The sequence below is a fragment of the Lactococcus sp. FSL W8-0209 genome, assembly GCF_038006585.1.
In the GTDB taxonomy this organism is placed as follows: domain Bacteria; phylum Bacillota; class Bacilli; order Lactobacillales; family Streptococcaceae; genus Lactococcus; species Lactococcus lactis.
Genome location: NZ_JBBOVN010000001.1, coordinates 1,152,933 through 1,614,305, shown reverse-complemented (window position 1 = coordinate 1,614,305; position 461,373 = coordinate 1,152,933). Strand labels below are relative to the sequence as shown.

The following is a 461,373-nucleotide window of genomic DNA, read 5'->3' as shown; positions in this document are numbered from 1 at the left end:
AAAACGTTGTTTCAAAAAAGTACCTCACAAAAATATATTTTACTTATCTATTTTAATATGGAAAATAAAAGGTATAACTTACATTTATGTAAGGTCAGTTTTGAGGAAATACTCATTTATATTTCAGAAATAAATTGTTTGGAGTCAAGAAATCTATAAATCGCAAAACGGTAATAAAAAAGCGTTGTTTAGACGCTTAATCAAAATTGCTATGTCTTCCCCAATTTATTGCCATTAAAATAGTCACTATTGGCAGAGCGTACAACCAAACAAGTGATATCAGAGCTCCAGGTAGTAAAAAGACTAGAAAGATTTTAATTCTTTCCAGATTTCTCTTTCGAAGAGTAGCACTCCCATTGTATTGTTTATAAATTATTTGACTGAAAACAATCAAACTAATCCAAGGAATTAAATAGGTTAAACATAGGCTAAACTTGCAGTCAAAGAGTTTGGATGTTCTGCGTGTGCAACAGTTGAAAAGGGAAAGAGACAAACAATAAGTAGAATCCAATGATTAGACCAGAGAATTAACTCATCAACTTTATTTGATTTGATAAATGTCATTACATGGTGCAGTGAGTTCCAAATGGAAGCAAGGGCAACAAAAGTAGTGATATAAATAAGGAGCATAAGTAATACATTTGGTGAAAAAAGATTTCCATCTTCTGGAACTTTAAATTCTAAAACTGTTAGGGTCATTACTACGGCAAATATTCCGTCAGTAAGCGCCTCTATTCTGCTTTTATTCATACTTATAATTATAGCAAAAAAAGCTAATAAACTCTGTTATAGAAAGAGCTTATTAGCTTTTTATTGATATCTTATATAGGTGTTGTTAGTTGAATCACGAGTGACTAGATAGAAAGACCCGTCTGGCAAAACTTGATAAAGTCCCACTGTTCCACTTCCACCATTTGCAAGTATTTCATTGGAAAAGTTTAGAGAGAAGAAAAATTAGTTATTTTAGTGAGTAGATTATTTTTGTGATTAACAAAAGTTACCAATAAATGGTATTGAAAGCAAACTCGAAAATATGTAGAATTATCTTATCCAATATCTCTTAGATTTTTCAAATTTCCAAGAATTTGATTTAACAGATATAATAACCAATAGTGGCCTCTTGAAAGAGGTCATTTTTTATTTCAAAATGTGATATAATAATTGACAGAAATAGAGAGAATATAAGGATGTAATGATGGAAAATAGTTTAAATATCATTGAAAAAATGAATCCTAATCAAAAAATAAATTATGATCGTGTTTTTCAAAAAGTTCGGGAAAGTTGGGAAAGAGATTCTGTTCGTCCTAAAATTTTACTTCATAGCTGTTGCGCTCCCTGTAGCACTTATTCTTTAGAATATTTGACAAAATCAGCTGATGTGACGATTTATTTCGCTAATTCAAATATTCATCCGTCAACTGAATATACAAGAAGAAAAATGGTTCAAGAACAATTTGTAAACGATTTTAATGAACGGACAGGAAATAATGTTCAATTTATTGCTGCCGAATATGAACCAAATGTCTTTTTACAAATGGTTCGTCAAAAACATTTAGAAAATGAACCTGAGGGTGGAAAACGTTGCACCTCTTGTTTTGAAATGCGATTGGATATAGTTGCTGAGAAAGCTTTAGAACTTGGTTTTGATTATTTTGGTAGTGCTTTGACTTTATCACCAAAGAAGAATAGCCAATTAATTAATGAAATTGGTCTTGATATTCAAAAGATTTATGATGTGAATTATCTTCCAAGTGATTTTAAGAAGAATAACGGCTATAAACGTTCGGTAGAGATGTGTAAAGAATACGATGTTTATCGTCAATGTTATTGTGGATGTATTTTTGCCGCTAAAGCACAAGGGATTGATTTAAAAGAACAGAATCGAGAAGCTATTAAATTTATTAGAAATCAATCATAATCATAGATTTGTATTTAAAAAATAAGAAAATAACTTGACAAAAGAGCCCATTTTTAATAAAATGAGGGTAACTTAAATATTCCAAAGGGGAGTAGCGTCGGTAAGACCGAAACAAAGTCGTCAATTCGTGAGATTCTCACCGGCTTTGTTGACATACTTATGTATGTTTAGCAAGACCTTTGCCAGTTTTGATATCTGGCAGAGGTCTTTTTTTGTAAAACCTCTCATGATATCTGTTAGAAATAAAGGAGAATCATTATGCAGCCTTACAATCAATCCGTCAATGAAGTTTTAGAGAAAACTAAAAGTCAATTCGAAGGTTTGAGCCCAAAAGAAGTTGAAAATCGTCAAGCTAAAGATGGTTTCAATGAATTGAAAGAAAAGAAAAAAACTTCAACTTGGGAACTTTTTATTGATACTTTGAAAGACCCAATGGTTATCATCTTACTTTTAGTTGCTTTTGTCCAACTTTTCTTGGGAGAATTTGTTGAATCACTTGTTATTTTCATTGTTTTGATGATTAATTCAGTGGTCGCAGTCGTGCAAACTAAACGAGCAGAAAGTTCTCTAGATGCTTTGAGACAGATGTCGGCACCCTCAGCTAAAGTTTTACGTAATGGAGAGAAAACATCAATTCCTGCGCGTGAGCTTGTTGTTGGCGATATTGTTTCACTTGAGGCCGGTGATTTTATTCCAGCAGATGGACGTTTAATTGATGTTCAAAACTTACGTGTCGAAGAAGGAATGCTGACAGGTGAGTCTGAACCGGTTGAAAAATTTTCAGATGTCATTGAGGGAGAAGTTGCACTTGGTGACCGCAAGAATATGGTCTTCAGTTCAAGTCTTGTTGTTTATGGACGAGCAGATTTTCTTGTAACAGCAATTGCTGAGCAAACCGAGATTGGTAAAATTGCTCAAATGTTGGAAACTGCGGAAGCTAAACAAACGCCACTTCAACAAAAATTGGAAAAATTTGGTAAACAATTAGGTTGGGCAATTTTAGCGCTCTGTGCTTTAATTTTTGCTGTTCAAATTTTGAGACTCTTTACGACAAATCAAACGGCTGATATGCAAAAGGCTGTTCTTGATTCATTCATGTTTGCAGTTGCAGTTGCGGTTGCTGCAATTCCTGAAGCTCTTTCATCAGTTGTTACAATTGTTTTATCTGTTGGAACAAATAAAATGGCAAAACAGCATGCGATTATGCGTAATTTGCCAGCTGTAGAAACATTGGGTTCAACTTCGGTCATTTGTACTGACAAAACCGGAACTTTGACTCAAAACAAAATGACCGTTGTTGATTCTTTCTTGCCAACGCAAGGCAGTAAAGAACTGACAGATTTAACACAGGCAGACCAAAAATTGTTACTTAATGCAATGGTGCTTTGTAATGATTCATCATTTTCACAAGAAGGTCAAGCACTGGGTGACCCTACTGAAGTGGCTTTAATTGCTTACAGTGACAAAATCGGCTATCCATATCAAGATTTAAGAGAAAAATCACCACGTCTGGCTGAATTTCCATTTGATTCAGAACGTAAATTGATGAGTACAATTAATGATTTTGAAGGTCAGAAAACAATTTTTGTTAAAGGTGGCCCAGATGTACTCTTTAATCACTGTAATCAAGTTTTCTTGGATGGAAAAGTGCAAGAATTTACTCCTGAATTGAAAGAGAAATTTCAAGCTCAAAATGAAGCTTTCAGTCAAAAAGCGCTCCGTGTATTGGCTTATGCTTACAAACCTGTCAGTGATGATAAGACTGAACTCACACTTACTGACGAAAATGATTTGATTCTGATTGGTCTGTCAGCAATGATTGACCCACCTCGTGAAGCTGTTTATGATTCTATTGTCGAAGCAAAAAAAGCCGGCATTAAAACGATTATGATTACGGGTGACCACAAAACGACAGCACAAGCCATTGCCAAAGATATTGGTTTGATGAACGAAGGAGATATGGCGCTCACTGGTCAAGAACTTGACGCACTGACTGAGGATGAACTTCGTGAAAACTTAGAAAAGATTTCGGTTTATGCTCGTGTTTCTCCTGAAAATAAAATTCGGATTGTTCGTGCTTGGCAAAATGAGCATCAAGTAACCGCGATGACTGGTGATGGTGTAAATGATGCTCCAGCCCTGAAACAAGCTAATATTGGGATTGCAATGGGTTCAGGAACAGATGTAGCAAAAGATGCGTCAAGTATGATTTTGACTGATGATAATTTCGTATCAATTGTTTCTGCTGTATCAATTGGTCGTGTGGTTTATGATAATATCAAAAAATCAATTAGTTACCTTTTCTCTGGAAACTTAGGAGCGATTATTGCGATTGTCTTTGCTTTGGTCGTGGGCTGGGTCAATCCATTCACTGCTTTGCAACTTTTATTTATTAACTTGGTCAATGACTCTGTCCCAGCAATTGCCTTAGGGATGGAAAAAGCAGAACCAGATGTTATGGAAAAAGCTCCTCGTCAGTTAAATGAAGGAATCTTTGCCAATGGGTTAATGCGGGTTATTTTGATTCGTGGTTCATTGATTGGGATTGCGGCGATTATTTCACAATATGTTGGACAAAAAACATCACCTGAAATGGGTGTGGCTATGGCCTTTACAACTTTGATTTTGGCACGTACTTTGCAAACTTTTGCTGCACGTTCAAATTCACAAAATATTTTAAAACTTGGTTTTACAACGAATAAGTACGTTTTGATGGCTGTGACTTTCTGTCTTGCCTTATACAGCTTGACTACTCTTCCATTCCTCAGAGAAATTTTCTCAATTCCAGCTGCTTTTGGTTGGTCTCAATGGATTGTAGCAGCAGGGCTTGCCGTAATTGCTGTAATCTGTATGGAAATTCTCAAGTCAATTAAAGGTGTTTTTGAAAAACATTAAAATTTTAAAAAAAAATCACTGACAAAAATCTGTCAGTGATTTTTAAATACTTGAACTTTTATCATATTGATTTAAATGATAAGTTTCAATCATATTGATAAGTTTGTCAGCATAAGTGGGGTCTGTTGCATAGCCAGAATTTTGAACGGCTTTAGCAGCAGTTTTATAATCAGTTGCACTAAGAACCGAAGCATATTGTTTAGAATTCCATGTTGTTCCGTAAAGGAAAAGCTGGGTGTGTGCCGAAACTGAGTCAGCAAAATTTGGATAAACACGGAAAACACCTTGGACAGTGACCCACTGACCATTTTCATATTCTTGCGTAGCAAGCGAAACCTTTGGCACATCACCAGATGCTTTGACACCAAAAAGATTATGATATTTGCTTGCAAGTTCGCTTTTGCCAAAATTAGACTCAAGACAGGCCTGAGCGATGGTGATAGAAGCGAGTACCTGACTTTCTTTTTGTGATTTTTGAGCGAGTGGAGCAATTTCTTTGATGAATTTATGTTCATTAATTTCTTGAAGTTGTGCTTCAGACGGCTTTTGTGCTTGGTTATTAAAAATTTTATTATAGACTAAGATTCCTAAAATAACTAGGAAAATAAAGATGAGCTGTTTTAACAAGGATTGACGTCGATTTGGTTTTCTTCGTCGAGTTTTATATTTCATAAAAATAGTTTAACATAAAATTCAAGTTCTTGGCTTAAAAATCAATATTTGTTATACTAAAAATAGTTAAGAAGTAAGCGATAAAATTTCTGTCAGTAAAATTTTACTGACAGCCATAAATTTTTACTGACAGAATCGGTATTGTCAATAAATAATTAAATAAAAGCCATGGAGGCAATCAAATGAATTTTTATGATTTTAGTGCCGTTAAAATGAACGGCGAAACTGTTTCAATGTCTGATTTTAAAGGCAAAGTTGTAATTGTGGTTAACACTGCAAGTAAATGTGGCTTTACACCGCAATTTGAAGGACTTGAAAAGTTGTATGAAAACTATAAAGACCAAGGATTGGAAATTTTAGGTTTTCCCTGTAATCAATTTGCTAATCAAGACGCTGGCGAAAATTCGGAGATCAATGAATTTTGTCAGTTAAATTATGGAGTCACTTTCCCCATGTTTCAAAAAATTAAAGTCAATGGTAAAGAAGCACATCCCCTTTATCAATTTTTGAAAAAAGAAGCAAAAGGGGCACTTAGCGGGACCATTAAATGGAATTTCACAAAATTTTTAATTGACCGAGAAGGAAATGTTATTGAACGTTTTGCGCCAAAAACGGAACCTAAAGAAATGGAAGAAGAAATCCAAAAATTACTTTAATTAATTTCTTAAGGAAAAGTGTTTTAAAACTTGTAAAAGCTCAATTATTTTGCTAAACTAATAAACAATAAAACTTTTAATCTAGTCCAGAGAGGCTAGCAAGGTTGTGAACAAGAAATATTATCCTTAAAAGTTACTGACAGAACTGTCAGTAAGTTGCTAAGGCATTTTAGGACACATCTGCTAGGTTTCTGGCAGATGTTTTTGCTTTATTTATGACATTTTAATGTTGAAAATAAAGTGCGCAAGGAGCGAAGCGGGTTGTGAATCATTTGCAACGAAGTTATGCTTTACTACAAAGGAGAAAACAAATGCCAAAACGCAATGATATCAAAAAAATCATGATTATCGGTTCTGGACCAATCATTATTGGTCAAGCCGCAGAATTTGATTATGCAGGAACACAAGCCTGTCTTGCACTTAAAGAAGAAGGCTACGAAGTTGTTTTAGTCAATTCAAATCCGGCAACAATCATGACTGACAGAGAAATAGCTGACACTGTCTATATTGAACCAATTACTTTAGAGTTTGTCAGTAAAATTTTGCGTAAGGAACGTCCTGATGCCTTATTGCCAACACTTGGTGGACAAACAGGACTTAACATGGCAATGGAATTATCCAAAACAGGAATTCTTGAAGAGCTTAATGTTGAACTTCTTGGAACAAAATTAAGCGCCATTGACCAAGCAGAAGACCGTGAGCTCTTTAAAGAATTATGTGAAAGAATTGGTGAGCCACTCTGTGCCAGTGATATTGCAACAACGGTTGATGAAGCAGTTGAAATTGCTGACAAAATTGGTTATCCTATCATCGTCCGTCCAGCATTTACCATGGGTGGAACAGGTGGAGGAATTTGTGATACCGAAGAAGAACTTCGTGAGATTGTGGCAAATGGACTAAAACTTTCTCCAGTAACACAATGCCTAATTGAAGAATCAATTGCTGGTTATAAAGAAATCGAATATGAAGTTATGCGTGATTCTGCTGACAATGCGATTGTTGTCTGCAATATGGAAAATTTTGACCCAGTTGGAGTTCACACAGGTGACTCAATCGTTTTCGCACCAAGCCAAACGCTCTCAGATAACGAATATCAAATGCTTCGTGACGCTTCACTAAATATTATTCGTGCCCTAAAAATTGAAGGGGGATGTAATGTTCAACTTGCCCTTGACCCACACTCTTATGAATATCGAGTAATCGAAGTTAACCCACGAGTAAGTCGTTCATCAGCCTTAGCCTCTAAAGCAACAGGATATCCAATTGCAAAAATGTCTGCTAAAATTGCGATTGGGATGACACTAGATGAAATCATTAATCCAGTCACTAATAAAACTTATGCCATGTTTGAACCAGCACTTGACTACGTTGTAGCAAAAATCGCTCGCTTCCCATTTGATAAATTTGAAAATGGTGACCGCCACCTAGGAACACAAATGAAAGCAACAGGCGAAGTCATGGCAATTGGACGTAACATCGAAGAGAGTCTTCTAAAAGCTGTACGCTCACTTGAAATTGGTGTTTTTCATAATGATTTACAAGAAGCACAAGAAGCAGATGATGAAATCCTCTATGAAAAAATGGTTAAAACACAAGATGACCGACTTTTCTATGTTTCAGAAGCGATTCGTCGTGGAATTCCGATTGAAGAAATTGCTGATTTAACCAAGATTGATATTTTCTTTCTTGATAAATTACTCCATATCGTCGAAATTGAAGACCAATTAAAAGTAAATATATTTGAACCAGAACTCTTAAAAATGGCTAAGAAAAATGGATTTTCTGACCGTCAGATTGCCAAATTATGGAACGTTAGTCCAGAAGAAGTAAGACGTCGTAGACAAGAAAATCAAATTATTCCAGTTTACAAAATGGTTGATACTTGCGCAGCTGAATTTGAAAGCTCAACACCTTACTTCTATTCAACTTATGAATGGGAAAATGAATCTAAACGTTCAAGCAAAGAGAAAATAATTGTACTCGGCTCAGGTCCCATCCGAATTGGACAAGGAGTTGAATTTGATTATGCGACAGTTCACTGTGTAAAAGCACTTCAAGCCCTTGGAAAAGAAGCAATTGTCATCAACTCTAATCCAGAAACCGTTTCGACAGATTTCTCAATTTCAGATAAGCTCTATTTTGAACCACTAACTTTTGAAGATGTGATGAATATCATTGACTTAGAACAACCAGAAGGTGTGATTGTTCAATTTGGAGGACAAACAGCTATCAATTTAGCGGAACCTCTCTCTAAAGCTGGGGTTAAAATTTTAGGAACGCAAGTTGAAGATTTAGACCGTGCTGAGGACAGAGATTTATTTGAAAAAGCATTACAAGATTTAGAGATTCCACAACCACCAGGAGCTACAGCAACAAATGAAGAAGAAGCCGTTGCTAACGCCAACAAAATTGGTTATCCAGTCCTTATTCGCCCATCTTTTGTTTTGGGCGGTCGAGCAATGGAAATCATTAATAATGAAAAAGACCTGCGTGATTACATGAATCGTGCGGTAAAAGCTTCACCTGAACATCCAGTACTCGTTGATTCTTATTTACAAGGACGTGAATGTGAAGTCGATGCAATCTGTGATGGCACAGAAGTTCTTCTTCCAGGAATTATGGAACATATTGAACGAGCAGGGGTTCACTCAGGTGACTCAATGGCTGTCTATCCACCACAAACTTTTTCACAAGAAATTATTGATACAATTGTTGATTACACTAAACGATTAGCAATTGGTTTGAACTGCATCGGAATGATGAATATTCAATTTGTTATTTTTGAAGAACAAGTTTATGTCATTGAGGTAAATCCACGCGCGTCACGGACTGTTCCCTTTTTATCTAAAGTGACAAACATTCCAATGGCACAATTGGCGACACAAATGATTTTAGGGAAAAACTTGAAGGATTTAGGCTACACAGAAGGCTTAGCAGAAACTCCTGATATGGTTCACGTGAAAGCACCAGTCTTTAGCTTTACAAAACTAGCAAAAGTTGACAGCTTACTTGGTCCAGAAATGAAATCAACAGGTGAAGCAATGGGTTCAGATATGACCCTTGAAAAAGCACTTTATAAATCATTTGAAGCCGCTAAACTACACATGGCAGATTATGGTTCGGTCTTATTCACAGTTGCTGATGAAGATAAAGAAGAAACGCTAGCACTTGCTAAAGATTTCGCAGAAATAGGTTATTCATTAGTTGCAACTCAAGGAACTGCAGCATTCTTTAAGGAAAATGGACTTTATGTCCGTGAAGTTGAAAAACTAGCTGGTGGAGAAGATGAAGAAGGAACATTAGTTGAAGATATTCGTCATGGACGCGTTCAAGCAGTTGTGAACACAATGGGAAATACTCGTGCCTCATTAACAACGGCTACCGATGGTTTCCGTATTCGTCAAGAAGCAATTAGTCGCGGTATTCCACTTTTCACATCACTAGATACTGTTGCTGCAATTTTAAAAGTAATGCAAAGTCGTAGTTTTACAACTAAAAATATTTAAAAAATAAAGAAGTCCCAAACGGGGCTTTTTTTATTTTTAAATAAAAAAAACAAAAATTACTTCAATTATGTATTAATATTCGTACATATGTATTAAAGAAAGCGTTTTATTAGACTTGAGTTAGAAAAAAGGTTATAAAAGATATATAGACTACTTAGTAATTTATAAACGACAAAATATTGAAAGAGGGTAGGTGAATGACTAGAGAAAATAAAGTAAAAATATTCATTTTTAGTTTCTTTTTTATTAATATTTCCTTCCTTTTATTTGTCGAAAGGCCCATCTCAGCAGATACTGCTATAGACAGTCAAAATTCAGTAGCGAATGCCTATATTAATGTGACTGCACCAACAACAAACACTTGGTCTCTTACTGCTCCAAATTTTAATTTTGGCACTCAAACAGCAAGCTCTTCAGTAATCAATAGCAATGCAACGGGAGATGCAGCAATTAAAATTGTTAATTTATCTGGAACATCAACAAGTTTTTCTCTTCAACAATCAATTTCGGACTTTACTTTAGTATCTAACACTATCGTTTTACCAGCGACTGGCTTTTATGTTTCAGTAGCGAATAGTTCTGACGGAAAACTTATTGGAAGTTCCAACGTCAACATTTTCAAACAGAATGGTGTTGTTTTGCGAAGTGGAACGGGAGCGAATGGAACGATGAATAGTGGTGCTGTGACAGCGCAACTAACAGTAGATGGGACAACTAGAGTAATTGTTACAGGTTCTTATAAAGCAACGATTACCTCAACACTTGTAACAGGACCATAGAAGGGAGAAAAGGTGAAAATAAAAAGATTTATTCTTCTCATGACTTTAGGATTTTTAATTATCCTATTTGGTTTAGCTCCCAAGGCTAGAGCAGCTATTGTAGGTGGAACAGTTGATACGACAGGAACAGTGACAGGCATAACAGGAGCAACTTACTATAATGTGAGCAATTGGCAAGATATGATTGATACTTATAAAGGAGTGACACCAAATGCAGCCTCAAGCAATACTGTTTTTCTTAATGTAACGGCAAATGTTCCCGGAAATAGTATTTTGAACTCTGGCAACACCGTTTCTAGTGGGAAATCTTTATCAATAAACGGAAATAATTATACTCTCTATCTTGATAATGACACGAATTATACAACGGCTCAGAGTATTGGTGGAAGTGATGGAACAGCCAGAGCTTTCGGCTCAAATGGAACGATTTCTACGGATACGATTCTAACAGTTAAGAATGCAACAATTGTAAACAATATCACGAGTGGAATTTTTCAAATGAAAGGTTTAAACGCTAAGGCTACGGCTGTATATGAAAATGTGACAGTAAGCAATGGTGATGCAATCTACGGAGCGCAACCAATTAGAAATGATAATGGAAAAGTATTATTTCGAGGAACAAATACCTTTAATATTTTACAAAATCACAATATTAATGATACAGGTTCAGCTGGAGCAGATAATCAAGGCGAATGGATTCAAGGAGGAGCCTATCTTGAAGTGGTAACTGGTACAACGACTTTGAATCAAAGTTGGGGAAATGACCAACCTTTCTACGTATATTATTCAAGTGGTGGTTCAACTTTACAAGTTGATGCCGGAGCATCGATGGTTTGGAATCTAAATAAGACCAATACGATGTACTATGATGATGGAAGTCTATTGACAGTTGGAGCTTTGAATTGGAATATTAATGGAAGTTTTGTCATTAATGGAACTTTAAATACCTCATCTACTTAAGCTGGAGGCTGGTTTATGGCCTTGAATACATTAAATAGTTGGAACTTAAATGTTGGACAAAATGCAGCACTTAAGGTAACAACGGGTGGGGTAATTAGTTTAGATGCGTTTTTGACGGGTGCAGTAAAATGGAATTTTGCACAGGGTTCAAGTGTTCTATTTAATAACTTAAATCCAAATCAAAACGTAGTTTCACTTGCTCCAGGATTAGGAAGTAGCATCACAATGACCGATCCCAAAGTTGTGACTTTTAATACAGCGGGTGGCTCAGTCTTTTCTACTACCGTTCTAACATTTCCGATTACGATTTCGGGAAGTGGCTTGCGAACCCACTCATCATCAACCGGTTATACTTTTGATTCGACTTATGACTTGATAACACCCAACAAAGGAACAATTACCCCAACGAGTTCAGATATTTGGTATCGAATGAATACGGGAACACTCACGACCTTTAACCCTACTTTACAGGTAACAAATTTAAGTCCTAATAGTTATGGAAGTGACGCATCAAGTATTGCAGCTGGGAAATATATTTCATGGTATCAGCCTCTAGGATTTCAATTAAATGCAGCTTTATCAAGTATGAATCGGACATTTAACGTTTCATTAGATCCTACTTTAACTCAAGGGACACCGGTAGATGGGTCATGGTCTTCTCTAATTAATGGTGCAAGTACTGAAACACTTGTTGTCGGTGATGATCGAGCACAAAATCCCAATATACATGTCCTTGTCAAAATGACTCAGAATAATTTTCCTAATGGACTTCAGTATTATTGGGTTGACCCAACAACTAAAACAGCCAGCCAATTAAGCCTTAATTCTGCTTTACAAATTGCAAGTATCACAAGTGATAGTACATTGCCATCTTGGATTAAAATGACTGGTGCAGGAAGTTGGTATACAATGACATTTCCAACTGATTCAGGCCTAAATATTAAAGCGAATAATAGCTTGTTAACACAAACTAATACTAATGCGGGAACTTTTCAGTACACCGTAGCAAATGGGCCGTCATAAAGGAGGAGAAAGTGAAAAAAGTTTATAAATTAATCTTTCTATCCATCCTTAGTATATTATTGATAGTTCAATCTAAAGTTGCTTATTCAGAAAGTCCAACCAGTGATTTTAGCGTAGAAGCTATACTTGAAGGACACCAAAAAGATAAAAGCATTACTTATTGGTGGTTGCAAGTAGAAAAAACGCAGTCAATAAATCTAAAGTTAAAAATTAGTAATGGTAATGAAGAAAATAATTTTGAAATTACATCTAATCAAGCGGTTAATAATAATAATTTTACTCTCGATTATAGCTTATCAGAAGAGGAAGTCAGTCAATATTTACATCATAAAAATTCAAAGTTTAATTTCTATCAAGATATCTATTTTGATGAAGCGCAAGAAGCAGGTAAATTCAAAATTACTTTGGCTCCTAATGAAGTTAGAGAAATTACGATTAATTTAAAAATTCCTAAAGAAGGAATCAAAGGTCAACTAATTGGCGGTGGACTAATGTCAAATATTTAGACACAAAATGAGCTATATTTTCTTAAAATAATTTTCTTCTTTCTGATTTGGAGTTAAACCATTGTTGGCGGAATGAGGATTATAATTGTTATAAAATTGTTCGATGTATTCAAAGCAAGAGAGTTGAACTTCTTGAATGGAGTGATAAGTTCTGCGATTAATTTCTCGTTGTTTAAGATACTTGAAAAAGACCTCAGTCACGGCATTATCATAAGGATATCCAGGCTTGGAGTAAGAAGCAAGCAATTGATGCTCATCTAATAGCTTTCTAAAGGAAGCTGACTTAAATTGACTGCCTTGATCAGAATGAAAAATGATTGGTTCTTTAGGTTTTCTTTTCTTTATAGCTATCTCTAAGGTATCACAGGCGAGTTTGGCATCAATTCGATCACTTACTTTCCACGCAATACATTTCCTTGAGTAGAGGTCAAGAATAGCACAGAGATAAATATGTCGTTTAGGTCCTATAGAAATATAAGTGAAGTCAGTTGTCCACACTTGATTTGGGGAGTTCGGGTTAAATTCTTGTTTCAGTAGATTATCAGAAGAAAATTCGGGCGATTTGTTTGAATAAAAACGAGGTTTAATGGTTGACATTTTAGGGAGTGTCATAGACTTGAGAAGTCTTAAGATACGCCCTTCAGAAATATTGACGCCATAATCACGCAGGAGAATAATTTTAAAAGCTCTTGTTCCGATTCTTTTCTTGGCTTTCATATAGATTTCAAGAAGTAATTTTCTCAAGCGTTGATTTTCTACTTCACGCTTCGAAGGCCTCTTGTTTATGAAGTTATAGTAGGTGGAACGATTGACATGTAAAACACGACAGAGCATAACTGTCGTGTGTTCAAATCGGAGTCTATAGATGGCTTTCAATCTTACTTGGAGTTTTGCATGAATATGGCACTCGCTTTTTTTAAGATCAGATTTTCTTCCTCTAGTTGGGCATTCCTTTTTTGTAATTTTTGAATCTGTTTAGCAGTCAACACCGTATTATCTTCAAGACGCACTTGAGAGTACTGCTTAATCCATTTTGCAAGTGCAGAAGAAGATACCCCATAATCTTTACAGAGTTCAGTTTGTGTTTTACCAGTTTGATAGAGATTAACGAGCGATTGTTTGAAATCCTCGTCGTAACGTTTAAAACCTGACATAAAAGTCCTTTCATTTTTGTGTCTTAATAGACAGATTATAACACACAATTTTCTGTCCACTTTTATAGTATAGCTCCAGTCAGAAGTGCTCTTGTTTTTTATAAGTAAGTGCGCGTGCCTTATTAGTATGGAAATTAATGCACCAACTAAGTTCATCAATAATAGCCAAAGGACAAACTAAAACTTTGTTTGTAAGCTAATAATAATTTTTTTTGGTAAAATAATTAATAGAAATAGATTTGAGAAAGATGAACTTTTGCAAAAAAATTATGATTATATTATTTAATAAACCTTATGATGTACTAACAAAATTTACTGACGGAGAGGGTCGGAAAACTTTAAAAGATTATATTAAAATACCAAATGTTTATGCTGCTGGAAGATTGGATAAAGATAGTGAAGGTCTACTTTTACTGACAGATGATGGAAAGCTCAATCATTTACTGACAGACCCAAAATCAAAATCTTACAAGACTTATTTGGTTCAAGTGGAGGGAGAATTTTCATCAGAAGCAGCGCAAAAGTTGCAAAAAGGTCTTTTATTAAAAGATGGAAAAACATTGCCTGCGAAAGTAAAATTAATTGATGAACCTGATTGGCTTTGGGAACGGACTCCACCAATTCGTGAACGAAAGGCAATTCCGACAAGCTGGGTTGAAATTTCAATCAAAGAAGGAAAAAATCGGCAAATTAGAAGAATGACGGCAGCGGTTGGCTTTCCGACGCTTCGATTAATTCGTTGGTCAATTGGTCAATATTCACTGGGAAATCTAAAATCTGGGGAATATAAAATTATTCAAAAATAAAAAGGAATCATTTTGTGATTCCTTTTTATTTAGAAAGAACGTCCGCCACCAGAACCGTCACTGAAATTATTGTTATCAGAAGAAGGACGAGGGATAATTCTTGTAGTTATAAATGTGTTGACTAAAATATCTTCACGTTGATGGAGTTCTAAATTACCATTTCGGCCGTAATCGTAGCGCCATACGGCATGAGCGTCTTTCATTTGATAACGACGATAGATGGTCCAAACGAAGCCACCAGCTGCAATCAAAGAAATGATAAGAGCAATCAAAATTGATAAGGGTTGAAAGCTGCGATGGAAAGTTACAGCTCCTGTTTCGGAATTGATAGAATACTTTCTTGATGTTGGAATTCCTGCTTGGTAATATTTAGAAACTTGGTCAAAAAATCCACTGACAGCCTGATAATAATTATTGTCAGTCAATTCGGGTTGGACAATGTCTAAGGTTTTTTCAATTCGACTTGAAGGCAGGTAGTATTTAAGATTTCCTGTTGCCCAAATATAAACTTTACGTAAGTTCATGTTAATGACCAAAACGACACCGTTGTTTTTAGCGCCTACTTTATCAGCTAGATAAGTTTTTGCCATTTGACTAGCAGGGGTAGAGCTATCTGTCGTGACAACATAAACACCCGCTTTTGTTTCATTGGCCAATTTCTGAGCTTCTTGTTCAAGGAGGGTTACATTTCCACCTAAAAGCTGAAGATTATCTTCAAGACCTGACGAGAACGTCGCCGCTGATGTTTTTGGTGCAATGAGTAAAAAGAAGAAGCTTAAGAAAAATAAAGAAAGAATAACTAATTTTTTTCTCATGATAGCAAATACCCCACAATAATTCCAAGAAGAAGCACTAGAATAAAGATTCCAATGGCAACTGTCCAAAGTTTTTTCTTATCAATGGGTAGAAGACCGGCTACTTTACCAGTTTGACCATTCATCGCGTAATAAAAGAGACGGTCATTGCCAGCTTCTTTATAAGTAACCAGCCAGATTGGGAGTAAAACGTAATCTTCATCGATATTTTTAATCTGCTGATTACTTTGTAAATTACTGACAGAAGTATAACCGACAATTGTTGATTCCATTAATCCGTCAGCATATTGACGAAATTCCCGTTCAACATTTTCTTTCATATCAGGGAACTCAATATCTCGTTTTTCAGTTAAAAAGCCAGAAAGATATTGATTTTTAAAAGGAATAGCAGCAGTCATATCAAAAGGTTGAACGGCGCCAACCATTTTGTCTGACAGATTTTTTTTCAAGGCATTTTTGATTAAATCCTTAAATTTTGTCTCTCCGCCCCGCTGAATTTCATATTGAGAATGCTCAGTGTACTCGGTATCGCCAACCATCCAAACGCGTAAATTGGTGGCTTGCGCCGAAATACCGCCAGATAATTCAGCATCAACAGCCCAATAGGGGAAATAAACGCCTGATAGATTTTGAATTTGTTTTTTGTCAAAAAAGGCCTTGGGAACAAATTTTTTCTTGCCGACCCAATTTAAAAATTGTTCTTCAGCCGCTTTTCTCTCAATTTGAAAGGGGAGAATTTTTTCGGGAAGAAATTTACCCGACAATCGCTCGGTCAGAACAACTGGATTATGACAATAATAGCACCAAGTTGAAGCAGTTGTCGCATCAGTGACGATTTCTGCACCACAAGATGGACAGAGAAATAGTCCAATTTCTTCGTCAGTGTTTTCGTCAGCTCTTCTTTGGTCGCTGTCAGTAATTTTTTCCTTTTCGTCAGTCGTTTCATCGTTACTGACAGAGCTGATAGGACTGTCAGTAACTTTTGCTGCCTCTTGCTTGGCCTCGAAATCAGAAACTTCTTGTTCCGTAAATCTTGAACCACAATATTCACAGTGAAATTTTTGATTTTTGGGTTCAAAAAGCAGTGGGCCTCCACAATTGGGACATTTATGTGTAAGAACTTGGCTTTCGCTCATCGTTACTCCTTACTTTTAAGTTATGAAATCTGCTTATTTAGCAGGGGAAATTCAGTTAGAAACTAAAAGAATTTTCATCAGAAATAAATTCTTAAAAATACGCAAAGACAAGCAGCCCTAATTTAGAACTACTTCATCTTAAATCATTATTTACATGTCTTAGAGCGCTTTGGCAACAAAAGGCTTACCACATTCAGGACAGAATTTAGGAACACCATTCGCCAAATTAACGACCGCTCCACACTCGTTACAAGCCATATTTAATTCAGGCATAACAGGAGTTGCTGAGGGTTTCGCTTGCCCACAATTTGAACAGAACTTACCGGTATTTTTAGTATTACACTCAGGACAAGTCCAAGTATCGGCCTTGTTCTCTGCTTGGGCTTGCATTTGAGCTTGGTTAGTTTGTGAAAAACCAGCTAGATTTTGTCCACCCATATTCATTCCCATAAAGGCATTTGTCGCACCACCAGTGTTTGAACCAGCAGCCTCAAGACCACGAGCAACAGCTCCTTGGACAAAACCTTCACGGATAGAAGGGTCACCAAGCATTGCGCCTTGATTACGCATGTTAATCAATTTTTGACTGTCATCAGTGTAAGAAATGCTAGCGACAGCAACGGAAACAATTTCCATTCCTCGCAACTGTTTCCAATCTTCATCAAGAACAGAGGCCATGTATTTGCTGAGCTCCATACTTTTTGAAGTTAAAAATGAAACCCGTTCGCCCTGAGCAGAATATTGGTTAATTGACGTATTTAAAGCCGTTAAAAATTCAGCCAAATATTGGTCATTAATTTCTTGAATTTCGACATGGTCAGCATTTTTAGGGATGACGTTTGCGTAAAAAGCAAGAGGGTCAGTGATTTTTATTGAATAAGTTCCATGTGTACGCAAGAAAAGTTCCGCATTGTAAAAATTATCAAAGTATTGTAGAGGTGTCGCTGTTCCAAATTTAATGCCTTTAATTTCTTGAAGATTGACATAATAAACTTCTTGTTTTTGAGGAGTTGTTCCACCAAATTTGAAACGGAAGAAGCTTTCTTGAATTGAATCCCGCAAATCACCATTAAAAAGACTTGGCGCAGTGTCGTTTTTGACAGTATAATATCCAGGTTCAGCGGTGTAATCAATAATTTTACCACCATCCACAAGAATCATCATCATGTTTTCATAAACGTGAACGATAGAACCGTCAGTAATTACGTCTTCGGTTCCTTTACGATTAGAACCACGTTTTGCATCTTTTCTTACTTTAATTCCCTTAGTGAAAACCGTTTGGTCTGACATTTCATTTGGCTCAATGACCTCAAGCCATTGGTCAGCCAACGCCCCACCGAGTGAACCTGTTGCAGCTTTAATAATTCCCATGTATTCTTTTACAAACAAATTCAATTCAAAACAAAATTTTAGAGAATGAATTTGCCTTCCTTTCCTTTAGTGAATAGCTCAGCTATTTGACTTAATTATATCAAATTTCTCTGACGAAACCTATCAATTATTTGAAAATTTACTAAAATCAGACTAAAGTCGGAATTTATTGATTCTCTCCTGTTTCTTTAAATAAATTTTTATATCATAGGATTAACAAGTTAAGGCTTGCATTTTATCAGATTTATAGATATAATAGACAAGTTATAACTTTCGTACAGATAACATAAATTATGTTGAATTATACAGAGGCGAAATTATTATTTTAGGATAATAATTTCGTCTCTTTTTGTTTAGTTTTAGGAGATTTTATTGCATGAATAAAAACAACCATTTCCACTTATTGGGGGCAGTGATTGCTACAGGGATTTTGTCATTTTCTGGCGTTTTGATTGAAACGGCGATGAATGTGACTTTCCCAACGCTAATTAATGAGTTTGGACTTTCTACTTCAAAAATACAATGGGTAACGACGATTTATCTGCTTGTGATTGCTATTACGATTCCGCTCTCTTCTTATTTTAATGAGCGATTTTCAGCAAGAAAACTTTTTTTGGTCGCTAATCTTATCTTTTTAGTTGGGGTTTTGACCAACTGTTTCTCACCAAATTTTGCCATGCTATTATTTGGCCGACTTTTACAAGGGGTGGGAACTGGGATTGGTTTACCTCTGATGTTCCACCTGATTTTGACTAAAGCACCACTTCATAAAAGAGGAATGATGATGGGGATTGGGACTTTAACGACTTCCATCGCTCCGGCTATTGGCCCAACTTATGGAGGAATTATTTCTAATTCGCTTGATTGGCGTTATATCTATATTTTCCTTTTACCTTTGGTGGTAATTTCTTTAGTGCTTGGTTTGGCTTGTCTTCCAAGAGAAGGGGCAAAAACGTCCAAGAAATTGGCGCTTCGCCCAGTTATTGCATTATCAATCATGTTCTTTGCTTTCATTTCGTCTCTAAGTGCAGAGCATTTAATGACCTTCGCCTTACTCTTTATTGTAGGATTGGTCGGAGCTTTCTTGTTTGTTCGATTCAACCGCAAAGAAAGTTTAATTGATTTAGGAATTTTGCAAAATCACCGATTTGTGGCGCTGATTTTTAGCCTTTTGGTATATCAAGCTTTGCTATTAGGTCTATCTTTTGTTTTACCAAGTTTTATTCAAGTTTCTGCTGGATTTAGTTCATCAGTGGCGGGACTTTTTATGTTTCCTGGAGCTTTGATTGGTGCAGTTTTAGCACCAATTTCTGGGAAAGTTTTGGACCAAATTGGTGCCAGAAAACCAATTACGACTGGTTTGATTTTAGCAGCCCTTGGTCTTGCTTTGCTCTTCGTCTTTTTACCAACAAAAAGCCTTGCTTTGCTCTTGGTGGCACACATTGTCTTGATGTTAGGTCTTGGGATTTCATATAGTAACTTAATGACTTGTAGCTTGAGCACTTTAGCTACTGACCAACTTTCTGATGGAAATGCTTTGGTCAATACTTTGCAACAATTTATTGGTGCGGTGGCAACGGCAGTTGTCGCAACGACACTTTCAATTTTCCAAGGACTCAATGGCTTCAAAGTTGGAACGAGTCATGGAACTTCAATTATTTTAGCTCTATTTTTCATCTTGATTATCGTGAGTTTAATTGTCAGTTTCCCAAATTTGAAAAAAATTAGGGCCAATCATTAAAAAAATCTTTGACGAATGACACTTTTTTCGTTATAATATTTTAAAACCTTTAACTAAGTCCAGAGAGGCTTGCAAGGATACGGAAAATTTAATTTGGTTTACTGACAGCTTAAAGATGAACTTCTCTTTAGCCCATTTATTCTGTCAGTAAATTACCAGTTTTTTAGTACACTTGTAAGTTCTCTTACAAGTGTTTTTTTGTGTCAATTAAAGAGTTGTCAGTAAAATGCGATTAACATGAGCATTTTATCGATGAATAAAAGAAGGTTCAGCAAGCTGAACTTTCTGTCAGTAATGCGATTAACATGAGCATTTTATCGATGAATAAAAGAAGGTTCAGCAAGCTGAACTTTCTGTCAGTAATGCGATTAACATGAGCATTTTATCGATGAATAAAAGAAGGTTCAGCAAGCTGAACTTTCTGTCAGTAATGCGATTAACATGAGCATTTTATCGATGAATAAAAGAAGGTTCAGCAAGCTGAACTTTCTGTCAGTAATGCGATTAACATGAGCATTTTATCGATGAATAAAAGAAGGTTCAGTAAGCTGAACTTTCTGTCAGTAATGCGATTAACATGAGTATTTTATCGATAAATAAAAGAAGGTTCAGCAAGCTGTAGCTTCTGTCCGAATAAAGAATGGAGAAATAATGCCTAAGTTACAAGAGATGATGACGATTGTCAGCCAACGTGAGGTTGCTTCTAATATTTTCGAGATGGTTCTTAAAGGAGAGCTAGTAGAAGAGATGGATTTGCCGGGACAATTTTTACATCTTGCGGTGCCTAATGCTAATATGCTTTTACGTCGCCCAAACTCTATTTCCAGTTGGGATAAAGTCGCAAAAACTTGTACGATTCTTTATCGAATTGGGGACGAAACAAGTGGAACTTATGAAATTTCAAAATTACAAACAGGTGCAAAAATTGATGTAATGGGCCCACTGGGGAATGGTTTTCCAGTAGATGAAGTAGTTTCGACTGATAAAATTTTAATTGTCGGCGGAGGAATTGGGGTTCCACCTCTCTATGAATTGGCCAAACAACTTGAAGAAAAAAACTGCCAAATGACCATTTTGCTAGGTTTTGCTTCTGAAAAGGTCAAGATTTTAGAGAAGGAATTTGCTGAATTAAAAAATGTAAGCTTGAAAATTGCAACTGACGATGGCTCTTATGGAACAAAAGGCCATGTTGGGATGTTAATGGAAGAAGTAGATTTTGAAGTTGACGCTCTTTATACATGTGGTGCGCCAGCCATGCTCAAAGCTGTTGCAAAAAAATATGACCAGTTGGAACGACTTTATATTTCAATGGAAAGCCGGATGGCTTGTGGAATCGGAGCATGTTATGCTTGCGTTGAACATGATAAAGAAGATGAGAATCATGCCCTTAAAGTCTGTGAAGATGGCCCTGTATTTTTAGGAAAACAACTATTACTATAATTGGACTACTCTATCAGCATAAAAAAATCATCAGTAGAGCTGATGATTGTCACAAAAAAATTAGGAGAAAAAATGACCGAAAATAATCGTCTGTCAGTAAAATTACCCGGACTTGATTTAAAAAATCCAATCATTCCAGCTTCAGGTTGTTTTGGCTTTGGTGAAGAATATGCCAAATATTATGATTTGAACAAATTAGGGTCAATCATGGTCAAAGCAACAACCCTTCATCCTCGTTTTGGCAATCCGACACCCCGTGTGGCTGAAACAGCGAGTGGCATGCTTAATGCAATTGGACTACAAAATCCAGGATTAGAAGTTATAATGGCCGAAAAATTGCCTCGGCTCAATGAAAATTTTCCAGACCTTCCGATTATTGCTAATGTAGCTGGTTCTGAAGAAGATGATTATGTGGCTGTTTGTGCAAAAATTGGAGATGCACCCAATGTGAAAGCCATTGAATTAAATATCTCATGCCCTAATGTTAAACATGGCGGACAAGCTTTTGGAACAGATCCAGATGTTGCAGCTGCGTTAGTCAAAGCTTGTAAAGCGGTCAGTAAGGTGCCTTTGTATGTGAAACTTTCACCCAACGTGACCGACATTGTTCCAATTGCAAAAGCAGTTGAAGCTGCTGGAGCAGATGGATTGACAATGATAAATACACTGATGGGTGTACGTTTTGATTTGAAAACACGAAAACCTGTTTTAGCAAATATCACAGGTGGATTGTCGGGTCCTGCAATTAAACCAGTTGCACTCAAACTCATTCATCAAGTGGCTCAAGTAGTTGACATTCCAATCATTGGAATGGGTGGGGTTGAAAGTGCTCAAGACGTTTTAGAAATGTATATGGCAGGAGCTTCAGCCGTTGCCGTTGGCACTGCCAATTTTGCTGACCCATTTGTCTGTCCAAAAATCATTGAAAAATTACCAGAGGTAATGGATCAATATGGAATTGATAGCTTAGAAAACTTGATTCAAGAAGTTAAAAACTCAAAAAAATGATTTTATCGGCGGATAAAAGAATTGTCAGCGGAGCTGATCATTCTGTCATTAAATATTTAGAAAAAGAAAGTAGAAAAAATGCAAGAAAATAGACCTGTCATTGCCCTTGATTTCCCTGAATTCTCAGACGTAAAAGATTTTCTCGAAAAATTTGACCCGTCAGAACAATTGTATATTAAACTAGGAATGGAACTTTTTTACACGGCTGGACCCCAAGTCGTTTACTATGTAAAATCGCTCGGCCACAGTGTATTCCTTGATTTAAAACTCCATGATATTCCAAATACTGTTGAATCCTCAATGCGTGTTTTAGCACGTTTGGGAGTAGATATGGTTAATGTTCACGCCGCTGGTGGTGTTGAAATGATGGTCGCAGCTAAACGCGGTTTAGAGGCTGGAACGCCAGTTGGACGGCAAAGGCCAAAATTAATTGCGGTCACACAATTAACCTCAACTTCTGAGGAAATTATGCAAAATGACCAAAAAATTATGACTAGTCTTGAAGAATCGGTTATTAATTACGCACAAAAAACCGCTCAAGCAGGACTTGACGGTGTCGTTTGTTCGGCACATGAAGTTGAAAAAATTAAAGCAGCGACATCGAAAGAATTCATTTGTCTCACACCAGGAATCCGCCCAGAGGGTGCAAGTAAAGGCGACCAAAAACGAGTAATGACACCTAAAGAAGCAAGAACAATTGGTTCAGATTATATTGTTGTCGGCCGTCCAATTACCCAAGCAAAAGATCCAGTAGCTAGCTATCATGCGATAAAAGCAGAATGGAATCAATAAAATGAAAAAATTACTTCACTTTTTGGTTGTGTTACATGGTTTTTGCTTACATGCTTTTATTAGACTTAATTGTTGTCCTCGTCGTAAGGTCATGGTTTAAAATTCAAAATAAAAGTCAAAAACAAAGTCAAAAAGTGTGGAAGAATAAATTTACTAAATTTTGGTTTCGCTATCGGTCAATACATATTACTTTTATCTTACTCTCAATCTTTACTAGCCTTTCACTGACGGCACCTGAAATGGTCATGAATAGTTTTACTGCGATTGTTTCTATTTCAGTATTGGTGATTAATCTCAGCAAAAAAATCGGCTAAAAATGGCCGATTTTTTTATTTTATTGGATTTTTTGCAGGAGTTCCTGCTTTGCGTGGGTATTTTTTAGGGGTTTCTTTTTTCTTTTCAATCAGAGCAATGTGACGCTCATCACCGTTAGGCAATTCATAAGCGACTTCTTTGATAAATTTTCCACCAAGTGTAGCAATTGCCTTTTTAGCGTCATTCAATTCTTCTTCAAATTGAGCAGCTTTTAATGACAATAAAATACCATTTTTCTTGAGAAAGGGAATCGTAAATTCAGTCAAAACAGAAAGTCTAGCAACCGCACGGGCAGTAACAAAATCAAATGTTCCACGATAATTAGTATCCTGACCAAAATCTTCAGCTCGTCCGTGAAGTAAAGTCACATTTTCGAGGCCTAATTCCTCTGTCAGTAAACTTAAAAAATTAATTCGCTTATTGAGAGAATCAATGATAGTCACTTTTAATTCAGGGAAAATAATTTTCATTGGTAAGCTAGGAAAACCTGCTCCAGCACCAATATCTAAAATGCTGACAGGTTGGTCAGTAATCAATCCATATAAAATTGGTGCAATAGAATCATAAAAATGTTTTAAATAGACTTCATTTTTTTCAGTAATTGCTGTCAGGTTAATTTTTTCATTCCATTCAACCAAAAGTTCAAAATAGCGTTCAAACTGTTTGATTTGTTTATCAGAGAGTTGAATATCAAATTCTGTCAGTGCTGACAAAAATTCATCAGGGGTCATAAAGTTCGCTCCAAAAGTTTTCTAGTAATTTCAGCAATCAGCTCACGATTTTTACCTTTTGGTAATTTATCAATTAAATTTAATGCTGAAAGAGTATAAGATTTCGCAAGTGCTTTGGTTTTTTCAAGGGCATCAGAAGTTTTGATAAAATCATAAACTTCATCAAATTTTTCATTTTTAATTAATTCAGAAACAAGAGCATTGTTTTCCTGTAAAGCAAAGAGAACAGGAGCAGAATAAATGCCTTGTTTAATGTCTTCAAGTACCGGTTTTCCAAGCGTTTGAGCAGTCGATGCATAATCTAAATAATCATCCATAATTTGGAAAGAAATCCCAATATTCATTCCAATTTTATAAGCTCGTTTGGTCAATGTATTATTTTTAGAAATTAAAGGAGCAACAGAAGCAGAAAGTGCAAAAAGTTCTCCCGTTTTTCCTGAAATATTTTCAATATAATCATCTAAAGTTTGTTGAAGATTAAAATGATGATTAAGTTGACCAAGCTCACCACCTAATAAACGCTCAATTGAACCAATATTTTTGGTTAAATTTGATAATTCTAATGAGTGTTCAGACATTAGACGAAAGACAGCAATAAATAAATAGTCCCCAGCATAGACGGCAATTTCTGGTCCGTATTTTGCTGACAAAGTAGCTACGCCACGCCGTGTGTCTGCGTGGTCAATGACATCATCGTGAACCAAAGTCGCTGTATGCATCATTTCGACAGAAGCCGCAAGTGCCAATCTTTCACTTTCAGAAAGATCAGTAAATCCTGAAAATAAAAGTAAATAAGCTGGACGCAACATTTTTCCGCCCGCATCAAATATATCAAAAATAGCCGATTTAACATCTGAATTTTTGATGGTAACGTGGCTTTTCATTAATTGTTGAACTTGAACCAATTCTTTTTCAAGCTCTGGATAGTCTTTCCAAAAGTTATTTTTTAAGTCCATTGTTTACTTTCTTTAATAAATAGTTCTTGAATAGGTTTAACACGTGTAATTAATTGATTTCCAGCAATGCCAATTGCAAAACCAGCAAGTATTCCAAAAAAGGCAAGCCAAGGCAAATAAAGCATCACAGAAGTTGTTTTAGCTAAAAGAGAAGCCATTGCTAATTGGCCAAAATTATGAAAAAATCCACCAACTGTCGAAATTCCAATCATTGAAACCAGTTTTGGTCCAAATTGCTTCATCAAATACATGGCTAATAGAGATAAGATTCCGCCCGCAAAAGAGTACAGAAAAACGGAAAAACCAGTAAAAAGTGCTGTAATTAATAGACGAAGAATTTGCATGACCCAAACTTGTCGCCATCTTAGAGTGAAAACTGCAATAATCATCACCAAATTGGCAAGACCCACTTTAGCTCCAGGTGCAAAAGAAAAAAAGGGAGGTAAAGAGCTTTCAATAATTCCCATAACTACCGCAGCAGCTGTCAATAGAGAAACATAAACGTATTCTTTAATATTCATACTTTATAATCTACCTGTTCATCCTTTTGACCACTCATAACTTCAATCACTAAATTATGAGGTAAACAGACGATAGTTTCCCCAGTCTTAGAAATATAGCCCCTTTGGACGTCAATTTGGTCTTTACAATTGGCTTCGACAACCGCAATTTCACCATTTTTAACTTGTATTTTATTATAATCGCCATCTTTATCACGGTAGGTCCAAGTTTGATTTTTATTTAAATCAAAAGTTTTAATCACCTTACCACTAATTCTTAGTTCGGCCTGAGCTCCTTTGGAACCAGTAGCGAAGAAGAACAAAGTTGAAAAAGAAGCGATGAACAGTAGAAAAATAATAACAAAATCAAGCGGTTTTGTCTTTATGCTTTTAAAAAAATTAACCGTGTTTTTAAAGAAGTTCATTAAGGTTAATTATAGCAAAATTAATGAAAAAATTCACGAAATCAAAAAGAAAAAGCCTTTCGGCTCTTTCTTATTTTTTAGTGATATTTTTTGAGTCATCTTTAGAAAGCTCTTTTGCTTTTTCAATGATGTAGTTTTTCAAATTCGCCCCGATTTGTGGGTGTTCTAAACCATATTCAATTGTTGTTTCAACAAAACCGAGTTTATCACCAACATCATAACGTTTTCCAGTAAATTCATGAGCAAAAACGCGTTGTGTTTTATTCAAACGTTCGATAGCATCAGTCAATTGGATTTCATTTCCAGCACCGGGAACTTGTGTTTCTAAAACATCAAAAATTTCAGGAGTTAAGAGGTAACGACCGATAATTGCAAGGTCAGAAGGAGCTTCATCAACATTTGGTTTTTCGACAAAACGTTCAACATTGTAAAGGCCTTTAGAAACTTCACCGTTAGGGTCAATGACACCATATTTATCAACATCATCATGAGGAACTTTCATAACCGCAATTGTTGAAGCGTGAGTTTTTTCGTAATCATTGATTAGGTCTTTAGTTAAAGGAGTTTCATTTCCAGTAATATTCATTAAGTCATCGCCAAGCATGACTACAAAAGGCTCATTTCCAACAAAAGCTTTAGCTTGAAGAACGGCATGTCCCAATCCTTTTGGATGAGATTGACGGATAAAGTGAAGATTAATATCTGTTGTTTCTTCAACAAGTTTAAGTAATTCTGTTTTTCCTTTTTCAAGCAAATTTTGTTCAAGCTCAATGTTTGAGTCAAAATGGTCTTCAATTGGACGTTTTGCTTTACCAGTAACAATCAAAATATCTTCGATTCCTGATTTCAAGGCTTCTTCAACGATAAATTGAATAGTAGGTTTGTCGACGATTGGCAACATTTCTTTAGCGATCGCTTTAGTTGCTGGCAAAAAGCGAGTTCCTAGACCAGCGGCAGGAATAACAGCTTTACGTACTTTTCTGGCTTTAGTTGGAATAGTGTTTTGTTTCATGGATAATAACTCCTTTATAGTTAGATAAATCGTATTTACTTTTTATTTATTATTAATGAATTCATTTTCGGCACGAGTTTCGCGGCGCATGATATCAAGAATTCCAGTTTTTGCATCTAGATTTTCATAGAGAACTTTGTAGATTGTTTCGGTAATTGGCATATCGATACCTAGCTGTTGAGCGAGCTCAAAAGCAGCTTTAGTGGTTGAAACACCTTCAATAACCATTCCCATATTTTTTTCAATATCAGCTAGCTTTTCGCCGCGACCAAGAGCATCACCCGCGCGCCAGTTTCGTGAGTGAATTGAAGTACCTGTTACAATTAAGTCACCAACACCAGACAAACCGCTATAAGTTAAAGGTTCAGCTCCCATAGCCACACCTAAACGAGTAATTTCGGCAAGACCACGCGTAATAATTGCTGCTTTAGCATTATCACCAAAACCAAGACCGTGAAGAGCACCCGCGCCTACAGCAATAATATTTTTAAGGGCACCGGCTGTTTCAACACCAATAACATCAGTATTAGTATAAAGACGGAAGTAGTCGTTGCTGAAGATTGCTTGAGCGTATTTCGCTTCATCATGGTCTTTAGAAGCTGCAGAAATTAATGTAATATCACGAACAATTGTTTCTTCAGCATGAGAAGGGCCAGAAACTACCACGATTTCTCCTCGCAATTGAGCGGGGATTTCTTCTTCAAGAATAGTAGAAATTCGCTCATGTGTTCCCTGTTCAAGCCCTTTAGAAGCGTGAAGGATGTGTACTTTGTGTTTGAGGACTTCGGCTACTTGTTTTGCGACCAAACGTGTCACTTTAGTTGGTACAACAAATAAAATAGCATCAACATCTTCTAAAGCTAAATCTAAACGATCAAATGCTTTTATTTTTTCATCCAAAACAACATCTTTAAAATAGCGTGTATTTGTATGCTTTTCATTAATTTCAGCCATCTGTTCTGGATTATTTCCCCAGATACGAACTTCATGACCATTATCATTAAGAACTTGTGAAAGTGCAGTTCCCCACGAACCTGGACCTAAAACTGCAATTTTTTGTGGATTCATAGAAATGATCCTTTCTTTCGTTTTGGTTTCCTTTACATTTTAACATAAGCAAGAATAAAAATCAGCCCTAAGTATGATTTAGGGTTCAAATATTATGATAAAATATAGATATATCCGAAAGGTTATTCTTAAAAATGAAATTTAAAAATTAGAAACTTGTGAGAACAGGACGCAAGCGGGAGGAAAAAAAATATGCCAGTCAGTTTATTTATGAATCATCAGGACATGATGTTCGGTTATGGTCATCTAGGAATCGTGAATGTGATTTTTGGATTAGTTCTCTTTTTCTTAATTATAAAAATGATTATCGGAATTAGTTTTATGCGAAAAAACCCTGATGAAAGAGAAGAAGGATATAAGGATAAAGGAATGAGCAAAAAAGAAAATATTGAACGTTACCACGAAGCAGGACTCTCAGATACGGATATTAAAATTTTCCGTGAAAACTTGTCAGAAGCAAAAGAAAATATCAAAACTTGGGAAAAATTACTGAAAAAAGAAGATGATTTACAAGTTGTTGAATCAGTGACAGGCGGTTTAGAAGCCAGCAAACAAACGTTTAAATATATTGTTCAAAATCCACAAGAACTCACAAAACAAAATGAGTTTCTATATAAAGACTTGCCAAACATCGTCAAATTGTCAGAGAAATTTATTGAGATGAAGAAACAATCAGTAAGAACAGAAGAAATCAATCGTGATTTAGATGAAACCTTACTTTTGATAAAAACACTCTCACATTCAATTTCTAAAAACTACCATGAAATTTTGATGGACGATGTCAATGTCATCAAACATCAAGTTGATTTTGACAAATAATTTTACTGACAGACGTTTTAAAAATTCTTGTCAGTAAAACTGATGATTCTGTCAGTAAAAAAACAAATATTCCTGTCAATTTTGGCAGGAATCATTTATAATTAAAAGTAAAGAAATATAAGTATAGCAAAGGAATTTAAAGATATGGATAATCCAATTTTAGATGATTTGATGACCAATGATAAAGTCATTAAAGAGGCAGAGCAATTAGATGAACAACAAAAGTCAGAAATTGTAAAAATGCACGAAAAAGCCTCTTTAGCAGCAGTAGAAGTTCTTTCTACTGAAGAATTAGAAAAAGCAAAAGAATTATCAAAACAGTTGGATGAATCAAGTGCTCAATCTGTCATTAACTATGGAGCAAGCGCCCAAGATAAGATTTCGGCTTTTTCTCAAAGTGTCTTAAATAAAGTTCAGGCACAAGATTTGGGCGAAGTTGGTTCCTCACTGACAGATTTGATGTTTAACTTACAACAAGCCAATCCAAACGAATTGGTAGCTGAAAACAAAGGGATTTTTACCAAAATGTTTGGTAAAGTTAAACGTTCAATTTTTGAAGTGACGCAAAAATACCAAAAAATTGGAGCAGGTATTGATAAAATTTCTGCAAAATTGAACAATGAACAACAAGGACTTTTGCAAGATAATGAAATGCTCGATAAACTTTACGATGAAAACTTGAATTATTTCAAGGCTTTGAATGTTTATATTGCAGGTGCTGAATTAAAAGTCCAAGAATTAGATACAGAAATTATTCCGCAAGCTCGAAAAGAAGCTCAAGATTCTACTGACAATGCCTTGATTGTTCAAAAAGTGAATGATTTAGAATCATATAAAAATCGCTTAGAAAAACGAGCTCATGACTTGCGTCTTGCTCGTCAGTTGACAATTCAACAAGCCCCACAAATTCGTCTCATTCAAAATACCAATCAAGAATTAGCTGAGAAAATCCAAACTTCAATTAATACAGCCATTCCACTATGGAAAAATCAGGTTGCGATTGCTTTGACCCTCTTAAAACAAAAAGATGCTTTGACAAGTCAACGTATTGTTTCAGAAACAACCAATGATCTGTTGCGTAAAAATTCAGAAATGCTTAAAGCATCAACAATTGAGGCTGCAACTGAAAATGAACGTGGTTTAGTAGATATTGAAACATTAAAATTAACTCAACAAAACTTAGTTGATACTATTCAAGAAACTATGAGAATTCAGGCTGAGGGACGCCAAAAACGTCAACAAGGTGAGGTTGAACTTTCTAAAATGGAAGAACAAATTAAAGAAAAATTGTTACAATTATCAAATAACAAACAATTAAATTAAATTTTAAAATTACTGACAGAAATTGAGCGCTATTTTCATCTGCTAAAGTATGATTTGTATAGGCTCAGGCAAAATCTGTCAGTAATTTTTTATAGTGATAATTGGTATATACTGTTTATTGACAAAAAAGATAAAGGGTGCTAAAATTAAAGAAAAAGAAGAGGAGATATTTATGACTTACTATATTAAAGCAGATCAATTTTTCTACGCTTATGAAACAAAAAAAGGTGGTTTCTTAGAAATTACTGATGGAAAATTTGGAGAGTGGACAGAAGAAGCACCAGCAGGAGCTGACATTTTAGATTATTCAGGTCAATCAATTGCCCCAGGTCTTGTTGAAACACATATCCATGGTTTTGGTGGAGCGGATGCCCAAGATGCTGAAGTTGAAGGAATTATGGGAACAATGTCAGAAGGCTTGTTGTCAGCAGGGGTCACTTCATTTTTACCAAGTCCTTTGACCGATGACCACGAAGGATTGAAAGCGGTTTGCACGGTTGTAGGAGAACATTACCAAGAAGCTCGCGGAGCCAAAGTTCGTGGTATTTTTTTTGAAGGTCCATTCTTTACAGAAGAAAAGAAAGGGGCTCAAAACCCTAAATACATGCGCGATGCCAAAATGTGGGAACTTGAAGATTGGCAAGAAGCTGCACATGGAATGCTCAAAAAAATCGGTCTTGCCCCAGAACGTGATGGTTCAGAAGACTTCATCCGTAAAGCGACTGAATCAGGTGTTGTTATTGCATTGGGACATTCAAATGCCACTTATAAACAAGCGGTTGCTGGGGTACAAGCTGGAGCATCTGTTTGGGTTCACACCTTTAACGGAATGTCTGGAATGACTCACCAAGAACCAGGAATGGTTGGAGCAATTTTAAATACACCAAACACTTATGCTGAGTTAATTTGTGATGGTCACCATGTTCGTCCAGAAGCAGCTGAAATTGTAATGAAAATGAAAGGCGCTGACCATGTTGTTTTAATTACAGACTCAATGCGTGCCGCAGGACTTCCTGATGGACCTTATATGCTTGGCGAATACGAAGTAGAAGTTCGTGACGGAGCCGCATGGCTTCCAACAGGACGCCCAGCTGCCTCAATTTTAACTCTTAAAACTGCTGTTAAAAATGTCATTGACTGGGGGATTGCCACACCAGCAGAAGCAATTATGATGGCTTCATTGACACCAGCAAAATCTGTAAACATTGATGATGTTTGTGGTCAAATAAAACCAGGTTTGTCAGCTGATTTTATCGTTTTAGACAATGATTTTGATTTAGTTGCAACTTATATTGATGGTGAAAAACGCTATGAAGCGTAATATAAAAAATGAATTTCGCAAGGAATTCATTTTTTTATGAAAATATTTCATTTTTCAAGTTGAATAATCAGAAAAATAAACAAAAAGGTAAAAGATTATATACTTTTTTGTTAAAATATAAAAGAATAGAATGGCTATTATTGTGTCATATTATAGAAGAATTAAGAGCAAATGAAGTCTATAAATTTTATTTGAAAATGCTAGAAAACCCTTGCAAAATAAGGCTTAGAAAAAAAGAAACAATGAAAACGTTTCATACAGTTTGTAAAGAGATTTTTTTATAAATACGTGATATAATGAACTAGACAACAAATGAACATGGTAAAAATATTAATAACGTTTACGTATTTTTGCTATGTATCTCAATTTCGGAGGACAGATTTAAATGAAACGCATTGCAGTTTTGACTTCTGGTGGTGATGCCCCAGGAATGAATGCGGCTATTCGTGCAGTTGTTCGCAAAGCAATTTCTGAAGGTATCGAAGTTTACGGTATCAATCACGGATATGCGGGCATGGTTGCGGGAGATATTTTCCCGCTTACGTCAGCTTCAGTTGGTGATAAAATCGGTCGTGGTGGTACATTCTTGTATTCAGCACGCTACCCAGAATTTGCTCAAGTAGAAGGACAACTTGCTGGGATTGAGCAACTTAAAAAATTCGGTATCGAAGGTGTCGTTGTAATCGGTGGTGATGGTTCTTATCATGGAGCTATGCGTCTTACAGAACATGGTTTCCCAGCTGTTGGACTTCCAGGAACAATCGATAACGATATCGTAGGAACTGATTTTACAATTGGATTTGATACAGCTGTTTCAACAGTTGTAGATGCCTTGGATAAAATCCGTGATACTTCATCATCACATAACCGTACTTTCGTTGTAGAAGTAATGGGACGTAATGCTGGAGATATCGCTTTGAATGCTGGTATCGCTGCTGGTGCAGATGATATTTGTATTCCAGAAAAAGAATTTAAGTTTGAAAACGTAGTTAACAACATTAACAAAGGCTACGAAAAAGGTAAAAATCACCACATCATCGTTCTTGCTGAAGGTGTAATGACTGGTGAAGAATTTGCTACAAAACTTAAAGAAGCTGGTTATAAAGGGGACCTTCGCGTTTCTGTCCTTGGACACATCCAACGTGGTGGTTCACCAACAGCTCGTGACCGTGTTCTTGCTTCACGTATGGGTGCTCGTGCCGTTGAATTGCTTCGTGATGGAATCGGGGGCGTAGCCGTTGGTATCCGTAATGAAGAACTTGTAGAAAGTCCAATTCTCGGAACAGCTGAAGAAGGAGCACTCTTTAGTTTGACTACTGAAGGTGGAATCAAAGTAAATAACCCGCATAAAGCAGGTCTTGAACTTTACCGTCTTAACTCAGCACTCAACAATCTTAACCTTAACTAAGTTACTGCAAATCTGTTTCTAGTTAAGTGTTAAACGCATAATTAGGGCAGAGATATATAATTAATCATTATAGGAGAAAAACACAAAATGAATAAACGTGTAAAAATCGTCTCAACTCTTGGACCTGCTGTCGAAATTCGTGGTGGCAAAAAATTTGGTGAAAGCGGCTATTGGGGAGAATCTCTTGACGTCGAAGCATCAGCAAAAAACATTGCAGCTTTGATTGAAGAAGGCGCAAATGTCTTCCGTTTCAACTTCTCACACGGTGACCATCCTGAACAAGGTGCTCGTATGGCAACAGTTCACCGCGCTGAAGAAATCGCTGGTCATAAAGTAGGTTTCTTGCTTGATACTAAAGGTCCTGAAATGCGTACAGAACTCTTTGCTGACGGTGCTGATGCAATCAGCGTTGTTACTGGAGATAAATTCCGCGTTGCAACTAAACAAGGTCTTAAATCAACTCCTGAATTGATTGCTTTGAACGTAGCTGGTGGTCTTGATATCTTTGATGATGTTGAAATTGGTCAAACTATTTTGATTGACGATGGTAAACTTGGTTTGTCATTGACTGGTAAAGATGCAGCAACTCGTGAGTTTGAAGTTGAAGCACAAAATGATGGCGTTATTGGTAAACAAAAAGGTGTTAACATTCCTAACACTAAAATTCCTTTCCCAGCTCTTGCTGAACGTGATGATGCGGATATCCGTTTCGGACTTTCACAACCTGGTGGAATCAACTTTATCGCTATCTCATTCGTACGTACTGCAAATGACGTTAAAGAAGTACGTCGTATTTGTGAAGAAACTGGAAATCCACACGTACAACTTTTGGCTAAAATTGAAAACCAACAAGGTATCGAAAACCTTGATGAAATCATCGAAGCAGCTGATGGTATCATGATCGCTCGTGGTGACATGGGTATTGAAGTTCCATTTGAAATGGTTCCAGTTTACCAAAAATTGATCATCAGCAAAGTTAACAAAGCAGGTAAAATCGTTGTTACTGCGACAAACATGCTTGAATCAATGACTTACAACCCACGTGCTACTCGTTCAGAAATTTCAGACGTATTCAACGCTGTTATTGACGGAACTGACGCAACAATGCTTTCAGGTGAATCTGCTAATGGTAAATACCCACGCGAATCAGTTCGTACAATGGCTACTGTTAACAAAAACGCTCAAACAATGTTGAAAGAATACGGACGTCTTCACCCAGAACGTTACGACAAATCAACTGTAACAGAAGTAGTTGCTGCATCAGTTAAAAACGCTGCAGAAGCTATGGATATCAAATTGATTGTTGCTTTGACTGAATCTGGTAATACTGCTCGTTTGATTTCTAAACACCGTCCTAATGCTGACATCTTGGCTATTACATTTGACGAAAAAGTTGAACGTGGATTGATGATTAACTGGGGTGTAATCCCAACGATGACTGAAAAACCTTCATCTACAGATGACATGTTTGAAGTTGCTGAAAAAGTTGCTTTGGCTTCAGGTTTAGTTGAATCTGGTGACAATATCATCATTGTTGCTGGTGTTCCAGTTGGTACTGGTCGTACAAATACAATGCGTATCCGCACTGTTAAATAATTTGTCAATTAAGAATCTTAAAACAATAATGCCTGCCGCTATCGACAGGCCCTATTGTTGAAAAGATTATATTTTATAAAATACTCGTTTATAATTTGAAAGGAATTAAAGAAAATCATGGCTGATAAACAACGTAAAAAAGTTATCCTTGTAGGTGACGGTGCTGTAGGTTCATCATACGCTTTTGCTCTTGTAAACCAAGGGATTGCACAAGAATTAGGAATTGTTGACCTTTTTAAAGAAAAAACTCAAGGAGATGCAGAAGACCTTTCTCATGCCTTGGCATTTACTTCACCTAAAAAGATTTACTCTGCAGACTACTCTGATGCAAGCGACGCTGACCTCGTTGTCTTGACTTCTGGTGCTCCACAAAAACCAGGTGAAACTCGTCTTGACCTTGTTGAAAAAAATCTTCGTATCACTAAAGATGTTGTAACTAAAATTGTTGCTTCAGGTTTCAAAGGAATCTTCCTTGTTGCTGCTAACCCAGTTGATATCTTGACATATGCTACTTGGAAATTCTCAGGTTTCCCTAAAAACCGCGTTGTAGGTTCAGGTACTTCACTTGATACTGCACGTTTCCGTCAAGCATTGGCAGAAAAAGTTGATGTTGACGCTCGTTCAATCCACGCATACATCATGGGTGAACACGGTGACTCAGAATTTGCCGTTTGGTCACACGCTAACGTTGCTGGTGTTAAATTGGAACAATGGTTCCAAGAAAATGACTACCTTAACGAAGCTGAAATCGTTGAATTGTTTGAATCTGTACGTGATGCTGCTTACTCAATCATCGCTAAAAAAGGTGCAACATTCTACGGTGTCGCTGTAGCTCTTGCTCGTATTACTAAAGCAATTCTTGATGATGAACATGCAGTACTTCCTGTATCAGTATTCCAAGATGGACAATATGGCGTAAGCGACTGCTACCTTGGTCAACCAGCTGTAGTTGGTGCTGAAGGTGTTGTTAACCCAATCCACATTCCATTGAACGATGCTGAAATGCAAAAAATGGAAGCTTCTGGTGCTCAATTGAAAGCAATCATTGACGAAGCTTTTGCTAAAGAAGAATTTGCTTCTGCAGTTAAAAACTAAAATTAAAAAGAGTTGGTTGAGATTTCAACTAGCTCTTTTTTTATTTTAAATTATATTTGTTAAGCTAAAAGTCTAATAAAAAAAGTCTGTTCATCAACAGACTTTTTATTTTTGTAAATTTATTTAGATTTGATGTAGTTAACACCATCAGCCTTAGGAGCAATTGCTTTTCCAAGAAAGAGTGCCAAGACAATAATTGTAAAGACATATGGAGCCATTTGTAGGAATGAAGAAGGGATTTCTTTGATTCCAGGGATTTGACCACCGACAACAGCAAGTGAGGTAAAGAGCCCAAAGAGAAGTGATGATAACATTGCTCCAATAGGATTCCATTTACCAAAAATCATAGCTGCAAGTGAAATGAACCCTTGACCAGCAATTGTTGAAACTGAGAAGTTACCAGAAATTGCTTGAGCATAAATTGCACCACCTACACCACCGAGGACACCTGAGAGAAGCACACCAGCCCAACGGTAGGCATAAACGTTGATTCCAAGGGTATCAGCTGCTTGTGGGTTTTCACCAACTGAGCGAAGGCGAAGACCGAAACGTGTTTTAAATAGAACGTACCAAGCGAGAATGGCTACAACAATTGCAAGAAACCCTGGTAGAGAAGTTTGGCTAAAGAAGATTTTACCAATGACAGGAATGTTTGATAGTAGTGGAACGTTCCAATAACCGATTTGTTCATTGATATTAATTTGACCTTGTTGATAGAAAACTTGAAGTAGGAAAACTCCGAGTGCTGGAGCCATCAAGTTGAGTACAGTACCAGATACGATATGGTCTGCTCTTAGGTTCACTGTAGCCACCGCATGAAGAGAAGAGAAGAGAGCACCAATTAAAGCTCCAAAAAGGATTGAGAGCCATGGAGTCATACTTCCAAACATTCCGGCAGTAGTTAAGTTGAATACAACGGAACTGAAAGCTCCGATAGTCATTATTCCTTCAAGACCGACATTGACGATACCGCCTCGTTCGGAGAAGACACCACCAATACTTGTAAAGATTAGAGGAGTTGAATAGATGAGCATATTAGCGACAATGATTTGTAAAGTATTTACAAGATTCATGCTTTTTCTCCTTTCTTCTTAGTAGCTTCTGATGCTTTGATTTCTTTAGCTTTTGGTAACATGACTTCGATAATGAATTTCACTGCAATGAAGAAAATAATTGAAGCAGTGACGACTTTAACGATTTCTGGTGGGATACCATCATTTGTCATACCAGGAGCACCTGTTTGAAGAACTGAGAAAAGAAGAGCGGCAAAGAGAATACCGATAGGGCTATTACCACCAAGAAGTGCAACGGCCATCCCGTTAAATCCGATGTCGAGGGATGCCGATTGAGAAACAAAGTTTTGCATGTATCCAAATCCGTAAACAACACCACCAAGACCAGCAAGGGCACCAGCAACAACCATAGATAGGATAAGGGTACGTTTTGCTGAAATACCAGCATATTCTGAAGCATCAGGATTTAAACCAACAGCTTTGATTTCAAATCCTAGAGTTGTTTTTGTAAAGATAATCGCCATAATCACAAGGGCGATCAATGCAATGATTAATCCAATATTTAAGGTTGAATTATCAGTTAATGACGACATCCAATTTGTTCTGAAAGAAGCATTGGCACTAATTAGTTTTGTTTGGTCAGTAGTATTATCCATCAGGATACTTTTTTGGAACATGCTATGAATCATAAATGTTGAGAAGAACAACATAATATAGTTTAGCATGATTGTGGTGATAACTTCTGATGTTCCAAGGAGAGCACGAAGAATACCTGGTATGAATCCCATAAATGCTCCGAAGAACATTCCGATGATTACAACTAAAGGAATCATCAATAAACGTGGGATATCTGGAAAACTCAAAGCAAACCACATCGAGCTAATCCAACCAGCAAGTGCTTGACCAGACATCCCGATATTGAAGAGGCCTACTTTCATTGCAACTGCAAAAGATAAAGCTGTCAAAATTAGTGGGCCCATTGTTTGCAAGGTTTCACCAATTGCTCTTGTATTTCCTAAAGCAGAAATGAAGAGATCTTCATAACCCCAAATTGGGTTGTAGCCAAAGGCTAGCATGATAATTGCTCCCAATAAGAAACCAAAAATAATGGCCACCAGAGGAACAAGGACTTTTTTCGTTTTACTATTCATTTATGTTTCCTCCAACCATTAAAATACCGAGCTCTTGTTTTGTGGTTGTTTCAGGTCTTACAATTCCCTGAATTTGACCATCGTGAATAACAGCGATTCGGTCGGAAACATTTAGAATTTCGTCAAGTTCAAAAGAAATAACAAGAACTGCTTTTCCTTCATCACGAGCTTGGATTAAACGTTTATGAATATATTCAATCGCACCAACATCGAGTCCACGAGTGGGCTGTGATACGATTAGGAGGTCAGGATTTCGGTCAATTTCACGGGCGATAATTGCTTTTTGCTGATTACCACCAGAAAGAGAAGCAGCAGAAACCCATTCACCAGCACCACGAACGTCAAATTCTTCCATGAGTTTGCGAGCGTGACTATTTATTTGATTATAATCAAGGAAACCATATTTACTCATTGGTGGTTTGTAGTAGGTTTGCAGAGCAATATTTTCGGCTACTGTCATTTCCAAAACAAGTCCGTCCCGATGTCTGTCTTCTGGGACATGTCCGACAGATTGTTCTGTGATTTTACGAGGACGTTGGTTGGTAATATCTTTATTGTGGAGTTTGATAGAACCTGAATCAACCTTTGTCAAACCAGTAATAGCCTTCACTAATTCTGTTTGACCATTTCCATCAATTCCGGCAACCCCTACAATCTCACCGGCACGAACATCAAGTGATAATCCTTTAACTTTTAGAGAACCGCGACTTTCTTTGATATTTAAGTCCTTAATTTCGAGGACAATATCTTTAGGTTGAGCGGGAGCTTTTTCGGTGATGAATGAAACTGAGCGTCCGACCATTAATTCTGCAAGTTCTTGGTTCGTTTTGTCACCAAGTTCAACAGTATCAATTGATTTACCACGACGAATGACTGTGATACGGTCAGCTACCGCACGGATTTCATCCAATTTATGTGTGATGAGGATAATTGACTTGCCTTCTTTAATTAAATTCTTCATGATTTGCATCAATTCAGAAATTTCAGCTGGAGTCAAAACTGCTGTTGGTTCATCAAAAATTAAAATATCAGCTCCACGATAGAGTGTTTTTAAGATTTCAACCCTTTGCTGCTGACCGACAGAAATATCACGGATGAGCGCATCAGGTTCAACAGAAAGACCATAACGCTCAGAAAGTTCAAGTATTTTTTTCTTAGCAGTCTTTAAATCGAGATTGATTCCTTTAGTAACTTCATTACCAAGGATGATGTTTTCAGTAACTGTGAAGGCGTCAACTAACATGAAGTGTTGGTGAACCATTCCGATACCGAGGTTTGCTGCTTTAGACGGAGAGTCGATATTTTCGAGCTTTCCCTTAACGTGGACTTCACCTTCGCTAGGCTCGAGGAGTCCTGAGAGAATGTTCATCAAGGTTGACTTACCGGCTCCATTTTCGCCGAGCAAAGCATGAATCTCACCTTTCTTCAACTCAAGATTGACTTTGTCATTAGCGACAAAATCACCAAAACGTTTGGTGACATCAATCATTTGAATGACAGTTTCATTTGCCATATTGGCTCCTTCTTATAAAATAATATAATAATGTAAATTGTAAAAATTACAAATTTAATTATATCAAATTTGTCCAATTTATGAAAGCCCCGTCATTCCAATACTGAGAGTGCTTTTTCTAATAATTGGTTTTTAAAAAAACTTGGTTAAAATACAGTTATTTTTCAGTTAAAAAGATTTATTTTTGTCGCTTTAATAAATCAATTTCAATACTGATTGTTACTTCCAAGGATTCAAATTTCTTTAAATTTTCAATTCCTTCTGGTTTGATTTTCCAATAATGTGGTGTCATCAATAGCAGACTTAATAAATCTTCGGTAGATTGAATGGTAACTTTATATGAAAAATTTTCTTGTTCAACGCAAAAGCCGGGGAAGGTTTTGATAGATGAAGTTTTTACTTTTTCATGAATTTCGGGATAAATAATATTTTTTAATTCGATAAGATGATTGTTTGCGGCTCTGACAATAATAATATTTCCGTCGTCAGTAAGAATTCGGTCGATTTCTGGAACAGAGTATTCGGCAAACATTGATAAAACGGTGCTGACAGATTTTTCCTTGAAAGGAAGTTTGGCAAAATTAGCGACTAACCAATGAATCATCGGATTTTTTTTAGCCGCCATGCGAATTCCTAATTTAGAAATATCCATTCCATAGAAATTAGAGGCTTTCGGAGCAATCTCTTTTTGGAAGCGTGAAAGGTAGTAGCCCTCGCCGCAACCGATATCAAGGATAGCTTGGTCAGTTAAATGAGATTTTTTAAGTCTTTGATTAACTCTATCTGATAGTTTTTCATAATAGCCTTTGGCGAGAAAGTCGCGTCTGGCTGCCATCATTTCTTTTGAGTCGCCAGAAGTTTTTTTGGCATTTAAAAGAAGGTTGAGGTAACCTTCCTTAGCTAAATCAAAAGTATGGTTATTTTCACACTTATAAGTATTTTGTTCCTTTATGAGCAAGTGGCTGCATACAGGGCAGCTGATGATTTCAGACATTTGTTCTCCAATATAAAAATTAAGTTTTGTCAGTAAAATTTACTTACCAATTTTGCGAGATTTAATGACAGATTCGTCAGGAGTCACTCGAATCGTTTTTTCACGGTCATAAGTAACAAACCCTGGAGCTGTTCCTGTTGGTTTGTGTAATTTTTTGACATCTAAAACATCTACTTGAACAAGGTTGGAATAGCGTGCTTTGCTGAAATAAGCTGCTAATTCCCCAGCAAAAGTAATTGTTTCATCAGATGGATTTGCATTTCCTGTAATCAAAACGTGGCTTCCCGGAATATCCTTAACGTGAAACCAAAGATCGCCACGGCGTGAAAGTTTGAAACTGACTTGTTCATTTTGTAAGTTATTTTTACCTACTAAAATAATTGTTCCATCTTCAGCTTGATATTTTTCTGGTGGGAGCATTTTTTGCTTTTTATTACGATATTTTTGCTTAATATAGCCTGTTTGAATTAATTCTTCACGAATATCAGCAATTTCAGCAACGTCAGCATTTTCAAGATTTGATTCAACAGATTCTAAATAATGAATCGTTTCCTTGGTTTTAGCAATTTGCTCTCCTAAAAATTTGACGGCTTGTTTCAATTTTTGATAACGATGAAAGTAACGTTGAGCATTTTGAACAGGACTTAAAGCTGGATTTAGAGCAATTTCAATTGGTTCATTAGTATAGTAATTTTCCAAAGTTACACTTGCTTTATCATTAGGAACTTGATTTAAAAATGTATTAAGCAGTTCACCTTTTTGACGGAAAATTTCAGCATTGTCAGTCGCAAGTAATTCTCGTTCTTGTTTTTTTAATTTATCACGATTTTTCTTCAGTTCATTTTGAATTTTTTTAATGACAGAAGCAGCAACCTGTTTAACACGGTCACGTTCGGCCTTATCCGCATAGTAAGTATCAAGCATTTCAGAAAGGCTGTCAAAACTTACAAATTCATCAGCAAGTTTGATACTGGAAAAAGTATCGTTAGGATAAATTGATGGAGTGACTGTCAGTAATTTTTCATGGAATTCTTTTACTGACAGACTTGTTAACGCATTTTTAGAATCACGTCCGATTCCTTGTAATTTTTGTTGTAATTGTTCAGTTTGTAAAGCTTCAAAAATCTCTTCGTCAGTGGCTTTGAAAGGGTCAATAGCAGTATTTAAAGGTGGTGCAATATAAGTTGAACCTGGTAGAATTGTGCGATATTGATTCTGTGAAAAACCAATATGTTTAATGGATTCAATAATTTTTTGCGAGGTTTTTTCTAGTAAAATAATATTACTATGTTTACCCATAATTTCTGTAATCAAAGCAATTTTTAAACTGTCACCAATTTCATCTTTGGTTGAAATATGGAAAATAATCTGACGATCATTGCCCACTTGTTCAATTTGTTCAATAAAAGCGCCAGCCAAATATTTGCGTAAAATCATCACAAAATTATTTGGATTTTGTGGATTTTGAAAATCAGTTTTGGTCAGCTGAACACGACCAAAAACAGGGTGAGCTGAGAGTAAAAGTTTATGAGATTTACCAGCTGACCGAACTGTTAGAACAAGTTCTTGGTCAAAAGGTTGATTAATTTTTTGAATACGTCCACCAACCAATGGTTGAAGTTCAGCCGTCATGTGGTGTAAAAAAATACCATCAAAGGACATTAGGTGCCTCTTTCCTTTTATAATTCTTATAAGCAGTTTTCACTGTTAATTAGGGAGTGATTATATCTTTTCGATTTATTGACAAACCTGTCAGTAAATATGAGAAGTTTTATAATTATTTCTATGCCAATTTTACCAAAAAAAGAGTAATTTTTCTTCTATTATTAAAGAATGGTTTGTATTTCTTTCAAAAATTTTGAAAAAGCTTTGGATAAGTGAGAAAGTAACTTTTATCAGTAAAAAATGTTAAAATAAAATAGAAATAAGTTCAGGAAAATTAGTAAATTAGAAAATATAGGATAATTAAATGAATAAAATTGTCGGCATAGTTGAGCGTATTCTACGGATTATCATGTTTGTCGTTGCTGTGGCAATGCTTGGAGGAGCTCTCTTTTTATTAGGCTTGCATCAAACAAATAAAAACTTAGAGAAAATACCTGTTTCAGGAAAAATTGTTTACGGAACAGAGGTTAAAGCAATCCATGAAGTAACATACAGTTTTGAAGGAAAAGAATATCAAAAAAGACCTTTAGATGTATATTTTAGAAAATTAGGAGATGATGGCAAAAAAATTACTGTATATGTGGCTAAAGACCATCCTACTCGTATTTTCATTTCAAAGACTGGGCGACCACTCATCGATTCAGCAGGACTAATTGGAGGTTGGAGCTTGGTTTTATTACTAATTTTATTTGGAGAACATCAACTTTTGCGTAGAATGAAAATGTTAGAAGAAAATTCCGAGAAATAAATAAAATACAAAATAAAATCATATAGAATAAAAATACAAAAATAAAATAAAAACACAAAAATAAAGAAATCGCTGTCATTGGCGGTTTTTTTTATTTTGAAAATGTCATCTATAATTGATAGAACGTCCTGAAAACTGGGGATTTAAGACTTAATCGTTTTCACACAAGCTCTTGTGAAAGTCAGCAATGGTCAAGCAAAAACAAAAGTATTTTTATGTTTTTTTATAAAGAAATGATGTATAAATAGTGTATAGAATAGATTACTTAATACATGTTGCTTAAAAATATTTTATGCCTGATCAACATAAGATATTTTTCCAAACGATTTAGGAGGAATTTGACAAAATGGAAATGCAGAAACAAAAACCACCACGTAAGAAAAATAAAATTATTACTAAACGTAAAGTATTATCAGCAACGATGTCAGGAACTCTATTAATGACATCGGTAGTTATTCCAACAGCTTACAGCCTTCTTTCTAATCAGATCACAGCACAAGCAGCTGCCTTGAATATTGACCTATTGCAAAATATCACTTCAAGTAATAATAGTGGTACAAGTACAACAAATCGATGGACCAGTAATTCAGGGAGTCACAACGTCGATTTTACAATCTCAGGCCATGCTTTAGCTAATGTCTCTTTACTTTCGGGCCCAAGATACGCTGCTTTGGCGATTCCTCAAGAATTGCGTGGATTTGTTGTAGCGAACGGAAACACTTCTGTAACAACTAATCTCACAATTGATTTCAATCAAATTGCGCTCATCAATGCGATTGTGAGTGCTGGTGATACTTTCGTTGCAGGGGTAGCTACCATTTTAGGTAACAATCCGGCAGCCAGTATTAACTTGACACAAGTAACGACACAATTGAATTTACTAAAAGGTATCCAAAATATTGGTGGAGGGACTTTTTCAACACCCACCACTCTTAATGGAAATTCAATGCTTAGTGCACCTTTAAATGACGGAATGGGGGCGATTTTATCCCAAAACGTCACGGCTATTTTGCAAAATTTACGAACAGCTGTTAATAGCCTAACCGCAACCGGTTTGGCGGCTCCTGCGGCTAATACTGCCTTAGCTTTAATTAAACCTCCACTCATTACAGCAATCGATGCTGTATTAGTGCCATTAGTTAATGGAACTGGTGGAATTTTAGATCTCCTTTTAAACGCTTCAGCATTGGGTGATACAAGTATTACAATTCCGACCAAGATCACAGCACCAACTACTATTGCAAGTAACATTGATGCCAAATTTGTAGGATCAGCGGTTCAAACCAATTTATTGGATGTCAATATTCTTAGTGATGCAAATGGTATTTCCTATGTTTATTTAGCAGGGGATGTTAATTTAACATTGGTAGCGCCTACAGGAAACCTGAGCGCAACAACCTCGGCAATTGGAGCGTCAGATGCGACAGCGACCCTTCCAGCGACTTTAAAAAATAATGCTGGTACAGACATTCCGGTAACTTCAGTCATTACCAATAGTTCAGGAACTGCAGTAACTAATGGTCAGCTGTCAGCTGGTACTTATACCGTGACATATTCGGCCGCAGGCTATTCTAGCGTTACCCAAACCTTGGTTGTTACAGACCCAGCAGATACCACTGCTCCAGATGCACCAACAGTAGGCAATGTGACAGGCAACAGCACGAATGGTTATACGGTCACAGGTATAGCTGAACCAGGCTCAACGGTCACAATTAAAGATGGCAGTGGGGCAATCGTTGGAACAGGAACCGCGAATGTAACAGGAGATTATACGGTTACTCTCCCAGGTTCAGTTGGCCCCAATGCCCCACTTAATGTTACCGCCGCAGACGCAGCAGGGAATGTAAGTAATCCAACTCCAACAACAACACCAGCCGATCCGATTAATCCAGTTCTCGTAGCCCCTACTGGGAACTTGACTGCAACGACCTCAGCGATTGGTGCTACAGACGCAACAGCTACACTTGCAACCACTCTGAAAGACAGTGAAGGTGCCGACGTTCCAGTTACAGCAGTTATCACGAATGCTTCAGGAAACGCAGTCACTAATGGTAGCTTGTCGGCTGGCACTTATACTGTGATATACTCAGCTTCAGGGTATGACGATGTCACCCAAACCCTAGTTGTTACAGACCCAGCAGATACCACCGCTCCAGATGCACCAACAGTAGGCAATGTGACAGGCAACAGCACGAATGGTTATACGGTCACAGGTACAGCTGAACCAGGATCAACCATCACAATTAAAGATGGCAGTGGGGCAACCGTTGGAACGGGAACTGCGAATGAAACAGGAGATTATACGGTTACCCTCCCAGGCTCAGTCGGTCCTAACGCTCCAATTAGTGTCACAGCGACCGATACCGTAGGAAATGTGAGTGATCCAACTCCAGCGACAACTCCAGCAGACCCAGTAAGTCCAGTTCTCGTAGCTCCAACTGGTAACTTGACCGCAACAACCTCAGCGGTTGGTGCCTCAGATGCCATGGCTACTCTTCCAGCAACTCTGAAAGACAGTGAAGGTGCCGATGTTCCGGTTACAGCAGTTATCACGAATGCTTCAGGAACTGCAGTCACTAATGGTAGCTTGTCGGCTGGCACTTATACTGTGACATACTCAGCTTCAGGGTATGACGATGTCACCCAAACCCTAGTTGTTACAGACCCAGCAGATACCACCGCTCCAGATGCACCAACAGTAGGCAATGTGACAGGCAACAGCACGAATGGTTATACGGTCACAGGTACGGCTGAACCAGGATCAACTATCACAATTAAAGATGGCAGTGGTGCAACCGTTGGAACGGGAACTGCGAATGAAACAGGAGATTATACGGTTACCCTCCCAGGCTCAGTCGGTCCTAACGCACCAATTAGTGTTACAGCGACCGATGCCGCAGGAAATGTGAGTGATCCAACTCCAGCGACCACTCCAGCTGATCCTAAGGCTCCGTCAGATACTACAGCTCCTAATCCTCCAAGTGTAGATACCGTGACTGGTAACCCTGATACAGGTTATACGGTTGGTGGTAAGGGGGAACCTGGATCTACAATAACAATTAAAAACCCAGCAACTGGTGAGATTTTGGGAACTACTATAGTGGATCAAGATGGAAACTATAGCATTAAACTTCCGATGGGGGTTAAACCGGGTACTCAACTTTCGGCTACCTCAACTGATGCTGCAGGAAATGTAAGTGATCCAACAGACTTTATTATTCCGGTCTTGACTTCTGGAATGGCAATAGGTAATAGTGGGGATAATATGGGTGGTAAGTATTTCTCAAGTGGTAAATTACCAGCAACAAATGGTGCAGAAACTGGCTGGCTTGGTGTAATTGGAACAGTCATTCTATCTCTGCTTGGTAGTCTATTGTTCTGGCGTAAGAATAAAAAGGAGGATGAAAGCTAACATCAATAAAATTTTTCAAACAAATAATTAGTTAAAGTTTATAAAATACGATAGAATAAGAGAGTCAAGGCATATCCAACCTTGACATCTCTGAAATTCTTTTCAAATTACAAACATTGAGCCAGTCCATTCGACTGGCTTTTTTGTTATTTAATGGGGTATTCAAATTATCTATATCAAAAGTAAGCTTTTTTCTTCATAAAATGTTATTTTTTTGGTACAATTACGTTAAGAGAATGAAATGATTCTCTATATCCTTTAGATTTTTTTTAAGCTATATAGTAGTTTTAGAGGTGGCCTGTTCGGTTAATCATCTAAGAGCACTAATGGGAGGAAATCAATTGTCTAAAAAAATATCAGTAAAAGTGGTCAAAAATAGTAAACAACAAACAGAGAGAAATACTCTGCTTGCAGACACCTTTGAAAATCGATGGTTCCAAAATGAATGGAAGCATAAATTTAAGACATTAACTTCTGGGGGGAGAAAATAAGTATTAAACAAAAGCCATCAAAATGATGGCTTTTATTATTTAATAGAGGTATGCATAAAAACTATAGTTAAATAACAAAAAAATTAAATTAAAATAATAATATATATTGACAAAAAATGAAAGATTTAATATAATATATTTGTAAATGAGAAAAAAATAATAAAAAAACAAAAAAGGAAATTATGCCATGATTAAATTATTTTCTTCGACAAACTGTAGCTCAAGTAAAAAAATGAAACAATGGTTAATTACAAATAAATTAGAATTTGAAGAGATAAGTATCTTAGAAAATACTTTATTAAAAAAAGATATTTTAAGAATACTCTCATTAACAGAAACTGGAGTAGAGGAGATTATCTCTAAAAGAAGTAGTGCTTATAAAAAACTATCAAAAATCATTGACTTTGATGCGCTCACTCTAAATTCACTCGTAGAGTTAATTGTTCAGAATCAAAAATTGCTGCGTCGTCCACTTGTGGTGGATGAACATAGATTGCAAGTAGGCTATAATGAAGATGATATTCGTAAATTTCTGCCACGAAAAGTCAGGCAGCTTGGCTTGATGACCGCTATTGAAAATGTTCGAATTTGGGATCAGGCAAAATAAGAATATCTAGTGAGGGTTTGTTGAATTTTCAAAATATCTCTGTCTTATATTTTGAAAGTTAATTTTTGATTTTTGACTAATAAAAAGCTACAATTTTAACTATAAATAATTTGTTATCTATAAATTACTATAACTGAACTCGTTTAAAAATAGCGAATTCAGTTATTTTATGGAAAAAATATGTAGATTGAGAGATAAAATGAGAATTACAATTGCCGGTGCAGGAGCGATGGGGAGTCGTTTTGGTTTAATGCTTCATAAAGGTGGCAATGAAGTAACCCTTATAGATGGATGGCCTGAACACGTTAAAGCGATTAAAGAGCATGGTTTGCGAGCTAATTACAATGGAGAAGAACTCACCGCTCATCTATCGGTTGAGTTACAATCTGAGATTTCTTCTAAAGAAAAAACAGATTTAATTATTTTGTTTACAAAAGCCATGCAATTAGATAAGATGCTACAAGATATTAAACCATTAATTGACGAGCATACCAAGGTACTTTGCTTACTAAATGGAATTGGGCACGAAGATACTATAGAAAAATATGTTTCGAAAAATAATATCTTTATTGGTAATACTATGTGGACTGCTGGATTAGAAGGTCCAGGTAAAGCTAAATTATTTGGTGATGGTTCGGTTGAGCTACAAAATCTTATTTCAGGTGAGGAAGAAACAGCTAAAAAGTTAGCAGAAATATTATCAGAATCGGGACTGAATGCTAAATATTCTAACAATATTCATTATTCTATTTATAGAAAAGCTTGTGTTAATGGAACAATGAATGGGCTTTGTACTATTTTAGACACTAATATGGCCGGATTAGGTGAAACAAAACCAGCACATGATATGGTTGTTACTATTGTTAATGAATTTGCAGCAGTAGCAAAATTTGAGAATGTAAACCTTGATATTGCTGAAGTAGTTCAGCACGTTGAAACCTGTTTTGATCCATCCACAATTGGATTACATTACCCTTCTATGTATCAGGATTTGATTAAAAATAATCGATTGACAGAGATTGACTATATTAATGGGGCTGTTTCACGTAAAGGTAAAAAATATAATGTAGCCACACCTTATTGTGATTTCTTAACACAATTAGTTCACAGCAAAGAAGAGTTATTAAAAGCAAAATAATAAATAATTGAATTTATTGAAATACTAGTGTTAATGCTAGTATTTTTGTTTTATCAGATATTCTATCAATGAATAATATAAAACTATTTGATAATGTTATAATGAAAGGTGAATATTATAAGGATTAAGATTATTTTTGGGGGATAGAGATATGAAATTTTTACACACATCAGACTGGCATATTGGAAGAACACTCAATGGTTTTTCTTTATTGGAAGAACAAAAATATGCATTTGAGCAAATTTTATCTTTGGCAAAACAAAATCAAGTTGATGGAATTATCATTGCTGGAGATCTTTATGACCGAGCAGTTCCGAGTGCAGAATCAGTCATAACATTCAATCAGATGCTGAGAGAGATGAATATTATAGAAAAGTTTCCTATTTATATGATTTCAGGGAATCATGATGGAGCCAAAAGACTAAGTTATGCTAAGGACTGGTTGGATTATAATAATTTACATCTACGAACATCCCTTGAGGAAGCCTTTATTCCAGTGGAAACAAAAGAAACTCAGATTTTTTTACTTCCCTTTTTTGACCCAATGGATGCAAGAATATATTTTTCGAATCAGGGATTAGATGAAGAGGGCACAAAGCAAATTAAGACAATTGATGATGCGATGACATTGGTAATTTCTAAGATGAAAAGTCAGTTCAATAATAAGAAGAATCAGGTTTTAGTCACTCATTTTGCGGTGAGTCCTCATAAAGAAGAAATTGTTTTAACAAGTGAAACCTCATCTAAAGTAGGTGGATTATCGACCTTAAATGTTTCACAGTTTGCAGATTTTGATTATGTTGCGTTAGGTCATATTCATACTAGGTTAGCTTCCCCAAGTGATAAAGTACAGTATTCGGGAAGTCCAGTAAAATTTAATACCAAAGAAGCGTCAACACAAAAAGGAATTTTTGTTGTTGAAATTAAAGAAAAAATGCTCAATTCTAACTTTCTTCCACTACAAGTTAAAACAGATTTAGTAGTTCTTGAAGAAGAATGGGAGCAACTAATAAACCGTGATTTTTATGAAAGGCAACCACTTAATGAAGCTTGGTTTGCGATTACAATTAAAAATTTTGATCGGACGAAACTCGTGGGACAAAATTTACGTGCCCAACTCCAAAAGATTTATGGAACAATTATAGAACTTGACTATCAATTTGAAAAAAAACAATTAACAAGAAGTAGGAGTCAAGATATTGAAACGTTAGATAATGTGGAAATTCTTTCTAGTTTTTATAAATTTACTACAGGGGAAACGCTAGATGATGTACAAACAGCAATCATCGAAAGTACATTTAATGAATTAGAAGGAGAAAAATAAAAATGAAGCCTATATATTTGGAAATGAATTATTTTGGCCCCCATGAGAATTCTGTCGTAGATTTTCGACTGCTAGATGAATCTCCTATATTTCTAATTAGTGGGGACACAGGCGCTGGAAAATCCACGATATTTGACGCGATGACTTATGCGTTGTTTGGAACAACAACGGGTGATAGAGATGCCAAAGAAATGAGAAGTCAGTTTGCAACAGCTGATGATAGGACAAGCGTGACTTTTTATTTTGAACAAGGAAATCTTTTATACAGAATTGAAAGAAGTCCTGAACAAAAACTCTCAAAGAAACGAGGCAGTGGATCTACTCTTCAAAAATCAACAGCGAAATTAGCTATTGTAGATAGAGTAAAAGGAATCGAGAAAAATAATATTGCAATAAATCCTAAAAACGTTGGAGAAGAAATCACTCGTCTTTTACATCTGAATGCCGAACAATTTAAAAAAATAATTCTTCTACCTCAAAATGATTTTTCGAGATTTTTGAAGTCTTCTACTCCAGATAAAGAGGCAATATTAAAAAGAATATTTGGTACCTACATTTTTACATCTTTTAGCAATGAGATAAAGGCTAAAAATTCAGAGATGAATGCTGTTTATTTAGAACATGATCGAAAACAACAAAATTTATATGAATCATCAATTTGGAATCCTATTGAATTAAAAGAACTAGAAGATGCAGCTGAACAAGAAAAACTGGATCTAGTCACGTCTCTATGGAAGGATCGTGTTGCGAGAAAAAATGAGATAGAAGGTCAAACTTTTGAACAAGAAGAAAAAGTAACTTCGATAGAAATAGCTTATAAATCCGCGTTGGAATTAGAAAATCAGTTTAAAAATCTAAATAATTTAGAAAATGATTACCAGCAGAATATTATTGAAAAGTCAGCTATTTTTGAAGAAAATTCCGAATATCTAAAAAAATTGAAATGGGCCTCTCCCTTAAAAGAAAGTATTCATGAATTAGAACAAGATATAAAATAGTCAAAAAGTTTAAAAAATAATATTGCTGGGATAATTTCTGAAAAAGCAAAAGATGAAATTCTTTTGAAAAAATTAACAAACGAAAAAGAGGACCTAAATAAACAGCAAGAAAATATTAATGAGAATAAAAAAGCAGCAGAAAAAATATTTATCCAGATTCAGCTATCACTTCAAGTAGAAAAAAAACAATCAAAGGTAGAGGAGTTAAAGTTAGAGCAAGCTGATAATCTCACACTACTAGAAAGTTTTAAAGCTAACTTGGGACAAGCAGCCGAAAATATTTCAACTCTTCAAGATGATGTTATTTCTGATGATTACTTTATTAATAAAAGAGAAGAGAGAAATCAATTAGAATTAACATTTCGAGGGAAATTAATTCCGACCTTTCAGAAAGTGAAACATTCAAAAGATGATATTGTTGGGTTAGAATTAAAATTAAAAGAAAACACAATAGCGCTTTCTGAAAATAAGGACAATCTAGAAAAGGCTAAATTTGCTTATAATGAAAAATTAAAAGGTAGAAGGCGCTTAATGATCGTACAGCTGCAATCTGAGTTGCAAGAAGGCGAAGCATGTCCCGTGTGTGGTGCATTAGAACATCCGTTTACAGAAACTATTGAAGAAAGCTCTTATAAAGAACTTGGAAATTTATTGAAAGAGATTGATGAATCACAAAAGAAACAAACAGTCCTTTTGGAGAAAAATAAACAATTACAACAATTAAAGACTGAACTTAAAACTAGTCTTGATTTGAAAAAAATAGAGGCAGATGAGTTTGAAAAAGAACTTTCAATTCTTTATAGTGAATTTATTGCTGATTATTCACAAATATTTCCGGATTACTTTGATGAAGTATCTATTGAGGAAAGTCTTTTAAATTTAACGAAATCGTTAGAGTTGGAAGAGGTAAAAAATGATGAAACAAAAGTAAAGCTTGCTGATTTAGAGTCAAAAAAACTTGAATTACAGGAAAAGGTAAAAGACTTTGAATATAGTAATCAAGAGTTTAATAGACAAATAGAAAATTTAAACGCTGAAATAACGGAGATAGGGATTACTGAAACAAGTTATAATTTGATAAGGAAGCGAAATAGGCTAATAGAAGAAGCTGATTTATTTGAAAAACATCTGTCAGAACTAATGGCACAACTTTCAGATATTAAAATAAAAATTTCTTCACAAACTGCCAGCTTAAATTCATTGGAAAATCAAGAAGCAACATTACTTGAAAGGATAAGTACCAATAAAGCAAAAATAAAAGAAAAATTTTCTGAGCAAGAGGCATTCACGACAGAATTTCAAATATTAAAAGAGTGGGCTTATGATGATGATTTAATTCAGATTTCCCAAAAAGTTGAACAATATAAAGCGGATAAAGCAAGATTGAAAGTCGAAATTAAAAATATTCAGCAATTAATTCAAAATAAAAAGCGACCAAATCTTGCATTGATTGAAGAAGAAAAGAAACAGACAAATGAAAACTATGTTTTTTTGCAAAAAAAATTGGTATCTGCTGAAAATGAAGTAGAGCAAGCGAAGTTGATTCTTAGTGAGTTAAAAAAACTTATAAAAGAACAAGATAAGGATGCTAGCAAAAAAGCTGCAATTACTAAGCTTTATAATGCAATTTCTGGTAGAGCTTCCGAAGATAAACTAAGGCTTGAAACATATGTGGTTCAAAATTATTTAGAAAAAATTCTTGATTATGCTAACCTTCATTTTATTAATCAGTTGTCAAACAATAGATATCGATTTGAACTTGCTGGCGAGGGAAATAATCGACGAATGGATCATGGCTTAGATATTAATATTTATGATAATGAAACAGGGGCGGCTCGTTCAGCTGATACCTTATCGGGTGGAGAAACATTTATAGCCGCATTGTCAATTGCTTTGGCTTTAAGTGAAGTCGTACAAAATACAGCTAATGGTGTCCAAATAGAAGCACTATTTATTGATGAAGGATTTGGTTCTCTTGACCAAGAAACATTACAAAAAGCAATGCAAGCTCTTGAACAAATTGGTGAAAATAGATTAGTTGGAGTAATTAGCCATGTAGAGGAAATGAAAGCAACTATTGGACAACAAATTATCATAAATAAAATGGGGGATGGTAGAAGTAATATTAAATCTGTTATTAAATAATTTTTTTTATGCTAACTAAAAATGATGTAATATTTCTATTTCAGTTGTAGCTTTGTGTTCAAGTAAATGTTATAATTACTCTAACGTATAAGAATTATAGGAAGAAGCAATAAGGGAAATTGTAAATTATGAGGGAGTTAAAGGATTTTCTGCCACTTGGGAGTGTAGTTTTACTTGCTGGGGGAAGTGAAAAATTGATGATCATTGGTTATAAGCAAGTAGAGTTAGATTCAAATAGTGAGCTAGACTATTCAGCAATAGTAATACCAGAAGGATATAAAAATCTCAAATCGATTCGTTATTTTAATCAAGAAGAAGTTGTTTATATTTTTCAAATGGGTTTTTTAGATAATTAATTGAAAAGATTATGGAGTTAGTTCTATGAAAAGGCAGGAGGTTTTATATCTTTTGCTTTTTTTATTGTCTACAATTACTGTTGATGGCGAAAAATAAGAATTTTTGTATGTCGAAATCTTTTTATTTCGCTTTAAAAAAATACAACAAGTATTATTGGATTCTTAATGAAAGAAAATAATTTGTTTAATGCAACTATTAGGTTGGTATTAGGCTGTTACTCGATTTTTTAACAATTGTGAATAATTATACATTATAGAAAGTGGGTTTTTGATGAATAGAAACTATTTTTCTATAGTGTAATCTATATAAAACTGTTTATAATAGAGGGTTTATGTCTTAAAAAAATATCAAAAAGGAAACTATTTATAAAAGCAAATCATGAATAATACTTCCAAACACTTGAATTGTTATTAATTTAAATGTATTATGTTATTGTGAAACAATTTTATTTTAAACGAAAAGGAATAAACTATGGAGAAACTTAAGAAAGAAAATCTCAAAGAAGTAAACACTCAATTTCGTACTTGGAAATCTGGTAAAAATTGGCTTTATAGTTCTGCAGTTATTGCATTTATATTAGTAGGTGCTTTAGGAACTGAACTAGACGTACATGCAGATGGACAAGTTCTTAGTTCAGCGGGTGCTACTGGGACGGAAAATACCGCAACCGGAGGTTTAGGATCTAATGCCACCGCAGGCGCTGATAATGCCTCATATGCTAATTCACTGCAAAGTTCAATCACTTCTTCAAATATGGTGGTTGCAAGTAGTTTAGCAGCTACCTCAAGTGTGGCTAGTTCTACAACTGTAACGAGTACGAGTAACGTTGTTTTAAGACAAGATGGAACTTCAGTAATTTCAAACTCTTTAGGCTCTACTGCAGCTCCAACAGGACTTCCAGAAACTAAAAATACAACTAATACTGACGGAACTTATAGTGTTAATAGTTCTGTTAACAGAGTTGATTCCTCAGCCTCACCAGCTTTAGGAGTTACAAATAGCACAGCATTAAATAATAATGGGGCAGTACAAGCTGGTAGTAGTGCAAACTCTTCAACATCATTTGATATTAAGCAAACTCAAATAGTACCTTCAGGAGAACCAGCTAATGATATTCTGTCTGGGGGAAATTATTCATGGACAGTTGAAGCCCCTTCTGATTTAGTAGAGGCTGGTCTATCAGTAGCAGATACCAAAGTAATTTATGCAGCAAATCAGGAATCGACAGCTAATTTACAAGGGACTACAACAACTCTCGCTGTAAAAAATAATGCAACGGCACAAACAATTGGTGGTTCTTATCAAATAATAAATGAAGGAGCTCAAAGTTACTATCCGAACGATGTGGTGGGAAGTGAAGAGTTTGTTCAATCAACTTCTACAACTACAAAAAATTCTGCTATTGCATCCTCGATTGCTGATTTGTCAAAAACTACTAGTTCTATGGCGATTGATTATGCTTCATTGTCTGCCGCAGAATCACAAGTAATTGCAGCAGGTGGATTTAATGCAAGTGCGGCTTCTTTACTTGTACAGATGACGAATCTATTGACTAGTATTACTGCAAATAGTACAGCCATTGCTTCAATGCAAAATATGATGAGCGCAGAAGAAACTGGCTATATCGTCACTTCAGCAGCCAGTACTGCAATGGTTAGCATTCAATATACTGCTGACTCAAGTACGACAGAAGCTTTAGCTAATACTCTTGGAGGTGCAGTAGGAAGTGTGGCTTCCCTTGTAAATGATATAGCTGCAGGTGCGGGCTCTGCTTGGGTTTCAACTACTGATACAATCAATCAAATTTTGAATGGTAACTTAGCTTCCTCTCTTGCAACATATTTTACTGGTGCTTTAGAGGCTGTTATTGATCCAGCTGTAAGTGTTCCAGACAACGTCCTTAAGTATGTTGGACTCTCAGCAACAGATTATGTGAATGGAATTATTTCAAGTTCAGTAAATACTATTCTTTCGCCTTTTAACCAGTTGTCATTTAATTCTATTTTAAATGGCGGTCAACAACAACTTAATAATTTAATTACTACCGTTTTAGGTAATGAAATATCTATTCCAAATCCACTTACTGGAGGAGCACTTTTCTCTGGACCTACTATTGGTGAACTTTTAAAAATTAATCCTACTAGTTTTGAACAAGGAATTTATAATGTTGCTACTCAGATTCAGTCTATAACTACGGTTGCAGCGACAGCTTTACAACAGTATGGTAATAATGTTCAGTTTGCAATAAATTCTATTAATGAATCTGGAAAGGTATTGGCAAATGCTAGCTCCCCAACGAGCGGAATATTTACTGAAAATTATCTTGCACCAGTTGTTGATAACGGTGATGGTACCTTTACCGTTCAAGGAAGTGGTCATGGCTTTATTACTGCTGTAGCTAACTGGGCAACTAATCTTGTGACAAATTATACCCAATCAGTAGGTAATGAACTGGGAACGATTGTTACTCTACCAAGTTCGATTACAAATCTATTTGATGATTACTCAAGTAATACTTCTTATACAGGGCTTGCTATTGTAGATAACTTTTTGAATGGTATACTCAATACAACCACGGCAGCTTATAGTACCGCTTTAAAAGGATATAATTCTATTGTCCAAGGATTACAAGCAGATATTACAAATGGTTTAACAAACGGAACTAATAGTATAGGGTATTCTTTAGGTCAAACTTTAGCAGGAATAGGCAATATTGCTAATTTATCAAATTCTGCTATTGCTGGTTCAATACAAGGAAATTTAAGCAGCCCACTTGATGCTATCCAATTTGGTATTGGTGTGATTGATGGTGTTCTCAGCCTTGGTGGGAATGTTGGTGCAAATGGTACAGGAACAGCTGCTATTCCTACAATAACAGCATCTGCAACTATGACAGTTGGGTTTACAGCACAAGACCCAACCAGTCAGATTAGTCAAAACCTTGCATACGAAAACTATTATTATCAAGGTCAAAAAGCTGTTACAGGATCAAATCAGGATGGTATGTTTGTACCCGAAACGTTTGTAGTTAAACCAACTTTAAATGGAGCAACTACAACAATGGGAACTGCTGCAGCATCTACGCAAGGAGGGAATACTGCGGGAGTAAGTTTAAACAGCGCTCCTACACAGGCTGGTTATACAACAATTGTCTATCAAATGAACAATGAAAATATTAACCCTATAATTGCTCCAACTAGTGCTGTAACAATTACGACCCAATCTCAAACCGTATTTGTTGGGGATCAATATTCTCCAGATGCTGGCTTCGTTTCTGCAATCATCACTGGAGGTAAGAGTTTATCATTGGATGAACTCAGTGTATCTGGATACGTTAATACAAACTCAGTCGGAACTTATACAGTAGATTATAGTTACATTGATCCTATAACTGGTAAAATTTATAAATCATCTGCGCCAGTTTATGTTGCTTCTGGTAATCACCAACTTGCGGGAGCGTATTTACAAGGACAAATTTATGCGGATGGAAACCAACTAGCCTATGATTTTGTTCAAGTTGAAAATGATATGATGGACGCAAATACTTCTCAACCTACGGAAGGGACCCTTTATGACAGCCATACAGGTAAAATTATTGCTACCGCCCATGGAAATATGGTAGTTGATAATATCGGTGCTGGTCATGTTGTTTTGACTTATAACTTTGATGCTTCAAGTATTCCTGTGGGAGACATATTGACAAGTACAGTTACTTTTGCCGACCCAATTACTCTACCTGGATCAGGAAGCTTGACGGTTGTTGCACCAAACAATTCAAATAGTTCTAGCTCGACAAGTAATAGCAGTAATGTTGCATCTAGTTCTAATAACAGTGCTGAAAGTTCTAGTGCAACGAATAATTCAAGTATAGCTAGTAGTTCCTCAAGTTCTATAAGTAGTTCAGCTGCAACAGGAGGTGTAACACTTCCTGGTGAAGGATCACTCACGGTTGTCCCTCCTACCGGAACCACAGATCCAGGAGTAACTGGTCCAATAGGTCCTGAGGGTAAAGAGCCAGATATTAGCATTGGAGAAAATGGTGATTGGTATATTGATGGAAAAGATACGGGAGTTTCAGCACATGGGCCAGCAGGTGTAGCAGGTAAAGATGGTGCCGATGGTCAAAATGGTCAAAATGGTACAAATGGTAAAGACGGAGAAAGTCCAACACTTACAATTGGAAATAATGGAGATGTCTTTATCAATGGAAAAGATACGGGAGTTTCAGCACAAGGGCCAGCAGGTGTAGCGGGTAAAGATGGTGCTGATGGTCAAAATGGTACAAATGGTAAAGATGGAGAAAGTCCAACATTTACAATTGGAAATAATGGAGATATCTTTATCAATGGAAAAGATACGGGAGTTTCAGCGCAAGGGCCAGCAGGTGTAGCGGGTAAAGATGGTGCCAATGGTCAAAATGGTAAAGATGGAGTGAATACAGATGACACTCTTGGAAATAATATGAGAGTAAAAGTAATAGAAAAAGTACCATTTTCAAAAGTTGGGAACACTGCACTCTCTGTTCCTACAATATCGACTGGTAATAATTCAGCTCTTCGTAACAAGGTGAATGTTCTTAGTACGCCTATAGTATCGGAGCCATTTGGAGCTTTACTTCCTACTACAGGCTCAGATGAATTAATGAGTTCAGAGTTGATGGCACTTGGCTTAGGTTTGCTTTCAGTATTGACAATTGGAGGAATTGCATGGAGAAAGAATACATTTGAAAGATAATTAACTAGTTTCTTTTGAAAATAAAATATAAGATTTCTTTTTTAAAATAAAAAAGGCTCTCGTTTGTGAGAGCCTTTTTACTAGTTAGAGAAATTTTTTCATGAAATCAATTTTTTCCCATCTCAGAATTCATCCAAACAGGCTCTAAACAGTTGCCGTCTAGATCTTGGACTTCAAGACCATACATCATTTCTTCAGAAATACCATTATCTAAATGGATAGTTTTTCCACCATTTTCATCCGCTAATTTTCCGAAATTCTTAACGGACTGAGCGTTTGCAAAAGTAAAAGAAATTAATGCTGAACTTGTTGACTTCGTATCTGCAATTTCTTTTTCGCCAATAAATGTTTTATAACGAGCGCGTGATAATAGCATGATAAAGAAATTTTCATCCCAAATCATACAACTAACTAACTCATCCGAGAAATCGGGGTTCTTTTTGAAACCTATTTTTTCATAAAAACTAGTTGATGCTTCAATATCAGATACTGGAAAATTTACAAGAACCATAGTTGTCATATTGTTTGCCTCCTTGCGTAAATGAAAACGTTCTCTAAAAGATCTTACTTGAAGTATAACAGATAATAGTGCAGGAATCCAAACTTATGACTTAAACTTTTTGAGAACCAAATCTGCAATTTAGTATGGAAAGAAAACTGTGAGTTTTCAAATATATTAATTAATATTAAAAGATAAATAGCCTACGCAAAATATATTGATTAAATATTTAGCGTATGCTATAATTGTGAAAAGATTTATAAGTTTTTATTTACCAGCATAAGGAGAGAACAATGATAAGTACTAAACATTTAAATGTATTCTATAATGAAAATAAAGTCCTGAAGGATATTCAACTAGAAGTTAAACCTGGGAAAATCACTGGTATTATCGGACCAAATGGTGCAGGAAAATCTACTTTAATCAAGGCTATTCTCAATATTATTCCACATTCTGGAAAAATATTAATAAATGGTAAGGTAAGTAAAAAGGAACTGAAAAATATAGCTTATGTAGAGCAAAAAAGTGATATTGATCATACTTTTCCAATTAAAGTTAAGGAGTGCGTATCTCTTGGTACTTATACGGGATTAAAGCTGTTTCAAAAACTTGGAAATAAAGAATGGTCAAGGGTTTCTAACGCTTTACAAAAAGTTAACTTATCAGAATATGAAAATAGGCAGATAGGTGAACTATCAGGTGGTCAATTTCAAAGGGTTTTGTTGGCAAGGTGTTTAGTTCAAGAAGCAGACTATATCTTTTTAGATGAACCATTTGTAGGGATAGACTCAATAAGTGAAAAGATTATTATGAATATTCTTCAAGATTTAAAAAGTCAAGGGAAAACCATTTTAATAGTACATCATGATCTAAGCAAAGTAAGAGAGTATTTTGATGATATTATTATTTTAAATAGAGAATTAATTTCTTATGGTTCAGTAAGAGATAGTTTTAATCAAAAATACTTAAAAGCGGCATATGGAGATAATATATTTATAGGAGATTAAGAATCAAATGATACAGAATTTTATAAATGGTTTATATGAATTCCATTTTTTACAGAATGCTTTAGTTACAGCAGTTGTGATAGGCGTAGTTTCAGGAGCACTTGGTTGTTTCATCATTTTGAGAGGAATGTCCTTAATGGGTGATGCGATTTCTCATGCAGTACTTCCCGGTGTTGCTATTTCCTATATTTTAGGAATAAATTTCTTTGTAGGGGCAATTATTTTTGGATTACTTTCCTCGATAATTATTACTTTCATAAAAAATAATAGTATTATCAAAGGAGATACTGCGATTGGAATTACATTTAGTTCATTTCTAGCTTTAGGTGTTATATTAATTGGAATTGCCAATAGTTCAACGGATTTATTCCATATCCTTTTTGGAAATATTTTAGCAGTGCAAGATATTGATAAATGGTTAACAATAGGTGTTTCAATAGCTGTCTTAGTCGTCATCGTTCTATTTTTTAAGGAACTTTTAATTACATCATTTGACCCCTTAATGGCAAGAGCAATTGGAATGAAAGTTAATTTTTATCACTATCTTTTGATGGTTTTATTGACGCTTGTATCAGTGACTGCAATGCAAAGTGTTGGAACAATTTTAATTGTTGCTATGTTAATTACGCCAGCAGCAACAGCATATTTATATACTAATAGCTTGAGGAAAATGATAATTCTCTCCTCATCATTAGGGGCAGTTTCTTCCGTTTTAGGTTTATTTATAGGTTATAGCTTTAATATTGCTGTCGGCTCAAGCATTGTTATTACCTCAGCTATCATTTTTGCAATTAGTTTTTTAGTTTCACCAAAACAAAATTTTATAAAAAAGAAGGTTAAAATTGATGAACAAAAAATATAAAAATATATTGATAACTTTTATAGCACTAGGTGCTATCGTTTTTCTAGTAGGTTGCTCAAATAAAAAAACAGACCAAGTCACAGATAAAAAAATAAATGTGGTCGTGACTAATTCAATTTTGGCAGATATCACAAAAAATATTGCTGATGATAAAATCAATTTGCATAGTATAGTTCCGGTTGGAAAAGACCCGCATGAATATGAACCATTGCCTGTAGATGTTCAAAAAACTTCTAAAGCAGATTTAATCTTTTACAATGGTTTAAACTTGGAAACAGGTGGAAATGCATGGTTTACAAAACTAGTGAATAATGCAAATAAAAAAGAAAATATTGATTATTTTCCTGTAAGCACTGGAGTTGAGGTCATTTATCTTGAAGGAAATAACACTGAAGGAAAAGAAGACCCGCATGCTTGGCTCAATTTAGAGAATGGGATTATTTATGCAAAAAATATTGAACAACAGTTATCTAAAAAAGACCCAGTTAATAAGGACTTTTATAAACATAATTTAGATAAATATGTTAAAAAATTATCTGATCTTGATCAGCAAGCAAAATCCAAATTTTCTTTAATACCTGAAAATGAAAAGATGATTGTAACGAGCGAAGGTTGTTTTAAATATTTTTCTAAGGCTTATAATATTCCCTCTGCTTATATTTGGGAGATAAATACAGAAGAAGAAGGCACACCAGACCAAATAAAAAATCTGGTTAGAAAGTTAAGAGCTACTGAACTCAAATCGCTTTTTGTAGAAAGTAGTGTTGATAACCGACCAATGAAAACTGTCTCTAAGGATACAGGAATTCCAATTTATTCAACAATATTTACAGATTCAGTGGCGAAAAAAGGAGAAAATGGGGATAGCTACTATAGTATGATGAAATGGAATTTAGACAAAATTTATAAAGGGCTTGATAGATAGTCTTCTTGATTAATTTTAGCTGTTTTATGTTTGAAGAATATATGTAATAGCCTTAAAAAAAGGACTTTATCTAGGTCCTTTTTGTTATTACTTATAAGTTGAATAGTATTTACATATAAAAAAAATTATAAAATCGTAAAAATAAAATTCTAAACGATATTCAATATGAGTAATAATGACATATAAAAACAATTATGTCATTATTTCTTTTTTTATAGAAAGTAGGAATGGCTCTATAAAGGGTTTATATCTATTTTGGTAAAAAATAATGAATAAAAAATAAAAAATTATTCTATAAAATAAAAAAAAGACAAACACTAAAGTGTTTGCGATATAATACATCAACCTTATTGTAAACAGTATAACATAAAGTTATATAAGTGTAAACCATAAAAGTTGTAGTTAATTTGTTACAACATGTACTCTATACCATTTTATTTATTGATTTCAATATATATAACAGGGATTTAAAGCTGTAATTATAGGAATAATGAAGGTAATTTATCAAACTTATTCATAGAAGAAGTTTTAAATGTAAAAAAATTTCAAATAAGGCTAGTCTTTAAGAAAAACTAATCTTTTTTGTAAAGTTATATGAATACATTACAGATTCCGAAATATACGTAACACATATATGATACTGTATAATGTACATTATCTTTACGATTATGTCAAGTATTTTTTATAAAAAAACTTTGAGTGTTTATTATGTCTGATTGACTATCCACGTTAATACAACATTTTCTGTTGTTTCTTTCGGAAAAAGATTAGTTTTTCTGAAAGTACTTGAAATTATAGAAAAGAATTCCTTAATATAATTAAGATTCAAAATTAGAGGTTATCTTAAAATAAAATAATATTTAGTTTATGAGGAGAGTATGGAAGAGAATAGTAATTTTTACTTGCGTTTAGAAGAACTTGTTCGCCTATCGCATAAATCAAATAATCAGGTAGAAAGAGAACTCGGTTATCCCCGTAATGCCTTAAATAACTATAAGGGTAGAGGAGAACCTTCAGCTGTTCGATTGCTAGAATTAGCAAGTTATTTTGAAGTATCTCCAGAATTCTTGATTGGTAAGAGTCTAGATAAAGAAGTTAAATCTATAAAAGAGATATTTGAAAGATTAAACATGGCCCAAAGAAAAGAGATTTTTGAGTTAAGTTTAGACTGGATACTCTCACTAAAAGAGTCAAGTCTTAAATAGATATTAAAATCCTAATTTTGAAGCTTTAGACACGATATATGATTGTTTGTTAGTTGAAAGGGGGTAAAAGGTTAATAAATATTGTTCCGTCCAGATAATGGGACTCATTGTCACCTTCTAAAATTATTTTAGAGGGAAGAAGTAAAAAAACTAAATGGAGAAAGAAAAATGAAAAAATTCAAAAAGGCTAGTGCAGTTGCACTATTCTCAACAGCTTTGATCGGTGCAAGTGCAGTGGCAGTTCCTTTGATGAATGCTACATCTATTACTGCGCAAGCCTCAGAAGTAGACGTTACACTAGCTTCTAAAACTAAACTTGATTCTACTTATGGTTCACCAATTAATACAACAGGTTCACATATGGGGACACTTACTGTTACGAATAATATTGGTGCTCAAGCAAATATTTTACTTCAAACATTAAAATCTGCTGAAATTAAAATCCCTGCTGAATTAGCAAATAACATCAAATTTGATGATAATGCTGATGTTTCTGTCCAAATGGGGATTAATATCACTAAAATTCCTGTACTTGGAGATCTTTTTAATAGCCTTGCTACTGGAACAGATAATGCAATCAAAAAACAACTTGCAATTATGGTGAATAATCCTCAATTTGCTGGAAGCAACTTGGATAAAGTTTATGATGCTCTTAATGTTTTAGAAACTTTCCAAAATATGGATTTATCTAAGCAAGTTTCAAATATTACCGTTCAAGATGGTGTTGCGACTGCTAAATTCGACGATGCAACTGCTCGTCATATTGCAAATCAAATTATTACTATGCTTGATAACCTTCAAAATGCAATTAATATGGTTAATTGGGGAAGCGGGATTTTCGGAACTATCGGTAATACAATTACAAATATTGTAAAACCAGGTATCAATGCAGCTCTTAATTCAATTAAGAGTATTATCAACGGTTCAGCAAATATTGCAAGTATGTTTGGTAATGCAGGTGTATTTACATCAGCAACAATTAAATTCCCTGTAGACTTAAATCTACCAATGAGCTGGTTTGAACAATATGCTCCTAATGGTTTGACAACAAACTTTACTGCTGGTATTGAAAATACTTCAGGAATTAGCTGGGATATTTTTGAAAATACAGCAGATGCAAACAAAGATGTAGTATTCGCTGATATTGTTGCTCCAGCTACTCCTGTTCTTAGCAATGTTAAAAAATCATCTCTAATAGTAAAAGCAGAGGCTGGTTCAACAGTTACTGTTTACAATGCATCAGGTGCTAAAATTGGTAGTGCTAAAGTTCCAGGAACTGCTGACGGTAAAACACAAGCTACTGTAACTGTTAATATTACTGAACAAAAAGGTGGGGCAAAAATTTCAGCAAAAGCAGCAGATGCTAGTGGAAACACATCAGTTGCGGCTAATGCTACTATTCCAGGAGAACCAACTCCAAATCCAGATAAAACTCAAGTAGTTTACCGTTTGTATAATCCAAATACTGGGGAACACTTCTACCCAACATCAGCTTACGAACGTGACCAAGATATCAAAGCTGGTTGGAGAAATGAAGGAACATTAGAAACTGCTCCAACAAGTGGTACAGCAATCTACCGTGTTTACAATCCAAACGCTAAAGGTGGAGACCACTACTATACAACAAGCCAGTATGAAGCAAAAAGTCTTGTATCTAAAGGATGGAGATGGGATAACAATGCTAAACCTGTATTCTATTCAGGCGGAAGCAAAGCAGTATATGTTGCCTATAACCCTAATGCTGAAACAGGTGCCCACAACTATACTATGAGCTCATTCGAACAAAATTCATTGCTCAGCATCGGATGGAAATATGGTGAGACAGCCTGGTTTGCAGTTAAATAATAGATTTGGCTAAACGAATTTAATATTCTATATAAGCAACTATCGCTATTAAGCGATAGTTGCTTTTTTATTATAGTATGAAGTTCCTGAGGAATAAAATCAATCAATGATATACCATACAATATTAATATTGTATCTCACTTAGTGTAAAGCTATAATATTAATCGAAGAAAATTTATATATTAGCAAAAGGAACTAGAATGAAACAAGTAAGTTATGATGAAGTAGTTGAACTTTTAAGTTTTAAAGAATCAATTCAGTTAATGAGTGATTGTTTAAAAGGTCATGAGAACGGAACAATTGCTCAAATAGAACGAATTGTCGAAATATTACCTGATGGAAAAAATAAAAGTGTTTTTGATTTAATGCTAGCTTGTCTTGGTGAAAATCGTTATTTTGGTGCTAAAATTATAACTGCTTTTCCGGTTAATCATGCCTTAAATCTCCTTTCTCATGTTGGAGAAGTAATGTTATTTGATTCAAAAATGGACTTCCTGTTGTATTGGTTAACGCTAATGTAATTACTTGGATTAGAACGCCAGCTGTATCAGCTCTTGCTACAGACTTTTTGGCAAAAAAGATTCGTCAATTCTTACTTTATTTGGTAATGGATATTAAGCAAATTTGCCTTTGGAAGCATACTTTGGGTTCGTTCCATAAAAGTTATTCATGACTTTAATCCAAATATATGAAATACAATCTATAGATAAGATACCAGTAGAGGTCTTGACTAGATAATTTTAGTATAATTGAAGAAGGAGGCTGAAATGAGATTGCTTTTAATTGATAATTATGATTCATTTACTTATCTATTGGTACAGTATTTCGAGGAATTAGATTGTAGTGTAACAGTGGTTAATGACCAAGATAAAATGAGTCAGAAAATTAGAATTTCTCCGGATTTTATTTGTGAAAATTATGATGCGATTATCATTTCTCCAGGTCCAAAAACACCAAAAGAAGCCGTTTTTAGTAGGGATGTAGTTCAATTATACGCTGGAAAAATTCCTATGTTAGGAATTTGCTTGGGTCAGCAAGTCATTGCTGAATGTTTTGGGGGAAATGTTGTTCTTGGTGAGAGGCCAATGCATGGAAAAATTTCTGTCATTCGTCATAATTGTCAAGGAATTTTTAATGGACTTCCACAAAATTTGAAAGTTGCACGTTATCATTCATTGATTGTCGATAAACTACCTAATGATTTTGAAATTGATGCGCAAAGTGAGGATGGTGTTATTCAGGCGATTCATCAGCCAAAATTAAAATTGTGGGCTTTACAATTTCACCCAGAAAGTTTAGTTACTGAATATGGTCATGAAATGTTAAATAATTTTTTGAAAGTGGTGTAGTCTTTTGAAGGAATTTATAATAAAAAATACGGATATTTGGAAAATTTTCCTAAAATATTATCGGTCAGATGAAGAAATTGTTTTTTTACATAGTAGTCAGGTGACCGAAAATGAGCATTATAGTATTTTAGCTCATAAACCTTATAAAAAGGTTTCAAAATATAAGGGTCAAGTGTTTTTTAATGGTGAAAAAAAGAAGTTCAATTTTTTAGATGCGGTAGATTTGCTGAAGGATGAGAGAGTTGAACGACCTAAAAATTGGCCTTTTTATCCAGAATTATTGGGTTTTGTAAGTTATGAGCAAGATCCGGCTTGTTTTGCAGCTTATGATGAAGTTTTACTTTTTGACCATATAACAAAACTGTTACGGGTCGTGCAATTTGAACAAACTGATGGCCAATATTGGCTGACTGAATCGGAAGAAATTGAAGTGGATTCAGAGATTGAGTTTGATGGTCAGAATGGCATAGGGGCTGTTTTTATTGACCAAACGAGGCAAGAATATATTGCTTCAATAAAAAAATTACAAGATTATATGAAGGCTGGCGATATTTATGTCGCCAATTTGACGCAACAATTTAAAATTTGGTCCGATCAAAAACCTATTGATGTTTTTAAGAAAACAAGGAAACAAATTCCTGCTCCTTTCTCATCATTTTTACAATATCCTGAATGGAAAATGACGCAAATATCAAGTTCTGTGGAACGCTTTGTTTCTATTCATAATGGAGCATTAATTTCAAAACCCATTAAAGGAACAATTGCCAGAGGAGAAAATGTTGTCGCTGATAGATTACAAAAGGAAATACTTTCCAATAGTAGTAAAGAACGGTCTGAGTTACTGATGGTGACGGATTTATTGCGTAATGATATTGCCCGAATTAGTCAACCTTTTTCTTTGTCTGTCCCTAAATTTGCAGAAATTGAAACTTTTTCTCATGTTCATCAACTGGTGACTTCAATAAAAAGTAGAATTAAAGAAGATTTGACTTTTTCAGAATTTATGACGGCTTTATTCCCGGGAGGGTCAATCACAGGTACACCTAAGAAGCGGGCAATGGAGATTATTAAGGAAGTTGAAAAACAACCCAGAGGAATTTATACAGGGATGCAGGGTTGGTTAAGTCGAGAAATGGATTTGGATATGAACATCGTGATTCGGACATTAGTTCATGACGGTGAGCATTATCAGCTTGGTGTAGGCGGTGGAATTACGTTCGAGAGCGAAGCAGAAGCAGAGTTTTCAGAGATATTACTAAAAGCAAAACCTTTTTTAGATATATTAGGTGTAAAAGATGTTCCAAGTATTTTATTTACAACAGGTCTTGTCAAAAATGGTGAATTGTTAAATTTAGAGGGGCATGTCAATCGCTTGAAAAAACAATACCATCATCCAGATTTGGAAGAAAAATTGAGAATATTTGCTCAAAATGTTACTGACAGAGTTTTACGTGTCAGTACTGACGGAGATTCTTTGACCCCTGAGATTCGTCAACTGACGCATTCAAATGAGGACTATCGAGTTAAACTGTCGTCAATTAATGACGAACCTAGTCTTTTGTCTAACTTTAAACTTTCAGGTCCAGATTTTCAAAAGGTCTTTCGTCAGGAAGTCTTAGATGCGAAAAAAGAAGGGTTTCAAGATATTCTATTTCATACAGATGGTTTGGTCAGTGAATTATCAATCGGAAATTTTGTGGCAAAAAAGGGTAATCAGTACGAAACGCCAGCCAAATATGCTCTAAAAGGAACTTTTTTAGATTTATTTGCGAAAAATCATACGCTAATATATAAAGATATTGACCTTTCTGATTTGAAAACTTACGATTGTTTTTATATGACAAATGCTGTCAGAGGATTAGTTGAAATTAAAATTGACGGAATTTCCTAATATAAGTCCTTGGTTTTACTGACCAAGGACTTTTTTTGGAGCAAAAATTACTGACAGAATCTGTCAGTAAAAATATTCTAAAAATTTACTGACAAAAATAAATTAAAATTAAGAAATACATCTCAAGTCTGAATTTTTAATCGCAAAAATGAGTTACAATAGATTTTATAAAGGAGAGGAGCGTGAAGATGATTAAAATCTACCAAAAATCAAGTTCAAACCAGTCAGCTGAGCGCGTTACCAGTTGGTTTAAAAAGCGAAATATTCCTTATGTTGTCATTTCCAAAACTTCATTGTGTAAAGAAGATATTGTCAGAGTTTTAGAGCTTTCAAATAAAGGTTTTGAGGAAATTATTGTTTCTGAATCAAAAGCACCCAAACTTTATTCCGAACTAAGAAGTTCTTGTGATATGGACCAAATTTCGACGGAGCAAATGATTCAATTTATTTTGAAAAATCAGCAATTATTACGTTCACCAATTACTTTTGATGACCGTCGTTTACTTATAGGTTATAATAACGAAGATATTCGGACCTTTATTCCTTGGCGTCTCCGTTAGTGAATTTGACCTGCTCTTTTGATATAATAATTTTAATGACAAAAGACAGGACATTAAGATGAAAATTGAACTTTTTGAGGAAGATATTCCCGAATTTAGTAATGAAATGATGACATTAACCCAAGTTTTTGCCACTTTTAAATGTGGTGAAGACTTGCAAATGGCACGTTACAATTTAAAAAATCAGTCAGAAATTTTTCAAAACTATCCTCAAGTGACACAGATGTTGGAAAAAAAGGATGTTTTACCTCTGACCCTTGTAGATGGAGAAATCACATTGATTGGTGACTATCCAACGGTGGAAGATTTGACAGAAATCACGGGCTTAAGTTTTCAAAATCTCGGATGTGAAGAAGACTGTCAGGACTGTTCTTGTCAGTAAAATTTACTGACAGAAATGATTAAACTCAAGAAACTAATAATAAAAATAAAAAACCTCATAGTTCTGAGGTTTTTTTATGTAATTTAATTTTTTTATAAGCCCACTCGTAGTGCGATGACATAGAAGACTGAAAATATTGCCCCAGACTAGTTGAACCTGTCCAATCAAAATATTTTTTTGTGAACAATTCTTTGTTTGAAAAATTTTCAATGAGGGTGATTAGCTCCATATGGCTTTCAGAAAGTTGTTGTGTTATCTCAGATAATGATTTTTTTTGCCCATTTATTTGAAAATTATCATTCATTTCACCATAATTTTTCCAATTATAAGGAGAGGGCAGAAAGGGCGTTTTCTCTCCTCTTTTATTTTTTTCGACAAAGTTGATTAATAACTGATGCCACTCATAGAGATGAACCATGACGTCTCTTAGATTTTTATCTCTTGCCCAATGCTTTTCTTTTTTATCTTCAACATTAAAAGTAAAATTATCATTTTTTGTTTCTTCGTTTAGTGAATTGATTAGTGAACATAATTTCTGCCAACTTTCTTCAGAAAAAGTAATTAATTCCTCTTTGGATTGAGCTCTTGCCATTATGATATCTCCTATTTTCAATTTTATTAATATTCTATCACAGTTATATTCCTTTTCAAATAAGAATACTAATTTATATCTCACAGTTAGAGTCTTTTTGTACTCTAAAATATATTAATTAAAAATTTGTCCAGAGTTCTGGACAAAAAAAAGTAATCACGTTCTAGAAAGTAGGATAAAATAAGGATATAAGATAAGAGTAACAAGGAAAAGAGGGGAAAGGAACAATCATGTTTTTAAATACCAATGAACGACAGGTAATGGGCCTTCTAAATTTTGAAAATTATGTTGCTGCCATAGCTTTAGCCAAACAGTTACTTGTCTCTGATAAAACAATTAGAAGAATAATTATTAAAATTAATGAAGGATATTTAGAATATCATGGAAAACCATTAATTATTTCTCAAGCAGGCAAAGGATTTAAACTTTCTGATTACTTGGACTAATGTCAAATATTTAGACACAAAATGAGCTATATTTTCTTAAAATAATTTTCTTCTTTCTGATTTGGAGTTAAACCATTGTTGGCGGAATGAGGATTATAATTGTTATAAAATTGTTCGATGTATTCAAAGCAAGAGAGTTGAACTTCTTGAATGGAGTGATAAGTTCTGCGATTAATTTCTCGTTGTTTAAGATACTTGAAAAAGACCTCAGTCACGGCATTATCATAAGGATATCCAGGCTTGGAGTAAGAAGCAAGCAATTGATGCTCATCTAATAGCTTTCTAAAGGAAGCTGACTTAAATTGACTGCCTTGATCAGAATGAAAAATGATTGGTTCTTTAGGTTTTCTTTTCTTTATAGCTATCTCTAAGGTATCACAGGCGAGTTTGGCATCAATTCGATCACTTACTTTCCACGCAATACATTTCCTTGAGTAGAGGTCAAGAATAGCACAGAGATAAATATGTCGTTTAGGTCCTATAGAAATATAAGTGAAGTCAGTTGTCCACACTTGATTTGGGGAGTTCGGGTTAAATTCTTGTTTCAGTAGATTATCAGAAGAAAATTCGGGCGATTTGTTTGAATAAAAACGAGGTTTAATGGTTGACATTTTAGGGAGTGTCATAGACTTGAGAAGTCTTAAGATACGCCCTTCAGAAATATTGACGCCATAATCACGCAGGAGAATAATTTTAAAAGCTCTTGTTCCGATTCTTTTCTTGGCTTTCATATAGATTTCAAGAAGTAATTTTCTCAAGCGTTGATTTTCTACTTCACGCTTCGAAGGCCTCTTGTTTATGAAGTTATAGTAGGTGGAACGATTGACATGTAAAACACGACAGAGCATAACTGTCGTGTGTTCAAATCGGAGTCTATAGATGGCTTTCAATCTTACTTGGAGTTTTGCATGAATATGGCACTCGCTTTTTTTAAGATCAGATTTTCTTCCTCTAGTTGGGCATTCCTTTTTTGTAATTTTTGAATCTGTTTAGCAGTCAACACCGTATTATCTTCAAGACGCACTTGAGAGTACTGCTTAATCCATTTTGCAAGTGCAGAAGAAGATACCCCATAATCTTTACAGAGTTCAGTTTGTGTTTTACCAGTTTGATAGAGATTAACGAGCGATTGTTTGAAATCCTCGTCGTAACGTTTAAAACCTGACATAAAAGTCCTTTCATTTTTGTGTCTTAATAGACAGATTATAACACACAATTTTCTGTCCACTTTTATAGTATAGCTCCAAAATCCTGACAAAGAGCCTTCAGCTAAAAGATTGGGGGAATTAAAAAAATATGTTGAAGCTAATAGTATTCAGTATATTTATTTTGAAAAAAATGCTAATGATAAATTTGCCAAAACACTCGCCAAAGAAGCAAAAGTAAACGTTGAGGTGCTTAATCCATTAGAAAGTTTGACGAAGAAAGAACTTTCAGAAGGCGGGAATTATATCAAAGTTATGGAACAAAATTTAATAGCCCTGAAGAAAACAACAGATACTGAGGGAAAAGACATTCAAGCAGAAGAGAAAAGTAAAGAAGGAAAAACGGTTGCCAATGGCTATTTTTCTGATGGTGATGTGAAAAACCGTTCCTTAAGTGATTATAGTGGAAATTGGCAATCAGTCTATCCTCTCTTGGAAAATGGAACATTAGACCAAGTGTTTGAGCTTAAATCAAAGATTAATAAAGATATGTCAGCTGCTGACTATAAGGATTATTACACAAAGGGTTATAAAACGGATGTTGACCAAATTTTAATAGATGATAAAACGATGAGTTTCGTTAAAAATGGGGTAAAAGAGAGGTATACATATCAATATAAAGGCTTCAAAATTCTAAACTATAGTAAAGGAAACCGAGGGGTTCGCTATTTATTTGAATCAAATGATCCCAAAGCTGGTGAATTTAAATATGTTCAATTTAGTGATCATAATATTAGCCCCGTAAAGACAAGTCATTTTCATATTTTCCATGGTGGAGAGAGCCAAGAAAAAGTTTTATCTGAATTAGAAAATTGGCCAACTTATTATCCGAAAAAGTTGACGGGCTTTGAGATTGCTCAAGAAATAATTGCACATTAGTAGCGTGTAATATAATGATAATTAAATGTTGTTAAATCGTAAAAAAGTTTTTCAGAGCAAACTGAGAAACTTTTTTTTACTACAAATTAGAAATTGCAATAAATTAATTAATTTGTTTACCATTAAGAATAAAAGGGTAAAGTGAACAATAGATAAAGTTAATGACGGCAGAAGTACTAAATGTAATGAATAGTCTAAAATAGTATTGAAATATATATGTTTTAATAGTTTTGAAATGCATTGACATGAAAACGCTTGTGTGATAAGCTGTAACTTAAACATTACACAAGGAGTTATTATGAAAAAGATACATTTAAATAAATGGAAACATAAGAGTAGTCTTTATCTTATGCTGTTTTGTTTGTCTTTACCATTGGCCTTAACACCCTTAAGTGTCTCGGCAACTGAAACAGAAACAGAATCTGAACAAACAGCACCAACAAGTCAAAAAGATGCTTCTGAAACTACATCTGAAAGTCAAACGGTGGAATCCTCTACTAATGATCAAAACCAAAATAATTCAACGATTTCCTTACCAGAAAGTTCTTCTACTACTAGCTTAGCGCCTTCTGAAAGTCTGACTTCTGATTCAAAAAAATTGGCGCAAAAAGAGGAAGTAGTTGCCTCAACAACGGTTGCTGAACCAAAAGCAGCAGTAAGTGCCACAATCTCTGTGCCAGACCCAAATTTAAAACAAACAATTTTATCAACTTTAGGGCTTGCAACGACTGCTGAACTGACTCAGACAGATATGGATAAATTAACGAATTTAACTTTAAATTCAGTAGATATTTATAGCCTAGTTGGACTTGAACATGCAACCAATCTTTCATCAATTTATATTAACGTCAATAACAAAATCACAGATTTTACACCATTAGAATCATTAACCAAACTGACATTTGTTACCCTACAAACTAGTTCATTAACCAGTGATAACTTTCCAAATCTTACAGCAAGTCAGGGTTTGACAAATTTGTCAATTGGTGGAACTAGCGTGGATAATTCTGTATTAGCAAAAATTGTTAATTTAAAAGCTTTAGTAAGACTTTATATGGATAGTAATATGAATATTACAACCATTGAGCCATTAAAAGTTCTTCCAAACCTAAAGAGTCTTAGTGTTCAATTTTGTGGGATCACAGATTTTACTGTCATTAAAGATTTTCCAATAATGTCTGACTTGGCAGCATTTGGTCAAAATACTGGAAGAAATGATCCTCCAACTACGGTGACAAGATCGAGCTTGAAATATAATGAAGATGAGCAAAGTGTTTATATTCCATTTTCAATGATGCCTAATCGAATGACGAATTTTGATGGTTATATTCCACCTTTTTCAACTTCAAACTCTGCCAGTAATACTTATTTTGATTTTAATGGAACTCAACTTCCAGCCAGTCGTTTGCAAATAGATGACAATGGAATCACTATCAATTCAGTTAGTTCTGAAGAATATCAAGGAATAAAATCTTTTGAGTATAATGCTCGTTTAAATAACCCAGCAGGAACGTATGCAGTTCCCGATGGCTATACGTTTTATGCAATATCCTCAGGTACTTATTTACATCAATTTGATGTCGTTGATGATGGGGCCCCAGTCACAGTTAAGTATCAAGATGAAAAAGGTCAAGAACTAGCACCGTCAGAGGTTTTAAATGGTTATGTAGGAGCAACCTATAATTCAAAAGAACTAAGTTTCCAAGGATACTCTTTAATTAAAGTGGATGGTGATGCAACCGGTAAATTTACGGATAGTCCTCAAACAGTAACTTATATTTATCAGAAAAATGCTAAGATACTTGGTCAAGTGACGGTCAAGTATATAGATACAGATGATAAATCACTTTTCGGTGATGTTATTCAGACAGGGAATATTGGTGAAACTTATCATACAGAAAAGAAAGCACTAACCGGTTATACTTTCAAAAATATAATTGGTAATGCTTCTGGTCAATATACTGATAGCCCTCAAACAGTGACTTACGTTTATGAGAAAAATGCTAATCCTAATAAACCAGAAGAAGTTATTCCAGATTCTAGTGATAAAAATAATGTAAATCCAGACTCTAGGGAGAATGAAACAACGAAAGGGTCTAAGACTGTTAAAGATAAAGAATCAGTTGTAACTTCTAAAGAAAAGAATCTACCTGAAACAGGTGATAAAGAACAAGGAATGAAAAAACTTACTTTGTTTGGTTCTTTCTTGCTTATATTTGGTTCACTTGTGCTATTTATTCGATTTAGAAAAGTAGATTAATTATAATAATTATTTTATAAGAGCTTTGTTTTCTTAGCTCTTTTTTAATTAATATTGATAAAAAAGGAGGGGCGATGGTTGGAGAAGTTGTTTTAGTCAATGCCTATAAAAAATTTTTTAGAGAATATTTTAATTTTAAAGGTAAAACGAGTCGGCTGGATTTTTGGTATGTCATATTAAGTTTATTAATACTTTCGATCATTCCAACAGTCATTTTATCTTACTTAATTTTTGGTTCTTTAATGAATATTTCAGGTGGAGGAAATGTTCAAGAAATAATGGAGAGTACATTTCTTAATATACCAATCTTTATTATTGGAATCATCTATTTGTTTTTACTTGTCCCAGTTATTACGATGACTGTTAGAAGATGGCGTGATGTCGGGTTAAGAGCAAGTGGCATAATTTTGATATTCTGTTTATTGGTGCTAATTGTGATTCTAGGTTTTATAATTCATCTGAAACAAAATATAATTATTGATTTTCTTATCGTTATAAGTTCATCAATGTTTTTGATTACTTTAATGCCTTCCCAAATATGTTGTACTAATTCTAAAAATAGAATTAGTCAATTCTTTTTTTGCTCAAAAGGTGAAAGATAGTTTTATGTGAAAATAAAAGAAGAATTCTGCCGAATAGAATTCTTCTTTTTTATAAGTATTAACTTTATTTGACTTTCAAGGCTTTCGACTTTTCTAAGAGGAAAGGTCTTAGGTATCCCACTGTATTTGATAAAGGAAGCACATCTGGACTTAAATAGATGTTTAATTCATTTATGAGGTAGTTTCTTCGTGTTATAATTCTTTGCCATAGTTCGGGATATTCATTTTTAAGCTCATTTTTAAGTGACTGATCAGCAACAGCTACGCATTCTTCAGCACTTACGCCTGCTAAACCTTCTACAGATGGAATAATATCAATTTGAAAAATCATTCCACTAGCAATTTTCACTTTTGAATTTTTATAGAAAGGAGAGGCCATCCATTCTTCATCAGCGACATAGTGCCCTGGATTTAAATGCCAATTATATTTTGCTTTTGGCAAATTTTCATCAATCATTTTATAGAAATCATTTCCCAACATCCCGATGGAAATATTTTCTAGCCAAGAAACGACTCCTTTATAATAAGGAATGACAAGATCAGTAAGATAATGTTTTTGATTATCTGGCAAATCTTTTTCTTCATTGACTAAAAAACCAGTTCGACTAGACAAGCCTCCTTTGAAACCTGTTGTCATTGAAATTGGTTCTCCAAAATTTATTTCTTTATAACTGGGATAGAAGTTGGCTTTTTTAAATCTTTCTCCAGAAGCTGCAATTGTAATTACAGAATGGGCTTGCCCTTCATCAGACAGTATTGCGCCAATTTCACTTTCTTTTATTCCTATTTTAAGCTGATTCATGGCATTTAGAATGCAACGAGAGGCAAGATTAGCTCCATATTCATAATGCGCGAGTTCGTTTGCATTGTTTATCGTCCGAATTCCTTTTGGACCAATGAGGAGTTGAGCAGCGTTAGTTAAAATTGTATCTGTTGAGAGTGAATTCTTTACTGCGTCTACGATAAAGTAGGGAAGATCAAATAATTCTGAAGGCTCTTCATTTTGTGTTGTAAACATCTTCCAGCCAATCAAGCCAATTTTTTTGTTTTTATAAAGTTCTAACTCCTTAAAAATCTGAGTTAGACTTTTTTCGTTATCCATGGGTTGATTTGGCAAAGAAAATTGAGGGTAATGAATAAGGTTAGCTTCAATTCTTGAGTGTTTAGACATTTTTAAATTCTCATTACCCAAAACAAGCGTGGCTTTATCATTTTTATCAATAATGAGTAATCCTTCCTCAAAACGTGGAATAAATCCAGTAAAGTATTCAAAATTGCTGCCATGTTCTTTGTCTGCATAGATAATTAATGCATCGTATTGTTCTTTAGCCATTATTGATAAAAGCTTTTCTTTTCGGTCCTTTAATGTTTTGTCCGTTAGTGTAACCGGTGGAACATTATTAAAGAGCTTTGGTTCGTTTATTTTTTCGTAAACAATTTCTTTATTCATTTATAGTCACCACTTTCACATTATTATCATTTAAATTATTCATCAATTCACCTTCAATTTTTTCATCGGTGATGAGATAGTCTATTTCTTTTAAATCACAAATTTTAAAGAATCCTTCTTTATTAAGTTTGGTATGATCTGCTAAGGCTATGACTTGCTTTCCTTGTTGAATCATTTTTCTTTTGACGAGGCCTTCCTCTTCAGTATGAATAAATAAACCATTATTAGAAAGAGCGAAAACGCCTAAAATTGTAAAATCAACCTGATATTGAGAGAGTTTTTCAACGGTTTCCGCGCCGTACAAGAATAGTTGATTCTTGTTTAATTTTCCGGGAAGAAGTTGTACAGTTGCCTTCTCATACTTCGAAAGTAATATTGCATTGGTGAGGGAGTTTGTGATGGTTGAGATAGAGAAGTTATCAAGTTGTTTTATAGCAGCTTCGACGGTTGTTGATGAATCAAAAATAAGAGTGCTATGATTTTTTATGAGATTTTTTATTTTACTTGCTATTTTTTTCTTTAAACTGCTGGAAATATTTGAGCGTTCTTCATAATTCAAAATCTCAGCCTCTTTGCCGATTGGAATTGCTCCACCATGAACTCGATGCAATTTTTTTCTGGATTCTAACTTTATTAAATCTCTCCTAATTGTATCTTTTGAAACTTCAAGTTTTTGAGCTAGAAAATCAATTGTGGCACTGCCTTCTTTATCAATGATTTGGCTAATTTGGGATAGTCTTTCTTCTAATAACATTCTCTCTCCTTTTTAACTATCATAACACAGCACACGAAATTAAGCAATAAGTTGCAATTGTTTAATCGAAAATATGCTAAAAATGCAAGTTAATGCAAAATGTTTATTTATCTTATTATTATAAATATATAATCGTTTTAGTTTTTGTTGTCATGTTATAATAATTATAATATCAATATGGAGAATGAAGTAAGAATGAAAAAAAGTAAGTTAAAGAAAATTTTAAGTTTTTCGGGAGTGGTAATACTGATAATTGCTACGTTTATATTTTTTTACCTTAAGACGAATAGCTATCATCCCACTTCTGAAGCTTTAAAAATTTCACAAAAAGCTGAAGTTCAGAATGATACCCTTGTATTTAAAGGAAATCCTAATAAAACAAGCATTATCTTTTATCAGGGGGCTCTAGTAGATAATAAGAGTTATAGTATTTGGGCAAATAAACTTTCTAAAGCAGGATATACGGTTTATCTAATAAAAGAACCTTTAAATTTAGCAGTGTTTAATCCAGATAAAGCTTCCTCAATTATTAAAGCGAATAAAATCAATAATTATGTGGTCGGTGGCCATTCATTAGGTGGGGTAATTGCAAGTCGGTTTGCAGAAAAAAGAATATCTGATTCATCATTAAAAGGAGTTTTCTTTTTAGCTAGTTATCCTGATAAAAAAGGAAGTCTAACTAATTTTAATGGAGGAATATTATCTATAGTTGGTTCTCAAGATGGGGTCCTAAACTGGTCATCATATCAAAAGTCGAAACAATATCTTCCACAACAAACGAAGTATATTACGATAGAAGGTGGAAACCATAGTGGATTTGGGAGCTATGGTTTTCAAAAAGGAGATAAAAAGGCGTCAATTTCTAATCTTCAACAGCAAGAAGCAATCTTTCAAACATTAAATAATTGGCTTATAAGACTAGATTAGATATTTTATACTAATAGTAAAAGGACTTCATTATGAACTCTAAATCTTTTTGGATATAATCGATATATTACCCTTAAAGTAGAGGAGAAATAATGAATTTAGAAATAAAAAATGTATCTAAAACTTTACCGGAATATCGTCAAGTCATAGATTTAGTTAAAAATTCTTTTCCTAAAGAAGAACAATATCCAATTTGGCTGCTAAAACTTTGGGCCTTGAAGAAAAATGTACATTTCTGGGCTTACTATCAAAATGATGAATTTTGTGGTGTTTCTTACCTTGTGAGTCATGAAGATATGACTTTTGTTTTATATTTAGCAGTTAATAATCAGGTTCAGTCTAAAGGTTATGGTTCAGCGATTTTAGAAACTTTAAAAGAAAAATTTTCAGGTAAAAATATTACTTTGAACATTGAGAGACTTGATCCGAGTGCAGATAATTATGAACAGAGAGTAAAACGTTTAAAATTCTATAAAAAGAATGGTTTTTATGATACAGACTACACAATTACTGATCGGGGAGAAACTTTCTTAACTTTGACAACATCTCCCTCTTTCTCTGTAGAGGTTTTTAAAAAGGTCTTAAGAGAATTAACTTTGGGTCTTGATTTATTAAAAATCGGAAAATCTGAATCCTGAAAATTGAGGATTACAAAAAAAGTTGAAAAATGCTAAAATGGATAAGGTAATCTTTGTCCATTTTTATATTTTTTTGGGTTTAAAAGAGGGCAAAAATTAGAATTCAAATTTGTATTCTTTTTGTAGAATAAAAAGTCAGCTAAGTCTTGATTCTTATCTGAATGTGAAATTAGAAATATATAAAAGCTGTAGAGATTACAGTTGATTTGAGGAGTATTAATATGGTGATACAATGGTTTCCTGGGCATATGTCCAAAGCACGTCGTCAGGTGCAAGAAAATTTAAAATATGTTGATTTTGTGATTGAATTGGTTGATGCTCGTCTCCCTATTTCTTCACGTAATCCGATGTTAGGGCAAATTATTGGGGATAAACCAAGAATTATTGCTTTAAATAAAGCTGATTTAGCTGATTCTAATGCAGTAGCACAATGGATTGAATATTTTGATGAACAAGGTTTTATAACTTTAGCCATTAATTCTAAAGAAGAATATACAGCAAAAAGATTAACTGTTGCTGCTAAAAAATTGATGGCAGATAAGGTCGCTCATGATAAGGAGCGCGGTATTGCTCATACTACTTTGCGAACAATGATTATCGGAATTCCGAATGCAGGGAAGTCAACTCTGATGAATCGCTTAGCAGGTAAAAAAGTTGCAGTGACTGGGAACCGTCCAGGGGTGACTAAGGGTCAACAATGGATTCGAACTAATAAAGAATTAGAATTATTGGACACACCAGGTATTCTTTGGCCAAAATTTGAAGATCAACTTGTTGGTTTAAAATTAGCTTTGACTGGGGCAATTAAGGATGATTTATTGCCTATGGATGAGGTAACAATTTTTGGATTAAATTATTTTTTGAAGAATTATCGAACAGTCACAATGAAACGATATCGAATGACAGAAGAAGATTTGGAGCTTGAAATTCCAGACTTAATCATGGAGTTGACCGCAAGATTTGGTTTCCGTGATGATTATGATCGTTTCTATAATATGTTTGTCAAAGATGTCCGTGATGGAAAACTGGGCTTGTTCTGTTTGGATGAAGTTGGAGTTGATGGACTATGAGCTTATAATTATATTGATAGATTTTAAGCGCTTATAACATAAATAATATTATGTAAAATTACTGACAGAAAAGCTGTCAGTAATTTTTGAGAGTTGGTGAGTAAAATGGGACAAACCATTAAAGAAATTAAAGCGGCCTTAGCCAAACTGACAGACTTGTCAGCAAAAGAATTCATAGAATATGGAGCTGATGAACGGGCTGGGGTTCAAGCAGCACTTAAAAGTAGAAAAAAACAAATTTTAGCAGAGTTAGCAGAAGAGGCTCGTTTGGAACAAATGTTGGAATTTGAGAAAGAACTTTATGGTCAAGAAATTCAATTAATTGCAGGTATTGATGAAGTTGGTCGTGGACCGCTTGCTGGTCCTGTAGTGACTGCAGCAGTCATTTTACCTAAAAATTGTAAAATTCGGGGTTTAAATGATAGTAAAAAAGTGCCAAAATCAAAACATCATGCTATTCTATCCGAAATTCAAGAAAAAGCTTTAGCAATAGGGATTGGGATTGTTGATGCGGAAAAAATTGATGAAGTAAATATTTATGAAGCAACAAAAATTGCAATGATTCAAGCAGTATCAAAATTATCTGTTAAACCTGAGCATCTCTTAATTGATGCTATGGTTTTGGATCTACCTATTGCACAGACAAAAATTATTCACGGGGATGCTCGCTCAGCCTCGATTGCGGCGGCTTCAATTGTTGCTAAAGTAACTCGTGATGAAATGATGAAAGAGCTTGCTCGTGAATTTCCTGAGTATGATTTTGAACATAATGCAGGTTATGGAACAGCAAAACATCTTGAAGCTCTAACAAAGTATGGTATCACAAGAATTCATCGCAAGTCCTATGAGCCGATTAAAACTATGGTCAATTTTAAATCGTAGATTCTGTCAGTAAAAATATGTAAAACGTGAACGTTATCTGTTCACGTTTTTTTGCTGGCAGGTCTGTCAGTAATTATTTAGGCTATTCCTTTTTTAATAAAAAACTAATTTTATATTAACCTAAATGACATAATAACTAAAAGGAGTTTTTTATAGAATTAGTTATTAATAAAATATTTTAAATTGGTATAGTTACATCTGTTATAATTTCCAATATTTTTTAATAATAATTATTTTAACAAAAGTCTTATATAAAAATTCTAACAGAGCAGATGATGAGCCCAGTATAAGCTTTTAAACTGTTTTCTTTAATAGCCTAAGAGAAATATAAAGTAATATAAATGTTTTTTATTATAAATTATGTAAGATATACTTTTGTATGAACTGGTATAAATTTGACGATTAAGTCCTAAATAAGTTATAATCTCAATTGCGTAATTTCTTAAATACATAAAAAACAGCTACATTGACATACTGATTAAAGAGTATAACTAATGAACTGTTATAAATCTTGAAAAAACAATAAAAATAATAGTTTGGGGAGGTTGAGAATGTATAAAAAATATGGAGATTGTTTTAAAAAGTTACGAAACCAAAAGAATTTAGGATTATCATACTTTAGTAAACTAGGGATAGACCGTTCAAATATATCTAGATTTGAACATGGAAAGTGTATGATGAGTTTTGAGCGCATAGATTTGATGTTAGAAGAAATGCAAGTTCCATTAGCTGAGTACGAATTGATAGTAAATAATTATATGCCGAATTTCCAAGAATTTTTTATATTAGAATTGGAAAAAGCTGAATTTAGTCAAAATCGAGATAAAATAAAAGAGTTATATTCTGAAGTTAAAGAAACGGGGAATCATTTACTGATGATTACCGTTAAAACGAAGCTTGGGACTATTAGTCAGACAGAAGTTAAGGAAATTGAAACTTATCTTTGTAATATTGAAGAGTGGGGATATTTTGAACTAACTTTATTCTATTTTGTATCTGATTATCTCAATGTCAATCAATTGGAATTGTTGCTCTTTAACTTTGACAAAAGATGTGAAAATTACTGTAGAGTCTTAAAATATAGAAGGAGACTATTGCAAATAGCCTATAAAAGCGTTGCGATATACGCGGCTAATGGAGAAAGAACAAAAGCCGAAAATATTTTAGAAATGACTAAAAAATATCGAACTGTAGGTGTTGATTTATATTCTGAAGTATTAAGACATCTTGCCAGAGGTATCATTATTTTTAATTTTGAAAATGCAGAAGTGGGAGAAGAAAAAATAAATTATGCGCTTGAAACTTTGGAAGAATTTGGAGGAAGGAAGATAAAAGAATTCTATCAGAAAAAAATGGAAAAGTATTTGAAAAAGTCAATTTAGTCTCTTTTGAGCTGTTGTTTTAAAGCAACAGTTTAAAAGAGATTTTTTTTATTCTGGAGCATATACTAGAAAATGAAGATGAGTTGTATGAGGCTATATAACATGTCTTTTAAAAAATTCAATCATAAATATAAGGAGGTATGATGAATCAAAAAAAATTATCATTATTCGGTTTTTTTGCATTAACCGCTTCAATGGTTTTGACTGTCTATGAGTATCCAACTTTTGCCACGTCAAAATTACATTTGGTGTTCTTTTTACTTCTCGGAGGACTACTCTGGTTTTTGCCCGTAGCGCTCTGTGCAGCAGAAATGGCGACGGTTGAAGGTTGGGAAAATGGTGGAATTTTTAGTTGGGTGAGCCAAACTTTAGGGGAGCGCTTTGGTTTTGCAGCCATATTTTTTCAGTGGTTCCAAATTACAGTTGGCTTTGTCACTATGATCTATTTCATTTTAGGGGCCCTCTCTTATGTGTTAAATTTTCAGGCACTTAATACAGATCCATTGATTAAATTTATTGGTTTACTCATCATTTTTTGGGGATTGACATTTTCTCAGTTAGGTGGGACACAAAGAACTGCTAAATTGGTAAAAGCTGGTTTCGTAGTTGGGATAGTGATTCCATCGATTATCTTGTTTGGATTAGCTGCGGCATATTTTATCGGAGGTAATCCTATAGAGATACCAATTAATAAGCATGCTTTTGTCCCAGATTTTTCACAAGTATCAACTTTAGTAGTTTTTGTTTCTTTTATTCTTGCTTATATGGGGGTAGAAGCTTCAGCTTCGCACATTAATGAACTTGAAAATCCAAAGAGAAATTATCCCTTAGCAATGATTTTATTAGTAATATTAGCTATTTCTTTAGATGCCATAGGTGGATTTTCTGTAGCAGCGGTTATTCCTCAAAAAGACTTATCATTAAGTGCAGGGGTAATTCAAACTTTTCAAACGTTAATCTTACATTTTAATCATCATTTGGGATGGTTAGTTAAAGTAATTGCACTAATGATTGCCTTTGGGGTTATGGGAGAAGTGAGTTCATGGGTTGTTGGTCCTTCTAGAGGGATGTTTGCAGCAGCACAAAGAGGCTTATTACCAAAATTTTTACGTAAAACAAATACGCATGAAGTCCCTGTTCCTTTAGTTATGATTCAAGGAATCATTGTTACACTTTGGGGCGCTGTATTAACTTTTGGAGGAGGAGGAAATAATTTATCTTTCTTAGTTGCCATTTCACTGACAGTAGTGATTTATTTGGTAGGTTATCTCTTATTCTTTATTGGTTACTTTGTTTTAATCTATAAAAAACAAAATTTAAAGCGCACTTATAATGTTCCAGGTAAAAGAGTTGGAAAAACAATCATTGCGGGAATTGGATTTTTATTATCAATTTTTGCTCTATTTATTTCCTTTGTTCCTCCAGCATCAATTGCGAAAAATGAGACTCATACTTACCAAATGATACTTCTTATAAGTTTTGTTGTGACTGCTATCTTGCCATTTATTGTTTATGAATTGCATGATAAAAGGGGACATGATACTATTGAAGAACCAAGGCACTTTAAAGCAAGAGATGTGAACCCCGCGATTTATCCAGCAGCTCGTGGTGAGCATCATATTATTAAAAAAGAAGAACATATCTTAAAACATTAAAAAATTGGAGGATGTACCTATGTTATACGGAAAAGAAAATCGCGATGAAGCAGAGTTCTTGGAACCAATTTTTGGTTCAGAAAGTGAACAAGTGGATTTGCCTAAATATAAATTAGCTCAACAATCAATTGAGCCTCGAGTGGCCTATCAATTAGTTCAAGATGAAATGTTAGATGAAGGGAATGCTCGTTTAAATTTAGCCACATTCTGTCAAACTTATATGGAACCTGAAGCAGTCAAGCTAATGAGTCAGACCTTGGAAAAAAATGCGATTGATAAATCGGAATATCCAAGAACAACTGAAATTGAAAACCGTTGTGTCAACATGATCGCTGACCTTTGGAATGCGAGTGAAAAAGAAAAATTTATGGGGACTTCAACAATTGGTTCTTCAGAAGCTTGTATGCTTGGTGGAATGGCCATGAAGTTTTCTTGGCGCAAGCGAGCAGAAAAATTGGGATTAGACATTAATGCGAAAAAGCCAAACTTAGTTATTTCATCTGGTTATCAAGTTTGCTGGGAAAAATTCTGTGTTTATTGGGATATTGAAATGCGAGAAGTGCCAATGGATAGAGAACATATGTCAATCAATTTGGATAAAGTGATGGATTATGTTGATGAATATACGATTGGGGTAGTTGGTATTATGGGGATTACTTATACTGGTCGTTATGATGATATCAAAGCTTTGGATAATTTGATTGAAGAATATAATAAACAGACAGATTACAAAGTTTATATTCACGTAGATGCTGCTTCAGGAGGACTTTATGCTCCCTTTGTTGAGCCAGAACTTGAGTGGGATTTCCGTTTGAAAAATGTCATTTCAATCAATACCTCAGGTCATAAATATGGTTTAGTTTATCCTGGCGTAGGTTGGGTTTTGTGGCGTGACAAAAAATATTTACCAGAAGAATTAATTTTTAAAGTAAGTTATCTTGGAGGAGAACTACCAACGATGGCCATTAATTTTTCTCACAGTGCCTCTCAATTAATTGGTCAATATTATAATTTTGTACGTTATGGATTTGATGGATATAAAGCTATTCATGAGAGAACGCATAAAGTAGCCATGTTTTTAGCAAAAGAAATTGAAAAAACTGGAATGTTTGAAATTATGAACGATGGGTCACAATTGCCAATTGTCTGCTATAAATTAAAAGAAGATTCAAATCGGGGTTGGAATCTTTATGATTTGGCAGACCGTTTATTAATGAAGGGATGGCAAGTGCCTGCTTATCCACTTCCCAAAAATTTGGAAAATGAAATCATTCAACGTTTAGTGATTCGAGCAGATTTTGGGATGAATATGGCATTTAACTATGTTCAAGATATGCAAGAAGCAATTGAGGCTTTAAATAAGGCTCATATTCTATACCATGAGGAACCTGAAAATAAAACATATGGCTTTACTCACTAAAAAAATTGATATTCATCTTAGGAAAAAATAAAAGCGATATAGATTAACTATATCGCTTTTATTTTGATGATAAATTTTGTTTTTTCTATTTAGTCATAAGTCTGTCAGTGATTATTTTTCATAATATTTATCTAAAATCTCCATTTTTAAAGGAGTAATCTTAGATAATGGGGCTGTTAAACTTGTTCTTAAGAAGAGTTTGTCTTCAATGTTGATAATTCCTAAATATTTAAGTTGAGGATAATTTGCATTAACTTCCATAATCTGATTTTTTCTTTCAATCAGATTTTCACTTGTTACTGGCACATCAAGATTAACAGTTCTTTCTTTGTATGAGTAGTTTTTGAGGGCAGCAATATTTCGATTAGGAATAAAAGTCGTTGCGCCATCAGCGCCAATTACTGTAATTGAACGAATTCCAACAGTTTTTACTACCCCTTCAATGTCAAGGCCAGCAAAAGCCACAGTATCTCCAACGTTGATTTGATGTTCAACGATTATAAAGAAGCCATTGATAATATCAGCGACTAAATCTCGCCCAGCAAAACCTAGAGCAACTCCGAGAATACCAGCACCAGCAAGGATATTTGCAACAGGAATTCCGATGACTCCTAGAACAGTATAGATATAAAGAAAAACTGTAAGATAATGGATGGCACTGGTTGTCAGTCGAGAGAGGGTTAAGATTCTCGAAGTATCTGTCCATTTTTGCTCACTATAATTTTTAAATAAGCGTTTAACGATACGAGAGCCGGCTTGATAGAGAATAAAAAAAAGAATACTAATTAATAAAATTGTAATTGCTTTATCTAATAAAAATAAACCAAAGACTTCCCAGTTTGTTTTTAATAAGTTCATTTTTGCTCCTTTGTTCAGTAATTTTATAAATTCATTTATAGAGAAATTGACTATATTTGAAAAAATTGTTTGAACTTTTACTGAATTTCATGAATATTTTCTTGTTTTATGTTACAGAAAATAATATAATCTATTATAACAAAAAAATTTGGAGGATGTTATGGCAATTAATTTAGACTGGGAAAATTTAGGATTCAGCTATCGGAACTTACCTTTTCGTTATATCGCTCGTTTTAAAGACGGAAAATGGAGTGCTGGAGAACTAACAGGAGATAATCAACTTCATATTAGTGAATCATCACCTGCTTTGCATTATGGTCAACAAGGTTTTGAAGGATTAAAAGCCTATCGAACAAAGGATGGTTCAATCCAACTTTTCCGTCCTGACCAAAATGCTGCTCGTTTGCAAAATACGGCGCGTAGACTTTGCATGGCAGAAGTTCCAACTGAAATGTTTATTGATGCAGTTAAACAAGTGGTGAAAGCCAACGAAGATTTTGTGCCTCCTTACGGGACGGGTGCAACGCTCTATCTCCGTCCACTTTTGATTGGGGTTGGTGATGTTATTGGGGTAAAACCTGCTGATGAATATATTTTCACCGTTTTTGCTATGCCAGTTGGTTCTTATTTTAAAGGCGGATTGGCTCCTTCAAAATTTGTAATTTCAAGAGATTATGATAGGGCGGCTCCACTTGGTACAGGTGGTGCCAAAGTTGGAGGAAATTACGCAGCTTCTTTACAAGCAGAAGTTGGTGCCAAAGCTTCAGGCTATGCAGATGCGATTTATCTTGACCCAAGCACACATACTAAAATTGAAGAAGTTGGGGCAGCGAATTTCTTTGGAATTACAGCTGATAATGAATTTATCACACCATTGAGTCCATCTATCTTACCTTCAATTACTAAATATTCTCTTCTTTATTTAGCTGAACATCGTTTGGGGCTCAAAGCGATTGAGGGTGAAGTTTATGCCAAAGATTTAGGTAAATTTGTTGAAGCAGGAGCTTGTGGGACAGCAGCAATTATCTCTCCAATTGGTCGTATCGACGATGGAGAAGATTCTTATATTTTCCATTCAGAAACAGAAGTAGGACCAACGGTTAAACGTTTATATGATGAGTTGGTTGGCATTCAGTTTGGTGATGTTGAAGCACCAGAAGGCTGGATAGTTAAAGTTGAATAATTTTAAAAAGCTAAAGAATACTCTTTAGCTTTTTTATTTTGAAATAAATAATTTATCTTTTTTAATCCATTCTTGATCCTCTGTTCGAATTGGACGAATCACTTGGCAAGGATTACCAGCAGCAATCACATTTTCTGGAATATCTTTGGTAACGACGCTTCCTGCACCAATAATACTATTGTCACCAATGCTTACACCAGGAAGAAGGCTGACATTTGCCCCCAACCAGACTTGATTCCCGACCGTAATCGGCTTTGAATAGACCCCACCAGCAGTTCTTAAACTTGGATCTTCCGAATGATTGGCAGCAAATAAACCACAACGGGGTCCAAAGTAAACATTATTGCCAATCGTGACCTGGTTACAGTCTAAAATAATCATATCATGATTAATGAGGACATTATCGCCAATTCTTATATTGAAGCCAAATTCACAGCGAAAATTAGATTCAATATAAGGATTTTTACCTAAATGTTCAAAAAGATTCTCTAAGATTTCTGGATGATAACCCTCATTGTTATTAATTTTTTGATTATAACGGCGGCTTTCAAAAAGGGCATGGTCACGATATTCAGACAAGTCTAAATCGGCGTCATCGTATGTTTTTCCTGAATTAATTAGTGTCTTTAATTGTTCCTTATTCATTCTTTTATCTTATGATTTTAGTTTCTTTTTGTCAATTGTAAGGGTTTTTATAGTTTTGATAAAGCTACTAAAAATTACATTTATATATAATTGTCAGAATATATTGATATTTCATAAAAATTTTAGTAGAATAAAAGAACCAAATTGTAAAATAAAAGAGGTTGTGTTATGAATAAAAAAGCTAAACAAGTCATGAAAACGACACTTTGGCAGCCTGATTTTGAATCGGATGCTTGTGGAATGGGCTTCATTGCCCAAATTGACGGTAAAGCTAGTCACCTTTTAGTTGAGAGAGCGCTGACCATGTTAACAAGGATGAATCATCGTGGTGGAACGGGTGCTGAACCAGAAACCGGAGATGGGGCAGGTATTTTACTTGCTTTGCCTGATGAATTCTTTCGTAAAATTGCAAAAGAACATGATGTAGAACTACCAAAACTTGGTGATTATGCCGTAGGGCAATTTTTCTTATCGCGTAAGGAAAATAAAAAACATCAAGAATTAGAAGCGATTAAGGCAGCTGTTAAGGCTCAAGGATATGAAGTCTTATTCACGCGCACAGTTCCTTTTAATTTTGAAGCATGTGGAGCAACGGCTCAAGGAATTATGCCGTCTTTTGTTCAAGTTTTTATTGAGAATAAATCATCTGAAAAAGCTGTCAGCGAAATTTCTAATTTTGAAAATGATTTATTTATTATCAGACGAAATCTTGAGAAACGTTTTGACGAAGAGGAATTATATATTTGTTCATTATCTAGTCAGACGGTTGTTTATAAGGGAATGCTTCACGCGTATCAAGTAAAACTCTTTTATCCTGATTTGTCTGATGAAGATTTCAAAAGTCATATTGCACTAACACATAGCCGTTTTTCTACCAATACTTTTCCCTCTTGGAATCGGGCTCAACCTTTTCGTTTTCTAGCACATAATGGCGAAATTAACACGCTTCGTGGAGCTGAAAACTGGATGAAAGTCAACGATATTGAAATGTACAATGAAGAAAATTCTGATTCAGCCAAATTAGAAAATTGTATGGAGTATTTCTATCGAAATGGTCGAGAACTTCCAGAAAGTTTACTGACCATGATTCCTGAGGCTTGGGGAGAACAAACTGGCTTAAGTCCAGAATTAAAAGCTTTTTACGAATATTCAACTGCTCATATTGCACCTTGGGATGGACCGGCAGCTTTAGTATTTACTGACGGAAAAACCGTTGGGGCAAGACTTGATCGGAATGGTTTAAGACCAAGTCGTTATCTTGTGACAAAGGATAATTTTATCATTCTGTCAAGCGAATCTGGTGTGGTTGATATCCCAGCCGATGAAATTATTGAAAAATCAGTTCTTGGACCTGGTAACATGTTGTTAGTCAATACTGACGAAGGAAAAATTATTCGTAATGAAGAAGTTAAGAGTTATTATGCTAATAAATATCCCTACCAAAAATTTCTGTCAGCTGGTTTGAAGAAACTGTCAGCACTGACAGAAAGTGAAAAAACAAATCCAATTCCGTCAGCAAAAATGAATACCCTATGGAAATTATTTGGTTATACTGACGAAGTCATTCGGACAGTACTTTTACCAATGGCAGAATCAGCCAATGAACCTACAATTTCAATGGGCTTTGATGCTCCTTTGGCAGTTTTATCTGACCAAGCTCAATCACTCTATAATTTCTTCAAACAACAATTTGCTCAAGTGACCAATCCGCCAATTGATGCGATTAGGGAACAAATTGTCATTGGAACAGAAACCTATTTGGGAGAAGATGGGAATCCAGAAAAAATCACAGGTGAAAATGTTCGTAAGTTAAAATTAGACAGTCCAGTCCTTTCAACGGCTGACTTTGAAAAAATCTTAGCATTGAAGGAAGAACATTATCATACAGAAGTTATTTCCACCCTATATGATAAGGATGATCTTTTAGAAAATGCATTGAACAAACTCTTTTATAAGGCAGAAAGTTTGATTAATCAAGGAACAACTATTATCGTGCTTTCTGACCGTGACTTTGCTGAAAATAAAGTACCAATGCCTATTTTACTTGCTTTGTCAGGACTTTATCATTATATGTTAGGACGTCATAATGCGTCTAAATTTGCAATTATTGTAGATACAGCTGAGGTGTGCGAAGTTCATCAATTTGCAGCGCTTGTAGGCTATGGCGTTTCAGGAATTCATCCTTATGGTGCATACGCAACCCTTTCAGACTGGGGTATGGGAGCCCCTGAACAACTTGAAAATTTCCGTCATGCGGCAGAAAAAGGTATTGTTAAGGTCATGAGCCGGATGGGAATTTCAACAATTGTCGGTTATAAAGGGGCTCAACTTTTTGAAGCAATTGGTTTATCTAAAGAAGTCGTTGATAAGTACTTCACAGGTACGAGTACAAGAATTGGTGGACTTTCTCTTGCCCAAATCGAGGACGAATATCGTTTACGATATGAGAAAGCTTATGGACATCGGGCACAGGATTTATTGGAAACAGGCGGTTCTTTCCAATACCGGGCGGATGAAGGAGAACATCATATCTATGACCCACAAATGATTTACCAAATTCAAAATGCTGTCCGTCAAAATGATTTTGAAAAATATAAAAAATATAGTCAGTATCTAAATGATATTGCTCTAAAAACGCCGACAAGCTTACGTCACACTTGGAAAATCAAATCTGATCGGAAGTCCATTCAGATGAGCGAAGTAGAACCAGCTCGTGAAATTGTTAAACGTTTCAAAATTGGGGCCATGTCATTTGGCTCATTGTCACAAGAGGCTCACGAATGTATTGCTCAAGCCATGAACTCTATTGGTGCAAAATCCAATTCGGGTGAAGGTGGTGAAAATGCAAAACGTTATGGCACAATCAATAATTCTAAAATTAAACAAGTCGCCTCTGGACGATTTGGTGTGTCAGCTGCTTATTTAATGTCTGCCGAAGAGATTCAAATTAAAATTTCGCAAGGTGCTAAGCCAGGTGAAGGTGGGCAATTGCCAGGTAAAAAAGCTTTTCCTTGGGTGGCAGAAGTTCGAAACTCAACTCCTGGGGTAAGTTTAATTTCACCGCCGCCTCATCATGATATTTATTCCATTGAAGATTTGTCGCAACTTATTTTTGACTTGAAAAAAATCAATCCTTATGCAAAAATCAATGTTAAGTTGGTTTCATCGACTGGTGTTGGAACAATTGCTACAGGGTGTGTTAAAGCCGGAGCTGATAAAGTTGTTATTTCTGGTTATGATGGTGGAACTGGAGCAAGTCCTAGAAACTCAACAAGAGATGCAGGTCTCCCTTGGGAAATGGGACTGGCAGAAGCACATCAAACACTTAGTTTGAACAATTTACGTGACCGAATGATTTTGGAAACTGATGGTAAAGTAGTCACAGGTCGAGATATTGCGATTGCTGCAATGCTAGGTGCTGAAGAATATTCATTTGGTAGTTTAGCTTTGGTTGCGATTGGATGTATCATGACAAGAAATTGTCATTTAAATACTTGTCCGGTAGGTATTGCCACACAAAATCCTAGATTAAGAGCAAATTTTGCTGGAAAACCAGAGCACATTGTACGTTTAATGGAATTTATGGCTGAGGAAGTTCGAGAACTTTTAGCCGAACTTGGTTTTAGAACAATCAATGAATTGGTAGGTCATGCCGAGCTCTTGCAAGCTAAAGAAGATTTACCAGCTAAAATGCGAGGTTTGGACTTTAGCCGTATGCTTGGTCATGCCTTACCGATTGCAACAAGGCATAGTGATCCTTTTGCTAATCCTCGTGCTTGGAAAGAATTAGACCAATTCACGGAGGCTACACTTAATAATGGTTCTCAGGCAACGGTTCATGGCACGATTAAAAATATTAATCGAACAACGACCGCGCGAATGGCAGGTTGGATTGCTGAACGTTATGGTAATTTTGGTCTAAAAGATGCTTCTGTTTGCTATGAATACGAAGGAGTTGCTGGCCAGTCCTTTGGCTCTTACGCAACCGCTGGTATGGAGGTTACTTTGATTGGCGAAGCCAATGATTATATTGGAAAATCATTGTCAGGGGGCCGTTTGATTGTAAAACCACCTCTAGATGCCGCTTATGATATTGAAAATACTTCTATTGTGGGGAATGTTTCGCTCTTTGGGGCTATCGGTGGCGAAGCTTATTTCCGAGGTCGTGCAGGTGAGCGTTGTGGTGTCCGAAATTCAGGAGCACATTTTGTTGTGGAAGGAACGGGTGACCATGGTTGTGAATACATGACTGGTGGTATCGCTGTTGTCCTTGGCACAACAGGTCGTAATTTTGCAGCTGGGATGTCTGGTGGTATCGCTTATGTTTATGATGTCGCTGGCAATTTTGAAAATAAAGTGAATCGGGAAATGGTAGAGCTTTATGCTTTAGATGAAACTTCAGGTGATGAAGTTTTAGAAGAATTATTGAAGAAACATTTGAATTATACTGATTCAGCAAAAGCAAAATTTATTTTAGAACATTGGCAAACAGAACGCGAAAAATTTGTCAAAGTTTATCCAAGAGAATATCATCATATTAAAAATATTGAAGAAGATTTGGCTAAAACAGGTTTGTCAGGCGAAGCACTTACGATGACAACCTTTAAAAAAGTAACGGAGGTGAGCTAATGGCTGATCCAAATGGATTTTTAAATTATCCAAGAAATGATAATCCTTACCGTGAATTAGCGGAGCGGATAAAGGATTTTGCTGAATTGCAAGTTCCCTTATCTACTGAAGAACGACAAAAACAAGCGGCACGTTGTATGCATTGTGATGTTCCTTTTTGTCATCAAGGGATATTTTATGGGGGCAAACGAGCTGTCTCAGGCTGTCCAAATGATAATCATATCCCAGAGTGGAATGATTTGATTTATCGTGGTTTACAAAGAAAAGCCTATGAACGTTTGATTTTAACCAATCCTTTTCCAGAATTTACTGGCAGAGTCTGTCCTGCTCCTTGTGAAAAATCTTGTGCCGAGGCCTTAAACGGTGCAGGAGTAACCATTAAAGATAATGAACGTTTCTTGGGTGATTTAGGAAATGATGAAGGTTGGGTGGCTGAAATTGGCAAAGCGGCGGAACCGACAGGTTATAAAATAGCGATTATTGGTTCTGGACCTGCCGGTCTGTCAGCTGCTTGGCGTCTTAATCAATTGGGACATAGCGTTACTGTTTTTGAAAAATCAGATCGTTTGGGCGGCTTATTGATGTACGGCATTCCAAATATGAAATTGGATAAAAAAGTCGTTCAAAAACGGATTGATTTAATGACAGAACTTGGTGTGACTTTTGTCACCAATACTGAGATTGGAAAGACAATCAGTTACGAAGACCTGTCAGTAAATTTTGATAGAATTATTTTGGCGATCGGTGCAGGAATTCCACGTGATTTAAATATTTCAGGCCGTGAAGCAGTTGGAATTCGATTTGCCATTGATTTTCTGACAGAAACGACTAAAACTGTCCTTGAAGAGGGCGAAGATAATATTAGTCAATCATTAAAAGGAAAAAAAGTAGTAGTCATTGGTGGTGGAGATACAGGGAACGATTGTATCGGAACGGCAGTTCGTTTAGGAGCAGCATCGGTTTCTCAATTAGAAATCACACCAAGTTTACCCACTGATCGTTTAGATAACAACCCTTGGCCTGAGTGGCCAATGACCTTGAGAGCAGGTTATGGGCAAAAAGAAGCAGAATTTGTGGGAAATACTGATTTGACAACCTATCAAATGACTGCAACAGCTTTTCAAACAAATGCTGAAGGTCAACTTACTGGTTTAAAAGTAGCCAAAGTTGGACCTGACTTCAAGGCGGTAGAAGGGACTGAACAAGTAATTGAAGCGGATTTAGTTTTACTTGCTATGGGATTTGTTGGCACTGACACAGGCTTACTGGATAAATTTGGTGTTCAAGAAATTTATGATGATTATCGAACAAATAATGACAAAGTTCTAGTCGCTGGAGATGCTAGACGAGGTCCATCTTTGGTTATTTGGGCAATCCGTGAAGGAAGAAAAACAGCCGAAATTGTTGATGAACAATTAATAAAAGTCGCTACAGCATAATTTATCATTCTGTCAGTAAAAAAAGTTTCTGTCAGTAAAAATGGCAGGAACTTTTTTGTGTCCAAGCTTTTGATGATATGCTATACTTATAAATAATCTAAAAATGAGGTGAGAGATGAAGACACCATTTGTAACAAAAGAACAATTAGAACAAATCACAAAGGAATTTCCAACACCATTTCATCTTTATGATGAAAAAGGAATTCGTCAAAAAGCGCGTGACCTTCACAAAGCCTTTGCTTGGAATAAAGGATTTAAAGAATTTTTTGCTGTGAAAGCGACACCCACACCAGCTATTTTAAAAATTCTTCATGAGGAGGGGTGTGGCGTTGATTGCGCCTCTTACGTTGAATTGTTACTTTCCGAAAAATGTGGTTTTGACGGCTCTGAGATGATGTTTTCATCAAATGATACTCCAGCTGAAGAATTTCAATTTGCTAATCAATTGGGTGCGACAATCAATCTTGATGCCTATGAAGACATCGAATTTTTGAAAAATCTGACAGATTTTGTTTTTCCGGAAACAATGAGTTTGAGATACAATCCCGGTGGAGTTTTTGCTATGGGAACAAAAATTATGGATAATCCAGAAGAATCTAAATTCGGAATGACAAAAGCCCAACTCATCCAAGGAATTAAAGATTTGCAAAAATTAGGGGTGAAAAAATTTGGAATGCATAGTTTTTTGGCTTCAAATACAGTGACAAATGATTATTACCCAGAACTTGCTCGCAAGCTCTTTAAGCTTGCTTTAGAAATTCGAGAAAAAACGGGAATGACCCTTGATTTCATTAACTTATCAGGTGGAATTGGTGTAAACTATCGTCCTGATGAGGAGGCAAATGATATTTCCAAAATCGGTCAAGGTGTTCACGAAGCTTATGAAGAAGTTTTGAGCGCTAACGGAATAGAAAATCTAAAAATTTATACCGAATTGGGACGTTTTATGCTAGCTCCACACGGTCATTTGATTACAAAAGTTTTGCACCTTAAAGAAACTTATCGAAAATACGTTGGAGTTGATGCATCAGCGGTTAACTTGATGCGTCCAGCCTTTTATGATGCTTATCACCATATCACAGTTGCTGGAAAAGAAAATGATGAAGCTGCTGAAATTTATGATATTACAGGTTCTTTGTGTGAGAATAATGATAAATTTGCAAAAGGAAGAGCCTTTCCTCAAATAGAAATAGGAGATTTATTAGTGATTCATGATACTGGTGCGCATGGATTCTCAATGGGTTATCAATATAATGCTAAATTAAGAAGTTCCGAAGTTTTGCTTCAAGAAGATGGAAAGACTCGTTTAATTCGTCGAGCAGAGAAGCCAGCTGATTATTTTGCAACATTAGATGGTTTTGATTTTACAATTTGAGAAATAAAAAGTTACTGACAGCTCAGTCAGTAACTTTTGCCTCATTTATCCTTTCTGTCAGTAATATAAAGTGCTGACAAAAGGACTAAAATTTGATATAATAAGATGTCATCAATGGCGAAAGCGTTTCGCCAAAATTAGGAGATTCAAAATGAATTTAATCTTAGCTATTTTGCTTATGGTTGTATGCCTTTTGGCAGGTTTTTTCTTGGGAACATGGTTCTCACAACGCCAAACAAAAAAATTACTTATGGATAACCCACCCCTTAATGAAGACGCTGTTCGTCTTATGATGGGATCTATGGGACGTAAACCAAGTGAAGTTCAAGTCCAACAAGTTCTTCGCCAAATTCGTGCTGCTGCAAAGCAATCAGACACAAACAAAAAATAAGCTATTATATACGCTGAGCGAAGCAGTAGAACATAAGTTCTAAACTCTCTCAGCGTTTGCTTTTATCATCATAAATAAAGTATCCATTATATTAAAAAATACAAATTTTGGATAAGAAAGAATTTGAATTAGATATTTAAAAAGGAGAAGAAAAATGGACAATCGACCAATCGGCCTCTTAGATTCTGGTGTTGGTGGACTGACTGTTGCTCGCGAACTCCTTAGACAACTCCCAAATGAAGAAATTGTCTACATAGGAGATACAAGAAGAGCTCCTTATGGTCCGCGTAGTCGTGAACAAATTATTACGTTCACTTGGGATATGGTTAATTTTTTACTATCAAAAGATGTGAAAATGATTGTAATGGCCTGTAATACAGCAACAGCGATGGCCTTAGAAATTGTAAAAGAAAAACTAGATATACCGGTGATTGGTGTCATCCTACCCGGAGCAAGCTCAGCGATTCAAAAAACAAAAACAAACAAAATTGGTGTAATTGCCACTCAAGCTTCGATTCGTTCAGATGAATATCATAAAACAATTGCTCGTAAATCATCAGCAGTAGAAGTATATAGCCTAGCATGTCCAAAATTTGTTTCAATCGTTGAATCAAATGAGATGGAATCTGAAATTGCTAGAAAAGTTGTATCAGAAAGTCTTGTTCCACTAATTGGAAAAGTAGACACCTTAATTCTCGGATGTACTCACTATCCTCTCTTACGTTCCTTAATCCAAGAAACAATGGGAAAAGAGGTACGTTTGATTGATTCTGGAGCAGAAGCTGTACGAGATATCTCTGTTTTGCTCAACTATTTTTCAATAAATGGACAAGAACGTCAACCACTAGAGCATCGTTTCTTTACTACTGCGGGCGTTAATTCATTTCGAGAAATTGCAGAAAAATGGTTAAACATCGGACAACTTCAGATTGAACATACTGAAATAGAGAATTTCAATAAGGAAAAATAAATGGAAAAAACACTTATAATCGCAACAAGAAATTCAGGAAAAACAAAAGAATTTAAGAAATTATTTGCTGATTTCGGTTATGAAATCAAAGATTTAACAGATTATCCAGAACTTCCTGAAATTGAAGAAACTGGAACAACCTTTGAAGAAAATGCTCGTTTAAAAGCAGAACAAATCGCTGAAATTACTGGGCAAGTAGTCATTGGCGATGATTCAGGACTTTGTGTTGATGTTCTTGGTGGTTTGCCTGGCATTTGGTCGCATCGTTTCTCAGCTCCGGATCCTACTGATGAGAAAAATATCGCAAAACTTTTGCATGAACTCGCTCCAACGGCAATTACTCCAGAACGTAGAAGCGCACATTTTCATACTACGCTTGTGGCGGCAAAACCTGACCGTGAGAGTTTAGTTGTGGAAGCAGATTGGGATGGTTATATTGCTCTCGCTCCTAAAGGAGAAAATGGTTTTGGCTATGATCCTATTTTCATGGTTGATGCCTTTAGAACAGCCGCGGAATTATCAGAAAAAGAAAAAAATCAAGTCTCTCATCGCGGACAAGCCTTGAGAAAATTGATGGCTGAACTTCCTGAGTGGCTTGACAAATAAGTTTAAATAAGTTAACATAAATATAATTATGTAAAAGAGGGATGCTTATGTTTGTAGTAATGTCTGATTCACATTATGACCGCGATGTGGTTGAATCCATAAAATCAAAGTATTTGAATGAAGCAACGGCTATCTTTCATTGTGGAGATTCTGAACTTCCTAGTTCTGATGAAATTTGGCAAGGAATAACTGTTGTTGCTGGGAACTGTGATTATGATAGTGGATATCATGATTTTCTTACTCAAGAAGTTGAAGGAAAAAAGGTATTAATTACACATGGTCATCTTTTTTATGTTGGTTTAGGATTAGACCGTTATTCTTATTTTGCTGAGGAAAAGAACGCAGATATCGCGCTTTTTGGACATATCCATCAACCAGTAGCACAAAAAATTAATAATATACTTTATGTAAATCCAGGTTCAGTTGCACAACCTAGAGGGAAGTATGATATCAAAATGTATGCTATAATTGAGATTGAAGGAGAAGAGTTCAAAGTTTCTTATCGAAATCTGCAACATGAACCTATCCCGGAACTACAGTTCAGACTCTAAGTCTACAAAGCTCTTTAAGGAGTAATTTGCATGATTGATAAAAAGATTGAGGATTTTATCTTGAATCAAAGTGAAACCTTTATGATTCCTGCCTCAAATGTTGCTGTACTTTATGCTGAGCATAATATTGCTCATGCCAAACTGATGCTTAGTCAGTATAAGTATTCACGAGTTCCAGTTTTAAATGAAAAAAAAGAATACGTTGGTGTTTTGGGTTTAACAGAAATCGTTGAATTTGAAATGGAACAGAATTTCTTTTTTGAAAAATTACATAATACATCAATTTCGGAAATAGTTAATAAAGATGTTCAAACAGTTGGACCATCAGTAACCTTGGAAGAAATGATGCACAAATTAATTAAGGAGCCATTTCTCCCAGTAGTCAAAAGACAGGAATTTATGGGGATTGTTGTTAGGCAAGAAATATTAAAGGCCTTTAGTGCCTTTGCTCACGACTTTACAAAATATTATGAAATTACCAAACGAGATTGACGAGTATTTAGCAAGCAGAAATTTTTCAGAGAATACTCGTTCAAATTACCATTATGATTTAGTTTCTTTGCAGGCTTTCTTTGAAGATAAGTCACTCACAACAGAAAACTTAGAACTTTACAAAATTCAAATTAGTAATCTTTCGCCAGCAGCACAGCGAAGGAAGATTTCGAGTGCAAATCAATATTTGCTTTTCCTGTATCAAAGACAAAAAGTTGACCAGTACTTTAAAATTAAACAAGTCGTTCAAAAAAAATCACAGACTGCTCAAAGTTATCATCCAATGATTAAGGAATTTCCTGAGTTCTATGGTCCTTTGACCTGTCCAGGACAATTTTTAGCCTTATTAATTTTAGAATTTGGTTTAAATTTTGCTGAGATACAAAAATTGAAATGGGAAAATTTTAATTGGAACTTTAAATATCTCACGATTGAAAAAGCCGGAATAAAACGAGTTTTACCAATTAGAGAAAAATTTGCCATAAGAGTTAAAGCCATTAATAATGCTGATGAATTATTCGCAAAATCTCGTCAATTTCTTTATACTGAATTGAAAAAATTTACGAACTATTCTTCCAAAGAAATTAGAGAACAGTATATCTTGCATCAGGTTAAAACAGGAAAGTCAATTTATGAACTGGCAACTCTACTTGGTTTAACAACTATTACAACGCTTGAAAAATATTATAGATAGGAATTTACACTATTTTTATTATGTAAAATATGATTAAAGAAATCAATATAAAAATTAAAAACTTCGAGGGTCCTCTCGACCTTTTATTGCATTTGGTAAGTCAGTATGAAATGGATATTTTTGAAGTTCCATTGGTACCAGTTATTGAGCAATATCTTATCTATATTCAAACCATAAAAGAACTTGAATTGGAAGTAGCTGGAGAGTACATGTTAATGGCAAGTCAACTGATGTTAATTAAATCAAGAAGACTTTTACCGACAGTTACCGAAACTTTTATTGAAGATACAGAACAACTTGAGTATGATTTATTGGCTCAAATTGATGAATATCGGAAATATAAAATGTTGTCACAAGATTTAGATGAACTTCATCAGGAACGTAGTCATTTTTATTCAAAAGCTAAGACAGAAATTATCACTGATGAAACTGTACTTTTGCAGGATAAATCTGCTTTAGATTTATTTCTAGCTTTTACTAAAATTCTTGAGTTGCAAAGACAACATTTTCAAGACGAGAATACAAAAATAGCAGCTGAGAAATTTACAATCGCTGATAAGATTTTAGAGTTAAGTACTAGATTTACAGAACAAAAAATATGTAAATTTTCAGATTTGTTTTTTAGCTCTACTAATAAAGATGAACTCGTCACCACTTTTATGGCTCTTTTAGAATTAATCAAAAATCAACAGATTTCTTTTTCTCAAGGAGAGCTTTTTGGAGAAATTATTTTAGAAAGAAAAGAAACTAGTGAATAAGACAGCAAGTTGTGAACTCTTACTTTTTGTATCTGGCGAAGCTGGTTTAACCTTGGCAGAATTGTCAGCATTGACAGAAATGTCTAAACAAGCTTGTCAGCAACAAATTGATTACTTAAAAGAAAAATATCATTCTGATGAAGAATCTGCTTTAACGATTATTGAAACTGCAGGTAAATATCGTATGGCTACAAAAGAAGAGTTTGCAGAAATTCTTAAAAACTATGCCAAAACTCCTCTTAATCAATCGTTGTCAAAATCAGCTCTTGAAGTTTTATCAATTATTGCTTATAAGCAACCTTTAACTCGACTCGAAATCGATCAGCTCCGCGGAGTGAATTCCTCAGGTGTTCTCTCAACACTTCGTGCTTTTGATTTGGTTGAAAAGGTCGGACAAGTTGAAGCACCAGGACGTCCGAGTCTTTATGCAACAACTGAATTTTTCTTAGACTATATTGGGATTAATCATTTAGATGAATTACCTGAAATAGATGAGTCAAGATTTATCGCAGAAGAACAAACCTTATTTAACGAAAGTGAAGAAAATGAGAATCAATAAATATTTGGCCCATGCAGGTGTGGCAAGCAGACGTAAAGCAGAAGAACTAATTTTAGCGGGAAAAGTAACGGTAAATAATGTTCCAATGACAAACTTGGGTTATCAAGTTTCAACTGGAGATATCGTTGAAGTTAATGGAGTAGCAGTTTATAATGAAGAACCCGTTTATTATCTTCTAAATAAACCAAGAGGCTATATTTCTTCAGTTAGCGATGACAAAGGACGTCAAACGGTAATGGATTTAATGCCTCAAGTTAAAGAACGTATTTATCCTGTGGGACGTTTGGACTGGGACACAAGCGGTTTGCTTTTGCTTACAAACGACGGTGAGTTTACGAATATGATGACTCACCCACGTCATGGCGTTGATAAGGTCTATGTTGCTAAGGTAGAAGGCCAAGCGAACAAAGAAAACTTGCGTCCTTTAACTTTAGGTATGACTATTGAAGGTAAAAAAGTTAGTCCCGCCCGTTATGAGATTATCAAACAAGAGAAAACAAAAAATCATTCGATTGTTAGTTTAACTATCCATGAAGGACAAAATCATCAAGTTAAAAAAATGTTTGCGGCTGCAGGACTTCCAGTACAAAAATTGAGTCGTATTCAATATGGAACTCTTACATTGGATGGACTTCCAACAGGACAATTTCGTCGTTTGAGTAAAAAAGAAGTTTCTCAATTGATTAATGCAGCCCAAGGAAATTAACTGATTATTATAAAAGACAATTCTGATAAAGAGTTGTTTTTTTATTTCTTAAGCAAATCTTATTCTTGATAAGCAAACTATTTTTGTGCTATAATAAAATTATCTTCAGGGCACCGTGTAATTCGGGACCGGCGGTAAATAGGGCTTTGACCTTATGACTCCGCGATTCGCTACGGCGATTGAAGCAGTGAGAATCTGCTAGCGACAGTAAAGTCTGGATGGAAGAAGATGAACAATTTTTGTAGTGTAATCAACTTCGGTTGGATTACTGTTTTTAGCCAAACCAAAAATGTCTATCAACTTCCTCGAAATTTGAAGAATTATTTTCTCATATTTGGAGGTTTTTTTATGTCTAAAACACGTCGGATGGTATTAATTGCCATGCTTGCTGCATTATCAACAATCTTATTATTGCCGATTTTGCAGTTTCCGCTATTGCCTGGAATTGATTTTATGAAAGTTGAACTCTCAATCATTCCAGTACTTATTGGAGTCTTTACTTTGGGATTGGGTGATGGATTTATTATCCTCTTTATTCGCTCTATCTTATGGTATCTCCTATTTAATCAAGGTCCATCAACTTGGATTGGTGTGCCGATGAACTTCATTGCTTTGGGAATCTTCATGGCAATTGTTTGGTTCTTTACAAAGAAAAAATTCTCAATCAAAAACTATACAGTTGGTGTAGTTTTAGCAGCCATCGCATCAGTTCTTGTGATGATGGTATTGAATGTTTTCTACGCACTCCCTCTCTATCGTTTAGCTGCTGGCTTCGATGTTGATAAGATTTTTGTTGGAGCAACTCATCTTTTTAATATGGGTTCTCTATCAGTTACTTTGAATCCAACTTATCTTTTGACAGTAGTTTTACCTTTTAATGTTTTGCAGTACATCATCTTTGCTCTGGTATTTGGATTGATTGTTGCAGTGTTCAAGAAAAACAAAGTCGTAAAATTTTATAATGCTTAATTTAAATAATTAAGTATTTCACTCTCGAATAGACACTCGCTAGGACTTTCCTAGCGGTTTTTTTATTTGCTAATTTTATGATATATTTTTAGCATTGAAGATATAAACAAAAGCCCTGAATAATATTTCTGTTTGATTACATTTTTATATATAAGGATAAAAATAACTAAAAAATAGTTCTTGCTTAATTCAAACTAAAGCGCTATACTCATGGTGAGAAAATAATTTTCTCAAAATAACGAATTAACCAAAAAATTACAAATGTATTTCTATTACTGTTTTAGCTATTAACGATAAGGAGGTGTTTGTTATGAACACACATATTACACATAAAAAACTTTTCAAAACCGGACTCTTATTTGGGGCGCTTTTACTTGGACTGGGTTTATCAATCAAAGAAGCAACACCGGCAAAAGCTGTTACGGCAAACTTTAATGGCCCAGTTTATCGCCTTTATAATCCAAATTCAGGTGAGCATGTTTATACAATGGGACTTACCGAGAAAAATAATCTTGTCCATTTGGGCTGGGGTTATGAGGGAGTCCTTGGAACTTCATACTATACGATGAACGGTCAAAATTATGATAAAATTCCTGTTTATCGTTTGTACAGTAAAAATAGCGGTCAACATCTCTACACAATAAATACGAATGAAGTAGTTCAACTCAAAAATTATGGATGGGTGAATGAGGGAATTGTATTTTATGATGCTACGGTCATACCGTGGAACCAAGAAACGACGGTTGAGAGACTTTATAATCCAAATAGTGGTCAACATTTCTATACTTCTAACTGGGATGAAAGAGACTATTTGAAAAAAATTGGTTGGCACGATGAAGGAGAGGATTTTTCATTTACATCACCTGAGCCTTTACAAACTGGACCAGCTAAGGCTGTTTAAGATGAAGGAAAAAAGAATAATGAAAATAAAGAAACTTCATATCACGCTTGCTTCAACTTTGCTTTTAATTTCTTCTAGTACTTTTGCGGATACGGTGCCATTTATTCCATCTGGTGGGGCTACGGCAAGTAATGTCTACCAGCCTGACCAACGCAAACTGATTTCAACAGCCAATCAATTTCCTTATAACACAATAGTCTATATTGAAACAATTGGAGGAAATGGAGTTCGCTATAGGGGGAGTGGAGTTATCATTGCACCGAATGCTGTATTAACAGCAGGACACATGATATATAATGCGACGGAAGGTGGCCATATTAAATCTGCTACAATTTATCAAGCTTTTGCAAATGGAAATTATAATTCTAATGCGGCAACAGCTGTAACGAGTGAAGTTGCTAATCCAGATTGGTTGGCAAAAGATAGACTTGGAACGATAAATTATCCTTTAGGTGCAGACGATTTAGGAATTCTTAACCTTTCGAAAAATATAGGATTATCAACAGGCTGGATGGGGATGAGCTCGGTTCTTTCAAAAAATCAAGCGATTTCTTTGATAGGTTTTCCGGGGGACAAGCCTAAACAAATGTGGGGAATGTCAGGAAATGTTTCTCAAATTGGTAATCCTCTATTTAGCTATTCCAACATCAGTATGTATCCTGGTCAAAGTGGAAGCCCTGTTTTTAATACAAGTAAAAATATTGTTGGTATTAATGTTGCCGAGGCGCAGTATCTGAACCCAAATCCAAATGGGGATAACAGCAAAGTTCCTTCCTCTCTCGCTTCACAATATCCCAACTACGGCGTCCAACTCACTGCAAGTAATATCAATTGGATTCAAAATAACGTGCCAGCATTGAAAGCGACGGCCCTTTATCGTGTTTACAATCCAAATAATGGTGAACATCTTTATACTAAAAATTTGAACGATGTGATTAGTTTAACAAAAGTAGGCTGGAATTATGAGGGTGTTAATTCTCAACAACCGGCAACTGGCAATGCGGTCTATCGGCTCTATAACCCTAATTCAGGTGAACATTTTTATACTTTGTCCTCTTATGAAAAAGATTCGCTTGTTAAAGCGGGTTGGCGTTATGAACAAATCGCTTTTTACTCGGACCCCGCAAAACATACGGCAATTTATCGTTTATTTAATCCTAATGCTAAAGGAAAACAAATTAGTCATTTTTATACTTCGAGTAGTGCAGAACGAGACTCGCTTGTCAAAATTGGGTGGAGATACGAACAAATTAGTTGGTATGGTCTTTAATTTTATATAGAGTTATTGTAAAGGATTTTGTAGAATATAAAATCCTTTTATTTATTAAAAAATTAAGTAAATAATCAACCAAATAAGGTGTTTTAAACGCTTTCTTTATGGTATACTAATATTTAGAATATTATAAAATAAAATGGAATAGACTGTATGAAAATTTTTAAAGATTTATGGTGGTTTTTTAAGGCAGAGAGAAAAGGTTATGGCGTTGGTCTATTAGCCCTTTTTATTGTTTCTTTAACTCACTTGATCCCGCCTTTAATTATCGGAAAAATTATTGACCATATTGTTAAGCGTAACCTGACTTTACCCTTAATTTTGAGTTTTTCTGGTATTTTATTGATTACTGCACTCATTGAATATGGCTTTCGTTTTCTTTGGTCTACAAATATTTGGGGTGAAGCCTTTAAACTGGAAAAAATAATCCGTAGTCGGCTTTTTAGGCATTTTTTAAGAATGGATACCCTTTTTTATCAGAGAAATCGGACTGGCGATTTGATGGCTCATGCGACAAATGACCTACAAGCGATACAGAGTGTTGCTGGACTTGGTGTTTTGACTTGGGCAGATTCTTTAATGACGGGCGGGATGACAATCATTGCTATGCTCTTATTTATCGACTGGCGTTTGACAATTATTGCTGTCCTTCCTTTGCCTTTACTCGCGCTAGTATCTAAAGTTTTAGGGGATAAAATTCATGTGAGTTTTGAACATGCCCAAGAAACCTTCTCTGAAATGAATGATAAAGTTCAAGAATCGATTACAGGAATGAAAGCAATCAAATCTTTTGGTGAAGAAGAACAAGATATGGCTGATTTCCAAGTTAAGTTAGATAATATTGATAAAGCCTTTATCAGGGTCAATTGGATTGACTCAATGTACGATCCTTTAATCACTTTAATTGTTGGTTTATCTTATACTTTAACCATTCTTTTAGGAGGCTACTATGTTGTTCACCATGTTTTAACGATTGGTCAGTTGGTTGCTTTTATGACTTATATCGGAAATTTGGTCTGGCCGATGTTTGCTATTGGTGTTCTTTTTAATGTTATTGAACGTGGAAGAGCTTCATACAGTCGAGTAGAAAAATTATTAGCTCAAAAAGCGGAATCAAAAATTTCTGAAGGTACTTTGAAAATGCCAAAAGAAGGTCAACTCCTTTTTGATATTGAAAGTTTTACTTATCCAAATGAGAATGAAGGGCGCAATTTGGAGAAAGTTCAATTTAATTTAAAAGAAGGTCATGTTTTAGGTTTGGTCGGACGAACAGGTGCAGGAAAATCAACGATTATTAAACTTTTAATGAGAGAGTTTGACCATTACAAAGGACATATTACTTTTGCTGACCATGATATTATGGATTATCAATTAGATGAATATTTGCCAGCGATTGGTTATGTTCCGCAAGAACATTTTCTATTTTCGATGTCTGTCAGAGATAATATTCGCTTTGCTAAGATGTCAGCGAGTCAAGAAGAAGTTGAAATTGCTGCCAAAACAGCTGGAATTCATGAGGATATTATTGCTTTTCCTGAAGGTTATGATACTTTGGTCGGCGAGCGTGGCGTTTCACTTTCTGGTGGACAAAAGCAAAGGTTATCTATTGCGCGGGCGCTACTTATTCAGCCTAAAATATTGATTTTAGATGATGCGCTGTCAGCTGTTGATGCCAAGACTGAACAGTTAATTTTGTCAAATCTGAAGGCCTTACGTCATGAAAGTTCAACGCTGGTTGTCAGTCACCGGTTGTCATCAGTAATGGAAGCTAATGAAATTATCGTGCTAGATGAAGGAAAAGTGATTGAGCGTGGCTTGCATGAAGCTTTGATTAAATCTGGAGGTTGGTATGCTCAAATGTGGCAAATGCAACAGATTGAAAGTCATTTGGCAGCGACTGATAAAGATGAAAATTTACTGACAGGTTCGTCAGTAAATCGGGAAGGAGAAGAAAATGGAGAAATCTACTGACAAAATGTCTGTCAGAGAAAGTTGGCAAGTTTTTAAATTTATTTTCAAATTCTTATTACCTTTCAAAAAGTATTTTATTTGGGCTTTTGTTTTTAGTGTGATGACAACTTCTCTGGCTTCACTTATGCCTTTTGTTTTGTCTGTTTTTATGGATTCCTATTTGACACCTATGAAAGCGACTGACCAGATTATCTTCTATTTTGCAGGTCTTTATTTGATTTTAGCAATAATCAATTCAATTGCTTTCTTTTTCAAATGGAATTATCTGCAAAATGGTTCGATTTTTGTTAATCAATACATTCGTAAGAAAGTTTATCGAAAAATTCATCAGCTAGGCATGCGCTATTTTGACCAAAAACCGACGGGTTGGTTAATCACCAGAATCACAAATGACACTGATTTATTTGATTTCTGGCAGACTTTGTTTAATGCATTAACAAGTTTGCTTTCTATTATCATTGCCTTCATTGCTTTGTTTATTATTGACCACCAAATTGCGCTTGTGATGTTGTTGATTCTTCCCCTATTGATTTTGGCAGTATTGATTTATCAAAAAGTGAGTACAAAAGTTTATCAAGCCATGCTTGCTAAGCGTTCAGAATTGAATACGAAATTAAATGAATACATTTCTGGGATGAGAATTATTCAACAATTTCGCCAAGAGAGCAGACTAGGAAATGAATTTGAAAAAACAAATGATGAATATTATGGTTATCGAAAACGAGTGATTCAGATTAATGGGATTTTGTTGAGCCCTTTAGTTAATTTTTTGATGGCCCTCTCAATAGTTGTTGTCTTGTTGATGTATTCTAATCGAAGTCTACATGCAGTGGTTGAGGCTGGTTTAATTTATGCTTTCATCAGTAATGTACAAATTTACTTTAATCCTATTTCAGGATTGATGGATTCTTTATCAAACTTTTCAAATGGATTGGTGGCCTCTAGTCGCATTAAGACAATCATGGAAGAAAAAGAATTTGCGCCACAACAAGGAATTTCAACTTCTGTCAGTAAAAATGTTGATGAAAAATTTAATGACAGAAAATCTGTCAGCAATTTTCCAATCATTCAAGAAGGAAAAATTGAATTTCGCAATGTCAGTTTTTCATATGACGGAGAACATCAAGTTTTGAAAAACATCTCATTCATTGTGAACCCTGGAGAAACGCTTGCTTTTGTAGGTCATACAGGTTCGGGAAAATCGAGTATTATCAATGTCTTTATGCGCTTCTATGAATTCACAGAAGGTCAAGTTTTGATTGATGATCAGGACATTAGAAGTTATTCAAAAGAAGAACTTCGGAAAAAAGTTGGTTTAGTATTGCAAGATTCCTTTATGTTTGTTGCGTCAGTTACTGACAATATCAAAATGATGAATCCACAGATTACTGATCAAGCAGCCAAAGAAGCGGCTCGATTTGTTCAAGCCGACAAATTCATCAAAGATTTGGAAAATGGTTACGAAACCAAAGTAATTGAAGGTGGAGCTGCCTTCTCGGCCGGTGAACGTCAATTAATTAACTTTGCTCGGACAATTGTACGTAATCCCAAAATTCTCTTATTAGATGAAGCAACAGCCAATATTGATACTGAAACTGAAGCGCTTATTCAAGAAGGTCTGACAAATATGCGACAAAATCGAACGACAATGGCCATTGCTCACCGATTATCAACGATTAAAGATGCTGACCAGATTTTAGTCTTGAACAAGGGAGAAATTATTGAGCGAGGAAATCATGACCAACTTTTAGCACTTAATGGTTATTATGCAGACATGTATCGAATACAAACGTTACAAAAAGAACTATGAAAAACCACTGATAGCAGTGGTTTTTCATTTATCAGTTTTTCTGATAAAAAATATTGACAAAAAATGAAATAAGCGATATAATATAAGAAAGATTGATAAAGAATCGGGAAGGGAGAGTTTATGAATTTTGGTCAGAACTTAAAAAAATTAAGAAAAAATGCAAAATTGACACAAAGTCAATTAGCAGAAAAGCTAGGAATGAAGCAAAATGCTTATGTACTTTGGGAACAAAAATCAACCAACCCAACGTTAGAATTACTAGAAAAACTAGCAGATATCTATGATTTACCTATTCAAGAATTAATCAAAGAAACTGATAATAATGCAGAAAAACAATTAATCGATAATTATCGTTCACTGACAGGAGAACAACAAGAATCAGTTATTAATTTTACGGATTTTCTCATTGAACAAAATAAAACAGAGATTATTAATTTGAAAACTTACAGACGTTCTTCTTTAGATTACGCCATTGTTGAAGATGAAGAATTATCGGCAGGTTTTGGTCAATCTCAAAGCAATACAGGAGGCCACTACAAAGCTTACACGTCTGAAACTCTTGGGCGATATGATGGTGCAGCCAGAGTAAAAGGGGAATCGATGGAACCTGAATTCCCTAATTTTTCTATTGCAACATTCTTACACACGGGTTTTGGTCGCAGTGGGGATATTTACGCCATTGCTGAAGGAGATTTGGGCGAAGAACGTTTGTATATTAAACAAGTATTTGAAGAAGAAGATGGACAATTTAGGATTCATTCACTCAATCCGGATCCACAATACAAGGATTTTTATCTAGGACAGGAAGATAATTTCCGAATTATTGGACCAGTAGTTGATAATTTTGAAGAAATTGAAGAATCACAGATTATAGATTAAAATGAGGACTTAAAAATGAATTGGATAAGAGAAATTTTACCAATACTGGGAATTGGATCAATTTTTGCAATTGCTTATGAATTAGTTTTATGGCTTTCACAGAAATTGATAGAAAATGATAGCAAAGAGAAAATAAAAAAGGAAAAAAAGATTGTTAATGTCAAATTTTTTCATCTTTCAAAAAACCAAAAGAACATTGCATGAACTAAAATAAAAAAGAAAAAAGAATAAGTTTAGTCTTGCAATTTCAGAAAAACTTTGATATACTTATTTACGGTTCTAAAAGAACTGACCGAAGACAGTAGGGGACGAAAGTCATAAACTTCCTACCGAGGACAAATATCAAAATGATAATTGAACTCTCTATGTCTTTTGTGTGTAGAGATTTTTTATTTCTACAACCAAAATAAAATGGAGGTAAAAAAATGAGCGATTACAAAGTAAATGAAGCAACAATTGCTAAGAAAGCAGAATTGGTTGATGTTTACGCACAAAAAATGACTGAAGCAGCATCTATCGTTGTTGCAGATTCACGTGGTTTGTCAGTTGATCAAGATACTCAACTTCGTAAACAACTTCGTGAAGCAGGCGTTGAATTCAAAGTCGTTAAAAATTCAGTTTTGCGTCGTGCAGCTGAAAAAGCTGGTCTTGAAGGTTTGTCAGAAGCATTCACTGGCCCATCAGCAGTAGCATTTTCTAATGAAGATGTTGTAGCACCAGCAAAAGTTTTGGCTGACTTTGCAAAAGATGCTGAAAATCTTGAAATCAAAGCTGGTGTTATCGAAGGTAAAGTTTCTTCTAAAGAAGAAATCCAAGCTATTGCGTCTCTTCCAAGCCGCGATGGACTTCTTTCTATGCTTCTTTCAGTGCTTCAAGCACCTGTCCGCAACGTGGCTCTTGCAGTCAAAGCTGTTGCAGAAAAAGAAGAATCAGCTGCTTAATTATAAGCAACATTACTTATATCGGCGGATTTACGCAACAAACTAAAAAATTAATAGGAGAATATTAAAATGGCATTGAACATTGAAAACATCGTTGCTGAACTTGAAAACGCAACAATCCTTGAACTTTCTGAACTTGTAAAAGCAATCGAAGAAAAATTTGACGTAACAGCAGCAGCTCCAGTTGCAGCAGCAGCAGGTGCTGGTGATGCAGCAGCAGCTAAAGATTCATTCGACGTTGAATTGACAGCAGCTGGCGACAAAAAAGTTGCAGTAATCAAAGAAGTACGTGGAATCACTGGTCTTGGACTTAAAGAAGCTAAAGAACTCGTTGATGGTGCACCAACAATGATTAAAGAAGGTCTTTCTGAATCAGAAGCTAACGAAATCAAAGAAAAACTTGAAGCAGCTGGTGCTTCAATCACACTTAAATAAGAATTTTATTCTTGTTTAAAAAGAAAATTGAATATTATCGATTTTCTATTAAAAATACTACCAAGTCTTTTCTTGGTAGTATTTTTTTTGCTATCTCTGAGTCTCAAATTTTCAAAATACTTCTTCAAATAGAGCAATTAGTTTAACTGGCCCAATACCAGCAGGAATAATCGTATATGGTTCAAAAATTGTTTGTTCAGTTGAATCGACGATGCTTGTCCAACCGGCAAACTCGTAGCCACGCAACTCGGGTTTTAGATAGGGAATGAAATTTTTTTCAACTGTTCGTACATCTGAGGGGTGGGTCCAAGAGAGTTCGACCTTGTTTATTGTACGAGAAGAATAGCGAATTTCGTATTCTAAAGGAGTCCACTGGGCATATAAATCATATTCTTTACCAACATTTTGAAGATAATCACCTACAGTCCAAAGGAAATCGGGGCTTATTCCTGTTTTGTGCAAGGCAGAATTTTCACCAGCGTAGAGTGCAGCTTGCTCGCGGGAGATATTATGCGGGATCACATAATGACTATCGCGAACAATTTTCCAACCTTCAAAGTGGTAACCAGGCAGAGTGAGCGAAAAATCAGCAATTTCATGTTCTGTTTGACTAGCGTCTGAACTGATTGTCAATCCGACTTGTCGCTTATTATCAAAAATAGGCTGATAATCTTGTCTATTTTCAAACTTGACAGATGGACTAGTGCCACTATTTTTAATAAAGTTTTTCATTTTATCAGTGATGTTAAAATAATAGTTAAAAGTTGTTGATTGCTTGTTTGGATTCATAGGAGACTCCTTTCTCATCATTCAAAAATTAAAAAGTAAAAGCTTGATTTATAATTATAATCTTATTTTATAATATTTTTATTATAAACGATAATGATTTGTGTATCTTTAATGTGAAGAGCTTACTGTTAATTTCAATAATTGTTTAGAGATTAAAGAATATCTTGTCTTTTCAGACTTAAAAATAAATCAAAATTCACAAAATTTCAATTGAATATATTTTAAAGAAGGAGAATTTATCTCTTTTTTTTGACAATGACTATCTACAAAAGATTAATAAAGTGCTAATGAAAATTTATTTTGTCAGATATAATCAATAATTGTCAGGTAATAATTACAAAATTAATTAATTTATGTATTTTATTAATAGATTAATAGGCTAATAAATTCCAAATTTAATCCTATTCTATGCAATATATTTGCTCTTGAAACCAATATCTATTAGAATAGATGTAAAATAGGAAATAAACTACAACAGGAATAATTCTAGATGAAGCAAAAAGTATATTTTTAAAAATAGATGGTGAGGTAGAGATGAAAAAGTTACTTTTTATATTTGGGACTAGGCCAGAATTTATTAAAGTTTATCCAGTAATCCAGGAGGCGAAAAGGCAAGGGAATCCAATTGTACTGATTAACACAGGGCAGCACAAAGAAATGCTCAATGAACTTTTAGATGAATTTTCTGTGGAAGTTGATTACGATTTAAAAATCATGGAAAAATATTCTGGTTTATCAGAAATTGTGGCAGGATCAATCAGCGGTCTTGACCCAATTATTAAAAAGGAACAACCAGATATCATCTTAGTTCATGGTGATACTGCAGCTACTTTGTCTGGAAGTTTGGTTGCTTATTTTAATCAGATAAAGTTGGCACATATTGAAGCAGGTTTGCGAACTTACAATAAATTTTCACCATTTCCTGAAGAAATGAATCGTCAAATTGTTGGTTTGATGGCTGATTATCATTTTACACCAACGGAAATGACGAAAGAAAATCTTTTAAAAGAAGGAAAGCCAAAAAATCAGGTTTTTGTAGTTGGAAACAGTGCTATAGATATGTTTCAGTATACTTTAAAGGATGATTATACAAATGAAGCTTTATCATGGCAAGCTGACAAGAAAATGATTTTAGTGACAGCTCACCGTCGTGAAAATTTGAGTGATTTAGAAGAAATTTTTGATGGAATTGCAGAGATTGCTGATGAATTTAAAGAAACACATAAAATCATTTATCCAATTCATATGAATCCAATCATTCGTGAAAAAGCGCAAAAATTACTGGAACATAGTAATATTAAAATCATTGACCCGCTGGATACAATTAACTTTCATAATGTGATGCGTCATGCCGAATTGATTTTAACTGACTCTGGTGGAATTCAAGAAGAAGCGGCTTTCTTAGGAATTCCAGTACTTGTTTTACGTGATACAACTGAAAGACCCGAAGGTGTTCTGGCTGGTACTTTAAAGCTTGTTGGGACTTCAAAAGAAAATATTGTTAATGAGACTCGGACTTTACTGACAGACAAGACTAAATATGAAAGGATGTCAGGAAGTAAGAATCCTTATGGTGATGGAACGACTTCCTTACAGATTATTAATATTCTAAATGAAAAATAAAAAAATTAATTTAAAGTCTTTCCAGTCTGTCTGTCTCATTTTTATCTTCCTTTTTAATTTTGAGTTTATTTTCCGCTTATCAAATTTTACTTCTAGAGAAAAATTCTTTACCATTCTTTTTTTGTGGCTCCTTTGATGCTTAGCTCATTTTTTATCATTACGGATAGCGAAAAAATTCCGAATTCAGTTAGAAATTTGAGTATTCTCGGTGTCTTTGGTTTCCAGATGTATGGTTCCAATCGCTTAATCGTCTCCTTGACTTACCTCATAGGTGGGGAACATGCTGTTCCACAGTTATTTTCCTTCCGATTTTTAATTGCTATCTTCATTTTACTTTGTTGTGCTTTAGCTTATTATGTTTCAACAAAGAAGAGGTTAATTTATAAATTGGCAACATTGATTGCTTCTTTGTGGTTCGTTACATTGCCAATTATAACGATTCAATTCATTATTAAATTCTTGGTTGAACATGAGGGGTTTGATTTCTCGATTGTCAGTAATATGGATATCAGGTATCTGATCGTACCATTTATGCCAATCATGTATTTGAGTTTTTGTAAATTTAGTGGGATTGATGCCAAACAATTAGGAAAGATTATCAAATATACGGTTTATGTGCTCTTAGTTGTCTACATCGTTGCATTAATCGTTTATTCAGGAACTCAAGTAAATATTACCTTTAATTTTGCACAAGAAGGTTTCTTTAATAGCATTGAGCTTAATTATAATGTCTTTTTGGCACATTGGATAGAAGGATTGACTGTATTTTCTCAATTCGTCCTACCAATTATTGCTTTTGCTTTAGTTATTGGATATAAAGGAGAAAAATCAAAGAAAAAGATACTGTCATTAAAACCAATTTATGTATTAATACTGGTTGTTCTAGGAGTTTATGCTTATCTTTTCCTTCTTAATCCACCAACTAATTTTATTCATTTTAATAACAAAATTTTCAATAGTTATTTTGCGCTACAAATTTTTGAAGTTGTTGTGATTATGCTTTTGACAATCTATACAGGTTTGAAAAAATTTATCAGACCAAGAACGAAGATCTTACTATATATTGGTTCAAGCTTGCCTTTCCTCTATTTATATATTGTAAGATATCATTATTGGAAACAAAGCTATTTGGTTTTTGATATTTTTGACCGTATCAATTATATTTTCTTTATTTTTTCAGTTTTCGTATTTCTTTACTTTACGGTAGAAGCCGTTATTTTGTGGTATTCATATAATAAAAGACAAAAGATAACGGCATTAGATTTCAAAGATGAGAAAATAAAAAAACAATTTCATATTTACGTTTTGATTCCGTGTTTGAATGAAGAATTGGTTATTCAAACGACTTTGAAAAGTATTTTGAAAAATAATTATGAGAATTTGGTAGTAACTGTTATTGATGATGCAAGTGATGATCGGAGCTTAGAAAAAATTTCTGAAATTCAAGATTCTCGATTGAATGTTCTAAGACGTATTAAACCTAATGCGCAAAAAGGAAAAGGGACGGCTTTGAATTGGGCTTATTATCAAATTAGTGAGCAAATTCAAGAAGCTGGAATTGCTCCGGAGGATGTTCTTATTGCGATAATTGATGCCGATACAAAACTTGATAACAATTATTTTGAAAAAGTAAATATGGCTTTCAATCATGATGCAAAGCTTACTGGTTTGCAATCCAAGGTTCGTGTTACCAATTTGCTTAAAGATGCTTCACAAGACTTGGAATTTTCTGAAATTATCAATGCGACACAGATGTTTCGGACTTTGACCAATACAGTTGCTTTTGGTGGAAATGGACAGTTCTGTAAATTAAGTACTCTTCAGGCATTGAATGAAGACCCTTGGACAGATTCACTTGTTGAAGATTTTGATTTATCAACTCGTCTCTTTCTGTCAGATATTGAAGTTAAAAATGCTCAATTCGATGATATTTACATTGAACAAACAGGGATTATCAATGATAATGAGGCTTTGGTTAAACAACGAGTGCGGTGGGCACAGGGAAATATTCAATCTTCAAAATATTTTGCCGACGATTCGGTCAAAAAAATTGCAGAATAAACAGAAGTTTGAATTATTGATGACCTTACTGAAACCTTGGCTAATGGGAATTGAATATATTATTGTAATTTATACACTGATTATGATTGTTAATTCTGCTATCCTATCAGGGATTACTCAATCACTTAAAATTGTTGTTTTGCTTTTTATCGTGATGTCAATTTATATTATCTTTGTGAATTTTGTATGGGCTATTCTTTATAACAAAGGAAAATCTCAAGAAAAAACAAGGGTGTGGGATGTAGTGAAAGATACTGTTAATCTGACGAAATTTCTACTTATTTTAACTCAAATTTATCCGCAGTCAGCCATTCGATATTTCAACTCTAAAAATGATTGGGTAAAAACTAATCGGCAAGAAGAAAGTGTTGACCCTCATATTGATGAGCATAAAAAATAAGAAAAACCTGCCTTTTGGGCTAGGTTTTTTCTTTTGTAGATTTGCGAAATTAGTTTTTTTAGTTTATATATGTTAAAGTAGTTGTAGTTTTAAAAATAAATCAATCACACAATGGGTACTGGTAAAACTAAAATTACCGGTTGAGAAAGACCATCAGACTTGAACAGGTTAAGACCTGCGTAAGAATGTGTCCGAGTTTTAATTGTATTTTCTTTATGAAAATCTTTTAGCTTACTTTCTTATCATACTAGAGCCCTCCTTGTGTTAATAAAGGAGTTTTTTGATGTCAATTTTAGAAAAGATTCAAGAAAAACAACCACTTATCTTAAATTTAGCGAATTTTGTAACTCCACAAAGAGTTGCGGATGCGATTAGTTTTGCTGGTGGTTCACCATTAATGACTGCGGAAATTTCAGAAAGTGAAACTTTAGTTGAAATTGCAGATGCTGTAGTGGTTAATATTGGAACCATTTCAGAAAAGGATTATCCGCTTTTTTTGACTATTTGTCAGTTAGCAAATCAAAAGCACAAACCTTTAATTTTGGACCCAGTTGCTGTCAATGTCCCTTTTAGAGCAAATTTTGTCAAAAGATTAATACAAGAGGTGAAATTTGATATCATTCGTGGGAATTCAGCGGAAATTGCTTGGTTTGCTGATAAAGAAAGCTTGAACAAAGGAATTGATGCACTTGAGTCAAATTTAGAAGTTGAGCACGCGCGAGTTGCTGCTCAAAAAACAGGGGCAGTCATTATTCAAACTGGAAAAGTTGATGTTATTTCTAATGGGTTTGAGGAATTATTTGTTGAAACTGATAGTCCACTTTTTAAAATTAATGTTGGCTGTGGGGACATGCTGTCAGCAATTGTTGGAACTTTTGCGGCTGTATCTGATGATTTATTTAAGGCGGCTCATGAAGCGACAGAATTCTTCGGTGAATCTGGTGTGCAAGCTACTGAGCAAGTAGAAAATCTACCAGGAAATTTTGTGAATCGTCTTCTTGATAAAATTTATCAAGCGACGCAAGAGGTTATATAAGGGAGAAAAAGAAATGATTGATGTTTCTCAAGTTGTGACAATCGCTGGAATTGATTCTTCTGGTGGGGCTGGTATTAATGCTGACCTGAAAACTTTTCATAATCAAAAAGTATATTCGGCAACGATTGTGACAGGGTTGACAGCGCAAAATACCTATGGGGTACAAGAAATTTTACCGACAAATAAAGCTTTTATTTTGGCTCAATTTGACTCTGTATTTTCTGATTTGGAAATTTCGGCAGCTAAAACGGGGGCACTTTTTGATACTGCTCAAGTTGAAGCGGTAATTCAAGGCTTGAAAAAATATAAACCGAAGCATTTGCTGGTTGATCCGGTAATGGTGGCTAAAGGCGGGGCAATTCTTTTGACAAGAGAAGCCATTGATTTGATAAAAAATGAATTGTTACCTTTAGCAGAATTGGTCACTCCCAATTTGGAAGAGGCAGAGGTTATGTGTGGCTATAAAATTACTGACGAAAAGGAAATTTTAAAAGCCCTTCATGATATTCAAAAGTTAGGTGCTAAAAATGTGCTGATTAAAGGGGGACATGGCAATGGAGAACTGGTCAGAGATTATTTATTGATGACAGATGGTTCTGTTAGTACTTATGACTCTAAAAGATTACTGACAGAAAGAACACACGGAACCGGAGATACACTTTCTTCTTATATTACAGCTCATTTAGCTTTAGGAGAAGATTTAAAAGAAGTGATGCCAAAAGCTAAATTGTTTATTACTGAAGCTATTTCACAAACAATTAATGTTGGTCACGGTCATGGACCGTTAAACCATTGGGTGACAATTAATGAAAAATAAAATTTTAGACCTGAGGGCGTATTTTATTGCTGGCCCACAAGATTTTCCAAAACTTTCAATTGATGATGCAGTCGATAAAATTTCTGTAATCATAAAAAGTGGAGTAACGGTTTATCAATTTCGTGATAAGGGTACAATTTATAAAAATAAAAATCAACGATTAGAAGTAGCAAAAAGACTACAAGAAGTAGCTCAGAAAGCGGTTGTTTCTTTTATTGTGAATGATGATGTTGAATTGGCATGTGAATTGTCAGCTGACGGGATTCATGTCGGACAAGACGATGATTCTGTCAGTAAAATTCGCGAGCTGATTGGCCAAGAAATGTGGGTAGGACTTTCTGTCAGTAATGATATGGAATTAGAAAGCGCTCAAAAGAGTGGGGCTGACTATTTGGGAATTGGTCCAATTTATCCAACAAATAGCAAGTCCGACGCAGCAGAACCAATTGGGATTGACCATTTAAGAAAAATGCTTGAGCATAATCAATTACCAACTGTTGGAATTGGTGGAATTACTGAAAATTCACTGACAGAGCTTTCAAAAATTGGTCAGGGTGGAGTTGCGGTAATTTCTTTGCTGACAGAATCCAAAAATTACAAAAATATGGTTCAAAAAATTAAGCAAAATATTAGATGAAAAAGATGTTGTACCCTTAAAAATACAACAAAACAAAATGATTCCGTTTTCTTTTTATTATATAAATTAAACTTACACAAATGTAAGTTTTTTTTCTTTAATAAATGTTATAATCAGAGTCATAAATGATATGAGATTAACTGAGTATTCTAAAACCTCTTATTGATTTATATTTAAAAGGAGTTCCAATGGACAAGAAAAAAGAAATTCGTCTATTTTTGGCTAAAACAGTATTTTACTTTATAATTATTTTAATTCTGCTCTATCTTTATTCCTACAGTCATACTGGCGGAGCGCACTTTATCTATAACGAATTTTAGAGAGAATTATTGAAGGAATTAATTATGAAATTATTAGAACAAATTTTTGAAATTGCAAAAAATGAACCAGACCTTATCGTACTTGCCGAGCGTGAGCAGAAATTTACTTACCGTCAATTATTTGCCGCGGTTTCACATATCTCAGAACAAATCAATGAACGCAATTTGAATCAGCGCCCAATCTTGATTTTCGGTAAAAACGATTTTATCACTTTAGCAGCCATGCTTGCGACAAATTTAACTGGTCACGCTTATATTCCTGTTGATGCTCACACACCATTTGAGCGGACAGAAATGATTAAATCAGCAGCAAAACCAGCGGCGGTACTCACAACAGTTGAGTTGTCAGCAGATTTTGAAGCACTTTTTACTGACAGAATTTCTCTTGAACTTACTGACCAGATTTTGACTGACAAACTTCCAGCACTTGATTTTTCGAAAGCTGTTTCTGGAAATGACAGCAATTATATTATTTATACTTCTGGAACAACAGGAGTACCAAAAGGTGTTGAAGTCAGTCATGATAATCTTGTGACTTTCACCAATTGGATGAACAATGATTTTATGAAAATTGAAAATAATCAGATCTTGTCACAAGCCCTTTACAGCTTTGATTTATCAATTTTCAGCTTGTATCCAAGTCTTACAACTGGCGGAACATTAATTTCACTCTCACGTGACGAAACAACCAACTTCAAATTACTCTTTGAGCGTTTGAACAAAACGGTCATTAATACTTGGATTTCAACACCATCATTTGTTGATATTTGCTTATTGGACCCTTCGTTCACTGAGAAAGAACACCCTCAATTAGTTCAATTTATTTTCTGCGGTGAAGAATTAACAAAGAAAACAGCAGAAAAATTACTGACAGCTTTTCCGTCAGCAAATATATATAATACCTATGGTCCAACAGAAGCAACAGGAGCCATTTCGTCAGTGAAAATTACGAAAGAATTACTGACAGAAAATGATCGTGTCCCAATTGGTTTTGCCAAACCAGGTGTTGACTTAAAAATTATGGATAAGGAAATCATCATTGTTGGTGATTCGGTAGCCAAAGGTTATTTTGAAAATCCAGAAAAAACTGAGCAAGCCTTTTTCACAGTCGACGGAAAACCCGCTTATCATACAGGAGATGCCGGTTCAATTTCCGCTGACGGAATGCTTCGTTACCAAGGACGAATTGATTTTCAAGTTAAATTTAACGGATTCCGTATTGAACTTCAAGATATTGAAGCCAATATTCAAAACTTAAAAGAGATTGAAAAAGCAGTAGTCTTACCGAAAACGAATGACCAGCATAAAGTCACCGCATTAATCGCTTATTTAGAAACAGAAAAAAAATTTGAAGACCGTGCAGCCGAACGCGCCTTCACAAAAGAACTCAAAGCTGAACTTTCAAAAACAATTATGGATTACATGATGCCAACTAAGTTTGTTTATCTTAAAAAGTTCCCATTGAATCAAAATGGCAAAGTTGACCGCAAGGTACTCGCCCAAAAAGAGCGAGGTGACAACTAGTGCAACCCTATTCAACACCCTTTTACTTCGTGATTTTAGGACTTGCTTTAATTCCTATCGTTATTGCCCAGCTTCTGGGTAAAAAACTCATGTGGTATCAAGTCCTATTGACCATCGCTTTTCTTTGGCTGACATTTTCAGGAACAGTGACAATTTGGGCATTAATCGGCTTCGGAGTCTTCCAGACTATCATTGTAAAATTCTATGAGTGGTATCGAGTAAAACAAAACAAGAATCAGAGTTTCGTTTTCTACCTCATCATTCTGCTCTCTATTTTGCCATTAGTGATTGTCAAAGTGCATCCTCTGTTCAATCCAGGACCTGGACCAGGTTCAATTCTTGGATTCTTAGGAATCTCTTACATCAGTTTTAAGACAGTAGCCATGATTATGGAAATACGAGACGGACTTATTAAAGCCGTTCCTCTTAAAGAATTTCTATATTTTCTCTATTTCTATCCAACGATTTCATCAGGACCAATTGACCGCTTCCGACGTTTTGTTAAAGAACTAAAAGCGCCAGTTGTCACTGAGAAATACCTTGATTTATTAAATAAAGGAGTCTTTAGAATTTTCCAAGGTTTCCTTTATAAATTCATCATCGGATACTTGATTGACCAATATTGGCTACATGGCATTGCAATCTCTGCAACGATACACCCAAGCTTCTTGAATGTTTCATCATCAATGTATGCTTACGGACTCTATCTATTCTTTGATTTTGCTGGCTACTCGCTCTTTGCCATTGGTGTCAGCAATTTAATGGGATATGACCTCCCACATAACTTTAACAAACCCTTCTTAGCAAAAAATATTCATGATTTTTGGCAAAGATGGCACATGACCTTGAGCTTTTGGTTCCGTGACTTTGTATTCATGAGATTAGTGAAAACATTCATGGTTAAAAAATGGTCGAAAAATATGGTAACCATCTCAAATATTGGTTACCTCGCAAATATGTTACTCATGGGATTCTGGCATGGTTTAACTTGGTATTACATCCTTTATGGTTTCTACCACGCTATGTTAATGATTGGGTATGACGCATGGAAACGTCTGAAGAAACGTAAAAACTGGAAAATTCCAGATAATAAATGGACAAGTGCTATAAGTATTTTCATTACATTTAATCTAGTATTTATCAGTTTCCTTATTTTCTCAGGAATACCAAATCACATCATTATGCACTGCATAGATCCACATTTCCCACTTCCTAACTTCTAAAAGTGGTTAGGCATATCATAAAAAAACATTAGGAGAAACAAAAATGAAAGAACAAATTTTTGATATTATCGAAACCGTATCAGGCACAGACGAATTCCGTGAAGACTTAGACATGGATTTATTTGAAGAAGGAATTCTTGATTCAATGAGAGCCATCATGCTCATTGTTGAATTAGAAGGCGCTTTTGATATCAGTCTTCCACCATCAGAAATGGACCGTGAAGATTGGAATACAGCAAATAAAATAGCAGCACGCGTTCAGGAAAAAAAGGATGAAAATTAAAATTTTTAGAGCCATTGGCCCATTAATTGCAGCTTTAGCCCTTGTTGGCTTACTGATATTTCTCCCAATAAATGTTGGAATGAAATACTCAAAAGACCAACTTGTTAAATTTGCTCAATCACCCCTAAATACTCCAAGCTTTACAGGCTATTCAATTAAAAAACAAGCCTATTCAGACCCCGAGTTTTTACCAGTTCTTGGTTCATCAGAAATGGAACATGTGGATTCTTTTCACCCAAGTGCCTATTTCAAAAAATACAATTCTGGTTTTACGCCATTCTTAGTAGGACAACCAGGAACGACTACTTTAACCCACTTTTTCTATATGAACTCTGTGGCAAATGAGTTAAAAAATCGTAAAATTGTTTTTGTCATTAGTCCACAATGGTTTTCAAAACAAGGAATTGTTGAAAGTGAATTGAAAAACTTTGTATCCAAAGGTGAGATTTACGGTTGGTTAAAAGAAGCAGACCCTAAAGCAAATACCACCACCCAACTTGCAAAACATTTATTAAGATTTAGATCGCTTAAATCTGAAGAGACGATTTATAATTCTCTAGAACGTCTAGCAGATAAAAAACCACTGACCACTCTACAAAAAATGACTGTGGCGACCAATCTTCAATTTTGGCGAAAAGAAGATTTACTCTTCTCAAGTGTTTCACAATTCACAGCACAACCTCTTGGACTTACACCAAAAATTAATAAGTTTGCTAAAGAATTACCCAATGATCCAACCTCTGAAAACTTAGAAAAATTGGCAGTTGACCAAGGAAAAGATAGTTCAAATAACAATCCTTTCCAAATCAATAACCAAGTTTGGGATAGGAAAATAAAATCTAAATACAAACATCTTGAAAATTTTAAAAAGCATGTTACCTATTTAGAAAGTCCAGAGTATCAGGATTTTCAACAGCTTTTAAATGTGTTTGCCAAAAATAATAATGATGTTTTATTTGTTATTCAACCAGTAAATGGCTCATGGTCATCTTACACTGGAGTGTCAAAAGCAACACTCGAAAACTTCAGCTCTAAAATTAAAACACAATTGCGCAGCCAAGGATTTTATCAAATTGCTGACTTAACAGATATGTATAACACACCTTATGCCTCTGGTGATACTGTCCACTTTGGTACTAAAGGTTGGCTAGCTACAGACAAAGCGATTGAAAAATTCATGAAGACACCAAGTAAGGTCAACTATCATATTGATAATTCGTTATTTTTATCAAAAGATTGGGCAATGAATGGTGCAACAGAGTCTATCATAAATTAAATAATAAAAAAAGATTGACAAAAATAGAAAGAACAGTTATAATTATTTTGGTTATGCCATAAGCATAGCCGTCGGTAGGTGAGGCTACCGCAGGGATACGGGTTGCTGCCGCAGAGTCGTGGAGACACGATGAGAGGGCCAACAGTTCACGTCGAAAAACAAGGCGTGAAATAGTGCAACAACATCGCCCTGCGGAGCTAAAGCTTGAACGATAGCTTGTAACTGATTCGCTCTATAATAGTGATATCTTTTTTTGGAATTATTCCCTTGCCTGCGTTCAAGTTTTGTAGGCAAGGTTTTTTGTATTTAAAAAAGGAGGTGAAAAACGGAAATGGAATCCCAGACCATTAATAGTCCCGAGCCTGATGGCCGCAGATAATTAACGTGATAAGAGCAATTTTCCGTTTTTATCACCTTCTTTAAAGTGTCTAACGTTTGGGACTGTACACACAAAAATATTATAGAATATGAGGTACAGACCAATGAAAAAAATTAGAAAAACACTCGAAAACACAAAAAGAGCTACAACATTTGTAGATAACAATGAAATAAATGCAAGATTAGAATTTGCAAAAACTTCTACAAAAGAGGAGCTATTTCAAAAATTTAAAACATCAAATAAAGGATTAAGTGAAGAACAAGTAGAAATCTCTCGTGAACAATATGGAGATAATACGATTACGCGTGGTAAAAAAACTTCACTTATTAAACGGCTTTATCAAGCGTTCATAAATCCTTTTACCATTATATTGTTTGTCTTAGCATTAGTTTCAGCTTTTACGGATATTATCTTAGCAGCTCCTGGTGAGAAAAATCCACAAGGACTCATTATCATTACTACAATGGTTTTAATCTCAGGAATTCTGCGTTTCGTTCAAGAGACAAGAAGTGGAAATGCTGCTGAGAATCTCTTAAAAATGATTACAACGACGACAAACGTTCATAGATTAGAATCAGGAAGTCAAGAGATTCCTATTGAAGAAGTTCTCGTAGGCGATATTATCCATCTATCAGCTGGAGACATGGTTCCAGCAGATCTTAGGATTATTCAAGCAAAAGACTTGTTTATCAGCCAAGCCTCTTTAACTGGTGAAAGCGAACCAGTAGAAAAACTAGATTTAGCTACTGATGAAAAAGATGATTCAATCACAGAATCAGTAAACCTAGCCTTCATGGGTTCAAATGTCATTTCTGGTAGTGCTTATGGAATTGTAATTGCTACTGGTGATACGACCATTTTTGGTGAAATGGCAAAAAGTGTAACCGAAGACTCAACTCAAACAACTTTTGAAAAAGGCGTTAACTCAGTTTCATGGGTCCTTATTCGCTTTATGTTAGTTATGGTTCCATTTGTCTTGTTGATCAATGGTTTCACTAAAGGTGATTGGATGGAAGCCGCACTATTTGCTTTAGCAGTTGCTGTTGGTTTAACACCAGAAATGTTACCAATGATTGTGACAACTTGCCTAGCAAAAGGTGCAGTCACAATGTCAAAAGAAAAAACAATCATCAAGAACCTAAACTCTATTCAAAATCTAGGTTCAATGAATATTCTCTGTACTGATAAAACTGGAACATTAACACAAGATAAAGTAGTATTAATGCGTCATTTAGATATTCATGGGCAAGAAAATATTCGAGTATTAAGACATGGATTTTTGAATAGTTACTACCAAACTGGTTTAAAGAATTTAATGGATTTGGCAATTATCGAAGGAGCTGAAGCCAAGCAAGATAAAAATCCTGAACTGGGTGGTCTAAGTAGTAAATATACAAAAGTTGATGAAATTCCTTTTGATTTTGAAAGACGTCGGATGAGTGTTGTAGTAAAAAGCAATACTAATGGAGCGACTTCAAAAACGCAAATGATTACTAAAGGTGCAGCTGAAGAAATGTTAGACATCTGTACTTTAGTCGAAGATAAGGGAAATGTTGTTCATTTAACTCCTGAACTCAGAGCATACATTCTGAAAAAAGTTGATGAACTTAACGAAGAAGGAATGCGCGTGATTTTAGTCGCTCAAAAAACAAATCCTTCACCAGTAGATACATTTTCGGTTCAAGATGAGTCTGAAATGGTGTTAATGGGTTATCTTGCCTTTCTTGATCCACCTAAAGAATCTACAGCAAAAGCAATCAAAGCACTCAATAAATATGGAGTATCAGTTAAAATCTTGACTGGTGATAACGATAAAGTTACTCGTTCAGTTTGCAAACAAGTAGGACTTCCAGTTGATAAAACTATTTTAGGTTCTGGTATCGACCAATTAGATGATAATGAACTGGCAAAGGTTGCCAAGGAAGCTTCTGTTTTTGCTAAGTTATCACCTCAACAAAAAGCCAGAATAGTAACAACACTTAGAAATTCAGGAAATAGTGTCGGCTATATGGGAGATGGTATTAATGACGCAGCAGCAATGAAATCATCTGACGTTGGAATTTCAGTAGATAGTGCTGTAGATATTGCCAAAGAGTCAGCTGATGTAATTTTGTTAGAAAAAGATTTAATGGTTCTTGAAAAAGGAATTATTGAAGGAAGAAAAACCTATGCTAACATGATTAAGTATATAAAAATGACAGCAAGTTCTAACTTTGGTAATATGTTCTCAGTTCTAATCGCTAGTGCATTTTTACCATTTATCCCAATGCTATCTATTCATATTCTCTTACTTAATTTAATCTATGATTTCTCTTGTACCGCTATTCCTTGGGATAATGTCGATGAAGAATATTTAGTTGTTCCAAGAAAATGGGATGCAAGTTCTGTAAGTAAATTCATGTTATGGATTGGACCAACAAGTTCCGTATTCGATATTACAACTTATCTTCTAATGTTCTTTGTGATTTGTCCAGCAACATTTGGACCATTTAGCTCTCTTGTTCCTGGAAGTGCAGCTTATATTGGATTTATCGCGCTCTTCCATACTGGTTGGTTTGTTGAATCAATGTGGACTCAAACCTTGGTTATCCATATGATTCGTACTCCTAAAATTCCATTTCTACAAAGTCGTGCTTCGGCTCCACTAACAATCTTAACTTTCATGGGAATCATTGGACTCACAATCATTCCATTCACAAGCTTTGGACATTCAATTGGTTTAATGGCTTTACCAATTAACTTTTTCCCATGGCTAATTTTAACTGTAGTGATGTATATGATGCTTGTCACTATATTTAAAAAAATATTTGTTGCAAAATACGGTGAATTACTTTAAATAAAAAATAAAAGTGGTGATAATTTATCCCACTTTTATTTTACTTTGGTATAGTCTATGCTATAATTAAGTCAAGAAAAGTAAGGTAAAAAAATGAAAACATCAAAAAATGAACAAGACTATCTAAAGGCTATATATAGCCTAAAAAGTGAAAATAATGGATCTGTTAGTATTAATGCCATTGCTCAAAAATTATCAGTATCATCACCAAGCGCCACTGAAATGATTAAACGATTAGCCAAAAAAGAACTTGTTATTCATAAACCTTATTACGGGGTATCACTTACAGAATTAGGAAAGCACGAAGCACGATTTATTTTAAAAAGTCATCGAGTTTGGGAAACTTTTCTTTTTGAAAAGGTTGGGTATACAATGGAGGAAGTCCACGATGAAGCTGAAAATTTAGAACATGCTTCATCACCAAGGTTGATTGAATCTCTGTATGTCCTGATGGGCTATCCAGCAGCTGACCCTCACGGCTCAGAAATTCCTACAGAATCATTTTGGCTGAAAAATGAAGTGGAACTGACTCTTGACGAGACACAAGTTGAGCAAACCTACCATGTTACTGCAATAGAAGAAGAAGGAAAAAACTTTTTCAAAAAATTAGAAATTTCTCTTCCACATCTTATTAAAGTAATCGATATATTAGAAGATAAATCAATAATTATTAAAGAAGATCGAGAAAGCTCAATTGTTATTCCACCATTTTTACAGGATAAAATTCACTTAATGCAAAGAAGATAATGAAATACAAAAAGTCCAAGAAATTTACTTGGACTTTTATTATTTTCTGATTGACCTATAGTTTTAAACTATAGGTCATCATACTAAAAATGTATTATTAAAGTTTTATTAAATTTGATAAGATAGACCTATTAAAAATTGGAGACTATGACTATGAAAAAATCAATTATTGCTTTCCCACGTATCGGCTCAAACCGTGAATTAAAATTTGCTCTTGAAAAATATTTTCGTAAAGAAATTACAGAAGAAGAATTACAAACAGTAGCCAAAAAAATTCGGTTGGAAAATTGGAAAAGTCAAAAAGAAGCTGGAATTGACTCACCAATTTCCAATGACTTTTCTTTCTATGACCAAACCTTAGACCTATCAATTGCTCTTGGTGCAATTCCAGAGTCTTATAAAAATTTAGAATTAAGTGAACTAGATACCTTATTTGCATTAGCGCGTGGTTTCCAAGATGAACAAAATGACGTAAAAGCAAGACCGATGAAAAAATGGTTTAATACAAACTATCATTATTTAGTTCCAGAAATTAACAAAGATACGACTATTAAAGCAAATTTTTCAAAATTATTAAATGAATATAAGGAAGCAAAATCAGCTGGCTTTGAAACCAGACCAACAATTATTGGCCCATATACATTTTTAGTTTTAGCAGATTACAAGTCAGGAGCCACGAAAGATACAGTATTATCTGATGTTATTGTAGCTTTTCAAACACTACTAAAAGAACTTAATCAACTAGGAGTAGAATGGTTACAGATTGAAGAACCAGCACTTGTTTTAGACCAAACTGAAGAAGAAAAAAATTTATTTGTGAGTATTTATGAAGGACTACTTAAGAATAAAAACAACCTTAAGATACTTCTTCAAACATATTTTGGAGATGTTCGTGATAGCTATAAAGAAATAATAAAGCTTGATTTTGATGGTATTGGTCTTGATTTTATAGAAGGAAGAGATTCTTTAGCTCTTATTCAAAAATACGGTTTTCCCAAAGAGAAAATACTTTTTGCAGGATTAGTAAATGGAAAAAATATTTGGCGTAATAATTATCAAAAGACACTTGAGCTACTAACCGCTTTAGATGAAGTAGCAGATATCGTAATTAATACAAGCTGCTCTTTACAACACGTTCCAGTAACAGTTAAAAACGAAACTAAATTATCAAAAGAAATCCTTAAACACTTTTCATTTGCCACAGAAAAATTAAATGAAATTGATGAAATTTCCGATATTTATTTTAATAAAAACACTTCTTTTTTGAAGAAGAATGTCGAACTTTTTGAAAATGAAAGAGTTCGTGAAAATTCTCTACTTAAGCAAAAACTTGATAAATTAACAGAAAAAGACTTTACTAGACAACCGTCACTAGTCGAAAGACGAGCAAGTCAATCTCAATCGCTTAATTTACCACTTTTACCAAGCACAACAATCGGTTCATTTCCTCAAACGGCAGAAGTGAGAAAAGTTCGGCTACAAAATAAGCGAGGAGAATTAAGTCAAGCAGATTATGACACATTCTTAGAAGAAAAAATAAAAGAATGTCTTAAACTCCAAGAAGATATTGGATTAGACGTTTTAGTCCATGGTGAATTTGAACGAAATGACATGGTAGAGTATTTTGGAGAAAAGTTAGAAGGTTATGTTTTTACTCAAAAAGCATGGGTTCAATCTTATGGGACACGTTGTGTCAAACCTCCAATCGTGTGGGCTGATGTCACTAGACCGGAAGCTATGACCGTCCGTTGGTCAGCCTATGCTCAATCTCAAACATCTAAACCAGTAAAAGGAATGCTGACAGGTCCTGTAACGATTCTAAATTGGTCTTTTCCGCGAGAAGATATTTCGTTAAAAGCAAGTACTTTACAATTGGCATTAGCTGTTCAAGAAGAAGTGCTTGACTTAGAAAAAGCTGGCATTAAGATTATTCAAATTGATGAGGCAGCTTTGAGAGAAAAGTTACCTCTGCGTAAAAGTGATTGGTATAAAGAATATCTAGATTGGGCAATTCCTGCATTTCGTTTAGTTCACTCTAAAGTAAAACCGGAAACGCAAATTCATACGCATATGTGTTATTCTGAATTTGAAGATATAATTCCATCCATTGACGCGATGGATGCTGATGTAATTTCTTTTGAAGCAAGTAGAAGTGAGCTATCAATTATCGATGCATTAAAAGCTCACCATTTTCAAACTTTGGTTGGTCCTGGAGTTTATGATATTCATTCTCCAAGAATACCTAGCGTAAAAGAAATACAAAATCAATTAAAAAAAATATTGGGAAAATTACCAATTGAACAAGTTTGGGTAAATCCTGATTGTGGTCTTAAAACACGTGGTAATGCCGAAACGATTCCTAGTTTAATACACTTAGTTGAAGCAACTAAGAAGTTAAGAAAGGAAAAGGTTGAATATGACAAGTAATTCCAAAATTCTTTCTTTTGAAGTTTTTCCACCTACAACTCAAATTGGAAGTACCAACTTGGTAAAGACCTTGGATAGCCTAAGAACTCTCTCGCCAGATTTTATCAGTGTAACTTGTAGTAACAATAATTATGATAATATTGGAGATACAACTATAAAGTTTGCTGATTATGTAAACAATACACTAGATATTCCAGCGGTTGCTCATTTACCTGCCGCTTATTTAGATAAAGCTCAAGTGATCGAAATTTTGGAACGGTTAAAAGATAAACATATCAAAAAAATTCTTGCATTAAGAGGTGATATCAGCGACGAACCGATGAAAGATGATTTTAGATTTGCAAGTGATTTGGTTAAGTTTATCAAAGATTATGATGATAGTTTTGAAGTTTTAGGTGCTTGCTACCCCGATATTCATCCCGAATCAGTAAATCGAGTGAGTGATTTTCATTATTTGAAAGAAAAAGTAGATGCTGGTTGTGACAGATTAATCACACAACTATTTTTTGATAATGATAGTTTCTATGATTTTCAAGAACGATGCGCAATTGCTGAGATAAATACTCCAATATTCGCTGGAATAATGCCAGTAATCAATCGAAATCAAATTCTTCGTCTATTAAAAAATTGTAATACGCCATTACCAGAAAAATTCATTAGAATACTCGAAAAATATGAACATAACCCTATCGCTTTAAGGGATGCTGGAATTGCTTATGCCATCGATCAAATCGTTGATTTAGTAACAGAGGATGTTGCTGGAATTCACCTCTATACGATGAATAATGCAAATACAGCACACTCCATCCATGCTTCAATATCCTCTTTATTTACCGTATGATACATAATAAAATTTATGTAAAAAGAAATTTTGAAATAAAATTAAGAAAAAATAGATAAATAATTGACAAATCAAAAAATTTTAATTATACTAACTAATAATATTAAATATCGAGGTTCCAAAATGATTAACAACTTTAAAAAATTTTATTTTTTCTTTATGAATGATCCACATTAGTTTTTGGCTAATAAAATGTGGGTCCTCTTTGATGTTCGTTAATCATCTAGGGGATAAAGAAGACGTCCCCTGGGACGTCTTTTTTTATTATAAAGGAGGCACATAAAAAGTAAAATAGAAAAATTTATTGCAAGTAAAATATTATTAAGTGGACTAATGTCAAATATTTAGACACAAAATGAGCTATATTTTCTTAAAATAATTTTCTTCTTTCTGATTTGGAGTTAAACCATTGTTGGCGGAATGAGGATTATAATTGTTATAAAATTGTTCGATGTATTCAAAGCAAGAGAGTTGAACTTCTTGAATGGAGTGATAAGTTCTGCGATTAATTTCTCGTTGTTTAAGATACTTGAAAAAGACCTCAGTCACGGCATTATCATAAGGATATCCAGGCTTGGAGTAAGAAGCAAGCAATTGATGCTCATCTAATAGCTTTCTAAAGGAAGCTGACTTAAATTGACTGCCTTGATCAGAATGAAAAATGATTGGTTCTTTAGGTTTTCTTTTCTTTATAGCTATCTCTAAGGTATCACAGGCGAGTTTGGCATCAATTCGATCACTTACTTTCCACGCAATACATTTCCTTGAGTAGAGGTCAAGAATAGCACAGAGATAAATATGTCGTTTAGGTCCTATAGAAATATAAGTGAAGTCAGTTGTCCACACTTGATTTGGGGAGTTCGGGTTAAATTCTTGTTTCAGTAGATTATCAGAAGAAAATTCGGGCGATTTGTTTGAATAAAAACGAGGTTTAATGGTTGACATTTTAGGGAGTGTCATAGACTTGAGAAGTCTTAAGATACGCCCTTCAGAAATATTGACGCCATAATCACGCAGGAGAATAATTTTAAAAGCTCTTGTTCCGATTCTTTTCTTGGCTTTCATATAGATTTCAAGAAGTAATTTTCTCAAGCGTTGATTTTCTACTTCACGCTTCGAAGGCCTCTTGTTTATGAAGTTATAGTAGGTGGAACGATTGACATGTAAAACACGACAGAGCATAACTGTCGTGTGTTCAAATCGGAGTCTATAGATGGCTTTCAATCTTACTTGGAGTTTTGCATGAATATGGCACTCGCTTTTTTTAAGATCAGATTTTCTTCCTCTAGTTGGGCATTCCTTTTTTGTAATTTTTGAATCTGTTTAGCAGTCAACACCGTATTATCTTCAAGACGCACTTGAGAGTACTGCTTAATCCATTTTGCAAGTGCAGAAGAAGATACCCCATAATCTTTACAGAGTTCAGTTTGTGTTTTACCAGTTTGATAGAGATTAACGAGCGATTGTTTGAAATCCTCGTCGTAACGTTTAAAACCTGACATAAAAGTCCTTTCATTTTTGTGTCTTAATAGACAGATTATAACACACAATTTTCTGTCCACTTTTATAGTATAGCTCCAAAGTATTTTTATTAAAAAACGATAGAAAAAAGGTAAAAGATGACTTTTAAAGAACTCAGTAACAAAATTAACATTAAAGATGTAAAAGAGCTAAATCATTTAAATGATGTGCAGCGAGAAAAGAAAGAAAAACGTGATAAGGAACTTGAAGCGATAATTAAGGGTGAAGATGATAGAATTCTCTTAGTCATTGGCCCCTGCTCATCAGATAATGAAGCTGCAGTTTTAGAATATGCTCACAGATTGTCAAAACTTCAAAAAGAAGTAGAAGATAAAATTTTTATTGTGATGCGTGTTTACACTGCAAAACCACGGACAAACGGAGATGGCTATAAAGGTCTCATTCATGAACCTGATGCAGATGGACACACAGACCTTATCAATGGGATAAAAATGGTTCGCGACCTTCACTATAAAGTAATTACTGAGACTGGTCTGACTACAGCAGATGAGATGCTATACCCAGAAAATCTACCATTAGTTGATGACTTAGTAAGTTACTATGCGGTTGGCGCTCGCTCAGTTGAAAATCAACAACATCGCTTTGTTGCCTCAGGAATAGATGCCCCAACAGGGATGAAAAACCCGACATCAGGGAATTTAAAAGTTATGTTTAATGGAATGTATGCGGCCCAACAATCTCAAGATTTTCTATTTGGAAATGCTGAAGTAGAAACATCAGGAAATCCATTAGCTCATGCCATCCTTCGTGGGGGACAAGATGAAAATGGTAAAAACCATCCAAATTACTATACAGATAATCTTCTTGAAAGTATCGAAATATACGAAAAAATGGGCTTAAAAAATCCATTTATTGTTATTGATACTAATCATGATAACTCTGGGAAGAAGTATATGGAACAAATAAGAATTGTTCGTCAAACATTAGTCAATCGTAATTGGGATGAACAAATTCATAAATATGTCAGAGGATTTATGATTGAATCATATCTTGAAGAGGGTCGTCAAGACAAACCAGAAGTATTTGGAAAATCAATCACTGACCCATGTTTGGGTTGGGATAAAACAGAAGAACTTATTAATGAAATTTATAATTCGTGATTGTAAAATGAAAAGAGGAGGAAGGAAGATTAATAGGAAGCTTTCATTATCACACCATCTTTTAGTATAAATAATATAAAAGAGTAGTTTTGCTACTTTTTTAATTTATCTTTTTATATAAGTTTTAGTTTATTAAAAAATAAATCTTTCATTTGTGTATTTTTTTAAAATAAGATGTATAATGTATTTATCATCTACAGATGTAAACTTTACGAAAAATAGGAGAACTAAGATGACTTATAAAACTAGTACTGAAAACAAAGCGTTAGAAATTGTAAATGTTAAATCACTTGAAGGTAAAGTGAAACAAAGTATGGAGGCTGCGGGAAATAAAGGTGCCTTTGGGTATATCCGTGGTGGCTCTGAAGATGAGTGGACACTGAATGAAAATACATCAGCATTTAACAAAAAACAAATTATGCCTCGAGTATTAAGAGGAGTTGATTCTGCAGATTTAAGTACCTCACTCTTTGGTATAAAATTAAAAACACCAATTATCTAAGCACCAGTTGCCGCACAAGGCCTTGCTCATGCAGAAGGAGAAGTTGCAACAGCAAAAGCGATGGCTGAAGTTGGCTCAATCTTTTCAATTAGTACTTATGGAAGTACATCAGTGGAAGATGCTGCAAAAGCTGCACCTGGTGCTCCACAATTTTTCCAACTGTATATGAGTAAAGATGATAAATTTAATGAATTTCTTTTAAAAAAAGCTGTAGATGCCGGGGTTAAAGCAATTATTTTAACCGCTGATTCAACACTAGGTGGCTATCGAGAAGAAGATATTGTCAATCATTTCCAATTTCCTTTACCAATGCCAAATTTAGCAGCTTTTTCGGAAAGTGATGGAACTGGCAAAGGAATCAGCGAAATTTATGCAGCAGCAAAACAAGGACTTGTTTTAGAAGATATTCAAAAAATTAAAAAAAATAACTAATCTTCCTGTAATTGTTAAGGGGGTTCAATCTCCTATTGATGCAGATGACGCCATTAACGCCGGGGCAGACGGTATCTGGGTTTCAAATCATGGGGGACGACAATTAGATGGAGGACCTGCTTCAATTGATGTCTTGCCCCTCATCGCTAAAAGAGTTAATCATCGAGTTCCTGTTATTTTTGATAGTGGAGTTAGACGTGGGGAACATGTCTTCAAAGCTTTAGCACAAGGAGCAGATGTTGTTGCGGTAGGTCGTCCAGTTCTTTATGGTTTGAATTTAGGGGGAGCCAAAGGTGTTCAATCTGTTTTTGAACACTTAAACAAAGAACTAAGTATCACTATGCAACTTGCTGGAACAAAAAATATTGAAGAAATCAAACATACCTCATTGATTGACTAATAGTTCAAATAAAAAAGTACCTTATAGAGGTACTTTTTTTATCCTATTTGATAAAATAGTTAGTTTTGAAAGTTTATTTGATCAATTTTTGAAACAATTTCCTTATCTACCCAAACCGAAACACTTCCATCATTGACGTAAAATTCAGCTCCACCATTTTGATCCAGCGTAATAGGTATTTCATGTCTTCCAAATAAATCTATATAAACTTTACCTGCATACGCCTTATCAATTATCATATATTTTGAGCCACCATTTTTATTAGTTAAAATACATGATAATCCATATTCCTTATTATCTATTTTTAAAATATTTGTCCATCCAATAATATCAGGATGATCAAAATAATCATTTTCCCTTAAAAACTCAGAGTCCTTACGCAATGCTATCATAGTTCTCAAGTTATCACCTACAGGATTAACATTACGTGAGGGTATTCCATATAAATCTCCCCAAAAGACAGTAGGAGTTCCTTTTTTGCGAAGTAAAATTAAGCTATAAGCGTGCTCTTTAAACCAAGCTGGAATCCAAGATTGAAGAGCCTGTCCTTCTTGAGTATCATGGTTATCAACAAAAGTGACCGAGAGTTCTGGTTGGCTGGCAGTGAGTGTGTGATCAAAAAGAGTACGCATATCAAATTCTCCATTGGTTGAAGAGGCTTCTTTCATATTAAAATGTAGTGGTACATCAAATAATTGTATTTTATCACCAGATTGTTCAAGATAATACTCTAATTTGCCAAGATCATCAGACCAGTACTCTCCAACAATAAAAAGTTTTTTATCTAATTGCTTTGCTCTCTGTTCAAGCCATTTATCAAAATATTTGAAATCAATATGTTTAATTGCATCTAATCGAAAACCATCAATTTTTGTCATTTCTGAAAACCAATGTCCCCATTTTTCAAGTTGTTCTACTGTTTCGGAAACACTAAAATCAAGATCAGCCCCCATTAAATAATCAAAATTATTATTCTCTGAATCTACATTTTCATCCCATTCATGTCCTTCAAATTCAAGAATTTCTTCTTGATTTTTCCTTTCGTCATAATCAATTCCCGTAAAGTTGTGCCAGGTCCATATATAATTGTCGTATTTTCCTTGTCTTCCTGGAAATGTAAATTTGGTCCAAACTTCAACAGTTTTATTATTTTCGATGTTATGAAGATGATTATCTTCTGCTTTAATATCAGCTTCAATAGTTTCTGTTTCATCAGCACCCATCATGTGATTAAAAACGATATCCGCATACACTTTAATATTGTTATGGTGTAGTGTATTAATTAAATCAAGATATTCATCTTTAGTCCCATATTTTGTAGGAATTGTCCCTTTTTGATCAAATTCCCCTAAGTCGAATAAATCATAGGTCCCATAACCAACATCTTCAACTCCAGAAGCTGCCTTGGAAGCTGGAGGTAACCACAATCCTGAAAATCCTAACTTTCCTAAGTCAGGAATATTCTCTTTTATATTATTCCAGTGCTGAGAATCTGAGGGTAAATACCATTCAAAAGCTTGAAGGATTGTTTTCATAAAATCATTTCTCCTTTTTCAAATTGATACAATTCTTTTCTAAAAACTAGCGCTATTAATAATTAGTATACACAAAAAGGAATCTGAAAGACAGCAGAATGTTTTAGAATTAATTAGAATATTCAAAAATATAATACTATCATCATTGGTGAATGTATTTTTTGTAAGACGATATTTTTGAATATTCTGAAATTTAATCATACAATGAATTTATACTGAATTGAAAGGAGTTAGAACATGAAAGAAATTTCTTACAGCAAAATACTCTTAGTAGCTAAAAATGCACATCTTTATTTTTTCGATTCCTTAAATAATATTGATGTAATTTCAGGACGCCGATTAGTCCATTTTATAAAAAGTGATGTGGGAAAGCACCGGCTTGCCCGTTATCAGCTTATTATATTTTTAGATTCTGGTTTTAAAGCTAACTATCCTAATATTATAAAGGATTTTACCGAGGCAAAGATGATTCTATTTTTTTGGAATCATTTGACTCAAAAATATATTGATTTGCTGCACACCTCTAGAGAAATAGGAGTAATTGATTCCTACTATAGTTTTGACCCTATTGAAGCAAAAAAATATGGGCTCTATCATAATTCTACTTTTTATACTCCTTGTATAAATTTACCTCTTCAAATACCAGATTATGATTTGTTTTTTGGAGGAAATGATAAAGGAAGAACTCAACTTGCACATGTTATTTTAGATAAATGTGCCAGTTTAGATATTTCAATATTACTTTATATCATTAATGGAGAAAAAGGTTTTAAAAATAAAGGATATTTACCCTATCCAAAATTTTTAGAGTTCTTAATTAATAGTAATGGTATTCTTGAAATTATGCAAGAAAACCAGACAGGTTTGACCTTGAGAACAATGGAGGCTATTTTCTTTAAGAAAAAATTAGTTACAACAAATAAAGCCATCAAGCATTACCTATTTTATCATCCTGATAATATTTTTATTTTAGGAGAGGACTCAATAGAGAACTTATCTAATTTTTTGGAAAAAGACTATCATCCGCTAGAACATGATAAAATCAATTTTTTTGAAAGCCAAAACTGGTTAGATAGATTTTTATTTCCTGAAAAAGAATTACTAAATATTGAATATCGAGATAGTTTACTGGATGGTTAAAATGTTTAGCAAAATCATGACCAAATCAAAATAAATAAATAAAAAGACGTCAAAATAGATGTCTTTTTATCATTATATTATAAATATAAATAACTAATTCAATATTTTTATATACTATGAAAATGACAAATCGTCTTGTATATTTCATAATTTTTAATACTAGTCTTGGAAACCCAATCTTGAACATGTTATACTGTAAGAGTATAAAAATTAGGAAATGGTGTTTTATGTCAGCTATTAGTTTTATTGCTGTGATGATGATTGGTGTTATCGGAGCAAATATAATCAAAGAGTTTTTTCCACAAATTTCAGAAACTTTTATCTTGATTGGTGTGGGCCTTATTTTGAGTTTCCTACCAGAATTTCAAAATTTTGAATTGGAGCCAGAGTTTTTTATGATGTTAATCATTGCTCCATTAATGTTTTATGAGGGAAGTAAAACTTCATTAAAAAAAGTACGTAAAAATTTTAGAGGAATATTTTTTCTATCAATTACTTTAGCAGTGGTAACTGTACTTTTGGTAGCAGTGCTTACGAATAATATAATGGGTAGTTGGATTTTTCCTTTAGCTATCTGTTTTGCAGCAATTGTAACGCCAACAGATGCAGTTGCTGTAAAGTCAATAATTTCCGGAAAGAAAATGCCCGAAGGGGTTAATGAAGCAGTTGAATTTGAATCTTTATTTAATGATGCAACAGGGTTAGTTTTACTGAGCTTAGGATTATCTGTTTTAGAGAGTGGGCATTTCAGTATTTGGGAAGGACTTGGTCGCTTTATATTTGTCTCAATTGGTGGAATTATAATTGGTTTAGTTATCGGTGCTCTACTGGTACGAATTAGGACGGCAATCAATCTCAGAGCAACTCGGCCAGAAGCTACCATAATTCCTATTTCAATTCTGACCCCCTTCTTTATTTATTTGTTAGCAGAACATTTTGGAACTTCCGGTGTCCTAGCTGTTGTTGCTGCTGGGTTGATTCATAACTTTGAAGGAGATATGCTCAAACTGACTTCAACAAATGTTCAATTAACGAATAATACAATCTGGGAGATTTTAAGTGATATTCTGAATAACTTTGTTTTTATTCTCTTGGGTGTAAGTCTATTTGGAATTTGGGACATTTTTAAGTCACTTGGTTGGAAAGAATCAATTGTACTATTTTTGATAAGCGTTTTAGTTTATTTGCTTATGCTATTTATAAGAAAATTTTGGACTAATAGAAAAAGAAATAAATCAATCGAACACTTTTTCTCTGATGTTAAAGAAGAGCGTAACAGTGATTCAACAATTTTTGCTTTGTCAGGAGCCCATGGAACAATGACATTAGCAATGGCTTTCTCTTTACCTTTGAATACTAGTATTTTGAGCAACGAGAACAGGGAAATTATTATTACAATGGCCGCTATTGTTATTCTTTTAAGTCTTATTGTACCAACACTGATTCTGCCAAAATTATTACCGGCACTTGGAGATGAAAGTTCTGATAATATCAATCAGGTTCGTAACGATATGGTTGATTATGCGATTCTTCATATGGTAGAAGAAATCGAGGATAGTAAAGTTCGTAGTAGTCTTACCAAACAACTACAATCACAAAAGGGATTACAAATTCCTGACCATACCAAGAGTAGTAAATTAATGGACGAGATAATAAGTTGGCAGGAAACATTACTTGATACAACAACTATAAAAGCACAATTTTCATCTAAAGTTATTGACTATTTTAGAATTTATCTAGAAAACAGTAGTAAACATTCAACTGGTAAGAAAATAAGACGATTATTCTCCAAAAGACGACGTGGCAGAAGAGTAGATTCAGTAGAAATGCAAGAATTTGCGACAATAAGAACTGATATAAGCCGACTAGAAAGCAGTTTATATCAACAAACAATCGAAAAATTAAGTTCTCTTGAAAAAGAGCGATCAGAAAATAAGATAACTGACTTTAGTGATATTGAAGAAGTAAAACATATTTTGGAAAATAGACATTACCGTATTCGTAACGAAATTCAAGAAGATACAATTATTCCAAACGAATTACTCATAGAGGCTTTTCAACTTGAATATCAATTTGTATTGAACCAGGTAAAAACTGATGTAATTTCTAAAGAAACAAGTAATAAACTTTTTAAAGAGATAAATAATGCTCAAGTTTTACAATTACAGAAACAATAAAAAGCCTATTGAGGCTTTTTTCTAAAGTAACTAAATATATTACCAATAAAGTTGATTCGCATGGTTCATAGCAACGATAAACGATTATGTTCCATCAAACAGTCGTAGGATCATTACCCTCTTTATTAGAACTCAGTTGATTACTGGTAATTATCAATTCTATTTGCTGGAATATGCTTGTGTTGGACAAAAGCTTATGATGTTGGAGTGTCTTTATTATTTCATTGATAATAATAAAATCAGTCTGTAACAAGTAATGGATGCCTAATGAATTTACAAAAATTTAAAAGATTGTTGCTAGAGAAATTGATACATGGAGGTAATGATCGATGAAATTAATACTATCATCAATTTTGTTAGGATTCGGTGGATTTGATCCAGTGGGAGCAGTGCTTATAATGGCTGCACTAGCAAATGGAACAAAGAAAAAACAAGTATATTTATTTTCTTTAATGGCTCTACTTTCCACGGTCGTTTTCGGATTAATATTTTCATACGGTACTAGTATAAGCTTGAATTATTTTATAGATATAATGAATCATATTCCAAATATGGCTTATGTATTTACCGGTTTTTTGATATCCATTGTATGTGTAGCTTGGTTTATAAGATCTACCTTACTGAAAGAAAATAAAGAAAGAGTAGATGATCAGAAAGAATCGAAATTTATGAAATTTGCAAAGAGAAGTATGCCACTTGCAGGTTTTATTTTTGGGTTTTGGGCTATGTCAGATCCGACTTTTTGGGCGGAGGTGGCACTAAGTGCAAAAGAGGGGAATATACTATTAACAATATTATGTTTAACAATTTGGATGTTGTTAGGACAGATTCCTTTATATACTTTAGTAGTATCATTAATATTTAATATCTATGAAAAATTGATTAAAATAGCAAGTAGTTATTTAGATAAAAATAACCGAAGAAAAAAATTAAGTAATGTCACTAGAATAATAATATCATTATTTATATTAGGTATTGGTATTTATTTTTTTATTGATTCATTGGTATATTTACTAAAAGGGATTTGGTTATATTAGTTTATATATTATCGTGAATTAATATAAAACATGTTTAGTGTTTGATAAACAGATTATAATCTAAGTTTATCTAATCACTTTTATAGTTTAGTCGCAAAATATACAAGTTTAAAAGAAGAATAAGGCTTTTGGTCATATTCTTTTTAGTGTCCAATTTACTATGTTCATACTGAGCAATTTTTAATAACAAAATATAGTGGAGTGATAAAATAGAATGAGAATATGAAAACTCCTACAAAAAATATTAATTTAGAAAAAGAGGAACAGCTGTGAATATTGAAGTTTTACTTGAAAAAAAAGAACAAATACAGGTTAAGATTTTACGTCAGTTGTTCCTCAAACATGATAAGCTAACTGCGCAGGAACTGTGTGATTGGGTAAACCTCTCTCGACCTTCGGTTCAGAGTTATTTGGAGGATATATCTTATATAGGACGGATGATTGGGGAACCCATGGAAGTTATTCGTCAGAACAATAAACTCGTTCTAAACATGTCGGAATCACAAACCTTAGATGAAGTCATCAGTTTTTTAATCCAAGATAGTATCAAATATCGCCTGATTCTCTTATTTTTAGAACAAAAAAATTACATGATTTTTGAATTAGCAGAACTCTTGCTACTCAGTGAATCTACTTTGTTTCGCAAAATCAAAGAACTCAATAAACTTTTATTGGAATTTGATATTCAAATCAAAAATAATAAATTGATCGGAGAAGAAAGTCAAATTCGCTATTTTTACTATCTGTTATTTGATTCGCTTCACCCTAAATTTCGACCAGATTTGCTCCAAGTCACTAAGTTTCAGGTTGAATTTGTACAGCAACTTGAAGAAACATTAAAAGTAAATTTTTCCGAAAGTAGCAAAGATAAACTTTATCGGTGGTTGGCAATCACAGAAAGAAGGCGGAAACTTACAGATATCCAAATTACTAAATCTTTGGAAATGAAGAAAATATACCAAGATGATCATCTCTATCAACTATTGGATTCTCTTTTTTATCAACATATTTATGATAATCAGAGTAAGGATAACTGTGAGACAATTTTTTTCTACAGTTTTCTCCAATCTTTTTTCATTCTAGATAAAGAAAGTTATTACCGTTTTGATATTTACCGCAGTAAAAAAATTCCAACTGTCCTCTTGAATATTTCATTAAGAGAGCGAATGTTAAACCACTATCGTCCTCATCGTTTAGGTTTCGAAGAGGAGAAAGCCATCAGTTATCAGTTAGCTCAAGTAAACAATAAATTCACCTTTTTCCAAGGTAGCCTCTTTACCAAAATTCAAGAAGATTTGATGCTGCATAAACAAAACTGGGTTGATAAGAGTTTTCAAGATTTACTGGATAACCTCAAAGATATTGCTTTAAGTTATATTCCCAAAGAGCAAGATTTACCAGAACTCATCTTTGGTTATCGCAATGCCCTAATGCTGCTGGAGCTCTTATCTGCTCAACAATTGACGGTGGCTTATGATTTGTCTGATACACCTGCCTATCAAATCCCGATGGAACACTATCTGAAAAATCACCTCAGATCTGTTGAAAAGATAAAATTAGAGCATTATCAAGAAAGCCAGAGTTATGATCTACTTATCTCAAGTAAAAGAAATGACAGTCGAAAGTTTGTCTATATACTTTCCGAGTTTTCCAGTGATTATGATTTTGAAGAGTTATTGTCGCGTATTGAAAACTTAAAAAAAGAAAAATTTCAAAAAAAAGCAATTTTGAATTAAGAATAAAACACGAAAGAGGGGTGCTCTCCTCTTTTTTTATGTTTTCACGTGAATATTATTTTACATTTATGAAGATATTACTGCGGTCCCATTATTTAGCATTTTCTCACTGAATTTATTACAGAATAGATGAAGAATTAAGAATAGCAACTCAAATAAGGTTAAAATTAAATTGGGGTAGAGACTCCCTCTCGAATCTGTTGTTTATTTTCGACTGCCAATTTTTTTTTGAATTTGATAAAAAATGAAAGTTTCTATTCGTTTTAAAATGCTATAATATAAATTATAGAAAGCGTTTACAAAGGAGAAACAACATGACAGAAACTTCTTACATTATGGCAATTGACCAAGGTACAACAAGCTCAAGAGCTATTATATTTGATAAACAGGGTAAACACATCGGAAGTTCCCAAAAAGAATTTACACAGTACTTTCCTAAAGAAGGTTGGGTGGAACATGATGCCAACGAAATTTGGAACTCTGTTCAATCTGTTATCGCAGGAGCATTTATCGAATCTGGTATTAAGCCTGTGCAGGTTGCTGCTATTGGTATTACTAACCAACGTGAAACAACCATTATCTGGGATAAAAAAACAGGTATACCAATCTACCATGCCATCGTTTGGCAATCACGTCAATCTGCCGATATTGCAAACGGTCTTAAAGATGGAGGACATGATGAACTATTCCACAAAAAGACAGGACTTATTGTCGACTCATACTTTTCAGCTACAAAAATTCGTTGGATTCTTGACCATGTTGAAGGAGCACAAGAGCGGGCTGAACGAGGTGAGCTGCTCTTTGGAACAATTGATACATGGCTTTTATGGAAGTTGACAGATGGCGATGTACATTATACAGATTACTCTAATGCCAGCCGTACTATGCTCTACAACATTCATGAGTTAAAATGGGACGAAGAAATCCTGAAAATTCTGAATATCCCAGCTTCAATGCTTCCAGAGGTTAAATCAAACTCAGAAGTTTATGGTGTGACTAAAGGCTTCCATTTCTTTGGATCTGAAGTACCAATCTCAGGTATGGCTGGTGACCAGCAAGCTGCATTATTTGGTCAAATGGCCTTTGAACCAGGGATGATTAAAAATACTTATGGTACAGGTTCATTTATCGTTATGAATACAGGTGAGAAACCACATATTTCCAAAAATAACATGCTCACAACAATTGGCTATGGTATTAATGGAAAAGTTTATTATGCCTTAGAAGGAAGTATCTTTGTTGCAGGTTCATCAATCCAATGGTTACGTGATGGTTTAAAGATGTTGGAACGTGCCAGTGATTCTGAAGAAGTTGCACTCCAGTCTATGAATCAAGATGAAGTTTATGTGGTTCCAGCTTTTGTCGGCCTTGGCGCACCATATTGGGACCAAGAAGCGCGTGGTGCAATGTTTGGATTGACACGTGGAACGACAAAAGAAGATATTGTAAAAGCGACCTTACAAGGCATAGCTTATCAAGTCCGTGATGTAGTCAGCACTATGAAAGAAGATACAGGAATCGATATGTCTGTACTCAAAGTAGATGGTGGCGCAGCAAATAATGAATACCTGATGCAGTTCCAAGCTGATATCTTGAATATCCCTATTCAACGTGCGGGAGATCTGGAAACGACAGCGCTCGGTGCAGCCTTCCTTGCAGGTCTTGCAGTTGGTTTTTGGAAAGATCTAGAAGAACTCAAAGAATCTTATGAGCCTGGCAAAATTTTCCAAACGCAGATGCAAGAAGAACGTAGAGAAGAACTCTATGCCGGTTGGAAAAAAGCTGTGAATGCAACACGTGCTTTCAAATAATAATCAATCAGACAGTAACATAAAGGAGAATAGAAATGGCTTTTTCTAAAAAAACAAGACAAGAAGCAATCACAAAAGTTCAGAATGAAGAAATGGATTTACTCATTATCGGAGGTGGTATTACTGGTGCTGGACTGACTTTACAAGCGGCAGCCACTGGTATGAAAGTTGCTGTGCTTGAAATGCAGGACTTTTCAGAAGGAACATCGTCACGCTCAACGAAACTCGTGCATGGGGGTATCCGTTATCTAAAAAACTTTGATGTCGAAGTCGTTTCCGACACTGTTTCAGAACGTGCTGTTGTTCAAAGTATTGCGCCACATATTCCTAAGCCAGACCCGATGTTACTTCCTATTTACAATGATGAAGGCAAAACGACTTTTGATATGTTTTCTGTGAAAATCGCCATGGATTTGTATGATCGGTTGGCAGGTATTGATGAAGGTTCTCCATATGCCAACTATACCATCTCACCAGAAGAAGTGCTACGCCGTGAGCCACTGATCAAAAAAAAGGGTTTGCAAGGTGCAGGGGTTTATCTTGACTACCGTAACAATGATTCACGTTTGGTGATTGACAATATTAAAAAAGCTGTTGAAGACGGCGCAAAAGCCATCAGCAAGATGAAAGTGATTGATTTTATCTATACTGATGGACAAATCTCTGGTGTTCGGGCGCGTGACTTATTGACAGATGAAGTCATTGAAGTAAAATCTAAACTTGTGATTAACACAAGTGGTCCTTGGGTAGATAAGATACGTTACTTGAACTTCACTCGTCCGATTGTGCCAAAAATGCGTCCGACAAAAGGAGTCCATCTCGTTGTTGATGCTGCCAAATTACCTGTGCCTCAACCAACATATTTTGATACAGGAAAACATGATAAACGTATGGTTTTTGCTATTCCACGTGAAAATAAAACATATTTTGGTACGACAGATACGGATTATCATGGGGACTTTACCGATCCCAAGGTTACTCAAGAAGATGTGGACTACCTTTTAGATGTCATCAATTTCCGTTATCCTGGAGCAAATATCACGATTAATGACATTGAAGCTTCATGGGCTGGATTGCGTCCATTGCTAGGTGGGAATTCGGGTTCAGACTATAACGGAGGTGATAACGGTGCAGTTTCTGAAACTAGCTTTAACGCTGTCGTAGAGGCCGTGCTTCGCTATAAAAATAAAACAGCAACTAAAGCCGAAGTAGAGCATTTATTGAATAATATGGAATCAAGTCTTTCAGAAAAAGGGGACGCGCCATCTTCAGTTTCTCGTGGGAGTTCACTTGAACGTGAGAGTGATGGTTTGATTACTTTAGCTGGTGGGAAAATCACTGACTACCGTAAAATGGCAGCAGGTGCTATGGAGCTTATCTGCCAGCTGCTTGTTGAGGACTTTGATTTGAAATATGAACCAATCGACTCTAAAAAATACCAGATCTCTGGTGGTGAATTTGATCCAACTAAGGTTGAAGAAGTCGTTGCTGAAAACATGAAAATCGGTGTTGCTGCAGGTCTTACAGAAGAGGAGTCGAAATACATAGCAGACTTTTATGGCATGAACGCACTCCAAGTATTTGCCTATGCTTCTGAAATGAGACCTTATGAAGGATTATCTTTAGCAGAATCAGCCCGTCTGCGCTATGCGCTTGAGGATGAAATGATCTTGACACCGGTAGACTACTTGCTTCGTCGTACTAACCATATTTTATTTATGCGTGAAAGTGTAGATACAATCAAAGTTCATGTTGTCAATGTCATTGCGGACTTTCTCGGTTGGTCAGTAGAAGAAAAAGCAGAACAAGAAAAAGCTTTGGAAAAAGCGCTTCGTGAATCTGACTTATCAGACTTGAAGAAATAAAAATAGTTCGAAGATAATTGAAACAAATAAAAAAATAGAAATAAGGGGTCAATATGCACTCAGAAATGGTACAGCTACTTGGTGAATTTTTAGGAACATTTATCTTAATACTTCTTGGTAACGGGGTCGTTTCAGGCGTTGTCTTGAACAAAACGAAAGCAACAGGAGCGGGTTGGGTTGCTATCACTCTCGGTTGGGGATTTGCAGTAATGATGGGGGTTTACGTTTCTGGATTTATGTCGCCAGCCCATTTGAATCCAGCAGTAACAATTGCAATGGCAATGATTGGGAGCTTTAGCTGGAGTTTGGTTCTTCCTTATATTATTGCACAAATGCTTGGTGCAATGGTCGCCAGCATTATCCTCTACCTAATGTTTTACCCTCACTATGCTGAAACAAAAAATCCAGCAGATATCTTGGGCACGTTTTCTACAGGTCCGGCTCTTCGTCAGACAGGCCCAAATTTGATTAGTGAAATTGTTGGTACTGCAGTATTGACGACAGGAATTCTTGCCTTCGGTCAATACGCTATTACGCAAACTTCGGGTGTCTCACCCCTTTTAGTAGGTGCCATTATCACAGCCATTGGTTTATCACTTGGTGCAACGACAGGTTACTCTCTAAATCCCGCACGTGACTTAGGACCTCGCATCATGCATGCCATCTTACCTATCAAAGGTAAAGGAGATTCAGACTGGTCTTACGCATGGATACCTGTTTTAGGTCCAATCATTGGCGGTAGCTTAGGTGCCCTTCTCTTTAATATAGTTATTCAATTTGCAAGTAAATAAACTGAAATAATATACAAAAAAAGAGTTAGACAGAGTTCTAACTCTTTCTATTAAAAATAAATGAGCCATAAGAAAAAATTTTCTATAATCAAAGTCACATAATCAATTGGGAAAAAATTTTATTCAAATATAATTCTTGATGATGATGGAAAGTCTGTCCAGCATGTTTAAGAGTTTCCTACTTGTACTTGATTTCTGTTGTTAGATTATACAATTTGGTATTGGTAGTTATCTAAGTCCGTTCCATAGAGATGTTTGATGTTGACATTATAAATGTTCTGTAAGGGGGATATATTATTTAGTTATGCATGTCATATATTTTTTTATTTCGAATATGGGAATATTGGTGGATTCCTTTAAATAATTCATTATAGAAACTAAAAAAACCACTTGAAAATTTTAGTGGTTTTTTTGAAGTAATTCTTCATATATTCAATTGAAATTAATTATTCAAGAGCAGAGTAATATAATTACACAAATTCTTCATACTCATTAGGATCTTGATTATCTACCCTGCCATCTTCTCGTTTTAAGGCTGTGATTTTATTAATCTCTTCAGAAGAAAGTGAAAAATCAAAAATATCTATATTTTTTCTTTGGTGTTCTGGAGAAGATGCTTTAACAATAGGTATAATACCTCTTTCAATTTGCCATCTTAGAATGATTTGACCAGTATCCTTATCATATTTTTGAGCTATGTTTTGAATCAGGCTTTCCTCAAGCTCTTTACTACCTCGGCCTAAAGGGCTCCATGCCTCAGTTAAAATGCCATACTTTTTATTAATTTTCAATAGCTTTTCTTGAGGCCAGTAAGGGTGAATTTCATTTTGATTAATTGCTGGTATAACACCAGTTTCTTGAATTATTTTGTCGAGATGGTCTTCCTCAAAATTAGATACCCCAATTGATCTTACAAGACCCCGTTTTTTTGCTGCAATTAGTGCTTTCCAAGCTTCAACATAATTATCTTGCTTTGGTAGTGGCCAGTGGATCAAGTAAAGATCAAAATAGCTCAATCCCGTTCGTAATAAAGACTCTTCAATCATCTTCAAAGCATCTTCAAAATGATGATATTTACCAGGTAGCTTAGTTGTCACAAAAAAATTTGATCGAGGGATGCCAGAACGACGAATTGCTTCTCCAACTGCTCCTTCGCTATCATAATTAGTTGAGGTATCAAGTAAACGATAACCACTTTGTATAGCCGTTAAAATTTGCTCCACCCCTTCATATCCACGAATCTGAAATGTTCCTAACCCTATTTTAGGAATCAAATGTCCATCATTAAGCGTATGTTTTTCTTGTTCAATCATTTTCTTGTTCTATTTTCCTTTCTGATTGTTTAAGTTTATGAATATTATGTCAATATAAACTTTTGCAGGTTTTCAAAGTTAATCGAATATCTAACCGTTAACTGTGTATAGTACAAAGTTTAACGTAAGTATACTCAATTGTGAAATAATATGTTTATTATTGTTTTTCCAATAAGCTTTACCTCTATTGTATAAGTTTTATCATACCAGGAGCAAATCTTTGATGCAAATTTAGATATTAAAAAATGATTTTTAAAACATGAGATTTGATGGTAGCATATAATATTATCGTGCTCAAAAAATGAGAGATATAATAAAAATTGGGGTTAAGTAAAGGATATTATTCAGTTCTTTAATAGTCTTTCTGAGATAGTTGAAGGTAAATATAGTATTAATAAATTATAAAATAAGTCATATCATTTGAATGCGCTTTCTAATTGTGTTAGATTAGGGTTAAATCATAAAATGTATTCTAAAGAAAGAGGTGACATATGATTTGGTCATTAATTGTTGGTGCATTAATCGGTTTAATCGCTGGTGCGATTACAAATAAGGGAAGTTCAATGGGCTGGATTGCTAATATCTTAGCAGGGTTAGTTGGATCTTTTGTAGGTCAAGCTTTACTTGGAACTTGGGGACCTTCGCTAGCTGGTATGGCGCTAATCCCATCCATTGTTGGTGCAGTGATTGTGGTTGCTGTTGTATCTTTTGTCCTATCTAAAATGAATTAGTAGATCTTAGAATCTAGAAAGGAGGAACTTTGGCAACTGGAAAGAAAATAATACTCATTATCCTTGATTTCCTTTTACTCACGCTTGTTCTACCAATGACTTGGGATTATTATAATTTCATAGAATATAATTGGATGTCAACGACCTCTAGTGACATTCCCTTCATAGGCAAATATATGGCAGACTATTTGTTTTGGGGGAACATCATTTTAACAGTCATATTAATTCTCGCCTTGATTGTAATCCTTTTTTATCCTCGAACCTATATGGATGTACAACTCACTTCAAATAATGGAGATTTAACTTTAAAGAAGTCTGCCATTGAAGGTTTTGTAGGTGAAAAAATAAAAGAAAATGATTACCTCAAAAACTCAAAAATCGCTGTTTCACTTTTTAAAAATAAGATAAAAATTGATATAAAAGGTGAGATTGTTCCTCGAGTTGAAGTGGCACAAAAAGCCCAAGTTCTGGAACAGGAAATCATTGAAGGATTAAAAAGCTTTTTTGGATTGGAACATACGGTTAAACTTAAAGTAAAAGTCAATACATTAAGTAAAGACGATAACCCTAAACGACAACGTGTTATGTAGGAGGGATCAATGGATTATTTCGAAAAAAATCGATACCCGATTATAGGGGGAATCGTAGGTGCACTCATTGCTGTGTGTATCTTCACTATTGGATTTTGGAAAATGATTCTGGTTTTATTTTTAATTGGATTAGGAATTTATATTGGTCTATTTTTAAAAAAATCAGGAATCATTGATCAATTTATAAATCGTAAATAACATTATAAAAGGAGAAGATTATGGTACAAGAAAACATGAAAGCATTTGGAACAATGGCAGAAAAAGAAACTCCTAAAACAAAGGAAACCCAACCAGATATTAAAGGATCTTTGACTGTGGGTTCTTCTCAAACCTAACAGGAAAACTTATTAATACTGATGATGTTACAACAGGCGTTGATGTAGAAGTTGGGAAAACACAAGTTGCAGTAGACTTGAAAGTAGTTACAGAATATCGTAAGAATGTGCCTGATATTTATGAAAAAATTAAAGAAGTCATTCGTAAAGAGGTTGTGGCAATAACAGAATTGGAAGTTGTTGAAGTTAACGTAACAGTCACAGATATTAAAACGAAAGAGCAACAAAAAGAAGATGATGTAAGTATTCAAGATCGAGTGACTAGTGCGGCTCAAACAACTGGAAAATTCACCTCTGAACAAGTTGATAAAGTAAAAGACAAAGTAGAAGACAATACAGATAAAGAAGCTAGAGTTAAATAAATTGGACTAATGTCAAATATTTAGACACAAAATGAGCTATATTTTCTTAAAATAATTTTCTTCTTTCTGATTTGGAGTTAAACCATTGTTGGCGGAATGAGGATTATAATTGTTATAAAATTGTTCGATGTATTCAAAGCAAGAGAGTTGAACTTCTTGAATGGAGTGATAAGTTCTGCGATTAATTTCTCGTTGTTTAAGATACTTGAAAAAGACCTCAGTGACGGCATTATCATAAGGATATCCAGGCTTGGAGTAAGAAGCAAGCAATTGATGCTCATCTAATATCTTTCTAAAGGAAGCTGATTTAAATTGGCTTCCTTGGTCCGAATGAAAGATAATTGGTTCCTTAGGCTTCCTCTTATTTATAGCTATTTCTAAGGTGTCACAGGCGAGTTTGGCATCAATTCGATCACTTACTTTCCACGCAATACATTTCCTTGAGTAGAGGTCAAGAATAGCACAGAGATAAACATGTCGTTTAGGTCCTATAGAGATATAAGTGAAATCTGTTGTCCAAACTTGATTTGGGGAGTTCGGGTTAAATTCTTGTTTAAGCAGATTATCAGAAGAAAATACGGGAGCTTTCTTTGATTTAAAACGAGGTTTGATGGTTGACATTTTAGGGAGTGTCATAGACTTGAGAAGTCTTAAGATACGGCCTTCAGAAATATTAACGCCATAATCACGCAGAAGAATGATTTTAAAAGCTCTCGTTCCAATTCTTTTCTTGGCTTTCATATAAATCTCAAGGAGTAATTTTCTCAAGCGTTGATTTTCTACTTCACGCTTCGAAGGCCTCTTGTTTATGAAGTTATAGTAGGTGGAACGATTGACATGTAAAACACGACAGAGCATAACTGTCGTGTGTTCAAATCGGAGTCTATAGATGGCTTTCAATCTTACTTGGAGTTTTGCATGAATATGGCACTCGCTTTTTTTAAGATCAGATTTTCTTCCTCTAGTTGGGCATTCCTTTTTTGTAATTTTTGAATCTGTTTAGCAGTCAACACCGTATTATCTTCAAGACGCACTTGAGAGTACTGCTTAATCCATTTTGCAAGTGCAGAAGAAGATACCCCATAATCTTTACAGAGTTCAGTTTGTGTTTTACCAGTTTGATAGAGATTAACGAGCGATTGTTTGAAATCCTCGTCGTAACGTTTAAAACCTGACATAAAAGTCCTTTCATTTTTGTGTCTTAATAGACAGATTATAACACACAATTTTCTGTCCACTTTTATAGTATAGCTCCAAATTTCTAGATAAATCGCGAGAAATAAAAGCCTCTATTATGAGGCTTTTTTGGTAAGTGAGTTCAATTATATAGTTTTTTATTTAGATAGAAGTATCAAGTCAAATAAGTCTAAGGAGATCTTTCATGATAGATTATATTGAAGTGGACGGGGAAAATAGTAATTTAAAGGAGCTTAACTGTTCAAACAGAAATTCTTTACACTCAGTGGTATATCTTTTTAACCCTAAAGATAAAATCTACGATTTTTTTAAAGAAGATTATCAGCTTGATTTGGAAAACCTTTTGTTTGAAGAGGAGGAAGTGATACACGAGACATCTGATACAAAGACAGGTAAAGAAGAATTAAAGATACTTTTTATTTTACCTCACCAAAACTTGAAAAATGATTTGAATCGGAAAATAAAGGCTTTAATTATCTTAAAACTAGAGAAAAAGCTCATTATTGTAACGAGTAAGAAAGAAGATTTCATTTCTGATTTTTTTAAAAATACAGGAGAAGGTGTTGAAAGAAGTGAGGTAAATTTTATCCAGCTTTTGAATGTGAGTATCCAAAAAGTGATTAAAGATGTTAAAGAGAAAAGAAAAGAAATTAGTTTGCTGGAAACACAAATACACAGTTTAGGGCCTTCAGGGACAATATTTAATGAAATTTTGCGACTGAAAAAATATCTTATCTTGTTAGATTTTATCATTGATTCCGATAGAAAAATATTAAGCTTTATAAAAAGAGAACAAATGGAAAATATTAAAGAAATTCATATGCAAAATGAAGTAACTCTTCTTGAAGAGAGAATGGATACCTTAGACTCTTTGGTAAGAGCTTATAATAAGTACCTTTCTAGTTTGGATACAATTATAAATAATAATAGTTCGTTTCAGTTGAACAATATTATGAAAACGTTAACTGAACTTACTGTTGTCTTAACAATACCAACAATTACTTATGGGTTTTGGGGAATAAATCTCAAGTTGCCTTTTCAAGGTGTCCCTTATGGTTCGTTACTTGTAATTGTTATTTCACTTCTAATCAGTGTATTAGTTTGGTACTGGTTAAAAAAGAAAAAATCTCTTTAGAAAAATTTATAAAATTATTAAGAAAAGAAGGAAAAACTATGAAAATTGGCCTAGTAAAAGCAAACTTCCCAGGAGAAAGACGAGTCCCACTTCTACCGAAAGACATTAAAGATTTTAAAAATGAAATATTGGTAGAGGAGGGGTTTGGAAGATTTCTTGATATTGATGATCAAGAATACCTTGACAAAGGATGCCACATTTTATCAAGAGCTGAAGTTTTTGCTCAATCAGAAGCAATCTTCTCACTAAAACTCATCCAGCCTACTGACTATTCCCATCTTAGAGAGGGACAGATGATTATAGGCTGGACACATCCTTTTGGTTCAGGACAATTTTTCATGAAAGAGCAAGCTCTACCTAAAAAGTTAATTGTAGTAGATTTAGATAGTAACTCTCCTTGTATTTATTATGAAAATGAGATATTTGAATCAGGTATTCCGAAGGGACTATTATATAAAAATAGTTTTTACGCAGGCTATGCAGGTGTCCTTGATGCTTTGTTGCAATATGGATTTATTCCAACTGAAGAGACAAAAATAGCTATTTTAGGTTCTGGAAATGTTGCGCAGGGTGCCTTTAGTGGTATCTCAAAATATTCCTCAAACATCCGAATGTATTATCGAAAAACAATGTCAATTTTCAAAGAAAATTATACAAAGTACGACATCATTATCAATGGAATTGAAATTGGGAAAGATGATGATTCAATTTTAAGTTTATCAGAACAAAAATCATTGAAAAAAGGGACTTTAATTATTGATGTAGCAGCTGATGCTGGAAATACAATTGAAGGAACACATTTTACTAGTATGGATGACCCTATCTACGAAAATGATGGAAAATACTATTATGTTGTTCCTAATACTCCATCACTCATCTATCGAAATGTAAGTCAAAATTTAAGTAAGATTTTGAGTGAGAATATCTTTAGTGAAGATTGTTCACGATTTTTAAGTATTAAATCTTGAAGAAACAATTATATTTCTTTGAGTATTAATTCCATTGCTGCAGCAGCAATAGTAGCAAAAAATATATTAGCTCATTCTATCACCAATTACATTAAAATAAGCTTTATGCATAATAAAATGTATGTAAAAAATTGACTGTCGCAATTAGGTGCTTTTTGATTACTAATTTATATAAAAAAAGCTTGTACAAAGCGGATTGGTATTAATAACATATAAAATAATTATGGTCAGTCAAAAACTCATCTTGCAATAAATAGCAAGCTGAGTTTTTAGTATAAATTAGATCTATTTTGATGAACGAAGTTTAAAAATGCATCTAAGATAGGATGATTATTTTCTTTAAAAGCATAAACCAATTTTTGTGAACTTCTCTCTTCGTTCAAATTTAAAAATTTTACACGATATTTTTTTGATAAATAACCATTATCCATGCCAAAGTAAAGAAATGCGATCCCTTCACCAAGTGATGTTTTAGAAAGTCCTTCATCTAAATTCTTAACATAATAATTAGCCTTTGCATGAAATCCATGCTGCAAACACTTGTTAATCACATAATCAAATACTAATGGGGATTTATTTCGTTCAATGAGAATGAGAGTTTCATCAGCTAAATCAGAAAATTTTATTTCTTTTTTGGTTGCTAATTTATGATTATTTTGAATGACCACTTGTAAATTATTGGTTTTAAATAAAGAAGTTTTAATTTTATTATTATGAGGAATATAATCCTCTAAATTCAGTACTAAATCATAGTCGTCATCAGTAAGTCCATTACTTAGTTCCATAGGAGAACCTTGTTCAATTACAAATTTTACATTTGGATATTGTGTTTTAAACTGCTCTATTAAATCATATAATTTACTAAAGTCAAAATTAGATAAGCAACCAACTTTAATTAATGCCCCATTGTTCTCGGTAAGACCGTCAGACTCAAACATAGATGATATAGAGTCAATTTGGTCTAAAACTTCTCTAACTTTTACCAGTAATTGTTTACCTTCTGGAGAAAGGATTATATTATTTGTATTACTGAGGTTAAAGAGTGTTACCCCCAACTCTAACTCTAATTCTTGTATCCTTCTGCTTAAAGTTGGTTGAGATATAAATAAATTTTGTGAAGCTGTTCTCAGTTGATATCTCAACAAAATATCGTAGAGTTGATAGTTTCATCTGACCTCCGATCATTATTAGAATATCATAAATGATCCGTAAAGTCATATGGTAAAAGCTAGAATAATTAGTTTAGAAGAGGAAGTTGAAGATAAGAAGTATTAATACCTCCAGTATGTAAAATATGAACCCCTGCATTATCGGGAGTGCAACCAGGTGTGCCTGGCATTACTGAACCAAGTTCATCTTTTGAACATATAACGATTCTAAGTGTTTCATCTTTATCGTAGGATAGACCGATTGGGCTTAAGATGATATCAAGTTCTACCACTTGTTTCTCAGAGAGTTTTTCAACTCGATCAAAACTATAAGCAGGGATTTCGTCAGTTGAATGCTCTACATCAAGATGGCGCAATGAAGCTCTTAACCTACCCCAAGCACCTTTATACCGAAGTGCTGAGGCACCATTTTGGGTAAAGTCTTGCAATGCTGCACCGTGATTAGGTACAACAAATTCACTTAGTACGTTACCAAATTTATCTAGTTTTTGTAGCCACACAAATACATCCATATCATTATAATTTTCAACTTCCATGTATAACTTAACCTTAGGATAACCTATAAACGTAGTTTTCTTATCAAAAGTTTTTTGAAAGGAGATTTTTCCTGGCAAACTTTGAGTATCGTATCGTAATACAACATCCGCTTTCCCCGCTGTATCTTGGAGAATTCTAGTAATTGGATTAAAGAAGTATTTTGTATTTGAGGTTTCTGAGGGTGGAAATGTGTCTGCTGAGATATCGTTAGTGTTATTTCCTTGGAAATCTATTAATGAATAACGTACTTGAGGAGTTTTATTCCAGTCATTATCTTTATCTAATAAGTAATAATCAAAGAAACGACGCAATTCTTCCACATTGTCTTTATCATAATAGTATGGCCATTCTTGCTTATCGTGAATTCTCAGCCATTTTTCTTTTGAAACTAAGTTTCTCCAAGAGCGGAAAGTACCCATTGTATGAAGTGTGTTAGAATAGCTTGCAATGACAAAAGCAGGTACAGTAATTTTTGATGTATCAGCTACTTTATCTTTCCAAACTGCAGCAGTGGCTAGAGGGTAGCACCCCATTTCTTTTACCAAGTCTTCTCGCTTTACTCCTTTTGCACTTACATGATTAACTTGTAGTCTCTCAATGAAGTTTTTATCTGGAATCCCTCCAATAAAGGCCAAATCTCGATAGCCATCTGAGAGCCCTTCAGTAGGATTAATACAAGTGAGGTGAGGAGGTTGTTCAGCAGCTATGTATCACTGAGAAAAGGCAAGGTAAGAGGTACCAGTAAGTGCTGTTTTACCATTACTCCATTCTTGATTAGCAATCCGTTCAATTAAATCATAACCATCTTGAGCTTCTTGAGACCCTATCATAGTGGTATTGACTTCACTGTGTGCAATCCCCCCTCATATTGAAGAGATTTTTATAGCGAGGCGCAGTCCCAGCGCTTTTACCATAGGGACTCCAAGCAATAAGTGTGGGAACTTTCTCACTTTTATTTGGTAAGTAGATATCCGTGTAAATAGTTACACCATCTCTTAATTTCACAGGGATATCTTTAAGCAATTTGATATCACAATCCAACGGTTTGAAACCTTCAGCGATAAGTGTTCCTTTCTTTAATAAAATTTCTTTAGGTCCAAACTTACTTAATACACCATGTTCCATACCATTATCTACATAATCGAATGATTGACTAAATTTCATTTTATCTGTAATTTTTACTACCATAATTGATCTCCATTTTTATTTTGTAAAGTTTATTATAAATGGTATACCGGTACTTGTAAAATACTAATTATGAATGATGTTTGTATATATAGACTCGGTATTCAATTTTTGAATAGTGCTAAGAAAAATTGCATAAAGAGGCTTAAATTTCCTGATAAATTCACATTCTCTAAAATAAGTAAATATTGTGGTCAGTATTAAAGCTATTATAAATCTTTATTCTGTTTTTGAAACAATTAAACATCTAACTAGAGAGTCACTTCAATTCTTTTAAAACACTTAATTTCATATATAATGAAACTTTGTTGTATCAAATCATGACACGAAAAATATCAAAGGAATAGCTACTAAGAAAAAATTAGATAGAGGGATATTGTATGTATATTCTTTTTTTGATATCTAAGAAATTGATTTAAAACACACAAAAATTTAATCTTTTGACTTCTTAACGGTTTAATGGTTTAATTTATTAAACTATTAAAAGAATGTTCATAGAAAATAGGAGATAAAATGGACTTAAAAACACAATTCTCTGATCTGACCGGATTTTTACAGGCTTTGGGTAATACGAATCGTCAGGATATTATTATGGCACTGCTTGATAATCTTTCTTGTGAAGGACTTCGAGTTGAGGAAATAGCCCACAAAATAAATTTGTCGAGACCAGCAACATCACATCACTTAAAAGTATTAAAAAGTGTTAACATGGTAGATTTTAAAAGAGAAGGCACCAAAAATCACTACTATCTGACACACAATATGGATAATATAAAAAGATTAAAAGACTTGTTAGATAATACCCTAGAAATAATAGAGGAAAAATCATGAAAAAGGTCTTAATAGTTGAAACAAATGTTGAAAAATATGGCAATAGTTATGAAGCTACCGGCTTATGGCTGGGGGAAGCGGCAGAATTTGTTGACGAGTTAAATAAGGCTGGAGTTCAGTATGATTTTGTTAGTCCTAAGGGAGGGTATGTACCTATTGACCCAAGAAGTATGAAATATATTGATGGATCCATTATGAAAATATATTCTAATCGAGATTTTATAGTTCGTGGACTGTCAAATACTTTATCGCCTAAACAGGTGAATCCTGCAGATTATTTTGCTATATATTATACAGACGGTCATGGAGTGATGTGGGATTTTTATCATTCCGAGGAGATAGAGCGTTTAGCAAGTGAAATATATGAAAATGAAGGCTTTCTTTTATCAGTTTGTCATGGTATTGCTGGGCTTCTTAACATAAAAGATGAGGCAGGAAATTATTATATTAAAGATAAGAATATCACTGGTTTTACTAAAACAGAAGAAATACTTGCTAGAAAGACTAAAATAGTACCTTTTTTTAATGAAGTTGAAGCAATAAAAAGAGGGGCAAATTTTAAGAAGAAAAGATTTTGTAAGGAATTTGCCGTTAAAGATGGGCGAATCATTACAGGACAAAATCCTTTTTCTGTAAGAGCGGTAGCAAAACAATTTCTTGAGGAGGTAAAATAGGTGCAAACAGTATTAGGTAGTAATGGACAAATAGGTCAGGAAGTTGCAAAGGAAATATATCGAAAATATACAAAAAAATTCGTTTAGTTGGACGCCGACCTAAAAAGATACATCCAACAGATGAGTTAGTTTCAGCGGATTTAATGGATTTTGAACAGACTAAAACTGCTATAGATGGGAGTGATATTGTATATTTCACTGTAGGATTACCCATGGATAGTTCACTTTGGGAAGCCAATTTTTTTAAAATTATGGAAAATGTTATTACAGCATGCAAACTATATGGAAGCAAATTAGTATTTTTTGATAATACCTATATGTATCCTAAAGACAGCGAACCACAAACCGAGAATACACCATTTATTCCAGTAGGAAGAAAGTCAATTGTACGTGCAAAAATGGCTGAAATGGTCTTATCTGAAATACACAATCGTGAGTTAGATGCCGTGATATGTCGAGCACCAGAATTTTATGGACCTGATAAAACACAAAGTATCACTAATACAATGTTTTTAGACAAAATTAAAGAGGATAAGACGGCTAGTATCCCCATCAATTCAAGTTGCCAGAGAAGCTTGATATGGACACCTGATGCGAGTCGTGCTATGGTCTTAATTGCAAATACACCTTCAGCCTACAATCAAACTTGGCATTTGCCCTGTGATAAACCACACAGTTACAAAGAACTGAGACAAATTGCAGAAAAAATATTAAATAAGAAAGTAAAAGCCAGAGTGATTCGAGAGTGGCAATTTAACCTCATTAAGTCATTTAATAAAAGTATGCAAGAACTAAACGAATTACTTCCACGCTATCGTCAAGATAATCTATTTATTTCTGATAAATTTAAGAAGCAATTTCCAGATTTTAAAATCACGACTATTGAGGAAGGACTCTCAACTGTTTTAGATTGAACTTAACTAAAAAGGCCACAATTAAAGTGGCTTTTTTTAGTATTAGGGTCGGTATTGAGGTCAGTATTGGGGTTGGTATTAGAGAAGGTTATCAATATTAATATTGTATCTAAAAATGTTAGCAATACTATGAGAAAAAGCAAACTTTTTCGGAAAGATATATATCATTTTAAAATGTTCAGACCTGCTAAGTAATTTTAATCCATTTATAAAATGCTGAAGCCTTCTTCTGAGGTTTATACACCGAAATACTGAAAACCCGTTTTTCGGATTAAATTACCGTATTACTGAAAATCCGTATTTCGGTAACCGTAGAACGCCTTTTCCGTATTACGGATATTCCAGAAACTGGATTTATCGGATTACGGTTTTTCCAGATTACGTTAAATCAGCCACTACAAATTACCCACTATTAACAAACTAAAAATAGTAACAAAATAAATATCTTTTACCAAAAAAATAATTGAATAGATGAGGATGAAAAAAATAATAAAAAAAGTCCAAAGCAAAAAACGGTCAGGAATAACCAGAACGCTATGCATTAAGTTTTGAGTTCTAATCTAATAAAAATTGACAATACTTTAATAATTAACTACAATATATTCTAATTTGAATAGAAAATGTTGAGGAACAATAAAAAGAGATGTCAGAAAACCATGGTTATCGTTATAATGTAAATAAACTTATGCTTGAGTTTCCCTACTACGTCAATGAGTTTATCCAGTCTAAGGGCACTGTACCACTGAGTATTGCCTCTATTTACTCTTACTGCTTAGAATTTAGAAAATACTTGAAATGGATCAATGAAAATAACATAACGAGCCATGTTAACATCAAAGAAATCACTTTGAAAGAAATGGAAAACGTAACGAAACGTGAACTAGAGGACTTTGTTCTTCATGAACGGTTACGATTAGAAACAAAATGCGGTTCAAATACACATACATCAGCATTAAATCGAACAATTGCTGCAATAAAAAGCCTATATAATTATCTTTGCGAACAAACCGAAGATAGTAATGGCAATACTTACATGACTAGAAATGTTAGCCGTTTAATTCATATCCGAAAAAAAAGCGAAACCTTGCATTACCGTGCGGCTCAACTTGAAGGGAAACTCTTTTTAGGCGATGAAACCAAAGCCTTTTTAGAATTTGTTGAGCAAGACTATGAAAAGTCTATCAGTAATCGTGCAAGAACTAGTTTCAAGAAAAATAAAGTCAGGGATTTAGCTATATTAAGTCTTTTTTTATCATCTGGATTACGTTGTGCGGAACTTGTAGGGATCAATCTTAACGATTTAAACCTTGAAACTGGTAAAGTAAGAGTGATGCGAAAAGAAGGCAAGAAAGATGTAGTGCCAATTGCCCACTTTTCACACAGATATATAACAGATTATTTTGGGGCAAGAAGTAGCATAGAAACTGAAATACAAGCACTTTTTATTACTGATTACAACCAACAAATTAGAAAAATCTCGAATGCTTCGATAAATAAGCTAGTAGCGAAGTATTCAGAAGCCTATAAAGTTCGAGTGACACCTCATACTCTAAGGCATACATTCGCAACAAGACTCTATAACGTCAGTCACTCTCAAGTCCTTGTCAGCAACCAATTAGGGCATTCATCAACTAAACCTACAGAACTATATACCCACATTGTCAGTGCTGAAGCTAAAGATGCATTAAGAAAGTTATAAATTTCACAAACTATCTGAAATTTATTTACTGTACATTTTTTGATATAATCAAGTTAACGTAATTAAATAACAGGGAGTAAATCATGAAAATCATTCAAGCCGTCCATATTAACGGAAATGACAAACACAAACGCTATTGGAAGGTACCAGACCACCTACAACCAATTAGACTACGTAAAGGCGACGAGGCGGCTGTTGAAACCAAAAGTGGCCCACAAAGGGTTAAGATTGTTGCCGTGGTTACCTCAAAGGATGGATTTTTGTATTGGAAAAATGGTGACACCTGGCACAAATTTGAAGTTAAACAGGAGGTCTTAGCATTCTTTGACAGAAAAACAATGGAAGTCAAATACCCTCCAAAAGCTGATTAGTCAGCCTAACAGAGCATAACAAAAAAATCCTTGCACGCAAGAATAGTTTATGCTATAATTAAGGCAAACAAAAAAGGCACGAAAAAGCTAGAACTTTATCATGCCTGCCGATTAAGAACACGTTCCGTTCAATCGACTTACTTAATGATATTATAAATAAATATGCATAAAAAGTCAAGTCAAATGATGTAAAAGGGAGATTCTTAATCGGAATCTCCCTTTTTTGTGAGTAACTGAGTCTTTATGATAACTATTATAAGTCTTATTTTATGGAAAAACAAAAAACTTCGGAAAAAACTATTTTGAAAGAAAATTAAAACAAAAAGCAGGAGAGCAACGTGTCACAAAAACCTTATAATATCAAGGTTTACGAAACCTTTTGAAAAGGTGTGACACAGAACTCCTATATGTTTTAAGTCACATCTTTCCGAAAAACTGTAATTTTCTTGACAATTGGATATCTCTTCTGGTATACTTAAATCTATGAAACGTGAACAATTAATACAAAATATTGAAAAACTAAAACATATCATGCCTTCTTATGTTTTAGAATATTATCAATCTAAACTTACTATTCCTTATAGTTTGAATACACTTTATGAATATCTTAAAGAATATGAACGTTTCTTTAGTTGGTTGGTCGATTCTGGAGTTGCTGATGTTGATAAGATAACTGATGTTTCCCTCTCTGTTTTAGAAAACTTAACTAAACGAGATTTGGAGTCATTCATCCTCTATCTTAGGGAGAGACCTCGTTTAAATACGCGCTCTACCCGTTATGGGGTAAGTCAAACAACAATTAATCGTACTCTATCTGCTCTTTCTAGTCTTTATAAATACCTTACTGAAGAGGTTGAAAATGAAGATGGTGAGCCTTACTTCTATCGTAATGTTATGAAGAAGGTACAGACTAAGAAAAAATCCGAAACTTTAGCTTCTCGTGCTGAGAATATTAAAGGGAAGCTTTTTTTGGGAGATGAAACTCAAGGTTTTCTTGACTATATTGATAATGAATACGAAAAAACATTATCAAATAGAGCTCGTTCTAGTTTTTTCAAAAATAAAGAACGTGATTTAGCAATTATTGCACTTATTTTAGCCTCTGGTATTCGTCTTTCTGAGGCAGTTAATGTAGATTTAAGAGATTTAAATCTTATTACTATGGTTGTTGAGGTAACTCGTAAAGGAGGAAAAAGGGATGCTGTTCCTTATGCTCCTTTTGCCAAAACTTATTTTGAAAGATACTTGGAAGTACGTAGTCAACGTTATAAGACTACAGCGAAAGATACGGCATTTTTTGTGACACTTTATAGAGATGTTCCTAGTCGAATAGATCCTTCTAGTGTTGAAAAATTAGTTGCTAAATATTCTCAAGCATTTAAAGTACGAGTGACCCCTCACAAACTTAGACATACACTTGCGACTCGACTTTATGCTCAAACAAATTCTCAGGTATTGGTGAGCAATCAGTTAGGGCATGCTTCAACTCAAGTTACAGACCTTTATACTCATATTATCAATGAAGAACAAAAAAATGCTCTAGATAATCTATAACAAATAAAAAACACTTGATTCAAATTCCAAGTGTTTTTTATTTGTTATAGATTATCTTTTGAAATAATATCTGTTAAGCTATTTAAAGCACGCTCTGCTACCTTAGTATAACGTTCTTTTTTATCACGAATTCGTGGGCCTTCTAATTCTTCAACAATTCCGAAGGTTACATTCATTGGTTGAAAATGTTTGCTGTCAGTATGGGTGATGTAGTAAGGTAAACTTCCAATCGCCGTTGTTTTTGGGAATATAACTACTTCTTCGTCATTAAAGAGTTTGACAGCATTAATTCCAGCAACTAAACCAGAAGCTGCTGATTCTACATAGCCCTCTACTCCTGTCATTTGTCCTGCAAAGAACAGATTCTCTTGTTTGCGAGATTGGAAGGTTTGTTTAAGAAGATTTGGAGAATCCATGTAAGAATTACGATGCATGACTCCATAACGAACGAATTCAGCATTTTCAAGACCTGGAATCATTTGGAAAACTCGTTTTTGTTCTCCCCATTTTAAATGAGTTTGAAATCCTACGATATTGTACAAAGATGCGGAAGCATTATCTTGGCGAAGTTGAACAACTGCATAGGGAGTCTTAAAATCACCGTCTCTGGGTCCTTTATAATCTTCAGGATATTCCAATCCAACAGGTTTCATCGGGCCAAATAGCATCGTTTTATAACCACGTTTGGCCATTTCTTCAATAGGCATACAACCTTCAAAGACTTTTAAATCTTCAAAAGAGTTTAAAGGAGCTTCTTCAGCAGAAATTAAAGCTTCTTGAAAGGCTTGAAATTCTTTCTTGGTCATCGGACAGTTGATATAGTCAGCTTCACCTTTATCATATCGAGATTTTTTATAGACTTTTTCAAAATTAATCGAGTTGGCGTCAATAATCGGTGCTGCTGCATCATAAAAATAAAAGCCATCCGCACCGTTAAATTCATGAATTTTTTCTGCTAATTTATCTGAAGTTAGAGGTCCAGTAGCAATAATTGTAATTTCATCTTCTGGAAGATCAGTAATTTCTTCACGAATTACTTCAACCAATGGATGGTTAGAAACTTCTCTTGTGACAAAATCAGAGAAACCTTCTCTATCAACAGCTAGGGCTCCTCCAGCAGGTACTTGAGTCACTTCCGCTGCCTTGATAATGACAGAATCAAGTCTTCTCATTTCTTCTTTTAAGAGACCAACCGCGTTAGTGATTGCAGCTCCACGAAGAGAATTTGAACAGACTAGTTCAGCAAATTTATCTGTTTTGTGTTGAGGGGTTTGTTTAACGCCTCGCATTTCATATAGTTTAACAGGAATGCCACGCTTAGCAATTTGATAAGCAGCTTCAGAACCAGCAAGTCCCGCTCCAATAACGTTAATATGTGTTTTTTTCATAGTCCCAATTATATCTAAATTTAGTAAATTTTTCCATTGATTAATATAATAAAAAAGCGCGGAAGCGCCTTTTATTTTTGTTTTTCTTCTTGATAGTCACATTCATCATTTGAACATACCACTTGTTTACCGCCACCGCGAACTTTCTTTTCAACAAGAAAATGTCCAGATTTAGGACAATCACGACCAATAGGTTTGTCCCAACTTGTGAATTCACATTCTGGGTAACGATCACAACCATAGAAAATTCTATTTTTCTTTGTTTTGCGTTCAATAATATTTCCTTCATGGCAAAGTGGACATTTTACACCAATTTCTTTGACAATTGCTTTGGTGTTTCGGCAGTCTGGGAAGTTGCTACAAGCATAAAATTTTCCAAAACGTCCCAACTTAATTACCATCGGACTTCCACAAACATCACAGTCAAAGCCAGCAGGTTCATCCTTGATTTGGATTTTTTCCATACCTTCTTCGGCATTTTCAAGTTCTTTTGCAAAGGGTTTGTAAAATTGGTCAACAACCTCAATCCATTGACGTTTTCCTTCTTCAACTTCATCAAGATCTTTTTCCATTTCAGCTGTAAATTCAGTATTTACAATGTTAGGGAAGAACTCAACAATAAGCTTATTGACAATTTCTCCAAGCTCTGTAGGTTCAAAACGTTTTGCTGATAATCTCACATAATAACGTTTTTGAATTGTTTCTAGTGTAGGCGCATAAGTTGAGGGACGTCCCACTCCATTTTCTTCCAATGTCTTGATGAGTGTTGCTTCGGAATATCTAGCTGGTGGTTGAGTGAAATGTTGTTCTGGTTTAACATTCGCTTTTTTGACAGTTTCATTTTCTTCCATCTCTGGAAGCATATTTGATTTATCAGAATCATTGTAGATTCGCAGATAACCGTCAAATTTCACTTGTGAACCATTGGCAATAAAGATAACACCATTTTGAGACAGATTTACTTTAACAGTATCAAAAATAGCTGCAACCATTTGACTGGCAACGAAACGATTCCAGATGAGTGTGTAAAGTTTTAATTGATCTTTGTCTAGATATTTAGCAATGGCGTCTGGAGTGTTAAAAACATTTGAAGGTCGAATTGCTTCGTGGGCATCTTGGGCTCCAGAGGCATTTTTAACTTTTGAACCGTGTTTACTATATTTTTCTCCAAATTGATCAGCAATATAATTGTGGGCTGCACTTTGTGCAACAGGAGAAATACGTGTCGAGTCTGTACGCATATAGGTAATTAAACCTTGATGGCCCTGGCTTCCTAAAGTAAGACCTTCATAAAGTTGTTGAGCAACCATCATTGTTTTACGAGTACGAAAATTAAGTTTATTAGCCGCGTCTTGTTGCATTGAGCTAGTTGTATAAGGAAGAGGAGCGTTTCTGCGACGTTCTTTCTTTTCAACTTTATCTACGTTAAAATCAGGACCGTCTAAGCGTTCCATGACTTTGATGACATCTTCATTGGTTTTTAAAGGATGTTTTTTTCCGTCAATTCCCCAGAAGGATGCTTTGAATTTTTTAGTTCCTTTTTTAAATTCACCATCAATTGACCAATACTCTTCTGGAATAAAAGCATTAATTTCATTCTCGCGGTCAACAATTAGTTTTAAGGCAATAGATTGAACTCGACCTGCTGAGAGTCCTTTTTTGACTTTTTTCCATAGAATAGGACTAATTGAATAACCCACCAAACGGTCAAGAACTCGGCGTGCTTGTTGGGCATCAACTAAGTCCACATCAATTTGACGCGGTTCCTTAAAGGCATTTTTAACAGCATCTTTAGTGATTTCATTAAAGACCACTCGATTTTTTTCTTCAAGTGGAAGATTTAAGATATGTGCTAAGTGCCAAGAAATTGCTTCACCTTCACGGTCCGGGTCACTTGCGAGATAGACGGCTTTGGCAGCCTTTGCTTCTTTTTTGAGAGAGTTGATTAATGGGGCTTTCCCACGAATATTAATATATTGAGGTTCATAGTCATTCTCTATATCAACAGACATGGTTGATTTTTTCAAATCACGAATATGACCTACTGAAGCCACAACTTTGTAGTTTCGACCTAAATATTTTTCAATTGTTTTAGCTTTTGCTGGCGATTCTACAATAACCAGATTTTTACCTGGAGTAACTCTTTTTCGTGTTGTTTTTTTCTTTGTAGTTGTTTTTGTTTTACTTTTAGTTGAAGTTGGCATAATTTTTCCTATTTATTCTTTTTGGTATCCACTATCTTTTAGTTATTGTATCTTAATTCATAGAGGTATATATCGAATGTGGAAGTAAAATAATAGTTTAAGAGGTGTTAATGCTCTTATTTACATTAAATTCACTCTCTCATAATAAATGCTTTTCTTCAATATGTCAAGTTATTTAGTTTTCTTATAGTAGAACTTGATATCTTTTTGTACTGTAAAAACCGACTTAAGTCTTGTGGTGCAAGGTGATAAAGGGTTTTTTTAATCATACAAATATTCTTCTAAGATATCTTGGGCTTGATAGATTAATTTTGCTCCTTGTTGAATTAGATGATTACAGCCATCTGAAAATCCATCTGCTATGTTTCCTGGTACAGCGAAAATATCTCTTCCTTCTTCCAGAGCGCGCTCACAAGTAATTAAACTACCACTTCGTAACTTTGCTTCTATCACTACTACACCATGTGAAAGTCCCGCAATGATACGATTGCGTTCAGGAAAATGATAGCGAAGTGGTTTTTCTCCGACTGAATATTCTGATAGAATTAGTTGGTTTTTAGCAAGATATTCTTGAATTTTTCGATTTTCTAAAGGATAAAAGATATCTAAGCCTGTACCGATAACTGCAATTGTAGGGATTTTATTTTTAATGGCAGAAAGATGACTTGCTGTATCAATTCCTTTAGCGAGTCCGCTGACAATCGTAAAATTTTGGTTCAACTCTGTCACAATTTTTTGAACGGCTTTAATTCCTTGTGAGCTTGCTTGTCGACTACCAACAAAAGCTAATTTAGGAGTTTTTAAGAGTCCTATATCTCCTTGATAAAATAATAGAACAGGTGGATTGTAAATTTCCTTGAGCCTTTCGGGATAAATTTCATCAAGAAGAGAAAATGAAGGGTATATTTTATACTCTTCTCTCAGTTTAATTACGTCTTGATTTTTATATTGTTCAATAAAGTTGGGAATTGATTTAAGTTGTGCTACTTGTCCCATTTGTCTTAAACTTATTTTTTTATCATATCTATGAAAAAATTTTAAAAGTTTATTTACTCCTAAATTGGTCATGCCAGCTTTTTTCCAACGATATAAATCAAAATTTGTTATCATAATTCCTCCATTTTTTACTGCCAGCTTTGTCAGAAATTTTAAAATTGGCTTATAATTTTCTATACGTAAAAAAGACTGACTTGTAACCAAAAAAATTACTGACAGAAATCTTGTCAGTAATTTTTATAGCTAATATGTTTTAATTTTAGGATTTAACTTCTGCAATGACTTCTATTTCAATAAGGACATTTTTAGGTAATCCTGCGACTCCAACAGCGGAACGCGCTGGGAATTCTTTATCAAAAAACTTTGAATAAATTGCATTAAATCGTGAAAAATCTTCAATATTTTTCAAGAAACATGTTGTTTTGATGACTAAGTCAAAATCAGAATGGGCTTCTTTCAAAATAGCAGAAATATTTTTCATCACCTGTTCGGTTTGAGTCTCAATGCTATCTCCAACAATCTCTCCGTTCAATGGATTCAACGGAATTTGGCCTGATGCATAGAGTAAACCATTGACAATTTTACCTTGAACATAAGGACCGATAGCGGCTGGTGCATCTGATGTTGCAATAATTTTCATAGATTTCTCCTTTAATATAGCTAAAGAAATCTAGTGATTATCATTCAGCTACATCGATATCTTTTTTTAGTGCTTCAATATCAAGGTCAGCAAACAAGAATTTGCGATCTTGAACGGGGAATGATTGGTTCAATTGGTCAATTGCGCCAATTTCAACAGTACCATTATCAATAATAAAATCAAGGACATGTCCACCAAAAGTAAAATCTTCACTAATAAAATGGAGATGATAACCAGCAACACTCACACCATGAAACATTTCCGGAGTCCAAATCCCAACAATTGTTCCTTTGACGTTTTCTTCAGTGTATTCGGGTTGATTTTGTGAAACTTCTACAAATCTTGTCCCTGATTTTGCCCGTGGAATCATACGAACGTGCATTTTTGGAAATTCACCTATTATTTTGATTGAGCGAAATAAGTTTTGCCCGTCAAAATAGCTTTCGATTCGGTCTTCTAATTCCTTATCACTGGCCGTGAATTTCTGTTTAAAAACTACCTCTGCCTGATGGGGAACAACTGCAGCATAAGGAACTTTGATGTCATCAGTTAATTCGACGATAGTTTTATCACCTTTAGCTTGGTAGGCTTTGCCGTCCAAAACAATTAATTCTCCATCAACAGAATCTAAAGTTCCAATTCCTAAATCACCATGTTTCAGAAGTTCACCAATTGTCATTGTCCCCTCGTAAAGGCCTGCCATTAAAGCTCCAAGGGTATTATATTGAAAAAGTTGTGTGATTTCTGTCATGATATTTCTCTTTTCTATCTCATTAAATTTAAATAATTTATTAATTAAATTATATCAAATTTCTAGTGATTTAAAGAGAATTGAAACTAGAAAATGGCTCAAACCAATTGGTTAGTTAGACCAAAAGTTCGTATAAACTATCATTTCCATGTAAGTTAACATAACGATTATCAAATCTTTCAATCCGATTAATCAATGAATCATAATCACTAGCATCTGAAAGTAAAATCCCAACAAGACAAGGTCCTTTACCTTTATCAGCCCTTTTGATGTACTCAAATCGGGTGATATCATCATTTGGCCCTAAAATATCACTGACAAAAGTTCGTAAGGCTCCTGGTCTTTGAGGAAAGTTAATGACAAAATAATGTTTTAGACCTTCATAAACCAAAGCTCTTTCTTCAATTTCTTGCATTCGACTAATATCATTATTTCCGCCGCTGATGATACAGACGATATTTTTACCCTTGATTTCATCTTTAATAAGTTCAAGTGCGGCAACAGATGTTGCACCTGCTGGCTCGGCGACAATTCCTAATTTTGAATACAATTCGAGTATGGTTTGAGAAATTAAACCTTCATCAACCGCAAGCAATTGTTTCACTTTGTCATTAATAAGTTGGTAAGTTTTCTGACCGACAGTCGCAACCGCAATTCCGTCAGCAAATTTATCAATGTGTTCCAAGGTGACGGGCTGACCAGCAGAGTAGGCAGCTTTCATACTTGTTGCCCCTTTTGCTTCAACTCCGATAATTTCAGTTTGGGGATAGCGCTCCTTACTGTAGGCCGTAATTCCTGCAATTAAACCACCTCCACCAATCTGTACAAAAATCTTATCTAAACTTATTGCTTGTTTTTTAGCTTGCGCAAAAATTTCTAAAGCCACTGTCCCTTGACCAGCAATTACATTTTCATCATCAAAAGGGTCTATAAATGGTTTGTCATTATCTTGAGAAAAAGCTTTTGCTGCTCTGGCTGATTCATCAAAAGTATCACCAATTAAACGAATTGTTACATGACTTTCGCCAAAAAATTTAACTTGTGAAATTTTTTGGTTAGGTGTGGTAACGGGCATAAAAATTGTCGCAGAAATATTTAATTGATTTGCAGCAAAAGCAACTCCTTGTGCATGATTTCCTGCGGAGGCACAAACCACTCCTTTAGAGCGTTGCTCATCAGATAATTTACTGATAGAATAATAAGCTCCTCGTAATTTAAAAGAACGAACTTTCTGTAAGTTTTCTTCTTTTAAGTAAATATTTGCTTGATATTTATTGGAAAGGTAAGGGTCTAATTGTAAAGGTGTTTTAGTGACAACTGCTTTTAACAAATCATAGGCATCTTCAACCTCTTTGGCACTTATCATTTATGTCATTCCTCCATAAAATGCTTTTATGTTTTTGTTCAATCAATAAGAGAAATTACTGATAGATTTTAAAGGCATCGTCATCACCAGATTGTGTGAATGGCATTGCTTTACGTAGTTCTGCCCCAATTTTTTCAATTTCAAGATTTTTAGCAGCTTCGCGATAGGCTATTAATTTTGGACGCCCCGCTTTGAAGTCATCAACGAAATCTTGAGCAAATTTTCCAGATTGAATATCAGCCAAAACAAGCTTCATATTCTTTTTAACTTCGTCAGTAATAATCCGTGGACCAGTCACATAATCGCCAAACTCAGCAGTATTTGAGATGGATTGACGCATTTTAGTAAAACCACCTTCATACATGAGGTCAACAATCAATTTCATTTCGTGCAAAACTTCAAAGTAAGCCAATTCGCCAGCGTATCCAGCTTCTGTCAGTGTTTCAAAACCGGCTTCAACAAGTGCTGTCAAACCTCCACATAGAACAGCTTGTTCTCCAAACAAATCTTCTTCTGTTTCTTCTTTAAAAGTTGTTTCAATAATTCCCACTCGAGCACAACCAATTCCTTTGGCCCAATCCATTGCGATTTCACGCGCATGACCACTTGCATTTTGGTGTGAAACAAACAAAGCTGGTGTACCAAAACCTTCAGTATAAGTCCGACGGACAAGGTGACCTGGGGCCTTAGGTGCAACCATAAAGACGTCAACGTCTTCTGGTACTTTAATATAGCCAAAATGGATATTAAATCCGTGAGCAAAACCAAGTGCTGAACCTGCTTTCAAGTTTGGTTTGATGTTCTCTTCATAAATGGATTGTTGAAGTTCATCTGGCGCCAAAACCATAATAACATCAGCTTTAGCTACCGCTTCTCCTACTTCAAATGTTTCAAAGCCATCTTCTTTTGCTTTATCAAAAGATTTTCCGTGGCGCACACCAATGATAACGTTGTGACCAGAATCACGCAAATTCTGTGCGTGAGCATGTCCTTGTGAACCATAACCGATTACTGCAATTTGCTTTCCAGCAAGTGCTGATACTTCTACATCATCTTCATAATACATTGTAACTGCCATTTTTGTTTCCTCTATTTTTCTATTTATTTGTTAACTTATTTAAATTTAGCCACGCTCAAAACCTGCACTACCTGTCCGAGCCATATTTAGAATGCCATAAGGACTAACAACATCAATAAGTGCTTCGATTTTTGCTGAATCACCCGTTAATTGAATGGTGACATTTTCCAGATTGACATCAACTACATTTACTCTAAAAGGTTCAATCATTGTAAAAATTTCTGCCCTAATGGTCGGTGGAGCTGATACTTTAATCAAGACGACTTCACGTTCTACATGAGGCAAATCTGTAATATCAGCTACTTCAATCACATCTATTAAGCGATTTAATTGTTTAATGATTTGTTCTACTTCATCAAGATGATCAACTTCAATAACAAAAGTGGTATGAGTTAAGTCTTGACTTTCTGTAACTCCAGCGGTAATTGAGAGAATGTTCACTTGCCTTCGATTGAGAACGGCGGTAAATCGATTCATAATTCCTGTTACATTATGAAGTTTTGCGATAATCATTCTACGCATTATCTACCTCCTCATTCTTATCAGTAAAATGAAGTCCAATCATTTCGTCATTGTGTAATCCAGCTGGTATCATTGGTAAAACATGTTCAGATTTTGAAATTAGAACTTCAATAAGCATTGGCTCATCTTCTGTAATAATTTTTAAATCATCAGCCAAAGTTTTTGGATTATCTAACTTAACATGTTTGATGCCATAAGCTTCGGCTAACAATTGAAAATTTGGTTCAACATCAAAAACCGATTGTGAACGTCGCTCTTCATAGAATGATTCTTGCCATTGACGTACCATTCCCAATGAATGATTATTAATCAGAACAACTTTGATTGTAATACCGTAGCCATTAAGTAATGCTAATTCTTGATTAGTCATTTGAAAGCCACCATCGCCAACAAAAACAATGACATTTTTATTTGGCTGTGCCAGCTTTGCACCGATTGCTGCAGGAATGCCAAAGCCCATCGTTCCCATTCCCCCAGAAGTAATAAGTTGCCTTGCATTTTTATAAGGATAATATTGCGCCACCCACATTTGATGTTGCCCAACATCGGTCACAATGATTGCATCTCCTTGAGTGTATTCTCCAATTAATTTAATTGTTTCCTGTGGACGGATATCATGGTTTTGGGGCTCATAAGTAAATGGTGCTTTCTCTTTATTTTCAATGACAGTTTTAATCCAATCATTAAAGTCAGTCTTGACCTTATTTAATTGCAAAAGTCTGCTTAAAGCCACTTTCAAATCAGAAAGGATTGGAATATCGGTTTTTACAATTTTGCCAAGTTCAGCAGCGTCAATATCAATATGAGCAACGACAGCATTTTTAGCAAATTTTGCTGGATTGGATACAACTCTATCGTCAAAACGTGATCCCAAATTAATAATATAGTCAGCTTCAACTAAAGCCATATTTGCAGCGTATGAACCGTGCATTCCTGCCATTCCTAGTTGCAATTCGTGGCTGATTGGTAATGTTCCTAAGCCAAGCAATGTAGAAACAACTGGAATTTGATATTTTTCGACAAATGCTCTGAAAATATCAACTGAGCCAGAATAATTAATTCCTCCGCCAGCAATAATGACTGGTTTTTTACTGACAGAAAGTTCTGTCAGTAATTCTTGCAATTGTTCATCAGTCGCTTTTTCACTTTCGTGATAATGAGGAAGATTCAAGCTTGGGTCATTAATTTCAGTGACTTCAAGGGTGGAAACATCTTTTGGTAAATCGATTTCTACTGGCCCAGGACGTCCTGTCTTTGCCAAATAATAGGCTTCTGTAACAATTCTTGGAATATCTGCGGTTTCCCTAATTTGATAATTATATTTTGTAATTGGGGCTGTAATTCCAACAGTATCTGCTTCTTGAAAAGCATCTTTACCAATTGACTGACGGCCAACTTGACCTGTGAAAACTAACAATGGGACTGAATCAAGATAAGCGTCAGCAATTCCAGTTACTGCATTAGTCGCTCCCGGTCCAGACGTAACAACGACGACACCAACTTTACCAGACGATTTAGCGTAACCTTCGGCTTCATGCGTTGCTCCTTGCTCATGACGGGCTAAAATATGTTGAATTCCTTCAAAATTATGAATCGCATCATACAAGGGGAGCATGGCCCCACCAGGATAACCAAAAATAATTTCTACTCCAAGTTCTTTTAAGGTTTGGAGAACAAGTTGGGAACCGGAAGTAGGTTTTTCTAACTTTATTTTTTTCATTCAAACCTTTCTATAAATCTGTAACGCAACCTTCACTAGCGGGGCGCGTAAGTTTGGCAAATTTTGCAAGAACACCACGCGTTGCTTTAGGGTCTGGCTTTTGATAATCGGCACGTCGTTTAGCAATTTCTTCATCAGAAACTTTTAAACTAATACTATTATTCACCGCATCAATTTCGATAATATCATCATCTTCAACTAAACCAATCAACCCACCTTCAACTGCTTCAGGGACGATATGCCCCACAACAAAGCCGTGGGTGCCACCAGAAAATCTTCCGTCAGTAATGAGTGCACAAGACTTTCCAAGTCCGGCTCCAATTAATGCTGAAGTTGGTTTTAACATCTCTGGCATTCCCGGACCTCCGACTGGGCCAATATTTCTAATGACTGCAACATCACCAGCATGCAATCGGCCAGACTCAATGCCATCGATAAAATGTTGTTCACCATCAAAAACACGAGCAGTTCCTTTGAAAAATTCGCCTTCTTTACCAGAAATTTTTGCAACAGAACCCCCTTGGGCAAGATTACCGTACAAGATTTGTAAATGTCCAGTAGCTTTAATTGGATTTTTTAGTGGTCGCATAATATCTTGGCTGTCAAAGTCCAAATCTAATGCTGTTTCAACATTTTCAGCCAAAGTTTTACCTGTGACGGTCAAACAATCACCGTGAAGTTTTCCTTCTTTAAGTAGGTATTTCAAAACAGCAGGAAGGCCACCAATTTTGTGCAGATCTTCCATCATATATTTTCCGCTCGGTTTGAAATCGCCAAGAACAGGGGTAATATCTGAAATACGTTGGAAATCATCTTGCGTAATTTCTACACCAATGGCATTTGCCATTGCAATGATATGAAGCACAGCATTGGTTGAGCCTCCAAGGACCATGACAATTGTTATGGCATTTTCAAAAGCTTCTTTGGTCATGATATCACTTGGTTTAATATCTTTTTCTAATAAATTTTTGATGGCTAAACCAATTTCATCACACTCTTCTTGTTTTTCTTGACTGACTGCTGGATTGGAAGAGGAATAAGGTAAACTCATTCCTAAAGTTTCAATAGCGGCAGCCAGGGTATTAGCAGTGTACATTCCTCCGCAAGCACCTTGCCCTGGAATGGCATTGCAAATAACGCCATGATAATCTTCATCAGAAATATTTCCGGTGATTTTTTGTCCCAGAGCTTCAAAGGCCGAAACAATATTTAATTTTTCACCTTTATATTCGCCATGTTCAATCGTTCCACCATAGACCATAATTGACGGACGATTTAAGCGAGCCATTCCGATAATTGACCCTGGCATATTTTTATCACAACCGGGAATGGCAACGATGGCATCATAATATTCTGCGCCAGCATTGGTTTCGATGCTGTCAGCAATCACTTCACGACTGACCAAAGAATATCTCATGCCAAGCTTTCCGTTGGCAATTCCATCAGAAACTCCAATAGTATGAAATTGAAGTCCAATCAATCCGTCAGTTTGGTTGACAGAACTTTTGATTTTACTCCCAAGTGTTCCCAAGTGCATATTACATGGATTTCCGTCCCAATCCATGCTGACGATTCCGACCTGAGCTTTTTTGAAGTCCTCATCTTTAAAACCAATGCCGTAGTACATCGCTTGAGTCGCTGGTTGTGTTGGATCTTGAGTCAATGTCTTAGAATATTTATTAAGTTCCACTGATTCAACTTTTCCGTTATATTTGAATTCCATATGTTATCTTTTTGACCTCCCCGTAAATTTACATAGAGCTATTTTATCACTAAAAAAATGAAAATACAATAATTTGTCAGAATATTCTATATAGTCTATAAAATACTTTTGTTTTCCTTTCTCAGTTAGCAGAAATTACAAAATATTTCTGCTCAAAACGGTGAACTTCTACTTTTTCTTGATAAAAATCAGTAAGTATCTTTTCATTTAATAAGTTTTCTTTTTTCCCTGATTGAATCACTTTTCCTTCTCTTAAAAGTAAAAGATGAGTAAAAATATCAGTGATTTCATCGGGATGATGAGAAATATAAATGAGTGTTGGTGCATTTTTTAATTGATTAATCTGCTGCAGTTGCTTTAATAATTTTTCTTTAGCAAATAAATCTAAACCGTTCGTTGCTTCGTCCAAAATTAAAAGCTCAGGCTTTAAAATTAAGCTCCTAGCAATAAGAAGAACTTGCTTTTCCCCTTGAGAAAGGCTGGCATAATTTCGGCCAATAAGTGATTTTGCCCCCATTTGTCTTAAAAGCTGACGGGCCTCATCAAGTTCCTGATCTGTGTAGGGTTTATAAAGCATGCTCGAATTAAATTTCCCAGTATAAACAAGGTTTTCAGCCTTAATATTTGGTTGAAATCTTTCAGCAATAAATGAGCCAACTACGCTGATTCTTTTTCTCAACTTAGGAATTTCTCCATTTCCAAATTGAGTATTTAAAACAGTGATTTCGCCAGAAGTTTTCCATTCTTCTGCTAAAATCAATTTCAAAAGACTTGATTTTCCAGAGCCGTTGAGGCCCAGAATAACCCAATTTTCGCCGGGATTTACTTTCCAAGTAATATCTTTAAGAATTTCTTTTTTATTTCGAGTAAGATTTACATTCTTTAAATTAATAATTGTCATTTTTAGCTCGCTCTTATTGATTTTTTTGTTCGTAAGATGAGATTGCTTCTTCATATTGCAAGGTTATTCCAATATCATCTAAGCCATTAATTAATTTGTCTTTCCAAATGGGGTCAATCTCAAAATGAAAGTCACCAAGGCTTGTGATGATTAGCTGATGGGGTAAATCAATAGTAATTTCTTCTTGACTTGACAGTTTTGTCAATTGATTTAGAACTTCTCTTGGTTGTTTAATTGGTAACAAGCCATTTTTTAAAGCATTATTATAAAAAATATCTGAGTAAGAGCCAGCAATAATTGCCCGAAATCCGTAATCTGATAAGGCCCATGCCGCATGTTCTCTTGAAGAACCAGAACCAAAATTATCTCCTGAAATTAACAGAGAAGCTTTTTTGTATTTTGGAGCATTCAAAATAAAATCAGGATTCTCATCGTAATCTTTGAGATAACGCCATTCATAAAATAAATTTTTCCCAAAGCCCTTTTTATCGATTGCTTTAAAAAATTGTTTAGGAATAATTTGGTCTGTGTCAATATTATCGTTCATGACTGGAACACTTGTCCCTTTGTAAATCGTGAATTTTTCCATCTTTTTTTCTTTCTACAGACTAATCTGTTACGAGCGTTCTAACATCTACAAATTTACCAGCGATTGCGGCGGCAGCGGCCATAGCTGGAGAGCACAGGTGCGTTCTTGCATTATGTCCTTGACGTCCTTCAAAATTTCGATTAGAGGTTGAAGCACAATGAACGTATTCTGGAATTTGGTCAGGATTCATTCCAAGACAGGCTGAGCAACCCGGTTCCCGCCATTCAAAACCAGCTTCTTTAAAAATTTTATCAAGCCCTTGTGCTTCAGCCGCTTCTTTCACAGGTCTGCTTCCAGGGACGACAATTCCTGTCAGTCCATCAGCAATATGTCTATCTCCAATAATTTTTGCAGCTTCTTCTAAATCACCAAGTCTAGCATTCGTACAAGAACCAATGAAAATATAGCCTAAATCTATGTCAGAAGCGGTTTGGCCTGGCTTTAAATCCATGTACTGATAAGCACGTTCATAATTCAAATCATTGTTAATTTCCGGAAACTTTTCGCCAAATTCTAGGCCCATTCCGGGATTTGTTCCCCATGTCACCATTGGTTTCAACTGCCTGACATCAAGACTTAAAATCTTATCGTATTGTGCATCAGAATCACTGACAAGTTTTTCCCATTTACTGACAGCTTCATCAAAGTTTTTAGGTGCATGTTCACGCCCTTTGACATAGTCATAAGTTTTTTCATCAGGATTCATCAGGCCAATTTTTGCCCCAAATTCAATTGACATGTTACAGATTGTCATCCGTTCTTCCATGCTTAAATCACTGATAGCATCCCCACTATATTCAACCGCATAACCTACACCTGCATCCACACCATATTTAGCAATTAATGCGAGGATAAAGTCTTTGCTATAAATTCCTTTTTGTGGATGACCTTGAAATTCAATTTTCATACGCTTGGGTTTAACTTGCCAAATGGTTTGAGTTGCAAGAACATGTTCAACTTCACTTGTACCAATTCCAAAAGCAATTGCACCAAATGCTCCATTTGTTGCGGTATGACTATCGCCACAAACAATTGTTTTTCCCGGTTGAGTTCTGCCAGATTCAGGTGCTACCATGTGAACAATTCCTTGTCCTTTTCCACCATGAGTCTCCGCTGGAACATCAAATTCTTTGACATTTTTAGTAAAAGTATCAATTTGTTTTTTAGAAATCAAATCTTGAATATTAAAAATATCTTGTGTTGGAACATTGTGGTCAAGAGTTCCGTATGTCAAATCTTTTCTCCGAACACGACGTCCTGCTTCACGTAAGCCCTGAAATGCTTGCGGACTCGTAACCTCGTGAATAACATGAAGGTCAATATAAAGCAGTTGAGGTTCTCCCTCATTTCCAGCAATCACATGCTGGTCCCAAAGTTTATCAAATATTGTTTTACCTGACATTTTTTTATTTCCTTTTTTAAAAATTTATTCTGACAAATTCTGTCAGTAATTTTGTACTTTTTGTCAGTAATATTTACTGACAAAATTATCAAATTTGTTAACGGTTCTTTTGTCTGCAACTAAAATGCTCACTATTCAATCGCATTTTACTGACAATTTTTCAGGATTGCTTCTGTCATTTCTTTAGTTGTCGCGGTTCCACCTAAATCTTTAGTCAAAATTCCGTCAGTAAAAGTTTGGGTTACGGCTTTTTCAATCATCGCAGCCCCATCTTCTTGCCCAAAAGATTCTCTTAGCATCATGGCAATTGATAGAATCATCGAAACAGGGTTCGCAATTCCTTTTCCTGCAATATCTGGTGCCGAACCATGAATTGGCTCATAGAGTGCTAGACCGTTAAATCCATGCGAACTCGAAGGCATCACTCCTAAGCTACCGGCCAAACTACTTGCTTCATCAGAGAGAATATCACCAAATAGATTTTCAGTGACTATCACATCAAATTGTTGCGGATTAGTAATCAGTAACATCGCACAAGAATCGACCAATTGGTGCTCTAATCGTACATCAGGATATTCGTCAGCAATTTCATCAGCCATTTTTCGCCATAATTTAGAAGTTGCAAGAACATTTTGTTTATCAACCGAAGTCAGTAATTTTCTGGGCCGACTTTGAGCACTTTTGAAAGCAAAATGAAGAATTCTTCTTATTTCATCAGCAGAATAATCATTGACATCTCGTGCTTTATCATCTGCCAATTCATGCTGACCGAAATAGATTCCCCCTGTCAGTTCGCGAATCACTAGGAAATCAACATTTTCAACATTTCGGATGGGAGAAAGTTTTTTTAGAGCCGGATAAATTTTTAATGGACGAACATTAGCATACAGTCCTAATTCTTTCCGTAAAGCAAGCAACCCTTGTTCTGGTCTAACTTTTGCATTGTTGTATTTAGGATGACCAATTGCAGCGAGCAAGATTGCGTCAGCATTTTTAACTGCTTGCAAAGTTTCTTCTGGTAAAGGATGACCATGCTTATCAATTGCAATTCCTCCAAAATCTTTGGCTTCTAATTCATACTCAAAAGCAATTTTTTTACTGACAGCATTTAAAACACTTAAACCAGCTGACATAATTTCTGGCCCAATCCCGTCTCCTGCAAGTGTCACAATTTTTTTAGACAATATTTTTCACCTTAAATTCCATCATGAGCTGAAATTTGTTCAACCTTTCCTTGTAAATTTTCTTTTTGAACTAAAACATTAGCGTTCATGTAAGCAATGGCGCTTCCTTTCAATACATCATAATCAACACCTTTAGCATTAAATATAGTGCCTGTAGATAAATTTTCAACAGAAACCAAAGTCGTTGCTTGTGCATCAATTCCATCAGTTACAGCATCCACTGAATAAGAAATTAATTTTAGTTGATGATTAAAGACTTTATCAATAGCTTTAAAAATTGCATCCACTGAACCTGACCCCTCTCCTTGACTAACATAAATTTCCTCTTCTTGATTTTTTAGTTGCACCAATGCCTTGTGCCCATCAATTTGAACATTATCAAGTATAAATCCAGCTAGATTTTTTACCGTTTCTCCTGTAAACAAGGCATGAATATCTGCGTCAGTAATTTCTTTTTTCTTGTCAGCTAATTTTTTAAATTTTTCAAATAAAATTGCAAGACTTTCATCATCATAAGCAATATTAAGTTCCGTCAATTTTTCACTAAAAGCATGACGACCAGAAAGTTTACCTAAAGGCAACGAATTATGCTTTATTCCGACAAGTTCTGGTGTAATAATTTCATAAGTTTCAGCATTTTTAAGGACACCATCTTGATGAATTCCTGATTCGTGTGCAAAAGCATTAGCACCAACAATTGCTTTATTTTTTGGAATAGCAATTCCTGAAAATTGTGAAATTAGTTCTGCCGTTGCAGCAGTTTCTGAAAGTTTTAAAGGACTTTGTGCCTGATAAAAATCTTTACGAATATGTAGTGCCACAGCAATTTCTTCAAGAGCAGCATTCCCAGCTCGCTCTCCAATGCCGTTGACAGTTCCTTCAACTCTCCCAGCTCCAGCTTTAATTGCAGCTAATGAATTAGCTACAGCCATTCCTAAATCATCATGACAATGTGGACTAAAAATAATTTCTCGGTCAGACTTAGTATTATCAATCAAAAATTTAAAAATTTTTCCATATTCTTCTGGCGTCGTATAACCGACAGTGTCAGGAATATTAATATAAGTTGCTCCAGCATCGACAGCCGTTTGAACAGCCTCTAAAAGAAAATTCAACTCCGTTCTTGTTGCATCCTCTGGAGAAAACTCAACAACCTCGACCCGTTCACGTGCGTATCTCACACATTTATCAATATTTTTCAAAACTTCTTCGGGACTGATTTTAAGTTTATATTTCATGTGAATAGGTGAAGTGGCAATGAAAACATGAATTTGCGGATATTTTGCCCCCTTTACCGCTTCAACCGCTTTATCGATATCTGAGATAACACAACGAGCTAATGCAGTGACAGCCGTATCATTCAAAGAATCAGCAATTTGCTTTACTGCTTCAAAACTATCTGGACTTGCCGCAGGAAAACCAGCCTCTATGACAGAAATCCCCCATTTTTCCAGTTGTTTAGCAATCGTTACTTTTTCTGAAATGGAGAAACTAACGCCTGGTGTCTGTTCGCCATCTCTCAAACTTGTGTCAAAGAATTCAATTTTTCGCATAATATTACCTCTATTTTTTATTAAGAAACAAAAAAGACGCCCATGAGGACGTCTCTCGGTCCTCGAAATGACTATCGCCAAACAGGACCCACATATTTTAGCCACAAAAGCTAATGTAGGTCCACCTTGATCAACAACAATGAAAATTGTGTGTATGTCATTTCAAGTTCCTCTTTTTTTGTTAATTTACATTATAATACTCTTAATATTTTAAATTGTCAATAAAATAATAATATTTAATGCATTTTTTTGTATTAACAAGAACTTAACAACAAATAGATTACAACTTCTCCCTTTAATATTCAATTAAATCCACAATAATTAAGCTTGTTAGAAAATATACAAGCAATTTTGTTGCTTTTGATAGACATAAAATGATTAAATTATAATGGATTCTAATGTACTAATAAGATTAAGGAGAAATTATGACTCAAGATTATCGAGTTTTATTATATTACCAATATGTCCCAATTGAAGATGGAGAAACTTTTGCCCAAAAACACCTCGCAGACTGTAAAGAATTAGGTTTAAAAGGACGAATTTTAGTTGCTGACGAAGGAATTAACGGAACTGTTTCTGGTACTATCGAGCAAACAAATGCCTACATGGAATTGATGAAAAATGACCCTCGCTTTAGCACAACAATCTTCAAAATTGATGAAGCTGAGCAAAATGCTTTTAAGAAAATGCATGTCCGTTATCGCCCTGAATTAGTTAATTTAAGTTTAGAAGATGACGTCAATCCTTTGGAACTTACTGGGGCTTATCTTGATCCAAAAGAGTTTCGTGAGGCCATGCTTGATGAAAATACAGTAGTGATTGATGCACGAAATGATTATGAATTTGACTTAGGGCATTTTCGTGGCGCCATTCGCCCAGAAATAAGAAGTTTTAGAGAACTTCCACAGTGGATTCGAGATAACAAAGAACAATTCATGGAAAAACGTGTTTTAACCTACTGTACCGGTGGAATACGTTGTGAAAAATTTTCAGGATGGCTCGTTCGGGAAGGCTTCAAAGACGTTGGTCAACTTCACGGAGGAATTGCCACATACGGAAAAGACCCAGAAGTTCAAGGAGATCTTTGGGACGGACAAATGTATGTTTTTGATAGCCGAATCGCAGTTCCAATCAACCAAAAAGAACATGTCATTGTCGGACGTGATTGGTTTGATGGAAGCCCATGTGAACGTTACATCAATTGCGGGAATCCAGAATGTAACAGACAAATGTTAGCTTCAGAGGAAAATGAAGCAAAATATCTTGGTGCTTGTTCACATGAATGTCGAGTTCATCCCAATAACCGTTACATCAAAGCCCACCAACTATCAAATCAAGAAGTTCAAGAACGTCTTGCGCTACTTGAGAAAGATTTAGCATCATAATATAAAAAGTCTATTATTCTTATGTTTACATCTGTTTTATATGACTTTGGATGGTCGCACGTATGGGTGATGATGAATATTACATTTGCTTCGTTTACATGAGTAGTTGCGTTGAAAATCCTTGTTGGGATTGTTCTTTCAATTTTAATATTTGCACTCGGCTTGGTAATTATTGCAAGTCCGTTGATTGTGTGGGAATGGATAAAACATTACCTTCTAAGAAAAATAATAAAGTACACTAATGAACTAAAAGATTTATAATTGAATTTGAAATAAAAGCTCTGCGACAAGTTTTGTCGCAGAGCTTTAGTATTTACGTAGTATTTAAAAATTCAAAAATTACTGTTGACAATTTTTATTGTATCTTGAGCAACAGTGACTACTTCAGATGGATAACTTAGTGTTTTTAAAATATTAACTGCATTACTGGTCTGAGGTTTTCCTGATTTTATTTTATAATCATAAATAATTTTATTATTTATGAAACTACTTGTAAAATGATAGGTTTCGTTCCAATCTTTAGCTAATTCAATTAGGTTCAAGTCATGTGTTGAAATCATATAGAGACAATTATGGTTGTTCAACCATTGCATTATTCAATCTGTCAAGTATTGATTTGACAATTCGACTTTCTGCCATAAAATAACTTTCTCCCCTACTAATACTATCTTGAACCTTGATAAGAGTAAAGATGTTTCCATGTTGCATTGAAAACTCATTTGCCAGAGCAATGTTTATAGACTGAGCCAGTACTATGTTTACCGCAACTGTTCTTAAGAATGTAGATTTACCTGAAGCATTATCTCCTCCAATAAGAATATTTTCCTTAAAATCAATCGAATTAGCAACTGGTTCTGTTAATAGTGGATGATAAATTTGTTTAGCTGTTAATTCTTTGCTCGTTGAAAAAGTAGGTCGACAAAAATAATCTAATGCTATTTCATAGTTTAATATTGAGATAGCGGCTTCTAATTCAGATAAAATATCATATATACTCTGAGCTTTAAGGTTATGTTTTTTCAGCTTATTGACCATATAGGCGTGAGAAATTATAGGGATTAAAAATAAAAAATTTAGGTACTCCAAGATAACCCCCATATCAACGAATTCAACATCAGGTTTATAAGTATACCCAAATATATTTAACAATGAAAATTCTTTAATAGCATTTTTTAGTTGGTTTTTTTTGGGAAAAGAATATCTTGATATCTTTTTTCCAATATAAATCATTTGAACGAGATAAGACATCCTTTCTAATTCCAAGTCCATTAGATATTTTTTACTCAAGGAGAAAAAAATATTAAATAAAAAACTGCACGAAAATAGTACGGTTCCAAATGTTCGAAATGGAATCGCTAGAAATAGGGACAGTAACGGTATAATGCCTAAAAGAAAATATAAATACAGCTTTTCCTTCTTGTAATTTGAAGCTCCTTTTATTATTTTGTTGGTTAGATTATTGTTCTTCTTCCCGAGTTTTGTAAAAAGGTATTGTAGTTCAAGCCTAACATCATTATTTTTATTCAAAAAATCTTTTGTGTCTTCAATTGTTTGATTTTGAGAATAAACATGAAGATGCAATCTGTTATATAAGCACTCTGCACCTAAACTTGATTCAGTTATATTTATTTTTTTAAAAATTTTTTGTAAATCTAAATCATCCCATGTTTGGCTATCAATAAATGAATCGTATTTTTTTTCTCTTTTTTCAAGAGCAAGGTTATTCTCTAAACTTTTCACGCTGTCTGAAGCACTCGGAGATGAATTAAATGTTCCCCAATTTTCTTGTAATATTTTCTTTTTTTTGAGCCTTTGAACTCTACTTATTATGTTAATTGTCCCTAACACTAAAAAAAGAACACTCAAAATGGAAAAAATCAACATAGTTAACTCCTGTATAAGAAAACTTTCAGATCACATAAATAAAAATTGAAGCAAATAAAACGAAGTTCCAAGTAAAACAATCACATTGATTACTAGCAAAAGATACCTTAAATATGGACTGTAATATCTTGAAAGTGCTTGAAAAACTATTGCAGAAACAAACATTACAACGGGCAATGTAAAAATATATGCACGATTCCCTTGACTTACGGGGCTAGTTAAAATATATCCAAAGTTAATCTTTATAGTTTCAGGGAGTTTAAAATATAAAATGCCTGCTACTATAAATTCCACAATTGACCAGAATATAAATAAACGTGGGAGTTCTATTTTTTTCATATATTTCTCTTTCATTATATTAAAATAAAGCAAATGGAGTGGTTCAACATTTGCTTTTAAGTTAACTTTCTAAATCAACCCGAGCATTTAATTTTTCTCTAAAAGTACTTTTGAAATTTATTTTTTGATAAAATTTCTTTGTCACGCTCTCTAAAATAGAAGTGTAATTGTTTTCAATAACTTTTACAATTTCAGGGCTCTGAAAAATATACGCACAGGCTTGACAAGGATGGACAAATTTTGGAATCTTGATGGTGTTATCCCATTCAAATACTTGAGATAAAATATCGAGAGGTCCTTCTGCAAAAAGCCATTGTTTCATAAAATCAAACTTTTGCCTGTTATACATTTCTGAAACGGTAATGGTAAATCATGATGTAAATATCATTGATATAGAGCTATTTCATATGTTATGAGATAGCTTTTATTATTCTTTAATAGACTTTTTATTTTTATCAATTTTCATCCCACTAAAAGTTGCTAGTTCGTGAAAGCCAGCTTTTTTAATTAAAGTTCTTGCTTTATGAATTGAAAGCCAATCACGCTTTGCTATATGACTATCCGTTCCTAAAGTTATAAATTTTCCACCTAATTTTTTAAAATTAATCAATAAATCACTATAAAATTGTTCAGTTTTCGGATTATCAAACAATCTAGTATTTATTTCTAATGCTTTTTCTTTTGAAGCTAAAGCCCGCAAGATTTTAAATAAAATCTCCCGATTCTCTGCAAACTTTATTGATTTATCCGTGTAAGGCCCATATCTAGCAACATAATCTAAATGACCAAACGAATTATAATTCACAAAATTTTGAACAGTATCTAAACAAGCTAAAAGATATTCTCTTTGTGCTTCTTCTTTTGTTTTCTGTAGATAAAATTCTGTTTCGTCATAAACTTCAATATCTCCAATTTCATGAACAGAGGCAATCACAAAATCAAAAGGAGCCGAATCAATAAACTGATTAATTTCTGATTTAAAACGTAAATCAATTCCCATTTCCAAGCCAATTTTTATTTTAATTTTATCTTTAAATTCCGCTTGTAATCGATTGATTTCTTGAAAATACTCAGGTAGATTTAGTGAAAAATCCATTTCTGGAAAATAAAAATCTCGATGCTCTGTAAAACAAATTTCTTTTAAACCATGTGCTATAGCTTCTATCACATGGTTTCTAGGAAGCTCCTCGCTATCAGCCGAAAAATGAGAGTGGAAATGATAATCTAATTTTTTCATTTAATCTGCCGTCCTTGTATGAAATTCCTTCTTATTTCCTTCTAGCTGATGCCGTTCTTTTGCTTTTTGCCGTACTTCTTCTAGAGAAATACCTTGCTGATTCATTAATACAAACAAATGATAAAGTAAATCATCAATTTCTCCTAAAAGTTCTCCTTTATCTGAATTTTTACTAGCAATAATCACTTCACTTGCTTCTTCACCAACTTTTTTTAATACTTTATCGATGCCTTCTTCAAGCAAATAATTCGTATAAGATTTTTCGACTGGATGTAACTTTCGGTCGATGATTTGCTTCTCCAACTCTCTGAAAATATCAGAGTCATCAAAAGGAATAAGTTCATCATAAAAACAAGAGTAAGCACCAGTATGACAAGCATTACCAATTTGTTCAACAAAAACTAGTAAAGTATCTTGGTCGCAATCCAAACGCATTCCTTTTATTTTCTGAAAATGCCCTGATTCTTCTCCTTTGTGCCAAAGTTTTTGTCGTGAACGTGACCAAAACCAAGTTTCACCAGTTTCAAGCATTTTCTCAAAAGCCACTTCATTTGTATAGGCAAGCATTAATACTTGATTTGTTTGATAATCTTGAACAATAACAGGAATAAGTTTCTGCTTATGAAAATCTGGTTTCATAAAATCTCCTTCTTAATAATTCTTGCTGAAATATTATTTTTTATAAGTTCATCTTTAACTTCATCAACTGTTGCTTCGCCATAATGAAATAATGAAGCAACAAGGGCAGCATCGCTTCTTGTTTTTTGAAAAACTTCAACAATGTCCGAAATCTTCCCACAACCGCCACTTGCTACAACAGGAATATTAACAGCAGTACAAACGACATTCAGCATTTCCAAATCGTAGCCTGTCTTTGTTCCATCCTTATCCATTGAGGTTAGTAAAATTTCACCTGCTCCTAATCTTTCACACTTTTTAGCCCAATCAACTAAGTCAAGACCTGCATTTTCACGCCCACCTTTGATATAGACATCATATCCCCTAGAGTCTGCTCGTTTTTTAGCATCAATAGCAACAACAACACATTGAACGCCAAATTCGTTAGCCGCTTGACGAATAAGTTCAGGATTTTCAATTGCAGCTGAGTTGACGGATACTTTATCAGCTCCTCTAGCAAGAATTCTTCTAAAATCGTCAATTGAACGAATTCCTCCACCAACGGTTAATGGAATTGAAAGTTCACGCGCCGCCCGACCAATTAATTCACCAATAATTTCACGTTCTTCAAAAGATGCCGTAATATCAAGAAAAACAATTTCATCTGCACACTGTTCTTCATATATTTTGGCCAATTCCACTGGATCACCTATTTCTCTTAAACCCACAAAATTGATTCCTTTAACAACCTTACCATTTTTAATATCAAGACAAGGGATAATTCTTTTAGTTAGCATTCCTGAACTCCTTTTCAAGATTAATTTTTCCCTCATAGTAAGCTTTCCCAACAATAATCCCATAAAAGTCAGAACGAGTTGCACGTTGAATATCAGAACTATCCTTTACACCTCCAGAAATAATCACGTTTAGAGAACATTCCTTTGAAATTTCATCATAAAGTTTAAAATTTGGACCTGTCAGTGTTCCGTCTTTGGAGATATCAGTAATAATAGTGGTTTTAACCCCTATTCTCTCTAATTTTTTTAAAAATGACAGATAAGGAAGACTCGTTTTTTCTAACCAACCACTTGTTGATACAAAACCCTCTCTAATATCTACCCCAACAATGATTTTGCTTGGACCGTATTTAATTAATAGCTCTTTAAGAAAATCAGGGTTTTCTACCGCTGCGGTTCCTAAAATCACTCGTTCCACACCAATTTGTTCAAGATACATTCTAACTGTATCGAAATCTCTAATTCCACCACCAATTTCGATTTTCAATCTTGTTTCATCTTTTATTTTTCGCACAAGCTCTAAATTGCGAGTTTGTCCTATCTTAGCACCATCTAAATCAACCAAATGGAGGTCAGTCGCTCCCATTCTTTCAAATTTTTGAGCAATTTCAAGGGGATTTTTTGAATAGACCGTTTTCTTATCATAATCTCCTTTGTAGAGACGCACGGCTTCACCATTTTGCAAATCAATTGCTGGAATAATCTTCATTTAAATTTCCTCCAAGAATGCTTTTAGTATTTTTCTGCCAATTTCTCCACTCTTTTCAGGGTGAAATTGGCAGCCTATCACATTATTTTTTCCAACAATTGCCGGAATTTTTACTTCGCCATAAGTGGTGTAGGCAATGAGTTCATCATCAGGACAAGTCGCCTGATAAGAATGAACAAAATAGACCTCATCATTATCAGACAAATAATGAGTTGTCGGACTGGTTTTAGCCAGGTTTAATTGATTCCATCCCATATGAGGAATTTTCTCATTAGTTTTGATTGGAATCACCTCTCCCTTTAAAAGTCCAAGACCTTGTCTTTCTTCTATCTCGTATCCTTTTTCAAAAAGCACTTGCATTCCTAAACAAATTCCCAATATTGGTATTCCAGCAGCAGCTCGTTCTTGTATAAGTTCAATCAAATTAAACTTTTTTAGATTATTCATTGCTGTAGGAAAAGCCCCAACTCCTGGAAGAATAAGTGCATCTGCTTTACGAATTTCCTCTAAATCTCTTGAAATCACTGTTTCTTGTCCCAATCGTAAAAATGCGGCCTGTACACTTTGAAGATTTCCAATATTGTAGTCGATGATAACAATTTTTTTCATAATGCTCCTTTCAATATCAAAATATACTAAAATTCAATTTAACCAAAAACCTCACAGCAGCCAACCAATTTCAAACGATCAACATCGATTCTATCCCGACCATAAGCATCAAAAAATCGGTCACGATATTGATCAGTACCAATATTAAAATTAAGCGTCCATGCACCCCAAAAGAGGTCAATATGTCGGTCGCCAACACCTGCACAATCCAAATCAATAAAACCTTTGAACTTCCAATTGTCTAGGATTATATTTGGTAAACAATAATCTCCATGTAAAAGCGTATCATTCCTTAATAGCAATTTTTTATTTTCTATATAATCATAAGCTTCTTCTGTTGTTCGGATATTATAATTATTGACAAAATCTAGATTTGAATTATTTATACTTGCGTTCTTTTCGACTTTTTTCAGATAACGTTCAGAATGGTCTAATATGGGACAATCCTCAAAATTTTGTTCATGAAGAAATCGTAGATTTTCAGCAAGATTATCACACAGACGTTTCGGATTATTAAGATATTGTTTAGCCAAATAATTTTCTCCTTGAATTTTTTTCTTGAGTAAAAAATCCTGTGACTGGTCTGATAAATAAGAAATATATCCTAAACCTAACTTTTTCTTTTGAAAATAAGCAGTCATTTCAGCTTCTCGCTCTAAAGTTTTTGATGAAGCTATTTTTAAATAATAGCCATCTTTTTTATCAATGAATAACACTTGAGCTTCAGGAGAGGAACTGCTATCATATATTTTTGCATCTTTTAGCGTATTGTGAAGTGCTTCAGGAAATTTCTCAATATTAATTCTTAATTCTTTTAGATTAGTCATAACACTCCCTTACTGCTCGGTATTTCTCCAACTTTCGCTTCATCAATACTTACAGCTTGTTTTAGCGCCCTCGCTGTAGATTTAAACATGCCTTCAATAATATGATGCGTATTTTGCCCATAATTTTCGTTCAGATGTAACGTAATCCCAGCATTAAAAGCAAGGGCACGAAAAAATTCTTCAGTCATTTCTGTATCATAGCCACCAAGTTTTTGATTTCCTGATAAATCAGCATGAAATACCAAATAAGGTCGTCCACTAATATCTAAATCACAAGTCACCAAAGCTTCATCCATTGGAATGGTAAAACTTCCATAACGTCGAATACCGAGCTTATTACCTAATGCTTCGCTGATACATTTGCCAAGAGCAATCGCAACATCTTCAATGAGATGGTGCGGGTCCATCCCTACTGTTTCATGATCCCCATGTCCTATGATTTTTAAGTCAAAATCGCTGTGAAAGGTGAGAAGTGTCAGCATGTGGTCGAGAAAACCAATACCTGTACTAATGTCCGCTTGACCTGTGCCGTCAAGATTGATGGAAAGTTCGATTTGTGTTTCTTTGGTATTACGCGTGATGTGTGATATGCGTGTCATAACAGGTTCTCCTTAGTTTTTTTAAATATCAAATGATGTAATCGTGCGACTGGATACAGCGTTTGGTCTTTCGCTACTTTTTGCTCTAACTTAAGCATGGGTTGATACCAGTTGTCTGTTTCTTTGATTTCTGCGTTTTGTGAAATACCGTAAAAATGACGAATTCCAAATTTTTCTTGGAGTTTCAGTTTGTAATTTGCCACAAAATCTGTCAGCCAATCATCGTCATAAACTAGGATATCGCCGTGGTTGTGAGAAGCGACAGCTTCATTTTCATAAACATCAAGCGCTGCCTGCGGATTATCACGTCCTGCTGCCATTTCTATCATGCTACCGTACTTACTGTGCTTGACAATAGAAAGCGTGCCGCCATCTGTCAAAAGTGACAAGAGTAATTCCAACACGACTTTTCGGTCGAGGACGTATTCTAAAACATTGTGAATGAGAATCACGTCGTAACGCTCATTTTTAACAGTTTCTGCAAAGTCGTCAAAAGTTCCTGTCAACTGACGAAAAGTTTGGTCAGACATCATCTCGAGCTTTTCTACATCAGGCTCATAGCCCGTGACTTCAAATCCCTGTTCCTCCAAAAATGTTTCCGTCCGTCCAAATCCAGAGCCGAAACTCAGAATTTTTGAATCTTTTGTCAAATTTGGTAGGAGCTGTGGAAAAAGTAAGTCATAGAACATCCGACCCCATGGTTTTTCGAAAACTTCTGCGTAATAATTTTCTTGTTTTGTCATGTTTTTCTCCCTACTATTTTTCTTATTCAATATTTTAAAATCCATGTGGCTCCTCACGCCTTGACCAATAAATTTTGAAAATCTTGTCTCAAGTATTACATTTCATCAAATCTCACAGAAATTGAGTTAGCATGAGCCGTCAATCCTTCTGATTTTGCAAATGTCTCAACATCCTCTTTAAAGTCAGCCAAAACTTCTTTAGGATAATAGCTATAAGTTGAATATTTTATGAAATTATAGACACCCAAACCAGAGTAAAATTTGGCTGTTCCTCCAGTTGGTAAGACATGATTGCTTCCTGACATATAGTCGCCTAGCGGTTCTGGCGTATATTCTCCAAGAAAAATTGATCCAACATTTTTGATTTTTGGAAGTTGGGTTAAAGGTTCACTAGTCAAAACTTCTAAATGTTCTGGAGCCAGCTGATTGGAAACATCAAAGGCTTCATCAATATTTTTTACAACAATGGCTCCACCGTAATTCCTGATGGAACTTTCAATGATTTCACGACGTTCCAAATTTTGAACTTGTCTATTTAATTCCTCATCTACTTGTTGAACAAGTTTTTCAGAAGTCGTCACTAGAATCGCTGACGCAAGTTTATCATGTTCTGCTTGCGCCATTAAATCAGCAGCGATATATTTTGGATTGGCAGTTTTGTCAGCAATAACTAGAACTTCTGACGGACCGGCTATCATATCAATATCTACCACTCCGTAACAGATTTTCTTAGCCGTAGCTACAAAAATATTTCCAGGTCCGACAATCTTATCAACTTTAGGAATAGATTCTGTCCCATATGCAACGGCGGCAACACCTTGTGCTCCACCCACTTTATAGATTGTTTCTATTCCACAAACTTCAGCAGCTGCTAAAATATTAGGATTTACTTTTCCATCAGCTTTAACTGGAGTAATCATAATAATTTCTTTGACGCCTGCTAAAAGTGCTGGAACAGCATTCATAATGACTGTTGAGGGATATGCAGCCGTTCCTCCGGGAACATAGAGAGCAACACGTTCCAGAGGACGCGCAATTTGTCCCATGATAACACCATTTTCCTTAAAAATATTCCATGAATTTCCTAGTTGATGTTTATGAAATTCTTCAATTTGTGATTTGGTACGCCTAAGAATTCTAAAATAATCCTCATCAATTTGTTCTAGTCCTGTTTCACGTTCCATGCGCGTGACGAGTAAATTATTAGTATTCACATCATAACCGTCGAACTTTTTAGCATAGTTAAATAAGGCAGTATCTCCACTTTTTTGAATGTCTGCTACAATCTGTTGGACAGTTTTATTAACTTCTTTTGATACTTCTGTTTTTCGACCTTGAAATTTTTCAGCAATTTCTTCAAGCTTTCCTTGATAATCAATTTGTTTGAGCATCTTCTAACCTCTCCACCATTTCTATAATTTTATCTTTTTTAAATTTGAAACTAGATTTATTGACAATCATCCGTGTTGAAATATCACTGATTTTTTCAATGACCTCTAAACCATTTGCAGATAAAGTATTTCCTGTTTCGACAATGTCAACAATTGCATCGGCTAAACCAACAACTGGTCCAAGCTCAACAGAACCTTCCAACTTGATAATTTCAATATCTTCTTGCTTTTGAGCAAAATATTTTTTTGTCACTCTTGGATATTTTGAAGCAATTCGTTTACGTCTTTGAAAATTTTTATTTGAAAAGTCAGGATAAGAAGCAAGGGCAAAAATACACTGTCCAATTTTTAAATCCAATAATTCATAGTAGTCGTCAAAATCATTTTCATCAAGCGTATCTTTACCAACAAAGCCAATATCAACAATTCCATGTTCTAAAAAAGTAATGACATCATTAGCTTTTCCAAAAATGATTTGTAAATCATCTTTCGTTTTAATTTGTAATTCACGTCCTAGATTTAGAATTGGTTCAACATCATAGTTCGCATTTTCCAATAAATTGGTGACTTGTTTTTGGATTCGTCCTTTAGTTATGGCAATTTTAATCATTGTCTTCCTCCAATTCTTGTCTTTCCAAAGCCTTTAGAATGGTGTCCATATGACAACAAAAACCAATGGCAACCGCCTCTTTTTGAAAATTACTTAATAGCTGGTCATATCTTCCTCCTGATAAAACAGGTTGATTAGCTGCTGAACTGTAAGCTTTAAACATTAAATCAGTATAATAATCCATTTTAGGAACCATTCCCAAATCAATGATAATCGGTTTAATCATTGAAAGTTTCTCTGAAAATTCTTTGAGCTGATCAAAGGAAGAAATGAGCACATCATCTTTTGTATTTGTCACTAAATTTTCCAACCTTGATAACTCATTAGTAATAAATATTTCTTTCAAAAGTTCTCTTAATTCCTTAGAAAAATTATTTTTTTCGATAAAAGCATTAAGGCCACTCAAATCTTTCTTGAGTAAAAGTTCTGTAAGTAACTCTGTTGAACCATCAGCTAACTGACATAAACGTTGAAAAAATTTTGCTGAGCCTATTTCAAAGACCGTTTTATTCAAACCTAACTGTTCAATTACTTGAAGGGCTAGACTAAGAATTTCTAATTCTGACTTATCGGCTGATTCACCAAAAAGTTCAATACCAATCTGATAATTTTCCGTTGAACGACCTTTATGCCGTTTTTCTTTTCTATATATTTTTCCAAAATATGAATAACGAGCACTAGTAGAATCCTTGATTTGCGAATAAAGTCTAACTAAAGGAAGTGTAAAATCATAACGGAGTGTAATTGATTGTCCCTCATGATTGATAAACTGAAACATTTTTTCTTGATTAAAAGTTTTCCCATTACTTTCAAGTGCTGTATAGAGTTGCGTATATTCAAAGCTTGGGGGCATGACTTCCTGATAATTTTTCAAGCTAAATAATTTTCTTAAACGACCTTCTATCTGCCGTAGACTTTTAACTTGATTCAAGGTCATTTCTGCCGATTCTTCAGGAAGCAGATAATTTATTTTTTCCATTCGTCAATTTCCTCATTCTTTTTTAAATAGCCTTTTAAAAATTCAATCACTTTGTTCATTTCTTTATTAGTTCCAATAGTTATCCGTAACCAATCATCAATCCGTGGTTGATTCCAATGCCTGACAATAATTTTTGCCTCATAAAGCGCATTAAATAGTTCTTCTGCTGTTACTTTTGGATGATGAACAAAAACAAAGTTAGCCTTTGAATCAGTCACTTCAAATCCTAAATTAACCAGACTTTCTTTAAAAACTTCTCTTGTCTTAATAATTTTCTGAATGTTTTTTTGAAAATAATGTTCATCCATTAAACTTGCTTCTCCAATAATTTGTGCCAAACTATCAATTGGATAGGAATTAAATGAATTTTTCACATCATACAAATGAGAAATTGCTTCAGCAGAGCCATAAGCTACACCTAAACGAATTCCTGCCAAACTCCGCGATTTAGAAAAAGTTTGAACCACTACTAAATTATCGTATTTTTTAAGCAAAGGAAGACATGTTTCCCCACCAAAATCAATATAGGCCTCGTCAATCAAGACAATAGAGCTTTGATTTTTTTTCAAAATTTCTTCTATATCTTTAAGATTTAGTGCTAAAGCCGTTGGAGCATTAGGATTTGCAATCACAATTCCGCCATTTTCAATACAATAATCTTTTATTGACACTTTAAAATCATCATCTACAGGGACTTTTTGAAAGGGAATTCGATAGAGTTCGCAATAAATAGGGTAAAAAGAATAAGTAATGTCAGGCATTAATAAAGGGCTTTGACTATTAAAAAAAGTCAGAAAACTAAGTGACAAAACTTCGTCAGAGCCATTACCAATAAAAACCTGTTCAACTTCTAAATGATGATATTCGGCCAATTTTTTTCTTAAACTTTTCGCATCAGTACTTGGGTATAAACGCAAATTTTTTGTCTTAAAACGTTCATTAAATAATTGAGCTACACTAGTGGGCGGATAGGGATTTTCGTTAGTGTTTAGTTTGATCATGTCAGTAAGTTCTGGTTGTTCACCCGCAATATAGGGACTTACTGACCGAAGGTTATTTTGCCAACTCATAGATTTCTCCTTTCGAGAATAGAAAGATAATATAAAAAAAACGCCTAAAAGCACTTGGCTTAAAGGACGGTTTAATCGTGGTTCCACCTTAATTTATCACTTTTTCACAAAAGTGACCTCGGTAAGTTATAACAACTTAGCATTAACGCAGCTAACGCTCACATTAATAATGTGAGTAAGATAGCGATGAGTGTGGTTCATCCCATTATCAGACCTTTTCTCAGCAACAAGGCTCTCTCAACTGATACCTAAGACTACTCTTTCATCTCTTATTTGTTAATTCTTAATTATCTGAATTATAATACTTATATTTTTAAAAGTCAACATTTATTTTAATAAAATATCTATCTTGTTATTTAGCATAATAAAAATACCAGTAAATACTGGTATTTTACTCGAAAATATTTAAATTTCAATAGTTTAATTTATCTTATTAGTCCTTTATTTATTCGACATAATAGTAGACTGGCTTTATTCAGGAGCAATTTGTTCAAAATCAACTGTTCCTTTTCGTTTATTAGCAGCAATAACACGAATTTTTATTTCTTGTCCTATTTGATAGACTGTTTCTGATTTTTTTCCTTTAAAAATACTTGCTTCTTCATCAAATTTAAGTTCTTCCGTAGTCCCAGTATGTAAATTAGGTACACGAATTAAACCTTCAACTGTATTATCTAATGCAACAAAGATTCCAAATTTTTGCAGGCCTGTAATTGTACCAGTGTAAACTTCTCCAATCCGCTCTGACATATATTCTGCTTTTTTCATTGCATCAATAATTCGTTCAGTTACGACCCCACGGTGTTCCATATCAGAAGAATGGCTAGCAATTTCAGGTAAACGTTCTTTCCATTCGTCTTTAGTACGGTTAGAATGGTCAGAAGGATATAAATGTAATAAACGATGGATAATTAAATCAGGATAACGCCTAATTGGGCTTGTGAAATGCGTATAGTTAGTCGCTGCGAGCCCAAAATGTTTTGTATTTTTTTCAGAGTAAACCGCTGTTGACATCGTATGTCGAAGTTGATAAGTCAATGCCTTTTCAGAACTTGTTCCTTTAATCTCATCAGCAAAGAAATTAATGGCTTGATGAGAATCTGAATTCAAGGAAAAACCAGCATTAGCAGCAGCTTCCATCAATTTAGCAAAAGCTTTCTCTTTAGGGTTATCGTGAACTCGATATAAGGAAGGTAGTTTTTTCTTTTGAAAATCAAGGGCAACAGTTTCATTTGCCATCAACATAAAGGATTCAATCATTCGTTCTGCAGTATCACGATCACGTTTTACAATTTCGATTGGATGACCTTTTTCATCTAAAATAATTTTTGCTTCACTCTCGTCAAATTCAATCATTCCTCTGTCTTTTCGCATTGTTTCAAGAATTTCATGAAGTTCAACGGCCACTTTAATCGAATCGGTAATTTTAAAGAAGTTTTCAAGGGCTTCCCTATGACCTTCTTGTCCTTGATGAATCATTTTATTGACATTATTATAAGTCATTCGATAAGTTGTTTTTATGACTGATGGTGATATTTTATAACTGACAATCTTACCTTTGTCATCAATTTCCATTAGACAAGACATTGTCAGTCGTTCTTGAGCTTCATTAAGTGAACACAAATTATTGGATAACTTAACAGGCAACATCGGAACAACTCGGTCAGTTACATAGACTGATGTTGCGCGTGAGTAGGCTTCTTCATCTAAAGAAGAACCCTCAGTCACATAATAACTGACGTCAGCGATATGGACTCCTAATTCAAAATGTCCATTTGATAATTTTTTAACGTGGATGGCATCATCCAAATCCTTAGAATCATCTCCATCAATGGTATAGGTAATTTCATTCCGATAATCTTCACGATCTTGCAAATCTGAATCAGTTAATTTTTCTGAAAATGCCTCAGCCTCAGCTAAAGTTTCAGAAGAGAACTCTTGTGGAATTTTCATAGCACAAAGCACTTCTAAAATATCTAGTCCTACTTCGCCTTTATGTCCAATAATACCTGTAATTTTTCCTTCAAATGTCTTGGTATCGGTTGGATATTGGGTTATTTTAAGACTTACTACATCTTCTTCTTGAACCCCTGATAAAGGTTGTTTGATATATAAAGTATCAGAAATTCGATCATTATAGAGTTCTATTCTTCCTTTGTATCCTAATGCTTTGACTTGACGATTTGACAAAGAACGGTAAGTCCCGACCGTATCAACTACGGCTCGTTCATTTATTTTAGTAATTTGTCCACTTGCACCGCGTTTTTCAGTTTTAGGATAGGTAACTTTAACGGTAACTTTATCCCCATCCATCGCAAATTTAGTATCATTTTTACCGATATAGATATCATTTGTTTTATCTGTTGCGTCTTCTGGATGAACAAATCCGAAACCTTTAGGATGTTTAGAAAATACTCCCTTACTTTCTGTTTGATTAAGTGCTGATGCTAATTCTGATAGCTGAACCATATATATTTATTTCTTCCTCCAATTGTATCTCTCTATCATAACATAATCAGTGGAGCTATACTATAAAAGTGGACAGAAAATTGTGTGTTATAATCTGTCTATTAAGACACAAAAATGAAAGGACTTTTATGTCAGGTTTTAAACGTTACGACGAGGATTTCAAACAATCGCTCGTTAATCTCTATCAAACTGGTAAAACACAAACTGAACTCTGTAAAGATTATGGGGTATCTTCTTCTGCACTTGCAAAATGGATTAAGCAGTACTCTCAAGTGCGTCTTGAAGATAATACGGTGTTGACTGCTAAACAGATTCAAAAATTACAAAAAAGGAATGCCCAACTAGAGGAAGAAAATCTGATCTTAAAAAAAGCGAGTGCCATATTCATGCAAAACTCCAAGTAAGATTGAAAGCCATCTATAGACTCCGATTTGAACACACGACAGTTATGCTCTGTCGTGTTTTACATGTCAATCGTTCCACCTACTATAACTTCATAAACAAGAGGCCTTCGAAGCGTGAAGTAGAAAATCAACGCTTGAGAAAATTACTTCTTGAAATCTATATGAAAGCCAAGAAAAGAATCGGAACAAGAGCTTTTAAAATTATTCTCCTGCGTGATTATGGCGTCAATATTTCTGAAGGGCGTATCTTAAGACTTCTCAAGTCTATGACACTCCCTAAAATGTCAACCATTAAACCTCGTTTTTATTCAAACAAATCGCCCGAATTTTCTTCTGATAATCTACTGAAACAAGAATTTAACCCGAACTCCCCAAATCAAGTGTGGACAACTGACTTCACTTATATTTCTATAGGACCTAAACGACATATTTATCTCTGTGCTATTCTTGACCTCTACTCAAGGAAATGTATTGCGTGGAAAGTAAGTGATCGAATTGATGCCAAACTCGCCTGTGATACCTTAGAGATAGCTATAAAGAAAAGAAAACCTAAAGAACCAATCATTTTTCATTCTGATCAAGGCAGTCAATTTAAGTCAGCTTCCTTTAGAAAGCTATTAGATGAGCATCAATTGCTTGCTTCTTACTCCAAGCCTGGATATCCTTATGATAATGCCGTGACTGAGGTCTTTTTCAAGTATCTTAAACAACGAGAAATTAATCGCAGAACTTATCACTCCATTCAAGAAGTTCAACTCTCTTGCTTTGAATACATCGAACAATTTTATAACAATTATAATCCTCATTCCGCCAACAATGGTTTAACTCCAAATCAGAAAGAAGAAAATTATTTTAAGAAAATATAGCTCATTTTGTGTCTAAATATTTGACATTAGTCCAATCTTTTTTATCAGTATAATAGTTTTCACCAATATTTCCTTGTAAAATGATGTCTTCTGAAATAGGATTATTCTCTATATCTACATACCTTACTGTCACATCAGCTGCAACAACTGGATTTTTAGAATATACGTAAGTGACTGTTTGAAGCTCTTCTTCAAAATTTCCTGTACTATTTTGTGGTAGTTTAGTTGTATCTAATGTGTAACCATCCAATACCAACTTGTATTGATCTGTACTGGCGTCATAAACATCTCCTTTTGAACCACTAATAGTTTGTGAGTTATGAATTTTGTTTCCTTCCTCATCAACGTACTCTACTGCCACTCCTCTTGAATAATTGGGATAAATGAATTGGAGTTGATTTCGATCAGTAAAGAAGGGATCAGGACTATAATTTTGTAACCATGACTCTCCACTAAAGGGAATAAACTGTTTATTTAAATTGAAATTACTCAATATGTAATCAGTATCTGGAGAAAGTTGAAAAGAGACTTCTATATCATTCTCTTGGTTATTTGCATCATCTGGATATACAATTGGTTTAAGAAGTTCGACCATATAGCCTTTGAGTTGTTCGAGACTTGGTTTATTATCAGAATAGTTCATACCATCCGTTGTATAAGTAATTTTTATGTCTCCTTTAGTTGCTTCTGGATAAGATAAAAATTTGAACCAAGATTTTCCTGATGAATCCTGGTTTATAAAGGACATTTTCCATTTATCAATTCTTCCATTAAATACTATCAGTGTCTGTTTATTATATACAACCTTATTCTTCGTTAAATCAACAGTTGTAGGTTCAACAAAATGATTATAAAAGTCAGAACCCAAAGTATAATAGTCTGATCCATCTGCAGAAACCTGCAGACTCTTACTCGAAACTGAACCTTGAGCGTATACTTTTCCAACTCCAAATACTGCTATTATTGATGTAAATAACAATAATATAAATAAGTTTCTGATTAATTTTTTTGTCATCATCTTCTCCATTTTGGCTTTTTTAATCATAATAAATAAACTCCATAAAATCTGTAAAATATTTTTTCACTAAAAGTAATGCTTCTCTTAATTTTGAGATTGCTCCTTTTTTAACTCTTGCAACATCCAAATTTGCGAAAACTTACATATTTCAAGTTTTTGATTTTTATCAAGATTTTTAAAAAGGAACTCAGCAAAATTTGCTTTTTCCTGTTTTTTTGAGTAAATACTATCCATTCCCAATAAATATCTTGGTGTTACATCAAAATACTGTGCTAATTCTAATAAACGAATGGCTGAAGGAATCGTTTGTGTTTTATAATTGCTTAGGGCATTGCGAGAATATCCTAATTCTTTTTCAATTTGATTGAACGACTTTCCTAACTCATTTGCTAGTTTTTTAATTCTTTTATAAAATATACTTTCTTCCATCATATTTCCTTTCAAAATATCAGAACCTTATTTTCAGAAAAATTAAGATTTTTCTGAAAGTACTGTGATTATTCTGTTATAATCACTTATGGAAAATTCACTAATACTAACATTTACTAAAACAGTATGTAAAATACAGCATTTAAAATAACATACTTTAGTAAATAAAAGTCATGATATAAGAACGTTAAAGAATTATAAGTGGCTTATTAAGTGTTTGTCGGCATAAAAAGACTCCGAAAAATCTTAATTTTTCGGAGTCTTTTTATAGTATTTTACAAAGCATCATGGTGTTTAAACAACAGACTGTTTATATACCTACTTTATCAGACTTTCTTTTTAAATTATAAAAATATTACATTAGTTACATGTACTCTTTATTATACATTTTTTTATTATTTTTGCCAACATGTTTTTTATATACATTAATTCCGTCAAAACACCTTTATTCCGTTTCATGTCCCAATCCACTATTTTTTTCGATAGAAATTTCGAAAACTGTCAATACTTCACTAGTATTTTTGTAGGTTCTTTGAAAGTGTTCTATAGGATAATCCCCACCAATATATTTCTCACAAACCAAGGCCATTGATTTTCTTTTAGTGATTTCATCTATTATTTCCTTAGGTTTTCCGTGAATTATAATCGATTTATAATGCAAAGTAAAATTATCCTTATCCAATTTTATTGCATCAACAATATTTAATGATACTTTCACATTCTTTTGGAGATATTTAACAACATTCTTTTTACTGAAGTATGGAGATATATAACGTTTTTTTCCTTATCCCAAACATACATCATCGGAATCGTTTCTACCTCTTTATCCAAGTTAAGAAGTCCTAAAACTAAATAAGTACCATTTAAAAGCGTATATTCCAAGTCACTTTGGTTTAATTTGTAACTCATTTGATACCCCTTTCTTTTCTTTATACTACTGTCAGTATATGCTTATTTTTAAAAGTTTACAACCGAAAAAGTATTTTAAAAATCTTTCAATAGAGCTTTAATAATGAAAAATTATCTACAAAAAAACTATAAATTATTATGATTTATAGTTTTTCTTTTTTTACGTTATTAATCACTTTTTTCACTTAATTGATTGTAAATTTCAAGATTAACTTTTAATACATTGACTGTTTTTTCACCTAGAAATCCTAAAGTTTTATTTTGAGTATTTTTATCAATAATTTTTTTCAAATTATCTACGCTTATACCTGTAGACTTCGAAATTTGAGGAATTTGAATCAGGGCACTCTGTTGGCTAATGCTAGGATCAAGGCCTGAACCTGATGATGTCAATAAATCCGTAGGAATATCTTTCTTATTTATGCTCGGATTATTATTTAGAAAGTTTTTTAATTCACTCTCTACACGTTTTTTTAGTAAGGGATTACTAGGTGATAAATTTTGAGAACCTGAAGCCACTCCCAAATATTTACCCTCAGATTTTTCTTTTGCAGTATAAGTATTATAATTAACAGCTGAAGGACGTCCCTTCATGAATTCTTGATCAGAAAACTGTTGACCAATTAATTCAGATCCTATCACTTTCCCCTTATTAACGATAAGACTACCATTAGCCTGATAGGGAAAGATACTTTGTCCCAGACCTGTTATGAGCAATGGATAGAAAAGACCACAAATCACTGTAAAAACCACTGTAACTAGAAAAGGTGTTTTTAATTCTTTAAATATTTTTCTCATCACTTCTCCTTTTAGCATTAAAGACCAATCATGTGCAATAATGGAGCAATGATTAAGTCAATAATTTTTATTCCAATGAATGGGGCAATAACTCCCCCTAAACCATAAACTAACATATTATGTGTCAGCAATTTATCCGAATGCTGTGGTTTATATTTTACGCCCTTCATTGCTAGAGGGATTAAAAGTGGAATGATTATTGCATTAAAAATTAATGCTGATAATATTGCACTGGAAGGCGTTGCAAGATTCATGATATTTAAAACATGAATTTGTGGAATAGCAAGCATAAACATTGCGGGAATAATCGCAAAATATTTGGCGATATCATTGGCAATAGAAAATGTTGTTAGTGCTCCTCTTGTAATTAAAAGTTGTTTACCAATCTCTACAATATCAAGAATTTTAGTAGGATCACTGTCTAAATCTACCATATTTGCTGCTTCTTTGGCCGCACTTGTCCCTGAATTCATTGCAATACCAACGTCAGCTTGTGCTAGTGCTGGTGCATCATTAGTTCCATCCCCTGTCATTGCAACAACTTTTCCATCGTTTTGTTCAACTTTTATTGCTTTGATTTTATCTTCTGGTTTACATTCAGCGATATAACTATCAACCCCAGCTTCTTGAGCAATCGTTGCGGCCGTCAAAGGATTATCACCAGTACACATAATTGTTTTAATTCCCATTTCACGTAAACGAGCAAACCGTTCTACCAATCCTGGCTTTATTGTATCTTTTAAATAGATAACTCCCAGAATCTTTGAATCTTCTGAAACTACCAATGGGGTGCCGCCTACCGAAGATATTTCATCGGTAATTCTCTTCAAATCATTAGGAACTCCCCCTCCTTGTTGTTGAATATAATCAATCACAGCATCTGTTGCTCCTTTGCGAATTGTCTTTCCTGTCGGAAAATCAACTCCACTCATTCTTGTTTGAGCTGTGAACTCTACAAAAGTCATTTCAGCTGGAGTCATAAAGTCCTTATCTTCTTGTTCTTCTGCTAATCTAATAATAGACTTGCCTTCTGGTGTTTCATCTTTCAATGAAGTTAAAACAGCATTTTCTGTCAATTCTTCTAAAGAAACACCGTTTACTGGAAGAAATTTTGCGGCCATTCTATTACCAAATGTAATTGTTCCCGTTTTATCTAAAATCATAGTATCCACATCACCACTGGCTTCAACTGCTTTACCAGACATTGCAATCACATTAAAACGTGTCACTCTATCCATTCCAGCGATCCCAATTGCCGATAGTAAGCCACCAATTGTTGTTGGAATTAAGCAGACCGTTAAAGCAATGAGTGTCGTTACACTTAACTTCACATGAACAAAAGAAGCAATGGGGTAGAGTGTCACAATAACTATTAAGAAAATAATAGTTAAACTCACAAGTAGAGTATTTAATGCTATTTCATTCGGCGTTTTTTTCCGTGAGGCTCCTTCAACAAGAGAAATCATTTTATCAAGAAATGATTCTCCTGAACTAGAAGTGATTTTTATCTTGAGCCAGTCGCTTGAAACAGTTGTTCCTCCTGTTACTGAGGCAAAGTCACCACCAGATTCTTTTACAACAGGAGCAGATTCTCCTGTTATTGCCGATTCATCGACGGAAGCAATTCCTTCAATCACTTCTCCATCACTTGGTATCAATTCTCCTGCTTTAACTAGAACTATATCATCTTTTTTTAACTCAATTGCATCAATAATAGTTTCCTTAATCTGATTAGTAGCTTTATCTTTATTAATAATTCTTGCTTTCATATTTTTTTGCGTTTTTTTCAAGCTCTCTGCCTGAGCTTTTCCTCTGCCTTCAGCGACAGATTCTGCAAAATTAGCAAAAAGAATTGTTAAGAATAAGATTAAAGTCACAATTATATTATAAATTTGACTTGACGATTGAACTGTCCCAAATAAGTTAGGAAAAATAGATAGAATTAATGTAATAGTAAATCCAACCTCAACGACAAACATGACTGGATTTTTCATCATATATGCTGGATTAAGTTTGATAAAAGCTCCTTTGATAGAACTTTTTATAATCTCTTGATTCAATAGTTTTTTATTTTTAGAAATCATCATAAGCCTCATAATGTTAAAGATTCAGCGATTGGTCCAAGAACCAAAACTGGTAAAAATGTTAATGCTGATATTACAATCACTATTACAAGTAGAACGACGGTGAAAGTTCCACTATCTGTTTTAAGTGAACCTACAGAATTATTTACCGACCTTTTCATCATTAATGATGAAGCAATCGCAAGTTGAATAATTAAAGTGAGATATCGGCCTAAAAATATAGCAACTCCAGTCGTAATATTCCAAAAAGCGGTATTATCTTTTAACCCCTCAAAACCCGAACCGTTGTTCGCCGCCGAAGATGTATACTGATAAACAATTTGCGATAAACCGTGAAAGCCAGGATTGGATACTCCAGCAATACCCGCGGAAACAGAAACGGCTAGTGCCGTAAAACTTAAAATAATTAAAGGGTGAATGATAATTGCTAGAGCAGTCAATTTCATTTCTTTTCCTTCAATTTTTTTCCCTAAGTAAACAGGAGTTCGACCTATCATTAAACCACAGATGAATACTGTCAAAAGAACGTAGAGAATCATATTCATTAATCCAACGCCTTTTCCTCCAAAAACAAGATTAAGCATCATATTAATCATGGCAATACCACCACTTAATGGTGTCAGACTATCATGCATGTTATTTACAGAACCTGTTGTGAAAGCAGTAGTAATTTCGGTAAAGAAAGCTGACATATTTGTGCCAAATCTAGTTTCTTTCCCTTCCATGTTACCCATAGCTTGACTTAAGCCTAGGTGCTGTAAAATAGGATTCCCTTTGGACTCAGCCCAAATAATTATTGTAAGCCCGATTAAAAATAAAACACTCATCACGATAAATAATGGTCGAGCCTCTTTTCCTAAGAAAAGTCTTCTTTTACTTTTTAATTTAGAATTTAATAATTTATTTTCTTGATGACTATCTGAAACCATATATCCAAACGCAAATAATATCGAACCAGGTAATAACATCATTGATAGCATTTCAATTATATTTGTAATAATATTTGGATTTTCAAAAGGCATTGCTGAATTTGCTGCAAAAAAGCCACCACCATTTGTTCCCAAATGTTTGATGATTTCAAGTGCTGCCACTGGGCCTAGAGCAATATCTTGCATTTTCCCTTCAAGGGTTGTAATTGTTAAATTATGTACTAATGTCTGAGGAATGCCTTGTGATATCAATAATAAAGCGCCAATAATAGAAAATGGAAGTAATACACGAGTAATTACTCGTACAAAATCATAATAGAAATTTCCCATATCTTTGTATTTTCCAGACAGTCCTCGAATGAAAGCCATTGAGGCTGCAAAACCAGAAGCTGCTGATGTAAACATCATAAAGGTAATGACAATCATTTGACTCATATAGGAAAGGGCAGACTCCCCAGAATAGTTTTGTAAGTTAGTATTAGTGATAAATGAAATTACAGTATTAAAACTTAGACTTTGCTCCATTGCCCCAATGTGGTTAGGATTTAGAAAGGGAATTTCTTGAATTCTCAAAATTAAATAACCAATAAACACCATTACAGCATTTGTTAATACTAGAGATAGCGCGTATTTTTTCCAAGTCATTGGCTGTTTTTTCATAGCAATCAATTTATATATAAAGCCATCAAATTTATCCATGACCGGATCTGCAAAGGTCTTTTGATCTGTCGCTATGTGATAAAGGTATTTACCTGTAGGTATCATTAATAATATGGCCACTGCCAATACGAAAATAATTTGTAACATCTGTTCCCCCTAAAATTTCTCTGGATAAATCAGAGCATAAAAGAGATAAATCGCCAATAACATGATAATAATCCCTAAAATAATAAACATTTTAAAAACTTCTTTCTAATTTTCTTTAATTTGCTTGTCACACCAAGCTATTAGAGCCAGAATTAGTAGAAAACTTACTACTAGTCCTCCAAGCATCAATAAATCCATCAAAATATTTTCCTCCTCCTTGATGTTGAAATTATTTTAACACTTGAAAAATAAAAAGAGTGTAAAGATTTGATTATTCGTATAAAGATAATCTAAAGATTTTCATAAAAAAAGTACTGACGAATCTGTCAGTACTTTTTAGTCAATTTTTATCATTCGATAGCCGACACCAATATGTGTCTGTATCATCTTTGGATAATTGGAATCAAGTTCAATCTTCTTACGTAGCGTATTTGCAAATACTCTAAGTGCTGAAAAATCTTCCTCATAATACCCCCAAATTTCTTTGACAAGATAGTTGTAGGTCATCACACGGTCCAAATTTTCTGCTAATAAACAAAGAAGTTTGTACTCAATCGGTGTGAGATGTATCTCTTTTTCATTTACGAAAACACACTTTGATAAATAATTTATTTTCAACCAGCCATTAGTAAAAGTTGTTACTTCTGTCAGTAAATTTTGATTATTTCCAGAAAACTTAGCTCTTCTCAAACTTACCCTAAGTCGAGCCAAAAGTTCATCAGTACTAAATGGTTTTGTCAAATAATCATCCGCACCAGCATCTAAAGCTGCTATTTTATCAGCATCTTCTCCTCTGGCGCTGACTACGATAATTGGAAGTTGAGAGAATCCACGAACTTTAGAAATAATCTCTTTTCCGTCCATATCCGGTAAGCCTAAATCTAAAATTAGTAAATCTGGGCGCTGAGAGATAATCTCTCTTAACGCTTCCTTACCATTTTGAACAGCTACATAATTATAATCTTCAACCTCCATTGTCAAAGATAAGAGTTTATTAATTGACAAATCATCTTCACAAATCAATATTTTTATATCATCATTGTTCATCAGAAATTAAAACCTCCTCTAAAGGTAATTTGAAACCAAAAATGGCTCCATTTGGCTGATTATCTTTAACATAAATTTGTCCTCCATGTGCTAAAATAATACTTTTACACAAAGAAAGTCCTAAACCTAAACCACGCTTAGAATCAACTTGCCGATTTTCGTCAGTATAAAATAAATCAAATATTTTTTCTTTGGCTTTATCAGTAATGCCAGGCCCATTATCAGAAACTTCAAGAACTAACTCATCATTAATTTTTTTGGTTTGTAGTTCTATTTTAGAATTAATTGGTGTATATTTCACCGCATTATTAATCAAGTTAACAATCACTTGTATCATAAGAGCCACATCCATTTTTGCCATTAAGAGTTCATCTGCTAAATTTAAACTAAATTCATGCTGTTCCAAATGCCTGTCTACATGTTTAAGTGCTTCTTCAACTACTTCATCAATAATATTTGCTTCCAACTTTAATTCTATTTTTTCATCCAATCTTGTGATAGATAAAAGATTTTCAACTAAATTAATCAACCACATTGAATCATCATAGATATAAGCTGATAATTCTTGAATTTGAAGTTTGTTTATTGTGCTATCATTTTTCATCAGTAATTTTGCATGTCCAGAAATACTAGTAAGTGGAGTTCTTAAATCATGTGAAATAGCACGTAACAAATTTACACGTAACTGTTCTTGCTCAATTTGAATTTCGTTTTTTTGTTGGACTTCTCGAAGAATTTCTTTTTCCAAAGCTAATCCTGCTTCACCTAATATAGCCAGAATTATAGATTTTTCAAATGTTTCCAACTCATTTTTGTCCTTCATTAGGATACCGATTACCGCAAAAGATTGATTTTTCCCACGAATTGACAAATATAAGTAATTAGCAGCTGATAATGTATTGGTCGTTGCTCCTGCACGTTTATTATTGTGCATTACCCACTCAGCTACACCTCTCTCATTAAAATTCTGGTATTTTTCTAAATTATACTTAGAAGACTCAGTTGAAAAATATGATTCATCTCCTAAAACTTTATCTTTGATTGGATAAATCACAATATCTCGATCAAGTAATTTTTTTAACTGTTGAACAGTTCCTTCTAGAATTTCTGCTACCGAATCAACCTGTGCTAAATCTTTATTTGTTTGTAAAAGTACTTCTGTTCGATATGATTTTTCCGCAGAAACTCGAACTTGTTCTTGAATTCTTTTGATTAATGTTGACGTAATTAATCCAGCAGCCAACATAATTAAGAAAGTAATTGGATAATTAGAGCTAAAGGCTACAAAAGTGTAATAAGGTTCTGTGAAAAAATAATTAAAGCAAAGTACAGATAAGACTGAGGAAATGAGACTAAAAATTCTTCCTTTTGTAAAAATAGCATTAATCTGAACTCCTAAAATATAAAGCATAATTATATTAGCAACATTAAAGTTCCAGTATTTGAAGGCTAAACCACATGAAGTGACAATAACTAGCATCAGTATTGTTTTCAATAAATCACTTAATGAAAACCGGATTTTTTTAAAATTATACAAAGTTCCAGAAGTATTTTTTTGTTGTCCCCTTGCATTTGGAATGACATAGATATCAAGTTCTGGCGCTTCCTGACTTATAAGATCTACAATATTTTCCCTACTCCAAAATGCACTTTGTACACTTTTACCAATTACCAGCTTTGACATTTGACTAATTTTAGCATATTCAACAATTTGCTTAGAAATATTATCTCCATAAAGGACAGATAGTTTTGCGCCTAACTGTTCAGCCAAACGTAAATTCTGTCTCAGTCTATCTTTTTCTTCTTTGGAAGAATTTTCTAAATCACCGATATATAATGCCGTAAATTCTGCTTTAAATGCAACTGCAAGTCTCGCAGCTGCATGAATAACATGAGAGGCTGAGGGTGAAGCTGAAACACATACTAAAACATGTTCTTTTGCATAAATACTTTTTTTATTTTGAGCTTTACGAATAGCGCTCTTATTGACTTGGTCAGCAGTTTTTCGTAAAGCAATTTCCCGAAGGGCGATAAGTTTTTCTAATGTAAAAAAATTTTCTTTTGCTCGATTTACTTTGTTTAACTGATAAATTTTTCCTTTATCTAGTCGTTCTAATAAATCAACGGGTTCGATATCAATTAGCTCAATTTGATCAGCCTCTTCAAATATGTAATCAGGAATTTTTTCATTTACAATAATCCCAGTTATTTTTTCAATTACATCATTTAGACCTTCAAGATGCTGAATATTTATTGTTGTAAAAACATCTATTCCTGCTTTCAAAAGTTCTTCAATATCTTGAAATCTCTTCTTATTTCTTGAACCATGGCAATTTGTGTGGGCTAATTCATCAACTAGGATAACCTGAGGTCTACGAATCAAAGCTTCTTCTAAATTGAACTCTTTTAATTGAATTCCTTTATAATTTATTTTTTTTAAAGGTAAGGTTTCGAGCCCTTCAATTAATTTTGAGGTCTCTGGTCGATTATGAGGTTCAATGTAGCCTGAAACAACATCAATTCCAGATTTCTGAACCTCATGCGCCCCTTCGAGCATAGCAAATGTTTTTCCAACACCAGCAGCATAGCCAAAATATATTTTTAGTTTTCCCTTTTTCATTGGTTGCCTCTAAATTTTCTTGTCCATATTATAGCATAAAAAACGTAGTCCATTAATGACATAAACTTTCTGGCCTTCCTAATTTTACTATCTTATAAAATTATTTTTTAGATTTCCACTTAACTAAATCACTAAGCTTAGATTGATAAATAAATCTGTTTAATTTTTTTGATAGTGCACGAAACATTTTGGCTTATGTTACTATTTTTCTATAGTAAATTCAAAATATAAAGTTATCGCAAACATACATAATATATCATGGGTTTTGACATAAATATAAATATAAATATAAATATAATTATATTTTATGTATATGAGTGATGTTAAGTACATATTTATTTTACAATACCTACATATTATATTACCTTCAATTCTTTCAGCCGATAAAAAATTTATCTGTTTATACTCATCCTCTTTTGTTGTTTTCCACATCCTCTAAAATGGGTATTTGGCTAATTTGAAGCATCCTCTTGGAGTGGTAAAAGGGTATTTTATTCGGCAATTATAGGCAATTTTTCACAAACTAGGAGCTAGTTTCACACAACTCATTGTCAATTTCATTTGATTTATTTCACGAAAAAAGCCCCTGAACGCTTAGGTGTTCAAGGGCTTCTTCTTTTATTTTTGTTATTTCACAAACTGCTTGATTGTAATCAATAAAATTCTTCAGGCAATAATTTTTCTGCTAATTTAATGTTATCAGAATAGTCCAAAGGAACGTCAATTACTACTGGTCCAGTAGTATCTGGGATTGATTTAAGAATTTCAGCAAGTTCTTCTTTGCTGTGTGCACGGTAACCTTTTGCTCCCATCGCTTCAGCATATTTTACGTAATCAACATAGCCAAAATCAACGGCTGCTGAACGACCATATTTCATTTCTTCTTGGAATTTAACCATATCATAATGGCCGTCATTCCAGATAATTTGAACGATTGGAAGATTCAAACGTACAGCTGTTTCCAACTCTTGCCCTGTGAAAAGGAAGCCGCCATCACCAGAGTGTGAATAAACTTTTTTACCTGGGCGCAACAATGCGGCTGTAATTGCCCAAGGGAGAGCAACTCCGAGTGTTTGCATTCCATTTGAGAAGAGGAGGTGACGTGGTTCGTATGATTTGAAATGACGTGCCATCCAAATGTAGAGTGAACCTACGTCAACGGTTACTGTTTCATCATCTTTGACGATTTCTTGGAAAGTGCTGACCAAATCAAGAGGGTGCATTCTACCTTCTTCAGTATTTTCAGTATCAAATTCGTGTTGCTCAGCAACTTCATGAAGGCCATCGAGATAATCTTTTGTTCCTTTTGGAATTTTGTATCCACGAACAGCTGGTAAAAGATTATCCAATGTTGCTGCGATATCACCAATTAATTCACGTTCTGGTTGGTAGTAAGTATCAATTTCAGCAATGGCATTATCAATAACAATAATTCGACTATCAATTTCTGCATTCCAGTTACGAGCTTCATATTCAATTGGGTCGTAACCAACAGCAATAACAAGGTCAGAACGCTTCAGAAGCATATCTCCTGGTTGATTTCGGAAAAGACCGATACGTCCATAAAAAGTATGTTCTAAATCATGTGAAATAACCCCTGCACCTTGGAATGTTTCAACGACAGGAATATTAACATGAGTTAATAGATTACGCAATGATGAAGCGACTTTAGCATCTGAAGCACCAGCTCCAACCAAAATTACTGGCAATACAGCATTTTTAATTGCTTGTGCTAAATAGTTAATGTCATCAATAGAGGCATTCCCCATTTTAGGGTCTGAAAGTGGTTGAATGGCCTTGATTGATACTTCGGCATCCGTTACATCTTGGGGGATTGACAAGAAAGTTGCACCTGGATGTCCTGATTTTGCAATACGATAAGCATTGGCAATTGATTCAGAAAGTGTATCAGGGTCAAGAACTTCTGCTGAATATTTTGTTGCTGATTGCATCATTCCAGCATTATCCATTGATTGATGTGCACGTTTAAGACGGTCACTTCGTTTAACTTGTCCACCGATAGCCAAAATAGCATCACCTTCTGATGTCGCAGTCAAAAGCGGAGTCGCAAGGTTTGATACACCAGGCCCACTTGTAACAACTACTACACCAGGTTCGCCAGTTAAACGACCAACAGCTTGAGCCATGAAAGCAGCTCCTTGCTCATGACGAGTCACGACCATTTGAGGGCCTTCTTCATTTTCTAATAAATCAAAAATCCGGTCAATTTTTGCTCCTGGAATCCCAAATACATACTTCACTTTATGGTTAATCAAACTATCGACAACCAAGTTCGCCCCAAATTGTTTCTCAGACATTTTTTATTTTACCTCAATTTGTTCTAATTCATATTTCATAATCTCTTGGATTACTTCACAATCATTTTATCAGATAATAGAACCTTTTACAATTATTTTGACGCAAGTTTGTGAATTTTCTAGCTTACAATAAAAATAATTACTGACAGCTTTGTCAGTAATTATTTTTTAAGTCTGTCAGTAAATTTCTCATATTTTCATCATCCGGAACAAGTTCCAAATATTGTTCAATAATTGGTTCTGTTTTAGAAATTTGACCAATTTCTTTAAGAAAATCAATATAGTCTTCTAAAAACTCTGGATTCTCTGACAGATTGGTTTGAATGAGTTCTTCATACAAAGCAGCCGCTTCAGAATCATTTTCCAAAGCTTTATGTGCTCCTGCAAAAAGCCATTTAGCTAATAAATGTTCATCTTCTAAAAGCTCTTCGAGATTAATGACGGCTTCAAAATCTTCTTCGTTGAAGTATAAATTAGCAAGCAAAAAGACTGTTTCGTCATGTAATTCTGGTAAATTTAAAGCATCCATGAGATAACGTTCCGCTGCAGCTTTGTCCTTAAGTTTGAAACTAATTTTTGAAGCGAAGTGTAAGAGAGGAACGGCATTAGGATTTTTTTTCATCCCTTTCTTTGCCATTTCTAGTGCAGCTTCAAATTCTTGATTAGCTTCTAGGGTTTGGGCATAGGCTAATTCATAGTTCAAAAATTCGACATCCATTTTTTCTAACCGTTTGAAATTAGCAATGGCTCTTGTTTCATTATGAGTTTCTCCATAAAGTAGAGCAATTTTATACAAGGTTTCTGGTTTTTCATCAAATTCAAGTGATTTTTCAAGAAATGATATGGCATTCTCAAAATTACCTAATTGGGCATAAGAGTCACCAATTCTTTGATAAATAGAAATTTTTGTTTCATGTAAAATTTTGCGTTCTGAAAGTTTTGCATATTCGGTAATGGCAGCTGAATAATCACCTTGTTCAAAGTAGGACTCAGCCAAAGCAAAAGTAATCAGAGGAGAATCCGATAATTCTCTTGCTTCTTCTAATTTAGAAATTGCTGTTTCAAAATCACCTTCAAATTGATATAAGTCAGCAATTTTGACTAAAGCAGCAATATAATTTTCATCATTCACCGGGATTTGATAAAGGTAATTTAATGCTTCATCCAAATTACCATTATCTTCTGCAATTTCTGCTAAGTTAATCAGGTAATCAGTTGTTTCCGGATCTTCTGACATAATTTGGTCATAAATTTTTTGACTTTCATCAATGAAACCCATCATTTGCAAATATTCGGCTAGGTCAGCCAACATTTCACTATTATCATTTTTTAATGCTTTGGCAAGTGAATTTTGCATTCCAATCAGATCTCCCTGATGTAAGAAATCAATTGTATCTTCTGAATAAGACATTTTTCTCCTTATTTTTTTATTCTATTAATTACTTATTTGCTTCTTCTGTAGCCGTTTCTTCACGATAAAGAACTGAAATTTCACGGTACCATTCGTAAACATGGACAATAATAACTTTCAAAGTTGCATAGAATGGAATAGCAAGTAATACTCCCCAGACACCCAGAATTTGACCCGCTGTCAGTAAAACAAATAAAATTGTAATTGGATGAATTGACATTTGTTTTCCAAGAACTAAAGGAGAAATAAATCTTCCTTCAAGTGTTTGCTCAATAATAAGGACAATGATTACTTTTACAAGCATCAAAGGTCCACCAATTGCTAAACCAACAATTACCATTGGAATAGCAGCTAAAAATGAGCCTAAAAATGGAACTAAATTCAAAAATCCTGCGGTGATTGCTAAAGCAACTGCATAACGCAAACCAATAATAGGTAAACCAATCATAAACATGATAGCAACCGCAATTGCGACCAAAACTTGGCCACGGACATAATTTGAAAGCTGACTATTAATTTCGTGCAAAACTTTTGAAGTTTCTTTACGCCAATCATTTGGCAATAAATGAGTGACAAATCCATTTAATCTTTGACCATCTCTCAATAAGTAAAAAAGAACAAATGGGAATACAATTAATGAAATTAAGATACTTGTGGTTTTACTGATGAGATGTGAAAGGGTCGTAACAGCATTAACAGAGAAAGCTTTTGACCAATCAATCAATTGATTACCAATTGACTTAGCAAACTGGTCAACCTGTGGTCGAAATTGTTCAAAATGTGGATTTTTTGCTAAAGCATTAATCTCTTTTTGAGCAGTATTTACATAGTGAGGGACTGACGAAGCAAAATTATCTACTCCACTGATGATATTAGGAATAGCAACAATTAAGCCCCAAGCAATCAAAGCTGCAATTATTAAGAAAAGAACAATAATTGTCAGAACCCGCGGTACTCTTTTCTTTTCCAAAAAATCAACAATTGGGTTAAGAAGATAATAAAATACAGCTGCCAAAATAACGGGCAGCGAGATAACCGTTATAAATTCTCCTACAGGTTTAAAAATAAATCCAACTTTATTGAGTAAGAGAATATTCAGTAATAAGAGAAGGACGATTGCTAAAGCTGCAACTACTTTATTATTAATAAACCACTTGAAAAACCAAGAGGCTTTGAAACCTCGGTGTTGTTCTTGTTCCATATTTTTTTCCTAATTCTTTTTTTAGAATTACTGACAGATATTATTCAAAGTCATTTAGTGTTCTGTCAGTAATTTTTTTCTAGTTCATAATATTGAATCTGTAAAAAAATCTTTTTGTCAGTAATTTTCCAACCATTGTGATTAAAAATTCTTGTCAGTTCTTTTGGCTGATAGACTTTTACATCTCCTTCTGTTGAAAATTTATTAAGTCGCCAATTATAGACTTTTGTAATAAATGGAATATGAATCTCAGCGATGACCAATTTCCCCTCCGGTGCCAGTAGTCGTTTAGCTTCTGCTAAAAAAGCTTCAGGTGAAGGAAAATGATGAAAGCTCGCTGAACAAATAATCAAATCAAAATTAGCATCCTCAAAGGGAATTTTTTGAGCAGAGCCTTGCTTAAAAGTAAAATTAGGATGCTTAACTTGAGCAATTTTTATCATTTCTGACGAAATATCTAAGCCACTTCCAAAAAATTTCTCTTTTCGATTTAACATTGCCAAAAGATTTCCATTAGCACAACCAACATCTAAGATTCTTGAATTTTTTTCAACTTTTAAACGTTTTATAATAAATCTCTTGAAAAAACTGGCTAAAAATCCATCAAAACTATGATCAAAACGACGCGCAATATGGTCATAAAAGTCTTCAGATTCTCTTTCGTAATCATGAGTCTTTTGAACCATTTTAGTCCTCCATCAATGGTTTAGCGAATTCTGCAATCATGCTCTCAGCACATTTCAAACCGTCAATACCGGCTGAGACAATTCCGCCAGCAAAACCAGCCCCTTCACCTGAAGGATAGATTCCTTTTGTCGAAACAGATTGATAATTTTCTTCATCACGATTAATTCTGACCGGTGAAGATGAACGAGATTCAACCCCTGTCATTACAGCATCAGAAAGGGCAAAGCCATGCATTTTTTTATCTAATCCAACAATTGCTTCACGCATAGATTGTGTAACATAGTCTGGGAATAGTGATTCAAGATTAGTTGGTTTCACTCCCAAAGCATAACTAGGTTCAACTGTTCCCATTGCTTTAGAGGCTTTTCCATCAAGAAAGTCTCCAACAAGTTGAGCTGGTGCTTGATAATTAGAACCGCCTAATTCAAAGGCTTTATGTTCTAATTCCTTTTGGAACTCTACTCCAGCAAGTGGATGGTCAGTTGGGAAATCTTCTGGAAAAACTTGGACTAAAAGTCCAGAATTTGCATTTTTTTGGTCTCTAGCATGTTCAGACATCCCATTAGTCACAAGGCCACCTTCTTCTGATGCAGCTGGGACAACCAGTCCTCCTGGACACATACAGAAAGTATAAACGCCACGCCCTGATGATGCCTTATAAGTTAAGCGGTATTCTGCTGCTCCAAGACGTGGATGGTCAGCAAATTCTTTATATTGTGCTTTATTGATTAAAGATTGGGGATGTTCAATTCTGACTCCAACAGCAAAGGGTTTAGCTGTAATCGTTACCCCTTTATCATAAAGTTCTGAGAAAGTATCACGTGCCGAATGACCAATGGCTAAAATAGCCTGATTTGTTTTAATAATATTTCCGTCAGCAAGTTTTACAGCCTGTAATTGTTCATCTTCAATTAAAAATTCTTCAACTTGAGCATCAAAATGTACTTCCCCGCCCAACTCAATAATTTGTTTTCGGATATTTTTAACAATGTCACGAAGTAAATCAGTTCCGACATGAGGATGTGCCTTATAAAGAATATCTTCTGGGGCACCAGCTTGTACAAATTCTTCCAAAACCTTACGACCACGCAAATCACGAACACGACTCGTTAATTTTCCGTCAGAAAAAGTTCCCGCTCCACCTTCACCAAATTGAACATTCGATTTTGGATTAAGTTTTCCTTCAAGCCAAAACTTATCAATTGATTTTACACGCTCATCTACAGCTTGGCCTCTTTCAAGAACAATTGGCCGATAACCATTTTGAGCCAATAATAAAGCTGCAAACATTCCTGCGGGACCAAATCCAATGACTACAGGCCGATGAAGCATTTTTTTACTTCCTATAACTGGATTGACATAATCCAATTCAGGTGCCAAAGAAACATTTTTTATTTTTTTAGACAGAATTCTTGCTTCATCTTTAAGTTTAATATCAACAGTATAGATAAAATCAATTTCGCCTCTATGTCTTGCATCAATTGATTCTTTGTAAATTCGATAATCCAGTAAGTCAGATTCTTGTAGTCTTAGTTTTTTCAAAACAAGACTTTTAACCTTACTGACAGGTTCATCAATTGAAATTTTGATTTGTGTTATGCGAATCATGATTTTCTTTCTATGAATAGGATTTATTATCCTCTTTTATTTTTTATTAAAACTAGCAACTAATTCAATATGATGCGTTTGTGGGAATAAGTCAACTGGTTGAACTTTATCCAACAAATAACCCTCAGCTTCAAAGCGAACAACATCACGAGCAAAAGTTGCTGGATTACAAGAAATATAAACAATACGTCGAGGATTCATCATTGCTGCTGCTTTAATAAAGCCTTCATCCAACCCTTTTCTTGGTGGATCAACAAAAATGACATCGGGTTTTATTCCTTCTGAAAGCCATTTAGGCATGATTTTTTCAGCAGTTCCAACCTCATAATGTGTATTTTCAAGTTCATTTAATTGAGCATTACGTTTAGCATTTTCAACGGCTGCTGGAACAACTTCCATGCCATAGACTTTTGCAACTCTATCAGCCATACTAATTCCAATTGTTCCAATACCAGAGTAAGCATCAATAACAACATCACCTGGTTTTAGACCCGCAAAGTCATAGGCAGTTTCATAAAGCTTTTCAGCTTGAGGTGTGTTAACTTGATAAAAGGCAGGGGCCGAAATTTGATAAGTTTTATCTAGCATCAAATCTGTGATGAAATCTTTGCCGTATAATAAAATAAATTCTTTTCCTAAAATAAATGAACCTGTTCCAGAATTAATATTTAATTGAACAGATTTTATATTTGTAAAACGTTCAACCAAATGATCAATCACAAGTTCAACCTTTTCTGGAAGTTTTTTACTTGTAACGACTAAAGTAATCATCATTTCACCCGTGTGAAATGCTCGACGGACAACGATATTTCGCAACCAACCTTTTCTTGTTTTCTCATCATAAGCTTGTAGATTAATCTTTCGAAACTCATCGCGCAAAAAAAGAACCACAGCATCAATCTCAGGATGTTGAATATAAAAATCTTCCACAGGAATCAAAGTATGAGAATTCTTTCGATAAAATCCTGTAGTTAAAAGCCCGTCAATCATTTGGACAGGAATTTGTGCTTTATTTCGATAATTAATTGTTTTAATTGCTTCAACTACTGGTAAAACTGGATAATCAGACTTACCAGCTGTTTTTCTCAAAATATCTACTACTTGCTTATGTTTAAATTTCACTTGTTCATCATAAGATAGATGACCAAAATCTGCGATTCCTGTGCGCAAATAATCAAGGTTAAGCTGAGTAACACGATGTTTACTCTGACTTATAAATTCATCCACACGCCCAAATCCAAAAGATTTCCCAACCTTAAGCACATGCATTTTGATACGTTCCCCAGGTAAAGCATTATCCACAAAGAAAGGGAAAGAGTCGATTTTAACAACCCCTTGTCCTTCATGTGTTAAGTCAAGGACTTCTGCTTCAAATATATCGTTTTTCTTGAAATTTGTCATGTCCATATTATAACATATATTATCAATCGGGTTCTATAAATGAAGAGTTTTTAATTTTTTTGAAAAAATATACTCCATAATTCCAAGCTTCTTTCACGTAAAATGTAGTTAAAAAGTGTAATCAAATTTTTTCAACAATAAAAAAGCCACTCACAAGGTAAGTAGTTCTAATTTATCTAATAAAGAAAGTGTAGTCTTTATTATGAATTTACATTAACGCAAAATCTCTATTCTACGCTGAGCACTTGCATGAATGAGTTTTACTTTATTCTCTCCAAAAAGTTTTACTAATCTATCAAATTCCGCACTTTTAGCAAATTTTTCATTGTGCTTTAAATTTTTTTTACCATTTTTTTTGGCTTTCAATGTAATATAAATTTCTTGTCCTTTTTCATTGTGTGGAACAAAATTAGTCTGTTCTAAAACTATTTTTTCAATTTCCTTTTTTGATTTTGCCATTGAGACAATACTCCTTTTTCATTTTTATTCAATAAATATCATAGCATAAGATTCCGAAAAACTTAAATATTTATCATTTTCTTACTATATTTTTAAAAAAGCACTTAAAAATTTATGTCATTTGACAAAAATGTAAGCGCATGCTATATTCGTTGTTGGAGAATATCTCCATTTTAATTTTTATTGGAGGAAAATCGTAGAATGAAAAAAGAAGTATTTTTAGACAAAGTAAAAAATGGAATTATTGTATCCTGTCAGGCTTTACCTGGTGAAGCTTTATATTCTGAAAAAGGTGGTATCATGCCTTTGATGGCTAAAGCAGCTGCACAAGCGGGAGCCGTTGGAATTAGGGCAAATTCTGTAAGAGATATTAAAGAAATTCAAAAAATAGTTGATTTACCAATAATTGGTATTATTAAAAGAGATTATCCACCACAAAAACCTTTTATTACTGCTACCATGAAAGAAATAGATGAGTTAGTAGCCACTTCTTGTGAAGTCATCGCCTTGGATTGTACCTCTAGAGAACGTTATGATGGCCTAACTATTAATGAATTTATCAAATCAATCAAAGAAAAATATCCAAACCAACTTTTGATGGCAGATTGTTCAACCTTTGAAGAATGTAAAAATGCATATGAAGCTGGGGTAGATTTTGTTGGTACAACGCTTAGTGGTTACACAGATGAAAGTCCAAAACAAGATGAACCTGATTTTGCCTTACTTGAAAAACTAGTTGAGGAGAAGATTCCAGTCATTGCAGAGGGAAGAATTCATAGTCCAGAACAAGCCAAACGCGTTTATGATATTGGTGTTGATGCTATGGTTATCGGGGGAGCAATAACCAGACCTTTTGAGATTGCCACACGATTTATAAAAGCAATTGGTGAAAAATAGTAGCCCATTCATCGGAATAAAAAAAAGACACCTCCAAAAAGGATGGTGTCTTTTTTTTATGCTTATCTCTCGTTTACATTTTCTTTATTAACCTGAGATCTTTCCCAATTATCGACTAATATCTTCTTATATTGAGGTCTTTCAATCGCTGCTTTTGCATTATACTGTCTTAATTTGGTAAATGAGAATCCACTGATTAAGGCTAAACCTACAAGAAGTATAACAATTTTCTTTGTTTTTCTCTTTATATTTTTAGAGAATAAAGCTCTAACCATAAGAATCATTAAGATACAGATAATTGTTGGTATAACAAATCTGAAACTTTTGAAAGGTGCAATTCCTAAAAATTTAGTTACTGGTGAAATAAAGTAAGTTCCATAAAAGAGTGCTGTCATTCCGACAATAACAATAGCTCTAAAGCGGCTTAACGGACGGCATAAGAGATAGAGTGAAAAGAGTTGAACACTACCAATAACCAAAGTTACATCACTGATAAACTCCTTATAATGAGTCACAAAGTGTCCATCAGTAAATGTCGTATAGATTGGGAATTTATAGGCCAAGCTGAACATTACAAATATAGCAATCCCAATAATGATTCCCGTAGGTAGAGCGTTGTCTCTAATTTTTTGGAGAATATCATCTTCATTTCTTTTTTCATCTTTTTCTAGCACAAGTAGAGCACTAGGAATTCCGACGGTAAAGATACCCATCATCATTAAATTTATTGATTCTAATGGGAAGAGATGACGTGTAATTAACAATAGAACTGTTAAGGTAAAGATGTATATCACTCTTAGAAGATTCATACTAGCGACACGTGTAATATTATTAATTACCTTTCTTCCCTCTTTGAGAATATTTGGAAGAACAGAGAAATCATTTTTCAATAGAATAAATTGAGCAACTGACTTTGTAGCTTCATTACCGCTTCCTAAGGCAATTGGACAATCTGATTTTTTAAGGGCAAGAATATCATTAATTCCATCACCAATCATTCCCACAGTATGACCATTTGCTTGTAAGGCAGCAATGATATCACGTTTTCTTTCTGGAGTTATGCGACCGAATATTGTCTTTTCTTCTACCACTTCCTGTAGTTCTTTTTCACTTTCAGGAAGTTCTGATAGACCAATATAATCCGCTTCTAAACCGACCTCTTTTGCAATAAGTGAGACCGTTTTTGGATGGTCACCCGAAATAATTTTAATCTGAGTCCCTTGTTTTTCAAAGTATTCTAATATTTTTTTAGCTTCTTTTTTAGGTCTATCTTTTAAGAAAATAAGACAAAGAAGTTGGCTTTTTTCTCCCGAAACATTATGAGAGAGAGCGAGAATTCTATAACCTTTTTCCAAAGCTTCCTCAATATCAGCTTGTTGTTTAGGAGTGACATCTTTTGCTACTAAATCAAAAGCTCCTAAAATATAATTTCCTTTATTTTTGATTTCTACAGATTGATATTTAGTTTCTGAGCTAAAAGGTTGATATGAAACTAATTCAAAGGTATTTTGTTGACCACTAGTAAAATATTTTGTCAAAGCCTCCATTGAGGAATTTTGTTCTTTATCTAAGGAGATAATATATGAAATGATATCATTTGTTTCAGCTTTATCATTATAGTATAGAACATTTTCAACATTCATTTGTCCTTCGGTAATTGTTCCCGTTTTATCTAAACATAAAACATCAACCCTAGCCAATGTTTCAATTGCTGATAACTCTTGAGTCAAAACATCCATTTGTGAAAGTTTAATGACACCTAAGGCCAAAGCAACTGATGTAAGCAAGACTAATCCTTCAGGAATTAAACTTGTAATCGTTGTTGCTGTTCCAACAATCGCCATCTTTCTTTGAGGAATCACTGACAAGTTTAATGACGAAAAGACGAACTGATTCAGCAAAACAAGAATTGAAATAGGAATAATTCCTATTGCGATAATTTTTAAAATTTTATCAATTTGTTGTTGTATTTTTGATTTTGATTTTTTTAAAACTGAAGCTTCTTTTGTGAGTTTACTGATAAAAGTATGATTCCCGACTGCCTGAACTTGTGCTTTTGAAGCACCTTGCATGACAAGACTACCTGAATAGATGAAATCACCCATATGTTTTTCAATAAAATCAGATTCTCCCGTAATCATGGATTCATCAACATCTAGTCCTTCTTCCAAACATATCGCATCCACCGGAACCTGAACACCTTTTTTCAGACAAATAATATCATTTAAAACAAGTTCTTCTTTTTCAATACTTACTTGTTCACCTGCTCTTATCACTTCTACTTTATCTTGTTTTAGAATAGAAAGTTTTTCAATAATTCTTTTGGCTTTAATTTCTTGATAGATACCAATTGAGGTATTAGAAATAATTGAGAAAATAAACAGCATATTTTTATAAGAACCAATGATAAATAACACAACCGCAAGTACTAGATTGAGTAAATTAAATAAGGTCATTGAGTTTTTAATGATAATATCTTTATTTGAATTCCCAACTTTAACCGTCATGATATTCAAATTCCCAAGTCTTTTTTGTTCTTCGACTTCTGCATTTGACAGTCCTTCGGTCATGTTTACTTTATTCAATATCTGCTTTTCCTCCTAAACTAATTTCTTTAATTATTATATCTAAAATTTTTCCTTTTTTTCTTACATTTTTGAAAGTATTTGAAAATTATTTTATCAAAAAAGTTATTAGAAGGCTAATAATTCTAATAACTTTTTAGCTTTTAAATTATTTATTGATTATAAAAGATTTTTATTTGTTCAATATTGAACAAATAAAAAAGTCATCTCATGCAGTGGCTAAAAAAACATGCATTAAAAGACGTTTTTCAACTAAATTTATCTTTTGGAGATTAACCCTCTGGTCTGATATTAATAAAAAATGCTCTCATAAGTTCAGCAAACCTTTTGACTTTTAATAGACAATCATAGCCTTAGTGAGTATGAATGATTTGTAGCATCTATTACTCTACTCTTGAACAATTGACTTTCAGTTGAATATAGGAAGAATTACTCCAAAATAAAAACCACTAAAATTTTCAAGTGGTTTTTATTTTTCAATATTCATGTGTTTTAAAGAAATCAATTCATCCTTATTAAGCCCTTTATATACAGGACCATTTATAATATCGGACTAAGTAATCTCGAAAAGTTTTGCTTGATTTTAAGCCAGATAGATTGTTGGGCAATTTCTTCATCTGTAAGTAGCTTTGATTTTATTAAGTCTCGCTCAAAGGTCCTGCTCATCTCTTTTGCTACAGTTTCATCATAACAAAAGGCACTTATCTCGAAATTTAATTCATAACTGCGAATATCTTGATTAGTTGTACCAAATACACCTAATTTTCCATCCATTACAAGGGTTTTAGAGTGTATGAAGCCATTTGTATAATTGTATATTTTCACACCGTGTTTATGCAGATAATTTGCGTAATATTGTGTTGCTCTAAAAATAAACGGATGATCTGGCATATTGGGAATCATGATTCTTACATCAACACCAGAATTCGCTGCTGCTACAAGCGCCGTTATCATAGAGTCATCAGGTATCAAGTAAGGCGATTGAAGCCAAATATAGTCTTCCGCATCCATAATCATTTTAATAAAACCTGTTCTTAAGGTTTTATTATCACTCTCTGGTCCGTTAGCGACGATTTGAATATCAATGTTGCCTTCTTCTTCTGGTACCACAAAATATGAATCTTTTCGTTCGAGCTTATCTTTAGGATCTCTGACTGAAACATTCCAATCTCGAATAAATGTTTCTTGAAGACCAAAAGCTGCTGTACCAACAATTCTACCGTGTGTATCACGCCAGAAGCCAAACTTTTTACTGTTATAAATATATTGATCACCAACATTAAAACCTCCAGTCCAACCAATTTGACCATCTATCACTACAATTTTACGATGTAAATGATAGTTAAGTCGGGTTTTTGTTAGTGTATTACGCGATGTGATAAAGGCTGTAACCTTACCTCCTGCCTCTTCCAAAGGTTTAAAGAAATCCTTTCTCGTTTTTCCTCCCCATGGATCGTAAACTACTCTAACTTCCACCCCTTCTTTAGCTTTTTCAATTAGATGGTCGCGAAAAGCAGTCCCAATTTTGTCATTAAAGAATGCATAGTACTCTACATGAATATTATCTTTAGCATTCTTTATGTCGTCAAACAAGGCTGAGAATTTATCTTCTCCATTCAGATAAAAATTCACTTTATTCCCACGACAAAGTGGTGTACGTTCCATATTATTAAAATATCTTTTCAGTAATTTTTCATGGGGTGCCATTTCTTTTGGCTCAAATTTTTCATTATTTTCACGCACTCTTTGGGCAAGAATAGACAGATTATATTTATTTTCTTCTTCAAAACGATTTGTTGTCGTTCGATCAAGCCCTCTTCCTAAAAAAAGATAGCCAAGGAAACCAACCCCTGGTAAAAAGAACAAGAACATAGACCACGCAAAAATACTGGCAATAGACCTAGGTTTCCGAAAAATTGTCACAAGGGCAAGCAATGTGTTAATCGTTATTAGTGTTCCCATCAAACTATAGATTGTCGCAAGTGACATAAAATATTTCTCCATAATCTCCATAAAATAATATTATTTATCTAATTATATCAAAATTTATTGGATACTTTATTTATTTTATCTAAGCAAAATTTAATGTTATTTTTATAAGTATTATTGATTCATTAATTCTTAATGCATTTGTCTTATCTATACCATTTAAATAAACCAACTCTGAAAAAAACTATCTCAGCCTCTTCTTTGTCACGCGCCCTTACAGTAGCAAAAGAAAGCCTATCCGCAATACACACATCTTTTCTTTCAGTATCAAATTTTCAAAATTTATCTCATTGATTTTTTCTCCTCAAAGGAAATATTATATGTTATCAGCCATGCGGATGCATTTCTTGAACAAGAACTACCAGTAATTATTTTAATCATTTTTTCTCCTATTTTTTTCTTTTTAACGTGTGATATATGATTCAATCAAACTGAATAACATCTCCTAAATTAATTGTTCCATTTCTATCTGCTTGTTCATTTTCTTCAGTTAACCCTGAGTTATTGATATAGGATGGAAAACTTCACATAAGAATTCCAATAAGGTAGAATCCGGGCCATCCATTAAGTCAAACCGAGAGTCATTAAAAACACACCCAAAATTCCAAGCATCATTGTTAATGATATGTTGCCACATCTCTTCCTCTACGTTATTAAATCTTTCATCTGTTGTTACCATATTTTCTAAAGGATAGATCCTTTTCAAGAAATCTATTTCTTTAAGTCGTCCATAATATGGATAAAAGTATTTTTTATCACTTCCAAAATAGATCTGTTCAATACATCTATTTTCAAATAAGTCGAAAATATCATGACGTATCAATTCAGTAATTTTCATCTTTTCAATCTTTTTTATATTTATTCTAATAAAATTAATTGATGACTTTCAAATATAATAACAAAACAGTACTTCATTAATACTGTTTTATTAATACTTATGTAGCACATTTCTTTCAAAACATAATATAGCAAAATACAAAAATATTTACGATTAAAAGTTTTAATTATTCTACCGGATTCGTTAAATTTGCATGTTCTGCAATTAATTATGAAACAATATCGTTCGTTTTCGAAAATTATTGTCTCATTGAATCCGTTTTAGTGATAGTTGATTTTGCCACCCAAGTCCCACTATTAAATGGATTTTGAGCCATTGTGTTTGATTTTCAAGATAAAAATTTCTTGCCATTTTACTCAACTTAACCGAGTTAACAACTGCTCTTTAGAGCTCAGTAGAGCCGTTTGTCTCATTTCACCCAACATTCACAAAGATAATGTTAGCCGTATGTCAATAATAAAGAATAAATTATATATCTTTTAAATAGGAAAATGTACTTATTAAGTGCTTTTATTATCTCTATAAATTAAACCCCAAATAACGAGTGTTTACTTTGCTGTCTTTATTCTCTGACAACTCAGTTTTGAGGTTTTATTTTACATAAAAAATAATACAAGAAAAGGTACGTAACACCAAATTTCAAACAGAATCATCGTTGTAAAACCTTGTTAAGCTATTGAATTGCCGCTTGAGAATTCGAGCTGGTCTAAATACCAATATCATAAATAGAAAATTCCCTAATCCATGCATCAAGTCAAAGGGAAGACCAGCAATATAATAAATTTCAAATGATGAAATTTGTAAAACAAAAACCTCAAACATTGAGATTACAATTCCATAAATTAACCCCAGTATAAGGCATAATATTGCTTGCATAATTAAAAACTTCATAATATCAATTTTTATAACCAGCCAATATAAAAAAATTATTAGAGAATATGCTAGTAACTGACCGACTACCCAGTAGCCCATTCCTAGATAAACGGATGTTGCTATAATCGTCATGTCAGCAATAATAATTGCTTCGCTCAATCCAATATTTAAACAAATGAGTAAGTAGATTGTTGTTAAAGGAGTAATATTTGGCAGATATGAAAATGGAAAACGAATTACGGAGCACAGTGCTATTGTCATCGCAATTAGCGTAAGCTTACGAACTGTCAATTTAGTATTTTTCCAAATAAAATCTGATTTTTTCACCATTTATTATTTTAACGCCCCCCGCGCCAATCACTGATCTTTTTCCATTTATATCAAACATTAAATAAATTGATTCTTTTGTATTCTGCCTTAAATTACCGACAGAGGTAATAAAGCCCTCGTCCTCTTTTGCATTCAACTGAGAGATTGCAAATGAAAGTAAGGTAGTGCCTTTTTTTACTTGATAACGCTTTGATTTTCCCTCAATTATTACAGTAACTGTGTTCTCTTTATTTGAGTGTGCATTTGACGTATTTCTTGGTAGTTCACTCTTTGAGGTGAAACAAGCTGATAACATCACCAATGCAAAAACTAGAGCGACTATCACTTGGAGATTTTTAACTATTTTTTTCATACGGTCTCTTCTGTCCTATCAATCATTTCGACATTTTCCATTTTTTCAACAGAAATGCACGAAAGCCTCTTCCTATTTCTTTCCAAAATGCAAAACATACAATAACTATAACTAAAATATTATTGATGATATATGTGACATCGGCTCCAATAGCTGATGCTAAAAATCCTGTGTACAGGATTCCAAGAGGGACGATCAAATTTGCAGAAAAAGAAAGGAGAGCAAAAAATCGACTTTGAATATTTAAAGGAACTTGGCTCTGAAAAAAAGACGTCATTGGTACATTCACTAAAATTGTAATAAACCCAAGTAACACTTCAAAGAAAAGCATTAGTCCAAAGAAAACAAAAGCATTAAAAGAGATTAAAAAAACTGATGAAAATCCAATTAAAACCATGACCAAACTGTTTAGCACGAAGAGTTTGGAAATATGCTTTTTGAACTCAATTTTTGAGTTTTTAGCAATGAAAATCCCTGATAATATTACACCTATTGAAAAGGCAATTGACACCAGTCCAAAAATAGAAGTTGGAAGATGATATTTTTGAATGGCAATCCCTGGGTTCGTCACTTCTTCTGATGAAGCAACAAAAAAGTTAAGTGCCATAATGAGCAAAAAATATTTTAATATCGCTTTTTCTGTCCGAATAAAATGAAGGCCTATCCTAAATTTTTGGACAAAACTTTCTTCAACAATTTGATCATTTCCTCCGTTCTTACTTTCCAATGGAATAAACGCAATGACCACAGCTGCCAAAACATAAAGTATAGCTAAAATTAAAATAACACTTGAGAAACCGAACACTCCATACACCAAGGTTCCAAGCATCGGTGCACCGAAAACAGAAAGGTTATCTAAGATACTTTTAATACCATTATATTTTTCTAATTCTGATTCATCAACAAGTTCAGTAAATAGAACTTTTGAAGATAAATCAAGCATCATAGAAAAAATTGCAACTAAGATTGCAAAACAAACAAGATAAATAAAGTCATAACGCCCAAACTTTAAGAGCATAGACTCAATACTACATAAGATTGCAAGGGTCAAAACTGAAAAGAATGTTACTTTCTTCTTTTCATATTTTTCAATCCACACTCCCATAGCTGGAGTAAGCAAAACACTCGGTAACATTGTAATCGTAAAAAATAAACCCGAAAGACTTAAAGAATGGGTTGTTTTCAAAATGAATAACGGGAATACTACGGGTAAGATTGCTCCTGCAAACTCAGATAAGCAGCGAGAAATAAACAAATATTTAATTTTAGACAAGACAACTCCTTAAAATATGAATAAGACCAGAAAAAGAGAAAGTCTATCACTTTCCCCTTATCAAAAGATTAGCAATACTTTGTGTTCATCTCAGAATCTACTGCTTGAGCAGAATATTTTGTGGATTGTACTTCCATCACTTCAGCAAGTGATTTAATTTTTTCGAAATCCATTTTTCGCTCTCCTTTATTAAAATTTGTATTTTTTCTCCGGTGAGGATTTATACATAAACCTCATATCATGACTTTCAATACCTTTGATTCCAAAGCGTCCACGATCAGTTTTTCTAACTTTTCAACAGGTAAATTTAAGCCCGAGCGTGTTATCTCAGTAAACCAGTCCTGAATCTTATGCGAAATCGTGAAGTATTTTAATAACTCATGCCCCAAAACATTAGTCTGTATCACTTCCTTAAACATCTTGTTGTATATCAACAAATCCGTTGAATTATAGTGCTCAAAAAAATAATCGTTCAGGCATAATTTATATTTTCCTTCAAAAATTTCATCCATAGTAGAATATTTTTCTTGTGAATTTTCAAGTTCCAAAAAATCATAATAGGCTAAATCTGATTTAATATTATCTAAAGCAAAGGTAATCTTAGCATTTCCTATCTGCAAATCTGAAGTAGGATAAGAAAGAAATATTCCATGCTTAACATTATACAAAAGAGTCATCTGCGTTTCTTCATCTATAATCAAGCTAACATAGCGATTTATTTTAAGACTTTCATTCTCAAAACAGAATCCATAAACCTTATAAGAACGTTCTGCTGCCCTTTTTTCACGTTCGTTGATTAAATCAATTTCTGATGGGAGAATAGACTTAGGGAATTCAATATCAAATTGTTGAGCATCAAAAGAGGTTTGCAGAGAAATTTTAGAGCTACGCATCGTGCTCACAAGTTGTTTGGCCTCATCTGATGTCAAGCCTTCGTGAATATTATAATCCCGAGAGAGCCTTAAATCTTCATCATCAGCTGGTTCTAAAATTTCAATATTAAATACTTCGGGTTTCTCATAAACGCCTGCGCCCACTTCAAGTCCAAACGTGCCAAATCCCTTTGTAGAATAAGGAAGGCCATAATCCTTTTTGGATTTCAAAATCATTTCATTTGCAAAATGATAGGTATTCTTTGCTTCTTCTAAGGTTTCTGTCGGAAATCCTGTCATAAAAAAGAGGTGAACCGAAATTCCTGCTTCAAAACAATTTATAATATTGGGTTCAATCCAAGCAATATCAATATTTTTATCCATCAGGTCCAGTACCCTTTGATTATAAGATTCAAGCCCAAATTGAATATTAGAACATCCCCCTTTTCTCAAGATTTGTGTCGTATCTGCGGTAAGCAACTTTGAAAAGCGGGTTTCGCAATACCATGAAATGTCTTTCTGCTCATTGTCAATCAGTAACTTTGCAATTTGCTTCATTTTAGGCACAAGAAATGTTTCATCTACAAATGAAAAATGAGAAATGCCGTATTTTTCCTTCACAACTTCCATGTTTTCTACGACTTTTTTAGCAGGCATATGTCTAAATTTCCCCCCTGAAGCGTTAGGAATTGTACAGAAGGTACACTTATTTACGCAAGCTCTTGAGGTATAAATGGGAATCCATAGATTATCTGTGAAGTATTTGGAAATATCAAATCCATCAAAATCTGGCGGTAAGCTATTTATTGTTTTAGACTCTACGATCTCATTTCGTTTCAAATTTCTATGATCATCCAAATAATATAGATTAGGAATGTTTGAGTAATCTTTATTGTTTTCCAACTGCTGTAAAAAAGATGATAAGTTTTCTTCACCATCATAAAGAAGCATAGAGTCAATGTAGTTCCAAAAAGGATGTAGATTACCAATAAGTGATGAAATACGAGTAATAAAATTACCGCCTAACTGGATGTGTTTTACGCTTGGACATAATTCTTTAATTGCCTTACACATTGTTAAAGTTGGAATGAGTTGGGTATTTCCTGTGACAGAGAAACCAATATATTCAATCTCTTTATTTTTAATTTCTTCAATGGTTGAACAATCCTTTTCAAAATATTCAATGAGTGGATTGGCTGCTCTATCTGATAATGCTTTCATTATCTCTGAAGTGGAATCGTGCGAATATTTGAAATGCATGCTGTTAAAATCGATTTCGAATCCTTTATAAACTTTTCCTGCAAGATAATTCAAATTGGATAAAACATTCCAAGCAAACTTTCTTTGCCAAGACTTTGAATCTTTTGAGCGTATTATATCTTTTGCTTCTTGGATATGTAATGTTGAATTGAAATAAATACTCTTTTTTAGAGTTGAAGTTTCTCTACTCATCCGCTTGAAAAACTGTTCTGAGAAGAAAAAGTCATAAAATTCAACATTTTCATCACGAATTAAAACCTCTTGATTATTTTGTTGAAGATAGGCTTTTAATACAGGCAAAGATAAATAGGGCCCCCGTGGATCCCAACCTGGCGGAAAAATTAACATTGACTTCATCATGAGTACTCCTAAAATAAAATCTCAATAACTAAACTAAGTTATCGAGATTTTATCATTTTATCTTAAATATTTTTTAAACTTTTAAATATATGAAAACATTACAATTCTCCTAAATCGTAAATCTCTTCATAAAGCTCCTGAGCTGCTTGAGTATATCCATATTTTTCGATGTCTTTAGCACAATCTTGCATCATTAGTTTCCCTTTTGGGTCCTCCAATAGATGGAGATAATGTCCTTCCAAATATCTTAATGTAATGGCTTCTTCAAAAAACTCAATCGGTATTCCGATTGTCTTAACACGATTAAGACAAACCAATGCCTTCTCTAATTTTTTTCGATTAAGCCAGGTGTCTGCAAGATTCAACATTGTCCGAATGACCATTTGTTGGTTCTGGTGAACATTTTTATAGTAACTTGACTTATCAAATATTTCTGTACCATAATAATCCAACATATTATCGTCAAGATAATGCTGACAAACACTGAACACCCAAATTTCATACCTCCCCCACTGTTCTACTAAATCCAAATAACTCATCAAAACATCAATATCATCTTTGGTGGGGTTCCCACCAGCAGTAGAAGCGAGTGATACCTTAGATACAATGTAATTTAATTTGAAATATTTTTTATCCGAATTTTTTTCTGATTTCTCTTTCCAATAATGCAACCATTTTTTGATTTGATTCAAGTCTTTGATACGATGGGCTTCTCGAAGCTCATCATGAAAAGTATAGTCTTCAGACAAGGAATAATTATCATAAAAATCTTGAAATTCATCTAACGAGAGTTGAGTGTTTTCGAGCAAAAGTAAAAATTTATCAATCGTGAGTGAGGTTTCTCCACGTTCAAACTTTGATTCCTGAGCCAAAGAGAATTCATTTGCTGTCACTTCTCTAAGTGTTAAGTGCTTCGCCTCTCTAAGAATCGAAAATATCTTGCCAGTTTTATTTCCCATTATTTTTTCGCTTTCTCATATATTCAAACAAATTATACCAAAAATCTCTGTAAGGTATGAGGTATGTGCTCAGAGTGATATTATGGAACAAAAAAATGGAGCTTATACTCCATTTTTACGCTAGTCTTCATCCTTTGCAGTCCCAATGTGTGGTTCCAAACGATTAGCTGGATTTAGTCATAATGCATTGTGAAACTTCTCGCTTGCTTTGTTGCGTATGCTGTTGTATTTTCTGAGACAATTATATGCGCTCAAATTCTTGTACCACTGTACCCATTCAAATTTAAATTATTTCTTATTTATATATACTCGTTGTTTATTTACGTCCAAGCATTTTTCTTCAAATTAGACTAAATCACTCTAAATATCACTTTTTATTTATTCATCTTAAATTCTAAATATAAATCATTATAAATTCCAGTCCAATATGGATTAAGGTTTTTGTAGGCTTCATCGTCTTTGATGGTTGCTTCATCTGGATAAAAGGATTTATTATCTCGAATTTCTTTGGGTAAGAGGGCTTTGGCTTTCAAATTTGGGGTTGCATAACCAATCCACTGCGCATTTTGGGCTGCATTTTTGGGTTCTTGCATGAAATTGATAAATGCGTAAGCTGCTTTGACGTTTTTAGCTGTTTTTGGAATGGCTAAATTGTCATACCAAATGTTTGTTCGCTCGGGGATAACGTATTTCAAATTTTTATTTTCAGAGGTCATCTCTGCTGCTTGTCCGCTATAAACAACGGCCAAAGGTGTTTCATTATTAATCATGTAATTCATGATTTCATCACCCAGAATTGCTTTTACATTTGGCGTAAGTTTTAGAAGATCTTGATAGGCTATATCTAGCTCTTTTTGGTTGGTTGTATTTAATGAATATCCATGTTTACTAAGGACCATTGCCATAACGTCACGCACACTATCTGTCAGTAAAATTGAGTTTTTGTAAGTTGGTGACCAGATATCATTCCACGTTTTTGGTGGCCTTGTTACTGTTTTTGAATTATAAACAATCCCTAATGTTCCCCAAAAGTATGGAACAGAATATTGATTTCCTTGGTCAAAAGCCGGATTGAGGAGTTTAGGGTCATCATCTTTTAAACCTTTAATTTTACTATGGTCTAGCTTAATGAGCAAATTTTCTTTGGCCATTTTTTCAATCATGTAATCAGAAGGAACAATCAGGTCATAAGCTGTTCCTCCTTGTTTGACTTTTGAATACATGGCTTCATTGGAATCAAAGGTCATATAGTTTACTTTATAACCTGTTTCTTTTTGAAATTTACTAATCAGGTCTGGGTCGATATACTCTCCCCAGTTAAAAATGGTCAGGCTATTATTTTGAGTTTTGACTCCATCAGCAGCTTTCATTCTATTAGTAATCAGTCCTAACGAGGCAGTAATAATCAAAATTCCTACAAAGAAGTATAATAATTTTTTCAAGTTTCTCCTTTCTATACTTTGAGCTACAAAGTATCAGTAAAATAGTTTTAAGTCAGATTTGAAGATTTTCCAACAGTTTCTGAATCTCTCATAATATAATAATAGCCTATAACTAATAGAATTGAAAAGAGAAATACAAGGGTAGAAAGGGCATTAATTTCTAAAGAAATTCCAGCGCGAGCTCTGGAATAGATTTCAACTGATAGGGTTGTGAAATCATTTCCTGTGACAAAGAAAGTGACAGCAAAATCATCTAAAGAATAAGTAAATGCCATAAAGAAACCAGCAATAATTCCCGGTGTTAAATAGGGCAGGGTAATTTCACGCATTATTTGGCTTGAATTTGCCCCTAAATCATTTGCGGCATCAATGAGTGAACTATCCATTTCTTGATAAAGCGGCATTACCATCAGAACAACAATAGGGATAGAGAAGGCAATATGACTGAGTAAAACAGACATAAAACCAAGTTTCATTCCAACAATTGTAAATAAAATCAGGAAGGAAGCTCCGATGACAACGTCTGGGGAAACCATTAAGACATTATTTAAGCCCAGTAAAGTTTCACGACGTCTTCTCTTGAATTTAACAAGGTTCAAAGCACCAATTGTTCCAATAACTGTAGCAATCAGTGAGCTTAAAAAGGCGAGAAAGAAAGTCTGAACAACAATCAGAATTAGACGACTGTCAGCAAATAACGTTTTGAAATTATCTAATGTGAAACCTGTAAATTTACTCATATCACTTCCTGAGTTGAATGAGTAAAAAATAAGGTAAAAAATAGGTGCATATAAAAGGATGAGGACAAAGGTGAGGTAAACTTTACCAAGCGAATTTTTCTTTTGCAAATCAATCTCTCCTTTCTTTCGTCATTCTCATGACAATCAACATGGCTACAACTAAGACAACAGCAATGGTTGAACCCATTCCCCAGTTTTGTGTCGTTAGGAAGTGTTCTTCAACGGCCGTACCGAGTGTGATGACTTTATTCCCACCGATTAAACGCGTCAGCATGAAGAGTGACAAACTAGGAATAAAGACAGCCTGCACTCCAGCTCTGACACCGTTTAGTGAGAGTGGCCAAATCACTTGAGTAAAAGTTTGGAAACGTGAGGCGCCTAAATCGGCACTCGCATTTACCAAATTATCATCTAAATCATTTAAAGCATTAAAAATTGGTAAAACCATAAAGGGAATGGAAATATATGATGCGACCAAAATAAAACTTAGGTCAGTAAATAAAATCTGTGTCCGTCCAATTCCCAAAAACTGTAAAAAGTTATTAACTGAACCATATTTACCAAAAATTCCAATAAAGGCATAAGCTTTGAGTAACAAGTTAACCCAAGTCGGTAAAATAATGAGCATGAGCCAAAATTGTTTCATTTTTAGTTTGGTCAAAACATAAGCTACGGGGTAGGAGATGACAAGGGTTGCTACAGTAATAATCAGTGCGTAGAGAATAGAGTTCCATGTCATTAAGAGGTAAGTTCCGCTAGAAAAATAGAGGATATAATTGTTAAGGGTAAAGTGACCATTTAAATCAAAAAATGATTGCCATAAAAGCATGGCCAAAGGGACGATAACAAAGAAAAGAATCCAGAGAAAATAGGGAACAGAATAAATTCTTTTGGTCACTTATTGGCCCCACTTTCTTTATTTTCTGACTCAGGTTCATTCTCTTGCTTTTGTAAAATTTCATTCACTGTTTCAGCAAGTTCTGTCAATTCCATCGTGTTTTCAAGCGCTTCTTTAACGGCTTCTTGAATGGCAGCTTCTTCTTCGGCATTTTCTTCTTCGACAGCATTAGCTAAACCGACCGTTTCTTCTTCTTCAACATATTCTTCAATACGTGCATCAAATTCTTCTTCGGTTTCATTAAGACGCATGATGTGAATGGCTTCTGGGTCAAAATCGAGTCCAACTGTTTCTCCAACAATGGCTTTATGTGTTGAATGAATGAGCCATTCGTTATTAAATTCATCGTAGGCTACAATTTCATAATGGACGCCACGAAAGAGTTGAGTATCTACTTTTACATTGAATTTGCCTTCGTCAGGAAGTGTAAACCAGATATCTTCAGGGCGAATAACAACCTCAATTGGTTCATTTTTACGCATCCCACCATCGACAGCTTCAAATTTCTGACCATTAAATTCAACGAGGTAGTCTTCAATCATTCTTCCGTTTAGAATGTTTGATTCTCCAATGAAATCAGCAACAAAATGATTAATTGGTTCATCATAAATATCAGTTGGAGTCCCTGATTGCACAATTTCGCCTTCATTCATGATGAAGACCCAATCAGACATCGCTAGCGCTTCTTCTTGGTCATGCGTAACAAAGATAAATGTAATTCCAAGACTTTGTTGTAACTCTCTTAATTCATATTGCATATCTTTTCTGAGTTTCATATCAAGTGCTGAAAGAGATTCATCAAGTAAGAGAACTTTAGGGCGATCAATTATGGCACGGGCAATAGCTACCCTTTGTTTTTGCCCTCCTGATAATTTAGTAATTGAACGCTTTTCAAAGCCATCTAAGCGCACGAGTTTTAAACTCTCAGAGACACGCTTGGCAATTTCCTTTTTATCTACCCCTTTAATTTTAAGAGCGAAAGCGACGTTATCAAAAACGTTCATATTTGGAAAAAGAGCATAGGATTGAAAAATAGTATGAACATTTCGTTTATTTGCGGGTAAGTCATTAATTCTTTTATTATCAAGAATAACATCACCATCGGTTGCATCAAGAAGCCCAGCAATAATATTTAAAATTGTTGATTTTCCTGAACCTGACGCGCCCAAAAGAGTATAAAATTTTCCCTCTTCTAGTTCAAATGAAATATCTTTAAGAACGGTTGTATCAGTGTCAGCATAAGTTTTACTGACATTTTTAAATTCGATAATTGTTTTTGACATTTTTTTAATTCCTTTGAATATAAAGATGTGATAAGCCGTAAAATTGCTTGTAAGTAATATAAAAAACCAAGCCAACGCTTGGTTTCATCATCAATTTAAGTTTTCTGATTCCAAAAGGACAAACAGAAAAATCTAGTGCAGAGTCTATACAGCAGAAGAACTTTTAATACTCTTATTGATGCGCCAAAGCGTGTTTTTCTTGGGTGGGGCTTTTATATTCCCCATAACTCCTAAAAAGAGTTAATCAATAAGGCAACGAAAGTCGCCAATTTCGGCTTTTGACCCGGCTGTCCGTCTGGCCTTGGCTCAATTTTTACTGACAAATCGTCAATATTTTACTGACGAAAAGTATTTTTGAGAAATTTTTAGTTTCGTCAGTTCAATGCGACCAAAGGAAGTCATTGAATCGGTGGATAAGGGAAGTTTCAGCTTTGCTGAAATTTCTATCAGTAAATTAAATCCAGAATTCAACCATTAAATTGGCAGATAGAAAGGTCTAATTTGCTGACGGCTTATTCATCAGTAAAATTGAGCGGTCAAATCTTCTGTATATGCACAGAACATCATTAATTATAGCTTAAATTAGATGATTTATCAAGTTGAAATTTGAAAAAGACAGGAAAATCCTGTCTTATTTTTCACCGATTATTCTAACTTCTGGTTCAAGAGTAACCCCTGAGTTTTCTTTCACTTTATCAATAACATGTGCGATAAGTTTTTCGTAATCTGTCGCATTACCATTTGCAACATTTACCATGAAACCTGCATGTTTTTTGCTAACTTCAACACCGCCAATGCGTACACCTTGCAGATTAGCTTCTTGGATTAGTTGTCCCGCAAAATGACCGACTGGGCGTTTGAAAACTGAACCGCAACTTGGATATTCCAAGGGTTGCTTACTTTCGCGCAGGAAATTGAGTCGATTCATTTCATTTTGAATTTGAGTCGGATCACCTGCTTGGAGTTCAAATTTTGCTGACAAAACAACCAAATTTTTGTCACGAATGACAGAATGACGGTAGCCAAATTGCATTTCACTTGCGGTCAGAACCGAAACGTTTCCGTCAGTATCCATAACTTTGCAACTTACCAAAACTTGAGAAATTTCGCCACCATAAGCTCCAGCATTCATGAAAACAGCACCGCCAATTGAACCTGGAATTCCGCAGGCAAATTCAAAACCTGTCAGTGAATTCGCTTGTGCCACTTGTGTTACTTCTTTTAATTTTGCACCAGCTTGAGCTTCAATCGTATAGCCAGCTACTTTTACTGATTCTAATTTTTCAAGTAAAATCACAAGGCCACGAATTCCACCATCACGCACAATCAGATTTGAAGCATTCCCAAGCACAGTAACTGCTGTGTCAGTTGATTTTGCTTTGACTAATAATTCTGTCAGTGCTTCAATTGTAGCTGGAAAAGCTAAGATATCTGCTGGTCCACCTACTTTTGTATAAGTATATTTTGATAATGGTTCATTAAATTTAACCAGCAAATCTGGGATATTTTCAAGGTCAGTTTCTTTTATCATATCCTTATTTTATCATTTTCTATTAAAGATGACAATTTTGTCTTAAATTTCGGCTTTAACTTTCTTTTTATTCAAGAAACCTTTAGCTTTATCGAAGATATCAATCGGGAAGGCTTTGCTCAAAACATTGCACAAACCAAGCGCTAAATTGAAATCAATCATACTGTGAACAAGACCACCAAAACCAATCAATAATAGAAGATTAAGTAGAGCAGCTTGATCAATATTTGCAAATCCTAAAGAATAAAAAACATAAACTACTAAAGTTTCCAAACCAGCATGAAAAATACCGAGAATAAAATTAAAAATTTGGATTTTAACTTTTTGATGAACAAGTTCAGGATGTTTCTTTAGGACATAAGCACCCACTGTCATTACAGGGAGATGCATAAGGGCACGCAACCAGATAGTTGGTACCGGAATACTAATCATAAATCCTAGGGTAGTTCCTAGAGCAACAAAAGCGGTCATTAATGGACTGAAAAACATGGCAGCCATTACAGGAACATGTGAGGCAAGCGTGAATGATGCAGGACCAATAATAATTTTAGCCGGCATAATCATTGGAATTAGAATTCCAAGTGCAGTTAGCATCGCAGCAATAATCAGATTTCTGACTTTTGCCTTTTTTGTTTGAGCCATTTGAGTTTCCTTTTCTTTTTAAACTCTTGCTTTAAAAAAGCGGACAGTAGGGCAATAATGGTTTTTCATTTAAATCACATTTCCTGTCAATAAAAGAAATTTAATTATTCATTACTTTTAATTTTAAAAAAATGATCAATCAAAAACCTTGTTCTGACAAATAAAATGAAAGTTAGTGAACTACTTTACATTCTTTTTTGCTTTAATGATTATATCATTTTATATGTAAAATAATCAAGAAAAAAATCTGTATTTATAATACAGATTCTTCTACTTGTAATCCATTACTGTCAACTTCCAAGGAATAAAGTTGACCAGATAAATTTTGCTCATTAATTTTTTCTGTCAGTAAATTCAGCTTATCATCGGGTAAAAGGAGGATTACTGTTGGCCCCGCCCCAGATAAATAAGTTCCATAAGCACCAAATTCATGACCAATTTCTCGCAAAATTTTCAGTTCAGGAACTAAAGAAGCGCGATAATTTTCATGAAAACGGTCAGACTCTATCATTTGCCCAGCAACTTTTAAATTTTTTGTCAAAAGACTGGCTGTCAGTACATTTGCAATAGAGCTGGCAGCAACGGCCTCTTTGTAAGCCAATTCCTTAGGTAAAACTTTTCGACTTTCAACAGTTTTTAACTCATAGTCTGGAACAAAAGCTAGAAGTTTACATGAAGGAAAGTCTGAGCTAACATAATTCGTTTTGTCAGCAACAGTACTTGCTATAACTAAATTTCCTAAAAGTGCTGGTGCAACATTATCAGGGTGTCCTTCAATTTCACAAGCAAGTTCAAGTTTTTCTTCCGTTGTCAAATTTAGCTTTGCTAGTTGATTAGCCAATTCAATCCCAGCAATAATGACTGAACTTGATGAACCCAAACCTCTTGCTAAAGGAACTTCCGAAGTCATTTTCAAATGATATTTTACTGACAGACTACTATTTTTAGCTTTCAAAACTGCTGACAGCGTGGTCAGTAATAAATTTTTTTCGTCAGTAGGAATATTATTTCCTAAATCATGGTCAATTTTCCAATCATTACTTTCTTCAAGTACTTCCACTGTCAAATACAAGTTGACCGCAATACCAATTGAATCAAAACCTGCGCCTAAATTTGCTGATGTCGCTGGTACAATAATTTTCATTTTCCTAGTCCCCCAAAACTTTAAAATAATTAAGTAATTTAAAATCTACTTCTTCTTTTAATTTATCTTGAATGGCCAAAAGTTGAACGCGGTTAATCTGATGACTGATAATCACAACAACTGCGCGATGTCCATCACCTTTTTGTTGTAAAACTTGTTCAAAAGAGACATCTTCGCTTGTAAATAACTCCACCAAGCGCAATAATTGCCCAGTTGAATCTGGTGTTTCAACGGAAAAATAATATTTATTTACAATATCATGAGGATTAGCTAAGCTCGTTGGACGTGCGTATTCATTAAATGACTTCCCAATTGTTCCATCTTTTACCCGTTTAACAATTCGAACAATATCAGCTAAAACACTCGTAGCGGTTGGCTTTTGACCTGCTCCCGCCCCATAGAACATTGAATCACCAATTCCCTCTGATTCAATAAAAACAGCATTCATAACACCATTGACACTAGCCAATGGATGACTTTTTGGAAGAAAAGTTGGGCTAACCTCAGCGAAAATTCCTGATTCAACCTCATTAATTTCACCTGTCAATTTTAAAACATAGCCAAATTGTTGAGCAATCTCAACGTCAGTTTTTTGAATCGTTCTGAGGCCAGATTTAGAAATTTGATCGGGACTTAGCGTCATTCCGAAAGCAAATTCACTTAAAATCGCTAATTTATAACTGGCATCAATTCCGTCAACATCATTTGTTGGGTCAGATTCAGCATAACCAAGTTCTTGAGCTTTGGCCAAAGATTGGTCGTAAGTCCATGCCTCCTCTGACATTTTCGTCATCATAAAATTACTTGTTCCATTAAGAATTCCTAAAAGATGTGTGATTTTGTCTGATGAAAATGAATTGGCTAAAGTTCTTAAGATTGGAATCCCACCAGCAACAGCCGCTTCATAATAAAGAGCAACATGATGTTTCTCTGCCAAAGCACGCAATTCAGTTCCATGAACAGCCAGTAAATCCTTATTGGCTGTGACAACATTTTTACCCGCTTTAATCACTTTCGTAATGTAGGTCTTAGCCGGTTCAATCCGTCCCATCAACTCAACAACAATTGAAATCTCAGAATCAGCTAAAATTTCTTCTAAAGTTAGAACAAAATCATATTGATAACCCTGTGCTCTAGCTTTTTCAATTGCTTTTTCATCTCTCATCAAAACTTTTGAAATGACGATTTCTTCATCTAAAATTTTCGATAGTTTTTCTTTATTCTCAGAAATTAAAGTTGGAAGCCCAGTTCCAACTGTCCCAAACCCCAATATTGCTATATTTACTGTCATCACTTCTCCTTTTCAAACAAAAATTAAATTTTAAGATAATTCAAAAAATAACTTTCGCTCAATTTCTTAATATTATACCATTTTTATCGAAAAAAATTTACTGACAGAAAGCTCAGTAAATTTAAAAGAATAAAAATTACTGACAGCCTTGTCAGTAATAATAATTTCACTATTTTTTAAAGCAAATCTAGTTTTTTCAACTCATTATCGATTTGTCCCAAAACTTCATCAAGATGTTCAGGATTATTGACAAAATCAATAGAATCACCATCGATTCTCAATTTTGGCGAAATGTTGTAATTTTTATACCAATCAGGATATTCATCATGCACTTGAGCATAATAATCTTTTAGTCCTTCTTGATTTTCAATTTGTTCAAATGAACGACCCCGTTGTGCAATTCTTGAGAGCATTGTTTCAAATGAGACATCAATATAAACCAATAAATCCGGACGTTTTTTGGGCATTCCATCAAGTTCTTCTAACATGTTTGCTAATAACTCTTGATAAATTTCCAATTCAGTTTTTGTTACATTTCCATTTTTATAGTTCAAAGTTAGGAAAAGTTCATCCTCAAAAATCGAACGGTCAAGCACGTTATTATCCTGACGATAAGCCATTTTAATTGATTCAAAACGTTTATTCAAAAAATAGATTTGTAGCAAGAAAGCATACTTTTGAGGATCTTGATAATAAAGATCAAGTACAGGATTATTGTCCACCGCTTCATAAAAAACATCCGTTTTTAAATGTTCTCCTAAAGCCTTTGCTAGACTCGACTTCCCTGCACCAATTGTACCTGCTAATACGATCAAAATTGTCTTTTCCTCCTCGTCATTTCTTCAAAAGAAAGAAATGAATTTATAAATCTATTTTATTATAGCCGAATTTTTTAAATTTACAACTATTTATTAACTTTAAAAACTAAAAAATTATTTTAGTTATTAATTCTCTTTTTTCAAAAACTCACGAACTTGAGATGAGAAATAGAGAGAGCCTGTAACTAATAACAAATCATCTTCAGCTAAATTTTTTTGCGCACGAACTAAAGCTAATTCCCAACTTGGAGCCAATTCAACCCCTTCTTCTTCCAAGTTTTGAAAATCTCCCAAATTCAAAGCTTTTGGATAATCAAAAGTTGTCAAAATCAAATGTGAATTTTTCACAGTTTGAAGCATTTTTATCATTTGACTAATATCTTTTGTAGTAATGGCTGAAAAAATGATTGTAATCTTTTTATCTGGAAACTCAGAGCTAAGGTTTTCAAGCAAACGATTCATCGCATGAACATTATGAGCACCATCCAGTAAAATGAGTAGTTTTTCACCCAATTTTTCCATACGAGCTGGCCAAAAAGCCTCACGAATTCCAGAACGAATCACATCCTCAGTCAATTCAATCCCAACCTTACTTGCATAAACCAGAGAAAGTTCAATAGCCATACCAGCATTTTCTATTTGATGTAAGCCAACTAAAGATTTTTCAATATCCAATATTGCTTCTTGACCAGAAAAGAAATTAAAATGTTCGTGTTCTTCCACTTCCGTACGATAATCATATGGAAATTGATAAACACGCGCTGTATTTTTTCTAGCCACTTCCCATATAACCCGAAGTGCTTTTAATTCAATATTTCCAACAACTACTGGAATTCCTGGTTTAATAATTCCAGCCTTTTGAGCTGCGATTTCTTCAATCGTCGAACCAAGAATATCAATATGATCTAAACCGATTGTTGTGATTCCAGAAACAACAGGTTTAATCACATTTGTTGAATCAAGAAGTCCACCTAAACCAACTTCAATAACCGCTAAATCAACCTGCTCATCAGCAAAATATTTAAAAGCCATTGCCGTGATAATTTCAAATTCCGTAATTCCAGTCAGTTCAGCATCTTTATCAAGTTCTGCAACAAGTGGTTGGATCATTTCTACATAATAAATTAATTTATCATCAGCAATCGGTAGTGCATTAATCGACATCCGCTCACCAAAAGTGGTGATGAAAGGACTTGTGAAAGAAGCAACCTTCAGACCTGCCTGCATAAAGATTGAGCGTGTGAAAGCGACTGTGGAGCCTTTTCCATTTGTTCCAGCAACGTGAATCATTGACAAAGACTCTTCTGGATGACCAAGCAATTCTAAAAGGGCCGAAACACGACTTAGGCCTGGGCGAATATTAAATTTTAAACGTGAATGTATCCATTCCAATGCTTCTTCTATAGACATTTTGTGACCTTTTCTACTTTATCTTTTGTATTGATAATATTTTTTAAATTCATCAGGAGCTTCAGTTCTATCAAGAAGGAAAAAAGGCAATTCAGCAAGGTCTGCTTCTTTTTCTTTTAGTTCCAATAGAAAACGAAAATCAATGTGTTGATGTTCTTTCTCATTCTTAATTTTGTTGTAAGGAATATTAATCAAGTTAACATCTACCAACTTGCCTGATTCTGACGCTGAAAAACCTGTTTCTTCATGGAACTCACGAATCGCAGTTTCCAATGGCTTTTCTCCTAGTTCAACATGACCTGCTGGAAGCAAAAGCTCCTTTTGATAAGGGTGTTCAATAAAAAATAGTTTATGTTTTTTAAAAACTAATGCACTTGCTGACAATTGTAAATCTGGATTCTTTTTCCCCCGAAGCTCTAAAGTCGAATTTTTCAATAATCGAATAATCTCGGAAAATTTTTCTTCACTTCCAATAGCAGATAAAGCTTGAATTTCAGCAATTAAGTCTTCATTCATTTTTAAAATTCCTTATAAATTTCAATTGCATCGAGTAAACGTTTAGTCTCCTTAACATCATGAACACGCAAAATCCGTCCCCCGTCAGCAACCATTTGCGCTTCTAGGACAAGGCTTGAAAAAAGCCGCTCATCTCCTTGGGCATTGAAGAGTTTTCCCATAAATGACTTACGAGAGATTGCAATCATAAGAGGTAAACCTATTCTGCTTAAAATTTCAGTTGCTTTAACCCGCTCAAGACTATCTGAACCTGAATCTCCATTAAAAAAACCAACTCCAGGATCAATAACGATTTGTTCAGCTTTTAAACCAAGTTGAAGTAACTCTTCTTTTTTATTTTCAAAAAATAATGGAAGTTCTTCATAAACATTATCAGCATAACTAAAACCAGCTCGCCCATTATTCATAGCAACTAAAGCCGGTTGATACTTTTCTACCACTTTTAATTTGTCATTTGTATCAAAACCATCAATATCGTTAATAATATCAACCCCAGCGTCTAAAACTCGTTCCATGACATAAGCTTCATCCGTATCGACAGCAAAAATCGCTTTAGGAAAGTTTTTTTTCAACTCAAGAATAGGTTCTTTCAGTCTGTTCCATTCCTCTTCTGGGCTAATATCGTCATATCCTGGTTTCGATGATTTCCCTCCCAGCTCAAGAACAGAAGCTCCATTTTCTAAATCAGCTTCTACTCTTTTTAAAATATGAGAGAGGTTTAAATTATCTGGATTTCCATCATAAAAAGAGTCTGGTGTAACATTGACGATTGAATAGACAATTGACTTTCTAGTTAAATCAAAATTGAAATTTTTACCTGACCAAATGATTTGATGACGTTTATAAATCACTTCAAGCATTTTTTTATCTTCATCATTTTCAAAAAGATTAATCAATTTTGCTAAGTCATCAATTGTTAAAACTACTAACAAGGAGTCTGGAGTCAGTCTTGTCAAACTACCATTTCGATAAAGTTTTTTTTGAAGAGAAATCATTTCATTGTGATTTAACTCATCAAATTTTAGGATAATATTTTTAAGAGAAAAAGATTCTTGATTAAGTTCTAAGATTTTCATAAAAGACTTTCTAAAAATTCCATTCTTTTTTCGTTATTTTCTTTAAATTCACCTAAAAAATAAGAAGTTTTAGTAATAGAATTTACTTTTTTTACTCCACGCATTTCAACGCACATATGACGTCCTTCAACAAGAACTGCCACTCCTTTAGGATTCAAAATATCAGTCAAAATATCTCCAATATCATGAGTGATATTTTCTTGAACCGAGAGTTTGCGCGAAACATAATCAACTAAACGGGGAATTTTTGACAAGCCAATAATTTTTCCATCAGCTGGAATATAGGCAACATGAGCTTTCCCAAAAAATGGTAACATATGATGCTCACACATTGAATAAAAAGGAATATCTTTAATCAACACGATTGAATCCGTTTTAGAAGAATCAATTTCAAAAAGTTTATACTCATTAAACTTGCTTAGACGTTGTGACGAAAGAATTTCTTCATACATTTTAGCTACTCTCGCTGGAGTTTCAAGTAATCCTTCTCGATTTGGATTTTCACCTACTGCAAAGAGAATCTCTTTAACGGCATCTTCAATACGATTTCTTGGTGTTTTTTCTTCTTTTATCACATGGAGCTCTTGTTCACTTACTGAAAGTTCAGCTATTGCTTTTTCAATTGTCGCATAATATTTAAAGTCTTTATCAATAAGTTCAAAAATAGGTTTCAAGACAAAAAGACGATTAAAAGCTTCTTTATGTGGAATAACCAAGTTTTCTTCTTGCATTTCTAGGTCACCATAGAAAATAATATCAATATCTATTGTTCTTGGCCCCCAATGAATTTTCCGCTCACGGTTCAAAGATAACTCAACTTCATGAATAAAAGATAATAATTCCAAAGGTTCAAGTAGCGTTGCCACCTTTAATGCCAAATTAGTAAAATCATCTTGTTTGACGCCGCCGACTGGAGTACTTTCATAAAAATTTGATACTTTTTCAATCATAATTTTAGGGTGTTTTCCCAATAAACGAATGGCTTCATGTAAATAATACTGACGGTCACCAATATTACTTCCCATGCTTAAGTAAGTTGTTTGCATAAGTCCTCCATTTAGACATAATCTTTTATGATTTTGTTTGTCTTCTATCTCTTTAAAATATTTATCTTAAAAACCAGCTTTAGCCTCTCATCTCAATTTCAGCTGAATCAAAAATTCCTTCAATCGGTACGGCTAATTTTCTAAGATGGACTTCAACCGTTGATATACGCTCTGAAGTAGCCTTTACTGCTTGAATAATTTCAAAGGCAACATGTTCAATTAAATCAGCTTTTGAAGATTCTACAACTGCTTTTGTTGCCTCATAGAAATCAACATAAGACAAAGTTTCATCTAATTCGTCTTTTCCTGAAAAATCAAAATGTGTTTCCACGATTAAATCAATTTCGAGATTTTGTCCGAGAACTTTTTCTTCTGGCAGAACACCAATATGTGCCCTAAATTTTATATTATTAAGTTTTATTTTGTACATATTTCCTCTTTTTAAGTGTAGAAAAGGCTATGAATCTCTTCATAGCACTATTTTCAGAGATATCTTAAAATCGCTTCCCAAGCTTCTTCAAATCCTGTCTTATCGGTAGAAGAAAAGATAATAAAATCATCTGTACTATCAAATTTCATTGCTTTTTTGATAATAGATTCATGTTTATTCCACTTACCACGTGGAACTTTATCGGCTTTAGTCGCAACTAAAATCACTGGAATATGGTAGTATTTCAAAAACTCATACATCATCAAATCATCTTCTGAGGGTTCATGACGAATATCAACTAAGCTGACAACTGCTTTTAAATTTTCTCTTGTTGTCAAATATTCCTCAATCATTTTACCCCATTTTTCGCGTTCCTTTTTAGAAACACGAGCGTAGCCGTAACCAGGTACGTCAACGAAATGAAGTTGATCATCAATATTATAAAAATTGAGCAACTGTGTTTTACCAGGTTGACCAGAAGTTCTGGCAAAGTTTTTACGATTAAGTAAAGTATTAATAAAACTTGATTTACCGACATTTGAACGCCCAGCTAAGGCAATTTCTGGCCAATCATTTTCTGGATATTGTTTTTTTGATGCTGCTGAAATTGTTATTGTCAGATTATTTGTATTTATGGTCATTTTTTCTTGGTCTCTCGAATCATTTGTGGCTCAGCTTTTCCGTCAACAACTGCTTCATTAATAATAACTTTTGTAATTTCTTCATGACTTGGAACTTCAAACATGATATCCATCATTACTTCTTCAATAATCGAACGAAGTCCACGCGCTCCTGTTTTGCGCTCAATTGCTTTTCTAGCAATTGCCATGAGGGCTTCATCTTCAAATTCAAGTTCAACATTATCAAATAAAAGGAGTTGTTTATATTGTTTAATCAAAGCATTTTTAGGTTCTGTCAAAATTTGAATCAAATCCTCTTCGGTCAAACGTTCCAAAGCAGCAACAATTGGCAGACGACCAATAAATTCAGGGATTAATCCGAATTTTTGAATGTCCTCGGCAATAATTTCTTGCATATAAGAATCATCGTCATTTAATTTTTTATTATTGGCACCAAAACCAATAATTTTTTCACCTAAACGTTGTTTGACAATTTCTTCAATCCCGTCAAAAGCTCCACCAACGATAAATAAGATATTTTTGGTATCAATTTGAATCATTTCTTGATTAGGGTGTTTACGTCCACCTTGTGGTGGAACACTAGCTACTGTCCCTTCAATAATTTTCAAAAGGGCTTGTTGAACACCTTCCCCAGAAACGTCACGAGTAATTGATACATTTTCAGATTTTTTAGCTATTTTATCAATTTCATCGATATAGATAATTCCGCGTTCTGCACGTTCAATATTGAAATCACTCGCTTGTAAAAGTTTTAAGAGAATATTTTCAACGTCTTCTCCAACATAACCAGCTTCAGTTAAACTTGTCGCATCTGCAATCGCAAACGGAACATTGAGTGATTTCGCTAAAGTTTGAGCGAGAAAAGTCTTACCAGAACCGGTAGGTCCGATTAATAGAATGTTTGATTTTTGTAGTTCAATATCTTCAGCAATTTTACTTGCTGTAAAATTAATTCGTTTGTAATGATTATAAACAGCAACTGCAAGTGCACGTTTTGCTTTTTCTTGACCTATCACATATTCATTTAAATGGTCAAACATTTCTTTAGGTGTTTTAACTTCAAGCATTTCTGAATCTTGTTCTTCTCTTAATTCTTCTTCTAAGATTCGAGTTGAAAGTTCAATACATTCATTACAAATATAAACGTCTGAACCGGCAATCATTTTTTTTACATCATCTTGACTCTTTCCACAGAAAGAACAATGTATATTTGGATTTTGTGTATTTGACATAGTTATTTTATTCCTGATTTCACTAACATAAAAAGTAAGTATTATTGGCTTACTTAAAAGGCACTTTTTCTATTTTTTAAAATAAAGTTCCAGAAAAAGCGTGAATTGTATTTACGAGGTTCGTAAAAGCATTGAGTAAAAACAATACTCCCAGACCCCAACGTTTTTTTCTAAAGCATTGAATAGCGATGACAATGCTAATCCAACAAAGGAGAGCTGTGAAAAGCCCAAAAATTGATTTTGTCATGGTTGTTTCACTTTTTCATATTTTTTAATTGTAAAAGTATAAGAATTCCGCTCATCTTTATTGTGAAGTTTTTCAGAGACTAGTTTAAATTTCCCAAAATCAAATGTACTTGGAAAATATGTATCTCCTTTAAATTTTTCATGAACAACTGTTCGATAGAGCAATTCAAGTTCAGATTCAAAAAGGGCTAAGATTTCAGCTCCTCCTGTGATAAATAAGTCTTTATTTTGCTTATGGTACCAATCTAGAACTTCCTTAGGGCTGTGCATGATGAGCACTTTTTCATTATCTGATTGATAAATTTCATCGCGAGTTAAAATAATACTTATTCTCCCTGGCAATACACGTTTATTCATTCCTTCAAACGTTTTTCGTCCCATCAAAATCACTTGATTCATGGTTGTTTCTTTAAAATGTTGTTGTTCAGCAGGTAAAGACCAAGGCATTTTATCAGCTTCACCGATAAGACCTGCTTCATCTTCTGCCCATATTCCAATTATCATAGCAACCCCTCTCATTGATTTTTACTTTTACTATTATAGCAAATTTTTGCTGTTTTCGCTTTGACAAGTTTGATATTGGTCACTCATTTTTAAAAATAATTTCTTTTTTTATCAAAAAAATTTAGTTTTCTCTTTACAAAATACAAAAGAAGTGGTATGATATCAATTATATTAATTTGTTTCAATCTTTCCTGTTATGATTAAAGCAAATTAGTCCCCCAACTAGACTTCTTGCTGAGATTGACTCCGAGGGGTCTAGTTTTTTTGTTTTTTACTTTAATTAATTTACTGACAGCTCTTCTGCTTATGGTAAAATGTTCTTAAATAATTACATTTTACTCATAGATTCTTTGATAAGGCTGTCAGTAAAATTTTTGTTATTAAGAAAGTGTATTTCATGAATCATATTGCTCTTTTTGAACCTCGTATTCATTTCAATACAGGAAATATCGCCCGCACTTGTGCGGCTACTAATACCGTTTTACATTTAATTGAACCCTTTGGTTTTGAAATTTCTGATAAGCATCTTAAACGTGCTGGTTTAGACTATTGGGATAAGGTAAATATTGTCTATCATAAAAATTTAGATGATTTTATGAATTCAATTAATGACGGAGGACAACTCTATTTGGTCAGTAAATTTGCTGAGCATGTTTATTCTGACGTTGATTACTCCGATGATGAAAAAGATCACTACTTCTTGTTTGGCCGTGAAGATACAGGTTTACCTGAAGAATTTATGCATGAACATCGTGATGAATGCATTCGTATTCCAATGAATGACGAACATGTTCGGTCATTAAATTTATCAAATTGTGCTTGTATGATTGTCTATGAAGCTTTAAAACAACAAGATTTCCGTGGACTAGAACTCGTTCATACTTATGAAAAAGATAAGTTAAAATAATTGTATTTATAAATAGACAAACGCCTTGTTACTGACAGGCGTTTTTTTATTGTTCTTTTATTTAGCGAGTGCTATAATGAAGACAAATAAGAGGGGAATACAAAAATAAGGAGCATTTTATGAAGGCTAAACTAGGCAATGAAATTGTTGAATATTGGCAAATCAGCCTGACTAAACCCGCAAACGAATCGTGGGTCTTAGAGGCTTTTAAGAAAGGACAGCTCTCGTGGTCTGGTCAATTTGTAATGAATAAGGAGACCAAAGAAAAATTACTTGCTGACGGAATGTCTACAAAAAATCCAGCTGAGCATAATACCCTTTCTAAAGAAATAAAACATTTGGACTGGCTAGGGCTTTATATTTCCCCAAATAAGCTGAGTAATGCTTATCCGGATAATATTTATCTTGTAGTCAATCAAGTACGTATCCCAGCCTTTGGACGACTTGGAGAGTACCTCCTAGTAGCACCTGATGGTTCTTTTGAAATTTACTCTGAAAAGAAATTTCAGCGAGATTTAGAAAAAATTCAATAAAAAACCACCTCAACGGTGGTTTTTATTTTATTTTGTTTCGTCAGTAACTAATTCATCTTTTTTCCCATGATTAAATACTAAATTCAGGATAATTGCTGAAACAGTACTCATCACAATCCCATTAGAAACAAAAGGTTGAATAAAGCTTGGAAGTGCTGTAAATAAGTTTGTTGAGTTAAAACCAACACCCATTGCAATAGCAACCGCAGCAATCAGAAGATTTTGATTTCCTTCAAATTCAACTTTTGCCAGCATTCTAATTCCTTGTGTGGCAACCATACCAAACATAATCAACATCGCTCCACCCAGTACTGGAGTTGGAATAAGTTGTGCAACAGCGGCAAATTTTGGAATAAGTCCTAATACAATTAAAAATCCAGCTGTGAAATAAATAGGTTTACGTGTTTTAATTCCTGATAATTGCACTAAACCAACGTTTTGTGAAAAACCTGTGTAAGGGAAAGTATTGAAAACACCACCAAGAAATACAGCAAATCCTTCCGCACGATAACCATTACGCAAACGTTTTTCATCAAGATTTTCATCAGTAATATCAGCAAGAGCTAAATAAACTCCTGTCGATTCAACCAATGACACGATAGCAATAATAATCATCATTAATGAATCAGCCAAATAAAATTTAGGTGCTGAGAAATAAAAAGGTTGTGGCAAGTGTGCCCATGGTGCTTGAGAAACAACTGAAAAATCAACTAAGCCCATGCTAGCAGCCAAAATTGTTCCAGCAATAAGTCCAATTAAAATAGCAATAGAACGAATAAATCCAGTAGTAAAGATATTAATTAAAAGAATAATCACTATAGTTGAAACAGCTAAAATTAAACTTTGGATTGTTGGTTTGTCAACATTATTCCCCATATTGCCAATAGCAACAGGAATAAGGCTTAAACCAATTGTTGTAATTACTGAACCAGTAACGATTGGTGGAAATAGTTTTCGGATTTTAGAGAAAATTCCTGAAACCAAAATAACGAAAACCCCTGCAACCATTAATGAACCAAACATTGCTCCAGAGCCATGTCTTTGACCAATAATAATTAATGGAGCGACAGATTGAAAAGCAACACCAAGGACAACTGGTAAGCCAATCCCAAAGTGCTTACGAAGTTGAAGTTGCAAGAAAGTGGCTAAACCACACATAAAAATATCTGCTGAAATTAAATAGGTTAACTGAGTTGCTGAGTAATTTAAAGCTCCAGCAATCATGATTGGAACAAGAATTGAACCTGAATACATGGCCAGCAGATGTTGTAATCCTAAAACAGCAGATTTTGAGTTACTTTGCTCCTGGCTTTGTTCATTTTTTTGAGACATTTTGATTTTCCTTAAATTTTTCTTTTTTTATTTTCTTATTGCTTAAGCTTAGTCGAAATCTTTATCATCGGCTGGGGCGAAGATGACTTTACCATCTTCAAATTTTTCAATCCGGGCAAGACTGGTAAGTTTCATTCCTTGGTCAAGAAGTTTTTGACGGCCATCTTGGAAAGATTTTTCAATCACCATTCCTAAACCGACAACTTCTGCTTTAGCTTGTTCCATTAAATGAACCAAACCAAGTGCTGCTTGACCATTAGCTAAAAAGTCATCAATAATCAAGACTTTATCGCCTTCTTCAATGAGTTTGCTTGAAATTTGGACAGTTGAAGTTAATTTTTTAGTGAAAGAATAAACTTCTGTAATCAATAAATCATCATTCATAGTTACATTTTTTGCTTTTTTAGCAAAAATCATTGGAACGTTGAGTGATTCAGCAGCATATAAAGCAGGGGCAATCCCACTTGCTTCAATGGTTACGACTTTTGTAACTCCTGCATTTGCATAAACTTGTGCAAAACGTTTCCCGATTTCCTTCATCAATTGATAATCCACTTGGTGTGTCAAAAAGCGGTCAACTTTAAGAATGTCTTGTCCTAATACTTGACCGTCTGTATGAATGCGGTCTTCTAATAACTTCATTATTCTCTCCTTAAAAAAATTTTTTCTCATCTGTGCCCACAGGTGAGAAAAACGTCTCGTTATAAAAAATAACAAGACGTTTCAAATACGCAAAAAAGAAATTAAATTTACTGAAAAATCGAATTTCCTTATTGTCTCGCATTTACGGTACGAGGTAGAAACGCCCAGCCATATTCTAGGTATAAATAAGATTGTTCTATTATAGACTAAATGCTAAAGTTTTTCAAGCATAAGTTTTGGTATTCCCGAACAATGGGAAAGAAAATGCTTACTAAATCGCATCACCATTCCAAATTGAGTTTTTAACAACAACATAATCAACTTTTGTCAGCGCAGACAAATCACGACCGCCAGCATAAGAAATTGAACTTTGGAGATCTTCTTCCATTTCTTTCAATGTATCTTTAAGTGAGCCTTTGTGAGGAAGGAGAATTTTCTTTCCTTCGACATTTTTGTGTTCACCTTTTTGATATTCTGAAGCCGAACCAAAATATTCTTTGAAAAGTTGTCCGTCACGTTCAACAGTTTGTCCTGGTGATTCTTCGTGTGCAGCAAAAAGTGAACCGACCATTACCATTGTTGCTCCCATACGGATTGATTTTGCGATATCGCCATGGGTACGAATTCCACCATCAGCAATAACTGGTTTACTTGCTGCTTTAGCACACCATTTTACCGCTGCAAGTTGCCAACCACCTGTACCAAATCCAGTTTTAACTTTTGTGATACATACTTTCCCTGGGCCAATGCCGACTTTAGTCGCATCTGCTCCAGCGTTTTCCAATTCACGGACAGCTTCTGGCGTTCCAACATTTCCAGCAATAACAAAAGTTTGTGGCATCAAACGTTTAATCAATTGAATCGTTTTAATAACAGAATCTGCATGTCCATGAGCAATATCAATTGTAATAAATTCGGGAATGAGTGCGTCTGCTGAAATTTCACGAATAAAGGCATGTTCATCTGCTTTAACACCAACAGAAATTGAGGCAATCAGGCCTTGTTGGTGCATTTTTTTAATAAATGCCGCTCTATTTTCTGCTTCAAAACGGTGCATGATATAGAAATAGCCTTCTTTTGCAAGCATTTCAGCAATTTTATCATCAATAATGGTTTGCATATTCGCTGGAACAACAGGGAGCTTGAACGTAAAATTTCCCAGTTTTACGCTTGTGTCTGCTTCCGAACGGCTGTTAATGACACATTTATTTGGGATAAGTTGGATGTCTTCGTAGTCAAATACTGAGTTTAGATTATTCATTGCAATTTCTCCTTGAGGATGAGTAGGCTTTTATGAATTTCTAGCCTGTGAACTCATTTATGATTAGATTTACAGAAAAGACCGACCAAACCCTTCGGGTTTCACTAGTTGAACGATTATAAAATCTCTGTCTGCTCAACCTTCCTTATTCATTTTATCTCAATCAAACGGTTTTTTTAGTTATTTACTTCTATTTCTTCAAAAAACACATCATATCATTCGGAAATAGCAAACAATAAAAAGCACCGACCATTCTGTCAGTACTTTTTATTTAAAAATAAAGTTCCACGTCTATAAATGATAAAAAAGATTAATTCATAGACGAGCAAAAAAATTAAAAAACTATGCATGAAAAATTGCTCAGGCAAAACACTAATAATCGGGTCAGTCGCTGGGTCAAAGAGCCAACTATTATCCCGAAAAAGTACTTCATGAAAAGCTACAAAAAATTGGTCAAAGCCAATTAGCCAAGCAATAACTCCAATTGCTAAAGGAAATAGCATAACAACTCTAAGCGCATTATGGAAAACAAGCGAAAGATTTTCTTTTATAAATCGAATAATGAAAGGAATCAAAATGATTGTCAGAAAGAAAACAAGCATAAACAAATTTTTCACTTCTGCGAAATGGTGAAGACCACTTGCTGACGAGGGGAAATCAGGCATAGATAGTTTCGTTTCCAAAGGATTAATTAAATAATTCATCAGAATTAAAAAATTATGCCATATTTTACCGGCAGTCATTTGAACTAAATCGGTTAATTGATACCAAAAAATTTCACCAAAAAACAAGGGAATCGCCAAAAAAATAGTTAAAGTTACTGACAAGGCAATAATCCATAAAATACTAAATCCAAAAATGACTTTATCTCTCATAGGCGCTCCCAAAGTATTCTAAAATTTACTGACAGAAATTAATTTTTCCGTCAGTAAATTTTTAAAAGCAATCAATTACTGACAGACCTGTCAGTAATATTTTCAAACTTCCCACTCATCTAAACTAGCTACAACATAAGTCGGAGGAACTGGAAGCTTTGGTACTTCTTCAGCTCTTGTAAATCCAGTTGTGACAAGCAAGCTATCAATTCCGTTATTAATGCCCGTATGAATATCTGTCAGATAATTGTCGCCAACCATTAATAAATCAGATTTAGGAAGCCCTAATTTTTCGACCGCTTTATTGGCTATAATAGCTTCTGGCTTACCAATAATGGTTGCTTCAACTCGTGTTGCCGCTTCAAGCATTTTTATCAGCGCTCCAGCTCCAGGAGTCAAACCACGTTCGTTTGGCAAATTCAAATCTGGATTTGTTCCGATAAATTTAGCTCCTTTATGAATTGCCAGAGTAGCAAGGACAAGCATTTCATAAGTTAAATCAGTATCTAAAGCGACCACAACGTAAGCTGGATTCTCACGATCTTTTTTGTAACCTGCCTCATAAATCGCTTCTTTAAGACCATCTTCTCCAATGATATAAACTGTTTTTTCTAAGCCTAAATCATTCATATAATCAACAGTAGCAAGACTTGCAGTATAAATCGTTTCCAATGGAGTGTCAATATTAAATTGTTGACTCAAACGGCGTTGTACCACGCGCGGTGTTTTTGTTGTGTTATTTGTGACCAAAAGATAAGGTATTTTAGCCTCTTGTAGCCGATGAATGAAATTCTCGCCTGCAGGAATACGCTTATTTCCCAAGTAAATTGTCCCGTCAAGGTCAATTAAGTAACCACCATATTTTTTATTTGTCATTTTATTCTCTTCTACTTTTTATCACTAAAATTTACTGACAGAGCTGTCATTAAATTTTTCCCCAGTGAATTTCAATTTGAGTACTTCCGTCATTAAAATTGTGATGACTCACTTCGTCTTCCCAAGACATTAAAGCATTAATTTCTTCACCATAAAGGACTTCATGATTATATTTTATAAATACATGTTTGGGTTGATGACTTTTACGGAATTCAAAATCCACCATATCAGCTGCCCAATCATAATATTTCGCATTATTAACATGTCCATTCATATCTAATGCTGAAAAACGGACAGGATAAACAATTTTTTGAGCATCACTAAATTCGTCAATTTTACGGAATTTATGAGGACGTGAAATTTTTGATACTTTTTCAGATTCATAAGGATCAACAATTTCATCCAATACACGGTCAATTTTTCTCGTTGCCTTATCCATCAAAACCCAAGTTGAACGAACTTCAACTAAAACTTCTCCATTTTCATCTAAAAATGAGAAATTCCGATAACAAAAGAATTTATTATAACTAGTTGCTTCAGTTTCAATTGTTATTTTTTCATTAAATTCTGGTAAACGATGAATCGTCAATTCATATTCAATAACTGCCCAAAAGAGGCCATATCTCTCAAATACCCAGACATCTGAGCGTCCAAGTGCCGTTGATTGCTCTCCAGAAATCTGTAAAGCCACAGCTAAAAGGCTTGAAATTCGCATTTTTTTAAAAGCATCACTTTCATAGAAAGGAACTTGATAATTTTGTTGATATTTTATACCCATTTTATGATAACCTCGCCTTCTATTTTAGCAAAAAAAAGAGCAATTTTCATAAATTGCTCATCTATTAGCCAGAGTTTTTAAGTTCTCAGAGCTAATTAAATTTTTTCACAAGCGATTTCTAAAGTATCAATCAATAATTCTTCATAAGGATCTTTAGCATGATACTCATCAATGTATTTAATTTCTTTCACACCAGCAGCAACAACTAATTTCAGGCAGGCAAGGCAAGGAAATAAAGTTGTATATAAAATCGCTCCTTCTGGTGAAACGCCATGTTTAGCAGCTTGAGCAATCGCATTTTGTTCTGCATGAACCGTTGCTACACAGTGTCCATATTTATCTTCAGTACAACCAATATCTGTACAATGTGGCATTCCTGAAACCGCACCATTATATCCCGTAGAGAGAAGTTGACCATTTGGACTGACCAATAAAGCTCCTACTTGAGCATGGTTACAAGTTGAGCGTTTTGCAACCACTTGGACAATTTCTTTAAAATATTCATCTTTACTTGGTCTTGTAAATTTCTCTGACATCATGAACTCCTTAATTGCTTTTTGATTTATTATAGCAAATTTATTTATTTAAGGCTTAATAAAAAAACTTCCAAGAGAATCATAAATTAACTTGGAAGAAAAATTTTATTTTTGATTTTTAAACAATTCATTATAGTTGGTTTGGTTATTAACCATATTCAAATCAACATCTCCCGAGTAACCTGGTAAAGTTCCCTGGTCAGTAAACTGTTGCATTTTATAGCTTAAAGTCGTTTCTGGTGAAGCGTCCCAAGAACCTGTATTTCGTCCGTAGGCAGCAATCCAAATCGCTTTAAATTTATCGACTTTTATTTGATTATCTCGCAAGAACCAGTCTTGGGCATAAATACCAATGTTTTTAGCTCCTTGTTTCTCCAACTCAGAGCGAAAAGCCTCAATCCCTTGGTTCATATTTTTCATATTGGTTACCTCGACATCAAGCCAATAATAGGTCGGCTTATAAGTGCTTGCTCGACGATAAAAGTCTCTTGCTTGCTTCTTCATTTCAGAAGTGTTTTCTCCAGTCACAAAAGCATAAACCGCCGTCGGAATTCCCCGCTCTTGGAAAGCTTTAATGTGCTGTTTATAGGCAGTATCTTCTCCATCCTTGCTTGCTGAATTATCAGCATGACCATAAGAGCCATTGACACGAATAACCGCACCAATCACATGCTGACTCAAGGTGTTGTAATCAATATCTTCTGGACGTTGCCAACCCGAAAGGTCAACAACTGGTTTGTTCAAATCCAAAACCTTCTCATCCAAAATATGATTTACAACAATTTTTTCAGTTGCTGCTTTTTTAGGAGGTTCTACCGGTCGAATTCGTACTAAACCAAGTAAGGCGATCATTGCAATCATGGATGCTGTAAAGATAAAAGCTCCCATTTTTTTAAGTTTACGTCTCATTTTAGGTTTCATTAATTATATTGTAACATAACTTTCACAAAAATTCATCACGATAGCATTAAAAATTAATATCATCGAGCAAAAATTTCTCAAAGACATTATTCCCCAACTCAAAACCTTTGTCTGTCATATGGATTCTTTGTCTATCATCATATAATAATTTTTGATTGATAAGTTCTGTGATTTGTTCACCGTATAATTTTTCAAATGAACACTTGAATTTATTTTCAAACTTCTCAACCAAAACTCCCGATTTTTTCCGAAGACCTAAGAACATTTCTTCTTCTATTTGAGATTTTTTACTTAAAACTTCTTCGTTTACCCTTTTTTCAGTTGGAGCAGCTTTAAGGTAATGATGAACTGGGCCAAGATTTTTATAACGAATCCCTGCTAAATATCCTGACGCTCCAGCACCAATTCCATAATATTCCTCATTATCCCAATAAGTTATATTATGTTTGCTCTCAAATCCTGGTAAGCCAAAATTTGAAACTTCATAATGATTATAACCATTTTTAGCTAAAATATCCATGATATATTCATACATGTCCGCATTTTTATCTTCACTTGGCAGGCGTAAAAGTCCACGACGTTGTCGATTCATAAAAACTGTGTGATCCTCTAAAATAAGACTATATAAAGCCACATGTGGTAGTTTTAATTCTAAAAATTTTTCAACATCTGACTTAACCATCTCTATCGTTTGCCCGGGTAAAGCATAGATTAAATCAATCGTAATATTTTCAAATCCAGCTTTTTTCAGTCTTTCAACTGAATCATAGACCTGAACTTCTGTATGTGTCCGCCCAATTTTTTTGAGCAAAGCATCATTAAAAGTTTGGACACCTAATGAAATTCGATTGACTGCTGAATCAGCCAAAACTTTAATAACCTCATCTGATAAATCCCCTGGATTTGCTTCAACAGTAAATTCTTCCAAAACTTCTAAATCTAACTGTTCAGCAATCGCTGTCAGTAAACGTTCAAGTTGTTGGGCTGATAAAACGCTGGGCGTTCCACCACCAATATAGATTGTTCTTAATTTTTCTATCTCGAAACTTTTAAATTCTTCTATGAGCGATTCAATATAAGCATCAATCGGCTGTCCTGTCATCAGTACTTTAGCAAAATCGCAATAATAACAAATATGAGAACAAAAAGGAATGTGAAAATAAGCCGAATTAGGTTTTTGCAACATTTATAAATCCCTTCAAAAATTTTTCCTATTCAATGAAAGATAGTGAGAGGATTAACCCTAAAATTAATCTTACCAATAAAAATCACAAATACTTGACCTATTATAACACACCTATGGATAGCAATTGACTTTACAAAACGGAAAATATAGATAAAAAAGAGAGTAGCTTTAACTACACTCTATTTTTCTTTATCCCATTCCCAAGACCGTGAAAACTCCCCTCCTTTAAACAAAGAGGCAAGCCCACTTAATTGTTTGAGCCTTAATAATTCTTCTTTATCCATTCCAATATTTGTCATAATCCACCGATCACTTAAACCAGCTTCAACCAATTGTTGAACAATTTCTGTCATTAATTCTACTGAATGAGTCCCTCTGGCACGATTATGGCGAATAGTGCTGGCTATTCTATCTTCTAATGGGCGATCAATCACAGAAACGGGTAAACAGTTCCCTTCTCTTTGCGCAATCGTTTCAGAATTTTTCATTACAAGATAGCGGTGAAAACCATCCACAATCTCATAAGTATCATTTTCTTTGTCATAATAGCAGACAATTGGCATGGTATAACCATCTTCTAATATCGACCGTTCTAAAAGTTTAAATTCAGTTGGCGCAGTTTTATTAGGATTATACGAATTTGCTCTAATCTTTTCAATTGGAACCCGTCTCACTTGATAAGCTGGACTTATGAAAAGCTCTCCCATTTTTTCATTGCCTCCTTCTTCTTTTGCAATTCATCTTTCGTTTGACCAAATCCCATATATTGACAGGAAGTATCATTTTTTAAAATGGTGATACACATTCTCTTATAAGAGGGAACTAATCTGAAATTTTTAATTGGTACATCATCAGGGTATTTTTTGAAACGAACTAATTCATATTCCTGTTTGTAATTTCGATTATTTTTTGGAGTACCTAAATTTTCAAATTGCAAATTTGTTTCTTCTAGTTCACTGACGACTTTCTGAGGCAAAGCTCCCCCATTTTTTGTCCAGTAAGTCAGAGAACTCTGGAACTTTTTGAGATAAACTTCTCGAATATCCTCTGGTAATGTCTTGAGTAAAAAGTCAACATAGGTTTCCCAAGTATGTCCCTTAGGAAGACTGACTCCTCGATAACCAAGAGCAATTGTTCCACCGTAAATAGCCGCAAAATTTGCTCCATTGACACGACCAATCAATTTTCCCCAAGTCTCTGGCTCCAATGCTTGATACAATTTCAAAGATGAGACACCACATTGATGAAAAGGATTGGCAACCCTCATACTTTTAAAGGGTACTCCTGCTTGAAAATATAAATCATATAAATCATATAAATGATTATAATCAAAGCCAAATTTAGCATTTGCTACCCAGACATCCTCAAACAACCAATCATACATCGGATAAAAATTGAAAACATTATGAAAAATTCGATGACTATAATTTGTAGTTCCAAATCTTGAAAAAGTTTCATCACGTGTCACAGCATTAAAGCGATTTAAACTTTCTTGAGCTCTGATTCCGACAAGAACTGCTGTTCTTTCTGCTTTCTTTTCTTGATGAAGCCACTGACAGAATTTGCTTTGAAAATCATAATCAGACATTCCTATTTCAAAAAAAGGAAAATTGTGATTTTCAAGATGTATTGCTCCTTCTGGAACTGAATTCAGCCAGAGTTCAGGATGTTCAGGGTCCCAAGGAAGCCAAGTTGATTGTGACATCGATATTCCACAAGACGCAGAGACAGGCATACAAATATGATAATAATCAAAATCAGGATATTTCCCCATTGAGCGTTCAATATAATCTTTGGTTTCTTGATAATTTCCCTCATAGTCAAGATAATAAACAGAAACTACTATTTCTTTGTCAGCAAGTTTATTTTCTTCATAATAACGATGAACAAGTTCTAGCATCAATCCAGAATCTTTCCCGCCAGAAAAGGAGACAATTAAGTGGTCGAAATAATTACAAATATAATCTAGTCGTTTATTGAAAGCTTCATAAACATTTTCCTTCTGATATTTTCTCACATTCGTTACCTTTCGCATAACTTTTTCAACATTTCACTTATTGAGCTTAAAACATTTAAATCCTATTAAAGTTTAGGTCTCCCAATTGAAATCATATTAATTATTTTAAAATACAAAAATTAAATATAAAATACGTTTATATCTTTATATTTTATTATAAATTACTTTATTTTGCAATTTCACATTAGAATCGTACTCTATCTTAAGGCTTAAATTATAAAAAAGTACTTGTCAAAGTACTTTTTTATAATTTAAGTATTTTCTTCTTCCTTCAATAAGGAATAACATTGTCAAACTAAGCAAGATGAGATAAATTGGAAAAGCAACTTCTGAGAAATTCCAATGATGAATCTCTGTAAAACTTGTAGATGCAGAAAAAAGACTGCCTAAAAACAAGAAACCATTTTCTGTTTCGGGGTATTTCCAACCTTTTAACATGGTAGGTAATGCGGCTAAAGCATCTGATAATATCGCAAGAGATATTGCAACATTAGGATTTTTAGTCAAATACCAAGCTACTAAGGCTAGAATGGAAACGAGACCACAAATATAATCAAACCTTTCAATTCTCCAATAAGCTGCTTTGTTAAATGATGAGACAATAAAAACTAAAATTGGACCAAAGCCAGCCATAAATACGGGTAAACTTGCCCAAGAAACACCAGTTGATAAGGATGCTGCTGTACTAATCAATGGAGCAATTCCCCAAATTAACCAAGTAATTCTATTCGGTTTAACTCGACCACGCAGACTAGCGATAAGATAAGTAGTTGTAAAAGATATTGAAATAAGTGCGCCTAAAATAACGATGAGATGCATTAAATTCTCCTAAAATAATTTTGTTTTCATTATAACAAAATCTTAAGATTATAATTCATCTGGGAAACGATAGACTTGTATACTTAAATCATCATACGTTTGTAAGTAAAGTCTGCGACTGTTCACTTCCACAGCACTGCGATAAACAGTATAAGTCCCTGAGCGGCCTTCAGACTTTGGAACTGTAACACCATTTAAAATATGCCATGCCTCAATAATATTTTGCTGTTCATCTTTAGGATACACCGCTCTTTCTTTGTAAATAGCTGCTCGAATAAATCGAGCTGTTGGTGTGAATCCTCCAGGAAAAACTGGTTTCCCATTGAAACTTCCTGTCGAAATTTGGTTAGGATTATCATTTTTTACTGACAGATTTTCTAATGATGAATTACTATCCTCATTTTTACTGACAGAAGTATTTTCACTTTCTGTCAGTAAATTGATATCCATATAAGTACTTAATTTCTCGACTTCATTCTCAAATTTAGGAGCATTTGTAACCACACCAATTGGATTATCTGAAATGACCAATCGTCCACCATGCGGTTCAATATTAATCATTTGTCCGCTTGGATCTGTCGCAGAAAAATGTAAATCATTACGTCCAAATTTGTAGATTGCATTTTCATCAGTCATCAACTGTACATTATCAATATTCTGACGAACTTCTTCAATTGAACGGCAATTCCCCAGCAACCAAAGCAAAAGCTCAAAAGCAGCAAGTTGAACTTTTCCCTTCTCTGCTTCTTTAGCGTAATCTGACTGATTTGAAAAAGTTAGCTTTTGTGCCGCCAAACCATATTCATTTACACCATCTGAAATATCAGCATGTAATCTCATTTCGCTATTTCCGACGCCAAGTATAGCATATGGATTTACCATTTTTTGATTGTTATAAACACTTGTCCATTCATAATTTCTTGGTAGAACAAGGGCAGCGGCATTAAAAGTATGCCAATCCATTGTTCTAGCAAAAACCAATCCACCGTCACTTGACTTTAGTTGAAAACTGGTACACATTTTTCTCCCCTTAATTAATTTGTCATCTCTTTATTTTATCAAAAGTTTTACTGATAGAGATACTAGCAGAACTATAAACTTCAATCCTATGACAAAAACTAAAAAATGTACGAAAAAAGTACTGACAGAAACTGCTAGCATATCCGTAAGCAAGCGAACTCGCAACGATTATCCTATGACGCAATTGTCAGTACTTTCATTCAACCCATAATTATAAAATTATTTGTACATTTCAAGCAATGCAAGGAAGCTATCAGCTTCAAGTGAAGCTCCACCAACGAGGGCACCGTCGATGTTTTCTTTAGCCATCAATCCTTCGATTGTTTCAGGTTTAACTGAACCACCGTATTGGATACGTACAGCTTCTGAAACTTCTTTTCCGTAAAGTTTTTCAACTGTTGAACGAACAACACCACAAGTTTCGTCAGCGATTTCGTTTGTTGCAGTTTTACCAGTTCCGATTGCCCAGATTGGTTCATAAGCAATAACCAAGTTTGAAACTTGTTCAGCACTCAAGCCAGCAAGACCAGCTTCGATTTGACCTGAAACCCACTCAGCTGTTTTTCCAGCTTCAAAAGTTTCCAAAGTTTCACCACAACAAAGGATTGGAGTTGCTCCAGCAGCGAAGATTGCTTTTGCTTTTTTGTTGATGTCTTCGTCAGTTTCGTGGAAATATTCACGACGTTCGCTGTGACCGATGATGATGTATTCAACACCAAGATCAACGATAGCAGCTGGGCTATTTTCACCAGTGAATGCTCCAGCATTTTCAAAGTAGCTATTTTCAGCAGCAAGTTTCAATTCTGAACCTTGACGAAGGTAAGCCATAGGAGCGAGGAAAAGTGCAGGTGCACCGATAACTGATTCAACTTTATCAGATGAAGGCAAGTTATTTTTTACAGCTTCAACAAAAGCTTGCGCTTCTGACAAAGTTTTGTTCATTTTCCAGTTACCAGCGATAATTGGTTTACGTGACATTCTAATTCTCCTTATAGGGCGTTTAAGCCTCTTAAATTTTGGACTTCAGTCCATCTTTTACAAGGTCTATTTTATCACATTGTGAAAAAAATTGCAGAAATCAACTCATCATTAATAAATTTCAATCCTGTCACTTTTTTTCCAATAATTTTATAGCATCACGTGTTTTTTCCAACTTGTCATAACTTTCTGTAAAATGCTCTGATACATACATATAAAAAAGAATGTCAACAACATAAAGCTGAGCCATCAAACTCATTGTTGCAGCAGTCCTCATTTGATAATCTTCACCAGAAACAGAATGAAGAATACAATCAGCCATTTGTCCTAAGCTTGAATTTCCCCGAGAAGTAATTGCAATGATGGGGATTTTCATATTTTTCACCACGCCTGCGAGTTCCAGAACTTCTTTTGTTTCTCCCTTCATTGAAATTCCAATGAAGATTGTTTTTTTATTAGAAACAGAAAGAGAGGAAACAAATAAATGGGCATCTTGAATAAAGATAACTTGCTTGCCAATTCGACTAAACTTTTGAAAAATGTCCTGAGCAACCATTGAAGATGCTCCAATTCCAAAAACAAAGATATTCTCAGCATCATCAATTGAAGACACAGCTTCCATAATTTCATCATCCAATAGAGCAGAATTTGTCGTCTCTACCATGTGATTTACCCGGACTTTGAGTTTATTCTTGATTGAAGTAGGCGTTTCTGAATCATTTACTTCCTTGTAGTATTCTTCATCGTCTACATGAGCAGCATACGAGGCACTCAATTTTTGTTTAAACTGAGAGAATCCATCATAACCTAACTTTCTGGAAAATCTTACTAAAGCCGCAGAGGAGCTACCAATTTCTCCAGCCACTTCTTGCGCACTTTTTACTAGCATTTTCTCTCCGACTTCAAAAATATAGTCAGCTATTTTTTTCTCAACTGTCGTAAAGCTAGAATAATTTTGCCTAATGATAAGTAAAGTATCCATTTAACCTCTCCGTTCTTCTTTAATTATAACAAAGAGGTTGGTATAAACCAACCTCTAACTTTTATGCTTTAACTGTTATAATCTCTTGACCTTTACTTATTTTCCCACAATGGCTGATAATGATTTCTCGATAAGTATCAGAATTTGTGATAACCACAGGTGTAATTATAGATAAACCTGCTGCTTTTATTTTTGAAAGATCTGCTCTTACCAGTAAATCTCCTTTTTTGACACGATCATTTTGCTTAACGAAACTTTCAAAAGCTTCACCATTTAAGCCAACAGTATCCATTCCAATATGAATAAGAATTTCAACACCGTCATCACTAGTCAAACCAATCGCGTGCTTAGTTGGAAAAACTGTAGTAACAACTCCAGCGACGGGCGAAACGACATCTCCATTATCTGGTTCAATGGCTACTCCTTTACCCAACATTCCGCTTGAGAAAACTTCATCCTCAATTGTAGAAAGTTCTTTCACATTCCCCTCAAGTGGTGATGCGATTGTTGAACTAGAAAATTCTGGAGTTGTCACAACCCGTAAAGTAGGTTGAATAGTTTCCATTTGGACTGATTTTCCATAATTATCTGCTTTTTCTTTTGCATCTTTAGGAATACCGAAAAGATAAGTAGCAATAAATCCACCAATATAAGCACCCAATAGTCCAAGAAGATAAACCCACCATTTACCATTAGCAATAAGTGGAAGTAGTGCAAGCCCTGAAGGCCCAATAGCAATGGCTCCAGCTTGACCTAATGAACCGATGATCGCACCACCAATCCCCCCACCGATACAGGCAGTGATGAATGGACGACCAAGTGGTAAGGTAATCCCATAAATTAAAGGTTCACCAATTCCTAAAATCCCTACTGGTAGAGCACCTTTTACAAGTTCGACAAATTCTTTATCTTTTCTCAATCGAAGCCAAAGCGCAATCGCAGCACCAACTTGACCAGCTCCAGCCATTGCAAGGATTGGCAATAATTGTGTTGAGCCCGTTTTAGCAATCATTTCTAAATGAATAGGGGTTAAGATTTGGTGTAAACCAAACATAACCATTGGTAAGAAAAGTACACCCAAAACAAAGCCAGAGAAACCACCACCAACTTGAAGAATAAAGTTAATTGCCCCGACTAAACTTGAAGAAATAACTCCCGCTACCGGCATAATGGCAAAAATCTCCGCAAAACCAATGACCAATAAACCAATGGTTGGTGTCACAATAATATCAATTGAGTCAGGAATAAATTTACGTAGTTGTTTTTCTAAAATCGATAGTAACCAAACAGCGAAAATTACGCCAATAATTCCACCTTGTCCTGCCGAAAGTGCACTTCCATTAAAGATATTTTTTAATGGCGCTTCTGGGTTCATTCCTGTGAGCAAGGAAACCGCACCGATAACTCCACCAAGCGAAGGTGTCGCTCCAAATTCTTGAGCTGAATTAATTCCGACATAGATGGCTAAGTAAGAAAAAATTCCAGATTGAATAATTTTTAAGACGGTAATAAACTGGGTCCATGTTGCTGCATCTAAGGTACCAGCAGTGACTAAGTTTCCTAAAACAGAGGCTAGCCCACCAATCAAACCAGCACCAACAAAAGCAGGAATCAATGGAACGAATATTTTAGAAATCGTATTAAGAACCGCTTTAAATTTTGAAGGCTTATTATATTTTTCTTTAGCTTCCGATTTTGTTTTTGCCATTAAATCATCAATTGATTGACCTTCAACACTTGGAAAAGTTTCTCCTAACCTTACCCCAACTGTCTCAACCATTGCTTGAGCAACTTTATTTACAGTTCCAGGCCCGATGACAACTTGTAGTGTTTCATCTTCAACAACACCCATCACTCCATCAATTGCCTTTAAACCTGCTAAGTTAACTTTTGAATCATCAATAATGGTCATCCGAACACGAGTCATGCAATGAATCAATTTTTTTACATTTTGTGTTCCACCAACATTTTCATAAATCTCTCGTGCAATACGAGCTATTTTTTCTTCTGCCATTTTTGCTCCTTCTCCTACCTTATAAGGTAAATTCTTAATTCAGAGTATTTTTCACAAAACCATTTGCTCTAACAAGCTTGGTTTTTCCTTCTTCTGCTGCACAATCAGTTAATAACATGACAATTGCAAGTTTAACATCTTGATTGGCTTCAATGAATTTTTCTTCGGCTTCTTCATAAGTACAATCTGTCGCTTGCATAATGATGCGTTTACTACGCTCAACTAATTTTTCATTTGTTGGTTTAACATCCACCATCAAGTTATTATAAACTTTACCAATCCCAATCATTGAAATTGTTGAAATCATATTCAAAATTAATTTTTGAGCTGTTCCCGATTTTAATCTTGTTGAGCCTGTTAAAAATTCTGGTCCACAATCAACTTCAATTGGAAATTCGGCATGTTTTGAAATTTCAGCATTAAGATTGCAAGAAAGGCTTGCCGTTTTAGCACCAATTTCTTTAGCGTAATCTAAAGCTCCAATTACATATGGAGTCCGACCACTGGCAGCGATTCCTAAAACAAGGTCGTTCTCATTCAACTTCAAATCAATCAAATCTTGTCTTCCAAGTTCAAGACTATCCTCAGCCCCTTCGACAGCAACCGTCATTGCTTTGTCACCACCGGCAATTAAACCAATCACTTGTGTAGCTGGTACGCCAAAGGTTGGGACACATTCAGCGGCATCAAGTACACCTAAACGACCACTTGTTCCAGCACCCATATAAATCAAACGGCCACCTTTGTTAAAAGCTTCAATCGCTGATGAAATTACTGGTTCAATACTTGGAAGTGCTTCTTCAACTGCAAAAGCAACTTTTTTATCTTCATTATTCATTTTAATAAGCGCTTCTGCGACAGTCATTTGGTCAAGGTTAAAAGTTTCGTTATTTCGTCGTTCTGTTGTTAGTGTTGATAAATCAATCATTATTTTTCTCTTTTTCTATTTTAAATTTTTGTCCTGGGCCAATAAAAGAAATAAGTTCTAAATCTTCTTTAATAATATTTCCCACAACATTTACTTTTTTATCTGCTGGCAAATTCCTTTTAGTAATTTGAATTTCGCCCATATAACGACCATATTCAAAATTATCAATAGTAATTGAGCCTTTTTTTCTCTCAATTGTATTTTCTGGACTTATTTCAGAAATTTCATTGAAGCGGGCCTGAGCGCTGCGGACCACATCTCTAGCATCATCTTGTCTATTTTCATGCTCACCGAGGACTTTAGCAAAATCACTTGTTGCTTGGGTTGCTTGCAATACAAGTTCCCCCTCTTGAAGATATTGGTTAATCTGCCAAGCTGTTCTTGCTTTTAAGCCTCCATCCCCGACATAAATATGATCTATATTTATAGATTCCATATCAAGTAAGGAAGAGAGTGGATGTTGATAGCGGTGCGCTTCAAGGGTTGGTAATCCTTCATATAAAGGATGGCGTAGAGAATCATCTCCCGGAATAAAGGCCATAACTTTAAATGAATTTCTTTTCAAAAATTCATTTTTTCTAAGAAAGCTCTCCCGAGAAAGGCCTGTTTCTGGTCTTGGGTAATAGTTGTGCCAGGCTTCAAGCTGATTAAAGTTTGCCTTGTTTTCTTTTAACTCATCAATATCTTCTTGCCTGATTGTACTGGCATTTAGACTGACAGTCATTTTTTGACTAACTTGCGCAATTGTCTCATTGCTGATATGATAATCCATTCTGAGACCAGTTACTCCAAGTTCTTGAAGTTCTTCTACTCTATCAATAGAAAATCCAGCTTTTTCTAAAGCTTGACCTGAAATATCAACCATAAGTTTCAAATGATTCTTTTTAGCAGCTGTTCCTAAGTCTATTAGCCTTTTTTTATATAAACTTGCTTCATCCTCGGGAATATGCATCGATGTGAAAATCCCTTTAAAACCATGATTAGTCATCTTGTCAATATATAAATAGTCCTTTTCATTCAAGTCCCTATTCATAAAAATTGAATAACCGTACATTTTTTATCCTTCCGAAATATTATTTCTTGATAACGTATTCATTATAACCTAAAAGAATTATTATTTCAAGTATCAATTTAATCTTTTTTTATTTTGAAATATTATTTCATTGTTTTGTATAATAAAAAGAATAAATTTCTTTATTCTTTTTATTATATTTACAAAGTACATTTTTCTTTAATTGAATCAAAATTCTCTTTAAGAAGAACCGTTGAAGCTTTAAATTTTTCTTGCTCATCTTGAGTTAATTCTAACTCTAGGACCGCTCGAACACCTGTTCTATCTATAATTGCAGGACTTCCTGTATATAGATTGGACTGGCCATACTCTCCTGTCAAATAGGCAGAAACTGGTAGAATCACGCTTTCATTTCTAAAAATTGCTCTTGTCAAACGAGCTAATGAAGCAGCGATTCCGTAAGAGGTATTTCCCTTTTGCATAAAGATATCCAAGCCTACTTCACGGATTTCTTGGTCAATTTCATCGAAAGTTGGAAACTCTGGATTAGGATATTTTTTGAGCCACGTTGTTAATGGAATCGCACCGACTGTCACATTTGACCAAGCGGCAAAACTTGATTTCCCATGCTCAGCTAAAACATATCCATGAATACTTTTAGGATTAATTTGGAGTTTTTCAGCAACGATTTGGCGCATCCGACTAGTTTCTAAAAGCGTTCCTGTTCCTATCACTCGATGTTTAGGCAAGCCAGATACTTCTGCAACAACTTGGGCAAGGACATCAACTGGATTTGATGCGACCAAGAAAATACCATCAAAACCTGCATCCATTGTTTTACGAGTTATATCACGAATCATTTCGACATTATTTTCTAATAACTGTAGGCGATCTGGATTTTTTCCGAAAGTTGCTGATGGAGCATTGGCAGACAAAACAACAATATCTGCATCAGAAACATCTGAATAATCAGCAGCATAAATGTTTTTAGGTGCTGCATTTAAATAGGGAAGCGCATGAAGCAAGTCTAAACTGTTGGCTGAAGCTTTACTTTTGTTGGTATTTATTATTGCAATTTCATCTGCTAAATCATCAACAACTAAGTTATGAGCATAAGTACTCCCGACGGCTCCAGCTCCAACAATTACAACTTTTTTGTTATTTATTTTCATATCTTTTCATCATAAAAAAACAGCGGATGTCATTTTGACTCACGTTGTTTTTCTACTCCCTTTCCAAATCTCTTTTCCCAATTTACTTACAGTTTATTTACGCTTTGAAATCACGAGCAATTTGCTCATCTTCTTTCATTTGTTTAATTAATTGATCTATCCCATCAAATTTAATCATATCGCGAATTTTATCTAGCCATAAAACAGTCAATTTTTCACCATAAATTTCTCCATTAAAATCAAAAATATGAACTTCAACTGTTTTTTCAGTCCCGTTAAAAGTATCATTATATCCAATTGAAGCAAAGCCACGATGACGTTCTCCAGCAAAAATGACATCACAGGTATAAACTCCAACAGCTGGCAAATGAACGTAATCTTTAATTACTAGATTTGCTGTTGGATAGCCCAGTTGTCTTCCGCGGGCAAAACCATGAACAACAAGGCCTCTTGTTTCATAAGAATAACCTAAAAGTTCATTTGCTTGTGCAATATCACCTTCTTCAACTGCTTTTCTAATCCGTGTCGATGAAATTTTTCCATGTTCATCCGATTTTTCCGGCATGATGACCACACGGTAGTCTTCCGTTGACTTGAGATTTTTCATATCAGAACCTGTCGTATAATCAAATCCTGTAATCACCACTTTGGGATTAAATCTTTTGACGACACTTTCTGCGAATTCAGTTGAAGTTTGATGAGCAAAATTAGAAGTGAAATCTTTAAATACAAGGTAATCTACCCCATTTTCAGCAAAGAGCTCTGCTCGTTTTTCATCTGAAGTTAATTTCAAAAGCATTTCAGGTTCAAATTTGTTGAAGGTTAATGTCGGTTTTTCCGGAAAGGTAAAAACAGCTATTTTTAAATTCAATACCGCCGCAATTTTTTTAGCTTCTGTAAAAAGACTTTGATGTCCTCTGTGTAATCCATCAAAATAACCGAGGACAAGGATAAGTTCTTCATCAAATTTTAGTTCATCATTAAATTCTAATATTTCCATTTTTCTCACTTTGGCTCATATTGCTAAGAATTAAACCAATACTTTATTTGGTTTCCAAATTCCTGCTTTTTCTGGATGTTTCATGTAAACAGCAACTAATTTATCATCATAAAAGGCTGCAAATTTATCTCTTGTCAGTTTTGACAAGTCTGTCAGTAAAAATTCACTTTTATTAGACTTACTGACAGGGCTGTCAGTAGTTTCATCTGTAACCCAATCATCCTCAGCAAATTTTTTTCCAACTCGTGCCATTTCAAACTGATCAGCAGTCAAATTTACTCTTGGCAAATCACTGACAGCATATTCTGCTGGGTACATTAAGCTAGAAAGCTCTCCTGCCTCCATTGCTGCTTCAATCTCTGAGAGTTTGACGGCATCTTTAATCATCAGTCCATTACTTGCTGTTCTTTGCAATTTTGACATATGTCCTACATAACCAAGTTGCTCTGCTAAATCTACTGCTAATGTTCGGATATAGGTTCCTTTACTACACTCAACTTTGAAAGAAAAACTTACCAAACCTGCCGTTTCATCAGTCATCACGGGACTTGTTCTGACAAATGATTTGATTGTAATTTCTCTTGCCGGACGGTCAACTGTCTGACCAGCTCTGGCATATTCATACAATTTTTTTCCGTTAATTTTTACGGCTGAATACATTGGAGGAATTTGCTTTATTTTTCCAATAAAATTTTTCATTACTGAGTCAATTTCAGACTCTGTCAGCTCCCGTTCTACTGGCGTTTTACTAACAATTTCCCCGTCAGCATCTTCGGTTTCCGTTGAAAAACCAATAGTAACTTCACCTTCGTAAATTTTACCTGCCGCTTCCATGTATTCTAATAACCGCGTCGATTTTCCAACGGCCACTGGTAAAACGCCTGTCACAGAAGGGTCTAAAGTTCCACCATGTCCAATTTTTTTTGTTTTTAAAATACCACGAAGTTTGGCAACAACATCAAAAGATGTCCAGCCCGCTTCTTTATAGACATTTAAAATGCCATTTAAATTTTCATTCATCCTGAAAATTATAGCATTTTTTGACTAAAAAATCACTTACAGTCTTTATGATTGGTCCTTTCCATAAAAAAATTACTGACAGAATGTCAATAATTTCTCTGACTAAAAAAGACTGACCAAAGTCAATCTTTTATTATACTTAATTTCCCGTTGGAACTTTTGTGGCGTTTATTGATTTGATTTGTGAACTACCACTATTGAGCGAAGCATCCGAACCATATTTAGCTACAAGTTGCGCACCTGTCAGTGTTTCTTTAGTTTGCCATTGAACCATTGGCCATGGATCCTGTGCCATTCTTAAACCTGTCTGCGTTGGATCAGGAACTTGTAAATAATAGGTTCCATCAGCATTTTGTTGAATACGTGCTGTATTTTGTATAACATTGACAGGGTCAGAATACGTGGATACGCCATTTGAACCTACATTAACAAGATAAGTTAAGTAAGATTCTCCAGTATAAATATCAAATTTGCCTTGAGCATTATTAACCCATTGGGCATAAACTGCATCTTGCTGCTTTCCAGTTAGAGTTGACCAGCTTTTTGGAGAGTCATTACTTGAAGATGCCGAAGTCTTTGAACTACTTGAAGCGGAAGTTGATTCTTGAGTTGAATCACTCGTTGTACTAGAGCTTTGTGATTTACTACTTGTGCTCTTACTTACTTTTGTCGAGCTTGTTTGTGCAAAAGAGGCTGACTTATCAGGAGTTTTATGAGGATAAAAAACTTGATAAGCAATGATTCCGAGAGCAACTACTAAAATGACTGCCAAACTGGCAATTGCAATTACTTTTTTGCTGTTTTTTGAACTCGCTTTTGAATGTTTTGCCATAAAAAGCCTCCTTAATAAAGCTTGAAAAATACTTTTTCATAATTAAATTATACTTAATTTTCTTATCTATTTCAAAGAATTTACCTTTAATCAATCTTAATAATACAAAAAGTTACTGACAAATAGTCCGTCAGTAACTTTTATTCTCAATAACTACTTATTAATAAATATTAATTGCTTGTTTTAGCATAGGCCGCAGATTGAGTTCCAGCTTGTCGTCCAAAGATAACAATATCAGCAACAGCGTTACCACCAATACGGTTACCACCATGGAGACCACCTGTAACTTCTCCGGCAGCATATAATCCTTGAATTGGATTACCATCTTTTTTCAAGACTTGAGTATTTGTATTAATTTTTACCCCAGCCATTGTATGGTGAATTCCTGGTGCCACTTTAATGGCATAATACTTACCTGATATTTCAGTAGTCATTCCTGTTGTACGACCAAAGTCTTCATCTTTTTTAGCTGATACAGCTTTGTTCCAATCATCAATTGTTGAAGTCAGCGTTTTTTCATTAATATCGAGCTTGTCAGCAAGTTCCTTGATACTGTCAGCTTCAACGACCATATCTTTAGACATATACTGTTCAACCGCTTTTACTTTATCTTTAGTTCCTTCTCCAAAAATAACATAAGAATATTTTCCTGGTTGTTTAAGTTCAGCAGCAGAAACTTTATCACGAGTATCCATTTCATTAAAGAAACGTTTTCCTTTTTGATTTACAAGAATCGCCCCTTCACCACGAATTGATTCTGAAACAAGATAACCTGTTTTTTGGAATACAGTTGGATGAATTTGAATTTTATCCATGTCAACTAATTGCCCACCAAGTTCAGAAATCATAGTAATTCCGTCACCAGTTGAACCAGCGGCATTTGTTGTCACATAATCTTTAAGGTCAGGACGATATTTTGCAATCATTTTCTTATTTGCACCGAATCCACCTGTTGTAACAACGACTGCTTTAGAAGAAATATCTTTAGTTTCACCCTCAATCTTAACTTTAACTCCAGATACTTTACCATCTTTTTCAGTAATTTTGGTAACATCACTATTTACAAATAAGGGAATATTTCGTTTGGTAATATTTTCTTCAAGACCTTTTACCAAATAACCACCAACTGCTGAACCATCATGTGGTCGGTGAGTTCTTGAAACTGACATCCCTCCTGTCGTAGTTAAATTATCTAAAACAATCCCATTTGTATTTAACCAATCAACAGCACCAGCCGAGTGGTCAACAAAATAACGAAGGAGTGCCTTGTCATTCGTACCGCCACCACCTTTGAGCGTTTCTTCATAAAATTTATCATTTGAATCGGCGACACCTTGTGCTTTTTCGACTGATGTTTCTGACGCGTTCAAACCAGCTGAGGCTTTTGAAGTATTTCCACCAGCGATTGGCATTTTTTCTAAAATGACTGGATTCATTCCAGCATCTTTTGCTTCAATTGCTGCAGTCATTCCAGCTCCACCAGAACCAACAATAATCACATCGTATTTATCACTTAAAGTAGAAGGGTCAGCATAGATGTTTGATTTACTTGCACCAGCCGAGGTTTCAACTTTCTGAGACGAACTTGATTGTCCTTTTGTATTCTTTGTATTACTTCCACAAGAAGTCAAAGAGAGGCCCACAAGCGTTAGCAAGCCTAGTTTAGTCCAAATTTTCATAAATTACTCCTTTTGTGTTAAAATTCACATAGTTATTATAACAAATTTTTAGCAACTTTCCAAATATCTATAAAATTTTTAGCTGTCATTAAAAATATTTTTAGAATAAATCACAAAAAGTACTGACAGAATCGTCAGTACTTTCCATTTTTACTTATAAAGATTTATGAGTTCGATTGTAACTTAGAATAAGGCTGAGCATGTAGCATCCAACGCACTCCGTATTTGTCAGTAAAATCACCCATTTTTCCACCCCAGAATTGATTTTCAAAAGGTAAATTAACAGTGACTGTCCCTGATTCAACAGCCTTGTCCCAAAAAGCATCTGCTTGTGAGACCGCTTGTTCGTCTTCCGAATCTAAATCAATTAAAATTGAAATAGAATCATAAACAAGAGGATCAACTTTCATAAAATTGTCCGCAGCCATAATGGTTGAACCTAGAATGTCAAATTGAGAGTGCATTGTTAAATCGGAAGCCTTCTCGATTGGAACTCCAAATTGTTCAGCTTGTTCTTCAGCCAGAGGCATTCGTGAAATATTTGTCGCTCCAAGAACATCTTTATAATAATCTAATGCTTCCTTCGTATTATTAAAAGTAAGATAAGGGTGAATATTAGCCATAGTAAGCTCCTTTTCTGATAAAATTTTATAGTAATTACAACTTTAATACTATAACCAGTTTACCACAAGAAAGCGCTTCAATCCATTAATTCTGCTTGTCTATAACAATAATCTGCGTGGTCATTAATCACTCCTACAGCTTGCAAGAAAGCATAGATAACCGTTGAACCTGTAAATTTAAAACCACGTTTCTTCATATCTTTACTCATTTTGTCAGAAAGTTCATTTGTTGCTGGAATTTCTGACTCATCATTAACTCGATGCTGTAAAACTTTTCCGTCAGTAAACGACCAGATGTACTTATTAAAGGAGCCAAATTCTTTTTGAATTTCTAAAACTTTTTGAGCATTAACAATCGCCGCTTTAACCTTTAATTTATTTCTGATAATTCCCGCATTTTGTAAAAGTTCTTGTTCTTTATTCTCGTCATATACTGCTACTTTTTCAATTTCAAAATTATCAAAAGCTTCATAAAAATTTTCTTGTTTATTTAATATTGTTGCCCAAGAAAGCCCTGCTTGATTTAAATCAAGGACCAATTTTGCAAAAAGTTCCTGATCATTATGTAAAGGGACTCCCCAATAAGTATCATGATAATGAATCATTTTATCAGTTGACAAACACCAATTACATCTTCTTAATTCAGTCATTTCCTACCTCAATCCAATCACTTTACATAATAGTTATTATGCAAAATCAATAAAATTTCTTTTCCCAATGCTCTCCATCAATCTCATAAACAAATTCTGAGTAAGTTGAGTGAAGCATCATGTCTGCCATTTCAAGAAAACTACTTGCAAGATTCAAATTTGCTAATTGATTAATATCTTGCCAGAAAACTTTACCTTCATCCGTTTCATTAATTAATTGACCAGAGAATTCTGTTGTTGAATAAAGAAAAACCATATATCTTCTGTTCTTCTCAGGTTCAAACCAATCCTTAACTCCACAAAGTTTTAAATTTGTGATATCAAGTCCAGTTTCTTCCTTAATCTCTCTTATTGTTGACGGAACAAGAGCCTCACCTTTTTCCAGATGTCCTCCGGGAAAAGCAATTCCAGTCCATGATTTTTTACGCTCTTGAACAAGAACTTTATGATTTTTTTCGTCAATAATGGCACACATATTTGTCAATTCGACTTGTTCTAACTCATGATAAGTCATTATTTTTTCACTACTTTTTCTATTTTTTCTCAATTGGAGCCATTGCTGCTAATAAACGTTTCATTCCGACTTCTGGGAAATTAATCTTGAGTTCCATATTTTTACCAGAACCAGAAATTCCTAATACCATACCTTCGCCCCATTTACGGTGAATCGCTGTATCGCCAATTTGCCAATCTTCTGTTTCAGAATTATTAATCGTCGCTTGAGCTGCAGTTGGATTAATGACTGCTTTTCTTTGATGGAGCGCATCTGACATCGAAATCCCACTGGCAAAACCACCAGATTTATAAGAAGCATTAAAGCTTGAATTTGCTTTACGAGCAATCCCAGCATATTCTAGTAATTCATCATCAATTTCCGAAATAAAACGGCTGGGACGATTATAATTCGTTTTACCATAAAGCACACGTTGATTGGCATTCATTAAGTAGAGCGTTTCTTCTGCCCGTGTAATTCCAACATAAGCCAAACGTCGTTCTTCTTCTAACTCATCAATATCTTCATTTACCCGTGATAAAGGAAAAATGTTTTCTTCCATTCCAATTAAGAAAACAATTGGAAATTCCAAACCTTTTGCCGCATGCAGGGTCATCATTGTTACTTGGTCAGATTCTTCCTCATAAGCATCTGTTTCAGAAAGCAAACTAACTTCGTTAAGGAAACGGCTCAACTTATCTAAACCAGTTTCAATAATTGGCTCTCCTGTTTCTTCATCTAGAGGAATTTCTGATTTTTCATCAAATCCTTTAGTTACTGACAAGAATTCTTCAATATTTTCAATTCGTGCTTGATTTTCGATACTTGGCATCATTTGCAAAGCTTTGACATAGCCAGTACGCTCTAACATTTCTTCAACTAATTCTGTGATTGTTGAACTTTCACTATGTGTTCTCAACAAATCAAAGGCCATTGCCAAATTATAAATCTCACCAGCCGCTTTTCCACGAATATCGGATAACATAATATCAAAACTTGAATCTGCTAAAGAAAGTCCACGACTGTCAGCAAAACGACGTAATTTTTCTAATGCCCCCGGACCGACTCCTCGTTTAGGTTCATTAACAATTCGTTCAAAACTCATATTATCTGCTGGATTTGCTACTACGTTTAAATAAGCAATAACATCACGAATTTCCTTACGTGAGTAGAATTTCGTTCCCGCAACCATTGTATAAGGAATATTAGATTTAACAAAAGAATCTTCAATTGTCCGAGACTGAGCATTAGTCCGATAAAGCACAGCATAGTCAGCATAAGAACGTCCTGAACGAACACCTGATGTGATAATTTCAGAAACCTTATTTGCTTCTTCTTGTTCATTTCCAGCACGAAAATAAACAATCTTATCTCCAGCATCATTTTGCGTCCAGAGCTCTTTTGGTCGACGTTTTAAATTATTTTTTATAACATTGTTTGCCGCATCAAGAATTGTTTTTGTTGAGCGGTAATTTTCTTCGAGCAAAACAACTTTAGCTTTTGGATAATCTTTTTCAAAGTCTAAGATATTTTGCATATCTGCTCCGCGCCAACCATAGATTGATTGGTCAGCATCCCCAACGACACAGATATTTTGAAAACGACTGGCTAAAAGTTTAACCAACTGATATTGTGCATGGTTGGTATCTTGATACTCATCAACATGAATATATTGAAATTTCCCTTGATAGTAAGAAAGGACATCCGGGTTTTCATCAAAAAGGCGCAACGTCTGCATAATTAAATCGTCAAAATCCATTGATTCTGCTTTTCGTAATTCTTTTTGGTAAATCTTATAAACACGCGCAACAACCATTTCGTATGGATGTCTAGCGCTTGTTTGAGCTTCATAAGCTGATTCATCTAATAAATCATTTTTAGCATTTGAAATCGCATTTAAAAGCCCTTTGGGTTCCCATTTTTTAGGATCTAAATTAGCTTCTTTCAAAATTCGTTTCATCAACGATTTTTGGTCCCCTGGATCTATAATTGTAAAATTACGATTATAACCAATATGGTCAGCATCACGTCTCAAAATTCTTACACACATTGAGTGAAAGGTCGCAATTAATGTATCTTGTGCTCTTGGAGTAAGTGATAAAGCACGCTCCCGCATTTCTTTTGCTGCTTTATTTGTAAAGGTAATCGCTAAAATATTCCAAGGATTAACCATTTTTTCATCAATTAAGTAAGCAATTCGATGAGTTAAGACACGAGTCTTACCCGAACCAGCTCCTGCCATAATCAATAAAGGCCCTTCTGTAGTTTGGACCGCTTCTGCTTGTTTTTCGTTCATTCCTTGTAATAGTGGATTCATTTTATTCTCCTAGCTGCAAATCATTATTAATTATATCATAAGTAAATCACTTAATGCGAGTTTCCTTTTTTCTTCACCATGCTTATAAAGTATCAAAATAGCCCCCACTCATAAAACATTAATGATATAATAAAAGGAAAAGGAAAAGATTAAATGATTTTTTTATCAACTGTACTAATTTTATGCTGTCTTTGGTATTTTTTTAAGTTTTTAGCCCATTTTTCTCCTAAAATTCATGATGAAGTTCGTAAATTATCCGTCTACACCCAATTTCTTTCAAAATGGCTTCAGTCAGCGCCTGCAACATTTACCTATACTGCCATTTTTTGCGCTTTTACACTAGTTCAAAGAACTGCACCACAACACCTGATTAATATTTTAACGAATCATTCTTCAACAAGTATAGCTCGGGTATCTGATAAGCCAATTTCTACTTTTTTTGATAGTGCTTTTTGGGTTGCGGATAATGGAGCAGGTTCCTCATTTATGTAGCCATTTTTTGGACGATTATTGCTTGGGCAGAACGAAAATATGGTTCACCAAGAATGATTGTCATTACATTATCCGGTCATATTTTAGCCAGTCTTACTACTATTTTTCTTGAACTTTGGGCAATTAATAGCGGACGTGCGCCCAGTTCTTTAGCAATGGCAACTGATGTTGGTGTTTCATATATTATGGTTGCTGGATGTGCTGCTGCTATTCTCTTGATGAAAAAATGGCTACACTATATTGGTTTAGTAGCCATTGGTCTTTTCATTTTGCTTCCTTTATTTATTGATCACAGCATTTGGGACACAGGACATTTATTTGCAACTATCTTTGGCTTTATCTCTGCTAGATTACTCCTTAAATTATCACCAGTGCGTACGGTCAGTTCTCCTTACGAACTTCTTTTGAAGTGCCGTTCAGAACTCTCCAACAAATAAATACTAACCATATACCACCAAGCACCCCATTAATCTGCTGACCAAGAGGGCCTACTAACTGAGGAATTGCACCCGCAATGAAAGAAAGTAAAGTTGTAATTACAAAAGCAATGACCAAAAGGAAAACAAATTTATTTCGATAAACTAAAAGTGAAAAAATCACTCCTGTAAGAATAAATAATAAGGCTAAAACGCTTAATCCGTCGTGTAAAAAGAGTTCAGGTGCTTTAAATGGATTGGGAATTCCCTCACTGTGAGCAATATCAGCATATGGAAACATTGTAGCTAATCCTGTTGCTGCACCAAATCCCGCAATCGAAAGAAAAATTATGAGAAGACGTTTGTCTTCTCTTTCATTTTGTTTAAAAAGTCCCCACGCAAGTATCAAAGAAAAACAAGCGAAAAGAATATCTGTTAAGGTGAATAATTGATGATAAGGTTGATTAAGTGCAGAAAGTCCACTCAATAGACTTGAGTTAACTACTGTTGGATTTAACCAAAATGCAAGAATCCAAGCATTGTACAATAAGGCAGCACAAATAGCAATAATGATTAAGTAATTACTTTTTTTCATTTTCTGAATCTACTCCTAAATCAGCTGCTTCAGTTGGTAAATAGAACTCTGCCATTGCAAAAGCAGGCAAACCATAACTGAGTGCTCTTTTTAACTCTGGCAAAGCATCTTCATTAGCTTTAGGGTCTGGAAAAACTTCTGATAAATCCATTAGAATTTCATCTTCAAGTAGATTACTAAGAAGGTTCTTTAAGGATTCAATTGAGTGATAAGCCCATAAAACTGTTACTTTTGAATTCTGAATAGAAAAGACCTTATCATATCCCGCAGCCAATGCCAAATAATCCTGCTTATCTACTTCAACAAATCTGTTTGATAGCAAATCTCTTCTAATTCTTGATAAATATTCTGTTCGTTCAATAAATTTTGTATGGCCTATTTTTTCGATATCTGTCAGTTCTCTTAGTGTTTTAGAAAGCATTTTCCATGAGTTAACCCGTAGACTCAATTCACCTGTTTGCGTGCGCATCAGATTTCCTTTAACCAATACTCTATCACCAACGGTCACATCTTTTTTCCATATTACAAAATTTTCTAAACGATTTTCTAATTCAGCATATTCATTAAGAGTGTCACGTTTTATAACCAATTGAATTTTTGCTTGATTATCTGCCAAATCTGCAAACTGCATTGCGCCTCGGCCACGCAAACTAATTAACTTCCCATGAATGCTATATTCTTTTTCATCAAATTCATCAACTGATTCAAATTTATTTCTAAGAGTTTCTACTGATTCGGTTTCGCTATCGGGAAGACTAAATGGTGGAATACCATTTTCTCTAAGATCATTTAATTTTTTTAGATAACTGTCATCATGACCAGCTTCATTCAATAATTCCAATCGCTTATTTTCTTCAAGTCGATGAACCTTTTTGATGAAATCTGATTTTTTCCACCAGCGATTTTCTGTTCTAGGGTCATAATCTCGTGAAAAGAAACTTTTGATTTTAGAAAAGATATTCGTCGGAACAAATCCTTCAGCTTGGCCAATTGCAAAAAGAACGGAAGTAAGAGAACCGCCATTATCATAACAAATATAACGAGTTCGCCATTCTGGCAAGTAAATATCATTTGAACGATAAAGTGATTCCAATTGGTACCAACGTGAAAAGAATTTCATTACAGTTCGTGCCGCTTTATCTAAGGCATTCGCTTGCAATGTTTCTCCGTTAATGAAGAATTGCCGTGCTGCCGCAAAGTTTAAACTAATTTCGCTTATCTCTTTTTCTTTAGCTGCTTCTATCAAACTGCTAATCATGAAAGTGACAGCTCCATTCATTGCCTCAGGAGAACGTCTCATCGTATCAAGCGACAGTTTATCTGACCCCACCGGAACAAAGGATAAAATTCCTTGAACTTTTCCAGCAGCATCGGATGCTGTTACAATCATTATTTGTTGGTCTGTTGGATCACCAAATCGACTTGAGGCCATTGAATAACCACGTTCATCACCATTTCGCCATTGTTCTGTTAATTTGGTTAAATCACTAAGTTCTGTAGCAGGAATTTCAGCCTGGCGACGAATCTTGACTTGATAGTTTTCTCTTTTTGCACGACGCATAACTTGTGCAACATCATGCATGGCTGGATTTTCAATAGAAAAGTCACGAACGATAACGACCGCTTCATCCCCGAATACAGTTGCGTTCAGACCTAATTGAGCGTACATTTTTGCTCCTGCTTCAGAGGAGCCAATAACGCCTGGTGTCCAGCCCTGTGCTCGTGCAAGGTTGAGAAATGCTTCTCCCGCACTTTTCCATGATTTTTCATCTCCGATTGGGTCGCCGCTGGCTAACAAAACATCTCCAAAAAGATGATAAGTGATGGCAGCTTTTTTATTTTTAGAAAAGATAGCTTTTTTATCTCTGCGAGTCGCAAAGTAAGCAAGCGAGTCATTATCACCATAATCTAGAATTAGCTGACGGATTGCTAATTCTTGTTTTGCATTTGCCGAAAGTTCTTTTTGAGTAGAGCGCGTAAAAATGAGAAATGCGCTGATAAAACCAAGAAGCATTATGACTGAAATTGTAGTACTGACCCAAATATTATTTCCAGAGCTGTACGGGAAAATTTCCTGACCAAAAGGAAGAAGGTAACGGAAATCACTGACAGATTCTCTAAAAACGTAAGCAATTCTTTGAGCTAAGGATACAGAACCATGGAAAGTTAAAAATGAAACAATTACTCCGCCAATAATAGAGCAGACAAATCCTACAGCCGCAATAATTATACCTTTCCACCAAGTGCCATTCACAATTTTTGTTGGAAAGGCATTTCGAGATAAAATCATTAATACAGCTGTCGCAAGAGAAACAACTACTCCGAGAATAACAAATAAAAGTGAGAAGATAGAAAATTGTGACATGTCTAGTGCTTCTTTGGTCACAAATCCAAAGAAATAGGCCAATAAGAAAATAAGACCAAATGCAACAAAAGCTAATTGGAAATAGATAATTTCTATCCAAAGGGCTAATCTTCTCCGGTGTCGAATTGAGCTTGCTAAAATAAATAGAACAATTGCATTAAAAATACTAAAATCGGTAGGAAGGGCAAAAAGATAGAGGAAACCAGATAATAGTTTTTGAACAGGAGGCATCAACCAGCCAAGAATCCCAACTATTAAAGCGTAAATTGAGGCAAATTGTAATAAATGCCCAAGAAGTTTTGCAGACTTATCCTGCCATGGTTTTACTCGTTTTAATCTTTGTTTTACCTTATCTTGCTTAACTTTAGCTGATTTTTTATTTTTCATAACTTCCTTCTATCAAATAACTTTTATCCAAAAATAATTAATATATGTCGTTATCATATCATTTTTTCAATAATTTTTCATCCATTTTTATATTTGGAGGATAATCAAAAACCTTGATTATTTACAAGGTTTTTTCATCTATCGTATTCTCTATTGAATCGCATCCATAAAGAAATTCATTAATTTTCATCAAGAGCAGGGGGATATTACGATTTACAAAATCTCCATGCATTTTCCCACCATAGGGCTGATAATCAAATTGTTCATCTGTCAACTTCATACGATAAGTTTTAAGTGCTAACTTCCAAGTTTTTAATTGAATAATAAATGGATAAGTAATCGGAACTTGAGGGCTTGTTATTACTTGTATTTTTTCAGCTGATAAATTTGTTTTTTCCAATAATTGATTGAGCTTATCTACGAATGAAACAGGAATACAATCAAACATTAATTGAACATCAGCAGATTGCAACCAGGGACTACGATCTACGACAGGGTCCATTGATACAAGTGCATAATTTCCAAGTAATCCATGATAAAGTGCACCCATACCCCCACGGGAAGAACCAGCACATAGTATATTCTCTCTAAGTATTCCTTCTTCTTTGGCTGTTTTTGCGATTAATTCCTGAATATTTTGTTCATAATCTCTAAAATTGGGAGTGTTGAGATAATAAGAACCATTAATTAAATTACTATCGGCAATTCTTAATACCGCTGTATTTTTAGCAATAGAGCCTGTAATTCCTTCAAAAGGATTAGGAAAGAAGTTTTCCCGAGCATTCCCGTGATTGTAGCTCAATAGTCCTGGGAACCAAACCAAAAGTTTTTTAGTAAAAAAATCAGGCTGGTTTTGCGAAAGCTCTAAATCATAAAAAACTCCTTTATATTGCTTTAATCCAATTTCTAAATCTTTTCTCTTAACAGCATAAGCCCGACCGGCATAATAACCGTCAATGGTTTTATCTTCTAAAAGAAGCTGACGTAGTTTTTCATTTGCCACTGACCCTGTTTGCATACATGCTGCAATTAAATCATTTTCAATCGGGCAAAGGCTATCAAAATAATCATAACCAATTAAATCAGTAGCAATCAAAGCAACTTGAAAGTGTTCCATTCCTGGACGAAGCAAATGACTTTTTTGCATTTTTTCTATCTGACCTTCAAAAATACAAGTGACATGCCCTTGACTATCTAAAATTAATAGCCGCTCATTTTCAATTTTCCATGTTTGTTCAAAGTCACTATGCATTCCTTTTATCTTACCGTCAGGTTCAAATGACCAGATTCCCCATTTTGTATAGCTTGGCAATTGACAAAAATAAAATATTTTTCCCAGTAAAAAATTATATAATTCTTCATTCATTTTGTTTTTCCCTTTTTGTTTAATTTATGATGACTGTTGCATTTACTTTTACGATTTGTCCTGTAATGTCTGTGAAATTAAATTGAATATTGTAGTTGCCAGGATAATCGGTAGCCCAATGAGTTTGTCCATCAACAATTGTAGTTGGAACAAGGTAATGGATAGAAGACAGAGGGACTTGAGTTCCATTACTATACTTAGCATTCACTATGGCATTATACATCACTTTTTCATAATTTCCACTGCCAGAAGCTGCACTAACGGTTGTGGTAAGTAAAATTGGACTAACAGTAGTTACCAATACTGTTGAAGTAATTATATCCCCCGTGTTTGGGTCTTTAAAATTGAAATTAACATTATGAACTCCAGTATAATCTGTTGCCCAATAACTCAATCCATCGACAGTTATAGTGGGGACACAAAAGTGTATTTCTGATTGCGGAACTAAACTACCATCACTATAAACTGCATTCACAATGGAATTATACATAATATTTTGGTAGTTTCCACTACCAGAAATCGTTGTAATCGGCTGAGTAGTTAAGGTTGGATTAATCATCGATTTATTCATTAACGTTAATTTCCGAACATTACCAGTATGATAATATAAAGGTTGATTTGTTAATGTATTTATTCCAATCTTATCCTGAGTAGGAAGTTTATCCATACCTATAAGCCCTCTCCAACGTATATCATTATCGGCCCATGTATCATCAGCAATGTACCATTGTCCATTTACTTGAACCTCATTCCACTCGTGTCCCCCATTTCCAAAGGAAAGGTAAAAACCATCAGTAGGTACATTTCCATTATTAATTTCTGTCACTGCTGGAATTCCAGCATAGATATAACCAAGTTCTGAAAGCATCGAATACTGCATGCAATCACCTTTGCCAGATAAAAAAGCACTAAACGCTTGACCATAATATTGGTCATGGTCATTGCTAACAATTTCATTTAAACGTGCACCAGATATAATATTATTTGCTTCCGTGCCATCTTGTTCTGCACCTGCAAGATCATAAGTCATTAAATCATCAACGTAATCTTCTATTGCTTCTATTTTGTCAAAATCAGTATTTTTTCCTTCCAATACGTTACTGAAACCTTCCATAAGAGAGGTTGCTGATTTCAATTCATTTTCGCTGTAGTTATAGTTTTTATATCCGCCAGTTAAAATATAATTTTTTTCTTCTCTGGCTTCAAAGCCTTTTGTCATATATGATATGTCATGTGCATAAAAAGCCATTAGTATATTTCCATTATAGTTATCATAAACAGCGTTATTATCAGAGTCCTCATCTACAATCGCGTTCTTATTTAATGTATTTTCTATTTCACTTATAGGTAGTGACGACGACGGTAAAGAAACAGAAGTAACCTTAACTTCCTGACTGATTGAAGCTTTGGTATAAGGGTCAACAAAAGAATAAGTTACCGAGTATATACCCGGTTTATCTGTAACCCAATTACCATAAGCATCAGTTGATATACTATACTTTATCGGCCCGTTGTAATAATCTACTCCCTCTACTCGGTTCCCCTTAGAGTCTATGGCAGTTACAACTGCTTCTTTAGCGTGTTTATAAAAGTCACCACTAACAGCATATACAGTTAGGTTCTTAGTAACTAGTGTTGGGACGCTATCAGCACTAACTCTGTTTTCTTGAGAAAACATAGCTATAAGCATAAACGAACATATAAATAATAACCCTGTAAATGAATAAGTAATCTTTAATTTACAAATAAATTTCATAAGTTTCCTTTTGTTTACTTTATTTACTAAGATAATTATACTATCATCTTCCTTCTTTTGCAATCGCTATCTTAAATAAAAAAACTTCGTATAATAACGAAGTTCTTAAATCAGAAATTTTTAATTTGATTATATTTGGTTTCAAATGCATTTTTCATGGTATCAGTTGCTTTATCATAAGATGTCTTATCTACAAAAGTTCCATGTACAATGATTCTATGAGTCGCTTCAGCATCAGCACAGGTTACTAAAGTGATTTCTTTTTTACCTGGACTATCATTGATTACTTCAACATGTTCTGGCGTCACTACATCAATCTTATCAATTTTATACTGATAAATATTATCTTTATCAGTCACATAAATCGTCATTCCTGCTTTTGCTTTCTCTAACGGAGTGAATAAGATAGATAAGTCAGAAGTAAATCCAGTCATATAATGACCAGCCAAACTATAGTTACCTTCACCCATGACTTCGTCAGCTTTCATTGTTCCCGCTCCATATAAAAGTGAAGTATTTCCAACCCCTTTAAAGATGGGAAGATTGATATTTAATTCGGGAATTGCAATACCACCAATTACAGGTAGAGGTTGACTATTAAACTGGTTAGTAAGGACTGATTGAAAATCTACTGATTTTACCGCAGCAAAATCAAAACTTACATCAGCTTTTTTATTTTTTTCTATCTTTTCTTGTGAAACATTATGAAGTTGATATTTATTACTATTTGTTGCAATCAACATGTTACGAATTGGCTTATTAAAAATTAAGACTAATCCTACTATAAATAGAAGAACAATAAATGTATTTAACAGCCAGTTATATTTTCCTCTTTTAGTTTTTTTACGCTCTGCCATTTTTGCCCACCTTGTCTTTTTGTGTACTCTTTTTATTCATTGTACCATGCTTTAAGTTCTGAGTCAAAAGTTTTAATTGTTTTACAAAAAAATCTTGCGTATAGCAATATTTAAACAATTATTTTAAGTTTGTAATATTACCAACTTCAAATGTTTTTTTATCTGAAAGCTGGAATTTGTCTTTCAGTCCAGGTGTAATATAAACCTTATTATCTTTATCAACAAATACAGCCTCAACATTTTTCAACTTTTCAACGTATTCGTAACCTTTTTTGGTTCCCATAGCGTATATCATTGTTGACAAACCATCACCATTGGTCTTATCTTTTCCTGAAATTAACAAGGTGATACTGGCAATATCATTCTCAAAAGGATAGCCTGTCTTAGGATTTAAAATATGACTGTATTTATGCCCATCAACTTCTAAATATCTCTCGTAAATTCCTGAAGTATTGACGTGCTCATTAGAAGCTTTAATAATCCCCATTTGAGTCCCAGTTGGATCATTTGGATTCTTAATTCCGATTGTCCACGGACTGTCAGCACCCCTCGGTGAATGACCAATCACATAAATCGAACTAGAACCCAAGTTGACAATCCCTGTGGTAACACCATCTTTTTTGAGTGAATCAACCATTTTCATGGCAACAAACCCTTTGACAATGGAACCCAAGTCCAAACGAGCGCCTTTTTGTGTCAGATAAATTGTTTCATTTTTATCATCAAATTTTATGTCATGATAATTAATTAAAGGCAAAACTTGATCAATTTCTGATTGAGCAGGCTTTCTAGCGTTATCCATTCCAATATTCCAAAGACTTGTCAGTGAACCAATTGTAATATCATAACCTAAATCTTTAGCTGAATAGTTATAACCAGCTTTAACTAATTCATATACATTTGAATTCACCTTGATAGGTTTAATTCCTGCATTTTGATTAATCTCATCAATTTGTGAACCTGATTGATTAACGGTTGTTAAATTATTGTATTCAACAGGAAGTTTTAGAGCCTTTTCAACTACAGCTTCTTTTCCTTTGTCATAAACAGTGACTTTAATGTAAGTTCCCATTGTCGTCACGTCTTTATTAATTGGTGACGTTAATAAATTACGATTATCTTTTTGACTAGATTTTCCATTAGCGCAAGCACTTAAGCTAATTAAACTAAGTGCTGCTAGAACCCAAATTATTATTTTTTTCATTCTCTAATTTTTACTGACAGAGCTGTCAGCACCATCTTATTCAGTCAGAAAGTCTGTCAGTAACTGGCAGACTTTCTTTTCAATTATTCTTCGTTATTGTCAGTAGAAATTGTTTCATCAGTAAGTTCTGGCGCATCAACTTCTTCATCTTCAATGACCGGATCTACAAGTGCAAAGGTTACAATTTGTGCTTCATCATCAAGTCGCATTACTTTAACCCCTTGGGCAGCTCGACCAGTTTGAGAAATGTTAGCCACATTTGTACGGATAATAACCCCTGTATCTGTAATAACCATCAAATCTTCGTCACCATTGACAGCAGTTAAACCAGCTAATTTACCAGTTCTTTCTGTGACATTCATGACTTTCATCCCTTTACCACCACGGCCTTTTGTTGGATATTCCGAAGCCTGAGTTCGTTTACCAAGACCATTTTCTGAGATAACAAGGACTTCTTGACTGTCATCAATTCGTGAAGTTCCGACAACATAGTCGCCTTCTCTGAGGTTAACCCCTTTAACACCGGCTGCTGCACGTCCCATATCACGAACAACTGCACCTTTAAAGCGAACTGAGTATCCCAAATGAGTTCCGATAATCACCTCATCTTCACCCGAAGTTCTAAGCACATTAATCAGTTCATCACCATCTCGGAGTTTCAAAGCCTTCAAACCATTTGTCCGAATATTGCTAAATTGACTGGTTGAAGTTCGTTTAACAATTCCGTTGCGTGTTGTGAAAAAGAGATATTTCGCCGCTTGGTCACGGTCAACATTGATGATTGTTGCAATTTTTTCACCGTCATCAAGCTTGAGGAGATTGACAATTGGCAATCCTTTTGCTGTCCGACCGTATTCAGGAATTTCATATCCTTTCATTCGGTAAACACGTCCAAGATTTGTAAAGAAGAGTAAATGATCATGTGTTGATGTAGATACCAAATGTTGAACAAAGTCATCATCAGACATTCCCATTCCTTGAACACCACGTCCACCACGATTTTGGGCACGGAATTCGTCATTAGCTAGACGTTTGATATATCCTTTATTTGATAAAGTAATCAATACATCTTCTTCCTCAATCAAATCTTCATCTTCAAGAGTAAGAACTTCACCAACTAACAATTCTGTTCGACGTTTGTCAGCAAATTTACGTTTAACTTCTTCTAATTCTTCACGAATAATTTTCTTAACACGTTCAGGTTTTGCCAAAATATCGGCTAAGTCAGCAATCAAAGCGACTAAATCTTGATATTCTGCCTCAATTTTATCACGTTCCAATCCGGTCAAACGACGCAAACGCATGTCAAGAATAGCTTGCGATTGTTTTTCAGAGAGGAGGAATTCATCCATCATTGTTTTTTGTGCAATGGCATCCGTTTGTGATTCACGGATAATTGTAATGATACGGTCAATATTGTCAAGAGCGATACGTAAACCTTCCAAGATATGTGCGCGTGCTTCTGCACGTGCTTTATCAAAGGCTGTACGACGTTCAACAACTTCTATTTGATGTTCAATATAATCAACTAAGATTTCTTTCAAAGAAAGAATTTTAGGAATTCCTTTTTCGATAGCCAACATATTGAAACCAAATGAAGTTTGCAAACTTGTTAGTTTGAACAGATTGTTTAAGATAACATGTGCTGATAAGTCACGACGAACTTCGATAACCACGCGAATTCCTTCACGGTTGGATTCATCACGAACCGCAGTCAATCCTTCAATTCGTTTTTCATGGTTCAAACGAACGATATGTTCAACCAAACGCGCTTTATTGACCATATATGGTAGTTCAGTCACAACAATACGTTCTTTCCCACCAGCCATTTCTTCAATGTGGGTTTTTGCACGTAATGTAATTGAACCTTTACCAGTTTCATAAGCACGGCGAATACCAGATTTACCCATAACCAAAGCCCCTGTTGGGAAGTCAGGTCCAGGAATCACAGACATTAAATCAGTAACTGATGCTTCTGGATTTTCCATGAGCATATCTACTGCATCAATTGTTTCACCCAGATTATGTGGTGGAATGTTTGTTGCCATCCCAACGGCAATCCCTGTGGTTCCATTAACTAAAAGGTTTGGAAAACGAGCAGGTAAAACGAGCGGTTCACGTTCAGTACCATCGAAATTGTCCATGAAATCAACGGTATTTTTGTTGATATCACGCAACATTTCCATGGCAATTTTACTTAAACGAGCTTCGGTATAACGCATCGCTGCGGCACCGTCTCCGTCCATTGAACCAAAGTTACCGTGTCCGTCAGCAAGCATATGACGATAAGACCACCATTGAGCCATACGTACCATTGCTTCATAGATTGAACTATCCCCGTGTGGGTGATATTTACCCATAACTTCACCGACAATACGTGCCGATTTTTTATGTGGTTTATCTGGAGTATTTCCAAGTTCATTCATTCCGTAGAGAATACGACGGTGAACGGGTTTTAAACCATCACGTACATCAGGAAGTGCCCTTGCAACGATAACTGACATTGCATAGTCACGAAATGACGTCTTCATCTCCTCAACTAAATTGACATTGATAACATTTTTGTCTTGCATGTTTGCCTTGTAAAATCTCATTAAAATAAAATTTTACTTTCCTTTCTTGCTTTCGGAAGAGTTTGCCCCAATTGACAAACAGATTATCTAAATTATACCAAATTTTGCACGAAAAGTCAGCTTTTCTCATAGATATAGACTAGTTTTTACAATTAATCCTTAGATATTTTTAAGAATACTTATCCTTTTGTTTTATTCTAAAATATACATCAAAAAAACCCTGAAAAAATCAGGGATAATCTGGCTTTATTCCACATAGAGCGAATTTAAATCAAGACCATTTGTTTTGCGTTGTTCACGACGGGCAATGAAAGGTAAAAGCATACCAAGTAAAATTAAGATAATTGGTGTCAAAATATTCGATGCAAGTTGGAACCACCATGCAGATGGATTAGCAGCATAGTCCAATTTTGGAACCATCCCTAACACGCAGGCGATGAGTGTAAAGAGGAAACACCAAGCACCAGCAATCATGGCTAGACGTTTTTGTTTGATAAATTTATATTCAGATTGGAAATGTTTCACTGCCCGATTTAACATAATGAAGGCAAAGAAGACCCAAAGATAACGCATTGGCATCACAACTGAATTTAAATTAGTCAACCATTTGACCAATTCATTCATATCTCCGATTCCAAGTAATGGTAAAAGAATAATGATACTTACAAGAATCCCTGTTAATGTATAACCATTTTTAAGCGTTCCTTTGTTCGTTTTTTTACGCAACCATGCTGGAACGAATTCTGGGTCAGCATCAGCAAGTAAAATGCGTAATGGCGCATCAATAGAGAAAGCTAAGGCAGCAATTTGTCCTACACCGTTAGTTAAAGCATAAACAATCATTAAAAAGTTTCCGACACCAAAGTGTTGACCTAAAATTTGGAATGCTGCATATGCACCGTTAGCCATCAAGTCATTTGGTAAATTACCGCTTGAGAAAATCATTCCCATGGCAATCGAACCTAAGACGGCACAGATACCAACCATTCCAGCAAGTAAAAACATGCCTCTTGGAAATTCTTTTGCTGGGTTTTTCGTTTGATTAACATAAGGAGAAATTTTTTCAGCACCACCGACAGCGAAAACTAGCATTGAGATAGTTGTGAAATAACTGAAGTCAAATTTAGGGATATAAGTTTTAGTATTTCCCATGTCAGGCGTTGCAATATGAAAATCTTTCGCGATAAAAGGTGCTCCAATCGCCATGACAATGAAAAGTAAACTCATAACAAACATTGCTGTTCCCGCAAGTCCACCAATCACTTTCAGAGTATTTAACCCTTTTGTTGACAACCATAAGAAAGCTAAGAAAATTGCTAAGGAAGCCAGAGCAACAGCGGTCATTGACATCTGATTAACCAGATTTCCGTTTCCTTGACCCACCCAACCAAAAGCAATCAAAATCGCTTGTGGTTTTTGAGCCAAATAAGGAATGTGAACTACCCAATAAGTCCATGCGGCATAATAAGCCAAGCGTTTCGTACTGGTATTTTCAACCCATGAACTGACCCCACCTTTACTATCTTTAAAAGTTGAACCCAGTTGACCAACAATAAGTGCATAGGGAATAAAGTACAAAGCCAAAATTAACAGCCATGAGGTAACAACAGTAATTCCTTGTTGGGCAAAGTTATTGACAACATTCCCCATCCCCCAAACCATGTTAAAGGCAATGAATGCGACGGTAAACCATCTAATTTTTTTTGTGTCCATAAAACTCCTTAAATTTTTTTGAATAAATCGCGGACATTGACAATTTATTGTTTAGCGCTTTCTTTTAAGCGTCATTAAAATTATAAAATATTACAGACTCTCCTGTCAATTTTTTACTGTAATCAAAAAAGATACTTAAATTTTTAAGTATCTTTTAAATATTAAGAAAAGTTTAAAGACTTTCAAGAGCTTCTTTAATCGCCGTTTTTCCATTGTGCATTGAAATGACTTTTCCAATTGAATGATCGGTCATCACTAATTCTTTGATAGTATCTGCCACATCTCCTATTGTGTTACTTGCAGAAACCTCATCATTAATATCAATCAATCCTGTCGCCTCTTCCTCTGTTAATGCTCCAGGTTGAATGATTGTATAATCTAAATTTGTTTCTTTAGTAAGATATAAATCAGCAAAATGTTTAGCAATATAATAATCTTTTAATGCATCAAAGCCGGCACCAATCCATTTTTCTGGTTGAAGAGAAAAAATCGTACTTAGTAAGATAAATCGTTTAACTTCTGCTTTCTCAGCTGCCTGCATGAGTTTGACAGCCCCATATAAGTCAACTTTCAATAAACTTTTTCCACCTGAGCCTGAAACATTAATAATAGCATCCATTCCATGTAATTGCTTGGCCATTTCCTCTGGTGTCCAATCAACATCAAAATGAACCGCTTTTACATTATTATATTGAGGAACTTGCTCAACTTTTCTTGCTCCAGCATAGATTTGATGGTCCGTTGTTGAGAGAGATTTAAGCAAACTTTTACCTACACGTCCGGTACTTCCAACGATAAATATTTTCATTTTCTACCTCTTTTCTACTTCTTTTATTGTAACAAAAAACCACCTTGATGGTGATTTTAAGATGTTTTATTCTTCATCCATTGAGAGCACAGATAAGAAGGCTTCTTGAGGGACTTCTACTGAACCAATGGCTTTCATCCGCTTTTTACCGGCTTTTTGTTTTTCAAGGAGTTTTCGTTTGCGGGAAATATCACCACCATAACATTTGGCCAATACGTTTTTACGAAGAGCTTTAATATCTGAACGGGCAACGATTTTATTTCCGATAGTCGCTTGAATTGGCACTTCAAATTGTTGACGTGGAATGAGTTTTTTAAGTTTTTCAACAATGACTTTCCCGCGTTCAAAGGCAAAGTCTTTGTGGACAATAAAACTTAAGGCATCGACTTTTTCAGCATTTAAGAGAATGTCCATTTTCACAAGATTTGATGGACGATAATCAGAAATCTCATAATCAAAGCTGGCATAACCTTTAGTTGATGATTTAAGTTTATCAAAGAAATCAAAGACAATTTCACTCAATGGAATATTATATATGATATTGACCCGATTTGCGTCTAAATAATCCATTGTTAGGAAAATTCCACGTTTCCGTTGAGCTAATTCCATAACCGGACCAACGAAATCATTTGGTACCATGATTTGAGCTTTAACAAATGGTTCTTCGATGTTTTCAATGCGCGTAGGATCTGGGAATTCTGATGGGTTGGCTACTTCAAGGGTTTCACCGTCCGTTGTATTGATATGATAAACAACGGATGGCGCGGTCATGATCAAATCAATACCAAATTCACGTTCTAAACGCTCTTGAATGACATCCATATGCAAAAGACCGAGGAAACCACAGCGGAAACCAAAGCCTAAGGCTTGCGATGTTTCTGGCTCAAAACGAAGACTAGCATCGTTTAATTGAAGTTTTTCTAGGGCTTCGCGCAAGTCATTGAATTTATTTGATTCAATTGGATAAATCCCCGCAAATACCATTGGATTCATTTCTTTATAACCCTTTAGGGCCTCAGTTGCTGGATTTGATGCGAGGGTCACGGTATCTCCGACACGTGTATCCGCAACGGTTTTAATAGATGCTGCTACATAACCAACATCTCCAGCCATCAAGAAATCACGAGAAACAGCTTTTGGCGTGAAAATACCAACTTCTGTGACATCAAATTCTTTACCGTTACTCATCAATTGAATACGGTCCCCAACTTTAAGCGAGCCGTCAATGACCCGAATTTGAAGAATAACGCCTCGATATGCATCATAAACTGAGTCAAAAATCAAAGCCTTGAGCGGAGCGTCAACTTGACCTTGAGGGGCAGGAACTTTCTCAACAATTTGTTCAAGAATTTCTTCAATACCAATCCCAGCTTTGGCTGAAGCAAGAACGGCTTCAGAGGCATCTAAACCAATCACATCTTCAATTTCTTGACGGACCATTTCTGGGTCAGCAGCTGGTAGATCAATTTTATTGATCACTGGTAAAATTTCAAGGTCATTATCCAAAGCAAGATAAACATTTGCAAGGGTTTGGGCTTCGATTCCTTGTGCGGCATCAACAACTAATATTGCTCCCTCACAGGCAGCAAGGCTTCGTGAAACTTCATAAGTAAAATCGACGTGACCTGGTGTGTCAATGAGGTGAAAAATATAAGTTTCACCATCTTTGGCTTTATAATTTAACTCGATAGCATTTAATTTAATGGTAATTCCGCGTTCACGTTCAAGGTCCATTGAGTCAAGAAGTTGAGCTTGCATTTCTCGTTTTGAAACAGTTTCAGTTTGCTCGAGAATACGGTCAGCAAGTGTTGATTTTCCGTGGTCAATATGGGCGATAATCGAAAAATTACGAATTTTTTCCTTACGCGCGTTCATTTCTTGTAGATTCATTTTGATTCCTTTATAAGAGTTCTTGTGGACCTAAACTGGTTTGAAATTTACTTTTCATCCACTGAACTTTCTTTTTGCTTTTTTATAACTAAAAATCAGTTAGAATAATTATAGCATATTTTGCAATAAAAAACCGCTCTTATTATGTAGGGAGCGGTTCTGTGAGAGCTATAATTACTTTTATTTTATAGCAAAATATTCTATAAATTACATTTTAATCAAATTACTGACTTCTCAATTGAATAGTAACAAAATTTGAAAAGTCTGTCTTCTATATCAGACAAAATTATTGAAATAAGTGCTGGTCAAAGTTTTCATCATTGTCAGGAAATTCTTGGTCAATTTTGGTTATTTTACCAATTTCAATCTCAAGATTTTCTGTAATGAAATTTTGGACATGTGCGGTAAAAGTTTTATCATCACTGACAAAATGTAAGTGAAAACCAAGACCAAAAAGGTCAGTCAAATGTTTTGGCGCCCAAACTCCAACCATAGTTCCAGAAATATTTTCTTTTGTAAAATAAGGTTGGTCAGCCATAATTTCGTCATAAGGACGAGTGTTATTGGCTGGTTTGCTACTGACTGTCACTTCTTTGAATTGACCAGTCATAACAATAGTATAAGCGGTATTTGCTGTTGGAAATCGCTTGGTCAGTGCTGACAGAAAATCTTCTGAATTACTGACAGAGCTGTCAGTAAATTTTGCGATTGGCTGATGTTCGACCATTGCCACATAAGGCATTGTCTCATCTTCTTCAACTAATCGGACATGATTTTCTGAGTCCCCGTGATAAGCGATTCCATTGATAATGGTCACTTCTCCATTTGCAGTATCAAGTGTGCCGATACCGACTGAGCCGTGCTCTAGTGCTTCTTTGAGGGTAATCGTTCCCTTGTATAAACCACTAGAAAGTGTCGTAAAAGTATTGTGTTGGAATATTCTGCTATTCATAATGATATTATTTTATCACTTTTTTTTATTAGTAGTATCAAATATGTTTTATAAATTTTTTTCAAATTTTATAGAGCAAAAAATCCCTGTATTTGGTATAATATTGCTTATGACAATAAAAACTTCATTTGCAAAATTTGCTGGTAATTCATCGCGCTTTGTCTTGGAAAAATTTTTCAAGCGCGGTTCAACTTTACCAGGAAAAATTGCTTTAAAATTTGATCCTGAAATTCTTAAATCACTGACAAAAAATTATGAAATCATTGTTGTGACTGGGACAAATGGAAAAACATTGACCACAGCACTGACCGTGGGAATTCTAGAAAAGGCTTTTGGACCGGTTGTGACAAATCCAACTGGAGCCAATATGATTACGGGGATTGTATCAACTTTTCTCAAAGCTCCCAAAGCTGGAGGCGACCGAAAAGGGAGCGTTCAGGCGGCGAATGGGAAGAAATTTGCTGTTCTTGAGATTGATGAAGCGAGTTTGCCAAAAATCACTGAATATATCAAACCTTCGTTATTTGTGTTTACTAATATTTTCCGTGACCAAATGGATCGCTATGGCGAGATTTATACAACTTATGACTTTATTGTCAAGGGTGCGGCAAATAGTCCTAAAGGTACGGTTTTGTTAAATGGCGATAGTCCACTTTTCAACTCAAAAAAATTAGTTAATCCTGTAAAATACTATGGTTTCAACCATGAAAGCCATGAACCTACTCATGCTCATTACAATACTGAGGGGATTGTTTGTCCCGTTTGTCATCATATTTTGGCTTACAAGATGAATACCTATGCTAACTTAGGAAATTATATCTGTGAAAATTGTGGCTTTAGTCGTCCAGAATTAGATTATCAACTGACAGAATTATCAGAGATTACAAATACTTCTTCTAAATTTGTCATCGATGGGACAGATTATAAAATTAATGTTGGCGGACTTTATAATATTTATAATGCTCTTGCTGCTGTATCTGTCGCTGAATATTTCAATGTGCCAAAAGAAACAATTGCGGCTGGTTTTGAACTTTCCAAAGCAGTTTTTGGTCGTCAAGAAACGCTTGAAATTGACGGAAAAAAAGTAACCATTGTTTTGATTAAAAATCCAGTAGGTGCTAATCAAGCCCTTGAAATGATGAAATTAGCCAATTATCCTTTCACTTTAGTTAGCCTTTTAAATGCCAATTATGCTGACGGAATTGACACAAGTTGGATTTGGGATGCTAATTTTGAATTAATTAATGATATGGAAATTGACCAAATTATCACAGGTGGTGTTCGTTCATCTGAAATGGCTAGAAGAATGCGTGTGACAGGATTTAATGCCGAAAATATTTTTGAACACAAGGAACTTTCAGAAGTTTTAGAGGCAATTAAAGAGAGTCCAAAAGAGCATGTTTACATTTTGGCAACTTACACTGCCATGTTACAAATGCGTGAATTATTGGCTGAGGGTCATTATCTTGGAAAGGAAATGCGTTAAATGGCTTATATCTCTTTAAAATCAAATCTTGAAAATCCAAAGTATTCCCTCAATGTGGCTCATCTTTATGGTGATTTAATGAATACTTATGGTGATAATGGAAATATTCTCATGCTCAAGTATGTCGGAGAAAAATTAGGGGCAGAGATGACCTTCAATATCGTTTCTTTAGGTGATACTTTTGCAAAAGAAGATTATGACCTTGTTTTCTGGGGTGGTGGTCAAGATTATGAGCAAGAAATTATTGCTGACCAATCATTGATTGACTTGTCAGCACCTTTAAAAGATTACATTGAATCTGAAAAACCACTTCTTGCAATTTGCGGTGGTTATCAAATGCTCGGTCAGTACTATGTTAATTCCGAAGGGACAAAAATTCAAGGAACGGGAATTCTTGGACATTATACTGAAAATTTACGAACTGACCGTTTTATTGGTGATATTGAAACTCACAATGAAGAATTTGGTGAAACATATTATGGTTTTGAAAACCATTCAGGAATTACCTATCTGTCTGATGACGAAAAGCCACTAGGAACCGTCGTTTACGGTGGTGGAAATAATCCAGATGATCAAACTGAAGGTTTAATTTACAAAAATACTTTTGGAACTTATTTCCATGGGCCAATTCTTTCAAGAAATGCACGACTAGCTTATCGTTTGGTGACTACTGCTCTTTACCAAAAATATGGGGAAGAAATTCAACTCCCTGCTTTTGAAGAGATTTTAGCTGACGAAGATAAAGGCCAACAAATTGGGGACCTCAAACGTAAAGTTGAAAAATAATAAAAAAATTACTGATGAAATTTTTGTCAGAGGATAGCCGTTAGTGTCTTTAGCACTTATGGATATCCTCGAATTTTCATCAGTAATTTTTTTATTTCTTAAAAAGCTGTCAGTAAAATTTTTAATGATTAATCTACTGATTTCAAAGCCCCAAGCATATCCACGGCTTTTAATTTGAAATGAACAACAATAGCTAGCAAAAGAGTAGTCGCAAAAGTAATTGCTGCCGATAATAAAAGATTTGTCCAAAGTAATCCCGGTGCAAACATAATTTGGTCAGCTGACAATTGGTTCATAATCACCTGATGGAAATAATCCCCCAAAACAAAACCAACCAGAATTCCTAAAAAGCTTAATAAAATCGTTTCCCGATAAATATAAAGTGTGACTTCACGGTCATAAAATCCTAAAACTTTGATTGTGGCTAATTCGCGAATTCTCTCGGAAACATTGATATTTGTTAAATTATAGATGACAACAATCGCAAGTAAAATGGCACAAGTAATCAAAACAATCATGACACTATTAATGCCATACATAAAGGATTCAATCACCTTTTTGAGGTCACTATTTTGTGAAACTGCTTGAATTCCGTCTTCTTGCATAAATTGAGCTGACATTTTTTGAATATTATTTGTAGACGCATTTTTCAACTTAATCAATTGGGCATTTGCCACAAAATCTTTTTTAAAAACATTTTGGTAAACCGATTGATTCATGAAAATATAATGGCCCATATACATTTCAGTAATTGCTGCTACTTTTATCTTATGAGGCTGATTTTCACTATCTTTTAGTGTCAGAGAATCACCAACTTTAAGGTCTAAAAGTTCAGCAAATTTTTCTGAAAGGACTGCTCCAGAGTTATTTAATTCAATTTTTTGACTATTTTTACGAGATTTTAAGCTAATGTATTTTGATAAATCATCAGAACGATTTGTCGCAATTAAGTTAACCTCTTGTTTTTCTAATTTGTCACTGGCTTCTTTTGTCAAATTTTCAAAGGCAATCGGCAAATAATTCTCAATTTCTGATGAGGCTAATTCTTTATCTATTTCTTCTTTTTCTTTGTCATTTACTTTATTTTTTTCAATAGTAATCATGTCATAGTGCAAAATTTGACCAAATTGTTTATTTGATAAACCAGAAATAGAATCTCGAATTCCAAATCCCATGACAAGTAAAGCGGTACAGCCAGCGACACCAAAGATAGTCATTAACATTCTCTTTTTATAACGAAATAGATTTCGAGCCGTCACTTTATAAGTAAAACTCATTCTTTTCCAAATAAAATTAATTTTCTCTAAAAGAATCCGTGAGCCTGCTTTTGGTACTTTTGCTAAAAAGAGGCTGGCTGGTACTTCTTTTAGTTCCATTCGGACAACCCAATATGCTGGCAAAAGACTACAAGCTATAGCTATCGCAAAAGCAACTATTGTCCATAAAGGAGAGAATGTTAACCGTAAATTGCTAAAGGTAGATGAAGCTGTGTAAGCATTAAATACCGCTATCGGCAAAAAGGTATGTCCAATAATTGTTCCTACTAAAGCTCCTAAACCGCTAGAAACTAATCCATAAACCATAAATTTCTTACGAATGTCACGGTTTGAATATCCCAAAGCCTTCAGTAACCCAAGATTTCCTCGCTCTTCTTCCACAAAACGAGTCATTGTTGTCAAACTCACTAATAAAGCAATCGCAAAAAGGACTACTGGAAAAATATTTGAAAGACTGTCAATTCTTGTTGAGTCATCTAAAAATGTCTTATACCCCGGATTTCCTTCTTTACGATTATTAATTTGATAAGTCGGTTTTTCAAGCTGGTTTAGGGCTGTTTCCTGCTTTGCAAGCTCTGCTTTAGCTTTAGCAATCTTTTCTTTTCCAGCATTAATTTGATTTTGGGCTGCATTGATTTGCTCAATCACTTGAGCGGATGCATGTTCCCCAATTTGATTCTTTTGAGCGATTAATTGATTTTCTTGCTGAGTGAGTTGATTTTCTTCCTCAACTATTTGACTTTTCGCTTCATTAATCTGTTTTTCTGGGGCTGTTTTCAGTGCTGCTAAGCGTTTTTCTGGTTGATTCTTAAAAGTATTTTCTAAGGTTTTTTGTTCGGTTTTTAAGCGGCTATCGTATTTGCTATCAAAAATGGAGATATTTTGTAAGTTTTTATAGGATAGGCGAGCAATCATATAAACATCAGAATCAAAGGCTTCCTTGGTAACAAGCGCATAACCATTAAGTTTACCCGTTCCGACTGTCGTTGAACCAAAATCACTTTTATCGACATATTCACTTGATTTCACAAATCCAACAATTTTAAAGGAATGATTTTTTATCAAATCAGAATCCTTAGATTTGGGAGGGGTAAAATCAATGGTTTGTCCTATTTTATATTGTCCATCATATAAATAATCTAAAGCAATTTCTGAATCTTTTTGAGGCAACTTGCCTGACATTAACTCATAAGTTGACAATTCATCTGGTGTAGAAAATAAACGCAGACTATTTTCTTTTCCTTTGATTACCAAATCTTGAAAATAGCCAAATTCTGCTTTTTTTACACCCTTGGTTTCGTTAATTAATTGCTGGTCAGAATGGTCCAATCCCAAAGTTGAAGTTAGCGTTAAATCTGCTAAATGATGTTGAGCATAAAAATCTTCCGCTGTTCTTCTCATATCGGGTCCAGAAACTTTTAGTCCGACAAAAGCGAAAGTCCCTAACAACATCAAGGAAAAAATAGAAATAAAGCGACCTAATGAACCCGTAATTGACCTGCGAATTTCTTTATTTAAAGTTTTTTTTCGCATAGCTTACCACTCAATTCTATCAATATCTTCTGGTTGGCTATTATTATCAATTTGTTTAATTTTTCCATCATGCATTTGAATGACACGGTTGGCAATTGGAGCAATTGCAGCATTATGCGTGACAATAATAACTGTTTTTCCTTCTTTTCTGGCCATATCTTGAAGAATTTTCAAGATTTGTTTTCCTGTATGATAATCTAAGGCACCGGTTGGTTCATCACAAAGCAAGATTTTTGGATTTTTGGCTATGGCACGCGCAATTGCTACTCTTTGCTGCTCGCCACCAGAAAGTTGCGAAGGAAAATTATGAAGCCGATGTTCCAGACCGACACTTTTCAGCACTTCTTTAGCATCGAGAGCATTTTCGACAATTTCAGAAGCTAATTCGACATTTTCTAGTGCTGTCAAATTATTGACAAGATTATAAAATTGAAAAACGAAACCAACGGCATAACGTCGGTAGGTAATCAATTCTTTGTTTGAAAAATTAGAGATTTTTTCCTCATCAATAATAACCTCTCCCTCATCATTTGTATCCATTCCTCCTAAAATATTTAAGACTGTCGATTTACCTGCCCCAGAGGAACCTAAAATGATAGCCAATTCTCCTTTTTCAATTTCAAAATTTACTTGGTCATTGGCATAAATCTTCTCTTGTCCTGATTGGTAGATTTTAGACTCATTAATCACTTCAATAAATGTCATCTTATCCCTCCTTTTTTTGTAAACGTTTTAGTTAATTATATCATAATTACATTTTACTTCTTATTCAAGTCCTCATCATTTTTAATAAAAAAATTACTGACAGAAATCCTGTCAGTAACTTTTTGTTTTTATTTCCAAAAATCATCAAAAACGCTAATTGGTAAGTGACGTTTATGTTGTGTTTTATTCCACCATGCTTCGATTTTAGCCTTAGCATCCTCAGAAATCACTTTACCTTCTGTGTAGTCATCAATATCATTGTAAGTCACACCTAATGCAATCTCGTCAGCAAGTCCTGGTTTTCCTTCTTCAAGGTCTGCAGTCGGAACTTTTTCATAAATGGCTGGGTCAGCGCCAAGTTCAGCCAAGAGTGCTTTTCCTTGACGTTTATTCAAGCGGAAAAGTGGAAGCAAGTCTGCTCCACCATCACCAAATTTTGTGAAAAATCCAGTTATATTTTCTGCTGCATGGTCTGTTCCAAGAACCGCTCCTTGATATTGACCAGCCACAGCATACTGAGTAATCATACGTTGACGTGCCTTAATATTTCCTTTGTTGAAATCTGATACTTCAATTCCAGCTTCATTGAGGGCTGCCACTTGTCCTTCAACAGCAGCTTTAATATTTACAGTCAAACTGACATCGGGTTGAATGAAAGCAAGCGCACGTTGGGCATCTTCTTCATCAGCTTGAACACCATATGGCAGGCGAATTGCTACAAATTTATAAGTCTCATCAGCAGTTTCTTGACGCATTTCTTCGATAGCAATTTGAGCCAGACGACCTGCTAAACTAGAATCTTGACCACCAGAAATCCCTAATACAAAAGACTTAATGAAAGGATATTTTTTTAGATAATCTTTCAAAAAATCAACTGACACCCTAATTTCTTCTTTAGGATTAATGACTGGTTTCACACCAAGTTCTTTAATAATTTCATCTTGTAATGTCATTTTATCTTCCTTTTACTGACAGTTTCTATATTTTACTGACAGCTCTGTCATTAACTATTTTTAATCTAAAATTTTACTCATATAGAATTCATCAATGTATTTTCCATCAACACACATTGCCTCACGGCGAACGCCTTCTATTGTGAATCCATGTTTTTGAAAAAGGGCAATCGCAGCATAGTTATTAATCATTACCGTTAATTCTAACCGTTTTACTGCTTTTTCTTTTGCCCATCTTTCTAATTCCTCAAAAAGTTGAGAACCAATTCCTTGGTGTTGAAATTCTTCAATAATTCCTACAACAACATAGGCCGTATTTCTAATTCGATTAGCGTTTCCTCTTTTGGCTGACAGAAATCCAACAAATTTTCCATCAACATCAGCACCAACTAAAAAATCAAAACGTGAAATTCGACCAATTGTTCGGCTAAAATCAAATCTTCGCTCCTCTGGTTCAAGCATCATGAACTTACTTTCTGTATCCAATTGCTTTTGGACATCCCAGAAAAGTCTTGCATCACAGAGGTCTATTCGTCTTATTCTCATCATTCATCATCCAATCTCGTCATTGATACTGTTGTACGCACCTGTGAAATTAGGCGCATTTTATGATTCCATAATTCTTGTGACAAATCTACTGGGTAAGGTTGAGGATTCAAATCACGTTTATATTCATCCCAAAGTTCCTCAAGGTTTTCACGTGCAAATTCTTTAATTTCTTGCAAGCTTGGTAATTCATATATCAATTCACCATCCACAAAAATATCTTTCAAAAGTGGATTAGCATTGAAGTCTCGCACATTTTTATTGATGTAGGTATAAAGTGGGTGGAACATGTAAATTTCTTCTGCTACATCTGGACGTTCATCAGAAAATGTAATATAATCCCCCTCTGATTTGCCATCTGCTTTTTTTGTGATTCGCCAAACTTGTTTTTTACCTGGTGTAGAAACTTTTTCAGCATTACTTGAAAGTTTAATGGTATCCTGCATTTGACCACTTTCATCTTCCATAGATACTAATTTATAAACTGCACCAAGCGCTGGCTGATCATAAGCCGTAATTAATTTAGTTCCAACTCCCCAAACGTCAATTTTTGCTTTTTGCATTTTTAAACTTAAAATTGTGTTTTCATCTAAATCATTTGAAGCGTAGATTTTTGCATCAGTAAATCCTGCTTCATCAAGTTGCTGACGAACTTTTTTCGAGATATAGGCCATATCTCCAGAATCAATTCGTACACCTTGGAAATTAATTTTATCGCCAAATTCACGCGCCACTTTAATCGCTGAAGGAACTCCAACTCTTAAAGTATCATAAGTATCAACAAGGAAGACACAATCTTTATGTGTCTGTGCGTATGCTTTAAAAGCCTCATAATCATTCCCATAAGATTGAACCAAAGCATGAGCATGTGTTCCACTAGCCTTCAAACCAAAGATTTTAGCTGCACGAACGTTTGATGTCGCATCAGCACCACCAATGATTGCTGCTCGTGTTCCCCAAATGGCTGCATCCATTTCTTGAGCGCGTCTTGTCCCAAATTCCAACAAAGGGTCATCCCCAATTACAGATTTGATACGAGCAGCTTTAGTAGCAATCAAAGTTTGGAAATTTATAATATTAAGAATAGCTGTTTCGACCAACTGACATTCCGCAAGCGAACCTTCAACCTGCACTAAAGGTTCATTAGCAAAAGCAAGTTGTCCTTCTTGCATCGCTCTAACTGTTCCTGTAAAACGCAATTCTTTTAAATAATTTAGAAAATCTTCCGGATAATCTAATTCACGCAAATAGGCAATATCTGTTTCCGAGAATTTAAGGTTCTTTAAATAATCAACCATTCTTTCTAAACCAGCAAAAACAGCATAACCATTTTTAAAGGGCATCTCACGGAAAAAAACCTCAAAGACCGCCTGACGCTGATGTCGTCCAAGCTCAAAGTAAGTTTGCATCATATTGATTTGATATAAGTCCGTATGTAATGTAAGACTGTCGTCTTGATATAGATGTGGCATAATTTTTTCTCCCATATTCACTTCCGCTAATCATACCGATTTTAACGCAATTCTAATCTTTATTTTATCAAATTTTGCCCTAAATTTGTACTGGGAACCCTTTATAATTATACAATATATTATAATTTAAATTTCGCCATGTATTTTATATAAAACTAGTCAATTTTTTGCTCCACTTATGTTTTTTGTACTACAATAGAAGTAATGGAGAAAGGAGAGGATTATGATTAGTTATCTAAAGAAACTACTTAAACAAAATGATAGTGTAAAAATCCACTTAATAGACGGAAGTGTCGTCTCTGCCTTACATTTCAAGAAAGGTTACAGCAACGGAAATTGCCTTGTAATTGATGAGGATAACACCGAGCATTATATTAACAGTAGATACATTGTCCAAATCGAATCTTAAATTAAAGAACTCCCTTGAGGAGTTTTTCTTTAGTCTTATAGATTGCGATGAGCTATGGTACAATATAAATTGACTGATTCAAAATATTGGTAGATTAAATAATTTCAAAAATTAAGGAGAAAGCCCCCTTATGAATAAAGGGAACAGAAAAAAAGTAGGTCTATTAGGAGGAAATTTTAATCCAATTCATCATGCTCATTTAATGATGGCTGACCAAGTTGCCCAACAAATGAATTTGGATAAAGTATTACTAATGCCTGAAAATATTCCACCTCATGTCGATGAAAAAGAAACCATTTCTGCAAAACATCGAGTTAAAATGCTTGAATTAGCAATCAAAGAAAATCCTAGACTCGGTCTTGAGTTGATTGAAATTGAACGTGGTGGAAAATCTTACAGTTATGACACGCTCAAACTCCTGACTGAAGCTAATCCTGATACCGATTATTATTTCATTATTGGTAGCGACATGGTGGAATATCTTCCCAAATGGTACAAAATTGATGAACTCCTAAAACTTGTGACATTCATTGCCTTAAGAAGAACGGATACAATCTCCAAAAGTCCTTATCCTGTTACTTGGCTTGATGCTCCCTTGTTACCAATTTCTAGTACAATGCTAAGGGAAATGTTTGCCAAAAATATTGAACCCACTTACTTCTTACCTCAAAACGTTATTGATTACATTAAAACTGAAAAATTATATAAAAAAAGATGACCCAGAGAGGTCATCTTTTTGTTTAAACTTCCAAATTTAGAACTTCTTGCGCATAAATGGATGAATTTCCATTCAAAACGTAGGCAATTGTCATAATTGGTAGGATATATTGAACCGAACCAAAGCCAAAGACCTCCGCAGCAATAAAAATTGGGCCAAAATAAGAGTTTGTTGCGGCTGAAAAAATTGAAACATAACCCGCAGCAGCCACAAATTCGACAGGTAAACCAAAGAGCATAGCCAAAGCTGCACCCAATGTTGAGCCAATAGCAAAGAGTGGTGTGACTTCCCCGCCTTGGAATCCGGCAGAAATAGATAAAACCGTAAAGATTAATTTTAATATCCAATCATATCCATTGATATGTCCACCGTTAAAACTTAAAGAAATCAAATTTGTCCCAAGACCAGCATAACGGTCCAAATGAATAACAAGTAAACCAATTGAGATGACAATTCCCATCAAAATAATTCTATAATAAGGATTAACAATTCTTTTAGCGACGGTTGCTTTCATAAAAGCTAAAGATTCCGCAAAAAATCTCCCTATAAGTCCAAAACAAACGGCAATGACAGCCAATTTTAATAGAACCAAAGGGTCAATATGAATGTTAGTATTGATTGCGAAAGAAAATTTTTCTAATCCCAAACTGCTTGAAGTCCAACTTGCAACATATGAACCAACCAAAGCTGGGATTAAAGCTCTATATTCAATTTTACCCAACATTAAAATTTCAATAGCAAAGAAAGTTGCCGCGATTGGCGTTTGAAAGAGCCCTGCAAAACCAGCAGCCATACCAGTAATCAAAAGTATTTTTTTAGCTTCTTTTGCTGAGAGTTTTTTGCCAATCGCATGTCCAATCACACCACCGATTTGAACTGCAACTCCTTCACGACCAACACTGGCACCAAACAAATGAGAAAGCCAAGTCGAGAAAACAATCAGCGGAACAAGACGTTTTGGAATGTCTTCTCGCCCATGATTCCCCGCTTCAAAAATTAGGCCCATTCCTTTTTGGCTGTCTTTACCAAAATTCTTATAAATATAAACGATTAAGAGACCGGCTAAGGTTAAAAATGGAATTAAATATAGGGCATGACTATCTCTAAATTCAGTAATATAGATAAGCCCTCGACCAAATATAGCATCAACAATACCAATTAATCCCCCAATAATTACAGCTAAGAAGACATATAAAATTGCGCTTCTTGAAATTCCTACTTTAAAAAAATTCATTTTTGAAACTCCTTGTTTGTGAGTTTAACTCACTTTATAATATTTTACAAAACAAAAGGCGCTACAAACAAGACTACTTGGAGATAGCCTTTTGTTTGTAGGCGCCATTAGTTTTAAGATTTTATTCTTAAAGCGGTTTCGGGTGTGCACCATACCCATCATTATTAATATTTATTTTAACATTTTATGAAATATTTACAAGAAAAAGCTCAGTCGCGCATCCCATTCTTACGTTGAATTTCTTTAAGTTTATCCGGAGTAACATCTTCTCCTGTTTTTTCATCAATAACTTTGATGGTTTCAACTTGTGAGCGGAAATTTGCTTTAACACTATCGAGGTAAGCACGACGTAAAAGGGCTTGTTCTTCAAGCTCAGCTTCTGATAATCCTTCTGCTTTCTTCTTACGCGCTAATTCATTAATACGTTCTACTTGTTCATTTGTAATTGCCATTTCTTAGTTCCTTTCTTCATGAATATTGTTAAAATTACTGACAGAACTCAAATTTTACTGACAGCTTTTTAAAGTCATAAATAAACTTTCTGTCAGTAAATTTATCAATTTTATTTTGTATTAATCAAAGAAAAATCAGCCATAACGCTTGTTAATGCAACAACTTCTGACAACAACGCAATACGATTATCACGAACTGCTAAATCTTCAGCCATTACCATTACACTTTCAAAGAAAGTTTCAATTGAAGGTGCAAGTGAATGAACAATTGCTCTGAATTTTTCTTCACCAGGCATATAAGTCCATTGATTTTGAAGAGAAATAACAACATTATAAAGTGCTTCTTCTGCATCTTCTTCAAAAAGTGTTGGATTTATTTCTTTAATATCTTTTGCTTTTTTAACCAAATTAATTGAACGTGAAACATTTTCAATTGCTGGTTTAAAAGGTTCGTGAAGTTTGTGCCCATCAATGACAAAAGCCGATTCCATCATGTTTGTAATATCAAAGCTTGAACTATTAATTGCCGCTTCAACAATATCATGACGATCGAGTTTTTCAAGCAAGAGTTTTTGAATACGTGCTTTGACAAAATCCAAAATTTCAAGATGATTTTCACCTTCAAATTGGTCAATAAATAAAGATAAATCGAAATGCCAATTCATTTTTTCAATAATACGAATCAAGCCTTGTACTGCTCGACGTAGGGCATAAGGGTCATTTGAACCAGAAGGAATTAAACCAACATTAAAGAAAGAGAGGACCGAATCAATTTTGTCAGCTGCTGCAAGCACAGAACCGACTTTTGTTTCAGGCAATTCTCCCTCGGCTGAAGTTGGCATATAATGTTCACGAATTGCTGCAGAAACATTTGCATTTTCACCAGCTAAAAGCGCATATTTTTCACCCATTACCCCTTGTAATTCATCAAATTCTCCAACCATTCCTGTCAAAAGGTCAAATTTATAAATTTCAGCACTACGGGCAACGTCTCTTTTTTCTTCATCAGTCAAGCCAGCAATATCAGCTAATTTCGCGGCTATTTCTTTTGTTCGTGCCATGTGTTCAGTAATTGAACCAATTTTTGCATGGAAAGTTACTTTAGCAAGTTTAGCGACCAAATCTTCAATTTTAAGTTTTTGGTCTTCTTTCCAGAAAAACTCTGCATCTTCAAGACGAGCAACCAAAACTTTTTCATTTCCGAGCACGACATTTTCAATATTTTCAGCATTCCCATTACGGACAGAGATAAAGTTTGGTGCGAGTTGACCTTCTTGGTTATAAACTTCAAAATAACGTTGATTATCACGCATTGATGTCACTAAAACTTCTGCTGGAACAGAAAGATATTTAGGATCAAATGAACCAACAAAGGCAGTTGGATATTCAACAATATTATTTACTTCTTCTAATAAATCTTTATGCAAAGTAACTTGCCATTTATTTTCAGACGCAAGAGCCAAAATTTGAGCTGAAATTTCTGCTTTACGATGTTCAGCATCAACTAAAACAAAGTTTTCTGGCATTTTGCTAGCATAATCATTTGCATTTTTGAGTTCAACCTCAACATTTGCCAAGAAACGATGGCCCCGTGAAAAACGATTTGCTGTTACGTCCAATAAATCAAAAGCAACAACTTTATCTTCTAGAAGTGAAACAATCCATTGAATTGGACGAACAAAGAGAAAATCATTATTTCCCCATTTCATATAAGTTGAGAATGTCATTTTTGCGATGACTTCATCGCCAACTTTAGACAGAATTTCTTCTGCTTTTACTCCGTAAATATGTTTTTTAGCATAATAATAATCACCCTTAAGGATTAAATCATCTGGAGTAGCTCCTTGTCCTCTTGAGAAACCTTGAATCGCTTTTGACCAATTCCCTTGCGCATCTTTAGCAATTTTAGCAGATGGACCTTTAACTTCTTCATCAATCGCTTCTGACGCTTCTGCCAAACCTTCAACAATAATTGCTAAACGACGTGGAGTTGAAAATTTAATAATTTTATCAAATTCTAAACGATTTTCTTTAAGAAAAGTTTCCATTCTTTCGGCTAATTGATTGATTGAAGGAGTCACCAAATGTGCTGGAATTTCTTCCAAACCAATTTCAAGTAAGTAATTTGTCATTATTTTTCTTCTCCTTCTACAATCTTAGTATATTTTCCTTTTTTACCAAGGTATTTTTCACGTAAAGCTTCATCTTTTAAGAGCGGGAAACCAAGTTTTGCACGTTCTTCAATAAAAGTTTTTGCTACCTTACGTGCCATTGTACGAACTCTATGCATATAACCTGCGCGCTCAGTTACAGAAACTGCTCCACGTGCATCAAGTAAATTGAAGGTATGTGAAGATTTCAAAATATAATCATAAGCTGGGTGAACTAAACCTTTATCTAATAAATCAAGCGCTTCTTGTTCAAATTCTCCAAAAAGTTTAAGTAAAAGCTCTTGGTTTGATTCTTCAAAGGCAAATTTAGAATGTTCGTATTCAGGTTCTTTGAAAATATCACCGTAAGCTACGCCATTCCCCCATTCAAGGTCATAAACAGAATCAACCTCTTGAATAACTGTCGCAATACGTTCCAAACCATAAGTGATTTCTGAAGTTACGGAATCAACTTCAATTCCTCCGACTTGTTGGAAATAAGTAAATTGGGTACATTCTTGCCCATCAATCCAAACTTCCCATCCAATACCAGCACATCCCATTGAAGGATTTTCCCAGTTATCTTCAACAAAGCGGATATCATGCTCTAAAGCATCAATTCCAAGTTCAGCTAAACTTTGAAGATAAAGTTCTTGGATATTTTTTGGAGATGGTTTTAATACAACTTGGAATTGGTGGTGTTGGAACAACCGATTTGGGTTTTCACCATAACGACCATCAGCAGGACGACGTGAAGGTTGCACATAAGCAGCTCCCCAAGGTTCAGGTCCGTTTGAACGCAAGAAAGTGTAAGGGCTCATTGTTCCTGCTCCTACTTCATTATCATAAGCTTGCATCAAGTTTGCCCCTTGTTTAGACCAAAAGCCTTGTAGGGTCAAGATAATATCTTGAAATGCTAGTTTTTTATTTGCCATTATTTTCCTCCGAAATTCAAAAAACCGCAATTCACACACTCATCAATCCTCGAAAAAATCCGAAAAGAGACAAAGGGTGCAAATGCACGGTTCCACCTTTATTTTTTACTTTATTTGTGTTCATTACAGTTTTAAGTTAAGCCATTATTGTTCTCGAACTTTCACTATCTTCGAGTCGCTACCTATAAATTCTAGCTCTATTTTCCCGTTTTGTCAAGGCAAAATAAACTGATGACCTTACTTCTGTCTTATTTGGTATCAATATTCTGGTTTTATCTATCATATTCAAACATAATTATTTTCTTGAATAAAAAGTAAATTGCCTTCATCATCAATATTGATTTCAGATTCTATAAGAGAATAGTTATCAGTTTCAGATTGAATAATGAGTGTATTTCCACATTTTTCAACTTTTTTTCCTGATGTCCCTACGGGTTTATCGATAATAATATCAATTTCTAAAAATTCTTGAGCTAACATTTGGTTCATTTCTTCTCCAAGTTGACTTAATAAAATAATAACATCAACTCCAAGATTCTTTAATCTTTTAACTATGAAATCTGCCTTATCAAAAGGGTTAGAAAAGATAGTCTCCGCACTCGGATGTGAGCGATAAACAATATCCATTGTTGTCAAACCAAATATTCCTATTTTCTTACCTGATGTTGTATTTTTAAGGAGATAAGGAATAAATTTTCCTTCTTTTACTAAAGGATTTAAAAGTTTATCATCTTCAAAATTAACATTAGCGACTAAAATTGGAAAATTTATTTTATTTAGATTTTCCACTATTCCTTTTGAACCCCCATCAAATTGATGACTTCCCAATGTCGTCGCATCAAAAGGAAATTTATTTAGGAGGTCTTTCTCATCATTTTTGTGCTCAATGTTATTAAAAATGCTATTTCCATCTCCTAAAACTAAAGTTTCTATGACTCTTTTTTTATTTTCTTCTTTAATTTTATTAATTAAAGAAAAATCCTTATCAAGGGTGAGATGAGTATTATTTATATGTAAAATGCTAAGTTTCATTATCACAACCAAACCTATATATAGTATTTAATATCTATATTTTATCACAAAAAGCACAATATATTGTGTTTTAAACTTTTTTCTAAAAATAAAAAGATGACTTGCGTCATCTTTTTAATGATTTCGATTATAAATCACACTCGAAATAAAGGAAAGAATAATGAATACAGCTCCTAGAAGTCCTGTAACAACCTCACCAATCTCCCATTTAATACTTGCTAAAATTAAAAATGCAAGCGTGAGAATGGCCCAATGTGCTCCGTGTTCAAGATATACAAGGTCATTCAATGTTCCTTTTTGAACAAGATAAAGCGTAAGACTTCTTACAAACATCGCTCCAATCACACCTAATCCTAAAAGAATAATAATCGGGTCTGCTGTAATTGCAAAGGCACCTATTACCCCATCAAAACTAAATGAAGCATCTATTACTTCCAAATATAAGAATAAAGCAAGTCCAGCCTTACCAGTCGCAATCACACTACTTGTTGTGTTTGCAGCTTTGCTATGACTCATCGTTTCTCCAAAACCGTCAACAAGCATGAAAGTTAGGATTCCTAAAATTCCAGCAAATAAAACAGCGTGAGCATCTTTAGCAATAAATTCCGATGTGATTAAAAGCAAAATAATCGAAATAATTGCATTTGCTGCCGGAAAATTTCCAATTCTTTGAAGGATTTTCTCTGGTATTTTAAGCCAAGTATGTGCCCGTTCATCAAAGAAAAATCCTAAGGCTAGCATCAATAGAAACATTCCACCGAAAGCTGCGATTTGTGGATGAGCATGGTGCAAAATATAACCATAGGTTCCTACTGTATTGGGATTTCCTTTTTCTAAAGCTAATTTTAAAGCACCGATAGGGTCAATTTGGGCTGACACTCCAACAATCAAGAGTGGAAAAATCAAACGCATTCCAAGAACCGCAATCAAAACTCCTAAGGTTAAGAAAGCTTTTTGCCATGCAGAACTCATTCGTTCGAGAATACGTGCATTCACAATAGCGTTATCCATAGATAAGGAAATTTCTAGAACAGCAAGAATAAGCGTAATAAAAAGTCCATTCCACCCGGCATAAACAAATGCGATAATTAGGGCAATTAAACTAACAATAAATGAGCCTCTGAATATTTTCATAGGTCTCCTCTTCTAAAATAATCTTCTCATCTATTCTAACATACTTTTTACACTCTCACTGTGCCTAGAACTATGCTTTGCCTGATAAAGATTATCGTAAGAATGAGCAAAACCGTAAAAGAAATTGTCAAAATAAGGTCGACTTTTGCTTTTGAAAAGACTTTTATGAGTAAATAATAGAAACTTATTCCAAGTAAGGCTCCAAGTGAGTTAGTGATGAGGTCAGTAATATCCGTTGCACCAATGGCAAGAAGATATTGTAGACTTTCAAATGAAAAACTTAATAAAATGGAAATTGCCAGTTTATTTAAAAAGGAGATTTTTGGTGCATTCATAGTCAATAAAATGCCAAAAGGAATAAAAGCTAGAATATTAAATAAAACCTCGCGACGACCGCCGGACATGGCTAAAGGTGTCAGATTAAGACTTCTTGTATTCGTCATTTCAAGAAAAGCAAGTGGATGAAAAGAAAGTTTAAATAATACCAGCCAAACCAGTCCTAATATATAAATGAAAAATAAAAGCTGTGCTAATTTTTTTGTCATTTTTCTCCTTTCTTAAGAAAATAGGTTTTCGATTGTTGTTCTTTTAGTATTTTAACTGATTTAACTTAAACAGAAACCTTTATCAGTTATGATATAAATAAAAAGGGAATTCTCCCTTTTTAAAATCAATATTTTATGACAGGACTTCAACTTCTACTTGTTGACTGTCCCCTTTTTTCATGCTTATTTTTCCATTAAAAGTTTCTGTCAGTAAATTCATGACTTCGTCAACCTTTTCTTCATCAATAAAACATTTTACTTTGATATCCGACAAAAACTCACTATCCGAAATTTTGATTTTTTCGTCAATTAAAAAGCGCTGTAAGCTGTCATAGAGGCTGTAATCAAGATTTAAAAGAAGCTCACGTTGGTTGATAAATTCAACTAAACCAGCAGCTTCGATGGCATGATTTACACTGCCCGCATAAGCACGAATTAAACCACCAGCACCTAATTTTATTCCACCAAAATACCGAGTAACAACGGCACAAACATTGATTATTTCTTTTTTCTTTAAAATTTCAAGCATCGGAACACCAGAAGTCCCTGACGGCTCTCCATCATCACTTGTTCGTTGAATTTCTTGACGGTCACCTAATGTATAGGCTGAGCAGTTATGATTGGCTTTCCAGTGTTCTTTTTTGATTTTCGCAATAAAATCACGCGCTTCTTCTTCAGATGAAATTCTTTTCAAATGGCAAATAAATCGTGATTTTTTGATTTCCTCTTCATTGATAAAATCAGTTTTTATAGTGATAGTCATGCTAATGATTTTAACAAATTTTGTTACATTTTAACAGCATTTTCGTATAGAATAGTATGAGCACTAATCAAGAAAAGTTATTTGGCCGTTTATTATTAAAAAATGATATTTTACAACTTATAAAAAATACTGACAAGATTTCTGTCAGTAAAATTTTTAGTAATTTTTTGTTAGAAACAACAGTAAAATCAATTTTGGGGATGACTTTAATTTCTTCCAATAAAATAAAATGCAACCGTTGTGGGACTGTTCATATTAAAAATTCTGTCAAACTTCCAATTGGTGCATTTTACTGTCCAAGTTGTATTCAATTAGGTCGAGTCCGCTCCGATGAATTCTTGTACTTTCTGCCACAAAAGAGTTTTCCAAAGAAATCATATATAAACTGGTCTGGAAAACTGACAGAGAATCAAAAATCAGTTTCAAATACCCTCTGTCAGGAAATTAATTCTCATCAGCAAATAATTGTCCAAGCTGTGACTGGAGCTGGAAAAACTGAAATGATTTATCAAGTCATTGAGCAAATTTTAGAAAGCGGTGGAGTTGTTGGTCTAGCTAGTCCAAGAATTGATGTTTGTCTTGAACTTCATCAGCGATTATCACGTGATTTTTCCTGTAAGATTCCACTCTTATATCATGATGGCGACAGCTATTTTCGAGCTCCATTAATAATAATGACCAGTCATCAGCTTTTACGTTTCAAGGAAGCTTTTGATTTGTTGATTATTGATGAAGTTGATGCCTTTCCCTTTAGAGATAATGAAATGCTTTATTTTGCGGCAGAAAAAGCAAGAAAAATAGAAGGAAATTTAATATATTTGACCGCAACTTCTACTGACAAACTTGAAAAAAATATAAAAAAGCAAAAACTCTATCCTTTGTTTCTCCCGCGTCGTTTTCACAATTTTCCTTTAGTGGTGCCTAAATTTTTTTGGAAAAATAAATTTTATAAGAAATTAATTGAGCAAAGAAATAGTGGCTTTCCTCTTCTTATTTTTGCTGCTGAAATTGAATTTGGACAAGAATTTGCAAAACAACTACAATTGAAATTTCCTAAAGAAAAAATTGCTTCCGTTGCTTCAACAACAAAAGATAGATTGGAAATTGTTAAAGCTTTTAGAAATAAAGAAATTACTATTTTAATAGCGACTTCAATTCTTGAACGGGGAGTCACTTTTCCAAATGTTGATGTTTTTGTCATCAACAGTGAGCACCCAAACTTCACTAAATCCGCACTGATACAAATGGCTGGACGTGTGGGTCGTAGTCCTGAACGTCCAACAGGCTTAGTTAGTTTTTTTCATTACGGAAAATCCAAAGCAATGTGTCAGGCAGTTAGAGAAATCAAAAAAATGAACCAACTGGGAGGTTTTTCATGATAAAGTGTTTGCTTTGTTCAAGAAATATTGCTCAAAACTTTCTATTTAGTGAACTTTTCTTACTCAAAAGTCCTCAAAATCTTTTATGTTCTAAATGTCAAAAAAATTTTGAAAAGATCCCTGAAGCTCACTGTCCTCGCTGCTGTAAGCCAAATGTCCATGAGATCTGTACTGATTGTCAAAATTGGGAAAAAAGAGGATACAAAATCAGACATCAGGCAATTTTTCACTACAATCAAGCAATGAAAGATTATTTTAGCCAGTATAAATTTGTGGGAGATTATCGATTATACCAAATTTTTGAACCCTATTTTAAAAGTATTCCCCCAAAATCCTCTTTGGTTCCGATTCCTATTTCACCCAAAAGATTAGAGGAACGTGGTTTCAATCAAGTGACTGCTTTTCTTCAACAAGATAATTTTATTGAACTTCTTGAAAAAGAGAATTCGGTCAAACAATCTAGCCTTAATCGAAAAGAACGATTGGAAAGTCCAAATCCTTTTCGATTAAAAAAAGGACTAAAAGTCCCTACAAAAGTTATATTAATTGATGACATTTATACAACAGGTACCACCTTATATCACGCATCACAAATTCTAAAAGAAGCTGGTGTTCATGAAATAAGGAGCTTTTCTCTCTGCCGTTAATCATTAAATCAAATAAAAAAACCTTTCAGCTTTTTATCAATTCTTTATTTCATCTGACCATTCAATAATCTTTAAATTACTAAATCTTTCTTGCCACCTAGCAACCTGATTTTCATAAAGTATTCGATTATTATCGACATGATAAATTGGCCGAATTGTTTTAGTAAAAATATCTTCTAAGCCATAGGGAGCAAAAATTTCAATATTGCGTGAATTACCACTTATGCCTACAGCATGAACCGTAGCAATCCAACGCTCAATCGCATTTTCTGTGTTTTTATACGGTACTTTATTTCCATTATGCCAAAGATGCATGTATGCTTCATTATGAATATCAAATTGATAGGGAAATTTTTCAGATAAAACTTTTTCTAACTTTTTATCATTTTTAGCAGAGCTGTCAGCAGAAATCTCTTTATCAAAGTACACAATATCAATATCGTGAATTCCTGTCATTAAATTATTTCCGTCAGAATAATTCCAAACCGTTTGAAAGACACTTCCTGCGGCTAGATAATAATTAGGCAAATTTAAAACAAAAACTTCATCCAAAATGGACATCAATTCGGAGTTCTTTTTCAATATTTTTAGAAAATCATTTTTTCTATTCATTTCCGCTTATCCTCTAAAAGAAAAGATGCCAAATTTTAGGTAAAAATACAATCAGACCAACAATCAATGCAAATCCCGAAATAACTAAAACTGCCCCAGCTGCCATATCTTTGGCTCGTTTAGCACGCATATAAAATTGGTAATCTGATGCTAAATCCACCACATTTTCGATAGCAGAATTAAAAAGTTCTGCCATAAAAACTAGAAAAATTGACAACAACAAAAAGAGCCATTCAAATTCTGAAATTTGAAAAACAAGACCAAAAACAATGGCTAAAAAGGCTGCCAAAGCATGTTTACGCATGTTACGTTCTTCTTTAAAAGCTGTCCAAATTCCAGACAGTGCAAAGTCTAAACTCGAAAGTAAATTAGGATTTTTCCAACGGGCCCTATCCTCTTGAACAGGTCTTTTACCATTATTAAAATCCTTTTTCTTAAAAAGTTTTACATCTTTATCTTGTGAGTCCATAGGCAGTTAAAATCTCCTCTTGCAAACCAAACATTTCTGACTCTTCTTCTGGTGTGTAGTGGTCATAACCATTGATATGCAAAAAGCCATGAACAGCTAACCAACCATATTCACGTTCAATCGAGTGACCATAATCAGCAGCCTGTTCAGCAGCCTTGTCTATTGAAATAAACAATTCACCAATAAATGGATCCATTTCTTCCAACAATTCCTCTGGTAATTCCATATCTTCATCAAAGAAAAATTCTGATTCATCAGGTTTGTATTCTAATGAGATAACATCGGTTGGTCGGTCAGTTTCGCGATATTGCAAATTCAACTCATGTGAACGAGCATTATCAACAAAAGTTACTGACATTTCTGTTGATTCTTTCAAGTTCAGTTTTTTAGCAGCAAAAGCTAAAACTTCTTTAGTTTGTTCAATAATATCACTTGGCACTTGGCCTGTTTCATCAACTAATTCTACGTACATTTTTTTCCTTATTTAATTACTGACAATAATTCATAAAATAGCCCTAAGTAGCTCAATATTTTAGCTATTTCTATTATTCTGTCAGTAAATTTTAATGACAGACAGAACTGTCAGAGAATTTCTCATTCAATCTGTCACTTACAATCAACAATTACTTTCTGTCAGCCTTTTTTTGCAACATTTCCTTACAAAAGGACAAAATGGGACCTCTTGTGGCAATTAATATATCTTCTGGCAGATTATCAAAGGCAAACCATTGACAGTCAAGAACCTCTGATTCTTCTAAAAGAATCTCTCCAGAAAAATCATTACAAGTAAAAACAGTATCAACAATATGAACTTCATCCCCATTAGGATAGAAAAAGTGTTGTTCTGTCCCAGAAGCGACAGTGTACAAATTTATTTTTCCAGCTTTTAAGCCAACTTCTTCATAGAGTTCACGTTTCGCTGCTTCTTCAACCTTTTCATTCGGTTCAACTGACCCACCATGATAACACCATTTCCCATTATCTGCCCGTTTTTGAAGTAAAATTCCACGATTTTCATCATAAATAATCAAGCTTGCACATGCAATTACCATTGGGACATGCCCAATTTTTTTGCGCAAATCCATGACATAACCTTCGGCCATTATTGTTTCCTTCTTATCTAGAAATTTGATCAATCTGACATTAACAAAAGTTCCAAACTATTCATCACCATAGGCTTTGATAATTTCAGCAACAACTGGATGTCGAACGACATCTTTTGCCATGAAATAAACAAAATCAATTGATTTCACATGACTTAATTTATCTTTGGCATCAATCAAACCTGATTTTACTTTATTAGGTAAGTCAATTTGTGAAATATCTCCATTAACAATCATTTTAGAATTAAAGCCGAGTCGAGTCAAAAACATTTTCATCTGCATCGTTGTTGTATTCTGTGCTTCATCCAAAATGACGAAGGCATCATCAAGCGTACGACCACGCATGTAAGCTAGCGGAGCTATTTCAATAATTCCTCGTTCCATCATTCGCTCAGTTGCCGTCTTTCCTAAAATTTGGAAAAGGGCATCATAAACTGGTCGTAAATAAGGATCAACCTTTTCTTGCAAATCGCCTGGTAAGAACCCAAGACTTTCACCAGCTTCTACAGCTGGTCTTGTCAAAATAATTCGTTTCACCTGACCATTACGTAATGCTTGAACAGCCATCACAACAGCTAAAAACGTTTTCCCTGTTCCAGCTGGTCCAATTCCAAAAACAATATCATGATGTTTGACAGAATCAACATAAGTTTTTTGAATCAGATTTTTTAGTCGAATTGACTTTCCAGCTGCATCTTTCGTCAATTCAACTTCATAAAGTGCAGTGAAATTTTCAATATCATCATTTAAAACCATCTTTATTGCAATAATGACATCTGACGCATGAACTGGAACTCCTCGGCCTACTAGTACCTGCAGAGCTTGGAGGGCTTTACGAGCTCGCTCTCTTGTCAATTCATCCTCAGAAACGATTTGAACCATTTCGCCACGATAATTAATCTCAACCCCTAGTTGAGATTCAACTAACTTCAAATATTTATCTTGTACCCCAAAAAGTAGACTTGCATCTTCTGGATTTTCTAGTTTAAATTCAATTGAATTTTTAGTCAAATACACAATCTCCATTAATCATTTTCTTACATTATAGCACATTTCATATTTTAATTTAAATCACACCTTACTGAATATAAAGAAAAACTCTATTTTAAAATAGAGTTAAATCAATTTTAGTAAGCCATCATTTTTTTATTTCCTCGATAAAGTTCTACGATTGTCCAAATTAATAAAAGGAGAACTCCAAAAATAAGAAAACCAGAAATAAGATGAGATAGTCCAAGATTATGAGGTATAAAGTTGGCAATTTGATCTGGCAAACCAATCAAATTAAGATAGGTCAAAGCAATAACTGAAAACCAGCCCAAACATTTAATAATCAAATTATTTTTAAAATCACCCATCTCCTTTTTACTATTAGTCAGCATCAACAAAGGAATGATTGAAAAAGGTAGAGCAAAGGCTAGAAAAACTTGAGAATTATTCATCAAATTATTAATTGCTTCATGCTGTGCTTTCAAAGTTTGTCCTCTTGTCATAGAGACACAAATCAATACTGGAACAACTGAAAGCAAACGTGTTACTAATCTTCTGGCCCACATTGGAATTCTCATATGAATGAAGCCTTCCATAATAACTTGACCCGTTAGAGTCCCTGTAATAGTAGAATTCTGTCCTGAAGCAAGAAGAGCTACGGCAAACAAAGTGGATAAAGCTCCTGTTTTTGCTACATCGGCAAGCAGTCCATTGCTTAAAACAGTTGGATTAGAGAGGGCATCATATAAACCAAAGAATGATGGATCATCAATCACTCCCGTTTTGAATACGGCAACTCCCATGATTAACAAGAGGGAATTCACAACAAAAGCCACTGTCAATTGAATATTAGAATCCCATGTTGAAAATCTCACCGCTCTAGCAACATCTGCTTTATCCTGATGATTGATTTTTCGGCTTTGTGAAATAGAAGAATGGAGATACAAATTATGAGGCATAACTGTAGCACCAATAATCCCTAAGGCCCCTGTTAAAGGAGACATCCCTGCCACTGTTGGTGAAGAGGCAAACGTCCGGCTATTGGGGATAAATCCCTCAATAATTCCTTTCCAATCTGGATTTGATAAAGCGACTTGATAAGCAAAAATGACCAAAATGACTAAAATCAAACAGATAACAAGGGCTTCAATTTTTCTAAAACCAACTCTCGTCAATAACAAAAGCAAAAAGACATCAAGAACTGTGATAAAAACCGCTAAGATTAATGGGATATTAAATAAAAGATAAAGAGCGATAGCAGCCCCAATTACTTCTGCAATATCCGTTGCCATTATGGCAAGTTCAGTTAATATCCATAAAACAATTCCTAGAGATTTACTTGTTCTTGCTCTTATAGCTTGAGCTAAATCCATTTGACTGACAATACCCAATTTTGCCGACATATACTGAAGGAGCATTGCAATTAAACTTGACACCAGAATGACTGAAATCAGTAAGTATTGAAAGTTTTGTCCGCCAGTTATTGATGTTGACCAATTTCCTGGGTCCATATAACCAACTGCAACCAAGGCACCAGGTCCTGAATAAGTTAGCAACATTTTGAAAAAGCCAACATTTTTAGGTACTTCTACTGTCCCATTTATTTCCTCTAAGGATTTTCCATTCGTATGATAAATCAATCGATGACGTTGATGTTCTTTATCATTCATTATTTCTCCTAGCTCTAAGTTGAATAAAATTCAACAACCATTATGTTAAGTATATTTTTATAGTAATTAAAATAAATCAATTATTGATTTAAGAAATTATTAAACTTTTTAATCTATAACTGATAATAAAAATATTATAGCACCACCTTATCTTTTTTTCAAATATTTTAGCACATATTTATAAATGTATTTAAAAAGTACAATAAAAAGCCCTCAAGAGGACTTTATTCATTAATATATAATAAAAAAACCTGTCAAAGACAGGTTTCAAAATTCTTATTTAGCCACTACTGGATAAACTGATACGTGTTTTTTACCACGTTTCATTTCGAATTTAACAGTTCCTTCGATTTTAGCGAAGAGAGTATCGTCGCCACCACGGCCAACGTTAGTACCTGGATGGATATGTGTACCACGTTGACGGAAAAGGATTGAACCGCCGCTTACAAGTTCACCGTCAGATGCTTTAGCACCGAGACGTTTAGCTTGTGAGTCACGTCCATTGGAAGTAGAACCCCCACCTTTTTTGTGGGCGAAGAGTTGCAGATTAAGTTCAAGCATGTTATTGCCCTCCATTTTCAAATTTAAGTGTAATGTACTGACCATAGCTTTTCTCAACTGCTTTCATCGAATTTGCAAAAGCTTCGAGCAAAGTTTGAGCCAATACGCCTTGTTTTTCAGGTATGCTCAAAGGAATTTCAACATACAAGTAACCATCTTCCATCTGAGTCACAGGTTTAATGTGAGCCATCTCGTAGATATTATTTGCCGTTGTAATTGATAGAACGCTGACCGCCGCACAAACCACATCGTGTCCATACTCGCCAGATTCAGCATGTCCTGAGATTTCATAAGAAACAATTTTGTCTCTTTTTGTCCTGATACAAGCTTCAATCATAATTAAGCGTTAACTGATTTGATAACAACTTTAGTGTATGGTTGACGGTGACCTTGTTTACGGTGTGAGTGTTTTTTAGGTTTGTATTGGAAAGTAACAACTTTCTTTTGCTTACCATGTTTTTCGACTTCACCAACAACAGTTGCGCCTTCAACGAGTGGTGCACCAACTTTAGTTGTTTCGCCTCCGACAAAGATAACTTCGTCGAAAGTAACGGTTTGACCAGCTTCAACATTGAGTTTTTCAACGTAGATTACTGAACCTTCTTCAACTTTAACTTGTTTACCACCAGTTTTGATGATTGCATAGTTTGACATTGTGATTCCTCCTTGTTAGATTTCATCGCTTTTAAGTCAAGCGACTGTTAGACTCGCCTTTGTTCGTGGGCATATGCCACTTAATACGAAACTTCGTGCGGTTGCACTTTATGAGACTTCACAAAGACAACTATATTATTATACTACTTCTTTTTCTACTTTTCAAGTCTTATTTTTCACTTTTTTCTTCTATAGAATTAAGCGAGACTTTATAAATCTTTTTCGTATTCCAAAGCATATTAATCAAAGTATTTACCAGTAAGAGTAACCAAGCAAAAGACAAGCTAAAAGAAAGAATTTCAAAAGCCGTTAATGTCAAATAATGAATAGGATGCCATAAAACATAAGAGATTAAGATAAGACCTACAATAAAATAAGACATACGATATAAATTTGGATCAGCATTTGGTAAAAACCAACGAATTCCAAGTATCGAAATAGCCATAAATAAGACTATTAATTGAGCAACAATGTCATGAGCAATATGCATCCAGCCTGGATCATTGGGAATTAATCCAACTAAAGCAATTGAAATAGCACAAAGTGTCAATAAAACTTGCAAAATATTTTGTCGATAATGACTGCCCGCTTTTTGTCTTAATGAAACAAAAATATAATCAATTAATGCTGCAAATAAGGCTGCCGAAACAATTAACGTCAGATTAAATTGCCAGCTTGAACGTGAAGCCTGAGTTCCAAGCAAACTAAAATTCCTTTGCCACCAGTACTGATTTCCATTGGTGGCCATACTTGAGACGAAACCACCAACAGAAACCACTAAAAGCATTGTTACCATCATATTAATCGAAAAAGTATCTACAACAAAAATCATGACATAATTAATGATTCCAGAAAAAATAGTAAAGATTAAGGTGGAAGTAAAGAGTCCAAAACTTACACCATAAAAAATTTGACCTAAAAACCAAAATAAGCCCATCGATGCTAAAATGACGATAAGTAAAACAGATAAAGTGACTGTGGCAAATGTCCGCCAGTAACTTCTTTTGGTCATCTGTTTATAAAATTCTTTTCTTCGAGAGAAATAAGCAGAAATAAAAGTCAGCATCCCTATTGCATTAGCAATTGTAATAACCGCCGTTGCCAAAGATTCATTTCCAGAAAGAGCGATGACATGAGGATGCTTTATGACAAAGGCAAAAATAATAAAGATAAATGCAGAAATAATCGTTGGAATAATAAACCACTTGGGCGCCTTATCTGATTTTCTGGCATTGATTTTTCGAATGGTAAAACTATCAGCCGCTAAATCGACGATTTCAATTTCTTCGTTTTCTTTAAGGTCTAATCGTTCATATATTTCTTTAGGTAGATGAATTTTATCCATTTGTTTCTCCTTCCACACTTTGCTCTTTCCAGTCAATTCTCAAATGATAATCGGCTATTTTTTGGGCACCTTGCGAAAGTTGGTAATTAATTTTAATTGTCCTGCTCTCATGATCAATGCTTAAAGCATTTGTCAGAATTGATAGTTCTCCTAAACCTTCATATTCAGTTAAACCTGGAATTTCTGGATGAAAATGCATTTTGATAGGTCGCTTTGCAAAGCGGGTCATTATCACTTCTTTTTCATCAAATTTAAGTAAAACTTTTTCATTTGCAGCATTTTGATACTTGAGTAAGGTCTGATGTCCTCCTTTTTTCAACTCTCCCTGATATATTTCTTTGACCAACTCTTCTTGCTGGTCAATTTTAATTCTATTCCTAATTATAATTTCCATAATCATATTTTACTATAATTCCTTGAATATTAAAAACATAGTCTGTGCTAAAAAGATTAAGGTGATGAGGGTCTGCATTTTGGAAGAAAATAGGGTATAATTAAGATAAAATAAGGAAAAATCTGATTAATTTTTAATAGAGAATAGACCTTAAATTTTAGAGGGGGTTTTATTTTGGAAAAAGTCTTTCGTGACCCAGTTCATGACTATATCACGGTGAATCATCCTGTAATATCAGAATTGATTGACACTGCTGAATTCCAACGTTTAAGACGAATTAAACAACTTGGTACATCAAGTTTTACCTTCCATGGAGCTGAACATACCCGTTTTTCTCATTGTTTGGGTGTTTACCACATTGCCAAAAGGATTACTGATTATTTTAGTCGGAATTTCCCTTTGGAATGGAATCCTGATGAGAATCTTTTAACTCAGTGTGCAGCCTTATTACACGATGTTGGACATGGTGCTTATTCACACACTTTTGAAGGTTTATTTAATACAGACCACGAGGCGGTCACTCGAGAAATAATTACTTCTCCTGATACAGAAATTAATGGAATTTTACGCAAGGTCTCTCCTGATTTTCCTGAAAAAGTGGCCTCTGTCATTTCTCATGAATATTCTAATCCTCAAGTTGTTCAATTGATTTCAAGTCAAATTGATGCTGACCGCATGGATTATCTCCTTAGAGATGCTTATTTTACTGGTGCTGTCTATGGACAATTTGATTTAACTTGGATTTTAAGAGTGATTGTTCCTACGGAAAATGGAATTGCTTTTAAGTACTCAGGAATGCATGCAGTTGAAGACTATATTGTCAGTCGATACCAAATGTATATGCAGGTTTATTTTCATGCTTCTTCACGCTCAATGGAAGTTTTACTGCAAAAGTTACTCGCACGTGCTAAGTTTTTATATGCCAGTCAGCCAGACTATTTTGCGATATCAAGTCCTTGTCTCGTTCCCTTTTTCGAGCAAAATCATAATTTACAAGATTATTTAAGACTTGATGATGGCGTTATGAATACTTATTTTCAAGTTTGGATGAGTCATGATGATGAAATTCTCGCTGATTTAGCTTCTGCTTATGTCAATCGTCATTTACTCAAATCGATTACTTTTGACCCCAAGACTGTAGAATTGGAAGATTTAGAAATTTTATCTTCTTTAGTTGAAGAAGCAGGCTTTAATCCTGATTATTACACTGGTATTCATAGTAATTATGATTTGCCTTATGATTTCTATCGACCAAGTTCTGAAAAACCGCGGACTGAAATTAATATTTTACAAAAAAATGGTTCGCTTACAGAGCTGTCAGTACTTTCTCCACTTATTAAAAGTTTGACAGGTACAATTCATGGAAATAGCCGATTCTATTTTCCAAAAATTATGCTAGAAAATCCTGAATTTACCAAGTATATTGTTAATGACAGCTTGGTGATTAATCAAAATTTTACTGACAGAAATTCTACTGCCTCTGAAAATACTGACGACTCTGTCAGTAAACAATTATCACTTGATGACAACCTATAATTGCTAAATATTTAATAAATTGAAAGAAATAGAAAGAGAAATTCTTATGATTAAACTTGTTGCTATTGACCTTGACGGAACTTTACTTGATCCTAATCGCCAAATTACTGCCGAAGTAAAAACGGCTGTTAAAAAAGCTAAAGCGGCTGGCGTTAAAATTGTCATTACAACTGGCCGACCTTTACCTGGTGTTGTTGATATTCTAAAAGCACTTGAATTAACTGACCAAAGTGATTATGTTATTACTTATAATGGTGGGTTGGTTCAGCGAGCAACTGGTGAAGAATTTATCAAAGAAACTTTGAGTTCTGAAGATTGGCTTGACTTAGATGCTGCTGCTCGTAAAATTGGACTACCGATTCACGCAATCACTCGCGAGGGAATCTATACTCCAAATCATGATGTCGGAAGATATACTGTCCAAGAAGCCCAAATGGTTAAAATGCCACTTTATATTCGCCAACCCGAAGATATTGCTGCTTTAGAAATTGCTAAAGTAATGATGGTTGATGAACCTGCGGCACTTGATGACGGAATTGCATACCTTCCCTTTGAATTCTTTGAACTATATAATGTAGTGAAATCAACACCGTTTTATTTAGAATTCATGAATAAAAAAGCAAGTAAAGGGTCAGCAGTTCAACATTTGGCTGAGAAACTTTCTTTTGACTTGGATGAAGTAATGGCTATTGGAGATGAAGAAAATGACCGTTCAATGCTTGAAGTTGCAGGTTGTCCTGTTGTGATGGAAAACGGAAAATCGGAATTGAAAAAAATTGCTAAATATGTAACTAAATCAAATGCTAAATCAGGCGTTGCTTATGCGATTAATGAATGGGTTTTGAAAGATTACCAAGATTAATTAAAAATTTATGAGCATTATTGTTCCCTACTGAACTTTTTAGCGTTATAATATAAGTATAAAAAGATAACAAATAGATGAATTTACAAGTCATCTTTTGATATATAGTGGAGGTAATAAGATGAAAATTACTTTTGATGAAAAAACAGCTGATAAAATTAAAGCATTTGGTGATGTTGATTTAGTTTTTGATTTTGACCATACTTTGAGTGAAGTCAATACTGAAGTTGACGCTTGTGCAGGTGGAATTTCTCGCTATCGTATTGTTGCCGTGGAAAAAGGAAACGTTCCTGAAGTCTTTGATGCAAGTATTGATTCTGAATTTGGACCAATTTATTATAAAGGCTATGGTTCTTACTTCTTCCAAGATGAAATGTCTACCAAAATCAATCCTTCATATAATTTGATTGAATTGCGTAGTACAGCTGAATTGCTTAGCCCTAACCTTTTAATCGTTGACTTCCGTGGTAAACAAAAAGCTAGCTAATTAGTTCCAACCAAAAAGGCCCTCCAAGAGGGTCTTTTTTATATGTCATAAAATGGATTTGTCTTTTCTTGGCTTTCATAAATCTTGACACCCATATCAAAAGATCGAAGCTTGTCAGCAACTAATCCAATAAAAGCATGCTCAATATAGTGACCAGGGTCTATTCCTAATAAACCAGCTGAAAGCATATCATGACCAACATGATAATAAATATCTCCTGTTATGTAAATATCTGCCTTTTTTTCCAAAGCTTTAGCCCATAATTTTCCACCTGAACCACCACAAATTGCAATTCTTCCAATTTTTTGAGTCAAATTATGATCATAAGTGATAAGACGTAATCTATCTAACCCAAATGCTGATTTCACTTTTTCTGTCAGCACTGATAATTCTGTCAGTTCAATATTTCCAACACGTCCCAATCCTTCTTCGTCATCTAGCACTTCAATATCAGTCATTCCAAGTAACTGACTGAAATAATCGTTTAAACCACCAGTAACCACATCAATATTTGTATGGCTGGTATAAACAGCAATTCCAGCTCGCGCCAAATCCAAAACTAATTTTTCCTGATCATTCATTGAAGTCAATGCAGAAAGGGGGCGGAAAATCAAAGGATGTTTAGCAATAATCAGATTCACACCCAGCGCTTTTGCTTCTGCCACTGTTTGCTCACGAATATCCAAGGTTACCAAAACTTTTGTTAGTTCATCGTTTGGGTTCCCAACTTGTAAACCTACAGGATCACCTTCAACAGCTAATTCTTTGGGGCAAAATTTTTCGTATTCAAGCATAAAATCAGAAATTTTCATCGAAGCACTTCCTCAATTCTCGCAATTTGATTTAAAACCTCTTGACGTTTTTCAGCTTGTTCTTCAGGCAAACGAGCAATAATTTTATTCAAAGTATTTAATTCCTTTTGCCATTTTTGTTGAAAAACAGTTGATTTTTCTTTAGATAAAAAAGGGCCAAATGTTAAATCATTTACTGACAACTTTTCTGTCATTAATTTTGAGAGTGGTTCGGCAACAATAATCTCGTAAAACTTACCAGCCTCCAATAAAATCTCTTCTTTTTTAATGACAAATTGATGATTCACTAACCACTGACGTAGACTTTCCTCATGATTATTAGGCTGCAAAATCAAACGATTAACATGACTTAACTTTTCTTTGCCTGCCTCTAAAATTTCGGAAATTAATATTCCTCCCATACCAGCAATCACGATTGTATCAATCTTGTCAGTATTTTCAATAGCACCTAAGCCATTGGCCAATCGAACCACAATCCGATCACTTAAATCAGCTTCTGCTACATGATTTTTAGCAATTTCAAAAGGTCCTTTAACCACTTCTCCTGCTATTGCAAAATCAATGACAGCTTTTTGCATCAAATAAGTTGGTAAATAAGCATGGTCTGAGCCGATATCAGCGAGCCTTGCTCCATTGTCGACATAGTCAGCAACTGCTTTCAAGCGTTTTGAAAGTTTAATTTCATTCATTTTTTAAATATTTCTTTCCAAATTTACAATAATCTAAAACAGGACAATCTGCACATTTTGGTTTTTTGGCTGTACAATGATAGCGACCAAAGAAAATCAGATGATGATGTGCTTGAACCCATTTTTCCTCAGGAATTAGCTGCATCAACTTTTCTTCAACTTCTAAAACTGTTGCTTTTTGGGGAACGATATCCAAACGTTTAGAAACTCGTTCAACATGCGTATCAACCGCAATCCCCGGAATTCCGTAAGCTTCTGCTAAAACAACATTTGCTGTTTTTCGACCCACCCCCGGTAAAGTTTGTAATACCTTTTTATCCTTTGGCAAATCAGGCAAAAGGTCCCCAAAGTCGGTCACTAACATCTGTGATGTCCGTAAAATATTTTTAGCTTTAGTCTTGTAAAGAACAATTGTCCGAATCAGCTTCTCAATTTCTTCCACATTTGCCTGCGACATTGTTTGTGCATCTGGAAAAGCGGCAAAAAGAGCCGGCGTCGCTTTATTAACCCCTTTGTCAGTTGCTTGGGCAGATAAAATCGTCGCAATCAATAGTTGAAAAGGAGTTTCCCACTCTAATTCTCCGTGAGCTTGCGGAAACATGTCTTCAATAATTTTTAAAGCTTCAAGATATCTTTTTTTACTTAACATCGTGCACGTCCATTATCTCTATTAACTATTCCATGGTCCATCCAAAGGAATATAAAAATCTTCTTGTGGTTTCTTTCTCTTAGCTTCTTCGCGTTCCATTTGGCGAGTCTCAATCGCTTGAAGAGAATTCACCCCATCATTTTTCCAATTTCGTAAAATAGCTTTAATGTAATTTAAAGATACCTTACGATTGAGGACTGCTTCACGCAAAGCTTGTTTAATCAACGAAAAGTCATAACCATCTTCAAACAGCCAAGCTCTCAATTCTTCCATTTGTACAGGAGAAATCATGCCCATTTCTGCTTCAAACATGCTAACTAATTCTTTAAGCTGCCCCTCTTCTTGAACTTTTTCATTCTCTGGAGTTGAACTCGCAACAGCACCACCCAAAATTTCATCTAAGTGCTTAAAGGCCGGGCTAATATCAAAGAAAGTTTCCATTTCTCCATCAATTTCAATTAAAGTCACCTTCATTGCTCCAAATTTGGACAGATTATCAATGGCCTGATTGACCTCCGATAATTTTTTACCTGTTTTTTCAGCAATTTCACTAGGTGCAATATCTTGATTTTCAAAAAAGTATAACCAAATCAAAAAATCAAAAGCAGAAGGGAACAGCTTACTAAAATGTGCTAAAAACACATTTGGTAAGACAAGATGCCCTTTGCTATATTCATCGTAATAATTCATAGAACTATTATACCATAGTCTGACAATGCTGTTCAATGGAGTTACTAGTTAATAAAATTAAAGTTTTTCATTACTTTATTAAAGTAAAAATACGCTCCTTATTAAATCTCTTAATTACTAATCAACTCAGCTGCACATCTTTATCATCCATATAATTAAAGCTGTCTCTTTGAGCGAAGATGGATACATTTCAATTCTCAGTTTCATCCATGAAAAAAACAAGAAAAAGTTTTTTTATATCTTTTTCTTGTTTTTTAAAATTTAATTTTCAAACCATAAATAAATCGATTGATTAATGTTGTGGATTTGCAAAATTTTGGTTTTTCAAAATTAAATGAACAGTATCAACACTTTCTTGCGTAATTGTTTTTTGAGTCCATGGGTATCCGCCTGTAGTATGAGATAAAATTGCATTCATAACATCGTCATCAATGTTAATACGGTAGCCATCTGGCATTCCATAGTATTGTCCTCCTGAAGTATGGTCTAAACCTAGCGAATGACCAAGTTCATGTCGAATTGTAATAAAAAGTAAATTAACATCATAATCTGGTGCCTCCGAATCAAGCGCCCAGTTGACTAGTGTACTTTCAATTCCAGTATTGCCACTTGATGTTGCACTACCATCGCCTTCTGGATTTGGAGAAATCACTAAGGTTACTGGTTAAGTCGATTCACTTGATTTTATAATTGTGGGTTCTTTGGGATTGATTGCGGCATTCCAACTTTCTGCAGCCCGGTCAATTTCTTTATTAAATGCTGCAAGAGCCTTTTCTGGATCAGATTCTGCTGCAAAATCTTCTATTTTCGCTTTTGATTCATAAATGATTTTACCTTGTGAATTATAAGCATTAGATACCATTTGAGAATTGGAAACCTCGGGATTTGAGCCATAAGTTATTGTTGAGCCTAAAAACATCCCATCAGGTAATTTTATTCCTGAACTATTTACACTTGGATAAGTTGCAGCCAAATCCAAATTCAAAGCATGTTCATCTACCCAATACCAATTATCACCTTCTAAACTAACATTTACAAAATTGGTAGTTTGCCCTTTTTTATCACCAGAGGTATAGGTAACAGGCACTGTTTCTTTATTATAAAGTGTCTTTCCTGTTAGATTCCCCAGAGAAATGATATTATCCGTATCGAGTTGACCATTTTCTAATTTTGAATAAAATTGATAGTCATTATTAAGTACAACGTTATATCTATAAGGATTCAAGGGAGTTGTAGCCGTGGGAATAAAGTCAGAAAGTGGTTTATCATTGCTATAATCAGTAACTTCTCCTAATTCCATTTCGCTACCAGACATATTTTGCCATACATAAGTATCTGCCATCGTTGCTGCATCAAAGTTTGTCATGAATTCACTTGAAGTCCAAATATGATCTCCTGTTGGATTATCTAGCGTGCCAGAACCAACATTTTGCCATTTACCTGTGTAGCCATTCGTGACTGGTACATTTGCTAAATTCATGTCAGAATTTAATTGACTTGCCAGACCTAATTTTAGATTTTTTAGATTATTTGTTTGACTAAACATTGCTTGACTATCCGTATTTTCAGAAATTGTAAAAGAACTCAAATCTAATTTTTCAAGTGCTTTCATCCTACTAAACATACTTTCCATGCTTCTTACGCTTGCTGTATTAAAATTATTTATATCAAGATGTTCAAGTTTTTCCGCTCCAAGAAACATATAATTCATATCCGTTACTTTACTTGTATCAAAATTAGAAAGATCAAGACTGGATATATTACTGACACTATCAAACATCCCAGCCATACTAACCACGTTACTGGTGTTAAAACTAGAAACATCTATTTGTGTGATTTTTGACAACTTTACAAATAGGTAAGACATATCCGTTACTTTACTTGTATCAAAATTTGAAAGATCAAGACTAGTCAAATTACTGGCACCATCAAACATTCCTCGCATGTTTGTGACATTAGACGTATCAAACTTGGAAACATCTAACGTACTTGCCTTAATCCCAAAAAACATATACTCCATACTTGAAATTTTACTCGTATCAAAACCAGCTAAATCGATTTCCTCTAAATTTGTAGCACTTAAAAACATAGAATCAGTACTTCCCGAGTAATTTAAATTACCTAATTTCAATACTTTTTGGAGTTCTGGCAAATCTACAAATGCTCTAGAGATGTTATTAGCACTTGTTTTTGTTGTAAATTCGATACTTTTTACCGCTGCTGGGTCTATATTTGCTTCACGCAAAACTTCTGGTAAACTTTGACTTGGATGTCCGATATTTCCTCCAAAAAATATTAGTTCTCCATCATTGGCTAAAACCCAATTAGCCTCACCCCATTTTCCAGAACTGGCTTTTACATCCGCAGAAATAGTAACAGCATGAGGATTAATTATTGTTGGTCCATAGCTTACAATACCAACCGAAAGGCTGGCGAGCGTTGCCCCAAGAAGTAACATTTGAGTTTTTGACAAGTTTTTTTTCATAAATTCTCCTCCTTTTAATAAGATAATTATAGCATTTAAATTATAAATAAATTATAAATATGGTCTTTTGTTAATTTTTTTATAATCAATTATTTGTACCAAATCAGTTATACCCATCATCCACTCAAACTCCCAAAGATAATTTCTTCTTTGCTACTCAACAAAAAGGAATTGTTTGCTTTTTATCCAAAACGCTTCATTTCAATGGATAATTCGATTTTGTTTTTTTATAGTAATTATTTTCTTCAATTACATTTTTGTAAGAATTTAGCAAGCAAATCCTTTATATACTATACTTATAGACAAAAGGACATTTGAAAGGAAATAAACAATGAAAACACAAACAGAAAAAATTACTCAAAAAGTAGAAAATGAAAAATCAATCAAAGATAATTTAGAAATTATCCACTCACTTAATGACTTACTCTACAACGGTTCTTTATATTGATGTAAAGTAACACAAAAAAAGGACCTATGAAAATTAATTTCTTAGGTCCTTTTTTTTATTATTTCACTTGATAGACTATTTTTCCATCACATATTGTATATTTGACTTGCCCTTGAACTTTTTGTTTAATAAATGGAGAATTGGTCGCTTTGGAGTCAAATGTTTCACCGATCTGATACTCATTTTCAGCATCAAAAATGACGAGGTCAGCCGGTCCATTTTCTGCGAGGTAACCTACATCAAAATTATAAAGTTTAGCTGGATTAACGGTCATTTTTGTCAGTAATTCACTGAGTGTTAAATGGCCTTTTGCGACTAAGTTTGTCAATCCAAGTTGCAAGGAAGTTTCTAATCCAATCATTCCTGAAGGAGCCTTATCAATGCTGACATTTTTCTCTTCATGAGTATGAGGAGCATGGTCTGTGGCGATGACATCAATTGTCCCATCTTTTAATCCCTCAAATATTTTATCGATATCAGCCGTTCTACGCAGTGGTGGATTGAGTTTAGCATTTGTTCCCTGCTCATAAATCATTTGTTCTGTAATCGAAAAATGTTGTGGAGTCACTTCTGCTGTGATTTTTGCTCCTAAATTTTTGGCAAATCTCACCACTTCAACAGATTCTCCAGCTGATAAATGTTGAATGTGCAAGCGAGCGCCTGTTTCGTAAGCAATCATAGTATCACGTGCCATCATGCTGTATTCTGAAACAGTCGGTGCCCCTGTGAAGCCATATTTATGAGCCACTTCGCCATCATTCACTCCTAAAGTTCCAATCAAATTTGGATCTTCTTCATGAATTGAAATCAGGCTGTCAGTTAATTTCGCTTTTTGCAGCGCTTTACGTAAAACTCCAGCATCTGTCAGTGGAATACCATCATCAGAAAAGCCGATTGCTCCTGCTTTAATGAGTGCATCAAAATCTGTTAAATTTTCTCCATCAAAATCTTGCGTAATTGACCCAACTGCATCAATCTTAATGTCTTCTTTGTCAGCAATTTCTAAAGTTTCTGTCAGCACTTTTGGCGTAGATAAAATAGGTTTTGTATTTGCCATCATGACTACTCTTGTAAAACCACCAGCCGCAGCCGATTTTGCACCACTATGAATCGTTTCTTTATGCGTTTGTCCTGGTTCACGAAAATGAACATGAACATCAATTAAACCAGGGGCAACGACTAATCCCCTTGCATCAACAATTTCTGCATTTTCTACTGACAAATTTAAGCCGATTTTTACTATCTTGTCATTTTCAATCAGAATATCTAACACTTCATCTCGATTTGATTTGGGGTCAACAAGTCGTCCATTTTTAATTAATAAAGTCATTTTCTCCCTTTCATAAATTACTGACAGAACAATCAGCTTTGCTGACTTGTTCATTTATCCACCGATTCAAAGTCTCCCTTTGGTCGCATTGAACTGACAGATGTTCCAGAACCTAATAATTTACTGACAGGCTCTTTGAATTTCTGTCAGTAAATTAATCTTGCCAAGTTTCTTGATTTTCTTTGAACTTTTTAAGTAATTCTAATTCTTCTTTTGTCACATAACCCGTTTCTTTAGCAATTTCAATAAGCTCAGAATAAGTTGTCAATGTGGCTAATTTAACACCAGCCTCAGTAAATTTACTGTTCGCTTTTTCTAATTCATAAGTGAAAATTGCAACCACACCAAGAACATCAGCACCTTCACGTTCTGCGGCTGCAACAGCTTCTAAAACAGAACCACCAGTCGAAATCAAATCTTCAACCACAACCATTTTTTGGCCTTTTGCCACACGTCCCTCAACCTGATTTCCTGCTCCATGGTCTTTTGGTTTGCTACGAATATAAGCAAATGGTAATTTAAGATAGTCAGAAATAATTGCACCATGAGGAATTCCTGCTGTAGCAGTTCCTGCAATGACTTCAACTTCTGGAAATTCCGCTTTAATCAATTCAGCAAAAGCCCCTTCGATTTGGTTTCTTACTTCCGGATAAGCTAAGGTCACCCGATTATCAGTATATATTGGCGACTTAATTCCTGAAGCCCAAGTAAAAGGTTGACTTGGTGAGAGACTGACCGCTTTAATTTCCAATAAATCTGCAGCAATGGCTTTTGATATTGACATGATTTCTCCTTCTCAATTTACTGACAGAATGGTCAGCAATAAAAAACACTTGCCAAGAATCCTAGCAAGTGTAAAAAGTATCAAAACAAATTCACTTTTACTGACAGAAAATCCTGTCAGTAAAAATAGAATCAATTTTTCCTGATTTCAACCTTGCTAGCCTCTCTGGACTAGTTTAAAAGTTATATTGTTTATTAGTTTAACAAACTTGAGCCAGATTTGCAAGTCTTATTTTTTCGATTTATGATAATTGGAATCAAAAAACATTGTAATAATATTGAATGCAACTATAGACAAGCCAACCCATTTCATTCTATTATCAGCCGAATAGTTTGTATAGACATACCAAGCCAAAACCATAAAAAGAAGTCTTAAAATGATATCTGCTAAAAATATAAATTTTTTCATTAAATTTCCTCATTGATTGAAAGCAAATTCTACGCCCATAAGCTCTTTTCTCTTTTCTTTTATTTAGATTTCCTATAAGCATTAATTGCTTCTGGTACGATAATGAGAAGCAGAACAGCAATATAAAATATTTGTACTAAAATATTTTGATGAAAGAAAAATATACTTATGCTTGCACTTATTACAAGCACTCCTTTAAAAATTGGTAAGATTCTTTTCATAGCTAAACCTCCAAATGCTTATTGGAATTGAACCATTTCTATAAATCCCCAGCCCTAACCCTATCATTTATTTCTATGAAAAGTTTGCATGATAAGACTTAAAATGCTAAGAATTACTGCAATACTCGCAAAAATATATTTAAGTATGCTAAGGCCATTTGGAAAAATAAAAATTAAAACACCGAGTATTACGGCAAATATACTACTCAGATATTGTACGATTCTTATACTCTTTTTAGTAATCATTGCCATTCAAACCCCCAGACTCCTCCACTTGGCATTCCAGCAGTAAAATTAAATACAATGCCTCCTGGAGTTTTAGTTAATGCTGTGCCAATAAGATATGAGACACCACTAATAAAGCTACAATACACCGCTGCTTGAGGAAGCTTAAGTCCTAAAACTCCTGCCAAAGCGCCTGCTGCTTCGGCTGAGTGAACACCCTTTTGTCCAATTTTCCGTGCCAATGTACGGGAAACTCCTAAACGAGTTCCCCACCAATAAGTATGTAAATAGGTCTTCCCCTCATGATAGATTGTGATTAGAGTTGCTTGACTATCGCTAGCTATTTCTTCTGCAGTTTTCGGACTATCTCCAATTACAACTGAATTCCCGTCTTGCACCACATTGGCTTTAGGAACTTCTAAAATAGTCTGCTTCAAAGAGACATTTGATTGCGAAATCAATTTATCAAGCTCTGTCAATTCAAGCTTTGTCGCATTTATTGGTAAAGTCTTTTGATTTATTGAAAATTGATTAGTTTTTGAATCTAAGATAACAGCATTATTGAAACGATTGATAAATGCCGAATTAATTTGACCATTATTCGTCGTTGGCGTAGTTGGTTGGCTTACTGCCAACAAGTCAATATCACCAGAATAGTTTGAAACTTGATTTACATTTTTAGCTTCGAGTTTTTGTGATGAGACCTTATTGTGTGTAGATTGGGCAAGTCCAAGACTTCCACCCGTTACGAGTAAAATTGTTAGACTTGAAAATACTAGATTATTTTTTAAATGTGACATATTTTTTCTGCTTTTTGAGATGCGATGCAAATCAATAGAGATTTTGCATCACTGCTACGGTGACATTTCTTCTTTCAAGATTTGTAACCCTCCTTTTACCATTCTGAGTGAGCGACACTCAAGATTCATGAATCATTTTCTAAAATGATTATATCAAATCAAAATACCCCAAAAGGCCTTTTCCGAAATCTCGGAAAAATTTTTTATAAAAAATAAAAAGGGAACTCAAATCCCTTTTATATCCCACTAGTTTTTTACAGATTCATCAAATATTTTTTGATAATAAGCCTTCATCTCTGGCAAACCCAATTCATCAAAAAGACGGATAGAACTCTCCATTTTAGCTTTCCCATCGACAGCTTTGCCAGATTGATAAAACAATAAGCCAAGAGTAAAGCGAGACATATTACGGCAAAATAAATCCTTTTTATAAGGTATTAAAGCAATATTAACATCTTCCAAGAGTTTTTGAGCAATGGAAAATTTATTCTCACTAATATACTTTACAGCTGCTCGGCAAACAATTTGGACAATTTTTTCACGATATTTTTTAACTTTGAGATAGTGCAAATTTTCTTTCCAAAAGTCTTTCATCAAAGAGAGAGTCAAACGGGTATTCAAGTGTTCTACAACAAACGAAAGAATACTTAACTCAAAATATGACCAAACTTCGATATTAAACATTAAATCAGTAACTTCAACTTCTTCTCGCTCTGTCAATCCATATAGCAAATTTTGAGTCGCAAGAAATATCAGTCGGTTTCCTTGTTCATTATCATATTTTCTAGATTCATTATTAATCGCTTTTAATTTTACAGTATCTTGCATATAATTCGCATCTTCAATTTCATCACAAATCTCAACAAAATAATCAGAATGGTAATTGTTAAAAAAATATTCAAACTCAGAAACTTCAATATGCATTAATTCTAAAGCTGCATCTAATTTATCAAATCTAAGAATAAACTTTCCGCTTTCAAAATCTGACAGTGATGATTTTGAAAGACCTACTTTTTCAAAGTCAGTTAATCTAAAGTTTCGTTGCGTTCGTAAATCATAGAAAATTTCTCCCATTATAGAGATTGCTCTATTGTTTTTTACCATTCCATATTCCAGCGTTTCAATTTTTTTGATCAAATTTTACTACTTTTTTAACGAAAAAGCAACAATAATTTCACTTTGTTCAAATATAAGTTCTTTAGATTACAAAACAAAAAACGCAAAGCTTTCAAGCTTCGCGTTTTAGCTTATTTCCACTAAATCCACTTCACAGTACTTACAAATTTTCCAATTCTTCCATCGCTTCTAAAAGAGTTAGCTCTAGCTCATCTTTTTCATCATTAAAGCGGTCAATTTCAGCTTGTAATTCTCCTAATTTAACAAAATCAGCGGTATTTTCTTGCATTTCCAATAAAAGCGCTGCGATTTTTGTTTCCAAATCGGCTAGTTTCTCTTCACAAGCCTTGATTTCGCGTTCTACTTTACGTCGATTCTTTTGAGCTTCTTTCTGAGCTGTAAAATCTTGTTGAGCTAAACTTTCTATTGGTTCCCCATTTTCTGAAGAATTACTCTCAGCTTGTACCTCTTCTTTTTTCTCAACATAATAATCATAATCTCCCAAAAATTCTGTACTTCCTTCGGGAGCAATTTCTAAAACTTTGGTAGCTACTCTATTGATGAAATAGCGGTCATGAGAAACAAACAAGATTGTCCCTGGAAAATCAATCAAAGCATTCTCCAAGACCTCACGTGAATCAATATCCAAGTGATTGGTTGGTTCATCTAAAACTAAAAAGTTATCGTGATCCATTGCTAATTTAGCAAGTAAAAGACGGGCTTTTTCACCACCAGAAAGCATCCCAACCGTTTTCTTTACATCATCTCCACTAAAAAGAAAGGCTCCAAGCATATTGCGAATTTCAACTTCATTAAGTAAGCGATGCTCATTCCATAATTCGTCTAAGACAGTATTGGAAGCTGTCAATCTTCCTTGTTCTTGGTCATAATATCCCAAAGTAACATTGGCACCCAATTTTGCTTGACCTGCTAAAAATGGAATCTGTCCAACAATTGACTTAATCAATGTTGTTTTACCTACTCCATTTGGCCCAACAATAGCAAGGGACTCGCCTTTACGCTCGTCAATGTTAATCGGACCAGAGAGAAGATTATCTTCATAACCCACCGTTGCTTCTGAAACGGTTAAAACAACATTTCCAGACGTTTTTTCAGGAGTAAAAGTAACATTGGCCGATTTATCATCACTTGTTGGTGCGTCTAAACGCTCCATTTTCTCCAACTTTTTACGACGTGATTGTGCCATTTTAGTCGTCGAAGCCCGAACTAAATTTTTGGCAACATAATCCTCTAATTTAGCAATTTCTTTTTGTTGTTTTTCAAAATTTTTGAGCTCAGTGAGTAATTTTTGCTCTCTTTGTTCGACATAGCGCGAGTAGTTTCCAGAAAAACGAGTCAATTCTCCTCGCGACAACTCCAAGACCTCATTAACTACTTTATCCAAAAAGTAGCGGTCATGACTGACAATCAATAAACTTCCTTCGTAATTTTTAAGGTAATTTTCAAGCCAAGCTAAAGTTTCAATATCCAAGTGGTTAGTTGGTTCATCCAAAATCAAAAGTTGTGGTCTTTCAAGCAACATCTTAGCAAGAGCCAAACGTGTTTTTTGTCCCCCCGATAAACTTGAAATTTCTCTTTCCCACATTGTTTCATCAAAACGAAACCCATTTAAGACAGACTTAATTTCAGATTCATAAGTAAATCCATTTTTAATCCGAAATTCTTCTGATAAAGCATCGTAACGTTTCATCAAAGCTGTCAATTCATCCCCAGCAAGTTCTCCCATTTGCAATTCCATCTGGCGCAATTGTTTTTCCATTTGGCGAAGCGAATCAAAAACAGAGAGCATTTCTGCAAATATTGTCCTTGAGGAATTCAGCCCAGTATCTTGCGCTAAATAATTCATTGTCAAATCTTTGGTCTTGGATACAGTTCCGCGACTCGCTTCTTCAACTCCAGCAATAATTTTAAGCAAGGTTGACTTACCAGCTCCATTTCGGCCAACTAGGGCAATTCTTGAATGGTCTTGTAAACTAAAATTGATATTTTCAAATAAAACATCGCCACCAAAAGTGCGTGCAATTCCATTCCCTTGCAGTAAAATCATGATATTTATCCTCTTCGTTAAATCTCAAAGCATATTTTTTAATACTTCGTTTTTCCTTTTCATATGATAGAAAAGCAGTCCTTCTATTATAGCATTTAAGGCAAGCTTTTTGTAGTTCTTCCAAATTCTTGAAATTAAAAAGCTTACCAAATCTGATAAGCTAAAATAAAATTAATATTAGACTAAAATTAATCTTTCACGCAATTCAATTCTCCTAACTTCTGGTGGAATAAACGCTCTGATTCCATCCTCGTTAAAACCAATCAATAGATAGTCCTCGTCAAAAATTAATGGTCGTTTTAGAAGACGTGGATTTTCCTGAATTAATTTAAATGCTTTTTCTAGTCCTAATTCATCGAAATTATAATTTAAAGATGCGTATGTTTTCCCTCGGGTCGCAATTATATCCTCAAATCCGTTTTCAGTCAAGGATAAAATTTTGATTAAATCATCTTTTTCCATAACATCTTTTGATAAATTTATTTCTTCAAATTCAATGTGACGCTTACGCAACCATTTTTTAGCTTTTCTACAAGATGAACATGAACCACTAAGATAAATTTTAATCATATTTTCTCCCTGTCTATTTTTTCATATTTCTATTTTAACATGAAAGCGCAATAATTAAAAGAGTAAAATAAACATTTTTTTAGAATTATAATTTATTTCTCATTTTAAACGAATAATCCATTCCTTTTGTTTGATAATTTCACAAATTTTTGATAAAATTATCACAAAGAAACTAAATATTAATTAGTTTTAATAAAATCGAATTAAATTTTTGAGGTATAACAATGACTGATCATAAACCAAGCAAAAGCTTGCCTAAAGCAACTGCTAAAAGACTCCCACAGTACTATCGACTGTTTAAAAGTCTTGTCGAAGAAAACGTGACACGCACAAACTCACAACTTATTTCAGAAAAAATTGGAGTAGATGCTGCCACAATTCGCCGTGATTTCTCTTTATTTGGTGAATTAGGCCGACGTGGATACGGCTATGAAACAAAAGTGCTCCGTGATTTCTTTGGAGAACTTCTTGGCCAAGACCAAGAAACGCATATCGCTCTAATTGGTGTCGGAAATCTCGGTCGTGCATTACTTCATTATCAATTCCAAGATAGAAATAAAATGAGAATCACGCAAGCCTATGATATTTCTGGCAATCCCTTAGTTGGAACACAAACAGATGATGGAATTCCAATTTATAATATTTCTGATTTAGAAAAAAATGTTAAAAAATCGGATATCAAAACAGCAATTCTCTCTGTTCGCAAAGAAAATGCCCAAGAAGTTGTTGACACTCTAGTCAAAGCTGGTATCAAAGGTTTCCTAAACTTTGCCCCAATTCGTTTGAAAGTCCCTTCAGATGTGGTTGTTCAATCAATTGACTTAACTAAGGAGCTGCAAACACTACTATTTTTCATGAACGGTAACAAGCAAGAATAAAATAAATATAAATTAAAAACGGCATAATATAGCCGTTTTTTCTATTTTAAAAATAACTAAAAACTATAGAAATAAAAAACTCGTACAACAAAATTACAACATATCATTAGATTTAATCTTGTTTTGTTGTAAATTTACAACAGCAAATAAAAATAAAAAATGCCAGCAAATTGCTGACACCCATGTTTAAGATTTTCATTATAACATATAAAACAAATAAAAAAGCCGCTCCGAAGAGCAGCTTAACTATAGAAAGGAGATGAAATTCCACAATCATCCCGAGTATATTATAGCATAAAAAAACGCCCACCATTTGGCGAGCGTTTTAAAGAGTGAATACATCACAAAAGTAAACATCTAGAGTATATCATTTTTACAATATGTTAGCAAGAATTAGAATTAAAAAAAGCACCTCTATTTAAAAGGTGCTCAGAAAGATATTTTATAATATACTTTTAGGGTAAATTTATTATATAAAATATTTTTAATTCATTCAAATAAAAAGCCTCCAAATTATGAAGGCCGAATTGAAATTAGTGTTACGGAACAAATTATACTTAATGCCCGTTTCCGTTGTAAAGAAAAACGCCCTTACCTTGAAAAGGACGCTCACTGTGCTTCTAAATATTTAGCTATTTGTATTTGGAAGGACAACTATGATGATTGAATTATATCAACATTTATAAAGTTAAACAGTAACATTTGTTAACAAAAAAGACCCCCAATTAAGGGGTGTCAGTGTTAGAAACTTAATTATAGCAAACTTCTTAACGAGAACAAAGAAAAACGCCCCGGAGGGCGAGATCTTACTTCGAAATTAATTATTTCTAGAGACAACTGCTTGAGGGAAAGCTTCTTTTTTAGTATAAATAATTTTTATTTGTTTAGATATAGGGCTATAATTTTTGCTTAATTCTTTTACAATTTCTAACATTTCTTTACTCATAATTACTCCTCTTCAATATCGAAATAAAAGATTTTGATAAACTACTTAGATTATTATCTCATAAATAAGTATATTAATCAATAACTTCATCTACGACTTTTAATTCTTTATAACCTTTAGTAGACATAAATACATTGAATTGTTCAGATTTAGAAAATTTCTTGAATATCGGCCATGACATGAAATCATTTATCATACTTGTTTCATCTTCATATGCTTCTTTATCTTCATTTATTACCTCTTCAAATTCTTTTATTGCCTCTTCATAATTTTCATCTAAAATTTCTAGGCACATTTGATGTCGATGATCAGCTAAAGAAAAATCCTCTTCTTTCAATAATTTTTTTAATTCTTTTGTTTTATCAATCCATTTAAGACTCTGCATATAATTTATACACAATAACATTTTCTCAGAAGCTTTCAGGGCATCTCTGTCTTTCCATAGCATATTATAAATCTCATATGCAACTTTATTTTCACCAATTTTCAGATTTTCATATGCAATTGTTTGATAAAAAGAAAAGATTTCTTTCCTATTTGTTGCAAAATTTTTCTTAGTAACATAGTAGCTAGATTTTATTCCTACGATATAAATTAAAGATAAGTTTTCCAGTAAATATTCTTCGTTTACAGAGATTCTACTTCCAATCATTTTTTTCTTTTGTTCATCCGAATAATCATTTTTAAGTGTATTTAAATATTTTTTGTTAATTTTCGAATTACTATGTATAATTAAATTTCTTTTTAGAAAAAAGTCAACAAAGCACTGTTCTTCTTTCCCAACTAACTCGTTAAAAAATTCTTTTGATGTATTTTTCCCGATATATTTTAACCAATGAATTTGACTCCCTCGCATGATATCTTCAACCGTTTTTTCAATTAGATAGTCTTTTGCTTCTTCTAAGCCACCAAGTTCCTCAATTTGCTTAAAAGTAAGAGTTTTTTCTTGAATTTTTACTGATTCATCTTTTATTACTAAAAATGATATTAAGTTCGAAATTAGTGACTCAAAAACATTACTAATCGTAATCAGAGAGGTTTCATTCAAAAGCCTTGCTTGCTCACTTCTTTTTAGCTGCTCATCTTGATATAATTTGATATTTGACCGCATGTTTCTATCATCGATACTCAAAACTATAGAATTCGATTCATTATCAATAGAGAATACAACCCCTTCTTTTATCCCATTCGATTCCTTCGAGAAAATGCTCAAAATCTCATCAAAAATTTATTTCGGTTCTGCATCAAAATTTATTTTTTCCATCAAAAAGTTATTCTCAAGTTTTTTCAACTCTTCAACAAACCGACTTGAATTTGCTCGGAGATCAACATACATTTTATTCAATAAGTTAAATAAAGTAAATATGGCTTGTTCTTCTTCTTTCAAGTCAACACTTAATTTAAAAGTTGTCCCCATAATTTCTTTAATCGATTTAATATACCTTCTGTTTGCCAACATTTGTGATGAGAATTGTTGAGTATTCTCAAATACTTGCTCCATATTTTTTCCATATCCCCTTTAAATAATTTATTATACATTTTATACCAAAAACACCCGCCGAAGCAGGGGATATTTAAATAAAATTTAAAGATCCTAGCTTTGGACAAGGGATTCTTAAAATAAGACGCTAATTAGAATTTAGTTCATAAAGAGGATATGGGATTCGAACCCACACACGCTTTTACACGCCTGACGGTTTTCAATACCGTTACCTTCAGCCAGACTTTGGTAATCCTCCGAACTACTAAATTAGTATATCATTTAATTTTAGATATTACAAGAGAAAAACGAACGTGTAACATATACATTGCTTTTTTTCGTTTAATAAATTAAAAAAGCCCTGACCGAAATCAGGGTTAATTGTTAATAATTTAGAGTTTGACCAGCATAAATCAAATTAGGGTTTGAAATACCATTCATTGAAACTAAACTTTGAACTGTTGTTCCTAAACGACTTGCAATTGATGAAAGATTATCGCCTGAGCGTACGGTATAACTTCGTGATGTAGCTTCAGATTGACCGCCTGTGAAGCGAATAACCTGACCAGAGTAAATCATGTTCGGATTAGATAAACTGTTCTGACGAGCCAATTCTTGCCAGTTTGTGCCCCAATTTGAAGCAATTCCACTCAAAGTATCGCCTGATTGGACGATGTGAGTTTGAGTATTTCCAGTTGAATTACTTCCTCCTGTATCTAGTGCTTGAACATCACTTGCGGCAACCCAGCTCATGATATTATCAAGCAAGACTTTACTGCCTGATTTTTGAAGGACCTTGTATGAGTTTTCCTTAACCCATTTAGGAATTGCTTGACCTGTTGAGTAATTCGTTGCACTAAACTTGATTGTGACAGTCATTCCTTCTTGGATTTCACTTGGTGTCACTTCGTTGGCATCTTTACCGTCATCAGTGGCTGGTGTGTCAGTATCAGGTTTTGTTGCGTTTCCGTCTTCATAACCTTTGTCAGTAATTCCTGTTAAATCCACATTTCCGTCAAGTCCGCCAGCAACATAAGTTGAGGTGAATTGGAATACTGAAATTCCGTCCATACTTGGGAAAAAGCTATAGTTTGGAACTGGTGTCACTTCGTAATTTGGATATGCCGCAATCCATAGTGAGTTAGGAAACTCTTTGATGATTTGCTTATAATTGACATTTGCCAAAGTGTAAGGCTTATCAGAATAATACATTGGAGTATATCCAGCAGCTTTTACACGTCGCATTCCGTAAAGAATCGCATCAGTATTGGCTTGTTTATCTCCACTTGCTCCACTTTCGTAGTCTAAAGCAACAATAGAGTTTTTTGGAGCTATACTATAAAAGTGGACAGAAAATTGTGTGTTATAATCTGTCTATTAAGACACAAAAATGAAAGGACTTTTATGTCAGGTTTTAAACGTTACGACGAGGATTTCAAACAATCGCTCGTTAATCTCTATCAAACTGGTAAAACACAAACTGAACTCTGTAAAGATTATGGGGTATCTTCTTCTGCACTTGCAAAATGGATTAAGCAGTACTCTCAAGTGCGTCTTGAAGATAATACGGTGTTGACTGCTAAACAGATTCAAAAATTACAAAAAAGGAATGCCCAACTAGAGGAAGAAAATCTGATCTTAAAAAAAGCGAGTGCCATATTCATGCAAAACTCCAAGTAAGATTGAAAGCCATCTATAGACTCCGATTTGAACACACGACAGTTATGCTCTGTCGTGTTTTACATGTCAATCGTTCCACCTACTATAACTTCATAAACAAGAGGCCTTCGAAGCGTGAAGTAGAAAATCAACGCTTGAGAAAATTACTTCTTGAAATCTATATGAAAGCCAAGAAAAGAATCGGAACAAGAGCTTTTAAAATTATTCTCCTGCGTGATTATGGCGTCAATATTTCTGAAGGGCGTATCTTAAGACTTCTCAAGTCTATGACACTCCCTAAAATGTCAACCATTAAACCTCGTTTTTATTCAAACAAATCGCCCGAATTTTCTTCTGATAATCTACTGAAACAAGAATTTAACCCGAACTCCCCAAATCAAGTGTGGACAACTGACTTCACTTATATTTCTATAGGACCTAAACGACATATTTATCTCTGTGCTATTCTTGACCTCTACTCAAGGAAATGTATTGCGTGGAAAGTAAGTGATCGAATTGATGCCAAACTCGCCTGTGATACCTTAGAGATAGCTATAAAGAAAAGAAAACCTAAAGAACCAATCATTTTTCATTCTGATCAAGGCAGTCAATTTAAGTCAGCTTCCTTTAGAAAGCTATTAGATGAGCATCAATTGCTTGCTTCTTACTCCAAGCCTGGATATCCTTATGATAATGCCGTGACTGAGGTCTTTTTCAAGTATCTTAAACAACGAGAAATTAATCGCAGAACTTATCACTCCATTCAAGAAGTTCAACTCTCTTGCTTTGAATACATCGAACAATTTTATAACAATTATAATCCTCATTCCGCCAACAATGGTTTAACTCCAAATCAGAAAGAAGAAAATTATTTTAAGAAAATATAGCTCATTTTGTGTCTAAATATTTGACATTAGTCCAGTAACGTTTTCTATTAGTGGTTTGTATCCTTTTTCCAAATTCAATCATTGCTCGAATTTCAATGGATTTTGCCAGTCCAATGCCTGAAATTTCTCTGAGTTCATTAATCGAAGCTTTGCGCAAATTATCCAAAGTTTCAAAATGTTGAAGAATTTCCAAGGCCAAATTTAATGATGAGTATTTTTTTGTCCCTGTTCGCAATAATATCGCTAACAGCTCAACATCAGACAAGCACTCTTCTCCTAAAAATTCTAAGCGTTCCCTAGGTTGCATCGGATACGGATTTTCTCTTAGTTCATACATACTATTATATACGGAAAAATCTGGCCTTTGTCACTGACAAAAGATTAATTAACCAAAAAAGTTCTGATAAATCTCAGAACTTTTTATTTTTAGTTATCATTTTACTGACAGAAATTTCTGTCAGTAACTTTTATTCAACTGTTACTGCTTTAGCTAAGTTACGTGGTTTATCAACATCAAGTCCACGTTGCATTGACGCATAATAAGCAATTAATTGTGTTGGAATAACCATTGAAATTGCTGACAAATAAGGATGAACTTGGTTGACAACAATTGTATCATCTTCACGAGCCACTCCTTCTTCAACAATTGTGATAGCTGAGGCTCCACGAGCCACTGTTTCCATTACATTTCCACGAGTATGAGCTGCTACTTCTTCATTATTAGAAATTAAAGCAAGTACTGGAGTTCCTTTTTCAATCAATGAAATCGTTCCATGTTTTAATTCTCCAGCAGCAAATCCTTCACATTGAATATAAGAAATTTCTTTTAATTTGAGAGAAGCTTCCATTGCTACATAATAATCTTGTTTTCGACCAATATAGAAGGCATTGCGGGTAGTTGGCAATAAGTCAGCTACAATTGCTGCAATTTCATCCTTTTCAGATAAAGTGGCTTCAATTGATTGAGCAACTAAAGACAATTCTTTAACTAAATCAAATTCTTTTGCTTTAATTTCTCCTTCAGCCTCACCAACTGCCTTTGCAAGAAAAGCCAAAGTTGCAATTTGTCCTGTATATGCTTTGGTTGAAGCAACTGCAATTTCTGGTCCAGCACCGATTAACATTGTATAAGTTGCTTCGCGTGATAAAGTAGAACCGGGAACATTTGTAACTGTTAAGCTCGGAAGTCCTAATTCATTTACTTTTACTAAAACCTGACGGCTATCAGCTGTTTCACCAGACTGTGAAAGGAAAATAAAGAATGGTTTTTGACTCAACAAAGGCATGTCATAACCCCATTCTGAAGCAAGACCAAGTTCAACCGGTGTATTTGTCAAAGATTCAAGCATCATTTTTGCCCCAAAACCTGCATGATAAGACGTTCCGGCGGCAATAATATAAATACGATCAGCCTCTTGAATTCCTTTGATAATGTCTTGATCAACTTTCATTGTTCCATCTTCATTTGCATAAGTCGCAATGAGTTTACGCATAACTGCGGGTTGCTCATCAATTTCTTTGAGCATGTAGAAAGGATAAGTTCCTTTTCCAATGTCAGATAAATCAAGTTCAGCTGTGTATGACTCACGTGAAAGTATATTACCTTCGTAATCCATAACTGTAACATTATCTTTTGTTAACACAACAAGCTCTTTATCGTGAATTTCCATAAATTCAGACGTTTCACGAATCATCGCCATAGCATCTGAGCAGACCATGTTGTAGCCTTCGCCAAGGCCGATTAATAATGGTGATTTATTTTTGGCAACATAAATTAATTCTGCATCTTCGCTATCCATAAGAGCAAAGGCATAAGAACCTTGAATTAAGCTTAGAGCTTTTTTGAATGCTTCAAGTGTTGATAATCCTTCTTCTTCAGCAAATTTAGCAATTAAATGAACCGCAATTTCAGTATCGGTTTGTCCTTTAAAAGTATCATTCATCAAAAATTCGTTTTTAAGTTCAACAAAATTTTCAATCACACCATTATGTACTAAAATAAAGCGACCTGATGTTGAAGTATGTGGATGAGCATTGTCTTCCGTTGGTTTACCATGAGTAGCCCAACGTGTGTGACCAATGCCGGCTGTTCCTGAAACATCAATCCCTAACTTTCCTCTTAAGTCTGCAATACGTCCGACAGATTTAACTAATTTTGCTGCTGTTTCTTGACCATTTACAAAAATACCTGCTGAATCATAACCACGATATTCAAGTTTTTCTAGTCCTTGCATCAAAATATCAGTTGCATTTTTACTACCTACAACACCAACAATCCCACACATAATAAAGCTCCATTTAACTCACCTTTAAAATTGGTATAGTTAATTATTTTTCTAATATTTATTTATAAATAGCATTATATTACACTTATTTGTCGTTGTCAAGTATAAAACTTCTAATAAAACTCAAAAAGACGATAATTGGTATAATTTGTTTTCGACATTAATAAAAACCAATTGATATCAATTGGTTTTTTTAGATTTTTCTTGATACTTAATATATGCGGGGTAAGTAAGTAATAGAATACTAATTCCTTCGAGAAATCCGCCGATTGTATCACTTGGATAATGTACCCCTACAAAAATTCTTGAAAACATTACTAATGCAATTAATATAATACATAAAATGCCTAATAAAATTTTAGAAGAACGATTTTTAAGTTTTCCTAGACAGATAAAGAAAATACTTCCAAAAATAATTGTTGCAAAAATGGAATGTCCGCTTGGAAAACTTTTCCCAGCTTCATTTGCAAAAGCCGTCAACCGATGAATATCAGGACGTTCCCGACCAATAATTACTTTAATAGCAGTATTTAAAGCAAGGCTTAAAACAACTGTTGCCGCAAACCAGATTGTCGCTTCTTTCTGTTTAAAGAGAAGATATAAAACCAAAGCAAGTAGAACTGCGACAATTATTCCACCTTTATCTCCAAAAATATTTGTCATATGAGAGAAAAAGTAAGTGAGTCCTGAAGAGCTTTGCAAATGAAAAGCCCAAGTTTGAATTGGTCGATCAAAAGGAAATGGACCATGAGTAAAATCAATTTTAACAAAGAGAGTTAAAATTAAAAAGGCAAGGGTGGTAATAGCACCCGAAATATAATAGATTTTTTTATTCATAATTAATTAGTTTTCTATAGACTCCATTAGGAGATGAAAAATTGACCCTTTCGGAGAATTATTTGAAACAAAGACTTTGGCATCATTCAATTGTGCATATTCCTTCGCAATTGCCAAACCAAGTCCTGTTCCAGGAATTTCACTTGAACGAGATTTATCAATTCGATAAAATCGTTCAAAAATATTATCTTTTTCTTCTTCTGGAACGCCAATACCTTCGTCAGCAACCTGAAAATCAACTTGATGATTTTCCAAAGTAATATTTATTGTAATTTCTGAGTTGGAAGGTGAATATTTTCCAGCATTTTCAAGAAAGATAATAATAATTTTGTATAGCGCCATTTTATCTATACTGACAAATAAATCTGTTTGGATATCAAAGTTTATTTTTTGTCTTAGCGCGGGTTGAATTTCACTGACCACTTTGTCAGTAAATTTACTTAAGTTAATTCTTTCTTTTTTCATTTCTAAATGATTACCTCTAGAAATGGTCAGTAAATTTTCGATTAAAACTTTCATTCTCATTGATTCTTCATCAATATAGGAAAGTGACTCATCAACAATTTCTGGATGTTCATGCCAACGTCTTTTGAGTAAATTCACATGTCCACGAATTGCAGCAACTGGCGTTCTTAGCTCATGTGAAGCATCCGAAACAAATTGTTGCTCATTTTCAATTTTTTGATTCAGTTGATTGAGCAAACGATTGAAACTTTGACTTAACTGATGAACTTCAAGAGGATTTTTACTGACAGGAACTTGTTTAACATCCTTTCCATCAGTTGCCACCACAATATCTGTCAAAGGCTGACTAATCGTTCTGGCCGCTTTTTGAATTAAAATCAAAGCAAGGAAAAATAGGAAAATCATGACAGCAATAATAACTAATATAGCTCTAATCATTGATTTAACTACAACATTTATATTCAACCATAATTCGGCTTTGGTTCCATTTTTAGAAGTTTTTGAACTATATAAAAAAATATCATCTCTTAATAGACTAAAATTCCCCCAAGATTTTCGTGATTTTAAAAAATTTGTTGTTCCCTGACTTTCTTCTCTTTGACCTGAAGGACTTGTCAGTCGAACAAATGTAGCTTTTTCGTCTTTTTCACTATCAAGTTTAAATTCATCCCAATTCACTTGCCCATTAGTTGCTGCCGTTTGAACGGAATTTAAAAGTGCCGCTCCCTCACTCTTACGGATTTGTAAACTTGTAAATGCAACAATTCCGGAAACAATGATTGTAATCAACAGACTAAAAATTAAAAAAATACGGACAAAAGTATCGGTAATAATTTTGGCACTTGTTTTTGATTCTATTTCTTTCATTCGCTAATTTACTTTACTATTTTTTAAGGAAGAGTATGAGCCCTCTTTTGAAATATGTGCTTTTAACTTACGGTATTCTAATAAGGTTAAAATAATCATCAATACGTCAACTGCACATAAAACGAGCATTGAAATTGACCCATGATTAAAAAATTCAAAGATTTGATAAAGAATAAAACTAACTAAAAGTAATATTGATAAGGGGTATGACCATAGAATCTTTTTCCAGAGCAGAGCCAACGTCACCAACTTTAGTGCACCATGTAAAAGTAAATATACAATAGCAAATAAAGTAGCATCATTGGTCAGTCTTTCTCCTGCATTTGTAATCATCGTAGAGAGCGGGCTTAGAGAAATAGCCAGTGCAAGATGGTGAATAGTTGCTTTAATTAAATCAAGTGGAACAAAGATTAAAAGTAAACCTGATATAAATTCAACAAAAGCAAAAATACTTTTACCCAGAAGCATTGTGTTAAAACTAACATCTAATAATTCTTCTTTATTTTTCACTTTATTCAAGGCTACCTCTTTTCCTCTCTCAGTTTTCGTTATTTAAACGATAACCTATACCACGAACGGTTTCAATGAGAGATTTATGATTTGGCAAATCAATTTTAGCACGAAGGTAACGAACATAAGCATCCACGGTATTTTCCTGACCATCAAAATCCATGCCCCATACATCATCCAAAATATCTGCTCGACTTATCACTATACCACGATGTTCTAAAAAATAGCTTAACAAAGAAAATTCTCTTTGAGTTAAATTGACTGTTTTACCAGCCACTTCTGTTGTATGAGCACTTAAATCAACTTTTAAGTAATCAAGTTCATAGACCTTGGAAGAAGAATTTGACCATTTCCTAAAAATCAACCTCAGCCGAGCCAATAGCTCCTCAATTTCAAAAGGTTTAGTAATATAATCATCTGCTCCTGCATCAAGACCGGCGACTTTATCTCCAATATAATCACGCGCCGTCAAGAAGATAATTGGTGTATCAGGCTGAATTTTTTTCATTCGACGTAATACTGTCAAGCCATCTAATTTTGGGATCATCCAATCAAGCAAAACAACATCAATAGCAGGCTTAGCAGTTTCAAATATTTCCAAAGCAGAAAGAGCATCAAAAGCGGTTGAAACTTGATAATCTTCAAAAATCAACTCTTTTTTGACATAATCAGAGAGACTCGGTTCGTCTTCAACAATCAAAACATGGTAGCTCATTTGGCACCTCGCCTTTCTATAAATGCAAATGTAATCAAAAATTTTTATTTACTTGCTCATTATAACAAGCATAAAACAAAAAAACCATACGGTTTTTCTGAATAATTAATGATAATTTATCATTTTTAATCTTCGTTAATGAAGTCTTCAATCAAATAACGAGGACGTTGTTTAACTTCCAAGAAGATTTTTCCGATATATTCACCAATTACACCTAGAGCTAATAGATTAGCCCCACCAAATCCAACAATTGCCAACATTGTCGAAGCCCAACCTGCAACGTCAGAACCATTAATAAAATGGCGAGCAATAATATAAATTGCTCCTACAATAGCTAGCAAAAACCAAATTAAACCAATCCAAAAAATCAAACGCATCGGTGCAGCTGATGTTGAAGTAATTCCATCCAGCGCAAAACTAATCATTTTTTTCAAAGGATACTTACTTTCACCGGCAAAACGTTCTCCACGTTTATAATAAACGATATCAGATTTATAGCCAACCAAAGGAACCATTCCTCTTAAGAAGAGATTTTGTTCAGGAAATTGAGCTAAACCGTCAAGGGCACGGCGACTCATTAAACGAAAATCAGCATGATTAGGAACACTTTGGCTCCCCAAACCTTGCATTAATTTATAAAAAGCTCCAGCGGTTCTTCTTTTGAAAACTGTATCAGTGTCCCGATTATCCCGTACACCATAAACGATATCACAGTTCTCATTTTCAAATTTTTCAAGCATTTCATCAATTGCATTAATATCATCTTGCAAATCTGCATCCATTGAAATAACACAATCTGCTAAATTTCTCACGGTCATTAAACCAGCGAGCAAAGCATTTTGATGTCCTCGATTTCTTGAGAGATTAATCCCACTAAACATCGGATTTTCATTATGTTTTTCTTGAATTTTTTCCCAAGTCTTATCTTTTGATCCATCATTAACATAGACAACTCTACTTTTTGGACTAATAATATTATTTGAAATCAATTGTTCATATTTAGCCTTGAGACGTTCGGAAGTTTCATCAAGTACCAGTTCTTCATTGTAACATGGCACGACCATATAAAGAATCTTAGTCATATTCACTCCTTAATTTTTTTCTTTTTAAACTGCTTTTCTATTAAACCTAAACTTGCTAAAGCAATCATAACAGGGGCAAATTGATAAAGGTAACGTGAATTTGTTTCCCATAGAATAAGGAAAAAACTCAATCCAACAAAGGCCAAAGCTGGAATAAACCAGGGATTTGACCAATTTCTCTTGCTGATTAAAATTCGCCAGATTTGACGCCACAGCAAAACAACTAGGCCAATCCAATAAAGGGTTTGAACAGCCTTTAGCATAAACCAACCTGTTATATTACCAGGGCCATCCAAAGAAAATGAGGTTCCTGATAAATAATCAAAGTAACGATTAATAAATTTATTTTCATGATGATAAGTATAAAACGAACTGTTCAAATCACCATATAGCCAAGTATAGGCCAACTTACGTCCAATTTGTCGCACAACTCCGACAGGTCCCATCTTCTTAAGATTATCTATGAAGAGTTGTTTGTCGGCCTCTTTTTTCGCTTCATAAGTTGGGAAAGATTCAGAATAGAGTCTCACTTTCTTATTGAATCCACCCGTTTTATTAGTTGGCGACCAAGACATAGCAATCCAGTGCATCATCGGAAGATTACGACGTTCATTAGCCTCTTGAGAAAAGGCTGGCTCGGTCGCAATAGTTGCTTCAACCATGAAATGTCCACCAACAAATAAAATAGCAAACATTGGAAGTAAAAGCAAAAGTTGTTTCCATTTTTTATTAAGTCCAAGGAAAATCAAAGCAGCAATAAGCACAATTAACACCGTTGGCTTAAATTCATAACCTATAACTGCCAACAATGTTGCCAAAAAATACCATAGAACTTGTTGAGTTATTTTTTGTGATTTAATGGCATAAATAAAGAACAACAAACTAAAGGATACAAAAGGAAGTGTAATCGTATCACTATAAAGTTGTGCACCATAAACGTAAAAAGGTAAGAACCCAAGGGCACAAATATTGTATAAGAGCGCATGTCTTTTCCCGCTTAAAGCCTTAACACCTAAGGTTCCAGCTAAAACTCCGAGACTTGTCAATAGTGCAGACACTGCTGTCACAACCCACATTTTTAGTTCAACACTTCCTGCAAAAGGAGAGAAAACTTGATTGAATAAAATCCCTAAAAATTGATTATTTGGATAACGAAGAAAATATCCTAAACGCGAAGCAGTTTCAGGTAACAGTCCAAAAGATTGACCATGGAGTTCTGTCGTAGAATTAAATATAACGAAATAGTCCCAAGCATGCTTACTATCAGGCACATGAATCATAAAAAGAAACGGCAAACTAAAAGTTAACAAAGCTACTACCCAAAAGCTTATTCGATAATATTTTGTTACTGACAAGTCTGTCAGTAACTCAATTTTACTGACAGACTTGCCAGTAGTTTCATTTTTATCCTTCGAGTCAAAAAGTTTTTTTGATAATTTATAAATTCCAACAAAATAAAAATAGGCTGCTATTAAAAGAATATTTCCTAACAAAAGCGCAATGATGTGATCTGCATTCCACACTTGCGTCAAAGAAATGGCAATCCCGTTAATTAAAAGAAAGAGTCCTATCATTAAGGCAAGACAGAATCCTTTTTTATACTTAATAAATACAATATTATTCATATTACCATTTTACCATAGCTTGGCTTTTGTTTCTTACAATAACCTTAATTTTTAGATGATAATTTCTCATTTTTTACTTCACATTTATAAACTACACTATAGTTAACGCTTACGACTCTAATTGCAACAGAATTTTTTCTTAATTCATTACTAAAGCAACTATTATTCCTAAAATTGTTCCACCCATCACTTGAATTGGTGTATGCCCCAATAATTCTTTTAAATTTTTGTCTACTTTGATTCCGGCATTTTCGACATTTTGTAACATCCGATTGATAATTCTGGCTTGATTTCCTGCCTGTCTTCTAATACCTTGGGCATCATATAAAACGACGAAGGCTAAAACAGTAGCAATAGCAAAAAGCGATGAATCAAATCCTTGTTTCAATCCAGTAGCCGTTGCCAAAGCAACAACCAATGAACTATGAGAACTAGGCATCCCGCCAGTTGCAAAAATTAATTGCCAATTAATACGATGTGTCCGAATAAGTTCGATAATTATTTTAATTAACTGAGCCAGAGCCCAACTCACAATGGCTGTCATTAAAATTTGATTATGAAAAATCTGATTAAAAAAGTTCATAATAGTCTCCTTTTACTAATAAAAACCTACTAACTATCAGTAACTCTATTATACATCATCTATCTTTTATTGATGTCTGATTTGCTGACAAATACAGAAAGTCTGTCAGTAAATATAGTTCAATTTTAAATACAAAAAAGAACAAGTTTAAACTTGTTCTCTAAGCTTTTCTAATTGTTCATTGAATATCTCAGGTGCATCAACTTGGAATTCCATAAATTCACCAGTTGTTGGATGGTCAAAACCTAATGTTTCAGCATGCAAAAATTGCCCTTTATTAGGTGTCAATGTTTTATTCGGTCCATAGAGTGGATCACCAGCCACAGGATGACCAATGTAATTCATATGTACACGAATCTGATGTGTACGCCCAGTTTCCAAGCGTAATGCAATCAAAGTATAGCCATAAAATCGTTCTAAAACCTCAAAATGAGTCACGGCTGGTTTTCCGCCAGAAACTACGGCTTGTTTTTTGCGATCTTTAAGATTACGACCAATTGGCGCTTCAATGGTCCCTTTATCATTAGCAATTTCACCATGGACAATCGCTAAATAACGACGTTTGCTCGTCTTATCTTTTAATTGTGCTGCCAAACTTTCGTGTGCTTTATCATTTTTAGCAATCATCAAAAGGCCACTCGTATCCTTATCAATACGATGCACAATTCCTGGACGAATTACACCATTAATGCTTGAAAGATCTTTGATATGATACATAATTGCATTAACCAATGTCCCTGAAGCATGACCGGCTGCGGGATGAACTACCATTCCTTGAGGTTTATTTACTACTGCAACATCTGAATCTTCATAAATGATTTCTAGCGGCAAATCTTCAGCAACGATATCAAGAACTTCCGCTTCTGGAACTTCAAATTCAATCCTGTCCCCTACTTTTACTTTATACTTTGCTTTTTTGGCTTCACTGTTAACAAACACTTTATCATTTTTGATAAGTTCTGTCAGTAAACTTCGTGAATATTCTGTTTGATTGGCAAGCGCCTTGTCAAGACGTAAGCCTTTGTTTTCTTCGTTAATTTTTATGATAGGCAAGTATTTTTTTCCTTTTTATAAATGTTAAATAAAAATTTCTGTCAGTGATTTTTTAATCGATTTATTTTGTTTCTTTGTCTGTCAAAATTGCAATGAAAAGAAGAACAAAACCAACAGATAATAAGATATCCGCAATATTAAAAATTGGAAAATTAATAAATTCAGTTTGGAACATATCAACAACAAATCCTTGACGAATTCGGTCAATAAAATTTCCCAAAGCTCCCGCAATAATTAAAGTTAATCCAATAAAATACCAGTTTTGTGCCATTTTTTTCCATAAAAACCAAAGGGCAACAACTAAGACGATCGGTGTTAAGACAAGGAAAAACCATTGTTGACCTGAAAATGAAGACCAAGCTGCTCCATCATTTTTGATATAAGTTAAACTAAGAACATTAAGCCAAATTTTTTCTGTATCTCCAAGCTGAATATTAGCAACAATCCAATTTTTAAAAATTTGGTCAGCAACAATTCCAACAACGATAATAACAAGTGACAGTAGTTTTTTCATGCTTTAATTATAGCATATTTCGCAATCTGATAGCTCGCTAGAACAGTTTTTATCCTATTTCAAAATAAAAAGCGCATTTAAATAAATGCACTTATAGATAAATTAGCCAATCTTTCTCATCAAATCAACCATTTCAATTGCTCCAACCGCTACTTCAAAACCTTTATTTCCAGCTTTTGTGCCTGCACGCTCAATGGCTTGTTCGATATTTTCAGTTGTTAGCACACCAAACATGACCGGAATATTAGAGTTTAAGGAAACATGAGCAATCCCCTTAGAAACTTCATTACAAACAAAATCATAATGAGAAGTTGAGCCTCTGATGACAGTCCCTAAACATATAATTGCTTCATATTTATTGGAAGTCGCCATTTTTTTGGCAACAAGGGGAATTTCAAAAGCCCCAGGAACCCATGCTATATCAATTTCTTCTTCCTGGACTCCATGTCTTTTGAGTGCATCTAATGCTCCTGACAAAAGTTTTGCATTGATAAATTCATTAAATCGAGCAACTACAATCCCATATTTTGCATTCTCTGTTCTTAAATTTCCTTCAATAATTGTCATATTTCTATCCTTACTTTCTATTTTACTTTAGTCAAACAAATGTCCCATTTTATTTTGTTTTACTTTTAAATAATCACGGTCAAAAGGGTTATCTTTGATTTGGAGAGCTACTCTTTCTTCAACTACTAGACCATATTTTTGAAAATCATTAATCTTTTGCGGATTATTAGTCATTAATTTTAATGATTTCACCCCAATTATTTTTAGAATTTGTGCTCCAATCGAATATTCTCGCTCATCTTCTTCAAATCCCAAAGCTAAATTAGCTTCAACTGTATCAAGTCCTTCATCTTGAAGTGAGTAGGCACGAAGTTTATTAATCAAACCAATTCCACGTCCTTCTTGTCGAAGATATAAAAGCACGCCACGCCCCTCATCATTTATTTTTTTTAATGCCTCTTCTAATTGTTCACCGCAGTCACATTTCAAAGAACCAAAAGCATCACCAGTTAAGCATTCTGAGTGAATGCGGCAAAGAATAGCTTGACCGTTACCAATATCTCCTTTAACTAAAGCAACATGGTGCTCACCATTTATTTTATTGACAAATCCTAAAATATCAAACATACCATATTTCGTTGGTAGCTTGGCTCTAGTCACTTGCTCTACTTGCAGTTCATTTTGCTTAAGATACTCTTGAATAGCTTTAATTTTGATATATTTCAAGCCCCACTCTTGCGCTTTTTCCTTCAGTTTCTCCTTACGCATCATTGTTCCATCTTCGTCCATTATTTCAACGCAGACACCTACTTCTTTTAAACCAGCCAGACGCAACAAGTCAACCGTAGCCTCAGTATGACCATTTCGCTCTAAAAGACCATTTTTCTTGGCAATAAGCGGAAATACATGACCTGGTCTACGAAAATCACTTGGTAAACTCTCGGCATCAACAAGTTTTTTTATGGTTAAGGCCCGTTCAAAAGCCGAAATTCCTGTGCTAGTTTCAATATGATCAACCGAAACTGTAAAAGCTGTTCCATGATTATCTGTATTTTTCTCTACCATTGCCTCTAATTGTAAATTCTTAGCATAAGTTTCACTGAGTGGTGCGCAAATCAATCCTTTGGCCTCACTTGCCATAAAATTAATTATTTCTGGACTGATATATTCGGCCGCACAGATAAGGTCGCCCTCATTTTCTCTATTTTCATCGTCACTAACGATAATCATTTCCCCTGCTTTAAGTGCAGCAAGTGCTTCTTCTACTTTATTATATTGGAACATTTTATCTCCTATAAAAATCCGTTGTTAAGTAGTTTTTCTTTAGTTAATGAAGATTCTTTCATCGAAGAACTACTATCGCCCCATAATTTTTCTATATATTTCCCCAAAATATCATTTTCTAAATTAACAGTATCACCCACTTTTTTATCTGCAATTATCGTCTCTTTGAGCGTATGTGGAATAATAGAAACACTAAAAGATTTCGACTTAACCTGAGCAACTGTAAGACTAATCCCATCAATCGTAATTGAGCCTTTTTCGACGATGTATCTCATTAAATTTAAGCTCGTTTTGATTTCAAACCAGATGGCATTTTCTTCTTTTTTTACTTCTAAAATCTGGCCAACTCCATCAATATGTCCTGACACAATATGCCCACCAAATCGGCCATTTAATGGCATCGCTCGTTCTAAGTTAACTTTGGCGCCCACATTTAAGGTCCCAAGATTTGAACGATTTAGACTTTCAGGCATAATATCAGCCATAAATTCTTTTTGATTAAATTCAGAAACGGTCAGGCATAAACCATTTGTTGAAATAGAATCTCCAAGTTTCATATCCTCTAAAATCAAGGAAGCACGGATACTAATTTTGGAGGATTTTTCTCTTTTTTGCAGGCGACTCACTTCCCCTATTTCTTCAATTATTCCTGTAAACATTAAAGAAGCTCACTTTCTAATAAAATATCTTCTCCTAGATGGGTTATTTGAGGACTTTTTAGGAGATAGGCTTGATTGGGTTGCTCGATTCCATGTCCTTCAACTGGACTTGGTGCTTCTTTTCCACCAAATATTTTAGGGGCAATATAAGTTTGAACTTTTTGGACTATCCCTGCTTTTAATGCCGAAGCATTTAATGTCCCTCCACCTTCCAAGATGATACTGTCAATCCCCTTTTCTCCTAACTTTTTGGTCAATTCTTTCAAATTCAATCTTCCTTCTAGGCAAGAAACTAAGATAATTTCACAACCCACTTTAAGAAAGGGAGCTTGTTTTTCGGGGTCAGACTCAGCTGTAGCAATAATCGTTGGAATTTCAGTAGCTGTAGAAACAATCTTGGAAGTTAAAGGACTTCTTAAATGAGTATCACAAATGATTCTTATCGGATTTTTTCCATTTTCCAACCTGACAGAGAGTTGTGGATCATCTAAAATAAGTGTTTCAACACCAATCATAATTGCCATAAAACGTGAACGGTCTTGATGTACTTTCTCTCTTGCAATTTCACCTGTAATCCATTTTGATTGACCTGCTGATGTCGCAATTTTTCCGTCTAAAGTCATTGCATACTTCATCATGACATAGGGAAGCCCTTGACTAACATAATAAAAGAAAATTTTATTTAATTCTTCACATTCTTTTTCTAAGACTTTGATAGAAACTTCAATTCCAGCTTCTCTCATTGCTTTAATTCCTTTTCCTGAAACCAAGGGATTGGGGTCTAAATGCCCGATAACAACACGCTTAATTCTATTTTTTATAATCGCTTCAAAACAAGGGGGTTGTTTTCCCTGATGCGCACAAGGCTCTAAGGTCACATAAAGCGTGGCTCCTTCGGGAGATTCGTTACAATCCTTAAAAGCATTGATTTCCGCGTGAGCTTCCCCATATTTTTCATGATAGCCTTGACCAATAATTCTCCCTTCTTTGACAATAAGGGCTCCTACTTGAGGGTTAGGGTTGACATTACCACCTCCTTTTTTTGCAAGTACAATTGCTAAATCCATGTAGTATTCGTCTTTTTTCATCTATTCATCCTTTCTAATAAAAAATAAGACCCTAAAATAAAATTTCAGGGTCTTTTGATAAATTTTCTATTTTTTTTCGAGCAAAAATGCAGCTCAAAAAACCAAAAATGGAGTGAATTATTTAAATTCACTCCAGAGTTTTAGGCTAAATAGACATAATACTGACTAGAGTATTATGGTTTTATTATCTTCTTTCATCCAGACTATACTGTCGGCCTCGGAGTTTCACCGAATCATGCTGCAAGCAGCTCGCGGGCTATACCGCCGGTAGGGAATTACACCCTGCCCTGAAGATTTATTCAATTGTAGCTAAAGTATAGCATTTAAATTTAAAGATTGTCAAGAAATAAAAACGTATTCTTTAAAATAGCAATTTCTCAAGTTAGTTACTAATAGTTTTCGCCTATTTATTTGCTCAAAAATTACAATTTTGCTAAAATGGCTCTATTAGAACATAGGATATCTTATCATGCAAGAAATAAAAATAAACCCTCAACTCACTTGGCTTTCTTTTAATGTCGAAGACCTTAGAAATACTTCTGAACTTGCTACTTATGGTATTGACTTAGAAACGCTTCAATATGCCGAAGATAAAAATGAACGTCCTCACACGGAGTTCATCCCTGATAGTCAAGACTTTGTACTGATTTTCAATAGTCTGGATTTACTCAATTCAGAAGTTCATTATAAGACGGTTCCCATTACTTTTGTAGCACAAAAAAATCGATTAATTACTCTTTATCATCCAGAAAATGAATATTTAATTAATCAAATTAAAAAATATTGTTTTCAAAATGAACCAGAAACAGTTTATCATCTTCTTTTCATCAGTTTATTTTTGATTTCAGAGGCTTTCTTTCCTTACTTAGAACAAATTGATAAATCAAAAGAAGAAATTAATCAAAAGTTGCGTGAAAAAACAACAAAGAAAAATTTGTTGGCCCTTTCTGATATTGAAACGGGAATGCTGTATATTGTATCTAGTGCCAACCAAAATACTCTACTACTTGAACAACTTAAAACAAAAAGTATTTACAGACAGTTCAATGAAACTGAAAAAGAGCAGCTTGAAGATGCAATTATCGAAGCACAACAGCTTGCCAGTATGACACACCTTAATGCTCAAATTCTTGAACAATTAGCAGGAACTTATAATAATGTCCTTAATAATAATTTGAATGATAATATGACAACTTTGACAATTGTTTCTGTACTTTTGGCAGGATTAGCAGTCATCACTGGTTTTTTTGGAATGAATGTACCACTTCCACTTACTAACCAAAAAGATGCTTGGGTTTGGATTATTGGTGCTTGTATTATTCTTTGGCTACTTTATGCGGCACTCTTTCGTTATATTATTGGTCGAAGACAATAAAAAAATCAGCCAAAGCTGATTTTTTTATTTTATTTTTACGCTTGCAATTTTTTCAAGATCATCAGCAATTGGATGTCCATTGCTTGTTCGATCTGATAATGATAAATCGCACAAATTGATATCGTATTTCTTACCAGTCTCACTGATAACTTCTAATACTTGTTCATCAGTTTCTTTTGTCGCTGGTGCTTTAGCTTGACTGAACAAATCTAATTCCTCTGTTAGCGCTGATAAATCAGCAGTTGAATTGATTAAGCCGGCTGCAAAGACGGTATGATTATTTGTCTTCAAGGTTCGTAGTACTTGAAGGCCACGGTTAGCACGTGAGGTAGCCGGAATATCATCCGTCTTGACACGTTTGATAAATGCCCGTTGAGTCAAAAGGTACCAACTATTTGAGTTAACAAAGAAGGCGGACTTAATTTTATCACCATTTTTGAGATTCATGGCCTTGACTCCTGCAGCTCTAGCACCCAGAACTGGGACGTCATCAAGATTAAAGCGAAGGGCATAGCCATTTTCAGAAATAAGCATAAGGTCTGCAAATTGTACTGGGGTGATTAAAACAATTTCATCATCTTCTCCCTTAAGTTTAGCATATGGAGTAGATTTTGAACGATAGGTACGCCAAGGGGAGAAACTTTCACGTTCGATTTGCTTTATTTGTCCATTTTTTGTGACAACAACTAGATTTTCACCAGCAAATTCATCCACAATCTGAACAAAAATTACTTTCTCATCGGCTGAAAAATTGGAGAGACTTTGGGATAGATGCTCACCAATGTCTTTCCAACGAACATCCGAAAGTTCATGAATTGGGCGATAAATGACATTTCCGAGATTTGTGAAAAGCAAGAGATGTTGAGTTGTTTTAGCATTGGCATAGTAAAGAAGCTCGTCATCATCACGTTTACCAACTTCTTCAAGGGCTGATGAAGCAAATGAACGTGGTGAAGTTCGCTTGATATAACCTGAACGAGTTACTGAAACTACCGTGTCTTCTGCCACAATCAATTCGCTCGCTTCAATTTCAATAGTTTGAACTTCATCTTGTAATTCGCTACGGCGTGGTTTGGCAAATTTTTTCTTAACTTCACGAAGTTCGCGTTTCATTAAGTTAAACAAGGTACGTTCATCATTGATAATCGCTTTAAGTTCAAGAATTTTTTGCTCTAATTCAGCTTGTTCATTTTGTAGAGTGACAATATCAGTATTGGTCAAACGATAAAGTTGTAAAGTAACAATGGCTTCGGCTTGCTCTTCGGTAAATCCAAATGAAACTTTGATATTTTCTTTGGCATCTGCTTTATTTTCTGAAGCACGAATCGTTGCTACCACTTCATCTAAAATAGAAACCATGCGAATCAAACCTTCAACAATATGAAGTCTTTTTTCTGCTTTATTTAAATCAAACTGCGAACGTTTAACGATAACATCTTCACGGTGTTTGACATAAGAGCGGAGCATTTGTAAGACACCGGTTTGAACAGGAGTCATATTATCAATTGCGACCATGTTGAAGTTATAATTCACTTGTAAATCAGTATTTTTAAACAAGTAATTCAAAACAAGCCGGCTATCAGCTTCTTTCTTTAATTCAATTGCAATCCGAAGCCCTTCACGGTCTGACTCATCTCTGACTTCTGCAATTCCGGGCACTTTAGCATTGACACGAACATCGTCAATTTTCTTGACTAAGTTTGCTTTATTGAGCTCAAAAGGAATTTCAGTAACAATAAGTTGCTCTCGCCCGCCTTTCATTGGTTCAATATCGACTTTTGAACGAACAACAATGCGCCCTTTTCCTTTTTTGTAAGCTTTTCTGATTTCGCCTTTTCCTTGAATAATCCCACCAGTAGGAAAATCTGGTCCTGGTAAGAATTCCATGATTTTTTCTACATCAGCTTTAGGATGGTCAATCATATGAATGGTTGCATCAATGACTTCCCCCAAATTGTGAGGTGGAATATCTGTCGCATAACCAGCTGAAATCCCGGTTGAGCCATTGACTAAAAGATTTGGGAAGGCTGCTGGTAAAACTGTTGGTTCTTTCTCAGTATCATCAAAGTTCCAAGCTTGACTTACTGTATCTTTCTCAATATCTGCTAAAAGATAGCCTGAAATTTCTGAAAGACGGGCTTCAGTATAACGCATAGCGGCTGGTGGGTCACCATCCATTGAACCATTATTACCATGCATTTCGATTAAAGGTTCGCCCATTTTCCAGTCTTGACTCATCCGAATCATCGCTTCATAGATTGAGCTATCTCCATGTGGGTGGAAATTACCCATGACATTTCCGACTGATTTCGCTGATTTACGATAAGACTTATCAAATGTGTTTCCGTCTTTATTCATTGAATAAAGAATACGGCGCTGTACAGGTTTTAAACCATCACGGATATCGGGAAGGGCCCGCTCCTGAATGATATATTTTGAATATCGACCAAATCGGTCACCCATTATATCTTCTAATGGTAAGGTTTGAATGTTTGACATATTTTAACTTTCTTTTTAGAAAATTTGTTTACTTTTTTAATTAATTATTTGCTAATTTATAAATGAATCTTTGATTTTTACTGACAGTTCTCTGCTCTTAGCATTCTACAATATAAAATCACTTTTTCTATTCTACCACAAAATCAAAACGAAAAAAACTTACAAATTATTTATTGGTCAAAATTGATAAGATTGTTTATCTCTTTAAAATCTACTGACAGCTTAATTTGAAGTGAAAAAATTACTGACAAAGCTGTCAGTAAATTATTTCATCTTAGAATTTCAAAATCATATTGACATGTTTAATACCATCTTCGTAAAAGGGTTCAGAATTTTCAACAAAACCAAATGAAGCATAAAAATCACGCAAATAATATTGTGCTTCAATTGTTACTGCTTCTTCCCCATCTTCTTTAAGGACTTCTAAGGCTTTTTCAATGAGTCCTCTTCCCAAATTTTGTCCACGAAATTCAGGATTGACAAGGACACGCCCAATTGAAGCCTCTGCAAATGAAATCTCTTTGGGAAGTAGGCGACAAAGGGCCATCAGTTGACCATTTTCATTTTCTAACCAGAGGTGTTTGGCTACTTGGTCTTTGCCATCAAGCTCTTGATAAGGGCAGTTTTGCTCCACAACAAAGACAGCAGTACGCAAGCTTAAAAGTTGATACATTTCATCTAATGTAAGTTGATTAAAACTTTTTTCTTTCCAAATTGCTGTCATTTTTCTTCCTCCATAATCGTCACGAAATTGGCTTTTTGCATTTCTTTTAGAAAATCAGAATGAATTTTCACTTTCTCTGAATTATGTAAACGAATATTTAAACTCGAACCTACGGAGTACTCTCGTTCAATCGAAATTCCAAGAACTTCAAATCGTTCCCATTTTCGCTCAAGATTTTGCTGATAATAGACTAAAGCTTTGGTGATTGGTAAATTTAACTTTCTGCGAAGGCTGTCAGTAATTTCATCAGAGCTGTCACCAAATAAATCTAACTGACCGAGTTCGTCAGTAACTTCTGATTCTACTGACAGCTCAACTTCTTCAATTTTCTGTAAATATTGATAAAGTTTTGCCGTGATTAAGCAGTCATTGAGCGCGTCATGCGAACGTAAATCATTCATTTCTAGTAGGTCTTTAAAATTTTCTAGAGCATAAGAAGACATAGTTAATAACTTTTTACTTTCTGCCAAAGTATCATAGACACGAAAAGCCTCGACATCAGTAATGGCACAATCAATAATGGCCTGATAAAGAAAAGAAATATCAAAAGGGGCATTATGAGCCACTAATAAATGACCTTTGATGAAGTCTAAAAATTCAGGTAAAATTTCTTCAATCGTTGGTTGATTTAACAAATCAGCTGGTTTTATGCCAGTCAATTGAGTGATTTCAGTTGAGACATAAGAGCGTTGATTTTTTACTAACTGATTAAATCTAGCTTGCTCTTGATTATTCTCATCATATTTTACCGCTCCAATTTGAATAATTTCATTTTTTTGTGCAGAAAATCCTGTAGTTTCAAAGTCAAATACGACATATTTCTCAGACATTTTTATTCAGTTCCTCGATAATTTCTCTTGTTTTAATTAATTTCCCAAATTTTGGTATTTCGTCAGTTTTTGTTTTCTGGAAGTTTTTTAACTTTCTGTCAGCACAGGCGTCTTCAATTATCATCGCTTCAAATCCCAAGTCCGCCCCATCTCTGGCTGTTTTTAATACTCCATTACTCATAGACACACCAGAAACATAAATTTTACTGACAGAATTATTTTTCAACTCGTCAGCTAAGCCATAATCAGATTGTTTAAATGCTGACGGCCCATATTTTACTAATTGATGTAATCTTGGATTTTTATCCAATTCATCTTGCAAAATCATCCGAGAAAAAGCTTTTTTAGCTGATTGCCAAAGTATTTTTGGTTCAACAGTCACAATATAAACTGGCTGATTTTTTTGGTCAAATGCAGAAATTAAAGCTCGATTATTTTCAATAATTTTATCCCAGCCATAAGGAACAGCATCTTTCGCTAATTTTTTAATGAATGCTTGCAAATCAATAATAATTAAAGCTGATTTTTGCATTTTTTCTCTTTTCATTTTTTGTCTTCTTTTAGAATTTCTTCCATTATATCATAGCTAACAAAATGAAACAAAGTTTCTCTTGCTAGCTTTGCTGGCTTACGAATAGGCTTGTTGTTACACCTAAAGTGAGCAATAGTGATACTTACATCATAAATTAAAGTAAAAAACCTCGAAAAATCGAGGTTAATTATTAAAGAAAGTAACTTAGAATACTGTTTCTTCTTCCATTGTAAATTTCACATTATTTTCAATCCATTTACGACGAGGTTCAACTTTATCACCCATCAGTACTGAAACACGTTTCTCTGCTTGAGCTGCATCATCAATGGTCACTTGAATCAATGTCCGAGTTTCTGGGTCCATTGTTGTTTCCCAAAGTTGGTCAGCATTCATTTCTCCAAGTCCTTTATAACGTTGCAAATTAGCATTTTTACCAAATTGCTTGCGAAGTTCTGCTAACTCACCATCTGTCCAAGCATACTCAATTTTTTCTTTTTTGCCTTTTCCTTCACTCATTTTATAAAGTGGTGGAAGGGCAATATAGACATGACCCGCTTCAACCAATGGTTTCATATAGCGATAGAAGAAAGTCAATAAGAGCGTTTGAATATGTGCTCCATCAGTATCGGCATCGGTCATAATAATGATTTTGTCATAATTACGATCAGCCAAGGTAAAATCTGCCCCAACGCCAGCACCAATGGTATAAATCATTGTATTGATTTCCTCATTTTTGAGAATATCTTGCATCTTAGCTTTTTCGGTGTTAATAACTTTACCACGCAAAGGCAAAATGGCTTGGAATTTACGATCTCGTCCTTGTTTAGCGGACCCCCCGGCAGAATCTCCTTCGACCAAATAAAGTTCATTTTTATTTGGATTTTTTGTTTGAGCAGGCGTTAATTTACCAGACAAAAGTCCTTTGTCTTTTTTAGATTTCTTTCCATTTCGTGAATCTTCACGCGCTTTACGAGCCGCTTCACGAGCCTCACGGGCTTTGATTGCTTTACGAATCAAATTTTGCGCTAATTCGCCATTTTCCATCAAATAGAAACTTAGTTTCTCAGAAACCAAAGAATCAACAACTGGACGAGCTAAAGGAGAACCCAATTTATCTTTGGTTTGTCCTTCAAATTGGAGATGTTCCTCAGGAATTAAAACTGACAAGACGGCTGTCAAACCTTCACGATAATCCGAACCCTCGAGGTTTTTATCTTTCTCTTTGAGTAAATTTACTTTACGAGCATATTCATTCATTGCTTTCGTAATTGCTGTCTTCAAACCTGCTTCGTGCGTTCCGCCATCTTTTGTTCGGACATTATTGACGAATGAAAGAATGTTTTCTGAATAGCCATCATTATATTGAAGGGCAACTTCAACTTCAAAACCATCTTGTTTTCCTTCAAAATAAAGAACTGTAGTCAAACTGTCTTTATCTTCATTAAGATAAGAAACGAAATCTTGAACCCCATTTTCATAATGAAATTCTTCTTTTTCATCTGTTCGTTTATCTTCAAGACTAATCGTCACTTCTTTTAAAAGAAAAGCAGACTCATTTAGTCGTTCTGAAATGATATTATATTTAAATTCTGTTGTCGAAAAAATGCTAGAATCCGGCATGAAGGTAACTTTAGTTCCTGTTTTAGACTTTGGTGCTTTCCCAATTTTTTCTAAAGTTGTCGCTGGATGTCCACCATTTTCAAAACGTTGACGATAAACAGTCCCGTCACGAGTAATTTCAACTTCTAACCAAGTCGAGAGGGCATTTACGACTGAAGATCCAACACCATGGAGTCCACCAGAAGTTTTATAACCCCCTTGACCAAATTTACCACCTGCGTGCAAAATAGTAAAAATTACTTCCACAGTTGGAATACCCATGGCGTGTTTCCCAACTGGCATTCCCCGTCCTTCATCTTCTACTGATAAAGAACCATCAGCATTAATGGTCACTGAAATTCTGTTACCGAAGCCAGATAAAGCTTCATCAACCGCATTATCTACAATTTCCCAAACCAAATGGTGCAAACCAGTTCCGTCAGTTGATCCAATATACATCCCTGGACGTTTTCTGACAGCATCCAATCCTTCAAGAACCTGAATCGCACTGTCATCATAGTTATTAATATCTATTACCATTTATTTTCCTCTCATCGAAAGCCTATATCTTCTATCTAAATCACTATTTTTTTATCCACAATGAGCTAATAAAAAATATTCATCTTGATTATTGTACCTTGTTCAGAAAGCTTTGTCAAAGGACTGCTGACAATTTTTTTCATCTAATAGTAAGAATTTTTCCAAAAGTAAGTGAAGATGTTTCAATACTGTCAGTAATCTTTATTAAAAATATGATATAATTGTACAGTTAAAAGAGATTATCGATTTTAAACGAAATAAACTTCGGAGAACTTATGCTTACTATTATTCTTCTCATTGCCAGCTATCTTTTAGGGGCAATTCCATTCGGCTTATGGATTGGCAAGATTTTTTTCAAAAAAAATCTCCATGACTATGGCTCAGGAAATACTGGAACAACCAATACTTTTAGAATTCTAGGTGTAAAGGCAGGAATTTCAGTTTTTGCTTTTGACTTACTAAAGGGGACACTTGCTACTCTTTTACCCCTTTTCTTCCATATCAATGGTGTTTCACCTCTAATTTTCGGTCTTCTTGCTGTCATTGGACATACTTTTTCAATATTCGACCGCTTTAAAGGTGGTAAAGCTGTTGCAACTTCTGCTGGTGTGATTCTTGGATTTAGTCCGCTCTTCTTAATTTACCTTCTTGTTGTCTTTATCATTGTCCTATGGCTTTTTAGCATGATTAGTCTCTCTAGTGTGATAGGTGCTGTATTTGCTTTATTGGGAATTCTTATTTTCCCTAGCATCGGATTTATTCTTACTTCCTACGACCTTTTATTCTCAATTATTATTTTTGTTTTAGCAATTATTATTATTTTACGACATAGAACAAATCTCAAAAGAATCAAAAATCATTGCGAATCCCTTGTCCCATTTGGTTTAAACTTATCAAAACAAAAAGAAAAATAGCACAATATGTTGTGTTATTTTTATAATTTTACATAATTCAACACAATATCTAGTATCTTTAATTTGACTAGATATTTTTTTTACGATAAAATAAGACTATAAAAAGTTGAGAAAAAGTCAAAGACTTTTTACTCTCACTAATAAAATACGTTTGTCCTCAAAGGAGATTTAAAATGGTTACAGTCTATTCTAAAAACAATTGTATGCAATGCAAAATGGTCAAAAAATGGCTCTCAGAACATAAAATTGCCTTCGATGAAATCAATATCGATGAACAACCTGAATTTGTTGAAAAAGTGATTGAAATGGGATTTCGTGCTGCACCTGTCATTACTAAAGATGACTTTGCCTTCTCTGGTTTCCGTCCTAGCGAATTAGCAAAGTTGGCTTAATATGAAACTTGCTTATTTCAGTGTGACTGGGCAAACACGTCGCTTTGTTTCCAAAACAAACTTACCAAATGTCGAAATTAGTCCTGACGATGATATAGAAATGAATGAACCTTTTCTTTTGATAACGCCAAGTTATGCCGAAGAATCTCCAACTGTTTCCAAATCAATAGATGTTATGGACCCTGTTTTTGACTTTATGGCTTATAATGATAATTATAAACATTGTCTAGGAATTATTGGTACAGGAAATCGTAATTTCGCAGGTATTTATATTTTTACTGCTAAAGAACTTTCTGCAAAATACCAAATTCCGCTTTTATATGATTTTGAGTTTAATGGTACACCAGCCGATGTTGCTGCTGTCGAAAAACTCGCTACACAGCTTGACAAAGGAGCGAAAGTCACCTTCAAAAATCCGCTGTGATTTTATGGCTTCACCCTATTGAGTGAAGCCTCTTTATTTTTAACTTTTTATTTCTATTAATTAGTTTGAACTTATTATAATATTAGAGTTCACCCCTCTGTTCTTTATGGTTGAACGCTTTAAGAAAGGTCACTTATGTCTCTAAAACAACTTAAAGATGTAACTTATTTCAAGCTTAATAACGAGATTAATATTCCCGTTAATGGTAGCATTCCTCTTGCTAAAGATAAAAAAGCAATTACTGCTTTTTTTAAAGAAAATGTCGAACCTAATCGTTATGAAGCCGATACATATATCGATAAACTCAATTGGCTCGTTAAAGAAGAATATCTAGAAGCTGAGTTTCTTGAAAAATATAAACCAGAATTCATTACCAATCTTCGTAAAGAATTGAGTAAATTTGAATTTCATTTTGATTCATTTATGGCTGCTTACAAATTTTATAATCAATATGCCATGAAAAACAATGACGGTTCTCTCTATCTTGAAGATTTTGAAGACCGTGTGTTAATGAATGCTTTATACATGGCTGACGGCGATGAAAAATTAGCTAATAATCTTGCTTTTGCAATGATTAATCGTCGTTATCAACCTGCGACTCCGACTTTTCTAAATGCTGGACGTAAGCGTCGTGGTGAATTTGTTTCTTGTTTTCTTCTACAATTAACTGATGATATGAATTCAATTGGACGAACAATTAACTCTGCCTTGCAACTTTCTAAAAATGGTGGTGGTGTTGGTCTAAACTTGACTAATTTACGTGCTGCTGGTGCACCTATCAAAGGTTATGATGGAGTGGCAGCTGGTGTCGTTCCTGTCATGAAACTTTTTGAAGACGCCTTTTCTTATGCCAATCAATTGGGGCAACGTCAAGGTGCTGGTGTTGTTTATTTATCACTATTCCATCCAGATATTATGGAATTCTTGTCCACTAAAAAAGAAAATGCGGATGAAAAAATTCGTGTTAAAACACTTTCTCTTGGGGTTACTGTTCCTGATAAATTCTATGAATTGGTAAAAAAGGGAGAAACAATGTATCTCTTTGAGCCATATTTTGTTGAAAAATATTATGGTAAACCTTTTGCCGAAGTCGATATTACAGCTGAATATGACAAAATGGTGGTCAATCCAGAAATTCGTAAAACACCGATTAATGCCCGTGAACTTGAGCAAGAACTTTCAAAACTTCAACAAGAATCTGGTTATCCTTACATCGTAAATGTTGACACAGTCAATCAAGCTAACCCTGTTGATGGTGTAATTTCAATGTCTAACCTTTGTTCTGAAATCTTGCAAGTCCAAACGCCTTCTGTTTTGAACGATGACCAAACTTATAAGGTGGTTGGAACTGACGTCGCTTGTAACTTGGGTTCAACTAATGTTTTGAATATGATGACTTCTAGCAATGAATTTGGAACTTCTATTGAAGCAATGGTTCGCGCTTTAACTTTCATCTCCGAAACTTCAAACCTCGATACTGTTCCAACTGTTCGTAAAGGTAATGATGAAATGCATGCGATTGGGCTTGGAGCAATGGGCTTACATTCTTTCTTAGCACAAAATCAAATTCATTATGACAGCAAAGAAGCCGTTGAATTTACTAGTGTTTATTTCATGTTGTTGAACTATTATACTTTAGTGGCTTCAAATAAATTAGCTGTTGAAAAAGGGTCTAGCTTCAAGAATTTTGAAAAATCTGCCTATGCTGATGGTTCTTATTTTGATAAATATTTAACACATGATTATTTTGCAGCTGTCTCTCCTAAAGTTCAAGAACTTTTCAAAGGGATTGCTGTTCCAACAATTGAGGATTGGACTGCTTTACGTGACACAGTAAAAACTTCTGGACTCTATAATTCATATCGTATGGCAGTGGCTCCAAATGGTTCTATTTCTTATATCAATGACTGTTCTTCTTCTATTCACCCAATTGTCAATCGCATCGAAGAACGTCAAGAAAAGAAAGTTGGGAAAATTTATTATCCAGCTGCTGGACTTGCCACTGAAACAATTCCTTATTACAAATCAGCTTATGATACAGATATGCGTGCAGTAATTGACGTTTATGCAGCTGCTACAGAACATGTTGACCAAGGTTTGTCACTCACTTTATTTATGCGTTCAACTTTACCTGAAGGTCTCTATGAATGGAAAGTGGCAAATAATAAAATGACAACTCGTGACTTGTCTATTTTGCGTAACTATGCTTACAAAAAAGGAATCAAAACAATTTACTACATTCGTACATTTACTGACGACCAAGAAGAAGTCGGTGCTAACCAATGTGAAAGTTGCGTTATATAATACAACAGAAGCATTGGTGCTAAAGCATCTATTGCTTCTACGGAAGCCGCTAAGACGGACTTTCTATTTTCTTACTTGTTTTCATTCATTAAAGTATCGTCAATGAATGAAAATGGGGTAAGCATTTGCGAAATGTTCTAAAACGATTATTGACATTAACTTTTGATAAATTATCGAAAGTTTTTGGTCTAATGAGTCCTACTTTTACTGACAGCTTCGTTGGTAAGTGAAAATTTACTGACAGAATTTATGACTAAGCTAAAAATACTGACAATATTTTCTGTCAGTAAATAAATGAGAGAAAGGAATTGAGTTTGCCCTTTTTAAAGCAGGCTCATATCTTAAAATATGTCTGAAACTGAAAATCTTACTGTCCCCACTTATTACAGTGCCATTGACTGGAATTCTATTGAGGATTCTATTGACAAATATACTTGGGAAAAATTAACAAGTCAATTTTGGTTAGATACTCGTGTTCCTGTATCTAACGATTTAGATGACTGGCGTAAACTTCCTCAATTGGAACGTGATACCTTTGCTAAGGCCTTTGCTGGTTTGACATTGCTTGATACTTTACAATCTGTTGATGGTGCTGAAGTGCTCAAACATGATGCAAGAACACCTCAAGAAATTGCCTGTTTCAACAATATCCAATTTATGGAATCTGTTCATGCAAAGTCTTATTCAACAATTTTTTCAACTCTAAACACGAAAAAAGAAATTGAAGAACTTTTTAATTGGGTAGATACCAACGTTTATATGCAAACAAAAGCCGAAATCATCAATAAAATTTATGAATCTGGTACTCCTTTGCAAAAGAAAGTGGCTTCTGTTTTCCTTGAAACTTGCCTCTTCTACTCTGGTTTCTATACCCCTTTACGCTATCTTGGAAATAACAAAATGATTAACTCAGCGGAAATTATTAAATTAATTATTCGCGATGAGTCAGTTCATGGCACTTATATTGGTTACAAATTCCAACTTGGTTTTAATGAGTTATCTGAAGATGAGCAAGGTGAATTCCGTGATTGGATGTATGAATTGCTTTATCAACTTTATGAAAATGAAGAAAAATATTCTCGTTTACTTTATGACAAAGTCGGTTGGACTGATGAAGTTTTAACTTTCTTACGTTATAATGCCAATAAAGCTTTGATGAATCTTGGACAAGATCCACTTTTCCCTGATACCGCAGCAGACGTTAACCCAGTGGTTATGAACGGAATTTCAACTTCTTCATCAAACCACGACTTCTTCTCACAAGTTGGTAATTCATACCTTCTTGGCGAAGTAGAAGCCATGTCTGATGAAGATTATGATATCTAATTAAACAAATTTAAGAGTCTGTCAGTAAATAAGTAAAAACTTATTTACTGACAGCTTTTTTTTTGCAAAAAAAAAAGAGAAGATTTAACTTCTCTTTTATTTTTATTAAATTTTAAGGAAACGACGCATTGATAAGAGGGCTCCAAATGAACCAATCAAAATACCAATCACGGCCATCAATCCAACAATTGCAGGAATGAACTCTTTAGGAGCAAACATTGCAAGTTTTTGTGATTGAAGACTTGGTGTCAAGCTAACAAAAGCAAGACGATAAGCCCAAGCAACGATAAGTCCTGGAATAATTGAACCTAAAAGTCCAACCCAAGCTCCTTCCAAGAAGAAAGGCCAACGGATATAACCATTTTTAGCTCCAACCAGACGCATAATTTGAATTTCACGTTGTCTTGATAGGATAGTAATTCGAATGGTGTTAGAAATCAAGAAGATAGCAACGAAAATCAATAAAGCTGCGGCAGCAGTTCCCCAAGTTCGAATTCCCTGAGCAATTTGGAACAGTTTTGCAGTATTGGCGCCACCATAAGTAGCTTTTTCAATTCCTGAAAGTTTTGAAATTTTTGAAGTGACTGATTTTACATTTGCTGGTTTATCAGCTTCAACAATATAAGCATCATAAAGTGGGTTGGCATCCCCTTTAAAAAGATTCCAGTTATTTCCTAAAGCCTTTGTTAGTTCTTGTAACTGAGCTTCTTTACTTGAAAATTCAACTGTTTTTACATTAGGAACTTTTTTGATTGAGTCGTAAATTTTAAGGTGGTCAGGATTATTGATTGTTTTTTTATTATCTTTTGGATCTTGAATTTTTGTCTCTTGATCATGAACATCTAATTTCATGTAGGCAACAATCCGAACATTGTTTTCAATCCCATTAGATATTTTTGAAGTATTCAAGATAACTGAAAGGAAAAGTCCAACTAAAACTAAAGTAATTGTTACTGATGAAACAGCCGCAACTGTCATCCAACCATTACGTTTTAAGTTTTTGAGCGATTCCAAAAGGTGTTTGAAGAAATTTCTAATCATCGTAGCCGTAAACTCCTTCCTCTTGGTCGCGGACAATTCGTCCGTTTTCAATTGCGATAACACGGTGTTTTAAAGTGTTAACGATTTGGCTATTGTGGGTTGCCATCAAAATGGTTGTCCCTTGAAGATTAATTTTTTCAAGCAGATTCATGATTTCCCAAGAGTTTTCAGGGTCTAAGTTCCCTGTAGGTTCATCAGCAATCAATACTTTTGGTGCATTGGCAATTGAACGAGCAATCGCTACACGCTGTTGTTCCCCACCTGAGAGTTCATTTGGAAATGAACGAATTTTGTGTTTCAGACCAACAAGGTCAAGCACTTCATTCACTCGTTTTTTAATTTCACGAGGACTTTTCCCAATAACTTCCATGGCGTAAGAGATATTTTCAAAAACAGTTTTCTTTGGCAAAAGTTTATAGTCTTGGAAAACAACTCCAACAGAGCGACGAAGCATTGGCACATCACGACGTTTTAATTTAGATAAATCATATTGCGCAACTGTTCCAGAACCCCGGTCAATCTTTAATTCACGATAAAGTAGTTTGATAAAGGTCGATTTCCCGGCTCCTGATGGACCAACGATATAGGCAAATTCTCCCGGCTCAATTTCAAGCGAGATATTACGCAAAGCCGTTGTTCCATTAGAATATTTTTTGGAAACGTTGCTTAATTTTATAATACTCATAGTACCTTTCCTATGCTAGATTTTTCTTCCAAGTCCTAACAAACGTTAGGACTCCTCCGTAAAATCCATTTTTTTAATCACTATGGATGTTTTTAAATCCTGCTCTCAAAAAACAAGAAAACGGGCACACACGTACCTTTTCTTTTTTTCTAAAATAACAGAACTTTTAGCCCTACCGACAGTTTCATAGAATGAATCCATCAATTGAACTCTTATAATTATATCAAAATAAAAGTGCTTTAGGTGGCACTTTTATTTTATAACCTTTTCATTAATAACTTTAATGTTTCGTAAACGTTTCAAACATACGAAACTTTAATTTATAATCTACAAGTTCCAACGGAGATAAGCATTAATAAACCCGTCCAATTCTCCGTCCATCACATTTGAAATTTGTCCAGTTTCATAGCCAGTACGCGTATCTTTAACTAATTGATAAGGCATGAATACGTATGAACGAATTTGACTTCCCCAAGAAATTTCTGATTGGTCGCCACGAAGTTCATCAACTTCAGCTTGCTTTTTATCCATTTCTAAATGATAGAGTTTCGATTTCAACATAGCCATCGCTTTATCCCGGTTACCATATTGCGTTCTATCCATTGTAGATTGCACAACAATTCCCGTTGGGATGTGAGTCAAACGCACACCAGTAGAGACTTTATTGACATTTTGTCCACCAGCTCCACCTGAACGAAAAGTATCCATTTTAACATCGGCATCACGAACATCTACTTCAATAGAATCGTCCAACTCAGGCATCACATCAACTGAGGTAAATGAAGTATGACGACGATTGGCTGAATCAAAAGGTGAAATACGTACTAAACGATGTACTCCTTTTTCTCCTCGCAAAAAGCCATAAGCATTTCGTCCAACAAATCGAAGGGCAACTGATTTCAATCCGGCAACATCTCCGTCTTGATAGTCGAGAATTTCAACCTTAAATCCATGTGCTTCGCCCCAACGAGTGTACATCCGCATCAACATTGAGCCCCAGTCCTGCGACTCTGTTCCCCCAGAACCTGGGTGAATTTCAAGAACAGCATTCATATGGTCATAAGGTTGATTGAGCATAATTTCAAGCTCATAAGATTCAATTTTTTGACCCAGCGCAATTGTCATTTCCTCTAACTCAGCTTGCATCTCTTCGTCAGCTTCTTCTTGAAGCATTTCAAGCATCGTTTGCGCTTCCTCAAGCATATTATTCATCGCTTGATAATTGTCATACTTGGCTTTCAAAGCATTTGATTCATCAATCACTTTTTGAGCCGCTGCTTGATCATTCCAAAATTCAGGTTGTGCCATATCGTTTTCTAAAAGAGCTATTTCTTCTTCCAAACGCTCAAGATCTAATGATTCCCGAAAGCCATTAATCTTCTCAGCATATCCTTCAAGTAAATTTCTAATTTCTGATAATTCCATAGTAGCATTATACCATATTCACCACTTATAAGCCTAAAGTAAGCTATTCAATAGATAATGATTCATCAAAAATTTATTTATTAGATAGAACTTCTATCACATGCTATAATTTTATTATGACTAAAAAAAGACGCTTGGCTGTGATTTCTGATTTTCATATGGATTCTAATCATTTTTCTCAAGAAGAAATTGATGTTTTTCTGTCTCTTTTAAAGGATTTAAAGATTACAGATTTACATTTTGCTGGTGATATTTCAAATGATTTTCACGGAATTTCCGAACCATTTTTCAAGCAAATAGAATTACTGACAGAGCTGTCAGTCACTTACAATCTTGGAAATCACGATATGGTTGGTCTTTCTGAAGAAGAAATTTCTGTCAGTAATTTTCAAGTAAAAACTTTTGCTTCCACTGCTTTTGTCAGCTTCCACGGTTGGTATGATTATTCTTTCATGACTGGAAAAATTGATATAAAAAAAATCATAGCTTTTAAAAATTCATTTTATTTTGATAGAAAAATTCATCGTCAATTTGATGATATCAAGATAACAAATCTTGAATTACAGAAATTAGAAAAGTTACTGACAGAACTATCAGCAAATCCTAAGATTGATAGAATTATTGTCAGTACTCATTTCGTTCCTCATCAGCAATTTATCATTAATACTCGTTATGAAAAATTTGCCCGATTTAATGCCTACTTAGGTTCGCAACATTTTCATGAAACCTTTAATAAATTTCCCAAAATCAGTGATGTTGTTTTTGGTCATCTTCATCAAAGACGCTTGCCATTAACCATTGACAAAGTCCTCTATCACGCTCATCCACTAGGCTATCCTTATGAGTGGCAGATGATTAATCACTTTTTAGAAGAATATCCGCAGTATCAAATTGCCGAAAACTGGCATTTGCGCAAAAGATACCATGCGATTCGCAAAAGTTCCGATTGGCTAAAATTTCGTAAAGCACATTTGCGGGAAGAATTTCAGTCTGCCTTGACAATTTTTGACTTGGATGACTAATATTTCTTGATAGTATAAAAACACAGTTCTACTACATAAAAATAAAAAAATCCGAACAATTATTAGTAATTTATTGCTTAAACTAAACATTTTTACTGTAAATTTCATTTAAAAAATGGTATATTAATAGATGAGAACTTTGAATTGAGAAAGAGAGAATAGCCTTGAAAATTCCGAAAGAAGGCGACTTCATCACGATTCAAAGCTATAAACATGATGGGAATCTTCATCGCACTTGGCGCGATACGATGGTTCTAAAAACAAATGAAAATTCAATTATTGGAGTAAACGATCACACATTAGTGACAGAATCTGACGACCGTCGTTGGGTGACACGCGAACCTGCTATTGTTTACTTCCACAAAAAGTTTTGGTTTAACATCATTGCTATGATTCGTGAGGAAGGCGTTAGCTACTACTGCAATCTAGCGAGCCCCTTCGTCCTCGATAACGAAGCGCTGAAATATATTGATTACGACCTTGACGTGAAGGTCTTCAAAGATGGAGAAAAAAAATTACTCGATGTTGAAGAATATGAACGCCACCGCCGCAAAATGCACTATCCAAAGGAAATTGATCATATTCTAAAAGAAAATGTCAAAATTCTTGTTGACTGGATTAACAATGAAAAAGGACCTTTTTCTAAAGAGTACGTCGAGATTTGGTACAATCGTTATCATCAGTTAAAAAAATAGTTACTGACTTTCTGTCAGTAACTTTTTTTATTTATTCTTGATTTTTAAGTTCTTCTTGTTCTCTAGCCTGTCTACGATACCCTAAACTATAAAAACCAGCAACAAAAATTGATCCACCTAAAAGATTTCCAAGATAAACAAACAAGAAATTATGAGCAAAATCTAGCCAGCTCGCTCCATTTTCAAAAATTGCTGCAGGAATAACAAAAGCATTTGCAATACTATGTTGAAAACCAATCGCAACAAAAGCCATCACTGGAAACCAAACGGCCAATATTTTCCCTGCCGCATCCTTTGCTCCGTAACACATCCACATAGCTAAACCAACAAACCAATTACAACCAATCCCTGATAGAAATTCTTGTGACCAACTCGCATTAATCTTTGCTTGAGCCAATCTCAAAAGTTCCGTCTTATAATCTCCTGTACCAGTCAATCCTACGAGATGTCCAAAGACGAAAGCGACAAAAATTGCTCCAATCACATTAAACAAAGTAATAATCAACCAATTTTTAAGCAAATCACTCAAACTTACCTTTTTAGCAAATAATGAAGTTGATACAGCTGTCATATTTGAAGTGATTAACTCACCACCTCCCAATAAGATAACGATTAAGCCAATTGGAAAAACACTTGCTCCGATTAAGCTCGCAAGGCTTCCTAATTCCTCAGCAACGGAAGCTACTACTCTAATATAAAGTAAATAACCAAAGGAAATCATTGCTCCGCCAATAAAACCAAGCACAGCTTTTTCTAAAAATGGACGTTTAATTTTTTCCTGACCGTGGTGAATGGTCGCAGATAAAATTTCTGCCGGATTCATCATGATAATTTTTCTCCTGAAAGCGTATTTATAAAATAACTCATTCATTCTATCATAAATTTCTTATTAATGCTAAGAAATACTGTAAAATCAGGCTTATACGACATTTTGTTGTTCATTTTACAATTTAAAAGTCAAGCTATTCGCTATTTACTTCCTAATATATCATTCATAAAATCTGCAACTGAACGGCTAGTATTTTCTAATGCTTCAGTTGAATTATTATATAGAGCGTATAATTCATCCTTATTCAGTTTATTATCTTTCTTATTTAACTCTTCTTCTACCACCTCATCAATCGCCTTCTCTTTATCAGGTGACGATATAATTATATGGGTATTCTTCGCAAAATTATCTAAACTTTTCTCATTTACTTCATTGTTTTTAGGATTCAATATTTTAGGTGTGACTGCTTTAGTGGCTAAGACTCCCAGCTCACTCCCCGGTTTTTTTAGATAATTAAAAGCGCCAAATGTCAATACACTTGCAAGAGCAGCAAAAATAATAATTTTTTTCATAATTCTCCCCTAAATCTTAATTTATATATATATATATATTTATTTATTTTACTATACTTAATAAATACTATTCTTACACTTTTGAAAGTAATCTATAAAATATCAATTTTCATAAAAAAAAACTATCAATTATGATAGCTTTTTTATTTATTTTACCCCGTGATTAAATCGCGTCTTCTATAAGCTTCAAAGCCAAGTAAAATTAATAAGACAGATAAAATTAATATGAATAAAACGGTAGGAAGATTCATTTTCTCAACTGGCAATTTAGGAATATAGTTATAAATGCTTAAATTTTCAAGCCATTTTGGCAAAGATAGTAATTTTCCAAGATAAGTCATAAAAAGTAAGAAAGCAAGATATACCCAAATTAATTCTGCCAAACGAGGCACAAACCCAAGTAACAGACTAAGTATTGCTAAAACAAATATGACAGCAACAAGCCAAATCATACCAGATTTCATAATTTCTAAGAAGCTCAAAGCATTTTTATTGCCCAACTGTTCAATAAATATTCCAAAAAGCGCTAAAAACTGAGCTAAAATTACTGACAGAATAGCTGTCAGTAAATAAGTGGAATACACTTTTAGTCGTGAAAGTGGTAAAGCATAAAGAGCTTCCAGACGATTTTTTCTTTCCTCGCTCACCATTTTTGTCAGTAAAATTACACCAAACGCTGCGATTAAGATTGACAATATCGAAAACAGAGTGACCATGAAGTTTCCTCTAATCGCACTCGCTGCCGTTTCATTCCCAACAAAAAGCTCCTTAACGGTTTTATTACTTGAAATAAATTGGTCCATTTGTCCAAACATTGAACCATAAACTAAGCCCAGAACAAAACTTGCCAAAAGCCAACCGATAATCATCTTTTTTTCAAGATTCAAAACGAGACCAGGAAATCCGAAATGTCCCTTTTTCCCATGAAGTCGCGCCTTTCTTTCGGGAAAATACCCCACTCCCACATCTCTTTTAAGCTCTAGGATATAGGATATTCCTAAAAGTAGAAAAGCTAAGAGAAAAGTCAAAAAGACAGCTAACCAATTTTCATGACCTTTAACATAAGGAAAAGCTAGATAAGACCAAGACAGAGGATTGAACCAACCTATGGAAAGATTTGTTACATCTGTTAGCATTCGAACAATATATAACAAACCCAGTAAACCGAATGTCATCCCTTTAGTTGTACTTGCTTCAGAGAAAATTTGACCGAAAAGTAAAGCAAACATTCCCCAAAGGAAACCCTGAGCACTTGTTGTGAAAGCAAATAGGAAATTACTTTCTAAATGATTCAAGCCAGCCACGTTTTGGGCCTCTATTGAAAGAGCTAATAAGACAGCCATTATTAAATGTAAGAGCAAAAGTTCCATGACTAAAGCAGTCGTATTTGCCAATTTTCCAATAGAATAAGACCGAAAAAGTTCTGTAATTCCATCATCCTCTTCTTTTCTGCTTCGATTAACAACATAAATAATCGAAATGATAGCGAAAGTCAGCCCCGTAATTAAAGTCATGGTTTGACCAAAAATCGGCCCCAGACTATAATTAGTTGGATTATTTATTGGAGTTGGTCCAAATAATCCGACCATTGCTGGATTTTTGACAAACATTGTATAAAGAGTACTAGCCGTCGCCGGATTCGAGGCAACTTCCATTTTCCCTGCCCCTGAAGCAGCAAAAGCAAGCATTCCTAAAATCCAGAAAACTAACTTAAACCAATCCCTTTTTATTAAAGTCTTAAATAAAACTCCTGTATTATAAAGTGGTTGTTTCATAGTAAGCCTCCTATTGATAATGTCGCATAAACAGATCTTCAAGTGTTGGTGGTGTGGCTTCCAGCTTCTTTACCCCATAAAGTAAGAGCGTTTTTAAAATTTCATCTATTTCATCTGAATCGGCTTGAAATGTCGCTTCATTCTCTTTAATTTGTAAATCATGAACAGAAGATAATTCTTTTAAGCCAACAGTTTCTTGCTCTGTTTCAACTTTATACTGATATCTGGTCAAATGTCGTAAGTCATCAAGTGTGCCTGTTTCAACAATCTCTCCTTTTCGGATCACCGCTACCCTATCAGCTAATTTTTCAACTTCTGATAAAATATGACTTGATAAAATAATTGCTTTGCCAGCAGCTTTTAGTGCTTTTACTTCTTCTTGAAAAACGGCTTCCATAAGTGGATCCAAACCACTCGTTGGCTCATCAAAAATATAGAGCTCAGCCTCAGTTGCTAAAGCAGCAATGAGCGCAATCTTTTGTCGATTTCCTTTAGAATAAGAGCGAACTTTTTTCTTAGGATTTAAATCAAACTTTTTAATTAATTGGTCTCGTTTTTCTTGATTGATTGCTCCATGAAGTTTTAAAAATAAATCAATCGTTTCTCCGCCAGATAAATTTGGCCAAAGATAAACATCCCCTGGAACATAAGCAATTTTTTTATGAATCTCAATTGAATCTTGCCAGACATCCTTACCAAAAATTTGAACTTTTCCTTGGGTCGCTCGAATGATTCCAAGCAAAATTCTAATAGTTGTTGATTTCCCAGCACCATTAGGGCCAATATAGCCAAGAACTTCTCCAGCATTTACCTCAAAAGAAATATCTTTTAAGGCTTGAAATTGACCAAAGTTTTTTTGAAGTCCTTTTACCTCAACTAGCTTATCCATCTTTCTTCCTCCTGAATTTTATCCTCTATTATTATAAAATGTACTGAATCATTACTTATAGTTCATATTTTACGCTTACATTTGAAATAGTTCAAGAAAAAAGCTATAATTTTTGATAGTAAATATCCAATCCAATCAAGTTGAAAGGAACTTTTATGAATCAAACAGAAAAAAAGAAAAAAGCGATTCTAGAAACCACTTTTCACTTATTAAACCAAAAAACAATTAGAGAAATTACCGTTGACGAAATTGCCCACAAAGCGGATGTTTCAAAAGTGACACTCTTTAAATATTTTCATAGCAAAAATCAATTGATTAACCAGGTTATTAGGCAAAATCTCAATCAATTGTCTTTGGAAATTAAAACTCTTATTGAAAGTAATTTAGATTTTAATCAGACTTATCAAGCAATTCTTCAATTAAAAATTCAGCAACTTGAACTTTATCAGCCGATTTTTTCAGAAAACATGATGACTCAATATACAAATAGTCCTGAATTACTAGATGATGATGCCCTTTCTTTACAGAAGCAGATTTATCTATTACTTTTTCAAAAAGGCCAGGCGGAAGGAAAAATTTCTAGTGATTATAGCCAAGAAGATTTTCTTCTGATTTTAAGTATTTTCAATTCAGGAATGAAAGGTTTATCAATGAATTTACTTATAGAAAAAGCTGAAATCGTTTCTCGTTTTTTCCTCAATGGCTGGAAATAAGACAAAGTATAAAAAAACTAGCAAGAATATCTAGCTAGTTTTTTTAATTCTCAATTTTTCTTAACTCATTAGCTTGTTCAACAAGTTTTCTAAGTCGGTGATTTACTCCAGACTTCCCTAAAGGGGGTTCAAGCAACTCTCCCAACTCTTTAATTGTTGCTTCAGGATTTTCTAGACGTACACGAGCAATTTCCTTTAAATTCTCTGGAAGTTGTTCTAATTCTTTTCTCTCATTAAGAAATTTAATAGCATTAATTGCTTCTTGAGCCGCCATAACTGATTTAGCAATATTAGCATTTTCAAAATTGGACTGCCGATTAGCTAAACCACGCATTTCACGCATAATCTTCGCCTCTTCAAATTTCAATCTTGCTTTCATCGCTCCAATTAAAGTCAAGAAATCCATTATTTCTTCAGCTTTTGATAAATAGAGTATCCAGCGATTTTTCCTTTCAATAACGCGCGCATTTAAACCAAAATCTCGAAAAATTTCTTGTAAATCTTCCGCATGTTCCTGATATACACTAGCAATTGATAACTGATACTCACCTTTTTCAGGATTATGGAGAGAGCCTGCCGATAAAAAAGCACCTCGTAAATAGTCCTTTTTGATAAATTCGTCATTTTTAACAAATTCTGGCACACCATTATCCAACATCAACGAATCTGCTAAACTTAATTCATCTAATAATTCACTCGCACCCTCAGTTATAAAAACCGTATAAACCCGATTTTTAGAGAGTGTAGTCTTTTGATGAACACGAATTTCAGCATGGACATCGTAGAGTTCTCTTAACATTTGATAAATATATTTAGCAGTTCCAGCATTTTCAGTCGTAATCGATAAAGTTAATCCATTAAAAATACCCACAGAGCCATTCATTCTGACAAGTGCCAAAAGTGCTCCAGTTGTTGCTAAATTACTCGTTAATTCTTTTTTTACATCACTTGTGAAACTCATAATTCTTTCTATACAGGACAGGATATTTTTTCCCTGCTCTATTCTTTCTGTCAGACTTTTTTCTTATAAAAATTTACTGACAAACACTCTGTCAGTAAATTATTTTAATGTCTAAACTCTTGACTTTGTGAAATTGCGACAATTTCTTTAGCAACAGCCTCACCATTATGAAAGGCTCCGCCGTCACGAAGTTCAAGGAAGTTATTAGAGATAACGTTGACCTCTTCTGCTTTTAATGCCTCAAAATTATGGTCAACTTGAACCAGATATTCATCAAATTTATTCGTATTCATGTATTCTTCAGGAACTTCTTGAATATTCACCAAGACAGTATCAATCACTTTTGTCCCAATATGTTCATTTAATACTCGAACATGGTCAGCATCTGAAAAATGCTCTGTTTCACCACGCTGAGTCATTATATTACAAACATAGACAATTTTAGCCGAGGTTTTCCAAAGAGCCTCGCAGATTTCTGGAATAACGATATTAGGTAAAATCGAAGTAAAAAGTGAGCCAGGTCCCAAGACAATGGTATCTGCTTCCATAATTGATTTCACTACATTTTTGGACGCAACTGGACTATCACCACTAGCTGTTTGAGTTAAATAAACATGGTCAATCAATCCCTTATAGCTAGCAATATGACTTTCACCTAAGACCTCATGACCATCCTTAAAAACAGCATGTAAGGTCAATGCGGCATCAGACGAAGGATAAATTTTCCCTTCCACATGAAAAAATTGAGCTAATGTTTGAATTGCACGATAAGTTGAACCCTGCATTTCAGAAACTGCTGCAATAATTAGATTACCCAGAGGATGACCAGCTAATTCACCATCAGATTTATCAAAACGATATTGTAAAATATCAGCATAAAACTTGGGCATATCTGACATGGCAATCAATACATTACGCAAATCACCTGGCGGTGCAATATTCACCGCTGAACGAATTCGCCCAGAAGACCCACCATCGTCTGCCACAGTTACAATAGCCGTTAAATCAATTTTTTCTTTACGAAGTGCTTTTAAGACAACTGGAATTCCAGTTCCTCCACCAATAACTACAACTTTTGGATTGCTCATGAACGATTTACCGTTTCCTTTCTACGGTCTTTATCTCTATGACTGACATTGAGATGCCATTTATCCTTCAAAGCCGCAGAGACTCTTTCAGCAAAAGCAACCGACCGGTGTTGACCACCCGTACAACCAAAAGCGATTGTTAAAACTGATTTACCTTCTTTTTTATAAGCTGGAAGAATTGGAACTAACATTTTCATCAAATTTTCATAAAATTCTTCCGACTGTGGATGTTCCATAACATAGTCATAAACTTCTTTATCTGTTCCATTTTTATCACGTAATTCAGCAATATAATGCGGATTTGGCAAGAAACGGACGTCAAAGACTAAATCGGCATCTAAAGGCAAGCCATACTTAAATCCAAATGACATAACTTCAATTCTAAATGTAGATTCCGTACTAGAAGCAAATTTTTGTAAAATTCTTGCCCGAAGATTTCTTGGAGTCAATTCGCTTGTATCAATAACCACTTCTGAAAGATTTTTTAAATCAGCTAAAATTTCACGTTCTTTAGTAATTCCATCAAGCGTTCTACCATCAATAGCAAGAGGATGACTTCTTCTAGTTTCCTTATATCTTGAAACCAATTCAGTATCATTTGCATCTAAAAATAAAAGTTTGAAATTAACAGACCCGTTATCCGTCAATTCAGTCACAATACTTTGAATATCTTCAAAGAAAGCGCGTGAACGCATATCGACAACCAAGGCAACTTTATCAATCTTATTATCTGGTGTATTCAAAAGGCCCACAAATTTTTCAATTAAATTTGGTGGCATATTATCTACTGTGAAATACCCCATGTCCTCAAAGGATTGAATGGCAACCGTTTTACCTGCCCCAGACATCCCTGTAATAATCACAATATTGAGTTTATTCTCCATCTCTTTCCTCCATTTTCATCTTACTCTTTTTAATTTTTTCTTCAATAAATCTAACTACTTCAATTTTTAATAATAGGATTCAGAGCATTGGTGCAATTAAACGAGCTAAACCTTCTTTAAAACGAACTAACTTAGTACGTTCTTCATAACGCGCTAAAGTTAATGGACGGCTCAATTTCAAATCCTTCATAAAATCATTTCGTAATTTTTGAGAAATGTCATAATCATAGATAACAACATTGGCTTCAAAACATAATTGCAAACTTCGATAATCTAAATTAGCTGACCCAACTGAAGCATACTCTCCATCTATAATCAATGTTTTAGAGTGAACAAATCCATTTTCGTAAGTATAAACTTTCGCACCATATTTAACTAAATCAGCAGCATGGAAATAAGTCGCCCAATAAACCAGTGGGTGGTCCGGCTTATTTGGAATCAATAATTTAACCTGTACACCCGATAGTAATGCTAATTTTATAGATTCATGTAAAGCATCAGACGGAATATAATAAGGGGTTTGAATGATAATCTCTCGCTCTGCACCCGAAATCATCTTCATGTAAGTTAATTTGATTTGCTCTTTGTCCTCATCTGGTCCCGAAGTTACAAGTTGAGTCGCTACATGACCTTCAACAATCGAATCTGGGAAATAAGGCTCTCCCTCGGTTACTTCAAAATGATGTTGAGAATTCCAGTCTAAAATAAAACGATGTTGTAGGCTATAAACAATATCACCAGTCAAACGTAAATGATTGTCACGCCAATAGCCAAATTTCTTTGTAATTGAAGCATATTCATCACCAACATTAAATCCACCTGTGTATCCAATAATTCCATCAATAACTACAATTTTACGGTGTAAACGATAGTTTGTTCGTGGATTAACTAAAGGCATAATTAATGGGAAAAATTGCGCTACATGCCCACCAGCCTCCTGAAGTTCTTTAAAATTAGACATTTTTGTTTTATTTGAACCCCAAGCGTCAATTAAAAGTTTAACTTCCACTCCTCGTTTTGCAGCTGCAAGTAAAGCATCATAGATTTCATGACCCATTCGATCCATCCGAAAAATATAATATTCCATATGAACGTGATGTTTTGCTTTATTAATATCCTCAATCAGAGCATTAAATTTCTGACGTCCATCATTGAAAATTTTCACACCAGTATTTGTTGAAATAATTGATTTTTCTTCAACATAAAGCATATGAATCAACTGACCAATTACATGATTTTGTCTCATTTTTTTAATAAATAATCGATCTGTGTAAGATTTTTCAGCATGTTCTAATTGTTTTTCAAAACCCAACTGAAACCTTTTTCGGTCTTTAAAAATACGATAATGTGAAATGCCACGTCCAATGAGTAAATATAAAATAAAGCCTATGATAGGCAGTAAATTAACTACAAAGAGCCATGACCAAGTTGCCGCTGTTGATTTTCTTTCCCTAAAAATAATGACAAAGGATAATATAACATTAAGGAAAAAAAGCGCCAGCTCAAAAAGTGCAATAAAACTCAAAATAATCTCTCCCAATCCCCCAGTTTACTTCCTCTATTATATCAAAAAAAGCGGTATTAAACCGCTCTTATTATTCTCATTCATTTTTATTTTGCTTTTTTCAATGCACCAAATAATAGGCCTGAAACAATTGCGCCAATCAAGATGAACAAGAGATAAAGTAAAGGATTGTTTGTCAATGCGAGAACGAAGACTCCACCATGTGGTGCCATCAATTTAATGTTTGCCATACCAGTCAAACCACCGGCTACTGCTGCTCCAATCATAAATGATGGAATTGCGCGTGCGGGGTCAGATGCACCAAATGGAATTGACCCTTCAGTGATGAATGAAAGCCCCATAACGATATTTGTCAAACCAGCATTGCGTTCTTCTTTAGTAAATTTATTTTTAAACAAGATAACAGCGACTGTAGTTGCAAGTGGTGGAACCATCCCACCAGCCATAACGGCGGCCATTGTTACTGAGCCACCAGTTGAAACTGTTGCTGCTAAAGTACCAGTTGCAAAGATATAAGCAGCTTTGTTAATTGGACCGCCAAGGTCAATAGCCATCATTCCACCAACAACTAAACCAAGTACAAGGGCAGATGCTCCTGATAGACTCGCTAAGAAGTTAGAGAGACCGGTATTAATTGCTGCCATTGGTATATTGACAAAGAGCATTAGGAAACCTGTGATAAATGTTCCAACTAATGGATAAATCAAGATAGCTTTAATTCCATCAAGTGAACGAGGAAGTTTTGCAAAAGCTTTACGTAAAAGGATAATGACACCACCGGCAAGGAAACCACCAACTAGGGCTCCTAAGAAGCCAGATGGAATCATTTTAGCAGGATCTAAATGACCAAATGCAAGACCAGAAGATGCCATAGAACCAGCGACAAAACCAGCAACTAAACCAGGTTTATCAGCAATGGAGTTAGCAATGAAACCAGCTAGAACAGGCAACATAAAGGCAAAAGCTGCACCACCAACATTTTTAAAGTAAGCTGCTAAAGGATGATAAACTCCTAGATTAGCCAATTGACTTTGAGGAACTCCCATTGCTTGGTCAATCAAGAAAGCAAGAGCAATAAGTATCCCACCACCAACAACGAATGGAAGCATTGCAGAAACCCCACCCATTAAGTGTTTATAGAATGCTTTTCCTAATCCACCAGATGCTTCTTCTTTTACTTCACCAGATCCGTCTGCTTCATAAATTGGTGCTTTACCTGAAAGTGCACGATTAATTAATTCTTCAGTATCTCGGATGGCATGTGCAACTGGAACTTGAACCATTTCTTTACCAGCAAAACGATTCATTTCAACTTTCTTATCCGCTGCCACAATAACAGCATCTGCTTTTTGGATATCGGCTGCACTTAATTTATTATCAATTCCACGCGCACCATTGGTTTCAACTTTAATTCCAACGCCCATTTCCAAGGCTTGTTTTTTAAGCGCTTCTTCAGCCATATAAGTATGAGCAATACCCGTTGTACAAGCCGTTACAGCTACAATATAATGTTCAGCATTTTCAACAGTCTTAATTTCTTCTTGTTTTTCAGAAAAAAGCTGAATGACCTCTCTTGGATACTCAACTTTTCTCAAACGATCTTGGAAACCGTCTTTAAGAAGATAAGTTGAAAGTTGTGCTAAAGCTTCCAAGTGAGTATCATTAGCACCGTCTGGTGCTGCTATCATGAAGAAAAGATTGACAGGTTGTCCATCTAATGCGGCGTAGTCAACACCAACTTTTGATTTTGCAAAGAGTACGACTGGCTCATTGACCGCTGTATTTTTACTGTGAGGCATTGCAATTCCGTCACCAAGTCCAGTTGAAGTCTGTGCCTCACGTGCCATAATTCCTGCTTTAAAAGTTGAGAAATCATTGACATAACCTTCAGAAACTAATTTATTGACCATTTCATCAATAACGGCTTCTTTGCTAGTTGCTTGGAGGTCAAGAATCATAACCTCTGTTTTAAGTAAATCTTTTATTTCCATCATTTCACCTCTGAAATATTAACTTTTTTATAAATTTCTTCCAAAAATGCTCGGCTTGGCATATCATCTGAGAATGCCTTTGAAGTTCCACAAGCGATTGCTTGTCTAAACGCTAATAGCGGGTCTTTAGACTGGCTATATTCAGCTAAAAATCCTGCAACGGTCGAATCACCAGCACCAATAGAATTTTTTAGCTCTCCTTTAATCCCTTGAGCAAAATAAACTTTCTCATTTGTAAAGAGGAGTGCTCCATCACCAGCCATTGATACGATAACATTTTGAGCACCCATTTCTAAAAGTTTTTGACCATAAGGAATGATTTGCTCATTATTTTTGAAGCTTGTTTCAAAGATTGCTTCTAGTTCTTCTCGGTTTGGTTTAATGAGTAGGGGATGAGCAGGAAGCGAATCAAGTAATTTTTGACCATCAACATCCATGACAAAAGTTGCTTTTTGCTTTTGGACTTTAGCAATCAAACGCTCATAGAAATCTTCACCAAGACTTTTAGGTATTGTACCTGCAAAGACAACGATATCATCTTCTTTCAAATGATCAAATTTTTCAAGAAATTGATTAATTTCACTTTCTTGAAGTTTTGGTCCAGCCGCATCAAGACTTGTTTCGTTTTCCTGACTTTTCAGCTTGACATTAATTCTTGTCAAATCTTCTATTTCTGTGAAATCCGAATCAATCTGATTCTCATTTAAGAAATCTTTAATATATTGACCAGAAAATCCACCTAGAAATCCTAGTGCCTTGCTTTTGGCACCTATAAGACTTAGCATGCGGCTTTCCATAATTCCTTTACCACCTGCTGAAATCTGTGTTTTCCCTGTTCGATTCACCTCACCAAGTGCTAACTCTTCATAATTCATGAAGTAGTCAAGTGCTGGGTTGAGTGTTACTGTATAAATCATAATTCTCCTTTATTTAAGACGTAGGTTTACAAATACTAACTTTTAGTGAAATCTTTTCACACGACTCATTTAAAAACAAACGCTAATTGTTCTCGGTAATTAATTCAACTTCTTCAGAATTAGTAAATTTGACAAAACTCATTTGTCCTAATTTAGAAGAGTCGGCTAATATGAAAGCATTCTGACTTTCTTTGACTGCTAGTCCTTTTATTGCTGCTTCTTCATGGTCTGGTGTCATTGCTCCGTGTTCATTGTCAAAGCCGTTAGCCCCAACAAAAGCACTATTGAATTGATAAGCAGAAAGTTGTTCTAAAGCCTGACTCCCAATTATTGCATCTGTTACCTTTTTCACTCGTCCACCGAGCAGATAGACGATTAATCGGTCATCTGTTAATTTCGCCAAATGACTGACAGAGTTGGTTACAATCGTTAAATAAAGATGAGATTGATTGATAAGTTCAGCTAAGATACCAGTTGTAGTCCCAGCATCTAAAAAAATAATATCCCCATCTTTAATTTTCGATAATGCTTTTTGAGCGATTTCTTCTTTTTCTTGAATGTTTTTGGAAGTTTTTTCGGAAATACTTAATTCTTCCGATAAGTCTTGTGTAAGTTCTGCACCACCGTGAACTCGTCTTAAAGATTTTTCTTTTTCCAATTCATTCAAATCTCGCCTAAGTGTTGATATAGAGCAATCCATTAATGTAAGAAGTTCTTCAATCGTTGCTCTTCTTTTTAATTTTAGATAGTCAACAATCCGTCTTTTTCTTTCATTTGCTAACATTTCCATCTCCTGAATTCGTTTACAAAAATCATTATAACACCTTTATCTTTCAAAATCAATCATTAACTATCATTTTCTTCCAAAAAAATTCAAAAATAAAAAACTATCTAATAATAGTTTTTATTTAAAGTGTTCAAGTAATTGATGAGCGCTTTCCAAATAGTAGTCAACAGCAACTTTTAGAGTTTCATCTTGAACGACCATATCAGCAAAATGAAGTCCAGAAGCCCCTTGTTCATTTGAACCAATAAAAGCAAAGACACTTGGAGCTTGCTTTTGATAATTAGCGAAGTCTTCCCCCGCACTTGACGGCTCTGGATATACCACCTTATCATGCCATTGCTCGGTTCTTTTCCTGATGACATCTGTCAACTCGAAATCGTTGAACGTGAGGTCCGCTTCCATTAACCATTTAATCTCTAGTTCAACATCATAAACTTTTGCAGTGGCCTCGGTAATTTGACTGAATCTTCTCTTTGTTAAGGAACGTACTTCATTGTCAAAAGTTCTTATTGTCCCTTCTAAACGAGCATTGTTTGGTAAAACATTCCAAGTATTTCCGGCTTCAATGTGTGTGACAGATACAACAGCAGCTCTCAGTGGTGAAATATTTCTAGAAACAATTTGTTGTAGATTTTGAACGATCGCAGCACTAGCTAAAATCAAATCTTGACCTTCTTGCGGATATGCCGCATGACTTCCTTGACCTTTTATTAAAATTTCAAAACGTTCAACGGCTGCCATTACTCCACCCTCACGTAAGCCAATTACTCCAGCTGACAAAGTAGGCATATTATGGTAGCCAATAAAAGCTTGAACATCTGAAACTAATCCTGTTTTTAGAATTTCTTTGGCTCCTTCGCCAATTTCTTCGGCAGGTTGAAATATAAGTTTGATTGTCCCACTAAACTGACTTTCCTTCTCTTTTAGAATTTTAGCAGCTCCTAAAAGACTAGTCATATGTAAGTCATGACCACAAGCATGCATTGCTCCTTTGTTTACAGAGGAAAATTCTAATCCTGTTTCTTCTAGAATAGGCAAGGCGTCAATATCTGCTCTTAGCGCAATAATAGGTTTTCCTGAGCCAATTTTTGCAACAAGTCCTGTTTTAAGCTGACTATCCATTATTTCAATTTGCCAATCTGCTAATTTTTGACGAATAAATTTTGTCGTTTCAACTTCTTTTTCTGATATTTCGGGATGAGCATGAAGATAATGTCTAATTTCAACAAGCTCTTGGTATAAATTTTCTTCAATCATAAAAATAATTGTATCAAAAATAGCGAAGGTTGCTCCTTCACTATTTCTTGTGACTTCATTTAAATTTTAAATCAGACCCGCATCTTCTAAAAGTTCTTCAATATATGTCCCTTTGATTTTTTTAAGTCCAACTTTGAGCGCTTGTTTTTTAATAAATGAGAGCTCTAAATCTTCTAATTTTTGCTTATCTGATAGATAGTAGACTGAACTTGTTAAAGTTCGTAAATCATAAGCTGAAGCATAGACTTCCGGAACACCGCGATCAACGTTTAATAATTGATAAACAGCTTCCATCGCAGTTCTGACTGAATACTCGGTTGTAAAGACTGTATCATGCTCAGTTTCCGCAAAATTTCCTAAAAACGCTAAATTGACTGATTGTTCAGGTACTACAAGAGGCCGATCTCCTGGTTCACGAAGCATGAAATAAGAAGTAATGAAAGGCATATATACTGGGATTGTATTAGTATTTTCTTTAACAAATGCTTCAATTTCTTCTTCTGGCATTCCTAAATGATAAAGTAATTCTTGAGTAATTTCTTCACCTGTACAATCTTCAATTGGTTTTTTGATATAGTTCCCAGGTGTATTTGAAAGAAGACCATAAACCCAAGTTACTGTTTCTTGGTCATTTTGTTCTTTAAAATGAGGTTGGCGGTGAGTTGTAAATGAAAGGAGCCAATTTGAATCTTTAACAGTAATAATTCCTCCTGTGACAACTTTTCCTGAACGCAATTGACGATGTGTTAATTTTTCAAAATAAGGTTGAATTTTTAAATTTTTCCAAGTAACAGTTGCTGATACAACCCAAGCTTCTTTTGGAATGTCCTTACAAAAAACATCTGGATGTCCAAATTCTTCTGATTGTTTGGCTAAATTTTGCCAAAGTTTCCAAGAGCCACCAAGTTCACTAGTTTTCGGAGCGGCTTGTGTTGGTGAACCTTGAGTTGAACTTTCTGTAATTGAACCATTTGTAACAAAAACCAAGTCATTTTCTGTCAGTTCTTTTATTTTTTTGTCAGCAAATACAATAGCTTTTGCTACCTTTTTGCCATTTGAAAAGTCAACTTCAACATTTTCAACCTGTGCTCCATATTTAAAATCAACTCCATGATCTTTTAAGTATGAAATTAATGGTTTTACTAGCGATTCATATTGATTATATTTTGTAAATTTTAGGGCAGAAAAATCAGGTAGCCCTTCAATATGGTGGATGAAGCGCATAATGTAACGACGCATTTCAATAGCTGAATGCCATTTTTCAAAAGCAAACATTGAACACCAATAAAGCCAAAAATTTGATTCGAAGAACTACTTGTAGGTAAAACAATCTTCTATTGTTTTACCTACAAGTAGTTCTTCTTTAGTCATGAACAATTTGATTATTTCTTCTTGAGCTTTTGGACTTAGTGTAAATTTTCCATCGTCATCAACCCGTTCACCACGATTATGGATAATACGACAGTTAGATGAATTTGGATCATCACGGTCAATTCGATAAAATTCATCTAAAACAGACGCATTGTCCACTTCTAATGACGGAATTGTTCGGAATAAGTCCCAAAGACATTCAAAATGGTTTTCCATTTCACGTCCACCACGAACAACGAAACCATCATGTGGAATAAATGAACCGTCAAGAGAACCTCCTGACAACGGTAACTCTTCTAAAATATGAATACGGTTCCCTGACATTTGACCGTCACGAATTAAAAATACTGCTGTTGCAAGCTCTGCAAGGCCTGCCCCAATAATATAAGCTGATTTTTGATCAACATTTTCTGGTTTTCTTGGGTGAACGAAAGCTTCATAATTTCCATTTGTATAACGCATAATAATTAACCTCCTCTAATCTAAACAACATCTTTTTTGACTAATTTTATTAGTCTTTTTACTTTTAATTCTCCTCCAATCTCTTACTAATTTCATCATAGTACAAGAAGAAAATGATTGCAAGAATCTGAAATAGTTTTTAGACAACATGTCTATTTTGTCCAATTTTTATAAAAAAAGCACTGACAAAAGAATCAGTGCTTTTATAAATTATTATTTGCTTTCTTCAAAGTCACCATCAAATGTATTATCATCTTTTGGAGCTTCTTGAGCATCCGTTGCTTGTCCAGCTTCACCTTGAGCTGCATTTGCTTGTTCATAAAGTTTTACAGCGAGGTTTTGAGCGATTTCAGAAAGTGCTTCTGATTTAGCTTTGATATCATCAATATCTTCACCTTCAAGCGCTTTTTTGAGTTCTTCTTTAGCGTCTTCAGCTTTTTTAACTTCAGCTTCTTCTACTTTTCCTTCAAGGTCTTTCAAAGTTTTTTCAGTTTGGAAAACTAAAGCATCAGCTTCATTACGTGTATCAACTTCTTCTTTACGTTTTGCATCAGCGTCAGCATTTGCTTCAGCATCTTTCATCATTTTATCAATTTCTTCATCAGAAAGACCTGAGTTTGATTTGATAACGATTGTTTGTTCTTTTTGTGTACCAAGGTCTTTAGCTTTAACAGAAACAATACCATTTTTATCAATATCAAATGTTACTTCGATTTGTGGAATACCACGTGGTGCTGCAGGGATATCTGTTAATTGGAAACGACCCAAAGTTTTGTTATCAGCTGCCATTGGACGTTCACCTTGAAGGACATGAATATCTACAGCAGGTTGATTGTCAGCAGCAGTTGAGAAGACTTGTGATTTAGAAGTTGGGATAGTTGTGTTACGGTCAATCAATTTTGTGAAGACACCACCCATTGTTTCAATACCAAGTGAAAGTGGAGTAACGTCAAGGAGAACAACATCTTTAACGTCACCAGTAATCACACCACCTTGAATTGCTGCACCCATAGCAACAACTTCATCAGGGTTTACTGATTTATTTGGTTCTTTGTTTGTTTCGTGACGAACAAGTTCAACAACAGCAGGGATACGAGTTGAACCACCAACCAAGAGAACTTCGTCAATATCAGAAGTTGACAAGCCAGCATCAGAAAGGGCTTGGCGAACTGGTTGACGTGTCGCTTCAACAAGATCATGTGTCAATTCATCAAATTTAGCACGAGTCAAAGCCATTTCCAAGTGAAGAGGGCCAGCAGCACCAGCTGTGATGAATGGCAAGCTGATTTGAGTAGTTGTTACACCTGAAAGGTCTTTTTTCGCTTTTTCAGCGGCATCTTTCAAACGTTGCAAAGCCATTTTATCTTGGGCAAGGTCAATTCCGTTTTCTTTCTTGAATTCGGCAACCATCCAGTCAATAATTTTTTGGTCAAAATCATCACCACCGAGTTTGTTGTTACCAGCAGTTGCAAGAACATCAAAGACACCATCACCTAGTTCAAGAATTGAAACGTCGAATGTACCACCACCAAGGTCAAATACAAGAATCTTTTCATCTTTATCTGTTTTATCAAGACCATAAGCAAGAGCTGCTGCTGTTGGTTCGTTAACGATACGTTCTACTTCAAGACCAGCAATTTTACCAGCATCTTTAGTTGCCTGACGTTGAGCGTCATTAAAGTATGCAGGTACAGTGATAACTGCTTTTTCTACTTTTTCTCCAAGATAAGCTTCTGCTGTAGCTTTCAAGTTTTGAAGAATCATTGCTGAAATTTCTTGTGGTGTGTATTCTTTACCATTTGCAGAAACTTTTTCAGATGTTCCCATTTTTGATTTAATAGAAATAATTGTTTCTGGGTTAGTTACCGCTTGACGTTTTGCAGCGTCACCGACAATGATTTCACCATTTTTGAAAGCTACAACTGAAGGTGTTGTACGATTTCCTTCTGGATTTGGAATAATTTTTGATTCAGTTCCTTCAAGAACTGCTACTGCTGAGTTTGTTGTACCAAGGTCAATACCGATAATTTTAGACATATTATTAAATCTCCTTTATTTCTTATTACTTATGAATAGTTTAAAGACTTTGCGGTCAATTTATTTTTTAATTTACTGTGCTACGACAACCATTGCTGGACGAAGTAAACGTTCGTGAAGTTGGTAACCTTTTTGGAAAACTTGCACGATGCTGTCAGCTGGATGTTCATCATCAGCTGGGACAGTTTGAACAGCCATGTGAAGATTATGGTCGAAACTTTCATAAGAAACTTCCTCAACGCCTTCTTCTTTAAGCGCTGAAATCAAGCTTTCTTGGACCATTTCAAGGCCTTTTTTAACATCATCCGTTAATCCTTCAACAGCAAGTGCACGTTCAAGATTATCTAGTGAAGATAAGATTTTTTTTGCTAAATCTTGTGAACGATATTTGATAAGTTGCAAACGTTCTTCATTTCCACGACGTTGTACGTTTTGCATTTCTGCAGAAACGCGAAGGAATTTATTTTCCCACTCAGTCGCTAACTTTTGTGCTTCATCAAGTTCATTGATTTCTTCTTCAACAATATCCTCAAGTGCTTCCTCTGTTAACTCCTCAGTCACTTCTTCATCAACTTTTTCATTTTTGATTTCTTCTTTAGTTTCTTCGGACATAGGCCCTCCTTTTTTAAATAACTTTTTTATCATTTACTAATTTCATAATGGTTACCATCAAGATAACGATAATAGTCACTCAGCTTCATAGTTAAAACTTTAGCAACTAAGTCAAGAACTGATAACGTCCTTTGATAATCCATTTCTACAGGTCCAACGACTGTTAGAGTACCAAAACCGCGATATGGGATAACAAATTTTTGCGAAATAATCGTTAAATTTTTCATGTATTTTTCGTCATTATCAAATTTAACGGCACGCATTTCATCGTTATTAGTGATTTCGCGAATTTCATGAAGCATCCGTTCATCATCGCTAAAGAGTTTATATAATTCTGCAAGATTGTCAGTTGCATAATCAAAGATATTTTTACGCCCAGCGACGGTCAGCCGTTCTTTGAACAAATCATCAAAAATTGATTCAAAGAGTTGGAGAACTTCACTCGTAACTTTGAAATAACGCTGAACAATCTGTGGAATCTCTGTTCGTAAAGTATAGTGAATATCAATCACTTTTTTACCAACCAGACGTTCTTTAACTAGATTACTAAAGACTGCTAAATCAGCTTCGGTCATGGATTTTGGAAGAATAAATTGATTTGTTCTTACTTCACCAGTCCCTAATGTTATAACTGAAAGTACTGAATGACTATCCAGCATGACCATTTCAAATGAAACTAATTGTTGGTCACGTTGGGGAGCATTAAGAACAAAGCTTGTCAAACCAGTGAGTTCTGATAAACTTTTAGCTGCTGTTTTAAACAGGTCAGATAGGCGATAAAAATCACCATCAAAAGCTTTCATCACTTTAAATAAGTCATTTTGACTAAATTCATCTAACTGGATGACATTTTCTACAAAATACTTATAACCTGAAACACTTGGAACACGTCCACTTGAGGTGTGTTCTTTTTGAATCAAGCCTAGTTTTTCCAAAACTTTCATGTCGTTTCGGATTGTAGCGCTAGAAGCTTGAATACTATCAAGGAGCGACTTTGAACCGATTGGCGTATGCTCTTTGGCATAAAGAGAAACAATCAAATTTAAAATTTGTCTTTGACGTTCTGTAATCATGGCTACTCCTTTCTCCACAGATAAGAAGTTTCGCAAAACTTCTTTCGCAAGCTCAAAAATTTCTTGAGCTTTTGACTTCTGTTTAGTATCTACAAGCTTTTTTCTGTTTTAGCACTCTTCATCTATAAGTGCTAACAAATTTATTATAACCCTTTGTTTATACCTTGTCAAGCAAAAAGACATAAAAATTAGCACTCTTTTTATTAGAGTGCTAATTTCATTTATAAAAGATTGGAATCTTTGGATGTTTGCCAAATATTCATGACTGTAATTACCATTACAGCAATGACAAAGAGGCTTTCATACTTTACTTCATGTTGAATGAAAAGTATGGCATAATCTATAATCAAAAGTGCCGAAATAATTTCTAAAAGTATAAAAGTAAAACGCCAAAATTTCAATAATAGAAAGATTAATAAAGCAAAAATCAATAAATAGATTAAACTTTGCCAACTCGTAATTGTTGACGAAATTTTAGTCGTTAATGTTTTTATATTTGTCGATAAGTTATTAAAAAATTGACTAAAGAAATTATTATGAACAAGGAGAACTTTAATCATTTCCGAGACACTGTAAATAAATAGAGCAACATTAACATAGAGTAGAAGTCTGGTTCGGTTTAGCATGATTTCATTTCCTTTATGCTGGTAATAGTTTTAGATATTCTTCTAAAGTAAGATTGTGTTCGGTCATATATTTAGCATTTTCTAAACCAACATATCTAAAATGCCAGTCTTCATAACCAATTCCTGTCTCTGCCTTTTTCCCTTCTGGAAAACGAAGAACAAATCCATATTTTTGAGCAATTGCTGCAACTTGTTTTGCATATTGACTCTCATTTAGGCTATCAATATTACTCATATCAATCGCTAATCCTGTTTGATGTTCTGAGCTTCTTGGTGGCTGAGAATAAGTTTGCACATTTTTTATCGCTTCTTCTTCTGAAATTGGATTTCCACTTGAATTTACTGTTCCTTGACCATTCATTTCTGCTTGGACATAAGATTGATAAAGCCCTTCTTGATATGAGACTGACCGATAACCTGAGATTAAATGTTCAGCTGGTGATATTTGTTGGGCTGCTGCTAAAAATTGTTGAACCGCTGATGCTATCCTTTGATCAACTTGAATCCCATTTACGGTTGCCAGTGTTGGGTTCATTTCATCTTTAGGTGATTTTCGACTCACCAATACTAAATCCCAATCTGATTGTTTAGCGTCAGGTAAATCTTTTTTCTTTGCCGCCTCTTTAGAAGACGAAATACTTGTTTTTTTAGATGATTCGTTTGTTGAATTTGACTTATCATTGGTAAATAAAATAAATCCCAAAGCGCCAATGATCAAAAGAACAAGCACGATTAAACTAAATGTTATTCTTCTTTTCATTTTTTAGCTAACTTTTCACTCCCTATTTCTCGATAAGACATGTCTCCGACTTTTCCAATGGTAAATTTTCCATCCTCAAAACTTAAATGAGTGACAGAACCATTATCAAGACCATGTGGACGAGGGAGTTCTGGGTGAGCGAGTTTTACAAAAGTTCCAATGGTCATTCCATGGCTGACAATAACAATATTTTTAGCCCCTTTTGCTTCAGATTCCTTGGCAATATCTGTAAAACCGTCCATGATACGTCCTGAAAGTTTTTCCCATGGTTCAGCCCAGCCAGCCGTATCAACTTCAAAAATCGCATTAGCAATTACTTCATCTGGAGGAAATTCGTCGGTATGATGATTTCCAGTTTCAGTAAATATTCTTGGTAGAACGCCATCAAAAAGTTCTCCGTCATAGCCACCATCAAATGAACCAAAACACCACTCACGGATTCTTTTATCATAAGTGTATGGAATTCCTTCATTATCAGAATTAGCCAAGATAAAACCCATTGTTTGGATTGTACGTCCAGAATCAGATGAATAAGCTCGGTCAAATTTAATGCCTTTTTCTTTGAAGCCTAGACCAAGTTCAATAATTCCTTGTTCTCCTGCCGCAGTTAAAGGTGTATCAGACCAACCTTGCGCTCTGCCAATTGTATTAAACATTGTCTTCCCATGTCGAACTAAATAAATATTTACCATTTCTACTCCCTTTTTATTGATTCTAACAAAAAAATTACGATAGGATATTTCTATCTATATAGAAAATTACAGCCATTCCTGTTTAATTGTAAAGTAGGAACCTCTTATCTCACCTGCGAGTTTTGAACGTTGGCGTGCAAATTTGAATTTTCCCTCAAGTTCTTTGGGGATTTCCATACCCACTGACAACTTTATTCCAACTGCCCGTTTTGGTTTCTTGCCCTCTTGTCCAACTTTTTCATAGAGCAGATTTAAAACCATACCGTCTTCGTAATAGAATTCAGGCCAATAGAGTTCATCATTTTCATAGATAGCAACTTCGAGTATTTTTGCTGAAAATTTTAAATTACGTTCTTCAAGTAAAATTTTCTCAAACAAAGCGACTTCGTCGGCTTTTTCATGAGCTGGATATGTGAGATACTCAAATTTATACTTATTCCAAAAATAACGTGCTTCATTAGCTCGTAAACCTGCTAAAGAATCGGCTACCGGCGAAGTTTCCAAGCCAACTGTTTCTACATCTTTAAAATTCACTTTGTAAGCCATAAAATAACCTCCGTATTTTTTCACTTCTTCTATTATATCATTTTTGGAAGCGCTCATCATTTTTTAGAAATATTTAGGAGCTGAATTTTAAAAGTATTTTTAGTTTTTAAATGAATGAATTGGTGCTGGAATTTGACCGCCACGAGCAATAAAATCTGCTGACGACGCTTTGTTTACTCTCATAACTGGTGCTACACCGAAAAGTCCACCAAATTCAATTTGTTCGCCTTCTTTGCCCATTGGAATAATCCGTACTGCTGTCGTTTTTTGATTAATGACCCCGATGGCGGCTTCGTCAGCAATCATTGCTGCAATGGTAGATGCTGGTGTTTCTTCAGGAATTGCAATCATATCCAAGCCAACTGAACAAACACAAGTCATGGCCTCTAATTTTTCAATATTCAATGCCCCAGAATTGACAGCGGCAATCATTCCTTCATCTTCTGAAACTGGGATAAAGGCGCCTGAAAGTCCACCAACACGTTCAGCTGCCATAACTCCGCCTTTTTTCACAGCGTCATTAAGCATGGCTAGGGCGGCTGTTGTTCCATGAGTCCCAACAGTTTCAAGTCCCATTTCTTCCAAAACGCGTGCAACCGAATCGCCAATTGCTGGTGTAGGTGCAAGTGATAAATCAACTATTCCAAATTCAACATTAAGTCTTTCTGAAGCCATTTGACCAACAAGTTGACCAATTCTTGTAATTTTAAAAGCTGTCTTTTTAATGGTTTCGGCTAAAATATCAAAAGATTCTCCGCGGACTTTTTCAAGAGCACGTTTAACTACACCAGGTCCTGAAACTCCAACATTGATAATCGTATCTGCTTCCCCAACTCCATGAAAAGCTCCTGCCATAAATGGATTGTCTTCAACGGCGTTAGCAAAGACAACAAGTTTGGCATTGAGCCATTTATCACCTTTAGACATGATTTTGATGGTTTCACCCATATCTCGAACTGCTGTCATGTTAATTCCTGTTTTAGTTGAACCAACATTTACCGAAGCACAGACGCGCTCAGTTGCTGCTAGGGCTTTAGGCATTGATTTAATCAAAATTTCATCACCTTTTTGATAGCCTTTTTGCACAAGAGCAGAATAGCCACCAATAAAGTCAATGCCAATCTCTTTTGCTGCACGGTCCATCGCAAGAGCAAGTGGTGTGTAATCATCAGCAGCTGTTGCTGCTCCAATAATTGCAATGGGTGTTACAGAAACACGTTTGTTTACAATTTTAATACCGAGTTCATGTCCAATCTCGTTACCTACTTCAACAAGTTTTCCTGCTTTTTTGACAATTTTTTGATAGATTTTTTCAGCTGCTTTATCAATATCAGCATCGATACAATCAAGAAGACTGATTCCCATTGTTATTGTGCGAATGTCGAAATTTTGTTCTTCAATCATCGCAATTGTTTCTTTGATATTTTGAATATCCATTATTTAATTTCCTTAGTTTTGATTAAAATTTTACTGACAGAAATTTTTTTCGTGCTGTCAGTAAAAATACTTTTAAATAAAAGTCATTTATTGGCTAATTTTTTTCTGTCAGTAAATTATAATTTGTGCATGGCGTTAAAAATTGCTTCATTTTGAACATGAATATTGACACCCAAGGCTTCACCTTTTCTTGAAAGTTCTGCTTGAAAGGCTGAAAAATCACTATTTTGTGTTTCAACTACCATCATCATGGTAAAAGCTCCACTCATCAAGGTTTGTGAAATTTCAATGATATTTGCTTCAAGTTCTGCCAATGTTGCTGTGACTCCAGCAACAATCCCAATTTTATCTGCTCCTACTACTGTTACAACTGCGCGCATTTTGTTTCTCCATTCAAATTTTTATTCTATTATAACATTTTTATTTAAATTTTCAGTCAATTTTCTTGTCAGTAAAATAAACTTTTGCTGACAGCTCTGTCAGTCAAAATCATTCATGATTTATTGGCTAGTTTTTGCTATAATCAGCTTATCATGACTTTAAAAACTTTTTTTAATTTTACACGTATTCAAACCTTGCCCGCAGCATTATTATCACCGATTGCTGGCTGTCTTTTTGCCTTTTGGTACTTTGGAAGTTTTCATTTTTGGCCTACGCTTCTATTTTTTATTGGTTTAGCAAGCATTAATCTTTTTGTTTCGGCTTGGAATAATCTGATGGATTATCAAAAAGCACTTGATCCTGAGTATAAGAAATGGAATATTATCGTTGCTAAATCGATTAATCCTAAACTTGCTTTAAACATTTGTTTGGCACTTTTAGCGATTGATGTAGTCGTTGGACTAATTGTTCTTTTCTTGACTAATCTTGCGATTTTACCAATTGGTGGACTTTGTTTCTTAATTGCTATTTTCTATACTTATGGTCCTTTTGCTTTTTCTCGTTTTCCTTTGGGCGAAATTTTAGCCGGTCTTTGCGAAGGATTCTTTGGTTTTTTCCTTGCTGTCTATATTAATTCTTATGATAAAGGCTATTTTTTCATTAATTTTGACAGGAATTGTTTCATGACATGGACTTGGGACTTTAAAATTCTTTTACCAATCCTTCTAGTCGGTCTGATGTGTTTCGTTCAAAATTTTAATATTATGTTTTCTGATAATATTTGCGATTTAGAACAGGACATTCGCAATGAGCGTTATACTTTACCTTATTATCTAAAGATTCCACTTAGTTTAAAAGTATTTACTGGACTATTTTTATTTGCTGGACTTTGTATTTTAATTGCCATTGCTTTGGGAATTTTACCAATTTGGTCATTATTAATGAGCATCATTGCCCTGAAAGTTATTCCTAATATTAAAAAATTTAGAGCCAAACAAAGTAAATCAGAGACTTTCCACCTTCAAATTGACAATCTGATGTTATTTAATGCTTCTCTTGCCCTTACGTTGTTACTGGGAATTATTTTTAAGTAAAATAAAAAAGCGCTTAGCGCTTTTTTTACTTTTCCAAAGAGAAATCCATGACAACCGGCTGGTGGTCCGATGATTTGAATTGATTATCAATGGTTTGTATTTTTAAGTCTTTTATATTATTTGAAACAAGAAATCCGTCAATAATTCCAAATGTATTTTTTGGAATTTTCTTATCATAGGCATAATCAAGTGAACGAACAGTTGGGGCATTGGTTGGTGCGACCACTCGCATTCCTTTTGTCAAATTTTCCGTGGGAAATTCCTTCATCCATGTTAATTCTGGATGAGCTTTACCAGCTAGGGCATGGTTATAATCAGCCCCACAAATGACATAATCTCCTTTAGAAACATACTTTTTCATCTCATCAAATAAAGTCAATAATTGTTGTTTTTGAATTTTTTGGTCAGTGATAAATGCTGACAGATGTGTATTAAAGATGACGAATTTTTTATCTGAATTCTTAATTGGCAAAATACTGACAGAAAAAGCTCGGTCTAAATCAAAAAATTTATTAAAATTAGTTTCGATAGGCAACTTATATCTTGTTGAACTTTCAATTTCATATTTAGAATAAGTCATAATTCCAGATTTAGCTTTTCCAATTGGCTTGGTCACCGGATAAAAAAGAAAGGCTGAATCGTAATTCTGTGTCAGAACACTGGTATAATCGGGAAGGCCAGCACGAACCATTTGAGGTTCATTTACTTGTTGGCTGCGATCTCCTTGCCAATCAATTTCTTGAATATTTCCAAAGTCTGGCTTCTCTTTATTAATAAGTCTGATATCTTCTTGAATTGCAGATTTGACAGCAGATTTACTATAAGCTCGCACATCATCCCCACCATCCATGAAAAAATTGAAAGAAGGAGGGTAAGATCCATAACCGATATTAAAAGTCATCATTTTATAGGTTTGTCCCAGCTCAACTTGCTGAGTTTGAGGATTTTTAATTGTCTGCTTCATATCATTAGGAAGGCGATGATATTGTGCATAAACATAGATGACATAAGAGCCAATAATCAGAGCAAATACTAAAATAATGCTGACAAGAATTTTTCCAATTAACTTTAAGCGATTTTTCATATTATTTATTCACTAAATAATTCTAGGAAAATTTACTGACAGCCACTCCTAAACAGTCTGTCAGTAAAATATTTATCCCAAACTTATTTACTTTCTTCAATCATTTTTAAAACTTCTTGTGTTGAGCGAACTCGTCCAAGGCGTGGGAAAATTCCCTCAACAATTCCTTGATGGAGTTGTCCATTAAAATCTGTCATTGCATCTTCAATAGCAATAACTTGATAACCATGCTGGAAAGCTTCACGGGCCGTAGTATCACAACCGATCGTTGTAGCAATTCCAGTCAAGAGGATTTCATCAACTCCACGACGACGTAATTGGACATCTAAATCCGTGCCGTAAAATGCGCCCCAGTTATGTTTAGCGACATGAATGACATTATTATATTCTTTATCATATGCTTCAGGCATGACAAAATCAGCAAAATCTGCCGGAATTTGTCCTTGTGCAACAGCTGGATTGTCAGTTTTTGGTTTTAAAGTTTCGCCACCGTAGTTTTTGACGTGAACAAAAACAATTAAAGCGCCTGTATTTTTTAAACTTGTTACAAGTTCTTTATTTTTAGCTAAAACCTCTTGTGCAGAATAAGGAGCAAATCCCTCACGCCCTGCAATTCCTTTTTGTAGGTCAATAATAACCAAGGCTGTTTTTTCTAAATTCAAAGTTGTCATATTTTTTTCTCTCAAATTTTAGCCTCTTTTATGTGGCTTTTTTCTTCCGTCAGTAAATTTTTTGCCATTATCTTTTTTGTCAGTAAATTTGCCCTTAGCAGCTTTACTGTAAAATGGTTTCTTAGCAGATTTCTTTTTCTTTTTATCAAATTCAGATTTCTCGTCAGCTCTTCTGCCATTTTTTGATTTATTAGCAGATTTGTCAGTAGATTTTGTCGCTACTGATTTAACCTTAAGAGATTGATTTGATTTTTTGCGACCCTTATGTTCAGGTTTTCTCTTCGCTTTCGCTGCTTTATCAATCAAATCTAATTCTGAAGGTAGATATTCAAAATCAATCTCCCCAGTCATTCTATCAGCTTTGACAACTTTTATTTTAATAGGCTGACCAATTTTAAAGGTAAGTCCACTTCGTTCGCCAATAAGCGCCAACATTCTTTCTTGATAATTAAAATAATCACCTTTAAGGGTTGAAATATGAACTAAACCTTCAATCGTATTTTCAAGTTCAATAAACATTCCAAAACGAGTAACTGAAGCAATAATCCCTTCAAACTCTTCACCCACATGTTCTTCCATGAATTCGGCTTTTTTCATTTTTTCAACTTCACGTTCAGCATCAACCGCCCGGCGTTCACGATGACTAGAATGTTCTGCAATTTCAGGAATTTTATCTTCCCATTTTTGTAAAATATTAGCTGGCGTTTTTCCCTCACCAATTTCACGAATCAATCGATGAACCAACAAATCGGGATATCGACGAATTGGTGAAGTAAAGTGCGTATAATTTTCCGCAGCTAAACCAAAGTGCCCCTCATTGTTTTCTGAATAACGAGCTTGTTGCATACTCCGTAACAACATAGTTGACAAGACCATTTCGCCAGGCTGACCTTTAATTTTCTTCATGAAAGCTTGTAAAACCTTCTGATCAATACCATTTGAAGTTCCTTCAATTTGCATTCCAAAAGTTGCTGCAAAATCAATAAAACGTTGCAATCTATCAGCTTTTGGTTGTTCGTGAATCCGATAGATAAAAGGCAGTCCATGCGCTTCAAAATGTGTCGCGACTGTTTCATTCGCTTCAAGCATGAATGATTCAATCATTCGCTCAGCAATGCCACGTGTTCGTTTTCTAATTTCAATTGGCAGTCCTTTTTCATTGACAATGATTTTCGCTTCTACTGTATCAAAATCAATGGCCCCGCGTCTTTTACGCATGGCTTCTAAAATATGGTGAAGTTCAACCATTATTTTTACAGAATCTGCAATTTTAGCATATTTTTCAAGTGCTGCTTCATCTCCTGCAATCATTTGGTTAACGGCATCATAAGTCATTCTTTCTGTCGTTTTAATAATTGATTGAGAAATTTGATAGTTGATCACTCTACCTTCAGGACTAATTTCCATGACACAAGACTGTGTTAGACGATTGATTCGAGGATTCAATGAACAAATTCCATTAGAGAGACGTTCTGGCAGCATTGGAACTACTCGATCCGTTACATAAACAGAAGTTCCACGTTCGTAAGCTTCTTTATCTAATGGAGAATTTTCAGTGACGTAGTGTGAAACATCCGCAATATGTACTCCTAATTCATAGTTTCCATTTTCCAAACGTTTAGCATGCACAGCATCATCAAGGTCTTTTGCGTCTGCTCCATCAATTGTAAAAGTGATTTCATTACGATAATCGACCCGTCCCACAATTTCATTTTCTGGAACTTCTTCTGGAACAGCTTCAGCTTGGTCTAAAACTTCTTTTGGAAATTCAGAAACAATATCCATTGAAGCCAAAACTTCCAAAACGTCAATTCCTTGGTCATCTGCTTGGCCAATAATTTCAGTGACTAATCCTTGCATTGTCTGTGGAAATTCCTTATCTGGATAATGAGTGATTTCAACACGAACAATCGCTTTATTTTCAGGAATTAATCCTTCATTTCCTAAATAAACACGATAAGGGATTTTTTTATTCCGAGATTTAACAAAACCAATCAGTCCTGTTTGCTCTTTTTCATCATCATTCAAAGCTACAAAAGTTCCAACAACCTGATGGACGTCATGGCGAATGATTTCGACAACATGCCCTTCAGCAGAAGTTCCTTTGAGCGCATTGGCATTTTTATCAATTTCAATAAAAACTTCGTCACCATCAAGGGCGAAAGCCGTTTGACCTCTTGCGACAAAAACGTCTGGTTCTTCAGCATCAATGCTGACAAAACCAAAGCCAGCTGCATTGGCCCGGAAAATTCCGCTGATGACAACTTTTGCCTCTTCTTTTTCGGCGAGTTCAACTTTACCTTTTGCAGTAAAATTAAGCAAATGCTCGGCTTCTAGTGAAGCTAAAGTTTTGACAAATACTTTGTAATCTTTAGCCTTATTCATATGTAACGCAACTGACAATTCTTCTACTGACAGTGCTTTTTTTGAACTATTCTCAAGATAGTCCATGATTACTTCTCTAATACTCATTATATTCTCTCAATGAACTTTTTGACCACAAAAATTGGACAAAAAGCCCCTTTCTTTTTTTGTTTCAAATATTAACTTGATTTTTTAGCTAATATTTTAAGAGATTATCAGTGGTATTAATCATTTTATCAGACATTTTTGACTGATAGAATCAATTCTACCACTGACAATTTGGACAATTAAACATTTGACGCAATTAGAAAAACATTTATAAGAAAATAAAATACGGACTGTTTTCAGCCCGCAATTTTAACGTGTTGATAAAACAACAAGAGCAAATCCAATAACTAGCCATAAGCCAATCATGATTGCTGTAAAACGCTGCATCACTGCCTCAAAACCGCGCGCTTTACGACGTTCAAACAATTCACCTGTTCCACCCGAAAAAGCATCTGCTGCTCCATCTTGTTTTGAAGGTTGCATGAAAATCGCTACAATAATAAATGCTGAAACTACAAGCATTGCAACAAGCAAAATGTCATAAATTACTTTTTCCATAGTCTTATAAATTACTTAGGCGATAAACCTAATCTCCTTTTTCAAAATTGCGTTACTTACAGTTTACCATATTTTCGATTAAAAGTCATTCCGAATCCTTTAATAAAAAATTACTGACGATTTTGTCAGTAATTTTTTTATTTTAATCAAGTTCAGCTACAAATTTATAAGCTTCTTGAGCTGCTTGCGCTCCATCACCAATAGCTGTAGTGATTTGACGGAAATCTTTTTGACGAACATCACCTACGGCAAAAATACCAGGTAGACTTGTTCTCATATGGTCATCGGTAATAATCCAACCGGCTTCATCAGTAATTCCAAGATTACCAGCAAATTCAGCAACTGGGTCAAGTCCCACATAAATGAAGATTCCACCAAAAGCTTTTTCAGTTACTTCACCTGTTTTAACGTTTTTATAAACAACGGATTGAACTTTTTTATCATCCCCTTTAATTTCCATAGGAACAGAATCCCAAATAAAGTTGATTTTTTCTTCTTTGAAAGCTCTTTGTTGGATAATTTCTTGTGCACGCAATTTATCACGACGATGCATAATTGTTACGGATTGACCAAAACGAGTCAAGTAGAGAGCTTCTTCAACAGCAGAGTCACCACCACCAATAACTAAAATTTCTTGGTTTCTAAAGAAAGCACCATCACAAACGGCACAGTAGGAAACTCCGCGAGCCCCATATTCTTCCTCACCGGGAATTTCAAGCTTACGGTGATTAGCCCCTGTCGCAATAATAATTGATTTAGTGACAAACTCATCATCTTCTGTGATAATTTTTTTGTAATCCCCATGGTCTTCAATAGCCGTCACAAAACCATAAGCATTTTCTACACCTAAACCTTCCAAAGGTTCAGCCATTTTCATCGAAAGTTCAGGACCCATGATTGTTTCATAGCCAGGATAATTTTCAATCTCAGCTGTGTTATTCATTTGACCACCAGGAACACCACGTTCTAAAAGCAAAGTTTTCATTTCAGAACGTGCAGTATACATCGCTGCAGTCATTCCCGCAGGGCCTGAACCAATGATGACAACATCATATTTCTTTTCTGTCATTTTTAATCCCTTTTCTAAGAGCTAAAGAACTCCCCTTAAATTCATAAACTCAAGCTAGCATTTCAGCAAACTTGAGCCCTTTTTTATTAGTTCTAAAAACTCTTTTTTCTAATATCTAAAATCTTATAGCACCATTTTACATTGTCAAACGATATTTTTCCATTAATTAGATTTATTTAAAGCATAAATAGAAATCAAAGTCCACGAATTCTTAGTATTACAAGTACTCCTAAAACAGCAAAACTCAGGATAGGCGTCGTTAAAATACCAACTAAAATTAAATCAAAAATTCGGTTTCTTCTTTCAGTCCACGGTTTTTTCGTATTTCGCACAAGGTAAGTGAACGCATATAATCCACCTACCAATAAAACAAAGATAGCTGAAATTAATAGACCTTTTAAATAAAACTGTAAAATCATCATTTTAGTTATTAACCTCTAAATTCTTGACATGACGTGATAAAAACTCTCGTGTACGAGGATTTTTTGGTGAGTAGAAAACTTCTTGAGGAGTTCCCGCTTCAATGATTTTCCCTTGTTCAAGAAAAAGCACTTTTGTTGCTACATTATAAACAAAGTCCATTTCATGACTGACAAGAACCATTGTTTGTTTATTTTGAGCTGCATTTAAAATTACTTCTTGAACTTCACCAACTAATTCAGGGTCAAGGGCAGATGTCGGTTCATCTAAAAGTAAAAGTTTTGGTTGCATCGCTAAAGCACGAGCGATTCCAACCCTTTGTTTTTGACCACCTGATAAAAATTTTGGATAGTAATCTTTCCGGTCAGTTAGACCAACCTTATCTAATTCAGCTTCGGCAATCTCTTTTGCTTGCGCCTTAGATAATTTTTTAACCTGAATCAACCCTTCCATTACATTTTCAAGGGCAGTCCGACGTTCAAAAAGATTAAATTGTTGAAAAACCATTCCAGTCTTTCTGCGAAGTTCAAGTACTTCTTGCTTTGTTATTGTCGAATAATCAATCTTTAAGTCATCAATTTCAATTTGACCACTATCTGGTCTTTCAAGATCATTTAAAGCCCGGAGAAAGGTTGATTTCCCAGCACCAGAAGCGCCAATAAGGGCAACAACATCTCCTTCTTCAATTTCCAAGCTAATGTCATTGAGAACTTGATTACCCGAAAATGTTTTACTTATATTTGTAATTTTAATCATTATCGTCCTCCTTAGGCTTGGTTAAATGGATTTTTGCTCAATGAAATTTGTGCACGATTTTTACGTTTATCATTTGGCATTCTTACGTCTAATTTACGCTCCAATCCACGAATTAAGAGTTCAAAAATAATACAAATTGGCCAGTAAACTAAAGCTAAGGCTAAATAAGTTTCAAATAAACGGAAGGTTGAGCCCCCAATAATTTGAGCACGAGCTGTCATTTCTACCACACCTGCAACGAAGGCAAGTGAAGTTGATTTCAAAAGTCCAATCAGAGCGTTTCCTAAAGGAGCCGTTGCAACGGTTGCTGCTTCAGGTAAAGTCACACGCATAAAAACTTGGAAGTTTGTCATTCCGAGTGATTTGGCTGCTTCGATTTGTCCTTTATCAACGGATTGAATTGCAGCACGAATTGTTTCCGAGTTATAAGCCCCTTCGTTGAGTGCAAAAGCAACAATGACAAAAAGCATAGCTGGAATTGTATTGACATTAAAATTCGTTCCATAATTCATATTGATTGCTTTTAAAATCAACGGAATCCCTGTATATGAAAGGTATAATTGCACCAAGATAGGGGTTCCACGAATGAAACTAACAAACAAAGCACGCAATTGATTCAAAATTGGAATTTTATTAATACGAACCAAAGCAAGAATGAGTCCTAAAAGTAACCCAAAGACCATGGCAATTATTGTCATTTCAAGAGACGACGGAATCATTTTTATAATTGGTAAAAAGGCATCTACAAATGCTGACCAACTAAAAATCTTTGTGAAAAACATGGTCCAAAAGTCATGAAAATTATATTGACCTTTGATTAAGAGAAAGGGAAGAGCTGGCAAGATAATTAAAGCCAAAAGCAAGACAATCCCAAGAATTATTTTTTTATTTTTTTTCATATTTTTTATTTTTCTAATAGGGAAAACTCTGTCAGTAAAAAAGTGACAGAGTTTATTCGGATTTATTGAACTTATCATTTAATATTTTTACTTATAAGTTCGATTTTTTACCTGACCATCACTTCTACTATTATACAAAATTTTGGTCTTTTTTTCTCCTATTTTTTACGAACTGAGCTGTCAGTAAATTTTGATTTGCCAAGAGACAAATATTTTACTGACAGCTCTTCGATTTTAGGTTAAATTTCTTGTCAGTAAAATTTACTTAAACATTTCTGCTTTTGGCACGAAATCCCCACCAAGATACTTCTTAGAAATTTTCGCCAAACTACCATCAGCCTGCATTTTTGCCAAAACTCCATTCACATCTTTTTGAAGTTTTTTACCTTGCGAATCTTTGCCAAAGAGGAAATATTCATAACCGTCATGTTCAGCATCACCAGTATCCATACTGATATCTTCAATTTTTAGATTGTCAAAACCTTGTTCTTTAACTGCAGACTCTAAAGAAATCTTATCATAAAGCATGAAATCAATTTTTCCTGATTCAACTTGCGTGAATCTTGTGTTAATTGAAGTAGAATCTGCTGAGTAACTAATTTTGATTTCTTTATCTGGATTGGCTTTGTTCCAATCTTGAATTGACTTAGTATAATTTGATGCTGGATTACCAATTGTTGATTTCCCAGCCAAATCCGCCAAAGTTTTATAAGTCCCAGACTTCACAAGAACTGCATTGTTTGATTTTGATAGTGGTGATGAGAAATAATATTTTTCAGCTCTACTTTTTTCCCAGCCAAAATCATTGGCTCCCATTTGGTAACGACCAGAATCAATCCCTGGTGCAATCCCAGAAAAATCTGTCACTTGAAATTTCACTTTATATTGTGGCAATTTCTTGAAAACCGCACGAGCAACCTCAATATCGTAACCCGTTAAATTTCCTTGACTATCTGAATAAGTAAATGGCTTTGTTGCCCCATCTGTCGCAATCACAACAGATGTGGCTTTATCTGATGAATCTTTTGAACCTGATGAGCATGCAACCAAAGTTCCAGCAGCGATAAGTGAAAGAGCGGCAAATGTGACCTTTAGTGATGTTCTCATAAAAGTTCCCCTTTAAAAATTTGATAGACCTATCTTAACACGAACTTAAGTCCTTTGCCATAAAAAAAACTTATAGCCAGATTTAGCTATAAGAATAACAAAAAAATAGCAATAAATGCTATTTCCTTCTATTATATTTAATACTCTAATGCAAAATCAGCCGACATATCAGTAACAGAACTGATTTTAACTGACTCACCAGGTTGTGGTGCATGAATCACTTGGCCATTTCCAAGATAAATTCCCACATGGTCTCCACCATAAAAGATAATCAAATCTCCAACTTTGGCTTGGTCAAGCCCGATTTGTTTTCCACTTGCAATTTGGTCCCAAGTTGTACGACCAATTTCTTTACCTAAAACTTCTCTATAGACGTAACTTGTGAATCCTGAACAATCAAAGCCAGCTGGTGTAGTTCCACCCCAAACATAGGGAACACCTAAATATTTTTTGGCTGTACTGACAAGTTTGTCAGCTCGTGTCTGAACTTCTTTAGCCGCACTTTGTGTTTTTTCTACTTTTGAAACGGCACTAACAGTATCATTCATTGTTTTTGTTAAAACATCAAGTGAATTTGTTGCTGCTGACAAATCTGTCAGTGAACTTTGTGCTTTATTATCATCAAATACTGAATCCGCTTTTGCAGGATTCGCAATCAGGGCAGCACTAAAACTTGTAAGAAGTGCTGCAGAAATAATTATTTTTTTCAACATTGTTAGCAAGTATAACACAAAAAAACCGCTTGACAAGCGGTTTTACAAGTTTTTAATTTTTTGTAAATTTGTTACCGAAAAAATTTACATTTAATCTTTACGTAACAAAATCACTTAAACTCATTTCTAAAATAATCCTGAGATTTTTCCATCATCAGTGACATCCATTTTTAAAGCTGCTGGATTTTTAGGAAGCCCTGGCATTGTCATCACGTCCCCCAAAAGAGCAACGATAAATCCAGCTCCAATTTTTGGAAGTAGCTCACGAACTGTAACTTCAAAGCCTTCTGGCGCCGCTAAAAGATTTGGTTGGTCTGAAAATGAATATTGAGTTTTAGCCATGCATACTGGCAAATCATTCCAACCATTTTCTTCAATTTCTCTCATCTGACGCTTAGCCTTTAGTGAATAATTGACTTTGGAACCGCCATAAATTTCTGTCACAACTTTGTTAATTTTAGCTGATAATGGCTCTTTTAGGTCATAAAGATAGCTAAAATCAGATTTTTCTTGTAACATTCCTGACAGTTTTTCGCCCAAATCTAAACCACCTTCACCACCCTTAGCAAAGACTTGGGTCAATGAAACTGGAACTCCCAATGCTTCTGTCAGCTCTTTTAATGCTGAAATTTCAGATTTAGTATCTGATGCAAACTCATTAATTGCCACAATTACTGGCAAACCGTAACTCTGCATATTTTTAATATGACGTTCTAAATTAGCAAAGCCCTTTTTAACAGCCTCTACGTTTTCCTTAGTCAATTCTTTTTTATCAAGGCCACCATGCATTTTAAGTGCACGAAGTGTAGCCACAATTACTACCGCATCAGGTTGTTTTCCGAGCTGACGAGTTTTGATATCTAAAAATTTCTCACCACCAAGGTCAGCTCCAAACCCAGCTTCTGTAATGACAATATCCGATAGTTTTAAGGCTGTTTTTGTTGCCAAAACAGAATTACAACCATGTGCAATATTGGCAAAAGGTCCACCGTGAATCAAAGCTGGCGTTCCCTCAATTGTCTGAACAAGGTTTGGTTTCAGTGCATCTTTCAAGAGCATCGCAATAGCCCCTTGAACCCCTAAATCACCAAGTGTTACAGGTTTACGGTCATAAGACTGAGCCAGAACAATTTTTCCTAAACGTTCTTTCAAATCGCTGATTGAAGTTGCCAAACATAAAACCGCCATAATTTCACTGGCTACTGTAATATCAAAACCATCTTCACGGGGCACACCATTTAAAGGGCCACCAAGTCCAACAGTGACATGACGAAGGGCACGGTCATTCAAATCAACAACACGTTTCCAAATGATTCTTCTTGGGTCGATATTTAACGGATTTCCTTGATGAAGCGAATTATCAAGAAATGCCGAAATAGCATTATTGGCAGTTGTAATCGCATGAATATCCCCTGTAAAATGAAGATTAATATCTTCCATTGGTAATACCTGTGCAAAACCACCACCAGCAGCTCCACCCTTAATTCCCATAACAGGCCCTAAAGAAGGTTCACGCAAGGCCACCATTACATTTTTACCTTGTCTTGCAAATGCATCAGCCAAACCGACAGTAACTGTCGATTTTCCTTCTCCAGCAGGTGTGGGATTAATTGATGTCACCAAAACAAGTTTTCCTTCTGACTGTTGGTCAAACTTATCTAAAACCTCTAAAGGAATTTTAGCTTTGTATTTACCATAAAGTTCGATATCATCAAATGATAGTCCAATCTTTTCAGCAATTTTGGTAATAGGTTGAATGTCAGCAGCTTGAGCAATTTCAATATCCGTTTTCATAATTCTCCTCTAAAGGCATCTCATATTTGAGTTTAATTATACTAATTTTAATATTATTCTAACAAAAAATGAAGGAATTTTCCCTTAATAGTATTTCTTTTGGCAGGCTTAACTAAAAATTGTTCGGAAATAAAAGAACTAGCTTTCGCTAGCCTTTAGATTTTTTCAATTTTAACAGCTGTTCCGTAAGCAGCGACAGAATCAATATTTTGGAAAGTCGATGAGTCAAAACGCATCGCAACAATTGCATTTGCTCCTTTGGCTTTAGCTTCCTCTCTCATACGATCAATCGAAGTTTCACGGGTTTCATGTTGAAGTTTTGTATAACCATTTATTTCGCCACCTACAACAGTTTTCATCTGTTGACCGGCACTTGAAAATAAATTTCTTGAGCGCGTTGTTAATCCGAAAACTTCACCATATACTTCAGTAATTCGATAACCAGCCACTTCATTTGTAGTCACAATAAGTATTTCTTCCATTTTATTCCTCTTTTCATAAAGCATAATTTTAAAATAATTATAGCATGACTAAAAAAATAGTCAACAATTTTTATTTACCACTTTTAGTTTTGGTAAAGAACTTCAAATTCTTCGCAAAGCACTTCCATATTAGGACTATATACTTTTAAGTCACTCCAAAAGTCTTGATGCACTTTCCTCCAGTAGTCTAAACTTTGATCCCCTTCTCCTTCTTTAAAAGCATGCTCAGCGCTGACATCAAAAAAATTTCGCACATAAACTTTAGAAGTTGTAATAGCAGCTCTTGGTTGACCTTTTCCATCTAGTAAAATATCAAATTTTCCATCAACTGAAGGGAATGGTTCATCTTCACCATACTCAGCTACAGCACTAGCCGTCGCACTTTTCTTTCCTTCTAATACTAAATCTAAAAGTTTATCAGCCAATTCTGGCTCAGTTATTGGACCATCAACCTCATTACAAAATGCCCAAGCCCACCTAAAATTTTCTCTTGCCAATCCTGCTTCTTTGATAAAATCTTCGTAAGTCATCTTTTCTCCTTTGTTTGAAGGAAAATTTAATTTCCTAGTTTATTCCATCATATCAAAATTTTTTAAGCACAGATGATTAAATGCATTTTTATTGATAATAAATAAAAAAGTCCTGTCATTAAGACAGAACTTTAACTAATTATTCAGAAATCAAAGTTTCCAAACCAACTTTCATCATATCTGTGAAAGTCAATTGACGCTCTTCAGAAGTTGTTGATTCTCCAGTCAAAATATGGTCGGAAATTGTCATAATTCCCAAAGTTTGAACTTTATATTTTGCCCCAAGATAATAAAGGCCAGCAGCTTCCATTTCAACAGCCTTCACACCAAGTTTTCCAACTTTAACTGCATCTGGTCCACCGTAGAACAAATCAGAGCTGAGAATATTTCCAACGTGAGTTGTAATTCCAAGGTCTTTTGCAATATGATAAGCTTTATCAAGCAAATCAAAATCAGCAATTTGTGGGAAATCAAAATCAGGGAAATCATTACGGATAATCGCTGAAGTTGTCGCAGCTGCTTGCCCAATGACAAGGTCACGAATATGAACATCTTCATTTACAGAACCAGCAGTCCCAACACGAATTAATCTTTTTACACCGTATTCTGTAATTAATTCATTAGCATAGATTGAGATTGAAGGAATTCCCATTCCTGTTCCCATAACAGAAACACGATGTCCCTTGTAAGTTCCAGTAAAGCCAAGCATTCCGCGAACTTGGTTAAATTGCACAGCATCTTCAAGGAAGTTTTCTGCGATGAATTTTGCGCGAAGTGGATCTCCTGGTAAGAGAATTTTATCTGCGATTTCGCCTTTTTGAGCTTCGATATGTGGTGTTGGCATTTTTAATTTCCTTTTCTTTTAATATAATTATCAAATTTACTGACAGGATTTCTATCAGTAAGTTAAGAACTTAATTTTTCCAGCGTTTCAAACCTTTGAGTTGCATTGGATAAAGCTTTTTGAAAAGCCATTTTTGCATTTTGGGCATTGAATTATTATCTAAAGCTTTTCGCCCAATTTCAACCATTTCAGCAAAAGTAAGTTCTGGTTGGACAAATCGTCCTTGCATATAGCAATAGATACAATAGTCGGTTGAAAACTCTCCATTTGCTTGCGTTCCCTTATAAGAATCATCAGCAATTGGCATTCCACACGACTGACAAAATGCTTTCTTAGCCATAAATAAATCTTTCTAAACTCTGTCAGTAAAATTTACTGACAGAAATTTTTTCCTATTAAACCAAAGCATCCAAGAATGATTCACCAGTTTGAGCCTTCTTAACAGAGAAGTTTTCGGCAACAGTTGCTGAAATATCAGCAAAATGTCCCACTGGTAAAACTTTAGGGTCTTTCAATGATTTAGAGAAAATCACGAGTGGAATATATTCACGAGTATGGTCAGTTCCTACGTATGAAGGGTCATTTCCGTGGTCAGCAGTAATCATCAACAAATCATCTTCTTTCATTGCATCAATGATTTCTGGCAAACGACCGTCAAAGTCTTCAATTGCTTTTCCATAACCTTCAACATCGCGACGATGTCCATATTTAGCATCGAAGTCAACTAAGTTTGTGAAAGAAAATCCTTCAGTAAACTCAGCTTTTGTCATTGCTTTAAGCAGACGGTCAACCCCGTCCATATCGTTATGATTATGCCCCATATCATATTTCACACCTACTGTGTTGAAAATATCTGAAATCTTCCCAACTGAATAAGTATCAATTCCAGCCTTATAAAGTTTTTCCAAAACTGTTTCAGCAAATGGTGACAATGCATAGTCACGACGTCCATCAGTCCGTTCAAAGTTTCCAGCTTCTCCAACATAAGGACGAGCGATGATTCGACCAATCATGATTCCAGACCCTTCAAGGGTAATTGAACGAACATATTCACAAATTTTATAAAGTTCTTCACGAGAAATGACATCTTCATGTGCCGCAATTTGCAAAACAGGGTCTGCTGAAGTGTAAATAATCAACTCACCAGTTTCCAATTGACGAGGACCAAAATCTTCAATGACTGCTGTTCCAGAATAAGGTTTATTTGCTTCACGAATGATTTTACGGCCAGAAAATTCCTCAATTTTTTCAAGTAAATCCTCTGGATAACCTTCTGGATAAGTTGGGAATGGCGTTTGAATATTCAAGCCCATAATTTCCCAGTGCCCAGTCATTGTATCCTTACCTTTTGAAATTTCTTCTAGTTTAGTGACATATGCTGCTGGTTTATCAGCTTTTGGAACCGTTTTGAGCGGACTTTCACGCGGGATATTTCCCCAACCCAATTTTTGAAGGTTAGGCACATCAAGCCCACGAATTTCTGAAATATGACCAATCGTGTCTGAGTTCACATCATTAATTGCTTCATGCGTTTCAACGTCATGATTAAAGAATTTGTCAGCATCTGGTGCAGCACCAATTCCGACAGAGTCCATTACAACAAGATGAATACGACCAAATTTTTTAGGCATTATATCTCTCCATTTCTGCTGCTATATCAATAGCAAAACTAACTAATTCTATTATACATAAACTCTTCCAAAAAGGGCAGTCAAAGCTGTTAAAAAAATACATTCTTTTTGTCAAAAATTGCATTTTCTACTAAATAGATGTCATAAAAAAAATCATTAGATGTTTGTCCAATGATTTATATTCTTTTATTTTAAACTTTCTTGAAATTGTATTTTCGCCAAATCAAGATTAGCTTGTGAAATTGTCGTCACTCCTGACTGTCCCTCCACTTTATCGCTATGGATATTGATTTTACTAATCCTTTTAGCCCCATGATAATTCACTACCAAAGCTTTGAAATTTCCAAAACTAAAACTCATTCTAAAAACTTTAGGAAAAGCAGCCAAAATTTGAGAAAAATGTCCGATAATAACCTGCGGATTTTTAAGCTTCGTCATTGTCGCCATCACAAGTTCTTGTTGTCTTCCAAAGAGTTTTTTGCTATCTGACTCATTTAATAAAGTAAGATAGGCCTTTACCTCTGTTGAATTCTTTAAACTAATTGTTCCTTGAGGAAAATTGTAACCTTGAGCATTAAAGACATTTGCATTTTGAAGTGAAAGTCCCCCGATTGCCTCAACCAATTTGCCAATCTGGTCAAAATCAATTTTTACAAACTTATTCGTTTTGACCTGCAATAGCTCTTCCATTTCCTGAATGACCGCTGCTGCTCCTCCAGAATTATAAAAAGTTCCTAAAGATTGATGATTTGGAAGTAACGCACTTGTTGAAATATTGATAACTGTTGTTTGTTGCAAGCGAGGATTCATTGCTGCCATATCCGCCGAAACTAAAACTTCTTTTCCATTAATTTCGCTTATTCCAAGGACAGCTGTCGTAAAAGCTTCTTTGTTTTTTAGTGAAACACTCGTCGTTTCGGTCGGTGGACTAACATAAGCTTTATTTATCGCTGACTTCAAATCAAAATAAACTTTACCACCAACTGCGCCTAAAAGTACGATCAATACAAAAAGCGCAATGATAAAAATTCGTAAAATTTTTCTTTTTTTCTTTTTATGTCCTCTTTTAAATGGTTCATCATAAGTGGAGCTATACTATAAAAGTGGACAGAAAATTGTGTGTTATAATCTGTCTATTAAGACACAAAAATGAAAGGACTTTTATGTCAGGTTTTAAACGTTACGACGAGGATTTCAAACAATCGCTCGTTAATCTCTATCAAACTGGTAAAACACAAACTGAACTCTGTAAAGATTATGGGGTATCTTCTTCTGCACTTGCAAAATGGATTAAGCAGTACTCTCAAGTGCGTCTTGAAGATAATACGGTGTTGACTGCTAAACAGATTCAAAAATTACAAAAAAGGAATGCCCAACTAGAGGAAGAAAATCTGATCTTAAAAAAAGCGAGTGCCATATTCATGCAAAACTCCAAGTAAGATTGAAAGCCATCTATAGACTCCGATTTGAACACACGACAGTTATGCTCTGTCGTGTTTTACATGTCAATCGTTCCACCTACTATAACTTCATAAACAAGAGGCCTTCGAAGCGTGAAGTAGAAAATCAACGCTTGAGAAAATTACTTCTTGAAATCTATATGAAAGCCAAGAAAAGAATCGGAACAAGAGCTTTTAAAATTATTCTCCTGCGTGATTATGGCGTCAATATTTCTGAAGGGCGTATCTTAAGACTTCTCAAGTCTATGACACTCCCTAAAATGTCAACCATTAAACCTCGTTTTTATTCAAACAAATCGCCCGAATTTTCTTCTGATAATCTACTGAAACAAGAATTTAACCCGAACTCCCCAAATCAAGTGTGGACAACTGACTTCACTTATATTTCTATAGGACCTAAACGACATATTTATCTCTGTGCTATTCTTGACCTCTACTCAAGGAAATGTATTGCGTGGAAAGTAAGTGATCGAATTGATGCCAAACTCGCCTGTGATACCTTAGAGATAGCTATAAAGAAAAGAAAACCTAAAGAACCAATCATTTTTCATTCTGATCAAGGCAGTCAATTTAAGTCAGCTTCCTTTAGAAAGCTATTAGATGAGCATCAATTGCTTGCTTCTTACTCCAAGCCTGGATATCCTTATGATAATGCCGTGACTGAGGTCTTTTTCAAGTATCTTAAACAACGAGAAATTAATCGCAGAACTTATCACTCCATTCAAGAAGTTCAACTCTCTTGCTTTGAATACATCGAACAATTTTATAACAATTATAATCCTCATTCCGCCAACAATGGTTTAACTCCAAATCAGAAAGAAGAAAATTATTTTAAGAAAATATAGCTCATTTTGTGTCTAAATATTTGACATTAGTCCATTAATCATGTCTACCTCTTTCTTGCTCAAAATAAGATTTTTCCAAAAACTGAACTAAGCCTTTCATAGTATATCACCCTAAAATTAGGATATGTAGAAAAACTTAAAATATTATGTAAAAACGCATTACCTTACAAGCGATAATTTTATTATTCGTTATTTTTTTAAGGTTTTTTTACTACACATGAATTTTAAGTTTCGTTTATTTATCAATTGTATTATTAGTTTCATTTATTGTCAAGAAAAATAACGTAAAGTAACTTTCTTTGCGCTATTTATATTTACTTAACTTTAATGTAATAAAAAGACCTCAAATAATTTTAAAGTCTTTTTATTATTTATTCAGTAATTCCAAGAAGTTGCTTAATTTGTTTTACTTGCATTTTAGCATATTCTGTTGGATTTGATTTTTGAAGTGCAGCAAGTTGAGCCGCTTTTTGTGGGTCAGCTTTAAGTTGAGCTTCCATTTGTTTTTGCATTGCTGGAGCTTCTTGACTCAATTTTTTAACTTGATCTTGAGTCAAAACTAACCATGTATCTTTAGGTACTGAAACAACTGAATTTTGTTTAACTAATTCATTTTGTTCACCACCTACACTAAATAGTAATTTATAAAAGTCAGATGACCAAACGCGTCTTGTCGTTTTAGTTGTAACTGTTGCTTTAGTATTATCCACTAATTTATAAGTCGCTGATTTTTTAACAGCTTCTGAAATGTGTTTTTCATCAGGTTTAAAATTAGTGTCGGCTTTTTCCGATTTTTCATTATTTCGGTAAACAAAGACATAATTATCAGTGTTTTTACCGATTTCTGCTTTAATCATCATTCCATAAGGAGCTGATTTATCTCCAGCAGTATAAATTTGGTGAGTAGTTGAAGTTGTTACTTCTTTCATTCCCCAGTTATCTCTGATATGCATAGTTAGCATGGTCACAGAACCAGCTAATAAGAGAAAGGAAATTCCACCAACTAACCAATGAGCGATTGTGTTTTTTATAAACATGAAACCAAAGAAAGTTCCAATCATAAACACTACCAATAATAATATAATTAGCATTATTTATTTTCTCCTTTCAAGTCTTGTTCTTCAACAGGGACACCAGCAATCATTCGACCACTCTTCAAGAATAGAGCAACTCCGATACCAATAATGGCAAAGACGAATCCAATTGCGAATGAAGCGTGGTAACCTTGTAACATTGCTTCGATTGCTTTATTTGCAAATTGCAATGGATTTGTTGATTTTAATGATGAAGCAGGCATATTGTTAGTAATTACATTTTGAGCGACTGAAGAAAGGAGAGCAACAACAACTGATGACGCGACTTGACGCGCTGTATTGTTTGAAGCTGTTGCTTGAGCAACTTCATTAACTGGAACTGCATTCATGGCACTAGTTGTTAATGGCATCATTACCATACCAACACCAACCATACGTAATCCATAAAGAAGAGTAACAAAGTGGTCAGGAGTTGTAGCTGTAAAGAACATAAATGGTACAGTTCCCAGTGCCAAAACGAGGAAACCAATCACCGCAAGACGTTTTGAACCAATTCGGTCATAAACTCCACCAGCAAGTGGGGCAACAACAGCCATCATTAATGACCCGGGTAAGAGAACCAAACCTGAATTAAAGGCAGAAAGTCCATGGACATCTTGAAGGTAAAGAGGAAGCATCATTTCAACACCCATCATTGCCATTGTACTTAAAGCAAGTGCAAGAGTTACCAAAGTAAACTGTCTAATTTTAAAGACGCGAATATCAAGGAATGGATCGTCCATTTTAAGTTGACGTAAACCAAAGAGGAAGATAATAATCAAACCTCCAACAATTGGGGCGATAACTGTATTAAATTTACCCCATCCGTCAGTTGCAACATTAGTGAATCCCCAAAGGAAAGCACCAAAACCAACAACTGAAAGTAAAACTGACAAGAAGTCTAATTTCATTGGACGGTTCGGAATAACATCACGCATTGCAAAGATTGAAATAAGGAAAACAACTCCGACGACAATCATTGGAATAAGGAAAATTGTTCTCCAACTTGCTGCAAATGTCCAAAAGATAAGGTTAAATTTATGAGTAATTAACCAACCTGCAAATGTTGGACCTAAGGCTGGCGCAAGGACAAGAACAACTCCGGCAACACCCATGATTGCTCCCATTTGTTTAGCTGGAAACATGTTAACAAGGGCAACTTGCATCAAAGGCATTGTAATCCCAACTGCAATAGCTTGCAGAATCCGACCTGCTAGGAAAACCCACCAGCTTGATGTTGGAGCCGAGTAAGCAACAAACATTCCGATAAATAAAATTGCGTATGCTGTAACGTAAAGCCAACGTGTAGGGAATTTTGTTGCTAAATATGCTGAAATAGGAACCATAATCCCATTGGCTAATAAAAACCATGTTGTTGCTTGTTGTGCTGTTGACATGGAGATGTTGAAGTCATTCATCAATGTTGGAATTGCTGTCCCGAGTGATGTTTGCATCAACATGGCTCCAAATGTACCAACCAGAATCAAAATAAGCATTCCGATTCGGCTATAATGTTTACCATGTATATCTAAATGGTAATCTTTTTCGTATGTATCAGTCATTTTTTTCCTCCTCTTTTTCTTTGTCTTCTTTAGCTAGCTTCATTCCAATTTCTAAAAATAATTTGAAATTTTCAATGAAACTTTCTGTTCGTTCTTCACCCATTTCTTCAAAAACGCGTGCTAAATTTGAGCAAGCTTCTACTCGAATTTCTTCCGCAACATGACGTCCTTTATCAGTAATGGCTACTAAAATTTTTCGACGGTCTGTTCTTGAAATCTCACGGGTAACTAAATTTTTACTCTCAAGATTATTCAAGATTGTCGCAATTCTTGCAGTACTTGTATGCGTAAATTTTGCAATCTTACTTGGAACAATTTGCTTTCCAGCTTCCTTATAAAGATAGCCCAATACCAAATGCTCCCCTTGGGAGTAGGTATTAAAGCGGTGCATCATCTCTGCTTTTCCTCTTTTGATAACAGTTGTGAGGAAAACCTCCGCTGCCTTATTGTAATCCATTTTCACTCCTCCCTAACGGTGATATTTACTAACGACGTTAACTATTATAATCCGTTCACTATCTTTTGTCAAGAATAAAAATTTTAGTTTTTATTTTTTTGTTAAAATAAAAAAACCTATTCCAAAATAGGCTTTTTTATTTTTAAAATTATCCAACAATTCGTGCGAAGGCATTTTTTAATTCATTATTCTCTGTTTCTTTTAGATATAAATAATTATTTGTATTTCCTTGATTTTGTGCGGTATAAAGCACCATGGGATTTCCTGATTTAATAACAAAGAGATAAACATGATTAACACCAGAGTTTTTCTCATTCATATCTGAATAAACATCAACTAATTGATATCCTCCTGAATCTTCTCCCGTTTCTGACCATTTTAATTCAATAGGCTGATTATTTATTGCTGCTTTCCAAGTTGAATTATTATCTATAACTGACCAAGGAATAGAGAGACCATATAAATTAAGATTGTGATTAGGATCATACTGACTGTAAGATTGTCCCATTTCTATCCCCCACGCTGACATAAACTCTGCAAGACGTTGTTTTTTCTCTGGGTTCCATTTTCTTATTTGTGTAGAAGTTGAGGGGGAAATTGATTTTTCTATTGATGAAGAGGACTCTTTAATAATACTTGATGACTGGGTAGTACTCGAAGTGCTCTGAGTTATTGAAGAGCTTCGTGAGCTTTGGCTACTTTTAGAACTTTCTTTTGTTGTTTGAGAATTTTGTTTTGAACTACAGGCTGACATTCCAAGTGTTGCTACTAAAAAAATTGCAACAAGATATATTTTTTTCATCTTTTCTTCTCCTAACTACAATTTTACTTCAAAAGTAATTAAAAAACTACTAATATCATTAAAAGAACTAAATAAAAAATAAGAGTCCCATACTTTATTCAAATAGGAACTCTTATTATAGTTACTTTATGACTATGATTTTTTATTTCTTACAGAAATAAGCAACATCATTGGACGTCTCATCTCATTTTTCATTTCTTCAAGCTCTCTCATTTCTATAGGAGGTTTGGGTTCAATTAGATTAGTAAGTTCAAAACCAGAGCTTAACAAAGAACTTACATAGCTTGTTAATGTCCGATGATACTTAATAATTGGCTCACCTAAGAAATTGACTTCACGTTTTCCTTCATAATAATAATTATCAACTGGAAAATGAAGAATTTTACCTTCTGCATCATAACACCAATCTTGTTTCCCTGATGAGGTATAGAGAGGATGTTCAACAGAGAAAATAAATTCACCATTCTTTTTAAGACAATTTGAAATTTTGCAGACCAGGTCTTCAAAATTTGAAATGTAGTGAAAAGCTAATGAACTAAACACAACATCAAAAGTATCTGCAGGAAAGTTAATATCCTCTATTGCGGATTGTTGATAGGTAATTTTTTTATCATTATTAATATCAAGAGCAACTTCAAGCATCTTGTGTGAAAGGTCTATTCCTACTACTTCTTTAGCCCCATGATTGACTGCATATTTACAGTGCCATCCATATCCACAACCTAAATCCAAAACTTTTTTATCCTGAAAATTTGGGAGTAGTTTTTCTAATTCAGACCATTCACCAGCGGCCTTCAATCCCTTTTGGGACCTTGACATTGATGCATAATTTTTGAAAAAACGTTCATTATCATATTTATTTTGTTTCATTTTTTATTCTCCATGTAAATATAGTTCATCATTTTATAAATGTTTACATGGAAACTACAATTTTTTGAGCAATAATTCCTTTGTTCATCTATCTTCTTTCATAATTGGATTAGTTATTTTTTGTGTATTTTATAGTCACATTCTATCATAAGTCATTTAAAATGTCATTCGGTTTGAAGGAATAAATAATAATAAAGAAAAGTAGAAAATCTACTTTTCTTTACTCTCAACTTCTTTAAGTGCTTTTGAAGCTTCACTAAATAGCTCCTCAGCTTTACTTGTGGTCTTTTCAAAGGTATCTTGAATTCCTGTTTGCGTACTAACTGTTGCATTTCGGAGTGCTTCGTCTTCAAGTTCCTTCATTTGCTCATTGCTTAATTTGGGGTTTATTTCAGGCATAATCCACCTCCTTCTTGACTTCATTATATTACACTTTTCGATAAAGCGCTAACATTACGTTCAATAAAAAACAACTCAAACAAAAATGAGTTGTTTTTACTATATTATGCATCAATTGTCGAGTACTGAGCATTATTTTCGATAAATTCACGACGAGGTTCAACTCTGTCTCCCATGAGCATATCAAAGATTTTGTCAGCTTCTGCTGCGTCTTCAACAGATACACGTGCCATTAAACGGTGTTCAGGATCCATTGTTGTATCCCAAAGTTGATGGTCATCCATTTCCCCTAAACCTTTATAACGTTGTACAGTAGGCTTTGTTCTTCCTTGTGCCCAACGTGCTAAAGCTTCTTGTAAATCTTTTTCTTGATTTTCACCTGGTTGAATGTATTCTTTTGTTTCTGAACCAACTTTGATACCGTAAATTGGTGGCTGAGCAATATAAACATATCCTGCTTCAACAACTGGGCGCATATAACGGTAGAAGAGTGTTAATAGAAGAGTACGGATGTGTGCTCCATCGACATCGGCATCGGTCATGATAACAAGTTTGTGATAACGTGCTTTTGACAAATCGTAATCTGCTCCAAAACCAGTTCCCATTGCAGTGAATAGAGAACGAATTTCTTCATTGGCCAAAATTTTATCCATCGTTGCTTTTTCCACATTCAAAATCTTACCACGAATAGGTAAAATTGCTTGGAATTCACGATTACGTCCTGATTTAGCCGAACCTCCGGCCGAATCTCCTTCGACGATGAATAATTCTGTTTGTTCTGGATTATTTGATGAACAGTCAGCCAATTTACCGGGAAGGTTGGAAATTTCAAGCCCTGATTTTTTACGTGTCACTTCACGCGCACGTTTTGCTGCAATCCTTGCTTTACTTGCCAAAATCCCTTTTTCAACAATTTTACGAGCAACTTGTGGATTTTCTAACATAAATGTTGTCAAAGCTTCCGCAAAGAGTTTGTTAACAATTCCTGTTACTTCTGAGTTTCCAAGTTTTGTTTTGGTTTGCCCTTCAAATTGTGGATTAGGATGCTTAACCGAAATAACTGCTGTCAATCCTTCGCGGACATCATCCCCAGTTAAATTATCTTCGTTTTCTTTAAGAATTTTATTTTGTTTTGCGTAATTATTAATAACACGAGTAAGGGCTGTTCTAAAACCTTGCTCATGTGTTCCACCTTCGTGAGTGTTGATGTTGTTAGCAAAGGACATTACTACTGAATGATAAGTATCAGTATATTGCATTGCTACTTCAACAGCAATTCCATCCATTTCACCTTCAGTAAAAATTGCTGGTTCAAAAATGACTGTCTTATTTTCATTTAAATATTCAACATAAGACTGAATTCCACCTTCATAATGGAAATGAACTTCATTTTTTTCATTTCCTTCACGCTTATCTGTTAAGGAAATACGAAGACCGCGATTCAAAAAGGCTAACTCACGAACACGTGTTGCAAGCTTATCAAAATCAAATTCAACAGTTTCTGTAAAAATTTCTGGGTCTGGTACAAAGTGAACAGTTGTCCCTCTACGGTCAGTTTCACCAATAATTTTTAAATCATCTCCAACGAGACCACGATGATATTCTTGATAATATTTTTGACCATCTTTATGAACAGTAACATCTAGTACTGTTGATAAAGCATTAACAACAGACGAACCAACACCGTGCAATCCACCAGAAACTTTATAGCCGCCTCCGCCAAATTTACCTCCAGCATGCAACACTGTGAAGACTGTTTCCACGGCTGGACGACCCGTTTTTTCTTGAATATCAACCGGAATTCCACGTCCATCATCAACAACAGTAATTGAATTATCAGGCTCAATAAAAACCTCAATATGGCTTGCAAATCCTGCAAGTGCTTCATCAATTGAATTGTCAACAATTTCCCAGACTAAATGGTGCAAACCTTCTTTTGAGGTTGAACCAATATACATCCCTGGACGCATACGTACAGCTTCAAGACCTTCAAGTACTTGAATTTGACTGGCGTCATATTCGTCTGCAAGCATTTCTAAATTTTTATTTTCTTCGTTCAAAGTTAACTCTCATTTCTATGAAAAACTTACTACCATTATACCATAAATCAGCGATTTTAGCTCTAGTGCATGGTATTTTGTCACTCAAACTTGTAAAAAAAATAAGCAATTTTGACTAAAAATCTGCTTATCATTAATTCATTTTTTTAAGATTACAAAATAATCTCTGTCAGCTGATGAATAATGTGAGTTGGCTTGCTATTAAGCGAACCATCACTTACAGTGTTAATCGCTTGTCCTGACAGAGTTGAATCTGTTGAGCTATCAAAATAAATTGTTGATATCCCAGCAGCATTTCCTGCTTCAATATCTAAAGGACGATCGCCAATCATCACTGTCTTCTTTGGATTGAGTTTATATTTATTTAACAAATAGTTAATTGATTCTGGTGCTGGTTTTCGTTTGAAGCCATTATCAGACGTGACAACCTCTGTAAAATATGAATCAATTTCAGCTGCTGACAGAATTGTCAGAACTTGATGATTGCGATGTGAAATCATAAAATTCTTATTTCCTTTTACTGATAGGTCTGTCAGTACTTTTTTAGCACCGGAAAAGAGAATTGGTTTTTCTAATTCCTCTGCTTCTAGCTTTTTGTATTCTTCCAAAAAGCCTGGCAAATCACTGGCATATTTTTCAACAGCGTAAGCCGTTGAAACTTTTAGCGCATCATATACATCAGTGCGCAAAACAACACGCTCTGCCATTGACCAAAGCGTTGCAGCAAATGCATGACTAGAACTTTCATAATTGTCCAATAAAGTTCCGCCTAAATCCCAGATATAATTTTCGTAGTCCATGTTAATATTATAACACACTTTGGTAGCTAACATTTTGTCAGAAATGGATATTTTTAGTTTGCTTTCAAAATTTTAACTGGAAATTTTTTACCTTTAAATTGATTCTGAGTTAGTTCCATCTGTGCTGTTAAATAATTCTTTAAAAGTGGTTTTTTTATACTCGTTAATGTAATTTTTTGAAGTTGATTTTTCTTAACATATCTACTGAAATCAAAGGTTTGTTTCCACCAAGTTGGATGACTTGCAGCTACAATTGCAAAATTTTCTCCCGTTAATAATTGATGATCATAATATTTTCTCTCAATATCATTGAAATAATCCTCTGAATAGTAACTAAGCTCTCTCATAGCTCTGTCAGTAACAATACTCGCTTCTTGTTTTTTTTCAAAAGTTGAAGTTTCAAAGGCAAATTGTACATTATTTGTTTTTGAATCTACAACATAATAAACTTGATTATCCACTAAACTGTAAGTTTCTTTAATTTTATCTTTGAATATTAAACCTCCCAGAGCAATAATAAAAAATACAGTATAAAGTAGAATCCTTTTCCAAGGATTTAATTTTCTTGCTCTAGTGGCCTCATCAATTTTTTCAAAAGGATTTTCTGTAAATAAATCCCTTTGTTCAAAACCGCTCTGTTTTAACCACACTTCTTCACAAATAATAGAAAGTTCATTAATATCCATAGATATGATAGAGCCCTGTATCGACAATACAATTTTTAAATTGTGACCTGGTTCAAAATAATTTTGGTAAAACTTTAGCCGTTTATACCAAATTTTCTTTTCAATATAGACAGGATTAAATGAAGTTTGTTCACAAATATATAATACACCTGAACGAACATACATTCCTCGGATGTCTCTCCACTCAATCTTAACTTCACGAAATAATAGCCGTAATTGAATTCCTTCTTCGTTGATGATGACCAACTTTCGTCGAGAATGATTGATGAGAAATATCAAAAAATATATAAGTAATAGTCCAATTAATAAACTTAAAATAATATGGCGCAAACTTTCAGAATTAATAGATTCCTGAATAAAAAAATTCTCGAAAAAAGACAAAAATATAAAAATTGACCAAAGAAATGCTAACTTCCAAACGTCCGTTTTAAGTTCCAATGGTAAATAATACTCTTCCATAAAATTCTCTCCTAATAAAAATATTATATCAGAATTTTCTAATAAAACAGTTTAAAAAAAGAAACCCCTAGGTTTCTTTTAAGCTTGTTCTGATTTCGATAGAAGAATAACAGACACGATGACCATAACAATCCCTAGTAATTCGAGTGGGGTTAACTTCAAGCCAAATAATGGAATACTTAAAAAAACAGAAGTCAATGGTTCAGTAGCTGTTGCAACAGAAACAACAAGCGGTGAAATCAATTGAAAGGCTCTTAAAAGCAACAAAAAAGCCAGTGCTGTTCCAACAATAGAAATTGTTAAAACATAAAAAATTGACAAGGGTTCAATTCGAAAATCAATACGCCAAACTGGATAGAAGATATTACAGGCAATCCCCGCAAGCATCATTCCCCACCCGGTCATATTGAGTGCGCCATATTTATCTAATAATGGCCGAGGGATGATTGAGTAAATAACAACAGCTACACCAGCGAGAAGTCCTGTTACAAGGGCTAGGGGACTGATTGATAAATGTTTGATATTTCCGTCCGTAATCAACAAAAAAACACCTACCATTGCTAAAATGACGAATAAGACCGATTTGGGTTTTGGTACTTGACGTTGAAAAATGAGTAAATAAAGCATAATAAAAACGGGTGCTGTATATTGTAAAATTGTCGCTGTAGCACTATTTGAAAGTTGAATAGCCACATAATAAAAATATTGAACAGAAAATACCCCACCAAAAACATACAAAAAGAGGGTTGGCATATTCTTTTTTGATTTCCAGACATCAAAAAAACGCTTGTGGTCTCGCGAAAAAGACATGGCCAATAAAATAATACCAGCAATCGTTAAACGTGTTGATGTAATCCAAAGCGGGCTACCATGATAATCACGGAAAAAAAGCTGACCAAAAATGCCAGAAATTCCCCACATACAACCGGCAACTACTGCATAAAGTGTGCCTTTAAAAATTTGTTTTTTTACATTCATTTTTATATTATACCATACATCAAGAGGGTTCATTAGGGTTCAGTCATCATTATGTTTTTATATATTACGTTCTCGATTATTAGTGAGTTTAAGACATAATGGAGTTAAAAGAATAGCTTAATATTTTATCAAACAAGGAGTGTGTATCTTAAAGATTAGCAGAAAATTTGTTAAATCTTTACATTATTTTACTATCAATATGGCTCCAAAATTTTATATTTACTTGAACCACTTCAGGCGAGAGGCGATATAGTCCCAACTATTTTATTTTCTTAATCAGTTAATTTTGTTAAAAAAAAACATTTTATATAAAATGTTTTTTTGGTTATTTTAATAAAAGAATCGGATAAGAATTCCACCGAAGATAAGGACAATTGCACCACAGAGTCTATTAGCCATCTGTGCAAAAGCAATCATTTCCATTCTATCTGATGCAGACAAGACAGCAATGTTACCTGTTCCACCCATAGAATTATTGATCATCCCTGCACCAATGGCAGTTTCGACTGGATAAAGGCCAAAGAGGCGAGCCAAGAACCAACTAGCAAGTCCCATTACAACAACACTTGTCAAGCAAAGTACAACAAATTGCCATGTAAATGCTGAAGCAAGAGTATTCAAGTCAATCAAAGCAAGACCAATACCTGCCAAAACAGCATGAGTAAGGTTTGTCATAATCACTTGGTTAAACATTACAACAGAATCTTCTAAATCTTTAGGAACAGTATTTGTTGCTTTCAAGATAAATACAATAATAATCATAAATGCATATTGATGAATATTAGGGAAGAATTTGTTCAAGATGTCACCAGCCATCAAAAGAGCAAAGGCAAAGAGCATTCCTGTTCCGATTTGTTGAGCATCTAATTTTATTTTAGGTTTAGCCAACTCTTCTTTAGTTGCTGCAACAAGAGTCCCATGTCCATTATATTTAGATTTATTGAATACTTTAGCAATAGATAAGGCACCAATAATCGCAAGAATATTACCAAAAGTAACTGCTGGTGCAAGTTGAGAGAAGATAGCTGCTTGGTTTCCATGAGCCAATCCGGCTGCATAGATTTGAGAGAGTGGAGTAATACCGGCTCCCATACCACCTGACATCATTGGCATAGAAACATACATTACAGAATCAGCAAATCCATTACCAATAAGCATTCCTACGAGACCTACTGAGAAGAAACCAATAACCATAGTAATTAAAGCAATCGGAATAAATTTCTTGGAAGCTTTAACCAAAAGATTTCTGTTCATTCCTAAAATAGATCCACAGATAAGTGCAGCTATATAAAAATCAAGAAATCCAAATTTCCCTCCCATAAAATTGGAAACTGCTCCAATAACATTTGAAGGAACAATGTGGAAGAAAGATAATAGAGTAGCACCAATTAAAGTGAAAACAGATCCCCCACCTAAGTATGAATTCATAATAGGGAGTTTTTCTCCTATGAAGTATAATAGGTGACCTAATGTTACAAGTAGGAGAGTTAACCCTACCATATCAAGTGGAAGTTTTCCTAAAAGTGTTACAACTATGATGACAGCTACGAAAAAGGCATATAAGGGAAGACTAATTCCCGATATTTTCGTTTCTTTAAGTTTTTTCATTTAAGATATTCCCCTTAGTACTCTGGATACCATTTAAGATCACGAACTGCTTTAGCCATATCAGTTTCTTTAGATTCAGTAAGACCTTGTTCTTGAGCTTTCTTAGCAACTGCTTCTGCAACTTTAATTGATACATCAGCAACAAATTCAAATGGAGGAAGAACAGGAGCACCTGGTTTACCTGGATCTACTAAACCACTCAATGAATGTGCAGCTGCACCGATCATTTCATCTGTCAAAAGTTTTGCTTCAGATGCCAACATTCCTAAGCCCAAACCTGGGTAGATAAGTGAGTTGTTTGCTTGACCAATTTGATAATCAACACCTTTGTAGTTGATTGTTCCTGAAGGAACACCAGTAGCGACAAAAGCTTTTCCATCAGACCACTCAATAACTTGTTCAGCTGTAGCTTCCATTTTTTTAGTTGGATTTGAGATAGGGAAGATTACTGGGCGTTCTGTATTAGCACACATTGCTTCAACAACTTCTTTTGTAAAAGCACCTGGATTAGTTGAAGTTCCTACTAAAATAGTTGGTTTTACTGTCTTAACAACGTTAAGAAGGTCAGTCATATCTCCAGCATCTTTATAATCAGCACGTTTTTTAGCAAATGGTTTTTGAGCTGGTGTAAGGTCTTCCATATCATCAAAAAGTAAACCTTGTTGATCAATCATGAAGAAATGTTTGTAAGCTTCTTCTTCAGAAAGACCTTCACTAACCATTTCAGCATGAACACGACCAGCAATCCCTGCACCGGCTGAACCACCACCATAGCAAAGGTATACTTGATCAGTTAATTTTTCACCTGTAATGTCAAGTGATCCGAAAATACCACCTAAAACAACAATACCAGTTCCTTGAATGTCATCATTAAATGTTGGGATTTTTGTTTTGTAGTTATTTAAAATTGTTGCAGCATTTGAACGTCCGAAATCTTCCCAGTGAAGGTACAATTTAGGGAAAATTGATTCTGCAGTTTCTACAAATTGATCGACGAAACTGTAGTATTGGTCACCGTAAATACGTTCTTGATGGTTTCCTAGATACAAATGATCTTCTAAAAGTTCTTTTCTATTTGTTCCTGCATCTATAACAACTGGAAGTACAGACGCTGGATCAATACCTGCTGCGGCTGTATAAATCATTAATTTACCAACTGAGATATCAACACCTTGAGTTCCCCAGTCTCCGATACCAAGGATTCCTTCAGCATCAGTTACAACAATAAGACGAATTTCTCTGTCACCTGCTGCATTTTTCAATGTTTCAGTAATGTTTTCAGGGTGGTTAATATCAAGATAAGCAGCATATTGTGGATCTACGAACAAATGACTGTAGTTTTCAATTGTATCAGCAATTGTTGGATCATAAACAACTGGATTAAATTCTACAATATGTTTGTTAAATAAGTAGTAAAACAAAGTACGGTTTGTATTAAAAATTTCCATCAAGAAATGACGTTTTTCTAAATCAGATGGTTTTGTCAAATATTGTTCGTAAGTTTGTTCAGCTTGTTCTTCAATTGTTTGAACAGTTGGTGGAAGAAGACCAATCAACCCCAATTCTTGACGTTCTTTCATAGTAAAAGCTGTTCCTTTATTTAAAAAAGGATTGTTTAAAATTTCATGTGCACGCATCGTACAACCTCCATAAAAATTATAATTAATGTTATTACTTTATTACTATAAACTTCTTTTATCGTTATAGTCAAATCCCTTGGTGTTGATAAATTTTATTTATAACACATAAATAATGTCAATGTTTATCTAAAAGGCTTGATATAAAAATAGATGATATTAATCAAAGAAATAATAGTAATAATTAGCTTATAACTATTAAACGATGAACTGTTCTTCTCCTATTACTATTCCTAATTTATCGGGCTTTCAAACAATTTAAGATTAAGATTTTTTGTCAATGGTGGTTGTGTATCTAAAGTATCCATTTTTTTAAATAAAAACAAAATTGTGCGCTTTGCTTTATTCATATTTTCTATTATATGAAAGTATTCTAAAAAAGTAGAGTAAAATCACTCTACTTTTATTTTTTAAATTTATGTATCTTTTAGGTTAATAATTTGATTAGAAATTTTTTCAACAAATGCTTGATCATGTTCGACCAGAAGCATTGTTGGATGATAAGTTTCTAGAAGTTGAATTATTTGTTCACGATTAAACACGTCAAGATAATTAAGCGGCTCATCCCAGAGATAAAGCTCTGCTTCTTGTGATAAACTACGAGCTAATTCAACCTTTTTTTGTTGTCCTTGACTCATCGTTTCTATCTTTTGACTAAATTGCTTGCGCTCCATCCCCAGTTTTCTGAGATTAGCTAAAAATAATTCATAATCTAATTGATATTCGGTAGCAAAGTCTTTCAGGTAACCACGATTATCATAAATCTGACGAACAAATGATAGCCTTATCCCTTGAGGAAATTGAACAAATCCACTGTGCTCACCAGAAAATTCCCCAGATAAATATTTAATAATACTTGATTTCCCTTGACCATTTGGTCCGACAATTGCTGCAATCTCTCCCACTTTCAAAGAAAAATCAATCGGCTGGAAAAGTAATTTTTCGGTAAATCCAAGAGAAAAATTTTCAAACTGAATCAGTCTTTTATGATGTGAAGGTTGAAAATTAATGACAAGAGGTTCAGTTTTTTCGATATTTTTGAGTAATTTCTCTTTATTCTCAACTTCCTGTCCCATTCGTTTTTCAATTGATTTTGCTCGTTGATTCTGTTTTTTGGCAACTTTTTTATCCACAAAGGTTGCTCCGGCAACATTTTCTCGTTGATTGGACCAATCTCTTTTTTCTAACGAAGTCTTTTTCAGTCTTGAAATATCTTTACGTAATTTTTCATCTTCAGCAAGTTCAAAGTCATCACGCAACTGTTTCTCTCGTTCATAGGTTGAGAAATTTCCCTGATAGAGAACTATTTGCTGACGTTCAATTGCCAAGGTGTGGTCACAGACTTCGTCAAGAAAATTTCGGTCATGTGATACAACAATAAATCCTGATTTCTTTTGAAGATAGTCAGCAACTATTTTTCTGCTTTCCATATCCAAATGATTTGTTGGTTCATCAATTAGTGGAAAATTGTCCTCATCTAAAAATAAAATTGCCAAGAGACACTTGGTTTGTTCCCCACCTGATAAACTTCCAAAAGGACGCCAAAGAATTTCTAAATCAACTTTCATTAAAGATAATTCACGTTCTAATTTCCATTGTTCAAATTCGGCTAATTCATTTAGCACATAATAAGTTAATTGTGAATTTCTGTCAGTAATTTTTACTGACAGACTTTCTACAGAATATTTATCAGCAGTATTTTGTTTTTTAGATTTATCTTTATCATTAAAATCTTCTTCTGTCAGTAATTGGGGAAAGTAAACAAAGTTTTTGTCAGTAATTATAGAGCTGTCAGCGGTTATTTTTCCTTGTAGTAAGTTTAAAAGGGTTGATTTTCCACGGCCATTTCGCCCTACTAATCCTAATTTCCAACGGTCATCAATATTTATTTGGGCATGATTGAAAATCAGATTATCCCCGTAGCCAAAGGTCAAGTCTTTAAATTCAATATTTGACATTTAATTCTCCTCTCATTTGTGAGAATTAAGAAATCTAATTTGAGTAGAAAAACTCAGAGTGAGTTCCTCTGAATGTTCATAAATCTCAAATTCCCGCTTTTCTTGGAGCATTAATTTTTGCTCCGTGTTGATTTTGCTTGGTTGCTTTTACTGCTGTCATCCCATTAGTATTTTTCCCAGCAAATTGCGGTTTATTCTTCTTAATTTGTTCTAGTTTAGCTTGCATTTCTTTTTGTTTTTGATTCATTATTTTCTCCTTAAATTAAAAAACTCTTTTCACAACTTAGGTGAAAAGAGCTTTAAAAGATACAAATTCTGACAAATTGCCCAATCTGTAAACATAATAAAAGTCTATTCTCTCTAAGTTATGAAGACAACAAAAACACTCGATTTTTACGAATATTTTTAAAGTTCAAAACTTAGATTTTCAATAGACCTTACCTCGTTCATTTATTTAAGACAATTATAGCACAAAATAAAATGAACCGTCAAGATAAAAACTTGACAGTTCATTTTTAGATTAATGGAATTGCATTCCTCCATCAACAATAATTGTTTGACCAGTAATATAGTTTGAATCAGGGCCAGCTAAGAATGAAACAACATTTGCCACATCTTCAGGCTCAGATAAACGTTTCATGGCAATATCTTTTGCGAAAGTTTGCATTCCCCATTCATCATCTTTACCAGCATTTTTACCAACTTGATGCGCAATATCAAACATCATTGGTGTTTTTACAATCCCTGGTGCATAAGCATTAACTGTGATTCCTTCTTCTGCTAAATCACGAGCAGCAATTTGAGTCATCCCACGAACAGCAAATTTTGAAGAAGAATAGAGCATTAGATTTGGATTTCCAACAACTCCAGCTTGTGAGGTTGCGTTGATAATTTTACCTCCATGACCTAATTTTCTAAAAAGTGCTGTTGCTGTTTGTGTCCCCCACAAAACTCCACCAACATTAATATTATAGACCTGATGAAATTGTTCAGGTGTAATTGTTTCAATTGGTGTTGTTGGGGCAATTCCGGCATTATTAACTACAACATTTAAATCACCAAATTTGTCGACAACAGCATTCAAAGCTGAAATAACTTGTTCACGGTCGGAAACATCAGCTTTAACCGCAAATGAGTTTTCTCCAAGCTCTTTTGCTGCTTTTTGAGCTGTTTCTTCGTTGTAATCAATAATAGCTACTTTAAAACCATCATTATAGAGACGTTTTGCGATTGCAAAACCGATTCCTTGACCTGCTCCAGTAACTGCTGCAATTTTAGACATCTTATTTCTCCTTTATTTATTTATTTTATAGACCTTTACCAGTGGGTGAAACTAAAATTTTAACAGCTGTTTCATTATGATGAATCAGCGTATCAAATCCTTTATCAATCAAATCATCCAAACCGATTTTAGCTGTGATGAATTGGTCCAATTTTATTTTACCTGTTGATACTAAATCAATTGTTTTTGGATGAGTGTTATTATAAGCAATCGTTCCTAAAAGGTTAGCTTCTTTGATTACTAATTTTGCCATATCAACACTAGCAGGCTTGCCCCAAATTGCAACAATGACAACTGTTCCACCCATACGAATCGCATCTAGACAAGCGTCAAAGCCCGGTTGGACAGAGGTACATTCAAAGGCTGCGTCCACTCCTTTTTCATTAATTTCATGAACTTTAGCTTGAATGTCATCTTCAATTGGATTGAAGAAATAATCAGCAACTTGTGCTTCTTGTGCTTTTTTGCGGCGAAGTCCACTAGGTTCACTGATGATAACAGTATGTCCTTGCGCTTTTGCAACGGCAGCAGTTAATAGTCCAATTGGTCCAGCACCAACAACTAATACCGTACTCTTTTCACTTAAATTTGCCCGTTCAACAGCGTGATAGCCAACTGATAGTGGCTCAATTAGAGCGGCTTCATCCAAAGGTAAGTTATCAGGAATTTTGTGAACCCAACGTTCATCAACAGAAATTTTTTCAGCCAAACCTCCGCCATTTCCACCCAAACCAATAAAGTTTGAACCTTCTGAGAGGTTATAATGTCCAGTTTCACTTGTATCAGTACCTTCGGGAACGATATAAGGTTCGACAACGACATGGTCACCTACTTTAAGTCCGCTTACTCCTTCACCTATAAAATTTACAACCCCAGACATTTCATGTCCAAGAGTGACTGGTGGTACTTCTCCAGTAATTGGATTAGGATGTTCTGCTGACGGACAAAAAATTGGGCCATCTAAAAATTCATGAAGATCTGTTCCACAAATTCCACACCAAGCCACATCAATGCCAACTTAGCCAGCTTTTATTATTGGTTCATTAATTTCATCAACGCGGATATCCTCGCGGTCGTAAAAACGTGCTGCGCGCATAAAAACGCCTCCTCTATATAGGATGGTTGTCGTTTCAGGCAATCAATTAAATTTAGTATTTGAGATTTCTCTCACAAATTTATTCTATCATTAATTCTAATAATTTACAAAAATTTAAAGCGTTTTCTCCCTTGATATATATAGACTTTTAAATGTTTTATCGTAATAAAAAAGCTACTGAATTTTCTGTCAGTAACTTTTACTTTTTGTATTCTTATTAATTGTTAACGTCTATTTCTTCGACGATTTTTTCGACTATCACCTTTAACTGGGATTTGTCTTTGTTCCTTGACAAATTCTGGTAATTGATTATATTTCATTGATAAAACAAGCCCTAAGCCAATGATATTTGCCATTAAGGCCGATCCTCCTTGAGAAATGAAGGGTAAGGGAATACCTGTTAAAGGAACAACACCAATAGCTGCTCCAATATTTTCAAAGACATGGAAGAGAATCATCATAATAATACCCGTTGAAATATAGGTATAAAACTGATTATTTGATTTGAAAGTTACTCGAATCATTCGATAAATCAGCATAAAGTAAAGGAAAATCAAAAAGGCTGATCCAACAAATCCAAAATCTTCAGCAATGACAGTGAAAATCATATCTGATTCTCGAACGGGAACATTGACATTAGCTACACCAACTCCTTTACCCCAAAGACCACCAACACCAACTGAAATCAATGAGCGTGCTTGTTGAAGACTGAAAGTTTGAGAATATTCAAAAGGATGTAACCATGCGATAAAACGATTGACCTGATACTGAGCAAAACTGGTACTTTCAAGAAATTTTTGTCCCTCTGGTGAAGCAACTAGAGCAACAATTCCTCCAGCTACTGCTGCTACGAAAAGAAAAGCTGGCGCAAGTATTTTCCAAGAAATACCAGCAACTAAAATAATTCCAGCAAAGATAGCTGCAAAGACCAAGAAAGTTCCGAAGTCTTTTTGAAAGACTGATAAAATGGCAACTGGAATTGTTTCAAGTATCAGAAGTCCGATTAAGCGGAAATCATCTTTGAGCACTCGTTTTTTTAGATTATTTTGGAAGGTAACCACAATCCTAGCCGAAAATAAAATATAGGAAAGTTTCATAAACTCCGACGGTTGAAAAAGATTTCGTCCTCCAAAAGCGAGCCAGTTTTTTGCACCTGTTGAAGCATAGGTTGCTTTATCGTAGAAAAAGATCGGTAGAACCATTAATATAAGACCTAATAGGTAAAAAAATGGTGTTAAGTTCCATAAAAACCTTGAATCCATATGCATGACAATTAAAGCAACAAAGAGTCCGACAATAACCCAAGTTCCTTGTTGAACAACTAGATTCGTTGCTTGTGTGGGGTGGTCATGACTTACTGCAACATAAAGTGCGTAAAGACCAATCAATATTAACATAAAGGCTGGTAAAATTAGCCCATAATCAATTCGTGAATCAAATGTAAATCTATTTGCTTTCTTGTTTTTCAAAACTAGCTCCAGTCAGTTTAATCTTGTTTTGGCAATTCATTTGGGGCAATTTGCTATCACTTAGTTCTAACTTTTGCTTCAAATTTACAAAAACAATTTTATTATTGAGGTGACTTCTGTTTAAAATCATAAATCCATTCTATTATACAATTTTTTTGGATGAATTGGGCATTCTTTCTCAAAAATTCCAATAAAAAAACACTGAAAGCACTTTCAGCATTTTATAAAATGTGACCAAGAAGATCTCCTCCAAAAATCAAAAGATAAGAATAGAGGAGAATTGGCAATGGTTTACATAATAAGATACTCCAAGTGAAGAATTTCCAACTCATTTTTGTTTGACTTGCTATTAAAACAAGGGCATCATCTGGGGCAATAGGAGATAAAATGAGGAGCGCGAAAACAATATTAAAGCGTTTTTGCCCCTTATCCAACCAAGCCATGTATTTATTATATGTTTTTTCTTTGACAAAAGTTTTGGCTAATGAAGAACCATATTTTTTACCAAAGTGAAAAAGTAAAAAAGAGCCCGCAACAATTCCAAAGTAATTATAAATAAAACCCCAAACTGGTCCAAAAATCATGACCCCTGCTGCCATTGTAATCCCACCTGGTATGATTGGAACAATGACTTGCAAAATCTGCATACAAAGGAAGATTAATGGTCCTAAAAAACGATGTGCCACAATCAATTGTTGTAAGACCGCTTGATTTTGAAATGCACCAAGGCGCCATAAATAAATGCCACCAACAATTGTCGCAACAAAGCCAAGAATAGTAATTAAATTAAAAACTCGTTTGATATATCTTAATACGTTATCATTCAAAGAAAATCCTCACTTTGGGCATTTTTTTTGGCTTTAAGGTAGGCTTCATTTTCTTCAATCCAACCTGGCAAATAATTAGCAAGGGTTTTAAAGCCAATTTTATCCCGAGAATCAGTAAAATGTTTTTTTCGGTAAATATGGTGAACTTGCGGATTTTTTTCCAGACTGCGAATTGACAGGCTAATTTTGCCATTATATTCGTCAATATCAATAATTTGTGCCATCACTTTGTGGCCAATTTTAGCAATATCATGAATACTTTTGACATAACCAGATTGAATTTCAGAAATATGAATCAATCCTTTTTGTTCAATTTTTTCTTTATTCGATGAATTATCCAGGTAAAATTTTACAAATGCACCATAATCTTGCATTCCAATAATTTCAACCTCAACAATATCACCGATTTTAGGACTTTTCTTTTCCATATTATGGCTCGATAATCTCAACTGATTCAATAACGACATCATCGACTGGTTTATCTTGCGCACCTACATGAACAGCTGCAATTTCATCGAGTACTTTATAGCTTTCTTCATCAACCAATTGACCAAAGACAGTGTGACGGCCATCAAGATGAGGAGTTCCGCCGCCAGTATATGTTTCAGCTACTTCTTCAGGCCACCCTCCTTGGATAAGTGAATCTTTAGGATAAGGCAAGTTTTTATTTTGAACAATGAAAAATTGACTTCCGTTTGTATTAGGTCCAGCATTGGCCATTGACAAAGCTCCCCGAAGATTAAAGAGGTCCATTGAGAACTCATCTTCAAATTTTTCTCCGTAGATTGAAGAACCTCCCATACCAGTTCCTGTTGGGTCTCCTCCTTGAACCATGAAATCTTTGATGATACGGTGGAAAATTACTCCATCATAATACCCCTCTTTGCTAAGTTCAATAAAGTTTTTTACGGTTTTTGGAGCAAGACTATCAAATAATTTTACAGTCATTTTTCCATGATTTGTATTGATAATTGCTGTAGTACCTTTGTAGTTTTCAAGTTCAAGTTGTGGGTAAGTCATATTTTTTAGTTAGTATTTTTATTTCTAAAAATACCTTCCTTTCTTTTTATAAATTAATAAATTTCTGTCAGTAATTTTTACTGACAGTTTTTACTGATAGCTTTAATCAATAATTTTTAAGGCTTGTAAGGCTTTTAGAATTCCATCATTTTCAACAGAATCAGTAATGTAATCCGCTTTTTCTAAAATTTCAGGATGTGAAACCTTCATAGCTACTGACAGACCGGCAAAATCAAAGAGTTCACGGTCATTAAGTCCATCACCAAAGTTCATCATGTTCTCAGCTTTCAGACCAAGTTCTTGTAAAACTTTTTGACAGCCGATTGCTTTAGAACCTTCCATTGGAACAATATCTGAACTGTTTGGATGCCAACGAACCAAACGAATTTTATCGGATAAAGCTTCTGGTAATTCTAATTGGTCATCATGGTCAGAAATTGTCAACATTTGATAAATTTCATTTGTTTTATAATAATTGGGATTTTCTTCCAATTCCGAATAAACTGGACCAATAGCATCACTAGCAACTTTATCCCATTTGGAAATCCGTAAACTGTCGGAACCAACGAAGGTATATCCGCTTTTCTCAGCTTTTAACCAGCTAATGATTTCTTCAACCAACTCCTTAGAAAATGTATTTTTATATAATACCTCTCCTGTTTGTCCATTTTCAACATAGGCACCATTGATTGCTACATAGAAATCTGGTTTTAATGCTCGAACTTCTGGAACAACACCGAAAAGATTTCTTCCCGTTGCAATTCCTGTCATAATCCCTTTTTCACGAAGTTTATGAAAGACTTCAGTGATTGATTCAGGCATAAAAGCTGAATCTTTGACCCTCAAAGTATCATCAATATCAAAAAAAATGATTTTTATTTTTGGGGTTTTTTCTAATATTTTTTCCATCTTTTTTTCACTTTAATTTTATTTGTACAAACTTAATTATATCATATTTCTAACTTGTTTTTCCTCAGGTTTAAACTAAGTGATGTTGAATGGCATAAATTGTTGCTTGAGTTCGGTCTGACACTTCAAGCTTATTAAAAATATTAGAAACATGAGTTTTGACTGTTTTTAAACTGATAAAAAGTTCGTCAGCAATTTCTTGATTAGAAAGTCCCGTCGCAAGTACTTTTAATACTTCTAATTCTCTTTTTGATAAATCATCATATAATTCATGTTTTCGATGTTTTTGTTGAGCAATCTTTTCCTTGACAGCATCGGAAAGGACATCTTCTCCATTGGCAACTTTTCTGATTGCAGATGCGATATCAGCAGCTTGTGATGTTTTAAGAATATAACCTTTAGCTCCAGCAGCTAAAGCCGGAAAAACTTTTTCGTCATCAATAAAGCTCGTTAGAATTAAAATTTTTCGTTCTGGATTTTTGGCTAAAATCTTTTGCGTTGCTCCAATTCCATCAAGTCGATCCATCACTAAATCCATGAGAATAACATCAGGGTCAAGCATTTCAGTTTTTAAAAATCCTGACTCGCCATCAGCAGCTTCACCAACCACTTCGATATCGGGTTGAATATTCATGAAACTTGATAAACCTAGTCGCACCATCTGGTGGTCATCAACAATTAAAAGTTTAATTTTTTCCATTTTGTTCTTTCTAAATACTCATCATTTTTAAAGGCTCGGCTTCGCTTTAGGGATAATGATTTCAACAGTTGTCCCCGCACCTGGTGCCGAGGTTACTTTGGCATCTCCACCAATTAATAAAGCACGCTCTTTGATATTGGCTAAACCGTAACTGGCCGTCTTATCACTAGTAGAAACATCAAAACCGACTCCATCATCAGCAATTTTTAAGAAAATATTTCCAAGTGATTCTCTTAAAGAAACTTCAATGTGTTCGGCTTGCGAATGACGCAAAGTATTCGATAAAATCTCTTGAGCCATTCGAAATAAATTGTCCTCAACATTACTCGTTGCTTCAATGTCAGCCAATTTAACCGTAATATTTGCTGATATTTTCGCTTGAAGTTCGTCTGTCAGTGCTGACAGCCCTTCTGCTAGACTCTTACCATCTAATTCTACTGGTCTAAGATGTAGTAAGAGCGCTCGCATTTCATTTTGTGCAGAATGGAGCACTTTTAAAACCAATTGTGCCTGTGTTTCGATTTGTTCTTTAGTCAAATTTTGTGTGGAACCAGCAACAGAAGATAAAATCATTGTCGCTGCAAAAAGTTCTTGACTGACAGAATCATGAAGTTCCCGTGAAATTCTTTTACGCTCTAATTCAATAATTTCAGCTTTGTCAGCAGATTTTTGCTTAGATAATTCTTGGAGTTCAGCTGACATATTCATAATTTTATCATGAACAGCTTGTAATTCAGGAGATTCAGGTTGTTGATTTTCTTCTAAAAGTTTAATATCATCTTGAAATTTTTGTTGAATAGCCATATTTTCAATATGATTAAAAAGGGTAAAAATCAGCGCAAGTAATCCTGCAACTGATATAAATATCCATAAACCATAGAAATTATCTCGAAGTTCCCTAATAATATTAGCGGTATTTAGTCCCCCTAAAGGTTGACCACTATTCATCATTATAAATAGAAGAAGATACATAATAAGGATGATACTAAAAACTGCTAAAAAGGTTGTGAAAAGTGATTTTTTCATCCTCTAATCACCTCAATATTTCCTGAATCAACACGGATATTGATTTTAATTCGTTTTTCCGCCTGATCTAAATTTTCACTAAAATAACGAACATTTCCCGCATTAATTTGTGCTGCCTCATTGAAAATCTTTACAAGCCCAGCATTTGTTGTTAAATCAAGCGAAACTCCTACGTCCTCAGGAACAATAATTTTTGTATTACCTGTCATTTTTTTAATAGAAAGACTATTTCCAGAAGGTTTAAAAGTAACATCATCAAGATCAATGATATCATTTTGATTTTCATTCATGATTGACTCAGATTCATCTTGAGAAATATCTTCGTAAGAAAAATTTCTTACTCCTCCTTCTCGTGGATTATTTTTCCAAAAAACGATGCAAGCAATCGTAGGGAAGATAATTGCTAACCAGAACCATCCAACTGTGAAGAGAATCATTACCGATATTGCCCAAAAAATGAAACTTATGATACGTAATACACGCGCACGCGAACGAGTCGCCAAGATCGTAAAGAGAATAGCTAAAGCTAGAACTACCCACATACGCGGTGTACTAATCACATGAAAAATCAATCCTAATACAATAAAAATTTCTATAATAAAGATTGCTTTCAATTTTTTATTCATAAATCTATTGTACCAAAAAAAAGCTTACTTTTTCTCGGACTTAAGACTTAAATTTTACTTAAGCAAAATAGAGAAAAAATACTCCATTCATTAAGATGAAGTATTCTTTAAATTACTTAATAAAAAAATTTTTATCATATCCCATAAGATTGTTCAAAAAGATTTCTACCAGCTTGACTTCTTAACTCCTGGAATCTTACCTTCATGCGCCAATTTTCTAAAATTAACTCGTGACATACCAAATTTTCGCATGTAGGCTCTGGGTCTTCCGTCAATTCGATCTCGCATTTTCATTCGATTGGGGTGAGAATCTTTAGGCAGTTTTCTGAGAGCTTCATAATTTTTTTCCTTCTTAAGTTTCTGTCTAAGCTCTTGATATTGAGCAACTAATTTTTGTTGCTTTTTAAATTTAGCAATTTTTGATTTCTTCGCCAAAATATTATCCTTTCATTTATTAATTTAGTTAACCAGTTAAGTATATATCATAAATAAAACAATGTCAACTGGTTAACATTATTTTATTTTCTCTATTTTAATTAGCGACTAAAGCTCCTCCTTGACTTGAAACATAGTCTTGGGCATTCTCCTTATTTATTTTTACTAGACTCCCTTTAGTATCCACTCCATAAGTTTCACTTTTTTCACCTTTGATAGTTACCGTCGCAGAAGGCATATAATATTGGTCAGTTTGACTTCCAAAATAGTTTTCATAAGTAATGACACTTTGATCAAGCTTATCAGTGACAGACTCATCATTTGCTTGTCTCATTATATTTTGAATAGCCAAATCCACATTTTTTGGTATGAATTCATAACTTCCACCATCCACCATTTGACTTACCCCTTGATATTGAATAGAAACTACTTTGTTAAGACAATCTTTATAAGCCATAAGTGCGGTCAAATTAGCAAGATTTATTGAAATGTTCGTTTTAAAATCTGATGAAATATCATTTAAAAATGATTGATATTTAAAAACACTATTAAGACTAAGCATCTTGTTCATTAATTCAGTCATAACTTCTCGTTGATGAGCGGCGCGTCCATAATTCCCATTAGCTAACGTATCTCTATCTCGGGCAAAAACTAAAGCTTGTTCTCCGTTGATGAGCTGCTTAGGATTTCCTGAAAGATAAGGAACATAAGCTTTATATTCAGGTTCTGTATTTGAGATATAAATCGCTCCACTATCTACAATTTTATCTGAACCAGGCAAAGTTATTTTACCTGAATCAGTCCCTTGATAGACATCTGAGCCATTAGTATCATTAACAACTTCTACTCCTCCAACGTCATTCACAAGATTTACTAAACCGTCCATATTAACAATCATAAAATTATTAAGATTAAGCCCTACTTGACTACCAATCGTTTTCATGGCATAAGTGACAGCAGATGATAACCCACCATTATTAAATCCTAAAGGATAAGCAGCATTCATTTTTTGAGTAGATTGAATTTTTCCAGATGCATCTTCAATATTCGTCATCGTATCTCGTTCCACTGAAATAATAGTGGTTGCTTTTGTCCGAGGATTCAATGTTAAAATAATTTGAGAATCTGAATTTCCATTCCATGAATCTGCCCCACCTCGACTATTATCACCAGTATCCACTCCCATAAGCAATATAGTTAGTGGTTTTTTTGCAGATATACTAGAACTTTTTATTTTTGTATTTACATGAGTTTTCGTTAATGTTTTCTCTGCTTGAACATAGATAACCGCACTAACTGCCACGACTAAAATAACAAAAAGGGACATAAAACGAACAAAATATACCTTTTTAGACCTTTTTATTTTTTTCTTTTGTCTAATTTCTTTTCTTTTCATATCAAGAATACTTCTTTCTTTTGTTAAAAATTATAACTTACTTAAACTCTTTAATTTTTCGTCAGCCGAGCTATTCAAAACCAGTCCTACTGCCAAAGTTGAAATTAAAAATGATGATCCACCTTGTGATAAAAAGGGAAAGGTGACACCTGTTTCTGGAACCAAACCAATTGCTCCACCTAAATTGACAAAAACTTGTATCAGCAAAAAAGATGAACAACCAATTGAAATCATTGAATTAAATGGATCTTTTGCCCGCATCCCCACCAAAAGCATTCGGGTAATCATGAAAAAAATGACAGCTAGGATTATAATTCCACCAATGATTCCCAATTCTTCTACTATTACTGAGAATATAAAATCTGTATGAGCTTCAGGCAAAAATCCTTGTTTTTCAATCGAATTCCCCAGTCCTCTTCCAAACCAGCCACCATCTACAATCGCATAATATGAATTAGCAAGTTGATGACCCGAAGAAGCCAAGTCAGTAAAAGGATTAACGAATGCTTTAAATCGAGCATTAATATAAGATCCTGGAATCAAATCGCCTCCACTGATAAAAAGAAAGAGCAAAAAACTAAGACTAATCGTAAGCAACATCTTCCCATAACCTGAAAACCATCGCCAAGAAATTCCACTTGCACCAATCATTATCAAGGCTAAGAGCCCAATAATTGCTGTATTTCCTAAATTAGGCATACTGAGTTCCACTATCATTAGTAAGATAATCGGAAATCGCCATCCCCCTACAACTTTTTTTATGAGATTGTTACCCTTAAAAATTGCTTGAATATCATTTTTCTCAATCTCTTCTTGTCTGTTAGAAAAGATAGAAGCAAGAAACCAAACTGTAAAAAGTTTTGCAAATTCAACCGGCTGAATAGTTCCAATCCCTGGTAAGGGAATCCATCCATGCGCTCCATTCGCTGATGTATTAGGACCCACCCTTGAATAAATCATCAGCAAGATAATAATTAGAAAAATTATTTTTAAAATCTTTTCATTTTTTATAATTCTTAATTTTACTCGATAAGTAATAATTAAAGCCACAAAACTTATAATTATAAAGACTCCTTGAGAAATTGCCAATCGATAAGGAGATAGTCCTCGGTTAATTTGATAGGGGACAGTTGCTGAAAACACCATGAGTAAGCCAACAGCTGAAAGAATCAAATAAGGAATCAAAATAGATAAATCTAAAAAACTATTTTTTGTAATTTTTTTATCCATAAATGAATCCCCCTTCGTTAATTTTCCAAATGAACGACAAGAGTATTTCTAGTTGCAAATCAATGAATAACTTTTTCTTCCTTATTTTTTTATTTTTTATTGTTGTATGAATTAATATTTTTGTCATCGGCTTGTACCTCAATTTCTGATTTATAGTAGATTTTGATTGTACAGCTCCAACTCAGAGAACTAGATTAGATTGAAGTGATAAAAATGCTTGTCCACTTTTATGCTATCTTTCTTCCTATAGCTCTCAGGGTCTGAGCCACTGTTATTCTGTGCTTCCATTTTCACCACCTACTTTTTTATAAAAAAATTGCCTACGTCGGTTGAACGTAGACAAGGTATGATTTCAAAAAGATACACTATCAAGTGAACTAAAGTACCCAGTATCGTTCAAGCTTTAGCTCCGCAGGGCGATGTTGTTGCACTATTTCACGCCTTCTTTTTTCGACGTGAACTGTTGGCCCTCTCATCGTGTCTCCACGACTCTGCGGCAGCAACCCGTATCCCTGTGGTAGCCTCACCTACCGATGGTTAGAAAATCTCTAACCAAAATTGCTTAAATTAAATTTTCAAAATATTTCCTAAGCAAAAAAATTATAACACGACCTATACTTTTAGTCAAATAACAAATGCATTACCTAAATTAAATGTTTTTTTATTGGTTTAAACCTCTTGTTATGACTAAGTTTTTAGAAATTAGAACTAATAAAAAAATATTATTTTTTAAAATAAAATACCAAAGATTAAAATATACAGACAAAAATTATAATTGAACAATGAATTTCGTTAATAAATAAAAACTCCCTAGTCAATGCTGACTAAGGAGTCTTTTATTATATTTATCGAATTCCCAAAGCAATACGGGCATAACGACTCATTTTATCAACTGTCCATGCTGGATACCAAACCAAGTTCACCTTGATTTCACCAACTTCTGGCACTTCTTTCAAAGCATCATGAATTTGTTCAGTCAAAAGGTCCGCCAAAGGGCAACCCATTGTTGTCAATGTCATTTTAATTTCTGTAAATCCGTTATCTTCAAAGCTAATTTCATAAACTAATCCGAGGTTGATAATATCAATCCCAAGCTCTGGGTCAATGACGTTTTCAAGGGCAGAGAGAATTTTGTCCTTGATTTCATTCACTTGCTCTTCTGTGTATTTATCTGCCATTTTATCTCCTTAGGCTGTCATAAAAAGCAAAACTTTAAAAGTTGAACGAATGTGCTTTCTAGGACAAATCCAAATTGTCAAATTCTTTTTACAGCTTTATTTTACCAAATTTATTTTAAAATTTCTAGATAAAAAATTACTGACAGAAAAAATTTATTCATAAAATTTTCTGTCAGTAATTTATTTTATGCAAAACGCGAGAATTTCTTGAAGAAACTCAACATGAAAGTAAAGAGAGCGATAATAACCACAAATAGGATTGCTTCTGGTAAAATTGCTCCATTCAAACCAATGGTTTCGCGTAACATTTTTAAACCATAAGTCATTGGTAACCAAGGACTGATGACTTGATATATTTTAGGCGCAAGTTGTAAGGGGTAAGTTCCTGCACTCGTCGCCAGTTGTAGAACTAAGACTACAATCATAAGGAATTCACCAATCTTACCTAGAGCCGTTAAGAAGAAAGTATTGATTGCCATGTAAGCGAAGCTAATTAAAAGTACTGACAACAACATTTCCCACAAATGATTTGGTCTCAATCCAAGAAGAGCAACTGCTCCCCAGACGATGATTCCTTGTAAAAGTGCTACCAAACCATTTGTACCAATTTTCGCCAACATAAATTCGCGACCAGATTTCCATTTTTCACCTGAGAAACCAATTCCAATCACAACATTTGTCGCAAGGGCACCAATAAAGAGAGCAACATTAATCATGTATGGTGTCATTCCTGCACCATTTTCTGGTACATTGTCATGATCAGTATGTTTAAGTTTCAACGGTGCAGCTACTTTTTTAGCATTTTCATTAGAATTATTAGTTGCTGAGAGAGTATCATCTGCTTTGGTTAACGCTGTTGACAAGTTATTAGCCCCTGTATTTAGCGTTCCCAAACCACTTGTTAAACTTGAACCTCCATTTGCCAATTGTTGTGAACCAGAGGAAATTTGTTGAGCCCCCCCTGCCAATTGATTTGAACCTGAAGTTAAAGTTGAACCATTCGCTTGTAATTGTGACAATCCAGAAACTAATTGCATTGTCCCGCTTTGTAAATCTTTTGATTTACTTGCTAATTGTTGAGCGCCAGCGTTTGCTTGATTAACTCCGTCAGCATATTGGGCAAAACCAGGTGTGACTTGATTTGCTAGGGCACTATTTACGTCAGAAAGCCCTGTTGACAATTGTGAAATTATGGCATTTGCACCAGGAAGAGCAACATTAGAATTTTGGGCAAGTTCTTTGGTTTGATTTTGAATTCCCATCAATTGATTGCCCACATCAGTTAAACTATCCGCAACTGAAGTCATACTTGTTTGAATAGGAGATAAAGTTGACTGAGCAGAGTTTAAAATAGCTGCATTTAGTTCGTTTTGTTGGTCAGTTTTCAAACTATTATAAGCCTTTGTTTGAGCCATCGCTTTGATTTGATTAGGAACAATATCACTTAATATCGTTTGCGTATCTTCTAAACTTTTTTTCACAGAAGCTAAATCATTTTTCACGGAATCTGCTGAACCCGTATCTTTAGCACCATTTTGGATAGCATTATTTAAATCAGTCAGGCCATTTTGAAGCTGGCTAATTTGAGCTTGTTGCTCTGCTGACAAAGCTGTTTTTTGTGTCAACTCTGTTAAACCTGCTGACAGCTCTTTTGATTTATCAGCCAGCGTTTGTGTACCTGCTGCTAATTGTTGCGTTCCACTGACAAATTGGTCAGCACCAGAAGAAAGTTGTTGTCCCCCATTGGCAGCCTGATTCACTCCTGATACATATTTATTTAAGCCTGAATTCAAATTATTTGCGCCGTCAGTAAAAGTTAAACTTGATGAAGATAAAGTATTCAAATTACTACTTAATTCTTTTGAACCATCCAATGCTGAAGAAGTTCCATCAGCCAATTTATTTGAACCGTCAGAAGCTTCTTTCATTCCTGACTTCATATCACCAAGCTTAGCAAAAATTTCTTTGGTGTAAGTTTCTGTGATATTTTTAGAAACCTCTGATTTCAGCTGATTCATCGCACTTTCGCTCATTTTTGATGAAATATAGTTATGACCACGTGTTGTTTGATAATCTAACTGGACCGTTTTGGGTTTCTTATTCATTAAAGTCGTTGCATTTTCTGAAAAGTTTTCTGGAAAAGTGATAACCATGTAATAATCACCTTTTTTTATCCCTTTAGAAGCTTTATCCTCTGAAACAAAATGATAATCTAAATCCTTTGATTTTTTCATTTCGGCAATGACATCATCACCAAGTTTGAATTTTTTACCGTTCAATTCAGACGTCTTGTCTAAATTTACAACTGCTACCGGTAAGTCATTAAGTTTACCATAAGGGTCTTACATAGAACCTAAGAAAATATAGTTATAAATTGCTGGTACAAGTGCCAATGCGATAATAACAATAATAAAAAATTTGTGCTTTAAAATGGCTTGCCATTCTTTTTTTAACATCTTTTCCCCTTTCTTTATGGACAACACGTCCAAAAACTGTTACAATACGTATTATAAACTTTTTAGAAAATTTGACAATTATTATCCATTCAGTTTTGGACACATCTTTAAATTTGTCTAAATAAAGCACTTACATTCTAAAAAGGACGGAGGTCCCCCTATAATGTCCAATGACAGCAGAAAAGATCGTACAAAACTTCAATTACGAGATGCCATGATTCAACTTTTAGGCGAGAAATCTTTTGACCAAATTTCAACGACTGAACTTGTGAAATTAGCTAAAGTTAGTCGTAGTAGTTTTTATACTCATTATCAAGATAAATATGACATGATTGAAGCCTATCAACGTCGACTTTTTGAGACTATTCAATATGTCTTTGAAAAAAATAACGGAAATATTCATGCAACGATGCTTGAAACTTTTGAATTTCTAAAAGGAAATCAAATATATGCCGCTCTTCTTTCGGAAAATGGTAGCAAAGAAATCCACCAGTTTATGTTGCAAAAACTCAAAGAACTTATTCAAAGTTCCTTTTTCCCTCAATCTAAACATCTTAAATTAGGAAAATTAGGGGAAATTTATGCGACAACCTACTATGCTAATGCTATTTTTGGAACTACTCAATCATGGATTCGTCGAAAACAAAAGGAAACACCTACTCAAATTGCTAATCTATTAGTTGAGCTCATAAATTAAAAAAAAACGGTTCTTTTAGAAGAATCGTTTTTTATCATTCTATTTGGAAAATAATAGCCATTAACAGGTGTTAATCATGATGCTGAACTTCCAAAATCATATTGCTCAATGTTTCAATCACCATATCTTCATCAGATAGTTCTTGTTTCGTAGCCAATTTTAAAGCTTTTCCAGCTCTAAATACCGGAATATTTTGTTCGCCTACTAAAATTTTTTCTCTTGAATGAACATCATGACTGACTCTGGCTGCACGTTTAAGAACTTCAAAAGTTCCAAAATTTGAAATATGCACGGGAGTCCCTTCAGAAATATAGTAAGTGATTGCCTCGACAAAGGCATTGATTGCCTTTGCTGCATTCACTTTTGAAAGTTCTGTACGGTCTGCTACATAATCAATTAACTCCTGTTTCGACGCCATTAACTCATTCCTCCTATTCTCTACATTCCCCTATCATCCTTTTCTTCACTAACTCTAGTGAATTCTTTTGTCATCATATAAATCTTCATAAAAAATCCTAGCTTACGCCAAGATTTTTTGGTTATTTTACAACCATAACATTGCAAGGCGCATGATTAACAACATAACTTGTCGTCGAACCGACTAACATCCTGTCTAATAATCCCTTACCATTTGAACCGACTACAATCAAATCCAATTCAAATTGCTTTGCAAAATTAATGATTTCTTTCTTTGGATTTCCTGTAAAGGCATGGACTTCAAACTCAACTTCATCATTAATCAGAGCCTCAACTTCAGCAATAATTTCTTTAGATTCTGTTTCTAAATCATCCAAATTAATTGCCAAAGCATAAGGAGTTCCCCGAAGTCTTGTTTCATCTTTAACATGTAAAACAAATAATGAAGTTTTATTTCTTTTGGCAATGGCGACTGCTTCGTGAATTGCTTCTTTCGATTGGTCAGAGCCATCAACTGCAACTAAAATTTTCTTGTATTCATCTCTCATTGTAAACGCCTCCTTTACTATATTCTATGATAAAATATTTAAGAAGTCCAACTAAACACTCACTATATTTTTAGAAGAAACTTTTATTTTTAAGACTTCTTTTCCAATTTTACTTAGAAGTAAAAATATAATTTTATGAAAATATTAAATCACTTTTTTTGATATTCTGATTTCTTTATGCTACAATTTAGTTGGAATTTCGTTATGAACCAATTTGGTTCCCTTTCGTATAATAAATAAAGAAAGGAGAATGTACTATGACATTCACTAACAAAAACAAATTTTTCCAATATACAGTAACTCTAGATACTTCTCATAATATCTTTAGAGCATCACTTGTAAATGATTCAAATATTTATGGTGCTGGAGATACTATTGAAGAAGCTGTACAAAACTTAGAACAATTAGTTTAAGGAGAAAAAAATGGGCGAGTATCCCAATCGATAAAGGCATCTACTTTAATTTTGAGAGTAGGTGCTTTTGTTATACTTTAAATAAAAAAAAGTTGCTCAATGAGCAACTCCCTTTTTAGTTTCTCTCAGTTACTACTTCTCCACTTGCCTTCTTGTCATTCTTCCAAATAGAAAAGAATTTTCCATATAAAGAAGTAACCAAATAGAAAGTAATAGTTAGAAGCATTGCTAAAGAACTTGCAGAATAGCCATCCATAAGTGCTGTTGCCCATAAAATAATCATGACCACATCAGATAAGAGCCAAAGTGAGTAACTATCCCCATAACCTCTAACAACCAAGATTGAAGCCGCAGCTCCAATAATTAAAGTAATAGCATCCCATAAAGGATTGGTGTCTCCAAGTTTTGTATAAATGGTTGTAATCGGCCACCAAAGAACCAACATACTGATGATTGTCAAAATCCATCCTTTTGTCTTCATGAATTTGACCCCATTTTCAATTCGATGTCCCCAAGTTTTCCAAGTGAAAATCAATGGCAAGTCAATCAGCAAAACAAAAACAATTTGATCTAAAACAGAGGCATAGTGACCAGCAGTCCAGTTAATATAGATATAACCAAAAGCACTAATCAGTCCCAAAAGACCATTAATTGGTTTTCCAATCATCATGTAAACTGTACATGCCGACCCCATTAAGGTAGCAATCAAAGTGATTACTGATAAAACCGTAATTGTTGACGTTAAAAAGAAAGCCAACTGTACTCCTATGATAAACGAAAGCATGATACTTCCGGCTGTATTAATTGATTTTAGCTCATCTTTGAGCCATTTGAGATAATTTTTCATTCTCATCCCCAATCTAAGAACGTCAAAAAACGTCCACTAAAAATTATATCACGAATAAAAAATTGTCAGACGCTTCCAAATATATTCTTTAGATTTTTTTGAGACCAACCATTACCAATTTTGTTCCATAAAAATTTTATTTATCTCTAATAAAGTTGCATAAATAAAAAAAGCCGAAATTCGTCGGCCTTTTCGTTTCTATTTATCCCATCTGTAATAGTGAATCATTTTGATGAACCCAACAATTAAAAATTCGATTCCAAGAAGTAACCACAAAGTTACCCCTCCCCAAAGTGGAGAAAATACTAAAGTAAAACCAGCAATGATACTAATTACACTTAAGAAAATTTCCCAGAATTTACTATTGAAATTAGTCAAAACTGTAAGAGTTACAATTCCATCTACAATCCAACTAATCCCCACAAAAATACCAATAAGGACAAAAAGTGATTCTGCGGCTGCATTCAAATCTGAAAAGACAAAAATTCCTGCAAATAAGTAGATAAATCCCAACAAGAGATGGGAAATTCTCCAGAAATTTCCTTTTTCTTCACTTCTTTTGACTAGATTTGCTCCAATATAAATGACACCCATAATTACGAGTGCTACCCCTACAAGAGCTGCGACAATAGCTGCTGTTTTTGTAGGTAAGAATAATATCAATAAACCAATAATAATTGAAATTATTCCACTAAATCCGACTCCGCGTCGAAGTTTTTCAAAATCTGTTAACATAACTTTACCTCCAAAAAATATTCTTCAATTCTCATTTAATTATAACATAATGAATACAGTATCTTGTCCTTGATGATTAAAAAATTACGCTTCCTTATCTTTAAGCAAGTTATTATTTTTATTATTAGTCTTCTTAAAAAATTAATTCAAAAAAAGGAGTACTTAAACTCCTCAAAAATTTTCAAATGATAAGATATAAAATCAAATTTTTATTGTTAGTAATTTCAATTATCTTTTTTATTTGTCACTTTTATCCCTTTACGCTCCGGACTTTTCCATGTTCCAGACCCCAAACCTAGAATAGTTTTTACTGCTGGAACAAAAGTCGTTACAATGGTTAATGCATTCATTACCCAGTAAAAAAGCATATAAAGTGGAGCAAATAATAGATATTTTACTTTTCTTCCACGGTCATCAACTATTAATGAAGCGACTAATTGAAAAGTCCCCGAAATCATTTCAAAGCAAACAAAGAGAAAGGCCATCGTTAACATGTGATAAATTCGTTCTAAGTTTCCGGTAATGGTAAATTGAAATAAAGACCAGATAAAAATTGCTGACGAAATCCAGAAAAAGAATGACCAGATAATGCTGAAACTTTGGTCAATAAACATAATTGTTCGGTCAACATTGTCAAAAGGGTGTAAAAATACTTTTTTAAAATTAGTCAGCCAAACCTCTGTTCCACCTTTGGCCCACCGTTTCCTTTGACGATAGAGCATTTTCAGAGATTCTGGAACCTCCATAAAGAACATAATACGGGGCGCGAACAATGATAACCAACCGTCCATTTGATGGTCCCAAGCAATACTAATATCTTCTGTGGCTCTATCTTGTCGAAACAAACCTACATCAATTAAGGCATCTTTTCGATACATCGTATTTGCACCACTATAGGCATAAATACTCCCTAGCACACCAAGTTGAGTCCGTTTAATAATTCCTACAATACTAGAAAATTCAACTGTTTGAGATTTCGCAATTAATTTTGCACGATTCTGAACATCCATGTTAGCTGTTACTGCTGAGATGTTAGTAGAATCTTGTCGAATAAAATAATTGATATAGCGATTTAAAGAGTCAGGTTCTGGAACAGTATCTGCATCGTTGCTTAAAACTAGTTCTCCTTTTGCAAATCCTAAACCAATATTAAAGGCATGCGCTTTTCCTTTATTTTTTTCAATTCTAATCACGCGCAATTTATCATATTTTTCTTGTAATTCTTTTAAAATTTCGGGGGTTCGGTCAGTTGAACCATCATCAGTAACTAGAACCTCATAATTTTCATAATTAATTTTTGTCATTAAATAATTAAGTGTATCTTCAATGACTATTTCTTCATTATGAGCTGGAACCATTATAGTAACAAAAGGTTCAACTTCTACTGGAATATCATCCCAATCCTTTTGCTTATATTTGAACAAAAAGCTATAACATAAGACTCCAATAAACCAGGCGAATCCGCCTAAAATTGGATAAGTAATTAACACCAGAAATATCAGTGTCAGAATAAAGTCAACAATGCCATTTCCCGTTTGAACAAAACTAATCATTGTTTTCTCCCTTCTGATAAAGTTTTTTCACAAAATCTGTTTCCAAATTTTGCTCTTCTTTGACCGAATAAAAACAAACATTATGGCGAAAATCTTTTGTGCCAAATCGTTCATCATAAGCTTGATTAATTAACTTTCGTCTTACATCGACACGTTCAGCATCGTACTGCTTTTCTTTTTGTAGAAAATGCTTAAAACGATAATTATTCCAAAAAGTTAGGATGATATATAAAATAGCTAGGAAAACAAAAGATAAAGAGAGAAAAATGAAAAGAAATAGAAGTGTAGATTTTTCTTCTCTATAAACAATGATATGATTAAGACCTGCTCGATTTGGAAAAACAAAAGGAAAAATAATCCATAAAAATGGAATGACAACACCACACCAGCCTAAAAGAGCAATTATTGTTCGAAAAATTTTACTACCATAATGGCCTTTTTCAAAATAAGGGTCATAGACTAAAGATTTCTTTGCTTCTTCTCGGCTGATATTTTTTTTCATTTCAGTCCTTTCTGAATTTGATGACGATGTTGTATTTTATAAACTACGTTTTATTAATTATCTCATTTTCCGTAAGTAAATTCCAATATGTTTTGTCTTTTTTCATTACAATATCTCGCTAATAGATTATCAAGCAACTTTTCAATCTCATATTATAAAAAAAGGGCTACCCGTGAGTAGTCTTTTATTTTATGCATAATAGTCAGTATTTCCATTATTTAATATGCCCAAATTGCATGAGCACGCTTAAAATATCTTCTGAAAACCAACCTTTTTGTATCTTTCCGTCCTCTACTGTATACATCCCAAAACCATTCGACACGGCATGTTTGTGACTTGCTGGATAACCCATATTCAATAAAACGTTTGACAGAGACTAAAATTTCTTGATTTTCCATGCATCCCACTTTCTTTTTCTTAAACATAATATCGCTTATCATACTATACGACTAAATAAATTTATTTTACTAGTACTAAAGTATTAAAAAAATTCTCTAAAATCATTTCAATGAGCTAGACAGGAAATCATTTATTTAACTAAGAAAAAAACCGCTCAATAGAGCGGTTAAACTGGTGTATCTTAACGACGACGTTCAGCGATACGAGCTTTTTTACCTGTGAGTGCACGGAGGTAGTAAAGTTTCGCACGACGTACTTTACCGTGACGGATAACTTCGATTTGTTCAACACGTGGAGTGTGAACTGGGAAGATACGTTCTACACCAACACCGTTTGAGATTTTACGAACAGTGTAAGTTTCGTTAATTCCTGAGTTTTTACGAGCGATAACAACGCCTTCGAACATTTGGATACGTTCGCGAGTTCCTTCGACAACTTTTGCGTGAACACGTACAGTGTCACCAGGACGGAAGTCAGGGATATCAGTGCGGAGTTGCGCAGCGTTGATAGATTCGATAAGGTTCATTTTTTTCTCCTCTTGCCCATCATTAAGCAGCATCTAGCAAATTAAGCTCAGCGGATGAACAGTTTTATTAGTATGCAAAAACATACTCAATAAGTATAACAGATTATCCATCCTTTGACAAGTTCTTATTTTTGTTTTATTAGTTAGTAACCAATTTGTTCAATATCAACTTCGGACTGATTAATCATATCCACAACTTTATGAATAAGATACATTCTTTCATCTAGTGCATGAATTTGCTCTGCACAATTTTGTAGTTCACCACTGAGTTGTTCAGGAATTTGTCCATCATATTTATAGCGAACTTTATGTTCCAACGTTGCCCAAAAATCCATTGCCGAAGTTCGCAACTGAATTTCAACTCGGCAGGTTTGTTCACTAAATAGATGTCCTAAATTAACTTCGACAATCATATGATAACTACGATAGCCTGTTTTTTTTACATTTCTTAAATAATCTTTTTCGCTAACAACTGTAAATGCTTCTTGGCTTTTGATAATTTCAACAATCTCATAGATATTTTTAGCATAAGAACAAATAATACGAATTCCTGCAATATCTGATAAATGTTCATCAGCAGCATCAGCGGTCACAGGTAAATCTTTCTTTTTCAGCTTTCCTGCAATACTTTCCGGTGATTTTAAACGATGTTTGATATGCTCAATTGGGTTGATTGCCTCAAAATTATTATAATAGGTATTTAGATTAGAAAGTTGAGTTCTGACAACATCTAAAGCACACTCATATCTGACAAGTTTCTTTTTTAATTTTTCAAATTCTTCTGGTTCAAATCTTGTTTTTAAATAATCTTTTTCCATTTTACTTTAATTCCTATCTAGTCTTATCTTCTTATTAATTTCTTCTCAAATATTTAGTGATTAATAAATTATAATATAATTTCCTTATATTTTTCTTTGACTGGATAATGCTATTTGCTCTAAAAACGATTCACATCATACTTCTAATTATAACATTTCCTGAAAGTTTTTTGTGCGCTTTCTACTGTAAATAATTACTATCAAAAAAGCACCAAATCATTGATGCTCTTATGCAATATTTATTTTAATGTTTTCAATATTTCTAAAAAGTTTTTTTCACTTTCAGAGAGAATAGAATTTTTTTGATAGGCATAATTAATATGAAAGAATTGTTTATCTTCTTCAATAAATGGTACTTTAACTAGATTTTTAAAGTCTTCTGATAAGCGGATATCTGCCATAAGACTGATTCCTAAATTTTTTCTGACAAGCTCTTTTATGGTATGAGCATCATCTAATTTCAAAACTACATTAGCTGATTGATTATATTTTTCGTTTAAACGATTAAAGGCATTAAAGTGGATATTATGCTCTCCCAATAAGATAAAGTCTTCATTAAGTAAATCTTTAAATCCTAATTCTTTTTCATTGGCTAGTGGATGACTATCCGACATAATGATAAAAAATTCTTTTTGAAAGAGTTCTTCTATTTCTAATTGGGGATGCTTAATCTTTTCTAGACTTCCTAAAAGGCTCGAATCTATTTCTTCATTTAAAAGTAGGCTCAAGAGTTCATTAGAACCACCATAAATCATATGTAAGGCATTCAAAAAGTTCAAATTATCTTGCTTTGATAGAAGATATGAACTTATAATTGGCGGAAAACCAACTTTAAAATCTTTCATACTCGAACGATGAATAGCTTTTTTCGTGTGATTTAGTTCAGAGAGAATTTCATTGGTTCTCATTGCCAAAAGTTCGCCCTCAGGAGTTAAATCAACTACCTGATGCGAGGAATCTTTATAAAATAAATCACAGTCATAGTAGGTTTCTAAACGTTTGATTGCGTAAGAAATAGTGGGTTGACTAACCCTGAAATGTTTGGCAACATTGGTGAACGAACGCAATTTTGACAATTGATAAAAATATTCAAGATCTCTTAAATTTAAACTCATGGCTATACTCCTAGAAGCTATTTTAACATAATTTTGTAATTATTCTTAGTGCCATAAGTATTATTGAGCAACTCTAGTTTAATTGTCCATAAACCTTGAGCTTATCTGTTTTGGCTGGATAAAAAACCATTACAATTATTGTAATGGTTTTTATATTCTATGCTGTCTTTTCAAATTTACGATGTTTAAGGGTAAATACAACATCTGATGCTTTGGCAACTTCATTTTCGTGAGTAACCAGAATCACAATTTTATTATCTTTATGAGCAATTTCTTTAAAGAGTTCAACAATTTGAGCTGTTGTTTCTTCATCGAGATTCCCTGTGGGTTCGTCAGCAATAATTATCTCATGATTTAAAACTAATGCTCTAGCGATGGCCACTCTTTGTTGCTGACCACCTGAAAGTTTACTGACAGGTTTATAAATTAGGTCTGTGCTCAATCCTACTTTATTCAACGCTTCTTCTATTGCTGCTTTTTCATTTTCAAATTTTACTGACGAGATTTTTACGGCTGTTTTGACGTTGTCATAAGCACTCATGTAGGTCAGTAAGTTATAAGCTTGAAAAACGGTACTTACTGTTTTTTTACGATAATTTGTTAAATTACTTGATTTGATTGCTTTATCATCAAAAGACATACTTCCAGATTTTGGTGTATCAAGTCCGGCAAGCAGTGAAAGAAAAGTAGTTTTTCCTGAGCCGGATTGTCCTAGAATGGCATACATCGTGCCTTTTTCAAAACTTTCTGTGACATCTTTAAATAGATAGTCATCGGGTTTGCTATAATAATAAGTTAAATTTTCAACTTTTAGAGTCATCTTTGCTCCTCTCATTTTAAAAATTTACTGACAGAATCTGGTGATTATTTTTTTATCAATAACGAAAGCTGTCAGTAAATTATTAGACTGGTTCTTCTTAGAAATCAATTTGTTAAAACTTGTTTAGGATTCAATCTGAGAATTCCAATACTTGCTAGACCGACAGCGATTAGTGTAATCAAAATCGCAATAGCAACAAGAAGTAAAATTTCGCTGACAGAAGTTTTAATATTCAATTTTTCAAGTGCTTTTGCTTCAGAAGCTGATTGTCCAAAGCCAATTGCTCCACCTGCACGCCCCATAAATCCGCCAGCATTTCCTGATGGTCTTTGACCTTCGGTTTTGCCTCCATTTGCTCCTGGAGCTCCTTGCATGTTGCTTGTGCTTGTCGTTGTCTGCGTTGTTTCTTGTTTTAAAAGTTGTTGTCCAACGACATTTCCTACTACATTTCCAGCAGCTGATGCAATACCAACCGAAACAATCATAACCATGAAGAGTTCAAAGAAAAATTGACCAATAATTTTGAGTTTTGATTCTCCAAGACTCATCAGAACACCAATTTCAAAACGACGTTCGCGAACCATGAGCATCACGATAAGCGCTAAGATAATGGCTCCAGCAATTGCTACAATGAGTACAATATTTCTAGCAAAACTTGCAACATTATTCAATGATGATTTTACATTTTGATAAGCTTGGTCATTTTTAGAAACTTGGAAATTACTGTCATTAACTAATTTATTAGCAGCTTTTACAAAAGTATCTGCTTGTGCAGGATTTTCCATGCTATAAGTTGCATTTGATACTTTGCCAGTCGTACCTTTGATAGAATTTGCTACAGAAAGTGCAGTATACATTGTATTCATGTATTGAATTGAGCTTTCTGTCGAGCTACTTGTTGTTGTATAGATACCAACAACAGTCATTTTATATGTTTTGTCATTACTATCTTTGATTGTGAAAGTTGAACCCACTTTTAACGAGTTTTGGCTAGCAAGGGTTGATTCAATGACAACATTGTTCGTCCCCTCATCTGAAGCCTTAATTGCGCGTCCAGAACTAATCTTATAAGAATCTGTGAAGCTTGTACTTGCTGCTAAATCATTTGTCCCACTGATTGTGAAGTCCTCTTGGGAAGCTCCGCCCATTCCTCCTTCACGTCCACCAAATCCACCAGCTGCTTGCGTATCTGTTGATGAACTTGAAGAACTACTACTTGTTGAAACTTTTTCAATACCAGAACTTGCTGATGCTTGAGCCTGATAAGTGAAACTTGCTGATTTTACACCATCAAGTTTGGCAATATTTTCAGCAGTTGTTTCTGAAATCGTTGGTAAATCAATATTAAATCGTTTACCTGCTTCAGAAGTATCACTTGAACTGCTACTACTTGAACTTGATGTTGCACTATTTTGTGCTTCTTTGATAACATTTTGCATGTTAACAGAGAGTGACACGGTTGCTCCAGCTGATTTTTTAGCATTATCAATAGAAACATTAGCTGCACTATTAATAATTAATCCTGAAAGTACAAAAATTAAAATTGCTGAAAAGGCAACAATTAAAAGTATTGTCCGTCCAATTTTGGCTTTAGTGAAAAGCCATGCACGTCTTATAAAATCCATATTTTCCTCATTTCTGAGTCTTCTTCTGATAGACTCTTTTTTGTAAGTCGATTTTAAGCACGTCAGTCAATTTATTAAAAATAAAGACAGAAAGAATGATTGGCTCAACGTCCTTAAAAACCACTTGGCCCTTTATGCTGATGCAGTTCCACTTTCGTCACTACTTTCTTGTGTCGTTCCTGAATTACTTGACTGACTGTTAGAACCACCCATAGTCGCACCGCTATTAGTGTCTGGACTCCGTCCATTTTGTCCAAAGCGATTTTGCATTTGTTCTTGAAAATTATTTTGCTGTGATTGATTACTTTGGCCCTTACCAATGAAAAAGCCACCTACTCCACCAACAATTAATGTTAGTAATGAAACAAAAATAATTTCTTTCCCCTTTAAAAGTTTAAGAACATTTTTCATTTTGGAATCCTTTCTTTTCTTGATAAATTGATTATAATTGTTAAAACTTAATTTCAACCCAAGTAAAACTTAAGCTTTTCTAAAAGTTAAATAATATTTTCTTGAGCATTCTGTCAGTAAAATATTAACTTTAAAAAATAAAAAAAGTCGCTCACAAGAGCGACTTTTCACTGACCATTCTGTCAGTAAATTTATTAATTAAAAAGCAAAGTAAATACAAAGCGCAATTACTGATAGCACTGCTGTAAATAACCAGAAGACAATGTCAATTTTCCATTCTGACCAACCAGCTGCTTTTCCAGAAAATCCACCGAGTTCAAAATGATGATGAATAGGAGTCATTCTAAAAATACGTTTACCGCCTGTTTTCTTGAAATAAGCAACTTGTAGCATCACTGAAAGTGTTTCAACGACATAAACCGCACCAATTAAAAGCAAAGTCCATTCGGCATGAAGTAGGATTGATACAATTGCAAGAAAACCACCCAAAGCCAAGGAACCAACATCACCCATGAAAATTTTTGCTGGTTTGTGATTGAAGACAAAGAATCCAAGCAAACCACCAATGACTGACAAGATAATTAACAAAACATCGTACTGTTGATGTGCTACTGCGATAACTGCATAAGCTGTCAGTGAAATCGCAACAGTGATTGAGGCAAGACCGTCGATTCCGTCAGTAAGATTGACCGCATTTGACCAACCCACAAGCCAAATAATAATAAAAATTGAAAAGAAAATCCCAATATTAAATTCCCAACTTAAAAGATGAATAATATGTGATTTTTCGCCATGACTGTAAATGAAATAGGAAACAATCCCAATTAAAATTTGAGCCAACATTTTTTGTTTGGCAGTCAAACCTTCATTAATTTGTTTGAATACTTTCAAAAAGTCATCTAAGAAGCCAATGACAGCATACATGGCAAAGACCCACCACGCAGTAATGAAAGCTGGACTAAATTTGCCAAAAACCAAAGCGGCAATTAATGAAACTACTAAACTCACAACAACGAAGACAAAACCGCCCATTGTAGGAGTCCCAGCTTTACTAGCATGCTGTTTTACATCTTCAAGGGTTGGTTGCCCACCCAATTTTTTCTTGTGGAAGAACATAATGAAGCGAGGAATACCAATGATTGTTATAATCATTGTAATTACCGCCGCCACTATCCCATTCAATAACATTTTCTTCTCCTAATTTTTGAAGCTCCACATAGACTAGTGTCTGTGGAGCCTCAATCAATAATTTTTAATTTCCCATTTTAACAGTTAGAGTTTGACCTTTTTTAACATTGGTAGAAGTTTCGATACTCTGAGTCAAGACTTTATTTCCTGACCCTTCATAAGTTACTTTAATTCCAAACCAATTAGCCAATTGCTCAACTTCTTTTTTCGACCAATCATACATATCAGGCATCACCTGATCTTTATCATTCGTCAAAAGTAAAATTCGTGAATTTGCTGAAACTTTTTCACCTTCAGCAATCGATTGAGCAGTTACTTTTGCCCCTGTCCCGATAATAACCGGACTAAGGACAGTACGGCGTAAGCTATCAGCAGTATCTCCTGAATCTTTGCCTTTATAATTCTCAATGGTCACTTTGCCAGCTTTAGTATCAGTATCAGCACTAACTGATAAATCATTTTTCATTGCTTCAGCACTTGTTAACAATGGATTTGCCACTCGAGCAATATATTTAAGTGTCCAACTTTCTGTAGGAATTTTTACATTCATATAGAAAATAAAATCAGGATTCTTAGCAGGATACATCACAACAGCAGAGTAAAGGTAATCTTGAGAACCTGTCATATAACCACCCGTTGTTGAGGCAATTTGGGCTGTCCCCGTTTTAACTGCAGCCGGTTCACCATTGACCATAAATAAAGGACCAGCAGCAAGATTTTGCTCAGAATCACCACT

411 protein-coding genes, 1 tRNA gene, 20 pseudogenes, 7 riboswitches and 2 other annotated features (2 of these 441 running past the window's edge) are annotated in these 461,373 nt (G+C 34.5%); of the genes and pseudogenes, 140 read left to right on the top strand and 292 right to left on the bottom strand.

The window, feature by feature from the left end; all coding sequences use genetic code 11:
• Nucleotides 1-15, bottom strand: the beginning of a protein-coding gene (locus MKX45_RS07900) for a TraX family protein (RefSeq protein WP_057720595.1). Its footprint begins 744 nt before the window's first position; 15 of the gene's 759 nt are visible here — the first part of the coding sequence; the start codon lies at nucleotides 13-15; its stop codon lies beyond the left edge, outside the window.
• A 402-nt stretch (nucleotides 16-417) separates the two neighbouring features.
• Complete coding sequence (locus MKX45_RS07895) at nucleotides 418-750, bottom strand: TMEM175 family protein (RefSeq protein ID WP_340816989.1); 333 nt, start codon at nucleotides 748-750, stop codon at nucleotides 418-420.
• Nucleotides 751-1,195: 445 nt separating this feature from the next.
• On the opposite strand from MKX45_RS07895, the gene MKX45_RS07890 reads away from it, so the two are divergent.
• Both MKX45_RS07890 and yoaB read left to right on the top strand, forming a co-directional pair.
• Entirely contained in the window at nucleotides 1,196-1,918 is a 723-nt protein-coding gene (locus MKX45_RS07890) for an epoxyqueuosine reductase QueH (RefSeq protein WP_042230432.1), read from the top strand.
• Nucleotides 1,919-2,176: 258 nt separating this feature from the next.
• Nucleotides 2,177-4,813 carry a cation-translocating P-type ATPase gene (yoaB, locus tag MKX45_RS07885; RefSeq protein ID WP_128268078.1) on the top strand — a complete coding sequence of 879 codons (2,637 nt, stop codon included), beginning with the start codon at nucleotides 2,177-2,179 and terminating at the stop codon, nucleotides 4,811-4,813.
• Nucleotides 4,814-4,855: 42 nt separating this feature from the next.
• Here the strand turns inward: yoaB and MKX45_RS07880 are convergent, their stop codons facing one another.
• Nucleotides 4,856-5,485, bottom strand: coding sequence for a glycoside hydrolase family 73 protein (locus MKX45_RS07880; RefSeq protein ID WP_012897981.1), 630 nt, complete (start codon nucleotides 5,483-5,485; stop codon nucleotides 4,856-4,858).
• 182 nt (nucleotides 5,486-5,667) lie between these two features.
• Here MKX45_RS07880 and MKX45_RS07875 point away from each other — a divergent pair, with 182 nt between their 5' ends.
• The 5 genes and pseudogenes from MKX45_RS07875 (at nucleotide 5,668) to MKX45_RS07850 (ending at nucleotide 12,915) form a co-directional block, all read left to right on the top strand.
• Nucleotides 5,668-6,141, top strand: coding sequence for a glutathione peroxidase (locus tag MKX45_RS07875; protein ID WP_015426594.1), 474 nt, complete (start codon nucleotides 5,668-5,670; stop codon nucleotides 6,139-6,141).
• Nucleotides 6,142-6,452: 311 nt separating this feature from the next.
• Nucleotides 6,453-9,647, top strand: a complete 3,195-nt coding sequence (gene carB, locus MKX45_RS07870; RefSeq protein WP_128268079.1) for a carbamoyl-phosphate synthase large subunit — start codon at nucleotides 6,453-6,455, stop codon at nucleotides 9,645-9,647.
• Between the two features lie 197 nt (nucleotides 9,648-9,844).
• A complete protein-coding gene (locus tag MKX45_RS07865) occupies nucleotides 9,845-10,426 on the top strand; it encodes a hypothetical protein (protein WP_057720600.1) in 582 nt (193 codons plus the stop codon).
• A gap of 39 nt (nucleotides 10,427-10,465) precedes the next feature.
• A pseudogene (locus MKX45_RS12555) lies at nucleotides 10,466-12,409 on the top strand (RTX toxin).
• 11 nt (nucleotides 12,410-12,420) lie between these two features.
• Nucleotides 12,421-12,915 carry a DUF916 domain-containing protein gene (locus MKX45_RS07850; protein WP_340816986.1) on the top strand — a complete coding sequence of 165 codons (495 nt, stop codon included), beginning with the start codon at nucleotides 12,421-12,423 and terminating at the stop codon, nucleotides 12,913-12,915.
• Here MKX45_RS07850 and MKX45_RS07845 read toward each other — a convergent pair.
• Nucleotides 12,912-14,069: pseudogene (locus MKX45_RS07845) on the bottom strand (IS3 family transposase). The gene MKX45_RS07850 and the pseudogene MKX45_RS07845 overlap by 4 nt on opposite strands.
• A 269-nt stretch (nucleotides 14,070-14,338) precedes the next feature.
• Here MKX45_RS07845 and MKX45_RS07840 point away from each other — a divergent pair.
• Entirely contained in the window at nucleotides 14,339-14,875 is a 537-nt protein-coding gene (locus MKX45_RS07840; protein ID WP_025017118.1) for an rRNA large subunit pseudouridine synthase E, read from the top strand.
• 29 nt (nucleotides 14,876-14,904) lie between these two features.
• Here the strand turns inward: MKX45_RS07840 and MKX45_RS07835 are convergent, their stop codons facing one another.
• The 3 genes from MKX45_RS07835 to MKX45_RS07825 form a co-directional block, all read right to left on the bottom strand.
• A complete protein-coding gene (locus tag MKX45_RS07835) occupies nucleotides 14,905-15,690 on the bottom strand; it encodes a TPM domain-containing protein (RefSeq protein ID WP_057720879.1) in 786 nt (261 codons plus the stop codon).
• Nucleotides 15,687-16,826, bottom strand: a complete 1,140-nt coding sequence (locus tag MKX45_RS07830) for a hypothetical protein (RefSeq protein ID WP_057720880.1) — start codon at nucleotides 16,824-16,826, stop codon at nucleotides 15,687-15,689. Before MKX45_RS07830 ends, MKX45_RS07835 begins: the two co-directional genes overlap by 4 nt.
• 159 nt (nucleotides 16,827-16,985) lie before the next feature.
• A complete protein-coding gene (locus MKX45_RS07825) occupies nucleotides 16,986-18,197 on the bottom strand; it encodes an SPFH domain-containing protein (protein WP_003132414.1) in 1,212 nt (403 codons plus the stop codon).
• 376 nt (nucleotides 18,198-18,573) lie between these two features.
• On the opposite strand from MKX45_RS07825, the gene MKX45_RS07820 reads away from it, so the two are divergent.
• The 5 genes from MKX45_RS07820 (at nucleotide 18,574) to MKX45_RS07800 (ending at nucleotide 23,492) form a co-directional block, all read left to right on the top strand.
• On the top strand, nucleotides 18,574-19,938 hold the full coding sequence (locus MKX45_RS07820; protein ID WP_340816985.1) for an MFS transporter: 1,365 nt from the start codon (nucleotides 18,574-18,576) through the stop codon (nucleotides 19,936-19,938).
• 651 nt (nucleotides 19,939-20,589) lie between these two features.
• A complete protein-coding gene (locus MKX45_RS07815) occupies nucleotides 20,590-21,378 on the top strand; it encodes a dihydroorotate dehydrogenase electron transfer subunit (RefSeq protein ID WP_340816984.1) in 789 nt (262 codons plus the stop codon).
• A 72-nt stretch (nucleotides 21,379-21,450) separates the two neighbouring features.
• Complete coding sequence (locus tag MKX45_RS07810) at nucleotides 21,451-22,386, top strand: dihydroorotate dehydrogenase (protein ID WP_139008904.1); 936 nt, start codon at nucleotides 21,451-21,453, stop codon at nucleotides 22,384-22,386.
• A gap of 78 nt (nucleotides 22,387-22,464) precedes the next feature.
• Nucleotides 22,465-23,178, top strand: coding sequence for an orotidine-5'-phosphate decarboxylase (gene pyrF / locus MKX45_RS07805; RefSeq protein WP_012897963.1), 714 nt, complete (start codon nucleotides 22,465-22,467; stop codon nucleotides 23,176-23,178).
• Between the two features lie 35 nt (nucleotides 23,179-23,213).
• On the top strand, nucleotides 23,214-23,492 hold the full coding sequence (locus MKX45_RS07800) for a hypothetical protein (protein ID WP_340816983.1): 279 nt from the start codon (nucleotides 23,214-23,216) through the stop codon (nucleotides 23,490-23,492).
• A gap of 15 nt (nucleotides 23,493-23,507) precedes the next feature.
• Here MKX45_RS07800 and rsmG read toward each other — a convergent pair whose 3' ends face one another.
• From rsmG to MKX45_RS07780, 4 genes are read right to left on the bottom strand one after another with little or no spacing between them, the layout of a single operon-like run.
• The gene (gene rsmG, locus MKX45_RS07795) at nucleotides 23,508-24,224 is read right to left on the bottom strand and encodes a 16S rRNA (guanine(527)-N(7))-methyltransferase RsmG (RefSeq protein ID WP_015426580.1); all 717 of its coding nucleotides are present in this window, start codon (nucleotides 24,222-24,224) and stop codon (nucleotides 23,508-23,510) included.
• Complete coding sequence (locus MKX45_RS07790; RefSeq protein ID WP_003131090.1) at nucleotides 24,221-25,180, bottom strand: polyprenyl synthetase family protein; 960 nt, start codon at nucleotides 25,178-25,180, stop codon at nucleotides 24,221-24,223. Before MKX45_RS07790 ends, rsmG begins: the two co-directional genes overlap by 4 nt.
• Complete coding sequence (locus MKX45_RS07785) at nucleotides 25,171-25,701, bottom strand: Gx transporter family protein (RefSeq protein WP_340816982.1); 531 nt, start codon at nucleotides 25,699-25,701, stop codon at nucleotides 25,171-25,173. Before MKX45_RS07785 ends, MKX45_RS07790 begins: the two co-directional genes overlap by 10 nt.
• Nucleotides 25,698-26,027: a NusG domain II-containing protein gene (locus MKX45_RS07780; RefSeq protein ID WP_228248361.1), complete on the bottom strand. Its 330-nt coding sequence runs from the start codon at nucleotides 26,025-26,027 to the stop codon at nucleotides 25,698-25,700. Before MKX45_RS07780 ends, MKX45_RS07785 begins: the two co-directional genes overlap by 4 nt.
• Between MKX45_RS07780 and MKX45_RS07775 the strand changes: the two genes are divergently transcribed.
• Nucleotides 25,978-26,199 (top strand): hypothetical protein, encoded by a 222-nt coding sequence (locus tag MKX45_RS07775; protein WP_021470090.1) that lies wholly within the window; start codon nucleotides 25,978-25,980, stop codon nucleotides 26,197-26,199. The genes MKX45_RS07780 and MKX45_RS07775 overlap by 50 nt on opposite strands.
• Here the strand turns inward: MKX45_RS07775 and galU are convergent.
• The gene (gene galU / locus MKX45_RS07770) at nucleotides 26,176-27,117 is read right to left on the bottom strand and encodes a UTP--glucose-1-phosphate uridylyltransferase GalU (protein ID WP_015426578.1); all 942 of its coding nucleotides are present in this window, start codon (nucleotides 27,115-27,117) and stop codon (nucleotides 26,176-26,178) included. The genes MKX45_RS07775 and galU overlap by 24 nt on opposite strands.
• Before the next feature lie 42 nt (nucleotides 27,118-27,159).
• Nucleotides 27,160-28,185, bottom strand: coding sequence for an NAD(P)H-dependent glycerol-3-phosphate dehydrogenase (locus MKX45_RS07765; protein WP_003131086.1), 1,026 nt, complete (start codon nucleotides 28,183-28,185; stop codon nucleotides 27,160-27,162).
• 192 nt (nucleotides 28,186-28,377) lie between these two features.
• On the opposite strand from MKX45_RS07765, the gene MKX45_RS07760 reads away from it, so the two are divergent.
• From MKX45_RS07760 to MKX45_RS07735, 6 genes are all read left to right on the top strand, one after another.
• Entirely contained in the window at nucleotides 28,378-29,004 is a 627-nt protein-coding gene (locus MKX45_RS07760; RefSeq protein WP_081037497.1) for a 5-bromo-4-chloroindolyl phosphate hydrolysis family protein, read from the top strand.
• 144 nt (nucleotides 29,005-29,148) lie between these two features.
• On the top strand, nucleotides 29,149-30,327 hold the full coding sequence (locus MKX45_RS07755) for a toxic anion resistance protein (protein WP_340816980.1): 1,179 nt from the start codon (nucleotides 29,149-29,151) through the stop codon (nucleotides 30,325-30,327).
• Between the two features lie 172 nt (nucleotides 30,328-30,499).
• Nucleotides 30,500-31,648 carry an N-acetylglucosamine-6-phosphate deacetylase gene (nagA, locus tag MKX45_RS07750; protein ID WP_128267954.1) on the top strand — a complete coding sequence of 383 codons (1,149 nt, stop codon included), beginning with the start codon at nucleotides 30,500-30,502 and terminating at the stop codon, nucleotides 31,646-31,648.
• A 385-nt stretch (nucleotides 31,649-32,033) separates the two neighbouring features.
• Nucleotides 32,034-33,056, top strand: coding sequence for a 6-phosphofructokinase (gene pfkA, locus MKX45_RS07745; RefSeq protein ID WP_003131080.1), 1,023 nt, complete (start codon nucleotides 32,034-32,036; stop codon nucleotides 33,054-33,056).
• Nucleotides 33,057-33,143: 87 nt separating this feature from the next.
• Nucleotides 33,144-34,652, top strand: coding sequence for a pyruvate kinase (pyk, locus tag MKX45_RS07740; protein WP_003131076.1), 1,509 nt, complete (start codon nucleotides 33,144-33,146; stop codon nucleotides 34,650-34,652).
• A 117-nt stretch (nucleotides 34,653-34,769) separates the two neighbouring features.
• Nucleotides 34,770-35,747: an L-lactate dehydrogenase gene (locus MKX45_RS07735; protein WP_003131075.1), complete on the top strand. Its 978-nt coding sequence runs from the start codon at nucleotides 34,770-34,772 to the stop codon at nucleotides 35,745-35,747.
• Nucleotides 35,748-35,866: 119 nt separating this feature from the next.
• Here the strand turns inward: MKX45_RS07735 and MKX45_RS07730 are convergent, their stop codons facing one another.
• The 5 genes from MKX45_RS07730 to MKX45_RS07710 form a co-directional block, all read right to left on the bottom strand.
• Nucleotides 35,867-36,820 carry an ABC transporter permease gene (locus MKX45_RS07730; protein WP_012897956.1) on the bottom strand — a complete coding sequence of 318 codons (954 nt, stop codon included), beginning with the start codon at nucleotides 36,818-36,820 and terminating at the stop codon, nucleotides 35,867-35,869.
• Nucleotides 36,817-37,911 carry an ABC transporter permease gene (locus tag MKX45_RS07725; protein WP_128267956.1) on the bottom strand — a complete coding sequence of 365 codons (1,095 nt, stop codon included), beginning with the start codon at nucleotides 37,909-37,911 and terminating at the stop codon, nucleotides 36,817-36,819. Before MKX45_RS07725 ends, MKX45_RS07730 begins: the two co-directional genes overlap by 4 nt.
• Nucleotides 37,904-39,424, bottom strand: coding sequence for an ABC transporter ATP-binding protein (locus tag MKX45_RS07720; protein WP_047206068.1), 1,521 nt, complete (start codon nucleotides 39,422-39,424; stop codon nucleotides 37,904-37,906). The genes MKX45_RS07725 and MKX45_RS07720 overlap by 8 nt, the downstream gene beginning before the upstream one ends.
• 178 nt (nucleotides 39,425-39,602) lie before the next feature.
• A complete protein-coding gene (locus MKX45_RS07715; RefSeq protein WP_057720884.1) occupies nucleotides 39,603-40,418 on the bottom strand; it encodes a putative RNA methyltransferase in 816 nt (271 codons plus the stop codon).
• A gap of 39 nt (nucleotides 40,419-40,457) precedes the next feature.
• The gene (locus MKX45_RS07710; protein ID WP_057720885.1) at nucleotides 40,458-42,080 is read right to left on the bottom strand and encodes an Rqc2 family fibronectin-binding protein; all 1,623 of its coding nucleotides are present in this window, start codon (nucleotides 42,078-42,080) and stop codon (nucleotides 40,458-40,460) included.
• 307 nt (nucleotides 42,081-42,387) lie between these two features.
• Between MKX45_RS07710 and MKX45_RS07705 the strand changes: the two genes are divergently transcribed.
• The 9 genes and pseudogenes from MKX45_RS07705 to MKX45_RS07660 all read left to right on the top strand — a co-directional run bounded on the left by MKX45_RS07705 (nucleotide 42,388) and on the right by MKX45_RS07660 (nucleotide 58,037).
• Complete coding sequence (locus MKX45_RS07705; RefSeq protein ID WP_017864582.1) at nucleotides 42,388-42,831, top strand: hypothetical protein; 444 nt, start codon at nucleotides 42,388-42,390, stop codon at nucleotides 42,829-42,831.
• A gap of 346 nt (nucleotides 42,832-43,177) precedes the next feature.
• Nucleotides 43,178-46,243, top strand: a complete 3,066-nt coding sequence (locus MKX45_RS07700; protein WP_340816978.1) for a phage tail tube protein — start codon at nucleotides 43,178-43,180, stop codon at nucleotides 46,241-46,243.
• 326 nt (nucleotides 46,244-46,569) lie between these two features.
• Complete coding sequence (locus MKX45_RS07695) at nucleotides 46,570-46,734, top strand: hypothetical protein (RefSeq protein ID WP_003131055.1); 165 nt, start codon at nucleotides 46,570-46,572, stop codon at nucleotides 46,732-46,734.
• A 187-nt stretch (nucleotides 46,735-46,921) separates the two neighbouring features.
• Nucleotides 46,922-47,341 (top strand): Spx/MgsR family RNA polymerase-binding regulatory protein, encoded by a 420-nt coding sequence (locus MKX45_RS07690; protein WP_021469486.1) that lies wholly within the window; start codon nucleotides 46,922-46,924, stop codon nucleotides 47,339-47,341.
• A 199-nt stretch (nucleotides 47,342-47,540) separates the two neighbouring features.
• A complete protein-coding gene (locus tag MKX45_RS07685; RefSeq protein WP_010905887.1) occupies nucleotides 47,541-48,479 on the top strand; it encodes a 2-dehydropantoate 2-reductase in 939 nt (312 codons plus the stop codon).
• Nucleotides 48,480-48,630: 151 nt separating this feature from the next.
• A complete protein-coding gene (locus MKX45_RS07680; protein WP_340816976.1) occupies nucleotides 48,631-49,803 on the top strand; it encodes an exonuclease SbcCD subunit D in 1,173 nt (390 codons plus the stop codon).
• Between the two features lie 2 nt (nucleotides 49,804-49,805).
• Nucleotides 49,806-52,946 (top strand): annotated as a pseudogene (locus tag MKX45_RS07670) (AAA family ATPase).
• A gap of 128 nt (nucleotides 52,947-53,074) precedes the next feature.
• Nucleotides 53,075-53,302 (top strand): DUF4176 domain-containing protein, encoded by a 228-nt coding sequence (locus tag MKX45_RS07665; RefSeq protein WP_015426569.1) that lies wholly within the window; start codon nucleotides 53,075-53,077, stop codon nucleotides 53,300-53,302.
• A 472-nt stretch (nucleotides 53,303-53,774) separates the two neighbouring features.
• Complete coding sequence (locus MKX45_RS07660; RefSeq protein WP_340816973.1) at nucleotides 53,775-58,037, top strand: bacterial Ig-like domain-containing protein; 4,263 nt, start codon at nucleotides 53,775-53,777, stop codon at nucleotides 58,035-58,037.
• A gap of 106 nt (nucleotides 58,038-58,143) precedes the next feature.
• Here MKX45_RS07660 and MKX45_RS07655 read toward each other — a convergent pair whose 3' ends face one another.
• The gene (locus tag MKX45_RS07655) at nucleotides 58,144-58,557 is read right to left on the bottom strand and encodes a VOC family protein (RefSeq protein ID WP_270797140.1); all 414 of its coding nucleotides are present in this window, start codon (nucleotides 58,555-58,557) and stop codon (nucleotides 58,144-58,146) included.
• 272 nt (nucleotides 58,558-58,829) lie between these two features.
• Between MKX45_RS07655 and MKX45_RS07650 the strand changes: the two genes are divergently transcribed.
• The 12 genes and pseudogenes from MKX45_RS07650 to MKX45_RS07600 all read left to right on the top strand — a co-directional run bounded on the left by MKX45_RS07650 (nucleotide 58,830) and on the right by MKX45_RS07600 (nucleotide 68,562).
• The gene (locus MKX45_RS07650; protein WP_015426566.1) at nucleotides 58,830-59,543 is read left to right on the top strand and encodes a metal ABC transporter ATP-binding protein; all 714 of its coding nucleotides are present in this window, start codon (nucleotides 58,830-58,832) and stop codon (nucleotides 59,541-59,543) included.
• A 7-nt stretch (nucleotides 59,544-59,550) separates the two neighbouring features.
• On the top strand, nucleotides 59,551-60,405 hold the full coding sequence (locus MKX45_RS07645; RefSeq protein ID WP_336270165.1) for a metal ABC transporter permease: 855 nt from the start codon (nucleotides 59,551-59,553) through the stop codon (nucleotides 60,403-60,405).
• Nucleotides 60,389-61,330 (top strand): metal ABC transporter substrate-binding protein, encoded by a 942-nt coding sequence (locus MKX45_RS07640; protein WP_015426564.1) that lies wholly within the window; start codon nucleotides 60,389-60,391, stop codon nucleotides 61,328-61,330. Before MKX45_RS07645 ends, MKX45_RS07640 begins: the two co-directional genes overlap by 17 nt.
• Before the next feature lie 878 nt (nucleotides 61,331-62,208).
• The gene (locus MKX45_RS07635) at nucleotides 62,209-62,535 is read left to right on the top strand and encodes a helix-turn-helix domain-containing protein (RefSeq protein ID WP_015426563.1); all 327 of its coding nucleotides are present in this window, start codon (nucleotides 62,209-62,211) and stop codon (nucleotides 62,533-62,535) included.
• A gap of 168 nt (nucleotides 62,536-62,703) precedes the next feature.
• Nucleotides 62,704-63,927 (top strand): annotated as a pseudogene (locus MKX45_RS07630) (adhesive domain-containing protein); the annotation flags it as partial.
• A 6-nt stretch (nucleotides 63,928-63,933) separates the two neighbouring features.
• Nucleotides 63,934-64,374, top strand: a pseudogene (locus MKX45_RS12550) (adhesive domain-containing protein); the annotation flags it as partial.
• Nucleotides 64,375-64,580: 206 nt separating this feature from the next.
• Nucleotides 64,581-64,901 (top strand): hypothetical protein, encoded by a 321-nt coding sequence (locus MKX45_RS07620; protein WP_227150106.1) that lies wholly within the window; start codon nucleotides 64,581-64,583, stop codon nucleotides 64,899-64,901.
• On the top strand, nucleotides 64,883-65,053 hold the full coding sequence (locus MKX45_RS12545; protein ID WP_240664936.1) for a hypothetical protein: 171 nt from the start codon (nucleotides 64,883-64,885) through the stop codon (nucleotides 65,051-65,053). The genes MKX45_RS07620 and MKX45_RS12545 overlap by 19 nt, the downstream gene beginning before the upstream one ends.
• A 94-nt stretch (nucleotides 65,054-65,147) precedes the next feature.
• Nucleotides 65,148-65,729, top strand: a complete 582-nt coding sequence (locus MKX45_RS07615) for an anthranilate synthase component II (protein WP_015426560.1) — start codon at nucleotides 65,148-65,150, stop codon at nucleotides 65,727-65,729.
• 4 nt (nucleotides 65,730-65,733) lie between these two features.
• Nucleotides 65,734-67,620: an aminodeoxychorismate synthase component I gene (gene pabB, locus MKX45_RS07610; RefSeq protein WP_340816971.1), complete on the top strand. Its 1,887-nt coding sequence runs from the start codon at nucleotides 65,734-65,736 to the stop codon at nucleotides 67,618-67,620.
• A 188-nt stretch (nucleotides 67,621-67,808) separates the two neighbouring features.
• A complete protein-coding gene (locus MKX45_RS07605) occupies nucleotides 67,809-68,180 on the top strand; it encodes an ArsC/Spx/MgsR family protein (protein WP_017864571.1) in 372 nt (123 codons plus the stop codon).
• Nucleotides 68,181-68,238: 58 nt separating this feature from the next.
• Entirely contained in the window at nucleotides 68,239-68,562 is a 324-nt protein-coding gene (locus MKX45_RS07600; protein WP_015426557.1) for an arsenic metallochaperone ArsD family protein, read from the top strand.
• Nucleotides 68,563-68,617: 55 nt separating this feature from the next.
• Here MKX45_RS07600 and MKX45_RS07595 read toward each other — a convergent pair whose 3' ends face one another.
• Nucleotides 68,618-69,154 carry a ClbS/DfsB family four-helix bundle protein gene (locus tag MKX45_RS07595; protein ID WP_015426556.1) on the bottom strand — a complete coding sequence of 179 codons (537 nt, stop codon included), beginning with the start codon at nucleotides 69,152-69,154 and terminating at the stop codon, nucleotides 68,618-68,620.
• Nucleotides 69,155-69,384: 230 nt separating this feature from the next.
• Here MKX45_RS07595 and MKX45_RS07590 point away from each other — a divergent pair, with 230 nt between their 5' ends.
• Entirely contained in the window at nucleotides 69,385-69,600 is a 216-nt protein-coding gene (locus tag MKX45_RS07590) for a hypothetical protein (RefSeq protein ID WP_340816970.1), read from the top strand.
• Between the two features lie 10 nt (nucleotides 69,601-69,610).
• Here the strand turns inward: MKX45_RS07590 and MKX45_RS07585 are convergent.
• A pseudogene (locus MKX45_RS07585) lies at nucleotides 69,611-70,768 on the bottom strand (IS3 family transposase).
• A gap of 79 nt (nucleotides 70,769-70,847) precedes the next feature.
• On the opposite strand from MKX45_RS07585, the pseudogene MKX45_RS07580 reads away from it, so the two are divergent.
• From MKX45_RS07580 to MKX45_RS07570, 3 genes and pseudogenes are all read left to right on the top strand, one after another.
• Nucleotides 70,848-71,684 (top strand): annotated as a pseudogene (locus tag MKX45_RS07580) (metal ABC transporter solute-binding protein, Zn/Mn family); the annotation flags it as partial.
• A 298-nt stretch (nucleotides 71,685-71,982) separates the two neighbouring features.
• Nucleotides 71,983-73,944 carry a MucBP domain-containing protein gene (locus tag MKX45_RS07575; protein WP_057720640.1) on the top strand — a complete coding sequence of 654 codons (1,962 nt, stop codon included), beginning with the start codon at nucleotides 71,983-71,985 and terminating at the stop codon, nucleotides 73,942-73,944.
• Nucleotides 73,945-74,018: 74 nt separating this feature from the next.
• Nucleotides 74,019-74,546 (top strand): DUF805 domain-containing protein, encoded by a 528-nt coding sequence (locus MKX45_RS07570; RefSeq protein ID WP_015426525.1) that lies wholly within the window; start codon nucleotides 74,019-74,021, stop codon nucleotides 74,544-74,546.
• Nucleotides 74,547-74,610: 64 nt separating this feature from the next.
• On the opposite strand, the gene MKX45_RS07565 is transcribed toward MKX45_RS07570, so the two are convergent.
• Nucleotides 74,611-75,996 carry a M24 family metallopeptidase gene (locus MKX45_RS07565; RefSeq protein ID WP_340816969.1) on the bottom strand — a complete coding sequence of 462 codons (1,386 nt, stop codon included), beginning with the start codon at nucleotides 75,994-75,996 and terminating at the stop codon, nucleotides 74,611-74,613.
• A complete protein-coding gene (locus MKX45_RS07560; RefSeq protein ID WP_057720638.1) occupies nucleotides 75,989-76,750 on the bottom strand; it encodes a DeoR/GlpR family DNA-binding transcription regulator in 762 nt (253 codons plus the stop codon). The genes MKX45_RS07565 and MKX45_RS07560 overlap by 8 nt, the downstream gene beginning before the upstream one ends.
• Nucleotides 76,751-76,945: 195 nt before the next feature.
• Between MKX45_RS07560 and MKX45_RS07555 the strand changes: the two genes are divergently transcribed.
• The 7 genes from MKX45_RS07555 (at nucleotide 76,946) to MKX45_RS07525 (ending at nucleotide 84,724) form a co-directional block, all read left to right on the top strand.
• Complete coding sequence (locus MKX45_RS07555; RefSeq protein ID WP_057720637.1) at nucleotides 76,946-77,677, top strand: alpha/beta hydrolase; 732 nt, start codon at nucleotides 76,946-76,948, stop codon at nucleotides 77,675-77,677.
• Nucleotides 77,678-77,769: 92 nt separating this feature from the next.
• Complete coding sequence (locus MKX45_RS07550) at nucleotides 77,770-78,315, top strand: GNAT family N-acetyltransferase (RefSeq protein WP_057720636.1); 546 nt, start codon at nucleotides 77,770-77,772, stop codon at nucleotides 78,313-78,315.
• Nucleotides 78,316-78,536: 221 nt separating this feature from the next.
• Nucleotides 78,537-79,385: a ribosome biogenesis GTPase YlqF gene (gene ylqF, locus MKX45_RS07545; protein ID WP_081037474.1), complete on the top strand. Its 849-nt coding sequence runs from the start codon at nucleotides 78,537-78,539 to the stop codon at nucleotides 79,383-79,385.
• A gap of 105 nt (nucleotides 79,386-79,490) precedes the next feature.
• Nucleotides 79,491-80,267: a ribonuclease HII gene (locus tag MKX45_RS07540; protein WP_128268147.1), complete on the top strand. Its 777-nt coding sequence runs from the start codon at nucleotides 79,491-79,493 to the stop codon at nucleotides 80,265-80,267.
• A 551-nt stretch (nucleotides 80,268-80,818) separates the two neighbouring features.
• A complete protein-coding gene (locus MKX45_RS07535) occupies nucleotides 80,819-81,649 on the top strand; it encodes an Rgg/GadR/MutR family transcriptional regulator (RefSeq protein WP_163647005.1) in 831 nt (276 codons plus the stop codon).
• A 143-nt stretch (nucleotides 81,650-81,792) separates the two neighbouring features.
• Entirely contained in the window at nucleotides 81,793-83,304 is a 1,512-nt protein-coding gene (gene gadC / locus MKX45_RS07530) for a glutamate:gamma-aminobutyrate antiporter (RefSeq protein WP_254255836.1), read from the top strand.
• 19 nt (nucleotides 83,305-83,323) lie between these two features.
• Nucleotides 83,324-84,724, top strand: coding sequence for a glutamate decarboxylase (locus MKX45_RS07525; RefSeq protein WP_047206123.1), 1,401 nt, complete (start codon nucleotides 83,324-83,326; stop codon nucleotides 84,722-84,724).
• Between the two features lie 111 nt (nucleotides 84,725-84,835).
• Here the strand turns inward: MKX45_RS07525 and MKX45_RS07520 are convergent, their stop codons facing one another.
• The gene (locus MKX45_RS07520) at nucleotides 84,836-85,582 is read right to left on the bottom strand and encodes a mechanosensitive ion channel family protein (protein ID WP_340816968.1); all 747 of its coding nucleotides are present in this window, start codon (nucleotides 85,580-85,582) and stop codon (nucleotides 84,836-84,838) included.
• Nucleotides 85,583-85,742: 160 nt separating this feature from the next.
• On the opposite strand from MKX45_RS07520, the gene MKX45_RS07515 reads away from it, so the two are divergent.
• Entirely contained in the window at nucleotides 85,743-86,765 is a 1,023-nt protein-coding gene (locus tag MKX45_RS07515) for a branched-chain amino acid aminotransferase (RefSeq protein WP_015426515.1), read from the top strand.
• Between the two features lie 33 nt (nucleotides 86,766-86,798).
• Here the strand turns inward: MKX45_RS07515 and MKX45_RS07510 are convergent, their stop codons facing one another.
• On the bottom strand, nucleotides 86,799-87,410 hold the full coding sequence (locus MKX45_RS07510) for a sugar O-acetyltransferase (RefSeq protein WP_128268033.1): 612 nt from the start codon (nucleotides 87,408-87,410) through the stop codon (nucleotides 86,799-86,801).
• 168 nt (nucleotides 87,411-87,578) lie between these two features.
• On the opposite strand from MKX45_RS07510, the gene gltB reads away from it, so the two are divergent.
• The 21 genes from gltB to rplL all read left to right on the top strand — a co-directional run bounded on the left by gltB (nucleotide 87,579) and on the right by rplL (nucleotide 109,759).
• On the top strand, nucleotides 87,579-92,039 hold the full coding sequence (gene gltB / locus MKX45_RS07505) for a glutamate synthase large subunit (protein ID WP_340816967.1): 4,461 nt from the start codon (nucleotides 87,579-87,581) through the stop codon (nucleotides 92,037-92,039).
• Nucleotides 92,039-93,478: a glutamate synthase subunit beta gene (locus MKX45_RS07500; protein WP_015426512.1), complete on the top strand. Its 1,440-nt coding sequence runs from the start codon at nucleotides 92,039-92,041 to the stop codon at nucleotides 93,476-93,478. The genes gltB and MKX45_RS07500 overlap by 1 nt, the downstream gene beginning before the upstream one ends.
• A 115-nt stretch (nucleotides 93,479-93,593) precedes the next feature.
• On the top strand, nucleotides 93,594-94,853 hold the full coding sequence (locus MKX45_RS07495) for a diaminopimelate decarboxylase (protein ID WP_340816965.1): 1,260 nt from the start codon (nucleotides 93,594-93,596) through the stop codon (nucleotides 94,851-94,853).
• A 151-nt stretch (nucleotides 94,854-95,004) separates the two neighbouring features.
• Nucleotides 95,005-95,244 (top strand): YneF family protein, encoded by a 240-nt coding sequence (locus MKX45_RS07490; protein WP_003130191.1) that lies wholly within the window; start codon nucleotides 95,005-95,007, stop codon nucleotides 95,242-95,244.
• A gap of 154 nt (nucleotides 95,245-95,398) precedes the next feature.
• A complete protein-coding gene (gene racE, locus MKX45_RS07485) occupies nucleotides 95,399-96,214 on the top strand; it encodes a glutamate racemase (RefSeq protein WP_057720629.1) in 816 nt (271 codons plus the stop codon).
• Nucleotides 96,215-96,820, top strand: coding sequence for a nucleoside-triphosphate diphosphatase (locus MKX45_RS07480; protein WP_015426509.1), 606 nt, complete (start codon nucleotides 96,215-96,217; stop codon nucleotides 96,818-96,820). It abuts the gene before it with no gap.
• Between the two features lie 47 nt (nucleotides 96,821-96,867).
• Nucleotides 96,868-97,371 (top strand): metallophosphoesterase, encoded by a 504-nt coding sequence (locus tag MKX45_RS07475; protein WP_021465146.1) that lies wholly within the window; start codon nucleotides 96,868-96,870, stop codon nucleotides 97,369-97,371.
• Nucleotides 97,372-97,401: 30 nt separating this feature from the next.
• Nucleotides 97,402-97,863 (top strand): cyclic-di-AMP-binding protein CbpB, encoded by a 462-nt coding sequence (gene cbpB, locus MKX45_RS07470; protein WP_010905865.1) that lies wholly within the window; start codon nucleotides 97,402-97,404, stop codon nucleotides 97,861-97,863.
• A complete protein-coding gene (xerD, locus tag MKX45_RS07465; RefSeq protein WP_057720628.1) occupies nucleotides 97,841-98,557 on the top strand; it encodes a site-specific tyrosine recombinase XerD in 717 nt (238 codons plus the stop codon). The genes cbpB and xerD overlap by 23 nt, the downstream gene beginning before the upstream one ends.
• A gap of 29 nt (nucleotides 98,558-98,586) precedes the next feature.
• Nucleotides 98,587-99,315, top strand: a complete 729-nt coding sequence (locus MKX45_RS07460) for a segregation/condensation protein A (protein WP_340816964.1) — start codon at nucleotides 98,587-98,589, stop codon at nucleotides 99,313-99,315.
• Entirely contained in the window at nucleotides 99,308-99,874 is a 567-nt protein-coding gene (gene scpB, locus MKX45_RS07455) for an SMC-Scp complex subunit ScpB (protein ID WP_012897880.1), read from the top strand. Before MKX45_RS07460 ends, scpB begins: the two co-directional genes overlap by 8 nt.
• Nucleotides 99,861-100,580, top strand: a complete 720-nt coding sequence (locus tag MKX45_RS07450; protein WP_003130202.1) for a pseudouridine synthase — start codon at nucleotides 99,861-99,863, stop codon at nucleotides 100,578-100,580. The genes scpB and MKX45_RS07450 overlap by 14 nt, the downstream gene beginning before the upstream one ends.
• A gap of 97 nt (nucleotides 100,581-100,677) precedes the next feature.
• Nucleotides 100,678-100,814, top strand: a riboswitch (FMN riboswitch).
• Between the two features lie 114 nt (nucleotides 100,815-100,928).
• Nucleotides 100,929-101,549 carry an ECF transporter S component gene (locus MKX45_RS07445; protein WP_057720626.1) on the top strand — a complete coding sequence of 207 codons (621 nt, stop codon included), beginning with the start codon at nucleotides 100,929-100,931 and terminating at the stop codon, nucleotides 101,547-101,549.
• A gap of 310 nt (nucleotides 101,550-101,859) precedes the next feature.
• Nucleotides 101,860-102,450 (top strand): glycoside hydrolase, family 25, encoded by a 591-nt coding sequence (locus MKX45_RS07440; RefSeq protein ID WP_340816963.1) that lies wholly within the window; start codon nucleotides 101,860-101,862, stop codon nucleotides 102,448-102,450.
• A gap of 19 nt (nucleotides 102,451-102,469) precedes the next feature.
• A complete protein-coding gene (locus MKX45_RS07435; protein ID WP_340816962.1) occupies nucleotides 102,470-103,720 on the top strand; it encodes a trypsin-like peptidase domain-containing protein in 1,251 nt (416 codons plus the stop codon).
• Nucleotides 103,721-103,876: 156 nt separating this feature from the next.
• On the top strand, nucleotides 103,877-105,694 hold the full coding sequence (locus tag MKX45_RS07430) for an ABC transporter ATP-binding protein (RefSeq protein WP_057720623.1): 1,818 nt from the start codon (nucleotides 103,877-103,879) through the stop codon (nucleotides 105,692-105,694).
• Complete coding sequence (locus MKX45_RS07425; protein ID WP_057720622.1) at nucleotides 105,678-107,504, top strand: ABC transporter ATP-binding protein; 1,827 nt, start codon at nucleotides 105,678-105,680, stop codon at nucleotides 107,502-107,504. Before MKX45_RS07430 ends, MKX45_RS07425 begins: the two co-directional genes overlap by 17 nt.
• A gap of 120 nt (nucleotides 107,505-107,624) precedes the next feature.
• Entirely contained in the window at nucleotides 107,625-108,383 is a 759-nt protein-coding gene (locus MKX45_RS07420; RefSeq protein WP_057720621.1) for a helix-turn-helix domain-containing protein, read from the top strand.
• Between the two features lie 15 nt (nucleotides 108,384-108,398).
• Nucleotides 108,399-108,587, top strand: a complete 189-nt coding sequence (locus tag MKX45_RS07415) for a hypothetical protein (protein ID WP_003130209.1) — start codon at nucleotides 108,399-108,401, stop codon at nucleotides 108,585-108,587.
• Nucleotides 108,588-108,657: 70 nt separating this feature from the next.
• Nucleotides 108,658-108,783, top strand: a sequence feature (ribosomal protein L10 leader region).
• Between the two features lie 25 nt (nucleotides 108,784-108,808).
• Nucleotides 108,809-109,324 carry a 50S ribosomal protein L10 gene (rplJ, locus tag MKX45_RS07410; protein WP_015426500.1) on the top strand — a complete coding sequence of 172 codons (516 nt, stop codon included), beginning with the start codon at nucleotides 108,809-108,811 and terminating at the stop codon, nucleotides 109,322-109,324.
• Between the two features lie 69 nt (nucleotides 109,325-109,393).
• Nucleotides 109,394-109,759 carry a 50S ribosomal protein L7/L12 gene (gene rplL / locus MKX45_RS07405; RefSeq protein ID WP_015426499.1) on the top strand — a complete coding sequence of 122 codons (366 nt, stop codon included), beginning with the start codon at nucleotides 109,394-109,396 and terminating at the stop codon, nucleotides 109,757-109,759.
• A 111-nt stretch (nucleotides 109,760-109,870) separates the two neighbouring features.
• Here the strand turns inward: rplL and MKX45_RS07400 are convergent, their stop codons facing one another.
• Nucleotides 109,871-110,548, bottom strand: coding sequence for a hypothetical protein (locus tag MKX45_RS07400; protein WP_240664899.1), 678 nt, complete (start codon nucleotides 110,546-110,548; stop codon nucleotides 109,871-109,873).
• Between the two features lie 534 nt (nucleotides 110,549-111,082).
• Between MKX45_RS07400 and wecB the strand changes: the two genes are divergently transcribed.
• From wecB to metF, 15 genes are all read left to right on the top strand, one after another.
• Nucleotides 111,083-112,171: a non-hydrolyzing UDP-N-acetylglucosamine 2-epimerase gene (wecB, locus tag MKX45_RS07395; RefSeq protein ID WP_057720619.1), complete on the top strand. Its 1,089-nt coding sequence runs from the start codon at nucleotides 111,083-111,085 to the stop codon at nucleotides 112,169-112,171.
• 135 nt (nucleotides 112,172-112,306) lie between these two features.
• Nucleotides 112,307-114,232, top strand: coding sequence for a glycosyltransferase family protein (locus MKX45_RS07390; protein ID WP_340816961.1), 1,926 nt, complete (start codon nucleotides 112,307-112,309; stop codon nucleotides 114,230-114,232).
• The gene (locus tag MKX45_RS07385; protein WP_340816960.1) at nucleotides 114,222-114,632 is read left to right on the top strand and encodes a hypothetical protein; all 411 of its coding nucleotides are present in this window, start codon (nucleotides 114,222-114,224) and stop codon (nucleotides 114,630-114,632) included. Before MKX45_RS07390 ends, MKX45_RS07385 begins: the two co-directional genes overlap by 11 nt.
• A gap of 101 nt (nucleotides 114,633-114,733) precedes the next feature.
• Nucleotides 114,734-114,835, top strand: a riboswitch (TPP riboswitch).
• 80 nt (nucleotides 114,836-114,915) lie between these two features.
• Entirely contained in the window at nucleotides 114,916-115,668 is a 753-nt protein-coding gene (gene thiM, locus MKX45_RS07380) for a hydroxyethylthiazole kinase (protein ID WP_057720618.1), read from the top strand.
• Nucleotides 115,669-115,681: 13 nt separating this feature from the next.
• Nucleotides 115,682-116,485, top strand: a complete 804-nt coding sequence (thiD, locus tag MKX45_RS07375; RefSeq protein WP_057720617.1) for a bifunctional hydroxymethylpyrimidine kinase/phosphomethylpyrimidine kinase — start codon at nucleotides 115,682-115,684, stop codon at nucleotides 116,483-116,485.
• On the top strand, nucleotides 116,475-117,122 hold the full coding sequence (thiE, locus tag MKX45_RS07370) for a thiamine phosphate synthase (protein ID WP_340816959.1): 648 nt from the start codon (nucleotides 116,475-116,477) through the stop codon (nucleotides 117,120-117,122). Before thiD ends, thiE begins: the two co-directional genes overlap by 11 nt.
• Before the next feature lie 188 nt (nucleotides 117,123-117,310).
• The gene (dltX, locus tag MKX45_RS07365) at nucleotides 117,311-117,442 is read left to right on the top strand and encodes a teichoic acid D-Ala incorporation-associated protein DltX (protein ID WP_003130223.1); all 132 of its coding nucleotides are present in this window, start codon (nucleotides 117,311-117,313) and stop codon (nucleotides 117,440-117,442) included.
• Between the two features lie 24 nt (nucleotides 117,443-117,466).
• Nucleotides 117,467-118,966, top strand: coding sequence for a D-alanine--poly(phosphoribitol) ligase subunit DltA (dltA, locus tag MKX45_RS07360; protein ID WP_057720615.1), 1,500 nt, complete (start codon nucleotides 117,467-117,469; stop codon nucleotides 118,964-118,966).
• Nucleotides 118,966-120,189, top strand: coding sequence for a D-alanyl-lipoteichoic acid biosynthesis protein DltB (gene dltB / locus MKX45_RS07355; RefSeq protein ID WP_015426487.1), 1,224 nt, complete (start codon nucleotides 118,966-118,968; stop codon nucleotides 120,187-120,189). Before dltA ends, dltB begins: the two co-directional genes overlap by 1 nt.
• 43 nt (nucleotides 120,190-120,232) lie before the next feature.
• Nucleotides 120,233-120,472, top strand: coding sequence for a D-alanine--poly(phosphoribitol) ligase subunit DltC (gene dltC, locus MKX45_RS07350; RefSeq protein WP_003130226.1), 240 nt, complete (start codon nucleotides 120,233-120,235; stop codon nucleotides 120,470-120,472).
• Nucleotides 120,462-121,748 carry a D-alanyl-lipoteichoic acid biosynthesis protein DltD gene (gene dltD / locus MKX45_RS07345; RefSeq protein WP_015426485.1) on the top strand — a complete coding sequence of 429 codons (1,287 nt, stop codon included), beginning with the start codon at nucleotides 120,462-120,464 and terminating at the stop codon, nucleotides 121,746-121,748. Before dltC ends, dltD begins: the two co-directional genes overlap by 11 nt.
• 63 nt (nucleotides 121,749-121,811) lie before the next feature.
• Nucleotides 121,812-121,972, top strand: a riboswitch (M-box (ykoK) riboswitch).
• Between the two features lie 258 nt (nucleotides 121,973-122,230).
• Entirely contained in the window at nucleotides 122,231-124,963 is a 2,733-nt protein-coding gene (gene mgtA, locus MKX45_RS07340; protein ID WP_340816958.1) for a magnesium-translocating P-type ATPase, read from the top strand.
• Between the two features lie 93 nt (nucleotides 124,964-125,056).
• Nucleotides 125,057-125,710 carry a metal-dependent transcriptional regulator gene (locus MKX45_RS07335; protein WP_015426483.1) on the top strand — a complete coding sequence of 218 codons (654 nt, stop codon included), beginning with the start codon at nucleotides 125,057-125,059 and terminating at the stop codon, nucleotides 125,708-125,710.
• Between the two features lie 153 nt (nucleotides 125,711-125,863).
• The gene (gene metE, locus MKX45_RS07330; RefSeq protein ID WP_340816957.1) at nucleotides 125,864-128,137 is read left to right on the top strand and encodes a 5-methyltetrahydropteroyltriglutamate--homocysteine S-methyltransferase; all 2,274 of its coding nucleotides are present in this window, start codon (nucleotides 125,864-125,866) and stop codon (nucleotides 128,135-128,137) included.
• Nucleotides 128,127-128,978, top strand: a complete 852-nt coding sequence (metF, locus tag MKX45_RS07325; RefSeq protein WP_015426481.1) for a methylenetetrahydrofolate reductase [NAD(P)H] — start codon at nucleotides 128,127-128,129, stop codon at nucleotides 128,976-128,978. Before metE ends, metF begins: the two co-directional genes overlap by 11 nt.
• Before the next feature lie 344 nt (nucleotides 128,979-129,322).
• Here metF and MKX45_RS07320 read toward each other — a convergent pair.
• A pseudogene (locus MKX45_RS07320) lies at nucleotides 129,323-130,480 on the bottom strand (IS3 family transposase).
• Nucleotides 130,481-130,597: 117 nt separating this feature from the next.
• Between MKX45_RS07320 and MKX45_RS07315 the strand changes: the two are divergent.
• Both MKX45_RS07315 and MKX45_RS07310 read left to right on the top strand, forming a co-directional pair.
• Nucleotides 130,598-131,620 (top strand): 3-deoxy-7-phosphoheptulonate synthase, encoded by a 1,023-nt coding sequence (locus MKX45_RS07315; RefSeq protein WP_340816956.1) that lies wholly within the window; start codon nucleotides 130,598-130,600, stop codon nucleotides 131,618-131,620.
• Between the two features lie 232 nt (nucleotides 131,621-131,852).
• Nucleotides 131,853-132,954: pseudogene (locus MKX45_RS07310) on the top strand (lactate oxidase).
• Between the two features lie 59 nt (nucleotides 132,955-133,013).
• Here the strand turns inward: MKX45_RS07310 and MKX45_RS07305 are convergent.
• Nucleotides 133,014-134,489, bottom strand: a complete 1,476-nt coding sequence (locus MKX45_RS07305; protein WP_015426478.1) for an alpha-amylase — start codon at nucleotides 134,487-134,489, stop codon at nucleotides 133,014-133,016.
• Nucleotides 134,490-134,726: 237 nt separating this feature from the next.
• Between MKX45_RS07305 and MKX45_RS07300 the strand changes: the two genes are divergently transcribed.
• From MKX45_RS07300 to MKX45_RS07270, 7 genes are all read left to right on the top strand, one after another.
• Nucleotides 134,727-135,629 carry a hypothetical protein gene (locus tag MKX45_RS07300; RefSeq protein ID WP_057720610.1) on the top strand — a complete coding sequence of 301 codons (903 nt, stop codon included), beginning with the start codon at nucleotides 134,727-134,729 and terminating at the stop codon, nucleotides 135,627-135,629.
• Between the two features lie 227 nt (nucleotides 135,630-135,856).
• The gene (locus MKX45_RS07295) at nucleotides 135,857-137,806 is read left to right on the top strand and encodes a cation:proton antiporter (protein WP_057720609.1); all 1,950 of its coding nucleotides are present in this window, start codon (nucleotides 135,857-135,859) and stop codon (nucleotides 137,804-137,806) included.
• 329 nt (nucleotides 137,807-138,135) lie between these two features.
• A complete protein-coding gene (locus tag MKX45_RS07290; RefSeq protein WP_057720608.1) occupies nucleotides 138,136-138,843 on the top strand; it encodes a hypothetical protein in 708 nt (235 codons plus the stop codon).
• A 269-nt stretch (nucleotides 138,844-139,112) separates the two neighbouring features.
• Nucleotides 139,113-140,579, top strand: coding sequence for a helix-turn-helix domain-containing protein (locus tag MKX45_RS07285; protein WP_057720607.1), 1,467 nt, complete (start codon nucleotides 139,113-139,115; stop codon nucleotides 140,577-140,579).
• Between the two features lie 314 nt (nucleotides 140,580-140,893).
• On the top strand, nucleotides 140,894-142,390 hold the full coding sequence (gene glpK, locus MKX45_RS07280) for a glycerol kinase GlpK (RefSeq protein WP_057720606.1): 1,497 nt from the start codon (nucleotides 140,894-140,896) through the stop codon (nucleotides 142,388-142,390).
• 35 nt (nucleotides 142,391-142,425) lie between these two features.
• Nucleotides 142,426-144,255, top strand: coding sequence for a type 1 glycerol-3-phosphate oxidase (glpO, locus tag MKX45_RS07275; protein WP_015426472.1), 1,830 nt, complete (start codon nucleotides 142,426-142,428; stop codon nucleotides 144,253-144,255).
• A gap of 53 nt (nucleotides 144,256-144,308) precedes the next feature.
• The gene (locus MKX45_RS07270; RefSeq protein WP_340816955.1) at nucleotides 144,309-145,046 is read left to right on the top strand and encodes an MIP/aquaporin family protein; all 738 of its coding nucleotides are present in this window, start codon (nucleotides 144,309-144,311) and stop codon (nucleotides 145,044-145,046) included.
• 470 nt (nucleotides 145,047-145,516) lie between these two features.
• On the opposite strand, the gene MKX45_RS07265 is transcribed toward MKX45_RS07270, so the two are convergent.
• Entirely contained in the window at nucleotides 145,517-146,359 is an 843-nt protein-coding gene (locus MKX45_RS07265; RefSeq protein WP_057720604.1) for an aldo/keto reductase, read from the bottom strand.
• Between the two features lie 491 nt (nucleotides 146,360-146,850).
• On the opposite strand from MKX45_RS07265, the gene MKX45_RS07260 reads away from it, so the two are divergent.
• The 4 genes and pseudogenes from MKX45_RS07260 to MKX45_RS07245 all read left to right on the top strand — a co-directional run.
• A complete protein-coding gene (locus MKX45_RS07260) occupies nucleotides 146,851-147,090 on the top strand; it encodes a GlsB/YeaQ/YmgE family stress response membrane protein (RefSeq protein WP_015426469.1) in 240 nt (79 codons plus the stop codon).
• Between the two features lie 29 nt (nucleotides 147,091-147,119).
• Nucleotides 147,120-147,680: an alkaline shock response membrane anchor protein AmaP gene (amaP, locus tag MKX45_RS07255; protein WP_128268134.1), complete on the top strand. Its 561-nt coding sequence runs from the start codon at nucleotides 147,120-147,122 to the stop codon at nucleotides 147,678-147,680.
• Between the two features lie 9 nt (nucleotides 147,681-147,689).
• Nucleotides 147,690-147,878, top strand: coding sequence for a DUF2273 domain-containing protein (locus MKX45_RS07250; RefSeq protein ID WP_015425997.1), 189 nt, complete (start codon nucleotides 147,690-147,692; stop codon nucleotides 147,876-147,878).
• Nucleotides 147,879-147,990: 112 nt separating this feature from the next.
• A pseudogene (locus MKX45_RS07245) lies at nucleotides 147,991-148,377 on the top strand (Asp23/Gls24 family envelope stress response protein); the annotation flags it as partial.
• 20 nt (nucleotides 148,378-148,397) lie between these two features.
• Here MKX45_RS07245 and MKX45_RS07240 read toward each other — a convergent pair.
• A pseudogene (locus MKX45_RS07240) lies at nucleotides 148,398-149,555 on the bottom strand (IS3-like element IS-LL6 family transposase).
• 203 nt (nucleotides 149,556-149,758) lie between these two features.
• Here MKX45_RS07240 and MKX45_RS07235 point away from each other — a divergent pair.
• Nucleotides 149,759-150,709, top strand: a complete 951-nt coding sequence (locus MKX45_RS07235; protein ID WP_340816954.1) for a magnesium transporter CorA family protein — start codon at nucleotides 149,759-149,761, stop codon at nucleotides 150,707-150,709.
• 38 nt (nucleotides 150,710-150,747) lie between these two features.
• Nucleotides 150,748-151,677, top strand: coding sequence for a N(5)-(carboxyethyl)ornithine synthase (locus tag MKX45_RS07230; RefSeq protein ID WP_340816953.1), 930 nt, complete (start codon nucleotides 150,748-150,750; stop codon nucleotides 151,675-151,677).
• 269 nt (nucleotides 151,678-151,946) lie between these two features.
• Here MKX45_RS07230 and MKX45_RS07225 read toward each other — a convergent pair whose 3' ends face one another.
• Together MKX45_RS07225 and MKX45_RS07220 are read right to left on the bottom strand one after the other, a co-directional pair.
• Entirely contained in the window at nucleotides 151,947-152,819 is an 873-nt protein-coding gene (locus MKX45_RS07225; RefSeq protein WP_340816952.1) for a LysR family transcriptional regulator, read from the bottom strand.
• Nucleotides 152,820-152,914: 95 nt separating this feature from the next.
• A pseudogene (locus MKX45_RS07220) lies at nucleotides 152,915-154,571 on the bottom strand (CocE/NonD family hydrolase).
• Nucleotides 154,572-155,081: 510 nt separating this feature from the next.
• Between MKX45_RS07220 and MKX45_RS07215 the strand changes: the two are divergent.
• From MKX45_RS07215 to xerS (MKX45_RS07190), 6 genes and pseudogenes are all read left to right on the top strand, one after another.
• On the top strand, nucleotides 155,082-155,399 hold the full coding sequence (locus MKX45_RS07215) for an ArsR/SmtB family transcription factor (protein WP_057720844.1): 318 nt from the start codon (nucleotides 155,082-155,084) through the stop codon (nucleotides 155,397-155,399).
• On the top strand, nucleotides 155,396-156,073 hold the full coding sequence (locus MKX45_RS07210; protein WP_340816951.1) for a type 1 glutamine amidotransferase domain-containing protein: 678 nt from the start codon (nucleotides 155,396-155,398) through the stop codon (nucleotides 156,071-156,073). Before MKX45_RS07215 ends, MKX45_RS07210 begins: the two co-directional genes overlap by 4 nt.
• Nucleotides 156,074-156,987 (top strand): annotated as a pseudogene (locus MKX45_RS07205) (NAD-dependent epimerase/dehydratase family protein).
• 643 nt (nucleotides 156,988-157,630) lie between these two features.
• Nucleotides 157,631-158,686 (top strand): tyrosine recombinase XerS, encoded by a 1,056-nt coding sequence (gene xerS, locus MKX45_RS07200; protein WP_340816950.1) that lies wholly within the window; start codon nucleotides 157,631-157,633, stop codon nucleotides 158,684-158,686.
• Between the two features lie 83 nt (nucleotides 158,687-158,769).
• Nucleotides 158,770-159,057: a hypothetical protein gene (locus MKX45_RS07195; protein ID WP_340816949.1), complete on the top strand. Its 288-nt coding sequence runs from the start codon at nucleotides 158,770-158,772 to the stop codon at nucleotides 159,055-159,057.
• A gap of 483 nt (nucleotides 159,058-159,540) precedes the next feature.
• Nucleotides 159,541-160,611, top strand: a complete 1,071-nt coding sequence (xerS, locus tag MKX45_RS07190) for a tyrosine recombinase XerS (protein WP_003131037.1) — start codon at nucleotides 159,541-159,543, stop codon at nucleotides 160,609-160,611.
• 44 nt (nucleotides 160,612-160,655) lie between these two features.
• On the opposite strand, the gene trmFO is transcribed toward xerS (MKX45_RS07190), so the two are convergent.
• The 15 genes from trmFO to MKX45_RS07115 form a co-directional block, all read right to left on the bottom strand.
• The gene (gene trmFO / locus MKX45_RS07185; RefSeq protein WP_340816948.1) at nucleotides 160,656-161,999 is read right to left on the bottom strand and encodes a methylenetetrahydrofolate--tRNA-(uracil(54)-C(5))-methyltransferase (FADH(2)-oxidizing) TrmFO; all 1,344 of its coding nucleotides are present in this window, start codon (nucleotides 161,997-161,999) and stop codon (nucleotides 160,656-160,658) included.
• A gap of 71 nt (nucleotides 162,000-162,070) precedes the next feature.
• Complete coding sequence (topA, locus tag MKX45_RS07180; protein WP_023189256.1) at nucleotides 162,071-164,203, bottom strand: type I DNA topoisomerase; 2,133 nt, start codon at nucleotides 164,201-164,203, stop codon at nucleotides 162,071-162,073.
• Nucleotides 164,204-164,464: 261 nt separating this feature from the next.
• Nucleotides 164,465-165,313, bottom strand: coding sequence for a DNA-processing protein DprA (dprA, locus tag MKX45_RS07175; protein WP_057720839.1), 849 nt, complete (start codon nucleotides 165,311-165,313; stop codon nucleotides 164,465-164,467).
• A gap of 145 nt (nucleotides 165,314-165,458) precedes the next feature.
• A complete protein-coding gene (locus MKX45_RS07170) occupies nucleotides 165,459-165,839 on the bottom strand; it encodes a RidA family protein (RefSeq protein ID WP_015426409.1) in 381 nt (126 codons plus the stop codon).
• 40 nt (nucleotides 165,840-165,879) lie between these two features.
• Nucleotides 165,880-166,590, bottom strand: a complete 711-nt coding sequence (budA, locus tag MKX45_RS07165; RefSeq protein WP_057720838.1) for an acetolactate decarboxylase — start codon at nucleotides 166,588-166,590, stop codon at nucleotides 165,880-165,882.
• A 115-nt stretch (nucleotides 166,591-166,705) separates the two neighbouring features.
• Complete coding sequence (gene ilvA / locus MKX45_RS07160; protein ID WP_057720837.1) at nucleotides 166,706-167,956, bottom strand: threonine ammonia-lyase IlvA; 1,251 nt, start codon at nucleotides 167,954-167,956, stop codon at nucleotides 166,706-166,708.
• Between the two features lie 55 nt (nucleotides 167,957-168,011).
• On the bottom strand, nucleotides 168,012-169,034 hold the full coding sequence (ilvC, locus tag MKX45_RS07155; RefSeq protein ID WP_128267760.1) for a ketol-acid reductoisomerase: 1,023 nt from the start codon (nucleotides 169,032-169,034) through the stop codon (nucleotides 168,012-168,014).
• 45 nt (nucleotides 169,035-169,079) lie between these two features.
• Nucleotides 169,080-169,556 carry an acetolactate synthase small subunit gene (ilvN, locus tag MKX45_RS07150; RefSeq protein WP_010905839.1) on the bottom strand — a complete coding sequence of 159 codons (477 nt, stop codon included), beginning with the start codon at nucleotides 169,554-169,556 and terminating at the stop codon, nucleotides 169,080-169,082.
• Nucleotides 169,549-171,276 (bottom strand): acetolactate synthase large subunit, encoded by a 1,728-nt coding sequence (locus MKX45_RS07145; protein ID WP_340816947.1) that lies wholly within the window; start codon nucleotides 171,274-171,276, stop codon nucleotides 169,549-169,551. Before MKX45_RS07145 ends, ilvN begins: the two co-directional genes overlap by 8 nt.
• 10 nt (nucleotides 171,277-171,286) lie before the next feature.
• Nucleotides 171,287-172,999: a dihydroxy-acid dehydratase gene (ilvD, locus tag MKX45_RS07140; protein ID WP_340816946.1), complete on the bottom strand. Its 1,713-nt coding sequence runs from the start codon at nucleotides 172,997-172,999 to the stop codon at nucleotides 171,287-171,289.
• A gap of 121 nt (nucleotides 173,000-173,120) precedes the next feature.
• On the bottom strand, nucleotides 173,121-173,900 hold the full coding sequence (locus tag MKX45_RS07135) for an ABC transporter ATP-binding protein (RefSeq protein ID WP_128267758.1): 780 nt from the start codon (nucleotides 173,898-173,900) through the stop codon (nucleotides 173,121-173,123).
• A gap of 13 nt (nucleotides 173,901-173,913) precedes the next feature.
• Nucleotides 173,914-174,489, bottom strand: coding sequence for a 3-isopropylmalate dehydratase small subunit (gene leuD, locus MKX45_RS07130; protein ID WP_340816945.1), 576 nt, complete (start codon nucleotides 174,487-174,489; stop codon nucleotides 173,914-173,916).
• A gap of 19 nt (nucleotides 174,490-174,508) precedes the next feature.
• A complete protein-coding gene (gene leuC, locus MKX45_RS07125; protein ID WP_340816944.1) occupies nucleotides 174,509-175,891 on the bottom strand; it encodes a 3-isopropylmalate dehydratase large subunit in 1,383 nt (460 codons plus the stop codon).
• A gap of 146 nt (nucleotides 175,892-176,037) precedes the next feature.
• The gene (leuB, locus tag MKX45_RS07120) at nucleotides 176,038-177,075 is read right to left on the bottom strand and encodes a 3-isopropylmalate dehydrogenase (protein ID WP_057720831.1); all 1,038 of its coding nucleotides are present in this window, start codon (nucleotides 177,073-177,075) and stop codon (nucleotides 176,038-176,040) included.
• A gap of 11 nt (nucleotides 177,076-177,086) precedes the next feature.
• Nucleotides 177,087-178,628 carry a 2-isopropylmalate synthase gene (locus MKX45_RS07115; protein WP_057720830.1) on the bottom strand — a complete coding sequence of 514 codons (1,542 nt, stop codon included), beginning with the start codon at nucleotides 178,626-178,628 and terminating at the stop codon, nucleotides 177,087-177,089.
• A 425-nt stretch (nucleotides 178,629-179,053) separates the two neighbouring features.
• Between MKX45_RS07115 and trhO the strand changes: the two genes are divergently transcribed.
• Complete coding sequence (gene trhO / locus MKX45_RS07110) at nucleotides 179,054-180,013, top strand: oxygen-dependent tRNA uridine(34) hydroxylase TrhO (protein WP_057720829.1); 960 nt, start codon at nucleotides 179,054-179,056, stop codon at nucleotides 180,011-180,013.
• A gap of 332 nt (nucleotides 180,014-180,345) precedes the next feature.
• Here trhO and MKX45_RS07105 read toward each other — a convergent pair whose 3' ends face one another.
• The 17 genes from MKX45_RS07105 to rnr (MKX45_RS07025) form a co-directional block, all read right to left on the bottom strand.
• On the bottom strand, nucleotides 180,346-180,573 hold the full coding sequence (locus MKX45_RS07105) for a hypothetical protein (RefSeq protein ID WP_057720828.1): 228 nt from the start codon (nucleotides 180,571-180,573) through the stop codon (nucleotides 180,346-180,348).
• A gap of 10 nt (nucleotides 180,574-180,583) precedes the next feature.
• Nucleotides 180,584-181,897 (bottom strand): MutS-related protein, encoded by a 1,314-nt coding sequence (locus tag MKX45_RS07100; RefSeq protein WP_057720827.1) that lies wholly within the window; start codon nucleotides 181,895-181,897, stop codon nucleotides 180,584-180,586.
• A 30-nt stretch (nucleotides 181,898-181,927) separates the two neighbouring features.
• Nucleotides 181,928-182,236, bottom strand: coding sequence for a hypothetical protein (locus MKX45_RS07095; protein WP_057720826.1), 309 nt, complete (start codon nucleotides 182,234-182,236; stop codon nucleotides 181,928-181,930).
• Nucleotides 182,237-182,297: 61 nt separating this feature from the next.
• On the bottom strand, nucleotides 182,298-182,558 hold the full coding sequence (locus MKX45_RS07090; RefSeq protein ID WP_057720825.1) for a hypothetical protein: 261 nt from the start codon (nucleotides 182,556-182,558) through the stop codon (nucleotides 182,298-182,300).
• Nucleotides 182,559-182,663: 105 nt separating this feature from the next.
• Nucleotides 182,664-183,473 carry a histidinol-phosphatase gene (locus MKX45_RS07085; protein ID WP_340816943.1) on the bottom strand — a complete coding sequence of 270 codons (810 nt, stop codon included), beginning with the start codon at nucleotides 183,471-183,473 and terminating at the stop codon, nucleotides 182,664-182,666.
• Nucleotides 183,474-184,112 (bottom strand): bifunctional phosphoribosyl-AMP cyclohydrolase/phosphoribosyl-ATP diphosphatase HisIE, encoded by a 639-nt coding sequence (hisIE, locus tag MKX45_RS07080; protein WP_015426395.1) that lies wholly within the window; start codon nucleotides 184,110-184,112, stop codon nucleotides 183,474-183,476.
• Nucleotides 184,109-184,888: an imidazole glycerol phosphate synthase subunit HisF gene (hisF, locus tag MKX45_RS07075; RefSeq protein ID WP_057720823.1), complete on the bottom strand. Its 780-nt coding sequence runs from the start codon at nucleotides 184,886-184,888 to the stop codon at nucleotides 184,109-184,111. The genes hisIE and hisF overlap by 4 nt, the downstream gene beginning before the upstream one ends.
• The gene (gene hisA / locus MKX45_RS07070; RefSeq protein ID WP_057720822.1) at nucleotides 184,878-185,597 is read right to left on the bottom strand and encodes a 1-(5-phosphoribosyl)-5-[(5-phosphoribosylamino)methylideneamino]imidazole-4-carboxamide isomerase; all 720 of its coding nucleotides are present in this window, start codon (nucleotides 185,595-185,597) and stop codon (nucleotides 184,878-184,880) included. The genes hisF and hisA overlap by 11 nt, the downstream gene beginning before the upstream one ends.
• Nucleotides 185,598-186,206, bottom strand: coding sequence for an imidazole glycerol phosphate synthase subunit HisH (hisH, locus tag MKX45_RS07065; protein ID WP_015426392.1), 609 nt, complete (start codon nucleotides 186,204-186,206; stop codon nucleotides 185,598-185,600).
• A 38-nt stretch (nucleotides 186,207-186,244) separates the two neighbouring features.
• Nucleotides 186,245-187,033, bottom strand: coding sequence for an aminoglycoside 3'-phosphotransferase (locus MKX45_RS07060; protein WP_003131115.1), 789 nt, complete (start codon nucleotides 187,031-187,033; stop codon nucleotides 186,245-186,247).
• Nucleotides 187,030-187,632 carry an imidazoleglycerol-phosphate dehydratase HisB gene (hisB, locus tag MKX45_RS07055; RefSeq protein WP_015426390.1) on the bottom strand — a complete coding sequence of 201 codons (603 nt, stop codon included), beginning with the start codon at nucleotides 187,630-187,632 and terminating at the stop codon, nucleotides 187,030-187,032. The genes MKX45_RS07060 and hisB overlap by 4 nt, the downstream gene beginning before the upstream one ends.
• Complete coding sequence (locus tag MKX45_RS07050; RefSeq protein ID WP_170275485.1) at nucleotides 187,629-188,375, bottom strand: methyltransferase domain-containing protein; 747 nt, start codon at nucleotides 188,373-188,375, stop codon at nucleotides 187,629-187,631. Before MKX45_RS07050 ends, hisB begins: the two co-directional genes overlap by 4 nt.
• 95 nt (nucleotides 188,376-188,470) lie before the next feature.
• A complete protein-coding gene (hisD, locus tag MKX45_RS07045) occupies nucleotides 188,471-189,766 on the bottom strand; it encodes a histidinol dehydrogenase (protein WP_057720819.1) in 1,296 nt (431 codons plus the stop codon).
• The gene (hisG, locus tag MKX45_RS07040) at nucleotides 189,750-190,376 is read right to left on the bottom strand and encodes an ATP phosphoribosyltransferase (RefSeq protein WP_003131107.1); all 627 of its coding nucleotides are present in this window, start codon (nucleotides 190,374-190,376) and stop codon (nucleotides 189,750-189,752) included. The genes hisD and hisG overlap by 17 nt, the downstream gene beginning before the upstream one ends.
• Nucleotides 190,369-191,355 (bottom strand): ATP phosphoribosyltransferase regulatory subunit, encoded by a 987-nt coding sequence (locus MKX45_RS07035; RefSeq protein ID WP_057720818.1) that lies wholly within the window; start codon nucleotides 191,353-191,355, stop codon nucleotides 190,369-190,371. The genes hisG and MKX45_RS07035 overlap by 8 nt, the downstream gene beginning before the upstream one ends.
• Nucleotides 191,343-192,425: a histidinol-phosphate transaminase gene (gene hisC, locus MKX45_RS07030; protein WP_057720817.1), complete on the bottom strand. Its 1,083-nt coding sequence runs from the start codon at nucleotides 192,423-192,425 to the stop codon at nucleotides 191,343-191,345. The genes MKX45_RS07035 and hisC overlap by 13 nt, the downstream gene beginning before the upstream one ends.
• Before the next feature lie 471 nt (nucleotides 192,426-192,896).
• Entirely contained in the window at nucleotides 192,897-194,894 is a 1,998-nt protein-coding gene (gene rnr, locus MKX45_RS07025; protein ID WP_340816942.1) for a ribonuclease R, read from the bottom strand.
• 128 nt (nucleotides 194,895-195,022) lie between these two features.
• On the opposite strand from rnr (MKX45_RS07025), the pseudogene MKX45_RS07020 reads away from it, so the two are divergent.
• Nucleotides 195,023-196,180 (top strand): annotated as a pseudogene (locus MKX45_RS07020) (IS3 family transposase).
• On the opposite strand, the gene MKX45_RS07015 reads toward MKX45_RS07020, so the two are convergent.
• From MKX45_RS07015 to MKX45_RS06940, 17 genes are all read right to left on the bottom strand, one after another.
• Nucleotides 196,166-197,209 (bottom strand): MucBP domain-containing protein, encoded by a 1,044-nt coding sequence (locus tag MKX45_RS07015; RefSeq protein WP_340816941.1) that lies wholly within the window; start codon nucleotides 197,207-197,209, stop codon nucleotides 196,166-196,168. The pseudogene MKX45_RS07020 and the gene MKX45_RS07015 overlap by 15 nt on opposite strands.
• A gap of 57 nt (nucleotides 197,210-197,266) precedes the next feature.
• On the bottom strand, nucleotides 197,267-197,611 hold the full coding sequence (locus MKX45_RS07010; protein ID WP_340816940.1) for a helix-turn-helix domain-containing protein: 345 nt from the start codon (nucleotides 197,609-197,611) through the stop codon (nucleotides 197,267-197,269).
• A 445-nt stretch (nucleotides 197,612-198,056) separates the two neighbouring features.
• Nucleotides 198,057-198,329, bottom strand: coding sequence for a pyridoxamine 5'-phosphate oxidase family protein (locus MKX45_RS07005; RefSeq protein WP_057720227.1), 273 nt, complete (start codon nucleotides 198,327-198,329; stop codon nucleotides 198,057-198,059).
• Nucleotides 198,326-198,520: a hypothetical protein gene (locus tag MKX45_RS07000; protein ID WP_057720228.1), complete on the bottom strand. Its 195-nt coding sequence runs from the start codon at nucleotides 198,518-198,520 to the stop codon at nucleotides 198,326-198,328. Before MKX45_RS07000 ends, MKX45_RS07005 begins: the two co-directional genes overlap by 4 nt.
• A 168-nt stretch (nucleotides 198,521-198,688) precedes the next feature.
• Nucleotides 198,689-199,318 (bottom strand): K(+)-transporting ATPase subunit C, encoded by a 630-nt coding sequence (locus MKX45_RS06995; RefSeq protein WP_057720229.1) that lies wholly within the window; start codon nucleotides 199,316-199,318, stop codon nucleotides 198,689-198,691.
• Nucleotides 199,319-199,335: 17 nt separating this feature from the next.
• Entirely contained in the window at nucleotides 199,336-201,402 is a 2,067-nt protein-coding gene (kdpB, locus tag MKX45_RS06990) for a potassium-transporting ATPase subunit KdpB (protein WP_057720230.1), read from the bottom strand.
• A gap of 8 nt (nucleotides 201,403-201,410) precedes the next feature.
• A complete protein-coding gene (locus MKX45_RS06985) occupies nucleotides 201,411-203,138 on the bottom strand; it encodes a potassium-transporting ATPase subunit KdpA (protein WP_057720231.1) in 1,728 nt (575 codons plus the stop codon).
• Between the two features lie 9 nt (nucleotides 203,139-203,147).
• Nucleotides 203,148-203,228 carry a K(+)-transporting ATPase subunit F gene (gene kdpF / locus MKX45_RS12540; protein WP_080513128.1) on the bottom strand — a complete coding sequence of 27 codons (81 nt, stop codon included), beginning with the start codon at nucleotides 203,226-203,228 and terminating at the stop codon, nucleotides 203,148-203,150.
• A 246-nt stretch (nucleotides 203,229-203,474) separates the two neighbouring features.
• Nucleotides 203,475-204,185: a response regulator transcription factor gene (locus MKX45_RS06980; protein ID WP_042230325.1), complete on the bottom strand. Its 711-nt coding sequence runs from the start codon at nucleotides 204,183-204,185 to the stop codon at nucleotides 203,475-203,477.
• Nucleotides 204,175-206,805 (bottom strand): sensor histidine kinase, encoded by a 2,631-nt coding sequence (locus MKX45_RS06975; RefSeq protein ID WP_128267752.1) that lies wholly within the window; start codon nucleotides 206,803-206,805, stop codon nucleotides 204,175-204,177. Before MKX45_RS06975 ends, MKX45_RS06980 begins: the two co-directional genes overlap by 11 nt.
• A 653-nt stretch (nucleotides 206,806-207,458) precedes the next feature.
• Nucleotides 207,459-209,123, bottom strand: a complete 1,665-nt coding sequence (gene alsS / locus MKX45_RS06970) for an acetolactate synthase AlsS (RefSeq protein ID WP_015426377.1) — start codon at nucleotides 209,121-209,123, stop codon at nucleotides 207,459-207,461.
• Nucleotides 209,124-209,277: 154 nt separating this feature from the next.
• A complete protein-coding gene (locus tag MKX45_RS06965) occupies nucleotides 209,278-210,534 on the bottom strand; it encodes a tetratricopeptide repeat protein (protein ID WP_015426376.1) in 1,257 nt (418 codons plus the stop codon).
• Between the two features lie 28 nt (nucleotides 210,535-210,562).
• The gene (locus tag MKX45_RS06960; protein WP_057720235.1) at nucleotides 210,563-211,735 is read right to left on the bottom strand and encodes an AI-2E family transporter; all 1,173 of its coding nucleotides are present in this window, start codon (nucleotides 211,733-211,735) and stop codon (nucleotides 210,563-210,565) included.
• 65 nt (nucleotides 211,736-211,800) lie between these two features.
• The gene (locus MKX45_RS06955) at nucleotides 211,801-212,421 is read right to left on the bottom strand and encodes a class I SAM-dependent methyltransferase (protein ID WP_015426374.1); all 621 of its coding nucleotides are present in this window, start codon (nucleotides 212,419-212,421) and stop codon (nucleotides 211,801-211,803) included.
• 1 nt (nucleotide 212,422) lies between these two features.
• Nucleotides 212,423-214,030: an NAD(P)/FAD-dependent oxidoreductase gene (locus MKX45_RS06950; RefSeq protein ID WP_057720237.1), complete on the bottom strand. Its 1,608-nt coding sequence runs from the start codon at nucleotides 214,028-214,030 to the stop codon at nucleotides 212,423-212,425.
• Nucleotides 214,031-214,066: 36 nt separating this feature from the next.
• Nucleotides 214,067-215,437 carry a 23S rRNA (uracil(1939)-C(5))-methyltransferase RlmD gene (gene rlmD, locus MKX45_RS06945; protein WP_032941775.1) on the bottom strand — a complete coding sequence of 457 codons (1,371 nt, stop codon included), beginning with the start codon at nucleotides 215,435-215,437 and terminating at the stop codon, nucleotides 214,067-214,069.
• 207 nt (nucleotides 215,438-215,644) lie between these two features.
• A complete protein-coding gene (locus MKX45_RS06940) occupies nucleotides 215,645-215,890 on the bottom strand; it encodes a hypothetical protein (protein ID WP_057720238.1) in 246 nt (81 codons plus the stop codon).
• 201 nt (nucleotides 215,891-216,091) lie between these two features.
• Between MKX45_RS06940 and MKX45_RS06935 the strand changes: the two genes are divergently transcribed.
• The gene (locus MKX45_RS06935) at nucleotides 216,092-216,787 is read left to right on the top strand and encodes an N-acetylmannosamine-6-phosphate 2-epimerase (RefSeq protein WP_039115419.1); all 696 of its coding nucleotides are present in this window, start codon (nucleotides 216,092-216,094) and stop codon (nucleotides 216,785-216,787) included.
• A 62-nt stretch (nucleotides 216,788-216,849) separates the two neighbouring features.
• Here the strand turns inward: MKX45_RS06935 and MKX45_RS06930 are convergent, their stop codons facing one another.
• From MKX45_RS06930 to MKX45_RS06810, 25 genes are all read right to left on the bottom strand, one after another.
• The gene (locus tag MKX45_RS06930; RefSeq protein WP_081037443.1) at nucleotides 216,850-219,357 is read right to left on the bottom strand and encodes an HAD-IC family P-type ATPase; all 2,508 of its coding nucleotides are present in this window, start codon (nucleotides 219,355-219,357) and stop codon (nucleotides 216,850-216,852) included.
• Nucleotides 219,358-219,912: 555 nt separating this feature from the next.
• Nucleotides 219,913-221,361, bottom strand: coding sequence for a cardiolipin synthase (gene cls, locus MKX45_RS06925; protein ID WP_057720240.1), 1,449 nt, complete (start codon nucleotides 221,359-221,361; stop codon nucleotides 219,913-219,915).
• Between the two features lie 490 nt (nucleotides 221,362-221,851).
• A complete protein-coding gene (locus tag MKX45_RS06920; RefSeq protein WP_015426367.1) occupies nucleotides 221,852-222,199 on the bottom strand; it encodes an AbiJ-related protein in 348 nt (115 codons plus the stop codon).
• A 639-nt stretch (nucleotides 222,200-222,838) separates the two neighbouring features.
• Nucleotides 222,839-223,402, bottom strand: coding sequence for a hypothetical protein (locus MKX45_RS06915; RefSeq protein ID WP_015426366.1), 564 nt, complete (start codon nucleotides 223,400-223,402; stop codon nucleotides 222,839-222,841).
• Nucleotides 223,365-223,754, bottom strand: coding sequence for a DUF4430 domain-containing protein (locus tag MKX45_RS06910; protein WP_015426365.1), 390 nt, complete (start codon nucleotides 223,752-223,754; stop codon nucleotides 223,365-223,367). The genes MKX45_RS06915 and MKX45_RS06910 overlap by 38 nt, the downstream gene beginning before the upstream one ends.
• Before the next feature lie 22 nt (nucleotides 223,755-223,776).
• Entirely contained in the window at nucleotides 223,777-225,027 is a 1,251-nt protein-coding gene (locus MKX45_RS06905; protein WP_240664855.1) for an MFS transporter, read from the bottom strand.
• A gap of 233 nt (nucleotides 225,028-225,260) precedes the next feature.
• Complete coding sequence (locus MKX45_RS06900) at nucleotides 225,261-227,519, bottom strand: B12-binding domain-containing radical SAM protein (RefSeq protein ID WP_057720242.1); 2,259 nt, start codon at nucleotides 227,517-227,519, stop codon at nucleotides 225,261-225,263.
• A gap of 98 nt (nucleotides 227,520-227,617) precedes the next feature.
• On the bottom strand, nucleotides 227,618-228,478 hold the full coding sequence (locus MKX45_RS06895) for an Rgg/GadR/MutR family transcriptional regulator (RefSeq protein WP_340816939.1): 861 nt from the start codon (nucleotides 228,476-228,478) through the stop codon (nucleotides 227,618-227,620).
• Between the two features lie 374 nt (nucleotides 228,479-228,852).
• On the bottom strand, nucleotides 228,853-229,920 hold the full coding sequence (locus MKX45_RS06890; RefSeq protein WP_057720244.1) for an ABC transporter substrate-binding protein: 1,068 nt from the start codon (nucleotides 229,918-229,920) through the stop codon (nucleotides 228,853-228,855).
• Between the two features lie 47 nt (nucleotides 229,921-229,967).
• Nucleotides 229,968-230,768: an ABC transporter permease gene (locus tag MKX45_RS06885; RefSeq protein ID WP_029343880.1), complete on the bottom strand. Its 801-nt coding sequence runs from the start codon at nucleotides 230,766-230,768 to the stop codon at nucleotides 229,968-229,970.
• Between the two features lies 1 nt (nucleotide 230,769).
• Nucleotides 230,770-231,558, bottom strand: coding sequence for an ABC transporter permease (locus tag MKX45_RS06880; protein ID WP_012897758.1), 789 nt, complete (start codon nucleotides 231,556-231,558; stop codon nucleotides 230,770-230,772).
• Nucleotides 231,555-232,841 (bottom strand): ABC transporter ATP-binding protein, encoded by a 1,287-nt coding sequence (locus tag MKX45_RS06875; protein WP_003132123.1) that lies wholly within the window; start codon nucleotides 232,839-232,841, stop codon nucleotides 231,555-231,557. Before MKX45_RS06875 ends, MKX45_RS06880 begins: the two co-directional genes overlap by 4 nt.
• Nucleotides 232,842-233,472: 631 nt before the next feature.
• Nucleotides 233,473-234,372 carry a UDP-N-acetylmuramate dehydrogenase gene (gene murB, locus MKX45_RS06870; RefSeq protein WP_015426357.1) on the bottom strand — a complete coding sequence of 300 codons (900 nt, stop codon included), beginning with the start codon at nucleotides 234,370-234,372 and terminating at the stop codon, nucleotides 233,473-233,475.
• A 42-nt stretch (nucleotides 234,373-234,414) separates the two neighbouring features.
• Nucleotides 234,415-235,014 (bottom strand): niacin ECF transporter S component NiaX, encoded by a 600-nt coding sequence (gene niaX, locus MKX45_RS06865; protein ID WP_003132120.1) that lies wholly within the window; start codon nucleotides 235,012-235,014, stop codon nucleotides 234,415-234,417.
• A gap of 253 nt (nucleotides 235,015-235,267) precedes the next feature.
• Nucleotides 235,268-236,158 carry a homoserine kinase gene (gene thrB / locus MKX45_RS06860; RefSeq protein WP_128267745.1) on the bottom strand — a complete coding sequence of 297 codons (891 nt, stop codon included), beginning with the start codon at nucleotides 236,156-236,158 and terminating at the stop codon, nucleotides 235,268-235,270.
• A 4-nt stretch (nucleotides 236,159-236,162) separates the two neighbouring features.
• Entirely contained in the window at nucleotides 236,163-237,449 is a 1,287-nt protein-coding gene (locus MKX45_RS06855) for a homoserine dehydrogenase (RefSeq protein ID WP_057720246.1), read from the bottom strand.
• A 176-nt stretch (nucleotides 237,450-237,625) separates the two neighbouring features.
• On the bottom strand, nucleotides 237,626-238,267 hold the full coding sequence (locus MKX45_RS06850; protein ID WP_057720247.1) for a deoxynucleoside kinase: 642 nt from the start codon (nucleotides 238,265-238,267) through the stop codon (nucleotides 237,626-237,628).
• A 126-nt stretch (nucleotides 238,268-238,393) separates the two neighbouring features.
• Nucleotides 238,394-239,677 (bottom strand): bifunctional folylpolyglutamate synthase/dihydrofolate synthase, encoded by a 1,284-nt coding sequence (locus MKX45_RS06845; RefSeq protein WP_340816938.1) that lies wholly within the window; start codon nucleotides 239,675-239,677, stop codon nucleotides 238,394-238,396.
• An 18-nt stretch (nucleotides 239,678-239,695) separates the two neighbouring features.
• Complete coding sequence (locus MKX45_RS06840) at nucleotides 239,696-240,193, bottom strand: NUDIX domain-containing protein (protein ID WP_021721819.1); 498 nt, start codon at nucleotides 240,191-240,193, stop codon at nucleotides 239,696-239,698.
• Nucleotides 240,194-240,195: 2 nt separating this feature from the next.
• Nucleotides 240,196-241,269 carry a dihydropteroate synthase gene (folP, locus tag MKX45_RS06835; RefSeq protein WP_057720249.1) on the bottom strand — a complete coding sequence of 358 codons (1,074 nt, stop codon included), beginning with the start codon at nucleotides 241,267-241,269 and terminating at the stop codon, nucleotides 240,196-240,198.
• A complete protein-coding gene (gene folE / locus MKX45_RS06830) occupies nucleotides 241,266-242,315 on the bottom strand; it encodes a GTP cyclohydrolase I FolE (protein WP_057720250.1) in 1,050 nt (349 codons plus the stop codon). Before folE ends, folP begins: the two co-directional genes overlap by 4 nt.
• Nucleotides 242,316-242,394: 79 nt before the next feature.
• A complete protein-coding gene (gene folB / locus MKX45_RS06825; RefSeq protein WP_057720251.1) occupies nucleotides 242,395-242,745 on the bottom strand; it encodes a dihydroneopterin aldolase in 351 nt (116 codons plus the stop codon).
• Between the two features lie 53 nt (nucleotides 242,746-242,798).
• A complete protein-coding gene (gene yihA / locus MKX45_RS06820) occupies nucleotides 242,799-243,386 on the bottom strand; it encodes a ribosome biogenesis GTP-binding protein YihA/YsxC (RefSeq protein ID WP_010905788.1) in 588 nt (195 codons plus the stop codon).
• The gene (gene clpX / locus MKX45_RS06815) at nucleotides 243,383-244,618 is read right to left on the bottom strand and encodes an ATP-dependent Clp protease ATP-binding subunit ClpX (protein ID WP_057720252.1); all 1,236 of its coding nucleotides are present in this window, start codon (nucleotides 244,616-244,618) and stop codon (nucleotides 243,383-243,385) included. Before clpX ends, yihA begins: the two co-directional genes overlap by 4 nt.
• A 243-nt stretch (nucleotides 244,619-244,861) precedes the next feature.
• Nucleotides 244,862-245,368: a dihydrofolate reductase gene (locus MKX45_RS06810; RefSeq protein ID WP_057720253.1), complete on the bottom strand. Its 507-nt coding sequence runs from the start codon at nucleotides 245,366-245,368 to the stop codon at nucleotides 244,862-244,864.
• A gap of 397 nt (nucleotides 245,369-245,765) precedes the next feature.
• On the opposite strand from MKX45_RS06810, the gene MKX45_RS06805 reads away from it, so the two are divergent.
• Nucleotides 245,766-246,275: a tRNA (cytidine(34)-2'-O)-methyltransferase gene (locus MKX45_RS06805; RefSeq protein WP_010905785.1), complete on the top strand. Its 510-nt coding sequence runs from the start codon at nucleotides 245,766-245,768 to the stop codon at nucleotides 246,273-246,275.
• Nucleotides 246,276-246,394: 119 nt separating this feature from the next.
• Entirely contained in the window at nucleotides 246,395-246,808 is a 414-nt protein-coding gene (locus MKX45_RS06800) for a hypothetical protein (RefSeq protein WP_057720254.1), read from the top strand.
• Between the two features lie 27 nt (nucleotides 246,809-246,835).
• Here MKX45_RS06800 and MKX45_RS06795 read toward each other — a convergent pair whose 3' ends face one another.
• The 27 genes from MKX45_RS06795 to pcrA all read right to left on the bottom strand — a co-directional run bounded on the left by MKX45_RS06795 (nucleotide 246,836) and on the right by pcrA (nucleotide 274,771).
• A complete protein-coding gene (locus MKX45_RS06795; protein ID WP_057720255.1) occupies nucleotides 246,836-248,140 on the bottom strand; it encodes a nucleobase:cation symporter-2 family protein in 1,305 nt (434 codons plus the stop codon).
• 48 nt (nucleotides 248,141-248,188) lie between these two features.
• On the bottom strand, nucleotides 248,189-248,782 hold the full coding sequence (locus MKX45_RS06790; RefSeq protein WP_003132093.1) for a xanthine phosphoribosyltransferase: 594 nt from the start codon (nucleotides 248,780-248,782) through the stop codon (nucleotides 248,189-248,191).
• A 111-nt stretch (nucleotides 248,783-248,893) separates the two neighbouring features.
• Nucleotides 248,894-248,991, bottom strand: a riboswitch (purine riboswitch).
• A 62-nt stretch (nucleotides 248,992-249,053) separates the two neighbouring features.
• Nucleotides 249,054-250,043: a GMP reductase gene (gene guaC, locus MKX45_RS06785; RefSeq protein WP_012897747.1), complete on the bottom strand. Its 990-nt coding sequence runs from the start codon at nucleotides 250,041-250,043 to the stop codon at nucleotides 249,054-249,056.
• A 257-nt stretch (nucleotides 250,044-250,300) separates the two neighbouring features.
• Nucleotides 250,301-250,918 carry a TIGR01906 family membrane protein gene (locus MKX45_RS06780; protein ID WP_139008658.1) on the bottom strand — a complete coding sequence of 206 codons (618 nt, stop codon included), beginning with the start codon at nucleotides 250,916-250,918 and terminating at the stop codon, nucleotides 250,301-250,303.
• A 102-nt stretch (nucleotides 250,919-251,020) separates the two neighbouring features.
• The gene (locus tag MKX45_RS06775; RefSeq protein ID WP_057720257.1) at nucleotides 251,021-251,794 is read right to left on the bottom strand and encodes a TIGR01457 family HAD-type hydrolase; all 774 of its coding nucleotides are present in this window, start codon (nucleotides 251,792-251,794) and stop codon (nucleotides 251,021-251,023) included.
• A gap of 49 nt (nucleotides 251,795-251,843) precedes the next feature.
• A complete protein-coding gene (locus MKX45_RS06770) occupies nucleotides 251,844-252,572 on the bottom strand; it encodes an acyl-[acyl-carrier-protein] thioesterase (protein WP_033899489.1) in 729 nt (242 codons plus the stop codon).
• 95 nt (nucleotides 252,573-252,667) lie between these two features.
• Nucleotides 252,668-253,108 carry a deoxycytidylate deaminase gene (locus MKX45_RS06765; protein WP_021721810.1) on the bottom strand — a complete coding sequence of 147 codons (441 nt, stop codon included), beginning with the start codon at nucleotides 253,106-253,108 and terminating at the stop codon, nucleotides 252,668-252,670.
• 105 nt (nucleotides 253,109-253,213) lie between these two features.
• Nucleotides 253,214-254,017 (bottom strand): glycoside hydrolase family 25 protein, encoded by an 804-nt coding sequence (locus tag MKX45_RS06760; RefSeq protein WP_240664854.1) that lies wholly within the window; start codon nucleotides 254,015-254,017, stop codon nucleotides 253,214-253,216.
• 58 nt (nucleotides 254,018-254,075) lie between these two features.
• Nucleotides 254,076-255,215, bottom strand: a complete 1,140-nt coding sequence (gene hemW / locus MKX45_RS06755; protein WP_057720259.1) for a radical SAM family heme chaperone HemW — start codon at nucleotides 255,213-255,215, stop codon at nucleotides 254,076-254,078.
• A 179-nt stretch (nucleotides 255,216-255,394) separates the two neighbouring features.
• Nucleotides 255,395-255,922 carry an IbrB-like domain-containing protein gene (locus MKX45_RS06750; protein ID WP_340816937.1) on the bottom strand — a complete coding sequence of 176 codons (528 nt, stop codon included), beginning with the start codon at nucleotides 255,920-255,922 and terminating at the stop codon, nucleotides 255,395-255,397.
• Nucleotides 255,904-257,232 carry a DUF3440 domain-containing protein gene (locus MKX45_RS06745; RefSeq protein WP_340816936.1) on the bottom strand — a complete coding sequence of 443 codons (1,329 nt, stop codon included), beginning with the start codon at nucleotides 257,230-257,232 and terminating at the stop codon, nucleotides 255,904-255,906. The genes MKX45_RS06750 and MKX45_RS06745 overlap by 19 nt, the downstream gene beginning before the upstream one ends.
• A gap of 231 nt (nucleotides 257,233-257,463) precedes the next feature.
• Nucleotides 257,464-258,051: a hypothetical protein gene (locus tag MKX45_RS06740; protein ID WP_057720261.1), complete on the bottom strand. Its 588-nt coding sequence runs from the start codon at nucleotides 258,049-258,051 to the stop codon at nucleotides 257,464-257,466.
• 48 nt (nucleotides 258,052-258,099) lie between these two features.
• On the bottom strand, nucleotides 258,100-259,071 hold the full coding sequence (locus MKX45_RS06735; RefSeq protein ID WP_057720262.1) for a choloylglycine hydrolase family protein: 972 nt from the start codon (nucleotides 259,069-259,071) through the stop codon (nucleotides 258,100-258,102).
• Nucleotides 259,072-259,290: 219 nt separating this feature from the next.
• A complete protein-coding gene (gene tpiA / locus MKX45_RS06730) occupies nucleotides 259,291-260,049 on the bottom strand; it encodes a triose-phosphate isomerase (RefSeq protein ID WP_029343862.1) in 759 nt (252 codons plus the stop codon).
• Nucleotides 260,050-260,179: 130 nt separating this feature from the next.
• Nucleotides 260,180-261,031 carry a MurR/RpiR family transcriptional regulator gene (locus MKX45_RS06725; RefSeq protein WP_015426337.1) on the bottom strand — a complete coding sequence of 284 codons (852 nt, stop codon included), beginning with the start codon at nucleotides 261,029-261,031 and terminating at the stop codon, nucleotides 260,180-260,182.
• Between the two features lie 61 nt (nucleotides 261,032-261,092).
• Nucleotides 261,093-263,045 (bottom strand): glucose PTS transporter subunit IIA, encoded by a 1,953-nt coding sequence (locus MKX45_RS06720; protein WP_057720263.1) that lies wholly within the window; start codon nucleotides 263,043-263,045, stop codon nucleotides 261,093-261,095.
• A gap of 34 nt (nucleotides 263,046-263,079) precedes the next feature.
• Nucleotides 263,080-263,973 (bottom strand): N-acetylmuramic acid 6-phosphate etherase, encoded by an 894-nt coding sequence (gene murQ, locus MKX45_RS06715; protein WP_015426335.1) that lies wholly within the window; start codon nucleotides 263,971-263,973, stop codon nucleotides 263,080-263,082.
• Nucleotides 263,966-265,027 carry a DUF871 domain-containing protein gene (locus MKX45_RS06710; protein WP_057720265.1) on the bottom strand — a complete coding sequence of 354 codons (1,062 nt, stop codon included), beginning with the start codon at nucleotides 265,025-265,027 and terminating at the stop codon, nucleotides 263,966-263,968. Before MKX45_RS06710 ends, murQ begins: the two co-directional genes overlap by 8 nt.
• Nucleotides 265,028-265,185: 158 nt before the next feature.
• On the bottom strand, nucleotides 265,186-266,157 hold the full coding sequence (locus MKX45_RS06705; protein ID WP_057720266.1) for an L-lactate dehydrogenase: 972 nt from the start codon (nucleotides 266,155-266,157) through the stop codon (nucleotides 265,186-265,188).
• Nucleotides 266,158-266,254: 97 nt separating this feature from the next.
• Complete coding sequence (locus MKX45_RS06700; protein WP_129881605.1) at nucleotides 266,255-267,157, bottom strand: bifunctional riboflavin kinase/FAD synthetase; 903 nt, start codon at nucleotides 267,155-267,157, stop codon at nucleotides 266,255-266,257.
• Nucleotides 267,158-267,187: 30 nt separating this feature from the next.
• Nucleotides 267,188-268,177 carry a tRNA pseudouridine(55) synthase TruB gene (truB, locus tag MKX45_RS06695; protein WP_057720267.1) on the bottom strand — a complete coding sequence of 330 codons (990 nt, stop codon included), beginning with the start codon at nucleotides 268,175-268,177 and terminating at the stop codon, nucleotides 267,188-267,190.
• Nucleotides 268,178-268,316: 139 nt separating this feature from the next.
• Complete coding sequence (locus tag MKX45_RS06690; protein WP_033899461.1) at nucleotides 268,317-269,009, bottom strand: hypothetical protein; 693 nt, start codon at nucleotides 269,007-269,009, stop codon at nucleotides 268,317-268,319.
• A gap of 170 nt (nucleotides 269,010-269,179) precedes the next feature.
• Nucleotides 269,180-270,688: a flavocytochrome c gene (locus tag MKX45_RS06685; protein ID WP_015426329.1), complete on the bottom strand. Its 1,509-nt coding sequence runs from the start codon at nucleotides 270,686-270,688 to the stop codon at nucleotides 269,180-269,182.
• A 164-nt stretch (nucleotides 270,689-270,852) separates the two neighbouring features.
• Nucleotides 270,853-271,311 carry a VOC family protein gene (locus MKX45_RS06680; RefSeq protein WP_015426328.1) on the bottom strand — a complete coding sequence of 153 codons (459 nt, stop codon included), beginning with the start codon at nucleotides 271,309-271,311 and terminating at the stop codon, nucleotides 270,853-270,855.
• 77 nt (nucleotides 271,312-271,388) lie between these two features.
• Nucleotides 271,389-271,961: a DNA-3-methyladenine glycosylase I gene (locus tag MKX45_RS06675; RefSeq protein WP_015426327.1), complete on the bottom strand. Its 573-nt coding sequence runs from the start codon at nucleotides 271,959-271,961 to the stop codon at nucleotides 271,389-271,391.
• Nucleotides 271,962-272,007: 46 nt separating this feature from the next.
• Nucleotides 272,008-272,475 carry an 8-oxo-dGTP diphosphatase gene (locus MKX45_RS06670; protein ID WP_003132061.1) on the bottom strand — a complete coding sequence of 156 codons (468 nt, stop codon included), beginning with the start codon at nucleotides 272,473-272,475 and terminating at the stop codon, nucleotides 272,008-272,010.
• Nucleotides 272,476-272,494: 19 nt separating this feature from the next.
• Nucleotides 272,495-274,771 carry a DNA helicase PcrA gene (gene pcrA, locus MKX45_RS06665; RefSeq protein ID WP_015426326.1) on the bottom strand — a complete coding sequence of 759 codons (2,277 nt, stop codon included), beginning with the start codon at nucleotides 274,769-274,771 and terminating at the stop codon, nucleotides 272,495-272,497.
• Nucleotides 274,772-274,924: 153 nt separating this feature from the next.
• Between pcrA and MKX45_RS06660 the strand changes: the two genes are divergently transcribed.
• Together MKX45_RS06660 and MKX45_RS06655 are read left to right on the top strand one after the other, a co-directional pair.
• On the top strand, nucleotides 274,925-275,263 hold the full coding sequence (locus MKX45_RS06660; protein ID WP_260140382.1) for a rhomboid-like protein: 339 nt from the start codon (nucleotides 274,925-274,927) through the stop codon (nucleotides 275,261-275,263).
• Nucleotides 275,254-275,700 (top strand): rhomboid-like protein, encoded by a 447-nt coding sequence (locus tag MKX45_RS06655; RefSeq protein ID WP_340817272.1) that lies wholly within the window; start codon nucleotides 275,254-275,256, stop codon nucleotides 275,698-275,700. The genes MKX45_RS06660 and MKX45_RS06655 overlap by 10 nt, the downstream gene beginning before the upstream one ends.
• Here the strand turns inward: MKX45_RS06655 and MKX45_RS06650 are convergent.
• The 11 genes from MKX45_RS06650 to MKX45_RS06600 form a co-directional block, all read right to left on the bottom strand.
• A complete protein-coding gene (locus tag MKX45_RS06650; protein ID WP_057720269.1) occupies nucleotides 275,645-276,274 on the bottom strand; it encodes a DUF998 domain-containing protein in 630 nt (209 codons plus the stop codon). The two genes, MKX45_RS06655 and MKX45_RS06650, sit on opposite strands and share 56 nt — an antisense overlap.
• Complete coding sequence (locus tag MKX45_RS06645; protein ID WP_260140387.1) at nucleotides 276,261-279,026, bottom strand: phosphatidylglycerol lysyltransferase domain-containing protein; 2,766 nt, start codon at nucleotides 279,024-279,026, stop codon at nucleotides 276,261-276,263. Before MKX45_RS06645 ends, MKX45_RS06650 begins: the two co-directional genes overlap by 14 nt.
• Before the next feature lie 121 nt (nucleotides 279,027-279,147).
• Nucleotides 279,148-280,392 carry an XcbB/CpsF family capsular polysaccharide biosynthesis protein gene (locus MKX45_RS06640; protein ID WP_057720271.1) on the bottom strand — a complete coding sequence of 415 codons (1,245 nt, stop codon included), beginning with the start codon at nucleotides 280,390-280,392 and terminating at the stop codon, nucleotides 279,148-279,150.
• Nucleotides 280,393-280,411: 19 nt separating this feature from the next.
• A complete protein-coding gene (locus MKX45_RS06635; protein ID WP_340816935.1) occupies nucleotides 280,412-282,148 on the bottom strand; it encodes a transglutaminase-like domain-containing protein in 1,737 nt (578 codons plus the stop codon).
• 110 nt (nucleotides 282,149-282,258) lie between these two features.
• On the bottom strand, nucleotides 282,259-283,005 hold the full coding sequence (locus MKX45_RS06630) for a class A sortase (protein ID WP_340816934.1): 747 nt from the start codon (nucleotides 283,003-283,005) through the stop codon (nucleotides 282,259-282,261).
• Nucleotides 283,006-283,123: 118 nt separating this feature from the next.
• On the bottom strand, nucleotides 283,124-284,209 hold the full coding sequence (locus MKX45_RS06625) for an FAD:protein FMN transferase (RefSeq protein ID WP_340816933.1): 1,086 nt from the start codon (nucleotides 284,207-284,209) through the stop codon (nucleotides 283,124-283,126).
• 83 nt (nucleotides 284,210-284,292) lie between these two features.
• A complete protein-coding gene (gene gyrA, locus MKX45_RS06620) occupies nucleotides 284,293-286,782 on the bottom strand; it encodes a DNA gyrase subunit A (RefSeq protein ID WP_010905763.1) in 2,490 nt (829 codons plus the stop codon).
• A gap of 246 nt (nucleotides 286,783-287,028) precedes the next feature.
• Nucleotides 287,029-288,495, bottom strand: coding sequence for an APC family permease (locus MKX45_RS06615; protein ID WP_340816932.1), 1,467 nt, complete (start codon nucleotides 288,493-288,495; stop codon nucleotides 287,029-287,031).
• A gap of 172 nt (nucleotides 288,496-288,667) precedes the next feature.
• Nucleotides 288,668-289,303, bottom strand: coding sequence for an SDR family oxidoreductase (locus MKX45_RS06610; protein WP_012897721.1), 636 nt, complete (start codon nucleotides 289,301-289,303; stop codon nucleotides 288,668-288,670).
• A 66-nt stretch (nucleotides 289,304-289,369) separates the two neighbouring features.
• Complete coding sequence (gene lepA, locus MKX45_RS06605; protein WP_012897720.1) at nucleotides 289,370-291,193, bottom strand: translation elongation factor 4; 1,824 nt, start codon at nucleotides 291,191-291,193, stop codon at nucleotides 289,370-289,372.
• A 286-nt stretch (nucleotides 291,194-291,479) separates the two neighbouring features.
• Nucleotides 291,480-292,145: an acetolactate decarboxylase gene (locus MKX45_RS06600; RefSeq protein WP_057720273.1), complete on the bottom strand. Its 666-nt coding sequence runs from the start codon at nucleotides 292,143-292,145 to the stop codon at nucleotides 291,480-291,482.
• 109 nt (nucleotides 292,146-292,254) lie between these two features.
• On the opposite strand from MKX45_RS06600, the gene murT reads away from it, so the two are divergent.
• The gene (gene murT / locus MKX45_RS06595) at nucleotides 292,255-293,631 is read left to right on the top strand and encodes a lipid II isoglutaminyl synthase subunit MurT (RefSeq protein ID WP_340816931.1); all 1,377 of its coding nucleotides are present in this window, start codon (nucleotides 292,255-292,257) and stop codon (nucleotides 293,629-293,631) included.
• The gene (gatD, locus tag MKX45_RS06590; protein ID WP_010905760.1) at nucleotides 293,632-294,417 is read left to right on the top strand and encodes a lipid II isoglutaminyl synthase subunit GatD; all 786 of its coding nucleotides are present in this window, start codon (nucleotides 293,632-293,634) and stop codon (nucleotides 294,415-294,417) included.
• Between the two features lie 128 nt (nucleotides 294,418-294,545).
• On the opposite strand, the gene MKX45_RS06585 is transcribed toward gatD, so the two are convergent.
• The 5 genes from MKX45_RS06585 to MKX45_RS06565 all read right to left on the bottom strand — a co-directional run bounded on the left by MKX45_RS06585 (nucleotide 294,546) and on the right by MKX45_RS06565 (nucleotide 300,903).
• Nucleotides 294,546-297,227 (bottom strand): FtsX-like permease family protein, encoded by a 2,682-nt coding sequence (locus MKX45_RS06585; RefSeq protein WP_057720274.1) that lies wholly within the window; start codon nucleotides 297,225-297,227, stop codon nucleotides 294,546-294,548.
• 3 nt (nucleotides 297,228-297,230) lie between these two features.
• Nucleotides 297,231-297,932: an ABC transporter ATP-binding protein gene (locus MKX45_RS06580; RefSeq protein ID WP_057720275.1), complete on the bottom strand. Its 702-nt coding sequence runs from the start codon at nucleotides 297,930-297,932 to the stop codon at nucleotides 297,231-297,233.
• A 128-nt stretch (nucleotides 297,933-298,060) separates the two neighbouring features.
• Nucleotides 298,061-298,885, bottom strand: coding sequence for an ammonia-dependent NAD(+) synthetase (gene nadE / locus MKX45_RS06575; RefSeq protein WP_057720276.1), 825 nt, complete (start codon nucleotides 298,883-298,885; stop codon nucleotides 298,061-298,063).
• A 60-nt stretch (nucleotides 298,886-298,945) separates the two neighbouring features.
• Nucleotides 298,946-299,434: a GNAT family N-acetyltransferase gene (locus MKX45_RS06570; protein ID WP_029343839.1), complete on the bottom strand. Its 489-nt coding sequence runs from the start codon at nucleotides 299,432-299,434 to the stop codon at nucleotides 298,946-298,948.
• The gene (locus tag MKX45_RS06565) at nucleotides 299,431-300,903 is read right to left on the bottom strand and encodes a nicotinate phosphoribosyltransferase (protein WP_021722509.1); all 1,473 of its coding nucleotides are present in this window, start codon (nucleotides 300,901-300,903) and stop codon (nucleotides 299,431-299,433) included. Before MKX45_RS06565 ends, MKX45_RS06570 begins: the two co-directional genes overlap by 4 nt.
• Nucleotides 300,904-301,442: 539 nt before the next feature.
• Between MKX45_RS06565 and MKX45_RS06560 the strand changes: the two genes are divergently transcribed.
• Complete coding sequence (locus tag MKX45_RS06560) at nucleotides 301,443-302,030, top strand: nicotinate-nucleotide adenylyltransferase (protein ID WP_015426310.1); 588 nt, start codon at nucleotides 301,443-301,445, stop codon at nucleotides 302,028-302,030.
• 22 nt (nucleotides 302,031-302,052) lie between these two features.
• Here the strand turns inward: MKX45_RS06560 and MKX45_RS06555 are convergent, their stop codons facing one another.
• The 8 genes from MKX45_RS06555 to MKX45_RS06520 form a co-directional block, all read right to left on the bottom strand.
• The gene (locus MKX45_RS06555; protein WP_340816930.1) at nucleotides 302,053-303,264 is read right to left on the bottom strand and encodes a voltage-gated chloride channel family protein; all 1,212 of its coding nucleotides are present in this window, start codon (nucleotides 303,262-303,264) and stop codon (nucleotides 302,053-302,055) included.
• A gap of 91 nt (nucleotides 303,265-303,355) precedes the next feature.
• Nucleotides 303,356-303,430, bottom strand: a riboswitch (Fluoride riboswitch).
• A 43-nt stretch (nucleotides 303,431-303,473) separates the two neighbouring features.
• Nucleotides 303,474-303,716, bottom strand: a complete 243-nt coding sequence (locus tag MKX45_RS06550; RefSeq protein ID WP_004255340.1) for a DUF896 domain-containing protein — start codon at nucleotides 303,714-303,716, stop codon at nucleotides 303,474-303,476.
• Nucleotides 303,717-303,826: 110 nt separating this feature from the next.
• The gene (gene glyS, locus MKX45_RS06545; RefSeq protein WP_128267738.1) at nucleotides 303,827-305,848 is read right to left on the bottom strand and encodes a glycine--tRNA ligase subunit beta; all 2,022 of its coding nucleotides are present in this window, start codon (nucleotides 305,846-305,848) and stop codon (nucleotides 303,827-303,829) included.
• Nucleotides 305,848-306,801 carry a glycine--tRNA ligase subunit alpha gene (gene glyQ, locus MKX45_RS06540; protein WP_057720279.1) on the bottom strand — a complete coding sequence of 318 codons (954 nt, stop codon included), beginning with the start codon at nucleotides 306,799-306,801 and terminating at the stop codon, nucleotides 305,848-305,850. Before glyQ ends, glyS begins: the two co-directional genes overlap by 1 nt.
• Nucleotides 306,802-307,086: 285 nt before the next feature.
• The gene (locus MKX45_RS06535; RefSeq protein ID WP_057720280.1) at nucleotides 307,087-307,833 is read right to left on the bottom strand and encodes a bifunctional metallophosphatase/5'-nucleotidase; all 747 of its coding nucleotides are present in this window, start codon (nucleotides 307,831-307,833) and stop codon (nucleotides 307,087-307,089) included.
• A gap of 114 nt (nucleotides 307,834-307,947) precedes the next feature.
• A complete protein-coding gene (locus tag MKX45_RS06530; RefSeq protein ID WP_057720281.1) occupies nucleotides 307,948-308,967 on the bottom strand; it encodes a DUF475 domain-containing protein in 1,020 nt (339 codons plus the stop codon).
• Nucleotides 308,968-309,014: 47 nt separating this feature from the next.
• Complete coding sequence (locus MKX45_RS06525; protein WP_057720282.1) at nucleotides 309,015-309,512, bottom strand: VanZ family protein; 498 nt, start codon at nucleotides 309,510-309,512, stop codon at nucleotides 309,015-309,017.
• 133 nt (nucleotides 309,513-309,645) lie between these two features.
• Nucleotides 309,646-310,275, bottom strand: coding sequence for a YigZ family protein (locus MKX45_RS06520; RefSeq protein WP_128267737.1), 630 nt, complete (start codon nucleotides 310,273-310,275; stop codon nucleotides 309,646-309,648).
• Nucleotides 310,276-310,331: 56 nt separating this feature from the next.
• Between MKX45_RS06520 and MKX45_RS06515 the strand changes: the two genes are divergently transcribed.
• Together MKX45_RS06515 and MKX45_RS06510 are read left to right on the top strand one after the other, a co-directional pair.
• Nucleotides 310,332-311,654: a DEAD/DEAH box helicase gene (locus tag MKX45_RS06515; protein WP_128267736.1), complete on the top strand. Its 1,323-nt coding sequence runs from the start codon at nucleotides 310,332-310,334 to the stop codon at nucleotides 311,652-311,654.
• Complete coding sequence (locus MKX45_RS06510; protein WP_057720285.1) at nucleotides 311,651-312,301, top strand: ComF family protein; 651 nt, start codon at nucleotides 311,651-311,653, stop codon at nucleotides 312,299-312,301. The genes MKX45_RS06515 and MKX45_RS06510 overlap by 4 nt, the downstream gene beginning before the upstream one ends.
• A 36-nt stretch (nucleotides 312,302-312,337) precedes the next feature.
• Here the strand turns inward: MKX45_RS06510 and MKX45_RS06505 are convergent, their stop codons facing one another.
• The 11 genes from MKX45_RS06505 to MKX45_RS06455 all read right to left on the bottom strand — a co-directional run bounded on the left by MKX45_RS06505 (nucleotide 312,338) and on the right by MKX45_RS06455 (nucleotide 320,105).
• The gene (locus tag MKX45_RS06505; protein ID WP_128267734.1) at nucleotides 312,338-312,913 is read right to left on the bottom strand and encodes a nucleotidyltransferase family protein; all 576 of its coding nucleotides are present in this window, start codon (nucleotides 312,911-312,913) and stop codon (nucleotides 312,338-312,340) included.
• 13 nt (nucleotides 312,914-312,926) lie between these two features.
• The gene (locus MKX45_RS06500; protein WP_003130653.1) at nucleotides 312,927-313,382 is read right to left on the bottom strand and encodes a diacylglycerol kinase family protein; all 456 of its coding nucleotides are present in this window, start codon (nucleotides 313,380-313,382) and stop codon (nucleotides 312,927-312,929) included.
• Entirely contained in the window at nucleotides 313,366-313,854 is a 489-nt protein-coding gene (ybeY, locus tag MKX45_RS06495; protein WP_057720287.1) for an rRNA maturation RNase YbeY, read from the bottom strand. Before ybeY ends, MKX45_RS06500 begins: the two co-directional genes overlap by 17 nt.
• A 151-nt stretch (nucleotides 313,855-314,005) precedes the next feature.
• Entirely contained in the window at nucleotides 314,006-314,485 is a 480-nt protein-coding gene (locus MKX45_RS06490) for an NUDIX hydrolase (protein ID WP_003130650.1), read from the bottom strand.
• A gap of 57 nt (nucleotides 314,486-314,542) precedes the next feature.
• Complete coding sequence (locus MKX45_RS06485) at nucleotides 314,543-315,511, bottom strand: PhoH family protein (RefSeq protein WP_201247959.1); 969 nt, start codon at nucleotides 315,509-315,511, stop codon at nucleotides 314,543-314,545.
• A 101-nt stretch (nucleotides 315,512-315,612) separates the two neighbouring features.
• The gene (locus tag MKX45_RS06480) at nucleotides 315,613-317,145 is read right to left on the bottom strand and encodes an Nramp family divalent metal transporter (RefSeq protein WP_340816929.1); all 1,533 of its coding nucleotides are present in this window, start codon (nucleotides 317,143-317,145) and stop codon (nucleotides 315,613-315,615) included.
• 276 nt (nucleotides 317,146-317,421) lie between these two features.
• Nucleotides 317,422-317,706, bottom strand: a complete 285-nt coding sequence (gene rpmA, locus MKX45_RS06475) for a 50S ribosomal protein L27 (protein ID WP_003130646.1) — start codon at nucleotides 317,704-317,706, stop codon at nucleotides 317,422-317,424.
• 1 nt (nucleotide 317,707) lies between these two features.
• Nucleotides 317,708-318,043, bottom strand: coding sequence for a ribosomal-processing cysteine protease Prp (locus MKX45_RS06470; protein ID WP_003130645.1), 336 nt, complete (start codon nucleotides 318,041-318,043; stop codon nucleotides 317,708-317,710).
• Between the two features lie 2 nt (nucleotides 318,044-318,045).
• The gene (gene rplU / locus MKX45_RS06465) at nucleotides 318,046-318,360 is read right to left on the bottom strand and encodes a 50S ribosomal protein L21 (protein ID WP_003130644.1); all 315 of its coding nucleotides are present in this window, start codon (nucleotides 318,358-318,360) and stop codon (nucleotides 318,046-318,048) included.
• Between the two features lie 39 nt (nucleotides 318,361-318,399).
• Nucleotides 318,400-318,473: a sequence feature (ribosomal protein L21 leader region), on the bottom strand.
• A gap of 56 nt (nucleotides 318,474-318,529) precedes the next feature.
• Entirely contained in the window at nucleotides 318,530-319,705 is a 1,176-nt protein-coding gene (locus tag MKX45_RS06460; protein WP_340816928.1) for a DUF998 domain-containing protein, read from the bottom strand.
• Nucleotides 319,698-320,105: a DUF1934 domain-containing protein gene (locus MKX45_RS06455; RefSeq protein WP_445667035.1), complete on the bottom strand. Its 408-nt coding sequence runs from the start codon at nucleotides 320,103-320,105 to the stop codon at nucleotides 319,698-319,700. The genes MKX45_RS06460 and MKX45_RS06455 overlap by 8 nt, the downstream gene beginning before the upstream one ends.
• 168 nt (nucleotides 320,106-320,273) lie before the next feature.
• Here MKX45_RS06455 and MKX45_RS06450 point away from each other — a divergent pair, with 168 nt between their 5' ends.
• The 3 genes from MKX45_RS06450 (at nucleotide 320,274) to MKX45_RS06440 (ending at nucleotide 322,984) form a co-directional block, all read left to right on the top strand.
• A complete protein-coding gene (locus MKX45_RS06450) occupies nucleotides 320,274-321,635 on the top strand; it encodes an HD domain-containing protein (RefSeq protein ID WP_023189347.1) in 1,362 nt (453 codons plus the stop codon).
• Nucleotides 321,636-321,681: 46 nt separating this feature from the next.
• Nucleotides 321,682-322,497 (top strand): sugar-phosphatase, encoded by an 816-nt coding sequence (gene yidA, locus MKX45_RS06445; protein WP_057720290.1) that lies wholly within the window; start codon nucleotides 321,682-321,684, stop codon nucleotides 322,495-322,497.
• Between the two features lie 121 nt (nucleotides 322,498-322,618).
• Nucleotides 322,619-322,984: an iron-sulfur cluster biosynthesis family protein gene (locus tag MKX45_RS06440; RefSeq protein ID WP_003130630.1), complete on the top strand. Its 366-nt coding sequence runs from the start codon at nucleotides 322,619-322,621 to the stop codon at nucleotides 322,982-322,984.
• A 38-nt stretch (nucleotides 322,985-323,022) separates the two neighbouring features.
• Here MKX45_RS06440 and MKX45_RS06435 read toward each other — a convergent pair whose 3' ends face one another.
• From MKX45_RS06435 to MKX45_RS06370, 13 genes and pseudogenes are all read right to left on the bottom strand, one after another.
• Nucleotides 323,023-323,796 (bottom strand): Nif3-like dinuclear metal center hexameric protein, encoded by a 774-nt coding sequence (locus MKX45_RS06435; protein WP_057720291.1) that lies wholly within the window; start codon nucleotides 323,794-323,796, stop codon nucleotides 323,023-323,025.
• The gene (locus tag MKX45_RS06430) at nucleotides 323,793-324,485 is read right to left on the bottom strand and encodes a tRNA (adenine(22)-N(1))-methyltransferase (protein ID WP_015426294.1); all 693 of its coding nucleotides are present in this window, start codon (nucleotides 324,483-324,485) and stop codon (nucleotides 323,793-323,795) included. The genes MKX45_RS06435 and MKX45_RS06430 overlap by 4 nt, the downstream gene beginning before the upstream one ends.
• Nucleotides 324,478-325,134 (bottom strand): endonuclease III, encoded by a 657-nt coding sequence (gene nth, locus MKX45_RS06425; RefSeq protein ID WP_340816927.1) that lies wholly within the window; start codon nucleotides 325,132-325,134, stop codon nucleotides 324,478-324,480. The genes MKX45_RS06430 and nth overlap by 8 nt, the downstream gene beginning before the upstream one ends.
• A 21-nt stretch (nucleotides 325,135-325,155) precedes the next feature.
• Entirely contained in the window at nucleotides 325,156-325,824 is a 669-nt protein-coding gene (locus tag MKX45_RS06420) for a DnaD domain-containing protein (protein ID WP_128267731.1), read from the bottom strand.
• A 292-nt stretch (nucleotides 325,825-326,116) separates the two neighbouring features.
• Nucleotides 326,117-328,309: pseudogene (locus MKX45_RS06410) on the bottom strand (BspA family leucine-rich repeat surface protein).
• 506 nt (nucleotides 328,310-328,815) lie between these two features.
• On the bottom strand, nucleotides 328,816-330,087 hold the full coding sequence (locus MKX45_RS06405) for a dihydroorotase (protein ID WP_340817270.1): 1,272 nt from the start codon (nucleotides 330,085-330,087) through the stop codon (nucleotides 328,816-328,818).
• 154 nt (nucleotides 330,088-330,241) lie between these two features.
• Entirely contained in the window at nucleotides 330,242-330,871 is a 630-nt protein-coding gene (pyrE, locus tag MKX45_RS06400) for an orotate phosphoribosyltransferase (RefSeq protein WP_015426289.1), read from the bottom strand.
• Nucleotides 330,872-331,099: 228 nt separating this feature from the next.
• Complete coding sequence (locus tag MKX45_RS06395) at nucleotides 331,100-331,279, bottom strand: hypothetical protein (RefSeq protein ID WP_057720294.1); 180 nt, start codon at nucleotides 331,277-331,279, stop codon at nucleotides 331,100-331,102.
• A gap of 59 nt (nucleotides 331,280-331,338) precedes the next feature.
• The gene (locus MKX45_RS06390) at nucleotides 331,339-331,500 is read right to left on the bottom strand and encodes a hypothetical protein (protein WP_340816924.1); all 162 of its coding nucleotides are present in this window, start codon (nucleotides 331,498-331,500) and stop codon (nucleotides 331,339-331,341) included.
• A gap of 242 nt (nucleotides 331,501-331,742) precedes the next feature.
• On the bottom strand, nucleotides 331,743-332,525 hold the full coding sequence (locus tag MKX45_RS06385; RefSeq protein WP_057720295.1) for a hypothetical protein: 783 nt from the start codon (nucleotides 332,523-332,525) through the stop codon (nucleotides 331,743-331,745).
• Between the two features lie 246 nt (nucleotides 332,526-332,771).
• The gene (locus tag MKX45_RS06380) at nucleotides 332,772-333,629 is read right to left on the bottom strand and encodes an XRE/MutR family transcriptional regulator (RefSeq protein ID WP_057720303.1); all 858 of its coding nucleotides are present in this window, start codon (nucleotides 333,627-333,629) and stop codon (nucleotides 332,772-332,774) included.
• Between the two features lie 172 nt (nucleotides 333,630-333,801).
• Nucleotides 333,802-335,709, bottom strand: coding sequence for a ribosomal protection-like ABC-F family protein (gene abc-f / locus MKX45_RS06375; protein WP_057720296.1), 1,908 nt, complete (start codon nucleotides 335,707-335,709; stop codon nucleotides 333,802-333,804).
• 177 nt (nucleotides 335,710-335,886) lie between these two features.
• On the bottom strand, nucleotides 335,887-336,279 hold the full coding sequence (locus MKX45_RS06370) for a Spx/MgsR family RNA polymerase-binding regulatory protein (protein WP_340816923.1): 393 nt from the start codon (nucleotides 336,277-336,279) through the stop codon (nucleotides 335,887-335,889).
• Between the two features lie 224 nt (nucleotides 336,280-336,503).
• On the opposite strand from MKX45_RS06370, the gene MKX45_RS06365 reads away from it, so the two are divergent.
• Nucleotides 336,504-337,157, top strand: a complete 654-nt coding sequence (locus MKX45_RS06365) for a redox-sensing transcriptional repressor Rex (protein WP_046124391.1) — start codon at nucleotides 336,504-336,506, stop codon at nucleotides 337,155-337,157.
• 817 nt (nucleotides 337,158-337,974) lie between these two features.
• Here the strand turns inward: MKX45_RS06365 and MKX45_RS06360 are convergent.
• The 5 genes and pseudogenes from MKX45_RS06360 to MKX45_RS06340 all read right to left on the bottom strand — a co-directional run.
• Nucleotides 337,975-338,103, bottom strand: a complete 129-nt coding sequence (locus MKX45_RS06360; protein ID WP_264464017.1) for a hypothetical protein — start codon at nucleotides 338,101-338,103, stop codon at nucleotides 337,975-337,977.
• A 73-nt stretch (nucleotides 338,104-338,176) separates the two neighbouring features.
• Entirely contained in the window at nucleotides 338,177-339,214 is a 1,038-nt protein-coding gene (locus tag MKX45_RS06355; protein ID WP_340816922.1) for a hypothetical protein, read from the bottom strand.
• 117 nt (nucleotides 339,215-339,331) lie between these two features.
• Nucleotides 339,332-339,604, bottom strand: coding sequence for a hypothetical protein (locus MKX45_RS06350; protein WP_340816921.1), 273 nt, complete (start codon nucleotides 339,602-339,604; stop codon nucleotides 339,332-339,334).
• A 148-nt stretch (nucleotides 339,605-339,752) separates the two neighbouring features.
• Nucleotides 339,753-339,842: transfer RNA gene (locus MKX45_RS06345), tRNA-Ser, on the bottom strand.
• Between the two features lie 125 nt (nucleotides 339,843-339,967).
• Nucleotides 339,968-340,912: pseudogene (locus MKX45_RS06340) on the bottom strand (LysM peptidoglycan-binding domain-containing protein); the annotation flags it as partial.
• Between the two features lie 75 nt (nucleotides 340,913-340,987).
• On the opposite strand from MKX45_RS06340, the pseudogene MKX45_RS06335 reads away from it, so the two are divergent.
• Nucleotides 340,988-342,145 (top strand): annotated as a pseudogene (locus tag MKX45_RS06335) (IS3 family transposase).
• Here the strand turns inward: MKX45_RS06335 and MKX45_RS06330 are convergent.
• The 15 genes from MKX45_RS06330 to ribD form a co-directional block, all read right to left on the bottom strand.
• Nucleotides 342,131-342,436: a UPF0758 domain-containing protein gene (locus MKX45_RS06330; protein ID WP_340816920.1), complete on the bottom strand. Its 306-nt coding sequence runs from the start codon at nucleotides 342,434-342,436 to the stop codon at nucleotides 342,131-342,133. The pseudogene MKX45_RS06335 and the gene MKX45_RS06330 sit on opposite strands and share 15 nt — an antisense overlap.
• Nucleotides 342,437-342,596: 160 nt before the next feature.
• Nucleotides 342,597-344,414 carry a glutamine--fructose-6-phosphate transaminase (isomerizing) gene (gene glmS, locus MKX45_RS06325; RefSeq protein ID WP_057720646.1) on the bottom strand — a complete coding sequence of 606 codons (1,818 nt, stop codon included), beginning with the start codon at nucleotides 344,412-344,414 and terminating at the stop codon, nucleotides 342,597-342,599.
• A 180-nt stretch (nucleotides 344,415-344,594) separates the two neighbouring features.
• The gene (locus MKX45_RS06320; protein WP_057720647.1) at nucleotides 344,595-345,251 is read right to left on the bottom strand and encodes a phosphatase PAP2 family protein; all 657 of its coding nucleotides are present in this window, start codon (nucleotides 345,249-345,251) and stop codon (nucleotides 344,595-344,597) included.
• A gap of 6 nt (nucleotides 345,252-345,257) precedes the next feature.
• On the bottom strand, nucleotides 345,258-346,583 hold the full coding sequence (locus MKX45_RS06315; protein WP_057720648.1) for a sensor histidine kinase: 1,326 nt from the start codon (nucleotides 346,581-346,583) through the stop codon (nucleotides 345,258-345,260).
• A 3-nt stretch (nucleotides 346,584-346,586) separates the two neighbouring features.
• The gene (locus MKX45_RS06310; protein WP_225513343.1) at nucleotides 346,587-347,093 is read right to left on the bottom strand and encodes a DUF2127 domain-containing protein; all 507 of its coding nucleotides are present in this window, start codon (nucleotides 347,091-347,093) and stop codon (nucleotides 346,587-346,589) included.
• A gap of 28 nt (nucleotides 347,094-347,121) precedes the next feature.
• Nucleotides 347,122-347,808 (bottom strand): response regulator transcription factor, encoded by a 687-nt coding sequence (locus MKX45_RS06305; RefSeq protein ID WP_057720649.1) that lies wholly within the window; start codon nucleotides 347,806-347,808, stop codon nucleotides 347,122-347,124.
• Between the two features lie 125 nt (nucleotides 347,809-347,933).
• Entirely contained in the window at nucleotides 347,934-348,890 is a 957-nt protein-coding gene (locus MKX45_RS06300; protein ID WP_015426264.1) for a glycosyltransferase family 2 protein, read from the bottom strand.
• Between the two features lie 2 nt (nucleotides 348,891-348,892).
• Entirely contained in the window at nucleotides 348,893-350,515 is a 1,623-nt protein-coding gene (locus tag MKX45_RS06295; protein ID WP_057720650.1) for a glycosyltransferase family 39 protein, read from the bottom strand.
• A 139-nt stretch (nucleotides 350,516-350,654) separates the two neighbouring features.
• Complete coding sequence (locus tag MKX45_RS06290; RefSeq protein ID WP_015426262.1) at nucleotides 350,655-351,098, bottom strand: divergent PAP2 family protein; 444 nt, start codon at nucleotides 351,096-351,098, stop codon at nucleotides 350,655-350,657.
• Nucleotides 351,099-351,245: 147 nt separating this feature from the next.
• On the bottom strand, nucleotides 351,246-352,151 hold the full coding sequence (locus tag MKX45_RS06285; RefSeq protein ID WP_003130995.1) for an RluA family pseudouridine synthase: 906 nt from the start codon (nucleotides 352,149-352,151) through the stop codon (nucleotides 351,246-351,248).
• A 61-nt stretch (nucleotides 352,152-352,212) separates the two neighbouring features.
• On the bottom strand, nucleotides 352,213-352,665 hold the full coding sequence (gene lspA, locus MKX45_RS06280) for a signal peptidase II (protein WP_340816919.1): 453 nt from the start codon (nucleotides 352,663-352,665) through the stop codon (nucleotides 352,213-352,215).
• A 102-nt stretch (nucleotides 352,666-352,767) separates the two neighbouring features.
• Nucleotides 352,768-353,232, bottom strand: coding sequence for a 6,7-dimethyl-8-ribityllumazine synthase (gene ribH / locus MKX45_RS06275; RefSeq protein ID WP_015426261.1), 465 nt, complete (start codon nucleotides 353,230-353,232; stop codon nucleotides 352,768-352,770).
• 27 nt (nucleotides 353,233-353,259) lie between these two features.
• On the bottom strand, nucleotides 353,260-354,456 hold the full coding sequence (locus tag MKX45_RS06270) for a bifunctional 3,4-dihydroxy-2-butanone-4-phosphate synthase/GTP cyclohydrolase II (RefSeq protein WP_340816918.1): 1,197 nt from the start codon (nucleotides 354,454-354,456) through the stop codon (nucleotides 353,260-353,262).
• 8 nt (nucleotides 354,457-354,464) lie between these two features.
• On the bottom strand, nucleotides 354,465-355,115 hold the full coding sequence (locus MKX45_RS06265; RefSeq protein ID WP_340816917.1) for a riboflavin synthase: 651 nt from the start codon (nucleotides 355,113-355,115) through the stop codon (nucleotides 354,465-354,467).
• A complete protein-coding gene (gene ribD, locus MKX45_RS06260; protein ID WP_015426258.1) occupies nucleotides 355,115-356,203 on the bottom strand; it encodes a bifunctional diaminohydroxyphosphoribosylaminopyrimidine deaminase/5-amino-6-(5-phosphoribosylamino)uracil reductase RibD in 1,089 nt (362 codons plus the stop codon). Before ribD ends, MKX45_RS06265 begins: the two co-directional genes overlap by 1 nt.
• A 182-nt stretch (nucleotides 356,204-356,385) precedes the next feature.
• Nucleotides 356,386-356,502, bottom strand: a riboswitch (FMN riboswitch).
• 170 nt (nucleotides 356,503-356,672) lie between these two features.
• Between ribD and MKX45_RS06255 the strand changes: the two genes are divergently transcribed.
• On the top strand, nucleotides 356,673-357,578 hold the full coding sequence (locus tag MKX45_RS06255; protein ID WP_003130981.1) for a magnesium transporter CorA family protein: 906 nt from the start codon (nucleotides 356,673-356,675) through the stop codon (nucleotides 357,576-357,578).
• A 24-nt stretch (nucleotides 357,579-357,602) separates the two neighbouring features.
• Here MKX45_RS06255 and parC read toward each other — a convergent pair whose 3' ends face one another.
• The 5 genes from parC to parE form a co-directional block, all read right to left on the bottom strand.
• Nucleotides 357,603-360,077, bottom strand: a complete 2,475-nt coding sequence (parC, locus tag MKX45_RS06250) for a DNA topoisomerase IV subunit A (protein ID WP_340816916.1) — start codon at nucleotides 360,075-360,077, stop codon at nucleotides 357,603-357,605.
• A gap of 274 nt (nucleotides 360,078-360,351) precedes the next feature.
• Entirely contained in the window at nucleotides 360,352-360,801 is a 450-nt protein-coding gene (locus tag MKX45_RS06245) for a GNAT family N-acetyltransferase (protein ID WP_057720653.1), read from the bottom strand.
• Nucleotides 360,798-361,631, bottom strand: a complete 834-nt coding sequence (locus MKX45_RS06240) for a 3'-5' exonuclease (protein ID WP_003130976.1) — start codon at nucleotides 361,629-361,631, stop codon at nucleotides 360,798-360,800. Before MKX45_RS06240 ends, MKX45_RS06245 begins: the two co-directional genes overlap by 4 nt.
• The gene (locus MKX45_RS06235; protein WP_240664872.1) at nucleotides 361,624-362,178 is read right to left on the bottom strand and encodes an isochorismatase family cysteine hydrolase; all 555 of its coding nucleotides are present in this window, start codon (nucleotides 362,176-362,178) and stop codon (nucleotides 361,624-361,626) included. Before MKX45_RS06235 ends, MKX45_RS06240 begins: the two co-directional genes overlap by 8 nt.
• A gap of 189 nt (nucleotides 362,179-362,367) precedes the next feature.
• Complete coding sequence (gene parE, locus MKX45_RS06230) at nucleotides 362,368-364,302, bottom strand: DNA topoisomerase IV subunit B (protein ID WP_128267891.1); 1,935 nt, start codon at nucleotides 364,300-364,302, stop codon at nucleotides 362,368-362,370.
• A 275-nt stretch (nucleotides 364,303-364,577) separates the two neighbouring features.
• Here parE and plsY point away from each other — a divergent pair, with 275 nt between their 5' ends.
• The 5 genes from plsY (at nucleotide 364,578) to nrdF (ending at nucleotide 369,662) form a co-directional block, all read left to right on the top strand.
• A complete protein-coding gene (plsY, locus tag MKX45_RS06225) occupies nucleotides 364,578-365,216 on the top strand; it encodes a glycerol-3-phosphate 1-O-acyltransferase PlsY (RefSeq protein WP_012897613.1) in 639 nt (212 codons plus the stop codon).
• A gap of 173 nt (nucleotides 365,217-365,389) precedes the next feature.
• Nucleotides 365,390-365,608, top strand: a complete 219-nt coding sequence (locus MKX45_RS06220; RefSeq protein WP_042230256.1) for a redoxin NrdH — start codon at nucleotides 365,390-365,392, stop codon at nucleotides 365,606-365,608.
• A gap of 1 nt (nucleotide 365,609) precedes the next feature.
• Entirely contained in the window at nucleotides 365,610-366,032 is a 423-nt protein-coding gene (gene nrdI, locus MKX45_RS06215) for a class Ib ribonucleoside-diphosphate reductase assembly flavoprotein NrdI (RefSeq protein ID WP_003130968.1), read from the top strand.
• A 135-nt stretch (nucleotides 366,033-366,167) separates the two neighbouring features.
• Nucleotides 366,168-368,336 carry a class 1b ribonucleoside-diphosphate reductase subunit alpha gene (gene nrdE / locus MKX45_RS06210; RefSeq protein WP_340816915.1) on the top strand — a complete coding sequence of 723 codons (2,169 nt, stop codon included), beginning with the start codon at nucleotides 366,168-366,170 and terminating at the stop codon, nucleotides 368,334-368,336.
• Between the two features lie 348 nt (nucleotides 368,337-368,684).
• Nucleotides 368,685-369,662 carry a class 1b ribonucleoside-diphosphate reductase subunit beta gene (gene nrdF / locus MKX45_RS06205; protein ID WP_015426251.1) on the top strand — a complete coding sequence of 326 codons (978 nt, stop codon included), beginning with the start codon at nucleotides 368,685-368,687 and terminating at the stop codon, nucleotides 369,660-369,662.
• A 105-nt stretch (nucleotides 369,663-369,767) separates the two neighbouring features.
• On the opposite strand, the gene ftsX is transcribed toward nrdF, so the two are convergent.
• From ftsX to prfB, 3 genes are all read right to left on the bottom strand, one after another.
• Nucleotides 369,768-370,703 carry a permease-like cell division protein FtsX gene (gene ftsX / locus MKX45_RS06200; protein WP_015426250.1) on the bottom strand — a complete coding sequence of 312 codons (936 nt, stop codon included), beginning with the start codon at nucleotides 370,701-370,703 and terminating at the stop codon, nucleotides 369,768-369,770.
• Nucleotides 370,696-371,388, bottom strand: a complete 693-nt coding sequence (gene ftsE, locus MKX45_RS06195; protein ID WP_015426249.1) for a cell division ATP-binding protein FtsE — start codon at nucleotides 371,386-371,388, stop codon at nucleotides 370,696-370,698. The genes ftsX and ftsE overlap by 8 nt, the downstream gene beginning before the upstream one ends.
• A gap of 327 nt (nucleotides 371,389-371,715) precedes the next feature.
• On the bottom strand, nucleotides 371,716-372,813 hold the full coding sequence (gene prfB, locus MKX45_RS06190; protein WP_128267893.1) for a peptide chain release factor 2: 1,098 nt from the start codon (nucleotides 372,811-372,813) through the stop codon (nucleotides 371,716-371,718).
• Between the two features lie 116 nt (nucleotides 372,814-372,929).
• On the opposite strand from prfB, the gene MKX45_RS06185 reads away from it, so the two are divergent.
• Nucleotides 372,930-373,835 (top strand): metallophosphoesterase, encoded by a 906-nt coding sequence (locus MKX45_RS06185; RefSeq protein WP_340816914.1) that lies wholly within the window; start codon nucleotides 372,930-372,932, stop codon nucleotides 373,833-373,835.
• Nucleotides 373,836-373,999: 164 nt separating this feature from the next.
• Nucleotides 374,000-374,530, top strand: coding sequence for a nucleoside tri-diphosphate phosphatase (gene ntdP / locus MKX45_RS06180; RefSeq protein ID WP_003130958.1), 531 nt, complete (start codon nucleotides 374,000-374,002; stop codon nucleotides 374,528-374,530).
• A 31-nt stretch (nucleotides 374,531-374,561) separates the two neighbouring features.
• Here ntdP and MKX45_RS06175 read toward each other — a convergent pair whose 3' ends face one another.
• The 4 genes from MKX45_RS06175 to MKX45_RS06160 form a co-directional block, all read right to left on the bottom strand.
• Nucleotides 374,562-375,356 (bottom strand): formate/nitrite transporter family protein, encoded by a 795-nt coding sequence (locus tag MKX45_RS06175; protein ID WP_139008776.1) that lies wholly within the window; start codon nucleotides 375,354-375,356, stop codon nucleotides 374,562-374,564.
• A 143-nt stretch (nucleotides 375,357-375,499) separates the two neighbouring features.
• Nucleotides 375,500-375,871: a hypothetical protein gene (locus MKX45_RS06170; protein ID WP_015426245.1), complete on the bottom strand. Its 372-nt coding sequence runs from the start codon at nucleotides 375,869-375,871 to the stop codon at nucleotides 375,500-375,502.
• A gap of 152 nt (nucleotides 375,872-376,023) precedes the next feature.
• Entirely contained in the window at nucleotides 376,024-377,646 is a 1,623-nt protein-coding gene (locus MKX45_RS06165; RefSeq protein ID WP_128267895.1) for an ABC transporter permease, read from the bottom strand.
• Nucleotides 377,647-377,656: 10 nt separating this feature from the next.
• Nucleotides 377,657-378,535 (bottom strand): ABC transporter ATP-binding protein, encoded by an 879-nt coding sequence (locus MKX45_RS06160; protein ID WP_340816913.1) that lies wholly within the window; start codon nucleotides 378,533-378,535, stop codon nucleotides 377,657-377,659.
• 155 nt (nucleotides 378,536-378,690) lie between these two features.
• Here MKX45_RS06160 and MKX45_RS06155 point away from each other — a divergent pair, with 155 nt between their 5' ends.
• Nucleotides 378,691-379,248 carry a TetR/AcrR family transcriptional regulator gene (locus tag MKX45_RS06155; protein ID WP_015426242.1) on the top strand — a complete coding sequence of 186 codons (558 nt, stop codon included), beginning with the start codon at nucleotides 378,691-378,693 and terminating at the stop codon, nucleotides 379,246-379,248.
• A 43-nt stretch (nucleotides 379,249-379,291) separates the two neighbouring features.
• Here the strand turns inward: MKX45_RS06155 and whiA are convergent, their stop codons facing one another.
• From whiA to MKX45_RS06065, 18 genes and pseudogenes are all read right to left on the bottom strand, one after another.
• Nucleotides 379,292-380,209 (bottom strand): DNA-binding protein WhiA, encoded by a 918-nt coding sequence (gene whiA, locus MKX45_RS06150; RefSeq protein WP_015426241.1) that lies wholly within the window; start codon nucleotides 380,207-380,209, stop codon nucleotides 379,292-379,294.
• Nucleotides 380,210-380,313: 104 nt separating this feature from the next.
• On the bottom strand, nucleotides 380,314-381,297 hold the full coding sequence (locus MKX45_RS06145) for a gluconeogenesis factor YvcK family protein (protein WP_128267896.1): 984 nt from the start codon (nucleotides 381,295-381,297) through the stop codon (nucleotides 380,314-380,316).
• Nucleotides 381,294-382,181, bottom strand: a complete 888-nt coding sequence (rapZ, locus tag MKX45_RS06140) for an RNase adapter RapZ (protein ID WP_012897599.1) — start codon at nucleotides 382,179-382,181, stop codon at nucleotides 381,294-381,296. The genes MKX45_RS06145 and rapZ overlap by 4 nt, the downstream gene beginning before the upstream one ends.
• Before the next feature lie 79 nt (nucleotides 382,182-382,260).
• Complete coding sequence (gene cls / locus MKX45_RS06135) at nucleotides 382,261-383,706, bottom strand: cardiolipin synthase (protein ID WP_015426239.1); 1,446 nt, start codon at nucleotides 383,704-383,706, stop codon at nucleotides 382,261-382,263.
• 86 nt (nucleotides 383,707-383,792) lie between these two features.
• A complete protein-coding gene (locus MKX45_RS06130) occupies nucleotides 383,793-385,697 on the bottom strand; it encodes a PTS fructose transporter subunit IIABC (RefSeq protein ID WP_340817269.1) in 1,905 nt (634 codons plus the stop codon).
• Nucleotides 385,697-386,614, bottom strand: coding sequence for a 1-phosphofructokinase (gene pfkB / locus MKX45_RS06125; RefSeq protein WP_057720660.1), 918 nt, complete (start codon nucleotides 386,612-386,614; stop codon nucleotides 385,697-385,699). Before pfkB ends, MKX45_RS06130 begins: the two co-directional genes overlap by 1 nt.
• Nucleotides 386,615-386,696: 82 nt before the next feature.
• The gene (locus tag MKX45_RS06120; protein ID WP_340816912.1) at nucleotides 386,697-387,398 is read right to left on the bottom strand and encodes a DeoR/GlpR family DNA-binding transcription regulator; all 702 of its coding nucleotides are present in this window, start codon (nucleotides 387,396-387,398) and stop codon (nucleotides 386,697-386,699) included.
• A 120-nt stretch (nucleotides 387,399-387,518) separates the two neighbouring features.
• On the bottom strand, nucleotides 387,519-388,658 hold the full coding sequence (locus MKX45_RS06115) for a M20 peptidase aminoacylase family protein (protein WP_254255456.1): 1,140 nt from the start codon (nucleotides 388,656-388,658) through the stop codon (nucleotides 387,519-387,521).
• 66 nt (nucleotides 388,659-388,724) lie between these two features.
• Nucleotides 388,725-390,491: pseudogene (locus MKX45_RS06110) on the bottom strand (oleate hydratase).
• A gap of 213 nt (nucleotides 390,492-390,704) precedes the next feature.
• On the bottom strand, nucleotides 390,705-392,528 hold the full coding sequence (dnaK, locus tag MKX45_RS06105) for a molecular chaperone DnaK (RefSeq protein WP_015426235.1): 1,824 nt from the start codon (nucleotides 392,526-392,528) through the stop codon (nucleotides 390,705-390,707).
• Between the two features lie 72 nt (nucleotides 392,529-392,600).
• Nucleotides 392,601-393,140: a nucleotide exchange factor GrpE gene (gene grpE, locus MKX45_RS06100; protein ID WP_012897593.1), complete on the bottom strand. Its 540-nt coding sequence runs from the start codon at nucleotides 393,138-393,140 to the stop codon at nucleotides 392,601-392,603.
• Nucleotides 393,141-393,169: 29 nt separating this feature from the next.
• Nucleotides 393,170-394,213, bottom strand: coding sequence for a heat-inducible transcriptional repressor HrcA (gene hrcA / locus MKX45_RS06095; protein WP_015426234.1), 1,044 nt, complete (start codon nucleotides 394,211-394,213; stop codon nucleotides 393,170-393,172).
• A 221-nt stretch (nucleotides 394,214-394,434) separates the two neighbouring features.
• On the bottom strand, nucleotides 394,435-394,839 hold the full coding sequence (locus MKX45_RS06090) for a hypothetical protein (protein WP_017864407.1): 405 nt from the start codon (nucleotides 394,837-394,839) through the stop codon (nucleotides 394,435-394,437).
• A 13-nt stretch (nucleotides 394,840-394,852) separates the two neighbouring features.
• Nucleotides 394,853-395,599 (bottom strand): M15 family metallopeptidase, encoded by a 747-nt coding sequence (locus MKX45_RS06085; protein ID WP_340816911.1) that lies wholly within the window; start codon nucleotides 395,597-395,599, stop codon nucleotides 394,853-394,855.
• Nucleotides 395,596-396,291, bottom strand: a complete 696-nt coding sequence (locus MKX45_RS06080; RefSeq protein ID WP_003130927.1) for a histidine phosphatase family protein — start codon at nucleotides 396,289-396,291, stop codon at nucleotides 395,596-395,598. The genes MKX45_RS06085 and MKX45_RS06080 overlap by 4 nt, the downstream gene beginning before the upstream one ends.
• 66 nt (nucleotides 396,292-396,357) lie before the next feature.
• Nucleotides 396,358-396,837 carry a hypothetical protein gene (locus MKX45_RS06075; protein WP_010905647.1) on the bottom strand — a complete coding sequence of 160 codons (480 nt, stop codon included), beginning with the start codon at nucleotides 396,835-396,837 and terminating at the stop codon, nucleotides 396,358-396,360.
• A gap of 99 nt (nucleotides 396,838-396,936) precedes the next feature.
• On the bottom strand, nucleotides 396,937-398,274 hold the full coding sequence (locus MKX45_RS06070) for a PFL family protein (RefSeq protein WP_003130925.1): 1,338 nt from the start codon (nucleotides 398,272-398,274) through the stop codon (nucleotides 396,937-396,939).
• 116 nt (nucleotides 398,275-398,390) lie between these two features.
• Nucleotides 398,391-398,654 (bottom strand): ACT domain-containing protein, encoded by a 264-nt coding sequence (locus MKX45_RS06065; protein WP_003130922.1) that lies wholly within the window; start codon nucleotides 398,652-398,654, stop codon nucleotides 398,391-398,393.
• Between the two features lie 153 nt (nucleotides 398,655-398,807).
• On the opposite strand from MKX45_RS06065, the gene MKX45_RS06060 reads away from it, so the two are divergent.
• On the top strand, nucleotides 398,808-399,749 hold the full coding sequence (locus MKX45_RS06060) for a prenyltransferase (protein ID WP_340816910.1): 942 nt from the start codon (nucleotides 398,808-398,810) through the stop codon (nucleotides 399,747-399,749).
• A 25-nt stretch (nucleotides 399,750-399,774) separates the two neighbouring features.
• On the opposite strand, the gene MKX45_RS06055 is transcribed toward MKX45_RS06060, so the two are convergent.
• From MKX45_RS06055 to MKX45_RS05975, 17 genes are all read right to left on the bottom strand, one after another.
• The gene (locus MKX45_RS06055; protein ID WP_057720663.1) at nucleotides 399,775-400,833 is read right to left on the bottom strand and encodes an endonuclease; all 1,059 of its coding nucleotides are present in this window, start codon (nucleotides 400,831-400,833) and stop codon (nucleotides 399,775-399,777) included.
• An 83-nt stretch (nucleotides 400,834-400,916) separates the two neighbouring features.
• Nucleotides 400,917-401,504, bottom strand: a complete 588-nt coding sequence (locus tag MKX45_RS06050) for an isochorismatase family protein (protein WP_128267901.1) — start codon at nucleotides 401,502-401,504, stop codon at nucleotides 400,917-400,919.
• An 18-nt stretch (nucleotides 401,505-401,522) separates the two neighbouring features.
• Nucleotides 401,523-403,976, bottom strand: a complete 2,454-nt coding sequence (rnr, locus tag MKX45_RS06045; protein ID WP_057720664.1) for a ribonuclease R — start codon at nucleotides 403,974-403,976, stop codon at nucleotides 401,523-401,525.
• A 249-nt stretch (nucleotides 403,977-404,225) separates the two neighbouring features.
• Entirely contained in the window at nucleotides 404,226-404,474 is a 249-nt protein-coding gene (secG, locus tag MKX45_RS06040) for a preprotein translocase subunit SecG (protein WP_003130913.1), read from the bottom strand.
• 142 nt (nucleotides 404,475-404,616) lie between these two features.
• Nucleotides 404,617-405,543: a thioredoxin-disulfide reductase gene (gene trxB, locus MKX45_RS06035; protein ID WP_010905642.1), complete on the bottom strand. Its 927-nt coding sequence runs from the start codon at nucleotides 405,541-405,543 to the stop codon at nucleotides 404,617-404,619.
• A gap of 194 nt (nucleotides 405,544-405,737) precedes the next feature.
• The gene (locus MKX45_RS06030) at nucleotides 405,738-405,965 is read right to left on the bottom strand and encodes a DUF4059 family protein (RefSeq protein WP_004255037.1); all 228 of its coding nucleotides are present in this window, start codon (nucleotides 405,963-405,965) and stop codon (nucleotides 405,738-405,740) included.
• A 1-nt stretch (nucleotide 405,966) separates the two neighbouring features.
• Nucleotides 405,967-406,719 carry an amino acid ABC transporter ATP-binding protein gene (locus MKX45_RS06025; RefSeq protein WP_004255031.1) on the bottom strand — a complete coding sequence of 251 codons (753 nt, stop codon included), beginning with the start codon at nucleotides 406,717-406,719 and terminating at the stop codon, nucleotides 405,967-405,969.
• Between the two features lie 11 nt (nucleotides 406,720-406,730).
• On the bottom strand, nucleotides 406,731-407,618 hold the full coding sequence (locus MKX45_RS06020) for an amino acid ABC transporter permease (protein ID WP_004255026.1): 888 nt from the start codon (nucleotides 407,616-407,618) through the stop codon (nucleotides 406,731-406,733).
• 261 nt (nucleotides 407,619-407,879) lie between these two features.
• Nucleotides 407,880-408,725: an amino acid ABC transporter substrate-binding protein gene (locus MKX45_RS06015; RefSeq protein WP_015426227.1), complete on the bottom strand. Its 846-nt coding sequence runs from the start codon at nucleotides 408,723-408,725 to the stop codon at nucleotides 407,880-407,882.
• Nucleotides 408,726-408,862: 137 nt separating this feature from the next.
• A complete protein-coding gene (locus tag MKX45_RS06010; protein ID WP_081037477.1) occupies nucleotides 408,863-409,456 on the bottom strand; it encodes a C40 family peptidase in 594 nt (197 codons plus the stop codon).
• A 108-nt stretch (nucleotides 409,457-409,564) separates the two neighbouring features.
• Entirely contained in the window at nucleotides 409,565-411,232 is a 1,668-nt protein-coding gene (locus MKX45_RS06005; protein WP_340816909.1) for a formate--tetrahydrofolate ligase, read from the bottom strand.
• A 155-nt stretch (nucleotides 411,233-411,387) separates the two neighbouring features.
• Nucleotides 411,388-411,714, bottom strand: a complete 327-nt coding sequence (locus tag MKX45_RS06000; protein WP_010905638.1) for a heavy metal-binding domain-containing protein — start codon at nucleotides 411,712-411,714, stop codon at nucleotides 411,388-411,390.
• Nucleotides 411,715-411,797: 83 nt separating this feature from the next.
• Entirely contained in the window at nucleotides 411,798-412,244 is a 447-nt protein-coding gene (locus MKX45_RS05995; RefSeq protein ID WP_004255012.1) for an ASCH domain-containing protein, read from the bottom strand.
• Between the two features lie 139 nt (nucleotides 412,245-412,383).
• A complete protein-coding gene (gene deoD / locus MKX45_RS05990) occupies nucleotides 412,384-413,088 on the bottom strand; it encodes a purine-nucleoside phosphorylase (protein WP_004255010.1) in 705 nt (234 codons plus the stop codon).
• A gap of 70 nt (nucleotides 413,089-413,158) precedes the next feature.
• Nucleotides 413,159-413,428 carry a zinc ribbon domain-containing protein gene (locus MKX45_RS05985; RefSeq protein ID WP_128267905.1) on the bottom strand — a complete coding sequence of 90 codons (270 nt, stop codon included), beginning with the start codon at nucleotides 413,426-413,428 and terminating at the stop codon, nucleotides 413,159-413,161.
• Nucleotides 413,429-413,483: 55 nt separating this feature from the next.
• Complete coding sequence (locus tag MKX45_RS05980) at nucleotides 413,484-414,719, bottom strand: phosphopentomutase (RefSeq protein ID WP_004255006.1); 1,236 nt, start codon at nucleotides 414,717-414,719, stop codon at nucleotides 413,484-413,486.
• A gap of 186 nt (nucleotides 414,720-414,905) precedes the next feature.
• On the bottom strand, nucleotides 414,906-415,757 hold the full coding sequence (locus tag MKX45_RS05975; protein ID WP_340817268.1) for an LCP family protein: 852 nt from the start codon (nucleotides 415,755-415,757) through the stop codon (nucleotides 414,906-414,908).
• Nucleotides 415,758-415,882: 125 nt separating this feature from the next.
• On the opposite strand from MKX45_RS05975, the pseudogene MKX45_RS05970 reads away from it, so the two are divergent.
• Nucleotides 415,883-417,040: pseudogene (locus tag MKX45_RS05970) on the top strand (IS3 family transposase).
• A gap of 355 nt (nucleotides 417,041-417,395) precedes the next feature.
• On the opposite strand, the gene MKX45_RS05965 reads toward MKX45_RS05970, so the two are convergent.
• The 30 genes and pseudogenes from MKX45_RS05965 to MKX45_RS05820 all read right to left on the bottom strand — a co-directional run.
• Nucleotides 417,396-418,115, bottom strand: a complete 720-nt coding sequence (locus MKX45_RS05965) for a DUF4811 domain-containing protein (RefSeq protein ID WP_057720846.1) — start codon at nucleotides 418,113-418,115, stop codon at nucleotides 417,396-417,398.
• Nucleotides 418,115-419,659, bottom strand: a complete 1,545-nt coding sequence (locus tag MKX45_RS05960; RefSeq protein WP_340816908.1) for an MDR family MFS transporter — start codon at nucleotides 419,657-419,659, stop codon at nucleotides 418,115-418,117. Before MKX45_RS05960 ends, MKX45_RS05965 begins: the two co-directional genes overlap by 1 nt.
• Entirely contained in the window at nucleotides 419,652-420,116 is a 465-nt protein-coding gene (locus tag MKX45_RS05955) for a MarR family winged helix-turn-helix transcriptional regulator (protein WP_340816907.1), read from the bottom strand. The genes MKX45_RS05960 and MKX45_RS05955 overlap by 8 nt, the downstream gene beginning before the upstream one ends.
• Nucleotides 420,117-420,264: 148 nt before the next feature.
• Nucleotides 420,265-420,918 (bottom strand): DUF4767 domain-containing protein, encoded by a 654-nt coding sequence (locus MKX45_RS05950; RefSeq protein WP_057720847.1) that lies wholly within the window; start codon nucleotides 420,916-420,918, stop codon nucleotides 420,265-420,267.
• A 132-nt stretch (nucleotides 420,919-421,050) separates the two neighbouring features.
• A complete protein-coding gene (locus MKX45_RS05945) occupies nucleotides 421,051-421,788 on the bottom strand; it encodes a class I SAM-dependent methyltransferase (RefSeq protein ID WP_057720848.1) in 738 nt (245 codons plus the stop codon).
• 210 nt (nucleotides 421,789-421,998) lie between these two features.
• Nucleotides 421,999-422,187 (bottom strand): hypothetical protein, encoded by a 189-nt coding sequence (locus MKX45_RS05940; RefSeq protein WP_340816906.1) that lies wholly within the window; start codon nucleotides 422,185-422,187, stop codon nucleotides 421,999-422,001.
• A gap of 104 nt (nucleotides 422,188-422,291) precedes the next feature.
• Nucleotides 422,292-424,247, bottom strand: a complete 1,956-nt coding sequence (gene gyrB, locus MKX45_RS05935) for a DNA topoisomerase (ATP-hydrolyzing) subunit B (RefSeq protein ID WP_003131421.1) — start codon at nucleotides 424,245-424,247, stop codon at nucleotides 422,292-422,294.
• Between the two features lie 152 nt (nucleotides 424,248-424,399).
• Nucleotides 424,400-425,047, bottom strand: coding sequence for an HAD family hydrolase (locus MKX45_RS05930; RefSeq protein ID WP_003131420.1), 648 nt, complete (start codon nucleotides 425,045-425,047; stop codon nucleotides 424,400-424,402).
• 53 nt (nucleotides 425,048-425,100) lie between these two features.
• Nucleotides 425,101-426,192 (bottom strand): hypothetical protein, encoded by a 1,092-nt coding sequence (locus MKX45_RS05925; protein WP_057720850.1) that lies wholly within the window; start codon nucleotides 426,190-426,192, stop codon nucleotides 425,101-425,103.
• Between the two features lie 78 nt (nucleotides 426,193-426,270).
• Nucleotides 426,271-427,170, bottom strand: a complete 900-nt coding sequence (locus tag MKX45_RS05920; RefSeq protein WP_171052489.1) for a DMT family transporter — start codon at nucleotides 427,168-427,170, stop codon at nucleotides 426,271-426,273.
• Between the two features lie 330 nt (nucleotides 427,171-427,500).
• Nucleotides 427,501-428,778: a 2-hydroxycarboxylate transporter family protein gene (locus MKX45_RS05915; RefSeq protein ID WP_340816905.1), complete on the bottom strand. Its 1,278-nt coding sequence runs from the start codon at nucleotides 428,776-428,778 to the stop codon at nucleotides 427,501-427,503.
• A gap of 14 nt (nucleotides 428,779-428,792) precedes the next feature.
• Entirely contained in the window at nucleotides 428,793-430,415 is a 1,623-nt protein-coding gene (locus MKX45_RS05910) for a malolactic enzyme (RefSeq protein ID WP_021722333.1), read from the bottom strand.
• Between the two features lie 416 nt (nucleotides 430,416-430,831).
• Nucleotides 430,832-432,373 (bottom strand): ribosomal protection-like ABC-F family protein, encoded by a 1,542-nt coding sequence (gene abc-f / locus MKX45_RS05905; protein ID WP_128267926.1) that lies wholly within the window; start codon nucleotides 432,371-432,373, stop codon nucleotides 430,832-430,834.
• 85 nt (nucleotides 432,374-432,458) lie between these two features.
• Complete coding sequence (locus MKX45_RS05900; RefSeq protein WP_003131412.1) at nucleotides 432,459-432,620, bottom strand: hypothetical protein; 162 nt, start codon at nucleotides 432,618-432,620, stop codon at nucleotides 432,459-432,461.
• 273 nt (nucleotides 432,621-432,893) lie between these two features.
• The gene (locus MKX45_RS05895; protein ID WP_012897548.1) at nucleotides 432,894-433,655 is read right to left on the bottom strand and encodes a (S)-acetoin forming diacetyl reductase; all 762 of its coding nucleotides are present in this window, start codon (nucleotides 433,653-433,655) and stop codon (nucleotides 432,894-432,896) included.
• Nucleotides 433,656-433,680: 25 nt separating this feature from the next.
• Nucleotides 433,681-434,661, bottom strand: a complete 981-nt coding sequence (locus MKX45_RS05890; RefSeq protein WP_340816904.1) for a 2,3-butanediol dehydrogenase — start codon at nucleotides 434,659-434,661, stop codon at nucleotides 433,681-433,683.
• Between the two features lie 314 nt (nucleotides 434,662-434,975).
• Nucleotides 434,976-436,220, bottom strand: a complete 1,245-nt coding sequence (locus MKX45_RS05885) for an FtsW/RodA/SpoVE family cell cycle protein (protein WP_015426198.1) — start codon at nucleotides 436,218-436,220, stop codon at nucleotides 434,976-434,978.
• A 221-nt stretch (nucleotides 436,221-436,441) separates the two neighbouring features.
• Nucleotides 436,442-437,047, bottom strand: coding sequence for a TVP38/TMEM64 family protein (locus tag MKX45_RS05880; RefSeq protein ID WP_012897545.1), 606 nt, complete (start codon nucleotides 437,045-437,047; stop codon nucleotides 436,442-436,444).
• Nucleotides 437,044-437,475: a CvfD/Ygs/GSP13 family RNA-binding post-transcriptional regulator gene (locus tag MKX45_RS05875; RefSeq protein ID WP_015426196.1), complete on the bottom strand. Its 432-nt coding sequence runs from the start codon at nucleotides 437,473-437,475 to the stop codon at nucleotides 437,044-437,046. Before MKX45_RS05875 ends, MKX45_RS05880 begins: the two co-directional genes overlap by 4 nt.
• A 1-nt stretch (nucleotide 437,476) precedes the next feature.
• Nucleotides 437,477-438,067, bottom strand: coding sequence for a peptidylprolyl isomerase (locus tag MKX45_RS05870; RefSeq protein WP_139008867.1), 591 nt, complete (start codon nucleotides 438,065-438,067; stop codon nucleotides 437,477-437,479).
• Between the two features lie 102 nt (nucleotides 438,068-438,169).
• Entirely contained in the window at nucleotides 438,170-438,976 is an 807-nt protein-coding gene (locus tag MKX45_RS05865; RefSeq protein WP_057720854.1) for a Cof-type HAD-IIB family hydrolase, read from the bottom strand.
• Between the two features lie 70 nt (nucleotides 438,977-439,046).
• Complete coding sequence (locus MKX45_RS05860; protein WP_003131402.1) at nucleotides 439,047-439,676, bottom strand: LuxR C-terminal-related transcriptional regulator; 630 nt, start codon at nucleotides 439,674-439,676, stop codon at nucleotides 439,047-439,049.
• 27 nt (nucleotides 439,677-439,703) lie between these two features.
• Nucleotides 439,704-440,702 carry a sensor histidine kinase gene (locus MKX45_RS05855; protein ID WP_015426194.1) on the bottom strand — a complete coding sequence of 333 codons (999 nt, stop codon included), beginning with the start codon at nucleotides 440,700-440,702 and terminating at the stop codon, nucleotides 439,704-439,706.
• A complete protein-coding gene (gene liaF, locus MKX45_RS05850; protein ID WP_012897539.1) occupies nucleotides 440,699-441,328 on the bottom strand; it encodes a cell wall-active antibiotics response protein LiaF in 630 nt (209 codons plus the stop codon). Before liaF ends, MKX45_RS05855 begins: the two co-directional genes overlap by 4 nt.
• Before the next feature lie 165 nt (nucleotides 441,329-441,493).
• Complete coding sequence (rpsN, locus tag MKX45_RS05845) at nucleotides 441,494-441,763, bottom strand: 30S ribosomal protein S14 (RefSeq protein WP_057720855.1); 270 nt, start codon at nucleotides 441,761-441,763, stop codon at nucleotides 441,494-441,496.
• Between the two features lie 97 nt (nucleotides 441,764-441,860).
• Nucleotides 441,861-443,159 carry an LCP family protein gene (locus tag MKX45_RS05840; RefSeq protein WP_340816903.1) on the bottom strand — a complete coding sequence of 433 codons (1,299 nt, stop codon included), beginning with the start codon at nucleotides 443,157-443,159 and terminating at the stop codon, nucleotides 441,861-441,863.
• Nucleotides 443,160-443,189: 30 nt separating this feature from the next.
• The gene (locus MKX45_RS05835) at nucleotides 443,190-444,389 is read right to left on the bottom strand and encodes an FtsW/RodA/SpoVE family cell cycle protein (protein WP_015426190.1); all 1,200 of its coding nucleotides are present in this window, start codon (nucleotides 444,387-444,389) and stop codon (nucleotides 443,190-443,192) included.
• Nucleotides 444,390-444,769: 380 nt separating this feature from the next.
• A riboswitch (M-box (ykoK) riboswitch) is annotated at nucleotides 444,770-444,931 on the bottom strand.
• A 303-nt stretch (nucleotides 444,932-445,234) separates the two neighbouring features.
• On the bottom strand, nucleotides 445,235-445,567 hold the full coding sequence (locus MKX45_RS05830) for a metal-sulfur cluster assembly factor (protein ID WP_003131392.1): 333 nt from the start codon (nucleotides 445,565-445,567) through the stop codon (nucleotides 445,235-445,237).
• Between the two features lie 185 nt (nucleotides 445,568-445,752).
• Entirely contained in the window at nucleotides 445,753-447,495 is a 1,743-nt protein-coding gene (locus tag MKX45_RS05825; RefSeq protein ID WP_340817267.1) for a YhgE/Pip domain-containing protein, read from the bottom strand.
• A gap of 87 nt (nucleotides 447,496-447,582) precedes the next feature.
• Nucleotides 447,583-447,849, bottom strand: a pseudogene (locus tag MKX45_RS05820) (YhgE/Pip family protein); the annotation flags it as partial.
• Between the two features lie 337 nt (nucleotides 447,850-448,186).
• On the opposite strand from MKX45_RS05820, the gene MKX45_RS05815 reads away from it, so the two are divergent.
• Nucleotides 448,187-448,720 carry a TetR/AcrR family transcriptional regulator gene (locus MKX45_RS05815; RefSeq protein ID WP_003131387.1) on the top strand — a complete coding sequence of 178 codons (534 nt, stop codon included), beginning with the start codon at nucleotides 448,187-448,189 and terminating at the stop codon, nucleotides 448,718-448,720.
• A gap of 70 nt (nucleotides 448,721-448,790) precedes the next feature.
• Here MKX45_RS05815 and MKX45_RS05810 read toward each other — a convergent pair whose 3' ends face one another.
• Both MKX45_RS05810 and MKX45_RS05805 read right to left on the bottom strand, forming a co-directional pair.
• Nucleotides 448,791-449,138, bottom strand: coding sequence for an HU family DNA-binding protein (locus MKX45_RS05810; protein ID WP_340816902.1), 348 nt, complete (start codon nucleotides 449,136-449,138; stop codon nucleotides 448,791-448,793).
• Nucleotides 449,139-449,259: 121 nt separating this feature from the next.
• Nucleotides 449,260-449,685, bottom strand: coding sequence for a universal stress protein (locus MKX45_RS05805; RefSeq protein WP_015426174.1), 426 nt, complete (start codon nucleotides 449,683-449,685; stop codon nucleotides 449,260-449,262).
• Nucleotides 449,686-449,942: 257 nt separating this feature from the next.
• Here MKX45_RS05805 and MKX45_RS05800 point away from each other — a divergent pair, with 257 nt between their 5' ends.
• On the top strand, nucleotides 449,943-450,098 hold the full coding sequence (locus MKX45_RS05800; protein WP_003131383.1) for a hypothetical protein: 156 nt from the start codon (nucleotides 449,943-449,945) through the stop codon (nucleotides 450,096-450,098).
• A 115-nt stretch (nucleotides 450,099-450,213) separates the two neighbouring features.
• Here MKX45_RS05800 and pnuC read toward each other — a convergent pair whose 3' ends face one another.
• The 12 genes from pnuC to MKX45_RS05740 all read right to left on the bottom strand — a co-directional run.
• Nucleotides 450,214-450,945 (bottom strand): nicotinamide riboside transporter PnuC, encoded by a 732-nt coding sequence (gene pnuC / locus MKX45_RS05795; protein ID WP_042230211.1) that lies wholly within the window; start codon nucleotides 450,943-450,945, stop codon nucleotides 450,214-450,216.
• 198 nt (nucleotides 450,946-451,143) lie between these two features.
• Nucleotides 451,144-451,680 (bottom strand): HdeD family acid-resistance protein, encoded by a 537-nt coding sequence (locus MKX45_RS05790; protein ID WP_340816901.1) that lies wholly within the window; start codon nucleotides 451,678-451,680, stop codon nucleotides 451,144-451,146.
• Nucleotides 451,681-451,904: 224 nt separating this feature from the next.
• On the bottom strand, nucleotides 451,905-453,233 hold the full coding sequence (locus tag MKX45_RS05785) for a glycosyltransferase family 2 protein (protein ID WP_340816900.1): 1,329 nt from the start codon (nucleotides 453,231-453,233) through the stop codon (nucleotides 451,905-451,907).
• Complete coding sequence (locus MKX45_RS05780) at nucleotides 453,226-453,735, bottom strand: cell division protein (RefSeq protein ID WP_340816899.1); 510 nt, start codon at nucleotides 453,733-453,735, stop codon at nucleotides 453,226-453,228. Before MKX45_RS05780 ends, MKX45_RS05785 begins: the two co-directional genes overlap by 8 nt.
• Nucleotides 453,736-454,315: 580 nt before the next feature.
• On the bottom strand, nucleotides 454,316-454,660 hold the full coding sequence (rplS, locus tag MKX45_RS05775; protein ID WP_012897519.1) for a 50S ribosomal protein L19: 345 nt from the start codon (nucleotides 454,658-454,660) through the stop codon (nucleotides 454,316-454,318).
• Between the two features lie 143 nt (nucleotides 454,661-454,803).
• Nucleotides 454,804-455,478, bottom strand: a complete 675-nt coding sequence (locus tag MKX45_RS05770; RefSeq protein ID WP_003131377.1) for a GTP pyrophosphokinase — start codon at nucleotides 455,476-455,478, stop codon at nucleotides 454,804-454,806.
• A gap of 239 nt (nucleotides 455,479-455,717) precedes the next feature.
• Nucleotides 455,718-456,593, bottom strand: coding sequence for a LysR family transcriptional regulator (locus MKX45_RS05765; RefSeq protein ID WP_012897518.1), 876 nt, complete (start codon nucleotides 456,591-456,593; stop codon nucleotides 455,718-455,720).
• 157 nt (nucleotides 456,594-456,750) lie between these two features.
• On the bottom strand, nucleotides 456,751-457,413 hold the full coding sequence (locus tag MKX45_RS05760; RefSeq protein WP_340816898.1) for an ABC transporter ATP-binding protein: 663 nt from the start codon (nucleotides 457,411-457,413) through the stop codon (nucleotides 456,751-456,753).
• A gap of 104 nt (nucleotides 457,414-457,517) precedes the next feature.
• Nucleotides 457,518-459,038, bottom strand: a complete 1,521-nt coding sequence (locus MKX45_RS05755) for an ABC transporter permease (protein ID WP_163656488.1) — start codon at nucleotides 459,036-459,038, stop codon at nucleotides 457,518-457,520.
• A 132-nt stretch (nucleotides 459,039-459,170) separates the two neighbouring features.
• The gene (locus MKX45_RS05750) at nucleotides 459,171-459,449 is read right to left on the bottom strand and encodes a hypothetical protein (RefSeq protein ID WP_057720905.1); all 279 of its coding nucleotides are present in this window, start codon (nucleotides 459,447-459,449) and stop codon (nucleotides 459,171-459,173) included.
• Nucleotides 459,450-459,647: 198 nt separating this feature from the next.
• Nucleotides 459,648-460,637: a phospho-N-acetylmuramoyl-pentapeptide-transferase gene (mraY, locus tag MKX45_RS05745; protein WP_128267934.1), complete on the bottom strand. Its 990-nt coding sequence runs from the start codon at nucleotides 460,635-460,637 to the stop codon at nucleotides 459,648-459,650.
• Nucleotides 460,638-460,701: 64 nt separating this feature from the next.
• A protein-coding gene (locus MKX45_RS05740) for a penicillin-binding protein (RefSeq protein WP_015426166.1) crosses the window boundary here: on the bottom strand, nucleotides 460,702-461,373 show its 3' end. 1,620 nt of this gene lie beyond the right edge of the window; the window shows 672 of its 2,292 coding nt (coding positions 1,621-2,292); its start codon lies beyond the right edge, outside the window — the gene reads right to left on this strand; its stop codon occupies nucleotides 460,702-460,704.

Bases quoted from the DNA above. Each gene is read 5' to 3' on its own strand.
- MKX45_RS07290 (WP_057720608.1), top strand. From the start codon at position 138,136: ATGAAATTAATACTATCATCAATTTTGTTAGGATTCGGTGGATTTGAT.
- MKX45_RS07550 (WP_057720636.1), top strand. From the start codon at position 77,770: ATGAATTTAGAAATAAAAAATGTATCTAAAACTTTACCGGAATATCGT.
- MKX45_RS07555 (WP_057720637.1), top strand. From the start codon at position 76,946: ATGAAAAAAAGTAAGTTAAAGAAAATTTTAAGTTTTTCGGGAGTGGTA.
- MKX45_RS07215 (WP_057720844.1), top strand. From the start codon at position 155,082: ATGGACTTAAAAACACAATTCTCTGATCTGACCGGATTTTTACAGGCT.
- MKX45_RS06235 (WP_240664872.1), bottom strand. From the start codon at position 362,178: ATGAAAAGAGAAAAAATGCAAAAATCAGCTTTAATTATTATTGATTTG.
- MKX45_RS05930 (WP_003131420.1), bottom strand. From the start codon at position 425,047: ATGGACTACGAAAATTATATCTGGGATTTAGGCGGAACTTTATTGGAC.
- abc-f (WP_057720296.1), bottom strand. From the start codon at position 335,709: ATGATTTTACTGCAAGGGAATGGAATTGCACGCACTTTTGGTGGCGAT.
- thiE (WP_340816959.1), top strand. From the start codon at position 116,475: ATGAAAAATAAAATTTTAGACCTGAGGGCGTATTTTATTGCTGGCCCA.
- kdpB (WP_057720230.1), bottom strand. From the start codon at position 201,402: ATGATTTCTAAAAATAAAAAACTATTGAATCAAGAGATTATAAAAAGT.
- MKX45_RS06350 (WP_340816921.1), bottom strand. From the start codon at position 339,604: ATGGAGCAAGTATTTGAGAATACTCAACAATTCTCATCACAAATGTTG.
- MKX45_RS06630 (WP_340816934.1), bottom strand. From the start codon at position 283,005: ATGGCAGAGCGTAAAAAAACTAAAAGAGGAAAATATAACTGGCTGTTA.
- rplL (WP_015426499.1), top strand. From the start codon at position 109,394: ATGGCATTGAACATTGAAAACATCGTTGCTGAACTTGAAAACGCAACA.
- MKX45_RS05940 (WP_340816906.1), bottom strand. From the start codon at position 422,187: ATGCCTGAAATAAACCCCAAATTAAGCAATGAGCAAATGAAGGAACTT.
- nrdI (WP_003130968.1), top strand. From the start codon at position 365,610: ATGAAACTTGCTTATTTCAGTGTGACTGGGCAAACACGTCGCTTTGTT.
- lepA (WP_012897720.1), bottom strand. From the start codon at position 291,193: ATGAATCTACAAGAAATGAACGCGCGTAAGGAAAAAATTCGTAATTTT.
- folB (WP_057720251.1), bottom strand. From the start codon at position 242,745: ATGTACAAAATAAAACTTAATAATATAAAATTTAGGGCACATATTGGT.
- MKX45_RS06610 (WP_012897721.1), bottom strand. From the start codon at position 289,303: ATGAAAATATTTATCGTTGGAAGTACCGGACGTGTAGGTAAAAGTTTG.
- MKX45_RS06390 (WP_340816924.1), bottom strand. From the start codon at position 331,500: ATGAAAAGAATCTTACCAATTTTTAAAGGAGTGCTTGTAATAAGTGCA.
- MKX45_RS07305 (WP_015426478.1), bottom strand. From the start codon at position 134,489: ATGAAAACAATCCTTCAAGCTTTTGAATGGTATTTACCCTCAGATTCT.
- MKX45_RS06330 (WP_340816920.1), bottom strand. From the start codon at position 342,436: ATGCAACCTAGGGAACGCTTAGAATTTTTAGGAGAAGAGTGCTTGTCT.
- clpX (WP_057720252.1), bottom strand. From the start codon at position 244,618: ATGTCAAATACACAAAATCCAAATATACATTGTTCTTTCTGTGGAAAG.
- pfkB (WP_057720660.1), bottom strand. From the start codon at position 386,614: ATGATTTATACAGTAACACTCAACCCAGCACTTGACTACTTCATGAAT.
- MKX45_RS06270 (WP_340816918.1), bottom strand. From the start codon at position 354,456: ATGTTCCAATATAATAAAGTAGAAGAAGCACTTGCTGCACTTAAAGCA.
- MKX45_RS07295 (WP_057720609.1), top strand. From the start codon at position 135,857: ATGTCAGCTATTAGTTTTATTGCTGTGATGATGATTGGTGTTATCGGA.
- MKX45_RS06290 (WP_015426262.1), bottom strand. From the start codon at position 351,098: ATGAACTTTTTTAATCAGATTTTTCATAATCAAATTTTAATGACAGCC.
- MKX45_RS07145 (WP_340816947.1), bottom strand. From the start codon at position 171,276: ATGAAAAAAATAAAGTTAGAAAAACCTACTTCCGGTTCCCAACTTGTT.
- MKX45_RS06420 (WP_128267731.1), bottom strand. From the start codon at position 325,824: ATGAATTATTACGATGAATATAGCAAAGGGCATCTTGTCTTACCAAAT.
- MKX45_RS07735 (WP_003131075.1), top strand. From the start codon at position 34,770: ATGGCTGATAAACAACGTAAAAAAGTTATCCTTGTAGGTGACGGTGCT.
- murB (WP_015426357.1), bottom strand. From the start codon at position 234,372: ATGATAAAAGAAACTGACCTTGAAAATATCCCAGATTTGCTGGTTAAA.
- MKX45_RS05950 (WP_057720847.1), bottom strand. From the start codon at position 420,918: ATGAAAAAAATATATCTTGTTGCAATTTTTTTAGTAGCAACACTTGGA.
- alsS (WP_015426377.1), bottom strand. From the start codon at position 209,123: ATGTCTGAGAAACAATTTGGGGCGAACTTGGTTGTCGATAGTTTGATT.
- MKX45_RS06600 (WP_057720273.1), bottom strand. From the start codon at position 292,145: ATGAATAGCAGAATATTCCAACACAATACTTTTACGACACTTTCTAGT.
- nadE (WP_057720276.1), bottom strand. From the start codon at position 298,885: ATGACATTACAAGATGAAATTATTAAAGAACTTGGTGTGAAACCAGTC.
- MKX45_RS06380 (WP_057720303.1), bottom strand. From the start codon at position 333,629: ATGGTAAAAAACAATAGAGCAATCTCTATAATGGGAGAAATTTTCTAT.
- MKX45_RS06320 (WP_057720647.1), bottom strand. From the start codon at position 345,251: ATGAATAAAAAAATCTATTATATTTCGGGTGCTATTACCACCCTTGCC.
- MKX45_RS06170 (WP_015426245.1), bottom strand. From the start codon at position 375,871: ATGAAAAAAATTATTATTTTTGCTGCTCTTGCAAGTGTATTGACATTT.
- MKX45_RS07645 (WP_336270165.1), top strand. From the start codon at position 59,551: ATGATACAGAATTTTATAAATGGTTTATATGAATTCCATTTTTTACAG.
- MKX45_RS06795 (WP_057720255.1), bottom strand. From the start codon at position 248,140: ATGTCTCAAAAAAATGAACAAAGCCAGGAGCAAAGTAACTCAAAATCT.
- MKX45_RS05790 (WP_340816901.1), bottom strand. From the start codon at position 451,680: ATGTTAACAGATTTTGAAAAACTTCGACGCGGAGTCGGATTTAGTGGA.
- MKX45_RS06625 (WP_340816933.1), bottom strand. From the start codon at position 284,209: ATGAAAAAAATAATAATTTGGGTTCTAGCAGCACTTAGTTTAATTAGC.
- MKX45_RS07695 (WP_003131055.1), top strand. From the start codon at position 46,570: ATGGGAGGAAATCAATTGTCTAAAAAAATATCAGTAAAAGTGGTCAAA.
- glpK (WP_057720606.1), top strand. From the start codon at position 140,894: ATGACAGAAACTTCTTACATTATGGCAATTGACCAAGGTACAACAAGC.
- rplS (WP_012897519.1), bottom strand. From the start codon at position 454,660: ATGAACCTTATCGAATCTATCAACGCTGCGCAACTCCGCACTGATATC.
- MKX45_RS06315 (WP_057720648.1), bottom strand. From the start codon at position 346,583: ATGAAAGAAATAGAATCAAAAACAAGTGCCAAAATTATTACCGATACT.
- nth (WP_340816927.1), bottom strand. From the start codon at position 325,134: ATGTTAAGTAAAAAAAGATATCTTGAAGCTTTAAAAATTATTGAAGAC.
- secG (WP_003130913.1), bottom strand. From the start codon at position 404,474: ATGGAAAAAGTAATTTATGACATTTTGCTTGTTGCAATGCTTGTAGTT.
- MKX45_RS06155 (WP_015426242.1), top strand. From the start codon at position 378,691: ATGAATCAAACAGAAAAAAAGAAAAAAGCGATTCTAGAAACCACTTTT.
- MKX45_RS07390 (WP_340816961.1), top strand. From the start codon at position 112,307: ATGCTTAGCTCATTTTTTATCATTACGGATAGCGAAAAAATTCCGAAT.
- MKX45_RS06740 (WP_057720261.1), bottom strand. From the start codon at position 258,051: ATGCATCTCATCGTTATTTTAGGCGCACTTATTTCAATATCTTTTACA.
- MKX45_RS06085 (WP_340816911.1), bottom strand. From the start codon at position 395,599: ATGAAAAGAAGAATAACATTTAGTTTAATCGTGCTTGTTCTTTTGATC.
- MKX45_RS07785 (WP_340816982.1), bottom strand. From the start codon at position 25,701: ATGAATATTAAAGAATACGTTTATGTTTCTCTATTGACAGCTGCTGCG.
- metF (WP_015426481.1), top strand. From the start codon at position 128,127: ATGACAAGTAATTCCAAAATTCTTTCTTTTGAAGTTTTTCCACCTACA.
- MKX45_RS06735 (WP_057720262.1), bottom strand. From the start codon at position 259,071: ATGTGTACCAGTTTTCAACTAAAGTCAAGTGACGGTGGATTGGTTTTT.
- MKX45_RS05945 (WP_057720848.1), bottom strand. From the start codon at position 421,788: ATGAAACAAAATAAATATGATAATGAACGTTTTTTCAAAAATTATGCA.
- rlmD (WP_032941775.1), bottom strand. From the start codon at position 215,437: ATGGACATGACAAATTTCAAGAAAAACGATATATTTGAAGCAGAAGTC.
- MKX45_RS07270 (WP_340816955.1), top strand. From the start codon at position 144,309: ATGCACTCAGAAATGGTACAGCTACTTGGTGAATTTTTAGGAACATTT.
- MKX45_RS06535 (WP_057720280.1), bottom strand. From the start codon at position 307,833: ATGAAACTTAGCATTTTACATATAAATAATACTCATCTCACCCTTGAT.
- MKX45_RS07575 (WP_057720640.1), top strand. From the start codon at position 71,983: ATGAAAAAGATACATTTAAATAAATGGAAACATAAGAGTAGTCTTTAT.
- MKX45_RS07230 (WP_340816953.1), top strand. From the start codon at position 150,748: ATGAAAATTGGCCTAGTAAAAGCAAACTTCCCAGGAGAAAGACGAGTC.
- MKX45_RS05860 (WP_003131402.1), bottom strand. From the start codon at position 439,676: ATGGAAAAAATTAAACTTTTAATTGTTGATGACCACCAGATGGTGCGA.
- MKX45_RS07815 (WP_340816984.1), top strand. From the start codon at position 20,590: ATGCCTAAGTTACAAGAGATGATGACGATTGTCAGCCAACGTGAGGTT.
- hemW (WP_057720259.1), bottom strand. From the start codon at position 255,215: ATGTTGCAAAAACCTAATTCGGCTTATTTTCACATTCCTTTTTGTTCT.
- MKX45_RS06915 (WP_015426366.1), bottom strand. From the start codon at position 223,402: ATGGTGAAAAAATCAGATTTTATTTGGAAAAATACTAAATTGACAGTT.
- MKX45_RS06300 (WP_015426264.1), bottom strand. From the start codon at position 348,890: ATGACTAAGATTCTTTATATGGTCGTGCCATGTTACAATGAAGAACTG.
- glyQ (WP_057720279.1), bottom strand. From the start codon at position 306,801: ATGGCAAATAAAAAACTAGCATTTCAAGATATTATCTTGACCCTACAA.
- MKX45_RS06640 (WP_057720271.1), bottom strand. From the start codon at position 280,392: ATGAATGAAGAATTATATAATTTTTTACTGGGAAAAATATTTTATTTT.
- MKX45_RS05910 (WP_021722333.1), bottom strand. From the start codon at position 430,415: ATGCGTGCACATGAAATTTTAAACAATCCTTTTTTAAATAAAGGAACA.
- grpE (WP_012897593.1), bottom strand. From the start codon at position 393,140: ATGTCCGAAGAAACTAAAGAAGAAATCAAAAATGAAAAAGTTGATGAA.
- MKX45_RS05855 (WP_015426194.1), bottom strand. From the start codon at position 440,702: ATGAAAAAATCACTTTTCACAACCTTTTTAGCAGTTTTTAGTATCATC.
- MKX45_RS05900 (WP_003131412.1), bottom strand. From the start codon at position 432,620: ATGAATCAAAAACAAAAAGAAATGCAAGCTAAACTAGAACAAATTAAG.
- MKX45_RS07445 (WP_057720626.1), top strand. From the start codon at position 100,929: ATGTCTAAAACACGTCGGATGGTATTAATTGCCATGCTTGCTGCATTA.
- MKX45_RS07560 (WP_057720638.1), bottom strand. From the start codon at position 76,750: ATGTTATTAGAAGAAAGACTATCCCAAATTAGCCAAATCATTGATAAA.
- dnaK (WP_015426235.1), bottom strand. From the start codon at position 392,528: ATGTCTAAAATTATCGGTATTGACCTTGGTACAACAAACTCAGCAGTA.
- MKX45_RS06530 (WP_057720281.1), bottom strand. From the start codon at position 308,967: ATGAAAATATTCAGAGGCTCATTTATTGTTAGTTTAATTGCCCTAATT.
- MKX45_RS06265 (WP_340816917.1), bottom strand. From the start codon at position 355,115: ATGTTTACAGGAATAATTGAAGAAATAGGGGAAGTGAGTCGCCTGCAA.
- plsY (WP_012897613.1), top strand. From the start codon at position 364,578: ATGCTTACTATTATTCTTCTCATTGCCAGCTATCTTTTAGGGGCAATT.
- MKX45_RS06760 (WP_240664854.1), bottom strand. From the start codon at position 254,017: ATGAGACGTAAACTTAAAAAAATGGGAGCTTTTATCTTTACAGCATCC.
- MKX45_RS06955 (WP_015426374.1), bottom strand. From the start codon at position 212,421: ATGGTTCAAAAGACTCATGATTACGAAAGAGAATCTGAAGACTTTTAT.
- MKX45_RS07015 (WP_340816941.1), bottom strand. From the start codon at position 197,209: ATGATTAAAAAAGCCAAAATGGAGAAGATGATGACAAAAAAATTAATC.
- gadC (WP_254255836.1), top strand. From the start codon at position 81,793: ATGAATCAAAAAAAATTATCATTATTCGGTTTTTTTGCATTAACCGCT.
- abc-f (WP_128267926.1), bottom strand. From the start codon at position 432,373: ATGTCAAATATTGAATTTAAAGACTTGACCTTTGGCTACGGGGATAAT.
- cbpB (WP_010905865.1), top strand. From the start codon at position 97,402: ATGATTGATAAAAAGATTGAGGATTTTATCTTGAATCAAAGTGAAACC.
- MKX45_RS05830 (WP_003131392.1), bottom strand. From the start codon at position 445,567: ATGGCAGATAAATACACAGAAGAGCAAGTGAATGAAATCAAGGACAAA.
- MKX45_RS07600 (WP_015426557.1), top strand. From the start codon at position 68,239: ATGAAAATTGAACTTTTTGAGGAAGATATTCCCGAATTTAGTAATGAA.
- MKX45_RS07450 (WP_003130202.1), top strand. From the start codon at position 99,861: ATGAGAATCAATAAATATTTGGCCCATGCAGGTGTGGCAAGCAGACGT.
- leuD (WP_340816945.1), bottom strand. From the start codon at position 174,489: ATGGAAAAATTCACGATTTACAAAGGGACAAGTGTTCCAGTCATGAAC.
- metE (WP_340816957.1), top strand. From the start codon at position 125,864: ATGAAAAAATCAATTATTGCTTTCCCACGTATCGGCTCAAACCGTGAA.
- MKX45_RS07250 (WP_015425997.1), top strand. From the start codon at position 147,690: ATGGATTATTTCGAAAAAAATCGATACCCGATTATAGGGGGAATCGTA.
- hisA (WP_057720822.1), bottom strand. From the start codon at position 185,597: ATGAAGATTATTCCAGCAATTGATTTGCAAAATGGTGAAGCCGTGCGT.
- MKX45_RS05915 (WP_340816905.1), bottom strand. From the start codon at position 428,778: ATGAAAAAACTTAAAGAAACGAAAATATCGGGAATTAGTCTTCCCTTA.
- MKX45_RS06065 (WP_003130922.1), bottom strand. From the start codon at position 398,654: ATGCGCGCAGTTGTAACAGTAGTAGGAGCAGATAAAATTGGGATTGTT.
- MKX45_RS06470 (WP_003130645.1), bottom strand. From the start codon at position 318,043: ATGATTGAAGCTTGTATCAGGACAAAAAGAGACAAAATTGTTTCTTAT.
- MKX45_RS06500 (WP_003130653.1), bottom strand. From the start codon at position 313,382: ATGGACTCACAAGATAAAGATGTAAAACTTTTTAAGAAAAAGGATTTT.
- MKX45_RS06455 (WP_445667035.1), bottom strand. From the start codon at position 320,105: ATGATTATGGAAATTATAATTAGGAATAGAATTAAAATTGACCAGCAA.
- MKX45_RS05965 (WP_057720846.1), bottom strand. From the start codon at position 418,115: ATGCTAATTATATTATTATTGGTAGTGTTTATGATTGGAACTTTCTTT.
- MKX45_RS06935 (WP_039115419.1), top strand. From the start codon at position 216,092: ATGAAAAAAGAAGTATTTTTAGACAAAGTAAAAAATGGAATTATTGTA.
- MKX45_RS07840 (WP_025017118.1), top strand. From the start codon at position 14,339: ATGATTATATTATTTAATAAACCTTATGATGTACTAACAAAATTTACT.
- MKX45_RS06305 (WP_057720649.1), bottom strand. From the start codon at position 347,808: ATGAGCTACCATGTTTTGATTGTTGAAGACGAACCGAGTCTCTCTGAT.
- MKX45_RS06810 (WP_057720253.1), bottom strand. From the start codon at position 245,368: ATGATAATTGGAATATGGGCAGAAGATGAAGCAGGTCTTATCGGTGAA.
- MKX45_RS06050 (WP_128267901.1), bottom strand. From the start codon at position 401,504: ATGACAACTTTGAATTTAGAAAAAACAGCCTTGGTTATTATTGACCTA.
- MKX45_RS07265 (WP_057720604.1), bottom strand. From the start codon at position 146,359: ATGATTGAACAAGAAAAACATACGCTTAATGATGGACATTTGATTCCT.
- MKX45_RS07640 (WP_015426564.1), top strand. From the start codon at position 60,389: ATGAACAAAAAATATAAAAATATATTGATAACTTTTATAGCACTAGGT.
- folP (WP_057720249.1), bottom strand. From the start codon at position 241,269: ATGAAAATCTTAGAACTTAATCAAGAATCTTTTTCTCTTAAAAATATT.
- dprA (WP_057720839.1), bottom strand. From the start codon at position 165,313: ATGATAACAAATTTTGATTTATATCGTTGGAAAAAAGCTGGCATGACC.
- MKX45_RS06725 (WP_015426337.1), bottom strand. From the start codon at position 261,031: ATGGATACTTTACTTATCATTAGGCAAAATTATTCTAGCTTTACGACA.
- MKX45_RS07715 (WP_057720884.1), bottom strand. From the start codon at position 40,418: ATGTCTGAAATCATCAGCTGCCCTGTATGCAGCCACTTGCTCATAAAG.
- MKX45_RS07300 (WP_057720610.1), top strand. From the start codon at position 134,727: ATGAAAGAAATTTCTTACAGCAAAATACTCTTAGTAGCTAAAAATGCA.
- MKX45_RS06245 (WP_057720653.1), bottom strand. From the start codon at position 360,801: ATGACAGCAATTTGGAAAGAAAAAAGTTTTAATCAACTTACATTAGAT.
- MKX45_RS06015 (WP_015426227.1), bottom strand. From the start codon at position 408,725: ATGAGAACATCACTAAAGGTCACATTTGCCGCTCTTTCACTTATCGCT.
- MKX45_RS06030 (WP_004255037.1), bottom strand. From the start codon at position 405,965: ATGATGATTTTACAGTTTTATTTAAAAGGTCTATTAATTTCAGCTATC.
- MKX45_RS06805 (WP_010905785.1), top strand. From the start codon at position 245,766: ATGAATCATATTGCTCTTTTTGAACCTCGTATTCATTTCAATACAGGA.
- MKX45_RS05760 (WP_340816898.1), bottom strand. From the start codon at position 457,413: ATGACTCTAAAAGTTGAAAATTTAACTTATTATTATAGCAAACCCGAT.
- MKX45_RS05805 (WP_015426174.1), bottom strand. From the start codon at position 449,685: ATGAGAGATGAATACAAGAAAATTTTAGTTGCAGTTGATGGCTCTGAC.
- MKX45_RS06220 (WP_042230256.1), top strand. From the start codon at position 365,390: ATGGTTACAGTCTATTCTAAAAACAATTGTATGCAATGCAAAATGGTC.
- MKX45_RS06435 (WP_057720291.1), bottom strand. From the start codon at position 323,796: ATGAAAATTTCTGATTTTATGCTTGAATACGAAAAATTTTGCCCCAAA.
- MKX45_RS06985 (WP_057720231.1), bottom strand. From the start codon at position 203,138: ATGTTACAAATTATTTTCGTATTGGCAGTGGCCATATTATTAATGATA.
- MKX45_RS06145 (WP_128267896.1), bottom strand. From the start codon at position 381,297: ATGAGCAATCCAAAAGTTGTAGTTATTGGTGGAGGAACTGGAATTCCA.
- MKX45_RS05980 (WP_004255006.1), bottom strand. From the start codon at position 414,719: ATGCCTAAAAAATTTGGTCGTATTCATCTTGTTGTAATGGACTCTGTC.
- MKX45_RS06090 (WP_017864407.1), bottom strand. From the start codon at position 394,839: ATGCTAAACCGAACCAGACTTCTACTCTATGTTAATGTTGCTCTATTT.
- MKX45_RS07170 (WP_015426409.1), bottom strand. From the start codon at position 165,839: ATGAAAATTATTGCAACATCAGATGCACCAGCCGCTATCGGTCCTTAT.
- MKX45_RS07665 (WP_015426569.1), top strand. From the start codon at position 53,075: ATGAGGGAGTTAAAGGATTTTCTGCCACTTGGGAGTGTAGTTTTACTT.
- MKX45_RS07510 (WP_128268033.1), bottom strand. From the start codon at position 87,410: ATGAATAAGGAACAATTAAAGACACTAATTAATTCAGGAAAAACATAC.
- pfkA (WP_003131080.1), top strand. From the start codon at position 32,034: ATGAAACGCATTGCAGTTTTGACTTCTGGTGGTGATGCCCCAGGAATG.
- MKX45_RS05755 (WP_163656488.1), bottom strand. From the start codon at position 459,038: ATGGATTTTATAAGACGTGCATGGCTTTTCACTAAAGCCAAAATTGGA.
- MKX45_RS06000 (WP_010905638.1), bottom strand. From the start codon at position 411,714: ATGGAAGAAATACTTATTGTGACTACAAATGAAGTGGCTGGTTATCGA.
- MKX45_RS06550 (WP_004255340.1), bottom strand. From the start codon at position 303,716: ATGGCAATTACAAATGAACAAGTAGAACGTATTAATGAATTAGCGCGT.
- MKX45_RS07685 (WP_010905887.1), top strand. From the start codon at position 47,541: ATGAGAATTACAATTGCCGGTGCAGGAGCGATGGGGAGTCGTTTTGGT.
- MKX45_RS05895 (WP_012897548.1), bottom strand. From the start codon at position 433,655: ATGTCTAAAATTGCAGCAGTTACTGGAGCAGGTCAAGGAATCGGTTTT.
- MKX45_RS06440 (WP_003130630.1), top strand. From the start codon at position 322,619: ATGAAAATTACTTTTGATGAAAAAACAGCTGATAAAATTAAAGCATTT.
- MKX45_RS07460 (WP_340816964.1), top strand. From the start codon at position 98,587: ATGATTAAAGAAATCAATATAAAAATTAAAAACTTCGAGGGTCCTCTC.
- MKX45_RS07595 (WP_015426556.1), bottom strand. From the start codon at position 69,154: ATGGCAAGAGCTCAATCCAAAGAGGAATTAATTACTTTTTCTGAAGAA.
- mgtA (WP_340816958.1), top strand. From the start codon at position 122,231: ATGAAAAAAATTAGAAAAACACTCGAAAACACAAAAAGAGCTACAACA.
- MKX45_RS07755 (WP_340816980.1), top strand. From the start codon at position 29,149: ATGGATAATCCAATTTTAGATGATTTGATGACCAATGATAAAGTCATT.
- MKX45_RS06055 (WP_057720663.1), bottom strand. From the start codon at position 400,833: ATGAAAAATCGCTTAAAGTTAATTGGAAAAATTCTTGTCAGCATTATT.
- xerS (WP_003131037.1), top strand. From the start codon at position 159,541: ATGAAACGTGAACAATTAATACAAAATATTGAAAAACTAAAACATATC.
- MKX45_RS07435 (WP_340816962.1), top strand. From the start codon at position 102,470: ATGAAAATAAAGAAACTTCATATCACGCTTGCTTCAACTTTGCTTTTA.
- deoD (WP_004255010.1), bottom strand. From the start codon at position 413,088: ATGCCAACACCACATATCGAAGCTCAAAAAGGCGAAATCGCAGATAAA.
- rplU (WP_003130644.1), bottom strand. From the start codon at position 318,360: ATGTCAAACTATGCAATCATCAAAACTGGTGGTAAACAAGTTAAAGTT.
- ilvA (WP_057720837.1), bottom strand. From the start codon at position 167,956: ATGATAAGTGCCAAAGAGGTTGAAGATGCCTATGATTTGTTAAAAGCA.
- MKX45_RS07830 (WP_057720880.1), bottom strand. From the start codon at position 16,826: ATGAGCGAAAGCCAAGTTCTTACACATAAATGTCCCAATTGTGGAGGC.
- MKX45_RS06355 (WP_340816922.1), bottom strand. From the start codon at position 339,214: ATGCGGTCAAATATCAAATTATATCAAGATGAGCAGCTAAAAAGAAGT.
- rsmG (WP_015426580.1), bottom strand. From the start codon at position 24,224: ATGACCCCTGATGAATTTTTGTCAGCACTGACAGAATTTGATATTCAA.
- MKX45_RS05765 (WP_012897518.1), bottom strand. From the start codon at position 456,593: ATGAGTTTAAATTTAAGAGATCTTGAATATTTTTATCAATTGTCAAAA.
- MKX45_RS05920 (WP_171052489.1), bottom strand. From the start codon at position 427,170: ATGAATGTAAAAAAACAAATTTTTAAAGGCACACTTTATGCAGTAGTT.
- MKX45_RS07680 (WP_340816976.1), top strand. From the start codon at position 48,631: ATGAAATTTTTACACACATCAGACTGGCATATTGGAAGAACACTCAAT.
- MKX45_RS07650 (WP_015426566.1), top strand. From the start codon at position 58,830: ATGATAAGTACTAAACATTTAAATGTATTCTATAATGAAAATAAAGTC.
- trxB (WP_010905642.1), bottom strand. From the start codon at position 405,543: ATGACAGAAAAGAAATATGATGTTGTCATCATTGGTTCAGGCCCTGCG.
- MKX45_RS07765 (WP_003131086.1), bottom strand. From the start codon at position 28,185: ATGAATCCACAAAAAATTGCAGTTTTAGGTCCAGGTTCGTGGGGAACT.
- parC (WP_340816916.1), bottom strand. From the start codon at position 360,077: ATGTCAAACATTCAAACCTTACCATTAGAAGATATAATGGGTGACCGA.
- yidA (WP_057720290.1), top strand. From the start codon at position 321,682: ATGATTAAACTTGTTGCTATTGACCTTGACGGAACTTTACTTGATCCT.
- MKX45_RS07810 (WP_139008904.1), top strand. From the start codon at position 21,451: ATGACCGAAAATAATCGTCTGTCAGTAAAATTACCCGGACTTGATTTA.
- niaX (WP_003132120.1), bottom strand. From the start codon at position 235,014: ATGGCTCAAACAAAAAAGGCAAAAGTCAGAAATCTGATTATTGCTGCG.
- MKX45_RS05870 (WP_139008867.1), bottom strand. From the start codon at position 438,067: ATGACTTACCCACAACTTGAACTTGAAAACTACAAAGGTACTACAGCA.
- pyk (WP_003131076.1), top strand. From the start codon at position 33,144: ATGAATAAACGTGTAAAAATCGTCTCAACTCTTGGACCTGCTGTCGAA.
- MKX45_RS07000 (WP_057720228.1), bottom strand. From the start codon at position 198,520: ATGAGTTACAAATTAAACCAAAGTGACTTGGAATATACGCTTTTAAAT.
- tpiA (WP_029343862.1), bottom strand. From the start codon at position 260,049: ATGTCACGTAAACCAATTATCGCTGGTAACTGGAAAATGAACAAAACT.
- ilvC (WP_128267760.1), bottom strand. From the start codon at position 169,034: ATGGCAGTTACAATGTATTATGAAGATGATGTAGAAGTATCAGCACTT.
- MKX45_RS07495 (WP_340816965.1), top strand. From the start codon at position 93,594: ATGAAGACACCATTTGTAACAAAAGAACAATTAGAACAAATCACAAAG.
- ftsE (WP_015426249.1), bottom strand. From the start codon at position 371,388: ATGAGTATTATAAAATTAAGCAACGTTTCCAAAAAATATTCTAATGGA.
- lspA (WP_340816919.1), bottom strand. From the start codon at position 352,665: ATGAAAAAACTACTGTCACTTGTTATTATCGTTGTTGGAATTGTTGCT.
- budA (WP_057720838.1), bottom strand. From the start codon at position 166,590: ATGACAGAAATCACACAACTTTTTCAATATAATACCCTTGGAGCTTTA.
- MKX45_RS06980 (WP_042230325.1), bottom strand. From the start codon at position 204,185: ATGAACAATGATGATATAAAAATATTGATTTGTGAAGATGATTTGTCA.
- guaC (WP_012897747.1), bottom strand. From the start codon at position 250,043: ATGAATAATCTAAACTCAGTATTTGACTACGAAGACATCCAACTTATC.
- hisG (WP_003131107.1), bottom strand. From the start codon at position 190,376: ATGATTAAAATTGCCATAACTAAAGGACGAATCCAAAAACAAGTCACC.
- hisF (WP_057720823.1), bottom strand. From the start codon at position 184,888: ATGCTAACTAAAAGAATTATCCCTTGTCTTGATATTAAAAATGGTAAG.
- MKX45_RS06845 (WP_340816938.1), bottom strand. From the start codon at position 239,677: ATGTCTATAGAAGAAGCATTGGAATGGATACATTCACGTTTAAAATTT.
- MKX45_RS05835 (WP_015426190.1), bottom strand. From the start codon at position 444,389: ATGGATAAAAAAATTACAAAAAATAGTTTTTTAGATTTATCTATTTTG.
- yoaB (WP_128268078.1), top strand. From the start codon at position 2,177: ATGCAGCCTTACAATCAATCCGTCAATGAAGTTTTAGAGAAAACTAAA.
- hisC (WP_057720817.1), bottom strand. From the start codon at position 192,425: ATGAGTTGGCAAAATAACCTTCGGTCAGTAAGTCCCTATATTGCGGGT.
- MKX45_RS06370 (WP_340816923.1), bottom strand. From the start codon at position 336,279: ATGATTAAAATTTATCTTAGTGGTTCATGTTCATCTTGTAGAAAAGCT.
- parE (WP_128267891.1), bottom strand. From the start codon at position 364,302: ATGGTAATAGATATTAATAACTATGATGACAGTGCGATTCAGGTTCTT.
- MKX45_RS05800 (WP_003131383.1), top strand. From the start codon at position 449,943: ATGACATTCACTAACAAAAACAAATTTTTCCAATATACAGTAACTCTA.
- MKX45_RS07515 (WP_015426515.1), top strand. From the start codon at position 85,743: ATGGCAATTAATTTAGACTGGGAAAATTTAGGATTCAGCTATCGGAAC.
- MKX45_RS06485 (WP_201247959.1), bottom strand. From the start codon at position 315,511: ATGGAGATTGTGTATTTGACTAAAAATTCAATTGAATTTAAACTAGAA.
- gatD (WP_010905760.1), top strand. From the start codon at position 293,632: ATGGCTTATATCTCTTTAAAATCAAATCTTGAAAATCCAAAGTATTCC.
- yihA (WP_010905788.1), bottom strand. From the start codon at position 243,386: ATGACCATAAATACAAATAATCTGACAATAACAATTTCAGCAGCATCA.
- MKX45_RS06240 (WP_003130976.1), bottom strand. From the start codon at position 361,631: ATGTCTGAGAAATATGTCGTATTTGACTTTGAAACTACAGGATTTTCT.
- wecB (WP_057720619.1), top strand. From the start codon at position 111,083: ATGAAAAAGTTACTTTTTATATTTGGGACTAGGCCAGAATTTATTAAA.
- MKX45_RS07260 (WP_015426469.1), top strand. From the start codon at position 146,851: ATGATTTGGTCATTAATTGTTGGTGCATTAATCGGTTTAATCGCTGGT.
- MKX45_RS06840 (WP_021721819.1), bottom strand. From the start codon at position 240,193: ATGAATGAAGACTTAATTGCTGAAATTCAAGCTTTATCTGCTATTGGA.
- MKX45_RS07430 (WP_057720623.1), top strand. From the start codon at position 103,877: ATGAAAATTTTTAAAGATTTATGGTGGTTTTTTAAGGCAGAGAGAAAA.
- glyS (WP_128267738.1), bottom strand. From the start codon at position 305,848: ATGACAAATTACTTACTTGAAATTGGTTTGGAAGAAATTCCAGCACAT.
- topA (WP_023189256.1), bottom strand. From the start codon at position 164,203: ATGCCAACTTCAACTAAAAGTAAAACAAAAACAACTACAAAGAAAAAA.
- nrdE (WP_340816915.1), top strand. From the start codon at position 366,168: ATGTCTCTAAAACAACTTAAAGATGTAACTTATTTCAAGCTTAATAAC.
- hrcA (WP_015426234.1), bottom strand. From the start codon at position 394,213: ATGATTACAGAACGTCAAAGACAAATTTTAAATTTGATTGTTTCTCTT.
- MKX45_RS06520 (WP_128267737.1), bottom strand. From the start codon at position 310,275: ATGACTATCACTATAAAAACTGATTTTATCAATGAAGAGGAAATCAAA.
- MKX45_RS07620 (WP_227150106.1), top strand. From the start codon at position 64,581: ATGAAACAAGTAAGTTATGATGAAGTAGTTGAACTTTTAAGTTTTAAA.
- thiD (WP_057720617.1), top strand. From the start codon at position 115,682: ATGATTGATGTTTCTCAAGTTGTGACAATCGCTGGAATTGATTCTTCT.
- MKX45_RS05925 (WP_057720850.1), bottom strand. From the start codon at position 426,192: ATGGAAGAGTATTATTTACCATTGGAACTTAAAACGGACGTTTGGAAG.
- MKX45_RS07195 (WP_340816949.1), top strand. From the start codon at position 158,770: ATGAAAATCATTCAAGCCGTCCATATTAACGGAAATGACAAACACAAA.
- MKX45_RS05955 (WP_340816907.1), bottom strand. From the start codon at position 420,116: ATGGATTACAATAAGGCAGCGGAGGTTTTCCTCACAACTGTTATCAAA.
- MKX45_RS06525 (WP_057720282.1), bottom strand. From the start codon at position 309,512: ATGACAAAAAAATTAGCACAGCTTTTATTTTTCATTTATATATTAGGA.
- carB (WP_128268079.1), top strand. From the start codon at position 6,453: ATGCCAAAACGCAATGATATCAAAAAAATCATGATTATCGGTTCTGGA.
- MKX45_RS06635 (WP_340816935.1), bottom strand. From the start codon at position 282,148: ATGAAATTTATTTGTAAATTAAAGATTACTTATTCATTTACAGGGTTA.
- rpmA (WP_003130646.1), bottom strand. From the start codon at position 317,706: ATGCTTGAACTTAATCTGCAACTCTTCGCCCACAAAAAAGGTGGGGGT.
- folE (WP_057720250.1), bottom strand. From the start codon at position 242,315: ATGCAAACAACTTACTTAAGCATGGGAAGTAATATTGGTGACCGTCAG.
- nagA (WP_128267954.1), top strand. From the start codon at position 30,500: ATGACTTACTATATTAAAGCAGATCAATTTTTCTACGCTTATGAAACA.
- pnuC (WP_042230211.1), bottom strand. From the start codon at position 450,945: ATGAAAAATTATCTCAAATGGCTCAAAGATGAGCTAAAATCAATTAAT.
- MKX45_RS07660 (WP_340816973.1), top strand. From the start codon at position 53,775: ATGGAGAAACTTAAGAAAGAAAATCTCAAAGAAGTAAACACTCAATTT.
- MKX45_RS06385 (WP_057720295.1), bottom strand. From the start codon at position 332,525: ATGTCACATTTAAAAAATAATCTAGTATTTTCAAGTCTAACAATTTTA.
- MKX45_RS07655 (WP_270797140.1), bottom strand. From the start codon at position 58,557: ATGACAACTATGGTTCTTGTAAATTTTCCAGTATCTGATATTGAAGCA.
- MKX45_RS06005 (WP_340816909.1), bottom strand. From the start codon at position 411,232: ATGAAAACGGATATTGAAATTGCTCAAGCTGCTGACATTCAACCTATT.
- MKX45_RS07010 (WP_340816940.1), bottom strand. From the start codon at position 197,611: ATGGAAGAAAGTATATTTTATAAAAGAATTAAAAAACTAGCAAATGAG.
- murT (WP_340816931.1), top strand. From the start codon at position 292,255: ATGACAATAAAAACTTCATTTGCAAAATTTGCTGGTAATTCATCGCGC.
- pyrE (WP_015426289.1), bottom strand. From the start codon at position 330,871: ATGTCAATATCAAAAGCCATTGCTGCAGATTTATTGGAAATTAAAGCG.
- hisB (WP_015426390.1), bottom strand. From the start codon at position 187,632: ATGACACGCATATCACACATCACGCGTAATACCAAAGAAACACAAATC.
- MKX45_RS06490 (WP_003130650.1), bottom strand. From the start codon at position 314,485: ATGGCCGAAGGTTATGTCATGGATTTGCGCAAAAAAATTGGGCATGTC.
- MKX45_RS06765 (WP_021721810.1), bottom strand. From the start codon at position 253,108: ATGTCAGAGAAATTTACAAGACCAAGTAAAGATGAATATTTTAAAGAA.
- MKX45_RS07890 (WP_042230432.1), top strand. From the start codon at position 1,196: ATGGAAAATAGTTTAAATATCATTGAAAAAATGAATCCTAATCAAAAA.
- glmS (WP_057720646.1), bottom strand. From the start codon at position 344,414: ATGTGTGGGATTGTTGGTGTTGTAGGTAGTAAAAATGCAACTGATATT.
- MKX45_RS06855 (WP_057720246.1), bottom strand. From the start codon at position 237,449: ATGACAGTAAATATAGCAATATTGGGGTTTGGGACAGTTGGAACTGGG.
- MKX45_RS06965 (WP_015426376.1), bottom strand. From the start codon at position 210,534: ATGTCTTATTCAGAAGATACAATTGATTTCTTACATCAGGGAGATCTG.
- pcrA (WP_015426326.1), bottom strand. From the start codon at position 274,771: ATGAATCCACTATTACAAGGAATGAACGAAAAACAAGCAGAAGCGGTC.
- MKX45_RS06680 (WP_015426328.1), bottom strand. From the start codon at position 271,311: ATGGCTAATATTCACCCTTATCTTACTTTTAATAATACGAAGGAAGCA.
- MKX45_RS07760 (WP_081037497.1), top strand. From the start codon at position 28,378: ATGCCAGTCAGTTTATTTATGAATCATCAGGACATGATGTTCGGTTAT.
- MKX45_RS07835 (WP_057720879.1), bottom strand. From the start codon at position 15,690: ATGAGAAAAAAATTAGTTATTCTTTCTTTATTTTTCTTAAGCTTCTTC.
- MKX45_RS06790 (WP_003132093.1), bottom strand. From the start codon at position 248,782: ATGAAGTTATTAGAAGACCGCATTCATACAGACGGTCAAGTATTAGGA.
- ribH (WP_015426261.1), bottom strand. From the start codon at position 353,232: ATGACAATTATTGAAGGAAATTTAAGAACAGAGAATGCAAAATATGGG.
- MKX45_RS07535 (WP_163647005.1), top strand. From the start codon at position 80,819: ATGTATAAAAAATATGGAGATTGTTTTAAAAAGTTACGAAACCAAAAG.
- rapZ (WP_012897599.1), bottom strand. From the start codon at position 382,181: ATGGAGAATAAACTCAATATTGTGATTATTACAGGGATGTCTGGGGCA.
- MKX45_RS07720 (WP_047206068.1), bottom strand. From the start codon at position 39,424: ATGGCAAATGAAACTGTCATTCAAATGATTGATGTCACCAAACGTTTT.
- MKX45_RS06165 (WP_128267895.1), bottom strand. From the start codon at position 377,646: ATGAAACAACCACTTTATAATACAGGAGTTTTATTTAAGACTTTAATA.
- MKX45_RS06120 (WP_340816912.1), bottom strand. From the start codon at position 387,398: ATGTTAGCAAATGAAAGAAAAAGACGGATTGTTGACTATCTAAAATTA.
- dltD (WP_015426485.1), top strand. From the start codon at position 120,462: ATGAAAATTAAAATTTTTAGAGCCATTGGCCCATTAATTGCAGCTTTA.
- MKX45_RS07090 (WP_057720825.1), bottom strand. From the start codon at position 182,558: ATGAAACAATGGCTTTTTGCAGAAGGACCTCTCGATATTTTATCTCAA.
- racE (WP_057720629.1), top strand. From the start codon at position 95,399: ATGGACAATCGACCAATCGGCCTCTTAGATTCTGGTGTTGGTGGACTG.
- MKX45_RS06940 (WP_057720238.1), bottom strand. From the start codon at position 215,890: ATGGCAAAATCAAAAAAGGAAATTGAAAAAATAGTTTTAGAACAGACT.
- MKX45_RS05770 (WP_003131377.1), bottom strand. From the start codon at position 455,478: ATGGAAAAAGATTATTTAAAAACAAGATTTGAACCAGAAGAATTTGAA.
- ylqF (WP_081037474.1), top strand. From the start codon at position 78,537: ATGGTGATACAATGGTTTCCTGGGCATATGTCCAAAGCACGTCGTCAG.
- MKX45_RS06750 (WP_340816937.1), bottom strand. From the start codon at position 255,922: ATGGGAGAGCTTTTCATAAGTCCAGCTTATCAAGTGAGACGGGTTCCA.
- MKX45_RS06175 (WP_139008776.1), bottom strand. From the start codon at position 375,356: ATGATGAATCCGGCAGAAATTTTATCTGCGACCATTCACCACGGTCAG.
- MKX45_RS06430 (WP_015426294.1), bottom strand. From the start codon at position 324,485: ATGAATGAAATTAAACTTTCAAAACGCTTGAAAGCAGTTGCTGACTAT.
- MKX45_RS07730 (WP_012897956.1), bottom strand. From the start codon at position 36,820: ATGAATCTTGTAAATACTTTACAAATCATTGTCGCTAATATGCTCATC.
- xerD (WP_057720628.1), top strand. From the start codon at position 97,841: ATGAAATTACCAAACGAGATTGACGAGTATTTAGCAAGCAGAAATTTT.
- MKX45_RS06700 (WP_129881605.1), bottom strand. From the start codon at position 267,157: ATGGAAATATTAGAATTTAATGATGAACTAAAATTTGATGAAGAACTT.
- ybeY (WP_057720287.1), bottom strand. From the start codon at position 313,854: ATGTACGTAGAATTAGTTGATGAAACAGGCCAAGTGCCAAGTGATATT.
- rnr (WP_057720664.1), bottom strand. From the start codon at position 403,976: ATGAGTATTAGAGAAGTAATCATGGACTATCTTGAGAATAGTTCAAAA.
- MKX45_RS06690 (WP_033899461.1), bottom strand. From the start codon at position 269,009: ATGGCAAAACATTCAAAAGCGAGTTCAAAAAACAGCAAAAAAGTAATT.
- MKX45_RS06395 (WP_057720294.1), bottom strand. From the start codon at position 331,279: ATGAAAAAATTTATATTTTTAGCAGATATCATTTTAAGACTTCTTTTT.
- MKX45_RS06515 (WP_128267736.1), top strand. From the start codon at position 310,332: ATGAGCACTAATCAAGAAAAGTTATTTGGCCGTTTATTATTAAAAAAT.
- MKX45_RS07590 (WP_340816970.1), top strand. From the start codon at position 69,385: ATGTTTTTAAATACCAATGAACGACAGGTAATGGGCCTTCTAAATTTT.
- MKX45_RS07710 (WP_057720885.1), bottom strand. From the start codon at position 42,080: ATGTCCTTTGATGGTATTTTTTTACACCACATGACGGCTGAACTTCAA.
- MKX45_RS06070 (WP_003130925.1), bottom strand. From the start codon at position 398,274: ATGGATATTCAAAATATCAAAGAAACAATTGCGATGATTGAAGAACAA.
- MKX45_RS06365 (WP_046124391.1), top strand. From the start codon at position 336,504: ATGACTGATCATAAACCAAGCAAAAGCTTGCCTAAAGCAACTGCTAAA.
- MKX45_RS07400 (WP_240664899.1), bottom strand. From the start codon at position 110,548: ATGAATCCAAACAAGCAATCAACAACTTTTAACTATTATTTTAACATC.
- MKX45_RS07875 (WP_015426594.1), top strand. From the start codon at position 5,668: ATGAATTTTTATGATTTTAGTGCCGTTAAAATGAACGGCGAAACTGTT.
- hisH (WP_015426392.1), bottom strand. From the start codon at position 186,206: ATGAAAAAAATTGTTATCATCGACTACAATATTGGAAATCTTCAAAGT.
- dltA (WP_057720615.1), top strand. From the start codon at position 117,467: ATGAAATTATTAGAACAAATTTTTGAAATTGCAAAAAATGAACCAGAC.
- MKX45_RS06705 (WP_057720266.1), bottom strand. From the start codon at position 266,157: ATGAAAATAAATAACAAAAAAGTTGTAATTGTTGGAGCTGGAGCCGTC.
- ilvN (WP_010905839.1), bottom strand. From the start codon at position 169,556: ATGCGTAGAATGATTATCGCAAAACTTCATAATGTAACAGGAATTATG.
- dltC (WP_003130226.1), top strand. From the start codon at position 120,233: ATGAAAGAACAAATTTTTGATATTATCGAAACCGTATCAGGCACAGAC.
- MKX45_RS06510 (WP_057720285.1), top strand. From the start codon at position 311,651: ATGATAAAGTGTTTGCTTTGTTCAAGAAATATTGCTCAAAACTTTCTA.
- MKX45_RS06185 (WP_340816914.1), top strand. From the start codon at position 372,930: ATGACTAAAAAAAGACGCTTGGCTGTGATTTCTGATTTTCATATGGAT.
- MKX45_RS07035 (WP_057720818.1), bottom strand. From the start codon at position 191,355: ATGGAAAAAATAAATTATCTGCTTCCTGAAGAATCGGCAGAAATGACC.
- MKX45_RS06570 (WP_029343839.1), bottom strand. From the start codon at position 299,434: ATGATGAGAATAAGACGAATAGACCTCTGTGATGCAAGACTTTTCTGG.
- MKX45_RS06115 (WP_254255456.1), bottom strand. From the start codon at position 388,658: ATGATTGAAGAAAATTTATACCAAGAGCTTGTTGAAATTAGACATTAT.
- MKX45_RS07570 (WP_015426525.1), top strand. From the start codon at position 74,019: ATGGTTGGAGAAGTTGTTTTAGTCAATGCCTATAAAAAATTTTTTAGA.
- dltX (WP_003130223.1), top strand. From the start codon at position 117,311: ATGGACAAGAAAAAAGAAATTCGTCTATTTTTGGCTAAAACAGTATTT.
- MKX45_RS07825 (WP_003132414.1), bottom strand. From the start codon at position 18,197: ATGGGAATTATTAAAGCTGCAACAGGTTCACTCGGTGGGGCGTTGGCT.
- whiA (WP_015426241.1), bottom strand. From the start codon at position 380,209: ATGAGTTTCACAAGTGATGTAAAAAAAGAATTAACGAGTAATTTAGCA.
- MKX45_RS06670 (WP_003132061.1), bottom strand. From the start codon at position 272,475: ATGACTTATCATGAGTTAGAACAAGTCGAATTGACAAATATGTGTGCC.
- MKX45_RS07790 (WP_003131090.1), bottom strand. From the start codon at position 25,180: ATGGACTTAAAAAATAACTTTTGGAAAGACTATCCAGAGCTTGAAAAA.
- MKX45_RS07100 (WP_057720827.1), bottom strand. From the start codon at position 181,897: ATGTTGATTTTTTCCATTTTGAGTGTTCTTTTTTTAGTGTTAGGGACA.
- MKX45_RS07540 (WP_128268147.1), top strand. From the start codon at position 79,491: ATGGGACAAACCATTAAAGAAATTAAAGCGGCCTTAGCCAAACTGACA.
- MKX45_RS06895 (WP_340816939.1), bottom strand. From the start codon at position 228,478: ATGGGAAATAAAACTGGCAAGATATTTTCGATTCTTAGAGAGGCGAAG.
- MKX45_RS07690 (WP_021469486.1), top strand. From the start codon at position 46,922: ATGATTAAATTATTTTCTTCGACAAACTGTAGCTCAAGTAAAAAAATG.
- MKX45_RS05960 (WP_340816908.1), bottom strand. From the start codon at position 419,659: ATGACTGATACATACGAAAAAGATTACCATTTAGATATACATGGTAAA.
- trmFO (WP_340816948.1), bottom strand. From the start codon at position 161,999: ATGAAAAAAACACATATTAACGTTATTGGAGCGGGACTTGCTGGTTCT.
- MKX45_RS05995 (WP_004255012.1), bottom strand. From the start codon at position 412,244: ATGACTTACGAAGATTTTATCAAAGAAGCAGGATTGGCAAGAGAAAAT.
- MKX45_RS06405 (WP_340817270.1), bottom strand. From the start codon at position 330,087: ATGACTTTATTAATTAAAAATGGACGACTTGTTGACCCCAAATCAAAT.
- glpO (WP_015426472.1), top strand. From the start codon at position 142,426: ATGGCTTTTTCTAAAAAAACAAGACAAGAAGCAATCACAAAAGTTCAG.
- MKX45_RS07705 (WP_017864582.1), top strand. From the start codon at position 42,388: ATGAATAAAATTGTCGGCATAGTTGAGCGTATTCTACGGATTATCATG.
- MKX45_RS06480 (WP_340816929.1), bottom strand. From the start codon at position 317,145: ATGAATGATAAAGAACATCAACGTCATCGATTGATTTATCATACGAAT.
- MKX45_RS07865 (WP_057720600.1), top strand. From the start codon at position 9,845: ATGACTAGAGAAAATAAAGTAAAAATATTCATTTTTAGTTTCTTTTTT.
- MKX45_RS07425 (WP_057720622.1), top strand. From the start codon at position 105,678: ATGGAGAAATCTACTGACAAAATGTCTGTCAGAGAAAGTTGGCAAGTT.
- thiM (WP_057720618.1), top strand. From the start codon at position 114,916: ATGTCAATTTTAGAAAAGATTCAAGAAAAACAACCACTTATCTTAAAT.
- MKX45_RS07135 (WP_128267758.1), bottom strand. From the start codon at position 173,900: ATGACAATTATTAATTTAAAGAATGTAAATCTTACTCGAAATAAAAAA.
- MKX45_RS05750 (WP_057720905.1), bottom strand. From the start codon at position 459,449: ATGAAAAATGTTCTTAAACTTTTAAAGGGGAAAGAAATTATTTTTGTT.
- liaF (WP_012897539.1), bottom strand. From the start codon at position 441,328: ATGAATAAAAAATTGAAAGCAATCTTTATTATAGAAATTTTTATTGTA.
- MKX45_RS07725 (WP_128267956.1), bottom strand. From the start codon at position 37,911: ATGAATAGTAAAACGAAAAAAGTCCTTGTTCCTCTGGTGGCCATTATT.
- MKX45_RS06615 (WP_340816932.1), bottom strand. From the start codon at position 288,495: ATGGACACAAAAAAAATTAGATGGTTTACCGTCGCATTCATTGCCTTT.
- MKX45_RS06560 (WP_015426310.1), top strand. From the start codon at position 301,443: ATGAATAAAGGGAACAGAAAAAAAGTAGGTCTATTAGGAGGAAATTTT.
- MKX45_RS07415 (WP_003130209.1), top strand. From the start codon at position 108,399: ATGAATTGGATAAGAGAAATTTTACCAATACTGGGAATTGGATCAATT.
- MKX45_RS06995 (WP_057720229.1), bottom strand. From the start codon at position 199,318: ATGAGAAAAATATTTAAAGAATTAAAAACACCTTTTCTAGTTACAGTG.
- MKX45_RS06685 (WP_015426329.1), bottom strand. From the start codon at position 270,688: ATGAAAATTTGGACTAAACTAGGCTTGCTAACGCTTGTGGGCCTCTCT.
- galU (WP_015426578.1), bottom strand. From the start codon at position 27,117: ATGAAACAAAACACTATTCCAACTAAAGCCAGAAAAGTACGTAAAGCT.
- MKX45_RS07895 (WP_340816989.1), bottom strand. From the start codon at position 750: ATGAATAAAAGCAGAATAGAGGCGCTTACTGACGGAATATTTGCCGTA.
- MKX45_RS05825 (WP_340817267.1), bottom strand. From the start codon at position 447,495: ATGAAAGAAGCTTCTGACGGTTCAAATAAATTGGCTGATGGAACTTCT.
- MKX45_RS05780 (WP_340816899.1), bottom strand. From the start codon at position 453,735: ATGAAAAAAAATATCAGCCGAGAAGAAGCAAAGAAATCTTTAGTCTAT.
- MKX45_RS06930 (WP_081037443.1), bottom strand. From the start codon at position 219,357: ATGACCGAAGGACTGTCAAATGCAGAAGTCGAAGAACAAAAAAGACTT.
- nrdF (WP_015426251.1), top strand. From the start codon at position 368,685: ATGTCTGAAACTGAAAATCTTACTGTCCCCACTTATTACAGTGCCATT.
- gyrA (WP_010905763.1), bottom strand. From the start codon at position 286,782: ATGCAAGACAAAAATGTTATCAATGTCAATTTAGTTGAGGAGATGAAG.
- MKX45_RS06060 (WP_340816910.1), top strand. From the start codon at position 398,808: ATGACTTTAAAAACTTTTTTTAATTTTACACGTATTCAAACCTTGCCC.
- MKX45_RS05810 (WP_340816902.1), bottom strand. From the start codon at position 449,138: ATGGCGTCGAAACAGGAGTTAATTGATTATGTAGCAGACCGTACAGAA.
- mraY (WP_128267934.1), bottom strand. From the start codon at position 460,637: ATGTTATTGAATGGGATAGTGGCGGCGGTAATTACAATGATTATAACA.
- MKX45_RS07820 (WP_340816985.1), top strand. From the start codon at position 18,574: ATGAATAAAAACAACCATTTCCACTTATTGGGGGCAGTGATTGCTACA.
- MKX45_RS07315 (WP_340816956.1), top strand. From the start codon at position 130,598: ATGACTTTTAAAGAACTCAGTAACAAAATTAACATTAAAGATGTAAAA.
- trhO (WP_057720829.1), top strand. From the start codon at position 179,054: ATGACTCAAGATTATCGAGTTTTATTATATTACCAATATGTCCCAATT.
- MKX45_RS07525 (WP_047206123.1), top strand. From the start codon at position 83,324: ATGTTATACGGAAAAGAAAATCGCGATGAAGCAGAGTTCTTGGAACCA.
- MKX45_RS06675 (WP_015426327.1), bottom strand. From the start codon at position 271,961: ATGACTGAATTAAGAAGATGTAATTGGTGTTTGTCAACTGATAAAATG.
- MKX45_RS07105 (WP_057720828.1), bottom strand. From the start codon at position 180,573: ATGATTTCAACACATGACTTGAACCTAATTGAATTAGCTAAAGATTGG.
- MKX45_RS06720 (WP_057720263.1), bottom strand. From the start codon at position 263,045: ATGGCAGAAGAAAAAATAGCTCGTATTGCACGAGAGATTTATGAAAAT.
- MKX45_RS06080 (WP_003130927.1), bottom strand. From the start codon at position 396,291: ATGGTAAATATTTATTTAGTTCGACATGGGAAGACAATGTTTAATACA.
- truB (WP_057720267.1), bottom strand. From the start codon at position 268,177: ATGAATGAAAATTTAAATGGCATTTTAAATGTCTATAAAGAAGCGGGC.
- MKX45_RS07615 (WP_015426560.1), top strand. From the start codon at position 65,148: ATGAGATTGCTTTTAATTGATAATTATGATTCATTTACTTATCTATTG.
- gltB (WP_340816967.1), top strand. From the start codon at position 87,579: ATGAATAAAAAAGCTAAACAAGTCATGAAAACGACACTTTGGCAGCCT.
- MKX45_RS07095 (WP_057720826.1), bottom strand. From the start codon at position 182,236: ATGAAAAAAATAGAACTCCCACGTTTATTTATATTCTGGTCAATTGTG.
- MKX45_RS06710 (WP_057720265.1), bottom strand. From the start codon at position 265,027: ATGTACGGTTATTCAATTTTTATGAATAGGGACTTGAATGAAAAGGAC.
- MKX45_RS07880 (WP_012897981.1), bottom strand. From the start codon at position 5,485: ATGAAATATAAAACTCGACGAAGAAAACCAAATCGACGTCAATCCTTG.
- MKX45_RS06875 (WP_003132123.1), bottom strand. From the start codon at position 232,841: ATGTCAAAAACAATTATCGAATTTAAAAATGTCAGTAAAACTTATGCT.
- MKX45_RS07475 (WP_021465146.1), top strand. From the start codon at position 96,868: ATGTTTGTAGTAATGTCTGATTCACATTATGACCGCGATGTGGTTGAA.
- MKX45_RS05815 (WP_003131387.1), top strand. From the start codon at position 448,187: ATGTCCAATGACAGCAGAAAAGATCGTACAAAACTTCAATTACGAGAT.
- MKX45_RS07565 (WP_340816969.1), bottom strand. From the start codon at position 75,996: ATGAATAAAGAAATTGTTTACGAAAAAATAAACGAACCAAAGCTCTTT.
- MKX45_RS06460 (WP_340816928.1), bottom strand. From the start codon at position 319,705: ATGGATAAAATTCATCTACCTAAAGAAATATATGAACGATTAGACCTT.
- MKX45_RS06160 (WP_340816913.1), bottom strand. From the start codon at position 378,535: ATGGATAAGCTAGTTGAGGTAAAAGGACTTCAAAAAAACTTTGGTCAA.
- MKX45_RS06255 (WP_003130981.1), top strand. From the start codon at position 356,673: ATGCAAGAAATAAAAATAAACCCTCAACTCACTTGGCTTTCTTTTAAT.
- rnr (WP_340816942.1), bottom strand. From the start codon at position 194,894: ATGGTTCAGCTATCAGAATTAGCATCAGCACTTAATCAAACAGAAAGT.
- MKX45_RS06075 (WP_010905647.1), bottom strand. From the start codon at position 396,837: ATGGCTTACAAAGTGAATTTTAAAGATGTAGAAACAGTTGGCTTGGAA.
- MKX45_RS07235 (WP_340816954.1), top strand. From the start codon at position 149,759: ATGATAGATTATATTGAAGTGGACGGGGAAAATAGTAATTTAAAGGAG.
- ilvD (WP_340816946.1), bottom strand. From the start codon at position 172,999: ATGGAATTCAAATATAACGGAAAAGTTGAATCAGTGGAACTTAATAAA.
- MKX45_RS07060 (WP_003131115.1), bottom strand. From the start codon at position 187,033: ATGACTAATCTAAAAGAATTAAGAATTAATATTGAGAAATTTCCTGAA.
- MKX45_RS06645 (WP_260140387.1), bottom strand. From the start codon at position 279,026: ATGAAAAATAAAAAATCAGCTAAAGTTAAGCAAGATAAGGTAAAACAA.
- ribD (WP_015426258.1), bottom strand. From the start codon at position 356,203: ATGAAAAAAGACGAATACTACATGGATTTAGCAATTGTACTTGCAAAA.
- MKX45_RS06900 (WP_057720242.1), bottom strand. From the start codon at position 227,519: ATGATGAAGTCAATGTTAATTTTTCCGCCAGGTTGGGATCCACGGGGG.
- MKX45_RS05875 (WP_015426196.1), bottom strand. From the start codon at position 437,475: ATGGAAAAGAAAAGTCCTAAAATCGGTGATATTGTTGAGGTTGAAATT.
- hisD (WP_057720819.1), bottom strand. From the start codon at position 189,766: ATGCTCAAACAAATTGATTATCAAGGAAAGCTTGAAGAAATTGCTGAA.
- MKX45_RS07490 (WP_003130191.1), top strand. From the start codon at position 95,005: ATGAATTTAATCTTAGCTATTTTGCTTATGGTTGTATGCCTTTTGGCA.
- MKX45_RS06580 (WP_057720275.1), bottom strand. From the start codon at position 297,932: ATGACATTTATTGAAGTGATTAATGAGTCTAAAATCTACCAATCAGGA.
- MKX45_RS06975 (WP_128267752.1), bottom strand. From the start codon at position 206,805: ATGAAAAAGGGAAAACTAAAAATATATTTTGGCTATGCTGCTGGTGTT.
- leuC (WP_340816944.1), bottom strand. From the start codon at position 175,891: ATGTCAGGTAAAACAATATTTGATAAACTTTGGGACCAGCATGTGATT.
- prfB (WP_128267893.1), bottom strand. From the start codon at position 372,813: ATGGAATTATCAGAAATTAGAAATTTACTTGAAGGATATGCTGAGAAG.
- MKX45_RS07800 (WP_340816983.1), top strand. From the start codon at position 23,214: ATGGTTTTTGCTTACATGCTTTTATTAGACTTAATTGTTGTCCTCGTC.
- MKX45_RS06555 (WP_340816930.1), bottom strand. From the start codon at position 303,264: ATGAATTTTTTTAAAGTAGGAATTTCAAGAAGCGCAATTTTATATGTC.
- kdpF (WP_080513128.1), bottom strand. From the start codon at position 203,228: ATGTTTATTATTTTAGGGATTATTATCATGTTATTGGCGATTTATCTC.
- MKX45_RS06565 (WP_021722509.1), bottom strand. From the start codon at position 300,903: ATGCCACATCTATATCAAGACGACAGTCTTACATTACATACGGACTTA.
- MKX45_RS06770 (WP_033899489.1), bottom strand. From the start codon at position 252,572: ATGGGTATAAAATATCAACAAAATTATCAAGTTCCTTTCTATGAAAGT.
- MKX45_RS06960 (WP_057720235.1), bottom strand. From the start codon at position 211,735: ATGGAACAAGAACAACACCGAGGTTTCAAAGCCTCTTGGTTTTTCAAG.
- MKX45_RS07335 (WP_015426483.1), top strand. From the start codon at position 125,057: ATGAAAACATCAAAAAATGAACAAGACTATCTAAAGGCTATATATAGC.
- MKX45_RS06295 (WP_057720650.1), bottom strand. From the start codon at position 350,515: ATGAATAATATTGTATTTATTAAGTATAAAAAAGGATTCTGTCTTGCC.
- MKX45_RS07115 (WP_057720830.1), bottom strand. From the start codon at position 178,628: ATGCGAAAAATTGAATTCTTTGACACAAGTTTGAGAGATGGCGAACAG.
- ftsX (WP_015426250.1), bottom strand. From the start codon at position 370,703: ATGATTAGAAATTTCTTCAAACACCTTTTGGAATCGCTCAAAAACTTA.
- xerS (WP_340816950.1), top strand. From the start codon at position 157,631: ATGTCAGAAAACCATGGTTATCGTTATAATGTAAATAAACTTATGCTT.
- MKX45_RS06130 (WP_340817269.1), bottom strand. From the start codon at position 385,697: ATGGAAATAAAAGATTTACTTAAAACAGAGGTTATGATTCTTGACCTC.
- thrB (WP_128267745.1), bottom strand. From the start codon at position 236,158: ATGAAAATTATTGTACCAGCGACATCAGCAAATTTAGGCGCAGGTTTT.
- MKX45_RS07440 (WP_340816963.1), top strand. From the start codon at position 101,860: ATGAACACACATATTACACATAAAAAACTTTTCAAAACCGGACTCTTA.
- hisIE (WP_015426395.1), bottom strand. From the start codon at position 184,112: ATGAAACCAGATTTTCATAAGCAGAAACTTATTCCTGTTATTGTTCAA.
- MKX45_RS07605 (WP_017864571.1), top strand. From the start codon at position 67,809: ATGATTAAAATCTACCAAAAATCAAGTTCAAACCAGTCAGCTGAGCGC.
- MKX45_RS05785 (WP_340816900.1), bottom strand. From the start codon at position 453,233: ATGATTAGTTTTGTTCAAACGGGAAATGGCATTGTTGACTTTATTCTG.
- MKX45_RS07420 (WP_057720621.1), top strand. From the start codon at position 107,625: ATGAATTTTGGTCAGAACTTAAAAAAATTAAGAAAAAATGCAAAATTG.
- MKX45_RS07210 (WP_340816951.1), top strand. From the start codon at position 155,396: ATGAAAAAGGTCTTAATAGTTGAAACAAATGTTGAAAAATATGGCAAT.
- MKX45_RS07050 (WP_170275485.1), bottom strand. From the start codon at position 188,375: ATGACAAAACAAGAAAATTATTACGCAGAAGTTTTCGAAAAACCATGG.
- MKX45_RS05865 (WP_057720854.1), bottom strand. From the start codon at position 438,976: ATGGAAAAAATATTAGAAAAAACCCCAAAAATAAAAATCATTTTTTTT.
- MKX45_RS06920 (WP_015426367.1), bottom strand. From the start codon at position 222,199: ATGAAAATTACTGAATTGATACGTCATGATATTTTCGACTTATTTGAA.
- pyrF (WP_012897963.1), top strand. From the start codon at position 22,465: ATGCAAGAAAATAGACCTGTCATTGCCCTTGATTTCCCTGAATTCTCA.
- MKX45_RS06800 (WP_057720254.1), top strand. From the start codon at position 246,395: ATGAAGGCTAAACTAGGCAATGAAATTGTTGAATATTGGCAAATCAGC.
- MKX45_RS06660 (WP_260140382.1), top strand. From the start codon at position 274,925: ATGATTTTTTTATCAACTGTACTAATTTTATGCTGTCTTTGGTATTTT.
- MKX45_RS07480 (WP_015426509.1), top strand. From the start codon at position 96,215: ATGGAAAAAACACTTATAATCGCAACAAGAAATTCAGGAAAAACAAAA.
- MKX45_RS07520 (WP_340816968.1), bottom strand. From the start codon at position 85,582: ATGAACTTATTAAAAACAAACTGGGAAGTCTTTGGTTTATTTTTATTA.
- MKX45_RS06020 (WP_004255026.1), bottom strand. From the start codon at position 407,618: ATGAAAAAAAATAAAAAAATAATTCTTGGGATTGTCTTGCTTTTGGCT.
- MKX45_RS06775 (WP_057720257.1), bottom strand. From the start codon at position 251,794: ATGACAAATAAAAAATATGGTGGTTACTTAATTGACCTTGACGGGACA.
- MKX45_RS07635 (WP_015426563.1), top strand. From the start codon at position 62,209: ATGGAAGAGAATAGTAATTTTTACTTGCGTTTAGAAGAACTTGTTCGC.
- cls (WP_057720240.1), bottom strand. From the start codon at position 221,361: ATGTCACTTGCGACAATCTATAGTTTGATGGGAACACTAATAACGATT.
- MKX45_RS06585 (WP_057720274.1), bottom strand. From the start codon at position 297,227: ATGCGAAAAAAAACTTTAAATAAAGAAATTCGCAGGTCAATTACGGGT.
- MKX45_RS07085 (WP_340816943.1), bottom strand. From the start codon at position 183,473: ATGAAAAAATTAGATTATCATTTCCACTCTCATTTTTCGGCTGATAGC.
- MKX45_RS06780 (WP_139008658.1), bottom strand. From the start codon at position 250,918: ATGAGAGATAAAGTCATTTTTGGATTTAGTATTTTATGGATTATTGCC.
- MKX45_RS06025 (WP_004255031.1), bottom strand. From the start codon at position 406,719: ATGATTAAAATTACAAATATAAGTAAAACATTTTCGGGTAATCAAGTT.
- MKX45_RS06505 (WP_128267734.1), bottom strand. From the start codon at position 312,913: ATGAATAGAAAAAATGATTTTCTAAAAATATTGAAAAAGAACTCCGAA.
- MKX45_RS07700 (WP_340816978.1), top strand. From the start codon at position 43,178: ATGGAAATGCAGAAACAAAAACCACCACGTAAGAAAAATAAAATTATT.
- MKX45_RS05840 (WP_340816903.1), bottom strand. From the start codon at position 443,159: ATGAAAAGAAAAGAAATTAGACAAAAGAAAAAAATAAAAAGGTCTAAA.
- murQ (WP_015426335.1), bottom strand. From the start codon at position 263,973: ATGATTGATTTATCAACACTAACAACAGAACGACGAAATAACGAAACT.
- MKX45_RS05985 (WP_128267905.1), bottom strand. From the start codon at position 413,428: ATGGCTAAGAAAGCATTTTGTCAGTCGTGTGGAATGCCAATTGCTGAT.
- MKX45_RS06950 (WP_057720237.1), bottom strand. From the start codon at position 214,030: ATGATTCGCATAACACAAATCAAAATTTCAATTGATGAACCTGTCAGT.
- MKX45_RS06910 (WP_015426365.1), bottom strand. From the start codon at position 223,754: ATGAAAAAAATAGTTAAAAATCTCCAAGTGATAGTCGCTCTAGTTTTT.
- MKX45_RS07500 (WP_015426512.1), top strand. From the start codon at position 92,039: ATGGCTGATCCAAATGGATTTTTAAATTATCCAAGAAATGATAATCCT.
- rplJ (WP_015426500.1), top strand. From the start codon at position 108,809: ATGAGCGATTACAAAGTAAATGAAGCAACAATTGCTAAGAAAGCAGAA.
- MKX45_RS06650 (WP_057720269.1), bottom strand. From the start codon at position 276,274: ATGAAAAAAAGTAATTACTTAATCATTATTGCTATTTGTGCTGCCTTA.
- MKX45_RS06360 (WP_264464017.1), bottom strand. From the start codon at position 338,103: ATGAGTAAAGAAATGTTAGAAATTGTAAAAGAATTAAGCAAAAATTAT.